The organism is Sphingomonas abietis (assembly GCF_027625475.1).
Lineage (GTDB): Bacteria > Pseudomonadota > Alphaproteobacteria > Sphingomonadales > Sphingomonadaceae > Solisphingomonas > Solisphingomonas abietis.
Genome location: NZ_CP115174.1, coordinates 423997 through 885369 on the forward strand (window position 1 = coordinate 423997; position 461373 = coordinate 885369).

The following is a 461373-nucleotide window of genomic DNA, read 5'->3' on the forward strand; positions in this document are numbered from 1 at the left end:
GCTGGGCCCACGCCTCGGGCCAGGTGATCGATCCGCACACCGCGATCGGCCTCGCCGCAGCGCGCGCGAGCGATCTGCCGGCCGACGTGCCGGTGGTGACGCTGGCGACGGCGCACCCCGCCAAGTTCGGCGACGCGGTGGAGGCGGCGATCGGCGTGCGCGCGCCGCTGCCCGAGCGCATCGCCGGCCTCATGGAGAAGGAGGAGCGCTGCGCCGTGCTCCCCGCCACCTTCGAGGCGATCACCGGCTATGTTGCCGAGCGCGCGAGGCCTCGCGCATGAACCCCCGTCTCCACCGCCTCGCCAACGGCCTGACCGTCGCGATCGATCCCATGGACGGCGTCGAGACGCTCGCGGTCGGCCTCTATGCCGATGTCGGCAGCCGCTCGGAGGCGGCGCATCTCACCGGGCTTGCCCACATGGTCGAGCATATGGTGTTCAAAGGCGCGGGGGACCGTGGCGCGCGCGCGATCGCCGAGGCGGCCGAGGATGTCGGCGGCCAGCTCAACGCCTGGACCTCGCGCGACACCACCGTGTTCCACGCCCGCCTGCTGCCGAACGACCTCGCGCTCGGTGTCGACCTGATCGCCGACCTGATCCGCGCCCCGCATTTTGCCGCCGACGAGCTGGAGCGCGAGAAGCAGGTCGTGCTGGCCGAGCTGGGCGAATCGCGGGATGCGCCGGACGACATCATCTTCGATCATCTCGCCGCCGCTTCCTATCCGGGCCAGACCTATGGCCGCCCGGTGCTGGGCGACGAGCAGACGATCGCCGCCATCGACGTCGCCGCGCTGCGCCGCTGGCTGGAGGAGCAATATCGGCCGCAGGGCCTCGTCCTTGCCGCCGCCGGCAAGGTCGACGAGGATGCACTGCTGAAGCTGGCGGAGGCCCGCTTCGGTGATCTCGCCGCCGGTGCGCCGCCCGCCTTCGATCCGGCGCGCTTCGGATCGGGCGTCGTCACCGATGCTCGGCGTTTCGATCAGGTCCATGTCGCCTTCGCCCATCCCGGTGTCGATCAGCGCCACGGTGACGCCTATGCGCTCAACCTGTTCGCCAGCGCGGCCGGCGGCGGCATGTCGTCGCGGCTGTTCCAGGAGGTGCGCGAGGAGCGTGGCCTGGCCTATTCGGTCTATGCGTGGAGCTCGGCGGCGGCCGATACCGGCCAACTCGGCGTCTATTGCGCGGCGGCCAAGGCCGATGCGCCGCGCGCCTTCGCGCTCTCCCGCGAGGTGCTCGCCCGCACCGCCGAGGAACTGACCGAGGCCGAGCTTGCCCGCGCCAAGGCCCAGGCCAAGGCCGGGCTGCTGATGGGCCTCGAATCGGTGCAGGCGCGCTGCGATCATCTCGCCCGCCAGATCCAGGTCCATGGCCGCGCCGTGCCGGTGGCGGAGACGGTCGCGCAGATCGATGGTGTGGACCTCGCCCATGCCCGCCGCGCCGGCGCCGAGGCGATCGGCGGCGGCATCGCCACCGCCAGCGTCGGCGGCAAGCTCGCGCGGGTCGCGTAAGGGGTTTTGGCGTGAAGCTCGAAACGCTCATCACCGAGCCATGGCCCGATTACGGGCTGGTCGATTCGGGGCATGGCCGCAAGCTGGAGCGCTACGGCCGCTTCCGCTTCGTCCGGCCGGAGCCGCAGGCGATGTGGGCGCCGGCCGCAGACGACTGGAAGCATGACGGCGAGTTCGTCGGCGCGTCCGACGAGGAGGGCGGTGGCCGCTGGAACCTCGATCGGCGGGTGCCGAGGGATTGGCCGCTCGGCTGGCAGGACGTGAAGTTCCACGCCGCCAACACGCCGTTCCGCCACCTCCAATTCTTCCCCGACATGGCCCCGCAATGGGCGTGGATGCGCGATCGCGTGGCAGACGGCGACGAGGTGATGAACCTGTTCGGCTATACCGGCGTCGGCAGCCTCGCGCTGGCAGCCAGGGGCGCCAAGGTCACCCATGTCGATGCGTCGAAGAAGTCGGTCGAGCAGGGCAAGGCCAATGCGGTGCTGGCTGGTATGGCCGACAGGCCGATCCGCTGGATGATCGACGATGCCGTCAAGTTCACCGCGCGCGAGGTGCGGCGCGAGCGGCGCTATGCCGGGATCATGCTCGATCCGCCCAAGTTCGGGCGTGGCCCGACCGGCGAGGTCTGGCGGCTCGAGGAGGGATTGCCCGGCCTGATTGCCGATGCTGTGAAGCTGCTCGGCCCGGAATCGAAATTCCTCGTCCTCACCGTCTATGCGGTGCGGATGTCGGCGCTCGCCATCGCCGAGCTGCTGCGGCAGGCGACCGCGCATCTCGGCGGCACGGTCGAGGCCGGCGAGATGGCGGTGCGCGAAGAGGCCCGCGGCCTGCTGCTCCCCACCGCCATCTTCGCCCGCTGGTCAGGCGATCAGTAGACCAGCACCTGCGCGGTCATGTTGGAGACGACGTCGATCGCCTTGCTCGACTTGGCATCATAGGGCGCCGGGCGCATCGGCGTCAGGATCAGCGAGTTGCTGCCGTGCGGCGGCACGTTCAGCCGGCCGTCGCGGAGCTTCCATCCTTCCTGCCTGGTGATCTGCGAGCCGTTGAGCAGGCCGGGTGCGAAGAAATCATGCGTCGTCTTGTCGCGGTTCACGAAGCGCAGCCGGTAGGTCTGGCCCGCCTTGAGCCGGATCACCTGCGGGTGGAAACCGCGATCGGCCATTTCCACGGTGACGGTGGTGATGGGGGCCGGGCGGACCACCGGGGCGGCGCCGGCCACGACGGGAACGGCCGCCAGCGTCATCGAAAGAGCAAGCGCGATTCTCTTCATACCAAGTCTCCTCTTCAATCTCTGAGCGCGGTCAACGCCGCACCCGCGGCAAAGGGTGCGCCTGCGGTCAGCAGCAGCGCGGTGGCACCGAGCAGCTTGAAGGCCTGGCCGCCGTCAGCCGCCAAGGCACCGGCGCCGAAGATGAGCAGCGGCACCGCGAGTGGCAAGAGCATGAGCCCCGCCAATGCCCCGGCACCGCGCAGGCCGGCGGTCAACGCCGCGACCGTCACGCCGAGCGCGGCGAGCGCGGGCGTGCCGATCGCGAGCCCCGCCTCCAGCCGGCCGAGCGTCGGTGCGTCGAGCCCGAGCAGCGCCGCGCCGGGCAGTGCCGCGATCATCAGCGGCGGGCCGAAGCTCAGCCAGTGCGCGACGATCTTGGCGAGAGCGATGGCCTCGTCGGAGATGCCGCGCGCCGCGTACTGATCGAGGATGCCGGCGTCCGCATCGGGGGCGACCAGCCGCTCGATCGGCAGCAGCGCGGCCAGCAGCGCCGCCAGCCACAGCATCCCGCCGCCGGCCTTGGCCAGCAGCCGGGCATCGGGGCCGACCGCGAACGGAAACAGCGTCGCCGCGATCAGGAAGAAGGCCACCGGAAGCCCGGCGGCGCGCAATCCCCGCATGGCATCGCGCGCGATGAGGTGCGCAATCATGCCGGCAGGCCATCGAGCGAGAGCTTGGCCGCACCGTCGATCGGAAGCGGCAGGTGAGTCGCGACGATCGCGGCGCCGCTCTTGGCACGATGGCCGTCAATGGCCATGGCGAGACGCGCCACGCCCTCGGTGTCGAGGCCGTTGGCGGGCTCGTCCAGCACCCAGAGCGATGCGCCCGACGCGATGGTGCGCGCGATCGCGGCGCGACGGCGCTGGCCGGTGGAGAGATAGCGAACCGGCACGGGGGCGAGATGCGCGATGCCCATCTTGTCCATCGCAGGCTCCGGCACGCCGCCGTCGAGCCGCGCCCAGAAGCGCAGCGCCTCGATCAGCGGGCGATCGCCGTCGAGCGCGGTGGCCTCGCCGAGCCAGGCCGCCTGGCCCACTCGTTCGATCCGGCCGGCGGACGGGCGCAGCAGGCCGGCGACGATGCGCAGCAGGCTCGATTTGCCGACGCCGTTGGGGCCGGTGACGACGAGTGCTTCGCCGGCATCGAGCGCCAGCGACATTCTCTCGAACAGCAGTCGTGGCCCGCGCAGGCAGGCGATGTCGGTCAGCGTCACGATCATTCGGCGGCGGCTTCCAGGGCGTGCATGTCGGCGTCCGACAGGCCGAAATGATGGCCGACCTCGTGGATCAGCACATGCGCGACCAACGTTTCCAGCGTCACCTCGCCCTCCGCCCATTCGTCGAGGATCGCGCGTCGGTAGAGGTGGATCATGTCGGGCATCGTCGCGGTGTCGTCCACGCTCTTCATGCCGAGCGGGCGACCGCTGTAGAGACCGGACAGCGCGAAGGGATCGTCTATTCCCATCTCGTCGAGCGTGGCGTCGTCGGCATATTCCTCGACGCGCAGCACGACATTGTCGAGATGGGTGCGAAAGGCCTTGGGGAGGCGGGCCAGCGCGGCACGGGCCATGGCCTCGATCGCATCGGCTTTGGGGGCGTGGCCCCAAGGGGTTTGACGAGCGTTCATGCAAGCTGACAGTAGAAGAGGCGGCGATCCGGCGCCAGCGGAGGCGAGATGGACGATTGCGGCCCCGAGGTGCGGTTCGAGACCGTCTCGAAATCCTATGGCGCGCCGGCGGTCGATGCGGTGGACTGCACGATCGCGGGCGGCAGCTTCGTGGCGCTGGTCGGCGGATCGGGCGCGGGCAAGTCGACGCTGCTGCGGATGGTCAACCGGCTGGTCGAGCCCGACGCCGGGCGCATCCGGGTGGATGGCCGCGATGTCGCGGATGGGCCGGCGCCGTGGCTGCGCCGGCGGATCGGCTATGTCTTCCAGTCGATCGGGCTGATGCCGCACATGTCGGTCGCCGAGAATATCGCGCTGGTGCCGCGCATTGCCGGCACAGCGTCGCCCGATGCTCCCGCGCTGCTGAAGATGGTCGATCTCCCCGCCGACTATGCCTCGCGCCGGCCGGACGCGCTGTCGGGCGGGCAGCGCCAGCGGGTCGGTGTCGCGCGTGCCCTGGCGACGGGGGCGAAGCTGATGCTGCTCGACGAGCCCTTCGGCGCGCTCGATCCGGTGACCCGTGATGCGATCGGGCAACGCTATCGCGCGCTCCACCAACGGCTCGGCCTTACCAGCATCATGGTGACGCATGACATGGCGGAAGCGCTGTTGCTGGCGGATCGGGTGATCGTGATGGCGAAGGGCCGGATCGTCGGCGATGCGACACCGGCCGAGATGCTGGCGGGCCAGGCCGGCGCCGAGGCGGATGCGCTGGTCGCGGTGCCCGCCCGGCAGGCCGAAGCGATCGCGGCGCTGCGGGGATGACCGAGCTACTTGGCCTCGCCGCCCATCATATCCTGCTCTCGGCAGCGGCGCTGGGGCTGGCGCTGCTGATCGCACTCCCGCTCGGTCTGGCGGCTGCGCGACGGCCGCGGCTGGCATCGGCGTCGCTCGGCGTGGCGGGGGTGATCCAGACCATCCCCGGCCTCGCGCTGCTCGCGCTCTTCTATCCGCTGCTGCTCGCGATCGGCCATGGGCTGCCGGCCCTGGGCTTCCTGCCCGCCTGGCTGGCGCTGGCGCTCTACGCGCTGCTGCCGATCCTGCGCAACGTCGTGGCCGGCTTGCGCGGGCTCGATCCCGCCGTGATCGAGGCGGCGGACGGGATCGGGATGACGCCTGGCCAGCGGCTGTGGCTGGTCGAGGCGCCACTGGCCGCGCCGGTGGTGATGGCCGGCATCCGCACCGCGACGGTGTGGACGATCGGCGCGGCGACGCTCGCCACCACGGTGGGCGCGGCGAGCCTCGGCAACCTGATCTTCGCGGGCCTCCAGACCGAGGATTGGGCACAGGTGCTGCAAGGCTGCCTCGCCTCCGCCGCGCTGGCGCTGGCGGCGGACGGCCTGCTCGCGCTGATCGAGCGCGGCCTCGCGCGGCGCGAGCGCTGGTCGCTGATCCTCGGCATCGCCGGCGTCGCGATCGGCTTGCTGGCGGCCTGTACACCGCTGGTCGGGGGTGGCCCGAAGACGGTGGTGGTCGGCGCCAAGAATTTCTCCGAACAGTTCATCCTCGCCCGGCTGATCGGCGATCGGCTGGAGAGAGCGGGCTATGCCGTCAGCTATCGCGAGGGGTTGGGTTCGGCGGTGGCGCTGCGCGCGCTCAAGACCGGCGATATCGACGTCTATGTCGATTATTCGGGCACGATCTGGGCGGATTCGATGCACCGCGACAAGCCCGCGCCGAAAGCGCAGACGCTCGCCGCCATTGCCGATTTCCTAAGGCCGGCCGCTCTGATCGGCCCGCTGGGGTTCGAGAATGCCTATGCGCTGGCGATGAAGAAGGGGCGGGGCATCGCCGATCTGCGCGGGCTGACGGCAGAGGCGCCATCCCTCCGGCTGGGCGCCGATCTGGAATTCCTGTCACGGCCCGAATGGCGCGCGGTGCAATCGGCCTATGGGCTACGCTTCGCCACCCAGCGCGCCTATTCGCCGAGCTTCATGTATCGCGCGCTCGAAAGCGGGCAGGCGGATGTGATTTCCGCTTTCTCCAGCGATGGCCGGATCGCGGCGGACGATCTGACTGTACTCGGCGATCCGGCCCATGCGTTGCCGGGCTATGACGCGATCCTGCTGGTATCGCCGGCGCACGCGCACGACGCCCGCTTCATCGGCGCGCTGAGGCCGCTGGTGAACCGGATTCCGGTGGAGGCGATGCGCCAGGCGAACTACATGGTCGATCGCGACAGCGACAAGGCGAGCCCCGATCAGGCGGCGCGCTGGCTTGCCGCGCAGCTGGAGCATCGCTGATGGCCGAGATCATCAACCTCAACCGCGCCCGCAAGGCCAAAGCCAAAGACGAGGCGGCCAAGACGGCCGAGGCCAACCGCACCAAGTTTGGCCGCACCAGGGCCGAGCGCGAGGCCGAAGCGGCCGAGCAGGCGCGTCGTGCCGCGCTGCTCGACGGGGCGAAGCGCGAGGAGCCGTAAGCCGGCGCTCAGGCCGGGACAAGCGCCTCTTCGGGGATGCTCAGCGTGAACACCGCGCCGCCATCGGGATCGGTCGAGACGCTGGCGCCGATGCCGAGCGCGTCGGCGAAGCCCTTGACGATGGCGAGGCCCAGTCCGCTGTCGCCGCTGCGATCGCTGCCCTTGCCGCGCGCGAAGGTCTCGAAGATCGCCTCCTCCGCGCCCGGCTCGATGCCGGGGCCGCGATCGCGGACTTCGAGCAGGACCGCGCCCGATGTCCGCCGTGCCTCGATCGCGATCGGCCCCTCCGGTGCGCCATGCTGGGCGGCGTTGGCGAGCAGGTTGATCAGGATGTGGTGGAGCAGGCGGGGATCGGCGTGGACCAGCGGCAGGTTGCCGGGAATGGCGAGATCGATGCGATGATGGGCGAGCGTGTCGCGCAGATCGTGGACGGCGGCGCTGGCGGCGTCGGTCAGGTCGATCGGTTCGGGGGTAAGGTGGAGCGCGCCGGCATCGATCCGCACCATGTCGACCAGATTGTCGAGGAAGCGCTTGAGCCTTTGCACCTCGGCGCGGGCGACCACCACCTCGGCCGAGCCCGGATTTTCCACACCCAGCGCCTCGATCGCACCGGCGACCGAGGTGAGCGGCGTCCGCAGGTCGTGGCCGATCGAGGAGAGCAGGGCGGCGCGCAGCCGGTCGCGCTCCTTGAGCAGGCCGAGCTCGCGCATCTCGCCCTCCAGCCGCAGCCGCTCATGGGCGAGCGCCGCCTGATTGGCGATGGTGGAGAGCAGTACCATGCGATCGGCGGAGACCGGCTCGGTGCCGTCGTCGCGGGCGAGGCCGAGCACGGCGAGCGTGCCGAGCGCGGTCTTGAGCGGCTGGAACTGCCAGTCGGCCGCGGTCAGCGTCGCGGTGCCGCGCCCGGCAGGCTCGCCCTTGGACCAGCACCATTCGGCGGCGGCCTGGTCGACCGGGCCGAGCGGCGATGCCTCGGGTTCGGCGGCGATGACGGTCAACACTCCCTCCCGCTCGGCGAGCAGCAGGGTGTCGCAGGCGAGCAGCAGGCCGATCTCGTGGCAGACGGTGTTCGCCGTCTCCTGCCGGGTCGAGGAGCGGGCCAGCGCCTGCCCGAAGGCGGCGACCTGCGCATTCTCGGCGGCGCTGCGCGCGGCGAGGCTGGCGCGGATCTTCAGGCGCCCGGCGAGATTGCTGACCAGTGCCGCGATGCCGATCAGCACCAGCATGGTCAGCAGGCTCTGCGGATCGGCGATGGTGAAGGTGTGGAGCGGCGGCAGGAAGAAGAAATTATAGGCGAGCCCGGCGACGAGGCTGGCGAACAGGCCCGGCCGCAGGCCGAAGCGCTGGGCGGTGAGGATCACCGGCAGCAGGTAGATGAGATCGAGCCCGCCCTCGCCGACCAGCGGCGCCGCGAAATGATCGATGACGGTGGTGATCGCGACCATCAGGATCGCGATCATATAGGGCACCGGGCCACCCCAGCCCCGCACGATCGGGGCGAAGCCGCCGCGCCTGTTTTCCGCCGGCCGGTTGGCAGGAATGACGTGGAGCGCGAGGCCTTCCGGCCCCTCGCGCAGGATGCGATCGACCACCGATCCGTGGCGCGCCTCGAACCACCAGCTCCGCCGCGACTTGCCGAGCACGAGCTGGGTGGCGCGCATCGCCAGAACCTGGTCGAGCAACCCCTGACTGACATTTTCCGCCGGCATCCGCGCGATGGTGGCGCCGAGGCTGGCGGCCAGCCGCAGCACCTCGGCGACGCGCTGGCGTTCGACCTCGCCGAACCCGTCGGCGCGCGCCGTCTCGATCACCACCGCCGTCCAGGGTGCGCGCAGCGCGTCGGACAGGCGCTTGGCGACCCGGATCAGCGTATCGCAGCCGGGCTGCTCGGAGACCGCGACCAGCACCCGCTCGCCGCCATAGGCGCCGGGCAGCGCGCCGGCATCGAGCATCTCCAGCATCTGCCGATCGACGTTCATCGCCGCCCGGCGCAGCGCCATCTCGCGCAAGGCCGATAGATTGGGCTTGGAGAAGAAATGCTGGAGGGCGCGGGTCGCCTCCTCCGGCACATAGACCTTGCCCTCCTTCAGCCGGTCGATGAGATCGTCCGGCGGCAGATCGACCACCTCGACCTCGGCATCTTCGAACACGCTGTCCGGCACCGTCTCGCGCACGCGGACGCGGGTGAAGCTGGCGACGACATCGTTGAGGCTCTCGACATGCTGGATGTTGAGCGTCGTGGAGACGTCGATCCCGGCGGCCAGCAGCTCCTCGATATCCTGCCAGCGCTTGGGATGGCGGCTGCCCTCGACATTGGAATGGGCGAACTCGTCGACCAATGCGAGCGCGGGGCGGCGCGCCAGCACCGCATCGAGGTCCATCTCGGGGAGCGGGTGGCCGCGATGCTCGATGATCCGGCGCGGGATGATCTCGAACGGCACCATCAGCGCCTCGGTGTCGGCGCGTCCATGCGTCTCGACCACGGCGACCACCACATCGATGCTGGCGTGGAGCCGCTCGGCCCCGTCGAGCAGCATCTCGTAGGTCTTGCCGACCCCCGGCGCAGCGCCGAGGAAGATCTTGAGCTTGCCACGCCCTTCACGCGCCGACTGGCGGAGCAGGGCCTGGGGGGACGGGCGGGGATCGTCGCTGAAACTGGCCATCGTCTGCATAGTACGCCTGCACAGGCGACGATGCCACGACACTTATCGCAGGCTTATGCGATGCTTATGCCGAGATGGGATTTCCCCATTGCGCGGTGGCTGGCGCGGCCTCATCACCGGCCGATGTCCATTCCCTCCAAGCTGCTGGTGATCGAAGACGACGCCGCCATCCGGCGGCTGCTGCGCGTGACACTGGAACGCGCCGGCCATGTGGTTGCCGAGGCGTCGTCGGCGCGCGAGGCGATGTCGCTGCTGCCGATCGAGAAGCCGGAGGTGGTGCTGCTCGATCTGGGGCTGCCCGATCGTGACGGGCTGGAGCTGGTCCAGTTGATCAAGAGCCAGGCGCAGGCGACCCTGATCGTGGTCTCGGCGCGCGATGCGACCGAGGAGAAGGTGGCGGCGCTCGATCTCGGCGCCGACGATTATCTGGTGAAGCCCTTCGACAGCGAGGAGCTGCTCGCCCGCGTCCGCGCCGGCCTGCGCCACCGGCTCGACGCGCAGGGGGCCGAGCATCACGTGGCGGCAGGCGACGTGCTGATCGATCTCGATAGGCGCCGGGTTACCAGGGCCGGCGAGGAGGTGCATCTGGCACCCAAGGAATATGGCGTGCTGGCCCTGCTCGCCGCGCGGCCCGATCGGGTGCTGAGCCACGCCCAGATCCTGCGCGACGTATGGGGGCCGGCACAGGCCGACCGGGTGGAGTATCTCCGCATCGTGGTGCGGGCGCTGCGCCAGAAGCTGGAGGCGGACCCGGCGCGACCGGCGCTGATCGTCAACGAACTCGGCGTCGGCTACCGGCTGCGGCCGGAACCCGCCGTTTCCAGCAAGCCGTAGCGGCAACCGCCAGAGGCCAGTGCGATCATTCCTGCGGTGGCGGACCACCCCAGCGATGGCGCGACCCCATGCCATGGCTGACCCGCTCGATCGCGTCGAAGCGGGCCTGCTGATCGGGATTCAGGCTTGCGCGAAAATGCTGGGCCGCTTCGATGCGCGCCTGCATCTGGGCCGCATCAGGTGGACCATGGCGATCGCCGCCATCGCCATGGTCGCCGTCCTGCCTGTCGCCGCGCGGCGGGGGCGCTACGGCCTGCAGATACGCTTCGAGTGCCGGCCGCTGCTGCGGGGCCAGCCCGAGGAGGAGCGTCATGTCGTCGGCGCGGCTACCTGCCTGTTGCGGCGAGCCCATGCCGGGCGCCGGCGGCGGCGAGTCGCCGGCGATGGCGGTGCCGGCGAGAAGAGCCGACGCGATGAGCGCGGCGAGCAGAGGTGAGCGCATCAATCGTTCCCCAGACGTGAACGGCGTAGCTTGCCGGTCATTGTGTCAGGCGAATGTCTGCGCGCGAGCACCGTTGAAATCCTCTGCACACATCGTAGCGGCATGCGCTACGACATGACCATGGCTGCCGCACTCGCCGATCGCCCCGCCAATGCGCTCGCCCACCTGCTGGTGGTGGACGATGATGCCGGTATCCGGGTTCTGCTGGCCGAGCGGCTGGGGGCCTATGGCTATCACGTCACCACTGCGGCCAGCGTGATCGAGATGGATCGGGTGCTGGCGCGCGGCGGCATCGATCTGATCCTGCTCGATGTGATGATGCCGGGGGAAGACGGCTTGTCCGCCTGTCGCCGGCTGGTCGAGGATAATGGTCCGCCGGTGATCATCCTCTCGGCGCTCGGGGATGAGCAGGATCGCATCGTCGGGCTGGAGATCGGCGCCGATCATTATCTGTCCAAGCCGTGCAGCCCGCGCGAGATCCTCGCCCATGTGCGCGCGCTGCTGCGCCGGCAGCAGATCGCCGAGGTCGAGGAGGTGCGGCGGGGGTTCAGCTTTCTGGGTTGGCGGATGGATATCGACACCCACGAACTGCTCGATCCCGATGGCGTTCTCGTCCACCTGTCGGATGGCGAGTTCGCGGTTTTGCGCGCCTTCGTCGAGCATCCGCGCCGGGTGCTGACCCGCGAGGCGCTGCTCCATGCCGCGCGCGGGCCGGATTCGGATGCGTTCGATCGCGCGATCGACGTGCAGGTGAGCCGGCTGCGGCGCAAGCTGCGGGGCAATGACAGCGATCTGATCCGCACCGTGCGGAACGAAGGCTATCTGTTCGTGCCCAAGGTCGTGCCGACGTGAGAGGACGGGGGGGGATCATCAGGCCGCCGCTGTTCCTGCGGATCTTCGGCGTGATGCTGGTATCGCTGATCTGTGCGCAGTTGCTCGATTTCGGCCTGTTGCTGACGGTGCCGCCGCCGACGCCGCGGCTCTATTCGATCGCCGAAGTCGCGCAGCTGCTCCGCGGTGCGGCACCGGATACGGAAATCTACCGGGTTTCCGAAAGCATGACGCCGCCGCCCGACGACGACGATACCCATGCCGATCGCCTGCGCAGGCTGCTGGCAGAACGGCTCGAGGTCTCGACCGCCGACGTCCATCTCGATTTCGAGCGCCCGCCCTTGTTCCTGGGGCCGCCGATGCGGCGCTTCCGGCCGCCCGACGGCGCCGGGCGGGAATTGCTGTTCGGCCGGTTCAGCGCCGCCTATCACCTCCCCGGCGGCGCCTGGCGGATCGTCAAGCCGGCGCCGCATGGCATCGAGCCCTGGCACTGGCGGATGCTGCTGTGGCTGTTCGGGCTGCTGCTGGCGGTCGCGCCGTTCGCGTGGCTGGTATCCCGGCGGGTGGCGCAGCCGATCGGGCTGTTCGCCGTCGCAGCCGAGCGCTTGGGGCGCGATCCCCGCGCCGAACCGCTGCCGCTGGACGGCCCTGTCGAGGTGGCGACCGCGGCGCTGGTGTTCAACGAGATGCAGGCCCGTATCCGTCGCTACGTCGATGACCGCGTCACCATGGCCGCGGCGATGGCGCATGACCTGCGCACGCCGCTGATGCGCCTGTCGCTGCGGGTTGAAAAAGCGGGTGCGGATGTGCGGCCGGCGATGGAGGCCGATATCGCCGAGATGAACGAGATGATCGGTGCCGCGCTGGCCTTCGTCCGCGATACCGCCCGGCCGCCGCGCCGGCAGCGGCTGAGCCTGCGCGCGCTGGTCGAAAGCGTGGCGGACGAGATGGTGGACCTGGGCGCCGACGTGACGGTGGAATTGGGCGACGATATCGTCATCGATGCCGATATCGCCGGCCTCAAGTCGCTGTTCGCCAATCTCATCGGCAATGCGATCGCCTATGCCGGGCAGGCGCGGGTACGGATGTCCCGCCCGGATGGCCATGCCTTGATCGAAGTGGCGGACGACGGGCCGGGCTTGCCGGACGATCTGCTGGAGCGGGCATTCGAGCCTTTCTTCCGCGCCGAACCGTCCCGCAATCGCGAAACCGGGGGGAGCGGCCTCGGTCTTGCCAGTGCGAGGGCGGTGGCTCGCGCGCATGGTGGCGACGTCACCTTGCGCAACCGGGCCGGGGGCGGTCTGCTCGCCCGCGTGCTGCTGCCGCTTTGACAGGAGCGGTGGGCAGGCTATCGCCGATATGAGTGCCTCGAACGGGCCATCAAAGGGAATCGACATGCGGACGGTTTGTGTATGCTTGGGCGCCGTGCTTCTGGCCGGGGTTGCGCTCGCCGATCCGCCTGTCACCGCGCCCACCGCATTGCCCGCCGGTACGCAGCCGGCCGCGGCCGCAACGCCGTCCGTCGCCACGCCCGGCGCGGACATCACCGTGAACGGTGCGGCGCCGACGATGGCGCAGCTCGGCGGCGGCCATATCTTCATCAGCCCGATGGGCGAGCCCTATCATACGCAGGGCGGCGTGTCGGCGGCTGAGCAATGGTTTCGCGACGCCGATGCCAATCATGACAATCGCATCACCCCGCAGGAGTTTCAGGAAGACGCCATGCGCTTCTTCGCGACGCTCGACGTCGATCATAATCATCTGATCGAGCCGGACGAGATCGACCGCTACGAAAGTGACGTTGCGCCGGAAATCCGCGTGATCAGCACCTATGGCGATCCGACCCTCGCCAAGACCGACGACGACGGCAACGTCACCGATCCGCCCTATCCGAGCCGCATCGGCGCCGGCCGCTTCGGTTTCCTCGATGCGCCGGAGCCGGTCGTGTCGGCCGATCTCAATTTCGATCGCGCGATCAGCGAGCAGGAGTTCGAGACGGTGGCGCTGCGCCGCTTCAAGATGCTGGACGTCAATGGCGACGGCGTGATCACGCGAGACGAGCTGCCGCGTCTCGATGTCCATCCCGAGCGGCGCAACGGGCGTGGCAATCGCTTCGGCCAGGGCGGCGGCCATCATCACGGGCATGGCGGCGCCGGCGACTGACCTCAGGCGAGGACGGCCGAGAGGAACCAGATTCGGGTCGCCTGCGTCCGCATGATCGGCGCGCGGCAATAGCGGCAGACGCCGCGATGCACGTCCCCGTCGCATTGCTTGTGGGCAGGGACGGGGGTGTGGCGGCCGATGCGGCAGCGCTCGGCGCGGGTCAGCTTCTGGGGCACGGCTCTCTCCTTCGTCAGGGAGAGGACTTGGTCGCCGCGCTTTTCCCTTGGATGTCGCTTTGTTACAGCGCCGTCCGGCCCGGTTGCCTGCCATCCAGCATCGCGATGATCGCCGAGAAGTCCCGTGCGCCGGCGCCGGCATTGACGAACGCCTGGTAGAGCGCGGCGGCGGCCGCGCCCATCGGCACCGCGGCATCGACGCCCTGGGCAGCCACCATCGCCAGCTTCAGATCCTTGAGCATCAACCCGGCCGCGAAGCCGCCTTCATAGCCGCGATCGGCGGGGCTTTGCGGGCCGACGCCGGGCAGCGGGCAATAGCTGGTCAGCGACCAGCTCTGGCCGGAGGCCTGGGACGCGATGTCGTAGAATTTCTGCGGATCGAGGCCGAGCCGCAGCGCCAGCGCCAGCGCTTCGCAGGTGGCGATCATCTGGCTGCCGAGGATCATGTTGTTGCAGATCTTGGCGGCCTGCCCGTCACCCGCCGCGCCGGCATGGATCACCGCCTTGCCCATCTGGGCGAGGATCGGCGCGGCCCGGGCGAAAGCGGCATCCGGGCCGCCGACCATGAAGGTGAGGGTGCCGGCCTGGGCGGCGGCGATCCCGCCCGAGACGGGGGCATCGACCATGGCGAAGCCGCGGTCGGAGGCCGTCGCTGCGACGGCGCGCGCGGTGGCGACGTCGATCGTCGAACAATCGACGAGCAGGGTGCCGGGCGTCGCGGCGGCGAACAGCTGATCGCCATAGACTGCCGCGACGTGCGTGCCGGCGGGCAGCATGGTGATGACGGCATCGGCGCCGAGGCAGGCCTCCCCGGCGGCCGCCACGATCGTGCAGCCGCCGTCGCGCGCGCGCGCCAGTGCCGAGTCCGCCAGATCGAACGCGATCACCTCATGGCCGGCCTTCACCAGGTTGAGCGCCATGCCGCCGCCCATATTGCCGAGGCCGATGAAACCGATGCGTGCCATATCCTCATCCTCTCGCTTGTCGTCGTCCTGATCGGGATCAGCATCCAAAGCCCGGGATATTCCCCTTGTGGCTCTGGATGGGAGCGCTGCTATCCGGTCACTGGCCCTTCCAGGCGCCCAGCCGCTTCTCGACGAAGGCGCTCATGCCCTCGGCCTTGTCCTCGGTGGCGAACAGCCCGGCGAACAGCCGGCGCTCGAACAGTATGCCTTGCGCGAGCGTGGTCTCGAAGGCGGCGTTGACCATCTCCTTGTTGGCGATGGCGGCGAGCGGCGGCATCGCCGCGATCGCCTGCGCGGTCTTGAGCGCCTCCTCGATCAGCTGGTCGGCGGGGACGACGCGCGCGACGAGATTGGCGCGCTCGGCCTCCTCGGCGGCCATCATCCGGCCGGTGAGGCACATCTCCATCGCCTTGGCCTTGCCGATCGCGCGGGTCAGGCGCTGCGATCCGCCCATGCCGGGGGCGACGCCGAGCTTGATCTCGGGCTGGCCGAACTTGGCGGTATCGGCGGCGATGATGAAATCGCACATCATCGCGACCTCGCAGCCGCCGCCGAGCGCGAAACCGGCGACCGCCGCGATGATCGGCTTGCGGGTGCGGGTGAAATCCTCCCAGCCGGCGAAGAAATTGGCGGCATAGGCCTGGGCGAAGCCCATCTGCTCCATCTGCTTGATGTCGGCGCCGGCCGCGAACGCCTTTTCGCTGCCGGTGACGATCATGCAGCGCTGTTCGGGGTCGGCGTCATAGGCGCGCGATGCCGCCACCATGTCGGCCAGCACCTGCGAGTTGAGCGCGTTCAGCGCCTGCGGGCGGTTGATCCGCACCAGCGTGACGGCGCCATGCCGCTCGATCAGCAGGGTTTCGTAGGGTTCACTCATTGCTTCATCAACTCCCGTGCGATGATCATCTTCATGACCTCGTTGGTGCCTTCGAGAATGCGGTGGACCCGTAGGTCGCGCCACAATTTCTCGATCGGATAATCCTGCAGATAGCCATAGCCGCCGAACATCTGGAGCGCGCGGTCAACCACCGATGATCCGGTGTCGGTGGCCAGCCGCTTGGCCATCGCCGCGAACCTGGTCTTGTCGTGGGCGCCGGCGGTCACCTTCGCCGCCGCCATGTAGAGCAGGGCGCGCGCCGCTTCCAGTTCGGTCGCCATGTCGGCCAGCCCGAATTGCGTGTTCTGGAAATCGACGATGCGCGTGCCGAACTGGCGTCGCTCCGCGGTGTATGTCAGCGCCTCGTCGAGCGCGCGCTGGGCGCCGCCGAGCGAGCAGGCGCCGATGTTGAGCCGGCCACCGTCGAGGCCGGACATCGCGATCCGGAAGCCCTCGCCCTCGCCGCCGACCCGATTCTCCACCGGCACGCGCACGCCATCGAAATTGACCTGCGCGGTTGGCTGCGAGCGCCAGCCGAGCTTCCTCTCATTGGCGCCGAAGCTGACGCCCGCCATGTCCTTCTCGATGACGAGGCAGGAGATGCCCTTGGGGCCGTCCGCGCCGGTGCGGACCATGACGAGATAGATCTCGTTCTCGCCGCCGCCCGAGATGAAGGCCTTGGAGCCGGTGACGACATAATGGTCGCCATCCCTCACCGCCTTCGTCTTGAGCGCGGCGGCGTCGGAGCCGGAACCGGGCTCGGTCAGGCAATAGGAGGCGATGGTGTCGCACGTCACCAGCGAGGGCAGATAGCGGGCCTTCACCGCCTCGCCGCCGAACGTGTCGATCATCCACGATGCCATGTTGTGGATCGAGATGAACGCGCTGGTGGACGGGCAGCCATAGGCCATCGCCTCCATGATCAGCGCCGATTCGAGCCGGCCCAGCCCGATGCCGCCGGATTCCTCCGACACGTAGATCGCGCCGAAGCCCAGCTCGGCCGCGGCCTTCACGGTATCGCGCGGGAAGATGTGATGCTCATCCCACTCGGCGGCGAACGGCGTGATCGCGTCGGCGGTGAAGCGGCGCGCCAGCTCCTGGATGGCGCGCTGGTCTTCGGTGAGGTCGAATTGGTCGGTCATCGGCTCTTGCCGCATCCTCTCTCTTGTCGTCATGTTGACGAAGGTCAGCATCCAGACACGCTACGCCCGATGATCGAACGCCATCCCTGCGTCTACATCCTCGCCAGCGGCCGTCATGGCACGCTGTATGTCGGTGTAACGTCGAACCTGCTCGGTCGGCTGCACCAGCATCGTAGCGGCGGCATTCCCGGCTTCACATCGCGCTACCATGTGCATCGTCTCGTCCATTATGAAGTTGCCGATACGATGGAGGCCGCCATCGCGCGTGAAAAGCAGTTGAAGAACTGGCATCGCGACTGGAAGGCGGCCTTGATAGAGCGGTCCAACCCGCTGTGGGACGATTTGTCGCCCAGCCTCGGCCTTCCGCCCTTCTTGTCATCCTGACGAAGGTCAGGATCCAGACGCGCAGCCGCCTGGCGGAGCGAGGCTGCGCGTCTGGATGCTGAACCAAGTTCAGCATGACGGAAAAGACGGACGAGACACTTCACCCCATCGTCGGGATGACGAAGCTGCTGTCGCCCTGCACCGAACCGTCGGGCCAGCGGCCGGTGACGGTCTTCACCCTGGTCCAGAATTTGACGCCTTCCATGCCGTGCTGGTTGGTGTCGCCAAACGCCGAGCGCTTCCAGCCGCCGAAGCTGTGATAGGCGACCGGCACCGGGATCGGCACGTTGATGCCGACCATGCCGACATTCACGCGGCTGGCGAACTCGCGGGCGGCGTGGCCATTGCGCGTGAAGATCGCGACGCCATTGCCATATTGGTGCTTCGAGGGCAGCGCGACCGCCTCCTCGAAATTCTTGGCGCGGACGATCTGGAGGACCGGGCCGAAGATCTCCTCCTGGTAGGTCGTCATGGCGGTGGTGACATGGTCGAACAGGGTCGGGCCGACGTAGAAGCCCTGTTCATGCCCCTGCAGCGTGAAGCCGCGGCCGTCGACGACCAGTTCGGCGCCTTCGTCGACGCCCATCTGGATGTAGCTCTCGATCTTCGCTTTGTGCGCGGCCGTGACGACCGGGCCGTAATGGGCGTCGGGATCGGTCGAGACGCCGACGCGCAGCGCCGCAATCGCGGGGATCAGCTTGGCCTTGAGGCGCTCGGCGGTGTCCTCGCCGACCGGCACGACGACAGGCAGCGCCATGCAGCGCTCGCCGGCGCTCCCGAAGGCGGCGCCCGCCAGATCGTTGACCACTTGGTCGAGGTCGGCGTCGGGCATGACGATGCCGTGGTTCTTGGCGCCGCCCATCGCCTGCACGCGCTTGCCGGCCGCGACGCCGCGCGAATAGACATAATGGGCGATGTCGGACGAGCCGACGAAGCTCACCGCGCTGATCGCCGGATGATCGAGAATCGCATCGACCATCTCCTTGTCGCCCTGGACGACCTGGAGGATGCCGTCGGGCAGGCCGGCCTCCTTGAACAGTTCGGCGAGCATCACCGGCACCGACGGGTCGCGCTCGGAGGGTTTCAGGATGAAGGCGTTGCCGGTGGCGATGGCGACGCCCGACATCCACAGCGGGATCATCGCCGGGAAGTTGAACGGGGTGATGCCGGCGCCGATGCCGAGCGGCTGGCGGAAGCTCCACACGTCGATGCCGGGGCCGGCGCCGAGCGTGAACTCGCCCTTCAGCACATGCGGGATGCCGCAGCAGAATTCGATCACCTCAAGGCCGCGCTGGATATCGCCCCGCGAGTCGGCGATCACCTTGCCATGCTCGGACGACAGGACGTGCGCGAGCTTGTCCATGTCGCGTTCGACCAGTTCCTTGAACCTGAACATGACGCGCGCGCGGCGCTGGGGGTTGGTCGCGGCCCAGCCCGGCTGCGCGGCCTGCGCGGCGGCGACTGCCTGGTCGAGATCGGCCTTCGTGCCCAGCACGACGCGCTTCTGCACCTTGCCCGAATTGGGATCGAAGACGTCGCCGTAGCGCGCGGCCTTCGTCCCGGTGGCGCCTGCGATGAGATGGCCAATATCGTCCACGGGACGCTCTCCTGATTGTTGTTTGCTCCTCCATCGGCCTATGCAAGGTCGCCGGCAAGGTCGACGTTACGCAAGGGGATGCTGCGAAATCGCAGGATGGGGGTCAATGGAATGAACTGGGACGACATGCGCATATTCCTTGCGCTCGCCCGTGCCGGAACCCTGGCGGCGGCCGCACGGCAGGTCGGGCAGGACGCGACCACGGTGGCGCGGCGCATTCAGCGCCTGGAAGCCGCGCTGGCGACCACCCTGTTCGAACATGGCGCGGCGGGCCAGCGCCTGACCGAGAGCGGCCATCGGCTGCTGGCCCATGCCGAGGCGATGGAGGCCGGCGCACGCGCCGTCCGCCAGCAATCGGAGGAGGGGGCGGGGCTGGGCGGATCGATCCGGATCAGCATGTCCGAGGGGTTCGGCATGGGCTTCATGGCCTCGCGGCTGGCGGCGTTCGCGGAGGCCCATCCCGGTGTCGCGCTCGACCTGATCGCGTCGACCGGCTTCCTCAATCCGTCCCGCCGCGAGGCGGACATCGCGATCATGCTGGCGCGGCCCCGGGGTGGCCCGCTGATCGCGGCGAAGCTCACCGACTATCGGCTCGGTGCCTATGCGGCCGCGGATTATCTCGCCGCGACCGGCCCGGTCGAGACGATCGAGGGGCTCACCCGCCGACGGCTGGTCGGCTATGTCCCCGATCTTATCTATGCGCCGGAATTGCGCTATCTCGCGGAAGTCGACGAGCGGCTGGAGCCGGCGATCCGCTCCTCCAGCATCACCGCGCAGGCCCGGCTGATCGCGAGCGGCGCAGGATGCGGCATCCTGCCCTGTTTCATCGGCGACACCATGCCGGGGCTGGTGCGAATTCTCCGGCCGGAGGTGGCGATCACGCGCAGCTTCTGGCTGGTCGTCCATCGCGACATGCGGCGGGTCGCACGGATCGAGGCCTTCATCCGCTGGCTGCGCGATCAGGTTTCCCGCGCGCAATCGGCGTTGCTGGGGGAGAATGTCACCGAGATCTGATTCCCGCTTGCTAAACGTTACTCGCCATATCATTAGGCAGCTAATGGATAGGGATCGCTACCAGGCTGAGGCGTCATTCGGGCGGCGGCTGCTGCCGCTCTCGCGCCGCTGGCATGCGGCGGCGGATCGTGCCTTGCTGGATGTCGGTCTCTCCAACTCGGCGGGGTGGGCCTTGCTTCATGTGGGGCGACTGGGCGACGATGTGCGACAGAGTGATCTGGTCGCGGAGCTGGATATGCAGGGGGCTTCGGTGGTGCGCGTGCTGGATCAGCTGGAAATGGCGGGCCTGCTCGCGCGCAAAGCCGATCCTGCCGATCGGCGTGCGAACCGCCTGCGATTGACCGATGCCGGTCGGGCCATGGTCGGCCGGATCGAGGTGGCGCTTGCCACCTTGCGTCGGGAACTGACCGAGGGCGTGCCCGATTCCGCGCTGGAGATCGCCGACGCGGTGCTCGAGCGGATCGACCAGCGCATGGCGGTGCTGCGCGAGCGCGATCGATGAAGGCCGATGCCCAGGCCGTCCTCTTCTCGGTCAAATGCTTCGTCGCGGCGATGCTGGCTTATTATATCGCGCTCCGGATCGGGTTGAACCGACCCTTCTGGGCGGTGGTGACCTCCTATATCATCGCCCAGCCGCTGGCCGGCGCAGTGCTGTCCAAGGCAGTGTTTCGGCTGATGGGCACCGCGCTCGGCGCCACCGCCTCGGTCATCCTGGTGCCGACCTTCGTCAACGAGCCGGCCGTGCTGAGCCTGGCGCTGGCCCTATGGCTGGGGTTCTGCTTCTACCTGGCGCAACTCGATCGCACGCCGCGCTCCTATATTTTCCTGCTCGCCGGCTACACCGCCAGCATCATCGGCTTTCCCAGCGTCGAAACGCCGGGCGCGATCTTCGACACGGCGATCCTGCGCGTGCAGGAGATCACCATCGGCATCCTCTGCGCCAGTCTGGTCCATGGCGCCGTCTTTCCCCGCACCGTCACCGCGCAGCTGCTGCGGCGGATCGACATCATCCTGGCGGACGCCGGCCGCTGGTCGGTGGCGTCGATGGCCGGCGCGCGCGAGGCGCGGCTCGATCTCGAACGCCGCCGCCTGGCCGTCGACGTGCTGGAATTGCACCAGCTCTCGATCCATCTGCCGTTCGATACCGCGCGAATCCTGCCGCGCGTCCGCACCGTGCGCGCGTTGCAGGATTGCCTGTCGCTGTTCCTGCCGCTCGCCAGCACGATCGAGGATCGGCTGGTGGAGGTGGCGCTGTGCCGCGGCGGCCTGCCCGAGCCGGTCGGCGCGCTGGTCGCCCGCGTCCAGCTCTGGATCGAAAATGACGTGACGAAGCCCGATCGCGAGGAGACGGCGGCGCTGCTGATCGCCGATGCGCGGGCGCTCGAGCCGACGGCGGCATGGGTAAGCGAGCCGGATCTCGTCTGGCGCGACATGTTGCTGCTCAATCTGCTGTCGCGGCTGGCGGAGATGGTGGCGACCCTGCGCGACGCGCATATCCTGCGCGATCAGGTGCGTTCGCACAGCGTCCGCGCGGTGTCGCCGCGGGTCGTCGCGCTGCTCGCCGGCACCAGCAGCCGGCCGCTGCATCTCGATCGCGGGCTGGCGATCCGCGCCGCGCTCGGCACGATCGCGACGATCGGGCTGGGCTGCGCCTTCTGGATCGGCACCGCGTGGAAGGAAGGCGCCGGCGCGGTGCTGATCGCCGGCATCGCCTGCGCGCTGTTCGGCGGCCTGGAGAATCCGCGTGCCATGATCGGCAGGATGCAACTCGGCTCGACCATCGGTCTGCTGACGTCGATCGTCTACGCCTACACGATCATGCCGCGCCTTAGCGACTTCGTGACGCTGGCGGCGACGCTGGCGCCGATGCTTCTCCTGATGGGCGTGCTGATGGGCAAGCCTGCGACATTCCCCGTCGGCGTCGGTATCCTGATCGGCTTTCCGCAGACGGTCGGCCTCTATGCCACCTATACGCCGGCGTTCGGCGCGGCGCTGAACGGCGCGATCGCGCAGTTCGTGGGCATCGGCTTCGCGATGGTGACGGTCGGCCTGTTCCTGACGATCGGCGCGGAGGATCGCGTGGCGCGGCTTGCCCGGGCCGGCTGGCGCGATGTCGCGCTCCGGGCGCGGGGGCGTGCGCCGGACAGCGCGCGCTGGCTGAGCCGGATGCTCGATCGTGTCGGGCTGATGCTGCCGGCGATGTCGGCCGGGTCCAATCCCGGCAAGCCGCTGCTCGATGCGCTGATCGACATGCGGATCGGCTTTGTGGCCGGGGAGCTCGACGCGCTGCGGGGCCGCGCCACGGACGAGGAGCGCGCAGCGATCGCCGACGCGCTGAGTGGCCTGGGTAATCATTTCGGGCGCCTTTCGCCGCGCGATCCGGCCTTGCCGGAGCCCGGCGTGCTCGCCGACATCGATCGGGCCGTGGCGGTCTTCGCCCGCGATGAGGAACTGGGCCGGCGCCGCGAGGGGCTGATCCTGCTCACCAGCCTGCGCCGCAATCTCTTCCCGGCCGCCCCCGCTTATGGAGCCGCAGCATGATCGGCGAGATTTCGATCGGCGGGGTATTCGTCCCGCCGCTGCTGCTGCTCGGGGCGCTGGCGCTGCTGCTCGCCGGCATCCTGTCGCGCCTGTTCCAGATTATCGGCGTCTATCGCTATGTCGCCTATCGCCCGCTTGTCGATTGTGCCCTGTTCGTCCTCCTGCTTGGGCTCCTCGTCGTCCTCTCCGCGCCTTTCGGACCACATTCATGAACCCTATCCTGTCGGCCTTCGCCCGTTGGGTGGTCACCGCGACCATCGTCCTCCTCGCCATCTTCGTCGCGATCTGGCTGTGGAAGCGCTACGAGACCGAACCCTGGACGCGGGACGGCCATGTCCGTGCCGATGTGGTGCGGGTCGCCTCCGATGTCGGCGGCCTGATCACCACGGTGGCGGTGCATGACAACCAGGCGGTGCGGAAGGGCGACCTGTTGTTCGTGGTCGACATGCCGCGCTACGCCGACGCGCTCGGCCAGGCGGATGCCACCATCGCCAGCGCGCAGGCCAAGCTCGATCAGGCGCGCAAGGTCGCCCGCCGCGATCTCGCGCTCGGCGACCTCGTCGCGACCGAGACCCACGAGGCGAATGTCGCCCAAGAGAAGACCGCGGAAGCCAGCGTGCAGGCCGCGATCGCCGCGAAGCAGACCGCCGAGCTCAACGTCCACCGCACCGCGGTGCGCGCCTCGGTCAACGGTATCGTCACCAATCTCGATCTCCACCCCGGCGATTTCGTCGCGCCCGGCGCGCAGGCGCTGGCCCTGGTCGACAATGATTCGATCCGCGTCGAGGGCTATTTCGAGGAGACCAAGCTCGGCCGCATCCATGTCGGCGACAAGGCGCGTATCCGGCTGATGGGCGACGCCCGCGACATGGAGGGCCATGTCGACAGCATCACCGCCGGCATCGCCGACGATCAGAGCAAGGGCACGGCCAACCAGCTCCTCGCGGTCGATCCGACCTTCTCCTGGGTGCGCCTCGCCCAGCGCATTCCGGTGCGTATCCATGTCGATCGGATGCCGGCCGGCACCCAGCTGATCGCCGGGCGGACCGCGACGGTCACGATCCTGCCCGAGCCGGGCGCACATCGGTGAGGCCGGCCTTCGCCACCACCGCGATCGCGCTGCTGCTCGCCGGCTGCACGGCGGGGCCGAACTATCATGTGCCGGACAAGGCGATGGTGAAGGCCCCCAGCGCGAACGGCGCATTCGTCGCCGGGCAGGGCAAGGCGTTCGACCAGGCGCCGCTGCCCGATCATTGGTGGAAGCTCTACGACGATCCGCGGCTCGACGGCTATGTCGCGGAGGCGCTGGCCGCCAACACCAATTTGCGCGCCGCCGACGCCAATCTGCACAGCGCCAGCGAGGTGGTGCGCGAGGTCCAGGCCGGGCGCACCGTGCAGACCCAGCTCGGGGCGGCGGCGTTCGGTGCGCGGGTCGGCGGCTACACGCTGACGGTGCCGCTCGACCTGCCCTATAGCGGGCTGCTTGACGCCACGATCAGCTATCCGCTCGATCTCGCCGGCGGCATCCGGCGCGGGATCGAGGCGGCGCAGGACAATGCCGAGGCGGTGCAGGCGGCGCGCGATCAGGTGCGGGTGACGGTGGCGGCGGCGGTGACGCGCAGCTATGCCGATGTCTGCACCGCCAATGTCACCCTGGCGGCGACGCGCCACGTCCTCGATATCGAGACGACCACGCTCAATTCGATGCAGCGCCTGTTCAAGGGCGGGCGGGGCACGTCGTTCGACGTCACCCGCGCCCGCGCCGCCGCCGACAGGAGCGCCGCGGCGATCCCCGAGATCCTCGCCGGACGGCAGGCCTCGCTGTTCGAGATCGCCGCGCTGATGGGACGCGCGCCGGCCGACTATCCGCGCGAGCTGGAAGACTGCGCGACGCCGCCCACGCTGCACCAGCCGATACCGATCGGCGACGGCACCGCGCTGCTGCGCCGGCGCCCCGATATCCGTGCCTCCGAGCGCCAGCTGGCGGCAGCGACCGCCGGCATCGGCGTGGAGATGGCCAAGCTCTACCCGCAGGTGTCGCTGACCGGCACGGCGGGGCTCGCCAATTCCTTCTCCAGTTTCTTCACCGGCGCCAGCTTCGGCGGATTGACGGGGCCGGTGATCTCCTGGGCCTTCCCCAATCGCAAGTTGCTCCACGCCCAGATCGCGGCGGCGGGCGATGCCGCCGACGCCGCCTCCGCGCAGTTCGACGGCACCGTGATCGAGGCGCTGCGCCAGACCGAAACGGCGCTTTCGGCCTATGCCCGCGAAATCGACCGCGACGCCGCGCTGGAGAAGGCGCGCGACGATGCCCAGCACGGGACCGACCAGGCCAATCGCCTGTTCCATTATGGCCGCACCGACGTGCTGAGCGTGCTCAACGTGCAGGCCCAGCTGGCCGAGGCGGAGGCGACCCTGGCATCGTCTCGGGCGACGCTGGTCGATCGCCAGATCAACCTGTTCCTGGCGCTCGGCGGCGGCTGGGAGGGGCAGGCCGCCACCGCGAAGCCGGAAGCCCTGCCCGCCCAGCATTAGCCGCGACCGGCTGCCAGCCACGCCGTTCTCCTGCGGAAGCAGGAGCCCAGCGGCCGAGCGCATGGCCGTTGCTCACCTGGGCTCCTGCCTCCGCAGGAGCACAAGCGGGGTGGTGTCTCGTGCCCATTCCAGTCGCAGGTCGTTCGGGCATAATGCCGGCGACGCTCCGTTGTACGTCATGTTAACTATCTGATTTCACATCAGAAATGGCGTTTCGGGCGAAGCTGACGAAGTTGACATCCGACCGCCCCGAAAAAAGACCTTTTCGCCGCCCCGATCGGCCGCACGGATCGACGGTGAGAAAGAGCGGCCCGGCATCCCGGTCCACCCAATCTCTCATGCGAAATCCTACAAGGGAAGCCGAGTCGGCTTTTGTTGAGCCTTTGTCGCTCGTGGACGGTGCCGGCGTTGCTGAAACCGGATATGTCGACGTCGCAAGAAGGGGCTTTCTCGACACGCCGTCGATCGGCTCGATTGGGTGGACAGCGGTCATTGGCTTGAGCCCTCTCCCGCCTTTGCGGGAGAGGGTTGGGTGAGGGTCTTCTTCTGCGAGGCAACGACGGCTATCGCCCCACGAGGCGCCCCTTCGCCCTGTCTCGTCACCCCGGCCCTGAGCCGGGGTCCAGCTGCTTTCAGGCGAGCGTGGCGAACAGATCTTGCCAGTCTGGATTCCCGCTTTAGATCAATGCAAACTTCCAGTCTCGCCGCCAGCGTTTCAGCCGTTTCTCATGTGCGATGCAGGCCGTTATGTCGTCGCCACGCTCGGCCCAGACGAGGCGAGTGAGGTCGTAGCGTCTGCAAAAATCGGATCCGCACCGCTACGATGCTGGCCGACCCGCGCACGAAGGTCGGCTGTGACGCCGACGTAGATCGTGCCGCGATAACGACCTGCCATCATGTAGACCCAGCCGCCGGTCGTCATATCCGTTCCCATCCCTCGCATGGAAAGCGAAGACAAGCTGGACCCCGGGTCAAGCCCGGGGTGATGTAGGAGGGAATGCCTGACCTGACGTGGAGATCGCCGGGAAAGTGACCGACAATCAGGTGTTTTGCGCCACCTGAGCGGGCCTGCTGGCGCTTAGCGTATATCTGGGTCCGTTCTATGTGCCGGCCCCAGTTTGTTTCCATCAGCACTGAAACCGGGCACGACCTATTCCAGCGTCAATTGCTACGCGGGATGATGAAACCGAGCAGGCTCCAACTCAGGCCGAGGACGAAAGCAAATAGAAAAACAGCTTGGTGCGCCCCCCTCCAGCCTCCACTACTCAGAAAATATGTAAGGAGCCACGCGATTCCACCAATCAGAAATGGGAAGAAAATGGCACCTACTGTTGGCTGAAAGAAGCGCTGAACAAGAAATGCCAACGGTAGCGCGGTCACCCCCGCGAACAGCAGCATTGGAAGACCAACGATCAACCCGATTCCAAGAAGGCCGTCTGACAGGCGGGTCACGCCTTGCCCCTTCCAGGCAGAGTAACCGATCACGAATGCGAAATTCGTGAACAGCCATGCCGCGATCATTCTTACAATCTGGGTTGCCACGAGCGCCTCCTGCCTGATCGGTAAGCCGAAGACATTTCGTTTCCGCTAATCTCATAGCTCTGCTCGATACGGCGGGTTCTGGCGTTGCTGCGAGCGAGGCGGAATGACCGTCTTTGGAGCGAAAGCAGTCATTCCATTGTTACGTCATCCCGGACTTGATCCGGGATCCCGCTTCTTCCGTGTCCCGCTGAAATCCAAGGAGCTGGGCCCCGGATCAAGTCCGGGGTGACGAGATAGGGCGAAGGGGCGGCTCTTGGGGCGAAAGCCGCCGGAAAGTCCCTTCCTGAAAGGAGGGGCTGGGGTGGGTCGGCCTTCGCATCACCGTCACGCCGGGCTCGGGCGAATCGCCCCCCTCAATCCTCGCCGAACATCGCGCGCTGGGCCTTTTCCAGTTCGTCGGCATAGCGCCTGCGGACATGGGTTTCGGTGAGCAGCCCGAGCAGGGCGCCGTCGCCGTCCACCACCGCGAGATCGTCCAGCCCGAGCCGGTCGAACGCCTGCATCACCTCGGCGATGTTGCGATCGGGGGTCATCGTCTCGTCCGGGCGGCGGGCGAGGGTGGCGATCGCGGCCTCCTTGTCGACGCCGTCGACATAGGCCTGCGCGGTCGGCACCATGCCGGCATAATGCCCGCCCTCGTCGAGCAGGATCACCCGGCTGGTCGAGCCGAGCGGGATGCGGCGGCGGAATTCGGCGATGCTGATCGTGGCGGGCAGCGCCACCGGCGCCTTGCGCATCATCCGACCCGCGGTGAGCTGGCGGACCCAGCCGATGTCGCGCGCCGACTTGATCACCTCGCCGCGCAAATGGAGCCGCCAGGTCGAGAAGCTGTAGCCGAACAGCTCGCGGACCAGCGCCGAGGCGACCAAGGAGGCGGTCAGCACGATCCCGGTCAGCTGGAAATCGCGGGTCGCCTCCAGCACCAGGAAGCTCATCGTCATCGGCCCGCCGACGACCGACACCGCCAGCGCCGCCATCCCGACCAGCGCCGCATCCTGCGCCCACAGATGCTGGCCGGGCAGCAGCAGCTCGGTGACGTCGCCATAGATGCGCCCCAGCATCACGCCGAGGAACAGCGAGGCGAAGAACAGCCCGCCGCGAAAGCCGAAGCCCAGCGAGATCGACGAGGCGAGCAGCTTGAGCGCGAAGATCACGCACAGGATCCTGAGCGGCGCGTCGCCGGCCAGCGCGAGATGGAGCGCGCCATGGCCGGCCGACAGCGCCTGTGGCGAGAGATGCGCGATCGGCATCAGCAACAGCCCCCCGACGAACGGACGCGCCGCCGGCGGCAGCCGGGTCCAGCGCACCGCCGTCTCGACGAGGCTCACCGCGCGCATCAGCAGGATGCCGACGATCGCGCAGGCCAGGCCGATGCCGATGAAGGCGAGATAATCCATGTTGCGCGAGATGCCGGTCGAATCGACCGTGATCAGATAGGGCACCGCGCCGAGGCTCCTGGCGGTGGCGACGCCGGCGATCGCGGCCGCCGCGACCGGGGCGATGGCGGCCGGGGTGTAGGCGCCGATCACGATCTCGAAGGCGTAGAAGGCGCCGGTCAGCGGGGCGCCGAACGCCGCCCCGATCGCGGCGCCGGTGCCGGCCCCGACGAGGATGCGCAGATCGCCGCGGCGGAGACTCAGCCAGCGGCCGATCACCGAGGCGAGGCCGCCGCCGATCTGGGCATAGGCGGCCTCCAGCCCGACCGAGGCGCCGAAGCCGTTGGAGAGGAAGGTCTGCCCGGTGACGCTCAGCGTATCGCGGAAGGGCACGGCGCCGCCGTGCAGCGCATTGGCCTCCACCACGTCGATCGGGGTGCGCCGGCGCCAGCGATCGAGCAGGAGGTGGAGCAGGCCGAGCAGGGCGCCGCCGATCGGCAGGGCCAGCAGCGTGATGGTGTCGAGATGCGGCGCGGCGCTGAGCCGCATCGTGCCGGGGAGATGATAGAGCCAGCGCTGGAGCGCATGGGCGGCGGCACCCAGCACCACCGCGAATCCGCCACCGATCGTGCCCACCGCGACCGCGAGCAGGATGAAGGTCGCCTCACTCTGGCGGAAGCGCCGGCGCACCGCGATTCCGACGCGAAAAAGCTTTTGAACCAGCACGATCCACTCCCGATCGCGGGAGCGTGTAGCATGGCCGCCGATACTGTCACCCAAATCCTCCCGTTTCCGGGAGGAATTACGCCTCGGCCGCGCGCACGCGCTCCATCGCCTCGCGTTCGATCTGGTGGAGTTCGGCGATGGTCTGCTGGATCGCCTCGAGCTGATGTTCCAGTTCGTCGGCGCGTTCGCGCGCGCGCTCGGCCAGCGCCCGCATCTGCTCGACATGCTGGGGATCGGCATCATAGAGATCGAGGAAGCGCTGGATCTCCTTGAGCGAGAAACCGAGCCGCTTGCCGCGCAGGATCAGCTGCATCCGGCCGATCTCGCGTCTGGTGTAGATGCGCGTGGTGCCCACCCGGCGCGGCTCGATCAGGCCCCTGTCCTCATAGAAACGCAGCGTCCGCGGGGTGATGCCCAGATCGCCGGCGACCCGCTGGATGCCCTGTAGTTCTTCCGCCTGTTCGGCCACGCTCACCTGTCCCTCGAATGCGATCAACCCATTGCCGCCTTTGCCTTCTCCTCGGCGACCAGTTCTTTTTTGGATAGCTTGCCTATAAGCGTCTTTGGCAGATTGTCGCGGATTTCGATCTCGCGGGGCATTTCGATCTTGCTGAGCTTGTCCTTGAGGAAGTCGTGCAGCTCGAGGGGCGCGACGCTGTGGCCGGCCTTGAGCGACACGAACGCCTTGGGCGCCTGCCCGCGATATCTGTCGTCGACCGCGATCACCACCGCCTCCGCGATCGCGGGATGCTCGTAGAGCGCTTCCTCGATCGTGCGCGGATAGACGTTGTAGCCGCCCGCGATGATCAGATCCTTCATCCGATCGACGATGAAGAGATAGCCGTCCTCGTCCAGATAGCCGACGTCGCCCGTGCGCAGCGCGCCGTCGATGAAGACCTCGGCATCGGCATCCGGCCGGTGCCAATAGCCCTTCATCACCTGCGGCCCGCGCGCGCAGATTTCGCCGCGCTCGCCCTGCGGCATCAGCTTCGACAGGTCTTCGAGGTCGCGGATCTCGATCAGGGTGCCGGGGAAGGCGGCGCCGGCGCTATTGTCCTTGGGCTCGCCCTTCAGCGGGTTGCAGGTGATGATCGGCGAAGCCTCGGACAGGCCATAGCCTTCGACCAGCGGCGATCCCATTCGCTCCTCGAAGCGGTGGCGCACGTCGAACGGCAGCGGCGCGCCGCCCGAGATCGAGCGCTTGGCCGAGCGCAGCTTGGCGAATTGGGCATCCGGCAGATTGTTCAGCGCGCCATAGATGGTCGGCACCGCGAACAAGGCGGTGCATTGCGTCCGCCCGACGGTATCGACCATCTGCTTCAGCTCGAAGCGGGGCAGCAGCACCATCATCGCGCCGGTGTCGATCGAGTAATTGAGCACGCTGGTCAGCGCGAAGACATGGAACAGCGGCAGCACGCCGAGCGCACGCTCCTGCACCGCCGGATCGAGATCGTCGCCGACGAAGGCCACCATCTGGGCGCTGTTGGCGGTCAGGTTGGCGTGGGTGAGCATCGCCGCCTTGGGCTCGCCGGTGGTGCCGCCGGTATATTGCAGCACGGCGACGTCCTCGGGCTTCACCGTCACCGGATCGGGCCTCGCGCCGGATGCGATCAGCCGGGCGAAGGTGATATGGAGCGCGTCGGGCGGGATCGAGGCGATCTCGCGGCGCTTGAACAGGCGGTAGGCGATCGACTTGAGGGCCGGCAGCGCCCCGGCGATCGGGCAGCCGATCAGCTTTTCCAGCCCGAGCTGCGTCGCCACCCTGGTGACCTTGGCATGGATCGCGGTGATGTCGCAGGTGGCGATCACCTTGCAGCCCGAATCCTGGAGCAGGTGGCAGAGCTCGCGCTCGACATAGAGCGGGTTCAGATTGACGACGATGCCGCCGATCCGGAAGGTCGCGAAGTAGAGCGCGACATAATAAGGCGTGTTGGGCAGGCACAGGCCGACCCGGTCGCCCGGCTTGACCCCGAGATCCTGCAAGCCGCGCGCGGCGCGATCGACCAGCGCGCCGAGTTCGGCATAGCGCCAGCGCCGCGCCATGAAATCGATCGCGACCCGCTCCGGCCATGTCGCGACGGCATGATCGAGCAGGTCGGTCAGCCGGCGAGGGGGGATCGACGGGGAATGGCCGAAGCCGTTCCCCGTCTTATGGCCCGTCGTCGCCGCGTCCGCAGCGCCCGGCCGTTCGGTCGATGCGAGGGCCGGATCGCTCATCAGAAGGCCACGCTGCCGCCGAGCGAGAAGACCAGCGCACTGGCATTGTGCAGATAGCCGTCATTCTGGATGATCGTCTCGAACGGGGTGCCGACATAGGCGGCCTCGGTCTTGTCGATATGGACGCTCTTGATCTTGTCGTAGCTGGCGGCGGCATCCATCGTGAAATGGCTGTTGATCGCATAGCTGCTGCCGGCCGCGAAGTTCCAGCGGCTGCCGTCCGGCACGCGCGGATCGCGATTGCCCTTGCTGATCGGCGAGAGGTCGCGCTGCACGCCGCCCCGCACCGTCCACTTGGGGGTCACCGCATAATCGAAGCCCGCGGCGTAGGAGAAGGTGTTGTGGTAATTCTGCCCGAGCGCCTGATCGGCGGTGGCGCCGAGGTTGGAAAGCTCGATCGCGTCGAACTTGCTCCAGCCGAAGCGGGTGATCTGGCCGTTGAGGGTCAGCTGGCGGGTGACGTGGTAGCGGCCGCCGAAATTGACCTGCCAGGGCGTGGTGAACTGCGCGTGGGCGCCTTCGACCTCCTGATTGGCGCCGCCGAGCGCGAGCAGGCCGCCCAGCCCGTCGACGATCAGATGGCCCTTCAGCTTGTGCTTGATCGCCGACTTGTAGGCGACGCCGAGATCGACCTGGTCGTTATGATATTGGAAGCCCGCGCTCCAGCCCACATCCCAGCCGTCGCCCTTGAGATATTGGTGGCCGTCGCCGGTGTTGAGCAGGCCCGAGAGCGTCGGCCCGACCACCGGGATGCCGGCGAGGTTGGGCAGCGGATCGGGCAGGTAATTGGCGAAGGTGGCGCGGACATATTCGATGTTGGGGCCGGCGCCGATGCTCAGGCCGCCGGTGTGATAGGCCAGCACCGGCTGGAAATCGAAGGTGCGCAGGCGGGTCTTGTCCGCCGCATAGCGCGCCCAGCTGTCCGACGCATAGTTGCTGGTGAAGCTGTAGGGCGAGGTTGCGGTGAAGCCGAAATCGAGATGGTCGCCGATCGGGAAGGCGAAGCCGCCATTGGGCAGATAGCCCTTGTTGACCATGTCGTGCTGGTTCTGCGCGCCGCCGACCGCCGAGGTGGTGCCGGGGATCGAGGGCAGGCCGGGAATGCCGGTCACGCCCGAGAGATTGACGCCGGGCCGGGTGATGGTGGAGCCGAGGTTGCTCGCGTCGGCGCGCGGGATGATGGCGGTGAAGCCCTGGTAGCTCTGGAAGCCGCTGATCCCGCCGATCGAGGCGGGGTTCCACCACATCTGCTGGGCGCCCATTTCGGACACTTCGCCCGAGAAGGCGCGGCCGACCGCCTTGGTCGACTGTTCCTGGATGTAGAAGGCGGCGGCGTGGGCCTGGGCCACCACCATGGTCGCCACGAGCGTGGCCGATGCGAGAAGCGCGCCCTTGCGGGCGATCCGGTTGACTTTCATACTCTCTCCCTAATCCCTTTGCCGGCGATGAAGGCCGGTCTTAGCGCCAACTTGGTTAGCGAATACGGGTCCATGTTTCGGTCTTGCACGCCGGCCAGATGATGCAGCCCCTGAGCTTCAGCGTGTCGGCGTCGACCGGCGTGATCTTGCCGCTGTAGGTGCCGCCGTCATTGGGGTTGTAGACCTTGCCGCCGGTCCACACGTCGCCGTCCTTCGCGAAGCCGCTCAGCATGGTCAGCCCCTTGAGGGTCCGGCCGCGCTGGGCCGCATCCTTGTTGTTGACGTCCTTGGCATCCGGATGCGCGCGGATGTCGTCGCCATTCTCCAGCGTGCCGCAGATCGAAGACCCGCAATGCTGGATGGCGATGACGCCGTTCTTGGTGGGGGAATGCCAGGTGCCGATCACCGAATCGGGTGACGGAGCACTGGATTGGGCGGCGAGCAGCGCCGCGAAAAGCGTCGAAAGCATTGAGGCCTCTCCTCCTCAGGAACATCTCGGCACGCCCTGCGCTCTTTTTGGCGCATGGGGTCACCGCCTACCGCTACGGCAAGGCGACTCGTATCTTGTGACGCAAAAATCAGTTGACGTATAGGGAAATCGTCGCACCTTTAAGGCAACTCGACGCCGCCCTATGTGAGCGGCGTTGCTCAGGAGAGGATTCGCATGACCGACGTCGTGATCGCGGGCTACGCCCGTTCGCCCTTCCACCTCGCGAACAAGGGCGCGCTGGCCCGTGTCCGCCCCGACGATCTCGCCGCCCAGACGATCCGCGGGCTGCTCGACAAGACCGGGGTGGACCCCGCCGAGATCGAGGACATCGTGCTCGGCTGTGCCTTCCCCGAAGGCGAACAGGGTCTCAACGTCGCACGGCTGATCGGGTTGCTGGCCGATCTGCCGCTCCAGGTCGGCGGGGTGACGATCAACCGCTTCTGCGGCTCGTCGATGAGCTCGATCCATTATGCGATGGGCCAGATCGCGATCGGCGCGGGCGAGGCCTTCATCTGCGCCGGCGTCGAATCGATGACCCGCATCCCGATGGGCGGCTTCAACCCGATGCCGAGCCCCGAGCTCTACGCCAAGCGCCCCGGCGCTTACATGGGCATGGGCGAGACCGCCGAGAACGTCGCCGAGAAATACCAGATCACCCGCGCCGACCAGGAGGCGCTGGCGGTAAAGAGCCAGCAGAAGGCCGCCGCCGCGCGCTCGGCCGGCAAGTTCGCCGACGAGATCATCCCGATCAAGACCAAAAGCGGCGACGTCACCGAGGACGGCACGATCCGCCCCGAGACCACCGCCGAAGCTTTGGCGGGGCTCAAGCCCGCCTTCGACAAGGATGGCAGCGTCACCGCCGGCACCTCCTCGCCGCTGACCGACGGCGCGTCCGCGGTGCTCGTCACCTCCGCCGCCTTCGCCGCCCAGCATGGCCTCAAGGTGCTCGCCAAGATCCGCTCGGTCGGCATCATGGGCTGCGCGCCCGAGACGATGGGCCTCGGCCCGATCGGCGCCAGCCGCAAGGCGCTCGAGCGCGCCGGCATCACCGCCGACCAGCTCGACGTGGTCGAGATCAACGAGGCGTTCGCCAGCCAGGCGATCGCCTGCATCAAGGATCTCGGCCTCAAGGACGAGACGATCAACATCGACGGCGGCGCGATCGCGATCGGCCACCCGCTCGGCGCGACCGGCGCGCGCATCGTCGGCAAGGCAGCGGCGCTGCTGGAACGCGAGGGCGGCCATTATGCGCTCGCCACCCAGTGCATCGGTGGCGGGCAGGGCATCGCCACGGTGCTGGAGCGCGCATAACATGGTCGGCCAAAATCCAGCCAACGGCATCCAGAAGGTCTGCGTCATCGGCTCCGGCACGATGGGTGCAGGCATCGCCGCACAGGTCGCCAATGCCGGCGTGCCGGTGCTCCTGCTCGATATCGTGCCGAAGGACGGCAACGACCGCGACGCCATCGCCAAGGGCGCGGTCGCCAAGATGCTCAAGACCGATCCGGCGCCGTTCATGTCCAAGAAGGCGGCGAAGCTGGTCGAGACCGGCAATATCGAGGATCATCTCGACAAGGCGGGCGAATGCGACTGGATCGTCGAGGCGATCGTCGAGCGGCTCGACATCAAACAGGCGCTCTATGAGAAGCTGGAAGCGGTGAAGAAGCCCGGCGCGGCGGTGTCGTCCAACACCTCGACCATCCCGCTCGGCCATCTCGTCGAGGGCCGGTCGGACCAGTTCAAGCGCGACTTCCTGATCACCCATTTCTTCAACCCGCCGCGCTACATGCGGCTGCTGGAGATCGTCGCGGGGCCGCAGACCGACGCCGATCTGGTCGCCAAGGTCGAGGCCTTTGCCGATCGCGCGATGGGCAAGCGGGTGATCCGCACCCATGACACGCCGGGCTTCATCGCCAACCGGCTCGGCACCTACTGGCTGGCGGTGGCGATCAACGCGGCGATGGACCTCGGCGTCACCGTCGAGGAGGCCGACCAGATCGGCGGCGCGCCGATGGGCGTGCCCAAGACCGGCATCTTCGGCCTGGTCGATCTCGTCGGCGTCGACCTGATGCCGCTGTTGTCGAAGAGCCTGGCCGACACGCTGCCGAAGGGCGATCCCTATTTCGACACGATCCGGCCGATGCCGCTGGTCGAGAAGATGATTGCGGACGGGTTTACCGGCCGCAAGGGCAAGGGCGGCTTCTACAAGCTCGACAAGGGCAAGGACGGGTCGCGCACCAAGATGGCGCTCGATCTCGCCACCGGCGAATACCGGCCCGAGAACAAGCCCGGCAAGCTGCCGTCCGGCGCCGATCGCGATCTCGCGAAGCTGGTGACGCTGCCCGGCAAGACCGGCGCCTATGCCTGGGCGATCCTCGGCCCGGTGCTGTCCTATGCGGCGATGCTGGTCGGCGAGGCGGCGGACGATATCGTCGCGATCGATGACGCGATGAAGCTCGGCTACAACTGGAAGTTCGGGCCGTTCGAGCTGATCGACCGGCTCGGGCCGGGTCAGCTCTCCGCACGCCTGACGGCCGAGGGCAAGCCGGTGCCGGCCTTCCTCAAGGCGGCGGGCGACCAGCCTTTCTACCGGGTCGAGAACGGCAAGCGGCAGTATCTCACCGCCGACGGTTCCTATCGCGACGTCCAGCGTGCCGCGGGCGTGGTGCTGCTGGAGGATATCAAGCGCGGCGCCGAGCCTCTGCTGAAAAATGGTTCGGCGGCGCTGTGGGATGTCGGCGACGGCGTGGTCGCGCTCGAGTTCACCAGCAAGATGAACGCTTTCGACGAGGACATCATCAAGCTGATCCAGCAGGCGATCCCGCTGGTGAAGGCGAACTACAAGGCGCTGGTGATCTACAATGAGGGATCGAACTTCTCGGCCGGCGCCAATCTCGGCCTCGCGCTGTTCGCGGTCAATATCGCGGCGTGGAGCGAGATCGAGAAGCTGATCGCCGGCGGCCAGGCGGCGTTCAAGGCGCTCAAATATGCGCCCTTCCCGGTGGTCGCTGCGCCTGCGGGACTGGCGCTCGGCGGCGGCTGCGAGATATGCCTCAACGCGGACGCCATCCAGGCCCATGCCGAAACCTATATCGGCCTCGTCGAATGCGGGGTCGGGCTGGTGCCGGGCTGGGGCGGCAATGGCGAGATGCTCGATCGCGCCGCCAGGGCCAAGATGATGCCCAAGGGGCCGATGCCGCCGCTCGCCAAGGTGTTCCAGACCGTGTCGACCGCGACCGTCGCCAAATCGGCCGCCGAGGCCAGGGAGCAGCTGTTCCTGCGCGAGAGCGACGGCATCACCATGAACCGCGATCGCCTGCTCGCCGATGCCAAGGCCAAGGCGCTGGCGCTGGTCGACGGCTATGCGCCGCCCGAGCCGCCGGTGTTCAAGCTGGCTGGCGCGAGCGGCCGCACCGGCCTCAACATGGCGGTGCGCGACTTCCAGAAGAAGGGCATGGCGACCGCCTATGACGGCGTCGTCTCCGATCGGCTGGCGCAGGTGCTCACCGGCGGCGATGCCGACGTGGTGGACGTCGTCACCGAGGACCAGCTGCTCAAGCTGGAGCGCAAGCTGTTCCTCGAAAGCATGAAGGACGCGCGCACCCAGGCGCGGGTGGAGACGATGCTCACCACCGGCAAACCGTTGCGCAACTGAGAGACAGAGAGCCCCACCCGTTCGTGTCGAGCGAAGTCGAGACACCGTGCGTCCGGATCACGTCCCTCGACTTCGCTCGGGACGAACGGACGGGTTAGGAGACCGGATCAATGCAAATCTACGACGCCCCGCTGCGCGACATGCGCTTCGTGCTCCACGAGCTGTTCGAGGATGACGGCTTCGGCGGCCTCCAGAAGTTCGAGGAGTTCACCCCCGACCTGCTCGACGCGGTGCTGGAGGAGGCCAACAAGGTCGCCAAGGACGTGCTGCTGCCGCTGAACGCCTCGGGCGATCTCGAAGGCTGCACCTACGAGAATGGCGTGGTCCGCACCCCCAAGGGCTTCAAGCAGGCCTATGACAGCTTCCGCGCGGGCGGCTGGGCGTCGCTCGCCTCCGATCCCGCATGGGGCGGGCAGGGCCTGCCGGAGACGGTGAACAAGCTGGTCGAGGAGATGATCTGCGCGGCCAACGTGTCGTTCAGCCTCTATCCCGGCCTCACCCACGGCGCGACCACCGCGATCGAGGGCCATGCCTCCGACGAGCTCAAGCAGGCCTATCTGCCCAAGATGGTCAGCGCCGAATGGTCGGGCACGATGTGCCTCACCGAATCGCATTGCGGCACCGATCTCGGCCTGCTGCGCACCAAGGCCGATCCGCAGGCCGACGGCAGCTACAAGATCACCGGCTCGAAGATCTTCATCTCGGCCGGCGACCATGACCTGACCGACAATGTGATCCACCTCGTCCTCGCCCGCTTGCCGGATGCGCCCAAGGGGGTGAAGGGGATCAGCCTGTTCCTGGTGCCCAAATTCCTGCCCAACGCCGACGGTTCGATCGGCCCGCGCAACGGCGTCTCGGTCGCTGGTATCGAGCACAAGATGGGGCTGAAGGCCTCGGCCACCTGCCAGATCAACTTCGACGATGCGACCGGCTGGATCGTCGGCCAGCCCGGCAAGGGCATGGCCGCGATGTTCACGATGATGAACACCGAGCGCGTCTCGGTCGGCGTGCAGGGCCTCGGCATCAACGAGATCGCCTACCAGTCGGCCGTCGCCTACGCCAAGGAGCGGCTGCAGGGGCGTTCGCTGTCCGGCGTCAAGAATCCGGACGGCCCGGCCGATCCGATCATCGTCCACCCGGACGTGCGGCGGATGCTGATGACGATGCGCGCCTATGCCGAAGGCTGCCGCGCGCTCGGCCAATGGTGCTCGCGCGCGCTCGACGCCGAGAAGCATAGCGACGATCCCGAGGTGAAGCGCCGCGCCACCGATTTCGTCGCGCTGATGACCCCGGTGGTGAAGGCGTTGTTCACCGATTTCGGTTCCGAGGCCGCCAACCTCGCCGTGCAGACCTATGGCGGCCACGGCTATATCCGCGAGCATGGCGTCGAGCAGTTCGTCCGCGATGCCCGCATCGCCCAGATCTACGAGGGCACCAACGGCGTGCAGGCGCTCGATCTGGTCGGGCGCAAGCTGCCGGACCGGATGGGCGCCAACCTCCGCCCCTTCTTCCACGCCGTCTCCAATCTCTGCGAGGATATGGCGGGCGAGCAGGACAAGGCGCTGAAGGCGTTCACCGGCGGCCTCCAGCAGGCGTTCGGCGCGCTCCAGCTGTCGACCGCGACGATCGCGCAGAAGGGCATGAAGGATCCCGAGGAGGCGGGCGCCGCCGCCACCGACTATCTGCGCCTGATGGGGCTGGTCGGCATCGGCTACACCTTCCTCAAGGCGGCGAAGATCGCGTCGACGAAGCTGGCGGCCGGCGCCGGCGACGACGAGGGCTTCTACAAGGCCAAGATCGCCACCGCCTCCTTCTTCTTCGATCGCATCCTGCCGCAGGCGACGGCGATGTTCCTCGCGATCAAGTCGGGCAAGCGCTCGCTGATGGCGTTGCCCGCCGAAGCCTTCTGACCACGGAGGCAGGCGGATGACGGACAGGCCGGGCCGAGCGCCCGGCCTGTCGGCGTGTCAGAGGACCGCGTTTTCAGAATGCGTACCGGACTCCGTTCGTGCCGAGCGCAGTCGAGGTACGTGCCACAAACCAAGCGCCCGCAGCATGTCCCTCGATTGCGCTCGGGACGAACGGTGGTGGATTCTCGGTTCCGGGCCGCGCGATCAACGATGGCAGTTGCGCGTGGCCCACAGCATCATGCGCATCCACAGCCGCATGTCGGCATTATAATGATCGCGCCGGCGCGGCTCCCTCAACAGAGCGCGTGCCCCTTCGTACATCGTGGCCATGATACCCCCCGGTCAGCCTGTGCGTCGTCAGATAGCGGAGAAACATGACCATTTGACGAACGGCGTCAATGGCTGGCGGCGGCCTTGCGCGGGCGCATCTCCAGCCCCTGCCAGATCAGCAGCGCGGGCACGCCCAGCACCACATCGCGCGCGCGCTTGACCAGCGACAGCGCCACCGCGACCTGCGGATCGAGGCCGACCGCCTGCGCCAGCAGCAGATAGGCCGCCTCCTGCACGCCGATCGCGCCGGGGATGAGGAAGGCGGCGCCGCGGATCGCGAAGATCAGGCTTTCGAGCGCCGCCACCCGCCACAGCGGCAGCGGCTGGCCCATCAGCCGGAGCGCCAGCGCGGCGAGCGCCGCCGCCACGATCCAGCCGGCGAGGTTGAACAGGAAGGACAAAGCGACCGCGCTGCGGCGGCGGTAGATGTCGTCGAGCTCGACGCGCAGCCGATCGAGCGAGACCGAGGCGCCGTCGGGCAGCACCTTGCCGGCCAGCGCTACCGCCAGCTTGAGCATCGGCCGCTGGAGAAAGATGAAGGCGGCGGTGGTCGCCAGCATCAGCCCGCCGCCGATCCACGCCAGCGGCGCGACATGGTGGCGGTTGCCCTCGAGCAGCAAGGATCCGAGCACGATCAGGCCGAACAGGGTGAAGGCGATCTGGCTGGCCATTTCGGTCGAGAGATCGACCACCATCGCCGCATAGGTCCGCGCCTTGGGCAGGCCCATGCCGGTCAGCGCCCGCGCGCCGACCACCAGCCCGCCGACCTGGCTGAACGGCAGCAGGTCGTTGGCGCCCTCGCGGGCCAGCCGGGCGAAGGAGAATAGCCCGATCCGGCGCAGCGGCTGCCCCGGCATCGAGACCAGCCAGGCCGCGCCCAGCACCAAAGTCAGTCCCAGGCTGGCGACGCAGAACAGCAGGAAGCCGCCCGGCCCGAGCCGCATCGCGGCATCGACCAGCCCGGACAGCCCGATGCGGCCGATCGCCCAGATCGCGGCGGCCAGCCCGACGATGGTGGCCAGCGCGATCGGCCAGCGGATGTTGGTCTTCATGTCGTGACGGGTTTCGGCTTTCTCATGAAGCGGCTGATAAGCCGGATCGCGCCCGGCACAAAGCGCGGACGGATGAGCCTTTTGTCGTAGGGCGCGAGGCGGCGGTCATTCTCGGCCAGGCAGATCGCGGCCAGTTCGCCGAAACCCAGCTCGACGCCCAGCTCCTTGGAGCCGTTGAGCGTGAAGTTGTTCTCCTGCGCCTTGGTGTTGCTGCCCATGCCCTTGGCCATGTCGATCCGTTCCCAGATCAGGAATGCCCACACCGCGATCACCTTGGCCTCGAACCAGGGCCGGCGCCACCACGGCATGGTGCGCCGCCGCCACGCCACCCAGTTGACGAAGAACAGGATGTGGCGGCCCTCCTCGCGCATCACCGGCTCGAACGTGTCGATCAGCGCGGGCGGGAAGAAGCCGGTATCCTTGGCGACCTTGAACAGGCCGAAGCCGAAGAAGCTGTCGATGCACTCCGAATAGCCGGATCGCATGAATGCCCATTCGGGATCCTTCGGGCGGGGATAATCGGGCTCGGGCTCCAATGCGATGCCATAGGCCTTCACCATGTCGGCGAGCACCACCTTGTGGCGGCTCTCCTCGAAGGCATCCATGTCCACCGCCGCCTTGAGCAGCGGGTCGGTCAGCGTCTCGCCGAAGGTCTTCACGAACAGGCCGGTGCGGCCCTCGGTCTGCACCGCCATGTCCCAGATCGGCAGCGAGACGATCTTTGCGCGCGGCTCCTCCTCCAGCACCGGCCACTCGATCAGCGCCGGGCGATAGGGATCGTGGGTATCCAGCAGCATCCGGCACATCAGCCGGAGATGGGCCTCGGAGCCGAGCTTGACCGGCTCGCGGGGGCCGGGTGCCGGCGCTTCGATCTTTTCCATCATGCTCATGCCGCGATCGCTCCTTTCCGGCCGAAAGCCTGGAAACTGCCGAGCGTGACATTCCGTTGCACGATCGCGTCCCGCACCGTCGGATCGACCAGAGCGGCCAGTTCGGCGCGATATTGGTAGCCGGGCGCGGAGCCCGGATAATGATCGTCGGTCGCGGGGTGAAGATAGAGTTCGGTCAGCCCCGGCGGCAGGCGCTCGATCAGGCCACGGACCCGCTGCGGGGTCATGTGGCCCGACCAGGCGAGGCCGAGCACCCGATCGGGGACGAGCAGCCCGGCGGCGCGGAACCGCCGCGCGACGCCGCGCGCATAGGGCGCCGCGATGCGGCCGGCGATGGTCTGCGGCACCGGCTCGATCGCGGCCAGCAATGCCACCGGCTCGACCGGCGCGCGTGCCGCGGTCAGCCCGTAGCGGGCGCCGATCTTCAGGATCAGCCCGGCGATCGTCGGGTGGAGATGGAAATGCTTGTGCGCGTTGACGTGATCGAGCCGCAGCCCGGTCGCGTGGAAGGCGGCGAACTGCGCCTCGATCTCGGCGGCGAGCTGGCGGCGGACAGCGGGACGGAAGAACATGGCTGCGCCGGCCAGCGCCATGTTGGTGCGGAAATGGCCGCTGGCATCGACCAGGTCGGGCACCTGGCTCGCCGGCAGCGCTGGCCGCCCCTCGACCAGCACGAGATGGAGGCCGACGCCGAGGGTCGGCATGTGCCGCGCGCGGATCAGCGCATCTTCGGCCGCCTCGCCCGCCACCATCAGGCTGGCGGCGGTGAGGATGCCGGTGCGGTGCGCGGCCTCGATCCCCTCGTTGACGGCGATCGACGCGCCGAAATCATCGGCGGTGATGATGAGGTTGGTCATATATCGTCCCCTGCAAGGGGAGGGGGACCATGCGCAGCATGGTGGAGGGGTGGAAGGCTGGATGCGGCCTCGACGATATGGCGGACGACCGCGTCCACGTCTGCGAGCAGTTCGGTGGCACTGATACGCACGATCACGACTCCTTGCGCGGCCAGCCATGCGTCGCGGCATGCGTCGCGCGCCGGCCGGTCGCCCCGGTTATGCGCTTCGCCATCGACCTCGACGGCCAATCGCCGGCCCGCACAGAAGAAATCTAGGACATAGGGCCCTGCCGGATGCTGCCGACGGAACTTCAACCCCGCCGGCCTCGCCCGCAGCGCCTGCCAGAGCTTGACCTCCGGTAGGCTCATGCCTGCCCGCAGCGCGCGGGCTTTCGTCTGCGTGTCCTTCGGGCCGTGGAGCATGCGGCGACTACCCCTCCACCACCGGCTGCGCCGGCGGTTCCCCTCCCCCTCCGGGGGAGGATGGGACGATCACGCAGCCTTCTTGCGGTTGTGCAGGAAGGAGAAGAACTCGACGCCTTCGCGCAGGCGGCGCTTCATCATGTCCCAGTCGCGCATCATCTCGCCGACGATCGAACCGATCTTGCGCGGGCGGAAGTAGAAGCGCTTGTAGAACTCCTCCACCTTGTCGAAGATCACCGTGGACGGCAGATGCGGATAGCTCAGCTGCGCGATCTGGGTGCCGCCGTCGGTCAGCAGATGGTCGCTGCCGTCGAACCACTTGTTCTCGACCGCCTGGTTGTACAGGAAGGTGCCCGGATAGGGCGCCGCCAGCGACACCTGGATGGTGTGCGGGTTGAGCTCGATCGCATATTTGATCGTCTCCTCGATCGTCTCCAGCGTCTCGCCGGGGAGGCCGAGGATGAAGGTGCCGTGGATCGTCAGGCCGAGCGCGTGCGCATCCTTGGTGAACTGGCGGGCGACATCGACCCGCAGGCCCTTCTTGATGTTGTGCAGGATCTTCTGGTCGCCGCTCTCATAGCCGACGAGCAGGACGCGGCAGCCGCCTTCCTTCATCGCCTTGAGCACCGGCTGCGGCACATTGGCCTTGGCGTTGCAGCCCCAGGTGACGTCGAAGCCCTTCTTGCCGAAGCCGAGCTTGGCCAGCTCGCCCGACAGCTCGACGACGAAGTCGTGCGCGTCGGCCAGCGTGTCGTCGTCGAAGAAGATCTCCTTGATCTCCGGCATCTCCTTGAGGACGTACTGGACCTCCTCGATCACCTTGGCGACGGTGCGGTGGCGGTAGCGATGCCCGCCGATCGTCTGCGGCCACAGGCAGAAGGTGCAGCGGCTCTTGCAGCCGCGCCCGGTGTAGAAGCTGACATAGGGGTGGCGCTGATAGCCGCCATAATATTTGGTCAGGTCGAGGTCGCGCCGGTAGATCGGCGAGACCATCGGCAGCGTGTCCATGTCCTCGATCTGCGCGCGGTCCTTGTTGCGGACGATCGTGCCGTCGGCGCTGCGCCAGGTGATGCCGTCGATCTCGGCGAGCGGGCGACCCGCAGCCAGCTCGACGCAGGTGAAGTCATATTCCTCGCGGCAGACGAAATCGAGCGCGGCGGTGGCCTTCAAGCTGGCCTCGTCCTCGATCATCACCTTGGCGCCGACCATGCCGACCAGCGCCTTGGGGTTGCGCTGCTTGACCAGTTCGGCGGTGCGCACATCCTGGTTGAAGCTCGGCGTCGAGGTGTGGAGGATGATGAGATCCTTGTCATCCACCTCATGCTTGATGTCGTCCCAGCTCTGTTCCTGCGCCGGCGCGTCGATCAGGCGCGAGCCCTCGATCATCGCGGCGGGCTGGGCGATCCAGGTCGGATACCAGAAGCTCTTGACCTCGCGCTTCATCTGATAGCGCGCACCGGCTCCGCCATCGTATCCGTCGAAGGAGGGGCCCTGCATGAAAAGGGTGCGCAACGTCATCAGTGAGTCTCCGTCTCGGCCGTCATCCGGCCGTCGTCCGCCATATGTAACCGTGCGCCGCGCCAATCAACACGTCGCGTGAAGAAGGCGGCGACAGCGATGCCGAATGACAACAGGTCGCGCGCCGGCAGCCACCACAAAGGCGCGGTGCGGCGGCCGACGACATAATCGATTCGCGCGGCAAGAATGAGGCGGCAGGCGATCGCCGCCGCCAGCACCCACCCACCGGCCCCGGCGATCCATGCGATCAGCGCCCAGGCGAGGGGATGGGTAACGAGGCTGCCGGCATAGCCCGCCGGATCGAGCATCCGGACAGTGGCGTTCCAGCGCAGTTCGTGGGCGACGAGCGCGCGAAGGCCGGTCTCGGTGCAGCCATGGGTGACGATCAGCGGCGGCACCGCGACGGAAAGCCCCTGTTCGCGCACCGCCGCGCCGATCGCATGATCGTCGGCGAGGAGATCGCCGAATCGGGCGAAACCGCCGATCGCATCGAGGGTTTCGCGGCGCAGCGCGATGGTCGAGCCCATGCAGGGCTTGGCCATGCCGGTCGCGAGACCCACCATCACGCCCGGCAGGAAGCCCCAGCTGATACCCGCCGCCGCCATCCGCGACCAGCCGCCGGTCTCGCCGAGCCCGGCATAGGGCAGGGTCACCGCGCCGACGCCGGGCGCCTCGAGCGCCGCGACGACCCGGCTGGCATAATCGCGCGGCACGATCATGTCGCTGTCGCTGAGGATCAGGATGTCGCCATCGGCCGCGCCGCTCATGTTGACGAGGTTGGAGACCTTGGCGTTCGATCCGTGCCGTGCGGCGGAGACCATGCGGACGGCGCGCGCCGGCACCGACGCCAGCGCCGGATCGGCCGGATCGGCGACGCCGCACAGCATCGCGATCGCGCCGGGATAATCCTGATCGAGGAAGCCGTTCAGCTTGGCCGCCAGATCGGGTTCGGGCCCGTAGAGCGGCTTGAGCATGGTGATCGATGGCCACGCCCGCGCATCGCGGCGGGGCGGCGGCGGCGCGCGCCAGCGCCCCGCCAATACGGCACCCGTCACTGTGTAGGCACAACCGATCATCGCGATCGTCGTTAGGATGTCGGGGATGAAGCCGGGCACTCCGTTTCCTTAAAGCCGCGTCATATTGTGGCAACAACGCTTTCCAAATGGCGTCCTCCGCGCCTAGAAGCCAGCCCGATGGGCGGGACGATCCTGATAACCGGCGTGTCGGGCTTCGTGGGAGCCGCCGTAGCCAAGGCGTTTGCCGCCGATGGCTGGCGGGTGCGCGGCCTCGCCCGCGCGACCAGCCCGGCGACCAACCTGACCGACTTTCCCGGCGAGATCGCGCGTGGCGACATGCTCGATGCGGCGTCGATGGCGGCCGCGCTCGCGGGCTGCGATGCGCTCGCCCATGTCGCCGCCGACTATCGGCTGTGGGCGCCCGACCCGGAGGAGATCGTCCGCCACAACCGCGAGGGCACCCGGATCGTGATGGAGGCGGCGCTCGCCGCCGGGGTGCGCCGCATCGTCTACACCAGCAGCGTCGCCACCATCGCACCGCTGCCCGGCGGCGCGGCGGGCGAGGACCGGCCGCTGACCGAGCAGACCGCGATCGGCGCCTATAAGCGCTCCAAGGTGGTCGCCGAGCGGCTGGTCGAGCAGATGGTGGCGGAACAGGGGTTGCCCGCGGTGATCGTCAATCCGTCGACGCCGATCGGCCCGCGCGACGTCCGCCCGACGCCGACCGGGCGCATCCTGGTGGAGGCGGCGACCGGCAAGATCCCCGCCTTCGTCGATACCGGGCTCAACATCGTCCATGTCGACGACGTCGCGCGCGGGCATGTGCTGGCGCTGGACAAGGGCGTGGCCGGCCGTCGCTACATTCTCGGCGGCGAGGACGTGATGCTGGAGGCGCTGCTTGCCGAGGTGGCGCGTTCGGTCGGCCGCAAGCCGCCGACGATCAGCCTGCCGCGCGCCCCGCTGATGCCGCTGGCGCTGGTCTCCGAAGGCTGGGCGCGGCTGACCGGGCGCGAGCCGATGTTGACCCGCGATGCGCTGAAGATGGCGAAATACCGGATGTTCTTCGCCTCCGATCGGGCGAAGGCGGAGCTCGGCTATGCGGCGCGGCCGTGGCAGCACGCGGTCGCCGACGCGCTCGGCTGGTTCCGCGCGCAGGGGATGATCGGATGATCGGACTCGCGCTGCTCTCGCTGCTGATCTGGATCGGCCTGCTCGGCTTCCGCGACCAGTTCTGGCTGGCCCGCGAGACCGACGAGGGCATGGGGCCGGCGCCCGCCGCCTGGCCGGCCGTCGTCGCGGTGGTGCCCGCGCGGGACGAGGCGGAGGTGATCGGCCGCGCCGTCGCCAGCCTCGTCGCGCAGGATTATCCGGGCGATTTCCATATCGTGCTGGTCGATGACGGCAGCAGCGACGGCACCGCCGCGCTCGCCCGCGAGGCGGCAGTGGCGGCGGGATCGGATCGCCTCACCGTCATCGCCGGCACGCCGCTGCCCGCCGGCTGGACCGGCAAGCTCTGGGCGATGCGCAACGGCATCGAACGGGCGGGCACCGCGCCGCATTATCTATGGTGTACCGACGCCGACATCGCCCATGCGCCCGATACGCTGCGTTCGCTGGTCGCGCGCAGCGAAGCCGAAGGGCTGGTGCTCAACTCGCTGATGGCCGAGCTGCGCTGCGACAGCCTCGCCGAAAAGGCACTGATCCCGGCCTTCGTGCTGTTCTTCCAGATGCTCTATCCGTTCCGGCTGGTGAACCGGCCCGGTGCGCGGATGGCGGCGGCGGCGGGCGGCTGCATGCTGATCGACCGGGCGGCACTGGCTAAGGCCGGCGGCATCGCCGTCATCGCCGATGCGATCATCGACGATTGCGCGATGGGTGAGACGATGAAACGACAGGGTCCGATCCGCCTCTCGCTCACCCGTCGCTCGGTCAGCCTGCGGCCTTATGGCGGCTGGAGCGAGATCATCGCGATGATCAGCCGATCGGCCTATGCCCAGCTCGGCTATTCGCCGTGGATGCTGGCGGCGACGCTCGTGGGGATGCTGATCGTCTATGTCGCGCCGCCGCTGCTGGCGCTGTTCGCGGGCGGTGGCGCGCGGCTGGCGGGGGCGCTGGCATGGGCGGCGATGGCGGTGTGTTTCCAGCCGATGCTGCGCTTCTATCGTCGTTCGCCCTTGTGGGGGCTTGCGCTGCCCGCGATCGGCATGGTTTACGCCGCCGCGACTTTCCTCTCGGCCTGGCAGCACAAGCAGGGGCGTGGGGGCATGTGGAAGGGGCGGGCGCAGGCCCGGATACAATGAATGTGAGCGCGACTGCGATTGCCGAGGAGATGGCCTCGGGCAAGGGCCACAAGGACGAGAATTTTCCGGTCGCCTCGAAGCTGGTGGCGCCGGCCTTCCGTGCGCCGATCATGGCCTTCTACCGCTTCGCGCGGCTGGCCGACGATATCGCCGACCATCTGACCGCCACCCCCGACGAGAAATTGGAACGGCTCGAGGCGATGCGGCAGGGCATCACCGGCGAGAGCATGGCCGAGCCCTCGGCGGTGGCGCTGCGGCAGGTGATGGCGGAGCGCAGGCTCGATCCGGTCCATGCGCTCGATTTGCTGGAGGCCTTCCGCCGCGACGTCACCAAATTGCGCTATGGCAATTGGGACGAGCTGATCGACTATTGCCGTTACTCGGCCTGCCCGGTCGGCCGCTTCGTGCTCGATGTGCATGGCGAGGATCGCGCGCTGTGGCCGGCCAATGATGCGCTGTGCGCCGCCTTGCAGGTGATCAACCATCTCCAGGATTGCGCCAAGGATTATCGCGAGCTGGATCGCGTCTATCTGCCGCAGGATCTGCTGGCCTCGACCGGCGCGCGCACGGCCGAGCTGGCCGATGCACAGGCCTCCCCGGCGCTGCGCCAGGTGATCGCGGCCTGTGCCGAGCGGACCCAGCATCTGCTCGCCGATGCCGCGCCGTTCGCGCGCCAGATCCGCGATCGGCGGCTGGGTGTCGAGGTCGCTGTCATCCAGCGCCTGGCGGTCAGCCTCGCCGCGCGCCTGCGTCGCCGCGATCCGCTCAGCGAGCGCGTCCATCACGGCAAGGCGGAGGCGCTGCTGCTCGCCTCCGGTGCCGCGCTCGGCCGGTTCGTCCGGGCATGAACGCGCCCGCCGCTTCCGGCTCGTCCTTCTACGCGGGGATGAAGGTGCTGCCGCGCGCCGAGCGCCACGCCATGTACGCGGTCTATGATTTCTGCCGCATCGTCGACGATATCGCCGACGATCAGCGGGGCGATCGTGCCACCCGCGCCGCCCAGCTCGATCGCTGGCGTGCCGATCTCGACAGCCTCTATGGCGGCGGCGATCCGGGCGTCGCCGCGATGCTGGCGCCCCATGTCCGCCGGTTCGGCCTGCTGCGCGAGGATTTCGAGGCGGTGATCGACGGCATGGCGATGGACGTCGCGGGCGATATCCGCTGGCCGACGGCGGCGATCCTCGATCTCTATTGCGATCGGGTGGCGAGCGCGGTCGGCCGGCTTTCGGTGCGGATCTTCGGCATGGACGAGGCGCAGGGGATCGCGCTCTCTCACCATCTCGGCCGGGCCCTGCAGCTCACCAATATCCTGCGCGATATCGACGAGGATGCCGGCATCGGCCGCGTCTATCTGCCGCTCGAGGCGATCGAGGCGCAGGGCATCGCGGTCGGCGATATCGATCAGGTGATCGGCGATCGACGGATCGACGGCGCCGCCCGGCTGCTGGCGGACCAGGCGCTGCGGCATTTCGGCCAGGCACAGGATATCCTGCGGTCGCGGCCGAGCGGGCACCTGATCGCGCCCAAGCTGATGGCGGCGGCCTATTCGAGCCTGCTCCGCCGGATGCAGCGTGTCGGCTGGACTCCGCCCCGCACGCGCGTCCGCCACAATCGGCTGGCACTGGCGTGGACGCTGGTGAGGCTCAGGCTCTCGCGGTGACGCAGGGGGCCAAGACGGCACAGGTGATCGGTGCCGGCCTCGCCGGGCTGTCCGCGGCGATCGCACTGACCGAGGCCGGCTATGCGGTCACGCTGAGCGAGGCGGCGCGGCAGGCGGGGGGACGGTGCCGCTCCTATCGCGATCCGCAGCTCGGCCTCACCATCGACAATGGCAACCATCTCGTCCTCTCGGGCAATCATGCGGTGCGCGACTATCTCGCGACCATCGGCGCGAGCGACCGGCTGGCCGGGCCGGCCGAGGCGCGCTTTCCGTTCATGGATGTCCGGGACGGGCAGCGCTGGGAATTGCGGCCCAATGCCGGGCCGCTGCCGTGGTGGCTGTTCGCCAGACATCGCCGCGTGCCGGGCACCAGGCCGCTCGATTACTGGGCGCTGGCCCGGTTGATGGGGGCGACGGCCGACCAGCGCATCGGGCAGCTGGTGCGGCCGGCAGGTGCCTTGTGGGAGCGGCTGCTCGACAATTTCCTGGTCTCGGCGCTCAACACGCCGGCGGCGCAGGGCTCGGCCATGCTCGCCGGCGCGATCGTGCGCGAGACGCTGGCCAAGGGCGGCCATGCCTGCCGCCCGCTGATCGCCGAGCCGACGCTCGCCGCCGCCTTCGTCGATCCCGCGATCGCCTGGCTGGAGGCGCGGGGCGCGACGATCCGCCTCGGCCGCCGCCTGCGCGCGCTGGAGCAGGCAGGTGACCGGATCGTCGCGCTCGACTTCGCCGACGGGCGCGTGGCGATGGCGCCGGGCGAGCCGGTGATCCTGGCGGTGCCGGCCTGGGTCGCGGCCGATCTGCTCCCCGGCCTCACCGTGCCGGATCGCCACCACGCCATCGTCAACGCCCATTTCCTCGCGACTCCGCCGGCCGGCGCCGCCCCGATCACCGGCGTCATCGGCGGCACCGCGGAGTGGGTGTTCGCCTTTCCCGATCGCCTCTCGGTGACGGTCAGCGCCGCCGACGCGCTCGCCGAACAGGATCGCGAGGCGGTCGCGCAGCTGCTGTGGAAGGATGTCGCGGCGGTCCACAATCTCCCGCCCGAACTGCCGAAATGGCAGCTAGTCACCGAAAAACGCGCGACTTTTTCGGCCACACCGGATCAGGAAAAGCGACGACCCGAGGCGCGAACGGCGTGCGACAATCTGTTCCTGGCTGGCGACTGGACGAAAACCGGGCTACCGGCCACCATCGAAGGCGCGATCCGATCGGGGAGGACGGCCGCCGCGTTGGTGAACAGGGAACCATAGGTTAGTGCTCGAAGTGGAAGACATCGCGACCGACCCCCTCGATGGCATCGATGCCGCGATCGGCCGCGCGACGGAGGCCCTCGCACGGGCCCAGCAGCCCGACGGCCATTGGGTGTTCGAGCTGGAGGCGGATGCCACCATCCCCGCCGAATACATCCTGCTGCGCCATTATCTCGGCGAACCGGACGATCTGGCGCTGGAAGCGGCGATCGGTCGCTATCTCCGCCGTATTCAGGGCACGCATGGCGGCTGGCCGCTCTATCATGACGGCGCCTTCGACGTCTCGGCGACGGTGAAGGCCTATTATGCGCTGAAGATGATCGGCGACGATATCGATGCGCCGCACATGGCGCGGGCACGGGCCGAACTCCTCAAGCGCGGCGGCGCGGGCGCGGCCAATGTCTTCACCCGCATCCAGCTGGCGCTGTTCGGCGCCGGCAAGTGGAGCGCCATCCCGGAGATGCCGGTCGAGCTGATGCTCGCGCCCAAGGGCTTCCCGATCAACCTCAGCCGCATGTCCTACTGGGCGCGGACGGTGATCGTGCCGTTGCTGGTGCTGGCGGCGCTCCGCCCGGTCGCGAAGAATCCGCGCGGCGTGCTGGTCGACGAACTCTACACGCCGGGCCGCCACGTCCTCAAGCGCGCGCTGCCGGGCAAATGGGCGTGGGAGACCGGCTTCGGCGCGCTCGACACGCTGCTCAAGCGCGGGCGGTGGATGTGGCCGAAGGCGTTGCGCGCCAAGGCGATCCAGGCCTGCGTCGATTTCGTCGGCGAGCGGATCAACGGCACCGACGGGCTCGGCGCGATCTATCCGGCGATCGCCAATTCGGTGATGATGTACGATGCGCTGGGCCATGGCCCCGCCCATCCCGAACGCGCGCTGGCCCGCGAGGCGATCGAGAAATTGCTGGTCCATCGCGAGGACGGCGACGTCTATTGCCAGCCCTGCGTCTCGCCGGTGTGGGATACGGCGCTGGCCGCCCATGCCATGCTGGAGGCCGGCGACGAGGCGGCCGCCGAACGCGGGCTCGACTGGCTGAAACCGCGCCAGATCCTCGACGTGAAGGGCGACTGGGCCGAGCAGAAGCCCGATGTCCGCCCCGGCGGCTGGGCGTTCCAATATGGCAACGACCATTATCCCGATCTCGACGACACCGCGGTGGTGGTGATGGCGATGGATCGCGCCCGCCCCAAGCTCGGCGATCGCTACGACGCGGCGATCGCGCGCGGCGTCGAGTGGAATCTCGGATTGCAGAGCGCCGATGGCGGCTATGCGGCGTTCGATGCCGACAACACCCATTTCTACCTGAACGACATCCCCTTCGCCGATCACGGCGCGCTGCTCGATCCGCCGACCGCCGACGTGACGGCGCGGGTGGTCTCGATGCTGGCGCAGGTCGGCGAGCCGCTCGACAGCCCGCGCATGGTCGCCGCGCTCGACTGGCTGAAGCGCGACCAGCATGCCGAGGGCAGCTGGTGGGGGCGCTGGGGCGTCAACTATATCTACGGCACCTGGTCGGTGCTGTGCGCGCTCAACGCGGCGGGCATCGACCCGGCCAACGGCATGATCCGCCGCGCGGTGCGCTGGCTGATCTCCATCCAGAACAGCGACGGCGGCTGGGGCGAGAGCTGCGACAGCTATGCGCTCGATCGCAAGGCCCACCAGCCGGCACCCTCGATCGCCTCGCAGACGGCATGGGCGCTGCTCGGGCTGATGGCGGCGGGCGAGGTCGATCATCCGGCGGTGGTGCGCGGCATCGCCTGGCTGGAGCGCCACCAGGCCGAAGACGGCCTCTGGGGGCAGGAGCATTATAGCGGGGGTGGTTTTCCCCGTGTGTTCTACTTGCGCTACCACGGCTATCCGAAATACTTCCCGCTATGGGCGCTCGCCCGCTATCGGAACCTCAAGCGCGGCAATGCGCGGCGCGTAGAATACGGCATGTGATGATCCTGATCGCGACCGGCATGAAGCGCGAGGCGAAGGCGCTCGCCCGCGACGGCGTCACCGTGGTGACCGCCGGCACCGACGCCGCCCGGCTCGAGGCGGAACTGGAAGCCGGCGTCGCCGCCGGTGCCACCGCGATCCTGTCGATGGGCCTCGCCGGCGCGCTGGCGCCGCTGCTCAACGTCGGCGACTGGGTGGTCGGCACGCTGTCGCCGATCGGCATGGAGCGGCGCGAATGGAGCGTCGGCGCGGGCTCGTCGCGGCCGAAGGATCGCCTCCAGGCGGCGGATCTCCAGCCGGCCGGGATCAAGCCCGTCGCGCGCAAGGATGGCTCGCGGGACTGGATCAGCCGGATCGCCAAGATCCTGCCCGGGGCGGTGGTCGGCCGCATCCATGCCGATGGCGCGATGGTCGTGACCGCCGCGCAGAAGGAGCAATATCATTTCTCGGAGCGCGCGCTCGCCTGCGACATGGAAAGCCATATCGCCGCCGCCGTCGCGCGCCGCCACGGCCTGCCCTTCGCGGTGGCGCGGGTGATCTCGGATAGCGCCCACCGCACCCTGCCGCGCGCCGCGCAGGTGGCGATGGCGCCGGACGGCGGCGTCAGGATCGGTGCGGTGTTGCTCGCGATCCTGAGCCGCCCGTGGCAATTGCCCGCCCTGATCGGCGTCGGGCTCGACGCCGGCCGGGCGATGCGGCGCCTAGTCCGCGGTTACGACATGCTTGCTGGCGCCGGGTTTGTTCTTGGCGATCAGCGCCAGCTCCCGCTCGACATGGCTTGAGAAGACGTCCTCGGCCGGCCGGGCCGTGCTGAGGTCGATGTCCTTGGCCATCGGGCCGGACGTGCGGATGCCCTTGCGGCCGACCGACATCATCTTGAGCGGGTGGCGGATCGCATCGGTGGCGGCGGTGCCCTCGAAGCCGCAATGGACCATGCAGTCCGAGCATTTTTCGTACTTGCCGACGCCGAACTGATCCCATTCGGTGCCTTCCATCAGCTCGGCGAAGCTCTTCACATAGCCTTCGCCGACGAGATAGCAGGGCTTCTGCCAGCCGAACACGGTGCGCAGCGGCATCGACCAGGGCGTGCACTGGTAGCTCTGGTTGCCGGCGAGGAAATCGAGGAACAGCGGCGAGTTGGTGAAGGTCCACGCCTTGGCGTTGTCGCCGCGCGAGAAGACGTCGCGGAAGAAATTCTTGGTCTTCTCGCGGCTGAGGAAATGCTCCTTGTCCGATGCGCGCTCATAGGCATAGCCGGGCGACAGCGTGATCTCGACGTCGAGCCGCTTCATCTCGTCGAAGAAGGCGGCGAGGCGCGCGGGATCGGCACCGTCGAACACGGTGCAGTTGACCTGGACGCGGAAGCCCTTGGCCTTGGCCAGCTCGATCGCCTCAACGGCGACGTCGTAGGTGCCCTTCTGGTCGACGGCATGATCGTGCATCGCCTTGTCGCCATCGAGATGGATCGACCAGGTGAAGAACTTATGCGGCTTATAGTCGTCGATCTTCTTCTTGAGCAGCAGCGCGTTGGTGCACAGGATCACCAGCTTCTTGCGCTCGAGATAGCCCTCGACGATCTTGGGCATCTCGCGGTGGAGCAGGGGCTCGCCGCCCGCGATCGACACCGCCGGCGCGCCGCATTCCTCGATCGCGTCCATGCACTGCTGGTAGCTCAGCCGCTGGTTGAGGATGGGATCGGGATAATCGATCTTGCCGCAGCCGGGGCAGGCGAGGTTACAGCGCAGCAGCGGTTCGAGCATCAGGACCAGCGGATATTTGCCGCCCTTGATGTGCTGCTTGACGGTGTAGGCGCCGATACGCGCGGTGACGGCAAGGGGGAGTCCCATACGATAATCCTTCAGGCGACCTTGGCGCGCGGCGTCAGGCGGTTGAGCGCGGGCGGCAGGCGGAATTGCACATTTTCTTCGAGTCCGTCGAGCGTGGCGACGGTTGCCGGCGTGATGGCCCGGATGGCCGCGATCACGCTCTGCACCAGTTCCTCGGGCGCGGATGCGCCGGCGGTGAGGCCGATCGTCTCGACGCCGTCCAGCCATGCCGCATCGAGCTGCGATCCATCGGCGATCAGATAGGCGGCCTTGCCCATCTCGGTGCCGATCTCGCGCAGCCGGTTGGAATTGGAGCTGTTCGGGCTGCCGACCACCAGCAGCAGATCGGCCTTGTCGCACAGCGCGCGCACTGCCGACTGCCGGTTCTGCGTCGCATAGCAGATTTCGGCGGTCGAGGGGCCGGTCAGGTTGGTGAACCGGGCTTCGAGCGCCGCGATGATGACGCGGGTGTCATCCACCGACAGCGTCGTCTGGGTGATGTAGGAGACGGCCGCGTCGATCGGGATCGGCAGCGTGGCCACCTCTTCGGGCGTGCCGACGAGATGGATCTCGCCATCGATCTGGCCGAGCGTGCCCTCCACCTCGGGGTGGCCGGCATGGCCGATCAGCACCAGCGTGCGCCCGGTCGAGACGTAGCGGCGGCCCTGCGCGTGGACCTTGCTGACCAGCGGACAGGTCGCGTCGATCACCGGCAGGCCGCGCGCCTCGGCGTCGAGCTGCACCGAGCGGCTGACGCCATGCGCGGAAAAGATCGTGACCTCGCCGGCGGGCACTTCATCGAGTTCCTCGACGAATACGGCACCCTTGGCCTTCAGCGTATCGACGACGTGCCGGTTATGCACGATCTCGTGACGAACATAGACGGGCGCACCCACCCGATCGAGGGCGCGATCCACAATGTCTATGGCCCGAATGACCCCGGCACAGAAACCACGGGGTTGGGCGAGCAGTATCTTGACCATCCATATCTCCCGACGACGGCACGCACCACATAGTCGCTCTGCCGCAGTTGCGAAAGGGAGCGAAACCAGATCGGCCTCGGACTTGTTCAGACGTGGTTATGACGCCACAGCGCATGAAGCTGCGCTGACCAAAGGATGACGACATTGACATGGAATTTCCGCATCGCCGCGCTGTTTCTGGCCACCATCCCCGCCGTCGCGCAGGCGCAGGCGAGCGATCCGGCGGCGCGCATCGGTGCGTATGACGATGCGGTGATCGCGGTGATGAAGGCGAAACTCGCCACCGCCGCGCGCGCCGATCGATTCGAGCCGCTGGTCAAAAGCTACTACGACATGCCGACGATCGCCGGCCTCGTGGCGGGCCCGGCCTGGGCCAAGGCCTCGGCGGCGGACAAGGCATCGGCGGTCGCGGCGCTCACCCGCCATTCGGCGGTCAGCCTCGCGCGCAACTTCAAAAGCTATGACGGCACCCCCTTCACGGTCGATCCCAAGGTGATCGAGCGCGGTCCCGATCGCGTGGTCAAGGTGACGATCGGCGGCGACACGCTGTTCTACCGGATGCGCGAGACGGGCGGCAGCTACCGGATCGTCGACGTCATCTCGGGCGGGGTGAGCAATCTCGCGCTCCAGCGCGCCGATCTCGCCACCACCATCCAGACGGGCGGGCTGCCGGCGATGGTCAAGAAGCTCGCCCAGCTCGATGCGGTGAAGTGAGGGCTGGGGGCTGCCTGATCCATACTGACCGGTCGTCTTGAGCCTGTCGAAGGACGTGCTACGCGCTCGGCGTCTGCGGCACGCACTTCGACAGGCTCAGTGCGACCGGGAAAAGGGCATGCCGGAGGCTTAGGGCGTCGTCTTCTTGTGCTGGGGGCCGAGCAGCGCCGGCTCGAAGATCAGCGCGCAGACCAGCGTCCAGGCGAGCGAGATCATCAGGATCTTGCCCATGCTGGCGGTGCCGGGATGGCGCGAGAGCCAGAGCGAGCCGAAGGCGCTGCCGGTCGCCAGCGCCGAGAAGAATATGGCGCGGGCGAGCGGCGATTGCAGCAGGTCGGTCGCGCCCGCCCGCCACGCCATCACGAAATAGATGTGGAAGGCGACGCCGACCCCGAACAGCAGCGGGAAGGCGATGATGTTGGCGAAGTTGATCGGCTGGCCGATCAGCACGCAGGTGCCCAGCGTCAGGAAGCCCGAAAGCACCACCGGGGCGAGCGTGAACGCCACCTCGCGGGCACTGCGCAGCACCGCGAACAGCAGCAGGCTGACCGCGATCAGCGCCAGCACGCCGGCCTCCACGAACGCCATCGCGACGGTGTGGGCGGCCGCCTGGGTGGATACCGCGGTGCCGGTCGCGCCCGGCGCGATCGTCTGCACGGCGGCGACGAAGCGGGCAAGCGCGGCATCGCTGCGATCGGTGCCGGCGGCGGTCAGCTGGACGCGGGCCTGCCCGTCCCTGGCGATCCAGTCCTGCTTCACCGCGGCGGGCAGCGTGTCGATCGTCACCGGCTCGGCGGCGAGGGCGCTCCGCATCTGATCGAGCATCGTCCCGAGCGGGGGCACGAGCAGCGCCGTCGCCTGCGCGCGAATGGCCGGCGACGCACCGGCCAGTCGATCGAAGGCGGCGGCGAGCCGGCGCGCATCGGCGGCCGGTCCACCCTGCCCAGCGGCGGTGGCGGCGCCCCGCAGGCCGGCGGCGGTGTGGCCCAGCGCGGCGATCGTCCCGGCATCGCCCGTCGGCGGCGCCGGCGCGAACGGGTTGAGCGTGAAATCGAGCAGCGCCTGCGCGTTGGCGATGGTGGCGAGCTTGGGCGCCTGGTCTGCGGGCACGAAACTCGCGGCGGTGATCGCCTGGCCGACTTCGGGCAGCGCCGACAGCTTGACCGCCAGCGCCTGCGCGGCGGGAAGGTTGGGCGCGAGGATGTCGATCGTGTTGGGATCGCGATCCGGATCGGTCATCAGGTCGGCGAGCGTCGCCATCGCCTCGCCATGCGGATTGCGCAGGTGGAGCGGATTGAAGTCGAAGCGGACGAACCACAGGCTGGCGATGCCGAACGCCATGGCGAGGCCGAACAGGATCAGCACCGGCCGGCGCCGACGGATCAGGAAGCCATCGACCGGGGCCAAGGCGGGATGACCGAGTTCGGCGCGGGGCTGGCCCGGCTTGAGCAGCATCAGCAGCGCCGGCAGCAGGGTGACGGACAGCACCAGCGCGACGATCATGCCCAGTCCGGCGATGACGCCCAACTCGGCGATGCCGACATAGGCGGTCGGCAGGAAGGCGAGGAAGCCGAGGCACACCGCGCCTGCCGCCAGCAGCAGCGGCGCGCCGAGCGCGGTCGCCGCCGCGGTCATCGCCGCGATCGGGGTATCGTGGGTGAGCCGCTCGGCCTGGAAACGGACGCCGAGCTGGATGCCGAAATCGACGCCGAGGCCGACGAACAGCGGGATGAAGGCGACCGAGATCAGGTTGAACTCGCCGACCGCGAGCAGCCCGATCGCGCTGGTGACGATCAGCCCGGCGATCGTGGTGCCGAGGATCGCGCCGACGATCCGCCACGAGCGCACCGCCAGCCACAAGGTCGCCAGCATGGCGAGGACCATCACCGCGCCGACCAGCCAGGCATGATCGGCCAGGCTGGCAAACTCCTCGTCGGACAGCGGCACCGATCCGGTGATCCGCAGCGTGACGCCGTGGGCGGCATCGAGGTTCAGGGCCCTGGCGGCAGCGCGGACGGCGTCGGTCGCCGGTTCGCCGGGCATCAGATTGCCGAAATCCAGCACCGGCGTCGCCAGCACCAGCCGCCGTTTCGGCGCCGCGAGGGCGCCCTTGGCGCTGCCGGCGTCGCTGCCGAACAGGGCTTGCCAGGAGAAGAAGGCGGGCTTGCCGGCGGCCTCGGCGTCCAAGGCATCGGCCAGCGCCGCCATCGGCCTGTCGATCTGGGCGAGCGTCGCGTCGCCCCGCTGGACGCCCTGCAGCATGGTATCGAGCGCGCCGGCGATCCCGTGCAGCGACGGGTCGCCCGCCAGCGGGCCGAGGAACGGCTGGGCGCCGATCATCTGCTTCGTGGCGGCATCGACATCGGCCTGGCTGCCGAACAGCAGGCCCTCGCGCGCGAAATATTCGCCGCCGTCGGGCCGGGTGACGCGGCGGAAATGCCTGGGGTCGGCCGCCATTTTCGCGGCGAGATCGGCGGCCGAACGCTCGGCGATCTCGGGGGTGGCGCCGTCGATCACGACCAACACGCTGTCGCCATTCTGCGGGAAGGCGGCGTCCATCTTCCGCTCGTTCAGGCGCCACGGCACGTCGGGCGAGATCAACGCGGTCGCGTCGGTGGTGATCGCGATGCGGTCGGCGGTGAACAGCAGGGCGGCGACCGTCAGCAGCAGGCCGAGGGCGAGCGTCGCCCAGGGGCGCCGGCAGGCGAGCGCGACGAGGCGGGCGAGCGGATGGGTCATGCGGCCGGAAGACGGTGGATCAGAAGAATTTGGTGCGCAGGCTCAGCGTGATCCGCTGGCTCTCGGTGCCATGATCGAACATCGCATCCGCCCATTTGGGCGGCGCGAAATGGATCGGCGCATCGCGCGAGAAGCCGACCGGCTCCTTGGGAATGCCGAACAGGTTGCGCTTCAGCTTGCCGCTACCGTCGATGTCGTGGAACACCTGGGCCGCATAATGGCCGGGCGGCACGTTCGGTATGGTGACGATGGTGGTGCCGATCACCGCCGGGGCATCGGCCGAATAGAGGCAGTCGCTGCCCATGAAGAGCTTTTCGGAGCAGATATCGACATGCACCTTGCCCTTGGCCTGAGTCACGTTGGTGACGGCGACCTCGATCGGGGCGGCCGCGACGGTGAGCGGCAGGACGGCGAGCAGCATCATGGGGCGGATCGACATGAGGCCGTGTCACCACAATCTGCGCCGCCTGTCGAGGGCGTGGCACCAACCTGTCCAAACTAAAAGGTGATGATCACGTTCACGGTGTCGGTATAGCTGCCGGCCGGCGGCGTGATCTGGGCCGGGTTCACCTTGGCGACATAGGATTGCATCTGGTTGGTGACCCCGCCGGTGCCCGGCGTGGCGCTCTGCTGGGGATTGGTGGTGTCCCAGATCGTCACCCCGTCCGCCAGGTAGATATTATATTGGAGGAGATGGTTGTTGCCGTCGCTCATCGTCCGCCACGGACGGGCCGAGCCGCTGGCGACGGTGCCGGCCGAGAAACTGACCTTGTAGCTGCTGTTCAGCGAGCAATCGACCAGCACCGCCTGGCTGACGGCGCCGAACTGGCTGGCGAGCGGCGCGCTGTTGAAGCTGACGTTCGGCGCGCTGATCCGGCAGTCGGCGCTCACCACCAGCGTGATCTTGATGACCGAGCTGCCGGTGCCATTCTCGGTGCTGACGCACGCGAGGGCGACGCTCACGGTGCAGATCTGATAGACCCAGTTGATGGTCACCGTATCGGTATAGGTGCCGGCCGGGATATTGGGGGGATTGGCGGCGAGACTCGCATAGAGCACCGGCGTGAAGGACGTCGCACCCAGGATGTTGACCAGGGAGAGGACGGCCGTACTCATAAAGTTGATGCTGGCGGTCTTGTTGAAGCTGTTGACGTTGTTCGGGTCCGCCGAGAGCATATAGGGGATGCTGCCGCCGTTGCTGCCCTTGAGCATCAAGCCGTTGACGCTGGTCGCGCTCCCGTTGGCATAGACGGACGCGCCCAGCACGTTGACCGTCGATCCGGTGCAGGTCATGCCGGCCGGGCCGGTGATCTGCGCGACGGCGGCCGCCTTCACGTCATAGGTCGAGCCCGACGTGAAATTCAGCGCCTGCGAGGAAAAGGTGCAGGTCGCATTGGCCGCGCCGGCGAAGCCGCAGGCCAGCAGCAGCGCCAGCACCAGCCGGATCAGCGGGGTGCAGGGGAGCCTCACAGGCATCGCACCGGGCCGATCTGGGCGAGCGGTTTGGCGCCGGCGGGCAGCGTGACGTGCGCATGGCAGGTGGAGCCGTCGCGGTTGGTGACGGCGAGATCGGTCTCGCCCTTGATGTCGTCGAGGAAGGCGATGCCGTCCCAGCCGATTTCGCTGTCCCTGGCGCCGGCGCGGGAAACCCGGCCGCCGGGATCGAGCGCCTTGCCGTTGCGGGCGACCAGCGTCACCGTCGCATTGCGGACGAAGCGTATCGGCAGGCGGATCACCGCACCCGACCCCTGGCGCAGCGCAACATTCTTTTCGACCGCGTCCGCCATATGGTCGGCGGACAGCTCGAGCGTGTCGATCGCGAAGTGGCTGACATGGTAGGAGGTGATCTGCGGCACGAACAAGTGCCCGCGCTGGTCGGTCACGCCGAGCGGCTGGTTCTCGAACGACACCGGCACGTGCGGCGTGCCCGCGGTCGAGACAAGGGCGAAGGCATCGGTCACCGCATTGGCGGCGAACAGGCTCTTGTCCATCATCACCAGCGATCCGGTCGCGCCGACCCAGCCCGATTGCTGGCCGGGGGTGAAGGCGCCGCCGGCCTGTAGCTCGACGGCCTTGCCGCGCCACGTCGCGGTGGCCTGGCCGTAGACCTCGCCATTGTCCCCCCCGGCCAGCGTCGCATTGGCGCCGAACCCGCCCTGGGTCGGCACGGAGCGCGAATAATCGAGCTGGGCGAGGTTGCCGCGGCCGGGATCGTGGGTGATGCCGCCGCTCACGGTGTTGCGGCCGAACGGCACGATCAGGCGGAGCTGAGCGCTGGTGCTGTGGGCGACGAAATCATGATCGGCGCTGAGGAACAGGCTGGCGAAATGGCCGATCGGGCGCGAATAAGACAGCGACAGGATCCGGGTATGGGCGTTCGCCATCGTCTCGCCGTCGATATAGGCGGCGCCGAAGCTGCCCTGATGGGGCACGTTGACGCTGGCGATCACCCGGTCGTTGCGCCGGGTGCCGGCATAATTGGCGAGATCGAAACTGCCGAGATCGCGATAGCCCTGGCTGCGCTGATCATGCTCGGCCGAGATGCTGAAGCGGCGGTTGGAGTAACTGTAGCCGACCGTCCACTGGGTGCCGGTACGGCCCTCGCTGTGGCTGGTCGTGACGTTGGCGGCGAGCGTGCCCAGCAGGCCCGGCGCCCACACCACGCCGCCGCCGACAAGGCCGAGATCCTTGGTCGCCTCGCCATGCGCCTCGAGGGTGATGTGTTGGGTGATGCCGCGGCGGACGGTGCCGCTGGCCGCCGCGGTGCCGTAATCGAAGCTCTTCAGGCCGTAGCCGCGCCGCAGGAAGCCGATTTCGCCGGCGACATCGAGCATCCCCGGCTTGAGCAGGGTCGAGGAGACGTAGAAGGGGATGGTGGTGGCGATCTGCCGGCCGACGGCATCGGTGGTGACGATCGTCGCCTCGCCGGCGCCGTTCACCACCGGCATGTTGTCGAGCACGAAGCGGCCCGGCGCGACGTCGGCGCTCTGCTGGCGATAGCCGTCCACGAACAGGTCGACCGCCGAGGGCACGGCGGTCTGGCCGGCGAAGCTCGGCAGCGGGGTGGTGATGAGATCGGGGCGCACGCGGTAATCCCGCGCGATCTGGATGCCGCCCATCCGCACCGATGTCGTCCACGGCAGCGACTGGGTGATGAGATCGCCGACGGTGTAGGCCAGCGCCCGCTTCTCGTCGACATAGCGATAGCGGGTGTCGTAACGCAGATAACCGCTCGGGCTGCCGCTGCCGCCATTGTGGGTGACGCGCAGCGTACCGTCGGTGGACAGGGTGCCGAACGGGCCGAACAGCCGCTGCTCGGTCCACAGCGAGGCGGTGGTGACGCCCGCGCTGGTCTGGGCATAGGCGTCATAGTTGATCATCGCCCCATAGTCGGTGACCGTCGCCGCCTGTTCGCGGGTGAAGGGCGAGATATGGTTGGTCGGCAGCATGTCCGGCGAGACGTCGAGCTTCAGCGTCTGGTCGTTGGCATCATAGGTCGATTGCACGCCGCGCAGCTGCGACACGTCGATCGGGCCGTCGCCGGCGACGTTCAGGCCGACCTTGCGCAGCGAGGCGGCGTCGATCATGCCGTGGCCGCCCTGCATCCGCATCTGCACGATGTCACCGGCCGCCTGCCCGTTGAGCACGAGCTCGACGAACAGCGGCTGATCGACCGGCGCGGCGCTGAACGCCGGCAACGCCGCCGCGTCCGCCGGTCGGGCGCCGGCCATTGCGAGGACCGACAGGAGGAGGAAGGGAAGGCTGCGCCACATTGCACGCGTCAGGCAGTCGGAGCCAGGCTCGTATCGACCCCGTTGACGTTGACGAGCAGGGCGCCGCTGACGGGTGCGCCGTCGGGCAGCGGCCAGCGCATCGTCGCGCCGGGCAGCACATAGCCGACCAGGCCGGCAGTGACGGTGAAGCTCTTGGCGCCCTGCTGGATGCGCAGGTTGAGCAGCCGCGCATGGCGCTGGCTGACATTGCGGATCTCGGCATAGCGCTTGCCTTCGACCACCACGGTATGGCCCTGGAGCGTCGGCATGGTGGCGATCTCACCGTCATAGGTGAACAGCGGGATCGAATAGCGCATCTGCACGGCGAGGTGCGCGGTCGGCCCGTCGGGCTTGGCCGGATCGAGCGGCGGCGGCAGTTCGTCGATCAGCAGGCGATAGCTGTGCTCGGCCGGCGTGGCGCCGGTGTCGCGGCGGATGACCCGGACGAGCTGGCGCTGGCCGGGGGCGACGCTGGCGATCGGCGGGCTGGTGACGACCTCGTCCTGCGCGGCATATTGATCCTCGCCGCCGGACTGGCTCCAGCCCAGCGAACGGACCTGGAGGGTGACGGGATCGGTGCCGCGATTCTCGACCCAGAGCGCGGTGGCGGTCTGGCCGGTCGCGATCGTCGGGTCGATCGGCCACAGCACGACGGCGGCGGCATGGGCGGGCGCGAAGGCCGGCAGGATGCCGATGGCGAGCAGGGCGGAAAGGAAGGTCTTGCGAAGCACGGGGGGCTACTCCGAAAGGTTGAGGGGAATGCGCGTCACCAACTGAGCGTGACGCGCACCGTGTCCGAATAGGCGCCGGCCGTGGACGGGCTCGACAATGTGGCCTTGGCGACAACCGGGACGGACATGTGCGAGGTGCCTACCGGGAAGGAGAGCGCCACCGCCTGGGTCGTCCATGCCGTGCTGCTGCCGTTGGCGTAGAGCAGATAGGGTATGCGGGCGGTCCCGTTGGCGAGCTGGCGGACGCCCGAAATGGCGTTGTTGCCGGTGTCCGCCGTCAGGTTCGCGGTCATGCCGGGGGTGCAGTCGATCTGGATGCCGGCACTGCTGCCGGACAGCAGGCTGGCCTGGACCGTTCCCGTCGTGATGCCCGAGACGGTGCCGAGGGCGATATTGCCCCAGGTGCCGGTGCCCGAACTCGTCGTGGTGACCGAGCAGCCGTTGGCGATGACGGCCGAGACCTGAAAGCTCTTCGAAGTCTCGGCCGTCGCCGACGTGGCGCACCACCCCCCGGCGGTGGCACCCGCCAGCGTCAGAACGACCATGCGAACGATGACAGGCATGGCCGCTATTCCGCCCCGCCAGCCTGTTACCAGGCCAGCGTCACCTGCACGGTATCGGTGTAGTTGCCGGCGGGAAGCGCCGCGCCGTTGCTGCTCACGCGGCCATAGATCGGCACGTTGAACGCGGTCGACGTGGCCGTCCCGAGGTTGAGCACCTGGCCGATGGTGATCTCGCTGGTACGCCCGGCATCGCTGTAGAGATGATAGGCCACCTTGCTCCCGTTCGAGGCGAGATAATGGAAGGTGCTGTCGTCATTGGCGCCGGCGCCGACCGTGAAGGTCGGGGTCAGGCCCGGCGAGCACAGCACCGAGATGCCGCTGCCGCCGCCGGTGGCGACCATCGCGGCATCGGTGTTGGAGAAGATGCCGGGCTGCGAGGCGAAGCTGATCGAGCCGAGCTGGCCGATCGTGGCGGCCACGCTGGTCGCGGCGTTCACCGCACAGGCGGCCGTGACCGTGAGCGAGACGCCGATCGTGCCGGCGGACGAACCGGCCTGCGCCGGGGCGGAAGCGAACAAGCCGGCAGCGAGCGTCGCAATCAGGACGCCAGCAGCACGGAAACGGGTGAGGACGTTGGTCATGGGTCAATCCTGTGAAACGCGTGACAGGATCGACAAACGCCAACGGACTTAACGAAACCTTCCTACGAACCCTGTGGGGCGGGGCGGTTAGACCAGGGTCGTAACGCCGGTTAGACTAGAGTCTCGTTTCGGGGTCGAAATCATCCCCGGCGTCGAGCGTCACGATCGCTCTGCGCGCGGCGGCGCGGGCCTCGTCCCAGGCCGAGTCGTGGCCTTCGGAGACGGCGAGCCAGTTCCGCGAGACGTCGGCGAAGCCCAATGTCCCGCTGATCCCGGCGATCTTGTGGGCGCGGCTCCGGCGTGCGGTGTGATCGTCGCTGGCGTCCAGCGCCTCGACCAGCTGGTCGCGGAAGCGGCTGAGCAGCGAGGCCACTTCGGTCCGGCCGAAAATCCCGGCCAGCGCCGCGGACGGATGGGGGCCGCCGCCGGGCCGCCAATATTCCACCGCCGCGACCAGGGCCGCCGGGGTGAAGGGCTTGGCGACATGGCCGTCCATGCCGGCCGCCATCGCGCGTTCATGGGCGGTCTCGCGGGGCATGGCGGTGAAGGCGAGGATCGGCACGGATGCCGAAGGGCCGCCGCCGCAACGAATCGCGCGGCTGGCCTGGAACCCGTCCACCTCCGGCATCTGGATATCCATCAGCACGACCGCATATTTTTTATCATGCAGTGCAGCAATCGCGGCGGCGCCATCCTCTGCCTGATCCACACGCCATCCGGCCGCAGTCAGAATCGCTACCGCCATGATGCGATTGCCGATTTCATCATCGACGACAAGAATGGAGGGCGGGTCGACCATCGCGTCTCGATCTACTCCGATCATACGCATGTGCAACATGTCCCATATGGAATTGCCAAAATCTCTTGTAAATCGCCAATTGAAACCAAAACTCGTTTCTGCGACGTCTGTATCTCGAGCTGTGAAAAGTCGGCGATGTCGTCTTAGGGGGCGTCTCGCGGGCATTAAGGGGATGTATTGCCTGGTTCCCGTTTATTGCTGGCCGATGATCATCCGTTGATTCGTGAAGGTCTGGCGCTTGCGGCGCGCGTTGCCATGCCCGAACTGACCATCGATAGCGTCGGTTCGATCGCCGAAGCGGAGGCCGCGATTGGCCGTCATCGTGGTTACAGATTGGCGCTGCTCGATCTCATATTGCCGGACGCGCGTGGCTTTTCGGGGTTCTTACGGCTCCAGCACGCATTGGGGGACGTGCCGATCGTGATCGTTTCGTCCCGGCAGCAGCCCGAGTTGATCGAGGCGGCGCGCGCGCTCGGGGCCGCGGGGTATCTTTCCAAGGCGCAGCCGCTCGATGAGACGCTGGGTTCGCTGCGCGCCATATTGGCGGGGAAGACGGTGTTCCCGGCCTGCAGCGGCAAGGCGCAGGCCGATGTGTCCGAAGCGCGGGCGCGCATTGCGGGCCTGTCGGGCGCGCAGCTACGGGTGCTGATGGCGCTGGCCGATGGTCGGCTCAACAAGCAGATCGCCGGCGATCTGGGAGTCACCGAAGCGACCATCAAGGCCCATCTCACCGCGATCTTCCGCAAATTGGGGGTCAACAACCGGACCCAGGCGATCCTCGCCATGCAGCCGCTGCTCGCCGAGCAGGGGGACGGCGCCGAATGATCGATGCTGCATGATTCAGGGGCTGTCTGAGCCTTCTTCCTTCGTTCCCAGGCCGCCGTCGCGTGTCCGCTTCTGGCTCGTCGGCACGATCGGGCCGCTGGTGCTGCTCGCACTGGCCTTGTGGTTCGGTTCGCAGCAGCGCCAGCTCGATACGGCACGCGCGATCAACCGGCTCTCCTTCGAAAAGCGTTTTGCGGCCGCCGATTTCCTGCGCGGCCTCGATGAAGCGGAGGGTGCGCAGCGCGGCTATCTGCTGACCGGCAACGCCATTTTCGCCGGGAGTTTTCGGCAGAATGAGGCACGTGCCGAGCAGGGGCTCGCACAGCTCGACAGCCTTTATGCCGGCGATGCCGTCCAGACCGCGCGCCTCGCCGAGTTGCGCCGGGTGGTGGAGGCGAAGTTCCGGGAGATGGGGCAGGCGAGCGCGCTGCGGAAGCATGACGGCGTCCTGGCGGCGTCTGCGTGGGCGGCGGATCTGCAGGGCGTGGCGCTGATGCGGCGGGCGGCAGCGCTGATCAACGCCGTGACCGAGACCGAGCGGGCAACGATGAACGCGCGGATCGCGCATGTCCGCGATCAATATTGGGCGATCGACCGGTTCGTCTGGACGATGATGATCATCGCCGGATTCGCCTTGTGGATCGGGCTGTTGTCGATCTGGCGCGCGCAATGCGAGCGATATCGGTTCGAGCGGCGGACCCACGCCGCGGCGGCCCATCTGCGCGCGATCTTCGCGAGCACCACCGACGTCATGATGATCCTCGATACGGCCGGGCGGATCAAGGCCGTGAACGAAGCGAGCACGCGACTGCTCGGGCTGGAGCCCGGCGACATGATCGGGCAGGACGCCTCGGTGTTTCTCGGTGTGGCGGCCGGCGACGAGCCCTTTCACGACCGTATCGGCGTGCATGACGGCAAGATCGTCCAGCCCCACCGGCTCGATCGCACGATCCAGCACCGCGACGGGCATGTCGTGCCGGTCGATATCGCGCTGGGGCTGATGCCGTCGGCGGACGAGACCTACATCGTCGCGGCGATCCGCGATATTTCCGAGCGCAAGGAGGTCGAACGGCTGAAGGACGAGTTCGTCAGCACGGTGAGCCACGAATTGCGTACACCACTCACCTCGGTGGTCGGCGCGCTCGGCTTGCTGCGGGCCGGTTCGGTCGGCGAACTGCCCGATGCCGCGCGCCGGCTCGTCGAGATCGCCGAGAATAATTCGCGCCGGCTGATCCGGCTGATCAACGACATCCTCGATATCGAGAAGATCGGCTCGGGACGGATGCATTTCGAAAGTGCGCCGCTCGATATCGTGGCGTTGCTGGAACGGGCCCTGGAAGGCAGCCGGGGCCTTGCCGAGATGAAGGACGTGATCCTCGAGCTGGAGGCGGAGGAACGCCCGCTGCTCGTGCATGGCGATGCGGATCGATTGTTGCAGGTGGCCACCAACCTGCTGTCCAACGCCATTCGCTTTTCGCCGGAGCGGGGCACCGTCGATATACGCGTCACCCGGCGCGAAACCGACATCATCGTCGCGATCGAAGACGAAGGGCCGGGGATCCCCGAAGAGTTTCGCCTCCGGATCTTCGAGCGTTTCTCGCAGGCGGCGGGGGGCGCTGCGATCAGCGGTGGCACCGGACTGGGCCTCGCCATCTCCCGAGAGATCATCTCGGCCCATGAAGGCCGCATCTGGTTCGGCCGGGCGGCCGGGGGCGGTGCCCGGCTGGTCTTCTCGCTGCCCTTGCCGCCATCCGATCCGGTGACGGAAAGCGGTACGCGCGCCCGCATCCTCGTCTGCGAAGCGCAGCCCGATGCCGCGGCCGCCCTGCGCGCGATCCTGGAGGGAGCCGGCTGCCTGGTCGATTGCGTCGATACCGGGCGCGCTGCGGAGGTGGCCGCGCGATCCGGCCGGTACGATGGCGTGATCGTCGATGTGCAACTGCCCGGCGAGAGTGGCCTCGAGATCGTGCGGGCGTTGCGTCGTCGCGCGGGGACGCGCTCGCTGCCAATCATCGTGATCTCGGGGCTGGATGCCCGCGATGCGACGGTGACGGCGTCGCTCGAAGTGGTCGACTGGATCGACAAGCCGGTCGATCAGGAGCGACTCGTCGTCGCCGTGCGCCGCGCCATCGCGCATAGCGAGGCGACGCGCCCCACCCTGCTCCATATCGATGACGACATCGACATGCTGGAGGTGACTGCCACCGCGCTGGCCGAGCATGGCCGGATGCTGCGTGCCACCACGATCGCGGCGGCGCGCGAGCAGCTCGATCGGGCGACACCGGATATCGTCATCCTCGACATCGTGCTTCCCGATGGTTCCGGCCTCGACCTGCTGCCCGATCTGCTGCGGGCGGACGGCACGGCGATCCCGACGATCATCTATTCGGCCAAGGATGTGGTGCCGGAAACGAGAGGGCAGGTCGATGCGGTGCTGGTGAAATCCCGCCGCTCGTTGCCCAACCTCGCCCAGACCATCCGCCGGCTGCTCGCCAGCGCCGCGCAGACGGACGACCGATGACGAGCCGGATCAGGATATTGTGCGTCGATGACGATCCGGACATCCGGACGATTACGGCGCTCGCGCTCGGCCTCGATGCGGCCATCGAGGTGCGGACGGCCGCCTCCGGCGTGGAGGCGTTGGAGGCGATGCGAGTGGACGGGTGGTGGCCCGACGCGGTGCTGCTCGACATGATGATGCCGGTGATGGACGGGCCGGCGGTGCTTGCCGCGATCCGCATGGGGGAGGAGGGGCGATCGTTGCCGGTGATCTTCATGACGGCGCGGGCCGGCTATCGCGATCTCGAAGGCTATCGCGATCTCGGCGCGGCCGGTGTGATCGTGAAGCCGTTCGATCCGTTGCGGCTGGCCGAGGACGTCCGCGTGCTGATCGGCCAGCCGTCCTAGGCTTCGGTCCTCAGCCTTGTCCGGCAGCCTTGCCTGGCCCCGGCCTCAACTGTCCTCGCGGACCCGCTCATGGTGGCGGATCACCTCGTCGATGATGAAACGGAGAAACTTTTCCGAGAAATCCGGGTCGAGATGGGCGGCTTCAGCCAGTCCACGCAGGCGGCTAATCTGTTCGTCCTCGCGGCCCGGATCGGCCGGCGGCAGCTTGGCTTCGGCCTTGTAGCGGCCGACGGCCTGCGTAACCTTGAATCGCTCGGCCAGCATGAACACCAGCGCGGCGTCAATATTGTCGATGCTTTCGCGAAAGCGCTGCAGCGTCTCGTCTGCCATGATGATCTTTCCACCCACTGATGACGGCGCTCTCTTCGCGACCCGGGCCGCCAGTTGCAACCCCAGCTTGCCTTTAGCCGCGCCAAGCGCCAGAGAACCCGCGCCATGACTGCGAACGTCCATCCTCTTCACCCGGCGCCGGCGTCGGGTGCCTCCGTGCCGTCGCTCGATCCGCTCGTGTCGCTGATCACGGCCGACATGAATCAGGTCAACAGCGTCATCCTCGCGCGGATGCAGAGCGAAGTGCCGCTGATTCCCGAGCTCGCCGGGCATCTGATCGCCGGCGGGGGCAAGCGGATGCGGCCGATGCTGACGCTCGCCTGCGCCAGGCTGCTCGGCTATGGCGGCACGCGCCATCACAAGCTGGCCGCGATCGTCGAATTCATCCACACCTCGACGCTGCTGCACGACGATGTCGTCGATGGCTCGGGGATGCGGCGCGGCAAGCGCACCGCCAATCTGATCTGGGGCAATCCGGCCAGCGTGCTGGTCGGCGACTTCCTGTTCAGCCGCTCGTTCGAGCTGATGGTGGAAGACGGATCGCTGGGCGTGCTCCGCATCCTGTCGAGCGCCAGCGCGATCATCGCCGAGGGCGAGGTCGCCCAGCTCACCGCCCAGCGTCGGATCGAGACCGACGAGGATCGCTACCTGCAGATCATCGACGCCAAGACCGCCGCGCTGTTCGCCGCCGCCTGCCGCATCGCCGCCGTCATCGCCGAGCGCGACGAGGCCGACGAGGAGGCGCTCGACAGCTATGGTCGCAACCTTGGCATTGCCTTCCAGCTGGTCGACGACGCGATCGACTATGCCTCGGACGGCACCACCATGGGCAAGGATACCGGCGACGATTTCCGCGACGGTAAGGTGACCCTGCCGGTCATCCTCGCTTATGCGCGCGGTGACGAGAGCCAGCGCCGCTTCTGGAAGGATGCGATCGAAGGGCGCCGCGTCTCGGACGAGGATCTCGCCCACGCCAATCGCCTGCTGGAGCAGTGCGGTGCGGTCGCCGACACCTTCGCACGGGCGCGCCATTATGGCGAATTGGCGATCGCGGCGCTCGGGCGTTTCCCGGACGGCGAGGCCAAATCGGCGCTGATCGAAGCCGCCGAATTCGCCTTCTCGCGCGCCTACTGAACCGCGCGGATAGAATCGGATCGGCAGCAAGGCGTTCTCCTCGCAGGAGAAAGTCTTATTCATGACGGAAGATCACTGGTTCAACAGGTCCGCGATGCCGCGATCCGGCACAAGATCAGCTGGGGCGAACTGGTGCCGAGCGCCTTCGTGGTCGATCCCGGCGCGGAAGCGGCCGAGGAGGCCGCCTATCAGGATATGGCGGACGCGAAGCGCGCGCTGCGCGATCATATCTGCGAAACCTACGGGATCACCTCGGCCGAGCTGTGCAGCCTGGCGAGCCTCTGACCGAAATGGCCGGCATCCCGCCAGCGTGAAGCCGTGGACAGGGCATCGCCGTCCGTCCTAAGCCGCGCGGCGTGACCGATCTGCCGATCCATGCCGTTATGCCCGATCTTCTGGCCGCGCTGCGGGCGGGATCGTCGGCGGTGCTGGTCGCGCCGCCGGGCGCCGGCAAGACCACGGCGGTCGCCCCTGCGTTGCTTCGGGAAGCATGGTGCAGCGGCGAGATCCTGCTGCTGTCGCCCCGTCGCCTGGCGGCGCGCGCGGCCGCCGAACGGATGGCGCAGCTGGGCGGGGAGCCGGTCGGCAAGACCTTCGGCTATGCCACCCGGCTCGACAGCAAGCGCTCGGCCGCCACCCGCGTGACGGTGCTGACCGAGGGCATCTTCCGCAACCGCATCCAGGCCGATCCCGAACTCGCCGGGGTGTCGGCGGTGCTGTTCGACGAGGTGCATGAGCGCAGCCTCGACAGCGATTTCGGGCTGGCGCTGGCGCTCGATGCCCAGGCCGGGTTGCGGCCCGATCTCCGGCTGGTGGCGATGTCCGCGACCCTCGACGGCGCGCGTTTCTCGCAGCTGCTGGGGGAGGGCACGCCGCTGGTGGAAAGCGCCGGTCGCAGCTTCCCGATCGCGCATCGCTATCTCGGCCGGGATAGCGCCCAGCGGATCGAGGATGCCATGGCGGCGGCCTGCCGACTCGCGCTGGCGGACGAGGCGCAGGGCGGCATCCTCGCCTTCCTGCCCGGCGTCGCCGAGATCGAGCGGACGGCCGAGCGCCTCGATCGTCTGCCGCCGGGCGTGATCCTCCATCGCCTCCACGGCAGCCTCGATCCCGCCGAGCAGCGCGCCGCGATCGCCGCCTCGCCGCCCGGCCAGCGCAAGATCGTCCTCGCCACCGCGATCGCGGAAACCAGCCTGACGCTCGACGGCGTGCGGATCGTGATCGATTCGGGGCTGGCCCGGCGCGCGCGTTACGATCGCGCCGCCGGCGTCACCCGGCTGTCGACCGAGCGGGTCAGCCAGGCGGCCGCCACCCAGCGCGCCGGCCGGGCCGGGCGCCAGGCACCGGGCGTGGTCTATCGCCTGTGGGAAGCGGCGGCGACGGCCGGGCTGCCGCCTTATGATCCACCCGAGATATGGGAGGCCGATCTCTCGGCGCTGCTGCTCGATTGCGCGATCTGGGGCGTCGCCGATCCGGCCGAACTGCGCTGGCTGGATCCGCCGCCGCCGGCCGCCGTGGCCGAAGCGCGCACCCGCCTGGCCTCGCTCGGCGCGATCGACGGGGATGGTCGCCCGACCGCGCATGGCCGGGCGATCGCCGCGCTGCCCTTGCCGCCGCGCCTCGCCCACATGCTGGTGGCGGCCGCGCCGCTCGGGCTGGGCGGGCTGGCGGCGGAGGTGGCGGCGTTGCTGTCCGAGCGCGGCCTGGGCGGCGACTCGGCCGACCTCGCCCAGCGCCTCCAGCGCTGGCGGGGCGAGCGGGGCCGCCGGGCCGAGGCCGCGCGCGGGCTTGCCCGGCGCTGGGCACAATCGGTCGGCGTCGCGGCGGGCGGCGGCGATCCGGCGGACGCCGGGCTGTGCGTGGCGCTGGCGTATCCCGATCGCATCGCGCGCCGCCGCGAGTCCTCGGGCGAGACCTGGGCGAGCGCCGGCGGGCGGGGCTACAAGCTCGATCCGCTGTCCCCGCTGGCGCGCGAGGAGTGGCTGGCGGTCGCCGAGACCCAGGGTATCGCCGCCGGCGCCCGCATCCTGTCCGCGGCCGCGATCGACCGGCCGGCGATCGAGCGCCTCTATGGCGATCGTATCGAGGAGGTCCGCACGGTTCGCTTCGATCCGGCGACCGGCGGCGTCCAGGCCACCCGCGAGGGTCGGCTGGGCGCGCTCCGGCTCGGCGGCGGGCCGGACGACCGGCCGGATGCCGCCGCGCTCGCCGCGGCCCTGCTGGACGGCGTGCGCGCCGCCGGTGTCGGCCTGCTGCCATGGCCGGAAGGCGCGGCCCGATTGCGCCAGCGTGCCGCCTTCGCGCGGCGCTTCGACCAATCGCTGCCCGATCTTTCCGATGACGCGCTCGCCGGATCGCTCGATGACTGGTTGCCCCCGCTGATCGCGGGGCGCCGCCGGCTGGACGCGATCCCGCCCGGCGATCTGGCCGGTGCGCTCCAGGCCCTGCTCGGCTGGGAGGGCGGGCGGACGGTCGATCGCCTCGCGCCCGATCGGTTGGCGACGCCGGCGGGCAGCTCGCATCCGATCGACTATGCCGCCGATGGGGGTCCGACCGCGGAACTCCGCCCGCAGGCGCTGTTCGGCCTGGCGACCCATCCGATGGTGGCGGACGGGCGGGTGCCGCTGATCCTGTCGCTGACCTCGCCGGCTGGTCGCGCGATCCAGACGACGCGGGATCTGCCCGGCTTCTGGGCGGGCAGCTGGTCGGCGGTCGCCAAGGAGATGCGCGGCCGCTATCCCCGCCACCCCTGGCCGGACGACCCCGCCGCCGCCGATCCGACGCTCCGCACCAAGAAGGCGTCCTTACGCTCTTGACGCGGCGTTGCGCGCTGCGGCATCGCGATCCGACGAATTTTCCGAAGGACTTTCCCGATGGCTGCGCGCATCTTCCAGCGGATCAAGAATTCCATGCAGTCCGGCCGCGCCAAGGTCGGCACCTGGACGCTCGAGTTCGAGCCGGCGGAAGCGAAGAAGCCCGATCCGCTGACCGGCTGGGCCGGTTCGGGCGACATGCCCCAGCAGGTGCATCTCACCTTTCCGTCGCTGGAGGCGGCCACCGCCTATGCGGCCCAATATGGCATTCCGGCGCATGTCGTGCCGGGCCATGACCGGTCGCTGAAGCTGCAGGCCTATGCCGACAATTTCGCGGTCGGCCCGATCGTGCCGGCCGGCGAGTAAACTCCCGCCGGTGCCGGTCAGCCGGCGAGGATGCCGGCGCCGAGCAGCAGCAGGATCTTCGCGTCGATCATCAGGCCGGCCGCGCGGCGCGCCGCCACGAAATCGGCGATCTCGGCCAGCGGCACGCGGCGGACGGTGATATTCTCGCCCGGCACGCCGCCGCCTGCGCCGACCTGGGTGAGATCCAGTGCGCGCACCAGCGAGAAGGTTTCCGAGACCATGCCGGGCGACGAGGCGAAATCGCCGATCAGCTCGACGCGACCGGGCCGGTAGCCCGTCTCCTCTTCCAGTTCGCGGGCCGCCGAGGCCAGCACATCCTCGCCCTCCTCGACATCGCCGACCAGGCCCGCCGGAAGCTCCAGGCAGAGTCGCAGCAGCGGCATGCGAAACTGCTCGACGAGCAGGACATGGCCGTCATCCACCGCGACGATCACGGCGGCGCCTATGCCCCGTGCGCGGCCGACATATTCCCATTTCCCGCGCTGCTTGGCGGCGATGTAATCGCCCTGCCAGTGGACTTCCTCGGGCAGCGCCGCGTCCGGATCGATCAAAGCGGGGTCGGCGAGGGCAGGGTCGGTGAGAGCAGGGTCGGTGAGGGCGGGATCGGTCGTCGCGTCATGGGTCATAGCAGGATCAGGCGGTCCGGGAGTTCGTTGGTGTCGTCGGGCGAGCGGGGGAAGTGCTCGGCGAGTATCTGCCCGATCATCGTGACGGATTCCACCATCCCGTCGCCGGGGCGGCCGTCCTTCACCGCATCGATCAGCGCGGCCATCGCGGCGCCCCACATCTCGGGCTTCACCTTAGAGGCGATCGCGGCATCGGCGACGATCTCGGCGCGATGCTCGGCGAGGCTGAGATAGAGCAGCACGCCGGTCTTGGCGCGGGTGCGGTTCTCGGTGGCGAGCCGGAACAGCAGCAGCGCACGGCGGCGGACGCGACGGCCCTTGGTGGCGGCCGGCGTCAACGCCATCCGGATCGGCGGCACGCCGAACAGCCAGCGCGCGGCGAGGAACGTCACCGCGAGGCCGCACAGCAGGATCGCGAGCAGCTCGCCCGGCGTCCACGCCACCCAGCCGCCGATCGTCCGGTCGAGGATCAGGACGAAGAAGGCCGGCGCCGCCGCGACCACGGCGATAGCGAGGAACAGCGCCAGCACCGCGCCATGGACGACGACATCGTCGTAGCGATCCGATTCGGCGGCGACGACGGTGACGATCTCGCCATCGCTGTGGGCCTCGGCGCGGGTGACGGCTTCGCCCACCCGGATGCGATCGGTGTCGTTGAACATGCTACCAGCTCCCCGAGGCGCCACCGCCTCCACCAGAGCCGCCGCCGCCGCCGGTAAAGCCGCCGCCGCCCCAGCCACCGCCACCGCCACCGCCGTCTGAATCGCTTCCTCCACCCCAACCGCTTCCGCCTGAACTGCGGCTGTTGAGAACTGCGTCGAGCGCCCAGAGCGCGATCGGCCAATGCGAGCCGTCATATTGCGTCCCTTGGCGACCGCGACGGAAGAGGCTGCTCAGGATGATGAAACCGATCACGATCGCCCAAAAAATCAGCGCGATCGGGGCGCCATCATGGCTGTTCTTATGGGCTTTGTCCCAAGCGGCGACAGCCGCATCTTCCTTGGCCCGCGCCTGATCGTCAGGGAGGGCAAGAAGCTCGATGATCGCATCGGCGCCAGAATCTATGCCGCCCGGCAGGTCGCCGGATTTGAAGGCGGGGCGAATTTTCGAATTGATGATGACGCTGGAATAGGCATCGGTCAGCACGCCTTCGACGCCGTAGCCTGTTTCGATCCCGATCTTGCGCTCGTTGGGCGCAATAAGAAGGATCGTGCCGTTGTTGGCGTCCTTGAGGCCTACGCCCCAGGCGCGCAGCAGTTTGACCCCATAATCCTGTATCTCGTCATCTTCGAGGCTGTTGACGGTCGCGACGACGAGTTGGCGATGGGTCTTCTGCTGGAAGGCTTCCAGCTTCTTCTCCAGCGCCGCCTTGCGATCGGGAGGCAGGATATTCGCCTGATCGACCACCAGCCCGGTGAGCGCCGGAAAGGTCAGCGCCTGCGCCGGCGTGCCGACGAGCGCCAGCAGGGCGAGCAGCAGCAGGGCGCCCCACCGCGTCAGGCCGGCTCGCACCGGCGTGACGCGGGAAGGCGGCGGCACGGGGAAGGAGGCGGTCACCGCCGCCTCAGAACTTCACGGTCGGGGCGTTCTCGGCATTGGGCGCGGTGGCGGTGAAGGGGGTGATCGGCTTGGCGCCGTAGACGATCTTCGCGGTGATGTTGTCCGGGAAGGTGCGGATCTGGGTGTTATACGCCTGCACCGCCGCATTGTAGTCGGACCGCGCGACCGCGATGCGGTTCTCGGTGCCCTCCAGCTGCGATTGCAGCGCGAGGAAATTCTGGTCCGCCTGCAGCTGCGGATAGGCCTCCTGCACCGACAGCAGCTTGCCGAGCGCGCCGGACAGTGAATTCTGCGCGTCCTGGAACGCCTTCACCTTGGCCGGATCGGTGAGATCGTCGGCCGAGACGGTCATCTGCGTCGCCTTGGCGCGCGCCTCGGTGACGCCGACCAGCGTCGACTGCTCGTGGGTGGCATAGCCCTTCACGGTCGCGACGAGGTTGGGGATCAGATCGGCGCGGCGCTGATACTGGTTCTGCACGTCGGCCCATTTGGCCTTGGTGTTCTCCTCGGCGGTGGGGATCGCGTTCACCCCGCATCCCGCCAATGCGAGAGCGGCGAACGGGGTGGCGAGAGCCAGGCGGCTGCGGAACTTCATGTGCGAACACTCCCAAGCGTTTGATGTGGGCAATACAGCGACGGGCGAGCCGGGGCAATGAGCGGCCTTGAACCCGGGCTTCAAATCGTTAACCTCGATTGGAAGATGAAGAGACGGGAAGAGCGAACCATGCTGAAGGAATTCAAGACTTTCGTGATGCGGGGCAATGTCCTCGATCTGGCGGTCGCGGTGATCATCGGCGGCGCGTTCGGCAAGATCGTGACCTCGCTGACCGAGGACATCATCATGCCGCTGATCGGCAAGGTGCTCGGCGGTCTCGATTTCTCGAGCTACTTCCTGCTGCTCGGGCCGATCCCGGCGAGCTACACCGGATCGCCGACCGATTATGCCGCGCTCAAGAAGGCCGGCGTCGCGCTGTGGGGCTATGGCGCCTTCGTCACCCAGGTGGTCAATTTCCTGATCGTCGCCTTCATCATCTTCCTCGTCGTGCGCGCCGTGGGCAAGGCGATGGCGCTGACCGCCAAGAAGGAGGCCGAGGCACCGGCCACCCCCGCGCCGGATTCGGCCGAGGTCGTCCTGCTCCGCGAGATCCGGGATTCGCTCAAGACGCGGTCCTGAACCGCACAACCACGGGGGGATCGGTTTTCGGAAGGTCGATATGCGCCGATCCCTCGCCCTTTGCTTGGCTGTGATAGCCACGCCGACGCTGGCGGTGCCGCGCGCCGCCGAGGCGCCGACCGGCCCGGAGGTCACCATCCCCTTCTTCGGGGAGGATGGCACCAGCGATTACCGGATCGACGGCGAGCGGGGCATCTACCTGCTCTCCGCGACCGACGGACAATGGTATTATCTGCACGTCTCGCCGGATTGCCCGCGGCTGGCATCGGCGCGCGGCTTCAGCATCGACACCGGGCCGAACGGGCAACTCGATCGATCGAGCACGATCATGGTCGAGGGCTGGCGCTGCCTGCTTTCGTCGGTGACGCGATCACCGGTTCCGCCCGGCTACAAGACGCTCCACCTGGGGCGCCACCGGGAGCATGGCCGCAAGTGAGGCTTGCCGGGCGAGGCTCCGCCCCCTAGCGCGCTCGACCATGACGCAGGACAGGCCGATCAGGCAGGACAGGAACGGGCCGGCCCTCCATGGCTGGCTGATCATCGACAAGCCGCTGGGGCCGGGTTCCACCGACATGGTCTCGGCCGCCAAGCGGGCGCTGCGCGAGGGCGGCTACGCCAAGGTGAAGGTGGGCCATGGCGGCACGCTCGATCCGCTCGCCACAGGTGTATTGCCGATCGCGCTGGGCGAGGCGACCAAGCTCTCCGGCCGGATGCTCGACGCCGACAAGGCCTATGCCTTCACCGTGCGGTTCGGTGCGCAGACCGACACACTCGATCTCGAAGGCGCGGTGATCGCGACCTCCGACGTGCGGCCGACACGGGCGATGCTGGAGGCGGTGCTGCCGCGCTTCACCGGGCCGATCGCGCAGGTGCCACCGGCCTATTCGGCGCTCAAGGTCGATGGCCAGCGCGCTTATGATCTGGCGCGCGCGGGCGAGGCGGTGGTGCTGGCGAGCCGGAACGTGACGATCCATGCACTCACCATCGAGAGCGCGGACGAGGAGCAGGCCACCCTCGTCGCCACCGTCTCCAAGGGCACCTATATCCGCAGCCTGGCGCGGGACATCGCGCTGGCGCTGGGCACGGTCGGCCATGTCACCATGCTGCGGCGGACCAAGGCCGGGCCGTTCACGCTCGCGCCCGCGATTTCACTGGACTCCTTGGCCGAACACGCTAAGGCCCGCACCCTTGAACAGATACTCTTGCCATTGAGGGCAGGGCTGGACGACATCCCGGCTCTTGTCCTCGCCCCCGATCAGGCAGGGGCGCTCCGCCAGGGGCGTCAGGTGATCGGGATCGCTGCAACACCGGGCCTCTATTTCGCGACCGAAGGATCTGTTCCGGTCGCTCTCGTCGAGAGCGACGGGGTGGGGGTGAAGGTGGTGCGCGGTTTCAACCTCTAAAGACAGGAGTAAACCGATGTCGGTGACTGCAGAGCGCAAGACGGCGCTGATCGAAGACAATGCCCGCGCGTCGGGCGATACCGGTTCGCCCGAGGTGCAGGTCGCGATCCTGACCGAGCGCATCCGCAACCTGACCGAGCATTTCAAGACCCACGCGAAGGACAATCATTCGCGCCGTGGCCTGCTGATGCTGGTCAACAAGCGCCGCAGCCTGCTGGACTATCTGAAGAAGAAGGATGTCCAGCGCTATGCCGATCTGATCGGCAAGCTCGGCCTGCGTAAGTAAGAATTTCGGACGGCCCGCCTCTGGCGGGCCGTTTCGCATGGAGGGCCCGGCAATCCGGTCGCAGCCCTCGGGAGCCGATCAACGGGTCCAAACCGCCGCGGGCCGGCTAGCCCGCGAAGCTGTCCCGGCCGACATCGGGTCGCCGGAGAAGGAAACCATATGTTCGATACCAAGAAGGTGGAAATCCAGTGGGGCGGCAAGACGCTGACCCTGGAGACCGGCCGCGTCGCCCGCCAGGCCAATGGCGCCGTGCTCGCGACGCTGGGCGAGACCGTCGTGCTCGCCGCCGTCACCGCCGCCAAGACCGTGAAGGAAGGGCAGGACTTCTTCCCGCTCACCGTCCACTATCAGGAGAAGTATTTCTCGAGCGGCCGCATCCCCGGCGGCTTCTTCAAGCGCGAGCGCGGCGCGACCGAGAAGGAAACGCTCGTCTCCCGCCTGATCGATCGCCCGATCCGCCCGCTCTTCCCGGAAGGCTTCTACAACGAGATCAACTGCATCTGCCAGGTGCTCTCCTATGACGGCGATGCCGAGCCGGACATCCTCGCGATGGTCGCCGCGTCCGCCGCGATGACGATTTCGGGCGTGCCCTTCATGGGCCCGATCGGCGCCGCGCGCGTCGGCTACAAGGATGGCGAGTATCAGCTCAACCCGACCGACGCCGAAGTCGCCGAGGGCGAGCTCGATCTGGTCGTCGCCGCCACCTACGACGCCGTGATGATGGTCGAATCCGAAGCCAAGGAGCTTTCGGAAGAGGTCATGCTCGGCGCCGTCGAGTTCGCGCACAATGCCTGCCGCGACGTGATCAAGGCGATCATCGCGCTCGCCGAGAAGGCCGCCAAGGATCCGTGGGAACTGCCGAGCAGCGCCGACAACGCCAAGGTCAAGACCGAGCTCAAGAAGCTCGTCGGCAAGGACATCGAGAAGGCCTACAAGCTGACCGACAAGTCGGCCCGCTCGAACGCGCTCAACGAGGCGCGCGCCAAGGCCAAGACCGCGATGGCCGAGCGCACCCCGCAGGAGCAGCTCGTCGCCGCCAAGCTCGTCAAGAAGCTGGAGGCGGACATCGTCCGCACCGCGATCCTCAAGGACGGCCGCCGCATCGACGGTCGCGACACCCGCACCGTCCGCCCGATCGTCGCCGAGGCGCACTTCCTGCCCCGCGCGCACGGCTCCGCCCTGTTCACGCGCGGCGAGACCCAGTCGATCTCCACCTGCACCTTGGGCACCAAGGAATCCGAGCAGATGATCGATGGCCTGACCGGCCTGCGCTATGAGAACTTCATGCTCCACTACAACTTCCCCCCCTATTCGGTGGGTGAAGTCGGTCGCTTCGGCGCGCCGGGCCGTCGTGAGATCGGCCATGGCAAGCTGGCGTGGCGCGCGCTGCACGGCGTGCTGCCGACCAAGGAGGAGTTCCCCTACACGATCCGCCTCACCTCCGACATCACCGAGAGCAACGGCTCCTCGTCGATGGCGACCGTCTGCGGCGGTTCGCTGGCGCTGATGGATGCCGGCGTGCCGATCAAGCGCCCGGTCTCGGGCATCGCGATGGGCCTGATCCTGGAAGGCAAGGACTTTGCGGTCCTGTCCGACATCCTGGGTGACGAGGATCATCTCGGCGACATGGACTTCAAGGTCGCCGGCACGTCCGAGGGCATCACCACGATGCAGATGGACATCAAGATCGCCGGCATCACGCAGGAGATCATGAAGGTCGCGCTGGAGCAGGCCAAGGAAGGCCGCGCCCACATCCTGGTCGAGATGGCCAAGGCGCTCGACAGCACCCGTACCGAGCTGAGCGCGCACGCGCCCCGCATCGAGACGATGTCGGTGCCCAAGGACAAGATCCGTGACGTGATCGGCACCGGCGGCAAGGTGATCCGCGAGATCGTCGCCACCACCGGCGCCAAGGTCGACATCGACGACGACGGCACGGTTAAGATCTCGTCGTCCGACACCGCGCAGATCGAAGCCGCGATGAACTGGATCAAGGGCATCGTGGAAGAGGCCGAGGTCGGCAAGATCTACAATGGCAAGGTCGTCAACATCGTCGATTTCGGCGCCTTCGTGAACTTCATGGGCGGCAAGGACGGTCTCGTCCACGTCTCCGAGATGAAGAATGAGCGCGTCGCCTCGCCGAAGGACGTCGTGACCGAAGGCCAGGAAGTGAAGGTCAAGGTTCTCGAGATCGATCCGCGCGGCAAGGTGCGCCTGTCGATGCGCGTCGTCGACCAGGAGACCGGCGCCGAGCTGGAAGATACCCGCCCGCCGCGCGAGCCGCGTGAGGGGGGCGATCGTCCGGATCGCGGCCCGCGTGGCGATGGTGGCCGTGGCGAGGGCCGTGGCCCGCGCCGTGACGGCGAGCGTGGCCCGCGTCGCGATGGCGGCGGCCGTGGTGAAGGTCGGGGCGGTGAAGGTCGGGGCGGCGAAGGCCGTGGCGATCGTGGCCCGCGCCGTGAGCGTTCCGAGGGTGGCAACAGCGACGGCCCCGCGCCCGAGTTCGCGCCGGCCTTCCTGACCCGCGACGACGACTGATCCTTCGATCAGCCGAACAACGAGAAGGGCTCCCGGCGACGGGAGCCCTTTTTCGTGGGTCGGGGTTCAGTGAGGGTGTCGGCGAGTCCTTCGTCTCGCCGGGCAGAGCAATGTAAAGCTTCCTCCCAGCGAAGCTCCGGAGTCCTATTGCCCGCTGGCCGGCGCGGCGCCACCCGCCGTCGGGCCGCCGTCATGGCCCCTGCTCGGCGTCCGGCCTTCCAGCCCCTTTTCGCGGTCCTTGCCCTCCTCGCGGAAGGAATCGGCCTGGTCCTTGTAGATTTCGCGGGCGGTGGGGGTGGACTGGTTGGCGGCCTGCCGGTCGATCTGGTCGGCCTTGTTGTCATAGGCCTGCCGCACGGCGTCGCCTTCGGTCTTCTGCCCGCATCCGGCGAGCAGGGGCAGGGCGAGCAAGCTCAGGGCAAAGATACGGCGCATGATGGTCCTCCCGGTAGGAAGGCATAGCGCGACGGAGGGCCACGAAGTTCCGGCATCGCGCGATTTCGCGCGGATCGGGGAAGGATTGGGGAGCTTCTGTTGCTCGGTGCCCCCCGTACCGCCGGTGTCCGATTCTGTTGCCCGGTTCGGCCCGAACCGCGTTCAAGCCTTGTAATCTAAGCCGTGAGGCCTTGATTACGCAGCAATCGCGAGTGCCTCGTTATCGTTAGCACTTGTGGTTTTGATCGGTTTTACGGCTCAATCAGGCCGGGCAAAAACATCGCACTCGTACACACGTCGATCCTAGTTCGGCCCCATCAGAAGGCCCCCGCCGCCCAAAGGCCAACGAGAGCTTGTGGTGGAGCCGCCGGGTACCGCCCCCGGGTCCGCTGCGCCTCACGCGAAATCATTTATCACCATAGCCGGCCCGAAGGACGGCACCGCCGATATAGGGACGGCGGTAGCGCGTGGCAACTGTCGCCTGGCCGGAGCCGGGCAGGCCCTCAGGCGCGAACGCGATCCATGAAATGGCGGCGGCACAGCGCGACATAGCGGTCATTGCCGCCAATCTCGGTCTGCGCGCCGTGGGTGACGGCATTGCCCTGTTGGTCGATCCGCAGGTTCATCGTCGCCTTGCGGCCGCAGGTGCAGATCGACTTGATCTCCTGCAACACGTCCGCCAGCGCGAGCAGCGCCGCCGCGCCCTCGAACAATTCGGCGCGGAAATCGGTGCGCAGGCCATAGCAGAGCACCGGCACGTCCAGCTCGTCGCAGATCCGGGCGAGCTGGAGCACCTGGGGGCGGGTCAGGAACTGCGCCTCGTCGACCAGCACGCAGCCGAGCGCGCCGTCGTTCGTCGCCAGCACCGCCGTCCCGTGGAGGTCGGTGGTGGCGTCGAAGGGTATGGCCTCGGCCTCCAGCCCGATCCGCGAGTCGATCCGGCCGTGGCCGGCGCGATCATGGACGGCGGCGGTGAACAGCAGGGTCCGCATCCCGCGCTCGGCATAGTTGAACGCCGATTGCAGCAATTGCGTCGATTTGCCCGCATTCATCGAGGCATAATAGAAATAGAGCTTGGCCATCGCGATCCGCCTCTCCCACGCGGGCGGCGGCGGTGCAAGGATCAGAGCTTGGTGAGCGTCATCCGGTCACCGGATATCGAGACCTGATCGATCCGCCCGAGGAAGCTTTCGCCGAGCAGGGCGATGTCGTTGGGCGTGTCGAGCACCGTGGCCTGCACGTTGAGCAGCTGGATGTCGCCGATCCGCAGGCGCGGCAGCGTAACGGCGGCGGCGGTAACCGTGCCGGAGGCGGTCTGCATCTGGCGATCATAGGTCAGCTGGTCGGTATCGACGCCGACGGAGCGCGCCTGCGCCTTGCTGAGCGCGACCGTGGTGGCGCCGGTATCGACCAGGAAGTTGAGCGATTTGCCGGCGACATCGCCGTCGGTGAAGAAATGCCCCTGCCAGCCGCGCGGGATGACGACCGTGCCGCTGCTGGCATGGGGGCTCTGCCAGTCGTCGGCGACCGTGGCCGGCGGTGGAGCGGGTGGGCGCCTGGAGGACAGGCCGCTGCCGACGGCGAGCCCGAACATCGCCGCAGATCCCAATATCATCACCGCGCCGCGCATGTGTGTTCCTCGCCCTGCGCAGCGCAGGATAGGGCAGGGCGCTTAACGGAGCGTTTCGCCCCAGGCGAGGCCGATGGCATGATCGCGGATCGCTATCGGCCAGCGCGCGGCATGGCCCTCGAAGCCCGCCCGATCGTCCGCAAAGAGGCTGCGGATCGCCTCCTCATAATGGGGGCGGTCGCCCGCGATCGCGGTGAGGAAGCGATAGGCGGCGTTGCGGCGGCCATGGCCATCGCCCTCCGCCTTGCGCGCGGCATCGACCAGCCGCCGCAGCGCCGCCGAGGCGCCGCCGGGCTGCTCGCCGAGCCAGTCCCAATGACGGGGCAGCAAGGTCACCTCGCGGGCGACCACGCCCAGCGAGGGGCGGCCCCGTCGCGCGGCCGGAGGCGGTGTCTCCGGCGCTGGCGGCTCGCGCAGGTCGAGATCGATCTGGCGGCCATCCTCGTCATCGAACAGCAGCAGGGCGGAGGCCGGCATATCGGGCATGGCGCGCAGCGTGGCGGCGATCTCGTCGCGCGATCCGGTGGCGAGCCAGGCGTCGCCGGCGAAGGCGGTATAGGTCTTCATCGTCATTCCCCTTCGAGGGAATGATTATATCCGGGTGAAATGCGGGTCAATATACCCGGATATTATTCTTCGCTGGGCGTCGCAGCGGGCGATTCCGGCGCCGGATCATCGACCAGATCCTGCGCCACCTTGGGGTTGCGGAGCAGCTTGTCGATGTGGCTGCCCTCATCGAAGCTCTCGTCGGCGAGGAACTTCAGCCGGGCCGCGAACTTCAGCTGCACCCGCTTGGCGACCTCGCGCTGGAGATAGGCGGTGTTGGTGCGCAGCGCCTTGATCACCGCCTCCTCGTCCTGCCCGAGCAGCGACTTGATGAAGGCGGTGGCGTGCTTGAGATCGGGCGACATGCGGACTTCGGTGACCGAGACGGTGTGTGTCGTCAGCACATCGTCATGCACGTCCCCGCGCGCGAGGATTTCGGACAGGATGTGGCGCACCTGCTCGCCCACGCGCAGCAGACGGACGGAGCGGCCCTCGGAGGATGTTTCGTTATGGCGCATCAAAAATCTTCAACAGCAGAGCGGCACCTGCCGCGACCAGGAAACACGGGACGAAGAGTTGAACCACGCAGCCGCTGAGCGATTCCAGCAAGCAACCTCGCAGGCCGCTGCTCCAGCGTGGCTTGCCCTCTTCGTCCCCCGTCCAATCAGAGAGTCCGTTCGCGCATCTCGACTTCGAAGGTTTCGAGGAAGTCACCCGGCTTGATGTCGGTGTGGCTCTCGAAGGTCACGCCGCACTCGAGGCCGGCGCGGACCTCGGGGACGTCGTCCTTGAAGCGACGCAGCGAGGCGATCGCACCGTTGTAGACGATGACGTCCTCGCGGGTGATGCGCGCCTTGAGCGCCTTGCGGATGAAGCCTTCGACCACCAGCAGACCGGCAGCCTTGCCATGCTTGCCCGCCGAGAAGACCTCGCGGATTTCGGCGCGGCCGACGACATGTTCGATCGCTTCCGGCCCGAGCTGGCCGGCCATCGCGGCGCGGATCTCGTCGAGCAGATCATAGATCACGTCGTAATATTTCAACGCGACCTGATCGCGGGTGGCGAACTCGCGGGCCTTGGCATTGGCGCGGACGTTGAAGCCGATGATCGGCGCGCGGCTGGCGGCCGCCAGCGTCACGTCGCTCTCGGTGATGCCGCCGACACCCGAGTGCAGGATGCGCACCTGGATGAGATCGGTCGAGATCTTGTTGAGCGAACCGACAATGGCTTCCACCGAACCCTGGGTGTCGGCCTTGACCACCACCGGGAACTGCTGGGCCTGCTTCTCGCGCAGCGCCGAGAACATCGTCTCGAGGTTGGCGGGGGCGGTCGTCGTGCGCTTGTTGAGGATGACGCCGGCACGATAGGCCGCGACCTCTCGGGCGCGGGCCTCGTTCTCGACCACCGACAGCGGATCGCCGGCACCGGGAACGCCGGACAGGCCGAGCACCTCGACCGGCTGCGACGGACCGGCTTCCTTGATGGTCTTGCCCTTGTCGTCGATCAGCGCACGGACCTTGCCGCTCTCGGCGCCGACGACGAAGATGTCGCCGACCCGCAGCGTGCCCTTGCGGACCAGCACGGTCGCGACCGGGCCGCGGCCCTTGTCGAGCTTGGCCTCGACCACGGTGGCCTCGGCCTCGCGATCGGGATTGGCCTTCAGCTCCAGGAATTCGGCCTGGAGCAGGATCTTCTCGATCAGCTCGTCCAGGCCGGTCTTGGCCAGCGCCGAAACCTCGACGTCCTGGACGTCGCCGCCCATCTGCTCGACCTGCACGTCATATTGCAGCAGCGCCTCGCGGACCTTCTGCGGATTGCCGCCCGGCTTGTCGACCTTGTTGATCGCCACGATCATCGGCACGCCGGCCGCCTTGGTGTGGTTGATCGCCTCGATCGTCTGCGGGCGGATGCCGTCGTCGGCGGCGACCACGATCACCACGATATCGGTGACGTTGGCGCCGCGCGCACGCATCTCGCTGAACGCTTCATGGCCCGGCGTATCGAGGAAGGTGATCTTCTCGCCGGATTTCACCTGCACCTGATAGGCGCCGATATGCTGGGTGATGCCGCCGGCTTCGCCCGCCGCCACGCCGGTGCCGCGCAGGGCATCGAGCAGCGAGGTCTTGCCGTGATCGACATGGCCCATGATGGTAACGACCGGCGGACGCGCGACCGCATTCTCGTCGACATCGGTGTCGTCGGTCGCGACGATATCGACGTCGCTGTCGCTGACGCGCTTCAGATTGTGGCCGAACTCGGTGACGAGCAGCTCGGCGGTGTCCTGGTCGATCGTCTGGGTCAGCGTGACGGGCATGCCCATCTTGAACAGCGCCTTGACCAGATCGGCGCCGCGCTCGGCCATGCGGTTGGCCAGTTCGGCGACGGTGATCGCCTCGGGCACCACGACATCGCGGACTTGCTTGGCCTGCGGGCCACCCGACTGGTGGTGACGCTTGTCCTTTTCGCGCGCACGCTTGAGCGCGGCGAGCGAGCGGGCGCGGGCGCCGCCCTCATCGTCCAGCGCCTTGGTGACGGTGAGCTTGCCGGACTGGCGGCGATCGTCGGCGCCAAGGCGGCCGGGGCGGGCCGGGCGCGCCGGCGGCTCGGGCCGCTTGGGCGCGATCACCGGCGTGAACCGGCGCGGCGGCGGCACGACGGCGCCACGGGCATCGGTTTCCGTCGTGGCCGCCGCCGTCTCGGCCGGGGCCTCGGCCTCGGGAGCAGCAGCGGCCTGCGGCGCGGCGGCGGGAGCCTGGGCCGGTGCGGGCGGACGCTTGGCGTCTTCTTCCGCCTGCTTGCGGGCTTCTTCCTCGTCGCGCTTATTCTCTTCGGCGCGGCGCTTTTCTTCTTCGCTGGCTTCGAGCTTGAGGCGCTCCTCGCGGCGACGATTCTCTTCGTTCGCCGTCATCCGGGCCTCTTCGGCCTCGCGGAGCAGGCGCTCCTGCTGCTCGCGGCGCTCCATCGGCGTCAGCGGGCGCTGCGGCACGATCGGCTGCGGGCGCGGCGCAGGGGCCGCTGCACGAACCGGCGCGGGCGCGGGCGCAGGGGTGGGAGCGGGGGCGGGCGTCGCCACCGGCGCGGGGGCCGCAGCGGCAGGGGTCGGTGCCGCGGGGGCCGGGGCGGCCGCCTTCTGCACCTCGGGCTCGGCGACGGGCGCCGCCGCCGCGGGGGCGGTCTCGACCTGGGGCTCGGGGTCGCCCGGCCGGCGCAGCACGCGGGAACGCTTGGTTTCCACGATCACGGTATTCGAGCGGCCATGGGAGAAGCTCTGCTTCACCTTGCCCGTCTCGACCGTGCGCTTCAGCCCCAGCGGCGCGCGCATACCCAGCTTCGGCTTTTCAGAATCGCTCATCGACTACCCAAATCCTCAAACATCGTCGCCAGCGGCCGGGCCGCGGACGTTTTCCAAACCAGCAGGGGCCGAAGCGCCCCGCGATATATCGCGAGGCTCGGCCTCACCTATCCGTCCGATAAATCCATGCCCCACGAACGCACGCCATCGGGTGAGCGCGTGGCCGACACGGTGGGCGGCAGCCCGGTCTGTCAGGGCGACATGTACCACATTTTCGCGCCCGAGCGCCATCGCCAATATGGTGCGGGGAAGCGGCAAGTCCAGACCCCGGAGGCCCGAACCCTCGGCATCCGACCCGACTCGCAGCGCCTGATCGAGCTTGCGCGATCCGTCGGTGCCGGCATCGGCGGCGTGCATCAGCATCTGGACGCGGCCCTTGCGCGCCGCCTCCTCGATCCGATCCGATCCGAGCACGAGCATACCGGCGCGCGACTCCAGCCCGAGCCGATCGAGGAAGCTGCGCTCCAGCGCGGTCTCGATCAGCAGGCCGAGATCGTCGGGAATCGAGAGCGGCTTGCCCTTGAAGGCACGCGCGAGCGCGCCCTTGAGCTTGCCCTTCGCCTGCGCCGCCTCCAGCGCCGGGCGATCGACGCCGATCCAGGCGCCGCGGCCGGGCGCCTTGGCGCGCACGTCGGGCAGCACCTGGCCTTCCGGCCCGATGGCGAGCCGGATCAGCGCGTCACGCGGCTCATGCGCGCCGGTGAGGATGCATTTGCGTTCGGGCACATGCGGAGGCTGGCCCCGGCCGGGGGCCTTGCCTGCGTCGGCTCCACGATCTGTCGGATCGACTAGATGCTCATCGTTTTCCATCCGCAGAAGCGACCTCCTGCGGCTGGGCGTCTGGCGACGCGGGGGGAGCGCGGTCGGCGATCAGGATGCCGCCGGCCCCGTAATTCTCGGTATCGATTTCCTCGATCACGATCTGGACGGCGGCCGGGCTCTTGCCCAGCCGCGCGACCAGCGAGCCCGTCACATCGGCGACGATGCCCGCTTTCTGCTCCTTCGTGGCGGAGCCTGCGATCCGGATCGAAACGAACGGCATCAGGCCTCGCTCTCCTCGTTCACCGCGTCCGGCGCGGCATCCGCCGGTGCGGCTTCGCTATCGGCGAACCAGCCGGCGGCATGGCGCGCGGCCATGATGATCTCGTTGCCCTGGGCTTCGGTGAGGCCATATTCGGCGAGGATGCCGGCCTTGTCCTCGGCGCGCTGCGGCTTGACCGGCGCGTTCTCGGCGCGGCGGCGCGGCTCGGCGCGCTTCTTCTGGACCAGCTCGTCGGTGGCGAGATCGCCGATATCGTCGAGCGTCTTGACCCCGGCCTTGCCGAGCGTGACCAGCATCGCCTCGGTCATGTAGGGCAGCTCGAGCAGCGCATCCTCGACGCCATAGCCGATGCGGGCCTCGCGGTTCGCCGATTCCTTGCGATCGAGCGCTTCCTGCGCGCGATTCTGGAGTTCGGCGGCGAGATCCTCGTCAAAGCCTTCGATCGCGCTGATCTCGGCGATGTCGACATAGGCGACCTCTTCGAGGCTGCTGAAGCCCTCGGCGACGAGCAGCTGGGCCAGCGTCTCGTCGACGTCCAGCTCGCCCTCGAACATGCCGGAGCGCTCGACGAATTCCTTCTGGCGCTTCTCGGAGGCGTCGGCCTCGGTCAGGATGTCGATCGCCTTGCCGGTCAGCTGGCTGGCGAGGCGGACATTCTGGCCGCGGCGGCCGATGGCGAGGCTGAGCTGATCGTCGGGGACGACCACCTCGATGCGCTCGTCATCCTCGTCGATCACGACGCGGGCGACATTGGCCGGCTGGAGCGCGTTGACCACGAAGGTGGCGACGTCCGGCGACCAGGGGATGATGTCGATCTTCTCGCCCTGCATCTCCTGCACGACGGCCTGCACGCGGCTGCCCTTCATGCCGACGCAGGCGCCGACCGGATCGATGCTCGAGTCGCGGCTGATCACGCCGATCTTGGCGCGCGAGCCCGGATCGCGGGCGGCGGCCATGATCGTGATCACGCCGTCGTAGATTTCCGGCACTTCCTGCGCGAACAGCTTCTTCATGAAGTCGGGATGCGCGCGGCTCAGGAAGATCTGGGGGCCGCGCACTTCGCGGGCGACCTTGAGGATCAGCGAACGGATGCGATCGCCGACGCGGACGACTTCGCGCGGGATCTGCGCGTCGCGGCGGATGACGCCCTCGGCGCGGCCGAGATCGACGACGACATGGCCGAACTCGACGCGCTTGACGACGCCGGTGATGATCTCGCCGACGCGATCCTTGAACTCACCATATTGGCGCTCGCGCTCGGCATCGCGGACCTTCTGGAAGATGATCTGCTTGCTGGCCTGCGCCTGGATGCGGCCGAACTCGATCGGGGGCAGCGGATCGACGATATAGTCGCCGATCGCCGCGCCCTTCTGGAGCTTCTCGGCATCCGGGACGGACATCTGGGTGAAATAGTTATCGACGGCGTCGACCACCTCGACCACGCGCCACAGGCGCAGATCGCCGGTGCGCGGATCGATCTTGGCGCGAATGTCGTTCTCGGCGCCGTAGCGGGTCTTGGCGGCGCGCTGGATCGCGTCCTCCATCGCCTCGATCACGATCTCGCGATCGATGAGCTTCTCCTTGGCCACCGAATCGGCGATGGCGAGAAGTTCGGCCCTGTTGGCGGAAATGGCGGTGGCCACGATCAGGCTTCCTTTTCGATGATACGGTCCGCACCCTCGGCAGAGAGCGGTGCGGTGGCCTTGATGAGCGCGTCGGTCAAGAGCAGCTTGGCGGACGCGATGGCGGTGAAGGGGAGATGGAACGCGCCACCCTTGGCAAGCTCCATGGTGATGGTGCCGTCGGTGATGCCGACGATGCGGCCGTCGAGCTGCTTGCGCGCGTCGATCGGCTCGACCAGCCGGATGCGGGCGTCGAAGCCCGTCCAGTCGGTGAAATCGGCCTCGCGGGTCAGCGGCCGGTCGATGCCGGGCGAGGACACTTCGAGCCGATAGGCCTCCTCGATCGGATCGGCGGCATCCAGCACTTCGGAGACGCGGCGGCTGAGCGCCTCGCAGTCGGACAGGTCGAGCTGGCGGGTATCCGGTCGCTCGGCCATGATCTGCAACGTCGGATCGGATTTGCCGCCGAACATCTTCACCCGCACGAGGTCGAGCCCCAGAGCCTTGGCTTCGGGTTCGATCAGGGCGGCGATGGTGGCGATATCGGTCATGCAAATCCCGGCTGGCCAAAAGGCTATGGAACGTTCGAGCGCCTTCCAGCCGGCCCCGGTGGGACCAGCCTCGGCAGAGTTTCCAATGTCGAGAAGGCGTGAGCTATATAATCCGGTTGACGGTGATCGGCAAGCGTGGTCGGCATAAAGCCCAGACCGGGCCATAAGGGCCGGATATTGCCAGCTTCGGAGCCGATCCTGATGCGCCATTCCGCCGCCGCTTTCGCTCTCCTCGTGGCCATGCCGATCGCCGCGACGGTCACGATGCCCGCTGCCGCAGAGCAGAATTTCGGCAATGCCACGCCCAATCCGGTGCAGCCCTTCACCGTCACGCCGGTGGCGACCTTCGATACCCCCTGGGCGATCGCCTTCCTGCCCGACGGGCACATGCTGATCACCGAGAAGCCCGGCAAACTCTACCTCGTCAGCCAGGCCGGATCGAAGCAGCAGGTCACCGGCGTGCCCAAGGTGCATTATGAAGGGCAGGAGGGGCTGCTGGATGTCGCGGTCTCGCCCCATTTCGCCACCGATCGGATGATCTATCTGAGCTATGCGGAGCCGGGGGCGGGCGGTTCGGGCCTCGCCGTCGCGCGCGGCAGGCTGATCGGCACGACATTGGCCGGCCTGACCGTGATCTGGCGCCAGCTGCCCAAGGGCAAGGGCGGCCAGGATGGCGGGGTGATGACCTTCGATCCGTCCGGCCAGCATCTGTTCCTCGCGGTGGGCGAGCGGATGCGCTTCACCCCGGCGCAGGATCCCAACCAGTCGCTCGGCAAGATTTTGCGGCTGACCCTCGACGGCAAACCGGCCCCCGGCAATCCGGGCTATGGCAAGACCGGCACGGCGACGGTGCCGCTTACCGATCCGCCCCGGGATACGGTAGCGGCGACGGATGCGCCGGCGCGCCAGGTGGCGCTGCCCGACCCCAACCTCACCCCGGCCGAAACCTGGAGCAGCGGCCACCGCAATCCCTACGGCCTCGCCTTCGATGCGAAGGGCGCGCTCTGGGAGGTCGAGATGGGGCCGAAGGGCGGCGACGAGCTCAACATCATCAAGCCGGGCCGCAATTATGGCTGGCCGGTGGTGTCCAACGGCATCAATTATGACGGCGCCCCGATCCCGAAGCACGATACCCATCCCGCCTTCGAAAAGCCGGTGGTCTACTGGACGCCGGTGATCGCGCCCGCCGGATTCGCCTTCTACGACAAGGGGCTGTTCCCCCAGTGGAAGGGTTCGGCGTTCATCGGCGGGCTGCGCAGCGAGGCGCTGATCCGCATCGCCTTCGGCGGCGCCAACGGCGCGCGCGAGGCCGATCGCTGGGACATGGGCCATCGCATCCGCGACGTCGCCGTCGGGCCGGACGGCGCGCTGTGGCTGATCGAGGATGAGGAAGGCGGCCGCCTGCTCAAGCTGACGCCGAAGACATAGCCCTGATTCCCGCGATCGCGGTCAGTGCGCGGGGGCTTCGGCGTCCTTGGGCAGGAATGCCTGCGAAAGCCCATGATAGAGCCGCTCGCGGCAGACCAGCCCGGCGACCGAATCGGCGATCAGCGCGGTGGCGAGCAGCGGCAGCAGCAGGCCGTGGCTCGCCGTCGCCTCCGAGATGATCACCACGGCGGTGAGCGGCGCGCGCACCACGCCGGTGAAATAGCCGATCATGCCGAGCAGCACGACCGGCCCTGCCGCCGATGCCGGGAACAGCCCGCGCAGCAGATCGCCGAGCCCCGCACCGGCGGCGAGCGACGGCGCGAAGATGCCGCCCGGCAGGCCGGAGAGCGCGGTCGCCAGCGTCGCGGCGAACTTGGCGGGGCCGAACCAGGCCGGCGCGTCGGCGCCGATGATGATCAGCCGCGCCGGCTCGTAGCTGGTGCCCCAGGTCAGCCCGGTCGCGCAGCCGATGCCGGCGACGATCAGCCCCATCACGGCCGCGGTCCGCACCGGCCGGGCACGGACCCACAGGATCGGCGCCCGGCGGGAGACGTTGAAATCGAGCATCAGCCGCGAGAACAGGCCGCCGGTGATGCCGCCGACGATGCCGGCCACCGGCACCACCAGCAGCGCCCGGCCGAACGCCAGCGTATCGGTCATCGCGCCGAAATAGACATAGTCGCCGGCCAGCCCGAGGCTGACCATGCCGGAGATCAGCACGGCGGTCATCACCAGCAACGTCATGCGCTGCTCATAGGCGGCGGCGAGCTCCTCGATCGCGAAGGTGACGCCGGCCAGCGGGGTGTTGAACGCCGCCGCCACGCCGGCCGCGCCGCCCGCCACCATCACCGAGGCGCGCACCGGCACCCGGAACAGCCTGTGGGCATAGGCCATGATCGTCGCCGAAATCTGCACCGTCGGCCCCTCGCGGCCGACCGACGCGCCCGCCAGCAGTGCCAGCAGCGTGACCACGAACTTCACCGTCGCCGTCTTGGCCGAGGCGAGCGTGCGCAGCGATCCTTCGGGATCGACCCGCGCCGCCATGATTTGCGGAATGCCCGATCCGCGGGCTTCCGGCGCGATCCGCCGGGTGATCCACACCAGCCCGGCGAAGGCCAGCGGCGTGAGGATCAGCGGCGCCCATTTGGCGAGATGGTAGAATTGCATGAACAGGTCGTTCGCCTCGTCCGCCAGCCTGGCGAAGAGCAAGGCGGCAAGGCCGAGCGCGACGGCGCCGGTGAGGATCGCGGCGCGCTTGCGCCAGATCGGCGCGGTCGGGCCATGGCGCCGCGCGAGGATCAGCGCGCGATCGAGCGATCCGTGGCGTCTCATGCGCCCTTCATCCGGCGGGGCGCATCGCCATCGGGAGCAGGTGGGCCATCGGGAGCAGGTGGCCCGCCGGATGATGGCGCAGGGACGTTCGTAATCACCGGATAACCACCATCAAGCGTTGGAGTTTGCGCATAGCGCTGCCCCTGACCGGATAGCTTGCCGATCAGCGTAGCGAAACCCGTAACCGGCAAACCTTTTCGGGCATCCGCCGGCAGGCCGGCGGATCGGCAGGCCGGCGATGCCGCGTGTTCAGGCGTCGTGATCCATCGGCGTGCGCGTGCCGACCGGTCGCCATGGCTGGCCGATCCGCTGCTCCAGCCGGTCGCGCAGGCGCCACAGCCAGTTCACCCGGCGTTCCGCGATGCCGGGCAGGCTGAGCAGGTCGCCGCCCAGCCAGGGCAGGAACGGGTTGCGCCGGGCATAGGACCAGATTTCCACCCGCTCGCCGGGCCGCGCGGAGGTGCCGCGGGCGTGGAAGCCCACGGTATCGGCCACCACCAGGGTATTGCCGGGCACCGCCAGCCCCTCGGGCGCCGGCAACTTCATCGCCGCGATCTCCTGGGCGGGAATGCGGGGCGATCCGCGGGCGTCCAGGCGATCGATCATGCGCGGATCGGCGAGAGAGCGACGATGTTCCCATGCGAGTCGCTCGGGCGTGAAGCGGTGCGATCCGCGCACATAGGTGAACGGCCCTTCGTCCTCCGCCACCGGGTTGAGGAACAGCCAGGCCTTGAGTGAGGAATGGAAGCTGTCCGCGTGCAGCGCCTCCTGCGGGTCGGCCTCGTTCGAACCGTCATGGCTGACGATCGTCTGGATATAATGCAGCGGCGTGGTGCGGAAGCTCGCGACATAATGGAACAGGGCGACGATGTCCTCGCGCTCCAGCAGCATCCGCACGGCCGGGATGGCGCTGAGCATGGCAGGGTCGATCGCCATCCGGCGGGTGATCGCATCGCCCTGCCGCATCTCGCGGGCCGGCCCGCGGTAGGACAGGATCGCTTCGCGCAGCGCGGGAAATTCGGCGATCGGCACGACATCGGGAATGGCGACGAACCCGTCGCGATCAAAGGCCTCGCGCCAGTCCGGGCGAACCTTGCGGGCCAGTCGCCGGCGACGCCAGGTACACAGCCCTGCGGCCAGCCTGACCCGGGCAAGATGCAGGCCACGCGCGTTCAGCCGGCGGGAGCCGATCAGCGGATTGTCGAGGAAGCTCTTGGCCGATGTCAGCAGTTGCAGGGCCCAGATCGGCGCCAGCAGCACCGTTCCGATCGTCATTCTCTTCGCGCCTTGGGCCATGCCGGGCATTTCCGCCAAGATCGCGGCCGATGCAACGGGAATGATCGCCGGCCTGGCGTGTTTCAGGCGCCCTTCACCGCCGCGTCGATCGCCTGCAACCGGGCCAGCAGCGGCTCGAAATGATCGAGCGGCAGGGCATTCGGGCCGTCCGACAGCGCCTGGTCGGGGTCGGGGTGGGTTTCCATGAACACGCCCGACACCCCGGCGGCGGTCGCGGCGCGGGCCAGCAGCGGCACATATTCGCGCTGGCCGCCCGACCGTTCGCCGAGCCCGCCCGGCTGCTGCACCGAATGGGTCGCATCGAACACCACCGGGCAGCCGGTTTCCGCCATGATCGCGAGCCCGCGCATGTCCGACACCAGCGTGTTGTAGCCGAAGGACGTGCCGCGCTCGCACAGCAGGAAGGAATCGGGATCATGCCCCGCCGCGGACGCGGCATTGCGCGCCTTGGCGACGACCTGGTTCATGTCGGCGGGCGCCATGAACTGCGCCTTCTTGATGTTGACCGGCTTGCCCGAAGCGGCGACCGCGGCGATGAAATCGGTCTGTCGGGCGAGGAAGGCGGGGGTCTGCAACACGTCGACGACCTGCGCGACCGCAGCGACCTGCGTCGCTTCGTGGACGTCGGTGATGACCGGCAGCCCCGTTTCGGCGCGGACCTTTTCGAGGATGCGGAGGCCTTCCTCCATGCCGAGGCCGCGAAAGGATCGATCCGAACTGCGGTTGGCCTTGTCGAAGGAACTCTTGAAGATGAGCAGGAGGCCGAGGCGACGGGCGACCCCTTCCAACGTTTCGGCGACCCGGAGGGTCAGTTCCTCGCTTTCGATGACGCATGGCCCGGCGATTGCGAATAAGGGGGTGCTGGAATCGACGGTGCGCCCGCAAAGGATCATGGAAAAAGCCTTCCCCGTTCAGTTACTGCAATCCGCCGGAATGATGGGCGCCGCTCTGCCGTGGCAGCGCCGATTCAGCGTGGGGCGCTCTCCTTGGCGGGGAATGAAACTGCTGGCAATCCCTATCGGGTTCAAATATCGGTCGCTTTTAGTGTGAACTGGTAAGCGTCAGTGTAAAGAAAAGGTCGGGAGAATATGAAGAACGGAATTCTTCCGACACGTTACGCGGTGTCGACGTTGAAGACACTGGATATCGAAATGCAGGCGCTTCAGGGGCTCAAGGAGGCGCTGCAAGCCCCCGAATTGAGCCAGGCGGTGGATCGCGCGATCCATGCGCTGGCCGCCACGCGCGGCCGGGTGATCGTCACCGGCATGGGCAAGAGCGGGCATATCGCGCGCAAGATCGCCGCGACGATGCGATCGACCGGCACCTCGGCGCTCTATCTGCATCCGGGCGAGGCCAGCCATGGCGATCTCGGCGTCATCACCCCGCAGGATATCGTGCTGGCCATCACCTGGTCCGGCGAGACGGCGGAATTGGGCGACATCTTCCACTATTGCCATAGCCAGGACGTGACCCTGATCGTCGCCACCTCGCATGCCGACAGCACGGCGGGGCGTGCGGCGGACATCTGCCTGGCGATGCCGGCGGTGCGCGAGGCCTGCCCGAACGAACTGGCGCCGACCTCCTCGACCACCCTGCAGATGGTGATGGGCGATGCGCTGGCGGTGGCCCTGATCGAGGCGCGCGGTTTCACCTCGTCCGATTTCCACGTGCTCCACCCCGGCGGCAAGCTCGGCGCGCAGCTGTGTACGGTGGGCGAGATCATGGGCATCGACGATGCCATTCCGCGCGTCGGGCGCGATGCCTCGCTGACCAGCGCGACGATCGAGATGAGCCGCAAGCGCTATGGCTGCACGGCGGTGGTCGATGAAGCCGGCGGCCTGCTCGGCGCCTTTACCGACGGCGATCTCCGGCGCTGCATCGCCGCCCACGATCTCAACGACAATATCAGCCTGCACATGTCGATGAGCCCCCTGACGGTGGCGCCCGACACGCTGGTTTCCGAGGCGTTGCGGGTGATCAACGAGAATGCCGTGTCGGTGCTGTTCGTCGAGGAGGGCGGTCGGCTGGTGGGGATCGTCCACATGCACGACATCGTCAGGGCCGGAGTTGCCTGATACGGAGCGGGCGTGACTGCCGTTTCCGCAACTCCCGCCACGCTGATCGTCGTGCCTGCGCGATTCGGATCGACGCGCCTGCCCGGCAAGCCGCTGCGGCCGATCGCGGGCCGCACCCTGCTGGAACGCGTGGTCGCGGTGGCGCACCGTGCCGCGATCATGGCGGGCGACTGCGACGTCGTGGTGGCGACCGACGATCTGCGCATCGCCGATCATGCGCGCGATATCGGCGCCGAGGTCGCGATGACCGCGCCGGATCTCGATTCCGGCTCGTCGCGCGCCTGTGCGGCGGCGATGGCGCGGCCGGCGACGCCGCAATGGGTCATCAACCTGCAGGGCGATGCCCCGTTCGTGCCGCCGTCGGTGGTGGCCGGCCTGATCGCGACGCTGCGAGAAGGCGGCGCCGACGTGGCGACGCCGGTCTACCCGCTCGACTGGGCGCGGCTCGATCGCCTGCGCGCCCACAAGCAGGTCGCGCCGTTCAGCGGCACCACCTGCATCCGGGGAGCGGACGGGCGGGCCCTGTGGTTCTCCAAGGCGATCATCCCCGCGATCCGCGACGAGGACCGTCTGCGGGATACGGGGCCGGTCTCGCCGGTGTGGCAGCATCTCGGGCTCTACGGCTATCGCATGGCGGCGCTGCAATGGTTCGCCGCGGCGCCGCCAAGCCCCTGCGAGACGCTGGAAGGGCTGGAGCAGCTGCGTTTCCTCGAAGGCGGCCGCACCATCGCGACGGTCGCCGTCGATGCGCCCGCCCATGCGATGTCCGGCATCGATACCCTCGCCGACCTCGCGCTGGCCGAGGCGACGATCGCGCGGCTCGGCGATCCCTTCTCGGCCGGCTAGTGCGCGCCATGCCTAAATCGCTACCCGAAACCCTGTTCGTCATCGTCCGCCACGGCAACACCTTCGCCGCCGGGGAAGCCCCCCGTCGCATCGGCGCGCGCACCGATCTGCCGTTGACGGCAGACGGCATGGCGCAGGCCCATGCGCTGGGCGCGCATTTCGCGGCGCTGGGCCTGCGCTTCTCCCGGGTGCTGGTCTCGCCGCTGGCCCGCACGCGGGCGACGGCGAGCGCGATATCGGAGCATCTGCCCGACGCGCCTGCGCCGCAATCCTGCGACTGGTTGCGCGAGATCGACCATGGCCCCGATGAGGATAGGCCGGAGGAGGCGGTGCTGGCCCGGATCGGCGCCGAGGCGCTGGCGGCATGGGACGAGCGTGCCGAGCCCCCACCGGGCTGGACCGTGGATGCCGCCGGCCGGCGGGACGCCTGGCGCGCGCTGTTCGCGACCGATGCCGGCCCGACGCTGCTCGTCACCAGCAACGGCGCGGCACGCTTCGCGCTGCTCGCCGATCCGGCCTTGACTGGCTCGGGCACCGGCGCGCCCGGCCGGATGAAACTGCCGACCGGCGCCTATGGGGTGATCCGCCGCGCGGCGGGCGGTGCGCTGGCATTGGTGGAATGGGGGCGGCGGCCATGACCTCGGCCGCTCTGTTGCGCGCGCCGCCTTTTCCGGGCGTCGATGCCGCGATCACCTTTGCGATGACGGATTCGCCGCCGCCGCCGATCGCGGCGCCGGCCGATCCCGCAGGACTGTTCGCGCTGCTGCGCGAGGCGCGGGTCGGCGGCCGCTTCTGGCTCGATCCGGCGGCACTGGCCCGCCCCGCCGGCACGATCGTGCGCCCGCGCCGTATCGCCGATATCGCGGGGCATCGCGACGCGCTGAGCCCTGCCGAGCGGGGCAAGGCCGTGTGGATCGCACCGGCCTCCGACACGCGCTGGGGTGATGCGCTGGCGCGTCTCGTCGCGGCGGATGGCGGCCAATGGTGCAGGGACGTCGATCCATGGTCGCTGTTGCCGGGGGCGCCATCGCTGGTCGCCCATGGCGACGACGAATGGGTGGCGCTGGCGCGCATCGCCGGTGTCCCGGTGCATGTGCTGTCTCCCGGGCGTTTCGGTGCGCCGGACGAGGACGGCGCCGCGCTTGATCGCAGGGCGGCCGCCGCGCTGGCCGCCGCGTGGCGCAATCCTTTCACGGGCGACGCCACCACCCTGGATGCGATCGTGGATATTCTGGCGGGCTGGCGCGCGATGCTGGAAGCGAACCGCACGATCGTCGCCGCCTGCGGCATGGCCTGGTGGAAGCGGGACGAGATCCGGCGCTTCCTGTGGCATCCGCAACGGCCGCTGCGGATCGTCGCCTCGCCGGCACGGGCACTCCGCATCGCGCGTGATGCAGGCGGCGCGGTGGCGATCTGGCCGTCCCGCGCATCACCGGCGCTGATCGCCAGCGCGCGTGCGCAGGCGGTGCCGCTGGTGCGCGTGGAGGATGGCTTCGTGCGTTCGGTGGGGCTGGGCGTCGATCTGGTGCCGCCCTCCTCGGTGGTGGTGGATCATGCCGGCATCCATTTCGATCCGTCCGGCCCGAGCGACCTCGAATTGATCCTGGCCGGCGCCGAGATCAGCCCGAAGCTGGCCGCACGGGCGCGCGCCCTGCGCGAGGCGATCGTGGCCGCGGGCATCAGCAAATACAGCACGGGCACCGGCACGCCCCTTCACCAGCGCCCATCCGCCGCCGCCGCGTCGCACCGCCTGATCCTCGTGCCGGGGCAGGTGGAGGACGACATGTCGGTGCGGATGGGCGGTGGCGGCCTCACCTCGAACCTCGAACTGCTGCGCCGCGCCCGCGCGCTCGAGCCCGATGCCGAGATATGGTTCCGCCCCCACCCGGATGTCGATGCCGGCCATCGCAAGGGCGCGGTGCCCGACGCGGATATCCTCGCCTATGCCGATCGCATCGTGCGGGGCGGGGGGATGGCCTCCCTGCTTGATACGGTCGATGCGGTGCATGTGCTGACCTCCTTGACCGGCTTCGAGGCACTGATGCGCGGGCGGGAGGTGACGTGCCACGGCACGCCCTTCTATGCCGGATGGGGGCTGACCCGCGATCTGGGCGTCATCCCGGCGCGACGGACCCGTGCGTTGACGCTCGATGCGCTGGTGGCCGGGGTGCTGATCCTCTATCCGCGCTATCTCGATCCCGTCACCGGCCTGCCTTGCCCGCCGGAGATACTGGTCGGCCGTATGGCGTCCGCCCGCACCCCCCATCGCCTCGGCTGGATCGCGCCCTTGCGCCGCTGGCAAGGGCGGCTCATGGCGATGCTACGATGACGACCGACGTGATCCTCGACATTTCGCGCCTGATCTCGCGCGTGCGCTATGCGACGCCCTCGGGCGTCGATCGGGTGGAGATGGCCTACGCCAGGGGTTTGGACGCGCATTATGGCGAGCGGCTGGCATTCGCGGCGGTCCATCCCTCAGGGCTATATGGGCGCCTGAAGCGCGGTGCCGCGCTGGCCTATCTCGACGAACTGGAGCGGCGTTGGTCGAGCGAGGCCGATGGCCCGCGCCAGCGATCAATCGGCGCGGTCCTGCCGCAGCTGCTCAGGCTGCTGCCGACGGGGCGCGACGTCGGCAGGGGCGCCTCCGGACAGAGCGTCTATGTGCAGGCCTCGCCGCATCATCTGACGGATGCCGCCAAGGTGCGCCGCATCCTCGCGCGGGAGCAGGCGAAATTCCTGTGTCTCGTCCACGATCTCATCCCGATCGAATATCCCGAATATGCCCGCCCTTCCGGCGCCGCCTTGCATCGCCGGCGCATGACGACGGTGGCGACGGCGATCGCGGAGACGGGCGGGGCGGCGATCGTCAATTCGGCGGCGACCGGCCGTTCGCTGCGGCCCTGGCTGACACCGGAAACCGCGATCCACGTCGCCCTGCTCGGCACGATGGCGCTGCCGGTGGCGGCCCCCGATCCGGGCGAAGGGCGGCCTTATTTCCTGTGCCTCGGCACCATCGAGCCGCGGAAGAACCATCTGCTGCTGCTCCATCTATGGCGCCATTTCGCCGAGACCCTGCCGCCCGAAAGCGTGCCCCGCCTGATCGTCATCGGCCGCCGGGGCTGGGAGAATGAGCAGATCATCGACATGCTGGAGCGCTGCCCCGCGCTGGAAGGCCATGTCGAGGAACTGGGCGGCTGCCCGGATGGCCGGCTCTCCGCCCTGCTACGGGGCGCGCGGGCGTTGCTGATGCCCTCTTTTGCCGAGGGCTATGGCATGCCGGTGGCGGAGGCGCTGTCGGTGGGCACGCCGGTGATCAGCAGCGACATCGCCGCGTTGCGCGAGGTGGGTGGAGCGGTGCCCGAGTATCTCGATCCGCTCGATGGCGCCGGCTGGAAGGCGGCCGTGCTCGATCACGCGGCGCGGGGGACGCGCCATGCCGCGCAGATGGCGCGCCTGCCCGGCTGGCATAATCCAAGCTGGGCAGAGCATATCGACATCGTCGTCCAGGCGATCGGGCAGCTGCAGTCGGCCTGATAACATGGCGTTCCGGAATGCCTCGACCGCCCGGTGACGGCACCGGGCCGGCGCCCGCTCACGCCGTCCGGTCCGGCCCCTTGAGCGAGGTGATCCGCGAACCGAATACGCGATCCCAGAATATCGCCGAAATCGCGTAATTGCCGGTGGTCTTGGCGTAATGGTGGCGCATGTGATGGTGCTTAAGCGCCGACCCCAGCTTCCCGCGCATCGAGAATTGGTGGCAGGAATAGTGGACCGCATCGTAAATGACGTAGCCGAGCATGAAGCCCAGCGCCGGCCATGTGCCCTGCGCACCCAGCGTTGCCACGAAGGCCAGCCAGGCCAGGCCCATCACCGCGATGCTGACCGGCAACGGCATGAGGCCGCGCAGCGGGTCGTTGGGGCTGTCATGATGATTGCCGTGGATCAGGTAGACCAGCCACTGCACGCCCGGCGAGTCACTCTCGAAATGGAACAGGTAGCGGTGCATCGCATATTCGAACACGGACCATATGAGCAGCCCGACGACGAGAAAGCCCAGGGTCTCCAGCGGGGCATCCAGCGGCCGGGTGCGGTAGCATCCCACCCATGCGACCAGCGGCAGCATGACGATCCAGCCCAGCGCGAAGGTTCGCGCCGAGATGAGGCTGAGCCGCTCCAGCCGTTCGTTCTTGAACAGCCTGACGCGTTGCGGACCTGGAGATGGAGCAGGCATGAGGCGGTCTTCTGGACAGGAGGTGTGCGGGGCTGTCAAGCTCGGAACGTCCTACGAAGCCCGAGATGAGAGCTGGCGACGCGGCGCGGCGCGCGCCGACGGGGTGGATCGATCACGGCGCTGCCCGGGCCGGCTCCATCCTGCGTCATTCGGGCGCAATCGGATGACCTTCGAGCCGCGCCACGGCGTGGCGGACCACCCTGTCGAGCGCCTCTTCGGAAAAGAAGCCGCCGGGGATCAGGCAGCGCTCCACCAGCACGCGGCGAAAGGCCTTGAAGGTCTCGGCCGAAGGCGGTTCAGGATTGCACCAGAAGGAATCGAGGCCATCCTGGCAGGTCAGCTCCGGGATGTCGTAGACCGCATGGCCCAGCGCCACGACCGGCACCCCCGCCGCGAGCGCGAAGGTTCCGCTGGTGCTGTTGATGGTCACGACGCCGCGCGAACCCTGGGTCACCGGCACGATGTCGCCCCAGGCGAGATAATCGACACGATCCGCGACGCCGCTGGCGGCGGCGAAGTCGGCGGCGATCTGTTCCCAGTCCTGCACGCCGTTATCGAGCGGATGCTCCTTGACCACCAGGCGGGTGTCCGCGGGGGCATGGGCGGCGAACGACCCGATCACCAGCTGCAAGGCATCAGCGATACCCACGAACGGCGAATGCAGGCGGATCTGCGCATCGGAATCGAGCTGCATCGGGAACAGGAAATAAGGATCGCCGCTGTTCTGCAATCGGGTGACCAGCGCCGCAGCCTTCGCCTCGCGTTCCTTGCGGCGCGATAGCTTGCGCCACCATCCCATGCCTTCGACCAGCGGATGCCACGGCCGGTGGTTGCTCCAGCCGGGATAGCGCCAGCGTGTCAGCACGTCGGCGAGATTATAGGCGACGCCCTCCATCGCGCGGCGACGGAAGGAGGAGGGAACCTGGCTATGGGCGGGAACGGGGGGAAGGGTCGCGGCGATCGCGCGATACCAGGCGGGATCACGCGGCAGCGAGGAGTGGCCGTTGACGCCGCCCAACTCCAGCGTGACCCAATCGGGCCGGATATAGCCTTCCTCGAAGACATGGACCGGAATCCCGAGGGCGCGACAGACGCGGATCGCCGGCATGTGATGATCGCGACAGTCGCCGAACAGCACCACGTCGGTCACCGCCTTCTCGTGCATCAGCCGCTCGAGCCAGTGCGGCCAGTCCGCCAGCGTGCCGCGATAGTCGATCCCGCCGGGCAGACCCCAGAACAGGCGGTCGCCGCCGTTGAAATTGATCTTGTGTACGCGGTGTCCGGCACCGGTGAGTTCCTGGCCGAGGCGGCGGAACAGCCGGCCCATCAGGCCTTGCAACAGCAGAACGGACCGTGTGCCTCCGGCCATGATTCGATGTTCACGCATACCAGAAAACGGGCTCCGTACAGGCACTCCGGGTATAGCTGGCATATCACGCGCCGGCCGACCCAGCTCGGTCTCTCGGTCAGCGTTAGGGAGGCTTGCCATCCGCGGCAAGTTCGCCGGCCCCTGCATTCCTCAAGACCCCATATTTTCATGACGAAGACACTTGATGACAGCCTTGGTCGCCGTCGTTATGAGCCGATCGCCTTTCGCGGGGCAGGGCGCCAAATGGATGGCAGGCATAGTTCGTTATCAGGTAGCGGCGTACCAATGCAGTGACGTGTGACGGACTGACATATGCGGCACTGCCGGTCGGCAGTGCATTGCTCGCGATTGTGATCGATGCGGTGGTGCGCCCCCGGCGGTCGGATTATCCCATGGCCATGCCGCGCGAAGGGCCAGGGCTGTGGCTGCTCGCCTGCATGACAATCGCGCTCTACGGCCTGTTCCTGGTGCTGTGCGGCAATATCTGGGTGTCGGCCACTCTCGCGTTGGCGGTGCAGGCGCTGCTCGTGCTGGCGTCCAACACCAAACATGCCATGCTCGGCGAATCGTTGCTTTTCTCGGATCTCGCGCTGCTCGGTGCGGTGTTCCGTCATCCCCAATTCTATCTGTCGACGGTGAGGCTTTGGCAGCGCGTGGTGGTCGGCCTTGTCGCGGCCGCGTTGCTGGCGGGGATCGGCTGGCTGTCGGTGGCCGATCCCGGCGCGCACCTCGCGGGGGTGCTGATGCTGGCGGCGGGGTTGGTCGCGCTGGCATTCTCGCTGGCGGTGTCGCCATGGCGGAATCTCGCCCGCGTGCCCGATGCCGACAATGATACCTATCGGCTGGGCCTGTTGCCGGTTCTGCTGCTCTACTGGTGGCGCTGGCGTGAGAGCCGCGATCCGGCGCCCTCGTCGCCCCAGGCTCGCCACGCCCCGCAGGATCCGCCCGAACTTGTCGTCATGATCCAATGCGAGAGCTTCGCCGATCCGGCGGATTTGTTCGGCGATCCCGCACTGGCGCTGCCGGGCCTCGCCTTCGCGCGGCAGCATGCGTGGCAGTGGGGCAATCTCGCGGTCAGCGGCTTCGGTGCCTATACGATGCGAACCGAATATGGCGTGTTGTTCGGACGCGACGAGGATGTGCTCGGCTTCCGGCGCTACGACCCGTTCCTGACCGCGCTGGGCGAGGCGTCCTGGGCGTTGCCGGCGCGGCTCGGGCAGGCGGGCTGGCGCAGCGCCTTCCTGCATCCCCACGACATGCGGTTCTACGGGCGAGACCGGATCATGCCGGCCGGCGGCTTCGCCGAACTGGTCGGCGAGGGCCGCTTCACCCCGCCGGGGCCGGGGGAAGGTCGCTATGTCACCGACGCCGCGATCGCGGATGAAATCCTCGCCCTCGCGAGCGACGCGACCGGGCCGAATTTCTTCTACGCCGTCACGATCGAGAATCACGGTCCCTGGGCGCGGGATGGCGGCGGAGATCTTGTCGACGGCTATCTTCGGCTCGTGCGCAACAGCGACGCCATGCTGACCGATCTGGTGACGCGGCTGGCGGCCTTGAAGCGCCCGGCTCTCCTCGTCTTCTTCGGCGATCATCGGCCCAGCATTCCAGGCGCCACCGCGCCGGGCGGTGCGCGCGATACGCCCTATGTGATGATCCGCATCGACGGGGACGGCAAAATCCGTCCGGGCGACAACCGCTCTCGGGATATCACGCCCGCGGGTCTTCACCACGCGGTGCTCGATACCGTTTTCGGGCCTGTCGCCACATTTCCGGAAGCCTGACCGCGATCGGTTCGGGCGGCCTGCCGGCTATGTGCGCCGATACCGGAAATACCAGACCTCATGGCCCTTGGCGCGGGCCTTGGCTTCGTAGCGGGTCTCGGGCCAGTCGTCCGGGCGGACGAGGAAATCCTGCGGCCCTTCGGCCAGCCATTCGAACTGGGGCAGGCCGGCCATCACCATCATCGCCCAGCGGACATAGACGGGGTGATCGGTGCCGAAGCGGAATTCGCCGCCGGGCTTCAGCTTGGATGCCAGCAGCCCGATCGGGCCCGGGTTCATGAAGCGCCGCTTGGCGTGGCGCGCCTTGGGCCAGGGATCGGGATGGAGCAGCCATGCCCGCTCCAGGCTGGCATCGGGCAGCCGCTCCAGCACTTCGATCGCGTCGCCCATATGGATGCGGACATTGGCCGCGACATCGCGATCGCGGACCTGCATCAGCGCGCCGACCACGCCATCGAGGAAGGGTTCGCAGCCGATGAAACCCATCTCCGGGCGCATCGCGGCCTGTTGGGCCATATGCTCGCCCTTGCCGAAACCGATCTCGATCGCCAGCGGACGGGGCTGGTCGTCCGGGCCAGGGCCGAACAGCGTTTCGGCATCGAGCGCGCCGTCGCCCGGCACGGCGAGGCCTGGCAGCATGTCTTCGAGCAGTTGGGCCTGTCCATCGCGCAAGGCATGGCCCTGGCGGCGGCCATAGAGGCGGCGGATCGTCAGCGGGTCGGTCATCGCGCGCGCCTTAGCGCGTGGTGGCGCGCCTTGCACCCCCGGAACGCACCCGATTGCAACTCGTTGAGGAGGAAGAGGAGATCGACCATGGCCGCAGAACAGGATCCGCGTCTCGACAAGGCGCTCGACAGCATATCCGTCGCCCCGCCCAAGCCGGCGGACGGCGAGACGACCGATCAGGAATTGGCCGGGGAACAGCCCGAGGTGCGCGAGGCGCATGATGCCGAGCATCATGAGGAACTGACGAAGGATCCGTCGGACGAGGAAGGAAAGCTGGACGTCGGGCTCGACGAAAGCTTCCCGAGTTCCGATCCGGCGTCGTCCACCCAGCCGGGGCACAGCGATCCCGCCCCATCCTCCGGCTATGACGAGGACGCGGAGAAGGCACGCGAAAAAGCCGGCCAATAGTCCCTCGTCGCCCTGCACGGGCAGGGCACCCGAGGCTGCCGGCGAACATTTTGCGAGTGTTCAGACCGGCGACGCACGGCTCGGCCGCGGTTCGGCCGCGGCTGGCCGGGCGTGGTCGATGCCGAGCAGCCTAGACTTTGGGCTAGTCACGCATCTGCAACACCCGTGTCGTTTTCCCGACTTTCCACAGCTTTGCGACGTACAGATGTTGCGTCGCAACACGATCCATGCTTCGATTCGGCATCGGAATCGTGGTTGGTTAAGCCTCGCGTAACCGGCGAGGTGTAATCTCCACGACACGAATGGTGGGGAATGACGGCATGGGAACGACGGCAAGACCAGCGGACGGTGCGATGACCTTGGCGGAGATGAAGGAGTTCGCTTCCTTCCCCGCCGCGACGCAGCGATACATCCGCCGGTCTCTGGACGTCGGGCTCGAACGGCAGGATGCGCTCGGGCGATGGTCGCGCGACGTGGTGGAGGCGGCGAGCATCCGCGCCCAGACGCGGGTCTATAGCCGGCTTGACGGTCTGCGCGGCATCATCCCGGACGACAGCGGCCTCGATGCGATGGAGCCGTTCATGGCCCCGCTGGTGACGATCTCGGCGTTCGATCTCGGCCAGGACCGGCTGTGCAGTTTCGGCGCCTACCGCTTCCTCTACGAGCGCCTGCTGGGCGCGCCGGTGCGGCCCTGGCTGCCGGGCGCCTTCTGCGCGGCGGCGGCATTGCCGCATCTCCATCCCGATCGGCGACGCGCGCTGCTCCAGTCGATCAGCGAGGCGGCGGCGACGGCGGCGGGCTGGTCGGCACGCGAACCCAGTTTCTACCCGGAGTGGGTGGAGAAGGTGGACAGCCGGCAGGCCAATTGAGGCCTTGTTGACCGGGTTCGCGGGCTGAATCCCGCGAAATCGTCACGGGCGCTTGAGCGGGCGGAGGAAACACGGCAGGGATTGGGGCGTTCGACGACCCTTGCTCCTGGAGATTCCGATGCCCGCCATCCGCCTCGAAACCAAGCGCGTCGAAAAGCCCTGGGGGCGGCACGATCTGTGGCCGGGCTTCGAGGATGCGCCCGCGGGCAGCCCGCCGATCGGCGAGGTGTGGTTCCAGGCACCGAAGGGCGTCGGCGAGGACGATCCCGAGCTGCTGATCAAATATCTGTTCACCGCCGAGAAGCTCTCGGTGCAGGTCCACCCCACCGACGATTATGCCCGCGCCCATGGCCATGAGCGCGGCAAGAGCGAGGCGTGGCAGATCCTGTCCGCCGATCCGCACGCCACCATCGCGATCGGCACGCTGAAGCCGATGACCAAGGACGAGCTGCGCGCCGATGCCGAGGATGGCTCGATCGACGGCAAGCTGGACTGGAAATCGGTGAAGGCGGACGAGTTCTGGTATTCGCCGGCCGGCACCATCCATGCGATCGGGCCGGGGCTGGTGCTGGTCGAGATCCAGCAGAATGTCGATCTCACCTACCGGCTCTATGATTATGGCAGCGATCGCGAGCTGCATCTGGACGATGGCGTCGCGGTGTCCGATCCGGTGCCCTATATCGCCCCCTTCACGCCTTATGATCTGGGCGAGGGCCGCAGGATCCTGTCCGGCGAGGGCGCCTTCGTGGTCGAGCGCTGGACGAGCGCGCGCGCCGGCACGCTCAAGGCGACGCATGACCGGCCGGTGTGGCTGGTGCCGCTCAAGGGCGACGGGGTGCTGGCGGGCGAGGCGATCGGCGCCGGCGGCGTGTGGCTGGCCGACAGCGACGTCGCGCTGGAGGCGAAGGACGGCATCGATCTGCTGATCGCCTATCCGGGCGGCGCGGTGAACGAGGCGGTGCTCGCCTGAGCGGGCGAGCGGCGTGATGACCGGGGCGCTGCCGCGGCCGGGGTGAACGGCCTGAGCTCCGTTCAGCCTGTCGGCAGCCAGCTGGTGTCGATCGTCGCGAAGCGGTCGATATGGTTGGCGACGCCCGCCAGTCGGGTTTCGTCGAGGATATGAACGCGGCCATGGGTGCGCGCGATCAAGCCCTCTTCCGCCAATTGCCGCATCATCCGGTTGACATGGACGGCGGTGAGCCCGGTCGCGTCGCCAATCTCTTCCTGGGTCAGCGGCAGCGGGATGCCATGGGTGACGTCCTCGCCGCCCGCCCGCAGCCGGCTCGATATGTCGCAGATCAGGGCGGCGACGCGCGCCTTGGCGGAGGTGCGACCGACCGAGGCGAGGCGATCGGCCAGCGCCACCCGCTCGGCCTGCGCCAGCGTGTAGAGCAGCAGGCCGAGGCGCGGATGCCGCTCGAACAATGCCCGCAGGGCGGCCTTGTCGATGATCCGCACCATCGCATCGGTGGCGGCGATCAGCGTGAACGGCGCCTTGTCCCACGGCATGCCGGCATCGCCGGCAAATTCGCAGGGCAGGTGGATCGAGAGGATCTGGCGATTGCCGTCGGGCAGCAGGATCGAGGAATAGAGCCAGCCGCGCTCGACCACATAGAGTTCGCGCGCGGAGGCCTGTTCGGCGCGCAGCACGGTGCCGCGCGGCACCAGCCGTTCGGCCTCTCCCAGCTCCCCGAGCGCATCGCGCTCTGACTCGACAAGACGCAGATACCGGCCGAGCCGCTCCGCCAGAAAGCCTTGATTCACCTGTTCTCCGCTCAAATCCCCGGCGACGCGAAAGCTGTAGGCGGAACGATGCCGTTGCGCGCTAACAACGATCAAGATTTGAAGGACTTGGCGGAATGAGGCGACGAAGCGCCGATGGCCGCCTTGTGCGGCCGCGCGGATGCTCTAGGAAGCGCTGTCATGGATAGGATCGTCATTCGCGGCGGCGCCAAGCTTTCGGGCCGCCTTCCCATCTCCGGTGCCAAGAATGCGGCGCTGACGCTGCTGCCGTGCGCGCTGCTCACGGACGAAGCGCTGACGCTCGGCAATTTGCCGCGCCTCGCCGATGTCGATGGGTTCGGCCATCTGCTGAACGGCATGGGCGTGTCGACCGCGATCGCCGGCGGCAGCCCCGACGAGTTCGGCCGCACCATGACGCTGGACGCGACGCGGATCACGTCCACCACCGCGCCCTATGATTTCGTGCGCAAGATGCGCGCCTCGATCCTCGTGCTCGGCCCGCTGATCGCGCGGATGGGCGAGGCGACCGTCTCGCTGCCCGGCGGCTGCGCGATCGGCAACCGCCCGATCGATCTCCACCTGAAGGCGCTGGAGCAGCTCGGCGCGAAGCTCGAGATCACCGCCGGCTATGTCAAGGCGATGGCGCCCGACGGCGGCCTCAAGGGCGGCCGGATCGTGTTCCCGATCGTCTCGGTCGGCGCGACCGAGAATGCGCTGATGGCGGCGAGCCTCGCCACCGGCGAGACGATCATCGACAATGCCGCGCGCGAGCCGGAAATCGTCGATCTGTGCCATTGCCTCGTCGCGATGGGCGCGGAGATCGAGGGGATCGGCAGCGAGCGGCTGATCGTCCACGGCAAGCCGCGGCTCCACGGTGCCAGCTATCGGGTGATGCCCGATCGCATCGAGGCGGGCAGCTATGCCTGCGCGGCGGCGATCACCGGCGGCGAGCTCGAGCTGGTCGGCGCCGATGCCGAGGCGATGGGCGCGATCCTCGACGGCCTGCGCGAGACCGGGCTGCACATCGCCCCGACGGCGGACGGCGTGAAGGTGGCGGCCGACGGCAAGCTGCGCCCGCTCACGCTCTCGACCGCGCCCTATCCGGCCTTCCCGACCGACATGCAGGCGCAGTTCATGGCGATGCTGACGCTGGCCGACGGCGCCTCGGTGCTGACCGAGACGATCTTCGAGAATCGCTACATGCATGTGCCCGAGCTGGCGCGCATGGGGGCCGATATCCAGGTCCATGGCCGCACCGCGGTGGTGCGTGGCGTCGACCGGCTGGTCGGCGCCGAGGTGATGGCCACCGATCTGCGCGCGTCGATGAGCCTGGTGCTCGCCGGCCTCGCCGCCGAGGGCGAGACGCGGGTGCATCGCGTCTATCATCTCGATCGCGGCTATGAGCGGCTCGAAGAGAAATTGAGCGCGGTCGGCGCCGATATCGAGCGCGAAGCCGATAGCTGAGCGACGCGGATCTCCGCACTTTGTTGAGGATTGATCCTTAGAAGAAACTGGTCCGCGGCCGTGAAGGAGTCGCAAGCCCAGGAGTCTCGCGGTGATCATCAGCAGCAACAGCGCGACCAGCGCCCTGACCCAGCAGCTGCAGGCCAACGGCCTGTCGGACGCGGCGGTCAAGCAGGTGAATGGCGATCTCGCCGCGGCCGTGAAGGACGTGACCGGCGCGAGCGGCGGCTCGGCCGATGCCGCTTCGGTGCGCGCGGCGCTGGATCAGCGGATTTCGGCGGATGTTGCGTCCGGCAAGCTGTCTGCCGGCGATGCCGCGAAGGTCAGCAAGACGCTCGACCAGATCGATGGCCAGGCGAGCGGATCGGGGATCACCAGCCAGTCGGCGCCTGTCGCCGCGGCACCGGCGTCCGGCGCTGCCGGCGCTGCGCAGGGTGGCGGCGGCGGTGGCGGTGGGGGCGGCGGAAGCGCCTCCAAGACCGAACTGTCCCGCGCCGTCACCATCTCGGGCGCGACCGAGACGACGATCATCACCTATACCGACGGCAGCACCGCGACGACCACGACGGTCGCCAGTGATGCCGACAAGATCAAATATGGCAAGCCGGCCGCGACCGATGCCAACGGCACTACTAGCGCCGCCACCGCCGCGCAGGATTATCTGTCGACGATCGAGCCGGGCAGCCTGATCGACCAGCAGGCCTGATCCCCGTCGTCTCGGGGAGCTACAGCCAGATATCGACGAGGTGGATGGCGAGGCCGACCAGCCCGCCGACCAGCGTGCCGTTGACCCGGATATATTGCAGGTCGCGACCCACCGCCTGCTCCAGCCGCCCGGTGACCGTCTGGGCATCCCAGCCGCGCACCGTATCCGAGACCAGCCGGACGATGCCGTCGCCATAGGTGGCGGCGATGCCGACCGTCGCCCGGCGCGCGAACAGGTTGATGGTGCGGGCGAGGCGCGGCTCGGTCTGGAGGGTGGTGCCGAGCTGGCGCAGCGTCTCGCCGAGCCGCCCGGCCATCGCCGCCTGCGGATCGCGCGCGCCCTTCAGCAGCGCGGTGCGCGCCTGCGCCCACAGCCCGTCCAGCCAGGCCGCGACCGCCGGGCTGGCGATCAGCTCGTCCTTGAAGGCGTTGACCTTGTTCTGGAGCAGCGGGTCTTCGCGCAGGCGCCGCGCGAAATCGACCAGCCCTTCCTCGGCCTTGTCGCGCAGCGGATGCTCGGGATCCTCGCCGACCTCCTCGATCAGCCGATAGAGGCCGTCGAGGATCTTGTTGGCGAGCTTCTCGTCCAGCCCGGTCCAGCGCATCACCGATCCGGCGCGCTCGCTGATCATCGCGCGGATCGTCTCCTCGTGGGCGACGAGGGTGCGGCCGACCCATTCGATCGCATTGTCGAGGATCGGCACATGGCGGTTGCGATCGATCGCGGCGTCGAGCGCCTGGCCGAGGATGGGGGCGATGTCGAGCGCGGCGAGACGCTGCGATACGGCGGCGCGGACCATGCCGCCCAGCCGCTCGGCATCCAGCGCACCGACGATATCGGCGATCAGCCGGGAGGCGCCGAGCCGCAGCCGGCTGGCGCGGGCCAGCGCAGGATCGGCGGCGGCGGGGCCGGGGGCGGCGAGGAACCGGCCGGTGGCGCCGGCCAGGTCCAGCCGGCGCATCCGCCGCGCGACCACCGAGGGGATCAGGAAATTCTGGCGCAGGAAGGAGGCCAGCGCATCGCCGATGCGATCCTTGTTGCGCGGGATGATCGCGGTGTGCGGGATCGGCAGGCCGAGCGGGTGGCGGAACAAAGCGGTCACCGCGAACCAGTCGGCGAGGCCGCCGACCATCGCCGCCTCGGCGAAGGCGCGGACATAGCCGAGCCACGGATGACGCGGCTCGAACGCGCGCGCGGCGACGTAGAGCAGTGCCATCGCCACCAGCAGCCCGGTCGCGACCCGACGCATCGTCCGTGGGCCGGCCTCGGCGGGATTCAGGCCGGGCCGGCTATGGGCCGGTGCGGACGGCAATGGTCTAACGGGTGCGACGCTCATGCCTCCTCAAAGGCACGAGGCGGCGGAAGGTTCATTCCGCCGCCTGTGCAGCCCCACGATGCCCCGATTCGCCGCCATTGGTAAAGATGCGGCCGAGGCGCGGGCCGATCCGGCGCTCGAACCCGTCGGCGAGGCTGAAGCCGGCCGGCACGATCAGCAACGTCAGCACGGTCGAGAGGATCAGGCCGCCGATCACCATCACCGCCATCGGCTGGTTGAACGATCCGTCGCCGCCGATCGAGAGCGCGGTCGGGATCATGCCGGCCACCATCGCCACGGTGGTCATCACGATCGGCTGGGCGCGCTTGTGCCCGGCATCGAGGATGGCGGCATCGCGCGGCACGCCGTGGCGCATCTGCTCGATCGCGAAATCGATCAGCAGGATCGAGTTCTTGGCGACGATGCCGAGCAGCATCAGCAGCCCGATCAGCGTCGGCAGCGAGTTGGGCATCCCGCAGATGTGCAGCGCGATCAGCCCGCCGAGCGGCGCCAGCGCCAGCGAGCAGAGGTTGACGAACGGCGGCACCACGCGGCGGTAGAGCAGCACCAGCACCGCGAAGACGAGCAGGATGCCCGAGACCAGCGCGATGATGAAGTTGGTCACCATCTCCTCCTGCCACTTGGCCTGGCCCGATGCCGCATAATGGACGCCGGTGGGCAACGCCTTCATCGCCGGCAGATCGAGGATATGCTGGCGCTCCTCGCCGGCGATCGCGCCGGGCACCAGATCGGCGCTCAGGATGACGCGGCGCTCCTGGTTGTAGCGCTTGATCTCGGACGGGCCGGCCCCGAAGCTGATGTCGGCGACGACGCGCAGCGGGATCGATCCGCCGGTGGTGGTGGGCACCGGCAGGTTGCGGATCGTCGAGATGTCCGACCGGCTATTCTGGTCGAGCGCGACGCGGATCGGGATCTGGCGATCGGACAGCGAGAATTTCGCCGCATTCTGGTCGATCTCGCCGATCGTGGCGATGCGGATCGTCTGGCTGAGCGCATCGGTGGTGACGCCCATCTGCGCGGCGAGATCGAGGTTCGGCTTGATCACGATCTCGGGGCGCGGAATCTCGCCCTCGATCCGCGGCGCGACCAGCTTGGGCAGGTGCTTCATCTGGGCGAGCACCGCCTGCGCGGCCTGTTGCAGCTTGGCGGGATCGTCGCCGGCCAGCATCATCGAGATGTCGCGCGAACTGCCGTCGCCGCCGCCATTCTGCGATTCGAAGGTCACCCGCGCGTCGGCGATCTTGTTGAGCGTCGGCGCCAGGGCGCGTTCGAATTCGGTGCTCGTGCGCGTGCGCTCCTTGCGCAGCGTCATCGCGATCTCGGCATTGCCGACATTGATGAACTCGACGGCGACCTGCACCTCCGGCTGCGCCCGCAGGATCGCGCTCACCCTGTCGGTCATCGCGGTGGTCTGCTCCAGCGTGGTGCCGGGCACCATCTGGATCTCGACATGGCTGGTGTCCGAATTCTGCTCCGGCTGGAACGTGAAGGAGAGGGTCGCGAACGAGACGACGGTGAGGACGAGCGCGATCATCGCGATCCCCATCGTCCAGGCCCGATGGTCCCACAGCCAGGCGGTGTAGCGCTGGCCGGCGGCCTTGCGGGCCTTGGCGCTGCTGGTGTCGAGCGTCCAGCGCAGCAGCGACTGGTAGCGATCGGCCAGATAGCCGCCGGAATGCTCCTGCTGGCCATGCGGCTTGAGGAAATAGGCGGCGATCATCGGCGTGATCAGGCGCGCGACGAGCAGGCTCATCAGCACCGCGACGACCACGGTCATCCCGAAATTCTTGAAATATTGCCCGGCGATGCCCGGCATCAGGCTGACCGGCAGGAACACCGCGACGATGGTGAAGGTGGTGCCGACGACGGCGAGGCCGATCTCGTCGGCGGCATCGATCGAGGCCTGATAGGCGGTCTTGCCCATCCGCATGTGGCGCACGATGTTCTCGATCTCCACGATCGCGTCATCGACCAGCACGCCGGCCACCAGGCTGAGCGCGAGCAGGGTCATGGTGTTGAGCGTGAAGCCCATCATGTCCATGATCCAGAAGGTCGGGATCGCCGACAGCGGGATTGCCAGCGCCGAGATCAGGGTCGCGCGCCGGTCGCGCAGGAAGAAGAACACCACGACCACCGCCAGCACCGCGCCTTCGACCATCGAGCCGAGCGCTTCGTGATACTGGTCGATCGTGTAGTCGACCCCGGCCACGCGCTTGACGAAATGGACCTTCGGATTCTCCTTCTCGATCTGGGCGAGAATCTGGACGGCCTGGTGGTAGATGGTGACGTCCGACGCGCCGCGTGCGCGCATGATCGAGAAGGCGATCGTCGGCTTGCCGTTCATCTTGGCGGTCTGGCGGACCTCGCCGTAGAGATCCTTCACGGTGGCGATGTCGGAGAGCTTGATCGACCGGCCGCCCCCCAGGCCGATCTGCACCTGGGCCAGATGGAAGGCATCCTGCGCGTTGCCGAGGATGCGCACCGACTGTTCCGCGCCGGCGATCTCCGCGCGGCCGCCGGCGGCGTTGGTGTTGATCGCCATCAGCTGCTGGTTGACCTGGCTGGCGGTGACGCCGATCGCCTGCATCTTCACCGGATCGAGGATCACGCGGATCTCGCGGCTCACCCCGCCATAGGTGTTGACGGTCTGCATCCCCTCTATCCCGAGCAGCCTCCGGGCGACATCATTCTGCACATACCAGGAGAGCTGCTCCATGGTCATGTCGTTGGCGCTGACCGACCAGCGGGCGATCGCATTGCCGGTGACCTGCGCGCGCGACACCTGGGGTTCCAGAATGCCGTTGGGCAGCGATCCGCGGATCTGCGAGATCGCCTCGCGCACGTCGTTGGTGGCGCGATCGACCGGGGTATCCAGCGTGAACTGGACGAACATCTGCACGTCGCCCTCGTCGATCGTCGTCTGGATCTCGTCGACGCCTTCGAGGCTGCGAACCGCCGCCTCGACCTTCTGGGCGATCTGGGTCTCCATCTCGACGGGGGCGGCGCCCGGCTGCGAAATCTCGACGATCACGCCGGGGAAGGTGATCTCCGGATCCTGGTTCACGTCCATGCGCATGAACGAGACGATGCCGGCGAAGGTGAACGCCGCGAACAGCACCAGCGCGAACACCGGATTGCGGATCGACCAGGCGGAGATGTTACGCATGTTTTCGAATCCTGTGCGTGAGGCGCGGGCCTCAGTTCCGCTTCAGCTCGGGGACCACCTGCTCGCCGACGTTCAGGAAGGCGCCGGCCGAATAGACCACCTTCTCGTCGCCCTGCAGGCCGGACAGCACGGCGATGCCGGTATCGGAGACGTCGCCGATCTTCACCGGGCGGCGCGCGATCTTGTCGTCCTTGTCGATGACATAGACATAGTTGCCCTGATCGTCGCTCAGCACCGCCGATTCCGGCAGCACGGGCGCATTGGTGTGCTGGGAGGAGAAGTTGGCGGTGGCGAAGCCGCCGGGGCGCAGCGACGGATCATAGCTCAGCTGCACGCGGACGGTGCCCTGGCGGCTGACCGAATCGATGATCGGTGCGATCTGCCAGATCGTGCCGACATAGCTGCGGCTGGCGCCGATGGGGGCGACCTGTACCTGCATGCCGACGCGCAGGCCGGACATGTCCTGCTCGGCGAGCCTGGCCTGCATCTCGAGCGTGCCGTCCATCGCGATCTGGAACAGCGCGTTGGAGCCGGAGCTGACGATCTGCCCCGCTTCGACCGCGCGGGCCAGCACGAGGCCGGAAGCAGGAGCGCGGATGTCGAGCCGGCCGAGACGCGCCGACTGCTCGCGATATTGTGCCTGCGCGAGCTGCACGGCGGCATTGGCGGCATCGCGCGCCGCGATCCGCGAATCGATGTCGGACTTGGAGATGAAGCCGCGGGCGACCAGCGCCTGGGCGCGATCGAGATTATTCTGGGCGAGCTTGGCATTGGCCACCGCAGACGCGATCTGCGCCTGCATCTGGCTGGTCTGGGCGGCCTGCACGGCCGGATCGACGGTGGCGAGCGTCTGGCCCGCATGGACCCAGTCGCCGGCATCGACCAGCACGCGGCTGACCATGCCGCCTTCGCCTGCAACGCCGACCGGCATGTTGCGCTTGGCCATCAGCGTGCCGGTGGCGGTGACGTTGGCGGCGACCGAGGTGCGACCAGGCACGATCACCGTGACGGTGGGCGCGGCGCTGACCGGGGCGACAATCGGGGCATGGCGACGACCGATCAGGATGCCGGCGACGATGACGATCGCGAAGATCGCCACGAAGATCAGGATCAGCCTGCGGCGACGCGCCCTGGTGGCGCGATCGACATCCTCCGCGCTCGCGTCGGCGTTCCATCCCTGCTCGTAGTTCATGCCCTCACCCTGCGCATACTGCACCCCTCCAAGGGCCCCCGAAGTGTGTTATCTTAATATATCACTGCCGACAAGCGGATGTTGCCGATCCCGTGCGTGCCTCTGTTATCATGAACCCAGGCTGCTGCCCATGTTCAGCTTCGGTTGATCGTCGGACGGGCACGCCTCGCGGAATGCGCCGGGCAGGGGTCGTCCGGCCAAGGGAGATGATCGCCATGAACACCCGTATCCGTTCCGCCGCCGTGCTGTCGGCATTGGCCATGGGCCTGGCCGTGCCGGCCGCCGCACTGGCCGATGACGTCGCGACCGTGCCGATCGCCGGCACCCGGCTCGACATCAGTGCCGAGGGCGAGGTGACGCGCGCGCCCGACATCGCGACGCTCAGTGCCGGCGTCGTGACCCAGGCCGCGACGGCCGCGTCCGCGATGGCGGACAATGCGAAGACGATGGCGGCGACGGTCGCGGCGCTGAAGCGGGCCGGGGTGGCCGACAAGGACATCCGCACCGCTTCGCTCAGCCTCCAGCCGCAATATCGCTACGCCGACAACCAGCCGGCGGTGGTGACCGGCTATCAGGCCAGCAACCAGCTGACCGTCACCTTCCGCGACATCAAGCAGGCCGGGCCGATCCTCGATACGCTGGTGGCGCAGGGGGTGAACCAGATCAGCGGGCCGGACTTCGCACTGGAGCATCCCGACGCGGCGATGGACGAGGCGCGGATCGCGGCGATGCGCAAGGCGCGCGCCAAGGCCGATCTCTACGCCCGGGCATCCGGCATGACGGTGAAGCGCATCGTCGCGATCAACGAGGGCGGCGGCTATTCGCCGCAGCCGCCGCGCCCGGTGTTCATGATGGCGCGCGCCGCCCCCAAGGTGGCGGAAAGCGACCTCCAGCCCGGCGAAGAGAAGATCGGCGTCACGGTCAACGTGACGTTCGAGCTGCAATAGGCAGGCGGGCACGAACAAAGGGCCGCCCTGCCGGATGGCGGGGCGGCCCTGATCGCACGCTCAAGCAACGCAACGATCGGCGTCAGCGCACCGTGCCGCGACGCACCAGATTGACGATCGCGAGCAGGATCACCGCACCGATCAGCGAATAGATGAACGTGGTCACGGTGATCGCCTGGTTGATGCCGGCGCCGAACAGGAACGACGCGATCACCGAGCCGATAATGCCGACGACGATATTCAGGATGATGCCCTGCTGGCCGTCCGTGCGCATGATGATGCTGGCAAGCCAGCCGCAAATGCCACCAATGATCAACCAAATGAGAATACCCATAACAAGCCTCCTACCTCGCCGCGCACAGGCCCTTTGCCTGCGGGGCGCTCCGGCTTCTTGATACGCGTGAGGAACGACTTCGTTCCTCTCCGGCCTTGACTGCAAGGGGTGGCCGAAACGCGAAAGGGCCGCCCGCATCTGCTGCGGACGGCCCTTTCAGGGCGATGGTCGATCGGCGATCAGAACTTCTGCTGGCGCTCGTAGACCGACTTATAATGCTGGATGCGGGTGACGCGCAGCCCCGGCATGCCCGAGCGATCGACGGCCCGCTGCCAGCCGGCAAATTCCTCCAGGGTGAGCGAATAGCGATCGCACACTTCGTCGACGGTGAGCAGGCCGCCATTCACGGCCGCCACCACTTCGGCCTTGCGCCGCACGACCCAGCGGCGGGTCTCCGGCGGCGGCAGGCTGTCCAGCGTCAGCGGCTCGCCGAGGGGGCCGATTACCTGAGCTGGACGAAATTTCTGATTCTCGATCACATCACACCTCGAACTGGGCCGTAGCCGGCGATGCTCCCCCATCGCGTTCGCCCCTTCTAACCGGGACCGGTTGAAGGAACGCTAAAATGCCAAGGTAAATCCCGCCTTCATCAATCTTGACGGCGTCTTCCCGGCCGATGCCTGGGCGATGCGCGGATGGAAGCTGCCGTGCAGCGCATGGCCCGCACCGGCATCGCAGCCCGCGAACAGTTCGACCAGCGCGCCGAGCGAATCGCCAAGCGGCTGGCGCGGCTGTTGCGCGATGCGTTCGGCGAGGACGGCCGTGGACGTCGAGGCCTGGCTCACCGCCACGCCCGCGATCAGCAACGCATGGTCGAGCAGCGGCTCGGTGGATAGGGATATTGGTGTCATCGGTTCGCTTCGCGTCGCCTCGTCACGGGGACGCAACATTGCGGTAATCATGCCTAACATTCGGTAAATGCGGCACTCGATCCGTCGCTTTTTGCGGATATGATCGGGATCGGCTAAAGGCGCGCGCATCATGGACGCGGATTTTCAGCTGGGGGGCGATCTCAAGGGTCGCCGCATCGTCGTCGCCATGTCGGGCGGGGTCGACAGTTCGGTGGTGGCGGCGCTCGCCGCGCGCACCGGCGCCGAGACGATCGGCATCACCCTGCAACTCTACGATCATGGCGCCGCCGTGAACCGCGCCGGCAGCTGCTGCGCCGGCCGCGACATCCGCGACGCGCGCGCCGTCTGCGATCGGCTCGGCATCGCCCATTATGTCTTCGATTATGAGAGCGCGTTCCGGGAAAGCGTGATCGATCGCTTCGCCGACGATTACATGGCCGGGCGCACCCCGATCCCCTGCGTGCGCTGCAACCAGGGCGTGAAGTTCACCGATCTGCTGCGCCTCGCGCGCGATCTGGGGGCGGACTGCCTCGCCACCGGCCATTATGTCCGCCGGTTGGAAGGGGAGGCTGGCGCCGAGCTGCATCGCGCCGCCGATCCGGCGCGCGACCAGAGCTATTTCCTGTTCGCCACCACGCAGGACCAGCTCGACTATCTGCGCTTCCCATTGGGTGGGATGCCCAAGCCGCGGGTGCGCGAACTGGCGGCCGAGATCGGCCTCGGCGTCGCCGCCAAGCCGGACAGCCAGGACATCTGCTTCGTCCCCGACGGCGATTATGCCGCCGTCGTCCGCAAGATCCGGCCCGAGGCGGAAACTACCGGCGAGATCGTCGATCTGGCCGGGCGGGTGCTCGGCGCGCATCGCGGGCTGATCCACTTCACCGTCGGCCAGCGCCGTGGTCTGGAGATCGGCGGATCGCCCGAGCCGCTCTACGTGGTGCGACTGGACGCGGCGGCGAACCGCGTCGTGGTCGGGCCGCGCCGCGCGCTGGCGGTGCGGGCGGCGGCGCTGTCCGACATCAACTGGCTGGGCGGGGATTTTGCCGGGCCCCTCACCGCCAAAGTGCGTTCGATGGCAAAGCCGGTGCCGGCCCGCTTCGATGGCGCGACGCTGCATTTCGATGCGCCCGAATATGGCGTCGCGCCGGGGCAGGCGGCGGTGTTCTATGCCGGCGATCGCGTCCTCGGCGGCGGCTGGATCGAGACGACCGTGCCCGCCGAGGATGCGCTGGCGGTCGCTTAAAGCAGGAACGTCCCTTCGATCACGGTCACGCAGCGGCCCGACAGGATCACCCGGTCGCCCGCGAGGGTGCAGCCGACATGGCCGCCGCGTGCCGAGGCCTGGAAGGCGGTGAAGCGATCCCGGCCGAGCTTCTCCGCCCAATAGGGCGTGATCACGGCGTGGGCCGATCCCGTCACCGGATCTTCATCGATGCCGCCGCCAGGGGCAAACATGCGGCTGACGACATCGGTCGCATCGCCGGGCGCGGTCACGATCGCCTGGCGGTCCCCGCCGGCCGCAATGGCGCGCATATCGGGATCGACGGCGCGAACGGCGGCCTCATTTTCCAGCACCACCACGCAATAGCCGCCCTCGCGATAGAGCGTCTCCACCGGCGCGACGCCCAGCGCCGCGACCAGTTCGGGCAGCGGCTTGGGGGAAGGCGCCAGCGCCGGCAGCGACAGCGTATAGGCATCGCCGTCGCGGCCGACCTCCAGGATGCCGGCCCTGCGGGTGCGGAAGGTGACGCGCTCGCGCGTCGGTTCGGCGGCGAGGATGGCGTGGCCGCTGGCCAGCGTCGCGTGGCCGCACATCACCACCTCGACCGTGGGGGTGAACCAGCGCAGCTCATAATCGGCCACGCCGCTGGCATCGGGCAGCAGGAAGGCGGTTTCGGAGAGGTTGTTCTCCGCCGCGATCTTCTGGAGGAGATCGTCGTCCAGCCAGGCGTCGAGCGGCATCACCGCGGCGGGATTGCCAGTGAAGGCGGCATCCGCGAAGGCGTCCACCTGGATGATCGGCAATCTCATATCTCGCTCCTCTCGGCGATGGCGGCGGGCAGGGTGCCCTCTTGATCGACATGGCCGATCGGATCGGGGTGGATGATCAGTTCGAGGCCGGGAAAGGCGGCCATCAGCTTCGCCTCGATATCCTCCATCACGTCGTGCGCGGTGCCGATCGTGGTCTCGCGCGGAAACGACATGTGGAACTGGGCGAAATCATGGGCGCCGCTGGTGCGGGTGCGCAGATCGTGCATCCCCGCCAGCGCCGGGATGGTGGCGGCGACGTCGAGCAGGGCGCGGCGTTTCTCCTCGGACCATTCGCGGTCCATCAGCTGGTCCATGGAATGGCGCGCCGATCGCCACGCGCCCCAGCCGAGCCAGCCGGCGATGGCGAGCCCGAACAGCGCGTCGGCGCTGGGCAGGCCGGCATAGCGATCGAGCAGCAGCGCCACTGCCACCGCGCCGTTGAGCGCGAGATCGGATTGGTAATGGAGATTGTCGGCCCCGATCGCCAGGCTGTGGGTGCGGGCGAGCACCGCGCGCTGATAGGCGAGCAGGCCCATCGTCGCGATCGCCGCGACCAGCGAGACGATGATGCCGGCCTCGGGCGAGGCGGTGGGCGCGCCGTGCGCCAGCGCCATCACCGCGCGCACCGCGATCGCGATTGCCGATGCCGCGATCAGCGCGACCTGGAACAAAGCCGCGAGCGCCTCGGCCTTGCCATGGCCGAAGCGATGATTCTCGTCGGCGCGCTGGGCGGCGACACGCACCCCGTAGAGGGTGACGAGGCTGGCGATCAGATCGAGGCCGGTATCGGCGAGCGAGGCCAGCATCGACACCGATCCGGTCTTGGCGGCGGCATAGCCCTTGAGCAGCAGCAGCAGCGACGCGAGGCTGACCGACGCCAGCGCCGCGCGCTGGTTGAGGGCGCCGCTGTCGACGTCTGCACTCACGCGCCCTCTCCGTTCGTGCCGCGCGCAGTCGAGGCCCTGCTCCGGCCGCGGCTCCGTTCGGCCAACCCCTCGACGGCGCGCGGGGCGAACGGAGAGGCGGCGGAAGTCATGGGTAGAGCAGCCCTTCGGACCATGCTTCTCCCGACGCGACGCCCGTGCGGGTGAAGACGCGGCGCTCGTGCAGGCGATGGGCGCGATCCTGCCAGAATTCGATGCGATCGGGCGTGACGCGATAGCCGCCCCAATGCGGTGGGCGCGGTACGTCGCCGCCCTCGAAGCGGGCCTGCACCTCGGCGAAGCGCGCCTCGAAGATGGCGCGATCGGCGAGCGGGCGGGATTGTTCGGAAGCCCAGGCGCCGAGCTGCGAATCGCGCCCGCGCGAAGCGAAATAGGCATCGGATTCGTCGTCGGCGACGATGCTCACCGGCCCTTCGATCCGCACCTGGCGGCGCAGGCTCTTCCAGTGGAACAGCAGGGCGGCCTTGGGATCGCCCGCCAGCTCGCCGGCCTTGCGGCTCTCGCGGTTGGTGTAGAAGACGAAACCGCGCGCGTCATGGCCCTTGAGCAGCACCATCCGCACCGACGGCATCCCGTCCGCGCCGACGGTGGCGAGCGCCATGGCGTTCGAATCATTCGGTTCGGAGGCGCGGGCCTCCTTCATCCAGCTTTGGAACAGCGCGTGCGGATCGTGGGTCATGCGCTTCACATAGCGTTTGGCGCGGGCTTGCGTTAGTCGTGGCGAGACCACATCTGATCTGTTGTATTTAGGCAACAGTTCCTGAACCACGAAGCTGCGAACCACGAAGGCATCATGGCAGATCCCTATTCGACCCTGGGCGTAGCCCGCAACGCCGACGACAAGACGATCAAATCGGCCTATCGCAAACTCGCGAAAGAGCTGCATCCCGATCGCAACCAGGACAATCCCAACGCGGCCGATCGCTTCTCGGCGGTGACGCAGGCCTATGACCTGCTCTCCGACAAGGACAAGCGCGCCCAGTTCGACCGGGGCGAGATCGACGACAAGGGCGATCCCAAGGCGCCGTTCGGCTTTGGCGGCGGCGCGGGCGGCGGCGGCAACCCGTTTGGCGGCGGCCGCGGCTTCCGGCCGGGCGCCGGCCCCGGTGGCGCCGGCGGCTTCCAGGCCGAGGGCGGCGATTTCTCCAGCATCTTCGACGAGCTGTTCGGCGGCGCGGGCGGCGGCGGCGGCCATCCGTTCGGCGGCGGCGGCCGACGCGGCGCGGCACGGCCGCAGGCCAAGGGTGCGGACGTCGCCTATCGCCTGCCGGTGAGCTTCGAGGATGCCGCGGCGCTCCGCCCGCAGCGGGTCAGCCTCTCCAACGGCAAGACGATCGAGTTGAAGATTCCGGCCGGGGTCGAGACCGGCACCCAGCGTCGCCTGCCCAACCAGGGCGAATCCGGCCCGGCCGGCCCCGGCGACGCGATCGTGACGATCGAGGTCCAGCCGCACCGCTTCTTCACGCGCGAGGGCGACGATGTGCGGCTCGATCTGCCGGTGCGGCTCGACGAGGCGGTGCTCGGTGGCAAGGTCAAGGTGCCGACCGTCGATGGCGCGGTGATGGTCACCATCCCCAAGGGATCGACCTCGGGCCGGGTGCTGCGGCTCGGCGGCAAGGGCTTCCATCGTGCCACCGGCGGCACGCGCGGCGATCAGCTGGTGACGTTGGTGATCGATCTGCCGGCGGGCGATGCCGAACTGGAGGCGTTCGCCGAGAGCTGGCAGGGCGACAAGGCGCGCAATCCCCGCGCCGGGCTTGGCGTCTGAAGGATCTGTCCCCCGAAAGCCCGGAGGCCCGCTCGCATCGCCCCGGCGCGATCGAACGGGCCACCGTGGCGCTCGGGCTGCCGCGGCGGCTGTTCCGGATCGTCAAGCGGGTCGCCGTCGGCGTCTATTCGGATGGTTTCATCCATGCCGGCAATCTTGCCTATCTGACGCTGCTGGCGCTGTTTCCCTTCTTCATCATCGTCGCGGCGCTGGCGCAGCTGTTCGGGCGATCGGAGGATGGCGGGCAGGCGGTCGCCCAGATCTTGCGGCTGATGCCGCATGGCATCGCCAACATGCTGCATCCGGCGATCGATTCGGTGCTGGCGGCGCGCACCGGGCCGCTGCTGTGGCTGGGCGCGGTGGTCGGCCTGTGGACGGTCGGCAGCTTCATCGAGACGATCCGCGATATCCTGCGGCGCGCCTATGGCACCCAGCCGAGCGGGGCGTTCTGGCATTATCGGCTTGGCTCGGTGGCGATCATCGTGGTGGCGGTGATGCTGATGATGCTCGCCTTCGCGGCGCAGGTGGCGCTGACCGGCGTCGAACAATTTCTCGATCGTGTGGTGCCGATGACGCACCAGTTCACCGGCTGGATCGGCCTTTCGCGCCTGGTGCCGACCGCCGTGGTGTTCGTGGCGCTGTACGTCCTGTTCTACACATTGACGCCAAGTGCCTATCGTTACTCGAAAAATCGCAAATGGCCGGGGGCTGCGTTCACCGCCGGCTGGTGGCTGGCGGTGACCGTGATCCTGCCGCTCGTGCTGGGCCGGCTGGGCAATTACAATCGCACCTATGGCAGCCTGGCGGGCATCGTGGTGATGCTGTTCTTCTTCTGGTTGATCGGTTTCGGGCTGGTGATCGGCGCGCATCTCAACGCGGCACTGGCGGAATCCCCCTCGAACGGCTTAAAGGACGCCGCCGAGGAGACTGAGGAAACAGCATGGCCGGTTTGATGGACGGTAAGCGGGGGCTGATCATGGGCCTCGCCAATGACAAGAGTCTCGCCTGGGGCATCGCCAAGATGCTCCGCGAGCATGGTGCGGAACTCGCTTTCTCCTACCAGGGAGATGCGATCCTCAAGCGCGTGAAGCCGCTGGCCGAGCAATTGGGCTCCGCGCTGCTGATCGATTGCGACGTGTCCGACATGGCTGCGCTGGACGTGGCGTTCGATACGCTGGCCGAGACCTGGCCGACGATCGACTTCGTCGTCCACGCCATCGGCTTTTCGGACAAGAGCCAGCTGCGCGGCAAATTCTACGACACCACGCTCGACAATTTCCTGATGACGATGAACATCTCGGCCTACTCCCTGGTCGCGGTGGCGCAGCGGGCGCGGGCGATGATGCCGAACGGCGGATCGATCATCACCCTCACCTATTACGGCGCCGAGAAGGTGATCCCGCACTATAATGTGATGGGCGTCGCCAAGGCCGCGCTGGAGACCAGCGTGAAATATCTCGCGGTCGATCTCGGGCCGGAGAATATCCGCATCAACGGCATCTCGGCCGGCCCGATCCAGACGCTGGCGGCCCGGGGCATCGGGGACTTCAATTACATCCTGAAGTGGAACGAGCTGAACTCGCCGATGCGCCGCACCGTGACGATCGAGGATGTCGGCGGCTCCGCCCTCTACCTCCTGTCCGATCTGGCTTCGGGGGTGACCGGCGAGATCCACCATGTCGATGCCGGCTACAACGTCATCGGCATGAAGGCCGAGGATGCGCCGGATATCGCACTGGCGTGAGTGAGAAGCGGTGCCGGTCGTCTTCCGTGAACAGGGCGTCCGGTTCCACTTCTATTCGAACGAAGGCGATCCGCGCGAGCCGGCCCATATTCATGCGGTCAAGGCCGATGCCGACGCGAAGCTCTGGCTTTATCCGGAGGTGTCGTTCGCCTATAATCGCGGCTTCGACGCCCGCACGCAGCGCTGGCTTCTCGCGCTCGTCGAGGAACGCCAGTCGGACATCGAGGATGCTTGGAATGCCCATTTCTCCTAAGGCGCTTGGCGTCGAATTTGACGACGACCAGATGTGGGTGCGGCTGGAGGACGGGCGGACCCTGGGGGTGCCGCTCGCATGGTTCCCGCGGCTGCTCCATGGATCTGCCGAGGCGCGCGGCGCGGTGAGCATCAGCCCGAGCGGCCTGCACTGGGAGGAACTGGACGAGGATATCTCGATCGCGGGCCTGCTGGCGGGCCATGGCGATCTGTCGCGGACGCGCAGAAGCGCCGCATGAGCTTCAATTCCTTCGGCCGGATCTTCCGGTTCACCACCTGGGGCGAGAGCCACGGGCCGGCGCTCGGCGCCGTGGTGGATGGCTGCCCGCCCGGGCTGGCGCTGACCGCGGCCGATATCCAGCCGTGGCTCGACAAAAGGCGCCCCGGCACCTCGCGCTTCACCACCCAGCGGCAGGAGCCGGACCAGGTCCGCATCCTCTCCGGCGTGTTCGAGGCGCCCGACGGCATACAGCGCACCACCGGCACCCCGATCAGCTTGATGATCGAGAATGTCGACCAGCGCTCCAAGGATTATTCGGAGGTCGCGCTCGCCTATCGGCCCGGCCATGCCGATTATGCCTATGACGCCAAATATGGCTTCCGCGATTATCGCGGTGGCGGGCGTTCGTCGGCGCGCGAGACGGCGGCGCGGGTGGCGGCCGGCGCGGTGGCCCGCGCCGTGATCCCCGAAGTGCGGATCAGGGCCTATCTGGTCGAGCTCGGCGGCGATGCGATCGACCGCGCGGCGTTCGATGATGCCGAAATCGACCGCAATCCCTTCTTCTGCCCCGATCCGCAGGCGGCCGCGCGCTGGGAGGCGATCATGGATCGCACCCGCAAGGCCGGATCGTCGGTCGGCGCGATCGTCGAATGCGTCGCGGAGGGCGTGCCGGCGGGCTGGGGGGCGCCGCTCTATGCCAAGCTCGATTCGGAGCTGGCGGCGGCTTGCATGTCGATCAATGCCGTGAAGGGCGTCGAGATCGGCGACGGCTTCGAGGCGGCGCGGCTGACCGGCGAGCAGAATGCCGATCCGATGCGGCCGGACAGCCTGGACAATGGTGGGGACGGGCATCCGCTGTTTCTCGCCAACCATGCCGGCGGCATCGCCGGCGGGATCGCGACCGGGCAGCCGGTGGTGGTCCGCGTCGCGCTCAAGCCGACCAGCTCGATCCTCACCCCGGTCGAGACGATCACCCGCGACGGCGAAGCCTCCGAGATCCGCACCAAGGGGCGCCACGACCCTTGCGTCGGCATCCGGGCGGTGCCGGTGGTCGAGGCCATGGTCGCGCTGGTGCTGGCCGACCAGAAATTGCTGCACCGGGCGCAGACCGGCCGCTGAGATCGTTGCGGCGACGGCGAACGGGCCGGAAATGGAGGCGGGGCGCGGCACCGGCCGGCATCGCCGCGCGTTGCACAGTCACCTGAAACGATAAGATAATCCAGGAGAGTATCGATGCGCACTCTGTTGATCGCCACGGCCGCGGCCGTCCTGTTGCCGGCCGCTGCCCTTGCCCAGGATGGCATGGCCCCGGCTTCGCCGCCGGCGGGCATGACCCAGCAGACCACGACGACGACTGCGCCCACCACCGACGCGATGGGCACGCCGACCGGCTCCGCCACCAGTTCGACCACGACGACGGCGCCGACGGACTCGACCATGGCGCCAGCATCCAGCGATGCCAGCACCAGCACGACGACGAGCACCACCGATCCGATGACCGGCGCGACCACCACCAAGACGAAGACCAAGCATAAGCCGCATTGATCGCGCGAGGCTGAATCGCTCGACGCCGATCGGCGGCCCGCCAAGCGGGTAGGGAAGCCCGCCACGCAGGGAGGGCCGGACATCTTCGGGTGGCCGGCCCTCTTCCTATGTGTCGCGATAGAAATCCATCAACGTCAATATGTTGGCATATTGGCCGGCACTATCGCGGCGACCGGTCGTTGATCCAGTTCCAGCTTTGAAGGGACGATGACATGCGTAATTTCATCATCGCAGCGGCCGTGGTCGCGCTGTTGCCCGCCGCCGGAATCGCGCAGAGCGCGGGCTCGGCCGGCACCGGCGGATCGGGCACCGCCGGGTCCAGCGGCAGCGCCGGATCAACGATGGGCACGGGCTCGACCGGTGGCGCGGCATCGGGATCGATGGGGTCAAGCTCGACCGGTTCAAGCTCGATGGGGAGCATGACGCCGGGCACGGATAGCGGTGCCAGCGGCAGCGCTGCGACCAACAGCGGCAGCAGCCCGTCGACCGGCTCGCAAAGCCCCTCCGGCAGCCCGTCGTCGGGCTCCTCCTCGTCCGGTGGCGCCGCCGGCAGCACCGGCGCCAGCGCGTCGTCGTCGGGCGGCCCCCACTAAGGTCGCCGCCCCTTCGCCGGCTCAGTCGGCGAAGGGATCGCGAACGAGGATGGTGTCGTCGCGCTCGGGGCTGGTCGAGACCAAGGCCACCGGGCAGCGGATCAGCTCCTCGACGCGGCGGATATATTTGATCGCGGCGGCCGGCAGATCGGCCCAGCTGCGCGCGCCGGCGGTGTTCTCGCTCCAGCCGGGGATCGATTCGTAGATCGGCACGACGGCTGCCTGATCGGCGGCGTGAGGCGGCAGATAGTCGAAGGTCTGATCGACGATCCGGTAGCCGACGCAGATCTGAAGCTCCTCGAAGCCATCGAGCACGTCGAGCTTGGTCAGCGCCACGCCGGTGATGCCGGAGACGGCCGCCGCCTGGCGCACCAGAACCGCATCGAACCAGCCGCAGCGGCGCTTGCGCCCGGTGACGGTGCCGAATTCGTGGCCGCGCGTGCCGAGCCGCTCGCCGACGTCGTTATCCTGTTCGGTCGGGAACGGGCCGGAGCCGACGCGCGTCGTATAGGCCTTGACGATCCCCAGCACGAAGCCGGCCGCATTCGGGCCGAGGCCGGAGCCGCCCGCCGCCGTGCCGGCGATGGTGTTGGACGAGGTGACGAACGGATAGGTGCCGTGATCGACGTCGAGCAGAATGCCCTGCGCGCCTTCGAACAGGATGCGCTTGCCGGCCTGCTTGGCCTCGTTGAGCGTCACCCACACCGGCTTGGCATAGGGCAGCACGGTGTCGGCAATGGCGCGCAGGTCGCCCAGCAGGCGCTCGCGGTCGATCGGCGGCTCGCCGAAGCCGGCGCGCAGCGCGTCGTGGTGGGCGCACAGCCGCTCGATCTGGGGGCCGAGATCGTCGAGATGGGCGAGATCGCACACCCGGATCGCGCGCCGGCCGACCTTGTCCTCATAGGCCGGGCCGATGCCGCGCCGCGTCGTGCCGATCTTGCCGGCGCCGCTGGCATCCTCGCGCAGCCCGTCGAGGTCGCGGTGGAAGGGCAGGATCAGCGGGCAGGTCTCGGCGATCTGGAGATTGTCCGGGGTGATCGTCACGCCCTGGCCGCGCAGTTTGGCGATCTCGTCGCGCAGGTGCCACGGATCGAGCACCACGCCGTTGCCGATCACGCTGAGCGCGCCGCGCACGATGCCGGACGGCAGCAGGCTCAGCTTGTAGACATTCTCGCCGACGACGAGCGTGTGGCCGGCATTGTGGCCACCCTGGAAGCGGACGACGACCTCGGCCCGCTCGGTGAGCCAGTCGACGATCTTGCCCTTGCCCTCATCGCCCCACTGGGCGCCGACGACGGTGACGTTGGCCATGGCTAAACTTCCTCAGGCGATGGGTTGGAGGGCGCCGCCGGCCCAGATGTGGGTGCAGCCGAGCGCGTGCGGCTCGTCGGCGGCGGCCAGGGCGGCGACGGTGGCGTAGCCCTGCGCGTGGATCATGGGGGCGATGTCGACGGCGGTGCCGAGCGGCAGGAAGACGCGCTCCCGGCCTTCCGGGGCGACGCCGGCATCGACGATCGGATCGAGATAGAGCGAGAAGCCGACCGCCGGCTCCTCGCGATCGTCGGCGTGGAGGATCGAATAGGAGCCGCCGCGGCCGACCTCGCCGCGCACCCCGTCGGCGAACAGCGAGAAGCCGATCCAGCTCTGATATTCGAAGCCGTGGCGCTCGGTGGGATCGAGGGTGACGGTGGCGCGATGGCCGATCGCGTCGGCGATGGCGCGGGCGCCGTCGAGCCGCGAGGCGAGCAGCCCGCCGGTGTCGATCGCGGACAGGCGTTCGATCGCGGCATCGACCGGGCCGGCCGCCTCGATCAGCGGCAGATAGGCGGTGGCGCCCAGGGCGGCGAGTGCGCCGGCATCCTTGCCGTCGAGCTCGTGGATCAGCGCGGCGACGTCGGCGACCGGCATCGGCCCGGCGGCGAGCAGCGGCACCAGATCGGGCAGGGTCAGATCGACCGACAACCCGGTCGCGCCGGCGGCGGCCAGCGCATCGAGCGCCACCCGGATCGCCTCGATCACGGCCGCCACGGCATCGGTGCCGACGATCTCGGCGCCGGCCTGGCACATCTCGCGCTCGGGGCGCAGCTGGGTGCCGCGCACCTTGAGCACCTGGCCGGCGTAGCAGAGCCGCAGCGGGCGCGGGCGATGGGCGAGGCGGGTCGCGGCGATCCGGCCGACCTGCGCGGTGATATCGGGCCGGAGCGCCAATGTGCGCTGCGAGATCGGATCGATCACGCGGAGCAGATCGGTGCCGCGCGAGCTTTTGAGCCGGCCGAGCAGCGTCGTCTCGAACTCGGCGAGCGGCGGCTCGACACGGGCATAGCCGTTCAGCTCGGTGGTCAGCAGCACGGCGCCGCGCACACGGCCGAGCGCCTCGGCCTCCGGGGGCAACCGATCGCGCAGGCCTTCGGGCAGAAGAGAGGGGCTGGTCATCGCGTGAAGCCCTTTAGCGGGATTTCGGGGGGATGCTAGGGGCGAGCGGCCCTTGCGGCAGGGCGCCGCCGCCGCAGGTGGCGAAGTTGACAGGCGGGGGACGGAAAGAAGGCATTCCTACAGGCGGATCGACGATGGGACGAAACCGATCGGCCGGGGCCGGCGTGCCGGGTGTCGAAAAAAGCTGGTCGGCGACGATTTCGCGACAAAGGCGGCACGAGTGGCGCCGGATTCCCGTCTCGGATTTTCAGGCTGAGAAAGGGCGGCGGCGAGAGGAGTCGCGGCGACCGGGGCAGACGAAATCCTAAATTGGGAGGGCTGTTTAATCGTCTAGATCGTTCGCAATTCCATCGGATATGATAATGTTAGCGATAGTTGGTCGACGTTCACTAAGGGCACCACATGCACGGACAATGGATAGGTCGGTACCAAGGGACTAACAAGGGCACAGTCATGGTCGATATTGACCGACGTGAAGGCTACCTGTCCGGTGCTGGAGTTGTTTTTGACGACGCGGGTTTGCCAGGAAGCATCGTAAAATTTCAAACCAAGGATTGTGCTGGAGAGCAGTCCTTTCAAGATTTACCTATTACTCCGATTGATCCTCTTACGGGAAACATCGTCGATCTTGAATATCTCAAGCAGCGTTATGCGGACCGAGGCGAGGAGTTATTTTTCCCCTCGAAAGCTGCTGTCGATTTAAAACTCGATGGAGACGAGCTTGAAGTGAATTGGACGACCGACATCGGTTCGGCCGGATTGGCAAAACTTCCTCGCAGTAGAGCGGCATCCCCGTCTGCAGTAGTGCCGCAAGCAGGTGTAACTGATTGGGGGACATTTAAGGCGGCCGTAACTGCGTTAGAGCGCGGCCGATTTATTTTTCGTGGGCAACCAAGTGTTTGGAGGCTCCAAACGGCCTTTCACCGCACAAAGCGGAAGGACGTTTTTCGGTTCATGGTCGAGGATATCCCCCGGCTGCATCAGCGGCTGTCAGGATTGACTGCACATTTTTTCAATCTAACTGATAACCAGCAAAATGGAGCGTTTTGGAATTTGGTCCAACACCACGGTTATCCTACGCCGCTGCTCGATTGGTCAAATTCTCCGTTTGTCGCTGCCTTTTTTGCATATCGGAATAAGCTGCAAGACGATGAGGATGCACCAAGGGTTCGAATCTACGCGTTTGATCGGCAGGAGTGGTGTAAAGATTTCTCACAACTCGCCAAGATAGCGCCAGCCTTCCCTCATTTCTCAATTCTCGAATGTCTCGCGTTGGAGAATCCACGGTTGGTTCCGCAGCAAGCGCTCTCTAGCATTACAAACGTTGACGACATTGAGAGTTATATCAAGCAGCGAGAGGCAGAGAAGGAGAAGGTCTATCTCACCGCCTACGATCTTCCTGCGAGCGATGTCGACGCCGTGCTTGGGGAGTTGGGAGTGATGGGTATTGCAGCCGGAGCTTTGTTTCCTGGCTTGGATGGCGCTTGTGAAGAGTGGAAGTACCGAAACTTCGGTTTCCGCTAGAGATTGTGCAAATTGAGAAGTGAGCGGGCGACCTTGTCTAAGGCCGCCCGCCCATCACATCAAAACGTCAGCGCCTTCACCGTCTTCACGCCCGGCAGGCGGCAGACCGTCCACAGCAGCGGCTCTTCCACCGCGGTGTCGACCGAGAGCAGCAGCACCGCCTCGCCGCCGGCATCGCGCCGGCCGAGGTGGAAGGTGCCGATGTTGACGCCGGCCTCGCCCAGCGTCGTGCCGAGCCGGCCGATGAAGCCCGGCGCGTCCTCGTTGACGATGTAGAGCATCGCGCCCGACAGATCGGCCTCCACCTTGATGCCGAACATCTCGGTGAGGCGCGGCGAGGCGTTGCCGAACAGCGTGCCCGCCACCGAGCGCTCGCCGGCGTCGGTCTTCACCGTGACGCGGACCAGCGTGTGATAGTCGCCCTCGCGATCGTGGCGGACCTCGCGGACGTCGAGCCCGCGCTCCTTGGCGAGCGGGGCGGCGTTGACCATGTTCACCGTGTCCGAATAGACGCGCATCAGCCCGGCCAGCACCGCGCCGGTGATCGGCTTCTGGTTGAGCTCGGCGGCGGCGCCTTCCACTTCGATCGCCACGCTCTTGATCGCGTCGCCCTCGAGCTGGCCGATCAGCGAGCCGAGCTTCTCGGCGAGCGCCATATAGGGCTTGAGCTTGGGCGCCTCCTCGGCCGACAGGCTCGGCATGTTGAGCGCGTTGGTGACGCCGCCGGCGACGAGGAAATCGGCCATCTGCTCGGCGACCTGGATCGCGACATTGACCTGAGCCTCGGTGGTGGACGCGCCGAGATGCGGGGTGGAGATGAAGTTCGGCGTGCCGAACAGCGGGCTCTCCTTGGCCGGCTCGGTGACGAACACGTCGAGCGCGGCGCCGCCGATATGGCCCGAATCGAGGCCGGTCTTGAGCGCCGCCTCGTCGATCAGCCCGCCGCGCGCGCAGTTGACGATGCGCACGCCCTTCTTGGTCTTGGCGAGATTCTCGGCCGAGAGGATGTTGCGGGTCTGGTCGGTCAGCGGGGTGTGCAGCGTGATGAAGTCGGCGCGGGCGAGCAGCTGGTCGAGCTCGACCTTCTCGACGCCCATGTCCTTGGCGCGCTCGGGCGTCAGGAAGGGATCATAGGCGACGACCTTCATCTTGAGGCCGAGCGCGCGATCGGCGACGATCGAGCCGATATTGCCGGCGCCGATCAGGCCGAGCGTCTTGGAGGTCATCTCCACGCCCATGAAGCGGTTCTTCTCCCACTTGCCGGCTTGCGTGGACTTGTCGGCCTCGGGCAGGTCGCGGGCGAGCGCGAACATCAGCGCGATGGCATGTTCGGCGGTGGTGATCGAGTTGCCGAACGGGGTGTTCATGACGACGACGCCGGCGGCCGACGCGGCGGGGATGTCGACATTGTCGACGCCGATGCCGGCGCGGCCGACGACCTTGAGGTTCTTGGCGGCGGCGAGGATCGCCCTGGTCACCTTGGTGGATGAGCGGATGGCGAGGCCGTCATAGTCGCCGATGATGGCGATCAGCTCCTCGGGGGTCTTGCCGGTGATCTCGTCCACCTCGACTCCGCGCTCGCGGAAGATCTTGGCGGCCTGCGGGTCCATCTTGTCGGAAATCAGTACCTTGGGCATGGTTCGGGTGTCCTTGCGGAAAATCGGTGCTCCTGCGCACGCAGGAGCCTAGGGCGTCGGGCGCCGCGCTTGCGGCTCTGGGCTCCTGCGTTCGCAGGAGCGCGGCAAGGGCGTTCAGCCCGCCTTGGCGGTGGCGAAGGCGTAATCGAGCCAGGGGCCGAGCGCCTCGATGTCGGCGGTCTCGACGGTGGCGCCGCACCAGATGCGCAGGCCCGGGGGGGCGTCGCGATAGGAGCCGAGATCATAGGCGGCTTCCTCGGCCTCGAGCTTGGCGACCATCTTCTTTTCGATGGCATTGGCCTGCTCATCGTCGAGCCCGGCGAACTTCAGGCACACCGAGGTGTTCGAGCGCGAGGCCGGATCGGCGGCGAGATGGTCGAGCCAGTCGCGTTCGGCGACGAGCTGGTCGAGCGCCGCGGCATTGGCGTCGGCGCGCGCGATCAGGCCGTTCAGCCCGCCGAGGTTGAGCGCCCATTCGAGGCTGTGGATATAGTCCTCGACGCACAGCATCGAGGGCGTGTTGATCGTCTCGCCCTTGAACACGCCTTCGCTGAGCTTGCCCTTGGCGGTGAGGCGGAAGACCTTGGGGATCGGCCAGCTTGGCGTGTGGCTCTCCAGCCGCTCGACCGCGCGTGGCGAGAGGATGATCACGCCATGCGCGCCCTCGCCGCCGAGCACCTTCTGCCAGGAGAAGGTGACGACATCGAGATCGGCGATCGGCACGTCCTGTGCGAACACCGCGGAGGTGGCGTCGCAGATCAGCAGGCCTTCGCGATCCGCCTTGATCCAGTCGCCGTTCGGCACGCGCACGCCGGACGTGGTGCCGTTCCAGGTGAAGACGACGTCATGGTCCTGATCGATCGCGGCGAGATCGGGCAGTTCGCCATAGGGCGCCTTGACCACGGTCGGATCGAGCTTGAGCTGCTTGGCGGCATCGGTCACCCAGCCTTCGCCGAAGCTCTCCCACGCGACGGTGGTGACGGGGCGGGCGCCGAGCAGCGTCCACATCGCCATCTCGACCGCGCCGGTATCCGAACCGGGGACGATGCCGATGCGGTGCGTATCGGGCACCTGGAGGATCTTGCGGGTCAGATCGATGGCGTAGGCGAGGCGGCTCTTGCCGATCTTGGAGCGGTGCGACCGGCCGAGCGAGGCGTGCGGCAGGGTCGCGGCGTCCCAGCCCGGAGGCTTGGCGCAGGGGCCGGAGCTGAAGAAGGGGCGCGCCGGCTTGGGCGCGGCGGGGTAGTCGGTGGACGCAATGGTGGCGTCGGCATGCAATATATCAGTCATGTCAGTCTCTCCTTACAGAGAGCACGCGCGGCGTTGGGACCGCGTGGCCCGTCGGCGGGTTTAGAGGGGTGGGAGGGCGTGTCAACCTGCCCCGGCGAGAGGGCGGTCGTGCCATGCGACGGCCGGGCGTTCATCGCGCGCTCAGGCTGGCAGGATGAGGAAAGGCGATGCACCGGCTTCGCGCGCTCCTGATCGTCACGCCGTTGATCCTGATATCCTGCGTGCCGTCCGGCCATCGCCCGCCGCCGGTTCGCAGGCCTGTCCCCGTGCGTCCGGCGCCCGCGCGCCCCGCCTATGACGCCGCGGCGCGGCGCCAGTGCCTGAGCGATCTCTCGGCGGACGGCGCCCGCTACACGCTGCTGCCGGATCGGGTCTTCGCGGGCGGCTGCTCGGCGATCGGGACGGTGCAGCTGTCCGACATCGGGATGCCGGTCAGCAATCTCGGCGCGATGACCTGCCCGCTCGCCGATGCCTTCACCCGCTGGACCCGCGACGCCACCCAGAAGGCGGCGATTGCCTGGCTCGATTCGCCGGTGGTGAAGATCGAGAGCTTCGGCACCTATAGCTGCCGCCCGGTCAACGGCGTGGAGGGCAATCGCCTGTCCGAACATGGCCTGTCCAACGCGGTCGACATATCGGGCTTCGTGCTCGCCAACGGGCGGCGGATCACGGTGCTGAACGACTGGAACGGGCCGGACCAATATGCCCGCAACTTCCTGCGCGCGGTGCATGATGCCGGCTGCCGGCGCTTCCATGTCGTGCTTGGCCCCGATGCCAATGCGTTCCACCGCAACCATCTGCATTTCGACATGGGGCGGGGGCCGTACTGCAGGTAAGATTGCGGGGGCGCCGACTTTCCTCTGTCGTCCAGCGCGGCTAAGCCGGGGCGATGAGCCATGAAAACCGCACTCCGGCCGGCGAAAAGGCCGGCGTTCCCAAGCGCATCTTCGCCCCCGCCAGCGCCGACGCCAAGACCGCGCGCGAGACGGTGGCGACCCCGCAGACGGAAGACCCGTCCTACCGTCTCGCCTTCCAGGACGACGAATTCCTGCTGCGCGAGGATCTGCGCCCGGTGCGCTTCCAGCTGGAACTGCTCAAGACCCAGCTGACGCTGGACGAGGCCGATATCGGCTCGACCTTCGTGATGTACGGATCGGCGCGCATTCCCGAGCCCGATCGGGTGCCGATCATGATGGCGGCGGCGAAGACGCCCGAGCAGCAGGCGGTGGCCGAGAAGCTCGCGAGCAACGCCAAATATTATGACGAGGCTCGCCAGCTCGCCCGCCTCGCCAGCCAGGTCGGGCGGGACGCGGAGGGCAAGAAGCAGTTCGTGGTCTGCTCGGGCGGCGGCCCCTCGATCATGGAGGCGGCCAATCGCGGCGCGCGCGATGTCGGCGCCGATACGATCGGGCTCAACATCGTGCTGCCGCACGAGCAGGCGCCGAACCCCTATGTGACCCCGCATCTGTCGCTGCGCTTCCATTATTTCGCGCTGCGCAAGATGCACTTCCTGCTCCATGCCCGCGCCGTCGCGGTATTCCCGGGCGGCTTCGGCACGTTCGACGAGTTCTTCGAGCTGCTGACCCTGGTGCAGACCGGCAAGACCCGGCCGCTGCCGATCCTGCTGTTCGGCCGCGAATTCTGGGAGACGGTGGTGAACTGGCAGGCGCTCGCCGATTATGGCGTGATCTCGGCCAAGGATCTCGACCTGTTCCGCTACGTCGATACCGCCGAAGAGGCGTGGGACGTGGTGCGCGAATGGTATGGGATGGACGCGAGCGCCTAGCGTCACGAGCGGGCGGCCTCATCGCTTCGCCGTTAGCGTGGGGACGCCTCGCCCGCGGCGACGACCGGCTGCTTCTTGGCGCCCTCGCCGACGCTGTTGTTGCCGGCCTTGGCGTCGGCATCGGTGCCGGCGGCGACGGCAGGGGCCTCGGCCGGCGTGGTCGGCAGCGGCTTCGGGCTGTCGCTCTGCGCGTTGAGATAGGCGATCACATTGGCGCGATCCTGCGGGTTGGAAAGGCCCGCGAAGGTCATCTTGGTGCCGGGCGCATAGGCCTTGGGGCTCTTCAGCCATTGGAACAGCTCGTCGAAGGTCCAGGGGCCGCCATGCGCCTTGATCGCGTCGGAATAAGCAAAGCCCGCCTCGCTTCCGACCGGCCGGCCGACGACGCCCCATAGCTGCGGGCCGATCTGGTTGGGGCCGCCCTTCTGGTCCGAATGGCAGACGCCGCATTTCTTGAAGACATCGGCGCCTTTCTGCGGATCGGCACTGGAGAGATAGAAAGCGGCGGGCTTCTCGGCGGCGGGCGCGTCGCTGTCCACCTCGGCCTCGACGCCCTCGACGACATAGCCCATCTTGGCGGGGCGTTCGGAGCGGAAATAGCCGCCGGTCGCGATCCATAGCCCCAGCGCCGCGATGGCGGCGGCCAAGACCCAGCCGGCGATCATGTTGGTCCGGTTGTCCATGCCCCGCGATCCTCCCCTGCCGGCCGATCCTGGCTTTTCGGCGCCATTTTTCGGGTGCCGCCGCAGGGGCGGCCCGCATCGGCGGAGCATAGAATTGCAGGCTGGCCCACGCAAGCGCGCTTGCGGCGCGGGCGCGTCTGCGCCATCGCTCCGGCGCCATGCAAAGCTATCCCGCCAATGCCGCCATCCTTGTCGAGGAAATGGTGGCCGCCGCCGCCGCCGAGCCGCACCGGGCCGTCGCCTTCCAGGGCGCGCCGGGCGCGAACTCGCACATCGCGGTGGGCGAGGCGTTTCCCGACGGGCTGCCGCTGCCCTGCTTCGGCTTCGAGGATGCGATCGACGCGGTGCGCTCCGGGGCGGCGGATTGCGCGCTGATCCCGATCGAGAATTCGCTGCACGGCCGGGTCGCCGACATGCATTTCCTGCTGCCCGAAAGCGGATTGGTCATCACCGGCGAGCATTTCCTGCCGATCCGCCACTGCCTGCTCGGCACCGGCTCGCTCGCCGAGGTGACCGAGGCGATGAGCCATCCCCAGGCGCTCGGCCAGTGCCGCCACTGGCTGCGGGCGCGGGGCATCCGGGCGATCCCCTACGCCGACACCGCCGCCGCCGCCGCCGAGGTGGTCGCGATGGGGGCGCCGCGCCACCTCGCCGCGCTGGCCCCCAAGCTCGCCGCCGAGATCTACGGGCTGCCGCTGATCGAAGAGGCGGTCGCCGACGAGGAGAGCAACACCACCCGCTTCGTCGCGCTCGCGCTGGAGGCGCCGAACGAGATCGCGCCCGGCCCCTATATGACGACCCTGATGTTCGCGGTGAAGAATGTGCCGGCGGCGCTGTTCAAGGCGCTCGGCGGCTTCGCCACCAACGGCGTCAACATGACCAAGCTGGAAAGCTACCAGCGCGGCGGCGCCTTCCAGGCGACCGAATTCTACGCCGACATCGAAGGCCATCCCGATGATCGCGCGGTCGCCCGCGCGCTGGAGGAGCTGGCCTTCTATTCACGCTGGGTGCGCATCCTCGGCACCTATCCGCAGGCGCGCCGGCGGGGCGATTGAGCGGATAGGACGTCCGCGACCTGGTCCGTGCTCCTGCGCAAGCCGGAGCCCAGGTGAAGAGCTGCCGCGCCTGGCGCGCGAGGCTGCTGCTTTCGCAGGAGCACGAACAGGCCGGATATCGATCGCCTGCGCCTGCGCCTACGCCTCCGTCAGCCAGCGGCTGAGCAGGGTGTGGGCGATGGCATAAGGCGGCGGCGGCAGGAAGCGGGCGCCGGGTTCATGGGCCAGCGCCGCCGCCACCTCCGTGCGCGTCACCCAGAAGGCCTCTTCCAGTTCGGTGCGGTCGATCGTCAGCGCGTCGTCGTCGGTCAGGCCGATGCAGGCGATCATCAGCTGGGAGGGGAAGGGCCAGGGCTGCGAGGCGAGGTAGCGCACCGAATGGACGGTGACGCCGGCCTCCTCCTTCAGTTCGCGGGCGACCGCCTCCTCGATCGATTCGCCGGGCTCCAGGAAGCCGGCCAGCGCCGAATAGCGGCCCGGCGGAAAGGCCGGCTGGCGGCCGACCACGATGCGGGCATCGGCGCCGCGGCCATGCTGGGCGAGCATGATCACCACCGGATCAACGCGCGGGAAATGCTGGGCGTGGCAGGCGGGGCAGGCGCGGCCCCAGCCGGCCCGGAACACGAGCGTGGCGGTGCCGCAATTCGCGCAGAAGCCGTGGCGGGCATGCCAGTCGACCAGGCTGCGCGCGGTCGCATAGGTGCCGGCGTCGCTGGCGGGCAGCGCGGTGATCGCGGCGAACAGCTCGGGCGTCCGCCGCACCGCCGAGACGCCGGGCTGGAGCGCCACGAAGCGCGGGGTGCCCTCGATCGTGCCGAGCAGCGCCAGCTCCGTCTCGATCGTCACATGGCGGAGCCGCGTCCAGCCGAGCGCGCCCTGCTCGGCGCCGATCGGGTGCAGCCCGTCCATGTCCAGCAGCAGCGCGTCGGGGTCCGCTCGCATCGCGCCGACCACCGCCTCGTCATGGCGCGCCTCGTCCGCGCGATCGAGCAGCGAGCCGGTGAAGCCGGGAAGGGTCATGCGGGCGTTACCTCGGAAAAAGCGCGGCCAAGGGCGGCGGCGTGCGCATAGAGAGTGGGGAGCCCGGCCTCCTCGATCAACGCCACCGGCCACCATTCGGCCGCCACGGCATCAGCCGCGGGGCGGCCGGGCAGACGCACGGCGTGGATATCGAGCGAGAGCGAGAAGTGGGTGAAGACATGCTCGACCGTGCCGATCATGTGCCAGGCCGCCGCCACCGGCGGTGCGGCCTCCGCGATATCGGCCCAGTCGCCGCCGGGCAGCGCGCGCATCCCGCCCAGCATCCCCTTGTCGGGGCGGCGGACGAGCAGCACGGCGCCGTCCGCTTCCAGCCAATAGGCGATGCCGCGCCGGTGCGGCCGGACCTTCTTCGCGGGCTTGACCGGATAGCGATCCGGCGCGCCCTCGGCCCGCGCGGCGCAGGGGTCGGCGAGCGGGCAGAGCAGGCAGCGGGGATTGCGCGCGGTGCAGACGGTCGCGCCGAGATCCATCATCGCCTGCGCGAAATCGCCGGCGCGGACATCCGGCGTGATCGTGTCGGCGTGCGCGCGGATGCGCGGGCGCGAGCCGGGCAGCGGATCGGGGATTGCGAACAGCCGCGAGACGACCCGTTCGACATTGGCGTCGACCACCACCGCGCGCTCCCCGAAGGCGATCGCGGCGACCGCGGCGGCGGTATAGGCGCCGACGCCGGGCAGCGCCCGCAAGCCGGCTTCGGTGGCGGGGAATATCCCGCCATGATCGCGCACCACGCTGCGCGCGCAGGCGATCAGGTTGCGGGCGCGGGCATAATAGCCGAGCCCCGCCCAGGCCGCCATCAGCTCGGCCTCGTCCGCCGCCGCCAGCGCTTTCACGGTGGGCCAGCGGCCGGTGAACTTGGCGAAATAGGGGCCGACCGCCGCCACCGTGGTCTGCTGGAGCATGATCTCGGACAGCCACACCCGATAGGGATCGGGGCGTGCGGCGGCCCCCGGCGGCGTCCGCCACGGCAGGCTGCGGGCGTGGCCGTCGTACCAATCGAGCAGGAGGCCGGCGACGGACTGTTTCACGGGCATATCGACGGGCATGGGGCGGCTATGGCATGGGGAGCAGGATGACGGAACGGACTATGACGACCGCGGGAAGCGGAAAGGCACGGAAGGCGGCGAAAAAGCCTGCCGAGCCGGCGCGCCAGAACCGCGCGCGCGCCCTTTCGGAGATCATGCCGGAGATTGGCGGCGCCGCGTTCCGCCGCTTCGGCTTCGTCCAGTCGGCGGTCGTCACCCGCTGGCCCGAGATCGTCGGCGAGCGGTACGCTGGCATATCCTCGCCCGAATCGATTCGCTTTCCCGCCGGCAAGCGGGGGGACGGGGTGCTGACCCTCTCGGTCGAGGGCGCCCATGCGCCGATGATGCAGCATGTCGCGCCGACCCTGATCGAGCGGGTGAACCGCTTCTTCGGCTATCCCGCCGTCGCCCGCGTGCAGATCCGCCAGGGCGCCGCCCAGCCCCGGCGCAAGCCCGCAACCCGGCCTGCGCCGCCGTCGCTCAAGCCCGTGGCGATCGGCGACAGCCTGCGCGCGGTCGGCGATCCCGAACTGCGCGCGGTGCTCGAATCGCTTGCCGAGGGCCTGTCCTTCACCATGGGTGCCCCACGCCTGCCGGAGCCTTCCGAATGATCCGACCCGTTCTTGCCCTGCTTGCCCTTGCCGCCCCGCTCGTCGCGCCGGCCGCCTCTGCCGCCACCACCCGGCACCTGCCGACCCATCGGGTCCAGCATGGCCCGGTCGACTGGTCGCATACCGTTACGCTGACGCCGGACGGCGGCATCCGCATGGGCAATCCGGCCGCCAAGGTGAAGGTGGTGGAATTCTCCTCCTTCACCTGCCCCCATTGTGCGGTGCTGGCGGGCGAGGCGTTCACGCCGCTGACCGACAAATATGTGCGCGGCGGCCAAGTCAGCTTCGAGCTGCGCGCGGCGCTGCGCGACGCGATCGACCTGACCGTGGCGCTCGCCGCGCGCTGCGTCGCGCCGCCGCGCTATTTCCCGGCGGTCGAGCAGATCATGGCGACCCAGCAGGAGTGGTTCCCCAAGGCGGCCGATTATGTCGACGCCCACCGCGACGAGCTGAACGGCACCGGCAAGACCCAGGCGATCCACGCGATGCTGACCAGCATCGGGATCGAGGCGACGCTCGCCCCGCAGGGCGTCACGCCCGCCGCGCTCGATGCCTGCCTGATCAGCAAGCCGGCCGAGGATGCCTTGCAGAAGACCACCAACGATGCCTGGAACGTGCGCAAGATCAACGGCACGCCGGGCATCATGATCAACGACGTGCTCAAGCCGGATATCCATAGCTGGGCACTGCTCGAGACCGCGATCCAGGCGGGACTCAAGGGATGACAGGAGTAAAGCGCATCATGACGACCACTCGCTTCCTCGTGCCGGCGATCGCCGCGCTCGCCCTCGCCGGCTGCAACAAGCAGGCCGACACCAGCACCGCGCCCGCCGCCAACACCAGCGCCGCTACCGGCCCGGTCGCGGCCGCCCCTGCCGGCGGCTGGGTGGCGCAGGTCGTGCGAACCGCTGACGGCGGCTACCAGATGGGCAACCCCGATGCGCCGGTGAAGCTGATCGAATATGGCTCGCGCAGCTGCCCGCATTGCGCCGCCTTCACCAAGGAAGGCGCGCCGCTCCTCCAGTCGCAATATGTCGCCACCGGCAAGGTGAGCTACGAGTTCCGCGATTTCCCGATCCATCCGATGGATCTGGCCGCGATCCTGGTCGGCCAGTGCAACGGCGCGGCGACCTTCTTCCCGATTCTCGATCAGATGATGGCCGATCAGCAGACGGTGTTCGACAAGCTCCAGAAGCTGCCCGCCAGCTTCACCAACAGCCTCACCGGCTCGCCCAACGACCAGGCGATGAAGTGGGCGGACGAGCTCGGCTACATCCAGTTCGTCGGCCAGCGCGGCGTGCCCGAATCGAAGGCGCGCGCCTGCCTCGCCGATCCCAAGGCGACCGACGCCATCTCCAAGCAGCTGGCCGACGCGCAGGCGAAGTACAACGTCAACGCCACGCCGACCTTCATCATCAACGGCACCCCCGTCGCCAATGCCTATGACTGGGCGACGCTGGAGCCGGCGCTGAAGTCGGCCATCGGCTGACGACACGGGCCGGCGGAAGCGACAGATGCGTATCCGCCGGCTCAAGCTTTCGGGCTTCAAGAGCTTCGTCGATCCGGCCGAACTGGTCATCGAGCCGGGGCTGACCGGCATCGTCGGCCCCAATGGCTGCGGCAAGTCCAACCTGCTCGAAGCGATCCGCTGGGTGATGGGCGAGGCGTCGTCCAAGTCGCTGCGCGGCAGTGGCATGGAAGACGTGATCTTCGCCGGCACCACCACCCGGCCGGCGCGCGATTTCGCCGAGGTCGCGATGCTGCTCGATCAGCCCGGCGGTGGCGGGGATGAAATACGCGAGGCGGAGATCGTCCGCCGGATCGAGCGCGGCGCCGGCTCGGCCTATCGCATCGACGGGCGCGACGTGCGGCAGAAGGACGTCGCCTTGCTGTTCGCCGATGCCGCGACCGGCGCGCATTCGCCGGCGCTGGTCAGCCAGGGCCGGATAGGCGCGATCATCGCCGCCAAGCCGACCGACCGCCGCGCCATGCTGGAGGAGGCGGCGGGGATCGCCGGGCTCCATGTCCGCCGCCGCGATGCCGAACTCAAGCTGCGCGCGACCGAGACCAATCTCGAACGGCTCGACACCCTGCTCGGCGACATGGAGGCGCGGGCCTCGGCGCTGCGTCGGCAGGCGCGCGCGGCGGAGCGCTACCGGCTGCTTTCCGCCGACATCCGCATTGCCGAGGGGCGGCTGATCTATGCGCGCTGGCGCGACGCGGCGGCGGCGGCGGCGGCGGCGAAGCAGGAGGCGGCGGCGTGCGACGCGCAGGTCGAGGAGAGCGCCGGCCAGCTCCGCCGCGCCCAGGCGCTGACCGGCGAGGCAGCCCAGCGGCTGGCCGCAGCGCGCGCCGCGGCGCAGGCCGCGCGCGACGTGGTGGCGGGGCTCGGCCACCGGCTCGACACCCAGCGCGCCGAGTTGGCGGCGGTGCAGCGCCGGATCAAGGACATCGCCCGGCTGCGCGACACGCTGGAGAGCGACCGCGCCCGCGAAGGGGCGCTCGCCGAGGATGCTGCCGCCGCGATCGACACGCTCAACGCCGAGGCCGACCGGCTGACGGCGCGCGCGACCGAGGCGGAGGCGGCGCGACCGGCGCTGGCCCAGCGGCTGGCCGAGCGCGAGGAGGCGCTGCGCGATGCCGAGGTCGCGCTGGCGCAGGCGCTCGCCGCCGAGGCCGCCGAGCAGGCCGATGCGCGGATCGCGCGGGCGGCGCTGACGGCGGCCAAGACCCGGCTCGATCGCGCCGACGCCGAAGTGGCGCGGATCGGGCGCGATCTCGCCGGCGTCGGCGACGCGGCGCAGCATGAGGCGCAGCTGGCCGCCGCGACGGCGGCACGCGCGTCGGCCGAGCAGGCGGCGCAGGCCGCGACCGCCGCGATCGCCGCCGCCGAGACGGCGCGCGCCGCCGCCGCCGCCGAGCGCGAGGGGGCACAGAGCGCGCTGGCGACGGCACGCGCGGATCTCGCCTCGCTCGAATCGGAGGCGGCGGCGTTGCGCCGCTCGCTGCCCCAGCGCAGCGGGGCGGCGCGCGCGATCGACCGGATCGAGGCGGCGCCCGGCTATGAGCGCGCGCTCGCGGCCGCGCTGGGCGACGACCTGGAGGCGCCGCTGGGGGCCGGCCGGGTGCGCTGGGCGGGGGCCGATGCGGCGGGCGATCCGGGGCTGCCGCCGGGCTGCGTGCCGCTCGCCGATCATGTCGGCGCGCCGGCCGAGCTGGCGCGGCGGCTGGCGCAGATCGGCGTGGTCGACGCCGATGACGGAACGCTGCGGCTGGCGGTCGGTCAGCGGCTGGTGACCCGCGACGGCCGGCTGCGGCGCTGGGACGGCTTCGTCGCCGAGGATCAGGGCGCCGCCGCCGCCGAGGGGCTGATCCGCTGCAACCGCATCGCCGAGATCGAGCGGCTGCTCGGCCCCGCCCGCGACGCGGCGAGCGGCGCCGAGCAACGCGCCGCGGCGGCCCAGGCCGCGCTCGACGCCGCGCAGCGCGACGGGCAGGCGGCCCGCACCGCGCTGGCGGCGGCCGAACGGCAGGGGCGCGACGAGGCGATGATCGAGGGCCGCGCCCGCGTCGCCATCGAACGGATCGAATCGCGCCGCGCCGAGCTCGGCCAGCGCGCCGCCGGTGCCGAGGCCGAACGCGTGGCAGCGGCGGGCGAGATGACGCAGGCGGCCACCACCGTCGCGGCGCTGCCCGATGGCGCCGCCACGGCCCGCGCGGTCGCCACGCAGCGGGCCGCGACCGAGGCGGCGCGCAGCGCGGTCGGCCAGCTGCGCCTCGATGCGGCGGCGCTCGATCGCAACCTCGCCGCCGATCGCGATCGCGCGGGCGCGGCGCGCGGCGAGGCCAAGGGCTGGCGCGCGCGCGCCGGCGACGCCGCCAAGCGGGTGAAGGAGATGACCGGGCGGATCGCGGCGGCGGCGGACGAGGCCGAGATCCTGGCGCCTGCGCCCGCCCAGTTCGCCCAGCGGATCGCCGCCGCCGAGGCCGAGCAGACCAGCGCGAGCGCCGCCGCCAGCGCCGCCGTCACCGCCGAGGAACAGGCGGAGGTCACCCAGCGCGCGGCGGATGCGGCGGCCGCGCAGGCCGGCGAACAGGCGGCGTCGGCGCGCGAGGCCCGGGCGGCGGCGGCGGCGCGTTACGAGAATCAGGAGGCGCGGCGCGTCGAGATGGGACGCGTCGCCGGCGAACGCTTCCAGTGCCCCGCGCCGGTGCTGCCCGAAAAGGCCGGCTTCGCCTCGGCCGAGGTCGGCGAGGTCGCCGCCGAGTCGGCGCGCTTCGACCGATTGACCCTCGACCGCGAGCGCATCGGCCCGGTCAATCTCGTCGCCGAGCAGGAATTGTCCGAGCTCGACGGCGAGCGCGTCACCCAGGCGGCGCAGCGCGATGAGCTGGCCGAGGCGGTGTCGCGCTTGCGCGGCTCGATCGGCAGCCTCAACCGCGAGGGCCGCGCCCGGCTGCTGGCGGCGTTCGAGGCGGTCGACGGCCATTTCCGGCGGCTCTTCACCCGGCTGTTCGCCGGCGGCGAGGCGCATCTGGCGCTGATCGACAGCGACGATCCGCTCGAAGCGGGGCTGGAGATCATGGCCCAGCCGCCGGGCAAGAAGCTCGCCTCGCTGACCCTGCTGTCGGGCGGCGAACAGGCGTTGACCGCGGTGGCGCTGATCTTCGCGCTGTTCCTCACCAACCCGGCGCCGATCTGCGTGCTCGACGAGGTCGACGCGCCGCTCGACGATGCCAATATCGAGCGCTTCTGCGACCTGCTCGACCAGATGTGCCTGGAGACCGACACCCGCTACCTCGTCGTCACCCACAATGCGGTGAGCATGGCGCGGATGCACCGGCTGTTCGGGGTGACGATGGTCGAGCGCGGGGTCAGCCGGCTGGTCTCGGTCGATCTCGGCGGCGCCGAATCGCTGCTCGCGGCGGAGTAGCGGGGCGCTTCCGCACCCCGTACATCATCCGTTCGTGCCGAGCGAAGTCGAGGCACATGCCTTACGCGCGGCGCTCGCAGCGCGTCGCTCGACTTCGCTCAGGGCGAACGGGAATGGGAAAGCGCCGCCCCTGCCGAACCTTTTTGCCGCCTGCCGAGTTGGAGGGGCATGGACATCACCCACGCCCCCATCGAACAAGCCGTCGTCCGCCTGTCGGACGGCCACATCATGCCCCAGCTCGGCTATGGCACCTGGCAGGTGACCGACGGCACCGCCGATCTCGTCGCCGATGCGATCCGCGCCGGCTATCGCTCGATCGACACCGCCGCGATCTACAAGAATGAGCGCGAGGTCGGCCAGGGCATCGCCGACAGTGGCATCGCCCGCGACCAATTGTTCGTCACCACCAAGCTGTGGAACGACGATCAGGGCTTCGACAGCGCGCTCGCCGCCTGCGAGGCGAGCCTCGATCGGCTCGGCCTCGATCATGTCGATCTCTATCTGATGCACTGGCCGGTGCCGGCGCAGGATCGCTATGTCGAAAGCTGGAAGGCGATGATCCAGCTGCGCGAGCAGGGCAAGGTCCGCTCGATCGGCGTCTCCAACTTCCTGCCCGATCATCTCGATCGCATCATCGGCGAGACCGGCGTGGTGCCGGTGCTCAACCAGATCGAACTGCATCCCCGTTTCCAGCAGCGCGACGTGCGCGACTATCATGCCGCCAAGGACATCCTGATCGAGAGCTGGAGCCCGCTCGGTCGCGGCGGCGTGCTCGATCATCCCACCATCGAGGCGATCGCGAAGAAGCATGGTCGCGCGCCTGCGCAGGTGGTGATCCGCTGGCATCTCGATCAGGGGCTGATCACCATCCCCAAGGCCTCCGATCGCCGCCACATGGTCGACAATCTCGCGGTCGGCGGCTTCGGTCTCGACGGGGAGGACATGGCGGCGATCGCGAAGATCGACGCTGCCGACGGGCGCACCGGCCCCGATCCGGCGACCTTCGGGGCGGGCTGAGCGGCCGGCGATCGGCGGGCCGGCGCGAACCGTGCAGAAGGCGGGTCCGATGGCGGGCTCCGCACCCACCGAAATCGCCTCCGAAGCGTTACAGCAACCGCCGACATGCTCTGTCGGCATATGGAAGAGGAAAAGATGAGGAAGCTCCTTCTATCCGCGCTCGCCACGGGCGCCGTGCTCATGGCCATCTCACCCGCCAATGCCCGGGAAGGCTGCGGCCCCGGTGGGCATCGTGGCCCTTACGGCCATTGCCGCGCCAATCGCGGCCCGGTGGTGGTCGCCGGCCCCGGCGCGCTGGTGGTCGGAACCTACTATCCGCGTCGCGGCTATTGGGATGGCCGCCGCTATTGGGCGCATCGCGATCGCTGGCACGGCGGCTGGCGCTACCGCTGATTCAGGCCGGATCGGCGAGCGCCGTCACGCGCTCGCCGATGCGCCGGAGATCGGCCACGAAGCGGGCATATTCCTCCACGCGCCGGTCCTCGTCGGGCAGGCGCAGCAGGAAGCTCGGATGGACGGTCACCCAGCCCTCGGATCCATCCGCCAGCGCCATCGGCTGGCCCCTGATCCGGGATATCGTCACCGCCCTGCCGAGCAGCGACTGCGCCGCGGTGGCGCCGAGCGCGACCGTCACCGTCGGGCGGATGATCGCGCGCTCCTGCTCGATCCACCAGCGGCACGCCTCGATCTCGCCGCCATTCGGCTTGGCGTGGATGCGGCGCTTACCGCGCGGCTCGAACTTGAAATGCTTCACGGCGTTGGAGACATAGGCGCGCGCGCGATCGACGCCGGCCTCGGCCAGTGCGCGATCGAACAGCTGACCGGCCGGGCCGACGAACGGCCGCCCGGCGAGATCCTCCTGGTCGCCCGGCTGCTCGCCGATGAACAGCAGCCTGGCATCCGCCGGGCCTTCCCCGAACACCGTCTGGGTCGCCGGTTGCCATAAGGGGCAGCGCTGGCAGCCCGAGGCCTCCGCGCGCAGCGCCTCGAGCGCGGCGTGGGCATCGCCGCCCGACGCGGTGCGGGCGGTGGCGACCATCTGGGTCTCGCGGGCCTGCGCGCCGGCGATCAGCGCCGGGACCAGCGCGGTCTCGGGCATGTTCTTCCAATATTTCTTCGGCATCTCCTTCAGCATCGCGCCGGTCTTCAAGCGGGAGGGGTTGAAGATCGAGGCATAATAGGTCTTCCACACCTCCTCGATCGGATCGCCCTCGGGCGCATCGGCGCGCGCTGCGCCGGGGCCTTGGGTGAGCGTGTCGCCGTCCCAGTGGATCGCGATTTCGGGCGTCAGGATCGACCAGCGCATCGTCGCGAAGCGGCGCATGAAGAAGCCGGCATTGGCGCGCACGATATGATGCTCGGGCTCGAACCAGGCGACGTAGCGCGGCGCGTCGTCGGCGTCGGTCACTTCGCGGAAACGCAGGAAGGCGCGCATCTTGTGGATGTCGCGCCGCACCGCCTTGGCCATCTCCTCCAGCCGGCGGCGCAGCGGATCGGTCTGGTCCTCGATCAGCCGGGGCTGGTCGCGCAGCCGGACGAGCATCGCATAGAGCAGGGCGAAGCGCTCGGGATCGGCATGGAGCACCACCGTCTCGGCCAGCGCCACGAAGGTCTTCGACACCGAGAAGGCGGCGCCGGCGGGCGCGGGCGGCAGCGGCGGCTCGGTGGCGCCGGCGAACAGATCGGCGACCTGATCGCCGACCTGCCAGTGCAGCCCCTCGGGCGGCACCCCGATCAGCGCGGCGGCGCGCGCGGCGGTGCGCCAGCCGTCGAAATCATCCTCAGCGGCAAGCTTTACAAGCGGCATGGCCAGAAACTCGCCCTCCCCGTTCGTCCTGAGCTTGTCGAAGGACTGTTCTTTCCTTCGGCGAGAGAACGGAAGGACGGTGCTTCGACAAGCTCAGCACGAACGGGATGGGGATTGTCGTTGTTCATCTCACCGCTTCAAGCCGCGAACAGCTCCAGCTGTTCCCGCTTCGGCTTCGCCGTGGGCAGCGGATCGGCGCGTTCGGCGAGCGCGACGGGGCGCCAGTCCTCGGTGATCAGGAAGGCGCGCAGCTTGGCGATCGAGCGGGTCAGCCGGCCGACATCCTCCAGCCGCAGCCGCCGCCAGCGCCGCGCCGCGATAATCCCGTCGACCGCCTTCACCCCCAGCCCCGGCACCCGCAGCAACGCCTCGCGCGGGGCGCGGTTGACGTCGACCGGGAAGCGCTCGCGGAAGCGCAGCGCCCAGGCGAGCTTGGGATCGATGTCGAGCGGCAGCATCCCGGTCGCCGGATCGGCGGCGGCGGCGACCTCCTCCGGCTTGTAGTCGTAGAAGCGCATCATCCAGTCGGACTGGTAGAGACGGTGCTCGCGCATCAGCGGCGGGCGCTGGAGCGGCAGCACGGCCGAGGCATCCGGGATCGGGCTGAACGCCGAATAATAGACCCGCCGCAGCCGGTAGCGATCATAGAGCGTGCTCGCCCGGCCGACGATGTCGCGATCGGTGGCGGCGTCCGCCCCGACGATCATCTGGGTCGATTGGCCGGCGGGCGCGAAGCCGGGGGCGGATTTGTAGCGCCTGGTCGCATCCCGCCCGTCGTCGATCGCATGGCGCAACCCCGCCATCGCGCCTTCGATGCGGACGGCGGATTTCTCGGGCGCGAGCCGGGTGAGGCCGGCGACGGTCGGCAGCTCGACATTGATCGACAGCCGATCGGCGTGACGGCCGGCGGCCTCGAGCAGCAGCGGATCGGCGTCGGGGATGGTTTTCAGGTGGATATAGCCGCGAAAGCCATGGTCCTCGCGCAGCGACCGCGCGACCTCGACCAGCTGCTCCATCGTATAGTCGGACGACCGGATGATCCCGGACGAGAGGAACAGCCCCTCGATATAGTTGCGCCGGTAGAAGGAAAGGGTGAGGTCGACCACCTCCTTCGCGCTGAACCGCGCGCGGCGTACGTTGGCGCTCTTGCGGTTGATGCAATAATGGCAGTCGAAGATGCAGCTGTTGGTCAGCAGGATCTTGAGCAGCGAGATGCAGCGCCCGTCCGGCGCATAGGCGTGGCAGATGCCCATGCCCTCGGTCGATCCGATGCCGTCCTTCTGGCCGGCCGAGCTGCGCTTGGCGGTGCCGGACGAGGCGCAGGACGCATCATATTTCGCGGCATCCGCCAGGATCGCGAGCTTGGACTGGACATCGAGCTGGGCCATATGTTCTTCATACGTTCCAAGACGTTGCGTCGCAAGCCCCGACGAAGACCATGGCCGGATCAGTTCTGCGGGATGCCGTCCGGGCTGTCCGACTGATCCTGCTTGCGTTGGCGCTGCGCGGCGGCGGCCTGGCCGAGAAACTGCGAATAGCATCCCGACTGGCCGCCGGTGCCGACCGCCGAGCAGGTATCGGGAATGCCGGCCGCCATACGGCCCGCATCGTCCAGCGAGCGATTCTTGTTGGCCCAGCTGTTGCCGACCGCCGGCTCGGCCTTCTTGCCGCGGAAGCGCTTGGGGATGCGATAGCGCTCGCCCTCCGGCTCGCGCGCGCACACGACGATCTCGTCGCCATTGCTCTGCGGGCAGGCATCGTCGCCATAGACCACGATCGAGATGGTCTTGGCGTCGTTGTCGACCGGCTGCTTGGCGGTGCCGGCCGGCGCCGCCGGAGCGGTCGCGGTCGCCTTGGGCGCCTCGGCCCGGGCGGCGATCGGCAACGCCAGGGCCGCCAGCATCAGGCCGAACAGGAAACCGACCACGGCGATGGCGATCGAACGGACGGCGGCGAACGCGGGCATCAGCTGGACCTCTGAAGAACGAAACACGGGGGAGCCAAGCCACCGGCCGGCTTTCGCGGTGCTGAACGAGACGAACCGCGCATGATCGCGGGCAGAGTCAGGGATTTCCGTCCTCGGCCTTCTTGTCGGCGCGCTGCTGCGCCTTCCAGGCGTCGATCCCCTTCTTGGTGCAGCCGGCGTTGACGCCGCCGCCGATCGCGTTGCAGCTGTTGACCTGCACCCCGGTGCCGCCGGTCGTGGCCTGCGCGTTCATCGCATTGGCATTGCCGCCGCCCCGCTGCGGCGACGGCTCCTCGTCGCGCAGATCCTTGGGGATGCGATATTTTTCTTCCGCATTGTGGTGGCGGCAGACGACGATCTGCTGGCCGTTGCTCGACGGGCATTTCTCGTCGCCATAGACGTCGATGATGCGATCGGTGCCGATCTGGGCGAGCGCCGGTGCAGGCGCGAGCGCCGGCAATCCGATCGTGCCGGATGCGAGCAAGGAGAGAAGGAGCAACCTGCGCATGATGGGGGTTCCCTGTGGGGGCCGTTTCGATGTGCAACGCATGACCGAGCCAGAGGGTTCTCGCAAGCGGTAAGCACCGGCCCGAAAGACGCCGGGCGGGGCGCTCAGATTCGCTTGGAGAGGCCGATGGCGGCGCGGCAGCCGAAGCGGATCGCGGCGGACAGCAGCGGATAGCCTGGCGCCCGCTCCGCCCCCTCGGCGATCGCGGTGGCGCGATGCTCGACCTCCTCGGCCTGGAATTCGGCGATCGTCTCGGACAGTTCCGGGTCGCTGGTGCCGAGCTGTTCGAGCTGCTCGGCATAATGGAGATCGATCTCGGTCTCGATCGCGGCGGTGCAGGCCATCGCCGCCTCGGGCGAGATCAGCGCGGTGGCGGCGCCGAGCAGGAAGCCGGCGCGGTCCCAGATCGGGCCGAGCAGGGTCGGGCGCACGCGGCGCTCGGCGATCAGCCGATCGAACACCTGGCGGTGCCGTTCCTCCTGCGCCGCCATCCGCGCCACCGAGCGCGCCGCCTCGACGCGATTGCCGAGCACCGCGAGCTGCCCCGCATAGATGCGCGTCGCGCCGAACTCGCCGGCCTGGTCGACGCGGATCATCGATTCGGTCTCGGCGCGGGTCATCGGGCCGCCTTCCGGCTGGCGAAGCCGATCACGGCGAGCCCGGCGACGATCGAGATGATCGCGTTGAAGCCGGCGAGCGAGATGCCGGCGAGCTTCCACTGGGGAATATCGCACATCACCACCGGCGCCTTCATCAGGTCGGCCAGCGAGGTGAAGCCGCCGCCGGTGCAGCGCGGCGGGCCTTGCCACCAATGATATTCGACGCCGGCATGATAGACGCCGATGCCGCCCGACACGAGGATCGCCAGCGCCGCGAGCAGCGTGAACAGCCGCGACGCCGCAGGCTGGCCGCGCAGCAGGATCGCGACGAGCGCCAGCACGATCGCGGCGAGATGGGGCCAGCGCTGCCACATGCACATCTCGCAGGGCACGAGATGGCCGATATATTGCGAGCCGATCGCCCCCCACAGCAGGGCGTTGGGGACGAGGATCGCGATCAGGCGCGCGCGCGACAGGCTGGTCATGGCAGGGCCGATCAGTTGGCGGTGGGGATTTCGGCGCCGGTCGGCGGCAATATGTCGGCGACCTTGGTGCCGGGCGCGGCCGGCGCGAGCCGGGCCAGCGTCTGCAACGCGTAGCTCAGCTGATAGTCGTTGACGCCCTGCTTCTTGAGCGCATCTGCGGTGGCGGCGAAGCGCGGATCGGTCTTGGCGTCGGTTTCCAGCACGCTGTCGTCCACCTTGGCCTCGTTGATCAGGTGGCGGCGCAGATCGTCCTCGCGGAACTTCGGCCGGTCCTTGTAATCGGGATCGGAGAGCTGCGGCACGGCGATATCGGGCTGGATGCCACCCTCCTGCACCGAACGGCCCGACGGCGTGAAATAGCGCGCCGTGGTCAGGCGCAGCGCGGTGTCGTCGGTCAGCGGCAGCAGCGTCTGCACCGATCCCTTGCCGAAGCTGCGCTCGCCCATCACCAGCGCGCGGCGCTGATCCTGGAGCGCGCCGGCGACGATCTCGGCGGCCGACGCCGAGCCGGCATTGACCAGCACGATGATCGGCAGGCCGTGGGCGTCGTCGCCGGGCTTGGCATAATAGCGCTCGATATCGTCCTTCTCGCGGCCGCGCTGCGAGACGATCTCGCCATGGTCGAGGAAGGCGTCGGCGGTCTCGATCGCCTGGTCGAGCAGCCCCCCGGGGTCGTCGCGCAGATCGATGATGTAGCCGGTCGGCCGGTGGCCGAGCTGCTTGTCGATGCCGGCGATCGCGGCGCGGGTATCGGCGCCGGTCTGCTTGGAGAAGCTGTTGATGTTGATGATGCCGATATTGCCCTTCACCTGCCACTTCACCGGCTTGATCACGATATTCTCGCGGGTGAGGGTGACGTCGAAGGGCTTGTCGCGGCCGGGGCGCACGATCGTCAGCGTGATCTTGCTGCCCGGTTCGCCGCGCATCTGGTCGACCGCCTCGTCCAGCGTCGTGCCGTAGATCAGCTTGCCGCCGATGCGGGTGATATAGTCGCCGGACTTGATGCCGGCGCGCCAGGCCGGGGTATCCTCGGTCGGCGTCACCACCTTCACCACGCCGTCCTCGGCCTGCACGGTGAGGCCGAGGCCGCCATAATTGCCGTCGGTGGTCAGCTTCATCTGCTGGAAGTCGTGCGCGTCCATATAGGAGCTGTGCGGATCGAGGCTGGCGAGCATCCCGTCGATCGCGCCCTTGATCAGATCCTTGTCGTTGGTCTTGTCGACATAGTCGGCGCGGACCTTCTGGAACACGTTCATGAACTGATCGAGCTGCTTGTAGGTGTCGCTGTCGCCCGGCGCGGACTCGGCGGCGCGCGCGGTCTGCACCGTCATCAGCGCGGTCGGGATGGCGGCGCCGGCGGCGAGGAGGGCGAGGGAGCGCAACAGGGACTTAGGCATCACAACACGACTTTCCGGGAAACGGCGCAGGGGATCATGGGCCTGTTACCGCGTTTCGATCGCCGGCAAAAGGGCGGCAACATGGGCGGTGACATGGGGCGGCGACATGGGGCGGCGACCCATGGGGCCGCCGCCGTCATGCTTTAGCGATCATAGGCCTTGGGCAGGCTGCCTTCGGTGGGCGTCATGTAACGGTCGCGCAATTCGGTCTGGCGCGAGGTCATCGGCTGGGGCTGGCCGTCGATGAACACCGCGACCGGGGCCGAGGCGAGCTCCAGCGGATCGCCGTCCCACACCACCACATCGGCATGGCGGCCGGGTCGGAGCGAGCCGATCTCGCCATCCAGGCCGAGCGCCTGCGCCGGGCCGGAGGTGATCGCGGCGAAGGCCTGGCCCCAGCCGAGCCCGGTCGAGCCCGGCACCCGGGTGATCGCCACCAGATTGCCGGCATATTGCTTGATGTTCCGCTCGACCGCCGGCGCGCTGGCATCGACCAGCGAGATGGCGGGGGTGACGCCGGCCTGGGCCATGCGGCCGACGTTCGATTCGGTCGCGGCGACGCGCTCGAACGCCTCGGGCAGATCGGCGAGCGCCGCGGCGATCACCGGCACATGCGCGGCAGCGATCTCGCGGGCGACCATCCAGCCCTCGCTGGCGCCGACCAGCACCAGCCGGATCTGCGGATATTGGGCTTTCAGCGCCAGCACCGAGCGGATGTCGCTCGCCCGCTCGACATGGACGAGCAGCGGCTCCTTGCCGTCGAGCACCGCCAGCAGCGCCTGCGCGTCCGGCCGCTTGAGCAGCGAATCCTTCTCGCGCCCGCCGAAGCTCGCCGGGCTGCGGCGATAATCCTGCGCTTCGGCCAGCGCCTCGTGCAGCGCGACATAGGCGGCGGGGCGGCTGCCGCCGGCGGCGTCGGCACCGCCTTCGCCCAGCTCGACATATTGGAAGGCGCGCGGGCGGGTGACCGACGGGCCGTTCCGGGCGAGCGAGATCACCGCGCCCTGGCCCTGGAAGATCGACTTGCGGTTGCCCGGCGCGACGATCGCGCGGGTGACGCCGCCGGCACGCTCGTTGCCGACCATCACGCCATCGGGGTTGATCGCGGGCGCCACGTCGATCGCGGCCGAGAAGGGCGAACCCGCGGCCGAGCCGTCATTGCTCTCCTCGATCCCGTCCGAATCGGCGAGGCCGAGATTGGACAGGCCGACGACGAGGCCGGCCGAAACCCATTTGCCCTGCGCGTCGATCACCGTCGCGCCGGCCGGCACCGCCACGCCCGCGCCGGCGGCGACGACGCGGCCGTCGGTGAAGACCACGGTGCCGCCGGGGATCGGGGCGGAGCCGTCGCCGATCGCGACGGTGCCGCCGACGATGGCGGTGGTGGCGGCCATGGCGGGGGCCGCGATCAGCGCGGCGGCCAGTGCGGCCGCAGCAGCGGCGGAGCGGAGCAGGGCCTTCATTTCACGTCTCCCGAACCCGGCTGGCCCAGCTCGAAATCGCTCACCGGCCGCAGCTTGGGATTGTTCGCATCATAGAGCATCGCACCATCGATCCAGACCTTCTCGGGCCGCGAATAAACCGAGAGCGGATTGCCGTTCCACAGCACCACGTCGGCCATCTTGCCGGGCTTGAGGCTGCCGGTCCGGTCGGCGATGCCCAGCGCCCTGGCCGGATTGTAGGAGAGCCATTCCCACGCCACCTCGTCGGGGATGACGATGCCGGCGCGGCGACCCGCCGCCTGCGCCTTGGCGACTTCCTGGTTGAGCCGCTGGATGCCGTTCTGGTCGTCCGAATGGATCATCGCGCAATTGCCGTTCTTCTGGAGCAAAGCGAGATTTTCGGGAATGCCGTCGTAGCTTTCCATCTTGAAGCCGTACCAATCGGCCCAGACGGCGGCGCAGATGTCGTTGGCCTTGAGCAGGTCGGCGATCTTGTAGGCCTCGACCGCGTGGTGGAAGGCGGTAACGTGATAGCCGAACTCCTTCGACATATCGATCACATTGGCCATCTCGTCGGCGCGGTAGCAATGGTTGTGGACGAGGATCTCGCCGCCCAGCACGCCGGCCAGCGTGTCCATCGCGATGTCGCGGGAGGGCGGATCGCCGCCGTCCTTCTCATATTTGTCCCACTTGCGCTTATACTCGACCGCCTTCGCCCAGGTCTCGCGATCGACCGCGATATTGCCCATCCGGGTCGAGGGCTCACGGCCCTTGGAGCCGTAGACGCGCTTGGGATTCTCGCCGCACGCCATCTTCAGGCCATAGGGCGCGCCGGGGAACTTCATGCCCTGCACGGTGCGGGCATAGACATTCTTGAGCACCACCGAGCGGCCGCCGAACAGATTGGCCGAGCCGGGCAGGATCTGGAGGGTGGTGACGCCGCCATTGGTCAGCGCGCGCGAGAAACCGGGATCCTGCGGCCAGACGCTGTGTTCGGCCCACACCTCGGCGGTGACCGGCGCGGTCGCCTCATTGCCGTCCGACAGCGCGCTGATGCCGGGCGAGGGATAGTCGCCGAGATGGCTGTGGACGTCGATCACGCCCGGCGTCACCCATTTGCCGGTGCCGTCGATCACCGTCGCGCCGGCCGGCGCCGCGATGCTCTGGGCGACCTGCACCACCTTGCCGTCGGCGAACAGCACCGCGCCATGATCGATCCGCCCGCCCTCGCCATCATAGACGGTAACGTTGGTCACCAGCGTCGGCACGCCCGGATAGGCATGATAGGTCGAGGGGAAGGGATCATGGTTGTAGCCCAGCGCCTTGCCCGGCGGCGGCGAGGAGGAGGCCGACTTGGCCGGCGGGGCCGCGGCCGTGCAGGCCATCAGGCTGAGACAGGTCGCGACCGAGACGGTCGCGCGGATACCGCGCGCTACGAGGGTGATACTCACAATGGCCCCTTGCCCTGTTAAGCCACCAACCTGCGGGTTTTCCGGCAGGGGTCAAGGGGCTGCGTTCTGGGGGGCTGGTTCAGGGGGGCTGATTCAGGGGGCCGCGTTCAGGCGGGGGGCGGTCGCGTCGCCGACGGGCCGAAGCGCGCCACCAGATCATAGGCGCTGCCGACGAACAGCTGGCGCACGGCGGTGATCCGTTCGTCGCCCCGCCAGGTGTGGCGCTCGACCGAGAGGCAGGCGGTGCCGGGATCGAGGCCGAGCAGGCCGGCGCTGTCCGCATCCGCGCCGATCGCGGCGATGCGCGTCTCCGCCTCGGTCCAGGGGACGTGGCGGAGCAGCCAGCTGCCCGGCGGTTCGCTGGAGAAGTCCGCCTCGGCCATGGCCGGAGCCGCGGCGAGGCTGACGAGGCGATGCTCGACCGCCAGCGGGATGCCGTCGGCGAAATGCAGCCCGTCGATCTGGAGCAGCGCGCCATCGGCGGCGAGCAGCGCCTCCGTCGCGTCGGCCGGGGCACGGCGGGTCCGGCCGAGCAGCCGATAGCGATAGGCCTGGCCGCGCCCGGCGACCTCGATCGGCAGATCGGGCACGTCGAGCACCATCGAATGGACGCGGGGCCGCGCCACGAACGATCCCGCCCGCTTGCGCCGCTCGATCAGCCCGGCCGCGGCGAGCGCCGACAGCGCCTTGCTGACCGTCATCCGCGAGCAGCCATGCAGGCGCATCAGCTCATGCTCGACCGGCAGCCGCGTGCCCGGTGGCAGCGCGCCGGAGAGGATATCGGCCTCGATCCCCGAGCGGATGCGCTCGTGCAGTGGGATCATGCGAGGATGTCGCGCAGCACGGCGCGATAGCGGCCGGCGACGGCATCGCGGGCGACGTGGCGCCCGCCGACGACGACGCTGCGCCCGCGCCGCCACACCCGGTCGATCGCGCCGCGCCCCGCCGCGAAGACCAGCCCGTCGAGCAGCGCATCGCCGCGCCGCGCGAGCAGCGAGGGGTGGCCGGCATCGAGCCCGACGATATCGGCGGGCGCCCCGACCCGCAGCGCTGCGGTGGCACCGAGCGCCTGCCCGCCACCGGCCAGCGCCGCGCGATAGAGCGCCCCGCCGGTCGATCCGCCCGGACCTTCCGCCAGCAGGTTGCGTCCTCGCCGCGCCAGTCGCTGGCCATATTCGAGCAGGCGCAGCTCCTCGGTGGCATCGATCCGCACGTTGGAATCGGAGCCGACGCCATAGCGGCCGCCGGCAGCGAGGAAGGTGTCGGCCGGGAACAGCCCATCGCCCAGATTGGCCTCGGTGATCGGGCATAATCCGGCGACCGCGCCGCTGGCCGCAAGGCGTGTGGTTTCGTCGTCGGTCATATGCGTAGCGTGGACGAGGCACCAGCGATCGTCGACGGCGGCATGATCGAGCAGCCATGCCACCGGGCGGGCGCCGCTCCAGGCCAGGCAATCCTCCACCTCGCGCAGCTGCTCGGCGATATGGATATGGACCGGGCCGCTACGGCCGAGCCCTTCCAGCGCGGCGAGTTCGCCGGGCGCCACCGCGCGCAGGCTGTGCGGGGCGATGCCGACCACCGCATCGGGCAGCGCGCGCGCCGCATCGCGGGCGGCGTCGAGCAGGCGGGCGAAGCCGTCGATATCGTGGAGGAAGCGGCGCTGGCCGGCGCCCGGCGCGGTGCCGCCGAAGCCGGCATGGGCGTAGAAGACCGGCAGATGGGTGAGCGCGATCCCGCTCGCGTCGGCCGCCGCCATGATCGCGACGCTCATCGCGGCGGGATCGGCGAAGGCGCCGCCATCGCGATCATGATGGAGATAATGGAACTCGCCGACGCGGGTGAAGCCGCTTTCCAGCATCTCGACATAGGCCATCGCGGCGATCGCGGTCAGGTCGTCGGGCGAGAGCCGGTCGACGAAGCGGTACATGATCTCGCGCCACGTCCAGAAGCTGTCGTCGCTGGCGCCGCGCACCTCGGCGAGCCCGGCCATGCCGCGCTGGAAGGCGTGGCTGTGGAGGTTGGGCAGGCCGGGGATGGCGACGGCGTGGCGTTCGTCGCCGGGGGCGACGCGCGCGCCGGTCTCGATCGTGGCGATCAGGCCGTCGATCACCGTGATCCGGACCTCGTCGGCCCAGCCGCCGGGCAGCAGGGCGGTGGCGAAATGCAGCTGCAATCCGGTGTCGCTGTCCATCGGGCCATCTCCTCGGGCGATCAATTATGTCTATACATTATCGATCGACGGTGCCAGTCTTGATCCGTCGATCGAGCGGAGACGGACATGCGCTGCGACAGAATGTGGACCGATGCGCGTCTCGCGACGATGGCGCCATCCCCGGGCGGAGCCGGCCTCGGTATCGTCGAGGGCGGCGTCGTCGCGAGCCGCGATGGGCGTATCCTCTATGCCGGTGCGGCGGCCGACGCGCCGTCCTTCGATGCGAACGAGACGATCGCGTGCGAGGGGCGTTGGATCACGCCGGGCCTGATCGATGGCCACACCCATCTCATCCACGGCGGCGACCGCGCGCACGAATTCGAGCTGCGCTTGCAGGGCGCCTCCTATGAGGAGATTGCGCGCGCCGGCGGCGGCATCGTTTCGACCATGACGGCGACACGGGCGGCAAGCGAGGAGCAGTTGGTGGCCGCCGCATTGCCGCGGCTCGATGCGCTGATCGCCGAGGGCGTCACCACCGTCGAGGTCAAGTCCGGCTACGGGCTGGAGCGCGAGGCCGAACTGCGGATGCTGCGTGCGGCGCGGGCGCTGGGGCATTGTCGCCCGGTCGGCATCGCCACCACTTTTCTCGGTGCCCATGCGCTGCCGCCCGAATATGCCGGCGATGCCGATGGCTATATCGAGGCGGTCTGTACGCAGATGCTGCCGACGGTCGCCGCCGAGGGGCTGGCCGATGCGGTGGATGCGTTCTGCGAAGGCATCGGCTTCACCATCGCCCAGACCGAGCGAGTGTTCGCGGCGGCGACCGCGCTCGGCCTGCCGGTGAAGCTGCACGCCGAACAGCTCTCCAATCGGCACGGCGCCGCGCTGGCCGCGCGCCACGGTGCGCTCTCCGCCGATCATCTCGAATTTCTCGACGCGGCCGGCATCGCCGCGATGGCGCAGGCCGGCACGGTCGCGACCCTGCTGCCCGGCGCCTATTATTTTGTGCGCGAGACCAAGCTGCCGCCGATCGATGCGCTGCGCGCCGCCGGCGTGCCGATCGCGCTGGCGACCGACTGCAATCCGGGCACCTCCCCGCTCACCTCGCTGCTGCTGGTGCTCAACATGGGGGCGACCCTGTTCCGGCTGACCGTGGAGGAATGCCTGCTCGGCGTCACCCGCCATGCGGCGCAGGCGTTGGGGCTGTCTGCCGAGATCGGCACGCTGGAGGCCGGCAAGAGCTGCGATCTCGCCATCTGGGATATCGAGCGCCCCGCCGAACTCGTCTATCGCATGGGCTACAACCCGCTCCATGCGCGCATCTGGAGAGGCCATTGACCGACATCATCCTCGTGCCCGGCAGCGTGCCGCTGGCCGATTGGCGCGCCATCTATCGCGGCGCCACGCCACGGCTCGATCCGGCCTCGGCGCCGGTGATCGCCGAAAGCGCGGCGGCGGTGGCGCGCATCCTCGCCAAGGGCCAGCCGGTCTATGGCATCAACACCGGCTTCGGGAAGCTCGCCAGCGTCCGCATCGGCGACGAGGATCTCGCCACGCTCCAGCGCAACATCGTGTTGAGCCATGCCGCAGGGACAGGCGAGCCGTCGCCGGTGCCTGTGATCCGGCTGATGATGGCGCTCAAGCTCGCCAGCCTCGCGCAAGGCGCCTCGGGCGTGAAGCCCGAGACGGTCGCGCTGCTCGAGGCGATGCTGGTCAAGGGGCTGACGCCGGTGATCCCGTCGCAGGGCTCGGTCGGCGCGTCGGGCGATCTGGCGCCGCTGTCGCATATGGCGGCCGCGATGATCGGCGTCGGCGAGATGGTGTATGGGGGGCGCCGCTGGCCCGCCGACGAGGCGCTGCGCGAGGCGTCGCTCGCGCCGCTGTCGCTCGGCCCCAAGGAGGGGCTGGCGCTGCTCAACGGCACGCAATTCTCCTGCGCCAATGCGCTGGCCGGGCTGTTCGAGGCGGAACGGCTGTTCCAGTCCGCGCTGGTGACGGGCGCGCTGTCGACCGAGGCGGCCAAGGGCTCCGACACGCCGTTCGATCCGCGCATCCACGCGCTGCGGCGCCATCGCGGCCAGATCGAGACGGCGGATGCGCTGCGCACGCTGATGGCGGGCTCGGCGATCCGCGCGAGCCATCTGGTCGACGACATCCGCGTGCAGGATCCCTACTGCCTGCGCTGCCAGCCGCAGGTGATGGGCGCCGCGCTCGACGTGCTGCGCCAGGCCGCGACCACGCTGGAGACCGAGGCCAATGGCGTCTCCGACAATCCGCTGATCTTCCCGGAAGCCGACGAGGCGCTGTCGGGCGGCAATTTCCACGCCGAGCCCGTCGCCTTTGCCGCCGACATCATCGCGCTGGCGATCTGCGAGATCGGCTCGATCGCCGAGCGGCGGATCGCGATGCTGGTCGATCCGGCGCTGTCGGGGCTGCCGGCGTTCCTGACGCCCCGGCCGGGGCTCAATTCGGGCTTCATGATCCCGCAGGTGACGGCGGCGGCGCTGGTCTCCGAGAACAAGCAGCGCGCCACTCCGGCGAGCGTCGATTCGATCCCGACCTCGGCCAACCAGGAGGATCATGTCTCGATGGCGGCGCACGGCGCACGGCGCCTGCTGGAAATGGCGGCGAACGCGCAGGCGGTGATCGGGATCGAGCTGCTCGCCGCGGTGCAGGGCTGCGACTTCCATGCGCCGCTGCAGTCGAGCGAGGCGCTGGAGGCGGCGCGCGCGCGGCTGCGCGGGCAGGTGCCGCATCTCGACGACGACCGCCATTTCCACCCCGACATGGAGGCGGCGAACGCGCTGGTGCGATCGGGCGCGCTGATCGAGGCGGCGGGGCTCGCCCTGCCGGGGGTGGCATGATGGGGGCGACGGACATTCCTCCCCGAGTTCACTCGGGGAGGAATGTATGACGTCCTTCCTCGACATCCATCGCGGCACCGCGCCGCTGATCGTCGCCTTCCCGCACACCGGCACCGATCTGCCGCCCGAGTTGGACGACGCGTTCGTCTCGCCCTGGCTGGCGCGGCGCGACGCCGACTGGTGGATCGACCGGCTCTACGCCTTCGCGCACGATCTCGGCGCGACGACGGTGCGCACGCGGCTGTCGCGCAGCGTGATCGACTGCAACCGCGATCCCTCGGGCGTCTCGCTCTATCCCGGCCAGACGACGACGGGCCTGTGCCCGACCGAGACGTTCGACGGCGAGCCGCTCTATGCGGGCGATGGCCCCGACGACGCCGAGATCGAACGCCGGCGCGCCGCCTATTTCGATCCCTATCACGCCGCGCTCGCCACCGAGATCGATCGCCTGCGCGCGACGCATGGCACGGTCGTGCTCTACGACGCGCATTCGATCCGCAGCCGCATCCCCCGCCTGTTCGAGGGCGAGCTGCCGCAGTTCAACATCGGCACCAACAATGGCGCGACCTGCGGCCCGGCGCTCGCCGAGGCGGTGACGGCGATCTGCGACGCCAGCGGCCACGATTATGTGCTCAACGGCCGCTTCAAGGGCGGCTGGACGACGCGCCATTATGGCCGCCCGGCCGACGGCGTCCACGCGATCCAGATGGAGCTGTCGATGCGCGGCTATATGGCCGATCCCGCCGAACTGCCCACCCCCGACAGCTGGCCGACACCGCTCGATCCCGAGCCCGCCGTGCTGCCGACGCTCCGCACCATCCTCGCCGCTGCGCTTGCTTTCGCGAAAGGCCCCGCATGACCCGTCTCGACAATAGCCGCACCATCAAGCCCGCCACCGGCACCGAATTGTCGGCGAAGAGCTGGCTGACCGAGGCGCCCTTGCGGATGCTGATGAATAACCTTCATCCCGACGTCGCCGAGCGGCCCGAGGAGCTGGTCGTCTATGGCGGCATCGGCCGCGCCGCGCGCGACTGGGAGAGCTACGACCGGATCGTCGAGACGCTCCGGCGTCTGGAGGCCGACGAGACCTTGCTCGTCCAGTCGGGCAAGCCGGTCGGCGTGTTCCGCACGCACGAGAACGCGCCGCGCGTGCTGATCGCCAACTCCAACCTCGTCCCCCAATGGGCGACCTGGGAGCATTTCAACGAGCTCGATCGCAAGGGTCTCGCGATGTACGGCCAGATGACCGCGGGCTCGTGGATCTACATCGGCACGCAGGGCATCGTGCAGGGCACCTACGAGACCTTCGTCGAAATGGGGCGCCAGCATTATGGCGGCGACCTCACCGGCCGCTGGCTGCTCACCGCGGGTCTCGGCGGCATGGGCGGCGCGCAGCCGCTCGCGGCGGTGATGGCGGGGGCGTCGTGCCTCGCGATCGAATGCCAGCCGAGCCGGATCGAGATGCGGCTGCGCACCGGCTATCTCGACAAGCAGGCGGCGACGATCGACGAGGCGCTGGCGATGCTCGGCGCGGCCAAGGCGGAAGGGCGGCCCGTGTCGATCGGCCTGCTCGGCAACGCCGCCGAACTGCTGCCCGAGATGTTCGCGCGCGGCATCCGCCCCGACCTGCTCACCGACCAGACCTCCGCGCACGACCCGGTCAACGGCTATCTGCCCGCGGGCTGGACCGTTGCCGAATGGATCGAGGGCCGCGAACGCGAACCCGAGAGGGTCGCCGTGGCCGCGAAGAAGTCGATGGCGGTGCATGTGCAGGCGATGCTCGATTTCCAGGCGGCGGGGGTGCCGACGGTCGATTATGGCAACAACATCCGCCAGGTCGCCAAGGACGAGGGCGTCGCCGACGCCTTCGCCTTCCCGGGCTTCGTCCCCGCTTACATCCGCCCGCTCTTCTGCCGCGGCATCGGCCCGTTCCGCTGGGCGGCGCTCTCGGGTGATCCCGAAGATATCTACAAGACCGACGCCAAGGTGAAGGAGCTGCTGCCCGACAACGCGCCGCTGCATCGCTGGCTCGACATGGCGCGCGAAAAGATCAAGTTTCAGGGGCTGCCCGCGCGGATCTGCTGGGTGGGGCTGGGCGACCGGCACCGGCTCGGGCTCGCGTTCAACGCGATGGTGGCGTCGGGCGAGCTGAAGGCGCCCGTCGTGATCGGCCGCGACCATCTCGATTCGGGCTCGGTCGCCTCGCCCAATCGCGAGACCGAGGCGATGAAGGACGGCAGCGACGCGGTCTCCGACTGGCCGCTGCTCAACGCGCTGCTCAACACCGCGAGCGGGGCCACCTGGGTGTCGCTGCACCATGGCGGCGGCGTCGGCATGGGCTATTCGCAGCATAGCGGCATGGTGATCGTCGCCGACGGCACGCCCGAAGCGGCCAAGCGGCTCGAGCGCGTGCTGTGGAACGACCCCGCCACCGGCGTGATGCGCCACGCCGACGCGGGCTACGACATCGCGATCGACTGCGCGCGCGAGAAGGGGCTCGATCTGCCCGGCATCCTCGGCGGCTGAACGCCCGCGCGCCCGCAAAGATCGCTTTGCGGGCGCGAACCCGCCGCTATGATGCGTGCCGTTCGCCGGGCGTCGCCGCTGTTGGAGTGGCGACGGCTCGGAAGGATTTCTCATCGCGCATTGTCATCCCCCCGCTGTTGATCGGCTCGCATTCGATCGACCCGCTTTCGACCGTGCCGCCATGGCGCGGGCCGCGATAGACCGGGCCGGCGTCACGCTCCGCGATGGCGCGCGCTTTCTCGGGGCCGGGCTGGGCGGACGCTGGGCCGGGCTGATCGACGGGCCGTCGCGCGGCAAGGTGCTGGGCAATGGCCTGCGCGAGCTCGATCGCTTCCTGAGCGTCCTGCTCGGCGAGATCGCGGCCTTATATTGTGACGGGGAGGAGCAGGATCGCTTCGATCGCCTCCGCAACACCGCGCGCAAATTCGAATCGCTGTGCGCCCTACTCGGCCGCCCGCCCCACGAACTGGCGCGGCTGCGGGCGATCGGGCGCTGCCGCGATTGCCTGTTCCACACCGGCGGCATCGTTCGCCGGGCCGACGATCGGGGCGGGGCGAGCATGACCATCGGCTGGCCGGGGCAGGGAGGGCACCATGTCGTGGCGCTCGGCGCGATCCTGCCCGTCACCGCCGAGGATCTGACCTCGATCTGCCGTTTCTACGAGGCGACGGCCGATGCGATGATGGGCCTGATCGACGCACGGTTCGCCGCCTGATCGCGTGCCGATCGCGGTCGGCCGGGGTCGGCAAGGTTGCTATTTCGCCGATTCGGGTCCATATCAGCATCGCTAACGTCGCCTGCGACGGATTTGGATGCCGCAGGCATCGTCTTCCCTTCCTCGCTTCCTGGCCTCGCGGGTCGCTTTGCCCGCGGGAATTCCTGTACGTGAAAGGGAACCATCATGCCGATCGGCACCGTTAAATTCTTCAATGCAGACAAGGGCTATGGCTTCATCGCGGCCGAAGATGGCTCGGGCGACAGCTTCGTTCACATCAGCGCCGTCGAGCGCGCCGGCATGGCCACGCTCGAGAAGGACCAGCGCGTCCGCTACGAGCTCGAGGAAGACCGCCGCGGCAAGCAGGCGGCCGTGAACCTCCAGCAGGCCTAACGGCTTTGCTATCGGGCGGGTGCGGTTCGCCGCATCCGCCCGACAGGTTCGGCCAGACCGGCCGGGCCGCACCACGGGCCAGCAACACGGATTCACCGTGAGCGCCCATTCCCCCTATCGCGCGACCCATCGCGCCAAGGACTTATGAACTTCATCACATCCATTTCGCGTCGTTCCGATTCTTCGATTTCTCATTTTCCGGCCCACCGCGCACCATCCGCGTCGCGCACTTCGGCCCCTCCGGGTACGCTGTCCCGCCGCGAACTGCGCCAGATCGTCGCCGATCTGCTGGGCTGAGCCCTCACCCCGTCCCGGGAGCATCACCATGTCGACGACCAGCGATTTCTATCTCGCCCGTGCCGCGGAATGCGCGCAGGACGCCGATGCCGCCCTCCTCGACAATGTCCGCGATCGCTGCCGCCGCTCCCAGGCGGCCTGGCAGGAGATGGCGGATCGGGTGATCCGGGGCGAAAAGATGCGCGATACGCTCGAAGCCGCGAAGGCGGCCCGCGAACCGGCTGCCTGACCGGCGGCATCGCCCGAGCCGTCGCGCAATCCGGGGACCGGCATCCGATTGCCGGATCGCCGGTGTGCTCCCTGCTTTGCCATGACGTCCCTGTAGGGATGGCCCTGTCCGGTTTGGCTGTCCGCGCTGGCTGAACGCCGGGCGGCGTTGGCGCCTGGTCGGCTTTTGCCCGCGCGATCCACGGACGAATCTCAAACGAAAACGCCGCCCGAGCAAGCTCGAACGGCGTATCCGGCCCGTCGATGCGGGCCGCACGGTCAGGCGGGCATCGCGCCCGCCGGCCGCTTACTTGATCTTGGCTTCCTTGAACTCGACATGCTTGCGCACGACGGGATCATATTTCTGGAAGCTCAGCTTCTCCGTCTTGGTGCGCGGGTTCTTCTTGGTGACATAGAAGAAGCCGGTGTCGGCGGTGGAAACGAGCTTGATCTTGACGGTCGTCGGCTTGGCCATGATGCCCTCTGATAATCCTGAGCGCGTTTCGCCGCCGCCGGAAGGCCGGGCACGCCGAATCGCCGAAAAACAAAAAAGCGGCGCTGACGCCGCTCCATCGGGCGCGCTCCTGCGGCAGGGAGCGTCTTCTGTCAAGAGCGGAGCCTGAACCCCGGCCTTTAACCGCACTGCAATGCTCCTGCGCTAGGCTGCGCGCCGTGACAAGTGGAGAGCGGTGATGGGCGTACAATCGAGCGAAGGAATGATGCTGGTGCGCGCCGATCTGTGTGGCCGGCTGGATGCGCTCGAACAGAGCCTGGCCCGGCGGGGATCGATCGGCGCGTCCGGTCAGGCCGCCGCGATGGCGGGGCTCGCCGCCGATTTCGGGCTCGCCCCGGTGCAGCGCCTCGCCGAAGGCTTGGCCGTCGCGCTCGATTCGGGCGGCCGCGGCGCCGCGATCGGCCCGTGGATCGAGCGCCTGCGCGACGCGATCGGCTGCGAATCGGTGGACGATGTCGCCGGCACCAGCTGGCTGGCCTCGGTCTGGGTCCGTCTCGCCGGATGATCCCGTTTCGGGCAAGGCGTGCCTGATGGACGCGCTGGTTCCCGCCTTCATGGTCGCTCTGCTCGCCGAATTCGGCGATCGTACCCAGTGGCTCGTGATGCTGCTGGGCGATCGCTTCCGCACGCCGGCGGCGGTGATCGCGGGCATCGCGCTCGCCGCGGTCCTCAACATGGCGATCGGCGGCGCGGTCGGCATGGAGATCGCCGCCTATATCCCGCACCGCCCGGTCCAGCTGATGACCGGCGTCGGCCTGATCCTCGCGGCGAGCGGCGCGCCGTTCCGCGTCAAGCCGCCGCCGACCGTCGCGACGTGGAAGCTCGGTGCCTTCTTCTCGTCGGCCGGCGCCTTCTTCATCCTCGCTTTGGGCGACAAGACCCAGTTCGTCACCGGCGCGATCGCGGCGGGCAGCGGCTCGCCGTGGCTGGCGGCGGCGGGTGCGGCGGCGGGCGTCACCGTCGCCAATGTCCCGGCCGTCCTGCTCGGCGAGCGCTGGTCGCAGATCGTGCCGCTGCGCGCGATCCGGATCGCGGCGGGCGTGCTGCTGGCGCTCGCCGGGATCGTGCTCGTGCTGAAGGCGCTCGAAATCGCCTGACCGCCGATCCGATCACGGCGATCGGATAAATTCCCCCCTTGTTGCGAACCGTTCGGCTATACATTCGTTATGGCAACGAACCGATCACACACCGATCACAAGGAGCATGAACCGATGGCTGACACGCCTCCCGCCAAGCTGGACACCCCCACCGACATCAAGACCAACCAGGCGGCGACCGTCGCGGATGCGCTGAACGCGATCCTGGCGGACAGCTTCGCGCTGTACCTCAAGACCAAGAATTTCCACTGGCACGTCTCGGGCCCGCACTTCCGCGATTACCATCTGATGATGGACGATCAGGCCGCCCAGATCCTCGGCACCACCGATGCGATCGCCGAGCGCGTGCGCAAGACCGGCAACACCACGCTGCGCTCGATCGGGGACATCAGCCGTCATCAGCGCATCAAGGACAATGACCAGGATTTCGTGTCGGCTGAGGCGATGCTGGCCGAGCTGCGCGAGGATAATCTGGCGCTGGTCGAGTCGCTGCGCGACGCCAAGGACATTGTCGACGAGGCACGGGACAACGCCACGTCGGGCATCCTCGACGAGTGGACCGATCAGGCCGAAGAGCGCGCCTGGTTCCTGTTCGAAGCCAGCCGCAAGGCCTGACCCACGGGCTGAAAAAGGCGCTTCGGCGAGCTTTTTCAGATCTCTCCCCGGATCGCGGTGGAACGCCGTCGCGATCCGGGTCGTTGTTTCCCCGTTATCAACTGGGGAATATCGACCATGATCGGCGCAGCCTTCACCTTTCTCATCATCGGCCTGATCGCCGCCCTGTTGGGCTTCACCAGCATCGCCGGCGCCTCCTTCGCGATCGCGAAATTCATCTTCGTCATCGCGCTGGTGATCTTCGTCGTGCTGCTGGTGCTGGGCCTCAAGGCCGGCAAGGCCGTGGCGGACAAGCTCTAAGTCCCGGCGAGGCGCGCAGGGCGATCTTGCAATGCGCGCCTTCGCCAAACTGCTCGACGGGCTGGTCTATACCCGCTCGCGCAACGCCAAGCTCAAGCTGATCGCGGACTATCTGCGCGCCACGCCCGATCCCGATCGCGGCTGGGCGATGGCGGCGCTGACCGGCGCGATCGACATCAAGGCGGTCAAATCCTCCGCGATCGGCGACATGGTACGCCGGCGCGTCGATCCCGAACTCTTCGCGATGAGCCGCGATTTCGTCGGCGATCTCGCCGAGACGGTCGCCTTGATCTGGCCGGTGCCGGACGGCGAGCCGGCCGATCTCGATGACGGCTCGCTTCCCATATCCACTGCGATCGCGCGGCTCGACGCGGCCCCCCGCGCCAAGGCCGGCGACGAACTGGCGGCGATGCTCGACCATCTCGATTCGTCGGGCCGCTATGCGCTGATCAAGCTGGCGACCGGCGCGCTGCGCGTCGGCGTCTCCGCCCGCCTTGCCAAGACCGCGCTGGCCCAGGCCTTCGCGCTCGACGTCGATGAGGTGGAGGAGCTGTGGCATGGGCTGGAGCCGCCTTATGCGCCGCTGTTCGACTGGGCCGAGGGCCGGGGCGCGCGGCCGGCGCCCGAGGATAGGCCGGTCTTCCGCCCGTTCATGCTCGCCCATCCGCTCGAAGACACGGTGGTCGATCTCGCCGACTATGCCGCCGAGTGGAAATGGGACGGCATCCGGGTCCAACTCGTCCATGTCGCCGGACCAGCCGGGGCGGGCGAGACCCGCCTCTACAGCCGCGCCGGCGACGATATCACCGCCAGCTTCCCCGATGTCGCGGCCGCCTTCTCGGTGGCGGGCGTGCTCGACGGCGAATTGCTGGTGCGGGGCGAGGGGCAGGGCCGTGCCGAGCATGGCGGCGAGACGGCCAGCTTCAACGCGCTCCAGCAGCGACTCGGCCGCAAGGCAGTCTCGGCCAGGATGCAGGCCGAGCTGCCCGCCTTCGTGCGGCTCTACGACATCCTGTTCGACGGAGCCGAGGATGTGCGCGCGCTGCCGTGGCATGAACGCCGGGCCCGCCTCGAAGCCTTCGTCGCGCCGCTGCCGGCCGATCGCTTCGACATCTCCGCCTTGATCGAGGCGCCGGATTTCGCGGCACTGGGCGACATCCGCACCGGCGCGCGCGATGCCGCGATCGAGGGGGTGATGCTCAAGCGGCGCGATTCGCCCTATGTGGCGGGCCGCAAGACCGGGCTGTGGTATAAATGGAAGCGCGATCCGCTCGTCGCCGATTGCGTGATGATGTACGCCCAGCGCGGCCATGGGAAGCGATCCAGCTTCTATTCGGATTATACCTTCGGCTGCTGGACGGCGCCGCCCGAGGAGGGCGGCGAGCTGCTGCCGGTGGGCAAGGCCTATTCGGGCTTCACCGACGAGGAGCTGAAGGGCCTCGATCGCTTCGTGCGCAACCATACGACACAGCGCTTCGGGCCGGTGCGTGAGGTCGAGAAGACGCTGGTGCTGGAGGTGGCGTTCGATTCGATCCACGAATCGAAACGCCACAAATCCGGCCTCGCCATGCGCTTCCCCCGGATCAGCCGCATCCGCACCGACAAGCCGGCGCAGGAGGCCGATCTGATCGACACGCTCCGTCGGATGATCGCCTGAAACCCTGTGCCCGAACCTTGCCCCGAATCATATTCACTGCTAGGGCGCGCGCTTTCCGGCCGTGGGGATGTCTCCACGACCGCAACTTTCGACGTGCTGGCGTGGTTCTGCGAGGCATAGGGCTTCGGTTTCCCACGCGGCCGGCTGGAGATAGACGGGTTTATGCAGATCATCGTTCGCGACAACAATGTCGACCAGGCGCTCCGGGCCCTCAAGAAGAAGCTCCAGCGTGAGGGCGTCTATCGCGAGATGAAGCTTCGCCGCCATTACGAGAAGCCCTCCGAGAAGCGCGCCCGCGAGCGTGCCGCCGCGATCCGTCGCGCGCGCAAGCTCGAGCGCAAGCGTGCGGAGCGTGACGGCGTCCGGTGATTCCGGCTCGGCCGCAAGGCCGATCCTGATTCTTCGCCCGAAGCGCTGGCTAAAGCGCTGGACGTGATCGAACGGGCGGTGCAGAAGCCGCCCGTTTCCGTTTATTCGCTGCGAGGCCGTTCATGTCCGAAGTCACCGCCGTTCCCCTGCGTCCCGTCGCCAAGGGCACGCTGACCAAGATCTGGCTCGGTGTAGGCGTTGCCGTGGTGATCGGCATCGGCCTCGCCTGGGCCGGTACGGCCAAGCAGGTCGCGATGGGCCAGCCGCCGAGCATGTTCCTGGCCAAGAACGCCAAGAAGCATGGCGTGGTGACGACCGCTTCGGGTCTCGAATATGAGATCCTGTCGCCGGGCGACGGCAAGACGATCCCCGGCCCGCAGGACGTGGTCAAGATCGACTATGACGGCAAGCTGCTCGACGGCAGCACCTTCGATTCGACCGCGCAGCATGGCGGCCCGGCCGCGATGCCGGTGGCCGGATCGATTCCGGGCTTCTCCGAAGGCCTGATGCTGATGAGCCGTGGCGCGCGCTACCGCTTCTGGATTCCGCCGCAGCTCGCTTATGGCGAGCAGGGCGCCGGTGACGGCATCATCCCGCCGAACAGCGTGCTCCAGTTCGACGTGACCCTGCACGACATCGCCTCGCAGCAGCCCGGTTACGGCACGGCCGGCATGGGCGGCGCACCGCAGCAGTAACGGCTTAGCGGGGCATCGCCGGGCGGCTGCCGAGGCGGCGCCCGGCGTGGGGGGCGGCGGCGTAGGGCGTCCGGCAGGAGCTGAACCGCCTCACCCCCAACCGTTCGCACTGAGCCCGTCGAAGTGCGTGCATGAAGCGTGACGTTTGCGGCACGTCCTTGGGCAAGCTCAGGACGAACGGGGGCGATCCCCACTCATCGCATCATGCTTAGGTCGTCGGCCTCACGTCGCCGCCGGCTCGATCCGGTCGATGCCGAGGCGCGGGATCTCGATCGCGGGGCAGCGGTCCATCACCACCTGTAGGCCGGCGGCCTCGGCGCGGGCGGCGGCAGCCTCGTTGACCACGCCGAGCTGCATCCACACTGCCTTGGCACCCGCCGCGATCGCCTCGTCCACCGCGTCGCCGGCCGCTGCCGAATTGCGGAAGATATCGACCAGATCGATCGGCTCGCCGATCTGCGCCAGCTCGCGCCAGACATATTCGCCATGGATATGCTCGCCGGTGATCTGCGGATTGACCGGGAACACGCGATAGCCATGCATCTGGAGCGCCTGCATCACCCCATAGCTCGGCCGGGTCGGGCGATCGGAGATGCCGATCAGCGCGATCGTGCGGGTGGTCGACAGCAGTTCGGCGATATCGGCATCGGCGGTGAGCGGCATGGGGCGTCTCCTCGGGCCAGGGGGTCTATCTAACATCTGCCCCAACATCTGGCGATGCCGATCCGCTCCCTCGGTCGCGACCGCCCGGTCCCCCGCCGGGATGTCGGACGCCGGGGTGTCGGGAGCGGCTATCGGGACCGGATCGCCGCCGCTACCTGCTCAGCGATGCGCAGGAACGGCTCCGCCCCGGCATCGTCGCGGGCGGCGGGCGGCTCGCCGGCGTCGGACGCGCGGCGGATCGCGATGTCGAGCGGCACCCGGCCGAGGAACGGGATGCCGAGCCGGGCCGCTTCGGCCTCGGCGCCGCCCGATCCGAACGGATCGGATATCTCGCCGCAATGCGGGCAGGCATAGCCCGCCATATTCTCGACGATGCCGATGATCGGGATGCCGGCGGTGTTGAACAGGTCGATCGCGCGGGCCGCGTCGATCAGCGCCAGATCCTGCGGGGTCGAGACGATCACCGCGCCCATCGGCCGATGCTTCTGGATCATCGAGAGCTGGACGTCGCCGGTGCCGGGCGGGAGATCGACGACCAGCGTGTCGGTCTCGCCCCAGCGCGCGTCGACCAGCTGGCCGAGCGCGCCCGACGCCATCGGCCCGCGCCACGCCAGCGCCTTCTCCGGTGCGACGAGCTGGCCCATCGACAGCATCGGCACGCCCCATCGGGTCGGGATCGGATTCAGCTGCTTGTCCTGCGCGGTCGGCTTCTCGCCCTCCGCCGCCATCAGGCGTGGCTGCGAGGGGCCATAGACGTCGGCGTCGACCAGCCCGACCCGGAAGCCGAGCCGGTGGAGCGCGATGGCGAGATTGGCCGACAGCGTCGACTTGCCGACCCCGCCCTTGCCCGATCCGACCGCGATCAGCCGCCGCTCGGGCTTCTCGGCGGTCTGCACCACGCGGACCTCGCGCACGCCCGCCACGGCGAGCAGCAGGCGGCGCACCTCGGCCTCCAGCGCATCGCGTTGCTGCGCGTCCATGCCGGACACGTCGAGGATCACGCTGGCGACACCGTCGCCCGAAATGCGCGGCGGGGCGACCCGTGCGGCATCGGGGAGGGTGGCGAGGGCGGCGGCGAGGAGGGCGGAGTCTGTCATGATGCCGCAGCGCATAGGCAGAGCCGGCCGCGATGGCACTATTTTTCCTCGGCCGGCCTTTCTATAATGGCGGGATGATCGAAGATATCGGGCACGCCGCCCGCGACACGCCCCCAGCGCTCCTGAACGAAGAGGGGCCGTGGGGTTCCGGTGAGGACAAGGCGCCGGGCGGCCGCAAGAGCGGCGCGTCCGGCAGCGAAGCCGATGGCCCGCGCAATCCGTGGACTCAGCCGGCGCGCCGCAAGCCACGGTCCCCCAAGGGCGACGGCCAGCCCTCCCTCGAGGAGCTGATCCGGCGTGGCCGCGAGCGTTTCTCCGGCGGATGGGGCGGCGGACTGTCCGGCGGCGGTCGCCCGATGTGGGGCTATGCGCTCGGCGCCTTCGTCGTGCTGTGGCTGATCACCACCTGCATCCACCGCATCGATCCGCAGGAGCGCGGCGTGATCACCCGCTTCGGCCGCTATGCCGGCATCCTCCAGCCCGGCGTCGGCCTCACGCTGCCCGCGCCGATCGATGTCGTCACGCCGGTGAATGTCGACAAGCGGCGCAACTTCGACGTGCCGGCCTCCGGCGGCCCGAACCTGCTGCTGACCCGCGACCAGAATCTGGTGAACCTCGTCTATACGGTGAACTGGTCGGTTCGCGATCCGGAACTCTATCTGTTCAACGTCAGCGGCGTGCCCGAGGAGATGGTCCGCAACGTCGCCGAAAGCGCGATGCGCGAGGCGGTGGCGCGGCTGCCGCTCGCCGATCTCACCGCGCCGAATCAGACCGATCTCGCCGATCGGGTGGCGGCGCGGGTGCAGGATCTGCTCGATCGCTACCATGCCGGGGTGCAGGTGCAGGGCATCACCATCCGCGAGGCCGAGCTGCCCGCGCAGCTGTCCGATGCGGCCAAGGATGCCGCCGACGCGCAGACTGCGGCCCAGGCCGCGATCGCGGCGGCACGCGGCGACGCGGCGGCGGCGATGGCCGATGCCGATGTCCAGACCAAGACCTTCGACAAGGTGTATCAGGCCTATCGCCTGTCGCCCGAGGTGACGCGGACCCGGATGTATTACGATACGATGGAGGCGGTGCTCGCCAAATCCGGCAAGGTCGTCGTCGATGCGCCGAACGCCCATGTCACCCTCCCGGCGCCGGCGGCGCCGGCCAAGCAGCCTGCTCCTGCCTCCGCAGCCCAGCAGGGAGACGGCCAGTGACCGCGATGACCCGCATCCTGCGCAATCCGATCGGCTGGGCGGCGTTGCTGATGCTGTTCGTGCTGGCCTGCGCGAGCGTCTTCACCGTGGTGCCCGAAACCAAGCAGGCGCTGATCGTGCGGATGGGGATCCCGCGGGCGGTGGTGAACCTCTATCGCGCCGATCAGGCATTCGGAGAGACCGGTGCCGGGCTGATCGCGCGGGTGCCGCTGCTCGATCAGGTCGTCTATATCGATCGGCGCGCGCAGACGGTGGAGCTGGAGAATGCGCCCCTGCTCGCCGCCGACGGCCAGCGGCTGACGGCGGATGCCTTCGCGCGCTACCGGATCGTCGATCCCACCCGTCTCTTCGAGCAGACCCATGGCGATCCGCACCGGATCGGCGATACGCTCAAGACGGCGCTGGCAGCGGCCTTGCGAACCGAGCTCGGCCGTCTGCCCGCCCGCAGCCTGCTCGCCCCCGAGGGCACGCCCCAGATGCGGGCGGTGGCGGCCGCGCTCGATCGCGTCGCCCAGGGTTATGGCGCGCGGGTGAGCGAAGTGCGGCTCGATCGGGTCGATCTGCCCGATGGCGCGCCGTTCGATGCCGTGATCGCGCGGATGCGCGGCGCCGGCGATCAGAATGTCGCCGCGATCCGCGATGCCGGCGCCCGGCAGGCGGCGGCGATCCGCGCCGACGGCGATGCCCGCGCCGCCAAGGCCTATGCCGACGCCTTCGGGCAGGATCCGCAATTCTACGATTTCTATCGGGCGATGCAGTCCTATCAGAAGACGCTGGCCGACGGATCGACCCAGTTCGTGCTGTCACCCGATAGCGAATATTTGCGCCAATTCCGGAGCGGTGGGAAACAGTGACCCCCATGGCCCGTTCAAACCGCGTTCAGGCGGCGGCCCGCAGCCTTTGCGGCGCCCATCCCGGCAAGCCGAACTTGTTTTCCTGAGCCATTTTCCCGTGGGGAGGCCAATACCCGTGCGTTACGCCTATGCCATTACCGCCGCGCTGCTTGCCGGCGGCGCCGCCGCGACCTTCACCATGCAGCAGCCCGTCGGCGCGCAGGTCGCGCAGAATGCCGGTTCGCAGGCCCATGGCCCGATCGGTGGCCCTGCCAGCTTCGCGGATCTGACCGCACGTCTCTCGCCGGCGGTGGTCAATATCTCCACCACCCAGCGGGTGAAGGTGCCGCAGCAGCAGAACCCCTTCGCCGGCACGCCGTTCGACGATCTGTTCCGGCAGTTCAACGGCGGCGGCAATGGCGGCGGGGACGATGACGACAATAGCGGCGGCAACAATGGCGGCGGCAGCGGCAATGGCGGCTCGTCCGGCAACGGCAAGCCGCAGACCCGCGAGGCGATGTCGCTCGGTTCGGGCTTCATCATCTCGGCGGACGGCTATGTCGTCACCAACAACCACGTCATCGCGGGCGATCCCAATTCGGCCGAGAGCAAGGGCGCGACGCTCGAATCGGTGACGGTGACGCTGCCCGATCATACCGAATACAAGGCGCGCGTCGTCGGTCGCGACCAGACCGCCGATCTCGCGGTGCTCAAGATCGATGCGCCCAAGCCGCTGCCGTTCGTGCAGTTCGGCGATTCGACCAAGACCCGCGTCGGTGACTGGGTGATCGCGATCGGCAATCCGTTCGCGCTCGGCGGCACGGTGACGGCGGGTATCGTCTCGGCGATCCACCGTTCGATCGGCCAGGGGCCTTACGACCGCTACATCCAGACCGATGCGGCGATCAATTCCGGCAATTCGGGCGGCCCGATGTTCGATATGGCGGGCAACGTCGTCGGCATCAATTCGGCGATCTACTCGCCGTCGGGCGGCAATGTCGGCATCGGCTTCGCCATTCCCGCCGAGGAGGCCAAGCCGGTCATCGACGTGCTGATGAAGGGCGGTCGCGTGAAGCGCGGCTATCTCGGCGTCGCGATCCAGACGGTGACCGACGACATCGCCTCGGCGCTCGGCCTGCAGAAGAACCATGGCGAGATCGTCGGCCGGGTCGAGCCGGGCTATGCCGCCTCGAAGGCCGGCATCCAGTCGGGCGACGTGATCGTCAAGGTCAACGGCACCGACGTGACGCCGGACAACACGCTCTCCTATCTGGTCGCCAACCTGCCGATCGGCTCGCGCGTGCCGATCGAGCTCTACCGCCGTGGCCAGAAGCTGACGGTGACGGCGGTGATCGCCGAACGTCCGCCGGAAGACGTGCTGGCGGGCCAGCTCGGTGCCACTGACGATGGCGACGACAATGGCGGCGTCGACAAGAAGGCCGAAGCGCAGAGCAAGGCGGCGTCCTCCGCACTCGGCCTCGGCCTCCAGGCGCTGACCCCGCGCATCGCCCAGCAGCTCGGCGTGTCGGGCAGCACCCGCGGCGTGGTGATCGCCTCGGTCGATTCGTCCAGCGATGCCGCCTCCAACGGGCTCAAGCGCGGCGACGTGATCCTGTCGATCAACCAGCAGCCGGTGCTGACCGTGGGCGCCGCCGCCCAGGTGATCGCCGATGCGCAGAAGGCCGGTCGCGATACCGTGCTGTTGCAGGTCCAGCGGGGCACGCAGCAGGCGATCTACATCGGCGTGAAGCTGCAGAAGAAGTAAGCGCGACACTCGTGCTATGAGGAACGGGGTCGGCCGCGAGGCCGGCCCCGTTTCGTATCCAGGGAAGGGCAGGGCGTGGTCGATCAGGGCGTGGTGGATCAGAACGGGGCGGATCAGGACGGTATCTTCATCGGTGCCAGCGCCGATGGCCGGCGGCAGAGCCTGGTGTTCCAGCGCGCCAACCGCCACGGCCTGATCGCGGGCGCCACCGGCACCGGCAAGACCGTCACCCTCCAGGGCATCGCCGAGGATTTCTCGCGGGCCGGCGTCCCCGTCTTCCTCGCCGACGTGAAGGGCGATCTCTCCGGCATCGCGATGGCCGGATCGCCGACCGCCAAGACCCACGACGCCTTCGCCCAGCGCGCGAAGGAGATCGGCGAGGCCGACTGGTCCTATGCCGACAATCCCGCGATCTTCTGGGATCTGCTCGGCGAGCAGGGCCATCCGATCCGCACCACCGTGTCCGAGATGGGGCCACTGCTGCTCGCCCAGCTGCTCGACCTCAACGAGGTGCAGGAGGGCGTGCTGACCGTCGCCTTCACGCTCGCCGACAAGGAGGGGCTGCTGCTGCTCGATCTCGACGATCTCGGCGCGATGCTGGGCGAGATCAGCGCCCGCGCCGACGAGCTGGCGACCACCTACGGCAATGTCTCCAAAGCTTCGGTCGGCGCGATCCAGCGGGCATTGCTCCAGCTACGCAGCCAGGGCGGCGAGCATTTCTTCGGCGAGCCGGCGCTCGACATCCATGATTTCATGCTGCTCGACGAAAAGGGCCGGGGCCAGGTCTCGATCCTCGCCGCCGACAAGCTGATGGCATCGCCGAAGCTCTACGCCACCTTCCTGCTGTGGATGCTGAGCGAGCTGTTCGAGGCGCTCCCTGAAGTGGGCGATCCCGACAAGCCCAGGCTCGTTTTCTTCTTCGACGAGGCGCATCTGCTGTTCGATGCGGCGCCGCCGTCGCTGCTCCAGAAGGTCGAGCAGGTGGTTCGCCTGATCCGCTCCAAGGGCGTCGGCGTCTATTTCATCACCCAGAATCCGATCGACGTGCCGGATACGGTGGCCGGGCAGCTCGGCAACCGCGTGCAGCACGCGATCCGCGCCTTCACGCCCAAGGACCAGAAGGCGGTGAAGGCCGCCGCCGAGACCTTCCGCGCCAACCCCGGCGTCGACGTCGCCAAGGCGATCATCGAGCTCAAGACCGGCGAGGCGCTGGTCTCGCTGCTCCAGCCCGATGGATCGCCGGCGCCGGTCGAGCGCACCCTGATCAAGCCGCCGCGCAGCCGGGTCGGCCCGATCACCCCGGCCGAGCGGGCGACGCTGCGCGCGCTGTCGCCGGTCGGCGGCAAATATGACACGCCGGTCAACCGCGAGTCCGCCTATGAGAAGCTCGCCGCCAAGGCGCAGGCCTCGGCCGCCGCCGCGCAGGCCGCCCCCGCTCCGGCCGGCCGGGCGCCCGCTACGGCCCCGCCGTCGGTGTGGGACAAGGCGCTGACCTCGGCGACGCGCGCGGCCTCCTCCTCGATCGGGCGGCAGATCGCCAACCAGGTCGGCAAGCAGATCTTCGGATCGGGGCGCGGCGCTTCGGGTGGCGGCCTCGCCGGATCGCTGGTGCGCGGTGTGCTGGGCTCGCTGATCCGCAATATTTAGCGGATTACGTCGCGAAATTTCCCTCTCGTTAACGGACGCGAGCCTAAATCCTTTAGACGAAAGTCGGGGAGCGACGTGATCCAACAGACCGCCACCTACAGTCCGCCCGTCACCAGACTGGGGCGTTGGCTGGTCGAACCCGGTGTAGATGTGCCGGCGGAGATCCGCCCGATGCTGCTCGCCGGGCTGTTCGGCACGCTGGTGATCTTTTTGGGTGGCGTGTTCAACACGGTGGCGGTGTCCGCCGTGGCGTCGTGGCGCCATCCGGAACCGCTGTTCATCGGCTGGGCCTTCTACGAGATGATCCTCGGCGGCATCCGCCTCTATGTGCTGCGCCATGCCCGGCGCAACGCCGTCAGCGGCGGCAGGACGTATACCGATGCCTATGTGATCCTGGCACTGCTCTGGGCGATCGGCGTGGGCTATGGCAGCCTCGTCGGCCTGCTCAGCCGGGATTGGCTGATCGGCGGCATCACCACCATCTCGGCGGCGGCGATGGCCGGCGGCATCGCCTTCCGCAATTTCTACGCGCCGCGGCTGTGTACGGCGATGGTGATCCTGAGCTTCGGCCCGGCGGCGATCGGCGCGGCGCTGTCCGGCCAGTGGGAGCTGTGGATCTTGGTGCCGCAGGTGCCGGTCTATCTGTTCAGCCTGTGGGCGGCGATCCGCGGCCTCAACGGGATGCTGGTGCGGACGACGGCGGCCGAGCGCGAGAATGATCGCCGCGCCAGCCACGATCTGCTGACCGGCCTCGCCAATCGCGCCGGGCTGGAACGCGCGATCGTGGCCTGGCAGCATCGCGAGGATCGGCGCGGGCCGCTCGCTTTCTTCTATCTCGATCTCGATGGCTTCAAGGCGGTCAATGATCGCCACGGCCACGCCGCGGGCGATGCGCTGCTGCGGATGGTCGCGGCGCGATTGCAGGCGCTCGCCCCGGTCGGCGGCACGGCGGCACGGATCGGCGGCGACGAGTTCGTGCTGCTGGTGCCGGAGGCCGATCGCGGCGGCACGCTGGGCCGCGCCGAGCGGGTGATCGCGGCGATCGCCAACCGGCCCTATGATCTCGACAATGGCGTATCGGTGAGTGTCGGCACCAGCATCGGCATCGCCCGGCTGCCCGATCATGGGCATGATGTCGCGACCCTGATGTCGGCGGCCGATGGCGCGCTCTACGAAGCCAAGGCGCGGGGCCGCTGCCGCGCCGCCATCGCCTCGGCGCCGGCGTTGCGGATCGCGGCGGCCGCGCCCCGCCGCGTCGCCACCGTCTGAACGCTTTCCCTCGCGCCCTTCGGGGATTATCCCGGGGGCATGGACAGCATCACCATTCCCCCTGCCACCCCCGCCACGGGCGCGCCGCCGGCGGCGGTCGCCTCCGTCTCGCTGGCCCGCTTCGCCGACGATCGCGCGGCCTTCGCGCGCGAGCTGGGTGATTCCTTCGAGCGCTACGGCTTCGCCGTCATCGCCGATCACGGCATCTCGGCCGAGCTGATCGGCCGGGCCGAGGATGCCGCGAAAGCGCTGTTCGCGCTGCCCGAGGCGGTGAAGCGGGCTTACCATATTCCCGGCACCGGCGGCGCGCGCGGCTACACGCCGTTCGGCATCGAGACCGCCAAGGACGCCACCGCCGTCGATCTCAAGGAATTCTGGCATGTCGGCCGCGAACTGGCGGACGGGCATCGCTATGGCGGGCAGATGGCGGCCAATCTCTGGCCGCCGGAGCTGGCCGGTTTCCGCGACGTGATGCTCGAGCTGTTCGCGGCGTTCGATGCGACCGGCGCCCGGCTGCTCGAGGCGATCGCGCGCTATCTCGGCCTCGCCCCCGATTTCTTCGTCGATCCGGTGGCGGATGGCAATTCGGTGCTGCGCCTGCTCCATTATCCGCCGGTGACCCACGACGGCCCTTCGATCCGGGCGGGCGCACATGAGGACATCAACACCATCACCCTGTTGCTGGGCGCCGAGGAGGCGGGGCTGGAGATCCTCGATCGCGACGGCCAGTGGCTGTCGGTGACGCCCAAGCAGGGCGAACTGGCGGTCAATGTCGGCGACATGCTCCAGCGCCTGACCAACAACCGGCTGCGCTCGACCACCCATCGCGTCGCCAACCCGGCCTCGGCGCGGCGCGGCCATGCGCGCTACTCGATGCCGTTCTTCCTGCATTTCCGGCCGGACTATCTGATCGAGACGCTGCCGGGCTGCATCGATGCCGATCATCCGAACCGCTATCCCGATCCGATCACGGCGCACGACTATCTGATGCATCGGCTGCGCGAGATCCGATTGCTGTGAAGGCGCTGGCCGCGCTTGCGCTGATCCTGGGGAGCCCGGCGATGGCGGCACCGATGCACTATGCCGATTTCCAGCGGCTCGCGCAGCCGCCGGCGCCGGGGCCGATCCTCGCCTACGGCGCCGATCCGCTCCAGCATGTCGAGCTGTGGAAGCCGGCCGGCAAGGGGCCGTTCCCGGTCGTGCTGATGCTCCATGGCGGCTGCTGGCAGACGGCGGTGGCCAGGGCGGACATCATGCACCTGCTCGCCGCCGACCTGGTGAAGCGCGGCATCGCGGTGTGGAACGTCGAATATCGCGGCGTCGACGTGCCCGGCGGCGGCTATCCCGGCACCTTCGCGGATGTCGCCGCCGCCGCCGATATGCTCGGCCGCGACGGGCCGAAGCTCGGGCTGGATACGAAGCATGTCGTCGCGATCGGCCATTCGGCCGGCGGCCATCTGGCTTTATGGCTGGCAGGGCGGCACAACATCGCCCGGACCAGCGCCCTGTGGAGCGCGCATCCGCTGCCGATCGCGGGCGTCGTGAGCGCGGGCGGCCTGCCCGATCTGGCGCAGGCCAAGGCGGACGCGACCGAGGCCTGCGGCGTCGATACCGTCGACCGGCTGGTCGGCCCGGCCACCGCGCGCCACTGGGACGTCTATGCGGACACCTCGGCGGTCGCGCTCGTCCCGCTCGGCATTCCGCAGCATATGGTGGTCGGCGCCCAAGACCCGATCGCGCCGCTGCCCTTCTCCGAATCCTACCGCAAGGCCGCGGCGGCCAGGGGCGATGCGGTCACCGTCAGCCGCATCCCCGATTCAGGCCATTTCGAGCTGATCACGCCGACGACGGCGGCCTGGCAGGCGCAGGTCGGGATGATCGAGGCGATGCTGAAGCCTTAGCCCGATCGACATTCGGCCTGCTCGTACTCCTGCGAAAGCAGGAGCCCAGGGCTTCGGGCGTAGCGGGCGTCACTTGGGCTCCTGCCTCCGCAGGAGCACGGGCGACCTTGTATATTTCGGCTGCGTTTCAGCCCCGGCCGCGATAGCCCGGCACGCCCTGATCGGGCACCCACAGGCCGGCGGGCGGTTCGCCGGACGACCAGAACACGTCGATCGGGATGCCGCCGCGCGGATACCAGTAGCCGCCGATGCGCAGCCACAGCGGCTGCATCTCGGCGAACAGCCGCTCGCCGATGCCGACCGTGCAATCCTCGTGGAAGCCGGCATGGTTGCGGAAGCTGCCGAGGAACAGCTTGAGCGACTTCGATTCCACGATCGTCGCGCCCGGCGCATAGTCGATCACCAGATGCGCGAAATCGGGCTGGCCGGTCACCGGGCAGAGCGAGGTGAATTCCGGCGCCGCGAAGCGCACCAGATAGGGGCGGCCCGTCCGGGGATTGGGCACGTAATCGAGGACGGCATCCTCGGGGCGGGCGGGGAGCGGGCTCGACTGGCCCAGATGGGTGAGGCTCATGGCGTCGCACCTAAGCACGCCGGGCGCCCTTCGCAATGGCCGGCGGCGGCGCTATGCGGGGCGATCCGAGGGTGGTGTGGCCAAGGAGTGTACGCATGGACGATCTCGTCACGGTCGAATGGCTGTCCCGCTGCATGGACGATCCCGGCATCGTCGTGCTGGATGCGACCTACCTGCCGTTCGAGCCGGAGCGCGATGCGGCCGCCGAATATGCCGAGGGCCATATCCCCGGCGCGCGCTTCCTCGATCTGCGGACCCTTGCCGACCAGGACGATCCGCGCCCGACGATGGCGCCGACGCTGGAGCAGTTCCGCGCACGCATGGCGGCGCTGGGCGTGCGGCGCGACGATCGCATCATCCTCTACGACAATTCCCCGCATCGCACGTCGGCGCGGGCGTGGTGGCTGTTCCGCCTGTTCGGCGCCGACCGGCTCGCCATCCTCGACGGCGGTGCCGCCGCCTGGCGAGCGAGCGGCCTGCCGATCGAGCGCGGCGCCGGCCACATCGAGCCGCTGCCCGAGACCCGCACCGGCTTCACCCGGCGCGACGACGGGCTGATCCGCGATCTCGAGGCGGTGCGCGCGCTGCTTACCGATCCGTCCGCGCAGCTGGTCGATGCGCGGGGCGCGCCGCGCTTCTCGGGGGTCGAGGGCGATCCGCGCCCCGGCGTCGCGCCCGGCCACATCCCCGGTTCGGTGAACCTGCCCTATGGCAGACTGTTCGATGCCGATGGCCGCTGGAAGAAGGGCGTGGCGCTCGCCGAGCTGTTCGAGCAGGCCGGCATCGATCCGGCGCGGCCGCTGGTGTTCACCTGCGGATCGGGGATCACCGCGGCGAGCCTGTTCTTCGCCGCCCACATGCTCGGCCGCGACGATATCGCGCTCTACGACGGGTCGTGGAGCGAATGGGGCGCCGATCCCTCGACACCGAAGGCGATTTCATGAACGGACAGGACGACGTGATGCGCGATGAAACCAAGGTCATCTCCGGTGGGCGCCGCCCCGAATGGACCGGGCCGATCGTCAACCCGCCCGTCTATCGCGCCTCGACCATATTGTTCGAGAATTGCGCGGCGCTGAAGGACGGCGCCGGGCGCAATGCCGATGGCGAATTCCATTACGGCCGGCGTGGCACCCCGACCCAGTGGGCGCTGGCCGATGCGCTGACCGCGCTGGAGCCGGGCGCCGAGGGCACGATGCTGTTCCCGTCCGGCGTCGCGGCGATCGCGGCGGCTTTGCTGTCGGTGCTGAAGAGCGGCGACGAACTGCTGATGGTCGACAGCGTCTACGAACCGACCCGCGCCTTCTGCCGGCAGGTGCTGGCGCCGATGGGCATCACCACGCGCTATTACGACCCGCTGGTCGGCGCCGGCATCGCCGACCTGCTGAGCGACAACACCGCCGCGATCTTCCTCGAAAGCCCCGGCAGCCTGACCTTCGAGGTGCAGGATATCCCCGCGATCGTCGCGGTCGCCAAGGCGCGGGGGATCGTCACCCTGCTCGACAACACCTGGGCGACGCCGCTGTTCTTCCCGGCGATCGCGGCCGGGGTCGATCTGTCGATCCTCGCCTGCACCAAATATGTCGTCGGCCATTCGGATGCGATGCTGGGATCGGTGACGGCGACGGCCGCTTATTATCCGAAGCTTCGCAAGACCGCGCAGCTGTTCGGCCAGCATGTCGCGCCGGACGACGCCTTTCTCGGCCTGCGCGGGCTGCGCACGCTCGCGGTGCGGCTCAAGGCGCATGAGGAGGGGGCGCTGACGGTGGCGCGCTGGCTGGACGGACGCCCGGAGGTGGCGGCGGTGCTCCACCCGGCGCTGCCGTCCTGCCCCGGGCATGAATCATGGGTGCGCGACTTCAAGGGATCGAGCGGTCTGTTCGGCTTCGTCCTCGCCGGCGGCGACGCGGCGGCCCGTGCCGCGCTGATCGACGGACTCGGGCATTTCGGCATCGGCTACAGCTGGGGCGGCTTCGAGAGCCTGGCGCTGCCGGTCGAGCCGTCATCGCTGCGCACGGTGACGAACTGGCAGGCGGCGGGGCCGCTCGTCCGCCTCCATATCGGGCTTGAACATCCCGATGATCTGATCGCCGATCTCGAACGGGGGCTGGCCAGATATGAAGCATGTATACGAAATACCGCTTGAAATAATATTCCCATATATGTTGCGGGAGAGCAACGGTCTGTCGGTTTCGCCGCCCGTATTGCAGAATTATGATTGTGCGATGCGGCGCGGCTGATACCAATAGGGCCGCGGGCTGATAGTCGGGCCACTGCCTCGGGGGGTGGTAGAGCTTGGCACCAGCACGTTTCGCGGGTGGATGACCTTAGACGAGAAGAAGAGGGATTCACCATTATGCGCGCTTTGTCCAAAGCCTGTCTTGCGTTCGCGTTCGGTGCGATGGCGGCGGTTCCGGCCCTCGCCGACGACGCGACCGCCGCGCCTGCCAGCCCGTTCACCATCACCGGCGGCGCCACGCTGATCAGCGACTATCGCTTCCGGGGCCTGTCGCAGACCAACAAGCGCTTCGCGATCCAGGGCACGATCGGGGTCAGCCATGAATCCGGCCTCTATGTCGGCACCTGGGGCAGTTCGATCGACGATTATGTCGCCAATGGCGGCGATCAGGAGATCGATCTCTACGCCGGCTACAAGAAGACCATCGCCGGCACCACGATCGACGGTGGCGTACTCTATTATTACTATCCCGGTTCGCATGGCGCGAACACGGATTTCTTCGAGCCTTACGTCAATGCCTCGCACAGCTTCGGCCCGCTCGGCGTGAAGGTCGGCACCAATTTCGCGTGGAAGCAGCATGGCCTGTCGGACGGCACCGCGGATCGCCGTTCGGCCTTCTACGGTTATGGCGAATTGTCGCTCGCGGTGCCGAGCACGCCGATCACGATCACCGGCCATCTCGGCCGCTCGTTCGTGCATAACTACATCACGTTCGGCGAGAAATACACCGACTGGAGCGTGACGGCGGCCTACACCTGGAAGGCGCTGACCTTCACCGCCGCCTATGTCGACACCAACAAGAACTTCACCGGCGACGATCGCAACATCGCCAAGGCCGGCTTCGTCGGCGGGGTCGCGGTCGCCTTCTGATCGGCTGACGCCTCGATACGGAAAGGGCCGCGACCGGGATGCCGGTCGTGGCCCTTTGCTTATGTGCCTGTCACGGGCACCGAGCCCCGCCGCCCGGGCCTGCGCCGGGGCGGCGTCCGCCGCGCTTATTGCGGTGTCGTCGCCGTGGTGTTGCCGCTGTTGCCGGCGGGCGCGGCGATGATGTCCTTGGTGACGTTGCCCTTGTCGACCACGTTGGTGGTGGGCGAACCGGCGCCCGAGCGGACCCCTGCATCGGGCGAGCCGCCGGCGGCGTCGATCAGCGCCTGCTGGCCCGGCGTCAGCTTCACGTCGCCGCCGAACATCGCGGACAGCGCCTGCTGCGAGGGGCTGACCTCCTGCGGGCGAGGCTCACCCGGACGCGGCGGACGCAGCGCATAATCCGGCGGGATCACCAGCGGCGGCGAACGGGTCACGATGAACTCGTTCGGCGCATTGCGGTTGCCGAAGCCGGTGGCCTTGGTGTGGGCGCAGCCACCGATTACGGTCGCCAGACCCGTCAACGCCACAAGCCCGATCTTCTTACGCATGCGAATCCTCCGAAGCGGCGGGTACGGGACGCACGAACAGCGCGCGCAGCACCAGCAGCAATACGCCTATGGTAATAGCGGCATCGGCGACATTGAAAACCAAGAAAGGGTGCATGTCGCCGAAATGCAGATCGAGGAAGTCGGCGACATAGCCGAGCCGCACCCGATCGGTGATGTTGCCGAGCGCGCCGCCGAGCACGAGGCCGAGCGCGGTGGCATCGAGCCGGTTGCGCTCGCGCCACAGCCAGAACACCACGGCGACCGCGATGGCGGCGGTCAGCACCACCAGCAGCCAGCGTTCGGCGGTGCTGTTGGCGGTGAGGAAGCCCATCGAGATGCCGTGATTCTCCACCCAGTAGAAACGGAAGATCGGCAGGATCTCGACCACGGTGCGGATCGGCAGGTTCACCGCATGGACGATCAGCGCCTTGATGAACTGATCGAGCGCGAACACCAGCAGCGCGACCGCGAAGCCCAGCCGGCGGGTCAATGCGAGATCGACAGGCTTAACCATGCACCACATCCTCGCAACGGTCGCACAGATCGCCGTCCTGCTTCACTTCGGGGAGATGCCGCCAGCAGCGGCCGCATTTGTGCCAGTCGGTGACATGGACGACCACGTTGGTCGCGTCGGTCGTCTCGAGCTGGACGTCTGAGACGATGAACAGCTCGGCCAGCTCGCTCGGTGTCGCGGCGGGGCGCTCGGGCGTGCCGATCGCGACCTTGGCCTGCAACGAGGAACCCAGCTCCTTGGCCTTGCGCATCGGCTCGATCGCGGCCGAGACGGTGAGGCGGAGCTGGATGATGGCTTCCCAGTTGCTCAGATCGATCTCGGCGCCCCAGCTATCGTCCACGGCGGGCCATTCGAGCAGATGCACGGAGCCACCATCGGGATAGCGGGTGCCCCACACCTCCTCGGCGGTGAAGCACAGGATCGGCGCGGCATAGCGGATCAGCGCGTGGAACAGCGTGTCCAGCACGGTGCGGTAGGCGCGGCGCGCGAGCAGCCCCTCGGGCTTGGCCGGGCCGACATCGCAATAGAGGCTGTCCTTGCGGATATCGAAGTAGAAGGCCGACAGCTCGGCATTGGCGAAGTCGGTGAGCGCGCGGGCGTAGCGGCCGAAATCGAGGCTCGCCGGCAGCGGATCGCCGCCGATCGTGGCCCCCTGGTCGACCACCGCGCGCAGCGCGAGGTCGAGCGTCGCCAGCCGGCCGAGCATGTAGCGCTCCAGCTCCGGCATCTCGGCATAGGGGACGCGCTCGTCCTCGGAGAAGCCGTCGAGCGCGCCGAGCAGGTAGCGGAAGGTGTTGCGCAGCTTGCGATAGGTATCGGAGGTGCCGGCCAGCACCTCCTTGCCGATGCGGACATCCTCGAAATAGTCGGTGGAGGCCACCCACAGCCGCAGGATGTCGGCACCGCTTTCGCCGATCACCTTGAGCGGATCGACGACGTTGCCGAGGCTCTTGGACATCTTGCGGCCCTGCCCGTCGAGCGCGAAGCCGTGGGTCAGCACCGCGTCATAGGGCGCGCGGCCGCGGGTGCCGCAGCTTTCCAGCAGCGAGGACTGGAACCAGCCGCGATGCTGGTCCGATCCTTCGAGATAGAGATTGGCGCGGACGCCCTCGCCATAGCGTGCCTCGACGGTGAAGGCGTGGGTCGAGCCGGAGTCGAACCACACGTCGAGAATGTCGGTGACAGGCTGCCACAGCGCGGGATCATGGCCGAACTCCGTGAGGAGGGCTTCATGGTCGATCGCGTACCAGACGTCGGCGCCGCCCTCCCGGAAGGCGTCCACGATGCGGGCGTTGAGCGCCTTGTCGTCGAGATAGCGGCCGGTCCTGGGATCGACATAGATCGCGATCGGCACGCCCCAGGCGCGCTGGCGCGAGATCACCCAGTCGGGCCGGCCGGCGACCATCGTGCCGATCCGGTTGCGGCCCTTCTCGGGCACGAAGCGGGTGTGGGCGATGGCGTCGAGCGCGAGTTCGCGCAGCGTCGCGCCGTTGCTTCCCGCGCCCGAACCAGAACCTCCGTTCGTGCCGAGCGCAGTCGAGGTACGTGCCCCAAGCGCACCGCCCGCCGCACGTCCCTCGACTTCGCTCGGGACGAACGGTTGGTTTTCCTGCGCATCGATCTCGGCGGCGATCGGCTTGTCCATGGCGATGAACCATTGCGGCGTGCAGCGGAAGATCACCTTGGCCTTGGAGCGCCACGAATGCGGGTAGCTGTGCTTATAGTCGGCGCTCGCCGCGAGCAGCGCGCCGACTTCGCGCAGGTCGGTGCAGATCGGGCCGTCGGGCGCGTTGAGCTTGGGCGCGATGACGCTGCCCTGGCCGGCCATCCATGGCCAGTCGGCGCGGTACTTGCCGTCGTCCTCGACCACGAAGGCCGGGTTGATGCCGTTCGCCTTGCACAGCAGGAAATCGTCCTCGCCATGATCGGGCGACATGTGGACCAGGCCGGTGCCGGCATCGGTGGTGACGAAATCGCCGGGCAGGAACGGGCGGGGCTTGGCGAAGAAGCCGCCCTTGCCGTGCATGGGGTGTCGGGCGACAGCGTCTTCCAGCATGATTCCATCGAACGTGATGTCATCTTCACCGAAAACATGTTCGTCGTAGGTCCAGCCCATCTTTGCGAAAAAGCCGGCAACCAGATCGGCAGCTACGACGTATCGTCGGCCATCCGGTGCGGAGGCGGAGACATATGGAATGGCAGGCCCATAAGCGAGCGCTTGATTGACCGGGACCGTCCACGGGGTAGTGGTCCAGATCACGGCATACGCACCCACTAGCTCCGGTACAGAGCTCTCCACGATCTCGAACGCCACGTCGATCTGGGTCGAGACGATGTCCTCATATTCGACCTCGGCCTCGGCGAGCGCGGTCTTCTCGACCGGGCTCCACATCACCGGCTTGGCGCCGCGATAGAGCTGGCCGGTCTCGGCGAACTTCAGGATCTCGCCGACGATGGTCGCCTCGGCGTCATACTTCATGGTGAGATAAGGATCGGCCCAGTCGCCCATCACGCCGAGCCGCTGGAACTGGCCGCGCTGCACGTCGACCCATTTCTGGGCATAGGCGCGGCATTCGGCGCGGAACTGGGCGACGGGTACGTCGTCCTTGTTCAGCTTCTTCGCGCGATACTGCTCCTCGACCTTCCATTCGATCGGCAGGCCGTGGCAATCCCAGCCGGGCACATAGGGCGCATCCTTGCCGAGCAGGGACTGCGAGCGGACGATGATGTCCTTCAGCACCTTGTTCATGGCGTGGCCCATATGGATGTCGCCATTGGCGTAGGGCGGGCCGTCGTGGAGGATGAAGCGCTCGCGCCCGGCGCGCGCCTTGCGCAGCGTGCCGTACAGGTCGTCCGCCTCCCACTTCGCCAGGATCGCCGGCTCCTTGGCGGCGAGGCCCGCCTTCATCGGGAAGTCGGTCTTCGGCAGGAAGACGGTGTCGCGCCAGTCGCGCTGGGTGGCGGTGTCGTGGGGAGCGTCGGACATAATGGGGCGGGCCTTAGCGCACTATCTGTCGCCCCGAAAGGGAGGGGGATGCCCGATCGGCATTCGATTTTGGCGGAAAAACCAGCAGTCTTGCTCCGTTCGCACTGAGCCTGTCGAAGTGCGTGCGGCAGCCGGTGCGTGTGGGGCACGTCCTTCGACGGGCTCAGGACGAACGGAGCGGAGAGAAAAGCTGTCCTGGCAGCCCGCTCAGCGCGTGGCGAGGATGCGTTTCGCCTCGGCGCAATCGGCGTCGATCTGGGCGACCAGTGCGTCGAGGCTGTCGAACTTCGCTTCGGGCCGCAGATGTTCGATCAGCTCCACCGCGATCGGCTGACCGTAGAGATCGCCGGCGAAATCGAAGAAGGTCGGCTCGAGCAATTCCTTGGGCGGATCGAATTGCGGGCGGATGCCGAGATTGGCGGCGCCATCGACGATGCGGCCGTCGGCGAGATGCCCGCGCACCGCATAGACGCCATAGGCCGGGCGCAGATAGTCGCCGATCGCGACATTGGCGGTCGGGTAGCCGATGGTGCGGCCGAGCTTGTCGCCATGCTGGACGGTGCCGGCGATGGTGAAGGGGCGGGTGAGCAGGCGCGCGGCGGCCGCCATGTCGCCGGTGCGCAGATAGTCGCGGATGCGGGTGGAGGAGGCGATCGCGCCCTCCGCCTCGACGGCTTCCACCGTCTCGGCGCCGACGCCGTAGCTGCGGCCGAAGCCGGCCAGCGCGGCGGTGTCGCCGGCGCGGTTCTGCCCGAAGGTGAAATCCTGCCCCGTTACCACCGCGCTCGCGCCGATCCGATCATAGAGCCAGTCGGCGACGAACCCCTCGGGGCTGACCGAGGCCATCGTGCGGTCGAACGGCAGCACGATCGCGCCGTCCATGCCAAACGCCTCGAACAGATCGAGCCGCTGGGCGATGCTGGTCAGCAGGAAGGGCGGCGCGTCGGGGCGGAACAGGCGGGCGGGGTGGGGATCGAAGGTGGCGACCAGCGCCGGCACGCCGAGCGTGCGGGCACGCTCCAGCGCTCGCCCCACCACTGCCTGGTGGCCGATGTGGAAACCATCGAAATTGCCGAGCGCCAAGACGCCGCCACGCAGATGCGCGGGGACGGGGCGGTCCCCGGAGAGCCGTTCCATGGAGCGGCGCTATAGCAGAGGGGCGGGGGGTGGAAAGCCCAAAGCCGAGCCCTTGTCCGCCGGGGCGGGAGCGGGCTCGGGATCAGTCCCGCACCAGCGTGACGAAATCGAAGTCGGGGCCGCCGAAGATGCGGTTGGAGATCCGCCAGCCTTCGCCGAGCGGCGGCATCTTGGTATCGCCCTCGGGCGAACGATGGACTTCGGTGAGTTCGATGCGGTGGGCGCGGGGCAGAAACAGCCGGTAGATCTCCGCGCCGCCGATCACCGCGATCTCGGGCACCCGGCCGGCGAGCGCGATCGCGCCGTCGATATCATGGGCGACCTCGGCGCCGTCGGCCTGCCAGCCGGCATCGCGGGTCAGCACGATGTGGCGGCGGCCGGGCAGCGGACTGGGGAAGCTCTCGAAGGTCTTGCGGCCCATCACCATCGGCTTGCCCATGGTGGAATCCTTGAAGCGCTTGAGATCCTCGGGCAGCCGCCAGGGCAGGCCGCCGTCGACGCCGATCACGCCATTGTCGGCGCGCGCCACGTAGAGCGCCACCTCCGGGCCGTCGATCGCCATCATATCGCCACCGCCGCCTTGATGTGCGGGTGGGGATCATAGCCCTCGATCGCGAAATCCTCGGGCTCGTAGCCGTCGATGCCGTCCGGCTTGCGCAGGATCTTCAGCGTCGGCAGCGGCCGGGTGTCGCGGCTGAGCTGGAGGCGCGCCTGTTCCAGATGGTTGGCATAGAGATGGCAGTCGCCGCCGGTCCACACGAAGGTGCCGGGCTCCAGATCGCATTGCTGCGCGAGGATGTGGACGAGCAGCGCGTAGCTCGCGATGTTGAACGGCACGCCCAGGAACACGTCGGCCGAGCGCTGGTAGAGCTGGAGATCGAGCTTGCCGTTGGCGACGCGCGTCTGGAACAGGCAGTGGCACGGCGCCAGCGCCATCTGCGGCAGGTCGGCCGGGTTCCAGGCGGAGACGATCTGGCGGCGCGAGGCCGGCTGTTCGCGGATCTGGCGGACCAGCTCGGCGATCTGGTCGATTTCGCCGCCGTGCGGATTGGCCCAGTGCCGCCATTGCTGGCCGTAGACCGGGCCGAGATCGCCCGCCTCGTCGGCCCATTCGTCCCAGATGCTGACCTTGCGATCGCGCAGCCACTGCACATTGGTGTCGCCGCGCAGGAACCACAGCAGCTCGACGATGATCGAGCGGAGATGGAGCTTCTTGGTGGTCACCACCGGGAAGCCCTTGGACAGATCGAATCGCATCTGGTGGCCGAACACGCTCAGCGTGCCGACGCCGGTGCGGTCCTGCTGCTCGACGCCTTCGTCGAGGATGCGCTGCATGAGGTCGAGATAGGCTTGCACCGCGCAACTATGGACGAGGCGCCGCCAGAGGCCAAGCCGGTGCCGTCACGCCGCTGTGGAGAAGTGCGGTTGCCGGTAGTGCTCCCGCGTTCGCAGGAGCACGAAAAGACCGAAGGCCGGCCGATCCTGACGCGATCGATCCTACAGCGGCCGCCCCGCCGCGTCGCAGGGGCGGATCTGTTCGGGCAGCGGGCGTTCGCCTCTCGCCTCGAAGGTGGCGAGATAGCCGCCGGCCGACGGCATATCGACCTGCTTCACCCGCTCGAAGCCGAGCGCGCGCAGTTCGCATTGCAGCAGCGCCGGCGGGGTGCCGTGGCGGTTGGTCCGGCGATCGGCATCGACCACGATCAGCCTGCCGTCCGGCTTCAGCGCGGGGCGCACGTTCCACAGAAACTCATAGGGCTGCTGCACCTCATGATACATGTGGATCATCAGCACGCGATCGAAGCTGCCCGCCGGCAGGCGGGGATTGGCGGGATCGCCGAGCCGCACGCTGACATTGTCGAGATGCTCGCGGGCGACGCGCTCGGCCAGCCGGTCGCGCACCTCGGGCAAGATGTCCTCGGCCAGCACCCGGCCCTTGTCGCCGACGCGGGCGGCGAGGCGGATCGTGTAATAGCCCTCGCCCGCGCCGATATCAGCGACCGTCATGCCGCGCTTGATGCCGGCCCGGTTCATCACCGCGCGGGCCTCGTCGAGCTTGTCGCGCGCGGCCTCGGTCGAATAGCTGTCCGACTCGATGTTGGCGACCGGCCGCGCGGGCAGCGGGAAGCCATCCTGATTACGCGGCAATTGTGCCGAATCGGGCTGATCGGCGTGGCCGCAAGCGACGAGCAGGGTCAGCAGGGCGAGCGCCGATGCCCGCCATGGCCGCGCCCATCCGTCCCCCCCCTGGCGCCGTCTCAATCGACGTCCTCCACCTCGACTGCCTCGCCGGTCACGCGCTGCGACAAAGCGGCGGCCATGAACGGATCGAGCGCGCCGTCCAGCACGTCGTCGGGCGCGGTGGAGGTGACGCCGGTGCGCAGATCCTTCACCAGCTGATAGGGCTGGAGCACATAGGAGCGGATCTGGTGGCCCCAGCCGATGTCGGTCTTGGTGGCGTTGGTGGCGTTCGCTATGGCTTCCCGCTCCTGCAGCTCGCGCTCGTAGAGGCGGGCGCGCAGCTGGTTGTAGGCCTCGGCCTTGTTCTTGTGCTGCGAACGCTGGTTCTGGCACTGCACGACGATGCCGGTGGGGATGTGGGTGATGCGCACCGCCGAATCGGTGGTGTTGATGTGCTGCCCGCCCGCGCCGGATGCGCGATAGGTGTCGATGCGCAGGTCGCTCTCATTGTAGCTGACCTCGATATTGTCATCCACCTCGGGATAGACCCAGACGGAGGCGAACGAGGTGTGGCGTCGCGCCGAGCTGTCATAGGGCGAGATGCGGACGAGGCGGTGGACGCCGCTCTCGGTCTTGGCCCAGCCATAGGCGTTCTCGCCCTTGAGCAGCATCGTCGCGGACTTGATGCCGGCCTGCTCGCCCGAATGATAATCGACCAGCTCGACCTTGAGGCCGCGGCGTTCGCCCCAGCGCTGGTACATGCGCTGGAGCATCTGCGCCCAGTCGTTGCTCTCGGTGCCGCCGGCGCCGGCATTGACCTCGATATAGGTGTTGTTGGCGTCGGCCTCGCCGGCGAGCAGCGCCTTCACCTTGTCGGCCTCGGCCCGGACGACGAGCTGGGCGAGGCCGGCATTGGCCTCCGCCTCCAGCTCGGTGTCGCCCTCGGCCTCGGCCATCTCGATCAGTTCGATCGAATCGTCGCGCTCCTTCTCGATCACCTTCACCGCGGTGATCGATTCGTCGAGGCGGCGGCGCTCCAGCATGATCGCCTGCGCCTGCTTGGGATCGTTCCACAGTGCCGGATCCTCGACGCGCGCGTTCAGCTCGTCGAGACGGCGCAGGGCGCGATCCCACTCGATGAAACGGCGGACAAGTGCCATTGCGGCATTGATCTTCTCGACATGGCCTTGCGCTTCGGCGCGCATCGTCTGTTCCTTCGTCTCAACAATCCGCCCGGATCGACAAATGGCGTGTCGAGCGAGGTCGGGACACGTAATCTGCGGGCAACAGGCCCCGGCGGGGCCGCTCATGACAGCGGGATTTAGTAAATCCCACCCTCCTTCTGCAAGAAGTCTGCGTCGGAGGCCTTGGGCGTGGTCTTCGGCGCGGCCTTGATCGCGGCATCGCGCTTGATCGTGCGCCGCGGCTCGGTCTCCGGCTTGAACGCCTCCCAGATGATCGGCGAGAGCGGATCGGGCGACGGCCAGCCGCCATAGACGCGGCGGCCCGAATGGCGATCGATCCGCACCATGCGGACGCCGGGCGCGAGCGGGAAGGGCTGCACCGGATCATTCTGCATCGTCGCCAGCGCGAACTGCTTGAACACCGGCGCCGCGATCGTGCCGCCCTGGGCATAGCCGCCGAGCGAGCGCGGCCGGTCGTAGCCCAGATACAGCCCGCCGACGAGATCGGCCGATCCGCCGACGAACCAGACGTTGGTCGGGCCGGTGGTGGTGCCGGTCTTGCCGAACATCGGGCGGCCGAGATCGCGCAGGATGGTGGCGGTGCCGCGCTGGACGACGCCTTCCATCATGTGGACGATCTGGGTCGCGGTGACGGCATCGATCGCCTGGTGGCCGCGCAGCGGCGGGCGGGGCATCGCCTTGCCGTCCCAATCCTTCATGTTGCAGCCGGTGCAGGGGCGGTTGTCGGCGCGCCAGATCACCTTGCCGTGGCGATCCTGCACATAGTCGATCAGGCTCGGCGGCATCTGGCGGCCGAGATTGTCGAGCGCCGAATAGGCGTTGACCATCTTGAGCACGGTCGTGTCGCCGGCGCCGAGCGCATAAGCGAGCTGGTTGGGATAATCGCCGACGCCGAGATTATGGGCGTTCTTGGTCACCTTATCCATGCCGATCTGGCTGGCGATCCGCACCGTCATCAGGTTGCGCGACTGTTCGAGGCCCCAGCGCATCGTCTGCGGGCCGGCATAGCCGCCGCCGAAATTCTTGAAGCATTTGGTGCCGAGCCGCGCCGTCTGGAACACGCAGAACGGGCCATCGACGACGATCGAGGCCGGGGTCATGCCATTGTCCAGCGCCGCCGAATAGACGATCGGCTTGAAGGTCGAGCCGGGCTGGCGCAGCGCCTGGGTGGCGCGGTTGAAGCTGCCGCCGCGGAAATCCCAGCCGCCCTGCATCGCCAGCACCTGGCCGGTGTGCGGATTCTCGATCACCATGCCGCCCGAGATCGCCGGGATCGAGCGCAGCGTCCAGGTCGAGACGTCCTTCTTGACCACGATCACGTCGCCGACGTGGAGGAAGTTGAACGCCGATCCGCCGATGCCGGCCTTGGGCATGTCGGCCGCGTAGGACGGCATCGATCCCCTCGATCCGTCTTCGAAGCCCAGCTCGGCGGTGCCGCCGGCCTTGGACAGCACCACGGCGGCCTTCCAGTCGGCATAGCCGGGGCCGACGCTGGCGGCGATCAGCCGCCCCTGCCAGCCCTCGCCGGTGTCGATATGGGCGGACGGGCCGGTCCAGCCATGGCCGTTGGCGTAGCGGGCGAGGCCGTCGCGCAGGGCTTTCTCGGCGGCCGCCTGCTTGGTGCCATCGAACGAGGTCCGCACCCACAGGCCGCCGGCATAGACCGAGTTGGCGCTGTCGCCGTCATTCTCGCCGAATCGCTGGATCAGCTCGCGGCGGACCTCTTCGGTGAAATAGCTCGGCGGCATGTCCTGCTTGATCGGCTGGCGCTCGATCGCGCCGAGCGGGGTGGCATCGGCTTCGTCGCGCTGCGCCGGGGTGATGTAGCCATTGGCGGCCATCTCGCGCAGCACATAGGCGCGCCGGGCCAGCGCCCGGTCCATGTCATGCTCGGGGGTGTAGTTGCTCGGCGCCTTGGGCAGGATCGCGAGATAGGCCATTTGCGGCAGCGTCAGGTCGTGGACGTCCTTGCCGAAATAGCTCTGCGCGGCGGCTTCGACGCCATAGGCGTTCCGCCCGAGGAAGATCTGGTTGAGGTAGATCTCCATGATCTGCTGCTTGGAGAGCGTCTGCTCGATCCGCACCGCCAGGATCGCTTCGCGGACCTTGCGCTTCACCGAATATTCGTTGCCGGTCAGCAGATTCTTGGCGACCTGCTGGGTGATCGTCGATCCGCCCCGCGCGCGCTCGCCCGATCCATATTTGGTGAAGAATTCGAACGCACCATTGGCGAAGGTCAGCGGGTTGATGCCATGGTGGGTGAAGAAGCTCTTGTCCTCGGCCGAGACGAACGCATCGACCAGCACCGGCGGCAGCTCGGCATAGGACAGCTCGACCCGGCGCTGGCGGGCGAAGGTGTAGATCGGCGCGCCGTCGATGCCGCGCAGGTTGGTCGGCAGCGGCGGCTCATAGGCGAGCAGCTTGTCGGTGGAGGGCAGGTCGCGGGCGAAGATCAGCCAGATCGCGATGCAGCCGACGAAGAACAGGCCGACGAGCCCGGCAAAGGCCTTGGTCCAGCGTGACCGGATCACGCGCCGCCAGCGCGAATCCTCCCGCCTGATCGTCGCCCGCCCGCCGCCATTATCCGCCTGATCGTCCATGCGGATCGCGGTCTAGAGGGGAACGAGGGGAATGGGAAGCCGGCGTGCGGTGCGGCGCGACCGGGCCGGCCGCCGCCGTCAATCGCCGTCAATCGCGCGAGGCGATGTCGGTCTGGCCCAGCCGCCGCGCGAAATGCGCCTCGACCGCGCGGCTGACGCCAACCGCCAGATCATGCTGATACCGCTTCGAGAACAGCAGCTTCAGATCGCCCGGATCGGAGATGTAGCCGCTTTCGAGCAGCACGGCGGGCACATCCGGCGCCTTCAGCACCGCCAAACCGGCAAAGCGGTGATAGGTGGTCTTGAACTGCACGCCCTGGTCGGTCAGGTCGCGCTGGAGCAGATCGGCGAAGCGCGACGAGGCGTTCATCGTCTCGCGCTGGGTGAGGTCGATCAAGATCGAGGAGACGTCGTTGGTCTGCCCGCCGAGATCGACGCCGTTGATCACGTCCGAGCGATTCTCCTTGGCGGCGAGCCGCGCGGCGACCTGATCGGACGAGACCTCCGACAGCGTATAGACCGTCGCGCCGGTGGCGCTGGTGCCCGGCGCGCTGTCGCAATGGACCGAGATGAACAGATCGGCATGGAGGCGGCGCGCAATCTCACGGCGCTCCTGGAGGATCAGGAAGCGATCGTCGGATCGCGTCAGCGCGACGCGGACGCGGCCGGATTTGAGCAGCTCCTCGCGGATCGTCTTGGCGATCTCCAGCGTCGCATCCTTCTCGCGATAGCGGCCGTCGAGCGACAGCGAGCCCGGATCATGGCCGCCATGGCCGGCATCGATCACCACCAGCGGCTTGTCGGCGCGGCCGGAGACGGGCGGGATCGGCAGATGATAGGGCGCCGGCGCATCGAGCGGCACGGTGACGCTGCCGCGCCCCGAGACATCGCCGGTCAGCGCCATCGGCGTGCCGTAGAGGGTGCGGCCGGCGCGCGCCGCGCTGCTGAATTCGCGCGGGCTGGCACTGGCGAGCTGGAGCGTCAGCGTCTTGCGATCGTCGGACAGGCTGGCGGAGCGGACCACCGAATAATCGGCGAGATCGAACACCACGCGGCCGACGCCGGGCTTCACCTGGCCGACGCGGGTCTGCATCACCGGGCCGCCGGACGCGGTGGCGCTGCCGGCGGTCAGGCCCTGGACGTCGATCGCGAGCCGGCGCGGGCCGTCCAGCACCATGCCGGACACACCTACGATCGCCGAATCGAACGCCATCGTGATCGCGTTGCCGTCGACCGACATCGCGCTGATCGCACTCGCCTGCGCGGCCGTGAACGGCAGGGCCGTCAGGCTCAAGATTGCGGCGGCGCCCAGAAGCACGCGGCGCGCCGGATAAACGAATTTCATGAGCCCGTTGATCCCCAACAGCGCTCCCCCACCTCCTGATTAGGTGAAGCGCCTGTCATTGGGGTGAACCGGTACGGTTGACTCGTCAGTAACCAAGCGATGGACCGTGTTCAGGCGGAGGTGGATGGCATGTTAACCATATTTTTCAGAGGGGTGGCGGCATTGGCGAGTCGTTCTGGGGCGATGACGAGCCGTCCGGCGACGAGCGCCTTGCCCTGCACATAATCCTTCGTGGCGTTGACGCAGTCGAGCGCCGCGACATGGCCCTGCTTCAGATAGACGACCGAGAAGGAGCGGCTGGCGATATCGCCGCGGATCACCGTCGCATCGTGGCCGGCGGAGAGGCCGATGGTTTGGAGGCGCAGATCATATTGGTTCGACCAGAACCACGGCACCGAATCATAGGGCTCGGGATCGCCGGTGATCGCGCGGGCCACGGTGATCGCCAGATCATGGGCGTTCTGCACCGATTCGAGCCGGATCGGCAGGCCGTCGGCATAGGGGTTGGCGTGCATCGCGCAGTCGCCGATCGCGAAGATGTGGGGGAGCGAGGTGCGGCCATGCTCGTCCACCGCGACGCCGTTGCCGGCGCGCGCGCCGGCCGCGACCAGCGGCTCGACCGCGGGCACGATGCCGATGCCGACGATCACCATGTCGGCGGCGACGATCGTGCCGTCGGCCAGCCGCACGCCGCTCACCCGGCCGGCCTGCCCCTCGATGCCGTCGACGGTGACGCCGAGCCGGATGTCGACGCCGCGGGCGCGATGCTCGGCCTCGTAGAAGCGTGACAGCGGTACGCCGGCGACCCGCGCCAGCACCCGGTCCTGCGCTTCCAGCACCGTCACCCGCTTGCCGAAGCTGGTCAGCACCGCGGCCGCCTCCAGCCCGATATAGCCGCCGCCGATCACCGCGACGCGGGTGGTGGCGGCGAGTTCGCCGATCATCCGATCGACATCGGCGCGGGTGCGCACCGAATGGACGCCGATCAGCTCATGGCCGGCGCAGGCGAGGCGGCGGGCATGGCCGCCGGCCGCCCAGACCAGTGTGCCATAGCCGATCGTCTCGCCGCTCGCGGTGGCCAGGGTGCGGGCCTCGGGATCGACCGCGACGACGCGCTGGCCGGTGCGCAGGACGATGCCGCGCTCCGCCCAGAAGCCGGCCGGGCGGATCAGGATGCGCTCGAAGCTCTTGTCGCCGGCGAGATACTCCTTGGACAAAGGCGGCCGCTCATAGGGGATATCCGGCTCCTCGCCGATCATCGCGATGGTGCCGGCGAATTTGCGCTGGCGCAGCGCGATCGCCGCCTGCGCGCCGCCATGGCCGGCGCCCACGATCACCACGTCATAGCTGCTCGTCACGCCGTCGGTCACGCCGTCCTCATTCCTCTTCCCGGCCTCGTCGCGAGCGGCATGCCCGCGATGGCGTTGGCTGGCAATTGTCGGGATCGGAAGTCCGGAACGGATCGACGGGTTTCGGGGGGCGCCCTCTTCCCGAACCGGATCGGGCCTGTCATCGTGTCGGCATGACGAGGTCCGCATCCCGATCGGTTTCCTTCCCTGCCGCCCGGCGACCGGCGGGCCGGCCATGAGCGGGCTGGCGGTGGAGGCGCATGGCCTCATCAAGCGGTTCGATGGGCAGCGCGCCGTCGACGGGATCGATCTCGCGGTGCCGGAGGGCAGCATCACCGGCGTGCTCGGCCCCAATGGCGCGGGCAAGACGACGACGCTGAGGATGCTGCTCGGCATCATCGAGCCCGATGTCGGCTGGCGCAAGGTGCTGGGCGAGGAGAAGCCGATGCGGGCGGCGCCGCGCGTTGGCTATCTGCCCGAGGAGCGCGGCCTCTATCCGAGCATGAAGGCGGCCGACGGCATCGCCTTCATGGGCGCGCTGCGCGGCCTGCCGCTGGCCGAAGGGCGCCGCCGCGCCGTGACGCTGATGGAGGAGGCGGGGCTCGGCGAGGCGATCACCAAGCCGATCCGCGCGCTTTCCAAGGGCATGGCGCAGACCGTCCAGCTGCTCGGCACGATCGTCCACAAGCCGAAGCTGCTGGTGCTGGACGAGCCCTTTTCCGGGCTCGATGCGATCAACCAGCAGCGCCTCGAAGGGCTGATCCGCGCGCAGGTGGCGGAAGGGGCGACGGTGCTGTTCTCCACCCACGTCATCGCCCATGCCGAGCGCCTGTGCGAGCGGATCGCGATCATCGCCCGGGGCGGGGTCCGCTTCGACGGCACCGTCGCCGAGGCGCGGGGGCGGCTGCCGGCCCGCGTCCAGCTCGGCACCCGCCATGCCGACGGGCCGTGGCGCGCGGCGCTGCCGGCCGACACGGTGGCGGACGGGCGCAACTTCAGCTTCGTGCTGCCCGCCGGCGGGATCGAACCGGTGCTGGAGGCGCTGATCGCCGGCGACGCCGGGATCGAGGCGCTGGCGATCGAGCGGCCGAGCCTGCACGAGGCGTTCGTCGAACTGGTCGGCGAGCCGGTGCCGCAGCCGCATCTGGGCATGGATTCCGGCGCCCATGCCGAGGAGGATGCCGCGTGAATCAGCTGCTCGCCTCCGCCTGGGTGATCGCGCGGCGCGATTATGGCGCCACCGTCTTCTCGCGCATCTTCATCCTGTTCCTGATCACGCCGCTCTTCTCGCTGGCGTTCGGCGGGATCTTCGCGCTGATGGGCCATGGCGACGACGGCCCGGCGCGCCCGCCGGTGGTGGCGCTGATCGGCGATGCGCCGATGCAGGATGCGGTGCTGGCGGCGCGGACCCGGCTGGCCCGCCGGCTCGGCGACGATGCCTTGCCGGAGCTGCGCGCGGACAAGCCGCAGCCGGGGAACCCCCGTGCGGCGGTGCGGGCGATGCTGGCCGTGCCCCGACAGGGCAACAACGCGCCGGCCGATGCGCCGCTGGCGGGAGCGCTGGGCGGCACGCTGGCGGCGCCGGTGGCGGCGGTGAGCGGCGACGATCGGGACACCGCCGATCGGATCGGCCTGATCCTCGATACCGCGCGGGCCGGCCCCCCCCATGCGCCGAGCGACTTCGATCTCGAGCGGGTCGCGCGGCCGGCAACGCATGGCGACAAGGATCGCCGCGCGGTGGCGCGGGGCGCGCAGACCGGCGTGTTCTTCTTGCTCGTGCTGCTCGCCGGCATGTCGCTCTCCACCTTCGTGGAGGAGAAGTCGAACAAGGTGATCGAGGTGCTGGCTGCCGCCGTCCCGGTCGACGGCATCTTCATCGGCAAGCTCGCGGCGATGCTGGCGATCTCGCTCACCGGCGTGGCGATCTGGGGCGGCACCGCGGCGGCGGCGGTGCTGATCTTCTTCCCCCATGCGCTGGCCCACACCGCCGAACCGGCGATCGGCTGGCCGCTCTTCTTCACCGCCGCGATCGTCTATTTCATCGTCTCCTACCTGCTGGTCGGCGCGGTGTTCCTCGGTCTTGGCTCGCAGGCCTCGTCGCCGCGCGAGGTGCAGTCGATGGCGATGCCGGTAACGATGCTGCAATTGCTGCTGTTCGGCTTCGCCACCGCCGGCACCGCGCATCCCGAGGGCTGGGTGGCGACGGCGGCGGCGATCTTCCCGTGGAGTTCGCCGCTGGCGATGCTCGGCCGCGCCGCGACGGTGCCGAGCCTGTGGCCGCATCTGGTGGCGCTGTGCTGGCAGATATTGTGGCTGGTGCTGGCGCTCCGCGTCGCCGCCGCGATGTTCCGCCGGGCGGTGCTCAAATCCGGCGGCAAGTGGCGCTGGTCGGTGTTGCTCGGCGCGCGCTGATCTCGGCCGGCCGCGCGCTGCGCCGGCGCGGCCGTTCGCTTTCCTGAGAAATGCCAGTGAACACAATGGGATGCCGGTGCGGGCGCGCCGGCCGGCCCGGTAAATAATAAATCATATTTAATATTCCCTCCAAGAGAATCCGGTGATAGGAGGGCGCCAAGATTCCAGCGGTATAAGCCGTCACGAGAAATCGAGGGGAGGACATGCGGCGCGGCTGCTGTCCCCATAACTGGTGTTGATAGAATGCGGCCCATTCGGCGCGCGTCTATGTGTTAGCGCTAACGGTTCTATCGCCACAGGAGCGAGGGCCGACAGGAGGGGAGATATCATGGTGGACAAGAAGCGGAACGCGGTGCTCATATTGTTGGCGGGCGCCTCGCTGGCGACGATCGCCCTTCCGGGCATGGCGGCCGCGCAGGATGCGCAGAGCGGCGCCACCGCGCCCAGCGGCAATGCCGCGCCGAGCGCCGACACGACCACCGATCCGGGCGCGATCGAGGCGATCGTGGTGACCGGCGTGCGCGCCTCGCTCCAGTCCGCCGAGAACATCAAGCGCAACTCCCCGCAGATCGTCGACTCGATCGTCGCCGAGGACATTGGCAAGCTGCCCGATCGCAACGTCGCCGAGGCGCTCCAGCGCATCCCCGGCATCCAGGTCAACCGCAGCTATGGCGAGGGCACCTCGGTCGCGATCCGCGGCCTGACCCAGACCCGCACCGAGCTCAACGGCCGCGACATCTTCACCGCCGGTGATGGCGGCGGCGACGGCACCAACACGCCGGGCACGCTCAGCCTCGGCGATATCCCGTCGGAACTGCTCGCCGGCATCGACGTCTACAAGAACCCCTCGGCCGATCTGATCGAGGATCAGCTGTCAGGCACGATCGACCTGCGCACCCGCAAGCCGTTCGATTTCGACGGCTTCAAGATCGCCGCCACCGCGAGCAACACCTATTCCGATCTGGTGCGGCACAGCCGCCCGTCGGGCTCGGTGCTGATCAGCGACCGCTGGGATACCGGCATCGGCGAGATCGGCGTGCTGGTCGACGTCGCCTACCAGACCAGCGAGTTCCGGCAGGACACGATCTCGACCGAGCCTTTCTACCCGCTCGACCAGAGCCTGAACGCCGACGGCACCTATCATAGCCCGACCGATGCGGCGATCGCCGCCGAGCTCGGCCGCACCGGCCAGGCGACGTCGTTGCCGCACGGCAGCGGCATCGGCGAGGTCTATGGCAATCGCCGCCGCTTCGGCACCGACGTCGCGCTCCAGTGGAAGCCGACCGACACGCTGGAGCTGACCGGCGAGGTGTTCCGTTCGGACTATAAGTTCCGCTTCGACGATTACAGCTACTTCGCCTACACTGGCGGCGCCTCGATCCAGCCGGCGGCCGGCGCCCCCTTCACCTTCGCCAACAGTGGCGACTTCGTCAGCGGCACCTTCCAGAACGTGCCGATCGGCGTCAACACCAGCCTCGACACCCGCCATTCGGTGACGACCGACTATTCGCTGCACGCCAAGTGGAAGCCGACGTCGCAGCTGACGGTGACCGGCGATCTGCAATATGTCGATGCCAGCACCCATGACCTGCGCTCGATCGTCGGCCTGAACGGCGCGGATTCGACGCTGTATCAGGATCTTTCCGGCAGCACGCCGGTGCTGCACATCACCACGCCGCTGGGGCTGACCAGCCCGGCCAATTATGTCAGCGCCTTCTATCTCGACGATCTCAACCGCTCGAAGGCAAGCGACAAGACCGCCCGCCTGGACGCCGAGTACAAGTTCGACGGCGGCCTGATCCAGTCGATCAAGGCCGGTTTCCGGATCGCCGATCGCAAGAACCGCACCGACGACACCGGCTATCGCTACACCGGCCTCGCCGACGTGCCGAGCAACCTGCAATATACCAATCTCGGCAATTTCTTCCGCGGCCAGGCCGATCTGTTCGGCGACGCGCTGTTCTACAACCGCAACACGATCCTGAGCTACGATGCGACGCGCGCCGATCTCGGCATCGATTCGGAGCCGACCTACGTGCCGAGCGGCACCAGCCGCGAGAGCCTGAAGACCTATGCCGGCTATGTCGCCGCCTTCTTCAAGGCGGACGCGCTGCCGGTGCCGATCGACGGCAATATCGGCCTGCGCGTGGTGCGGACCGAGCAGAGCGCGAGCGGCTACACCCAGATCGTGCCGCTGGTGCTGGGCGACAATGGCCAGGAGCAGAGCGGCGCGGCGATCGCCACGCTGACCGATGTCAGCCAAGCCTACACCAAGTTCCTGCCGAGCCTCAATCTGCGCGGCCACCTGACCGACAATCTCCAGCTCCGCTTCGCGGTGTCGAAGAACATCTCGCGGCCGAACCTCAGCCAGCTCAACCCGGCGGTGACCTACACCCAGCCGGGCACCGCGCAGGCGAATCAGGAGCATGATACCAGCGGCGGCAACCCGGATCTGAAGCCGATGTCGTCGTGGAATTTCGACGTCTCGCTCGAATGGTATTTCTCGCACACCGGGTCGCTGACCGCGGCGGGCTTCTACAAGAATATCAAGAACTACATCCAGACGGCGATCAACCAGCGGGACATCTCCTTCCCGGGGGCCAGCGAGCCTGTCACATTCTACACGACGACCTACGACAATGTCGCGACCGCCAAGGTGAAGGGCTTCGAGCTCGCCTATCAGCAGTTCTTCGACTTCCTGCCCGGCCCGCTCAGCGGCCTCGGCATGCAGGCGAACTTCACCTATGTCGACTCGAGCGCGCCCGGGCCGGCAACGCAGGGCGGCCCGATCACGACCGTGCCGCTGGAGCAGCTGTCCCGCTACAATTACAATCTCGTCGGCATCTACGAGAAGGGCAAGCTCTCGGCCCGCGTCGCCTATAACTGGCGCAGCAAATATGTCGTCACCACCCAGGGCAACGGCACCGGCGATCGCCCGATCTTCGACAAGCCGTTCGGCGAGCTCGATGCGTCGATCAGCTACGACGTGACGCCGCATTTCTCGCTGACGCTGGAAGGCGCGAACCTCAACGACGCGATCCACTCGACCTATTTCGGCACCACCACCGAGCCGCGCGACGTGATCATGAACGACCGCCGGATCACCGGCGTGGCCAAGATCACCTTCTAACGGCCCTGCCTGGAGGCGCCTTCGCGCGCTTCCACCCCTTTTCCTGCGCCTATGGCCGGAGCCTTCGGGTTCCGGCCTTTTTTTGTGGCAGGGCCGATCGCGCGGCGATCGCCCAGGATGCGCCGCCATCCCATATATCGTCACTCCCGACCTGATGCGGGATCCGGATTCTGGGATTTTAGCGGAATAGGAAAGAAGCGGGATCCCGCATCAAGTCCGGGATGACGACCGAAGAGCGGCGGGTTCGCATCCAACCCCAGCCATGCCGGCGTCTCGCCGGCCCGTCGAGACGGTCGCCGTTGCCCCGTCCGCCTCGGCCGGGCCGTGCGGACGGGGCGGGGGTCAGTAGCCCACCGTCAGGCCGAGCGCGTAATATTTGGGGCCGGCATTGCCCTTGATCGCGATCATCGGCAGCAGCGGCATCGAGACGGTGCCGTAAGGCCGGGTGTGATCGCCCGAGAAGCGCGCGCCGACGCCGACCTTGGCGAACAGCGGGATCTTGTACGCCGCCTCGATCCGGCCATAGGCGCGGGTGTGATCGTCGCCGACCAGCACGCCGGCGCCCGGCGTCAGGCTGAAGCCGGCGAAGCCGAACGAATAGCCCGCACCGAACTCGCCGCCCCACTGGCCGTCGGCGCGGGCGCCCATGCCCTCGGCGCCGATCCCGGCCGATGCCGCGGACGCCCCGCCCGCGCAGAGCGCCAACGCCAGTGCCAGCTTCGAAAAGCCCTTCATTTTTCTACCCTTTCGCAACGATACCCTGTGGCCTCCGGCTGGCAGCGCGCCACCGGCCACGCAAGCGAGGCAAGGCGAGGGGAGTCGGGCGTGCGACGGAGCGATCGCGGATATGCGGGCAAGCGGACAGGCAGGCACGCCGTCACGCCGGCACAATGACTCGCCGGGTTCAGCCGCGCGGGACGGGCGGCGCGATCGGAGCGCGATAGGAGGCGAGCGCGACGACCAGCCCGAACCCGCCGAGCATCAGGAACAGGCCTGCGCTGCCCGCCCCCAGCGCCAGGATCAGCGTGACCGCCAGCGAGATCGCCACCATGCCGGCGGCATTGACGATGTTGTTGGCGGCGACGTCGCGCGAGCGGCTGGCGGGATCGCCGAGCGTCTGGAGCAGCGCGTAGAGCGGCACGATGTAGATGCCGCCGGCGATCGCGATCACCAGCAGGTCGATCACCAGATGCCAGCTCCCCGCGGTGGCGAGGAAGGCGGGGATATCGGCGGGTGTCGCGGCCGGGAGGGAGGACGGCATCATGCCGCGCACGGTCAGGCCGAGGTCGATCACCGCCAGCGCCAGCACCAGGGCGGATGCCGGCCCGTAGCGCGCCGAGATCGCGCCGCCGAGCAGCTGGCTCACCGCCAGCGACCCGATCGCGACGCCCACCGAGAACAGCCCGAGGAACAGCGCGCCGACCGCCTGGGTGGCGCCGAGCTGGCCGACCAGCGGCACGAACTGCTGGGTCAGCACCGCACCCAGCGAGAAGAACCAGGTGATGCCGAGGACGGCCCGGAACAGTCCCTTTTCGGCGCGGGCATGGCCGACGATCCGTGCGGTCGAGGCGATCAGGTTGGGCTCGACGGCGGGCCGGTCGGCGGCGGCCGGGGCGGCGGGGATGAACAGGCTCGCCGCCAGCCCGATCACCGCGACCGCGAGCATCGCATGGGTGGCGTCCGTGGTGGCGAGCAGCCCGCCCGCCAGCTGGCCGGCGAGGATGGCGAGGAAGGTGCCCGCCTCGACCAGCCCGGTGCCGCCCATCAGCTCGTCGGCGGCGAGATGCTGCGGCAGCATCGCATATTTGACCGGGCCGAAGATCGTGGAATGCACCCCCATCGCGAACAGCACCGCCATCATCAGCATGAGCGATCCGCCGTCCAGCGCAACGACGCCCACCGCCATGATCACGATCTCGGCGATCTTGACGATCCTGGCGATCCGCGCCTTGTCGATCCGGTCGGCGAGCTGGCCCGCGATCGACGAGAACAGGAAATAGGGCAGGATGAACACCCCGCTCGAAATCACCGCGATCAGCGCCGCATCCGTGCCGTCCTGCCGGTAGAGATTGAAGGCGACGAAGAACAGCATCGCCGAGCGATAGAGATTGTCGTTGAACGCCCCCAGGAACTGGGTCGCGAACAAAGGCAGGAAGCGGCGCGTGCCGAGCAGGCGGAGTTGGGGAGCGGCCATCGCGGCGGACCCTAGACGGTGCGCGCCGGGCGCGACAGCGGGGATTGGCGGCTCAGTCGGCGTTGGCTCTCCCACCGGCGTCATGCTGAACTTGTTTCAGGATCCCAGCTAACCTTGGCTTTTCGCGCCCGGCTGAGGCGGGATGCTGAAACAAGTTCAGCATGACGCAGGAGAGGGTGCGGTCTACCCGCATCACCCGTCGTCATTGCCCCCGCCGCCATCCCGGCCCCCATGATCGCCATCGTCGCCATGATCGCCGTCCCCCTCGGACGGCGCCGCCGGGGCGTGCGGGGTGGTGCTGACATGGAGTCCGTCGGTGCCGAGATCGACGCCGAAATCCATGTTGCCGAGCGTGAAGCTGCCATGGGCAAAGGCATCGGGATCGACCGCGGCGGGCAGCTTCTGGCCGAGCGGATGCGCGCCGGTCGCCTGCACCATGAAGCTGCGCCAGATCCGGGCCGGCAGCCCGCCGCCGGCCATGCCGGGGATCGGCTTGTTGTCGTCGCGGCCGATCCACACCGCGGTGACGAGGCCGTCTGCGAAGCCGACGAACAGCGCGTCGCGATTGTCCTGCGTGGTGCCGGTCTTGCCGAACACCTGGGTGTCGAGCGCGGCCGCCTTGGCGGTGCCCTGCTTCACGGTGGCGGAGAGCAGATCGAGCAGTTCGTCATGCTGGCGGCCGGCGAAATGGCTCTGATGATCCCAGAAGCGATCGATCCAGCCCGGCGGCGGCACCGGCAGGCCGTGGGGCAGCACCGGATAGGCGTTGGCGGCGACCGCGGCATAGGCGCGGGTCAGCTCGAGCAGGGTCACGCCCGAGGTGCCGAGCGGCAGGCTGGCATCGACGGTGAGCGGGCTGGCGATGCCGAGGTCGCGCGCCGCCCTGGCGACCGCGTCCGGCCCGACCTGCTGGGTCAGCCGCACGGCAGCGACGTTGCTCGATCGCGCGAACGCCTGGCGCAGCGTGATCATCCCCGCATAATGGCGATCGGCATTGGCGGGAGACCAGCCGTTGATGGTGATCGGCGCGTCATCGATCTTGCTGTCCGGCGTCATCCCGGCGCGCAGCGCGGCGAGGTAGACGAACAGCTTGAAGGTCGATCCCGGCTGGCGGCGGGCCTGGGTGGCACGGTTGAAGCCGCCATCCTCATAATGGCTGCCGCCGACCATCGCGACGACCCGGCCATCGGGCTTCATCGCCACGATCGCGACCTGCGCGCGGTCGCCGACCTGTGCGGCGGCAGCCTCGGCGGCGCGCTGCATGCGGCTGTCCAACGTGGTCTTCACGCTCTGCTCTTCATAGCCCGATCCGGCCTGGTCACGCGCGGCGGGCAGGATCCAGTCGGCGAAATAGGAGCCGCCGATCTCGGCCGGCACGGGTCGGAGGTGCAGCCGGGCCGGACCGGTCGCGCGCGCCTGCTGCGGCGAGAGGAAGCCCGCATCGGCCATCGCGCCCACCACCAGCGCCTGCCGCGCCTGTGCGCCGGCGAGGTTGGTGCTCGGCGCGAGCTTGGACGGCGCCTTCATCAGCCCGGCGAGCAGCGCCGATTCGCCGATGCTCAGATCCTCGGGCCGCTTGCCGAAATAATGATGGGCGGCGGCGCGCAGCCCATACACATTGTCGCCGAAATAGACGTTCGAGAGGTAGCGCGAGAGGATCTGGTCCTTGCTCAGCCACGCCTCCAGCCAGAAGGCGACCATCACCTCGCGGATCTTGCGCCCCGCCGTGCGATCGGCGTTGAGGAAGACCAGCTTGGACAATTGCTGGGTGATCGTGCTGCCGCCCTCCCGCACATGGCCGGCGCGCAGATTATGCCAGGCGGCGCGCGCGATGCCGTGCGGATCGATCGCCATATGCTGGTAGAAGCGGCGGTCCTCGATCGCGACGAACGCCTGCCAGACATGCGGGGGCAGCGCCTTCACGTCGACCGGGCGATCGACGATCGCGCCGCGCCGCGCGAAGATGCGACCGTTCGAATCGAGCAGGGTGATGCTCGGTGGCGCGATCGGCTGGAGCGACTTGGACAGCGGCGCGGTCACCGCCAGCCACGCCACCGCGAGCATGAACAGCAGCAGCAATGCGGCGATCGCCCAGCGCAGCCGGCGCCAGCGGAACCAGCGCCAGCGCGACCGGCGCGGGACGGGCGCGACCGGCGGCACGGCGCCGCCACTGCCCATGCCGCCGGCCGGGAGCGGCGCGCCCCTGGGATGGTCGCCGAACGGATCGACGATCGGCCTGTCGCCGGACTCCGAATAGGGATCGTGCATCAGACTGTGTTACTACAATAATACGGATGGATGAACAGCCTATATCATAGCTTGGCCGGTTCGTGCCGAGCGCATATCGTGGGTACGGGTGCGGCTATACCCCTACCGCCGATCGACATTCGGCGTTTTCCAACCGACGAGTCGTGCTTTATCGTATGACGCCATCCCGGACTTGATCCGGGATCCAGCTTTCCTGATCGCCTGAATCTGAAAAAAGGCAGCTGGACCCCGGCTCAAGGCCGGGGTGACGGCGAGATTTTGGAAAAACAGGGAATGTCGATCGGCCCTCGATCGACGTCGCTCGGGGCGAACGGCGAGACCCGGGTCACGCCGTCTCCCATGGCGGCACAGGGCTGAAGGCGGCGGCCATGTGATCGACATAGGCGGTGATCGCGGCCGGCAGCGGCGTCGCGCGGGCGTGGACCGCATAGATGCCGACGTCGCTCGCGCCCTGCCAGTCGGCCAAGATGCGGCGGAGCGCGCCCGCGGCCAGTTCGGCGCCGACATCCCAGGTCGATCGCAGCGCGACGCCGACTCCGGCGAGCGCCAGCTCGCGCACCGCCTCGCTGCTGTTGGTGGCGACATGGCTGATGACCTCCACCAATCGCCGAGCGCGTGCGCTCTCCAGCCGCCATGGCGATTGGTGGCTTGCGGCGAGCAGCCGGTGGCCGGCGAGCGCGGCAAGCGTGTCCGGCTCGCCATGCTCGGCCAGATAGGCGGGTGCCGCGCACAGGATGCGATGGTTGGGCGCGAGCAGGCGCGCGGCGAGGCTCGGCGAGGCCGGGTCGGCGGCGATGCGGATGGCGACGTCGATCCGATCGCCGAGCAGGTCGGAATAGCCGTCGTCCAGCACCAGTTCGGCGCGCACCGCTGGATATCGGGCGAGGAAGGCCGGCAAAGTCGGCGCGACATGCAATCGCCCGAACGACGTCGGCGCCGAGATGCGCAGCAGCCCGGCTGGGCGCTCGGCCCGCCCCGCCACCCGCGCCTCGGCGGCATCGGCGGCGGCGAGGATCGCGCGCACCTCCTCGTGGAAGCCGCGCCCCGCCTCGGTGGCGGACAGGCGCCGGGTGGTGCGGTGGACCAGCCGCGCGCCGAGCCGCGCCTCCAGCGCCGCCAGCCGCTTGGATGCGGCGGCCGGCGATAGGCCGAGTTCGCGCCCCGCCGCCGACAGGCTGCCGAGCTCGATCACGCGGACGAAGAGGCGATAGTCGCGGTCCATCATTGTTTCCTGCAGCGATCGAATGCTTTTCGTACTTTCCGTCTAATGATCCAATCCTGAATCGCCTATACCGGCCGCAGGAGGACAGCATGACCGACCGCATCGACAAATCCGGCCTCGCCGTGGCGCCCGCACTGGCCCGCTTCATCGACGACCGGGTGCTGCCCGGCACCGGCATCGCGCCGGAGGCCTTCTGGGCGGGCGCGGCCGGCATCTTCGCCCGCTTCGCGCCGGAAAATGCGGCGCTGCTCGCCACGCGCGATCATCTGCAGGACATCATCGATGCCTGGCATGTCGAACAGGCCGGCCGGCCTATCGACATGGCCGAATATCAGGCCTTCCTGCGCGAGATCGGCTATCTGGTCGACGAGCCCGCGCCGTTCGCGATCGACGTCGATCGCGTCGATGCCGAGGTCGCGACGATGGCCGGGCCGCAGCTGGTCGTGCCGATCCTCAACGCCCGCTTCCTGCTCAACGCGGCGAATGCGCGCTGGGGCAGCCTCTACGATGCGCTCTACGGCACCGATGCGCTGGGTTCGCTGCCGGCTGGCGGGGGCTATGACAAGGCGCGCGGCGCCGAGGTCGTGGCGCGCGCGAAAGCCTTGCTCGACGAGGCGGTGCCGCTGGCCTCCGGCAGCTGGGCGGATTTCACCGGCGGCGATCCGGCGCTGGCCGATCCGGCGCAGCTGGTCGGCCGCACCGGCGACAATCTGCTGTTCCGCCACCACGGCCTGCACATCGAGGTCGTGATCGACCCGACCTCGCCGATCGGCCGGGACGATCCCGCCGGCATCGCCGACGTCATCCTCGAATCCGCGCTGACCACGATCTGCGACCTCGAGGATTCGGTCGCGGCGGTCGATGCCGAGGACAAGGTCGCCGCCTATGCCCATTGGCTCGGCCTGATGAAGGGCGATCTCGAGGCCAGCTTCCAGAAGGGCGGCGCGACGCTGACCCGCACGCTGGAAGCCGATCGCGCCTACACCGCGCCGGACGGCACCGCCTTCACGCTGCCCGGCCGCTCGCTGCTGTTCGTCCGCAATGTCGGCCACCTGATGACGACGCCCGCCATCCTGCTGCCTGATGGATCGGAGGCGCCCGAGGGCATCCTCGACGGCATCGTCACCTCGCTGATCGCGCTGCATGATCTCGGCGGCAAGAGTCGCTTCGCCAACAGCCGCGCCGGATCGGTCTATATCGTCAAGCCCAAGATGCACGGGCCGGAGGAGTGCGGCTTCACCGATCGGCTGTTCGATGCGATCGAGGATCTGCTCGCCCTGCCGCGCCACACCATCAAGGTCGGCGTGATGGACGAGGAGCGCCGAACCTCGGCCAATCTCGCCGCCTGCATCGCGGCGGTGAAGGGGCGTATCGTGTTCATCAACACCGGCTTCCTCGATCGCACTGGCGACGAGATGCACACCGCGATGCGGGCCGGCCCGATGATCCGCAAGAGCGAGATGAAGGGGGCGACCTGGATCACCGCCTATGAGAAGCGCAACGTCGCGATCGGGCTGGCCTGCGGGCTCGCCGGCAAGGCGCAGATCGGCAAGGGCATGTGGGCGGCGCCCGATCGCATGGCGGACATGCTGGAGCAGAAGATCGGCCATCCGAAATCCGGCGCCACCACCGCCTGGGTGCCCTCGCCGACGGCGGCGACCTTGCACGCGATGCACTATCACGCCGTCGACGTCGCGGCGCGCCAGCGGGCGATCGCCAGCGATCCGGTGCCCCCGCTCGCCGATCTGCTGACCGTGCCGCTGGCGCATGGCCATAACTGGTTGGCGGACGAGATCGCTGCCGAGCTCGACAATAATGCGCAGGGCATCCTCGGCTATGTCGTGCGCTGGGTCGATCAGGGCGTCGGCTGCTCGAAGGTGCCCGACATCCACGACATCGGGCTGATGGAGGATCGCGCGACGCTGCGCATCTCGTCGCAGCACATGGCCAACTGGATGCTGCACGGCGTCGCCGGCGCCGACGAGGTGGAGGCCGCGCTGGTCCGCATGGCGGCCAAGGTCGATGGCCAGAATGCCGGCGATCCCGCCTATCGGCCGATGGCCGGCCGCGAGGCCGAGAGCCTCGCCTTCCAGGCGGCGCGCGCGCTGGTGTTCGAGGGGGTGGAGCAGCCCAATGGCTATACCGAGCCATTGCTCCATCGCTTCCGGCAACGGGTGAAGGCGGGCTGAGCAGATTATGTGCCCATTTGTTCGTCGCTCAGGCCTAACGGAGTTCGGGAAACCGCCCGTTCGCTGAACAAGCTCGGGCTGATGCGGGGCGGGAAGGGGGCGCTCGCTCCACCGTTGCGCACGGCGCGTCCGTCTCTTCTTGTCTGACAAAAGATCCCGACCCGGTTATAGGCACGACATGACCAAACCCCAGATCCTCATGACCGCCCCGATGAACCCCGCCGTGATCGACGCGCTGGATAAGGCCTTTGCGCTTCACCGTCTGTGGGAACAGGACGACAAGCCCGCTTTCCTCGCTGCCGTCGGGCCGGAGATCCGGGGCGTCGCCACCAGCACCCTGTTCGGCCGGGTGGACGATACGCTGTTCGCGCAGTTGCCGGCGCTGGAGATCGTGGCGAGCTTCGGGGTCGGCTACGACAATGTCGATGCCGCCGCTGCCGCCGCACGGGGGGTCGTCGTCACCAACACGCCGGGCGTGCTGGACGAGGAGGTCGCCGATCTGACCCTCGGGCTGCTGCTGGCGACCTTGCGCCGGATTCCGCAGGCCGATCGGTTCGTGCGCGACGGGCGCTGGGCAAAGGGCAGCTTCCCTTTGTCGCCGACCTTACGCGGCCGGCGCGTCGGCATCGTCGGACTCGGCAATATCGGCAAGGCGGTGGCGCGCCGGCTCGAGGGGTTCGGCGTCGCGATCGCCTATCATGGCCGCTCGCGGCAGGCCGACATCGGTTATGACTTCCACGCCACCCCGGTGGCGCTAGCCGAGGCGTGCGACGTGCTGATCGTGATCGTGCCGGGCGGCGCCGGCACCAGCCATCTGATCGATGCCGACGTGCTGGCCGCGCTCGGCCCGCAGGGAGTGCTGATCAACGTCGCGCGCGGCAGCGTGGTCGACGAGGCGGCGCTGGTCCAGGCCCTGCAGGCGGGCACGATCCTCGCCGCCGGGCTCGACGTGTTCGCGCATGAGCCGCAGGTGCCCGACGCGCTGATCGCGATGCCCAATGTCGTGCTGCTGCCGCATATCGGATCGGCGTCCGAGCATACGCGCGCGGCGATGGGGCAACTGCTGGTCGACAATCTGGCGGCGTGGTTTGCGGATCGCCGGCCGCTCACGGCGGTGCCGGAAACCCGGCATCTGATCGGCCCCGCCTAGACACGGCCCGGCACGAATCTGGTAAATGGCACTATTCCGCGGTTTTTCGGGCAAAAACGGGCATTAGACGCTCGTCTCACTGCCTATAGACCTCCGTCTAACTGCTTAATTCTTCGGTTCGTCAGCAACTGGCGCAAACGCGCCGAATTTTGCGAAAATGCCGCGCCAATCGTTAACGCGCAGCGCTAAGTCCTTACGCGTCCATGAAATTCCAGTAACCCGCTGTTAGCCGTGAAGGCCGCCAATACGCCCATCTTTCAGGGGTTTCAGGCGTGTTCAACAGGGGCGGAGGGTATCGGGGGACGTGGATCGCGTCGGCAGCTCTGCCGGTCGCGATCCTTTTCGCCGTCCCGGTGACGGCCGCGCCGGCGGAACAGAGCCGGGCCGCCTCCACCATCGTCAACCGCGCCGAAGCCAGCTTCACGATGGGGGGCGCCGAGCAGACGGCCGGTTCGAACGACGCCACCGTGCAGGTCGCCGAGGAACTGGGCATCGGCCTCGTGGCCGCGAGCGGCACGATCGCGGTGCGCGCGGGCGTGCTGACGCCGGCCCCGTTCGTGCTGACCAATGCCGGCAACGGCCAGGAAGCCTTCGTGATCGACGGCAAGATCACCGGCTTCGTCGGCACCGTCACCGGCTTCGCGATCGATGTCGATGGCGATGGCCGCTACGATCCCTCGGTCGATACCCGGTTCGATGTCGGCGGCGCCACGCCGCAGCTGGCGCCCGGCGCCTCGCTGAAATTGCTGGCGCTGATCCAGAGCAGCGCGCCGCAGCCCGCCGGCACGCTCGACATCGCCGGCCGCGCCAGCACCGGATCGGGCCGGCCCGGCACGCTGTTCGCCGGGCAGGGCGATGGCGGCGTCGATGCCGTGGTCGGCCCGACCACCGCGGCCGCCAGCCTGTCGATCCCGCTGGCCCTCGGCGCCGACGCCGTCACCGTCACGCTCGCCAAGTCCCAGCAGGTCGTGGCGCAGGACGGCAGCGATCGGCCGACCCACGGCGCGACCATCACCTACACGATCGACGCGCAGATCGCCGGCGCCGGATCGGCGGGCGGCGCGATCGTCGCCGATCCGTTCCCCGACGGCACCGATTACATCCCCGGCAGCATGACGCTCGACGGCACTGCGCTGTCCGATGCGACCGACGGCGATGCCGGCACGATCACCGCCAGCGGCGTGCAGATCTCGCTCGGCGATGTCGTCGCGCCGGCGACCAGAATCATCGGCTTCAAGGTGAAGATCCGATGACCATTCCCACCACTGCCAAGACGAGGAGGAAGACCATGATGCTTCGATACGGACTATGCGCGGCGATCGCCGTGGCCACCGCTTTGCCCGCCTTCGCGGCGCCGGTGGAACTCGTGACCAAGGTGCTGGCCGAACAGCGCACCGCGGCCAAGGACGGCACCACCCAGATCGCGCTGACGCCGGCCGCCCGCGTCACGCCGGGCGATCGGATCGTCTACGAGATCAGCTATCGCAACACCGGCAGCCAGCCGATCGGCAATTTCGTCGTTTCCAATCCCCTGCCGAAGGATGTCGCCTACATGGCGCCCGCGGCGGGCTCCCCCGCGCCGGATCTCTCGGTGGATGGTTCCACCTTCGGTCCCCTCGCCACGCTTCGGGTCAAGGGCCCGAAGGGTGATCTCCGCCCTGCCATCGCCACCGACGTCAAAGCCGTCCGCTGGCGCCTGGCCGAGCCTCTCGCAGCGGGTGGCTCCGGCCAGTTCGCGTTCCGCGCCATGCTGAAGTGAAGTCCACATTCCACATCTGGAAGTAAACAGGGGTAATCGTCATGTATAACCGCAGATTCAAGAGCATATTGCTCTCGGGATTATCCGCTTCGGCGGCGATCCTGATGGGCAGCGCGGGCCACGCGCAGACGACGAGCGCAACCGGCACCGCCGCCGGTACGATCGTCAACAACACGGCCAGCGTCTCCTACTCGGTCGGCGGCACGCCGCAGACCGCGCAGTCCAACACCGCGACGTTCGTGGTCGATAAGAAGGTCAACCTGACCGTCGCCGAACTGGGTGGCACCGACACCCAGACCGCACTCGGCGCGACGGACCAGGTGACCACCTTCACCGTCACCAACCTGACCAACGCGATCCAGGATTTCCGCCTCACCGCGGATCAGCAGAGCGTGTCGATCCCGATCCTGGGCGTCGACAATTTCGATGTCACCAATGTCCGGATCTTCGTCGATTCCAACGGCAACGGCGTCTATGACGCGGGCGTCGACACCCGCTCCTATATCGACGAACTGGCCCCCGACGCGACCGCGACCGTGTTCATCGTCGCCGACGTGCCGAACGCGCCGGGCGAGAATGTCGCGATCGTGTCGCTGAACGCCATCGCGGCGGCCGGCGGGACGAGCGGCTCGCTGGGATCGGATCTCGTCGCCACCTCGACGCTGACGCCGGATTCGCCGACCACCGTCGATATCGTGTTCGCCGACGGCGGCGGCATCGGCGATCTGCCGCGCAACGGCCAGGCCCGCGCGTTCGACGCCTACCAGATCTCGACCGCGGCGGTCACCATGACCAAATCGGCCGTCGTGATCTCCGATCCCTATGATCTCGCGGTCAATCCCAAGGCGATTCCGGGCGCGACGATCCGTTACTGCATGATCGTCAGCAATGCCGGCCCGGGCGCCGCGACCGCGGTGAACGTCACCGACTCGCTGCCGGCCAACGTCACCTTCGTCTCGGGCTCGCTGAATGTCGGCGGCACCGGTGCCGGCGGCGTCTGCGGTGCGGGCGGCACCCAGGAGGATGACGACGCGGTCGGGCCGGACGAGAGCGATCCGAATGGCGGCTCGTTCGACGGCACGACGGTGCGGGCAATGCTGCCGCTGCTGGCGGCGCCGGTGCTCGGCATCCCCGTTCCGCTCGCCGTGACCTTCCTCGCGACGATCAACTAAAAGCCAGTCTTTTCAGGCTTTTCGTTCCACCAAACCGGCACGCGTCGCCAAGGCGCGTGCCGGCAAGGGACCCTGTATGTCCGATTTCCGGAAGATTTTCCGCCGTGCTTCGCTCGGCCTGGGCCTCGCCACCGCCGCCGTCCCCGTGACGACGGCGCTGTCGGCGCCTGTCAGCAATACCGCGAGCATCCATTACACGATCAACGGCCTCGACCGGACGGTGAGCTCCAACACCGTCTCGACCGAGGATGTGATCGCCAAGCGGCCGACGACGCTGAGTTTCCGTCAGCTTCCAGACGGTTACAAACTGCACGACATGAAGTGCGACACCTCGCCGACGATCATGTTCACGCCGTCACCGGTGAACGTGGCCGAACTCGCGGCGTCCGCACCGCTCGAGTCATTTGACGTCTTCAACCCGGAAATCATCGTCATCGACAGCCAGGGCGGCAATCACGATCCGCTGGTCCGCGAGACGGTGACGATCACCGCCGATTTCGACGGGCACAGCCACCCGGTTCCGCTGCTGGAGACCGGCCCCGATACCGGCGTGTTCGCCGGCGCCTTCCCCGGCATCGGTTCGCCGGTGGACGACGCGCTCAAGGCCTGCGATCCGTCCGGCGAGCTGAGCCGCAACGGCACCGTCAAGATCAGCTTCACCGAAGACGAATATAGCTATGGCTCCACCGCCACGCTGCTGATCGATCCGACCGGCTACACCTTCGATTCCCGCACCGGCACGGTGATCGACGGTGCCACCGTCTCGATCGTCAACGATGCGACCGGCCAGCCGGCGGCCGTGATCGGCGAGGACGGCAAGAGCGTCTATCCCTCCACCGTCATCTCCGGCCAGACCGCGACCGACTCCAGCGGTCACGTCTATCCGGCCAGCCCCGGCAAATATCGCTTCCCGCTCCTGGCCCCCGGCCGATATCATCTGGTGATCACGCCACCGGGCCAATATACGGTGCCGTCCACCGCCTCGCCCACCGCGATCGCCAAGCTGCCCAACACGGTCGGCGGCTATATCATCAGCGATGCGTCCTACGAGAAGCCGTTCGATCTGACGGATCCCGCGCCGCTCGAAGTCGACGTGCCGATGGATGCCGCCCGCGACGGGCAGTTGCTGCTCGAGAAGACCGCGTCGCTGGATGTCGCGTCACCGGGCGATTTCGTCCAGTATCGCCTCAATATCACCAACAAGAGCAGCGCGGACGCGAGCGGCGTCACGATCACCGATACGCTGCCGATCGGGCTGCGCTATCGCGCCGGATCGACGCGCGGCGTCTCGGGCAACAGCGTGTCGAGCGCCGTCACCCAGCCCGATGTCTCGGGGGACGGCCGCCGGCTGACCTTCACGGTGCCGACGCTGGCCGCCGGTGCCTCCACCCAGCTCAGCTATGTCGTCGCGATCGCGCCCGGTGCGCCGGTCGGCGAGGCGATCAACCACGCCGTCGCGGCGGGCGCCTCGATCACCAGCAACGATGCCAGCGCCTCGGTGCGCATCCGTCCGCTGCTGTTCACCGATGCGCTGACCATCATCGGCCGCGTCACCGAAGGCGATTGCGGCTCGCCCGAGCGCGGCCGCAAGGGCGTGCCCGGAATCCGCCTGCTGATGGAGGACGGCACCATCGTCGTCACCGATCGCGACGGCCTCTACCATTTCGAGGGCGCCAAGCCCGGCACCCATGTCGTTCAGATCGATACCAATTCCGTCTCCCGCGCATTCGCGCCGGTGGCTTGCGACCTCGATAGCCGCCAGGCCCGCAGCCCGATCTCGCGCTTCGTGGAAGGTGGCGGCGGCAGCCTCCAGCGCGTCGATTTCCAGCTCCGCCGCACCGGCGCCGAGAGCGAGGCGAACAGCGCGCTGCCGATCGACGTCGCCAGCGACGGCGATGCCGCCGGCAACCGCGAGGATTGGCTGGCGATCGCGACGCCGGGCGTCGACTGGATGTTCCCGCTGGCCGATCACAATCCGCGCGCGCCGGCGCTGCGCGTCGTCATCAAGCATCTGCCGGGGCAGCGCGTGGCGCTCACCGTCAACGGCGCCCCGGTCGATCCGCTGTCCTTCGACGGCACCGACAGCGACGACAAGCGTGGCGTCGCCGTCTCGCGCTGGACCGGCCTGCCGATGCAGGACCGCGACAATGTGCTGGAAGCCCGCGTGCTCGATGCCTCGGGCAGGCTGGTGACCACGCTGACCCGCACCGTCCATTATGCCAATGCCGCCGCGCATGTCAGCTATGTTCCTGAAAAGTCGAAGCTTGTTGCCGATGGCCTGACCCGCCCGCTGATCGCGGTGCGCGTCACCGATCGCGACGGCAAGCCGGTTCGCGCCGGCACGATCATCCCGTTCCGGGTCGATCAGCCCTACACCGCCGCGCAGGAAGTCGCCGCCCAGCAGGGCCGCCAGCTCGCCGGCCTCGATCGTGCCGCCGCGACCGCGCGCGTGGTCGGCGACGACGGTCTCGCCTTCGTCGCGCTCGAGCCGACCATGCAGGCCGGCGAAGTGCATGTCGTGGTCAGCCTGCGCGATGGCGACAAGGAAACGAACACCGATTTCAAGGCGTGGCTCGCCGCGATGCAGAAGGATTGGGTCGTCGTCGGCTTCGGCAAGGGCACCGCCGGCTATTCGATGCTCAAGAAGCACTCCGAATCCGTGCCCGGCGGTCGGCATGATGTCACCACCGATGGCCAGCTCGCTTTCTATGCCAAGGGCCGGATCAAGGGCTCCTGGCTGATCACCATCGCCTATGACTCGGCCAAGACGCGCGATCTCGATCGCGGCCTGCTCGGCCAGATCGATCCCGATCGCTACTACACCGTCTATGGCGACGGCACCCAGCAGAGCTACGACGCCTCGACCTCGCGCAAGCTCTATCTCCGCCTGGAACGCCGCGATTTCTACGCGCTGTTCGGCGATTTCGAGACCGGCATGACCGAGACCAAGCTCGCCCGCTACAGCCGCACGCTGAACGGCGTGAAGGCGCAATATCAGGGCAATCACCTGATGTTCACCGCCTTTGCCGCCAATGACGACCAGCTCTACGGGCGCGACGAGATCCGCGGCAACGGCCTGTCCGGCCCCTATCGTCTCTCGGCCAGCGGCATCGTCGTCAACAGCGACCAGGTGACGATCGAGACGCGCGATCGCTTCCGCTCCGAGAAGATCGTCGACAGCAAGCAGATGACCCGCCACATCGATTACGACATCGATCCGGATGCCGGCACGCTGCGCTTCCGCGAGCCGATCCTCAGCCGCGACACCGATCTCAACCCGATCTACATCGTGGTCGACTACGAAACCTACGGCCGCAGCCGCAAGCTTGCCGCCGGTGGCCGCGCCGCGGTCAAGCTGTTCCACGGCCGGGTCGAGGCGGGCGCCAGCGTGCTGCGCGACGAGACGCTGAGCAAGGCGACGGTCGCCGGCGTCGATCTCAAGATCCATGTCGACAGCAAGACCGAGATCCGCGCCGAGGGTGCCACCGGCGGGCGTGACGGGCTGGGCAACGGCAAGGCCTATCTCGCCGAGTTCGAGCATCATGACAGCCGGATCGACATGCTCGCTTATTCCCAGCAGCAGGATGAGGATTTCGGCCTGGGCCAGCAGAATTTCGGCGAGGCCGGCACCAGCAAGAGCGGCATCGACGGCCGGCTGCGCATCACCGAGAAGCTGAATTTCGTCGGATCGGGCTGGTATCAGCGCGATCTGGACGGATCGGCGAAGCGGTTCGCGCTCGACACCAAGCTCGAATATCGCCGGAAGACCGGCACCGTCTTCGCCGGCGCGCAGATCGCCTCCGATCGCACGATCGGCGATGCCAAGCGGGATTCGCGCCTGCTCACCTTCGGCGGCAGCCAGAATTTCTTCAACAACAAGGTGGTCGTCACCGGCCAGACCCAGATCGCGATCGGTGGCATGGACAGCAGCGTCGATTTCCCGGTGCGCCACCAGGTCGATGTCGCATGGCGCATCACCAAGGGCATCCGCCTGATCGGCACCGAGGAGATTGCCGAGGGCGATAAATATAAGGCGCACAGCACCCGCATCGGCTTCGATGTCGCACCGTGGACGGGCGCGCGCCTGCTCAGCACGCTGAACCAGCAAGCGATCGGTGAAAACGGCCCGCGCACCTTCGCGCAATATGGGCTCAGCCAATCGCTGCCGCTCGGCCATGGCTGGTCGGTCGATGGCACCGTGGATGCGAGCAGCACGGTGAAGGGCACGATCGCGCCGACCGACCTGGTCAACCCCTTCCAGCCGGTCTCCTCGGGCACCACCATCTCGGGCACCGACCAGGAGGATGGAGACTATAAGGCGATCACCGGCGGCCTGACCTATCGTTCGGAGGCATGGTCCTGGAACGGCCGCGCCGAATATCGCCTCTCGGATCTGTCGAAGCGCTGGGGCTTCACCTCCAACATGCTGCGCACGCTGGGGCAGGGCAAGACGCTGGCATCGAGCGTGCGCATCTACAAGGTGAAGGAGGATGACGGCGGCAAGGTCTCCTTCGCCAGCGCCGATCTCGCCTTCGCGATGCGGCCACTCGACAGCCGCTGGTCCCTTCTCGAGCGGCTGGAGCTGCGCCATGAGGGGGCCAATGGTTCGGCGACCAGCAACAATGCGCTGGCGGTGCCCACCTTCGCGCAGGGCGACGATACCACCACGCGCATCATCAACAACATCGCGGTCAATTATCGCACGGGGGCCGAGGGAGACGGCCACGGGCTGGAGGTAAGCCTCTATTATGGCGCCAAATATGTCCGCGGGCGCTATTCGGACGATGTCTATCAGGGCTTCATCGATGTGATCGGCTTGGAGATCCGCAAGGATGTCGGTACGCATTTCGATGTCGGCGTGGCGGGCAGCGTGCAACATGCCTGGACGGACAAGGCGGTGTCCTTCTCGGCCGGCCCCTCGATCGGCGTGTCGCCGGGCCGCAACATGTGGATCACCGCCGGCTACAACGTCACCGGCTATCGCGATCATGATTATCAGGATGCGCGCTACACGCGGCAGGGGCCTTATGTCACCATGCGGTTGAAGTTCGATCAGCTCTCGCTCGGCGATGCCGGGCGGGCGCTCCGGGGGGCGGTGCGATGAGCAACCTGCGTGTCTTCATCCTGCTGGGCGGCGCGCTGCTGGCGATGCTGGTTCCGGCGGCAGGCCGGGCGGCCAACCCGCTGACCGTGGTCAAGACGATGACGGTGGTGTCCGATCCGCTCAACGAGACGCTGCCCAAGGCGATTCCCGGCGCGCTGCTCGATTATACCGACACCATCACCAATCCCACCGGCGGCGCGAGCAACGTCACCGGCATCGCCTTTGCCGATGCGATCCCGGCCAAGACCAAGCTGATCGTCACCGATCTCAACGGATCGGGCAGCGGGCCGGTGGTGTTCAGCGACGGCGGCCTGATCCTCGGTCTGCTCGGCAGCAACCTGACGTACAGCTATTCGGGGCTCGGCAGCACCACCGACAGGCTCGATTTCTCGAACGATAACGGCGCCCACTGGGATTATGTGCCGGTGGCCGATGCGGATGGGGCCGATGGAGCGGTCACCAATATCCGGGTCCGGCCCTCCGGCACGCAGGCGGTGGGCAGCTATTTCCGGATCCGGTTCCGGGTGGAAGTGAGGTAGATCGCGAATATTCTCCACGAGATGGCTGGTTTCGGCCCGATCCCCGCCGGAACCGGCCGCCCCCCGATGGGGGGGGCCGGGGCGCGCCGCGTGACACAGCGCGCTCCGGCCTGACGGAACGGTCGTGCCAGGCTTTGCTGTGCTTTCCCGTCGGGCCGACACCCCGACTATCGACCAAAGTCTGGCGTCGTGGACGGTGGGAGGCCGTGCATGATGACCGGCGGTTAACCGCGCGCGCGCAGATCATCGGAAAGGAGCGATAGGTGCTGAAGCGTTTGGGCCTCTGGATGCGATTCTCGGATGAGCCCAACGTCGTTTTGGCTCAGTATCGGGAATTGAAGCGGCAGGTGCCGCTGCTCTACGCATTGCTGACGGTCAATGCGTGCGCGGTCGCCTATACCCATTGGTCGGTGGCGCCGGGCTGGCTGACGATCGGGCTGGACGGCTTGCTGGTCGCGGTCTGCGGCATCCGCATCCTGCGCTGGATATTCGCCGAAGGCGACGAGGCGATCTCGGTGGAAGAGGCGCGACGGCAATTGATCCGCACCACCATCCTGGCGGGCGTGCTCGGCGTCGCCTTCGTCTGCTGGTCGCTGCTGCTCGATCGCTATGGCGGGCCGATCGAGCGCGCGCATGTCGCCCTGTTCATCGCGGTGACGGTGATCGGCTGCATCTTCTGCCTCGCCAACCTGCCGCAGGCGGCGATGCTGGTGACGGCGGTCGTCACCATCCCCTATCTCGCTTATTATCTGGTCCAGGGCAGCCCGGTGTTCACCGCGATGGCGTTCAACATCGCGCTCGTCACCGCGGTGATGATCCGCGCTTTGCTCAACAGCTTCGCCGGCTTCGGCACGCTGATCCGATCGAAGGACCGGCTGGCCGCCAAGCAGGCGGAGGCCGAGCGGCTCGGCGCCGAAAATGCCCGGCTGGCGCACACCGATGCGCTCACCGGCCTGCCCAATCGCCGCCATTTCTTCGCCGAGTTCGATCGCCTGCTCGCCGATGCGCGGCGGCAGGGCCGGCAGATCGCGGTCGGCGTGCTCGATCTCGATCGCTTCAAGCCGGTCAACGACACCTATGGCCATGTGCTGGGCGACCGGCTGCTGATGGAGGTCGGCCAGCGGCTGGCGGAGGCGTCCAGCGATACGATGCTGCTGGCCCGGCTCGGCGGCGACGAGTTCGGCATCCTGCTCACCGCCGATATCGACCAGACCTGCGCGATCGGCCAGGCGGTGTGCGACCGGCTGTCGCGCGCCTTCCTGATCGACGAGCAGCGCATCCAGCTCGGCTGTTCGGCGGGCTTCGCGATCTTCCCGCAGGCCGGCGAGACCGTCCACGAGCTGTTCGATCGTTCCGATTATGCGCTCTACCACGTCAAATCGACCGATCGCGGCCGCTGTGCCTTGTTCTCGCACGAGCATGAGACGCTGATCCGATCCGAGCGCGCGGTCGAATCCGCGCTCCAGACCGCCGATCTCGAATCCGAGCTGCACGTCCGCTTCCAGCCGATCCTCTGCACCCACAGCGGCACGGTGTTCGGGGTCGAAGCGCTCGGCCGCTGGACCAGTGCCACGATCGGCCATGTCAGCCCGGAACGCTTCATCACCACCGCCGAGCGAATCGGCGTGATCCATGCGATTACGCTCATCCTGTTCCGCAAGGCGCTGCGCGATTTCGCGCGGATGCCCGAGACGATCGGCCTGTCCTTCAATCTCTCCGCGCACGACATCGTCTCGCCCAACACCATCTCGATCCTGATCCGCATGGTGGAGAGCGCCGGCATCGACCCCAAGCGGATCACCTTCGAGCTGACCGAGACCGCGCTGCTGCGCGATTTCGATGCGGCGGTGCGCGGCATCCGGGCGCTGCGGGCGCTCGGGATGCGGATCGCGCTCGACGATTTCGGCAGCGGCTATTCGAGCCTCGGCTATCTGCGCCGGCTGCCGCTCGACAAGGTCAAGGTCGATCGCAGCTTCATCGCCGACATGGACGAGGCCTCGGGCCGCAACATCATCACCGCCATCCTCGGCCTGTGCCAGACGCTGGAGCTCGATTGCATCGTCGAGGGCGTCGAGACCGAGGCGCAGCTGCGATCCTTGCGCGATCTCGGCTATCGCATGGCGCAGGGCTATCTGTTCGCGCGGCCGATGGACCTCGGCGAATTCCTCGCCTGGATGCGCCGCCAGCCGGTCAGCACGCCCGATATCGAGCCGAAGGCGCTGCCGACGCTGCGCGTTGTCGCCTGAGCGGGCAGACCTGCGGAAATCGGTTTTCCGGCCGGCCATGCCATGTTTTGCCTATGTCCGAGGCCGATCGCATCGATCCGGGCCGACCTGTCGCAGCGGACCCTCCAGCATCACCCCCGATGCCCCGCCTTACTCTCCTCGTAATCTTACGAGTTTGCGCCTCCGGTCGCTTGATAGAGAAGCCGCAGCCCGTTCCGGAGGGTTTACATGGTCGCGTCGAAACTCAGGCTGCTCGCCCAGATGCGGGCGTTGCTCCGCGCAGCGCTCGAAATATCGGAGCGCAGCGGCGAGCATTTGATCTCGGCGCATATCGGCCAGATATTCGGCCATCTCTCGCGAAAGATCAGGCTTCACGAAGCCGCGCTCGAAGCCCACGGCGCCAGTTTCCACCCGGACAACGAGATATTCTATTCCGCGATCGATCAGACCAGCATATTGAAAGACCATATAGGGGCGGCGATCAGCCTATGTGAAATATTGCGGGAGGCGGTCGCCGCCGAGCATCTCGACACCGCCCTGCAATCGATCAGCCTTCGCCCCGCGCTCGGTTGCCGCGCCAATGACTGATGGTGAGTGGATCGACGAGGATCGCCGTCGTGCAGCACTGGCAGATGGGCTGATCCTTCAGTTCGGCGAGCGCGCCGGCGATGTCGCGCGGGCCGAACAGGCCAAGGCCAGCGGCCAACCGGCGGTCGCATGGCGCCATGTCGCCAATGTCGTCGATCGCAAATTGAGCGACCGGCAATTCCATCGGGAGCGGGTGGATCAAGCGCTGAAGATGGCAGCCGCGGCGCACAGCCCCACGATCCGCAACCTGCACCTCGAGCTGGCCAGGCTTCACGCCGCGAAAGCTCTGGATGCCTGACATGGCCAATTGGCCCATGGGGCACGGGACGTCGCGGATTCCGACTCGTATGGCGTATCGGCGATAAGCGAGGCAGCCGGCAACGGCGTGGAATCATGATCGGCCGACTGCGGCGCCGGTAAAATTACTAGTTGGCAGCCCCGAGAGCAGGCATACCAATGGACGGCCGACCAGAAGCCGAAACGGAGGACGATGTCAGAAACAGAGGCGCCGCCGGTATCCCGCAACCGAGACGGCCCATGCGCGCTTGCTAGCAAACGGAGTGCGCTCCCATGAAGAAAGACACGACGGGCGATCGCCCCAGGGAAGGCCGCCTTCCGATCGATTGCTCCGCGACCAAGCCAAGATCCGCGACGAAGTCCAGCCTCGCGATGAAATCCAGGCCGGCGCCCATAAGTCGGCCCACGATACCGCCCCGGATGGCGCCTGCCAGGGCAAGGGGCCGATATGATCACCTCATCGCCCCGGAAATTCTGGATGTCAGCCCCGACTGCATCAAGATCATCGGGCTCGACGGTCGTCTCAGGCACATGAACAGGGCGGGCTGCACCGCCCTCCAGATCGATCGGCACGAGGTTTCGGGAACCGAATGGGTCAGGCTGTTGCCGCCGCAGGTGCATGAACTGGGTTTTCGTTCGCTGGGGGAGGCGGGGCGGGGCAGCAACATCCGCTTCCGGGGCCTCAGCGAAGGCGGGGATACCGGTCTCCGGCATTGGGACAATATGCTCACCCCTCTGCGGAACTTCTCGGGCATCGTGGAGAATATATTGTGTATTTCCAGGGATGTGACAGATCAGGTGGCGTTGGATCGATCATTGCCCGCAAGCGGAACGATCGCGTCGTCGATGGCCGATGAACCGAACGGGTCGCACCATAACCTGCCCGGCGACGATCCGGCCGGCGCTTCTGGCTTCAAGCGTGAACTACTCAGTTCGCGCGAAAGGGAATGCCTGTTCTGGGCGATGTCGGGCAAGACGGCGTGGGAAACGTCGGTGATACTGGGCATCAGCCGCAGGACGGTGGAGTTTCATCTGGCCAACGCCGTGAAGAAGCTGGGCGCGGTGAACAAACATCAGGCGGCGCTGATGGCCCTCAACCAAGGACTGTTCAAACTGGCGCCCTGACCGACGTACCCGTTCGGCTCGGGCGCCGACCCGCCGGCCGGCATTCGGCTGATCCTCGCCTAACGCCCGGATTGCTGCGCAACCCGCTCGTCAGGCTCGGGCCTCATGCTCAAGCATCATCCCCCATGCGCAGCGCGGCGATGAACGCCTCCTGCGGGATGCTCACCGAGCCATATTCCCGCATCCGCTTCTTGCCCTCCTTCTGCTTGTCGAGCAGCTTGCGCTTGCGGCTGGCGTCGCCGCCATAGCATTTGGCGGTCACGTCCTTGCGCATCGCCGCGATCGTCTCGCGGGCGATCACCTTGCCGCCGATCGCCGCCTGGATCGGGATCTTGAACAGATGGCGCGGGATGAGATCCTTCAGCCGCTCGCACATGCCGCGCCCGCGCGCCTCCGCCGTGCCGCGATGGACGATCATGCTCAGCGCGTCGACCGGCTCGTTGTTGACGAGGATGCCCATCTTGACGAGGTCGCCCTCGCGATAGCCGATCTGGTGATAGTCGAAGCTGGCATAGCCGCGCGAGATCGATTTCAGGCGATCGTAGAAATCGAACACCACCTCGTTGAGCGGCAGCTCATATTTCAGCTGCGCGCGGCCGCCGACATAGGTGAGGTCGAGCTGAATGCCGCGCCGGTCCTGGCAGAGCTTGAGGATCGAGCCGAGATATTCGTCGGGCACGTAGATCGTCGCCTCGATCCACGGCTCCTCGATGCTCTCGATCCGGTTGGGATCGGGCATGTCGGCCGGGTTGTGCAGCTCGATCGTCCTGGCGTCCTCGGTCTTCGAGTGGGTCAGGTGGATGGTGTAGACCACGGAAGGCGCGGTGGTGATCAGGTCGAGATCATATTCGCGGGTCAGCCGCTCCTGGATGATCTCGAGGTGGAGCAGGCCGAGGAAGCCGCAGCGGAAGCCGAAGCCGAGCGCGGCCGAGGTCTCCATCTCGAAGCTGAACGAGGCGTCGTTGAGGCGCAGCTTGCCGATGCTGTCGCGCAATTTCTCGAAGTCGTTGGCGTCGACCGGGAAGAGGCCGCAGAATACCACCGGCTGCACCTCCTTGAAGCCGGGCAGGGCTTCGGCGGCGGGGCGCTTGGCGTCGGTGATGGTGTCGCCGACGCGGGTCTCGGTGATCTCCTTGATCTGCGCGGTGATGAAGCCGATCTCGCCGGGGCCGAGATCGGGCAGCAGCTCGATCTTGGGGCGGAAACAGCCGACCCGGTCGATCAGGTGGGTGGTGCCGGCGTTCATGAACTTGATCAGCTGGCCCTTCCTGATCGAGCCGTCGATCACGCGGATCAGGATGACGACGCCCAGATAGGGATCGTACCAGCTGTCGACCAGCATCGCCTTCAGCGGCGCGTCGGCATCGCCCTTGGGCGGCGGGATGCGCGCGACGATCGCGTCGAGGATCTCGTCGATGCCGATGCCCGACTTGGCCGAGGCGAGCACGGCGTCGTCGGCGGGGAGGCCGATGATGTCCTCGATCTCCTTCTTCACCTTCTCGGGCTCGGCGGCGGGGAGGTCGATCTTGTTGATCACCGGCACGATCTCATGGTCGTGCTCGATCGACTGGTAGACGTTGGCGAGGGTCTGCGCCTCGACGCCCTGCGCCGCGTCGACCACCAGCAGCGCGCCCTCGCAGGCGGCGAGGCTGCGGCTGACCTCATAGGCGAAGTCGACATGGCCGGGGGTGTCCATCAGGTTGAGGACATGGCCCTTATAGTCGAGGCGCACGGTCTGCGCCTTGATGGTGATCCCGCGCTCCTTCTCGATGTCCATGTTATCAAGGACTTGGGCGGTCATCTCGCGGTCGGAGAGCCCCCCGGTGCGCTGGATGAGGCGGTCGGCCAGCGTCGACTTGCCATGGTCGATATGGGCGATGATGGAAAAATTTCTGATTTTGTCGAGCGGTGTTGCCATGATGAAACGCGCCCTAGCATCGCGCAGGCCCCTTGCCAAAGCGAGATCGCACGTCGCCGCCGGGCCGCTGCGATTTGCGCGGCGCGGCCGCCCGGCCCGTGCGGGGAGGGGAGCGGGCCTGCGCGGGGCAGCGACATTCCGGCGGCCGCCGATCCTGCCCGCGCGGATCATGCGAAAATCGCGAAAAGAGACGCTTGCCCCCTTCGGAAAGCCTCCCTATAGGGGCGCTCGCTCAGCAACGCCGGTCGGCTCCCGAGTGAACAAAAAACGACCGGTGCTCCGTCGGGGAGTAGCTCAGCCTGGTAGAGCACTGTCTTCGGGAGGCAGGGGCCGGAGGTTCGAATCCTCTCTCCCCGACCATTTTCGCTGAATTTCGCAGGAAGCATCCCGCCCTCCCGGAGGGGCCGCCCATGAGGGGCGAACCAGGTGCCTGCGGGCCGCCCACGACATTTTGACGCTGGCGGTTCGGCCGGCTACCGCGCTTCGGTAGAGAGGATCTTCCATGCGCGTCATTCTGCTTTCGACACTCCTGCTCGCCACCGCCGCACCGGCCGCGACGCCGTGGACGGTGCAGCCGCAATCGGTGCGCGCGCATGAGGATTTCCTGGCCGGCGACGCCCTGCGCGGGCGCGGCAGCGCCACCCCCGACGAGGCGGTGGCGGCCGCCTATGTGGCGACGCAGTTCGAGGGCTACGGCCTGCGGCCCGCGCCGGGAATGGCGGGGTATGTCCAGACGGCCGGCGTCGTCAACGACCGCATCGCATCGCCGCCGACGCTCGCGATCGCCGGCAGGCCGGCCGATGGCCTGCGGCTGATCGTCGGTGGCGCCGCCGACGTGCGCGGCCCGGCGGTGATCGCCGACAGCCTGGCCGCCTTGCCCGACAACGCCGACGTCGTGGTGTTCACCGCGGCGGACGTGCCGGCGTTCGACGTGTGGCGGGCGGTGCGCGCGAAGCATATCGGCTTGCTGATCGCCAAGGACAGCAAGAGCGCCGCCGACTGGTTCGCCCAGATCGGGGGGCGGACGAGCATGCGGCGCTATCTCGCCGAGACTCCGCCAGCCCCGCGCCCGGCCTTCGCGACATTGCCGCCCGCGACGATCGACGCGATCTGGGCCGGCGCGGCGGTGACGCTCTCCGTGCCGGTCGCGCACGACCAGGCGACCACCAGCAATGCGATCGGCTATCTGCCCGGCACCGATCCCAAGGCCGGCGTGATCCTGCTCTCCGCGCATCTCGATCATCTCGGTCAGGCAGAGGGCGGGCCGATCATGCACGGCGCCAATGACGATGCGTCGGGCACGACCGCGGTGCTCGAACTGGCGCGTGCGCTGGCGGCGGGCAGGCCGCATCGGCGTGGCATCCTGTTCGTCTGCTATGGCAGCGAGGAGATTGGCGGATATGGCTCGCGCTATTTCGGCGCGCATCCGCCGGTGCCGCTCACCGACATCGTGGCGAACATCGAGTTCGAGATGATCGGCGCGCAGGATCCCAAGCTGCCCAAGGGGGCGCTGATGATGACCGGCTTCGATCGTTCGGATCTCGGCGCCGCATTGCAGGCGCATGGCGGCCATGTCACCGGCGATCCCTATCCGCAGGAGAAGTTCTTCGAGCGATCGGACAATTACTCGCTCGCGCTCAAGGGTGTCGTGGCGCACACCCTGTCGGGCTGGGCGGTGGTGCCGACCTATCATCAGCCTACCGACACGATCGCGCATCTCGATATCGACTATATGACCAGCGCCATCCAGTCGCTGATCGCCCCGGTGCGCTGGCTGGCGGACGGCGATTTCACGCCGCGCTGGACGGGGGCGGGCAAGCCTGCGGAATAGCGTTCGCTGTTCGCTGATGGCAGTCGTCGACGGCATCGCCCGCGACCGGACGCCGCATGGCGAAGGTCCGCTTCCACCCCGCGCTCATGGATCACGACGACATCATGCCTGCCCTGTCCCTGCTCTGGATTCCCGCCACGATCGTCGCATCGATCTTCCAGGTCGGCCGCAATGCGCTTCAGCGCGGGGTGATGAGCAGCGCCGGGCCGTGGGGCGCGACGCTGGTGCGCTTCCTGTTCGGGCTGCCTTTCTCGCTGCTGTTCATGCTCGTGGCGTTTGCCGTCGTGCCGGCCGCGCATCCTGTTTTCGGCGGGGCATTCTGGATCTCGGCGATGGCGGGGGCGGCGAGCCAGGTGCTCGCGACTGCGGCCTTGCTCGAAGCCATGCACCGTGCGGGCTTCGCCGTCGGCACCGCCCTGCAGCAGAGTTCGCTGCCGCTTGCGGCGCTGGTCGGGCTGATCGTCTATCATGACCAACTGTCCGCGATCGCCTGGACCGGGGTCGCGATCACGACGATCGGGCTTGCCGTCCTGACATGGCCTTCCAGACTGGCGACGACGCCCCATGCCGTCTCGGGCGCCCTGTTCGGCTTGCTGTCCGGCCTGTGCTTCGGTTTCTCCCTCAACGCCTTCCGTCATGCGGCGCTGGCGATGGATGCGGCGCATCCGATCTTCGCGGCGATCGTGAGCGTCTGCGTGGTGCAGGCGATGCAGGCCGCGGCGCTCACGCTCATCCTGCTGGTGGTGAGCCCGGCCACGCTCCGTGCCGTCCTGCGGAGCTGGCGCGGATCGCTCGGCGCGGGCGCCTGCGGCTCCTTCGCGTCGGCCGGCTGGTTCGTGGCCCTGGCGCTGTCGCCGGCGGCCCCGGTGCGCGCGCTCGGCGTGATCGAGGCGCCGATGGCGGCGATCGCCGGGCACCGGCTCTTCCAGGAGACCGTCGATCTTCGGCAGATCATCGCTGGCCTTGCCGTCGTCACCGGAATCGTGATGACGTCGCTCTGGTAGCGATCGGGTGGCGCGCATATCGGCATGATCCGATACGAAAAAGCCCCGCGCCCTGGTGGCAGGGGCGGGGCTTCGGTCGTGCCGTTGCCATCGGCTGGGGTGATCGGGCGCCTTAGCCGCGCAGCGCCGCCGCGGCTTCGGCACGCTGGCGGATCGCCGCCTCGTCGAGCGTGCCCGAGGGCACCAGCCAGCTGCCGCCGACGCACAGCACGGCCGGCTCGGCGAGCCAGAGCGGCGCGGTCTCGGCGGTGATGCCGCCGGTCGGGCAGAAGCGCGCGTCGCGGAACACGCTGGCATAGGCCTTGAGCGCCTTCAGCCCGCCAACGGATTCGGCCGGGAAGAATTTGAAGCGGGTCAGGCCGAGATCGAGCCCCGCCATGATGTCGGCAGCGTTAGCGACGCCGGGCAGGAAATCGATGCCGGCGGATCCGGCCGCCTTGGCGAGCGGCGCGGTGAGTCCCGGCGATACGATGAAGGTGGCGCCCGCCTCCTGTGCATCGTGGAGCTGGTGTTCGTTGAGCACCGTGCCGGCCCCGACGATGGCGCCGGGCACCTGTGCCATGGCACGGATCGCGTCCAGCGCCACCGGGGTCCGCAATGTGACTTCGAGCAGCGGCAGGCCGCCGGCCACCAGCGATTCGGCGATCGGCACGGCGTCTTCCAGCCGGTCTATGACCAGCACGGGGATTACGGGCGCCTTGCGCATCAGGGCATCGACATCGGCCATCATTACGTCTCCTCGGCTTCCGCGTCGTCTAGTCGCGCCGATGCCGAAACGGAAGGCCGGAAGCAAAAGAGCAGGTGGGCTAGGCAAGCCGATAAGGCCCCCCTATGCTCGACCGGTACGGCAGATAAAACGTACCGATCGGTAAAAAAAGCTTGCCTTGTTCTCGACAGGGACTATTGCTGCGGCGCAATAGGAAAGGGGCCCGATGACCCGCAACGCTGCTGCCATTTTCACATTCGCGCTGCTCGCCGCCTGTTCCAAGGGGAACCAGGCGCCGCCAGGGCCGCCTGCTCCCCATGTCTCCGTCGCGCCGCCGCTGGCCCGCGACGTCGTCGATTGGGACGAGTATGTCGGCCGTTTCGAGGCACCGCAAAGCGTCAATCTGAGTGCGCGGATCACCGGTGTGGTGACCCAGATACTCTTCCGCAACGGGCAGGACGTGAAGGAAGGGCAGCCGCTCTTCATCATCGATCCGCGTCCCTACAAGGCCACGCTGGAGCAGGCGGAGGCGCAGGTCGCCTCGGCGCGCGCCACGCTCGTCAATGCCCGGTCGGTCGCGGCGCGCTCGGCCGAACTGGTCAAGGTGCAGGCGGTCAGCAAGGAAGAGCTGGAGAATAACCAGGCGCAGGTCCGTACCGCGCAGGCCAGCCTCCAGGCAGCGATCGCCAGTGCCGACAACGCCCGGCTGAACCTGTCCTTCACCACGGTGCGGTCGCCGGTGTCGGGGCGCGTGTCTGACAAGCGCGTGTCGCTCGGCGATCAGGTGGTGGCGAATACCACCCTGCTGACCACCGTCGTGTCGCTCGATCCGATCTGGTTCACCTTCGACGGCGCCGAAAGCTTCTACCTGAAATATCTGCGTGAAGCGCAGGATGGGCAGCGCGGCTCCTCGCGGAGCGCCTCCAACCCGGTGGATATCCAGCTTTCGGACGAGACCGGCTTTCCGCATCGCGGCCACATGGTGTTCGTGGACAATGCGCTCGATCCGCAGACCGGCACGATCCGCGCCCATGCGGTGGTGGACAATCCGAAGCATTTCCTCACTCCGGGGATGTTCGGCCGTGCCCGCCTGAAGGGTTCGGGCACCTACAAGGCGATGCTGGTGCCGGACGAGGTGATCACCGCCGATCAGTCCCGCAAGCTGATCTTCGTGGTCGGCCGCGACGGCAAGGTCGTTCAGCGCACGGTCGAGACCGGCCCTGAAGTGGATGGCCTGCGCGCGATCCGCGATGGCCTGGCGCCGACCGATCTCGTGGTGCTGGACGGCGTCGCCCAGCTCCAGCCGGGCATGGCCGTCGATGCGACACGCACGGTGATCAAGCCGCGCGCGCCCGATGCTTCCCCGAGCACCCCCATTGTCACCGTTCCGCAGGCTTCGACCGCGACGACGGCAGGCTGAGGCCGAAATTCATGCGCTTTCCGCATTTCTTCATCGAGCGGCCGATCTTCGCGGCCGTGCTGTCGATCCTGATCGTGATCGTCGGGATCATCGCATATCCGACGCTGCCAATCTCGCAATATCCCCAAATCGCCCCGCCGACGGTGGTGGTCTCCGCGACCTTCCCGGGTGCCACGGCGGAAACGCTGGCGGACACCGTGGCGGTGCCGATCGAGCAGCAGATCAACGGCGTCGAGGGCATGATCTACATGTCCTCCTCGGCGGTCGGTGACGGTACGCTGACGATCACGGTCAGCTTCAAGCAGGGCGTCGATGCCGATCAGGCCCAGGTGCTGGTGCAGAACCGCGTCTCGGAGGCCGAGCCTCGGCTGCCGCAGGAGGTCCGCAACATCGGTGTGACGGTGCGCAAGAACTCGCCCGACTTCCTGATGGCGATCGCTTTCTATTCGCCCGACAAGTCGCTCTCCGAGCAATATATCTCGAACTATGTCACCTTGCAGATCGCCGATCGCATCAAGCGTGTGCAGGGTGTCGGCGGTTCGCTGGAGATCGGTGCCCGCGATTATGCGATGCGGATCTGGATCAATCCCGATCTGGCCACCGCGCGCAACCTGACCGTGGACGAGATCACCAGCGCGATCCAGGCGCAGAACGCGCAGGTCGCCGCCGGTTCCGTGGGCGCTCCGCCGTTTGCCAAGGGCGGGCCGGCGTTCCAGCTGGGCGTGCAGGCGCTCGGCCGGCTGACCACGCCCGAGCAGTTCGGCGATATCGTCGTCAAGCGTGGTGCCGATGGCAGCCTGACCCGGTTGCGCGATGTCGCGCGGGTCGAACTCGGTGCGCAGGACTATACCACCAACGGCTATTTCTCGAACCAGCATGCGACCATGCTGGGCATCCAGCAGTTGCCCGGGTCCAATGCGCTGGCCACGGCGGATCGGATCAAGGCCGTGCTGGCCGATGCGGCCAAGTCGTTCCCGCCGGGGCTTGCCTATGGCATCCCCTATCACCCGACCGACTATATCTCGGCGTCGATCGAGGAGGTGGAGCACACCCTCTATATCGCGCTGATCCTGGTCAGCATCGTGGTGCTGCTGTTCCTCCAGAGCTGGCGCGCCGCCATCGTGCCGCTGATCGCGATCCCGATCTCGCTCATCGGTGCCTTCGGCGTGCTCGCGGCGTTCGGGTTCAGCCTCAACAACCTGTCGCTGTTCGGGTTGGTGCTGGCGATCGGTATCGTCGTCGACGACGCGATCGTGGTGATCGAGAATATCGAGCGCCTGATCGCCGAAGAGGGGCTCACCCCGCGTGAGGCCGCGCACAAGACGATGGACGAAGTGTCCGGAGCGCTCGTCGCGATCGCCCTGGTGCTGTGCGGCGTGTTCGTGCCGACCGCCTTCATTCCGGGTATTTCGGGCCAGTTCTACCAGCAGTTCGCGCTGACCATCGTGTCGGCGACCGCGATCTCGGCCTTCGTGTCGCTGACGCTGTCGCCTGCGCTTGCCGCTCTCCTGCTCAAGCCGCATGTCCATGGCAGGGCGGTGCCGAGCGGGGTGCGCGGCTATCCGACGCGCTTTGCCAATGGCTTCAACCGCGTCTTCGATCGGCTGTCGGATCGCTATGGCCGGCTCACCGGCAAGCTGGTGCGGCGCCTCGCGCTGATGGGCATCGCTTATGTCTGCCTGATCCTGTTCGCAGGCTGGCGCTTCTATTCGACCCCGACCGGCTTCATCCCGGCGCAGGATCAGGGCTATCTGATCGGCGTCATCCAGATGCCGCCGGGCACGTCGCTCGAACGGACGGACGAAGTCACGCGCCAGGTGCAGGCGCTCGCGCTCAAGAACCCGGCTCTGGAAGGCACCGTGGCCTTCACCGGCTTCGACGGTGCGACCTTCACCACCGCCCCCAATGCCGCCGTGGTGTTCACGCCGCTGAAGGCCAAGGGCACGCGCGACGACATCGACAAGGTGACCGCCGATCTGCGCAAGTCGCTGTCCAGCATCACCTCCGGCAATATCCTGCTGATCCCGCCGCCCCCGGTTTCGGGGATCGGCACCGGCGGTGGCTGGAAGATGGAGATCGAGGATCGCAACGGCGCGGGTTACGAAGCGCTGGAGAAGGCCGCGTTCGGCATGATGATGGCGGCCAACAAGGCGCCGGGTATCGCTGCCGCCTTCACCACCTTCAACACCAAGACCCCGCGTCTCTACGCCGACATCAATCGGGAGAAGGCGGAGCAGATGGGCGTTCCGGTCGCGAATATCTTCTCGACGCTCGGCACCTATCTGGGATCGACCTACATCAACGACTTCAACTATCTCGGCCGCACCTGGCGGGTCACCGCGCAGGCGGATGCCAGCCATCGTCAGCAGGGTTCGGATATCGAACAGTTGCAGACGCGTTCGGGCAATGGCGGGATGGTGCCGCTGGCGGCGGTGCTGACGATGAAGAACGATGCCGGGCCGTGGCGTGTGGTGCGCTACAATCTCTATCCCTCGGCAGAGCTTCAGGGTGACACCGCGCACGGCTATTCGTCGGGCCAGTCGCTGAAGACGATGGCGGGTCTCGCCCAGAAGGTCTTGCCCAAGGGCATGAGCATCGAATGGACCGATCTCGCCTATCAGCAGGAGCAGGCAGGCAATACCGGCATCTATGTGTTCGGTCTGGCGGTCGTGTTCGTCTTCCTGCTGCTTGCCGCGCAATATGAGAGCCTGATCCTGCCGCTCGCGGTGATCCTGATCGTGCCGATGTGTCTGCTCGCCGCCATCCTCGGCGTCGGCTTCATGGGGATGGACAATAATATCCTCACCCAGATCGGTCTCGTCGTGCTGGTCGGCCTGGCCGCCAAGAACGCGATCCTGATCGTCGAGTTCGCCCGGCAGGGCGAGGAGGACGGGCTGGGCCACCATGAGGCGGCCGAGCGTGCGGCGCACCAGCGTCTGCGGCCGATCCTGATGACCTCGATCGCGTTCATCCTCGGCGTGCTGCCGCTGGTGATCTCGAACGGGCCTGGTTCGGAAATGCGCAAGGCGCTGGGCGTCGCGGTGTTCTTCGGAATGATCGGCGTGACCTTCTTCGGCCTGATGTTCACGCCGAGCTTCTATGTGATCACCAAGAAATTCGGCGAGAGGATCTCGGAGCAGACGCGCCGCTGGCGTCGTCGTCACCCCTCCCACGATGTCTCGGCCGAGGGAGATCTCGCATGAAGCGCCTCCGTGTCACCTTCGCGGTGCTTCCCGCCCTGGCGCTGGCCGCCTGCGCGGTAGGCCCCAACTACAAGCCGCCGGTGGTGCAGGCCGATGCCAAGGCACCGTTCGTGGAAGGCCAGGCGAGCACGATGCTTTCCGGCCAACCGCTCCCGGTGAATTGGTGGGAGATGTTCCAGGATCCGGCGCTCGACCGCCTGATCAAGGACGCCTTCGCCTACAACACCGATATCCGCGTCGCGGCGGGCAATCTCCGCAAGGCGCGCGGGGCGCTTTCGGAAGCGCAGGCAGGGCGGCTGCCGACCACCACGCCGTCCGCGGGCTATAGTCGCGAGCGGGTCGGGGCCGACAGCGTGACGGCCGGCAACGGCATCGCCACCGGCGCCGATGGCGGCCCCAGCCATTATGATTTCAATTATTATCAGGCAGGTTTCGACGCCTCCTACGAGCTCGATCTGTTCGGCCGGGTGTCGCGCTCGATCGAGGCGTCGCGCGGCGATGCGATGGCGGCGCAGGCGGCGTTGGACGGCGCGCGCATCTCGATCGCGGCGCAGGTCGCGCAGAGCTATGCCGATGCGTGCGGCTATGCGGCGCAGGCCGATGTCGCCCGCGAGACGGCACGCTTGCAGGGCGATACGTTGAAGCTCACCCAGCGGCTGCTCGATGCCGGCCGTGGCACGCGGCGGGATGTCGACCAGTCCGCCGTGCTGGTCGAGCAGGCCAATGCCCAGGTGCCGCAGCTGGAGGCGGAGCGTCGCGCCCAGCTCTATGCCCTGGCAGCCCTGACCGGCCGTACCCCGTCCGAACTGGATGGCGATGCCGTGGCGTGTCGGATGGTGCCCAAGGTCCGGACGGCGATACCGGTCGGCGACGGCGCGACATTGCTCGCCCGTCGACCGGACGTGCGCGCGGCGGAGCGGACCCTGGCGGCTGATACGGCCCGGATCGGTGTCGCGACGGCGGCGCTGTTCCCGTCCGTCACGCTGGCGGGATCGGCGACGCTCGGTGCGCCGCATATCGGCGATGTCGGCAAATCGGCCTCGTTCGGCTATTCGTTCGGCCCGCTGATCAGCTGGACTTTCCCGAACATCGCGGTCGCCAAGGCGCGCATCCGCGAATCCAAGGGGCAGGCCGATGCCGATCTGGCGAGCTTCCAGGGCACGATGCTGACCGCGCTCAAGGAAACCGAGCAGGCGCTCGCGCGCTATGCGGCGGCGCTGGACCAGAATGCGGCGCTGGGCCGTGCGGCGGCGGCGGCGGACGATGCCGCCAAGCTCTCGCGCATCCGCTTCGATTCGGGCCGCGACAATTTCCTCAACCTGCTGGTTTCGGAACAGGATCGGGATACGGCACGCGCCGCGCTCGCCCAGTCCGATCAGGGTGTGGCCGATGCCCAGGTGTCCTTGTTCAAGGCGCTCGGCGGCGGCTGGGAAAATGCCCCGCCGATCGCCAACGCGGCGCCCGGCGCGATCAGCGGAAACCCGTCGATCCAGCATGGCAACTTCACCACGCCCGTTCCAAAGTCTGGCAACTAGGTTGCGCTGCAACATAATAAAATTACGCAACCCTCTTTTCCTCCTCAGGCTCCACCGTTAGGGAGCCGAACGGGGCGGCGCGACGTTGGGTGACGTGGACGCCCCGTGAGGAGGATGGAATGGCCGACGCGCCGGGTCGCAATCTGCGGCCGCTGTCGCTGCATGTGCCCGAGCCGAAATATCGGCCCGGGGATGCGGTATCGTTCGACGATATGCCGTTGGCCGATGCCGGCAGCGTCGCCCGGCCGGATGTCGCGGCCGATCCCGCGACGATGCGGGATCTCCCCTTCACGCTGATCCGCGTGCTCGATCCGGCGGGGCAGGCAGTCGGTCCATGGAATCCCCGTCTGGAGCCCGATCGGGTCCGTTCGATCCTGCGCGCGATGCTGCTCACCCGCGCCTTCGACGATCGCATGTTCCGTGCCCAGCGCCAGGGCAAGACCAGCTTCTACATGAAATGCACCGGCGAGGAGGCGGTGGCGGTGGCCGCCGCGCATGCGCTCGATCGGGGTGACATGTGCTTCCCGAGCTACCGCCAGCAGGGCCTGCTGATCGCGCGCGACTGGCCGCTGGTCGACATGATGTGCCAGATCTACTCCAACGCCGGCGATCGGTTGAAGGGCCGCCAGCTGCCGATCATGTATTCGGCGAAGGAGGCGGGCTTCTTCTCGATCTCGGGCAATCTCGGCACCCAATATCCGCAGGCGGTGGGCTGGGCGATGGCGAGCGCCGCCAAGGGCGATACCCGCATCGCCGCCAGCTGGGTGGGCGAGGGGACGACCGCCGAGGGCGATTTCCACGCCGCCTGCACCTTCGCCTCGGTGTTCCGCGCGCCGGTGATCCTCAACATCGTCAATAACCAGTGGGCGATCTCCTCCTTCGCGGGCTTCGCCGGCGGCGAATCGACCACTTTCGCCGCGCGCGGCCTGGGCTATGGCATCGCGGCGCTACGGGTGGACGGCAACGACGCGCTGGCCGTCTACGCCGCGACCGAATGGGCGGCGGAGCGGGCGCGCGGCAATCACGGGCCGACGCTGATCGAGCATTTCACCTATCGCGCCGAGGCGCATTCCACGTCGGACGATCCTTCCGCCTATCGCCCGGCCGACGAGGGGATGCACTTCCCGCTCGGCGATCCGATCGAGCGGCTGAAGGCGCACCTGATCGCGATCGGCGAATGGGACGAGGCCAGCCATGAGGCGCTGAAGACCGAGCTGGCCGAGCAGGTGCGCGCGGCCGGCAAGGAAGCGGAAAAGCTCGGCACGCTGAGCGGCACCGCCTTCAACCACGGTTTCGAGACCAGCTTCGAGGATGTCTTCGCCGAGATGCCGCAGCATCTGCGCGAACAGATGGAACAGAGCGCGGAAGAGCGCAGGGTGGCCGGCGTATGACCCGCATGAACATGATCCAGGCGATCAACTCGGCGATGGACGTCTGCATGGAGCGCGATGCCGGCGTCACCGTGCTGGGCGAGGATGTCGGCTATTTCGGGGGCGTGTTCCGCGCCACTGCGGGCTTGCAGAAGAAATATGGCAAGACCCGCGTGTTCGATGCGCCGATCAACGAATGCGGCATCATCGGCGTCGCTATCGGCATGGCCGCCTATGGCCTGCGCCCGGTCCCCGAGATCCAGTTCGCCGACTATATCTATCCTGGCATGGACCAGCTGATCTCGGAAGCGGCGCGGCTGCGCTATCGCTCGGCGGGCGAGTTCACCTGCCCGATCACGGTGCGCTCCCCCTTCGGCGGCGGCATCTTCGGCGGCCAGACCCACAGCCAGTCGCCTGAGGGCATCTTCACCCATGTCAGCGGCCTCAAGACTGTGATCCCGTCCAATCCCTATGATGCCAAGGGGCTGCTGATCGCCGCGATCGAAGACCCGGACCCGGTGCTCTTCTTCGAGCCCAAACGCATCTACAACGGCCCGTTCGACGGTCATTATGATCGCCCGGTCCAGCCCTGGTCCAAGCATGATTCGTCCGAGGTGCCGGAGGGCTATTACAACGTCCCGCTAGGCCAGGCGGCGATTGTGCGCGGCGGCGAGGCGGTGACGATCCTGTGCTATGGCACGATGGTCCATGTCGCGCTCGGCGTGGTCGCCGATACCGGCGTCGATGCCGAGGTGATCGACCTGCGCACTTTGGTGCCGCTCGACATCGACACCATCGTCGCCTCGGTCGAGAAGACCGGGCGTTGCGTCATCGTCCACGAGGCGACGCGCACCTCGGGCTTCGGCGCGGAATTGTCGGCGCAGGTGCAGGAGCGCTGCTTCCACCATCTCGAAGCACCGATCGAGCGCGTCACCGGCTGGGACACGCCTTACCCCCACTCGCTGGAGTGGGCCTATTTCCCGGGGCCGGTGCGGCTCGGCGAAGCGCTCAAGCGCGTGATGAAGGATTGATCGGCATGGCTCGCGTTCCCTTCCGTCTCCCCGACATCGGCGAAGGCATTGCCGAGGCCGAGATCGTCACCTGGCACGTCCAGGTCGGCGACAGGGTCGAGGAGGATCAGCCCGTCGCCGACATGATGACCGACAAGGCGACCGTCGAGATGGCGGCGCCGGTCTCGGGCCGGGTTATCGAACTCGCCGGCGTGGTCGGCGACCAGATCGCGATTGGCTCGACATTGGTGGTGTTCGAGACGGAGGCGGAGCCTGCGGCGGAGAGCGATCTGGGGCCTGCCGAACCCCAAGCCCCTGTTCCGTTCGTCCCGAGCGAAGTCGAGGGACATGCGACAAGCGCTGCGCCTGCTGCCCGTGTCTCGACTTCGCTCGACACGAACGGGGAGAAGGGGAACTCGGATGCCCGCAAGGTGCTCGCCTCCCCGGCGGTTCGCCAGCGCGCCAGGGAACTGGGCGTCGATCTCGCCGATGTGCTGCCCGCCGCCGGCGAGCGGATCAAGCATAGCGATCTCGATGCGTTCCTGAAATACCAAGGGGGCCTGAAATATCAGGGTGGCGCCGCGCCGTCCGCCCCGGCCCGCACGACCGTTGCCAGCCAGGACGAGATCGAGGAGATCAAGGTCACCGGCCTACGTCGCCGCATCGCCGAGAATATGGCGGAGTCGAAGCGGCGGATCCCGCATTTCGCCTATGTCGAGGAGCTGGACGTCACCGCCATCGAGGCGTTGCGCCAGGCGATGAACGCGGCGCGGGGCGAGCGGCCCAAGCTCACCATGCTGCCCTTCCTGATCCGCGCGATCGTCAAGGCGGCGGCCGACTTCCCGATGGTCAACGCGCGCTATGACGATGAGGCGGGGGTGGTCGCGCGCCATTCCGCCGTCCATCTCGGCATGGCGACGCAGACCGACGCCGGCCTGTCGGTGCCGGTGATCCGGGATGCGCAGGGCTTCGATGTCTGGGGTCTGGCGGCCGAGATCGTGCGCCTCGCCGATGCGACGCGCCGCGGCAAGGCCAAGCGCGAAGAGCTTTCCGGCTCGACCATCACGCTCACCTCGCTCGGCGCGCTCGGCGGCATCGTCTCGACGCCGGTGATCAACCGGCCCGAGGTGGCGATCGTCGGGGTCAACCGCATGGTCGAACGGCCGGTGGTGATCGAGGGGCGGATCGAGGTCCGCAAGATGATGAACCTGTCGAGCTCGTTCGATCATCGCGTGGTCGATGGCATGGACGCGGCGAAGTTCATCCAGGCGATCCGCCGGCTGATCGAGGTGCCGGCGCTGCTGTTCGCGGACTGAAGCGCTACGATCCCATCCGGGGGTGGAACAGATGTCCACCCTCGGTGATCAGCACGATCGCGAGGCCGAGCACGCCGGCGGCGGCGAAACCGGCGGTCATCGGCAGGCTGGTGCCGTCGAAGCTTTGCCCGATCAGATAGCCCAGCACCGCGCCGCCGACGGTGGTGACGAAGCCCTGCACCGAGGCGGCGGTGCCGGCGATCTCCGCCAGCGGCTCCATCGCCATCGCGCCGAAATTGGCCATCGACAGGCCGAAGCAGAACATCGCCGTCGCCTGGCACAGGGAAAAGCTGATCAACGTTTCGTGCCCGGTGATCGCGATGCCGAGATGGAGCAGCTCGATCACCACGAAACCGAGCAGCGCACTATGTGAGACCCGGCGGGTGCCGAGCCGCTCGACGATGCGCGAGTTGATCAGCGACGCCAGCGCCATCATCCCGGCGATCGCGGCGAAGACGGTGGGCATCAGCTTCGGGGCATGGAAACCATCGGCGAAGATCTGCTGGACGGAATTGATGAAGCCGTAGAGCGCGCCCGAAATCACGGTCTGCGCCAGCATATAGCCCACGGCCTGCCGCGTCGTCAGCGCCCGGCGCATGGCGATGAAGACCGACGAGAAATCGATCGGCCGGCGATATTCGGGATGGAGCGTCTCGGGCAGGCGCATCGCGATCCAGCTCAGCACGATCAGGCCGTAGCAGGTCAGCACCCAGAACAACCCCCGCCACGGCAGGAACAGCAGGAAGAACTGGCCGATCGATGGCGCCAGCACCGGCACCGCCAGGAAGACCATGAAGGCGAGGCTCATCACCCGCGCCATCTGTCGGCCGCCATAGCAATCGCGCACCACCGAGATCGTCACCACGCGGGTGGCGGCAACGGCGGCGCCCTGCAGCGCGCGGAACAGCAGCAGCATCTCGAAATTCGGGGCGACCGCCACGCCGGCGCTGAACAGCACATAGGCGGCGGTGCCCGCGATCAGGATCGGGCGACGGCCAAAACGGTCGGACAGCGGGCCATAGACGAGCTGCGCGACACCGAGGCCGAGCAGGAAGGCAGTCACGATCAGCTGGCGCTTATTCTCGTCCGTCACGCCCAGTGAATTGCCGATCGAGGGCAGCGCCGGCAGCATCGTGTCGATGGCGAGCGCGACCATCGCCATCATCGCGGCCATCATCCCGACGAACTCGCGGAACGACATCCCGTCATGGGCGCCCTTGGTCGCGACGTGGGGGGACATTTGCTCGATGTTGGTCGGGTGGCCGCTCATCGATTTCCTCTACGCCACGCGGCGATCCAAACAACCCCCTCCATGCTGCACCTGCGAACTAGGCTCAGCGCAGATGCTTTTCCGCAAAGGCGGCGGCCGCGCCGAGCAGACCGGGCTGATCGTAGGTGACGAGCTTGACCGGGATCTTGGTCATGCGCGCCTCGAACCGCCCCTTGGCCGTATAGCGACCGGCGAAGCCCGAGATCGGCAGATGGTCCGCGATGCGCGCACCGACGCCGCCGGCGATGACGGTGCCGGCCCAGGCGCCATGGGCGAGGGTCATGTCGCCGGCCACCGAGCCGAGCGCGAGGCAGAAGCGATCGAGCGCCGCCGATGCCAGCACGTCGGAGCCGGACAAAGCGAGCTGCCACAATTTCTTGTCGTCCACACCCAGCGGCACGGTGCGCCCTTCCACCGCCGCCAGCGCTTCATAGATGTTCACGAGGCCGGGGCCGGACACCAGCCGCTCGATCGAGACGCGGCGATAGCGCTCGCGCATCCGCTCGAGCATCTGGTCCTCCAGCCGGTCGAGCGGGGCGAAATCGATATGGCCGCCTTCGGTGGTGATGACGGTGACGCCGCGCTCGTCGCGGTGCAGCTGCGCCACGCCGAGGCCGGTGCCGGGGCCGACGATGCTGATCGTGCCGGTGTCGCCCAGCGGCTCGTCTGGGCCGCACAGATGGCGCATGTCATTGGGGCCGAGCCGGGTCACCGCATAGGCGACCGCGCCGAAATCATTGACCAGTTCGTAGCGATCGAGGCCGAGCACCGACGGGATCAGCTCCGGCCGCAACACCCATGGACTGTTGGTCAGCTTGAGCACGGCGCCGTCCACCGGCCCGGCGAAGGAGATGGCGCCATCCTTCGGCAGCGGGCGGCCGATGCGCGCCGCGAAGGCGGCCCAGGCGCTGCGGAGGCTCGCATAGGCATGGGTGGCCAGGGTGATGACTTCGCCCAGATCGATCGAGCCATTGTCCCGCACCGTCGCGATGGTGAACCGCGCGTTGGTCCCGCCGATATCCACGGCCACGATTTCAGTCATTCAGCCTCTCCTTGCCGACCCGTCGCATACACCCAGCCGACGTGCCGTTACCGACGTCTCCCTAGACGATCATGACAGCGCTTGTCATGTCCCCTCTTCTCGGGAATAAACATGATAAATAAGGGGCGGCCGTTCGATCGTCCCGTTTTTTGGGAGAGATCATGCGCGCCCTCGTCACCGTCAGCCTCGCGGCGCTTGCCGCTGCATCGGTCTCGGCCGCCCCGGCGCCCGCTCTTCCTGCCCCCGCTCTCCCGGCTGATGCGACGGCGCATCCCGCGCTCTGGCCAGCCGCGCATAGCGTTGGGCTGGTCGATGCCAAGACCGAAGCGTTGGTGACGGCGCTGATGGCGAAGATGAGCCTGCGCGAGAAGGTCGGCCAGATGATCCAGGGCGACATCGCGTCGGTGAAGCCGGAGGATCTGCGCGACTATCCGCTGGGATCGGTGCTGGGCGGCGGCAATTCGCCGCCGTTGAGCGGCAATGATCGCGGGCCGGTCGGCGATTGGGTGAAGACGGCCGAGGCCTTTCGTCAGGTCTCGATCGAAAAGCGGCCGGGCCATGTGCCGATCCCGACGATCTTTGGCATGGATTCGGTCCACGGCAATTCCAACGTCTTCGGCGCGACCGTCTTCCCGCACAATATCGGTCTGGGCGCGATGCGCGATCCGGCGCTGATGGAGAAGATCGGCGCGGTGACGGCGGCGGAGAGCGCGGCGGCCGGCTTCGACTGGGCGTTCGGGCCGACGGTCACGGTGCCGCAGGACGATCGCTGGGGCCGCGCTTATGAAGGCTATTCGGAACGCCCCGACATCACCAAGCTCTATGCCGCCGCCATGGTGCGCGGCTTGCAGGGCGCGCCGGGGACGACGCGCATCCAGAACGGCAAGGTCGCCGCCTCGATCAAGCATTTCCTCGCCGATGGCGGCACCCATGACGGCATCGATCAGGGCGACGCCCGGATCGACGAGCAGACGATGATCGACACCCACGCCCCCGGCTACATCACCGGCATCGATGCCGGCGCGATGACCGTGATGGTGAGCTTCTCGTCATGGAACGGCGTGAAGAATCACGGCAACAGGTCGCTGCTCACCGATGTGCTCAAGGGCCGGCTCGGCTTCCAGGGCTTCGTGGTCAGCGACTGGAATGCGCAGGGCCAGGTGCCGGGTTGCACCAACGGCGACTGCCCCGTCGCCTTCAATGCCGGGCTCGACATGGCGATGGTGCCGTCCGACTGGAAGGCGCTGTTCGACAACACGCTGAAGGAGGCGCAGGATGGCACCATCCCGATCGGTCGCATCGATGATGCCGTGCGCCGCATCCTGCGCGTGAAGGCGAAGCTCGGCCTGTTCGATCCGGCGCGGCCCTATGAGGCGATGAATGTGCTCGGATCGCCCGCGCATCGCGCGGTGGCGCGACAGGCGGTGGCGGAATCGCTGGTGCTGCTCAAGAATAATGGCGGCCTGCTGCCGATCAAGCCGGGCCAGAAGGTGCTCGTCACCGGCAGCCATGCCGACGATATCGGGCTCCAGTCCGGCGGCTGGACGCTCTCCTGGCAGGGCACCGGCAACACCAATGCCGATTTCCCCGGCGCGACGACGATCTGGGGTGGGCTGAAGAGCGCAATCGAGAAAGCCGGCGGCACGGCGACGCTCAGCACCGACGGCAAGGTGACGGGTGGCAAGCCTGATGTGGCGGTGGTGGTGTTCGGCGAGCAGCCTTATGCGGAAATGGTCGGCGATATCTCGACGCTGGAGTTCCAGCCCGGCGACAAGCAGGCGCTGGCCGAGCTGAAGGCGTTGAAGGCGCAGGGCATTCCGGTGGTGTCGGTGTTCATCTCGGGCCGGGCGCTATGGGTCAATCCCGAACTGAACCAGTCGGATGCGTTCGTCGCCGCCTTTCTTCCGGGGACGGAGGGCGAGGGCATCGCCGATGTGCTGGTGGCCAAGAAAGATGGCACGCCCAATGCCGATTTCCGCGGCAGGCTGAGCTTCAGCTGGCCGAAGACAGCGGCGCAGTTCGCCAACAATGTCGGCCAGCAAGGCTATGATCCGCTGTTCGCTTATGGCTATGGCCTGACCTATGCCAGCCACGTGACCGTGCCGAAGTTCAGCGAAGTGGCCGGCATCGACGCCTCGCTCGCCAACATCTCGACCTATTATGTGCCCGGCAAGGTGCTGGCGCCGTGGAAGCTCTCTTCGGATGGCGCCGTGACGGTCAGGAATGTCGATGGGGCCGGCCGCCAGGAGGGCGCGCGCGAATATGCCTTCACCGGCGCCGGCCATGTCCGCGTCACCGGCCCGACGGTGGACCTCAACCGTCAGACCAACGCCCAGCTCAGCCTGCGGATCGACTATCGCGTCGATGCGGCGCCGGCGGGCAAGGTGATGCTCGGCATCGGCGAGGCCGGGACGCTGGACGCGACCAAGGCGTTCACGGCCGGCGCGCCGGGCCAGTGGACGAGCATCAAGATCCCGTTGTCCTGCTTCAAGGCCGCAGGTGCCGACGTCGCCAAGGTGTCCGAGCCGTTCCTGCTCGACAGCGACGGCGCCTTTACCGTCTCGATCGTCGGCATCAAGCTGGATGCCGACCCGTCAGGATCGGCCTGCCCGGCGTCCTGAGCGATCAGTCTGAGCGATCAGGAACCGGGTGCCTGCCGCTCGCCCTCGGCGATCAGTACGAGGACATCGGCGATGATCGCGGTCATTGCCGAGCGGGCACCTTCGCTATCCCGCGCGGCGATCGCATCTGCCACCGCCTTGTGCGCGGGCAGGCTGGCGGTGCGGCCCTGGAAGCGGTTGGTGAAGCGGATCGAAGTGCGCAGCGCGGTCTCCACCACATCGCGGAATTGCGCGTAGAACGGGTTTCCGGATGCCTCCAGGATCGCGATGTGGAACACGATGTCGGCGTCGAGGGCCTCTTCCGGGCTGCCGCTATGCGCCTCCATCCGGCGATAGCTGGCGGCGATCTGGGCGAGGGCGGCCTTGTTGCCGGCCTGTGCCGCGAGAGCCGCCGCGGCGGGCTCGATGGTGACGCGCAATTCGCTGAACTGGCGCAGCAAGGTGAGCGAGAATTTGCGTTCGAGCAGCCAGCGCAGCACATCCGCATCGAACAGGTTCCAGGCCGCTTCGGGGCGCACCGATGTGCCTTGCCGGGGCCGGGCGGAGAGCAACCCCTTGGCGGTGAGCATCTTCACCGCCTCGCGCGTGACCGATCGGCTGACGCCATAGAGGGTGGCGAGATCCGCCTCGGTCGGAAAAGGGATGTCCTGATAGGCGCCCGTGATGATCGCACGGCCGAGCGAATCGAGCATTCCGTAGGTGAGGTTGCGCCCGTTCGGCCTGTTCATGCCCCTTCGTCGCCGATCCGGGGGGAGGGGGCAAGATTGGTCCTGACCTCGCCATCGGCGATTTTCTGCGGTGCATTTGCGATTGACTGGCAATAGCGATCATGCCAGCGCCATTCCCGGTGAGGACGATATGACGAGGGGCGGGAATGGCGGGCCGGCAGGCATGGCGTAAGACGTGGTGGCAGATCCATAAGTGGATCGGCCTGGCGCTGATGATATTGCTGATCCCGCTCGGGCTTTCCGGCATCGTCCTGACTTGGGACGATGCGATCGATCACGCGCTCAATTCGCAGCGTTACGCGGTCCATGGGGAAGCGACGCTGGCGCCGTCCGTTTATGCCGCAGAGGCCCGCAAGGCGCTGCAGCCCGGCGATCGTCTGTCGCAGATTCGCTATCCCAAGGAGGAAGGCCCGGTCGTTGTGATGGCGACGGGGGCGGCTGCGGGCGGGCGCCACGGCCCGCCGCTGAGGATTTGGCTGTGGCTCGATCCCCGCAGCGCCCATGTGATCGAGGTGTCGCGTGGCGATCGCGGACTGGTCCGCATCGCGCATAATTTCCATGGCATGTTGTTCATTCCGGGTGGGCCGGGGCGCGCGTTGGTCGGGGTGCTGGGCGTGGCCATGTTCCTGATGGCCTTTGGGGGTGTCTGGTTGTGGTGGCCGCCGATCGGAAGCTGGATGACGGGGTTGCGCTGGCAGCGCGGCGATCGCCGGCTCGATACCAATCTCCATCATCGTGTCGGTTTCTGGATCGCCCTGCCGCTGGCAGCCCAGGCTTTCACCGGGGTCTGGATGGCGTGGCCGCAGATGATGGCGACGATCGGCCTGGCACCTGCGCGCGGCGGGATGGCGGCTCCGGCCGGGGACAGCGCGCTTACCGTCGATCAGGCGCTGGCCGCCGCACAGACGGCCGCGCCACATCCGGCGCCACAGCCGCGATCACCGCTGTCGATCGCATGGCCGGCGGGGCCTGACGGTGCCTGGCGGATATCACTCGCCGGTAAGGGTGGCGACGTCGAGGTGAACGATGCGACCCGCGCAGTCACGCAGGGCGCCCCCCGCGGCGGCGGCGGCCTCGCCGGGGCGATGCGCCACTATCACGATGGCACCTTGCTCGGGCCGATCTGGCGGGTGCTGCTCGTGCTGCTCGGTCTCTCGCCATCGATACTCGGGATCACCGGGATATTGATGTGGCTGCGCGGTCGCCGTTGGCGGGCCAAGGCGGCGATGCGGAAGAACAAAGTGCGCGAACTGGTCGCATAACGACTTCGGCGTGCCCGCGCGCATCGGCGTGCGTGTCCGATGTGGCGCGACGCGGCAGCTTTTCTTGGATCGAGGATTGCAGAAGTTAGGCGGGCCGGGCCGATCCGGCCTTGCTTATATTTCGCTCTCCCATAAATGCTGCGCTGCAACCAAAACCGGAGCCCTGCATGACCGTTACCGCCCCCTCGAGGAGCGTCCACCCCGGATTGGTGATGTTTGCGCTCGCGATGGGCGGCTTCGCGATCGGCACCACCGAATTCGCGACGATGAGCCTGCTGCCTTATTTCTCGAAGGATCTTGGCATCGACGAGCCGACCGCCGGCCATGTCATCAGCGCCTATGCGCTGGGCGTGGTGGTGGGGGCGCCGCTGTTCGCGGTGATCGGCGCGAAGCTCTCGCGCAAGACCTTGCTGATCGGGCTGATGATATTGTTCGCGATCGGCAACGCCCTTTCGGCATTGGCGCCCAATTATGGCTGGCTGGTCGCCTTTCGTTTTCTGAGCGGATTGCCGCACGGTGCCTATTTCGGCATCGCCTCGCTGGTCGCGACCACGCTGGTGCCGCCCAATCGCCGGGCCACGGCGGTTGGCCGGGTCATGCTGGGTCTCACCGTCGCGACGGTGATCGGCGTGCCGGTGGCAAGCTGGATCGGGCAGGCGATCGGCTGGCGATCGGGCTTCATCATCGTCGCCGCGCTGGCATTGGTCACGGTGGCGCTGGTCGTCTGGTTCGCACCGCGCGACGTGCCGCATGGCGATGCCAGCCCGCTCCGGGAACTCGGCGCGCTGAAGCGCGGGCAGGTGTGGCTGACGCTGGCGATCGGTGCGGTCGGCTTTGGCGGCATATTCAGCGTCTATACCTATCTCGCGACGACGCTGACCGCGGTGACGCATGTTTCGCCGGCCTTCGTGCCGGTGGTGCTGGCGGTGTTCGGCATCGGCATGACGCTGGGCAACATCGTCGTGCCGTGGTTCGCCGATCGCGCGCTGATGCCGACGGGAGGTGCGCTGCTGCTCTTTTCGGCGGCGACCCTGATCGTCTTCCCGCTGGCGGCGCCGTCGCCACTGTGGATCATCGTCGACGTCTTCTTCATCGGCATCGGCGGCGCGCTCGGCACCGTGCTTCAGACCCGGCTGATGGATGTGGCGGACGATGCGCAGGCGCTGGCCGCCGCGCTCAATCATTCGGCGTTCAATACCGCCAATGCGCTGGGGCCATTCTTCGGTGGGCTGGCGATCGATGCCGGCCTCGGCTGGAGCGCGACCGGGCCGGTCGGCGCCGCGCTGGCGCTCGGCGGTTTCCTGGTGTGGGCGATGGCCATGTGGGACGCGAAGCGCCGCCACGGGCGGCTGGCGCTGGTCTGAAGCGACGCCCTCTTCCACCGCGGGGGAGAGGGCGTCGGCGATTTCAGATATCCTTGGTGATGCCGACGAACACGCCGCGACGCGGACCATATTCGGGCGCACCGACACCGACGCCGTTGCCGTCGCGGATCTCATATTTGTGGTCGGCGACGTTGGTGACGTCGAGGCGGACCTCCACGCCCGGCTTGTCGAACTTGTGGCTCGCCGTCAGGTTGAACTGCGCATAGCCGGGCAGGTGCGCGCCATTGGGCAGCGTGCTGCCATCGGGCTGGACGCCATCGGTGCGCAGGCCCGATCCGTAGAGCATGTCGCCACCGATCTTGGAGCCGCTGAGGAAGCCGTCGCGGAAGCTGTAGGAGATGCCGGCGGAGCCGGTGTAGGTCTGGTCGTGGTCCAGATAGATATAGCGGCTGGCGATCGTCGCGAGATCGCCCGGATCGAAGCTGAACTGGCTGGAGACGATGTCCTTGCCCTGCGCCTTGGCGTAGGCGAAGTTGCCGTAGACCAGCCACGGGCCGTGCTGGTAGCTGATATTGCCCTCGACGCCGTGGATGCGGCCGTGGCGATAGTTGAACGGGGTGAGGATGATCGGCGCGCCAAACTGGCCCTCGTCGATCAGGTTCTTGGATTGGCGGTAATAGCCGTCGAGGCTGACGCTGACCGCGCCGATCTTCTGCTCCACGCCCAGATCGAAATAATTCTGGCGCTCGGCGAAGGGCGTGGTGTTCTGCGCGCCGGCGGGCGCCGCGGCGCTGGTGCCGACGAACCTGTCGATGCTGGTGGTGGTGACATTCTCGAACGGCGGCGGCGAGAAATAGCGGGCATAGCCGGCGTGGACGGTGGTGCGCCCGGTCGGCTGCCACACTGCGTTGACGCGCGGGCTGAACTGCTGCTCGCAGCGATAGCCGCAATAATGATCGAAGCGCCCGCCGAAATTGAGCGTGACGGTGGGAACGATCTTCCACTCGTCCTGGAGGTAGACGCTCTCGGTCCATTCGGTCGCGGCGTCGTTCTCCAGAATGCCGTAGGGTTCGCCGGTCTGCGCGCCGCCGGCATCGACCGGGAAGACATAGGTGTTGGTGGTGCTGGTGCCGCGATCGCGGCTGAGGATCACGCCGCCGCGCAGCGTGTGGTGATCGGAGATCTTGTACGCGGCCTCGGACTGGAGGCCGACGGTGAAGTCCTTCTTGGTCGCCTGCTGCGCCTGGCCGTTGAACAGCAGCTCCCCGGTGACGTCGGGCCGGTAGACCAGCTCCGAATAGCGCGCGTAGAGCGAGGTCTGCCAGGTGAAGGCGCCGGCATCGTGCAGCCACGAAACCGCCCCGAAGCCGGTACGCTCGATCTGGCGCTCGTTGAGGTCGTTCGAGAGATAGTCGCTCTGCCCGCCGACGCTGTAGCTGCCGTCCGGATGCAGGCCATTCGGGTTCGGGATCTGGAAATAGTCGTTGGAATAGCCGCCGAGGAAGGAGACGCGATCGGTGTCGCTCAGCACATGATCGACATAGCCGAACAGATTGGCCTGATCGGTCTTGTCGTGGATCGGGGTGGAGGAGCCATCGACGCTCTCGATGCCGAGCTTGTTGTGGGTGAAGCTGCCGGAGACGAAATAATTGGTGTTGCCGGTCGAGCCACCATAGTCGGCGCTCGGTTCGATCGTGCCGTGGCTGCCACCGTAGAGCGAGACGTGGCCGGCATTCTCGAAGCCGTTCTTGGTGGTGATGTCGATGATCCCGGCGGTGCGCAGGCCATATTGGGCGGGCAGCGCGCCGGTCAGCAGGTTGAAGCTCTTGATCAGGCGCGGCGACAGCGTCTGGCCGAACACCGCGAGCCCTTCCGGCAGGATCGTGCCGTTGATCCGATACTCCAAGCCGTTGTGGTCGTCGCGGACATGGAGCTGACCGAAGCCATCCTGCACCACGCCGGGCACCTGAAGGATCAGCTGGTTGAGCGCCTGGTTGTCGCCGCCCGGCAGCGCCTGGATCGTCGCCTGATCGACGCCGTAGCTAGTCGCGCCGAGCGAGGGTTGGATCGAGGCGCGGGCCGCATCGAGCCGGCGGCCGGTGACGACGATCGCCTTGCCGGGGGCGGGGCTGGCGGCCGTATCCGTCGTGGTCGTGCTGGCGGCGCTGACCGCCGGCGCGGCGGCATCCTCCGCCTGGGCGAGGGCAGGCAGGGCAAGGATGGTGGCGACGCTCAGCAACGACAACGACTTGGGGGGCATGCGAATCTCCGGACGGGAAGCATGTGAGATATTGTAACATGACATTCCCATGAAGTGACTTTTCGGTAATCAGCGTGTTTTCGGTGCGGTGCGGAATTCGTGTCACGCTTGCCGTCGCGACGATAAGGTGTCGCTGTGGACGCGATCCGTTCGCTGGCGCGGCGAAGCGCTTGATCGCGATGCTTGCCAAAGCGCGCTCGCTCGCCCACTCGGGCCGCCATGAGCGGGGGCGGGCATGGATAGCGGGATCATCGACCGGGGACAGGGCGACCGGGGACAGCGCGACCGGAAGCGGGCCGACAGGCGCTGGTGGCCTGTGGAAGCGCGGGCGATGATCGCGCTCGCCTATCCGCTGGTGCTGACCAACTTCGCGCAGGCGCTGATCCCGGCGACCGATGTGGTGCTGCTCGGCTGGGTAGGGCCGCAGGCGCTGGCGGCGGCGTCGCTCGGCGTCAACCTGTTCAACGCCTGCATGATCTTCGGCGTCGGCGTGATGATCGCCGCCTCGCCGATGATGGCGAGGGCATTGGGCCAGCGTGCCCACAATGTCCGCGATGTGCGGCGCACGGTGCGGCAGACGATGTGGTCGGCGGTCCTCCTCGTCGTGCCGATCTGGCTGTTGCTGTGGCATGCCGAGGCGATCCTGCTGATGCTCCACCAGAATCCGGTTCTGGCGCGCGACGCCGCCCATCTGGTGCGGCCGATGATGTTCGGTATGCTGCCGCTCTTCTTCTATCAGGTGCTGCGTGGCTTCGTCTCGGCGCTGGAGCGGCCGGGCTGGGCGTTCCTGGTCGGCGCGTTCGCGGTGATCTCGAACGCGCTGATCAACTATGCGCTGATCTTCGGGCGTTTCGGCCTGCCGGCATGGGGGCTGTTCGGCGCCGGCCTCGGCAGTGCCATCTCCAACCTGCTGATGGCGCTCGGCATGGCGATCGTGGTGACGCGCCAGCGCCATTTCCGCCGCTACCGCCTGTTCGGCCATTTCTGGCGGGCGGACTGGCCCCGGTTCCGCGAAGTGTGGCGGCTCGGCCTGCCGATCGCGGTGACATTGGGCATGGAGGTGACGATCTTCAACGCCGCCGTCTTCCTGATGGGCCTGCTCGGTGCGGCCGAACTCGCCGCCCATGCGGTGGCGTTGCAGATCGCCACGCTCTGCTTCATGGTGCCGCTGGGGATCGGCCAGGCGACGACGGTGCGCGTTGGCCTCGCTTATGGCCGGGGCGATAGGATCGGGATCGGTCGCGCCGGCTGGATGGCGTTCGCGATCACCATGGCCTTCATGCTGGTGCCGGCGACGCTGATGCTGGCGGCGCCCCGCTTCCTTGTCGGCCTGTTCATGAACGTCGGCGATCCGGCGAACGCCCATGTCGTGGCGCTGGCCTGCTCCTTCCTGACGGTGGCGGCGCTGTTCCAGCTGGTCGACGGTGCGCAGGCGGTGGGTGCCGGGATGCTGCGCGGCATCCACGATACCGCGATGCCGATGCTGTTCGCGGGCGTCGGCTACTGGGTCGTCGGCTTCGGCACCGCGATCCTGTTCGGCTTCCATTTCGGCTGGGGCGGCGTCGGCATCTGGACCGGGCTGGCTACGGGCCTCGCGGCGGTCTCGGTGCTGGTCATCGCGCGCTGGGCGCGGCGGGAACGCCTCGGGCTGGTCTAGCCTATCGCGCTGGGCGACGCGACAGCCGGCCCAGCGCCTCGTCCAGCGCTTGCAGGAAGCGTGACCGGTCCTGCCTGGAGAAGGGCGCGGCGCCGCCGATCTGATCGCCGCCGGCGCGCAGATCGACCATGATCGCGCGCACCGCGATCGCGCTGCCGATCGAGGCGGCGGTGAACGGCTTGCCGGTCGGCGCGATCACGGTCGCGCCGGCCTTGATGCAGCGATCGGCGAGCAGGATGTCGGCGGTCACCACCACATCGTCCGGCCCCGCCAGTTCGGCGATGCGGTCGTCCGCCGCATCCAGCACGTTGGTCACCGTTTCACGGGTGATCAGCGGATGCGGCGGCACGCGCAGATGCGAGTTAGCGACGAGCACCACCGGCACGTCCAGGCGAAAGGCGACCTTGTAGATCTCCTCTTTCACCGGGCATGCGTCGGCATCGACGAGGATTCTCATCGACGGTGGAGCGTCGGCCTCTGTGGGCGCTTCGGCGGGCCGCCATGGCGACGCTGCGGGCCACCGGGCCTGCCGCCACCGCCTGCCGGTGCGGCACCGGGCGCCGGCTCGATCCGCACTTCGTCCTCACCGTCATTGCCGCCGGTGCGCTTGAGCGATGCGGCGAAGCGCTGGGCGGCCGCCGGGTGGATCTCGAACAGCGTCTCGTTCGGCGCGATGCGGATCGAGCCGACTTCCTGCTTGGTGATGTGGCCGCGACGGCACAGCAACGGCAGCAGCCAGCGCGGATCGGCATTTTGGTTGCGGCCGACATCCATGCGGAACCACACGCCTTCGATGCGATCCTGGCGGGGCGGCGGCGAATCCGATTGCTCGACCAGCGATTCGGGCACCGGCAGCTTGGCGCGATGGGCCTGCACCAGCATCGCCGCGATATCCTCGGGCGTCTTCTCCGCGACCAGCCGCTCGGCCAGCGCGCGATCCTCATCCTCGATCTCGACCGGGGCGAGCAGCGCCTGGAGCAAGCGCTCGCGATCGGCCTTCATCACCTCGTCCGGGCCGGGGGCGGGCATCCATTCGGCCTCGATCCGCGCGCCACGGAGCATCGCATCGACGCGACGGCGCTTCGGATAGGGCACGATCAGCGCGGCGATGCCCTTCTTGCCGGCGCGGCCGGTGCGGCCCGAACGATGCTGGAGCGCCTCGGCGTCACGCGGCAGCTCGACATGGATGACGAGCGTGAGCGACGGCAGATCGATGCCGCGCGCGGCGACGTCGGTGGCGACACAGACGCGGGCGCGGCGATCGCGCAGTGCCTGCAAGGCGTGGTTGCGCTCGGACTGGCTGTGCTCGCCGGACAGGGCGACGGCCGAGAAGCCGCGATCGACCAAGCTGGCATGGAGGTGGCGCACCGCGTCGCGGGTGGCGCAGAACAGGATGGCGGTGTCCGGCTCGTGCAGACGGAGCAGGTTGACGACGGCATGTTCGATATCGGCAGGCGCGACCGTGACGGCCTGGTAGCTGATGTCGCCATGGCCGCGGTCTTCGCCCACGGTCGAGATGCGCAGCGCGTCCTTCTGGTAGCGCTTGGCGAGGGCGACGATCGGCTTGGGCATCGTCGCCGAGAACAGCATGGTGCGGCGGCCCTGGGGCGTCGCGTCGAGAATCTCCTCCAGATCCTCGCGGAAGCCCATGTCGAGCATCTCGTCGGCCTCGTCGAGGACGGCGACCTTGAGGTTGGACAGGTCGAGCGCGCCGCGCTCGAGATGGTCGCGCAGGCGGCCCGGGGTGCCGACCACGATATGCGCGCCCTGGGCCAGGGCGCGACGCTCGCGATTGGCGTCCATGCCGCCGACGCAGGTGGCGATCCAGGCGCGGGCATCCTTGTAGAGCCACATCAGCTCGCGGCTGACCTGAAGGGCCAGCTCGCGGGTCGGGGCGATGACCAGCGCCTTGGGCGGGCCGGACGGGCCGGCACTGCCGGCCTCATCCAATATCTGCTCGGCGAAGGCGAGGCCGAAGGCGACGGTCTTGCCGGAGCCGGTCTGCGCGGAAACGATCAGATCCCGTCCGTTCGCCTCCGGTTCGATGACGGCGGCCTGCACGGCGGTGGGGGACGCATAACCACGCGCGGCGAGCGCCTCGGCAAGCGAAGCGGGGAGTCTGGAAAAAGGCATGGCGCCGCACATGGCCCTTTCCACGCCAAACGCAAGACTTTTCGTCTCGGCGGGCGTGTGGGAGCGCTATCATTATGCGATTGCGCCGCCGGACCTTTCTGGTAGGCAGGCAGCATCGCGGCATGAAAATCAAAAATAAGTCGCCCATGAACCAAGCTCAAGGAGAGGGTGATGCGGCAAGGCGTCAGCTATAATATGGGTTTCATCGCGCTGATCAGTGGCGTCGCCACGATCGGCGGCTTTCTGTTCGGCTTCGATAGTGGCGTGATCAACGGCACGGTCGAAGGGCTTCAGCAGGCCTTCCATACCAGCAGCGCGGGCACCGGTTTCAACGTCGCATCGGTGCTGCTCGGCTCCGCCGCCGGCGCCTTTGCGGCCGGGCGGCTGGCCGACGTGTTCGGCCGGCGCTCGATCATGATCATCGCGGCGGCGATGTTCGTGCTCTCGGCGCTCGGCGCGGGCGCGGCCACCGGATCGGCGATGTTCGTGATCGCGCGCATGATCGGCGGCTTCGCGGTCGGCGCCGCCTCGATCCTGTGCCCGGCCTATATCTCGGAGGTGACGCCCGCCGATACGCGCGGCCGCCTCGCCTCGATCCAGCAGATCATGATCATCATCGGCCTGACCGGGGCCTTCTTCTCCAACTATCTGCTGGCCAAGTTCGCCGGCGTATCGACCGCGCCGCTGTGGGGCGGGTACGAGGCATGGCGCTGGATGTTCTGGATGCAGACCATTCCCTCCGCCATCTTCCTGCTCGCGCTGTTCGGCATTCCCGAAAGCCCCCGCTTCCTGGTCGCCAAGGGCAAGCGGGCGGTGGCGCTGCGCGTGCTGACCCAGCTGATGGGCCCCGACGCCGGCAACGCCAAACTCGCCGAGATCGAGGGATCGCTCAGCCACGATCACAAGCCGCGCCTCGCCGATCTGCTCGACGAGAATGGCAAGGTGCGCCGCATCGTCTGGGTCGGCATCGGCCTCGCCGTGCTCCAACAACTCGTCGGCATCAACGTGGTCTTTTATTACGGTGCGGTGCTGTGGCAGGCGGTCGGCTTCTCGGAGGCGGATTCGCTCAAGATCAACATCCTCACCGGCACCATCTCGATCGCCGCCTGCCTGGTGGCGACCGGCCTGATCGACCGGCTGGGGCGCAAGCCGCTGCTGCTGATCGGCTCGATCGGCATGACCATCACGCTGGCGCTGGTCGCCTTCGCTTTCTCCACCGGCGGTCTGGACGCGGCGGGCAAGCTCGTCCTCTCGCACGATATGGGCATCCTCGCGCTGGTCAGCGCGCTGATCTACTCGGCGATGTTCAACTTCAGCTGGGGCCCGGTGATGTGGGTGATGCTCGGCGAGATGTTCCCCAACCAGATCCGCGGCGCCGGCCTCGCGGTGAGCGGGCTGTTCCAGTGGGTGGCGAACTTCGCGATCACCATGACCTTCCCGATCCTGCTCGCCTCGGTCGGGCTGACCGGCGCCTATGCGCTCTATGCCTTCTTCTCGCTCGTCTCGATCCTGTTCGTGATCAAGATGGTCTACGAGACCAAGGGCATGGAGCTGGAGGCCATGCAGGGCTGATTTGGGCAGGGCTGATCCGGTGGGCGGGCTTCGCGGTTAGCGGAGCCCGCCGCCCAATGTGCTGTACAAGGTGACGAGGTTGGTTTCGCGCTGGAGCCGGGTCGTCACCAGCGATTGCTGGGCGGCGTAGAGCGTGCGCTGGGCATCGAGCGTGGTCAGGAAGCTGTCGATGCCGCTTCGGTAGCGGGCGAGCGACAGCGTCGCCGCCTTGTCGGCCGAACCGGCGCCGGCGGTGCGCGCGGCGATCTGGGCGCCGATCGTGCCGCGCGTGGCGAGTGCATCGGAGACTTCGCGGAACGCGGTCTGCACCGCCTTCTCGTAGGCCGCCACCGCCGCATCGCGATTGGCTTCGGCGTAGCGCAGGTTCGCCTTGTTGCGCCCGAAATCGAACAAGGTGAGCGCGCTCGATCCGGTCGCGTTCCATGAGAAGCTGCCGCCCGAGAACAGCCCGGTCAGCGCCGAGGAAGCGGTGCCGGCGGCCGACGTCAGCGAGATGGTCGGGAAGAAGGCCGCGCGCGCCGCGCCGATATTGGCATATTGGGCGCGCAACTGATCCTCGGCCTGCACCACGTCCGGCCGCTTGAGCAAGATCGTCGAATCGAGGCCGGCGGGCAGAGCGGCCAGGGTGTGATCGTCGGCGCCGATGCCGTCGGGCAACAGCGCGGCGGAGACGGTGGTGCCGGCCAGCAGGTTCAGCGCATTCTGGTCCTGGGCGATCTGGGTAGTCAGCTGCGCCACGTCGTAGCGCGCATTCTGGAGATTGGTCTCGGCCTGGCGGACATCCAGTTCGGAGGCGATGCCCTTGTCGAACTGCGCCCGGGTGATGTCGACCGACTGCTGATAGGCCCGCAGCGTCTGCGTCGACAGGCGAAGCTGATCCTGGTCCGAACCCATCGTCAGCCAGGCGGTGGCGATTTCGGCGATCAGGCTGATCCGGGTCGCATCGGCCCCGGCCTGGGTGGCGAAATAGGCCTGCTGCGCGGCCTTGGTCTCGTTGCGGACCTTTCCGAACAGGTCCAGTTCGAACGATGATACGCCGATATCGGCCGTGTAGCTGTGGGCGGTGCCGCTGCCCTCGGTGCTGCCGGACGTGCCGGTCGATCCCGACGACACGCTGCTGCCGTTGCTGCCGTTGCTGCCGCTATGGCGCACCGAGGCATCGGCGCCGGCCGCGATGGTCGGGAACAGATCGGCGCGCTGGGCGCGATATTGCGCGCGTGCGGCAAGGATATTGGCGGCCGCCACGCGCAGATCGCGATTGTTGGCGAGGCCGAGCGCGATCGTCTGCCGCAACCGGTCGTCGGTGAAGAAGTCGCGCCAGCCGATCCCCGCAACATCCTGGGTCGCGTCCTGCCCGCCCGTGGCGGCGGGATAAGCCGGCCCTTGCGGGAAGCGCGACGGGGCGGCGAGCGCCGGCCGGTCATAATGCGGCGCGAGATCGCAGCCGGCGAGCGCCGTGGTCAGCAGCAGCAGGGAAGGCAGGCGACGGTGCAACGGACGGTATCCCGTAATTTCGATAGTCCCCTTGGGATGGCGATCAACACCAGCCGGCCGAGCTTGGCAAGCCATGCTGTCACCAAACCGCCCTACCGGGGGATTACGGTAGCTTCATTAGGAAAGGGCGGGCGGTGGTGGTAGCCGGGGCCTTCCGATGAAGCCCTTGCCCGGCCGCCCATGGATTACGGGATCGATCGTGACGGAAACGTCCTTGCCCATTGCCGGAACCTCGCACAGCCGCCGCTTGCTGGCGTCGATCCACGATGTCGGCCCACGCTTCGAGCGTGAGGTGGATCAGCTGGTCGATCGGCTGTCGCATCATCTGGCCGGGCCACGCTTCGCCATGCTGGTGGTCCCCGATCACTGGGGGCAGGCGCCGCTGGCACAGGCCAGGGCGTTCCAGGCGAAGCTGCGGGTTTGGGCGTCGAGCGGCGTCGAGATGTTCGTGCATGGCTGGACTCACCGCGACGATAGTGGCTCGGCCGGCTTCAAGGCGAAGCATATGACCGCGGGCGAGGGCGAGTTTCTCGGCCTGTCGCAGAATGAGGCGCTCCGCCGCATGACCGAGGGGCGGGCGCTGATCGAGGATATCATCGGGCGCCCCGTCGCCGGGTTCATCGCGCCGGCATGGCTCTACGGGCCGGGTGCCCGCGCCGCGCTGGGCCAGGTGGGCTTCGCGCTGGCCGAGGATCATATGCGGGTCTGGCGGCCGTCCGACGGAGCCGTGCTGGCCAAGGGGCCGGTGGTGACGTGGGCCAGCCGCAGCCCGGCGCGCGTCGCCAGTTCGCTGGCCTTCGCCGCGCTGGCCCGCACCGCGCTCAAGCCGCTGCGGACCCTGCGGATCGCGGTTCATCCCGGCGATACCGGCGTGCCGGCGCTGCTCGACAGCATCGACGCGAGCCTGGCGGTGGCGGTTCGCGATCGCACCGTCGGCCGCTACACCGATCTTCTCAAGAGGAACTGAGCTTTGGAGATGAGTCACGAAAGGCTGGTCCGGGACGGGGAGGCGGTCTCGCTGGGTGCCTGGATCGGCGAGGATGGCCAGACGCCCGCGCCGCAGCTGGAAGCGCTGGCGGCGAGCGCACCGCGCTGGCGGCAATGGCTGGGGCCGTTGCTGTCGCTGTCGATCGTCGCGGCGGTGCTCTACCAGATCGGCGGCGTCGATTTCGCCCGGATCGGGGCGATGGTGCCCGCCAATCCGCTGTTCTGGGCGATGTTCGCCGCCGCCTATATGGCGCAGCCGGCGACCGAATGGGTGATCTTCCACCGGCTGTGGAACCTGCCCGGCTCCGCGATCTGGCCGCTGATGCGCAAGCAGGTCGGCAACGAGGTGCTGCTCGGCTATATCGGCGAAGTCTATTTCTACGGCTGGGCACGCCGCAACACGCAGCTGGTGGCGGCGCCGTTCGGGGCGATCAAGGATGTCACCATCCTGTCGGCGATGCTCGGCAACCTGACGACGGTGGTCGCGCTGGTGATCGGATGGCCCTTGCTGGCGGAGCTTCCCGCCGGGCTGCACGTGCAGGCACTCAGCGGCTCGATCGGGGTGGTGATCGTCACCTCGCTGCTGGTCATGCTGTTCCGGCATCGCCTGTTCAGCCTGCCGCGCCGAGAATTGTGGTTCGTCTCGGCCATGCACCTGCTGCGGATCGCGGGTGGGACCGCGTTGTCGGCGGCGATGTGGCATCTTCTGCTGCCGGCGGTGCCGCTCTCCTCGTGGGTGATGCTCGCGACGTTGCGCCTGCTGGTCAGCCGCCTGCCGCTGATCCCCAACAAGGAACTGGTGTTCGCCGGCCTCGCGCTGTTTTTGATCGGTCGCAATGCGGCCGCCGCGGACGCGATGGCATTGATGGCCGGGCTGTTCGTGGCGACGCACATGGTCGTCGGCGTCGCGCTCGGCGCAGGCGAGCTGATCGGGGCGGCCCGCGCGAAGGCGGCCGCCTGAGGCGCAGACGGGAGGCGCGGGTGATGAGGATTGTCGATGTCTGCGCCTTCTACGCGCCGCGCGGCGGCGGGGTGAAGACCTATGTCGATCGCAAGCTGGCGGCCGGCGCCCGGCACGGCCATGAGATCGTCGTGATCGCGCCGGGCGAGCAGCGCGCCACCGAAGTCCGCGGCCCCGGCGCGCGGATCGAATGGCTGCCGGCCCCGAAGATGCCGTTCGATCGCAATTATCGCTATTTCCCCGATCAGGAATCGATCCATGCCGCGCTCGATCGCTTGCGGCCGGACATGGTCGAGGCGTCGTCGCCGTGGCGCGCGGCGGAGGCGGTGGCCAGCTGGCGCGGATCGGCGCCGCGCGCGCTGTTCATGCACGCCGATCCGCTCGCGGCCTATGCCTATCGCTGGTTCGGCCCGGTCGCGAAGCGGGAGACGATCGATCGCGGTTTCGATTGGTTCTGGCGCCATCTCCGGCGGCTCGATGCGCGTTTCGATCTGGTGGTCAGCCCGAGCCGGAGCCTTGCCGATCGGCTGACCGACGGCGGATTGCGCCAGGTCGTCACCCACCCGCTCGGCATCGCATCGGGCGAGTTCGGCCCCGAACATCGCGATCCGGCGCTCAGGGCTGCGCTGCTGCGTCGCTGCGGGCTGGGGCCGGAGGCGACCTTGCTGCTCGGCCTCGGCCGCCACGCGCCGGAGAAACGCTGGCCGATGGTGGTCGATGCCTGCATGGCCGCCGGCGTGGAGCGGCCGGTCGGCCTGGTGCTGGTCGGCGACGGGCGCGAGCGCGCCAAGATACTGCGCCATGTCGGCGAGAATCCGCATGTGCTGCTGCTGGCGCCGGTGACGGATCGGCCAGCACTGGCGCAACTGCTGGCCAGCGCCGATGCGCTGATCCACGGTTGCGAGGCGGAAACCTTCTGCCTCGTCGCGGCGGAGGCGCGTGCCGCCGGTCTGCCGCTGATCGCGCCCGATCGCGGTGGTGCGGCCGATCAGGCGCGCGAGAGCGGCGGCGAGGTGTATCGCGCGGCGGACGCCGGATCGGCGGCACAGGCGGTGCTGCGGCTGATCGAGCGCGGCGTCGATACGCTCGGCGCGGAGGCGCGGGCGCGGGCTGGCGGAGTCCGCACGCTCGATCGTCACTTCGCCGACCTGTTCGCCGCCTATCGGGGGCTCGGCGCCGGCATGGTACGCGCCGCCTAGATTTCGAGCTGGCTGCCGAGCTCCACCACGCGGTTGGTCGGCAGCTTGAAGAATTCCATCGCGCTTTCGGCGTTGCGGAGCATCCACGAGAACAGCTTCTCGCGCCACCAGGCCATGCCGGGGCGGCTGCCGTGGATCAGCGTCTGGCGGCCGAGGAAGAAGCTCGTCTCCATCGATTTGAACGGCGGCCCGCATTCGCGCGCCAATGCCAGCGCCGCCGGCACGTCGATCTGCTGCATGAAACCGTAGCGCAGGACGATCCGGAAGAAATCGGCGCCCAGCTCGGTGAAGACGACGCGCTCGGCATCGTCGACATAGGGCTTGCCCATCACCTTGACCGTCACGATCACGATCCGCTCGTGCAGCACCTTGTTGTGCTTGAGATTGTGGAGCAGCGCCGGCGGCGCGCCATCGGGCGAGGAAGACAGGAAGACGGCGGTGCCCGAGACCCGGCGAACTGACTTGGCCGCCGTCTTGATGAACAGCTCCAGCGGCATCGCGCTTTCGGACAGCCTTTCCCGCATCAGCCGGCGGCCCTTGGCCCAGGTGGTCAGCACGGTGAAGGCGGCGGCGCCGACCATGAGCGGAAACCAGCCGCCATCGGGAATCTTGGTGATGTTCGAGGCGAAATAGGCACCGTCCACGATCAGGAACACCCCGATCATCGCCCCGGCACCCCAGCGATTCCACTTCCAGACCGTGAAGATCAGGGTGCCGAGCATCGCGCTGGTGATCACCATCGTGCCGGTCACCGCGATGCCATAGGCCGAAGCGAGGTTGCCGGACGAGCGGAAGGTCAGCACCAGCAGCAGCACGAAGCCGAGCAACAGCCAGTTGACCAGCGGCACATAGATCTGGCCGGCGGCGTCGGCGCTGGTGTGGGTGATCCGCAGGCGCGGCAGGAAGCCGAGCTGGATCGCCTGCTGGGTGACGGAATAGGCGCCGGAGATCACCGCCTGCGAGGCGATGACGGTGGCGACGGTGGCGAGGCCGACCAGCGGCAGCCGCGCCCAGTCCGGCGCCATGCGGAAGAAGGGGTTGTCGATCGTCGCGGGATTGTGGAGCAGCATCGCCGACTGCCCGAGATAGTTGAGCAGCAGGCAGGGAAACGCCACATACAGCCACGCCGCGCTGATCGAACGGCGCCCGAAATGGCCCATATCGGCGTAGAGCGCCTCGGCCCCGGTCACCGCCAGCACCACCGAGCCGAGCGCCAGAAAGGCGAGCTTCGGATCGAGCAGGAAGAAATTCACCGCCCACCAGGGGTTGATCGCGCCCAGCACGCGCGGATCGCGGACGATCGCGCCGACGCCCATCGCGCCGATCACGACGAAATAGAACAGCATGATCGGGCCGAAGACGAGGCCGACCTTGGCGGTGCCGCGCGACTGGATCAGGAACAGGCCGATCAGGATCACGATCGAGATCGGCACCACCCAGGGCGCGAAGCCGGCATGGACGACCTCCAGCCCCTCGACCGCGGACAGCACCGAGATCGCCGGCGTGATGATCGCATCGCCGAAGAACAGGGCGGTTGCCGCCACGCCCAGCATCACGATGCCGCGTGTCCATTTGATCTTGTGCGATCGCACGATGAGCGCGAGCAGCGCGAGGCTGCCGCCCTCTCCGTCATTGTCGGCGCGCATGGTGACGAGGACGTACTTGATCGTCACGACCAATGTCATCGTCCAGAAGATCAGGCTGAGCACGCCGAAGATGTGGGGCTGATCGATCGGCAGCGGGTGCGGGCCGTCGAAGCTTTCCTTCAACGAGTAGAGCGGCGACGTGCCGATGTCGCCGAACACGACGCCGATCGCGCCGAGCGCCATCGGCGCCAGCGGGCCATGGCCGTGCGGATCTCTGGACGCGGTGGTGCCGGCTTCGGACGTGCTGGTTACGGACATGAAACCCCGGATGAACGGCATTGCGCGGCGACGCAAGCGATCCGGGATATGGCTGGATGCGCGCCTGGAATCCACGGCCGTGCATCAAGAGGACGGTATCGTTTCCGGCGATCGCATCAAATCGGCATAAAGAAAGACCCGCCGCACGGAGGCGACGGGTCTCGAGTTGGGAGTGGCCCGGCCGAAAGGGGGATCGGCCGGGATGGCTCCAGGGGAAAACTAGAAGCGCAGCTGACCGAACAGGCCGATCTCGTGGTAGATGCCCTCGCGGCTGCCGCCGATCGTGCCGTTCTGCGTGGAGATCGTGCCGTTCTCGGCACGGTCGCGCTTGTAGACGAGCGCGAGGTCGACGATCTTGACCGGCTCCCACTGCAGGCCGACGTTGTAATAATGGTCCTTCAGGTCGGGGTTGGTCTCCTTGTTGGGCTTCACCCAATCATAGCGACCGAACACGCTCCACTGCTTCGCGAAGTTCACGTTGCCGAAGGCCGAATAGCCATCCGACTTGTCCTGCACGACGGTCGTGGTGTTGTTCCAGTTCTTGGCATGGAAATATTCGCCGCCAAGGTTGAACATCTTGTTCTTGTAGCCAACCATGGCGTTCTCACGCGAGGCGGTACGAACATGATCCAGGCCGGTCGGCAGGGCCAGGTTCTGGGTGTCGTTGCCGCGCTTGCCCGAATAGCCGCCGGCGGCGGCGTAGAAGCCCTTGTAGGAGGTCGAGACACGGCCTTCGAAGTCGACCGACTTGCTGACCTTCACGTTACGATAACCGGCACCGTCAACCACCGAGAACTGGTAGCTCAGCAGGCCGCCGGCGAGATCGCCGAGGACGTGGACGCCCCAATCGGACGAGGTGCCGTAGTTGGTGCGATCGATCAGCGTCAGTTCGACATGGCGATAGCCATACTGGTTTTCCGCATAGGGAATCCACGGCATGTCGGCCGCACCGAGGCGGACGATCAGGGCCGGGTTCAGCTTGGCCTGCAGATAGGCCTTCTTCACGTAGAAGCCCTTGCCGACCAGCGCGGTCGAAGCGGCGGGGCTGGTGGCCGAGTTGGCCGGCGCATTGGCGTTGGCGGTCGAGCCGACGACGTTCGAGATGTCGGTCGTGAAGTTGGCCGAGAACACCGAGTTGAAGGTGTGATCGACGCCGATGTACAGCCGCTTGATGTTGAAGCCGGTGCCGTCAGCCGCGTTCTTCGCGCCGTTCGACTTCATCGAGATGTTCGAGAAGTTGAAATACATGCGGCCGGAGATCGACGTGTCGTTCGCCCAAGCATTCTTCGGCTTCGGCAGCGACGCGAGCTGCGTCTTCACCTCGGTCGGCACCGCGGTCTGCGCGGCGACGGCCTGGGTCTGCGCGGCCTGAGCCGATGCCTGTGCGGCAGCAGCCTGGGTCGACGCCTGGTTGATCGCGGCGGTCGCCTGCGCGGAATTCTGCTCCTGCGCATCGAGTCGTGCGGTCAGTGCTTCGACCTGCGCCTTGAGCGCGTCGATCTCGGCATTGCTGTTGCTCTTGGCGGCGGCGTGGCGGATGTGCTTCACCGGCTTGGCGAGCGCCGGGCCGGCCGCAATCATAGCGACACCGATGCTCGCACCCGCGAGCAGGTTGAATTTGCTGGTCATGAAAAGCCCCTTTTGAAAACCCGCCGCTCGCGGGCTTCGAGGGGTCCGTTAATCCCGCTCCGTGACTCGTCACTGACAGCTATGTTACGGTTCAGTGACGAATGTCACACAGATGCAAGCTTGCCACAGTGGCAGGCTTGATCGAAGTGATTGCTTTTGCGGCAGGTATCGATATCGCCGTCATCCGTGGCGCGTCGTTGGACCATACCCTTGTTGCGATCCGAGCGCTCGTTCAGCCGATTCGTGCTGACTAGCATCTCGATCGGCTTTCTCGCGCTGATCGGTGCGGGCGCCACCGCGGGATGGTTCGTGATCAAGGCGCAGGATCATGCCCAATGGGTAGAGCATACCTATGAGGTCGAGCGGCGGGTTTCCCAGCTGCGCGTGCTGATCGAGCGGCTCGAGGTTTCGCGGCGCGGCTATCTGCTGTCGCATCGCCCGCAGACGCGGCAGGTCTTCATCGAGACCGTCCGCAACGAACCCGTGTTGATCGCCGATCTGAAGCGGCTGACGATCGACAACCCGATCCAGCAGCGCAATCTGATCATCATCGAGACGATGGCGGCGGATCAGTTTCGCATGTTGTCGACGTCGATGGTCACGTCCGATCGCGATCCGCAACTCGCCACCGTGATCTTCGCTCACGATCAGAGCATCGGCCTCACCAAGCGCCTGCGCGAAGTGACGATGGACATGCTCGGGGAGGAGGGGCGGCTTCTCCAGATCCGCATCGCCGAACAGCGCGCGGCGACGCGCATCCTGTTCATCGTGCTCGGCGCGGCGGGTGTCCTGGCGGTGCTGGTGGCGATCTCCTCGATCCTCGTGCTGCGTCGCTACACCGGCGGGCTCGTCGAATCGCGTGCGGCGGTGGAACGCCTGAACGCGGAGCTGGAGGATCGCGTCGAGGAGCGGACCCGCGATCTCTCTCGCGCCAACGAGGAGATCCAGCGCTTCGCCTATATCGTCAGCCACGATCTGCGTTCGCCGCTGGTGAACGTGATGGGCTTCACCGGCGAGCTGGAGGCGGCGACCAAGCCGCTGCTTGCCCTGATCGAAAAGGTCGAGCGGGAAGCACCGGACCTGCTGGACAACGATGCCGCGCTCGCCGCGCGCGAGGATCTGCCGGAAGCGATCGGCTTCATCCGCACCTCGACCCAGAAGATGGACCGGCTGATCAACGCCATCCTGCGGCTGTCGCGCGAGGGCAAGCGGGTGCTGGCGCCGCAGCCGATCGATCTGGTCGAACTGACCGAGAGCATCGTCGGCGCGCTCCAGCACCGGCTCGATGAATTGGGCGCGACCGTGATCGTCGAACGCCCGATGCCGGTGCCGACGGCCGATCGCCTCGCGGTGGAGCAGATATTGTCCAACCTGATCGAGAATGCAGTCAAATATCTGAAGCCCGGCCGGCCCGGGCGGGTGGTGGTCTCGGCCCGGATCGATCGGGGGCGCATCGATATCGCCGTCGCCGACAATGGCCGCGGCATCGATCCCCGGGATCATGATCGCATCTTCGATCTGTTCCGCCGCTCGGGCCAGCAGGATCAGCCCGGCGAGGGCATCGGTCTCGCCCATGTCCGCGCGCTGGCCTACAGGCTGGGCGGCCTGGTCGATTGCACATCCACGCTGGGCGAGGGCGCCACCTTCACCCTGTCGCTTCCTATTCAACCCGTGTCTCCGCAAGGATAAGCAGAATGAACGCCCATCAGCCCGTCAGCATCGTCATGATCGAGGACGATGAGGGCCATGCCCGCCTGATCGAGAAGAATATCCGCCGCGCCGGCATCTCGAACCATATCCGTCACTTCACCGATGGCACGTCGGCGCTCGACTATCTCTACAATGCCCCGGAAGGGCCGGCGTTGAACGGCCCGGCACTGATCCTGCTCGATCTCAACCTGCCGGACATGTCGGGCACCGATATCCTCCAGCGCATCAAGAGCGATGGCAATCCGCTCAAGCGTACCCCGGTGATCGTGCTGACCACCACCGACGACAAGGTGGAGATCCAGCGCTGCTACGATCTCGGCGCCAACGTCTACATCACCAAGCCGGTGGATTATGAGAATTTCGCCACGGCGATCCGCCAGCTCGGCCTGTTCCTGGCGGTGATCCAGGTGCCGGATATCGAGCCGGACGCCTGATGGAGGGGACGCGCATCCTCTATATCGACGATGATGCCGGCCTGTGCCGGCTGATGTCGCGCGCGCTTCAACGCATGGGCTGTGTCGTCGACACCGCGCAGAGTGGCGCGGAGGGGGTTGCGAAGGCATCGCTGGGTGGGTTCGATCTGATCGCCGTCGATCACTTCATGCCGGGGCAGGACGGGTTGGAGACGCTCGCCCAGCTGCGCGCGCTGCCGGATGCGCCGCCGGTGGTGTATGTGACCGGATCGGAGGATGGCCGTATCGCCGTTGCCGCGCTCAAGGCCGGTGCGGTCGATTATGTGGTGAAGACGGTCGGCGAGGATTTCTTCGCGCTGCTCGCCGCCGCGTTCGAGCAGGCCCGGGAGAAGCAGCGGCTGGCGGCTGCCAAGGTGGCGATGGAGGAGGATCTCCGCCTCTCCAATGCCCGGCTGGAGACGTTGCTGAAAGAGGTGAACCACCGGGTCGCCAACTCGCTGCAACTGGTTTCCGCCTTCGTCCATATGCAGTCGGCCGCGCTGCCCGATGCGGCGGCGAAGAGCGCGCTGCAGGATGTCCAGCGCCGTATCCAGGCGATCGCGCAGGTCCATCGCCGGCTCTACACCGGCAACGCCGTCGATGCCGTCGCGATGGACGATTATCTGTCCGCGCTGGTCGGCGAATTGCAGGAGACCTGGTCGACGCCCGCCGCCCCGCGCGTGCTGACGCTGGCGAGCGAGCCGATCCGGATGAAGACCGATCGCGCCGTGTCGCTGGGCGTGATCGTCAACGAGCTGGTGTCGAACGCCTGCAAATATGCCTATCCGGCCAATGAATCGGGCGAAGTCCGCATCGTGCTGATGCGGGAAGGCGAGGATCATTTCGTCCTGCGCGTCGAGGATGACGGCTGCGGTATCGAAGGCGGTGTCAGCCCCAAGGGCACCGGCGTCGGCACCAAGGTGATCCGCGCGATGGCCAAGAGCCTGCATGGCGAATTGAGCTACGATCTGGGACATAGCGGCGTCAGGGCGATCCTCAGCGCGGCGTGCTGACCCCCTGCCGGTGTACGGGGCCGTGCGTCATGGCGATCGTCCCCACGCTGCCGAATAAGCCCGATCCCATCTTCTACGGTTCGGGGTGACGGTCTGCCGCTCTGGCGGGATCGTGATCAGGCCGAAGGGACAACGCCCCCTCCCGTCGCGGGAAGCGGCGTTGTCCTGGGTTCGGCTCAGTTCGGGCCGTTGCCCGTGGCCCGGCCGGCCGAGATCGTCGCCGGTGCCGATGTCTTGCCGCTCACCGCGCTGGCCACCACCTCGTCATACCAGGCCGCGAGGTCGCGGTGCATGGCGCGCAGCGCATCCGGGTTCAGATAGGCCATGTGGCCCGACGGATAATAGCGGAAGGCGACATTGCTCGCCTGCGCCGGCTCCAGCCCCATATGGTTCAGGTCATATTCGGTGCCGAAGAATGGCGTCGCCATGTCGTAATAGCCGTTCAGCGACAGCAGGTGCAGATAGGGATTGGTCCGCATCGCCGCCGAGATGTCGACCGCGACGTCGGGCGCGCTCTGGCTGCCACGGCCGTTGCCGCCGGCTGCCCGGTGGGTCCAGTCCCACTTGAAGCCGTCCAGCCCATAGGCCGAGACGCGGTAGGGCATGTCGGTCTTGTAGCCGAGATCGCGTTGCACATAGTCGTTGAAGCTGGCGATGAAGGCACCCGAGATCGCGGTGTCGGAGGCATCATATTCCGGGCGTTCGCCCGCCGCATCGGTGTCGATGCCGGTGTAGCGGCTGTCGTAGCGGCCGAGCGTCAGCCGCTGGTCGCGCAGCAGCTCCTTCTGGAAGCGCGACAGGTCGACGCGCAGATTGGCATCGAGGATGAACTGCGGCGAGAGGCCGGTCAGCGCCGACATCTGCTGGGCGATCTGGGTGCGCGTCGCCGGATCGAGCGCCGAGCCCTGCGCCAGTGCCTGCGCATAGGGGCCGGCCGCCCACTGCCGTGCCTGCGCCACCACGGTGGCGACATCGGCCGGCGGATTGGCGAGCTTGTGGTGATACCAGGCGGTCGCCGCGAAGCTCGGCAGATAGGCGATGTAGCTCTGGTCGTAGCCCGGCTGGCGGATGCCGTAGTTCAGGATCGAGGAGAGGATCACCACGCCGTTCAGCGCCATGCCGCGATCCTGCAGCAGATAGGACAGCGCGCCGGAGCGGGTGGTGCCGTAGCTTTCGCCGAAGATCACCTTCGGGCTCTGCCAGCGCGCATTCTTGGTGACGTAGCGCATGATCGCGCGGGCGAAGCCGTCCGCATCCTGATCGACGCCCCAGAAATCCTTGTCCTTCTTGTCGCCCAGCGCGCGCGAATAGCCGGTGCCGATCGCATCGATGAACACGAGGTCGGACTTGTCGAGCAGGGTCTCGGGATTGGGGCCGAACGGGTAGGGGGCGGGCTTGATCGATTCCGGCCCGGCGGTCTGCACCCGATCCGGCGCGAAGCTGCCCATGTGCAGCCACAGCGTCGAGGAACCGGGGCCGCCATTGTAGAAGAAGGTGACCGGGCGGCGCTTATAGTCCTTCACGTCGTCGGCGGTGTAGGCGACGTAGAACACCGAGGCGATCGGCTTGGCATCGTCGTCGCGGATGGTCAGCGTGCCGGCGGTGGCGGTGTATTTCATCGGCCCGGCGTGGGTGGTGGCACTGTGGTGGGTGACCGAAGCCTGCTCGTTCACGACAGGCTTGATCCAGCCTGCCTCGGCATCGTCCTGCTTGTCCTGATCATGGGCCTTGGCCATGTTCGAGGCGGCGTCCGGCTTGTCGGCAGGCTTCGCGGCCAAGGCGGGGACGCCGCCCGCGATGGCGAGCGCAAGCAGGGGCAGGCGGAAATAGCGGCGCATCGGGGAGTCCTTTTGTCGATCGAGATGCGCGCGGTCTGGCCCCCCGGCCCCGTGCCGCACGCCCGTATCACAGCGGCTCCCGCTGCGCCGCGCAAGAGCCTTTGTGACACATGTTACATGATCATCGGCGCCTGTGGCTTCGCTGCCCCGGATGTCATCCGGCGACGATCATCCCAGTGCCTCGATCATCCCAGTGCCTCGATCATGAACGCGAATCCCTCGGCACGCTCGGTGATCGCCTCGTAGCGGCCGGACTTGCCGCCATGGCCCGCGCCCATGTTGATCTTGAGCAGCAGCGGATGGGCGTCGGTCTTCTCGGCGCGCAAGCGGGCGGCCCATTTGGCGGGCTCCCAATAGGTGACGCGCGGATCGTTGAGGCCGCCGGTGATCAGCATCGGCGGATAGGCCTGCTTGGCGACCTGATCATAGGGCGAGTAACTGCGGATCAGATCGAACGCTGCGGGATCGGTGATCGGGTTGCCCCATTCGGGCCATTCGCCGGGCGTCAGCGGCAGCGTCTCGTCGAGCATGGTGTTGAGCACGTCGACGAACGGCACGTCGGCGACCACCGCGCCCCACAGATCGGGATCGGTGTTGGCGACCACCCCCATCAGCTCGCCGCCGGCCGATCCGCCCTGGATGGCGATCCGGCCGGCGCTGGCGAAACCGGCGGCGATCAGGCCCTTCGCGGCGTCCGGGAAATCGTGGAACGTGTTCCAGCGTTTCTCGGCCTTGCCATCGAGATACCAGCCATAGCCGAGATCGTCGCCGCCGCGGATATGGGCGATCGCGCAGGCCCATCCGCGATCGAGCAGCGACAGGCGGTCGGCCGAAAAGCTCGGCGGGATGGCGATGCCATAGGCGCCATAGGCGTAGAGATAGAGCGGCCCCGAGCCATCGCGCGGGAAATCCTTGCGATAGACGATCGAGACCGGGATGGCCTTGCCGTCGCGCGCGGGCACGATCAGCCGCTCGGTGGCGTAGAGGCCGGCGTCATAGCCGGACGGCACTTCGCGGACCTTCAGCGTCGTCAGGCTGCGGGTGGCGGGATCATATTCGAACACCGTGTCCGGCGTCACCATCGAGGCATAGCCGATGCGGAAGCCCGGCGAATCATAGTCCGGATTGGTGCCGAGACCGGCGGTGTAGCTGGGTTCCGGGAAGGCGATGCGATGCTCGTCGCCATCATAGGTGCGCAGCCGGATCTGATCGAGCCCATCGACCCGCTCCTCGATCACCAGGTGGCCGGCGAAGCTGGAGATGCCGCGGATATAGACCTGGTCCGATCCCGCGATCACCGTCTCCCAGTCGCCAGGTGCCTCTGGCGAGGCGACCGCGACGCGGAAGTTGATGTGGTCGTCATTGGTGTGAATCCACAATTTTCCCTGCGCCGAATCGACGCCATATTGGCGCTTGGCCTGGCGCGGCGAGACCAGCAGCGGCGGCGCGGCGGGATCGGCGGCGGGGACGAGCCTGATCTCGCTGGTTTCATGATCGTTGGTGCCGATCACGATCCACTGGCGATCCTGGGTGCGGCCGACATGGACGTTGAAGCCGATATCGTCGGTCTCCTCGTACAGCACGGCATCGCCCGCCGGATCGCTGCCGAGCCGGTGCAGACGGGCGCGGAAGGTGCGCCAATTGTCGTTCACCTCGGTATAGGCGACCGCGTCCGATCCGGCCGACCACACGATCGCGCCGTTGATGACGCTGCTGACCGTCTCGATGTCGGTGCCGGTGGCGAGATCGCGGATGCGCAAGGTGAAGCGCTCGGCCCCGCTCGAATCCGACGCCCAGGCGGCCAGCCGTCCATCGGGGCTGATCGCCAGCGCGCCGAGGCGGAAATAATCATGGCCCTTGGCCTCGGCGGCTTCGTCCAGCACGATGCGGCCGGGCTCGTCGCTGCCGGTCGGGCGGCGCAGCCAGCGGCGATATTGCGCGCCGGTCTCGAACCCCCACCAATAATCCCAGTCGCCATCTTTGCGTGGCACCGAGGAATCATCCTCCTTCATCCGCCCCTTCATCTCGGCGAACAGCGTGTCGACCAGCGGCTGCACCGGCGCCATCGCCGCCTCGAAATAGGCGTTCTCTTGCCTGAGATAGGCAAGCACGGCTTCGTCGGAGACGTTGGGATAGCCCGCATCCCTGATCCACGCATAATCGTCGGAGACGGTCTGGCCGTGGCGTTCGAAGCTGTGGGGCTGGCGCGCGGCCTGCGGCGGGACGGGGAGCGTGGCGGGGTCGATCATGGGCGGCGTTGTGGAGGGGCCGGCGGGCGGAGGCAAGCCGGTCGTGGCGGGAAGGGCGCTGCCGCTGCCGTTCGGAAGAAGCTACGCCGTGCGCCATTCGCCCGGCGGCAGTGTGCCTATCGACCAGTCGCCGATGCTCCATCGCACCAGCCGCAAGGTCGGATGGCCGACCGCCGCCGTCATCCGGCGCACCTGCCGGTTGCGGCCTTCGCGGATGACCAGCTTCACCCAGCCATCCGGCACGCTCGCCCGATAGCGGATCGGCGGATCGCGCGGCCATAGCGCGGGGTCGTCGATCCGTTCGGCCTCGGCCGGCCGGGTGACGCCGTCCTTGAGCAGGACGCCGCCCCTTAGTGCCTTCAGCGCGGCCTCGTCGGGTTCGCCTTCGATCTGGACGAGATAGGTTTTGGGCAGCTTGAATTTCGGATCGGCGATCCGGGCCTGCTGCCGGCCGTCGTCGGTGAGCAACAGCAAGCCTTCGCTGTCCCGGTCCAGCCGGCCGGCCGGATAGACGCCGGGCAGATCGATGAAGTCGGACAGGGTGGCGCGCGCCGTCTCGGTGCCGCGATCGGTGAACTGGCTCAGTACGCCATAGGGTTTGTTGAACAGGATCAGCCGCGACATGGGGGGGCTCTAGCGGGGGCGGCCGGCGTTTGCCAGCGGCGGGTAGTGACGGGCGCCCCGGCAGTCCTTCCCTTGTAGGATTTCGTCTGTCAGGGTCGGATGGGTTCATGCCCGGCTCCCATATCCGATGCCGCTGTGGCGGGTGACGGATGCGGGCAAAAAGCTCTTTTTTCGGGCGGTGCGGCTGTCAACTTTGTCAACTTCACGTTGCGGGGCGTTTGGTAAGGATTAATCATCTGTTATTCTATCATTTTATGATAAAAAGCAGGCGTCTTCACCCTGCCCGCGAACAGGTCTATTGAAGGCTTATGTCCACTTACGCAGACCGCCTCGCCGCGCTTCGCGACGAACTCGCCCGCCGCCGTCTCGATGGCTTCGTCGTCCCGCTCACCGATGAGCATATGTCCGAATATGTCGGCGCCTATGCCCAGCGTCTCGCCTGGCTGACCGGGTTCGAGGGATCGGCCGGCACCGCCGTCGTGCTGCCGGAAGAGGCCGCGATCTTCATCGATGGCCGCTACACCCTCCAGGTTCGCGAACAGGTGTCGGCGGATCACTGGAGCTACCAGTCGGTGCCGGAGACCTCGGTATCGGCGTGGCTCAAGGCCCATGCGCCGTCGGGCGGCCGCATCGGCTATGATCCGTGGCTGCACACCAAGGGTTGGGTCGATGCCGCCAAGCGCGCGCTGGCCGCGCGTGGCGCCGAACTGGTCGCGGTCGAGACCAACCCGATCGATGCGGTGTGGGCGGACCAGCCGCTCCCCTCCGATGCGCGCCTCGTCATCCAGCCCGATGCGCTGGCCGGCCGGTCGGCGGCGACCAAGCGGCAGGATGTCGCCGACTGGCTGACGACCGAGGGTGCGGATGCGGTCGTCCTCTCCGCGCTTGATTCGATTGCCTGGGCGTTCAACGTGCGCGGCCAGGATGTCAGCCGAACCCCGGTCGCGCTGGCCTATGCGCTGATCCATGCGGATGCGACCGCCGAGCTGTTCGTGGACCCCGAGAAGGTCGATGAAGCGGTGGCGGCGCATCTCGGCAATTCGGTTCGTCTCCAGCCGCGCGGCGCCTTCGCGGGCGCGCTCGACGGCCTGGCCGGCAAGACGGTGAAGGTTGATCCTGATCGCGCGGTGGCGGCGATCTTCGCGCGACTTGCGACGGCCGGCGCGACGGTGAGCGAGGCGCGCGATCCCACCATCCTGCCCAAGGCGATCAAGAACCCGGTCGAGATCGCCGGCTCGACCGCCGCGCATGTCCGCGATGGCGCGGCGGTGACGCGCTTCCTCCACTGGGTCGATACGGTGGCGGCCGAGGGCGGGCAGGACGAGCTGACCGCGGCGGCGCAGCTGGAGGCGTTCCGGGCCGAGACCGGCGCGCTCAAGGATCTGTCCTTCGATACCATTTCGGGCGCGGGGCCGAACGGCGCGGTGGTCCACTACCGCGTCTCCGAAAAGACGGTGCTGCCGATCGAACGCGGCACGCTCTATCTGGTCGATTCGGGCGGGCAATATGTCGATGGCACCACCGATATCACCCGCACCATCGCGATCGGGACGCCGACGGCGGAGATGAAGGATCGCTTCACCCGCGTGCTCAAGGGCCACATCGCGCTGTCCCGCGCGGTATTTCCGGTCGGCACGCGCGGCATCCAGCTCGATACGCTGGCCCGGCAATATCTGTGGGAGGCCGGGCTCGATTATGCCCATGGCACCGGCCATGGCGTCGGCAGCTATCTGTCGGTCCATGAGGGGCCGCAGCGCATCGCCACGCCGTCGGCCGGGCAGGCCGGGGCCGACGAGCCGTTGCGCGCCGGCATGATCCTCTCCAACGAGCCCGGTTATTACAAGACCGGCGGCTATGGCATCCGCATCGAGAATCTCGTGCTGGTCGAGCCGCGCGAGGTCGATGGCGCGGAAAAGGCGTTACTCGCGTTCCACACGCTCACGCTGGCGCCGATCGACCGACGGCTGGTGGACGTGGCGATGCTGTCCCCGGCCGAGCGCGCCTGGTTCGATTCCTACCATGCCCGCGTCTGGCGCGAGATCGGGCCGCTGGTGCCGCAGGATGTCCGGGCCTGGCTCGAACAGGCGACGGCGGCGCTTTAATCGCCGCTATTGTCCTCCGTCGCGGGAGCAGGCGCGTCCTTCTCGCGCGCCTGCGCCTTGCGGCGGCGGAGATTCTGGCGGAGCGCTTCGGCGAGGCGCTTCTCCCGTTCGGTCGGCTCGGTCATGCCGATCGCGTAATCCGATCGTCACGGGTGGTGCAAGGTGCCTTGACGGGGCGATAAGCTTTCTCCATAGGGCCGGCCTCGCCGCCCGAGACCGGGTGGCAGACGGGCCGTGCTGCCGTAGCTCAGTGGTAGAGCGCATCCTTGGTAAGGCTGAGGTCGGGAGTTCAATCCTCCCCGGCAGCACCATCCGTCCCAACGAAATCAGTGACTTAGACACACCCCTACGGGGGCCAAATGTGCTCATTTGAGCCGCGGAAGCACCACGGAAGCAACGCGCGTCGTATTTCCGGCTAAAGATGGCTACGGAATCGCAGGGTTCGGGGAGCTGCTAAACCTTCGTGACGACCGGTTCGAAGATGGTCGACGCCGGCACAGTCGAGTCGAGATCGGCACCGAGCCCGGAAGCAGAACCCTGACGGCGTCTCCGCGAGGGCATCTCCTTCCGCAGCAATAGCGCAGACACGGCCCTACGACCTCTGGATGGTCTCGCATCCGCGTCGCCTCGAAGAGCCGGGGTAGAGCGCGCTCGAAGCTGGGACGAGGTCATCTGCTTCTGGCGGTGTGGCGCCGCTTCAGGCCCTGCTTCGTGAGGTTGGGGGTGGAGGGGATGGCGGACAGGCTACCTTCGCCAGAATAAAGGATCGGACGATCAGCGTCCGTCGGCAACGAGAGCTTGTGGAGGATCATGCGAGTTCAGGCCGTCCTTCACGGTGACGGAGAACGATTCGAGTTCGAGCAGGCGAGCATTATGATGGAGCGTCGCCTGAACCCTTGCGCCAGCAACAAGCTGCGGCGACGTTCCTTATCGGCTGATTGCTAGCGATACCAACTAGGGCAGTTTTGCCGCGGGCATCCTGCTCCTCGGGATTGACATATTACCATCGACCGCCAGTCAGCGCCCGGTGTCCATCCGTGCGCGAATCCAGCGATGTGTTTCCGCGAGGACTTTCGCCGCCATGCCCGTCCGGAAACGGATAAATCCATGGGGGGCCTCTGGCAATCGATGCAGTTCGAGTTCAGCCACCTCCTGCCATAGCGCCGCCATCCTGACCGTGTCATCCAGCAGCGGGTCGCGCTCACCCACGACCATCAGCGCTGGCGGCAAGCCACGAAGGTCACCATAGAGCGGCGATAGCGGCGGCTGCCGGCGCTCCGCGTCGCTCAACCCCGGGGTCAGCCGCTGCAGGCCGGCGACCATGCCGGGTCCGTCGAGGACGAGCGTGTCCGGGCCGGCGCGTCGGACGCTGTCCGTGCCTGCTAGATCGTAGACACCGTAATAAAGCACTGCGCCGCCCACCCGGCCGAGCAGTTCGGGCCACTGCTTCAGCCGGAGCAAAGTGGCGGCCGCGAGATGCGCGCCAGCGGATTCGCCGATGACGAACACGGGAAGGTGGCGGTATTCGGCCATGCCTTCGCCCAACAGCCACTTTGCCGCCTGGAGGCAATCGTCCATCAACCCCTGGACCGGCGTACGCCCCGCCAGCCGATAATCGACCGAGACCACCGCGACCTCGCACGCCTTGATCAGGGCGACGTTCAGCGCGTCGTCCATCTGCGCGTTGCCGATTACCCAGCCGCCGCCATGGATATCCAGCACGACGCCGCTCACGGTGCCTGCCGGACGCAACACCCGCATGCGCACAGCCTCCGCGCCGTCTCCGACGACCAGATTCTCGACCGACAGGCCTGCCTTCCGGACGCGGTGATCGGCACCAAATTGCGAAAGCCGCAGGAGAGACTGGATCAGCAACGGTGAAAACCGATCGCGGATGCGGAACCGCGGCGCCCTGGCCAGCTTGCGGTTGAACCGTGCCGCTTCCGCAATTTTGCTGTCGTCGATCGGGATCACAGGCGCTGCTCGCTCGGCGCGGCCATCGGAGCGAACACCAGCCTGTCGATGACATCCGCGATCGCTACCGCTCCTTGCTCCTTACCCTGCTCCAGCCACCACCCTAGGATCGTCAGCGTCGCGGCCACGCCGTGGACGATCCCGAGCTTGTGCGGAAGCCACTCTGGCGTGCTCGTTCCGGCGGATCCGGCTGCGGCGACGGCCCGGGCGGTGATGTCACGGCGCATCGCGTCCCCGGCCCCGACAAGCAAAGCCTGGCAAAGCCGGCGGCGGTCATCCACAAAGTGGGTCAGCGCCAAGGCAGCGGCTCCCGTGTCCTGCGCCGACATAAACGGGGCGATAAGGATTAGAAGTTCGCCGATCAGCGCGTCAGCGATCTCGGCCAGCAGCGCCTCGCGCGTCGGATAGTGCCGGAAGAAGGTCGCGTAGCCGATACCGGCGCGGGCAGTGATCGCGGCCGCGGTCACCTCTTCGAACGGCATCTCGGTCACGAGGTCGACCAATGCGGCATGGAGCGCGCGGCGAGATTTGGCGATCCGCGCGTCGGGCCTCTGCGCTTTCCTTGATTTCTTGCTCGGAGGCGCCACGTTATGATCCGTCATAGATCATAAGTAGGTATTCCTTATGTTCAATCAACCGCATCCGACCGACCACTGCCCCGCTCCCGGCTACGACGATCGCAAGTCGGCGGCGATCGCGCGGACCGCTCAAGGCTCCGAACCAATGCGGGTCGTCCGCGAATTCGCCAAAGCGCGCGCCCTGCTGCGCGATCCCAATGCGCGCCAGGCCGGCTTCCTTGCCGATCTCGTCAACAAAGTCTCGGTGACACGCCCCCCGATCCTCTACCAGCACGGAGCCGAGCATCGCCGCCAGCGCGGCGCGACCGCGCGCTTCTTCGCGCCGCGCGTCGTGACATCGGGCTATCGAGCCTTGATGGTGACGACCAGCGACGAACTCGTCGATCGCTTCCAGAGATCGGGTAGCGCCGAACTGGACGTTATCGGGCTGGAGATGGCGGTGACGATCGCCGCCGAGATCGTGGGTCTGACCAACAGCGATCGAGCCGCGATGGCCCGGCGGTTGGGCGCCCTGGTAACCGGAATGCCGCAGGGCGGATCGCGCCTGGCGATGATCCTCGGCTTCCTCCGCGGTCAGATGCGGGCATTGAACTTCCTCTGGTGCGACGTGCAGCCGGCGATCCGCAGCCGGCGGCGGCAGCCCCGCGACGACGTCATCTCGCACCTGCTGGACGAGAGCTACAGCGATCGCGAGATCCTGACCGAGTGTCTCACTTATGGAGCCGCCGGCATGGTGACGACGCGCGAGTTTATCACGATGGCGGCATGGCATCTGCTTGACGATGACGCGCTGCGCGCCCGCTTCCTCCAGGGCAATGAGGCTTCGAGAATCGCGATCCTCGAAGAGATCCTTCGGCTCGAGCCGGTGGTCGGTATGCTGTTTCGCAGGATCGGCACGCCCGCCGGCAACGGTCCGGAGCCCGTGGTTGCGCTGGACGTGCGCGGCGCGAATAGCGACGAGGCGGCGGTCGGGGCATGCCCGCACCGGCTCAATCCCGACCGCAAGCCTGCCGACAAAGTGGGGGGCGCCGGGCTCGCGTTCGGCGACGGAGAACATCGTTGCCCGGGGGCGCAGGTCGCCCTGCAGGAAACGGCGATCTTCCTCGATCGGCTGCTGCGGGTGCCGGGCATCCGTCTCGCCCGCACGCCTGACGTCGGCTGGAACGGGCTGATCGCCGGCTACGAACTACGCGGCGCGACGCTTACCTGTGACAGGGTGGTAGCATGATCCGGGTGACGGGCTGGCTCGCTGCCGGCGTCGCGTTGCTAGCGCTGGCAACATCGGCATCGGCGTACGCGCCAGCGACCCCCGCCGGCCGCTGGCTGACCGAGGATGGCAAAGCGGTCGTCGAGATCATGCCGTGCGGTGCGGCATTGTGTGGGGCGATCTTGCGAATCCTCAAGCGCGATCCGGATGCGCCCCGGACTGACATCCACAATGCCGATCCGCGTCTCCGGCAACGTCCGATGGACAATCTCACGATCCTCAGCGGCTTCGTGCCTGACAGGTCGCGCTGGCGGGGTCAGGTTTATGATCCGCGCAGTGGGCGGACCTACAAGTCATTCGTCGACGTTCGCCCGGACGGCACGCTCGTGCTCACCGGCTGCATCTGGATGCTTTGCCAGACCCAGACCTGGCAAAGGGTGCGCTGAACCAGCGTGCGTGCCTCCGCTTGCCGCCTGGGGAACCGCTCATCGATATGTAAGGAACGATGATGGACAACCATAGCCGATCGTTAAGAGAGACCGAACGTGGACCGAGATTCGCATGGAGAAAGCGATCGCTTCTCGCCGGGTTGACGATCGGCATCGGCGGTTTAGCCGCGGTCGCCGGACTTCGTCGAATGAGATCTTACGTCGATCCGTACCACGCCAAGGTAGAAGCTGCCGGCTATATCCAGAAGGCCGCCCACATCAACGGGATCACGTTGAGTTATGCCGAGGGGCCTGACAACGGACCACCGCTAATCCTGCTTCACGCTCAGCTACTCGACTGGTTCAGCTATAGCAGGGTGATGCCGGCTCTCGCCAGGTCGTTCCACGTCTATGCGATCGATTACCCGGGCCACGGCAAAACCGTTACGCCCGCCGACTATCCGATGACCGCCAACCAGATCGGGTCCGATCTGGGCGATTTCATCGCCCGTGCGATCGGCGAGCCCGTCTATGTAACGGGCAATTCCTCAGGCGGTCTGCTGGCGGCCTGGCTCGCAGCCAATCGGCCGGAGTTGGTGAAGGCCGCATTGCTCGAGGACCCGCCCCTGTTCTCGGCCGAGTATCCCCGGATCAAGCAGACTGTCGCCAACCGGGCCTTCGTGACGAGCTATACGGCCGCGACCCAGGATCATCCGGATGACTTCCTGCTCTACTGGATTGATGGCAACGCGCCATTCTTCCGAAAGAACATCGGCCCCGGGACGCCGTTCCTCCTCACCCGGGCGGTAAAGGCCTATCGCAGAGCCAATCCGGGCAAGCCGGTGGAGATCGGACCAGTGCCGAACAGCACCGTGCGGATGCTGCTGCGCGGCCTCGATCAATACGACGCCCGTTTCGGGGCGTCCTTCTACGACGGAACCTGGAACGAGGGTTTCGACCATGCCGAAGCCCTGCAGAAGATCGCATGCCCGACGCTGCTGATGCAGGCCAACGCCACGACGCTTCCGGACGGTACGCTCAATGGCGCGATGAGCGAGAAGGAGGCAACGCGCGCCATGTCGCTGCTCAAGAACGGCAAATACATCAAGATCGATGCGAGCCATGTAGTCAACCTCGACAAGCCGGACGAGTTTGTCGCTACGCTCGATGGCTTCTTCTTGGCAGGTGATGGCCCGAATTCCTTGTAACCGCCGTTCAGTCGGCGTTCGCTTTGGGCGCGTTCCGTCTTCCGCCTCCAGCATCCTCATAGATGCTGGGCGCGTCGGCATAGCCACCACCTTGGCGCGAGATGGGAGCCGTCTCCGAGATGATGAGGCAGCCTGCCCCTGCGCTCTAGCCCAAGGTCGCAAGCACGTAGTCCTCGGCACCGAGCGGATCGAGTATGACGCGGATTCTTTCCTGCTGACGTCCATCGATCTCCCGAGCATGTCTCATGTCATCGAGGCCAGCCCGTTAGGTCCATTCGTCGCGATCATGCTGAACCTGCCTGGCGGGGCAGCAGGTGCTTCGGGATTTGCTCGACGGCGAAGGCGCGAACCCGGCTATTCCAGTTCATATCCTGCGGCGGAGAACTGGAGTGAACGTGGCGTGTGATGGCACGTTGCCCTGTTGGGACATTTGCCGTTTGCTCGACCGTTGCGTCACGGTCGCGTACCGTCACAAAACCTTTTGCCACGGGCGTTGCCATGTTCGATATGCGGGCTGAGGGGGGGCCTCTAATATCGAGACGTGAATGCCGCTGACAACCGTTCCGCGTTCCATTGCCGCGCCAAAATCCGGATTCGACTGGCGAACGGCTGCGGGCCTGGCGTTAGTCATCATCTTCTTCATCGCCAGTGGCTGGGTCGCGATCTCGAACATCAAGACGCTTAGGGACGACGCCGCCCAGATCCAGCATTCGCATGAGGTTATCGCGGCGCTCGACGAGCTGCTATCCACCGTGCAGGACGCCGAAACGGGACAGCGCGGCTTCCTGCTAACAAGCCGAGAGCAATACCTAGGGCCCTATAACGAGGCGGTAGAGCGCGCCGGCCCAAAACTGGATCAGATTGGGGCGCTGACTCGCGACAATGGCATCCAGCAGCAAAGGCTGGTCCTGTTGCGGCGACACGTCGAAGGCAAGCTCGCCGAACTCAAGCAGACCATCGATCTGCGCCGCAGCGCTGGGCCCGCGGCGGCCCTCGCGGTTGTTCTGACCGACCGAGGCAAGGCCGAGATGGACGCGATCCGAACCCAGCTCGATCAGATGCAGCAGGAGGAAGCGCGGCTTCGGCAAGTTCGCTTGGACGACATGGCCGGCGCGTACCGCACGGCATGGGTCAGCGGCGTCGCATCCTGCCTGCTCGGCGTCGCCCTCACCCTCCTCATCGGCTTCTTGATTCGCCGCGCGGCTTTGGCGCGCGATCGCCAGCAATGGCTGCAGTCGGGGCAGGCCGAACTCGCATCCGCCATGTTGGGAGATCCTGCCACGGATCGATTGGGTGACAGCATCCTCATCTTTTTGACCCGTTTCCTGGGCGCGCACGGCGGGGTGATGTTTGCAGGTGAGGGCAACCATTATCGTCGGGTGGCAACCCACGGCGTGCCTGCGGAGGCGCGGATCGTCGAACGTTTCGTTCTTGGCGATGGTCTGCTTGGCAGGGTCGCCGCCGATCGAAACGCCATCACCGTGTCCGATATTCCGGAGGACTACCTGACCATCGGATCCGCCCTCGGCCAGGCGAAGCCCCGGCATCTCACCATCTCGCCCGCTTGCGCCGACGATATCGTGCAGGGCGTAGTCGAACTCGGCTTCCTGCAGCCTATCGGTGACCATGTCCTCGCCTTCCTCGACCAGGCGTCGGTCGCGATCGGCACTGCGCTTCGGTCGGCGCGCTTTCGCACCGAGTTGCAGAACCTGCTCGAGGAGACCCAGCGACAGTCCGAGGAACTGCAGGTTCAGAGCGAAGAGCTTCGCGTCTCGAACGAAGAGCTGGAGGAGCAGGGCCGGGCGCTCAAGGAATCGCAGGCGCGCCTCGAACAGCAGCAGGTCGAACTCGAACAGACCAATGCCCAGCTGGAAGAGCAGGCGCAGCAGCTCGAGACCCAGCGCGACGATCTTGCGCGCTCGAATTCGGTAGTGGAACTCAAAGCGCGGGAGCTTGAGCAGGCTAGCCGATACAAGTCAGACTTCCTCGCCAACATGTCGCACGAGCTGCGAACCCCGCTCAACTCGCTGCTCATCCTCTCCAAACTGCTCGGCGACAATCGCGACGGCAACCTGTCGGACGAGCAGGTCAAATTTGCCCAGACGATCCAGTCGTCGGGCAACGACCTGCTAACACTGATCAACGACATCCTCGATCTATCGAAGATCGAGGCCGGCCACGTCGAGGTTCGCCCAGAGGCGGTGCCGCTGGAGCGTTTCGGCGCTGATATGCGTCGGCTGTTCCAGCCGATCGCCGATGAGCGCGGCCTTCGGCTCGATATTGAAATCGGCGACGCGTGTCCCGAGGCAATTGACACCGATCGGCAGCGCCTGGATCAGATCCTTAAAAACCTGCTGTCCAATGCCTTCAAATTTACCGAGACGGGCGGCGTCGCGCTGGAGATCGCCTGCCATGGTGATCGGGTCACTCTCACCGTCGCCGATACCGGCATCGGTATTGCAGAGGATCAGCAGCGCGCGATCTTTGAGGCGTTTCACCAGGCGGATGGAACGATCAGTCGGAAATATGGCGGCACTGGCCTTGGCCTGTCGATCTCGCGCGAATTGGCACGCCTGCTCGGCGGCAGCATATCTCTTACCAGCAAAGCGGGCGAAGGCAGTCGCTTCACCCTTGATATCCCGATCGCCTACGATCCTTCTTTGGTTGCAGCGCGCGAAGAGCCGGCGGTGCGCCCGCCTGTCGCATCCGAGACCGCTGCTCGACCGAGCGCATCCGCGAGACCGGCCATGCTACCACGCCGGGTCGACGACGACCGCGACACCCTCGGATCGGGCCAACGAATCCTGCTCGTCATCGAAGATGATCCGAGCTTTGCCGGCATTGTTCGTGACCTCGCTCACGAAATGGGCTTCCAGTGCCTCGTCGCGGGGACGGCGGAAGAGGCGCTTCAGCTGGCTCGGCAATATAAGCCAAGCGCCGTCGTCCTTGATGTCGGCCTGCCGGATCAGTCTGGCCTGGCCGTACTCGACCGTTTGAAGACGGATGTGACGACCCGGCATATCCCGGTGCATGTCGTGTCCGGTGCCGACCACAGTCAAACCGCCCTTGCGCTTGGCGCGATTGGCTACCTCGTGAAGCCGGTCAAACGGGAAGAGCTGGCGGACGTGCTGGAGGCGCTTGCGGCCAAGCTCTCGCGCAGCGTCAGACGCGTGCTGATCGTCGAGGACGATCCTGTCCAGCAGGATGCTGTCTCCAAACTGCTTTCCTCAGGCGATGTCGAGACGGTCGGCGCTTCGACCGCCGCTGAGTGCCTGGAGCGGCTGCGCGATGAGACGTTCGACTGCATGGTGCTGGACCTGAGCCTGCCCGATGCGTCCGGCTATGCACTGCTGGAAAAATTGCATGAGGACGGCAGCCATGGCTTCCCACCGGTCATCGTCTACACAGGGCGCGATCTAACGGCGCAAGACGAGCAGAAGCTGCGTCGCTATTCGGATTCGATCATCATCAAGGGCGCGCGTTCCCCCGAGCGGCTGCTCGATGAGGTGTCGCTCTTCCTTCACCAGGTGGTGACCGATCTGCCGCCCGAGCAACAGAAGATGATCCAGAAAGCCCGCAGCCGCGACGCCGTGCTGGAAGGGCGTCGCATCCTCGTGGTCGAGGATGATGTCCGTAACATCTACTCGCTAACCAACATCCTCGAGCCTCGTGGCGCCGTGATCGAGATCGCCCGGAACGGCCGCGAGGCGATCGAAGCGCTCAACAAGGCAGGCGAAGCAGGCGGCGATGCGATCGACCTCGTCCTCATGGACGTGATGATGCCGGTGATGGATGGCCTCACCGCAACACGCGAAATCCGCAAGGATCCGCGTTGGAAGAAGCTGCCGATCATCACGCTCACGGCAAAGGCCATGCCGGACGATCAGAAGCAGTGTGTCGAGGCTGGAGCGAGCGACTACATGGCCAAGCCGCTGGATGTGGACAAGCTGCTCTCGCTCGTCCGCGTCTGGATGCCCCGCTGACCATGTCCGACATCATCGAAGACATCGAAATCCGGTTGTTGCTGGAGGCGCTTTATCAGCGTTTCCACTACGACTTTCGTGATTATGCTCAGGCTTCGATCCGACGACGGCTTCGCCAGGCCCGCGACCAGATGGGCTTCGCCAATTTCTCGGCGCTGCAAGAGCATCTTCTGCACGACGACGACATGCTGCCTCGGCTGCTAGGCTATTTGACCGTTCAGGTCAGCGAGATGTTCCGCGACCCGAGCTTCTTCCGGACAATCCGCGAGAAGGTGGTGCCGCATTTGCGGACCTATCCCTCCCTCAAACTGTGGGTTGCGGGTTGTAGCGCTGGCGAAGAGCTATACTCCTACGTCATCCTCTTCCGGGAAGAGGGCCTGGAGGATCGAACCCTTTTCTACGCGACGGACATCAGCGAGGAAGCGCTGGCGGCCGCTTCGCGCGGGATCTATTCGCTCGATCGCATCCGCACTTTCACTGAGAATCACCGGGCATCCGGCGGCAAATCGTCGCTGTCGGACTATTACACGAGCGCTTATGGCAATGCGGTTTTCGACAAGAGCTTGCGCGATCGCGTCGTGTTCTCCGATCACAGTCTCGTTACCGATGCCGTCTTTGGTGAGATGCAGCTTGTCTCCTGCCGCAACGTGATGATCTATTTCAATCGTGACCTGCAAGATCGCGCCATCGGTTTGTTCAGTGACTCACTCATGCGCAACGGGTTCCTCGCCCTTGGGTCCAAGGAAAACCTGCGCTTTTCCCGCCACGCCGACGCCTTCGCCGATTTTGTCCGCGAGGAGAAGATTTATCAGAGGCGGGAACAATGAACGGCGTTTCGCCGCGTGCCGTGGTCATTGGAGCCTCGGCTGGCGCGCTGCAGGCGCTCTCGCAAATTCTTCCCGAGCTCCCGTCGGACTTTCCCGTTCCGGTTCTTATCGTCGTCCATATTCCGGCCGATCGCAGAAACATGCTGGCTCCCCTGTTTCAGGCGAAGTGTCGGATGCTTGTCCGCGAGGCCGAGGACAAGGAGCCTGCAATGGCGGGCACCATCTACTTTGCGCCGCCGGGCTACCATCTCCTCGCCGAAGCGGACGGAACGCTGTCGCTATCGAGCGATGAGGAGGTGTTGTACTCGCGTCCCTCGGTCGACGTCCTGTTCGAAAGCGCCGCCGACGCCTATGGTTCGAACGTCATCGGCATCATCCTTACGGGCGCCAATCCTGACGGCGCACAGGGATTGCGGGCGATCGGCGAAGCGGGCGGCAGCGCGATCGTCGAGGATCCTGCCGGGGCCTACGCAGATACCATGCCCGAGGAAGCCCTGAAGGCATGTCCGACCGCGCAAGTCATGACACTCGGCGAGATCGCAGCCCATCTGTTGAAAGTGTGCCCAGCATGACGGCTGACCTCCATAAGGTATCGTTCCTTCTCGTCGATGATCTCGAAGAGAACCTGCTCTCGCTGGAGGCGCTCCTTAAGCGCGAGGACCTGGAGATCCTGAAGGCGCGCTCGGGGGAGGAAGCGCTCGAACTGTTGCTCCGACACGACGTGGCACTCGCATTGCTCGACGTGCAGATGCCGGGGATGGACGGCTTCGAATTAGCGGAATTCCTGCGCGGCAGTGAGCGCACGAGGCATATCCCGATCATCTTCGTGACGGCCGGCAGCGCCGATCAGCAGCGCCGTTTTCGCGGCTACGAGGCGGGTGCTGTCGATTTCATCCAGAAGCCGATCGAGGCGGACATTCTTCGTAGCAAGGCGAGCATCTTCTTCGATCTCTACCAGCAGCGTCAACAGATTGCTTCGCAGCGTGACAAGCTAGCCGAAGTGACCCAGGCGTTGCGCGATGCCGACCGGCGTAAAGACGAATTCCTGGCTGTGTTGGGGCACGAGCTTCGCAATCCGGTGGCGGCGCTAGGGGCTGGCATTCATCTCCTCCAGAAGGCTCAGACACCAGATAGGACAGCGGCGATCTGCACGCAGATGGACCGCCAGCTCTTCCACCTGTCACGTCTGGTCGAGGACCTCCTCGACATTGCGCGGATCAGCGAGGGCAAGATCTCTCTTCAGAAACAACCGATCGAACTCGCGACCATCCTCCAGTCCGCGATCGAAGCTGCCGAGCCAAATCTGAAGACAGCGGGGCATACATTCAGCGTCGCGCTCCCGGATAAGCCGGTTTGGCTGGAGGCCGATCATACGAGGATGGCGCAGGTGATGGCCAATCTTCTTAACAACGCCGCCAAATATACCCCGCCGGGTGGTTCCGTGTCACTCACCGCGCGTCAGACAGACGGACACGTCCAGATTGATGTGGCGGATAATGGAGTAGGCATCCCCCTAGAAATGCAGTCGCAGATCTTTCAGATCTTCGCTCAGGTGGATGAGCACCGCGAACAGTCTGCTGGTGGCTTAGGCATCGGCCTTGCACTTGTTCACCAGCTGGTCGCGCTGCACAACGGATCAATTGACGTGCAAAGCGAAGGTCAGGGCAAGGGAAGCACCTTCACGGTAAGGCTGCCCGTCGGAGAGGGTGTGCCGTCATCGGATTTATGAAGCGGCCAAACAATGATTATGCTGCGGTTTGGCAACGGGGCATTGAGCGCAAAAGGGCCTGAGGAGCAAATCCCGTTGCCGTAAGGAGGACTGGATCGGAAGTAGAAATCCGGCTAAACTTTTAAATCTTCTGATAGTTTGCAGCAATTACTCAATTTTCGGGGTGAAAATCGGTGTCTGCTAGCACCTAGTGGTGGGAATCTAACACTTGGTGCCCGCGCCGGACGGCGGCGATAATCTCATCGGGATCGGCGGTCCAGACGAATGGCTTTGAGCTTTCGTTGTGCTCGGCAAGGAAGCGATTGATGGCGGCCTGAAGGTCGACGAGCGAGTGAAAGACGCCGCGTTTCAGGCGGCGGTTGGTCAGTCTGGCGAAGAAGCCTTCAACGGCATTGAGCCATGAGCACGAGGTTGGCGTAAAGTGGAAGCTGAAGCGCGGGTGCCGACCGAGCCATTCGCGAACCTTGGGATGCTTGTGGGCGGCGTAGTTGTCGAGAATGACGTGGATGGCCTTTCCAGCGGGCACCTGTGCTTCGATCAGGTTGAGAAAGCGGATGAATTCCTGGTGACGGTGCCGCTGCATGTTGCGGCCGATCACGGTGCCGTCGAGCACGTTAAGTGCCGCAAAGAGCGTGGTCGTGCCGTTGCGCTTGTAGTCATGAGTCATGGTTCCGGCCCGTCCTTTCTTGAGCGGAAGGCCGGGCTGCGAGCGATCCAGCGCCTGGATCTGGCTCTTTTCGTCGAACGACAGCACGATCGCGTGAGCGGGCGGCGAGACGTATAGCCCGACGACATCGCGCAGCTTCTCGACAAACTTCGGGTCGTTCGAAAGCTTGAACTGGCGAACGCGGTGGGGTTGCAGGCCGTGGCCTCGCCAGATCCGCTGCACCGAACTGACGCTGATCCCAGCCTCGGTCGCCATCATCAGCGCCGTCCAGTGGGTCGTCTCGCCGGGCGGATCTTCAAGCGTCCGAGCAACAACCCGCTCGATCACCGTGGCAGCCAGAGGCCGGATCCGCGACGGCCGCGTCTTGTCGCGGAGCAGCCCCTCCATTCCTTCCTGCATGAAGCGTTCCTGCCATCGCCATACGCAGGTCTTCGAAGTCCCGGTCCGCCGCATAATTTCGTTGGTGCCGACACCATCGCCCGTTAGCAGCACGATCTCGGCGCGCCACGCGTGCTTCTGCGCTGCATTGCGGTCCTTCATGATCTGATCGAGCCGATCTCTATCGGACGGGGAAAGGCTGATCGAGATACCGCTGCGCATCCAGCCTGACTCGCACAATCGGCAAGCTCCGGGAATCCTCAAAGGACTCTTGCGTCAGGCCGTTGACCTTTGTCACCGCGTCGGCGGGGCGCACCGCGACCTCAGTAAATGGAGCGTCTGTCAGCCCTACCGGATAAATTCCAGTCCATTCCAGCCCGGCTCCCGCCAGCGCGATCTCAGCGCGTTCCTTATCCAGGAAGATCGAACGGAACATGGTCTTGTAAAGTATCTTCGCGACTGCCGAGGCCGTTCGCGCAGTCTCGCCGACGCCATAGGCCGACAGAAGGATCAGACGTGTAAGCCCTACGCCTTTCATCGCTCGGACGATCAGCGGAAGGTTCGTCTGCAGCAGATCGACTGGCTTATGCTTGTAAGTTCCCAGGCAGCAAATGACGGCGTCCACGCTGCGCAGAGCGGCTTGCAAGCGCGTGATATCGGAAAGTTCGCCTATGACGATATCCAGCGCAGCGCTCGGATGTAGAGTTCCGGACTGGCGAACATATGCAACAACCTCGTGTCCGCGATCCAGCGCCTGCTCGACCACCAGCCTGCCTGTCCGACCGGTAGCTCCGATAACAGCGATTTTCAGGGAGGCCTCCGTCATTATGGATGATGACCGTGACCATTTTTTAGCACGTCTTCGACGCCGAAGGCTCCGGCTCGCGTTTGAGCAGGCCTCGCGCCGAACTCCCGACAGTGCAGATCGATCACGGTAGGCTGCCGGCGGCTCGTATAATTGATCATCGTGGTCCGCCCTGCGTTTGACGCTATCACCCATTTTTTTTGGCTCATCTAACTTGTTTCAACCGGTTAAACGGCCTTGCGCAACGTGATGCGCGTGAGCTCAGATGGCTTGCCCAGTCTCAAGGCGAAGCCCGGCCAAATGCCAGTGCCGTTATTGACATAAAGGGTCATGCCGCCGACCGCATATTCTCCTGAAACGAAACCGCCATTCCCACGCGCGACCAGGCGATCGAGCCCCATGATCATACCTCCGTGCGTATGGCCCGAAAGCTGCAGAGTCACGCCGCGCTCGGCAGCCTCGCGCGCTTGTCCCGGCTCATGATCGAGCAGTACAACGGGCGCGCCCAGCGGGCGGCCTTTCAAAGCCTCGTCGAGATCCGGAGGCGGCTTACCAGCGCCGCGCGCGGACCGATCGGTAACGCCGGCCAAGACCAGAGCGTCACTGCCGCGTGTAATCACCGAATGGGCATTAACCAGCACGTGCATGCCGAGCGTGGCGAGATGCTCCATCCATACGTCGTAGCCGGAGAGATATTCATGGTTGCCGGGGATCAGGAAGACGCCATCGGGCGCGCGCAAATCACGCAGGGGCTCGACCCCCGATCGCCGGGCGGTAACCCCGCCATCGATCACGTCCCCCGTCACGACGATCAGATCCACGCCGAGGCGATTGGTGGCCTCTACGACGGCCCGGGTCCAGCTTGCGGGAAAGAGCCGGCTTATGTGCAGATCGGTCAGCTGGACGAGCCTGTAGCCGTCGAATGCGTTGGGAAGGCCTGGGATCGCGACGGTAACGTCCCGCAAGCGGGGAACGCCGATCGCTTGCCGAACGCCAGCCGCAGCCATCGCAAAGGCTAAGATGGCGATGGCGTATCGTGGTTCGGTCCACGCCGCCGATCCGCCGATCCCTAGGACCATTGCGGCCAATCTCGCGAGATCAAGCATGATCTGGAATACGGACAGCAACGCAATCGCGCCGAAAACCCAGTTGAACAGGATGACGAGCGGACGCGGGAATTCCGGATTGAACACCGAGCCCGACGAAAGTCGGCTCCAGAGATGAAATTGGGAGCCGACGAGCAAGGCGGCGGCTAGCCCGATCTTTACCTCGATCGCCCACGGCAGCGGCGCAAGGGTGCGCGCCACGACGTATAGCCAGGGCAATGCGAACATCGCATGGAACATTTCGCTGATACCTCAGCCGAAGCTCACCCCGGTAAGCCTTTCGGACGCGGCCCAAAGCTGTGCGGCGATGGCCGTATCGAGCGCCTGTCGTTCGATCTTACCGTGCCCCGGCGGTCCCTTGAATTCCTTCCAGCCTTGCGGCCCGAAATATTCTCCACCCCGCACACCTGGCATGGTGGCCGCCATCAGTTGCGGCAATGCGCCCTCGGCCGCCGAATGTCCGATCAGCTTAACGGCGATTTGCCCCGCCAACGCCATGATGCCGCCGCCGGCGGCTGGCCCATTTGCCATCAGGTCGGTGCTCGCGGCACCCGGGTGCGCGGCAACGCTGGTCAAGTCCCAATTGTTGGCACGGCTCCGCCGATCGAGCTCGAGCGCAAACATCAGCATCGCGAGCTTGGTCTGCGAATAGACCGGCCAAGGCTTGTACCCCTGCGCATAATTGAGATCGTCGAGCCGTATCTTGCCGCTGCGATGCGCGATGCTGGAAAGCTGTACCACGCGCGCCTTCGCGGCAACCAGCAGCGGCAGAAGGCGTCCGGTCAAAGCGAAGTGTGACAGATAGTTGGTGCCGAACTGCATCTCGTTGCCGTCGACCGTCGTTTCGCGCTTCGGCAGCGCCATGACGCCGGCATTGTTCACGAGAATGTCGATTGATCGCCCGGAGCGGAGCATTCGTTCGGCAAATGCCGAGACCGACGCTAGGCTCGCCAGATCGATAACTTCAAACAGGACTTTGGCATTGGCATGGCGCGTGCGGATCAGCTCCTCGGCGGCGCGTCCCTTCGCAAGGTTGCGACCGGCGATGATGACGTCGGCGCCCGCAGAGGCCAGTGCCAATGCCGTTTCCAGGCCGAGGCCGCCCGTGGCGCCGGTGACGACCGCCAGCTTGCCCGATTGATTCGGAATATCCTTGGTGGTCCAGGTCGCCAATTTCGCTATCCTTCGGTTCGTTTAGCCATCAAAGAGCGGACTGCATATCATGCACTCGGTGCAAACATACAAGAAGTGCAAGAAATAAGGCGCTCCTCCTCCGGCGGTCGGCGTGGGCGTAAGCGGGCGGAGACTCATGCCCGGATCCAGGCAGAAGCGATGCGCTTGTTTCTTGAGCGCGGCTTCGACGCGACGACGCTGGATGACATCGCCGATGCCGCGGACGTCTCTCGCCGCAGCCTGTTCCACTATTTTGCGTCCAAAGAGGAGATAGTCTTCTCCGCGAAGGCCGATTTTCCAGACCTCATTGCCGATGCGGTTGGACGGCGGCCTGTTGAAGAGCGGCTGTTGGATATGGTCGAGAACGCATTGCTCGATCTGGCGGGACGTCATCTGTCGGAACAGGCCCGGGACCTCGCCAGGCTCATCCGCGACACGCCCGCGCTCCGTGCCGGTGACCAGGCGAAATACGAGAAGGTCGAGAAGGTGCTCGCCAAGGCGCTGGCTGATCGCAAGCACCTACCTGAATCCGACATAGCGTGCCGCGTGACCGCCGCGGCCGCGATCGGCATACTCAAGCTGTCGACGGAAGCGTGGTTAGCTAGAGATGATGTTCACCCAGCAACTTTCGGCAAAGCCGCGTTCGCCGCGTTGCGAGGTGTCGTCTGCTAGAGCGATCCGAACGATGGCAACCGGGTTCTTGCAAAATGCGGGTCGACGAAATCGACATTGCTAAATGGCGCAAGGAGAGAGCCTTACCCATCCTGGTGGAACATCTCGATCATCTGTCGGGCAGGGTTGTCCCCCGAAAGCGTCTCGTAAAACCCGGCGCCGTCCTCCGCCGCTTTCCTGCTGCGAGCAAACATCGCCAATTCATATTGCGAGAGGGCAGTCTCGACATTGTCGGGGTTCGCGGCAAGCGCTTCTCCAAGTTGAGCGCCGTCGTACATCGCCAGATTGGCGCCTTCGCCGTTTGGCGCGGTCACGTGCGCAGCATCCCCTAGCAATGTTATACCGGGTACACGCTCCCACCGATGATCTGCCGGCAGGGCGTGGAATAGGCGCAGCATGGGCAGGGTGTCGCTGTCGGTGATCAGCGCGGTGAGCGCTGGCGCCCAGCCAGCGAACTCCTGCGCGATTCGCCTGGCGGCTGCCTTGGGATCGCCGAAGTCGATTTCGGCGAACCAGTCTGCCGTTCTGGTGAGCATCACATACCCGCATGTAACCGTCGAGTTGTTGCTGACGGATCGGCATATCGACCTCGTCGGCGATGAGATTGACATCGGCTTGCATGTCGATGTGCCTGCCGACCCCAACACCATTGTCAGGAAACTGATCGGTAGCCGCCGGATACTCTGCGCGTCACCAGGCTATGTCGCCCGGCGGGGTGATCCCTCACGCCCCGAGGATCTGCTCCAGCATCAATGCCTGTGCCTCGTCAGAGGGCGTCATGTCTACAATCGATGGCTGTTGGTTGACGGGGAGACCCGCAAGGAGGTGCATGTCCGTGGCGCACTGGCCTGCAGCAGCGCCGAAGTGATCCACGCATGGGCGCTCGCCGGTCATGGCATCGCTCGCAAGGCCGGTTGGGATGTGCATCAGGACATCGCGGAAGGTCGACTTGTCAGGGTGCTACCCGATTACGAGGCTGAGGATATCAACCTCTATCTGACCTATGCATCGAAGGCCTTGATGCCGCAGCGGATACGAGTTTTCATAGATCATGTCGGGGCCGAACTCTAAGGTAGTGCCCCGGGACGTGGTGTAGGAATCTGCCTCGGATGAGGTGGCCATCGCCGATCTTCAGTTAGGGTTCGGATGCGAATTCGAACCTGGAGAAGACGACGATGACCGATGCCAAGATGGCCCTGCTCGAGCTGGTCGAGCAAGAGGCGGATACTGACCTGGTGCGCGAGATGCTGGCGTTTGCCGCGGAGCGCATGATGGACCTGGAGATCGAGGCGAAGACGGGAGCGCCGGCAGGTACCCGCTCGCCCGACCGACTGAACGAACGGCGCGTCCATCATGTCCGTCACGCCGCTCGACGGAGGGGTCCCTTTTGGACGCCGATAGGGGGTCCTTTTTGGACGCCGATTGACGGCGCAGGATAGTGAGATTCCTTCCAGACCGCTTTCGACAATGCATCGGGCTATTGCAGACTGTCCGGCGACACTCCGGCGTAACACTAGGAAATTTGACACAGTTTTCGCTCGGGAGGCGGCAAGGCTAGCTTGCTCGGTGAAACCCCAAACCAGCGCCGCACCGCACGGCTCAACGCGGCTTGCTCGCTATATCCAAGCATATAGGTGATCTCGCCGAGTGATCGTGTGCGGCTCTGGATGAGCTGCGCCGCGCGTCTGCCGCGGACATCATCCAAAATCACGGCAAACGTCGTTCCGACTTCGCTCAGACGACGCTGAAGCGTCCGTGTCGATAAGCCGAGTGATCGGGCCACCGCATCGATCGTGGGCGCTCCGCCGACGAGACGGCCGCGCAACTCAGCTGCGACGACCGCTCTGATATCATCTGCAGGGGGTAGCTCTTCGAGTTCGCGCTCCGCGAGAGCGCTCAGAAATTCTAAAACGCGCGGTTCGGGCTGTCGTTGGACTCTTTCCAGCTCGCGTCGGTCGTATACCAAGGTAGACCGGTCGGAGTTGAAGGACACCATCGGGCCAAAAATCTCAGTGACCGCGCCCATGCTCGCGGGCGCAGCACAAGAAAGCTCAGCGGAGAGAGGCCTGAGGGCCGCATCGAACCAGCGTCTCGGAATGAGTGCCAGATTAGCCATCGCCCACAGCTCACCGGCCGCCAAGGCGCTGCCTGGATATCGGGAACAGTCTCTGGCCTGCTGGTAGCGCAAGATCGCGCTGTTGCCGGACACTTCGATCGTGATCGAGAGCCCTTGATGCACCAGGCGCGAATATCGGGCCATCTGGGTATAAGCCTGGATCAGGGTGGATGTTCGGCGGAGCACTTCTCCGACGACTCCCCACGCCGTGTCGCCGGCGCGCGAAGCGAGCAGCGCTCCGACGCCGTGGTCGCCAGGGGTCATCCCGACAATCGCCTCCCACAAAGAAATAAGCGCGCGATCGGAATGGCGACCGGCGCCGCCTGTAGATGCGAACCTCATCCTGAGGGCCGCGACGCCTTTCTGGTCCAAGAGCTTCGCGGAGGCCAATGCGTCTAGCACCGCTTCCATCACCACATGGGAAACGCTGACAGGCGGAAACGCGCTGAAACGAGAAAGTCTCATTGGCGGGAATTGTTAAATGGATGGCGCGCAAAGTCAATTATCGGACTCGTGGAGTCACTACGTTAGGCATCAATGCCCGCCAGGAGCCGCCCCATGACGACCAGCATCGAACTCGACAATGAAGCCCCCGGACATACGGGTAATTGCCGCTTCTTCGCGGATCAAACATACCATTTCCAGACGCTGCGCGTGTTTTCGGATATCCCCTTTGGCGGCGCGGACACGTCTGAGGTGCTCGCCACGATCAGCAAGATTCACGAGGGCGATGCGGTGAGCTGGTACGCCGCGTGGTCCGCGATGGCGCAACGCAACGCAGCGCGTGCGGAAGCCTGCCTGGACCGGATAAGCTGCGGGATGGCGTGGCTTCGCGCTCATAGCTACTGGCGTACCGCTGAATTCTTGCTGGAACCCGGCGATCCGAGGCGCCTGCTCGCCTGGAAGGAGCAGGTCGATGCGTTCGACAATGGCCTGGCGGCGCTGGACGTCGCTCATCACCGGTTCGACGTCCCGTATGGGACCGGCAATTTGCGAGCAATATTTTATCCCGGTCCCGCCGGATGGGAGACGAAGCCGCTGATCGTCCTCGTCGGCGGTTACGACTCCACGCTGGAGGAGCTGTACTTCGTCCTCGTCAAAGCCGCCTACCTTCGTGGATTTGGTGTCCTGACCTATGAAGGCCCCGGCCAGGGGGCCGCCCTCCGCCAATTCGGCATGACATTTACCCATGAATGGGAACATCCCAACGGGGCGGTGCTCGACGCCTACCTCGCCTCGCATCCCGCACCGCCAAAGCTCATTCTGATCGGCATGAGCATGGGCGGCTATCTAGCCCCCCGCGCCGCCGCCTTCGATGACCGCATCGATGGGGTCGTTGCTTACGACGCCGTCTACGACATCGGCGAGTCAGCCAGAATTATCGCAAATGCACGAGCCGACCCGGCAACCGCGCTAGCGCCTGAGATCGTCTGGGCAATCGACAACGCGAAATGGGCGATGGGGCTTACCGCACCGGAGGCGCTGGTAGAAACATTCGAGCCCTACACGATGGCGCCGATCGCGAGCCGGATTTCATGCGACGTCCTCGCTCTTGCTGGCATCGATGATCATTTCTTTCCTGCCACGCAAGCCGAGCAGCTCGTGACCGCCTGCCGGAGACGATCGGCCCGACTACCGTCGATGCGGAAGACGACGAGGAAGAAGGCCTCGCCTCGCTGCTACCGGCATTCCGCGATCACCGTCTGGCAATGTTGCTCTTGTGGTTCCTGCTGCTGGAAGTCTCGGGAAGCTGGGTTGAAGCCGTGCTTCCCTTATATGCGCACGACACAGGGACGCTCACGCCGTCCGGCGTCGGCCTGCTCTTCACCTATGCGGCAGGCCTTGTCGTGACCGCGCAGATGCTGGTCAGTCGTATCACAGCGAACCGCTCGGCACTGTCGCTTGCGCTGTCCGCAGGCGCCGCCTTCGTGCTGGCGTTCGGCGTGCTGATCTTCGCCGCCGGTCTCGCCGGACTGGTCGTGGCGCTCACTCTCTTCGCTTTCGCTGATATGCTGGTCGGGCCGCTCGTTCCGACCGCCGTCAGCCAGCTAGCGCCGCCCCGGCGTCGCGCTAGCTACATGGCCGCCACGTCGGTGGCGAATGATCTCAAAGATTCGCTGGGGCCGGCGACGGGGACGGCACTCTACGCCCTGTCGGCACGGCTTCCTTGGATCGTCGGCATTCCCCTCGCCGCCATCGCCGCGATCGGCCTGGGCGGCGCATTGGTCCGGCGGTCACCCGACGGCGTCCCGTCTCCTCGAACGTCGACGCTCCCGCCCGCCGATCGCTGAGACGCCAAACCCAGGCATTTGCGGCCCAAGCTCGACTGACCTCCTTTTGGGTCATTCGAGGCAACGCGGACGATGAGGCGCTTGCGCTGCAAAGCGTACTCGATGGTATCGAGTTGCCGGCCGGTGAAGGCTTTGTCTGGATCGCGGCCGTCGGTGGAACTGCTCTCCTGTTCGCTGTCCTTACATCGCCGCTGCCCGTCTATGCAGCGCAGCAGAATACGTCGGTGAGTCCAAACATCGTCCAGAGCTATGACAGTTGCAAATCCTGGTTTGTCGCCTGCGACAACGGACTGCATTGCATCGCCAAAGGCATTTCCGAGACCTATCAGGGCGCGGAGATCGACGTCGATCGCAATGCCGGTCCGACCGGGAGACTGTCCCTGTCGATCCGCGCAGACAGGAAGTTCTCGCTACGCAACATCAGGATCGATGGAAAATCAGTCGGACTTTCGGCTGCAGCATGGAAGGTCGACACCTCCGAGGACTCGACGACGGTGTCGAGCGACGACCTGGTGGCGATCCGCCAAATCGTTGCCAGGCTGCGTAACGCGTCGAAGGTGACGCTCGGCGGCGATGCCGAGGTGTCGCTCGATGGCTTTGCCGCCGCTATGCTGCGGCTCGACGACCGGCAGGGGCGCGTCGGCGGCGTGACAGCGATCGCGCGATACGGTCCGCTGCCCGCATCGAGCGTGCCGGATACGCCGGCGCTGCCGCGCATTCCGAACCGACCGATCTCGGCCACTCTGTCCCAGGGTGAAGCCGAACGGCTGATCGCGGCAGTCCGCGCGGATCAGAAGGCCGTCTTCGCAAAGGAAGATTGCGAGGCGGATACGATGTCCATGGAGCCCGAAGCTTATGCGCTCGACGAGAGGCAGGCACTCATCCTCATTCCCTGCATCATGGGTGCCTATCAGGGATCGTCGCTCGGCTTCATCGCATCGCGCGCCGGCGGCCAGGCCATGAGCTGGCGGGGCGTCTCGAACCGGCCGAGGTCACCAATCGTCGCCATGAAGATCACCGCCGAGATCATGTCGAGGCCGCGCATGACCCGCAGCGCTTCCACCAGTGGCGCCATCGACCACTCCGGCAGCATCGCCGTGATCCTGCCCTCGAGCTGGTCGCGGCGGTCCTGCGCCGTCCAGACCGCCTCGACATAATCCTGGAAGACAACCTGATGCGGCTTCTGCTCGAAGGTCTGGAGACCCAGCCATTGCCGGTGTGGGCCAGCCGCCGGCGCGTCTTCAGGACAGAGCAAGAGTGCAACGCGGGAAAACGAGAACGCGCGCACCCTGACCGGCTTCGCCAGAAGCTGGCAGTGTGCGCTCCCTTGATCACGCGTACCGCTTGGGGTGTTGCGGGGGTGGGCCCCCCGCAGAAGGGGTACGGCCAGACCTTGGCTGACCGTCTGGAGAAGGCTTTCCCCATATGATAGTGGCTATGAAGCTTCGATCCGGCCCCTCCCGCGATCGTGACCGCGATACAAAAGCTTGGTCATTGCATGTAAATACCGAGGAATTATATCATTCCGCGTGGAAACGACGACTCATCGAGAACGGGCCCTGGCAGTCGTCCGGCACTGCGGCATCGCGCGCGGCCGCGATTTCGACGCGGCCGGGGTCACGCGCGCCACCCTACAGCGGCTGCGCGACGAAGGCGTCCTCCAGCAGGTCGGCCGCGGACTCTACAAGCTGGCCGATGCTGACGTCGACAGTGCGACGAGCCTAGCCGAGGCCGTGCGCATCCAGCCGCGCGGAATCATCTGCCTGCTCTCGGCGCTGCAGTTCCACGAGCTGACCACCCAGACCCCCCATGCGGTATGGATGATGCTCGGCCAAAAGGACTGGGCACCGGTCAATCCATCCGTGGCGCTGAAGATCGTTCGCGCGAGCGGCGAAGCGCTGACAGCGGGCGTGGAGACACAGGTCATCGACGGCGTTCCCGTGCCCATCACCGTACCGGCCAAGACCGTCGCCGATTGCTTCAAGCACCGCAACAAGATCGGTATCGACGTGGCGGTCGAGGCCCTGCGCGATTTCATGAAGTCCCGGCCCCGGCCGGACCTCAATGCGATCTACCGTTATGCGCAGCTCGATCGGGTCCAATCGGTGATCCGGCCCTATCTCGAAGCGATGACATGAGCCGGCCGCCGAAGAACATGGCGATGTCGGTGCGCGACCGGCTGACGGCGCGGGCGCGCGAACGTCGGGAAAACGCACAGCTGCTCATGACCCGATACGTCATCGAACGTCTGCTCTTTCGCCTGAGCCTGTCGCCGCACCGCGAGCGGTTCGTCCTCAAGGGCGCGATGCTGTTCAGCCTGTGGACGGCAGCCCCCTATCGCGCCACCGGCGACCTCGATCTGCTCGGCATGGGCGAGAACGCACCCGAGCAGCTCGCGGCGATCTTTCAGGAAATCCTCGCGGTGACGGTCGATGACGACGGAATCGTGTTCCGGCCCGAAACCCTCCGCGCAGCCGCAGCCCGCGCCGAGGATGAATATTCCGGCGTACGTATCGACTTCGTCGCCGAACTCGCAGGCGCGCGCCTGCCGATGCACGTCGATATCGGCTTTGGCGACGCGATCACTCCGGGCGCGATGGCGCTCGGCCAAGGCGGAAGCTTCGACGGCGAGTGGCCCAGCGGAGGTCCGTGGAAGGCAAAGTGATTGATGCAAAAGCCGTGCGGTTGCGATACCGATGACCTACTATGCCCATGCGCCGCAGTCGGTGAAAACATTGATGGCAGAGAGGACTAAATCCCGACATTTGCGCGCTCTATTAAGCATCCAAATTTCGGTTCCCCGATTCATGTTGTAGGCATGCCAATTGAAATGACTTTGGCTTGAAGTGAGCCTGACATCCAAAATTGCCTCGCATAACCGCGAGTTTAACTCTGAGCGATCATTTCTGAAAAAGCCAAGTCGCGCCAATGCCGCAGATGTTATCGTATGCTGATTGCGGGATTGACCAGTCCGCCTTTTCGACGTCTTCTAGCGAAATGACTCCCTCAGATGGCCTAACCGATAGCTCGCTAGGGCCGGATGGGGAGGAAGTCTGCGCCTGTGGCGACCCAGCCTGCCCCGGGCCGATACGCTATCATTGGCCGTTCAAGATCAACGCCGAGGCCTTCGAGGACGGTATTGTCGGCTGGATGTCGGTTCGCACGACTTCGTGGGAATGGGACGGCGAACGGACAGATCTGCACGACGTCTTCAGCCTTCTTTGGGGCATGAATCTTCGCGTGCGCGACGTCACTTCCGTCGGGCTTCTGACCGAACTCAATCCCGCTATCGACATCGACAGCGAAGTCTATGCGCGTCTTCTGGTGCCGTTGCAGGCCGGCACACTATCAGCACTCGAGTCCAAGGAGTACTTTAAGGCGCTCGGGCGCGAGAGCTTCGCCGTCCACGATCTCGCCCAGGCCGTGCTCGGATTGATGCCGCTTGAGGACCCGTCGCGTGCGGCTGGCGCGACCTACAAGCCTGAGCCGCGTTGGATGTCGGCGGTGAAGCGCAACCTTCGGCTGCCGGACTGGCGCGAATACGAGTTCAGGCGGCGGACGGCTCCGGACTGGAGAGCGTTCACCTCGACCCGGCGTGGAGTGAGCGTCGTCGAGTTGGGCCGCCGCAAAATGGACGTGCTACGCGACGCGTTCTCGTCATATCGGCCTCGAACAGCCGATGCAGCGGATCACTTGGCGTTTCGCACCGATGCGCTCGTCAACGCGGTGCCGAACGCGACGATGCGCCGCGCCTTCCGACTCCTGGCGGCGGTCGAGGGTGAAACACGCGGCCCGGTGACGATACCGTTTGAGTCGCACGTAGTGGTGCTTGGGCGGAAGACATTCGTTGCCCTGAGGCAGCCCTGCGGCGCCGGCGTTTTCGAGCAGAGCCGGACGGTGGCGGAAACAGAGCGCGTCGCGCGCGACGACGTGTTCCTACGCACCGAGACCTACACGTGGCGCACCCCGCTGGACCCGAGCCGTTTCGAGGAGCTCGTGGGTGAGATCCTCGAGCGGGAGCCCGGAATGCACTTCATCCGCCAGATTGGCGCCACTAACGAACCGGATGACGGTCGCGACTTCATGGCGGAGTGGACCGTGCCGCCGAGCGGCGCCGTAGTCGAGGGTGTCACTGACGGGATGCCGCTCATGCAACGCCGGCATGTCCTGGTGCAGGTCAAGATCAGGGGGCGTGGGGTGTCCAAGCAGGACATGCCCGACATCCGTGACACGCTGGAGCATCATCGCTGCTCCGGGCTGATGCTGGTTGCCTTCCCCAACATCACGGCACAGTTCGCGAACCGCCTGTTAGCGTTGAGGCGTAGTGGCAGATTCTGGATCGACTGGTGGCAGCGGGGTCAGATCGAGCAGCGACTGCGTCAACATCCCGACATAGTTCGCAGGTTTGCGGATCTCGTGACCGTGAACCGTCCCTGACCGCGGTAGGTTGGATTAGCTAACCGTCAGCTTCCCGGGTGACGAATGAAGCAATCGGAGCTTCGTTCACTTTGCTCGCGGGGGAGTGGCACGACTAGAATTAATTGCTCGTGACTGGCCCGACGCTTGAGACGCCGACAACCGTCTGCGGGATTTCAGCTCGCTGGCCGGTGCGTTTCCAAGTAGAACTCAATAATGCGCAAACCCTTTGACCTGATGGACCAGATGGGCAGATTCGCCGCCGACAGGAAACTGTCCCTGACGGCGCCGGAGGCCAAGGACGTCTTCGCCGAGCACGTACGGCAGTCGACGGGCATGGGACTTGCCGACCAGGCGCTGCTGCACGGCCAGAGGACAGAGGCCATGTTCGAAGCTCTGCTGGTCAGCCTCGGGCGCTTCAAGCTCCTCACCCCTGAGGACGGCGGCCGCGTGTTTCCAGAGGGCGAGTTCCTCGCCCCTGATTTCCGTGTCGTACTGGCCGACGGGCGCCAATGGCTGATCGAGGTAAAAAACGTCTACGAAGCGGACGCCTTCGGCCAGAGGCGCTCGCTGATGAACCGAGCATATCACGATAAGCTGGCAGCATATGCCTCCGCCACCAGAGGCGAACTGAAGCTGGCCGTGTTCTGGGCCAGGTGGTCCGTCTGGACGCTCGTCTCCCCCGAACGACTGATGAACGCTGACGGCGACCTTGAACTCGACATGGCCAAGGCCATGACAGTTGACGAGCTCGGGGCGCTTGGAGACATGACCATCGGTACCCGTGCGCCATTCAGGTTTAGGCTCGCGGCGGACCCCGCGCGGACGAAACCAATCGGTCCGGATGGCGAGACAACGGTCGTGTTCTCCGCGTCCCAGCTATTTTCGGAAGATCGAGAGATAACAGACCCCGTAGAACTGGAGATCGCCTGGACCCTCATCCAGCACGGCGAATGGGTCGAACAAGAGCCAACGCCGATTGTCGACGGCGACAACCTTCTGGCGATGGAATTCAGCTGGGCACCGCGCGAGGACGACGAGGGCAAGGGTTTCGGGTTCATCGGTAGGCTCAGCCGCATCTTCGCACGATACTACGCCGCCCATACGCTCGAAGAGGGCAGCGTCATTCAGCTGCGAGCGCCGCTCAGGCCGAACTGGTTCACCCCGCTCCATGAACACGATCACCAGAGCAAGGCGCTACCTCTATGGCGGTTCACGTTGCAACCCAACTACGGTGGCGCGACCGACGCGCCACCCCCACCGGGCGAGATTGACTGAGGCGCCGCGTGCCCCGCCGCCGGTGTGCAACCATACGGGCCAGGGGCCGCGTGGCCGCGGAATTTGCATCCATCGCATTTTTCTGCGATGCACCGGTAATGGCGTATCCAGGGGGCAAGGGTCGGGCGTATCAGAGGTTGATCAACCTCATGCCCCCGCATGACGTCTTTATAGAGACCCACCTAGGCGGTGGGGCCGTCATGTTGCATAAGCGCAGGGCGTCCAGGAACGTCGGGGTCGACGCCGACGACGCCGTTATCGCTCGGTGGAGGGCCCGGGCCGATCCGACGGTCGAGCTATTCCATGGTGACGCCGCCGACTACCTCACGCGCTACCCGCCTGTCCCGACGGCCCTGGTGTTCTCAGACCCACCATACTGGCCGGGAAGCCGCCGCCGGGCGCGCTGCTATTCCTGCGACTACACTGAGGACCAGCACCATCGGCTGCTGGATGTCCTGAAGGGACTGTCGTGTCCGGTCATGGTCACCGGCTACGCCAGTGAAGAATACGACGTGGCGCTCGATGGCTGGCATGCCACCGAATACCCCAACTGCACGCAGACCGGACTGGTGACCGAGAAGGCCTGGACGAACTTCGAGCCCCCGGTCGTCCTTCACGACTATGATCACCTCGGCATGGACTTCCGCGAGCGGGAAGCGCTAAGGCGCAGACGCAAGTCACATGTCAAAAAGCTCCAACGCGCGACGGCGATGGAGCGGAACGCAATTTTCGCCGATCTGGCCGATGCATTTCCCGACGAACTGAAGCTGGCGGCCAGGAGGTTCGATCGATGACCGCAATCTACCTGGACCACCAGGCGACCACCCCGACCGATTCGCGCGTCCTGGAGGCGATGCTCCCTTGGATGTCGCGCCCGGCCAATCCCCACGCGATCCACAGCTTCGGCCAGGACGCCGCGGAAGCCGTCGAGACGGCGCGTCAGCAGATCGCCGGACTGGTGGGGGCCGATGCTCGACAGGTCTTTTTCACTGGTGGTGCAACGGAGGCCGCGAACATTGCGATCCGTTCGCTCCCCGCGGGCTCGCGTGTCCTCGCCAGCCCGATTGAGCATGCCTGCGTGACCGAGACGCTGGCAAGCATGGGCAACAGCCTGGACATCGCCTACGCGGAGATCGACGGAGAGGGACTCCTCGACGCCGACGCCATTGCGGACCAGGCGGTCGGCTTCGACGCCGTGGTGGCGATGGCGGTGAACAACGAGATCGGCACCGTGCAGCCAATGCCGGAGATCGGGAGTGCCTGCAGGCTCGTCGGCGCCGCCCTGCTCACCGACATAACGCAGGCGGCGGGGCGGATCCCTGTCGACCTGCGGGCCTGGGACGCGCAGGCGGCCTGGCTATCGTCGCACAAGATCTACGGACCACAGGGGATCGGTGCGCTGGTATGGCGCGACACGCGCCCCCCGCAACCGCTGTCCACCGGCGGCGGGCAGGAGCACGGCGTGCGACCGGGGACGGTGGCGACCGCCCTCGCGGTGGGGTTCGGCAAGGCCTGCGAACTTGCCGCGGCCGAGATGGAGCGGGACAGCCGGCACGCGGCGGCACTGGCGGAAAGATTCCTGGATGCCATCCGGCGCGAGCATCCCGACGTAGTCGTGAACGGCTCAGCGGAACGGCGCATCCCGCACAACCTCAACCTAGCGTTCGAGGGCGCCGACGCCGACCACCTCATGGCTCTGCTGCCCGGGCTGGCGATATCGACAGGCTCCGCTTGCAGCGCCGGCGCGATCGGCACCTCGCGCGTTCTGATGGCGATCACTTCCGAGGCCATAGCGGCCAGCTCGATCCGCGTCGGCTTCGGCAGGTCGTCCACCATCCAAGAGGTGGACCAAGCGGCAGAGATGATCAGCGAGGTCGTCAGGGGATTGACGGCCGGCGCGCTTAAGAAGGTTGGATGACATGGCGACGGTAATCGAAACCGTGATGGCGCGGAACGACGACCGGGGACGCGCCCGCGTCTTCTCCGGGCACGAGTCCTTCGCGGTGCGATACGGCTGGCTGCCAAAGCTTTACGAGGCAGTCATACGGGATCCGGAGCTGTTCAGGGACGACGAGCACGCGATCCTTTCGCTGGGACTGGGAAAGAACATGGTCCGTTCGGTCAGGTTCTGGGGGGAGGCGTTCGGCGTCACGGCGACCGAAGGCCGCATCGTTCGGCCGACCGAGTTCGGCCGGCGGCTGCTGGATCCCGACCTTGGCGCCGATCCCTACCTGGAGGACGCGGACTCGCTGTGGCGGCTTCACTGGCAGATCACAGCGCACGGGGGTCTGGGGGCCTGGACAGCCGCGTTCCTGAGCGTGACCGACGTGGAGGTCTCGCGCCAGCGGCTGCTCGAGCTGATCGTCGCCTCCGCCAGCGCGGGCCGAAGCGGCATCAATCCCGGCACTGCGGCGGCGCATCTGGACATCCTGCTAAAGACCTACGACGCCGCGACAGACAGGGGCGCGCCCGTGCTCGAGGACACCCTCGGTTCGCCCTTCCAGGAACTTGACCTGCTGCGCACCGTCAACCCGGGTGGTATCCCGACCATGCGGCTTAACCGGGGCCGCAAGCGCGGGATCGGGGGACCGACGCTGGCATTCGCGCTCGCCGACCACTGGCGGTTCGCGGCGCCGGGCTCGAAGGCGTTGACGATGCGCTCGATCATGCTCGACAAAGTATCGCCCGGTTCCGTGTTCCGGCTCGACGAGGTCACTATGCACGAACTGCTCGAGGACGTGTGCATCCGTTCAAGGACGCTCACGCTCAGGAACGACGGCGTGGGTGGCCTGGAGCTGGTGTGCTCGAGGGGTTCGGGCCCGGACGAATTGGAGAAGGTCGCATGGTGAGCCGCGTGGAAAAGCCGATCGCCGACCGGGTATCCCTGTCGCGCCGCTATGTCCGCTCGACCGATGTCACGCGCGACCTTGCGGACCCGCATGCCCTCGACGGCTACATTATAACGTCCTCGGCACGCTCGGCGCTTCAGCGGCTGGCGACCGGCCTATCGGGCACGTCCACCCAACGAGCTTTCCGGGTCACCGGCCCCTATGGCAGCGGCAAGTCATCCTTCGCGCTCCTGCTGTGCAGGCTCGCCATGGGCGGAAAGGTTGCAAGGGACATTGCCGTCTCCGCCGGCGTGCCAGAGGCCGCAGAGCTGGCGGACCACGAGATCGTTCTCATGGGGGGCAGGAGGACCAGCTTCGCCCGCGATCTGCTCACCACCGTGCGCGCGCATGCCGAAGTGCTCGAGCTGAACGGCGTCGCCTCAGCGGCGGCCGAAGCCTTGGGGGGAGCTGACCCGGGGGTCGCCGCACGTTCGGCCGTCGATGCGCTGGAGGCACTCTCGCGTGCGACGATGTCCGCCAGCGGCCGACGGACGCTGCTCTTGGTAGACGAGATGGGTCGCTACGTCGAGCACGCGGCGGCGAACCCGCGCACCGAGGATCCGTCGCTCTTCCAACAGCTGGCAGAGCGCGCCGGCGGCAACGGTGGCGCGCCCCTCGCGGTGATCGGCATCCTCCACCACCGGTTCGCGGAATACGTCGCCGCGCTCGGTGGCTTGGCCGAGGCGGAATGGACGCGCTCCGCGGACAGGTATGAGGAGATACCGTTCGGCGACAGCCTGGAGCAGACGATCCACCTCGTCGCCGGCGCCCTGCAGACGAGCAAGGCCCATAGCCAGGCAGTCGAGGCGCGAGCGCGCGACCTCTATGTTCGCGCATTCGAGCTCGGTGCGCTGAGCGGGGACGCGACGGACGCGCTGCGGGTGGCGCAGGGCCTCTATCCCCTGCATCCCGCCGCGCTCGCCGCCCTCGCGGTCGCGGCACGGCGCGTCGGCCAGAACGAGCGGTCGATTTTCGGCTTCCTGCAAACGCTCGAGCCAAGCGGCTTCCAGCGCTTCGTTCAGGCGACGCCATACGGTCCGGACAACTGGTATCGGCTGCCGCAGTTGTTTGACTACTTCGCCGCGCAGGGCAGCATCCGGTTCGGCTCCGCCGACCGAGAGCGCCGCTGGCACCTGGCACTGGACGCCATCGCCCAGGTCGAGCCGGAAAGCGTGGAAGCAGACGTCGTCCGCTCGGTCGCGCTACTGGCCGTTCTCGAACCAATCCAGTCCCTGAGGGCGACTACTACGTCACTGGCTTGGGCACTGGGCCAGGAAGAGGCGACCGTGAGCGATGCGCTGGAGGGCCTCGCCGCGAAAGGGCTCGTCTACCGGCGTCCCCAGGCTGGCGACTACAGCCTCTGGTCGCGCTCCAGCGTTGACCTCGACCAATGGCTGGAGGAAGCGCGCATCCGCGTCCCGAGCACGGACAGATTGGACCAGGCGATGGCAACACTGCCGGCGCCACGCCCGCTTGTAGCGCATGCCCACTACCAAAGAAGCGGAACGCTCCGGGCGTTCTCGGTCAGCCTGCGCGCCGCGCTGGACGACACACCGATCTCGATACCGGGCACGCATGACGGAGTCGTCGCGGTGCTCGCGGCGCATCCGCAGGACGACATGGCGGAGATCCACGAGCGCGCGCTCAGCCTGTCGGCCGATGCGGGCGTACTGGCGCTGGTGCACATCCACCGCGTCGTGCCGGGCGACCTCGAATGGGCGGACCGGTTGCGCCAATGGCGCTGGGTCGCCGAGAACTGCGCGGAGCTGCGCGTAGACGACCTGGCGCGCGCTGAGGTTACCGCCCGTATCGCGCAGGCGGAAGCGGCCCTAGCCGACACGTTCGCAGCGCTGGCGGCCCCGGGCGGGTCGGACTGGATTCAGGACGGCGCGGTCGTCGAGATCGCTGGTCGCGGGGCGCTCAGCCGCCGCATCAGCGACACATGCGACGACGAGTTCCGTTTCGCCCCGATCCTGAGGAACGAGCTGATTAACCGCTCGAAGCTGTCTACGGCGGTCGCGAGCGCGCGCATGCGGCTCCTAGAGACGATGCTCGAGAACGAGGGCAAGCCGATGCTCGGCCTCACGGGCGCACCGCCGGAGCGCACGATCCACCTCGCCATGTTCGCGGCCAGCGGAATGCATCGCGAGGTTTCGCCGGGTGAATGGAGGTTCGTCGCTCCCGAGCCCGGCCACGATCTTCGCTGGCGGCCGATATGGGACCGGCTGGGCGAGATCCTGAAGGGCGGCGCTCCAGTCACGTTCGACAGGATCGCCACGCTCTTGGCGGAGGCACCCTGGGGTCTCCGTGCGGGGCCGTCGCTTCTCCTAGTGACCGCCTACATGCTGCACCACCGCAGCGAGATCGCGCTGATGGAGCGCAACAGCTTCGTCCCCGAGCTAACCAGCGCGCACTTTATGCGCCTGGCGAAGAACCTCGGCCACTTCGCGTTGCGGGCGATCGGTGGCAACAACGAACGCACCGAGGTGCTCGAGCGCCTGTCCGCCGGTCTGGCACTGCCGACGGACATCCCGCGGCCCGCAGCCGAGGTAAAGTCAGTCGTCGAGGCGCTGTATCGCTGGTTTAGCAGGCTTCCCGACAACGCGCGGATCAGCGGCAAGGCCTCGCCACTCGCGCAACGAGTCCGCACCGCGCTCTCGAAGGCGCGAGACCCCCTCGACACGGTGTTCGATCAGTTGCCCCGTGCCTGCAAGTGCATCGGCGAGGACGGTCGGATCGACGCGGCGCTCTATGTCGAGCAGCTGTCCTCGGCTCTGGAGGAACTCGCCGACATCGATCCGACGCAGCGCCGGCTGGCGGCTGCCTCGCTCGCCTCAGCCTTCGGCCAGCGTGACGCCGCGGCGGTGCGGACGCGCATCGAGGTCGAGTTCGGCCCCCTGCGCGGCGAACTCACCGACTACCCGCTACGCCAGTTCGTCGATCGCGCGCTCGGTGGCGAGCAGGCGGACGACCGGTGGCTCGACGGCATTGCCGGCATGATCGCCGGACGTCGGATCGAGAACTGGGACGACGGTTCGCTCGACACGTTCTCGTTCAAGGCCCGCGAGATGGCCGGACGCCTGTCGCGCTGGCTATTCCTCAAGGAACGGGCGGCCAAGAAACGCACGCAAATGGTCAGCCTTCACATGATGACCACCTCGGGCGAGGAGCGGGCCGTCGTGGTCGAAGGCGGACGGGTGGACCCCGACCAGGTCGATCAGGTACGTAGGTCGCTTGCTGGCGTCGATAACCCGGCTGGGGTGCTCGCCGAATTGCTGGCCGAAATGATCGATGCCCAGGAGGCGAAGGTAAGCACATGACCCAGGTCAGACACGTCCTCAGCCTTTCCGGCGGCAAGGATTCCGCCGCGCTCGCGATCTACATGCGCGACCGCGTCCCCGACATGGAATACATCTTCTCCGACACTCGCAAGGAGCTGAAGGAAACCTACGAGTATCTCGAGCGCATCGAGGACTACCTGGGGGTTCGCGTCAATCGGCTGAACGCCGAACTGGGTTTCGACCACTGGTTGGACGTCTACGGTGGGATGATACCTTCGAACCACCGCCGCTGGTGCACGAAGATGCTCAAGCTCAAGCCCTTCGAGAACTTCATCGGCGACGATCCGGTAATCAACTACGTCGGGCTGCGGGCGGACGAAAACCGCTCAGGCTACATCAGCCACAAGGAGAACATCACCCCCGCCTATCCCTTCCAGGAAGATGGGCTGAAGCTGCCCGACATTGAGGAGATCCTGCGGGTATCCGGCGTTGGCATGCCGCCCTACACCAAGTGGGGCCGGAGCCGTTCAGGGTGCTTCTTCTGCTTCTACCAGCAGAAGATCGAGTGGGTCCGCCTCAAAGAAACCTACCCGGACCTCTATGAGCAGGCTAAGGGCTACGAGCAGGTCTACGAAGGCAGCGGCAACACCTTCACCTGGAGCGAGCGTGAGAGCCTTGCGGAGCTGGAGCGGCCGGAACGGATGCAGGCGATCAAGGATGAGCACCGCCGCCGTCAGCTCGCGAAGGAGGCACGCGGCGACAACCTCACGCTCGAGCAGGTCTTCGCGAGGGCTGAGCGCACCGACGAGGAGGACGGCGAAGCCTGCCTCATCTGCACACTTTGACTTCAGAGTAGCGCAGATTCCGTTCGGGTTCTGCTCGCCAGCTAAGTGTTTACGAATTAGGCTTAGTAGCTGCGGGAAGCAGCTAAGGGGGATGATTGCCGTTTAAGGTATCAGCGCGGATGATCCTCGAACTCGGCGCCGAGCTTATAAGCTCGGATGCCGTGGCGCTGTATGAACTCGTCAAGAACGGCATCGACGCCGGTTCCGACGAGGTCGAGATCGAGATGCAGGTCGTCCTGCGACGATCCGCCTTCAACGAAGCGCTGGAGGACATCGAGGCCGGCGAAGAGGTGGGCGAGGTCCGCCGCGGAGTGATACGGCAGCTCGAAACCGGCGCCCCGGCGATTGCCCGCCGCGCCTTTCAGCGCGCGCTGGAAGGCGCGGGCGACGACCCTGACGACTTCGAGACCGTGCTCCGGGAAGCCTTCCACGAGCACAACTGGCTGGAAGTCCGCGACACCGGACATGGGATGACGGCCGCCGATCTGGAGGAGAAGTTCCTCACAATCGGGACACGCTCGCGGCGATCGCAGAAGGTCGACGACGATGGAAGGTTCATCCAGCCTTCGCGAACCATCCTGGGTGACAAGGGCGTCGGCCGTCTGTCCGCAATGCGTCTCGGCGACCACATGATCGTTACAACGAGCACCTCGGGCGAGCGGTATGAGAACCTGCTCGACATCGACTGGGACCGCTTCTCCCACGAATCTCGCCTTCTGATCGGCGAAATCGAACTCGCGCCACACCGCGGCGAACGCAAGACGGATCCGCGCATCTGCGGAACGACGATTACGATCCGCAATCTGCGCGGTGACTGGGACGCTGCAACCTTCCGCGAGATGGTCGAAGGCCAGTTCCGCCGCACCGTCGATCCGTTTCCCACTTCGCGCCGGGAACCAGGCTGGCGCGATCCTGACGAGATCTTCGACTTTAGGTTCAACGGCCGTCGCCAGGACATCCCGGCGCTCCCGCAGTGGCTGCTCGACCAGGCCCACGCCGTCGTCACTGCCGAATATTACATCCGTCGCGATGGGTCACCTCGCCTCCGCGGTGACATCGAGTATCGGTTGCGGGGCCGCCAGAAACAGTTCGAACTGATCGAGGCCGAGCTGATCAGCCTCACCGACCCGATAGCGGATCGCCAGATCCGCACCGGGCCGAGGACGCTGCGCGAACTCGGTCCCTTTAAGATCCGCTTCTACTGGTACAACCGCCGCATCCTGAAGGAAGTGCCGGAGCTGAACAAGAAGCGCGGCGACGTGCTCGACGAGGTCAACGCCTGGGCCGGCGGCCTCATGGTGTTCCGCGACTTCTTCCGCATCCCACCCTACGGCGGGCAGGACGACGACTGGCTTGAGCTCGACAAGAAGGCGCTGTCCGCCCGAGGGTATAAGGTCAACCGCTCTCAGATCATCGGATCGGTGAATCTCACCGCCCGCAATCACCATCTGGTCGAGCAGACCAACCGTGAGGGCTTCGCCGACAATCCTTTCAAGCAGGTGCTGGTCGGAATGCTCAGGCACGTGCTGATCTCTGAATTCCGCCAATTCATCGAGAACGTCGACAAAGAGAAGAAGCTGATCGACGACACCACGACCGACGACCTGGACGAGCGGATCGCAGCGACGAAGGAGGGCATCGCGCGGAAGCTGCTCGAGCTGCGGAAGGCCGCGCCGCAGGCGACCCCGACGATCAACCAGCTTGAGCAGATGACCACCGAACTCGCCCGCCACATCGACCACGCGAAAGCGATGGCGCGGGAATATGAGGACGACCGCTCCAAGTTCGTCCACCTGGCCGGCATTGGGCTGATGGTCGAGTTCATCCTCCACGAGATCGGACGAAGCTCGGCGCGCGCGCTCGACGCGATCGGCGACATCGACGAGGATCTCCTCGGCCGGACAGACATAGCTGCGCTCGGGACGCTGCAGGACCAGCTGTCGACGCTCGCCAAGCGCGTCGACACGCTCGACCCGCTGAGCACGTCACGCCGCCAGACCAAGTCGACCTTCGACATCATGGAAGTGGTGAACCAAGTCGTCGACGGCCGCAGCCAGCAGTTCGCGCGACATGGGATCGCGGTCGAGATCACGGGACCGCGGCGACCCATGAAGATCAAGGCCGTGCGCGGCATGCTGATCCAGATCATCGAGAACCTGGTCGAGAACTCAGTCTACTGGCTCAAGGTCGAGGGTCGCCGCCAACGCGGCTTCCAGCCACGCATCCAGATTGAAGTCGATGCAGGTGCGCGTGAACTGCGGTTCAGCGACAATGGGCCGGGGATCGCCCAATCGAGCGCGGAGGAGGTCTTCGAGCCATTCAAGACGTCGAAGCCGCCTGGCCAGGGCCGAGGTCTCGGCCTCTACATCTCGCGCGAGCTCGCGCGATACCACGACTGGGCCCTATCGCTCGACACGGACGAGCTCAATGAGGACGACCGCCTTTCCACATTCGTGCTTGAGCTGGGTGATTCGAAATGACCACCGCGCTCCTCAAGGATGCCTGCGACGAGCACGGAATGAACCGCGTCGCGATGATCGACGACGTGTTCGACGCCCCGGATCCTAAGCGACTTGACCGCGAGCGTTATCGCGCTTTCCGTCGCATCTATAACGATGACGAAGTCATGCGCCGCGCGGTGAGTCGCGTCGCCGGCGTGGCGGCGCCCGAACTGCCGCCGTTCGAGGAACTGCAAGAAACCGACCTTGACCCGGTGTGGCGCGCCATATGGAAGCCCCGCGTTGGCGGGCGCCGCCTTGCCGTGAGGACGACCGGGCTGATCCAAGAACTCTTCACCGGGCATGGTCATGATGCCCTCGGCATGCTCGACCTTGTGATCCAGATGCTCGATCTATTCAGGGTCGACCTCGCGAGGACCGTCACTGTCCACGGCACCTCCTTCGATGCCGAGGAGCTCGCTCGCACCGACGTGGTGCTGGTCGACTTCTACCTGGGTCAGAACCTCACCTTGGCGCAGGCGCTTGAGAAGTCGACGGACGCGGTGGCCGAGATCGTCGGTGCCGCACGCGCAGCGGGACGCGCGACGCCATCGTTCCTGCTCGTCTCCAGCAAGGCCGAGGAGATCGACCAGAAGGTCTTCCGCACGAAGGCGCAGCTCATGAAGAGCCGGTTCCGCCTGTTCCCAAAGCAGAAGCTGACCGCTGACAACATCGCAGAACTTGTCAACCTCCACGACCTGATCGAGGCATCGCCGCAGGCGGCCGTCGTCGAAAGCCTTGTGGAAGACTGGAAGTCGGGAGCGGCGAAGGCGGTCGACGCCGTTTTCGGGCAGATGATGGAGCTCGACATCTCCGACCTCATCTACTTGGACTTCTTCCGGCTAACGCGGGAGGGCGTAACGGTCGGGAACTACTTGCGGTGGTTCATGACGTCTTCCCTGGCCGCCGGCGTGACACGTGAACTGAACAAGGGCGTGTGGGCCAGCGGGGAGAAGACCAGGCTCTTCGCCATCGACGAAGCAGGTCTGCCTCCGCAGGCGGGGCCCCTCGCCAAGACCTACGACGGCCCGACGAGCGCGATCGCCGACGCATATGGCGACCTTCTGTTCGACGAGAGCCGCGGTTCCGGTCCGAATGCCTTCCCGGCACCACTTCCCGCCAACGACCTCGTCGAGGGCGATCTATTCGTCAAGCCCAAGGCCGATGGAGGGACATCCCTCGACGGTGCCCAAGTGCTGTTGGTCATGACGCCAAGCTGCGACCTGCTGCAGCGACTGCCGAACCAACCGCCGAAGGCTGGAAGCGTCCTGATGCTTCCTGGCGAGATGCGCCGGATCAAGCGAGACGTCGACGGCAAGGTTGTAGAGCAAGATACCGACTTTATCAGGGTAAAGGAGGGCAATTCGTGGCAGACGTTCCACTTGGCGTGGAGGATGGCCGACCCCGTCGCATTGAGCTGGCAGGAGATGAGCACCGACGGCCCGGGAGAGGGCTATAGGCGTCTGGGTCGGATACGTGAGCTATACTTCCACAAGGTCCGAGAGAAGTTCGCGGGCAAGCTGACCCGCATAGGCACCGAGGTCCCTCCGCTCTTCCCGCGACCAAAGGCGGGAAAGGTGTTCGTCCGCCGGACGACGGCGAAGAATTCCGAATACGACGAGGTCCTAGCCGTGGGGGTGGACGCTGGCGAGCTCTGGGAGTTTGGGCAGGTCAAGCTCGCCGAGCTCAAGGACGGCAAGATCCAAGATGGGAAGGCCATGCTCCTGTATCAGGCCAGTCGCGGCATGCTCGAGCGATTAAAGGCTGCGCTCGAGGCTGTGGGCGAAGGCGACGATGCGAAGCACGCCGCGGCCCAGGACGCTCTTGGCCTGATCAACCAGATGCCGATCTACATCAGCCTCGTACGGCCGCTAAAGCCAGGACCGCGCGGGTCTGACGGCCAGATCGAGGTGCTCGCGGCGGCGGAAACGGCTGACGATCCGAAGAAACAGGCTAACACCCGCGCGCGGATTTTGGTCATACCGCTGGCGGACTGACGCGAGCGCGCAGCGAGAATAATCCGGGTCCAGGCCGGCCGCCGCCCGAGCATTGCGACGCAGCGCGAATGGCGAAATCTCGGTTCAGCCAGTCAATGATCCGCGCCATCGGGAGTCGCGTGCGCCACCCAAGAATGCGTCAGCCGACCGCGTCGATCAGGTCCGCGGTGTCGAAGTTGAGTAGGAACTGCGCGTAGGAAGAGTTGAAGACGTCCGACACGTAGTCGGCGACATCGACGTCTTCGCCCTCCGCGCCTTCGCCGCGGCGGAGGTCGTATTTCCGCGACTTAGTCGTCGCGAACAGAAAGAGCGTGTGGAAATAGACGGCACTAATGTAGCGCCGCTCCGCCAACTCGATCGCTTCGGAGGACCGAGCGCCCGAGTTGAAGTCCTTCAGCACCCTGCTGTCGACGTTGACGTAGATGCGCGCGAGCTTGTCGTCGTCGACGAACGGATAAACCACGACGTCGTGGTTCATCTCGATGCCCGCCTCGTTGATCTCATCCCACGACTTGAGGCCCGCCCCGCCGTCCCGGGAGCACAGCACGAGCTCAGGGATCCCCAACGGCGGCTCGACGTCCGGCTCCTTGCGCGGCGGAAGGCGCTCCGGATCGGTGATACGGACGAGGACCGTCTCCGTCAGGTCGCCCTGCGGGCTCGTCAACGTCGCCACCAACTCGACGGTATCGCCTACCTTCATCTCCACAGTCGCGCGGATGCCGACCTTGATAGTGCCCTCCAACGGACTCGTCCGGACGACGTCCAGCAAGTCACCCTCGGCGCTTGGATCGGGCTTGCCACCGCCACCACGGCCGCTCGCAGAGGGCCGCATGATGGCAAGCGACAAGTCACCAGGATCGTCGGTGCGGTCGAAGAAGTCGTTCTCGACGTCAGTCGCGAAGGCGATGGTGCGGCTACCACCAGCAGGCAGCCGATAGAGCTTCAGCCCACCCTCCTGCGCGTCACCGCCCTTGGCCTTGAAAGCGGAAGGATAGCGCTGGGGATGGAAGGGCGGCACCTCGCGAGGCTCGCGCTTCTGTCGCTGCGGTTCCTCGCGCGGCTTCTTGTCCGCCGTGCCGGGCTTCTCCACCGAGATGTTGAATGTCTGGCGCAGGATCTTGGTCAGCGCGTCGTTCATCGGCATGTTGCGCGTGAGGTCACGGAGCATCTGCCCCGCATCGCCACTGTCCACGCCTAGGCTCGACTTGCGGCGCTTCGATATCTCCCTGAGCTCGCTCGCGAGCAGCATGTCGCGCAGGTGCTTGCGGATCGTGTCAGCCTTGTCGCCGGACTTGAGGCGGTCGCGCGACGCCATGAACAGCTCGTTGCGGACCGCGAGGTGCAGGTTTGAGCAATCGACGTGGACGAGCAGGTAATCCTTGAGCAGCGGCATCTTGAGCGTCCGTGTGACGAACTCGGAAGTGTATGATCCGTGAACCTGGCCGTTCAGCGAGAAGAGCACTGTCATGCCGTTCTTGAAGTATTCGCGCTGGACGTATTGCTTGGTCTCCTTAACGCCCTGTCCACGGGAACGCGCCTTGAACACATAGACGGTGACGCCGAGCTCCCCGAGTTTCGCCGTCCGCGATACTTCGGAGAAGTGCGCCTCGACGGTCTCAGTGTCCGCCTCCAGGCGGCGCTTCAGGCCGTAGACCGGCGTCACGGGCGCCCGGTTGTCCGGATAGCGTTCGTTGTTATCGACAGTAAGGAACGGCAGCGCCGGCTCAAACAGGAACTCGTTGAGGCTGAGGTTGAGGTCGCGCGAGATGATCGAGCGCGCCCCCTCCGGCAGCCGGTAGGAATACATCTTCAGGATCGATCCGGTCCGGAAGGTGCGACCCTCCAGGCCGATGTCGAGCTCGTCGATATCGACCGCGGGCACCTCCCCGTCGAACACGAGATACTCATACCAGGTGTTCTTGCGGTTGGCGGCCTCGGCCAGTTCGGGCGGATGCCGGCGAAGAAGGGTGAAACCTAGCGGATGCTTGTCGTCGTAGCGCTTGCTTGCGACCAGCTGGAAGCGACGGTCGCCGCAGAACGCGATCGCGCCGGCACCACCCATGTTGTACTTTCCCTGCACGAAGTGGACGTCGTTCTTATTGCCACGCAGGAGCGAAAGAAACGTGCGGGAAAAGTCCTCCGGGGCCTGTCCGACCCCGTCATCGTAGACAAGCAGCGACGTGTCCCGACGCGGTCCGCTGGCGACTATCTGCAGATCGCGCGCCTGTCGACGGCGGGCATCGCCTAGATCCCAGTTGCGGTGGTCGGGGAAGTAGCGGTCAAGCGCCTCACGGACGCTGCGGGGCGCCTCGATCGAACGGATGTCCAGCCCGGCCTGCAACACCTTCTTCTCAAGGATGGCGTCGATGCCGTTCGTGATCTTTTCGACGAGCGCGGGGACTGGGTGCGCTTGCTGGTTCTCAACCACGCCGTAGAAGGACTCGTTGTCGCCATAAGGGGTCCACTTCGTTGGGTCGATCGTTAGCCCCTCCGCGTCCAAAATCCCTTGGACCTCGTCCTCGGTGCCGGCCGCTAGCAGCCGCATAAATAGCTCGCGCGTCGGCATTCGCCCCCCTTGCCATTGAGTTATGATCAGAGCGCCATACTTCGTCAAATAACCTTAAATTGCCCATGCGGCTTCGTAACGGTAACGAAGGCTATATGCCTGCCGAGTTCGAATCCGTGCGGCGCCATTTTCCCTGGCGGTCAACCTTGAGCGCCTGCGAATCAATGTCCATCATACTCCACTCGCGGATATTAGCGGAACGCCATGCGCAGGAGCTACACAACTAGCGCTTTTGATTTCGTTTACTCACTGTTCGACTGCACTCTGCGTTCGCCATCAAGGCAAACGTGGGGCGGCTTTTGAGATCAGTGGGATCATTCCTGAATGGCCGAGATTGGAGCGCCTAGCTGTCGCTGATTGGCCAGCGGGACGCGCTGGATCAGCGCGCAGAGCGGACCAGCTGGTTCCCAACAAACCTTGCCGTGTCCCGAATCCTGTTCCATAATACGGTGATTACTCCGTGATTGCCTGGGCCGATACAGGAAATCTGATTACCATGATTACTGGAAGATTATCAGTGGTCTGCGAAAAATTGCCTTCTGAGGTCTGGTACTTTCGTTGTTTCCACTGAACCAGCATCGCGCCACAAGATCAGTGAATCCCGCGAATACACCACGCGCCTTCCGATCTTGGTGAATTCGGGCCCGGTTCCCATCCAGCGATAGGTTTGCAGCGTGCCGACGGTGTTGCCTAGGAAGGCAGCCGCCGCGCGCGCGTCCAGCCATTTGGTGCGGATTGCCTTGCCGAGAACGGGATCGGGTCCAGATTCGAGTTCGTCGGCGGTCGGAGCGATGCTGAGGATGCCAACCTCTGCCGGCTCGGCCGCGTCCGCATCGATATCCGGCAAGATATCGAGATAGTCCGCGATCCGCGTCGCGATACGATCGGCAGCGGAGCGAACAGGGTAATCGGCGAGGTGCGCGTAGCGTTGGGTGGTCTTGGTAGAGCGGTGCCCGAGCAAAGCCCCAATCACCGGAAGGCTGTCGCCGTTGTTGGCGCCCATCGACGCGAAGCTGTGGCGCAGATCATGAATGCGAACATTCTCCAGCTCCGCGCTTTTGCTGAGTCGGCGCCAGACTTTGTCGAGATTGGTGACGTGCGTTCCCTCGCCACGTCCCGGCAACAGGTGAGGGTTTCCCTCGACCTGAGCGAGAGAAGCGACGAGTCGGAGGGCGGGTTCGCCGAGATGCACGACCTTAGCTCCCGTCTTGCTGTCTGGGAGTCGCAGGCACCTATGATAGGTGTCGATCCACTCGCGCTTGAGCTTAAGGATCTCGTTCTTGCGGCATCCTGTCAGGATCAGCAGCCGCACTGCGGCAATCGCATAGGGGTTCTCAACGCCGATCGCCTCGGCAGCCGTCAGCACCCCGCCGAGCCTGACCAACTCCTCGGGGGACAGGAAGCGCTCCAGCTTCTTGCCAGGATATTTTTTCACCTTCATCGCCGGATTCTCCGGACGCAGCCCATCATCGACCGCAAGCGTCAGCGCGGCGGACAAAGTGTTGACGGCGCGGTTGGCGGTGCCCTTGCCGCCGCGCACACGCGATACCGAGCGCGGACCCAGCTTCTCGACCTTCGCCGTCTTGCCTGCGGCGATGTCGCGCATCATGGCCTGGACCTCCGATCGGGTTAGGCGCGTGACTAACGTTTTCCCGAGCAGAGGCTTAATGTGATTCTCGATGTTAGCTTTGGCCTGCTTGATCGAGCCTTCCTTTGCCGTCGCAAGCCCTTCGGTCAGATACCGATCGCAGATGTCCGCTACCGTCAGCGACGCGCGTAGCTCGTCGTCGACCGGGTCTTCGCCATGGGCGACCTTGCCAAGCAGGATTTTGGCTTCCGTCCTTGCGGTTTCGGCGGTCCAAACGCCATGCGATCCGATCGTCTTGCGACGGGTCCGCTCACCAACTCGGTATTGGATGAGGTAGCTGCGCTTTCCCGACGTGAAAACGCGAACGCCGAAGCCCGAAATTTCGTCGTCCCACAGGAAAGCGTCTTTTCCGGAAGCAGATGCGGCCTCGACGACGCGCTTGGTGAGCCTTGCCATATTGCTACTCCACGCTTTTACGCTGCTTTCGCGGAAGCGCCACGGAAGCACGCGGACCGAAAAAGTGGCTAAAAGGAGAGTAGTAGGCTTGCGCAAAAAACGCAAATAAAACTCGCTATTTCTGATAGTTGTAGCGCAATCTACAACTATAGCGAACTATCGGAAAGTATAGTCGATTTTTTGGTAAGGCTGAGGTCGGGAGTTCAATCCTCCCCGGCAGCACCACCGGCCCCGCAATCAGATCGACCCCTCGGTTCGCGATGGGCGCCGTTCGGGACGGCGCCCTTGCGACGGCGAACGGGCCGGCCTCGGCGTCGCGCGACAGGCTCCGTTATTGACGAAGCGCGCGCTGCATCGCACAAAGACGTCATGTTGCGTAGTTCAGCCCTGCTCGTCGCCTTGCTCGCCGGAACCATGGCCAGCGCGCAGGTCGATGCCCCCACCATCGTCGGGAACGGCACCGATGCCGATCATCGCAATGCCGTGGCGCAACTGGCGAACGCCAAGCCTGCCATGGCGCCTCGCGCCATGGTCGTGTCCGAACAGCATCTCGCCAGTCAGGTCGGCGCCGACATTCTGAAGGCGGGCGGCAATGCCGTCGACGCCGCGGTGGCGGTCGGTTATGCCCTGGCGGTGGTGAACCCCTGCTGCGGCAATATCGGTGGCGGCGGATTCATGACGATCCACCTCGCGGATGGGCGCAATCTTTTCCTCGATTTCCGCGAGAAGGCGCCGCTCAAGGCCACGGCGACGATCTTCCAGGATGCGAACGGCAATGTCGTTCCTGGCCTGAGCACCGCCTCCTGGAAGGCGATCGGCACCCCCGGCACCGTCATGGGGCTGAACGAGGCACTGGCCAAATATGGCACGATGCCGCTCAAGACCGTGCTCGCGCCCGCCATCGCGCTGGCCCGAAATGGCTTCGTGCTGGGGCCGGGCGACGTGAAGACGCTCCAGGGCCGCAGCGCGGACTTCGCCAAGGAGCCCAATGTCGCCAAGACCTTCCTGAAGGACGGGCACCCCTACCAGGCCGGCGAGCGGCTGATCCAGCCCGATCTCGCGCGGACGCTGCAGGCGATCGCGAAGGGGGGCAGCGCGGCTTTCTATCATGGCGCACCGGCAAAGGCGGTCGCCGCGGCCAGTGCCGCCAATGGCGGCCTGCTGTCGCGGGCCGATTTCGCGGCCTACACGGCGCAGTGGGACAAGCCGGTCATCTGCGATTATCGCGGCTACGAGGTCGTCGCACCGCCGCCGCCGAGTTCGGGGGGCGCCACGGTCTGCGAGATATTGGAGACGATCGAGGCCTATCCGCTCGCCCAATGGGGCTATGGCTCGCCCGATGCGACCCATGTCATCGTCGAGGCCGAGCGCCATGCCTTTGCCGATCGCAATGCGGCGCTGGGCGATCCGGCGTTCGTCCACAACCCCGTCGACACGCTGATCTCGCCGTCGCACGTCGCCGCGATCCGGGCCGCGATCCAGCCTGATCGCGCCACCCCCTCGACCGAGGTCAAGGGGAGTGCGGCCGATCCGGAGGGGATGCACACCACGCATTTCTCGGTGGTCGACGCCCAGGGCAATGCGGTGGCCGTCACCTACACGCTCAACTTCTTCTTCGGCGTCGGCCATATCGCCGGCGACACCGGCTTCTTCCTCAACGACGAGATGGACGATTTCACCTCCAAGCCCGGCGTGCCGAACGATTTCGGGCTGGTGCAGGGCAGCGCCAACGCGGTCGCCGGCGGCAAGCGGCCGCTCAGCTCGATGTCGCCGACCATCCTGCTGAAGGACGGCAAGCCGTTCCTCGTCACGGGCAGCCCCGGTGGCTCCACGATCATCACCACCGTTGTCCAGAGCATCGTCAATGTCGTCGATTTCGGGATGAACGTGCAGCAGGCCGTCGATGCGCCGCGCTTCCATCACCAATGGCTGCCGGACCTGATCACGGTCGAGCCCGGCTATCTTTCCCCGGAAAGCCAGGCGCGGCTCGAGCAGATGGGCTATCATTTCCGTACCGGTGCGACCTGGGGTGCCGACGAGGCGATCCTCGTTACGGACCCTCACCGCCCGTTGCAGGGCGCGTCTGATCGTCGCCGTTCGGAGGGCGCGGCCAAGGGCCTGTAGCGGGTTCGGGCGGGCGACCGCGCCACCGGAGGGCGCTGTCTCGTGATATATTATCTCACGTCGGCGCATTCCACTTGATCGCAGCGCCCCAAAGTTCCAACCCGTGCCCATCCACAATCCGCTCGCACGAGCATAAGGGGATTTCTTGATGGGAAGTCGGTTTCTTCGCGCCGCCATGTTGCTGGTCGGCACCGGTTCGCTTGCCGCACAGGCGATGGCACAGGTTCCGGCGTCCGCGCGCGCCAATCCGTTTGCCACGCCGAGCACGCTGCCGTTCCAGGCGCCACGCTTCGATCTGATCAAGGACAGCGATTATCAGCCGGCCTTCGAGACGGCGATGGCCCAGCATCTCGTCGAAGTGCAGAAGATCGCCAACAACCCTGCCGCGCCGACCTTCGACAACACCATCGGGGCGCTGGAGAAATCGGGCCGGATGCTCGATCGCGTCAGCCTCGCCTTCTTCGGCGTGGCGCAGGCCAATACCAACGACACGCTCGACAAGGTGCAGGAAGCCGAAGCGCCGAAGCTCTCGCAGCATGGCGATGCGGTCAACCTGAACCCCAAGCTGTTCGCGCGCGTCAAGACGCTGTGGGACAAGCGGGCGGCACTCAAGCTGACCGCCGAACAGACCCAGGTGCTCAAAATCTATTATGACGGCTTCGTCCATGCCGGCGCCCAGCTGTCGGCGGCCGACCAGACCAAGCTGAAGGCACTCAACACCCAGCTCGCCAGCCTGGAGACGAGCTACCAGCAGAAGCTGCTCGCCGCCGCCAAGGCCGGTGGGTTGGTGGTCGACGACAAGGCCAAGCTGGCCGGTCTCGACGACGGCAAGATCGCGGCGGCGGCCAATGACGCCAAGGGCCGTGGACTGGACGGCAAATGGCTGATCCCGCTCCAGAACACGACGCAGCAGCCGAGCCTCGAGGACATGACCGACCGCGCGACCCGCGAGGCGCTCTTCCACAGCAGCATCACGCGCGCCGAGAAGGGCGATGCCAACGATACCCGCCCGGTGATCCAGCAGCTTGCGATGCTGCGCGCGCAGAAGGCGCAGCTGCTCGGCTATCCGAGCTGGGCGGCCTACACGCTCTATGACCAGATGGCGAAGACGCCGCAGGCCGCCGAGGCGTTCATGGAGCAGCTCGGCACCGCGACGGCGCCCGAGCAGAAGCGGGAAGCCGCCGAGCTGCAGGCGCAGATCGACAAGGACGGCGACAAGATCCAGCTCAAGCCCTGGGACTGGGATCATTATGCCGCGCAGGTCCGCCAGGCCAAATATGATCTCGACCAGAACCAGGTGAAGCCCTATTTCGAGCTGCACACCGTGCTGGAGCAGGGCGTGTTCTACGCCGCCAACCAGCTCTATGGCGTGACCTTCAAGCGCCGCACCGACATTCCGGTCTACCAGCCCGACGTGATGGTCTACACCGTCTACGACAAGGACGGCTCCGAGCTCGGCCTGATGTATTTCGATTACTTCAAGCGCGACAACAAGTCGGGCGGTGCCTGGATGTCGAACTTCGTCGGCCAGTCCAAGCTGCTCGGCACCAAGCCGGTGATCTACAACGTCGCCAATTTCCAGAAGCCGGCCGAGGGCCAGCCCGCGCTGATCAGCTCGGACGACGTGACGACGATGTTCCATGAATTCGGCCATGCCCTGCACGGCCTGTTCGCGAACCAGATCTACCCGACCGTCTCGGGCACCAACACCGCGCGCGACTGGGTGGAATTCCCGTCGCAGTTCAACGAGCATTGGGCGCTCGATCCCAAGGTGCTCGCCCACTACGCCAAGAACTACAAGACCGGCGCGCCGATCCCGCAGGCGCTGGTCGACAAGATCAAGAAGGCGGCCAACTTCAACCAGGGCTATGCGCTGGGCGAAGTGATCGCGGCGGCGATGCTCGACATGGACTGGCATTCGCTGCCGGCCTCGGCGCCCAAGCAGGATGTCGACCAGTTCGAGACGGCGGCGCTCGCCAAGACCGGGCTCGACGTTACCGACGTGCCGCCGCGCTACCGGTCGAGCTACTTCCTCCACATCTGGTCGAACGGCTATTCGGCGGGCTATTACGCCTATCTGTGGACCCAGATGCTGGAGCATGACTCCTATCACTGGTTCATGGATCATGGCGGCCTGACCCGCGAAAACGGACAGCGCTTCCGCGACATGATCCTGAGCAAGGGGCACACCGAGGATTACGGCCCGATGTTCAAGGCCTTCTACGGCAAGGATCCGGATGTCGGGCCGATGCTGGAAGAGCACGGCCTCGCGCCGGTCGCCCAGTAAGGGGCAAAGGGGCGGCCCGCTGCGTCTGGAGCGGGCCGTTCGATCACCCGATTGCTGCGCAGCATCGGCTTGTTGTGCATGACACGCGTTTGCGGTCTGCCCAAGCTTGTCTGCCTTTCGGGCATGGCCACGGGCCATGATGTGCCCCGCCACACCGGAAGGCATGGCGGGGACACATGGCAGCAAAATTATGGCATCGACTGACATCGGAGGGAGAGGCGGCATCGCCATCGATCCCTCATGATGCATAATCCCCATTCCGCTTTCACCAGCCCCGCGACCCCGCCGGCTTCCGATCAATCCGTGCTGTTGGTCGGGCGGGTCGGCGGGATCGCCGACGGGTTGCTGCCCAGCCTTCGGGCCTATGGCTATCATGTCGAGCGACGGGATCTGGTCGGCAACATGTCGCAAGGTCTGGCTGGAAGCATGGTCGGCACGCTGATCATCGAGTCCCGCACCGGCGCGGCCGGCCTGCTGCCCTTCATCCGCGATGTCGCGGCTCTCCCGGCCCGGCCGGCGATCATCATCATCGATACCGTGCGGGATGTTGCCGATTGCGTCCTCGCGCTGGAAATGGGCGCGGATGATTATCTCGAATGGCCCTGTCCCCTCCGTGAGCTGATCGCGCGTATCCGTGCGATCGCCCGGAGGCGGGATGGGAGCCAGGCTCGTCCGTCCGCGATCGAGGCGGGGGCGGCCAGCTTCTCTTTCTCGGGTTGGCACCTCGATCGTTCGCAGCGATGGCTGACCGGAGCGGACGGGCGCAGCGCAAGCCTGTCCGCGGCGGAGTTTGCGGTGCTCGATGCCTTGGCAAGCCGGCCCGGCCGGGTGGTCAGCCGTGAAACCCTCCTGCAAAGAACGGCGCATGAGGGCGAACCCGATTCCCGCAATCTTCGCGCGATCGACATCCAGGTCAGCCGGCTGAGGAAGCGGCTGGAGGTCGGCAGCGAGGAAATCATCCGTACCGTCCGGGGCCGGGGCTATATATTGATCCCCGCCGTCACATTCGGTTGAGAAGGAACGGGAGGCGGCGATCGCCTCCCGTCCGCAACCGTCAGAGCTTCACGCCGACATTGACGAAGAAGGTCCGGCCATAGGGGTCGTAGGTGGACGGATAGGTGTTCGCCTGCTCCTGGTTGTCGCCGAGCAGCGGCGGCTGCTTGTTGGCGACGTTGTTGACGCCGAACGTCCAGGTGAAGTGGTCGCCCGCGGCGATCTGCGCGGTCAGGTCGAAATAATTATACGCCTTGATCCGCTCCACCGAATAGGTGGTCGAATCATCGTCGTCATGCACCGGCGACAGATAGCGCCACTGCACCGACAGATCGACCGGCCCGGTCGACCAGGTGGCGCGACCATTGAGTCGCCACTTGGCATAGGGGTTGCCGCAGATCGTGCCGAACCGGCCAGAGCAATGCTCGACCAGATCGGGGATCGAGGTGAGCGGGTTGACGTCGAACTTGAGCAGCCGGGTGCCGCTCAGGCGCAGCGCGAGGTTGCTCTCCTTGGTGCCGAACAGGCCGAAGGCGAAGGGGATCGAGTAATTACCCTCGAAATCGACGCCGCGGGTGTGGAGGCCGCCCGAGTTGACGAGGTTGTTCTGCACCACCGCGGTGTAGCTGTTCTTGTCGCGGCTGATCAGCGAGCAATAGCTGCTGGCATAGGGCGTCCAGCCATTGGCGGCGGTGCCGTAGCACGCCGCCATGATGTTCGAGACGCCGACCGTGGTGATGTAGTTCGAGATGTTGACGCGGTAATAGTCGACGGTCAGCGACAGCCGCCGGATTTCGCGCGGCTGGATCACGAAGCCGGCGGTCAGGGTCCGCGCCTTCTCGGCCTTCAGCGAGCTGTTGCCGCCCGAATAGCCCTCGATCTGGGCATCGCCGCCGTCATAGGCGGTGCCGAGCGCCGAGGTCGGCACGCCGGTGGCGACGCAGGACGCCGCCAGGCTGGCATTGCTGGTCGCCGCTGCGGTGGTGCAGGGATCGCTGGCATCATAATAGCCCTGGGCGCTGCCGGCATAGAGATCGGCGACGGTCGGCGCGCGCACCGCGGTCGAATATTGGCCGCGGAAGCTGATGTCGTGGATCGGCGCATAGACGACGCCGGCCGAGAAGGTGTTCACCGAACCCGCCGACACCGAATAATCGGAGTGGCGATAGGCACCGTTGACCGCGAGCTTGTCGATGAACGGCTTGTCGCCGATCAGCGGCACGTCGAGTTCGAGGAATTCCTCCTTGACGTTGTAGCCGCCCGAAATGCCCTCGCTGGCGTTGAAGCCGACGACGTCGCCGGACGACAGCTCGGCATCGGGATCGTAGCCGCCATGCTCCCGGCGATATTCGACGCCGAAGGCGAGGCCGGCATAGCCGCCGCCGAGGCCGAGATCGAACAGATGGTCGTTGGTGATCGCGCCGCTGGCGACCTCCTCGGTGATGTCCGACACGTTGCGGGTGGTCACCGAGATATACTTCGCCGCCGCCGCGCTGATGTTGCCGGCGCCGAAGATGTCGAGCGGCACGCAGCCGCCGCTCTGATCCGAGCAGACCAGGTTGCCGCTGGAGTCATAGCTGGTGTGCAGCGCCTGGAGGACGCGGCTGTTCGAGACGTTGCCATATTGCGTCTCGACGAAATGGGTGCGCGAATAGCTCACATAGGCGTCGTAGTTCCAGTTGCCGACGATCTGGCCCTTGACCCCGAACAGGCCGCGATAGGAATGCACGTCGTCCGACGAGATGCGGTCGCCGACCTCGTTCAGGCGGCGGTAGATCGCGGCGGAGGTGTAGCCGCTGCCGGTGGTGTCGTAGCTTTGCAGCAGCTGCTGCGTCGCCGACGACAGGAAGGACGAGTCGTTGTCGATCTCGACGGTGCCGGTGTAGGGCGTCGGCGCAAGCTGGTTCTTCACCTGGGTGCGGACATACTGGCCCTCACCGTAGAATTTCAGATGATCGCTGACGTCGAAATGAACCTGCGTGCCGAACATCAGGCGCTTGAGCGGCACCTGGAGATAGTTGGCGGGCGCGTAGTTATAGGCATCGGTCGCGCTGTTGTACGGCGTGTAGCCGCCATCGGCGGTGAACTTGTTGCTCACGCCGTTGATGGTGAAGCGGCCGGCCGGGATCGAGCTCGATCCGCCCGCGGTCAGGCCGCCATTGCCGTCGTCGGTGAGGGTGGTGTCCGAATATTTGCGATCGGACTGGGCGATCGACTTGCGCTTGCTGTAATCGGCGAAGACGGTGACGTTGGCGCGATTGTCCGCGAAATTATGGCCTGCGACGACGCTGCTGTCGAACGTGCCGCCGTCACCGGCGCCGGTCAGGCGATAGCCGGCATCGGCCTGCAGGCCCTCGAAATTCTGCTTCATCACGAAGTTGATGACGCCGCCGATCGCGTCCGATCCATAGACCGCCGACTTGCCGCCGGTGACGACGTCGACCCGCTGGACAAGCGCCGCCGGGATCGTGTTGAGATCGACGATCTGGTTGGTGTCGTAGGAGATGTAGCGATGGCCGTTGACCAGGACGAGCGAACGCTGGGCACCGAGCCCGCGCAGGTCCGCAGTCGACACGCCGCCACCCGGATTGTTCGATGCGGCGGTGCTGCTGGGGATGAATTGCGGCATCTCGTTCAGCACATTCTCGATGCTGGACTGGCCGGACAGGGAGATGTCCTTGGCGGTGATCACCTCGATCGGCGCGGCCTGGGCCAGCGCCGGGTTGGACAGCCGCGAACCGGTGACGACGATCTCGCCGCTGCTGGCGGGGGCTGGCGTCCCAGAGTTGGCCGACGCGGGATTGGCGGGGGCAGCACCGGCGTCCTGGGCCATTGCCGCGCCGGTCGCGCCGATCAACATCGTGGACGTCAGGCATAGACTGCGGAAGGAAAAACGCATCGAAAACTCCCTGAGGATGATCACGGCGGCCGTTGCCTGGCCTGCCACTCAGGGGATGATGGGAAAGATTCGCTGTAATGTTCAACCGATCAATGCGGTGTGGTATTCATTGATTTGTCATAGTGATCGAGAAGATACGTTTATTTTCAAAATCATTTCGTCGGAAATATTTCGTAAAAAGTCTCATGGAAACATGGCGACGTAAAATGTCATTTCCTTTCTATATTAATCGACGAGATTGCAGCGGGAACGTGTGCGAGTTTTTCGGGATTGCGCATGATATAGACGCCGGCGATGCGGCCATCCCGGATTTCGAGGGCGGTGGTCTGCAGGATCTGCCCACGATCGATGCTCGCATAGCCGGGCAGGCCGTCGATCGACATCCGGCTGAGCAGGACAGGCCTGTCCCGATGCTTGCGCGCCAGCCCCGCGAAAAGTCGCAAGGCCTTGGCGATGCCGATGATCGGGTTGAGGAAGGCGAGCACCCGCCCACCGCCGTCCGAATGGATCACGACATCCTCGGCGAGCATCGCGCCCAGCGCGACGATGTCGCCATCGCGCGATGCGGCGAAAAAGGCCTGGGTGATCCGCTCCGCCTCGGCCGCCTCGACCGCAAAACGGGGGCGTGCGGCCTGGACGTGCCGGCGCGCGCGCACCGCCAGCTGGCGAACCGCGGCGTCGTCGCGGTCGAGCGTGGTGGCGACATCGCTCAACGGGACGCCGAATACATCGTGGAGCAGGAAGGCGGTGCGTTCCAGCGGAGACAGGCGTTCGAGCGCCAGCATCAACGGAAGCGTGATGTCGTCCGTCTGTTCGTCCTCGGTGCTGCCGACCAGCGGATCGGGCAACCACGCCCCGACATAGCGCTCGCGGCGCACCCGCGCGGATCGCATGTGATCGAGGCATAGCCGGGTGACGATCCGCACCAGATAGGCGGACGGGGCATCGATCGGCCCCGCCACGCGAGACCAGCGCAACCACGCATCCTGCACGATATCCTCGGCTTCGGCGATCGAGCCGAGCATCCGATAGGCGAGGCGCAGCAACCGGGGCCGCTGCGCCTCGAAATCGGAATCGGCCCGATCAGGCGGCGGCACGGGCGCGACCGACCGGATGCGCGGCGCGGAAGCCGATCGCCAGCCGGTTCCAGGCGTTGATCGCGCCGATCATCAGGGTGAGCTGCACCTGCTCTTCCTCGCTGAACATGGCGCCGAGCGTGGCATAGTCGGCATCCGGCGCGTGGGTTTCGGCGATCCGGGTCAGTGCCTCCGTCCAGCCGAGGGCGGCGCGCTCGCGATCGCTGTAGAGCGAGGATTCGCGCCAGGCATCGAGCATATAGAGGCGCATCTCGCTTTCGCCCGCCTTGCGCAGGTCAGTCGCATGCATGTGGATGCAATAGGCGCAGCCGTTGATCTGCGAGGCCCTGAGCTTCACCAGTTCCTTGATGTGGGGCTCGATGGCGCTGGAGGCGAAGCTCGCCTCCAGCGCGTACATCGCTTGGATGCTCTCGGGTGCCAGGGTGGCGTAATTCTTCAGGCGCTGGGTCATGGCGGGTCTCCTACGGCGTGCATCATGCACGCTCCCAGACAAGACGCGACGGACAGGGGCGAATGTGACATCGCCCGCAATCTATTTTCCGGCGACGGTCAGCACCGACAGCGCGAGCGTCATGACGCCGGTGCGGATCGTCGGTTCGGGCACGGGGGCGAAGAAGGGCGAATGGTTGACCGGCACCGGCTTGCCCTGCGCCTTGTCGTCCGCAAGCATCCTGGGGTCGTCGCCGCCGACCGCATAGAATACCGACGGTATGCCGGCATCGATGAAGGCGGAATAATCCTCGCTGGCGGTCCAGCCCGGCATGGTGGCGGGAATGACCTGCGCGGCGTCGCCCATCGCGGCGGCTAAGACCGGCGCGACGCGGGCGACCAGCTGGCTGTCGTTGCGGACGGACGCGGTGCCCGCCTTCCAGACGATCGTCGGGGGCGGGGCATCGGACATCATTGCCGAGGCCTTGGCCGTCTCGCTCACCCCGTCGAGCAGCAGCTTGCGGATGTCGGGCGCATAGGAGCGCAGCGTCAGCTGGAGCACGGCCTGGTCCGGGATGATGTTGTCAACCGTGCCGGCGTTGAAGGCGCCGACGGTGACGACGCCGAACTGCTGCGGATCCTTGCGGCGGCTGATCACGGCCTGCACGTCGGTCACGAAGCGCGCGCCCATCACGATCGGATCGATGCTCTTGTCGGGCATCGAGCCATGCGCGCCGCGGCCGTTGAAGGTGATGTCGACGGTGTCGGACGCGGATGTCACCGCGCCGTCCTTGATCGCCACCGTGCCGTAGGCGGTCGGCCCGACATGGGCGGCGAAGCCGTAATCGGGCTTGGGGAAGCGGGTGAAGAGCCCATCCGCGATCATCGCCTTGGCGCCGCCGATCGTCTCCTCCGCCGGCTGGCCGATGAACATCAGCGTGCCGTGCCAGAGATCCTTCGTCGCCAGCAGCGCCTCGGCGGTGCCGACCCACCAGGCCATGTGGCTGTCATGGCCGCAGGCATGATCGACATAGCTGAGCTTGCCGTCGACGGTCTGCTGCGCATGGCTGGCATAGGGCAGGCCGGTCTTCTCCTCCAGCGGCAGGGCGTCCAGTTCGGTGCGGATCATCACGGTCGGGCCGGGGCCGTTGCGGTAGATCGCGACGATGCCGGTCTTGCCGACATGCTCGGTCACCTGAAAGCCGATCTTGCGCATTTCGCCGGCGAGAAGGGCGGCGGTGCGGACTTCCTGGAAGCCGACTTCGGGATGCTGGTGGATATCCTTGTAGAGCGCGTCGAGGTGGGGATAGTCCTTGTCCAGCTCGGCGTTGATCCGCTGCTTCGCGGCGGCGACGTCGAAAGACGCGTTCGGTGCGGCGTTCGTCTGGGCGGCAACCGTCTGGGCGGCGGCCGGCGCCGCGATCGCGGCGGCAAGGAGCAGACAATTTTTCAAGGCGGACCTCCCCTGGCAGGAGGCTTCACTCTATGCCAATCGCCCGTGGGTGCCAGCGTTTAAGCGCATGGCCGCGTCCTTCCGGATCGGGATCCGGCAGGGCGGTCGCCCGGCGGCGCATGAGCGGTGACGCCTTGCCCGGCTGGCATGGCGCTGCTAGGGCAATTGTCTGAGTATTCTAGGCGAGGCATATATGATCAACGGCAGCATCTTCGTCGGCGGGCAGGAACATGGCGGCGGGGCGATCTTCCAGGCGGTCGATCCGGCGACCGGCGCCCAGATCGAACCCGGTTTCGCATCGGCCAGCCCGGCGGACGTCGAGAGCGCCTGCGCCTTGGCAGAGGCGGCGTTCGAGAGCTTCTCGGCGACCACGCTGGAAGAGCGCGCGGCGTTTCTGGAAGCGGTCGCCGATCGCATCCTGGCCGCCAAGGACGCGATCGTGCCGCGTGCCGTGACCGAGACGGGCCTGCCCAAGCCTCGCCTCGAGGGTGAGGTGGGCCGTACCGTCGGCCAGCTCCGCCTGTTCGCCTCGGTGGTGCGCCAGGGCGACTGGCTGGACGCGACGATCGATCCTGCACTGCCCGATCGTCAGCCGCTGCCCCGCGTCGATCTGCGCCGCGCCAATGTCGCGGTCGGCCCGGTGGCGGTGTTCGGCGCCTCCAACTTCCCGCTCGCTTTCTCGGTCGCCGGTGGCGACACCGCCTCGGCATTCGCGGCCGGCTGCCCGGTGGTGGTGAAGGGCCATCCGGCGCATCCGGGGACGGGCGAACTCGTCGCCCGTGCGGTGCGCGAAGCCGTCGCCGCCTGCGGGCTGCATGAGGGCGTCTTCTCCTACCTGCCCGGCCCGTCGATCGAGCTGGGCGGTGCGCTGGTCGCCGATCCGCGGATCAAGGCGGTGGGTTTCACCGGATCGCGCGGTGGTGGCCTCGCGCTCATGAAGATCGCGTCCGAGCGGGCCGAGCCGATCCCCGTCTATGCGGAGATGAGCTCGATCAATCCGGTGATCCTGTTCCCGGCCGCGCTGGAAGCGCGCGGGCAGGCGATCGCCGAGGGCTTCGTCCAGTCGCTGACGATGGGCGCGGGGCAGTTCTGCACCAATCCCGGCCTGCTGATCGGCATCGCGGGCGAGGCGCTCGATCGTTTCGCCGAAGTCGCCGGCAAGGCGCTGGAGTCGAGCCAGCCGGTCACGATGCTCACCCCGGGCATCCACAGCAGCTTCGAGAAGGGCGTCGCGGCGCTCGAATCGCATGAGGCGGTCACGGTCGTGGCGCGCGGTTGCGTCGGTGAAGGCGTGAACCAGGCGCGGGGCGCGCTGTTCACCACCGACGCCGCCAGCTTCCTCGCCGATCCGGTGCTCGGGCATGAGGTGTTCGGCTCCTCCTCGGTGCTGATCCGCTGCAAGGATGTGGCCGAGGTGAAGCAGGTCATCGCCGGCCTCGAAGGCCAGCTGACCGCCACGCTGATGATGGACGAGGCCGATCACGGTCTCGCCGCCGAACTGGTCCAGCCGCTTGCCCGCAAAGCCGGCCGCGTGCTCGCCAATGGCTGGCCGACGGGCGTCGAGGTGAGCCATGCCATGGTCCATGGCGGTCCTTACCCGGCGACTTCCGATGGCCGCACCACCTCGGTGGGTAGCCTTGCCATCGCCCGCTTCCTGCGCCCGGTGTGCTTCCAGAACCTGCCGGACGCGCTGCTGCCGGCGGCGCTGCGCTCGGACAATCCTTGGCAGATTGCCCGCCGGGTCGACGGAACCGTCGTCAAGGCCTGAGATAAGACCGGCCGGCGGGGCAGCGACTCCGCCGGCCGTAATGATGTGGTTGGAGAGAGGAGAGTTTGGTGGCCCTGTCGCTCATTCAGTTTCGGGATTCCGATGGCACGCGTGGCGTCGCCGCGCTTGATGATACCGGTGCGCATCGCGTCGCCGGTGCGACCAGCGTCCTCGAACTCGCCAAGGCGGCGATCGCGGCCGGACAGAGCCTCGCCGAGGCGATCGCGGCGGCCGGCGACGGCGGCACGGTCGATCTCGATACGGTGGAGCTGCTCGCGCCGATCGACCATCCCGATACCGCGCATCTGCTGATGACCGGCACCGGCCTTACCCATCTCGGCTCGGCCGAGGGGCGCGACAAGATGCACCGCGCGGCCAAGGAAAACCCCGAACCGACCGATTCGATGAAGATGTTCCTGATGGGCGTCGAGGGCGGCAAGCCCGCCGACGGCGTCGAAGGCGCGCAGCCGGAATGGTTCTACAAGGGCGATGGCTCCCAGCTCGTCGCGCCCGGTGCGCCGCTGCAGTCGCCCGCCTTCGCCAAGGATGCCGGCGAGGAGCCGGAGATCGCCGGAATCTACATCATCGATGCGGACGGCACGCCGGTGCGGATCGGCTTCGCGCTGGGCAACGAGTTTTCCGACCATGTGACCGAGCGCGGCAATTATCTCTGGCTTGCCCACAGCAAGCTGCGCCAGGCCGCGCTGGGACCGGAAATCCTGATCGGCGATCTGCCGGCCGACGTGCGTGGCGCGAGCCGCATCGTCCGTGACGGCAAGACGATCTGGGAGAAGCCCTTCCTGTCCGGCGAAGCGAACATGTCCCACAGTCTCGACAATCTGGAGCATCACCACTTCAAATATGGCCTGTTTCGTCGGCCGGGCGACGTTCATGTCCACTTCTTCGGCACCGCGACATTGTCGTTCAGCGATGGCGTGCAGACGCAGGCGGGCGACGTGTTCGAGATCGAGGCGGCGCCGTTCCGCCTGCCCGTCAGCAATCCGATCGCGATCGCCGAGGCGACAACGGTTCAGGTGAAGGCACTCTGATGGCGATCCGCCTCGCCGTCGTCGGCCTCGGCAAGATCGCGCAGGACCAGCATCTGCCGGCCATCGCCGCATCGGCCGATTTCGAGCTGGTCTGCGCCGCCAGCCTCCAGGGCGAGAGCCCGCGAGGCCATACCTATCGCGCGGTGGATGCCATGTTCGCGGCGGAGCCGTCGATCGAGGCAGTGTCCTTGTGCCAGCCGCCGCAGGTGCGCTTCGAGGCGGCCCGCGCCGCCCTGCTCGCCGGCAAGCATGTGCTGCTCGAAAAGCCGCCGGGCGCGACGCTGAGCGAGGTCGTGGCGCTGACCGAACTCGCCCAGGAGAAGGGGCTGACCCTGTTTGCGGCATGGCACAGCCGCCACGCGCCTGCGGTCACTCCGGCATGCCACTGGCTCGAGGGCAAGACGATCCGCTCGGCGACGATCACCTGGCGCGAGGATGTGCGGATCTGGCATCCGGGCCAGAAGTGGATCTGGCAGCCGGGCGGGCTCGGCGTGTTCGATCCGGGCATCAACGCGCTGTCGATCGCGACGAAGATCCTGCCGCCCTTCCATCTGACCGAGGGCATCCTGTCCTATCCCTCCAACCAGGCGGCGCCGATCGCGGCGGACCTGCGCTTCGCCACCTTCGACGGCGTGCCGGTGATTGCGGATTTCGATTTCCGGCAGACTGGCCCGCAGACCTGGGATATCCGGGTCGAAACCGAAGAGGGCGTGCTGCTCCTCTCCAAGGGCGGCTCCGAGATGCGGATCGACGGCGTGGCCCAATCGCTGCCGCACGAAGCGGAATATCCCAGCCTCTACGCGCGCTTCGCCGAGTTGATCGCGGCGGGCGAGAGCGAGGTCGATGTCCGGCCGCTGCGCCATGTCGCCGATGCCTTCCTGCGCGCCGGCCATGTCGAGGTCGAGGCGTTCGTCGAGGAAGAGCCGGGCCGGCAGACCGTCCCGGCCTGACGGCGATAGGTGTGCCGGCGGGCGACCTTCTCGCGCAGGCCGGCGGAGGCGGGCGCATGGCGTTTTCGATCCGTCGCCGCTGGTCGTCATAAACCCGCTGTCTCGACAAGGGGGCAGCCGCCAACCATAGTCACGGCAGATACAGAGAAGGGGAGAGCGGCTTGGCAGTTCCGGGGAAGCCGAAGATCGGTGGTCGGGCAAAGACTGCAGGCGCGAAGCGGATCCACGGTTCGATCGCCCATGATCTGGGCGTGGCCATCGTCACCGGCCACTATCAGCCCGGCGATACCCTCTCGGGCGAGATCGAGTTCGCCGAACAGCTGCAGGTCTCGCGCAGCGCCTATCGCGAGGCGGTACGGATTTTGGCCGCCAAGGGCCTGGTGGAGAGCCGGCCCAAGACGGGTACGCGAGTCACCGCGCGCAGTCGCTGGCAATTGCTCGATCCCGATGTGCTGGCCTGGGCGTTCGAGGGGGAGCCCAGCGCGCACTTCATCGCCGATCTGTTCGAACTGCGCATGATCGTGGAGCCGGCCGCCGCCGAACTGGCCGCCCGCCGCCGTGACGGGACGGATCTGGCGCGGATGGGGCATGCGCTGGAGGAGATGGCGCAATATGGGCTGAGCAATCCGCTGGGGCGGGCGGCGGACCAGCTGTTCCACCACAGCGTCCTCCAGGCGACGCGCAACGAGCCGCTGATTTCGCTGTCGAGCTCGATCGAGGCGGCGGTGGGCTGGACGACCATCTTCAAGCAGCGCAACCGCAAGCTGCCGCGCGATCCGCTGCCGGATCATCGTATGCTGTTCACCGCCATCGCCGATGGCGATCCTGCGGCCGCCCGTGCGGCGATGACCGAGCTGGTGCGGCTCGCGCTCCAGGATACGGAAACCGCCCTGCGCGATTGATCGCCGGACGGAAAGGCAATGGCGATAGCGATCCCGATCCGGCCTCCTGACGGGGAGGCCGGATCGGGCCGCATGTCATCGGCTTAGTGGTTGTCGCGCGGCAGGCCGCGGGTCTGGGCGATGCGCTGATATTTCTCGGCGCCTTCCAGGATCGCGCCGGTGTTCATCTGGCCGACCACCGCGCGCTGGATTTCCTGCCACGGTGTCTGCGAGGCGGGGTAGGCGAAGCCGCCGGCCTCCATCAGCACGCGACGGCGCTCGGCCAGCTCGGCATCGGGGATCAGCACGTTGGCGGTGCCGAGGTTGAGGTCGATCCGCACCCGGTCGCCGGTCTTGAGCAGCGCGAGGCCGCCATTGGCCGCCGCCTCCGGCGAGGCGTTGAGGATTGAGGGCGAGCCGCTGGTGCCCGACTGGCGGCCGTCACCGATGCAGGGCAGGGCATGGACGCCCTCGCGGATCAGATAGGCCGGCGGGCGCATGTTCACGACCTCGGCCGCGCCCGGATAGCCGATCGGGCCGGCGCCGCGCATGAACAGCAGGGTGTCGGTGGTGATGCCGGTCGCCGGATCGTCGATCCGGTGATGATAATCCTCCGGGCCATCGAACACGACCGCCGGGCCCTCGAAGGCGTCCAGATCATCAGGGTTGGACAGGTAGCGATCGCGGAATTCCGGCGAGATCACGCTGGTCTTCATGATCGCCGCGTCGAACAGATTGCCCTTGAGGACGATGAAGCCGGCCTCTTCCACCAGCGGTGTAGCGAACGGACGGATCACCTTCTCGTCCTCGATCGCGACGCCGCGATTATTGTCGCCGAAGGTCTTGCCATTGGCGGTCATCACGCCCTCGTGGATCAGGCCCTGCTCCATGAGCTGGTTGACCACCGCGGGCACGCCGCCGGCGCGATAGAAATCCTCGCCGAGATATTCGCCGGCGGGCTGGAGGTTCACCAGCAGCGGCACCTTGTGGCCATGCTCCTGCCAGTCGTCGAGCGCGAGATCGACGCCCATGTGGCGGGCGATCGCGGCGAGATGGATGGGCGCGTTGGTCGATCCGCCGATCGCCGAATTGACGACGATCGCGTTCAGGAAGGATTCGCGGGTCATGATGTCGGAGGGCTTCAGATCCTCCGCGACCATCTCGACGATGCGCTTGCCGGTGTAATAGGAGATTTCCTGGCGGTCGCGATACGGGGCCGGGATCGCGGCGGCGCCCGGCAGCTGCATACCCAGCGCCTCGGCCAGCGAGTTCATCGTCGTCGCGGTGCCCATCGTGTTGCAATAGCCGGTGGACGGGGCCGACGAGGCGACGAGCTTGATGAAGCCGGCATCGTCGATCTCGCCGGCGGCCAGCATCTGCCGGCCCTTCCACACGATCGTGCCCGAGCCGGTGCGCTCGCCCTTGTGCCAGCCGTTGAGCATCGGGCCGACCGACAGCGCGATCGCCGGGATGTTCACGGTCGCGGCGGCCATCAGGCAGGCCGGAGTCGTCTTGTCGCAGCCGATCGTCAGCACCACGCCGTCGAGCGGATAGCCGTACAGCACCTCGACCAGCGCCATGTAGGAAAGGTTGCGATCGAGGCCCGCGGTCGGCCGCTTGCCGGTTTCCTGGATCGGATGGACCGGGAATTCCAGCGCGATGCCGCCGGCTTCGCGAATGCCCTCGCGCAGCCGCTCGGCCAGCACGAGATGGTGGCGGTTGCAGGGGCTGAGATCGCTGCCGGTCTGCGCGATGCCGATGATCGGCTTGCCGGACTGGAGCTCCTCCAGGCTCAGGCCGAAATTCAGATACCGCTCCAGATACAAGGACGTCATGTCGATGTTCTCGGGGTTATCGAACCACGCGCGCGAGCGGAGCTTCGGCGAAGGGCTGGTCGAATCGGACATGGCAGGGAGGTTTCCGAGCAAGAGTTCAGAAGGAATGCGAGCGGAAGCCATGTGGCACCCAGCCGCCAGCGAGCGCCTTGCAGCGGCCCACTGGGCGATCGTCCGGGTATTGCATGAAGACAGTCCTCGCCGTTCATGCGCCATTCGCCGAGGCATTGACGCATCATTTTAGGCCATATACTCAGACAAAAAGTCGAGGGCAAGCCCCGCTCCGGCGGAGACATGGGAAGAGGATCTGCGATGGCCGGACCGGTCACAACCAGCACACACGCCGCCACATCACCGGGCACCGGCCCCGTCGCTTACCGATCGGCGCTCACGCTGCTCGCCAGCCTGTTCTTCATGTGGGGCTTCATCACCGTCATCAACGGCACGCTGCTGCCGCATCTGCGCAGCGTGTTCCAGCTCTCCTATTTCCAGGCGGCGCTGATCGAAAGCGTGTGGTTCATCGCCTATTTCTTCGCCTCGATCCCGTCGGCCAAGCTGATCGAGCGGATCGGCTACCAGAAGTCGATGGTGACGGGCCTGCTGATCATGGCCGCAGGCGCGTTGGGCATGACGCTGGCCGCCAGCCTGCCCTCCTATGGCGTCACCCTGTTCATGCTGTTCGTGATCGCCAGCGGCATCACCTTGTTGCAGGTCGCGGCCAACCCCTATGTCGCGGTGATCGGCGCGCCGGAAACCGCCTCGTCGCGGCTCAACCTCGTCCAGGCGATGAACTCGGCGGGCACGATGCTCGCCCCGCTGTTCGGCGCCTATCTGATCCTCGGCCGCTCCAAGGGGGGCACTGCCAAGGCCGGCACCGTCCTCACCCAGGCCGAGCGGCTGGCCGACGCCCATTCGGTGATCCTGCCTTATGTGCTGGTCGCCGTGGTGCTGTGCGTCCTCGCGATCGTCATCGCCCGCTTCCCGCTGCCGGCGATGGGGACTGCCACGGCCCGCATGGCGCGCACCGAGCGCGCGAAATATTCGCTGTGGAAGCACCGCAACCTCGTGTTCGGCATGGGCGCGATCTTCATCTACCTGATTGCCGAGATCGGCGTCGGCAATCTCTTCGTCAGCTTCGTCAGCCGGCCCGAGATCGGCAACATGACCACCGAAGCGGCGGGGCGCTATCTGACCCTGCTGTGGGGCGGTATGATGGTCGGGCGGTTCGTGGGCTCTGCGATCATGCAGCGCGTCGCCGCCGAGAATGTGCTCGCCGTCTTCTCGATCGGCGCGCTGGTGGTGGTGCTCATCACCATCTTCACGACCGGGCCGGTGGCGATGTGGGCGCTGATCCTCGTCGGCCTGTTTCACTCGATCATGTTCCCGACGATCTTCACGCTCGGCATCCGCGGCCTCGGCCCGTTGACCGAAGAGGGCTCGGGCCTGCTGATCATGGCGATCGCCGGTGGCGCGCTGGTGGCGGTGCAGGGCTGGCTGGCGGACGCCTATGGCCTCCAGTGGAGCTTCCTGCTCACCGCGGCCTGCGAACTCTATGTGCTGTTCTATGCATTGTGGGGCTGCAAGGATCCCAACAACCGGGCCTGATCCGGCGGGCGCGGCGCGGGCCGCGCCCCACGGAGGATGGTCGTGAAAAAGGGCGCGCTCCCGGCCGGGAGCGCGCCCTTTTTCATGGGATCATCTCGGCGAATTGGAAAAACGGAAGACGATATGGTTGGTGTAGGTCTGGCCGGGATCGAGGCGGATCGAGCCGAACGCCGGATGGTTGGGCGTGTCGGGGAACATCTGCGGCTCCAGCACGATGGCATCGCCGCCGCGATAGACGTGGTTCGATTTGCCGATGATCGTGCCGTCGAGGAAATTGCCCGAGTAGAATTGGATGCCGGGCTGGGCGGAGATCACCTCCAGCGTGCGGCCCGAGACCGGATCCTCGACCCGCGCCATCACCCGCGGCGCGGCGGCTGCCTTGCGGCTCACCACCCAATTATGGTCGTAACCCCGGCCGTAGCGGATCTGGATGTCCGATCCGTCGCGCACGCGATCGCCGACCGGGGTGGGCTTGCGGAAATCGAACACCGTGCCGGCGACCTTGCGGAATTCGCCGGTTGGGATCGCGGTGGCGTCGGTCGGGCTATATTCGTCCGCCGGGATGGTGAGCCGCTGCGCCATCGCGTTGCGCGGCGAGCCTTCGCCCGCCAGATTCCAGAAGGTGTGGTTGGAGATGTTGACGATCGTCGGCTTGTCGGTGGTGGCGCTGTAGTCGACCGCCAGATCGCCCTTCTCGTCGAGCGAATAGGTGGCGGTGGTGGTCAGCGTGCCGGGATAGCCCTGGTCGCCATCGGGGCTGACATAGCGCAGCACGACCTTGGCGACCGGCCCCGGCGTCGCCGAAACGAGCTGCCACAACACCTTGTCGAAGCCCTTGGTGCCGCCGTGCAGCGAATTGGGGCCGTCGCTCAGCGGTAGCTGATAGGATTGGCCGTCGAGGGTGAACTGCCCCTTGGCGATGCGGTTGGCGACGCGGCCGACGGTGGCGCCGAAGAAATTGGGCTTGTCGGCATAGCCCTTGAGGTCGTCATAGCCGAGCACGACGTCCGCCTTGTTGCCCTGGGCATCGGGCACGATCACCGATTGCACGCTGGCGCCCAGCGTGATGATCGTGGCGCTCATACCGTGGCTGTTGGCGAGCGTGATCGCCTCCACCGTCCTGCCATCCGCCATGGTTCCGAAGGCATGGCGGGCCACGGTCGTCGCGGTGGCGCTGCCTGCGGCGAAGCCCGCCGTCAGACAGGTGGCCAGCAAAGCTGCGCCCTTGGTTGTCGTGCGTACCATCAGCATCCTCCTCATTATCCTTCATGCCGGGATATCCCGACGCCAGATTTTGTCCATATATTTTGTCTGACAAGAAGGCCGGCACGGCATGGGCATGACCGTCGGTCGCAGCCGCGTCGTGCGCACCTTTCGACCCTGCATCCCGCCTCGGGCCAGCGTCGCGGCTTTTCGAGATAGGGGCGGGGCGATCCATTCGGCGGTGCGGCTGCGGCGGCCGGCGGCCGGCAGCCTTGCAAAATTCCGCCAAAGCGCGCAAAGAGAGTGCGCCGGATATCGCCGCTGCGATACCGGCCCGCACTTGGCAGCCCCCGCTACCGCTTGTGAATGCGACGACGCCGTCGCAGCCCAGCGATTGGAAAGCGACTGCGCGCCCTTCTTTTGCTTTTCGTCTTCGTTCCGCAGGATGGCGAAGCGTTTCGGCCGTCCGGCCCCGATCCTGATGTGAGGAAATCCGAATGCCCAGAACCGCCGTCCGCCCCTATCTGATCGTCAAGGACGAGGAGGGGCTCTTCCGCATCACCGTGCGGACGACGCGTTTCAACTCGCAGGGCTATCCTCTCGTCACCGCGAACCTGCTCGAAGGCGGCTTCCCCACGCTGACGACCGCGCGCGCCTATGTCCGCCAGCAATTCCGGGCCGAAGCGACCGATATCGCGACCAAATAAGTGGCAAATGGCCGGCCCGTCGGGGCCGGCCATGGCCTTGCAGATATCCCGTTCCGGCGCAGCGCCGGGCCGGGTGCCCGGCTATGCCGTCTTCGTGGCGAGCCAGAGGGTGTGCATTCCGTTATCCTCGCCCGGATAGGCGTCGATGGTGATCTCATCGACCGCGAAGCCGGCCTTTTCCAGCCGTCCAACGAATGCGGCATCGGCATAGGCCGACCAGACCGCGAGAATGCCGGCGGGTTTGAGCGCGGCATAGGCGGCGCGCAGCCCCCAATTGCAGTAAAGCCGCTCGTTGGCGAGATGGATCAGCCCGTCCGGCCCATTGTCGACATCGAGCAGGATGGCGTCGAACCCGGCGGTTTCGCGGACGATCACGTTATGGACGTCGGCCATTTCGATCGTCACGCGCGGATCGGCGAGGTTGTCGCCGAACAGATGGGCCAGCGGCCCGTTCGCCCACTCCACGATCTTGGGCACCAGTTCGGCGACGACGATGCTCGATCCGGGCGAGATCGCCTTGAGCGCCGCGCCGAGCGTGAAGCCCATGCCGAGGCCGCCGATCAGCATCCGGGCCGGCCGCGCGCCCAGCCGCTCGCACGTCAAGGTCGCGAGCGCCTGTTCGGAATGGCGGACCTGGTTGCCCATCAGCTCTTCGGGGCCGAAGCGGATCGAGAAATCCTCGCCTCGCCGCAACAGCCGCAGCTGGCCGCCATCCGGCAGGTCTGCCGTGTCGATCAGCTCGACCGGGTCGGTGGCCGGAACGTCTTGCGTTTCCAGCACGATCGGGGCGGTGCTCAGGCGTCGGCTTTCTGGGCCGGGGCGGCGGCCTTGGCGTCGTTCGCCGGTGCCTTGGAGGCGGTCAGGCGTGCGGCGACGGCGCGTTTGTGCCGCTTGTTGGCGGTGCGGAGCTGGCCCATGGAATATCCTGTCAGGTAGAAATCGGTCGCGGTGTTGGCCAGGTCGGCGTCCGTCACGCGGTGATCACGCCATCCTTGGTCATGTTTGGGTGCTGCTGGCAAGCCAGGCCCGTTTTTGTGCGGCGCCGGCGGGACGACCATTTGTCCGTCCATTGCGGAAGCGGTTGACGCGCGATCGGGCCGGGCGGCAAGACTGGGCGAATGATGTGGCAATTCTGGATCGATCGCGGCGGCACCTTCACGGACATCGTCGCGCGATCGCCCGACGGGGATATCCGTGCCGCGAAGCTGCTATCCGAGGATCCCGACCGTTACGCGGACGCAGCGGTGGAGGGTATCCGCCGGCTGACCGGGGCCGGTATCGACGCGCTGCCGCCGCTGTCGGTGCGGATCGGCACCACGGTCGCCACCAACGCGCTGCTCGAACGCAAGGGCGAGCCGGTGCTGCTGGCGATCACGCGCGGCTTCGGCGATGCGCTGGCGATCGGCTATCAGGAGCGGCCCGATATCTTCGCGCGCCGCATCGATCGGCCGGCCCCGCTCTATGCCGAGGCGATCGAGATCGACGAGCGCGTCACCGCCGAGGGCGAAGTGCTGGTCCCGCTCGACGAGGCGGCGGCGCGGGCGACGCTGGGAGAGGCTTTCGGCCGAGGCCTGCGGTCGATCGCGATCGTGCTGATGCACGGCTATCGTCATACCGCGCATGAGGCGACGCTGGCCGGCATCGCGCGCGCGATCGGCTTCACCCAGGTGTCGGTGAGCCATGAGGTCGGGCCGCTGATCAAGCTGATCGGGCGCGGCGATACCAGCGTGGCCGACGCCTATCTGTCGCCGGTGCTCGGCCGTTACGTGCAGGGCTTCTCCGCCGCGCTGGGCGAGGGGCAGGCGCCGCTGTTCATGCAATCGAGCGGCGGGCTGATCGAGGGCGCGCGGCTGGCCGGCAAGGACGCGATCCTCTCCGGCCCGGCGGGCGGCATCGTCGGCATGGCGAAGACGGCGGCGGCGGCCGGCTTCGATCACATCATCGGCTTCGACATGGGCGGCACCTCGACCGATGTGTCGCATTATGCCGGCGATTATGAGCGCGACACCGAGACGGCCATCGCGGGCGTGCGGCTGCGGGTGCCGATGCTGCGGATCCATACCGTTGCAGCCGGGGGCGGATCGATCTGCCGGTTCGAGGGCGGCCGTTACCGGGTCGGCCCGGAATCGGCCGGCGCGGTGCCGGGGCCGGCGAGCTACCGGCGGGGCGGGCCGCTGACCGTCACCGATTGCAATGTGCTGCTCGGCAAGCTCCAGCCCGGCTTCTTCCCGGCGCTGTTCGGGCCATCGGGCGACGAACCGCTCGATGCCGGTGTGGTGGCGCAGCGCTTCGCCGAAGTCGCCGAAGAGGTGGCGACGGCGACCGGCGCGCGGCCCGATGTGAAGGCGATGGCGGAGGGGATGATCGCCATCGCCGTCGCCAATATGGCCCATGCGATCAAGCGCATCTCGGTGGCGCGCGGGCATGATGTCAGCCGCTACACGCTGGCCTGCTTCGGCGGGGCGGGCGGGCAACATGCCTGCCTCGTCGCCGATGCGCTCGGCATGCGGCGGGTGATGATCCATCCCCATGCCGGCGTGCTCTCCGCCTACGGCATGGGACTGGCCGACCGCACGGTGCTGCGCGAACGAACCGTCGCGCTGCCGATCGAGGACGTCGCGGGGATCGGCGCGGCCGCCGGATCGCTGGAGGAGGCCGCCCGGCAGGCGCTCGCGGAGCAGGATATCGGCGACGCCGCGATCGAGATTTTGTGCCGCGCACATCTTCGCCTCGCCGGCGCTGACAGCCTGATCGAGGTGATGCTGGATAGGCCGGCGGCGATGCGCGCCGCCTTCGATGTGGCGCATCGCGCGCGCTTCGGCTTCGTGGCGGCCGGCGACCTGCTCTGCGACATGCTCCAGGTCGAGGCGATCGCACGATCCGGCGAAGGCGCCGACCTGTCGCGGGCACCGGATGTCGCAGGTCCGCCCGCTGCCAAAGCGAAAGTGGAGGCGTTCCTGGCCGGCGCGTTGCGGACCATGCCGCTCTACGATCGCGCCGCGCTGCCGTCCGGCTGGTCGGTCGACGGGCCGGCGCTGGTGATCGATGCCGTCTCCACCACGGTGGTCGAGCCCGGCTGGCGCATCATGGTCGATCCGCTCGGCAATCTGATCCTCACCCGCACCGCGGCGCTGGGCGTGGCGGCGGCCGGCACCGATGTCGATCCGGTGCGGCTGGAGATCTTCTCCGCTTTGTTCATGGCGATCGCCGAGGAGATGGGCGCCGCGCTCCAGCATTCGGCGGCGTCGGTGAACATCCGCGAGCGGCTCGATTTTTCCTGCGCGCTGTTCGATGCGGGCGGCAACCTGATCGCCAACGCGCCGCACATGCCGGTGCATCTGGGGTCGATGGGCGAGAGCATCCGCACCGTGATCGAGGCGCGGGCCGGGCGGATGCAGCCCGGCGACGCCTATGCGCTCAACGATCCCTTCGGCGGCGGCACCCATCTGCCCGACATCACCGTCGTCATGCCGGTGTTCGTGGGTGAGCGGGATGTGGATGGGCAGGACGATGCGCCGGCTTATTATGTCGCGGCGCGCGGCCACCATGCCGATATCGGCGGGATCAGCCCCGGATCGATGCCGCCGGGCAGTACCCGCATCGATCAGGAAGGCATCATCCTGCGCGACGTGCCGGTGGTGGAGCAGGGCCGCTTCCGCGAGGCCGAACTGCGCGCATTGCTGGCCGAAGGGCCATGGCCGGCGCGCAATGTCGACCAGAATATCGCGGATCTCCAGGCGCAGGTCGCGGCGTGCGCGCGCGGCGCCGCCGAACTGCGCCGGATCACCGCCGATTACGGCGCCGATGTCGTCGCCGCCTATATGGAGCATGTCCAGGCCCATGCCGAAGCGGCGGTGCGCGCGATCATCGGGCGGCTGTCCGACGGTGCCTTCGCCTATGAGATGGACGATGGCGCGGTGGTACAGGTGGCGGTGTCGATCGATCGCGCGCACGGCAGCGCGACGGTGGATTTCACCGGCAGCAGCGCGCAACTCGGCAGCAATTTCAACGCGCCGCGTTCGATCACGCGGGCGGCGGTGCTCTATGCCTTCCGCACGTTGTTGGATGAGCCGATCCCGATGAACGATGGCTGCCTGCGGCCGATCCGCATCATCGTGCCCGAAGGGTCGATGCTCGATCCGCGTCCGCCGGCCGCGGTCGTCGCCGGCAATGTCGAGACCAGCCAGGTGGTGACCGACGCGATCTTCGGCGCGCTCGGCGTGATGGCGGCGGCGCAGGGGACGATGAACAACTTCACCTTCGGCAACGCCCGCGTCCAATATTATGAGACGATCGCGGGCGGATCGGGCGCCGGCCCCGATTTCGACGGCACCGCCGCCATCCAGACCCACATGACCAACAGCCGCCTGACCGATCCCGAAATCCTCGAGACGCGCTTCCCGGTGTTGCTGGAGCGGTTCGCGATCCGCCACGGCTCGGGCGGGCGTGGCGGCCATGACGGCGGCGACGGCGCCGTCCGGGTGATCCGGGCGCGCGAGCCGATGTCCGCCGGCATTCTCGCCAACCGGCGCCGGGTGCCGCCGTTCGGGCTGGCCGGCGGCGCGCCGGGCGCGGTCGGCACCAACCATGTCGAGCGCGCCGATGGACGCATCGAACCCTTGCCCGCCACCGCCGCCGTCGAACTGGAGGCGGGCGACCGCTTCGTGATCGAGACGCCGGGCGGCGGCGGCTATGGCGTGCCGCGCTGATGCTGGTGCTCGCCGGGATCGCGGTGATCGTGCTGGGCTTCCTGCTCCGCTTCAATCCGCTGCTCGTCATTGCCGTATCGGCGGCCGTGACGGGGTGGGCAGCGGGATTGAGCCCGCTCGCGATCCTCGCGGCGATCGGCAAGGCGTTCAACGGGGTGCGCTATGTCTCGATCATCTGGATCATCTTGCCGGTGATCGGCCTGCTCGAGCGCTACGGCTTGCAGGAGCGTGCGCGCATCTTCGTCGCCGGCCTGGCACGGGCGACGGCGGGGCGGCTGCTGATCGTCTATCTGCTGTTCCGCCAGATCACCGCCGCGATCGGGCTGAATTCGATCGCCGGGCCGGCGCATACGGTGCGGCCGCTGGTCGCGCCGATGGCGGAGGCACTGGCCGAGACGCAGGCCGGGCCGTTGGACGACGGGCAGCGCGAGCATATCCGGGCGATGGCCGCCGCCACCGACAATGTCGGGGTGTTCTTCGGGGAGGACATCTTCCTCGCCATCGGCTCGGTGCTGCTGATTAAGGGGCTGCTCGAACAGTTCGGCATCGTCCTCCAGCCGTTCAGCCTGTCGCTGTGGGCGATCCCGAGCGCGATCGCCGCCTTCCTGATCCACGGTGCGCGCCTGCTGTGGCTGGACCGGCGGCTCGGCCGGCAGATGGCTCGAAGGGCGGCGCGATGATCGGGCTGCCCTTCATCTATACGGTCGCGGGCGTGATGTTCGCGCTCTATGCGACGCTGAGTCTCGCTGATCGGCGTTTGGCCAATGCCGCCTTCTGGGGTCTGCTGGCGCTGAGCTTTCTGTTCGGCGATCGGCTGGGCGATATCGCCAATGGCTGCCTCGTGCTGGGGCTGGTCGCGGTCGCGGCGACCGGGCGGATGCGGCGTTCGGGCAGCGAGGACGGCGCTGATCGCAGCGCGGAAGCCGCGCGCCGGGGCAATCGCCTGTTCCTGCCCGTGCTGATCGTGCCGGTGGTGGCGCTGGTCGGCACGCTGGCCTTCTGGCGGTGGCCGGGGCTGGCCGATCCCAAGCAGGCGACGCTGGTGGCGCTGGCGCTGGGCGTGCTGATCGCGCTGGCGGTCGCCTGCGCCTGGCTGCGCCCGCATCCGGCGACGCCGCTGCGCGAAGGCCTGCGGCTGATGGACTCGGTCGGCTGGGCGGCGGTGCTGCCGCAGATGCTGGCGAGCCTCGGCGCGGTGTTCGCGCTGTCGGGCGTCGGCACGGTCGTGGGCGGCCTGATCGGGCATATGGTGCCGCAGGGCAGCCTGATCGGTGCGACGATCGCCTATGGACTCGGCATGGCGCTGTTCACCATCGTGATGGGCAATGCCTTCGCCGCCTTTCCGGTGATGATGGCGGCGGTCGGCCTGCCGTTGCTGATCCACGGCCAGCATGGCGATCCGGCGGTGATCGCGGCGATCGGGATGCTGTGCGGCTTCTGCGGCACCCTGCTGACGCCGATGGCGGCCAATTTCAACATCGTGCCGGCGGTCCTGCTCGACCTGAAGGATCGCCATGGCGTGATCCGCGCGCAGGCGCCGACCGCGCTGCCGCTGCTGGCGGTCAACATCCTGCTCATCCTCTGGCTCGCTTTTCCAGGACATTCATGACCCCCGAGACCGCTGCCCGCTTCGCCCGCCTCACCCTCGCCCATGTCGGCCGCGAATATCCCAACAAGCTCGATCATGTGATGGCCGGGCCGGAGGATGCGCGCACCCCGTCCGAGCTTCACCCGATCTTCTACGGCAGCTTCGACTGGCATAGCTGCGTGCATGGCTGGTGGCAGTTGCTGCGGCTGGCGCGGCTGCATCCCGATCTCCCCGAAAGCGCCCTCATCCGGGACCGGGCGGACGCGATGCTGACGGTGGAGAAGATGGCGGGCGAACTCGCCTATCTCGATCGCCCGGCGTCGGCCGGCTTCGAGCGGCCTTATGGCTGGGCGTGGGCGATGGCGCTCCATCACGAGGCGGCCGGCACGCGATGGGAAGGCGTGCTGGCGCCGCTGGCCCATGCCTTCGCCGATCGCTGGCAGGCCCATCTGCCCAAGCTCACCTATCCCATTCGGGCCGGTGCCCATTCCAACACGGCATTCGCGCTGATCCATGCCTTTGACTGGGCCGTCGATTTCCGGCCGGAACTGGCAGCGACGATCCGTGAGCGGGCGACGCACTGGTATGCAGCGGACAAGGGCTGCCAGGCCTGGGAGCCGAGCGGCGACGATTTCCTGTCGCCGGCTTTGTGCGAGGCTCAGTTGATGAGCCGCGTGCTCGGCCCGGAGCAATTCGCGCCATGGTTCGATGGCTTCCTGCCGGATGCGGCGGTGGCGCGCCCGGCGACGCTGTTCATGCCCGCGTATGTCTCCGATCGCAGCGATGGCAAGATCGCGCATCTCGACGGGTTGAACCTCAGCCGTGCCTGGTGCTGGCGGGCGATCACCGCCGCGCTGGGCGCTTCGCATCCGGTTGTGCCGCTGGCGAAGGCGGCGGCCGAGCGCCATCTGGATGCCAGTCTGCCCCATATCGCGGGGGACTATATGGGCGAGCATTGGCTGGCGACTTTCGCGCTTTTGGCGATCGATCAGGGCTGACGACGACCATGTCCGTCCACCACTTTCATTTCACCGCCGCGCACAATTTGTCTGTTGCCTTGATAAAGGATACCGTATACGAAATAGGGAACCGCTTGGAGGAAAGATTTTTATGACCGCTTCGCCGACCCTTTGGAAAGGCGTCTACCCGGCTGCGACCACCCAGTTCGCCGAAGACCTGTCGATCGATCTGGATTACACGCAGCGCGTCCAGACCGCGCTCGTCGATGATGGCGTGGACGGGCTGATCCTGCTCGGCACCTGCGGCGAGAACAACTCGCTTGAGCATGACGAGAAGCGCACTGTCCTGAAGGGCGGCGTCGAAGCCGTCGGTGGCCGCGTGCCGCTCGTCGCCGGCGTGTCCGAATTCACCACCGCGCGCGCGATCGAATATGTGAAGGATGCCGAGAAGATCGGTGTCGACGCGCTGATGCTGCTGCCGGCGATGGTCTATGTGCCGACCACCGAGGAACTGGTCGCCCATTTCCGCGCCGTCGCCGAGGCAACCTCGCTGCCGATCATGCTCTACAACAATCCGCCGGCCTATCGCGTCAACGTCTCGTTCGAGGCGCTCGAGGGTCTGCGCGACGTCAAGAACATCGTCGCGGTCAAGGAAAGCGCGCCCGACGCGCGCCGCTTCACCGACGTGCTCAACCGCTTCGGTGATCGCTACACCGTGATGGCCGGTCTCGACGACGTGGCGCTCGAGGGCATGGCGCTCGGTGCGTCCGGCTGGGTCTCCGGCCTGACCAGCGCCTTCCCGGAAGAGTCGGTGCGCCTGATCGCCGCCTTCTACGAGGGCAAGTGGGAAGAGGCGCGTGCCATCTACCGCTGGTTCATGCCGCTCCTCCACCTCGATGCCGAGCATGATCTCGTCCAGTCGATCAAGCTCGCCGAGCAGATCATGGGCCGTGGTTCGGAGCGCGTCCGTATGCCGCGCATGCCGCTGACCGGTCAGCGGCGCGCCGACGTGATCAAGTGGGTCGAGGAGGCTGCGGCCACCCGGCCGAGCCAGCAGGCCAAGGCCGCCTAACGGGGCCGCGTAACGGAGCGACAGCAGCGATGCGCCACACCTTCTTCTGCATCGACGGCCATACGGCGGGCAATCCTGTCCGCCTGGTGACCGGTGGCGCACCGCTGCTCCGCGGCACCAACATGATCGAGCGGCGCCAGGATTTCCTGGCCCGCTTCGACTGGATCCGCACCGGCCTGTGCTTCGAGCCGCGCGGCCACGACATGATGTCGGGCGGCTTCCTCTATCCGCCGACCCGCGAGGATGCCGATTGCGGCATCCTGTTCATCGAGACCTCCGGCTGTCTGCCGATGTGCGGGCACGGCACGATCGGCATGGTGACGTTCGGGCTGGAAAACGGCCTGATCACGCCGCGCGAGCCGGGCAAGCTGCGCATCGAGGTGCCGGCCGGCCTCATCGACATCGAATATGGCGCCGAGGGCAATCGCGTCCGCTGGGTCCGCATCCGCAACGTGCCGGCCTATGTCGCCGCCACCGGCGTGCAGATCGACGTGCCGGGCTTCGGCCCGCTCAGCATCGATGTCTCCTATGGCGGCAATTATTACGCGATCGTCGAGCCGCAGGGTGCATATACCGGGCTGGACGATCTCGGCGCGTCGCGCATCGTGGAACTCAGCCGCACCGTCCGCACGCTGATGCAGGCGGCCTATGAGCCGATCCATCCGCTGGACGATCGCATCCGCGGCGTCACCCATGTGCTGTGGGCCGACAAGCCGCGCGGCGAGGGTGCCGATGGCCGCAATGCCGTGTTCTACGGCGAGCGCGCGATCGATCGCAGCCCGTGCGGCACCGGTACGTCGGCGCGGCTGGCGCATCTCGTCCACAAGGGCGTGCTGAAGGTCGGCGATCGTTTCGTCCACGAAAGCTATATCGGCAGCCGTTTCATCGGCCGGGTCGAGGAAGCGGTAGACGTGGGCGGCGTGCCGGGTATCATCCCCTCTATCGAGGGATCGGCGATCGCGACCGGTTTCAACACGATCTGGATCGATCGCGAAGACCCCTTCTGGGCGGGCTTCTCGGTCGTCTGACGACATAATAAAAGGGTGGCTGAATGGGTATTCTGGGTCCGATCAAACCGATATCGCGCAGTACCGACCCCGATGCCGCCCATCGCCTGAAACCGACGCTTTCCTGGCCCCATCTGATCGCGCTCGGCGTCGGCGCGATCGTCGGCACCGGCATCTACACGCTGATCGGCGTCGGTGCCGAGCGCGCCGGCCCGGCGGTGATCCTCGCCTTCCTCGTCGCCGGTGCGGTCTGCGCCTGCGCCGCGCTCGCTTACGCCGAACTGGCGACGATGATTCCGGCCGCCGGCAGCGCCTATACCTATACCTATTCGGTGGTCGGCGAGACCGTCGCCTGGGTGGTCGGCTGGAGCCTGATCCTCGAATATTCGCTGGCCTGCTCGACCGTCGCGGTCGGCTGGTCGGGCTATCTGGTCGGCTGGCTGCAATCGGCCGGGCTGCACCTGCCCGCGATCATCCTCAACGGCCCGCACGCCGGCGGCCTCGTCAACCTGCCCGCCGTGATCGTCTCGCTCGCCATCGCCGCGATGCTGATGCTCGGCACCCGCGAGAGCGCGACGCTCAACATCGTGCTGGTGGCGATCAAGCTGATCGCGCTGACCGCGTTCGTCGTGCTGTCGCTGCCGGCGTTCGACGCCAGCCATCTCCACCCGTTCATGCCCTATGGCTTCGCCAGCCATGCCGACGGCAGCAGCACCAAGGGCGTGATGGCGGCCGCCGCGATCGTCTTTTTCGCCTTCTACGGCTTCGACGCGGTCGCGACCTCGGCCGAGGAGGCGCGCAATCCGGGGCGCGACCTGACCATCGGTATCATCGGATCGATGGCGCTATGCACCACCATCTACATCCTCGTCGCCGTCGCCGCGATCGGTGCGCTGCCGTTCACGACGCTCGGCAACTCGGCCGAACCGCTGGCGCTGGTGCTGCGCGTGCTCGGCCATCCTTTTGCCTCTTGGGCGATCGCGGGTGCGGCGCTGGTCGCGCTGCCCTCGGTAATCCTGGTGATGATGTACGGCCAGAGCCGCATCTTCTTCGTGATGGCGCGCGACGGCCTGCTGCCGCCATTGCTGTCCAAGGTGTCGAAGCGGACCGGCACGCCGGTGATCGTCACCGGCATCACCGGCCTGTTCGTGGCAGGCGTCGCCGGCTTCTTCCGCCTCGATGAGATCGCCGAGCTCGCCAATGCGGGCACGCTGATCGCGTTCATCGCGGTCGGCGCCTGCATGATGATCCTGCGCCGCCGGTCGCCCGATGTGCCGCGCATCTTCCGCTGCCCGCAGCCTTATTTGGTCGGCACGCTGGCCGTGCTCGGCTGCCTCTATCTGCTCTTCTCGCTGCCTTCGGCGACGCTGGAGCGCTTCGTGATCTGGAACCTGATCGGTCTGGTCGCTTATTTCGCCTATGGCCGCTCGCGCAGCCTGCTGACGCGCGAAGCGAAGGCAGCCTAAATCCCCGACGTCGCCATGCCGGTGAAAGCCGGCATGGCGACGCGCGCGATCAGTTCGTCCGCTGGAGCAGATCGGCCAGATCGGCCTTCCAGTTCACCGCCCAGGTGTGCGTGCCATGGCCGTGGGTGTCGTCGGTCTCGGGGATCAGGCGGAAGCGCGTGTTCGGCATCCGCTTCAGCGCCTCCTGCGGATAGGCGAAGTTGCGCGGGTTGATGAAGTCGTCGGCCGAGTTGAGCCACGTCATCGGCGCCTTGATCGTCTCCAGCTTCGGCCAGGGATCGTAGGTGCGTGAAGCATCGACCTGGTAGATGAGGTCGTTGGCATCCAGCCCCGCCATGCCCTTGCTGATGCGATCGCGGACGAAGGCGGTCGCCTTGTCGCGGGTCGGATAGAGCTTCTGCCAGTTGAGCGGCGCCGAGCCTGCGATCAGCAGGATCGATTCCGCCAGCCGCAGGCCCTCTTGCGGTTCGGCCTTGTAGTCGCCGCCCGTCCAGGCCGGATCGGCTTCGATGCCGTCGATGATCATCTGCCGCCACATCCGGTTCAATCCGGCCAGCTCGATCGGCTCGCAGGCCAGCGGCATCAGCGCGCGGGCATAGTCCGGATAGGCCTCGCCCCACACGAAGGCGTGCATGCAGCCCATCGAGGTGCCCATGATCAGCCGCGCGTGCGCGATGCCGAGGCCCTCGACTAGCAGGTGATGCTGCAACTCCACCATGTCGGTATAGTCGTAGCGCGGGAACTTCATGTGCAGGCCGTCGGACGGCTTGGACGATCGCCCATGACCGATATTGTCGGGCAGGATGATCCAATATCGGCGGATGTCGAGCGGCTGGCCCGGCCCGTAGAGCTCGTCGGCGAACTGCGGCACGAGGAACTGGTGGCCGCTGCCGCCGGTGCCGTGGAGCACCATCACCGCATTGTCGATCTCGCCCTTCGCATTGCGGTGGGGCTGGCCGAGCGTGGTGTAGTGCAGCCGGACTTCGGCCATCGTCTCGCCGGATCGGAAGTGGAAATCGCGAACGACGTAATCCGCCTCCTTCGCCGGCCACTTGATGGCGGCCGCGGCGGTCGGCTTCGGCGCCAGCACGGCAGGCGCAGCTACGGAGGCCTGGAGGGAGAGGGCGAGCGCGAGGATCATGGCTGGGCTCCCGGAGTGGCGGATCGGCGCGCGATCCATTGGCTGACCTGATCGTGCAGGACTGACAGAGGCATGGGCCCGTCGTCCAGCACCGCATCGTGGAAGGCGCGGATATCGAAGCGCGGCCCGAGCACCTGTTCGGCACGCTGACGCTCGGTGAGGAACTGCAACTCGCCGATCTTGTAGGCGAGCGCCTGCGCCGGCCAGGCGATGTAGCGCTGGGTCTCGCCCTTTACCACGCGATCGGGCAGTGCGGTATTGTCCTCAAGGCAGCGCATCGCCTGCTCGGCGCTCCAGCCTTTCATGTGGATGCCGACGTCCATGATCAGGCGGCAGGCGCGCCACATGTCGAAGGAGAGCCGGCCGAACTGTTCGTAGGGCGTGCGATAGACGCCCATGTCCTGGCCGAGCTGCTCCGCATACAGCGCCCAGCCCTCGACGAAGGCGGTCGGCTCGTCGCGGCGACGGAAGGCGGGCAGGTCGGTGCGTTCCTGCCCCAGCGCGATCTGGATATGATGACCCGGCACGCCCTCGTGGAGGATCCAGGCCGGCAGACCGAACAGCGGATCGCCGAACGAGGCACGGCCGACCACCACCGAACCCGCCACGCCCTTCGCCGGATCGCCGAGATTATAGCCGCCGGACGAGCCTTCCAGTTCGGGCGGCTTGATCCGGATCGTCCAGGGCAGTCGGGGCAGCGTGCCGAACCACAGGGGCAGCAGCCCGTCGATCCGCTTGCCGATCTCGCTGGCCTTCTCGATATAGGTTTCGAGATCGGGTGCGTAGAACTGCTTGTCGGTGCGCAGCTTCACCAGGAATTCGGGCAGCGTGCCGGTGAAGCCGGTGGCGCGCATCTGCGCCTCCATCTCGTCGTGGATCCGCGCGATCTCCTTTTCGCCGAGCGCGAAGATCTGGTCCGGGGTGAGATCGGTGGTGGTCGAGCGGCGGACGGTGAAGGCGTAATAGGCCTTGCCGTCGGGCAGGCTCGATGCGCCCAGCGTGGTGCGGGCGTGGGGCACGTAGTCGTCGGCGAAGAAGGCGACCATCTGCCGCTGCGCCGGCTTCACCGCCTGCTCGACCGCGGCGAGCGCGTCAGTGCGGAGGGCCGCCTGCCGATCGGTCGGGATGGTCGAGGGCAGGGTCTTGAACGGGGCGAGCAGCGGGCTGGCGGACGCCGGTTGATCGGATGCGATCCTGAGGATCGCGAGCACCGAGGCGGCGGTCGGCCTCGGCTGGATGAAGCCGGTGGCGAGGCCGCGCCGCATGTTGGCCGTTTCCTGCGCATAATAAGCGGGGAAGGCGCGGATGCGCGCGATCCACGCCGTCGCGTCCGCCTCGCTACGGATCACCGTGTTGGCCGCGGCATAGTTGGCGGTGTTGAAGAAGCCGTCGCCATTGTCGAACGGGATACGGTCCTCGTCCCAGCGCGCGCCCTCGATGTCGATGCCGAGCCGCCAGTCGAGCAGGCGCCGGGTCAGCGCCGCCTCGCTGCCGGCGGGCGAGGGCGGCAGCGCATCGAGCTTCGCCTTCAAGGCGATCGACGTCGCGGTGCGCCGATCCGCCGCCGCCTTGCTCATGTCCGGCCATTGCGGCCCGGCGTCGGCGTCGGTTTGCTGGCCGAGCGCATCATAGGCGGCCACGACATCGTCGATGGGCGTGGCGCAGGCGGGCGCCGCGGCGAGCAGTGCGGCGACGAGGGCGATGCGGATCACGGCGCCTTCGGGGCCTGTGCGGGAATGATGTTCCAGTTCGGGGTCGACTCGCCCAGCAGATTGCGGACGAAGAAGCCGAACTGGCGGCGTGCGACATAGTCGATCGGCCCGGTCGAGCGGCCGACGGTATGTTCGCCGCCGGGGATGGTCAGCATCTCGAAATCCTTGTTGGCGTTGATCAGCGCGTTGACCACCTGGCCCGTCGACGAAGGATCGACATTGCTGTCCTGCTCGCCGTCGATCAGCAGCAGTTTGCCGGTCAGCCGCCAGGCATTGTCGACACCGGAAGCTGCGGCATAGCTCTGGTCGACCGGCCAGCCGAGCCACTGTTCGTTCCAGCTGATCTTGTCCATGCGGTTGTCGTAGCAGCCGGCATAGGCGACCCCGACCTTGTAGAAGTCGCCATGGAAGAGCAGCGCGTTGAGCGTGCTCTGGCCGCCGGCGGACGCGCCATAGATGCCGACCCGGCCGATGTCGTAGGACGGATCGCGGGCCGCCATCGCCTTGTGCCAGAGAATGCGATCGGGGAAGCCCGAGTCCGCGAGGTTCTTCCACGCGACATCCTGGAAGGCCTTGGAGCGGTTGGCGGTGCCCATGCCGTCGATCTGGACGACGATGAAGCCGAGATCGGCCTGCTCCTGCATCCCGATCACCTTGTCGCCGCCCGAATGATAGCCGAACGGCCAGAAATCCTTCGGCACGAAGCTGTCGTGCGGGCCGGCGTAGATATTCTCGATGACCGGATATTTCTTGGCGGGATCATAGTCGCGCGGGCGCACCACCACGCCCCAGATATCGGTCTTGCCGTCGCGGCCCTTGGCGGTGAAGACCTCGGGCGGCTTGAAGCCGGCGGCGGTGAGGCGGCTGATGTCGCCCTTGGTGATGGTCGCGACCAGCGATCCGTCGGCGCGGTGGAGTTCGCTGACATTGGGCAGATCGACGCGCGAATAATTGTCCACGAACATCGTCATGTCGGGCGAGAAGGCGGCATTATGGTCGGCCTTGACCGGTGTGAGGGCGGTCAGGTGCCGCCCGTCGAAATCGATCCGGTAATAATGCTTGAAATAGGGGTCTTCGCCCGCGTTCACGCCTGAGGCGGCGAACCAGATCTGGCGCCTGGCATCGTCCACCTTCACCACGTCGCGCACCACCCAGTCGCCGGTGGTGATGCGGTTCTTCACCCGGCCAGTCTTGCCGTCGATCAGGTAGAGATGGTTCCAGCCGTCGCGCTCGGACGCCCAGACGATCTCGTTGCCGAGCCCGTTCACGTCATGGACGAAGCGGCGGTCGGCGTAGAAGAAGGTCTTGGCGTCTTCGGTGACGGCGGCGTGGGCCGTGCCGGTGGCCGCATCGACGGCGATCACGCGGGCCTGCTGGAAACCCCGCCTGTCATAGTCGAACTCGACGCTCTGCCCGTCCTTCCGCCAGCGTGGCTCGGAAAGCTGATAGGGGTTCGGGAACAGCGCGGCGTCGATCACCGTCTCGCGGCGCTGGGCGACGTCGAACAGCACCGGCTGCTCCTGATCGACCGCGTCGCCGGGCTTGGGATAGAGCTGGCTGCGCAGGATCGGCTGCTTCTGGTCGGCGGGCGAGGATTCGACCCGCAGCACATGGCGCTGATAGCCGGGGCGGACCCGGTAGAGCATGAGGTGGCGGCTGTCCGGCGACCATTCGATCGTCTCGGGATCATAGAAATCGCCGGCCGATCCGTCGGTGGAGAGTCGCACCGGCTCGGTGGTGCCGGCCTTGCGGATGACGAGATTGTCATCCTCGACCAGCGCCTCCCACTGGCCGTCCGGCGACAGGCGGGGATGATTGTCGGCCGGGACCGAAAGATCGCGGACGACGCCGAAGCCCCGTGGGCGCTGATGGCTGGCTTCCGGTGCGCAGCGGCTGCCGTCGAGTTGGCATTGCCAGCTCTGCTCGTCCATCTCGAAGCGGATCGCCTTGCCGTCGCCCGCATAATCGAACGCATCGAAGGGCAGGCGCAGTGCATCGACCGGATGACCGAGCGCGGCCGTGAGACCCTGTGCGACCTTCGCCTGATCGAAGGCGGGTGCCCTTGCGAGCGTGCGTGCATCCACCGTCTCGAACGCAAAACCGCCCTCCACCGTCTTGCGGTAGAAGAAATGGCTGCCGTCCTCACTCCAATGCGCCGGCCATGCGACATCGCGGGTCAGATATTCCCAGCTCTGGCGCAGACCGATCGAGCGGGTGAAGGCCGCCTCGTCGGGGGCGGCGGCATGAAGGAGGGTGGGCGCGCACGAAAGCGCGAGCGCGAGCAGGGATGCCCGCGCGCCGGTCTTGATCATCGAAAGTCCTCGGATGGAAAATGTCGGGGGCGGCAGGCCGCGATCAGTCGGGCGGCGGCTCCGGGCGCGACAGGGGCATCACCGGCCGAGCTGTCGCCGAAGATCGGCGAGCGTCCGGCCGATGTGGGTGGCGGCCAGCGTCTTCAACTGATCGGTGTCGCGCGCGGCCCATGCGTCGAGCAGTTCCGCATGTTCGAGATGGGCACGATCCTCCCGGCCGGCGGGCTCGAGATGCTTGTGGACATAGCGTTCCGCGAGCACCTGGAGCCGCTCGACCAACTGGGTGGTCAGCAGGCGGGGACCAGGGCGGACCAACGCCATGTGGAAATCACGGTTGCGGGCGGCGACCTCTTCCAGATGCCCATTGGCCGCATCGTTCAGCGCGGCCAGCGCATCGCGGGCAGCCTGCCGATCCTCGTCGGTGGCGGCGAGGGCCGCGGCGACGACGGCATCGGGCTCGATCGACAAGCGCAGCGCGTAGATTTCCTCGGCTTCGCCCGCCGACATCGCGCGCACGAAGAAGCCGCGATTGGCCTGGCTGATCAGCAGGCCCTCCTGCTCCAGCCGGGCCAGCGCCTCGCGCAGCGGAATCTTGCTCACCCCGAGCTCGTTGGCCAGCGCATCCTGCCGGATCGCCTGGTCGACGGGCAATTTGCCGGAGACGATCTGTTCGCGAACGATACTGAAGATCTGTTCGGAAAGGGTGCGAACGACGATGCTCATCGGAAATGTGTCTCCAGCGTTAAGGCCGGACTGTGCCGCGATGCAGCAGGACATCGCAATGAAGAAACTTCCGGTTCCGACGATATCGGGCAGAAAGATGCGTGATCGGTGATCATGGACGCGTGCGATCCTCTTGTCCCCTTATAACGTATACGATAAAGGCGCCTGATCATCAAGGCAGAACATGAACGAAAAGACGATCATCATCGGCGGCGGCGTGGTGGGGCTCGCCAGTGGCGTGGCTCTGGCGCGGCGCGGCTATCCCGTCACATTGATCGAGGCGACACCCGGCCGGCAGGCGGCGTCCTGGGGCAATGCGGGGCATATCGCGATCGAGCAGATCGAGCCGCTGGCCTCCTATGCCGCGATCCGCTCGGCACCGGGGCGGCTATTTTCGCGGGGCGGTGCGCTGGCTTTGCCGCCCGCCCAGTGGCGCGCGTGGCTGCCCTTCGCGGCCCGCATGATGGCGGCGGCGCGGCCCCGTCGCTTCGAGGCGGGCAAGGCGGCGCTGTCCGCGCTGGTCGGCGAAGCGATGCCGGCGTGGCGGAGGCTGGCGGCCCACCTGCCCGATAGCGATCTGCTCCGCGAGCAGGGGCATTTCGTGCTGTGGGGCAGCGATGCCGCCGCCAGCAAGGGGCGCTCGTCATGGTCCGCCGCCGACACCGGCACCGCGCGTTTCCGCGATATCGGTGAGGATGAAAGGCGCACGCTGGCGGCGTTGCTGAAGACGGCGCCGGCTGGCGCGATCCGTTTCGAGAATAGCGGCCAGATCGCCGATCTCGGCCGGCTGGCCAACGCGCTGGAACGCGCCTTCCTGCAGGCCGGCGGGCGGATCGTCCACGGACATGTGCGGTTGAAGCCGGTGAGCGGGTGTGCGGGCGTGTCGATCGACGGTGGCGCGACATTCCTGCCCGATCAGGTCGTGCTGGCCGCCGGCATCCGCTCCGGCGCGCTGATCGCGCCGGTCGGCCATCGTGCGCCGATCGTCGCCGAGCGCGGTTATCATATTCGCGCCCGTCATCATGACTGGCCGGCGAACCTGCCGCCCGTGGTGTTCGAGGATCGATCGATGATCGTCACCCGCTATGGCGATTGCGTGCAGGCGGCGAGCATCGTCGAACTCGGCGATCCTGATGCGCCCGCCGATCCCGCGAAATGGCAGCGGCTGGAGCGGCATGTCGCCGAACTCGGCCTGCCGATGCGCGGCCCGTTCGAACGCTGGATGGGATCGCGCCCGACATTGCCCGATTACCTGCCGGCGATCGGCCGCAGCGCGCGCTGCGACAATCTGGTCTACGCATTCGGGCACCAGCATCTCGGCCTGACGCTGGCGCCCGTCACCGGCGAGATCGTCGGTGCGCTGGTCGCAGGCGAGGCACCCCTATTGGATATCGGCGCGTTCGACATCGATCGCTTTGCCTGACGAGGAAGACGGACATGACCATCGGAGGTTCCACCACCGCGGCTGAACTGGCCGCGATCAGCCGCTGGACGGCGTGCGCGCCCGCGATCACCCGTGAGGAGCGGCTGCAGCGGATCGAGCGGGCGCGCGCCTTCACCAGCGCGATGGGCGCGGACGCATTGCTGATCAACGCCGGCGCATCGCTGCGCTATTTCGCCGGTGTGCCGTGGGGTGCGACCGAGCGGCTGGTGGCGATGCTGCTGCCGGTGCGGGGCGAACCGATCATGGTCTGCCCGAATTTCGAGCTGGGCTCGCTGCAGGCGGACCTGCTGATCGACGTCGACATCCGGCTGTGGGAAGAGGACGAAGACCCGCACGCGCTGGTCGCCGATGCGCTGGCGGGGATCGGCGGGCGGACGGTGGCGATCGATCCGGCCTTGCCCTTCCAGATGGCCGAGCGCCTGCGCCGTGCCGCGCCCGGCATCGTGCTGGTGGATGGCGCGCCGGCGATCGACGGCTGCCGGATGCGGAAATCCCCGGCCGAGATCGCGCTGATGCAGCAAGCCAAGGACATGACGCTGGAGGTGCATCGCCGCGCCGCGCGGATCATGGCGCCGGGCATCACCACCACCGAGGTGAAGCGCTTCATCGACGAGGCGCACCGGGCGATGGGAGCAAGCGGCTACAGCTTCTGCATCGTCCAATATGGTCGCGCCACCGCCTTCCCGCACGGCCTTCCCGGCGAACAGCGGCTGGAGGAAGGCGATCTCGTGCTGATCGACACCGGCTGCACGATCGAGGGCTATCATTCGGACATCACGCGAACTTACGCCTTTGGCAATCCGTCCGACGACCAGCGGGCGATCTGGAATCTGGAAAAGGAGGCGCAGGCGGCTGCCTTCGTCGCCGCGATGCCGGGTGCCCCGTGCGAGACGGTCGACGCGGCGGCGCGTTCGGTGCTGGAGAAGGGTGGGCTCGGCCCCGATTATCGCCTGCCGGGCCTGCCGCATCGCACCGGCCACGGCATCGGCCTGTCGATCCACGAACCCGCCTATCTGGTGCGGGGCGACCGGACATTGCTGGATACGGGCATGTGCTTTTCCAACGAGCCGATGATCGTCGTGCCCGATCGCTTCGGCGTGCGGCTGGAGGATCATTTCTACATGACCGACGCCGGCCCCCGCTGGTTCACCGAGCCGCAGCCGGCGATCGACCGGCCCTTCGTCTGAACTGATCGACGGCGCCCTGCCTGGCCGGGGCGCCGCCAAATCCGCGCGCGGACGGAACGATCGGCGCGGTGCGGCCTTATCACGCCGAATTATTCGGGATGAGGGCATCATGCATATGAGCATCAGCAGCGACAATCTTCTTCTGGCGTTTGTGCTCTGGATCGTGGTCGGCGCGATCATCGGCTGGCTGGCCGGCCTGCTCGTGCAGGGCGGCGGCTTCGGCTTCATCGCCGACGCGCTGATCGGCATCTTCGGCTCGGTGGTGGCCGGCTGGCTGTTCCCGCATCTGGGTATCACGCTGGGTGGCGGACTGATCGGGTCCGTCCTGGCATCGATTGCGGGCGCGGTGATCGTGATCGTGGTGATCAGGCTGCTGCGACGAATCTAGATGGGCTTTCGGGCGGACGGGATCGTCTGCCCGGCCGTTATCGGCGGTGTGCGGACATCATTGGCCTGCCTGCCGATATTGCGCGACGCGTCGAAGGGGCGCCCGGCGCAATGGCGGTACGCTGGCACCCAAAACAAAGCGACCGCGCCCGCCGCACCGCCGGGTTCCAGCGGATCGCGGTCAGCGCGGTCGAAGATATTCTGGAAATGATGGGGCCGCCGCCGAAGCGGCGGCCCCGAAAGTCTATCAGAAGTTGATGCTGGCGCCGACGAACATCTCGCGGCCCATCACGTCGTAGACGCCGGCAAAGGTGTTGCCGTTGCCGAACGAGGTCAGGATGTTGGTGGCGATCGCCGGCGGATCCTTGTCGGCGATGTTGTTGACGCCGGCCCGCAGCTCGAGCTGCTTGTTGATGGCGATCGTCCCGGCCAGATCGAAGTAGTTGTAGGTCGGGATGTGGCTGTTGATCACGCTGCTTTCGCCCGTGTCGGACAGCTTGACCTTGTTGAGGTAGCGCCAGGACACCGACAGCGACGCATCGCCGGGGATCATCCAGGTCAGGCGCGCGGCGTGGTGCCAGGTCGGGTTGGGCTCGCCGCACGAATAACCGAACGTGCCCTTGCATTCGAAGGAGGCGAAGCCGGGCTGCGGCTGTTCCTTCTGATGCAGAAGCCAGGTGCCCACCAGATTGGCGTTGATCTTGCCGAACTTGCCGATGCCGAAGGTGTAATCGACATTGAAGTCGACACCCGAGGTCATCAGATAGCCGGTGTTGAGCGTGGTCGCCTCGACATAGCCATCGTTCACCGTGCTGCCGAACAGCGCGCCGGTGGTCGGGTTGCGGTGGAACAGGTTACAATAATAGGTGTTCCCGGTCATGCACTGGCTGATGATCAGGGACGGATCGAGCGAGCCGATATAGTCCTTGACCTTGATGTGGTAGTAATCCGCCGAGAAGGAGAAGTTGCGGATCTGGCGCGGCGTGAGCACGAGGCCGAACGTGTAGGTGTTCGCCTTTTCCGGCTTCAGCTTGGCATTGCCGCCGTACAGTTCGCTGCAGGTGTCGGCCGGGCACTGAATGATATGGCCATATTGCGCGGAGGAAACGCCGGACAGCGCGCAGACTTGCGCGGAGTATTGCGGATTGGAACCGGCGCAAGGATCGTCAGTGGTGACATTGCCGACGCCGCCCGGGCCGAACAGCTCGCTGATGTTGGGCGCGCGGATCGCCCGGTTGAAGCTGGCGCGCAGGCGGGCATCGGCGACCGGCGCCCAGTTCACTTCGGCCTTGAACGTCTTGGCGTTGTAGTTCGAGCTCGTGTCGGTGGAGCTTTGCTCATTGTGATAATGGGAATAGCGCGCACCGCCGTTGAGCGTGAGGGCATGGGCGAAGGGCAGATCCTGAAGGACCGGAATTTCGATCTCGCCATAGCCTTCCGTGACGGTGACTCGTCCATCGGTCGGAACTGAGCCGCCCTCCTGCGCGATCGCATCGGCAGTATATTGCAGTGATTCATGGCGACGCTCCGCACCCAGCGCGATGCTGACGCCGCGATTCGCCCACGGGCTCTTGATGCCGAAGGTTCCCAGGTCGCCGTTGATGTTGGCCGAAATGACCGTCATCGTGTCGCGCTCGGCGGTATTGCTGTCGGCGAACAGATATTGCGCCTGATCGGAGGTGATGCCGTTGGCCTTGAAGATGTCGATCGGCACGCAGCTCGGGTCGGTACCATCGACGACCGACTGGCAGGTCGCGGTGCCGTTGACATTGACGGCATCGATCGCACGCTGGGCTTTGACCGTATCGACGTTGTTCTGATAGGTCTCGTTATACTTCACCAGCGAGTGGAGATAGTTGACGTCGTAGCTGAAGCCGTGGCCGATATCGCCGCGGACACCCGCCGTGTAGCGGAAGTCGTTGTGACGAAGATCGTCGCGACGCGAAAAATCATTGTTGAGGCGGTAGCCGATCAGCGTGTCGATCTTGGCGCTGGTTCCCGCCGCCGAGCCGCACAGCGCCGTCGCCTGCTGGCTGCTCATCAGCGGATTGTCGCAGTTCAGGGTGAAGTTGCTGCCGAGGAACAGGGCGGATGGCGCCACCTGCGAGAAGGTGTGATCGCGCATGTACATGAAGCTGCCATAGACTTCGGCGGCCGGGCTGATCTTGAACTTGCCGAACGAGCCGGCGGTGTAGCGCTGATCCGAGCGCTGGATATAATTGCTGGGCGAGTAATTATAGGCGTAGCTGGTGTCGTAGGGCACCCAGGTCTTGGACCCGTCCTTGGCGTTGGTCAGATAGCCCATGCCAGCGCTCGGGCCGCTCTCCGGCGCGAAGGTGCCATATTGCGAGCTGCTCGATCCGCCGCAGTAGAGACCGGCGCCGTTGACGGTATCGGTGTCGAGCTGGTTGAGCGCGCAGTTGGAGACATCGCGGGTCGATTCCAGCACCGGATCGGTGTGGCGATAGCCGCCATAGACGGTGATGTTGCCGCGGCCTTCGGCGAAATTCTTGCCATAGGCCGCATTGATGTCCTGTTTGGCGCCATCCAGCACATTGCTGGGGGCGTTGTTGAAGCCCTCGGCGGTGTTGAGCCCGCGCACATAGTTATCGCCATTGCTGTGCTGCGAGATGCCGGTCTGCATATCCATGCGGAAACCATCGAGATGGTCCTTCAGCACGAAATTGACCACGCCGGCGACGGCGTCCGAGCCGTAGACGGCGGAGGCGCCGCCGCTGACCACGTCGATCCGGTCGATCAGCGCGGACGGCACGAAGTTGATGTCGACATTCTGCGACGACATCATGCGCTGGCCGTTGATCAAGGTCAGCACGCGGCTGGCGCCGAGGTTGCGCAGATTGATCTTGGCGGTGCCGTCCGAGCCGTTCGACATGTTCTCGTTGGCGTCGGCGGTGAACTGCGGCATCCGGTTCAGGATGTCCTCCGCGTTGACCGCGCCTTCATATTTGATCTCTTTGCTGCTGATCGTGGTCAGCGGGCTGTTGCTTTCCAGATCCGGGCGCTTGATGCGCGTGCCGGTCACGACGATCGCGTCGGCGTCCGAACTGGCGCTCGGCTGGCTCGACGACGTGGGTGCAGGCGTCACCTGCGTATAGGCACTGCTCGCCAGCAGGCCCGTCATCAATGCACCGATCGCGGCAGTGCGATGCGTTTTACGAAGTGTCCTTGCCATTTATTTCCCCAGCGCCTTTTGTGGCTTGTGGAAACGAATGCAACATGATCGTCACGCGATGTCAAATATTTTATACGATATTCCTTATGACAAAATTGTAACAGCTCGCGAGCGGCGGATATCAGCCAATTTCAATCCTGACCTTCCGGACCCGGTGATCGGCTGCGGCGATGGGAATGTCCCCGAAGGCGGTGGCGATGGCCGTCTTCCCATCCACGAAGGCCCGGCGAATCTGTCGATCGGCGGGCAGGCGGACACGTAACAATGTTTCGCGGGGGGCCTTGGCGGGAAGCGAGATTTCGCCTTCGATGATGCCCGGCCCGCTCCGGCGAAGCGAGAATCCAACCTTTCCCCAGCGGGTCGGCGCGTCCCGGATCGCGATCGGTTGACCCGACATGATCCATCGCGTCGGCACCGCGCGGGCGAGATGGAGGCGATCGGCGTCCTGGTCCTCGTAGACGAGCATCCAGCGGACCAGTTTCGGAATGGTCAGCTGTGCCGGGATGCAGAACAGCGCCAGACCGCCATCGATGCCGGAGACCTCGCCCCCCATCCAGCTGCCGCGCGTATGGGCGTGGAAGCGGTGAGAATAGAGGAACAGCAGATACTCCTCGATCCGGTCGAGCCGCAGCAGCGCCTCGGCATAGCCATAGGAGATGAAGCCCAATATGTCGCGGCTTGCGGGATCGGGCCGGCCGATATTGGCGACCACGCCCAGCGTCGTGCCGCCATGGCCACGCAGGCAATCCACCACCAGCGCTTCCAGATCGGGTGGCAGCACGCCGGGCTGGAGCAGCTCGGCATAGGCGCGGTGCGGCCAGCCCTGTTCCGATTCATTCTCGGCGGTGAGCGCCTCGCGGAAGGTGTTGGTGACGCCCGGCAGCGGGCCGACATAGGGCGGCGTCAGGTCATGGCGGATATTGGCGCGCAGCCGCTGCTCGAGATGCTGCTGGAGGCGCGTCGCGCGCGCCGACCAGTCCGCCGCATCCTGGGTGCTGCCGCCGATCGCCGGCCAGATCGCGGCGATCTCGCGCCAGCCCCGAACGGCGAAGGCCGAGTTGGCCCAATAGGGCTTCCACCAGATCGTCGGATCGGGATGGAGGCAGGAATCGGATTCGTTCCAGCCGTGGATCAGCCCGAAGCCGCGATCGGCCGCGGGCAGGGCGAGGCTCTGGTCGTGCAGGTCGGTGAGCAGCGTCACGGTCGCGCGGATCTTGTCGCGATGCTTCACCAGCGTCGCGAGGTCGCCGGTCAGCCGCAGATAGCGGGCGAGTAGCGCCAGGGTGAGTCCATATTGCGCGGTCTCCGGTCCGCGCATGTCGACCAGGCCGTCGGGCAGGACGAAGGCGGTGAAATACTGGTCGAGCACCGCGCGTGCCTGCGCGAACCGGCCCCATAGCAGATTGGCGTAGAGCGAGCTCGTGAACGTGTCCTGGAAGCCGTCATATTCCGAGCCATAATAGTCGCGATCGACCGCGCCATATTTGGGCCAGACCCCGTTGGGGCGGATCACCAGCTCCTTGGCGAAGGCGTGATCGACCATGTCGGTCCATTCGGGATCGGGCAGGGTGGCCTTGGCACCCTCGGCCAGCTCGGCCTGCCAGCTGCGCGCGAAGCGGAACATCGCGGTGTAGAAGGCTTCCGGTGTCGGATGCTGGCGGCGGGGCGGATAGGGGGCGTAGCTGTGGCCGTAATCGGCCTCGACGATGCGGCCCTGCTCGATGCGGAGCGTGCGATGCCAGGTCTCGACGATGAAGCGGTTGTCGGCATCGACATCGGCGAAGACGAGCAGATCCCAATGCCCGCCCGCCTCATGTCCGCCCGTCTTGCGCGGGATGACCTTGTGGACGGCTGGCAGCCAGCCGCCGAGCAGCCCTTCGCGGCGCTGGAGCGCGCTGTCGTCGCCGGACAGTTCGGGAAAGCGATGCTCGGGGCGGTAGGTGCGGGTCCGGCCATTGCGGAACACCGGCATGGTGTCCTCGGCCTGTTTGGTGCCGACCAGTGCCGTCCAGGGCAGGCGCGTGCCGATCTCGTCGGGCTTGAAGTTCGAGGCGCTCGGCGGGGCCGCGTCGCGCACCCGATCCGGATCGGGATCACCGCCGCCGGCGAGCAGCGCGTCGGCGAGCAGATCGGCATCGGCGAGCGCGATATCCCGCATCGCGAGGCCGAGATGGGGCGGATCGGCGGTGGCGAACATCGCCTCGGTGCGCTTGGCGAGCACGAGCGTGCCGGCGGCCGAGACGAAGCTGATCGCGCCGTCGGGATCGCGCAGATCCTCCCATACCGTCCAGCGTTCGCCGTCGATCTCGATGTCGAGCAGGCGGCTATGGCCGGCGACGGCGCTGGCGGGAAGCCGGGGCAGCGCCGGTGCGGCGCGCAGCGCTGTTGCCGTGCTGGCGGCGGCCGCGCCCGCCACCGAGGATTGCAGGAAATCGCGGCGGTTCATGCTGCTTCTCCGGCAGGGTTGAGCGGCGCCGAAAGCACGCCGCGCAGCGCCATTGCGATCAGCACGCCGGCGGCGGCGATGGCGCCATGCAGCGCCCAGAACCGCACCGGCCCGAGCGGCCCGTAGAAACGCGCGAGCCAGCCGCCGGTGAGGTTGGCGACGAACAGCCCGGCATAAGCGACGCCCATCAGCGTCGCCGTCAGCCGCACCGGTGCTGCGCGTGAGACGGCGGCGAGCAGCACCGGCATCACGAACAGATAGGCGGAGGAGGAGAGCAGGAAATAGCCGAAGCCCCACAGGACGCCGAGCGAATGGGCACCGGGCGAGATCTGGGCGAAGATCGCCAGCAGCGCATCGGCCGCCGCCATCATCGCGCAGCCGATCGCGAACTTGACCGGCACGCGCGGTTCGCGCCCCGCCGCCGCCTGTCGCTTCCACAGCAGGATGATGATCGGCGTCGATAGCACCGTGATCAGGCCGTCGCTGGCCAGATACCAGGCGATCGGCATCTCGAAGCCGCCGATGTGGCGGTTGGCGGCAGCGTCGATCCACAGCGGGAAGACGTTGTAGCCCTGAGAGAAGGGCACATTGTAGCAGGCCGACAGCGCCACCAGCCCGAGCAGGGCGGCGATGCGCTTGCCGTCGCCGACGGCGCCCTGCTCGCGCACCACCGAGCGTCCGCGTGGGCGATCGGCGGGGAGATAACGCCAGCCCGACGCATAGATGACGATGCCGATCAGCATCCCGAAGCCGGCGCTGGCAAAGCCGAGATGCCAGCCATGGCTCTCGCCGATCGTGCCGCAAATCAGTGGCCCTGCGAAGGCGCCGATGTTAATGCCGAAGTTGAACAGCAGAAAGGCGCGGTCCCGCCGCGCATCGCCGGCATCGTAGAGCCGGCCGACCTGGGTGGCGATATTGCCCTTGAGGCACCCCGATCCGAGGATCAGCGCGGCGAGCGCGATCAGGAAGCTCGCATCGAAGGCGAGCAGGAAATGCCCCGCCGCCATCAGCGCCGCGCCGAGCAGCACGGTGCGCCGGCCGCCAAGCAGTCGATCGCCGACCAGTCCGCCCAGCAAGGGCGTCAGATAGACGAGACCGGCATAGAGGCCGAAAATCTGTGAGGCGAGCGCCTGATCGGACAGCGGCCCGGTCACCGCCTCCACGGCATCACGGAAGCCGGCGAAGCCCCACACTTTCCGCTCGGGTGCGGACGGCAGCAGGGTCGTCGCCATGTACAGCACGAGCAGCGCCTGCATGCCGTAGAAGGAGAAGCGCTCCCAGGCCTCGGTCAGCGAAAGGATCGGCAGGCCGCGCGGATGGCGGGCAGGCGCGGTGTCGGTCATGTACGGGCCCATCTGATCGCGGCGAAGTCGCGCGGCTGTTGGGCCGCTACGATATGTTCAAAATAGAATATAATATCCTATCTGCGGAATCCGGCTTGTCCACCCTGCTATTATTGCGCGGCGGGCCGCTTAGTGGAAATCGCGTGACTTGGGGATCACCCGGGCGTCGCGAGGATGGCCGCCGCGCGGCATCTGCGGATGGACGAAGGCGTCGGCGCGCGAGACGTCGATCGGCACCGCGCCCTCATTGCTCAGCCGGTCGAGCAGGTCGCTGCGGTCGATGATGCGATCCGCCATCAGGTGGATGACGCCCTCCTCGCTCTTCTGGACGACGCCGTGCGCCTCCATCAATCGGCTCGCCATCAGCGGGCGGCGATAGCGCTCGAACAGTCTTGCCCACAGCAGGATGTTCATGATCCCGGTCTCGTCCTCCAGCGTCGCGAAGATGGCGTTGCCCTTGCCAGGCCGCTGGCGGACCAGCACCACGCCCGCCACTTTCGCGCGCGTGCCGTTGCGGGCTTCCACCATTTCCGCGCTGGTCAGGATGCGTTCGCGGCGCATCGTCATACGCAGAAAATGCATCGGATGCTGCTTCAGCGACAGCCGCGTGGTCTGGTAGTCGGCGCTGACTTCCTCGGCGAGCGGCATGGCGGGCAGCATCGCATCGGGCTCTGCGGCAAGCTCGCGGGCATGGGCGGCGGCGAACAGCGGCAGCTCCGTGCCGCCCGGCATCCGCCGCACCTCCCATGCTGCCGCGCGCCGGCCGAGGTCGATCGAGCGGCAGGCATCGGCATCCGCCAGCAGACGCAGTGCGCGCGAGGGGAGCCTTGCGCGCCGGGCCAGTTCCTCGATGCTGGCGAAGCGGCCCCCGGCTTCGCGCTCGCTGGCGATGGCATGGCCCCATTCCTCGCGAAAACCGTCGATCTGGCGGAAACCGATACGCAGCGCGAGGGTGTCGTCCTGGCGCTGGCCGTCGGGTACATCGCCCCAGCGACCATGGCGGGGCAGGGCGACGGCCTCCGCTTCGAGGCTGTTGTCCCAGTGGCTGTGATTGACGTCGGCGGCCCGCACCTCGACGCCATGCTCGCGCGCATCGCGGACCAGCTGGGCGGGCGCGTAGAAGCCCATCGGTTGCGAATTGAGGATCGCGCAGGCGAACACCGCCGGCTGGAAGCATTTGATCCACGACGAGACATAGACGAGCCGCGCGAAGGACAGCGCGTGGCTTTCCGGAAAGCCGTAGCTGCCGAAGCCCTTGATCTGGTTGTAGCAGCGCTGGGCGAACGCCCGCTCATAACCGCGGGCCGCCATGCCCTCCACCATGTCGCGCTCGAAATCGCCGATCGTGCCGACATTGCGGAAGGTCGCCATCGCCTTTCTGAGATCATTGGCCTTGTCGGGCGAGAAGCCGGCGGCGACGATTGCCAGCCGCATCGCCTGTTCCTGAAAGAGCGGCACGCCATGGGTCTTGCCGAGCACGCCGACCAGTTCGTCGCGCGGATGGGGCGGTGCGGGTTCCGGAAATTCGACCGCTTCCTTGCCCGCGCGCCGGCGCAGATAGGGGTGGACCATGTCGCCTTCGATCGGGCCGGGGCGCACGATCGCGACCTGCACGACGAGATCGTAGAATTGCTTGGGCTTCAACCGCGGCAGCATGTTGATCTGGGCGCGGCTCTCGACCTGGAACACGCCGATGCTGTCGCCCTTCTGGAGCATGGCATAGACGGCCGGATTCTCGTCCTGGATGGTGTCGAGATCATAGTCGCCGAGGCCGTGGGCCCGCATCAGGGTGAACGCCTTGCGGATGCAGGTGAGCATCCCGAGCGCCAGGATATCGACCTTCATCAGCTTGAGCGCGTCGATATCGTCCTTGTCCCATTCGATGAAGGTGCGCTCGTCCATCGCGGCATTGTGGATCGGCACCATTTCGTCGAGCCGCCCCTCGGTGAGCACGAAGCCGCCGACATGCTGGGAGAGATGGCGCGGGGCGTGGAGCAGCTGGTTGACGATCCACTGCAGCCGCTCGAGATCGCCGCTGGCAAGATCATAGCCGGCATCGGCGAAGCGGCGCGTCTCCATGCGATCGGCAAAGCTGCCCCAGACGGTGCTGGTGAGGCGGGCGGTCACATCCTCCGACAGCCCAAGCACCTTGCCGACCTCGCGCACGGCGCTGCGCGGACGGTAATGGATCACGGTGGCGGCGATCGCGGCGCGATGCTGTCCATAGCGCTCGTAGATGTGCTGGATCACCTCCTCGCGCCGCTCATGCTCGAAATCGACGTCAATGTCGGGCGGCTCCTTGCGTTCGGACGAGACGAAGCGGGAGAAGAGCAGGTTATGCTTGACCGGATCGACCGAGGTGATGCCAAGCATGTAGCAGACCGCCGAGTTGGCGGCCGATCCACGCCCCTGGCAAAGGATCGGCGGTTCGAGCGAACGGGCGAACTTCACCGCTTCGTAGACGGTGAGGAAATAATAGGCATATTGCTGCTGGCGGATGATGCCGAACTCCTCGTCGAGGAGAGTTCTCATCGCCTGCGGTATGCCTTCCGGATATTTCTCTCCCGCCAGCCGCAGCGTCTCCTGCTCCAGCCAGTCCTGCGGCTCCCATCCCTCGGGCACCGGCTCGTGCGGATATTCGTAGGAGAGCTGGTCGAGCGTGAAGGTGATGCGCCCCACGATGTCGGCCCATGCCGCCACCGCCTGCGGGGCGTCGCGGAACAGGCGCGCCATCTCGCCGCCGGGCTTGAGATGGCGCTCGGCATTGGCGAGCAGGCGCTGGCCGGCCTCGGCGATCGTCGTGCCCTCACGGATGCAGGTGACGACATCGTGGAGCGGGCGCTGGGCGGCACTGGCGTAGAGTGCGTCGCACGTCGCGAGCAATGGGATGCCGGTGGCGCGCGACAGGCGTTGCAGCCGCGCCAGCCGACGCTGGTCGTCGCCCAGGCGCGGCATCGTCGCCGCGATCCACAGCGGTGCCGCGCGGGACAAGCGGCGGAGCAGGAATTCATGGGTCTCGTCGGCGACCGCGATCAGCAGCAGGCCTTGCGCATGGTCGATCAGATCGGCGAGATGGAGTTCGCATTCGCCCTTGGCCGCGCGCCGGTTGCCGAGCGTCAGCAGGCGGGTGAGGCGGCCCCAGCCGGCGCGATCGACGGGGTAGGCGACGATGTCCGGCGTGTCGTCCGCGAACACCAGCCGCGCACCGACGACGAGGCGGAAATCGATATCGGGCAGACCGGCGGCGGCGGCGTCGGTGCGGGCATCCTTGAGCGCCGTGTAAGCCCGCACCACGCCTGCCACGGTGTTGCGGTCGGCGATGCCGATGGCCTTGTGGCCGAGCGTCAGCGCCTCGCCCACCATGTCGCTCGGGTGCGAGGCGCCGCGCAGGAAGCTGTAGTTGGTCGCCGCCAGTAGCTCGGCGAAGTCGGTCGTGTCGGTCATGCGAACAGGCCGTGGAGATACCAGTCCGGGCTGGCCGTCTCGTTTTCATAGAGACCATGGCGGAACAGCCAGAAGCGGCGGCCACGGACATCCTCGACGCGGAAATAGTCCCGGGTCAGCAGCGGCTTCGCCGGCCTTGGTGGCAGCACGGGGTCTGCCCGTTCCGCCGCGTCGCAGTCCATCGCGTCGCGGCCGGGCGCGGGCTGCGCGGTCGACGGGCCGGGATCGGGCAGGCGGTCGACGCGCACCCGCCACCATTCGCCGGCGATCCGCTCTGGCCCCTCGAACCGCGCGACCTCGTGGCTGGTGCGGCGCCAGCGGAAGCGGCGGGGCGGGCCGTCGGGCACCTCGGCGATCACTTCGATCTTCTGGGGCGGATCGAACAGATGGAGCGGGCGCAGCGGCGGTTCGCCCGGCGGCGGCATCTGCCATGCGGCCGGATCGGGCAACGCGACCGCCGGCAGCACCAGCGCCTGCTGCTCGGGAATATGGGTGGCGCGCGGGGCGAAGCGGCGGACACGGTCGCGGCCGAGGCGCGTGCTCAGCCGATCGACCAGCGCCGCCATCGCCTCCTCGGCGATCCGCCCGCCTTCGAGCCGGAGCTGGGTCGCCGCGAGCGGCTCGATCGCCGGCACCGCGAGGCGGATCATGTCGAAGCCGAAGCCGGGATCGATCGGATCGGCGAGCGTGTCGATCCGCTCGCGGAACAGACGCGCGGGCACCTTCGGATCGCGCGTCGGCAGGCCGGTCTCGATCGCGATCTCGCGCACCACGCCGTCGCTGCGATAGAGCCGCCCGACGAAGCGCCGGCCGCCGCCATGACGCTCCTCCAGTGCGATCACCGCCTCGCGGACCAGTTCGTCGAGCACGCCCAGCGCATCGTCGGTGCGCGCGATCGGCTCGGCGAACCGGCGCTCGCAGACGATGGCGGGGAGCGCGCGGCGCGGGCTGATGCGGCTGTCGGCACGGCCCAGCATCCGATCGAGCGCGGCGACCAGCTCGGCCCCGAAGCGCGCGGCGAGCGGCGCTGGCGGACGATCGGCAAGGTCGCCGATGGTCTTGAGGCCGGCGCGGCGCAGCGCGGTCTCCGCCTCCTCCTCGATGCGCAGCGCGACGATCGGCAGGCGGCGGATGGCGCCGGCCTCGGCGGCGGCGGGCAGCGACTGGTAGCGGACGAGCGCCTGCGCCGCCTCCGGACTGTTGGCGAAGGCCAGGCGGAGCGTCATGCCGGCTTCGGTGAGGCGCCGGGTCACGTCGGCCGCCAGGCTGTCCTCGGCATGGATGGACGGGGAGGACGCATAGCCCTGCAGGCAGCCGGTGATGTCGAGCGTCACCCCGTCCTGGGAATCGAGCGCCACCATCGGCGTCCAGCGATCGCAGCCATCGGCGATGCGTTCCAGCCAGAGCCGGTCGCCATAGGGATCATGATCGATGCCCAGCAGCTCGGGAACGCGGGCGCGGGCATCCGCCAGCGTCAGGCCGGGGGCGAGGCCGAGCTTGAGCGCGCGCGCATCGAGCGCGACGATCCGCATCGCGCCGCGCTGCTTCTCGATGAAGGCGACCGGCGCATCGTCAGGCCCGCAGAGGCGACGTCGCCGATCCGCCGGCAGCAGCGGGAACCATAGCGCCAGATAGCGCCGGTTCGTGGAATCGGCCTCGCTCACGATCCCACTCCACCCGCCACTGCCCGCCGTCCGGCCGACCGCGCTGGCGCAGCAGGGTGAGGTCGAAGGCCGGATGCCCCGGCGCGTCCGCCTCCAGCGCCAGCGAGGGGGCGGACGCGATCCGCCAGCGGGTCTGGGCGGCGCTGGGGCCGGGGTCCGCCCCGCCGCGCAGCATCAGCGTGGTGACGCCGGAGTCCTCGGCCGCCACCGCCAGGCGCCGGCTCGCGGTCAGGTCGAGCGCACGGGGATGGCCCCACAATTCGATCACCGCCGCGCCGACCTGCGGACATCGCACCACGTCGGCGGCGGCGCGCAGCAATGTCACCGGATCGGCGACCACGACCAGCACCAGCCGGGCGGGATCGAGCCCGATCTCCATCAATCCCGGCGCATGGAGACGCCCGCCGCGCTGCTCCGCTTCGCCCTGCCGGAGCCACAGCAAGGGGGCGGAGGCGGGCATGGCCAGTCGCGCGAGAAGTGCGGCAAAGCCCGTGGCGGCACCGCCGTCCGCCGGCTCGGCCGCGAACAGATCGTGCAGCCTGCCCCGCGCGAGGCCGCCGCCCAGCGCACGATCGATCGAATCGACTCCCAGCGGGGCTGCTGCCAGCATGGCGGCAGGGCGATGGCCCTCGATCTGGGCGATGCTGTTCCGCAAGGCGCATAAGGCGTCCACCGACTCACTTGTCCATTATGTTCCTGATATGTTCTAATCGCGCTTTCCGGCCGTCGGAGTCAAGACGGCCGGGAGCGCGGATTTCCGCGATGCCTGCCCGGGCAGAATTGTGCTGGGGGAATCAATATAGTTTCAAGATAAAACGCGTATTTGCGATCATGCCGCTTCATTTTACTTTGAAAGATATCATGTTATTCTTGCCTGGCGTCGCCGCGAGATCGACGCGAGGAGTTGGTCGATGGAACATATCGATTCCCGGGTCTGCGCAATCGAATTTCGGCTGCTCTGTTTCATGAGCGCGATCTCGCTGGCGATATCCGGGACGGTGATCCTCTTTCTGATCTGACGATATTCCGCGTCATTATCGTTCGTCCGGACCCGTTTTTCCGCATCCTCCTTCCGTGATCCGGCCCCTTCGGGGGGCTGGCATGTCCCCGCCTTGGCCGATAAGGGAGCGCAGTCCCGTCCCCCAAGGAGCAGCGTGATGAACGCGGAAGCCGACCATATCTTTGCGATCGAACCCAATCCCGCCATGCGGGCAGCGGCGGAGCGCGCGGTATTGCTGGAGGATCCTGCGTTCGGCCGTGTGTTCACCGATCATATGGTGACGGTGAAGTGGACCGAGGGCCAGGGCTGGCACAGTGCCACCGTGGGCGCGCGCAAGCCGTTCCTGCTCGATCCCGCCTGTGCGGTGTTGCATTATGCGCAGGAAATCTTCGAGGGCATGAAGGCCTATCGCCTCGATGATGGCGGCATCGGCCTGTTCCGGCCCGAGCAGAATGCCCGGCGCTTCAACCTGTCCGCGCAGCGCATGGCGATGCCGGAGGTGCCCGAGGGGCTGTTCCTCGGCGCGATCGACGCGCTGGTGACGATCGACGAGGCGTGGATTCCGGGCGGCGAGGGCAGCCTCTATCTGCGCCCCTTCATGTTCGCGTCGGAAACCTTCCTCGGCGTGAAGCCGGCCGCCGAATATATCTTCTGCGTGATCGCCTGCCCGGTCGGCGCCTATTTCAAGGGCGGCAAGAAGGCGGTGTCCTTGTGGGTGTCCGATCACCTCAACCGCGCCGGCCCGGGCGGCACCGGCGCCGCCAAGTGCGGCGGCAATTATGCCGCCAGCCTGATGGCGCAGGCCGAGGCGACGACGCATGGCTGCGACCAGGTCGTGTTCCTCGACGCGGTCGAGCATCGCTGGGTGGACGAGCTTGGCGGCATGAACATCTTCTTCCTGTTCGATGACGGCAAGCTCCGCACGCCGCCGCTCAGCGGCACGATCCTGCCCGGCATCACCCGCGCCTCGATCCTCGCGCTGGCGAAAGCCAGGGGCATGGACGTCGCGGAAGAACCCTATGCGATCGACCAGTGGCGGGCCGACGCGCAGAGCGGCAAGCTCCGTGAGGTGTTCGCCTGCGGCACGGCGGCGGTGGTCACCCCGATCGGCCATGTGAAGAGCACCGGCGGCGACTTCACGATCGGCAATGGCGAGGGCGGTTCCGTGACCGAGGCGCTCAAGGATGCGCTGGTCGGCATCCAGCGCGGGCGCATCGAAGGGCCGGACGGCTGGGTGCGTCGCGTCGCCTGAGGGGTGACGCGGGCCGGCGATCCTGCGATCACGCAGGGTTGCCGGCTCGACCCTCCGCCATATCGCCGCAGGCGACCGGTATCGGCACCAGGGCGATCTCCGCGATGTCATGGAGCATATCGCGGGAGACGCCGGCCTTGGCTTGCAGGGCGAGGCCGCAACTGACCGAAACGAGATACATGGCCAGCTTGGACGTGTCGGTGCCTGCCGGCAGATCGCCTTCCTGAACGGAACGGGCGAAACGGACGTCCAGCGCCTGCTCGTAGGCCGAGCGTCTCTCCAGGACTTTCATGCGGACAGGTTCACTGTCCGGCGAGCAGGCGACGGCGGCATGGGTATTGAGACAGCCCGGCGGTAATGTTTTCTCGGTGATGGCGTCGATGAATCCGCACAGAAAGGAGTGGGCGACACCATAAGCCGTGGCGGCGGAGAGCGCCGTCCATATGACCGTCAGATATTTCTGCTCGTAGCGTGCCAGCACCCGCTCGAACAATTTCTCCTTGCTGCCGAACGCGAGGTAGAGGCTGGGCCTCTCTATTCCCATGGCAGAAACGAGATCGGCCAGGCTCGTCCCCTCATAACCCTTCAGGCAGAATTCGCGCATGGCGGCATCCAGCGCCACATCGATATCGAACCGCCGCCGCCGTCCCACGTCAGGCCTCCCGGCCCGCCTGCATCGCTCTCGTCATTTGAGGCCGCCGCCCAGTGCGCGATAGAGTTCGACGGCATTGCTCTGCCGGGCGAGTCTGGTGGCAACGAGCGTCTGCTGGGCGGAATAATAGGACCGCTGGGCATCGAGCGTGTTGAGGAAGCTATCCACGCCCTCCTGATAGCGCGCGTCGGCCAGCCGATAGCTTCCCTGGGCGGCATCGCGCAGCGAGACCTGTGCGCTCAACTGCTCGTCGATCGTGCCGCGCCGGGCCAATGCATCGGCAACCTCGCGAAAGGCCGTCTGCACCGATTTCTCATAGGTGGCGACCATCGCGTCGCGCGTTGCCTCGGCATAATGGAGGTTGCCCCTGTTCTTGCCGAAATCGAAGATCGGCAGGGTGACCGAGGGCGCCACGGACCAGAAGCTGCTGCCGTTGCCGAACAGGTTCGAGAGGCCGAGGCTGGTCGTGCCGAACGCGGCGGTCAGCGAGATCTGCGGGAAGAAGGCAGCCCGTGCCGCGCCGATATCGGCGTTGGCGGCCCGCAGCTTATCCTCGGCACCGGCGACGTCGGGCCGGCGCAGCAGCAGTTGCGAGGGGAGGCCGGCTGGCAGATCGGTGATGGTGACGTCGCTGCCGCCCAGTTCGGCCGGCAGCAGGTCCGCACTGACCGGGGTGCCGGCCAGCAGATCCAGCGCGTTCCGATCCTGCGCCACCGCGGTGGTGGTCGAGGCGATATCGGAACGGGCCTGCTCATAGCTGGTCTGGGCCTGCTTCACGTCCAGATCGGACGCGCTGCCCTCATGGGCACGACCCTGGATGATGATCAGGGTTTCGCCATAGGCCCTGGCGGTATCCTGGGCGATCCGCAGCCGGTCCCGATCGGCGGCAAGGTTCAGCCAGGCGGTGGCGACTTCGGCGATCAGCGAGGTGCGGGCCGCGTCCCTGTTTTCGGCGGCAGCGAAGAACTGCTCCTGCGCGGCCTGCGAGAGATTGCGGACGCGGCCGAACAGATCGACCTCCCAGGCGGATACGCCGACGCTTGCCGAATAGATGTTCGAACGGATGGAGTTGTTGTTGCTGGCACCGACCAATGTGCCGAGGCCGTTATTCGCGCTGGCGCCGCCGCCGCCGCTGGCGGTGCCGTCGCTTTCCGAAATGATCTGGCCGGGAATGCGCTGGAAGGTGCCGCCGCCATTCACGCCGATGGTCGGGAAGATATCGGCGTTCTGCACGCGATATTGGGCGCGTGCCTGGGCGACGTTGGCGACCGCGATCCGGAGATCCCGGTTGTTGTCGAGCGCCACCGCGATCAGCTTGCGGAGCCGATCGTCGGTGAAGAAGGCCTGCCAGGAAAGATCGGCGATGGCGGCCGAGCCGTCCTGGGCCGGCGCATAGGATGGCCCCTGCGGCGTCGCGGCCGGCACCGGCATGGCGGGCCGCACATAATGCGGCGCCATGTTGCAGGCCGCGAGCGCGAGCAGGCTGCTGAGGGCGAGGGGCTTGCGGGCGATCATGTCAGGCCTCCTGCGGATGTGGGCCATCCGTCGTGTCGTGGGTATCGCCCTCTGCCCGGTTGGGCTGGTCCTGCTTGAACAGCTGCTTCACCACCCGGAAGAAGGTGGGCACGAAGAAGATGGCGAGGATCGTCGCCGAGAGCATGCCGCCCACCACCGACCAGCCGATCGCATTCTGTCCGCCGGCGCCGGCGCCGGTCGATATCGCCAGCGGCAGCACACCGAAGATGAAGGCGAAGCTGGTCATCAGGATCGGCCGGAGGCGGAGCTTGGCCGCTTCCAGCGCGGCGGCGCTCGCGCTCATCCCCTCGCGCATCTTCTCCTCCGCGAACTCGACGATCAGGATCGCGTTCTTGGCGGAGACGCCGACCGTCGTGATCAGGCCGACCTGAAGGTAGATGTCGTTGTTGAGGCCGGCGAGCTTGGCCGCGATCACCGCGCCGAGCACGCCGAGCGGCACCACCAGCAACACGGCGATCGGGATCGACCAGCTTTCGTACAGCGCGGCAAGGCAGAGGAACACGATCAGCAGCGACAGCGCATAGAGCATCGGCGCCTGCCCGGCCGACAGTTCCTGCTCGTAGGAAAGGCCGGTCCACTCATAGCCGATGCCCTCGGGCAGCTTCGATGCGAGCGCCTGCATCGCCTGCATCGCCTGGCCTGTGGAATAACCGGGAGCCGGCGAACCCATCAGTTCGATGGACGACACCCCGTTATACCGTTCGAGCTTGGCCGGCCCGAAGATCCAGTGGGTCGAGGAGAAAGCCGAGAAGGGCGCCATCTTGCCGTTGCTGGAGCGGACATAGAGATCGCCGATCGACGCAGGGGTCGTGCGGAACTGCCCGTCGGCCTGCACATAGACCTTCTTCACGCGGCCACGATCCATGAAATCGTTGACATAGGTGCCGCCGAAAGCCGCCGCGATCGTGGTGTTGACGTCCGCCAACGACAGGCCGAGCGCCCCGGCGCGAGGCTGATCGACATTCAGCTTCACCTGTGGCGTGTCTTCCAGGCCGTTGGAGCGGACCTGCATGAGGCGCGGATCCTTGGCCGCCATGCCGAGCAGCTGGTTGCGCGCGGCAATCAGCTTGGCGTGGCCGAGATTATTATTGTCCTTCAGTTCGAAATCGAAGCCGTCGGCATTGCCGAGATCCAGCACGGCCGGCGGATTGAAGGCGATGACCATGCCGGCGCGGATCTTCTGGAACGCCGCATTGGCACGTTGGACGATGGCGGGAACATGGTTGGTGGCGCCGCTGCGGACATCCCAGTCCTTGGTGCGAATGAAGGCGATGCCGACATTCTGGCCCTGCCCCACGAAGCCGAAGCCGGCGACCGTGAAGACCAAAGCGACATTCTTGCTCTCATCCTTCAGATAATGATCGCGGACCCGATCCAGGGTGGCCTGGGTCTCCTCGATCGAGCTGCCGACCGGCAGCGTGACCTGGGTGAACAGCAGCCCCTGATCCTCCGCCGGCAGGAAGCCGCCGGGCAGGCGCCAGAAGATCAGGCCCATGCCGACGACGAGCAGGGCGTAGACGAGCAGGGTGCGGCCCCAGCGACGCTCGACGCGCTCGACGCCATTGCCATAGCGTTCGCGGGTCCGGTCGAAGGTGCGGTTGAACCAGCCGAAGAAACCCGTGCTGTGGGCATGTTCGTCCTTGGCGGGCTTCAGGATCGTGGCGCACAGCGCCGGGGTCAGGATCAGGGCGGTCAGCACCGAGAGCGCCATCGCCGAGACGATCGTGATCGAGAACTGGCGGTAGATCACGCCGGTCGATCCGCCGAAGAAGGCCATGGGCAGGAACACCGCCGAAAGCACCAGGCCGATGCCGATCAGTGCGCCCGAAATTTCTTCCATCGACTTGAGCGCAGCCTCCTTGGGGCTGAGCTTCTCCTCCTGGATCAGGCGTTCGACATTCTCGACCACGACGATCGCGTCGTCCACGAGCAGCCCGATCGCCAGCACCATGCCGAACAGGGTCAGCGTGTTGATCGTGAATCCCGCAGCGTAGAGAATGCCGAACGATCCCATCAGCACCACCGGCACCGCGATCGTCGGGATCAGCGTGGCGCGCCAGTTCTGGAGGAAGACGAACATCACCACGAAGACCAGGATGATCGCTTCGATCAGCGTCTTCACGACCTCATGCACCGACAGGCTCACGAAGGTCGAGTTGTCGACCGGGTAAGCGACCTTGATGTCCGGCGGGAACTGCTTGGAAATCTGGGCGATTTCGGCCTTCACAGCCTTCACCGTATCGAGCGCGTTGGCGTTGGGGGCCAGCTTGATGCCGAAACCGGCGGACTCCTTGCCGTTGAAGCGGGCGAGGAAGCTGTAATTCTCCGACCCCATTTCGACCCGCGCGACATCCGACATCCGCACGAGCGAACCGTCGCTGTTGGTCTTCAGAATGATGTTGCGGAACTGATCCGGCGTTTCGAGCCGGCTCTGGGCCGTCACGATGGCGTTGAGGGCCTGCCCCTTGGGCGAGGGCAGGCTGCCGACCTGGCCGGCGGATACCTGCGCGTTCTGCGCGGTGATCGCCGAGGTGACGTCGTTCATCGTCAGCGCATAGTTGGTCAGCTTGTAGGGATCGACCCAGATGCGCATCGCATATTGGGCGCCGAGCACCTGGGTATCGCCCACGCCGTTGACGCGGCTGAGCGGATCCTGGAGCTTCGAGGCGACGAAATCGCCCAGATCGATCTGGTTGTGGGCGCCATTGTCCGAATAGAGGGCGAGCACCAGCAGGAAGTTCTTGGTCGCCTTGGTGACGCGCAGCCCCTGTTGCTGAACCTCCTGAGGGAGCAGGGGAGTCGCCTGTTGCAGCTTGTTCTGCACCTGCACCTGCGCGATGTCCGGGTCGGTGCCCTGCGCGAAGGTCAGGGTGATCGTCAGGTTGCCGGCGCTATCGCTGCTCGATGCGAAATATTCGAGGTGATCGATGCCCTTCATCTGCTGCTCGATCACCTGCGTGGTGGTGTTTTCGAGGGTCTGGGCATCGGCGCCGGGATAGAGGGTCGTGATCGCGACGGCGGGCGGGGCGATCTCCGGATATTGCGCAACGGCGAGGCTGCGGATCGCCAATATGCCGGCGAGCAGCATCATGGTCGCAAGCACCCATGCGAAGATGGGGCGATGGATGAAATAGCGCGACATCAGATCAATTCCCGCTTTGCCCGCTGGCGCTGTCGGCACTGCTGGCGACAACCTGTTGCGGTGCGCGCGGCTGCACCTGTTCGCCGGGCTTCAGCATCAGGAGCCCTTCCACGATGAGGCGATCGCCCGGCTTCAGGCCGCTGGAAACGACCCATTTGTCGCCGACGGCCTGTTCGGTCGTGACTTTGCGCTGTTCGACCTTGTTCTGGGCATCCACCACCATTGCGACGGCATTGCCCTGCTCGTCCCGGGTGATGCCCTGCTGCGGAGCGAGGATAGCCTGGCGGCGCGTGCCTTCCACCAGCTTGGCGCGGACATACATGCCGGGCAGCAGCAGCCCGTCCGGATTGGGGAAGCTCGCCCGGATCGTGACCGAGCCGGACGAGGGATCGACCGTCACGTCCGAGAATTCGAACCTGCCCTCGATCGGATAAGTGGTGCCATTGGGCAGCAGCAACTGCACGCGGGCGGCGCCGGGGCCGTCCCGCGTGATGCTGCCGGCCTGCATCGCCTGGCGCAGGTCGAGCATGTCGGCCGCCGATTCGGTCACATCGACATAGACCATGTTCATCCGCTGGATGGTCGCGAGAGGATCGCTCTGTCCGGTCTGGGCGAGCGCGCCGACGGTGATCAGCGATCGGCCGATACGGCCCGTAATGGGCGCGCGGATCTGGGTGAAGCCGAGGTTGACCCGTGCCGCATCCACGGCGGCGCGCTGCGCCTGCACGCCGGCGCGGGCCTGCTGTGCGGCAGCCTGCGCATTGTCGGCATCCTGCTGGCTGACGCCCTTGATCGCGAGCAGACGGCCATAGCGATCGGCCTGGAGCTGGGTGGAACGGATCGTAGCCTGCGCGTTGGCGAGATTGCCCTGCGCCGTGCCCAGGGCGGCACGGTAGGGCGCATCCTCGATCTGGTACAGAAGCTGCCCGGTATGAACGATCGAGCCTTCCTCGAACAGGCGCCGACGGATGATGCCGCTGACCTGAGGCCGCACTTCCGATGTTTCGGCGGCGGCGACTCGCCCGGGCAGATTGGTCGACAATGTGACCGACTGGCTCTGCAGGGTGACAATGCCGACTTCCGGCGGGGGCGGCGCTTTCTGGGGTTGTTGCGAGCCACAGGCGGCCAGCGAACCGAAGAGAATAGCAGCTATCGCTACGCGGGCATGGGGCGCATGGGGCATAGAGGATTCCGTGAACAGAATGCGGAATGAACGTTCATTCTTGTTGCGGAGCATTAAGCTCTGTTGCAGCAGGTTCAAGAGAAAAGAGGGAAGCACATATGGCATCCAAGCGAACCGCCGACGGGGGGCGCGCCCAGATCATCGAGGCGGCGCGCTGCCTCTTCGCCGGGAACGGCTTCCATCAGACCAATATGGCGGAACTGGCGGCGCGGGCGTCAGTCAGCGTCGGGCAGATTTACCGCCTTTATGCGCACAAGACCGATATCATCGCGGCGATCATTCAGATCGATGCCGATCAGCGGCTCGCGGAATTGCAGGTCATCTCCGATGCCGCCCTGTCCAAGGCGATGCCGATTCGCGATGCGTTCGAGGAGCTCGCGCGCACCGTGCTGAATCAGGGCGGCGAGGCGCTGACCTTCCAGATTCTGGCGGAAGGGCACCGGGATGCGAATGTCGCAGCCGTGATCGCCCGCCTTTGCGAGCGCTATCGCGAACTGCTGCGCGGCATGGCGTTGCTTGCCAACGACAGCCTGGAGGGAGATCGGCTGGCCTGCGCGGGGGAGATACTCCTTTCCTGCCTCTTCGGCCTCGGCAATCGCGAATTGTCACGGCCCGATCTGTCCGTCGACGATACCGCGAGGCTGGCGGCCGATTTTTTCCTGGCTGCGTTGCGCTGATCGCAGATGTCGCCGGGTCGCCGGGTCGCCGGTCGGGCGGCCCAGAATCCGTCTGTATGACCATCCTCAATCGTAGAGGCGCACGAGCCTTTGCAGATTTTCCGGCATGGCGCCCGCCCGGCGGCGCAGTAGGAAGGGGGCGGTGATCATCTCCTTGATCGGGGCGAAGCCGATATCCGAGCGGGCGAGGCGCTGGACCGATTCGGGGATGATGCACGCGCCGGCGCCGGAGGCGACCATCACCAGCGCCGTCTGCAATTCCCTGACCTCCACGATGTTGGGCGGCATCAGGTCGCGCTCCTGAAAGAAGGAGAGGGTCAGGTCGGCATAGCTGGGACGGGGCGCGCCGGGATAGACGATCAGCGGCAGGCTCGCGATGTCCGCCAGCGCCACCTCGGCGCCTCCGGCCAGCAGGGCATGGCCGCTGGGCAGCGCCACGATCAGCGGCTCCTCGCGCAGCAGCATGTGGACGACGAGCGGATCGTCCACGATGATACGGTCGAAGCCGACATCGATGCGCCCGTCCTTCAGCGCCGCGACCTGCTCGATGCTGTCCATTTCGGCGAGGGCGATATCGAGATCGCCGGCCTCGGCCCGATAGCGCGCGATGATCTCCGGCAGGCGCGCATAGAGGGTGGAGGGAACCAGGCCGATCACGAAGCGCGGGCGCTCTGCGGCGATGAACCGCCGCATCGTGGCCTGGAGCTGATCGAGCCCGCGCACCACCCGTATCGCCTCCTCCCTTAGCAGATGGCCGGCAGGGGTGAGCGTGATCGGGCGTTTCTCGCGATCGAAAAGCTGGACCGAAAGCTCTTCTTCCAGTTCCTGGATACGCTTGCTGAGCGGCGCCTGCGCCATGTTCAGCCGGCGTGCGCCCTGCGTGAAACTGCGCTCCGCCGCGACGGCGAGGAAATAGCGTAATTGCCGGATGTCGATCGTCATATGCGGCATCGGTATAAGCCGCGATCGCACCGATGGCGACAATTTGCGATCTGCTGCCACGACCGGCCATTCTCGAGGGGGAGAGAATGGCCGGTCTCCTGTCGTGGAAGGGCGACGAAATCGGGGAGAGGCGTTTCGCGCGGCCACGGCGGGATCAGGGGGTAGGATGGAGCGCGGCGCTCAGTCGTGAGCCGGATCGCGTTCCACGGTGAAGGAATCGACCGTGCCGGCCGTGGTCTGGAAATCGACCGTCCAGCTGACATCCTGCAGGATCTCGTCCTGCACGCGCAGATCATTGTAGCGGCAGCGCATCCGGCCGTCGGTGGCGGGTTGGCGGCAATGCGCGCCGGCATCGTGCATAAGCGTGCGGGCATCGGCGACGCGGCTACCCTGGGGGATGCGGGCGGCGAGATCGGCGCGGACATCGGGGAGGCGCGAGGCGGGATCGGCCTCGAACTCGATCGACCGGAAGCTCTCGATCGCGGGCGTTTCGGCGAAGGCCTGCTGCACGAGCATGAGGCCTGCGGCGGCGATCGGGAGGGCGGCAATTTTGAAGATGAACATGGCGTGCGTCCTGTGGAGCCGGATCATCGCCGGCTCCGGGGATGTGCGCTTCCGGCATCGGCATCGCCAATATTGTCTTCATTCGGAAACATACCGGAATGGTATGCGGATATCTTGGAAGGTCCGTTGGGGCTGTGGCGCAGACCGCAGCAGGCCGCCCGCCCGCCCGTCCGCCGGCAGGGCCGCGGGCGGTGCGGCAGAACCATTGGAGAGGGGTGGTCTCGCCACGCCCTCTCCGTCGCTTCAGGAGCGCATGGTTCCGGTGTCGAGGTAACGCTGATGCCAGGCGAGTGCTTCGCCCGGCAGCATCGGGCTTTGCAGGCCGTAGGAGCCTTCCTTGGCACGCCGGTAATAGTCCCGCAGCGCCGGGCGATAATCCGGGTGCGCGCAGCGCTCGATGATCAGATCGGCCCGCTTCTTCGGGCTGAGCCCGCGCAGATCGGCGAGGCCCTGCTCGGTGACGATCACCTGCACGTCCTGGGTGATGTGGTCGACATGGCTGGCATGGGGGACGATCGCGGAGATCGCGCCGCCCTTGGCGGTGGAAGGAGTCATGAAGATCGAGATATAGGCGTTGCGCGCAAAATCACCCGATCCGCCGATGCCGTTCTGGATGCGCGATCCCATCACATGGGTGGAATTGATGTTGCCATAGATATCGGCCTCGATCAGGCCGTTCATCGCGATGCAGCCGAGGCGCCGGATCAACTCGGGATGGTTGCTGATCTCCTGCGGGCGCAGGATCATCTTGTCGCGATAACGGGTCATGCCGGCATTGGCCCGCTCCGCGGCCTCCGGGCTGAGCGAAAAGGCGGTGGCGGACGCCATGCGCAGCTTGCCCGCATCGAGCAGGTCGAGCATCCCGTCCTGGATCACCTCGGTATAGGCCGTCATATTCTCGAACGGGCTGTCGAGCAGGCCGCTCAGCACCGCATTGGCAATATTGCCGACGCCGGACTGGAGCGGGAGGAGCGAGGCGGGCAGGCGTCCGCGACCGACTTCGTGGGTCAGGAATTCCAGCAGGTGGCCGGCGATCGCCGCAGCCGAGGCATCGGGCGGCGAGAAGGGGGCGTTGCGATCCGGCGCTTCGGTCTCGACGATGGCGATGATCCTGTCCGGGTCGCAGCGGAAGGAGGATTGGCCGATCCGGTCATCGGGGCGGATCAGGGGGATGGGCACGCGGTGGGGCGGCAGCGCCGTCCCGTAATAGATATCGTGCATCCCTTCGAGCGCGGGATTCTGCCAGCTGTTCACCTCCAGGATCACGCGATCGGCGCGATCCAGCCAGGTCTTGTTGTTGCCGACCGAGGAGGAGGGGATCAGGCTGCCATCCTCGCGGATGCCCGAAACCTCGATGACCGCGATGTCGAGCGGGCCGAGGAAACCCTGCCACGCGACCGGCGCGACCTGGCTCAGATGCATGTCGAGATAATCCATCTCGCCACGGTTGATCCGTTCGCGGGCGATGGGATCGGAATTATAGGGCAGGCGCATCTCGATGCCATTGGCCTTGGCGAGCGCGCCATCCAGTTCGGGCCCGGTCGAGGCGCCGGTCCAGATCTTCACGCGCATGTCGCGGCCGGCGGCATGTTCCGCCTCGATGTGCGCGGCCAGGGCCAGCGGCACCGCCTTGGGGTAGCCCGAACCCGTGAAGCCGCTCATGCCGACGCTCATCCTGTCGGAGATGAACGCCGCCGCCTGCTCGGCGGGCATGATCCGCTGGGCCAATCCAGGATGCTTGATGCGCTGCGATACCATGGCCGATTATCCCTCCCGATCTGGCGCCTCATCGGCGCTGGGCGATTTTGCTCCGAAAATTCACTGCGGAACGCGGCTATGCGCTTCCAATACCGTTTCGATCTGTTTCCATACCGGGTTGATATGGGGTCGTCCGATCGCGAAACGCGGAACGTGCCGGCCGACACCACGGGGGTGGCGGCAGCCGGCACGACGCCCGGCATGGTCCGGGCGCCTCATCATCGAAACGGACTCTCGAAAAACGTCCCGATGATTCCATGGCGCACGCGATTTCCGCCTCAGGGCAGAAAAGCGGGCGTGTCGAAGGGGCGCTGGTGAAAGATATCGGCGATCAGCCCATCGCGGCGTGCGGCGGTGAGGGCGCCCAGAATATCGTCCAGCGGTGGTGGCGCGGCGGCGGCATCCGCGTCGGCGCCGCGCAACCAGCGCGCATGGGGAAAACGCGGATCGGGGCGACCATGGTTGATCGTCGCCACGACGAACTGATGCGTATAGCCGATCGCCTCTTCGGCTTCGAAGCGGGCGGCGCCTCGTCCATCGGCAAAGCGGCGGGGCGTCAGCGGCACGAAGGCCAGCATGTCCCGATAATGTTGCGGAAAGGCGGCAAGCTGCCGCCCGCCGCCACCAAAACCGGACAGGATGTGCGGTGTCAGGCCGGAGGCCGTGGTGCCATCATCGGCATGATCCGGAACGGCGGCCGCGGCTAGCGCGATCTCGATCCCGGCACCAGGCTCGATATGGAAGGCATAGTCCCCGGCCAGGACTCCGAGCAGATTCTGCCGCGCGGCCTCGACATGGCCAAGACGGGCCATGCCATCGCGATGGAGGAGGCAGGTCGAATCGACGAGCATCCACCGCGAATAGCGCTTCCAGGCGATCAGCAACGGCAGCCCCCGGGCGGCCGCCAGCGCCTCCAGCGCCGCCAATGTTTCACAATGGAGGCCCAGGCGATTGTCGGCCTTCACCTTGACATGGACCATGCAGCGCAAGCCCGGATCGAACGCGATCTCCATCGTGGAATCGGATGATTCGATGTCGATCTTGTGGGGTATCGGCGAGATGGCGCGGCAATGTCCGAGCCAGGCGCATAGAAAGGCGAATTCGGCGGCGGAGGTCAGGCTGTGGGTCGGCGATGGCTCGCTCCGCGTTGCCACGCCCAGGTCGTCGCAACGCAGCACCGGTCAGTTCGCCTTATGGCCTTTGGCCGGATCGGCGAGCGGCCCGGCCATGTCGATGACCAGATATTTGATCTCGGCGTCGTCGATCGAACGCTGGGATGCGCTGCGCCAGGCTGCCTCGTCGGCGGCTCGACCGCCAAACAGGCCGACGATGTCGAGTGAGGCAGGATCGCGAAATTCGCGACCCCGCGCGTCCATGACCCGGCCGCCGAGAACGAGGAACAAGTCTGTCATCCAACGCGCCTCACAGGAGCCGGTGTCGATCGCCATGGCCGTTGCACATGGAAAGCGGCGGGGTGGGCGCCTTTTCTCCAAAATGACGGAAATGAGAAGAACCGATTTCGTATCGATCCATACCGAAACAATATCTTCCTCGTCCGTGAGGGGCTGACAGGCCGTCGTTGCGCCTGTTTGGGCGGCCCGGACGATGGTTTGCGCCGCCGGCCTGCACGGGATGCGGATCGATCCGCGCAAGGTCCGATTGCATAATGCCGTTTTTTGGCTGATCGGGCGGCGATGCTGGAATCGTTCCGCACCCGAGGCGCCGTGCCGCAGCTGCTCGCGCTGGCGATCATCGCCTGCGCATTGCTGTTGCGCGTCATCGTGCCGCAGGGCTGGATGCCGGTGCAGACGGCCCATGGGTGGCGGATCACGATCTGCACCGGGATGGGGCCGATGCAGACGGGCATGGCACCCGATATGGCGGCCGACATGGCGGCGGCCATGAAGGACGCGCATCACGGCTCGGACGAGCAGAATCACGGGTCGAGCGATCATGCCTGTGCCTTCTCCAGCCTCGCCATGGCGTTCGACGGGCCGCCGCTGCCGGCGCTCGATCTGCCCCGGCCGAGCGCCGAAGACTGGCTTGTCGGCGCGGCTGCGCTGGTCAGTATCGGGCGTGGGCTGGCCGCCCCGCCGCCGCCGTCCACCGGACCACCCAAGACACTCTGACCGATCGCCGTTCGCCGCGCTTTCCAGCGCCGGGCGGCTTTGTCTTATCCGGTTCAGGGGACCATCATGTCACGCATTTCCCGCGCGCTGTTCTGCGCGCCCTTTCTGCCGTGGGCGCCGTGCGCCACGGCCCATGCCCAGACTGTCAGCCCGATCATCACCGCCGGTGCGGATACGGCGCGGCCCGACGACATCCTCGTGATCGGGCAGAACAAGCATCCGATCGCGATCGAGCCGCGCGGTCTGTCGGTGAGCCTCGGCGACGCGCAATTCGCCGGGGTCAACGCCACCAATGTCGAGGATCTGATCAAATATGCGCCCGATTTCTTCGTGCGCAGCCGCTATATCGGCGACAATAACGGCGTGCCCGGCTTTCGCGGCACGCACAGCACCCAGTCCGCCCGCACATTGGTGATGGTGGATGGCTTCGTGATCTCCGATTTCCTCGGCAATTCGTTCAGCTATCCGCCGGCCTGGGGGGTGGTGAGCCCCCATGAGGTGCAGCAGTTCGACATCGTCTACGGGCCTTATTCGGCCCGCTATGTCGGCAATTCGATGGGCGGCATCGTCAACATTACGACGCGCGCGCCGGAGAAGACCGAGGCGTTCTTCAACCTCCAGAATTTCTACCAGCCCTATGACCAGTTCAAATCCCACGATGATCTGTGGGGGCATTCGGCCGAGGGCGGCTTCGCCTGGAAGCCCAGGGACAGTTCATGGGGTGCCCGCCTGTCTGCGCGGCGACTGATCAATCAGGCGCAGCCGATGCAATATTACCAGCTCGGTTATTCGGCAGCGGTCTACGACAACCCAACGGCGGGCACGCCGATCCTCGGCGCGGTGGTCGATCCGAAGCTGATGCCGGCGACGGGCACCAAGGTGGTGACGCCGGTGGTCGGCGATTATTCCATGATCCTCAGCCGGCAGGACCAGACCCGCGCCGAACTGCGCTACGATCAGGGCGACGTGCATAGCGAATTGCTGTTCGCCTATTGGTGGAACGAGGAAAAGACGCTCGATCCCGCCAGCTACATCACCGATGCCGCCGGCAATCCTTTCTATGGCAACAGCAGCGGTCTCGTCAGCTTCGGCGGGCATAGTTATACGCTGAACGCCGCGAGCAGCTTCCGCCAGGGCCTGTTCTTCAAGAATGAATATCTCGTCGGCGGCAAGATCGAGGCGCCGTTGGCGGGTTTCGATGTGCGGCTCAACCTTTCGACGCTGCGCTTCGCGCGGCAGGACAGCTATCAGTCCAACGGCTACGCAGCCGGCCTCGCCGATGGCGCCGGGCAATGGACCCGGCAGGGGCCGACCGGCTGGTATACGGGCGATCTGCTGGCGACCCGCACCATCGGCCGCCACGCGCTGGCCTTCGGCGTCGATGCCAGCCTCTACGAAACCGATCAGAGCGTCTTCAACACATCACATTGGCGGGAGGGTTCCGATCCCGCGCTCACCACGCGGACCTTCGGTCGCAATACGACGGTCGGTGTGTTTGCCGAGGATGCGATCGCGTTCGGCGATGCGACCAAGCTGACCGTCGGCGCGCGCTATGATCGCTGGCACGCTTATGACGGCGGCATCATCGCGGTGGCGAGCAGCGGCGCGCAGGCGGGGTTGCCGGTGACCCAGCATTATGCCGGCCGCACCGACCATGCATGGAGCCCCAAGGTGGCGCTCCGCCATATCTTCGCGGGAGACTGGGTGGCGGAACTCAGCCTCGCCATGGCGACGCGCTTCCCGACCGTCGGCGAGCTGTTCCAGGGATCGCTGAACGGCGACGGCAGCTTCAACGCCAACAGCTTCGATCCGACCCTGAAGCCGGAGCGGAGCAAGGACGCCAATCTGCTGCTGCGCCATCGCTTCGGGCCGGTGACGCTGACCGGCAGCGCCTTCTACCAGCGTGTCCACAACAGCATCTTCAACTTCCTCGGCTTCAACCAGAACGGGGTTTCGACCTCCAGCTTCAAGAATATCGACATCACCCGCCAATATGGCGTCGAACTGATCGCCGAGACGCATAATTGGCCGATCGATCGCCTCGACATGGACGGCAACGCCGCCTGGATCGATGCGATCACGGTGAAGAACCCGTCCGATCCGGCATCCGAAGGCGTGGCGTTTCCGCGTATCCCGCGCTGGCGGCTCAACGGCAATCTGCGCTACCGGGTGACGCCCACGCTTCAGGCGGTGATCGGGGTGCGCTATGCCAGCCGGCCCAACAGCGATATCGACGGCCTCTATCGCGGCGACGATTATGGCTACACGTCCGAACTGTTCGCGCTCGATCTGCGTGCCAATTACGATGTGAGCAAGCGGCTGCGCTTCTCGGCCGGGGTCAACAACCTCACCAACGACAAGGCGTGGGTCTATCATCCCTATCCCCAGCGGACCTTCCTGATGGAAGCGGGGGTGAAGCTGTGAGCGTCCGGGCTCCGGGAACCCGCTGGTACAATGCGGTATGGCGCTGGCATTTCTATGCCGGGCTGTTCTGCATCCCGTTCGTGATCTGGCTCGCCTGCACCGGCGCGATCTATCTCTGGCGCCCGCAGATCGAGGCGTGGCTGGACCGGCCTTATGATCATCTCGCCACCGACGGCCCGGTGGCATCCGCCGACGCGCAGGTCGCCGCCGCGCTCAAGGCGGTGCCGGGATCGGCCCTGCACAAATATGTGCTGCCGGAGGCGCGCGATCAGGCGGTTCGCATCCTCGTCACGGTGCGGGGGGAGGACAAGCGCGTCTATGTCGATCCCCGCAGCCTGGCGATCCTGAAGGTCGTGACCGAAGAAAAGCGGCCGATGCGGCTGATCTTCCACCTGCACGGCGAATTGCTGGCCGGGGCGGTCGGCAGCTATCTGGTGGAGACGGCCGCCTGCTGGGCGATCGTGATGATCCTGACCGGCCTCTATCTGTGGTGGCCGCGCGGCCGCCGGGGGCTGGCAGGCGTGCTCTATCCGCGCCTCCGGGGAGGACGGCGGCTGTTCTGGCGGGATATCCACGCGACGGCGGGCATCTGGGTTTCCGCGTTTGCGCTCGGGCTGATCCTGACCGGCCTGCCCTGGGCGCAGGGCTGGGGCAATTATCTGTCCGAAATCCGCACGCTGACCGGGACGTCGCGGGGGGCGGTCGATTGGACGATCGGCGGCAAGGCGCCGAAGCCGGATGCCATGGCGGGAGACCATGCCGGCCACGCCGGCCATGGTGGCATGGCAATGCCGTCCGCGCCGATCCGCCCGGGCGAACTGGATCGGGTGATCGCCACCGCGCGACCGCTCGGTGTGGCGCCGCCGGTGCTGATCTCGCCACCCCGCATGGCCGGGATGCCATGGTCGATCGCCTCGGATGCCGCCGATCGACCGCTGCGCAGCGATGCCACGGTCGATGGCGCGACCGGCCGGCTGATCAGCCGCACACCTTTCTCGCAGCGGCACTGGCTCGATCGGACGATCGGTTACGGCGTCGCCGCGCATGAAGGCGCGCTGTTCGGGATCGCCAACCAGATCATCGGGACGCTGACCGCGCTGCTGCTCGTCCTCCTCGCCGTCTCCGGCGCGGTGATGTGGTGGCGACGGCGCCCGGTCGGCCTGCTCGGCGCGCCGATCCCGCTCGGCCGTCCGCGCTTCGGCGCCGGGCTGGTCGCGGCGATCGTCGCGCTGGCCGTCTATCTGCCAATGTTCGGGATCACGCTGATCGTGGTGCTGCTGGCCGAGAAGATGCTGCTCGCCCGCATCCCCGCGACGCGACGCTGGCTGAATCTCCGCCCGGTTTGAGGGTGTCAGCGGGCTTCGCCCAAAGCCCGCCGCGCGTTGCGTTCAGGCCGGCGCCTGGATTTGCGATGCGTGGCGGTCCACCAGGATCGCGCTCGCCGCGTTGAGGCCGACCACCTCCACGATCATGTCGTGCCGGCGCATTTTCGCGACCACGTCGTCCAGCGCGGCGACGGCGGTGATGTCCCACAGATGCGCCTGGGTGAGATCGATCCTGACCCGCCGCGCGCTGTCCCGCAGATCGAAGCGATCGGCAAAGATGTCGGCGCTGGCGAAGAAGATCTGGCCCGATACGTCGTAGAGCCGGGTGTCGGTCGCGGCGTCATAGCCGATGCGGACGTCCATCAGGCGGGTGACCTTGAAGGCGAAGAACACCCCGCTCAGCAGCACGCCGACGGCGACGCCGGCCGCGAGATCATGGGTGGCGACGGTGACCGCGACGGTCGCCAGCATGACCACGCCCGAGACCTTCGGATGCCGCCCCAGATCGCGCAGCGAGCCCCAGGAGAAGGTGCTGATCGCGACCATGATCATGATCGCGACGAGCGCCGCCACCGGCACCTGCGCCACCCACGGCCGCAGCGGCACCAGCACGACGAGCAGGAACACGCCGGCGACCAGCGTGGACAGCCGGCCTCGGCCGCCATAGCGGACATTGCCGACGGTCTGCCCGATCATGCCGCACCCGGCGATGCCGCCGAACAGCCCGGCCGCGACATTGGCGAGGCCGATGCCGGTGCATTCCCGCGCCTTGGAACTGGTGGTCTCGGTCAGATCGTCGACGACGCTGGCGGTCATCATCGATTCCAGCAGGCCGACCGCCGCCATCGCCAGCGCATAGGGCAGCACGATCTCCAGCGTGTCCCATGTCAGCGGCACATGCGGGATCGTGAAGGCGGGCAGGGAAGCCGGCAGGCGGCCGAGATCGGCCACGGTGTGCAGCGGCATGGGGACGGCGATGCTGATCGCGGTCAGCACGACGATGCAGATCAGCGGCGAGGGGATCGCCGTGCTCAGCCTCGGCAGCAGATAGATGATCGTCAGCCCCAGCCCGATCATCGCATAGGTCTGCCAGCTGACGTCGAGCATCTGCGGCACCTGTGCGGAGAAGATCAGGATGGCGAGCGCGTTGACGAAGCCGGTGCGGACCGAGCGCGAGACGAAGCGCATCAGCACGTCGAGCTTGGCCAGCCCGAACAGGATCTGGAAGAGGCCCGCCAGCAGCGTGGCGGCGAGCAGATAGGGCAGGCCATGGCCATGGACGAGCGCGGCCGCCACCAGCGCCACCGATCCGGCTGCACCTGATATCATGGCGGGGCGTCCGCCCGCGAACGCGATGACGATGCCGATCACGAAGGAGGCGAACAGCCCGACCTCCGGATCGACGCCGGCCACGAACGAGAAGGCGATCACCTCGGGGATGAGCGCGAAGGTGCCGACCATGCCGGCAAGGACGTCGCGGCGGGCGCCGGCCGCGCCGCTGAACCATTCGGTGCGGTAGCGAGAGGAGGACAGGCTGTTCATCGGTGTGTTCCGCATCGATCGCGCAGACGGACACCGCAGCGGCGGTGCGATGGTCGTCATGGGCACTTTGCGTTGTCCGGCGGATCGGCGGCCGGAATAGCCACCCGGAATTGCACCGGGTCCAGGCGAATGGCGATCAGCTACCGCACAATCTGTTGCAGCGCAACATGGGGAGGCGGCGCGGAGCGGGGTAGCCTTTGGCGGCAGTCGGCAGGGCCTCGCGATATCGCTGCTGCTACGCCTACCGCGCGGTATCCAGCGACGCCCCGGCCGGCCGGATTGGCGGAAAGCATCCTTGCCCGAAGAAAAAGGCCGGGCTGCGGTTTCCCGCGGCCCGGCCCTCTCGAACATGCGGTTGACAGGCTGCCCCGCCCGCTGGCGGGGCGCCCCGTCTGTCGGTGATCAGAACGGATAGTAGCGGAAGCTCACGAAGCCCATGCTCTGGCCGACCTGCGGCATACCGCCGACGCCCTCGAACAGCTGACGCTGGGTGTAGCTGTAGACCAGGCCGACCTGCGCCTTGCCGTAGGAACCCGAATAGATCTTGTCCCAGAAGCCGCCGGTGATCTGGCGGATGCGGCGGGTGTTGCCGGCGCAGGTGCCGCCTTCGATATCGCAGCCGCTGTTGACCGCGGTCGGCAGGCCGATGCCATAACCATTGCCCAGGATCTTGCGCTTTTCCTGCTCTTCGCCGGCATAAGCGTAGAAATCGAGCATCTTGGTGGCGTGCAGGGTGGCGCCTGCGAGCAGCATGAACTCGCTCACGCCATGGGCCTTGCCATCCTGCGAGTAGGTGATGTCGGCCAGGCTGGCGGTGCCGTAACGGCCGATGCCCTTGCCATCCATGCCCGAGAACTGGACGTCGAGCAGCTTGGGCACGACCTGGAAGGCGACGCTGCCGCCGAAGCCGTGGCCGTGCGCGGCGCCGTTGGAGTCGGTGCCGTTCAGGTGGGTCGAGAAGGTGCGGTACAGGCCGAAGCCTTCGAGGTGCAGCGAATGCCCGCCAATATCGGCTTCATAGGCGACCTTGCCGATGAAATCGGGGATATGGTTGAGCGACAGGTTGTTGCTGCTCGCGAAACCCGAACCGGCGGCCTGGTTATAGGTAACGGTGGTCGGGATGGTGCCGATCGGGGCGATCGTCGCCGGATTTTCAGCCGAGGCCGCGATCCACAGCTTGTGATCGAGGAAGTCGCCGGTCACGCGGACCTGCGGCTGGCGCGCCCACACGAAACCGGGGACGTACTGGGCATCGACTTCCGGCGGCGGGGTTTCGTTGCGCGGGGTGATCCCCTTGCTGTTCATCGTCGCCAGCGACCAGTTCTGACCGGCCAGCAGGTGGATGCCGTAGGAGCCCTTGTTCCAGTCGGCCGTGCCGTACAGCACGCGGATACGCGGGTTGTAGCTGTTCGACTGGTTCGAGTTGGCGGTCTGCGCGCCACCCTGGAAATCGAACTCGCCATACATGGACAGCAGGGTCGATTTGTTCACGTCGCCCTGCGCGAGGAAGGACACGCGGCTCTGGCGCGCCGTGAAGCGGCCTTCCGAGGTGTGCGCGGCGCGGTTGTTGGCGAAGGGCACCGAGAAGCTCGACGAGATGTCGTTGCCCTGGAAGTGATTGCGATAGATGCCGGCCAGTTCGAGATAGCCGCCCGGCGTGATGGTGATGCCCTTGAAGTAGAACTTGTCGTTGTGATGTTCCTTGTCGATCGCCGAGGCGATCTGGGTGTTCACCTGGGTCGGCGTGACCGGCGGCGTCGCGGCGACCTGCTGCTGCACGGCCTGGACCTGCGTCTGGGTCGACTGGAGCGCGCTTTCGGCCGTGTCGATGCGGGCCACGGTCGCGGTCTGTGCCGTTTTCTGACCTTCGACCTCGCCACGCAGCGACTGCACTTCGGCCTGAAGTGCCTTCACCTGTGCCAGCAACTGCCCGTTGGCGTTGGCTGCGGCGCGGTGATGAACCTTGTGGGTGGCGGCGTCTGCGACGCCAGCGCCCACGGCATTAATGGCTACGGCTGCGAGCAGCGCGTTGCGGATTTTCATGTCTTAGCCCCTTGGTGCGGTGAACAAGCGAGCCGCAGCTAGGTTGATGCCATGACTCTTATGTTACAAGGCAATCAAGATTCGTGTTTCAGCGGAAAATAGCGGCCAATATCGTGGTTTTTTGGGTAGGTGAAATTAATTTCACTTTGGCATGATGCGATATGAATCCATGATTTTATGGAAACATCTAGAAAGAGATGTAAGAAATTCCCCGAAATGATATTCTGTATCTCGATGATTTTGGTCGAGGTGGGTTTGCCACGCCGATGACGCGCTGCGCGTTTCATGACTGCGCGTTTCATGCTGTCTGAGCGGCTGCGGATTCAGGATATCCGGAACACCAGCACGTTCCGCCTGACGATCATGTTCGGGCTGGTGTTCACGATCGGCGTCGCCGTCCTGCTGGGTGTGATCTACGGCCTGTCTGCGCGCGAGCTCACTCTCCGCAGCGACCGGATCTTGCGGCTGGAGGCGCTGATGCTCGAAGCCGCTCCGCCGGGCAGCCTCCCCGATCTCATTCGCAACGAAATCGCGCGGAGTGCCAGCGGGCAGAATTATTTCGAGCTGCGCTCCGATACCGGCGATCGGGTCGTCGGCAATATCGAGGTGTCGGAGGATCTGCCGCTCGATCGGCCCGTCGAGATCGCGCCCGGCCATGGTCTCGACGTGCCGATCCGCCTGCTCGCGGTGCGCACCCGTTCGGAAGAGACGCTGTTCGTTGGGCGGGACATCAGCGTGGTGCTGGATCTCCGCAACCGGGTTCTCACCATCCTGGTCGGCAGCGGCCTCGCCACCGCGATCGCCGTGCTGATCAGCGGCATCCTGCTCAGCCTGGCGCCGTTGCGGCGGGTGCGGGACATGCAGCAGGCAAGCCGCAGCATTGCCGCCGGCAATCTCGATATGCGGATGCCGCTGATGGGGCGGGGCGACGAACTCGATCTCTTCGCGGGCACGGTCAACACCATGGTCGAGGAGGTCGGCCGGGTGATCGCGCAGGTCAAAGGCGTGACCGATGCGATCGCCCATGATCTGCGCACGCCGCTCACCCGGGTCCGCAGCCAGCTCTATCGTGCCCATCAGGTGCCTGGGATCGTCTCTCCCGCCACGGCGATGATCGAGGCGGCCACCGTCGATCTCGATATCGTGCTCGATCGCTTCGCCGCGCTGCTGCGCATATCGGAACTGGAGGCCGGCAGCGGACGGGCGGGATTCGGGCCGGTCGATCTCGCGCATATCGTGGCGAGCATTCATGATCTCTACGAGCCGCTGGCGGACGAACGGAGCATCGTCTTCGAGGCGGATCATGCGCGGCTGGATCAGGTGCTGGGCGACGACAAGCTGCTGTTCGAGGCGGTGAGCAATCTGGTCGATAATGCGATCAAGTTCACGCCGATCGGGGGGCGGGTGGGCATTGCGCTGCGCGACGATGGCCATGGCCCGGTGATCGAGGTCCGCGACGATGGGCCGGGCCTGGCGGAGGACGAGAAGCATGCGGTGCTGCGGCGCTTCCATCGCGGCGCCGCGGCGGTGGATGTTCCGGGTAGCGGGCTGGGCCTGAGCATCGTCTCGGCGATCATGCACCTGCACGGCTTTGCGCTCGATTTCGCCGATGGCGAGCCGGGGTTGATCGCGCGTTTATGCTGCCATGAGAACAGGGGGGCGACGGCCGAGCAGTGAAATTCATTTCACTAGCTACTGCCGCCGAAAAGTTCGATCCGGCAACAGTCGAAGCATATCTCTGCGGTTTAAGCCCCGCCGTCCCATGCGTCGACATCCAGTCTAGACTGTGCTGCCGACCCGCTCGTCGGCGGCCTCCGACCACCGGCGATCTTTCAGCTTGCCGGTGGTCGGTTAGATGCAGGAATGGCCGATGAAGAAAATCATTCCGCTTGCCGCCCTCTCGCTGACGGCGCTCCTCACCTCGCACGCACTGGCCGCCAGCCCGACCGGCATCAGCTTCCGGGAACTGGAATATCAGCAACCGCGTGATCCGCTGCTGCCTGCCGCCCAGTCTTCCGACATCGTCGAGCATACCGCGCCGGCCCGCCTGGCGAACGCCGCTGCCGCGCTGGATGCCGCCATCCCGGTCGGCACGTCGCGTGCCGATGCCGAGGCCATTCTGCGGAAGGCGGGCGCGACCTGCCGCCCGGCCACCGGCACGTCGGAGCGTTGCCGCTATTTCGACGTCAGCACCCGCGATCCTTATGTCGACGCCGTCCGTTGGAACGTCCGCGTCGATTTCGCCGATGATCAGGTCCGCCGCCTGTCGATCGATCGCAGCTGGGTGCGCAGCTGATACGCAGGCGCGGCGCGATGATCGTGCCGCTCTCTTTGCGTGTCGCCATGATTGCTCTATCCGGCAGCTATGGCCCGCATATTGGTGATAGAAGACGATGCTGCCACGGCGCAGGAGATCGTTACCGAACTGACTAGCCACGGCCATCAGGTCGTGCATGTCGACGACGGCCTGGCCGCGCTCGAAAAAGCGACGCGCGAGGCGTTCGATGCCGTCACCCTCGACCGGATGTTGCCCGGCATGGACGGGTTGGCGCTGGTCGAGCGGTTGCGGGAACGGCGCATCCGCGTGCCCGTGCTGATGATCAGCGCGCTCAGCGACGTCGATGATCGCATCGCCGGCCTGCGCGCAGGCGGCGACGATTACATGACCAAGCCCTTCGCCTCGAACGAGATGGCGATGCGGGTCGAGGTGCTGCTCCGCCGCCATCAGCAGCAGGAGCCTTCGGAAAGTGCGATGCTGAAGGTCGGCGGCGTCGAGATCGACCTGATCCGCCGCAAGGTCCAGGTCGATGGCGAGCCCGTCCGGCTGCTCCACATGGAATTCCGCCTGCTCGAATTCCTCGCCCGCAACGCCGGGGATATCGTCAGTCGGCGGATCATCTTCGAGCAGGTCTGGGGCTATTATTTCGATCCCGGCGCCAACCTGATCAATGTCCATATCGCGCGGCTGCGCAAGAAACTGGACCGGCCGGGCAAGCCCTCCGCCATCGCCACCGTGAAAGGCGAGGGCTATCGCCTCGATGCGATCTGAGCGGCTCCACTTTCCGGATATCCGCAATACGAGCACGTTCCGGCTGACCTTGCTGCTCGGGTTGGTGACGATGGTGGGCCTGGTCGCGCTGGTCGGGCTGATCTACGGGCTCTCGGTGCGGGAACTGAACGCGCGAACCGACGGAATCCTGCGTATCCAGAGCAAGCGGCTGATGGCGGCCACGCCGGCCGATCTGCCCGGCAACATCCAGACGATGATCACGGACGGCACGCCCGGCCTCAACTATTTCGGCCTGCTCGCGCCCGATGGGGCCCGGATCATCGGGCCGCTGGGCGATGTGCCCGGGCTCCGCGATGGTCGCTTCCAGGAAGTGGCGGCGGTGCCCGGCGTGCATGGGCCCATCCGTATGCTCGCGACGCGAACGCCCTGGGGCGAGACGATCCTGGTCGGTCGCGACATCACGCCGATCGTCGATCTGCGCGAACGGGTGACGGAGGAGCTTCTGCTCAGCGGCGTCGTCGTCGCGGCGCTCACCCTCATATCGGGCATCGCGCTGAGCCTGGCGCCGCTGCGCCGCGTCGATGCGCTCCAGCGTTCGGCGCAGGAGATCGCGGCCGGCGATCTGGACAAGCGGATGCCGATCATGGGCCGGGGTGACGAGCTCGATCTCTTCGCCGGCACCGTCAACACGATGGTCGAAGAGGTCAGCCGGGTCGTCTCGCAGGTCAAGGCGGTGACGGATGCGGTCGCCCATGATCTGCGCACGCCGCTGACCCGGGTTCGCACCCAGCTCTATCGCGCCAGCCGGGAAGCCGGTGCCGATGCGTCGCTGGTGGGGCGGATCGAACTGGCGATCGCCGATCTCGACACCGTGCTGGAACGATTCGCGGCGCTGCTCCGCATTTCCGAGCTGGAGGCGCGCAGCCGGCGCGCCGGCTTCGGCGACGTCGCGCTCCCTCGGCTGATCGGCGCGATCATGAGCCTGTACGAGCCGCTGGCCGAGGAGCGCGGCATCGCGCTCTCGGTCGACAGCCTGCATGGCGGCAGCGTGTATGGCGACGAAAAGCTGCTGTTCGAGGCGATCGGCAATCTCGTCGACAATGCCATCAAGTTCGCGCCCGTCGGCGGCCATGTCTCCCTGTCGCTGAGGCAGGAGAATGCCCATGTCATCATCGAAGTAAGGGACGATGGCCCCGGCATTCCGCTGGAGCATCACAAGTCCGTGCTCCGCCGCTTCGACCGGGGTGATGCGGCGGCGGAAGTGGAGGGGACAGGACTGGGCCTGAGCGTCGTGGCGGCGATATTGCACCTGCACAAATTTGAGCTGGAATTTGCCGATGCTATGCCCGGCTTGATTGCCAGGATCATGGCGCCGCACCCATAATCTGCCGCAATCCCGGTGAAATTCATTTCACTAGCCGCTGCCGTCGTACAAGGCGATGGGAGACGGAGCCGATGATGCGTTGCGGCAAGCCGTTCGGGCACCGCAATGATCATACGCTCCGTAAAGCCGGGATGGCCATGCTTCAGCTCGTTAAACTCGCCCTCAGCAAGCCTTATACCTTCGTCGTTCTCGCAATTCTCATCCTGCTGTCGGGATCGATAGCGTGGGAAGAGACGCCGACGGATATTTTCCCCGATATCAAGATTCCCGTGATCGCGGCGATCTGGACGTATAACGGCCTGCCGCCGACGGACATGGCCGGCCGGATTGTGGGCTATTACGAGCGATCATTGCCGTCCACGGTCAACAATATCGAGCATATCGAAAGCCAGTCGCTGAACGGCGTCGGCGTGGTGAAGATCTTCTTCCAGCCGGGCACCGATATCCGCACTGCCTCCGCGCAGGTGACGGCGATGTCGCAGACCGTGCTGAAGCAGATGCCGCCCGGCATCACCCCTCCGCAGATTCTCAACTACAGCGCCTCGACGGTGCCGATCCTCCAGCTCGCTCTGTCGTCCAAGACGCTGACGGAAGCGCAGATCTTCGATTACGGCAACCAGACGATCAAGCCGGCCCTCTCCACCGTCGCCGGCGCCGCCCTGCCGACGCCTTATGGCGGTCGCCAGCGCCAGATCCAGATCGATCTCAATCCGGCGGCGTTGCAGGCGCTCCATCTCTCGGCCGTGGATGTCGGCAACGCGCTCGCCGCGCAGAATCAGATCGTGCCGGCCGGCACGACGAAGATCGGCGAGTATGAGTATGATTTCACGCTCAACAACGCCCCGAAGGTGGTCGAGCAGCTCAACAACCTGCCGATCAGGACCGTCAACGGCGCCACCGTCTACATGCGCGACGTCGCCCAGGTGCGCGACGGATCGCCGCCGCAGACCAATGTGGTGCGCGTCGATGGCCGCCGTGCGGTGCTGATGTCGCTGCTGAAGAGCGGCAGCACGTCGACGATCGATATCGTCAACGGCGCCCGCGCGATGCTGCCCAAGCTGCAGCAGACCTTGCCGGCCTCGCTGCATATCCAGCCGCTGTCCGATCAGTCCCTGTTCGTGAAGGCCTCGGTCGCCGGCGTGATCCGGGAAGGCGTCATCGCCGCCGCGCTGACGTCGCTGATGATCCTGCTGTTCCTCGGCTCATGGCGGTCGACGGTGATCATCGCGGCGTCGATCCCGCTGGCCATCCTGGCCGCGGTCGCCGCGCTCTCGGCGAGCGGACAGACCCTGAACGTGATGACCCTGGGCGGCCTCGCTCTGGCGGTCGGCATCCTCGTCGACGACGCGACCGTGACGATCGAGAACATCAACTACCATCTCGAAAACGGCAAGAGCGTCCGCGATGCGATCCTGGACGGCGCGCAGCAGATCGTCGGCCCGGCGTTCGTGTCGCTGCTGTGCATCTGTATCGCGTTCGTGCCGATGTTCTTCCTGCCGGGCGTCGCGGGCTTCCTGTTCGCGCCGATGGCGATGGCGGTGGTGTTCGCGATGATCGCCAGCTTCATCCTGTCGCGCACCCTGGTGCCGACGATGGGCAACTATCTGCTGCGCGATCATGCCACCGAGCACAGCGCCGAGATCATGCGGATGCATGACGCCGGTGCGGGCCGTCCGAACACGCGCAATCCGTTCCGCCTGTTCCAGCATGGCTTCGAGAAGCGCTTCGAGCAGGTGCGCGCTTATTATGTCCAGATCCTCGCCTTCGCCCTGGCACGTCGACGCGTGTTCGTGCCGGCTTTCCTGGGCGTGGTGCTGATCTCCTTCGCGCTGGTGCCGCTGCTGGGCCGCAACTTTTTCCCGGAGATCGATTCCGGCCAGATCGACATGCACGTCCGCGCGCCGGTCGGCACCCGGATCGAAGAGACCACCGCGTTGTTCGATCATGTCGAGGATCGGGTGCGCGGGATCATACCGCCGGACGAGATCAGCACGATCGTCGACAATATCGGCCTGCCGGTCTCGGGCATCAACATCGCCTATTCGAACAATGGCACGATCGGGCCGCAGGATGGCGACATCCTGATCACGCTGAAGGAAGGCCACAAGCCGACCGCCGCATATGTGCAGGCGCTGCGCAAGGCGTTGCCGGACGATTTCCCCGGCAGCAGCTTCGCGTTCCTGCCGGCCGATATCGTCAGCCAGATCCTGAACTTCGGCGCGCCCGCCCCGATCGACGTGCAGGTCTCCGGCCCGGATGCCGAGGGCGGCAAGCGCTATGCGCAGGAACTCGCCGCCAAGATGGCCCGTGTCGCCGGCCTCGCCGACGTCCGCGTCCAGCAGGCGACCAACTATCCGGACCTCTCGTTCGATGTGGATCGCGCGCGCGCCGATCGGATCGGCATCACCGAGAACGACGTCACCCGTGGCGTCTCGACCAGCCTTGCCGGCAGCTTCCAGATCGCGCCGACCTTCTGGCTCAACCCGAAGAACAGCGTGTCCTATCCGGTCGTGATCCAGGCGCCGCAATATCGGACCGACTCGATCACGGCGATGGACAATCTGCCGATCACCGGTGCGTCCGATGGCGCCTCGCAGGTTCTCGGCGGCCTCGGTACGCTGCATCGCGGGCTCATCCCGGCGGTGGTCTCCCACTATGCGATCAAGCCGGTGTTCGATGTGTTCGCCACCCCGCAGGGTCGTGATCTCGGTGCCGTCGCGGGAGATATCCAGACGATCATCAAGCAGACCGCGCATGATCTGCCGAAGGGATCGACGATCATCGTGCGCGGCCAGGTGGAGACGATGAACACCGCCTTCACCGGCCTGATCCTCGGCCTGCTCGGCGCGATCGCGCTGATCTACCTGCTGATCGTGGTGAACTTCCAGAGCTGGACCGATCCGGCGGTGATCGTCTCGGCGCTGCCGGCCGCGCTCGCCGGCATCGTCTGGATGCTGTTCGCCACCCATACGCCCCTGTCCGTGCCCGCCCTCACCGGCGCGATCATGTGCATGGGCGTGGCGACCGCCAACTCGGTGCTGGTCGTCAGCTTCTGCCGCGAACGGCTGGCGGAGACCGGGGATGCCCTCCTCGCCGCCGCCGAAGCGGGGTCCACCCGTTTCCGCCCCGTCCTCATGACCGCGCTCGCGATGATCATCGGCATGGCACCGATGGCGCTCGGGCTCGGTGAGGGCGGCGAGCAGAATGCGCCGCTCGGCCGCGCCGTCATCGGCGGCCTGATCTGCGCGACGATCGCCACCCTCGTTTTCGTGCCGGTCGTCTTCTCGATCGCCCACCGCAAGGATCGGCGTGCAGCCGCTCCATCCCCCGACATGCCCGAAGGAGGGCTGGTCTATGCAGAGTAACACCATGGGCAACGAACCCGCCACCGATCCCGCAGCGCCCAAAGGGCTGAAGGTCGCCGGCATCGTCGCCGTCCTCGTTGCCGCCGGTGTCGTCACCGCCGGCGTGATCAGCCGCTCCGGGGACGCGCATGCGGCGCAGAACTGGGCCGATGCACGGGCGGTGCCGTCGATCCATCTGATCGGCGTGATGCCATCCGCCATGACCGACGGGCTGACCCTGCCGGGCACGATGCAGGCGTGGAACGGCGCCAAGCTCTATGCCCGCGTCGGCGGCTATGTGCAGGCCTGGTACAAGGATATCGGCGCCGACGTGCCGGCCGGCGCCGCGCTCGGCCTGATCGAGACGCCCGAGCTCGATCAGCAGATCGCCCAGGCCCGGGCCGATCTGGACAGTGCCCGCGCCAATGCCAGTCTCGCCAAGAGCACGGCGGCCCGCTGGAACGACCTGCTGCAGAGCGCGTCCGTCTCCAAGCAGGAAGCCGACGAGAAGAATGGCGATCTGGCCGCGAAGAACGCTGCCGTCGAAGGGGCATCGGCCAATCTCAACCGCCTGCTCGCGCAAAAGGCCTATGCCACCGTCCGTGCGCCGTTCGCGGGCGTGGTGACGGCGCGCAACGCCGATATCGGCGATCTCGTCGGGCCGGGTGCCAGCAGCACCCAGCTGCCGATGTTCGCCGTCGCCGATGTCCACCGCATCCGCCTCTATGTGAATGTGCCGCAAAGCTATTCGGCGGCGATGAAGCCGGGCCTCGATGCGTCGCTGACGGTGCCGGATTATCCGGGCCGCACCTTCGATGCGAAGGTGGCCGGCACCTCGGGCTCGATCGACTCGCAGAGCGGCACCCTCCAGGTCCAGCTCGTCGCCAACAATCCTGGCGAGGTGTTGAAGCCCGGCGGCTATGCGCAGGTCCGCTTCGACGTGCCCGGCCAGCCCGGCACCGTGACCATCCCGTCCAGCGCGCTGATCTTCCGCGCCGCGGGCACGCAGGTGGCGATGCTGGGGGCAGGGGATCACATCATCATGCAGTCGGTCACGGTCGGTCGTGATCTGGGCAGCAAGGTGCAGGTGACATCCGGCCTGCGGGCCAACGACAAGATCGTCGACAGTCCGCCGGATTCGATCGAGCAGGGCGAACTGGTCCGGGTCGGGCAGACCCATGGCTGATCGCCGCTCCCTTGCGGGATGGCCCCTCGCGGGTTTGATCCCGCTGGCATCGCTGGCGGGGTGTTCCTTCGCGCCGCATTACCAGCCGCCGGTAACGGTGGCTCCGGTGGCCTATCAGGAAGCCGGGCCATGGGCCCCCGCCGCCCCGGCCGATCTTTCGCAGGCCGGGGACTGGTGGACCGCGTTCGGCGACCGGACGCTCGATGGCCTCGAGCAGAAGATCGGACGCGACAACCCGACGCTCGCCGGCGCGCTGGCGCGCTACGACCAGGCGACCGGCTATCTCAAGGAAGCACGCTCCGGCCTGTTCCCGCATATCGGCGTCGGCGCCGATATCGAGCGCAACCGCCAATCCGACAATCGGCCGCTGCGCGGTTCGAGCCAGCCGGACTATTATTCCGCCGATACCGCCGACGGCGAGGCCGGCTACGAGCTGGATCTGTGGGGCAGGGTGCGCAATTCGGTCGCGGCCGGCAAGGCCGAGACCCAGGCGAGCGCCGACGATCTCGCCGATATCCGGCTGAGCCTCGAAGCGCAGCTGGCCACCAGCTATATCGCGCTGCGCGGCCTCGATCGGCAGAGCGACCTGCTGTCCGCCACCGTCGATGCCTTCGCCAAGGCCGATGCGATGACCCGCCGCAGGTTCGCCGGCGGTATCGCGACCGGGATCGAGACCGGCCAGTCCGGCGCCGAACTCGCCGAGGCGCAGGCACAGCTCGCCGACGTGCAGAATGCCCGTGCGCTCACCCAACATGCGATCGCCAGCCTGGTCGGCACGCCGGCCTCGAGCTTCTCGATCGCGTCCGCTCCCGTCGATCTGACGATCCCGGTCGTGCCCATCGGCCTGCCGTCGACGCTGCTTCAGAGGCGCCCGGATGTGGCCGCCGCCGAACGGCGCATGTATGCCGCCAACCGAGAGATCGGCGTCGCCAAGGCGGCCTTCTTCCCGTCGATTTCGCTGAGCGGGCAGGGTGGTTTCCAGAGTGCCGGGCTGCCGGGGCTGTTCACCGCTCCCAATATCTTCTGGTCGGTCGGCCCGAGCGCCGTGCTCAACCTGTTCGATGGCGGGCGGCGTCGCGGGCAACTCGCGGTGACGCGGGCCGCCTGGGCGCAGGCGACCTCCAACTATCGCGGCGATGTGCTGAAGGCGTTCCAGGATGTCGAGGACGGCCTGTCCCAGCTCCACCATCTCGGCGACGAGGCGGCGGCGGAAGATCGCGCCGTGCAGCAGGCATCGCAGGTCGAGCATCTCTCGCTCAACCGCTATGTGAAGGGCGCGGTCGACTATCTCGACGTCGTCACCGCGCAGACGACGGCCCTGCGCGTGCGGCGCCAGGCGATCGCGCTGGACACGCAGCGCCTGCAGGCGAGCGTCTCCCTGATCCGCGCCGTCGGCGGTGGCTGGCAGGAGCCGGCGTCTTCCGCCACGGCGATGGCGACCCCTTCGGCGGCGCCACACTCGTGATCGCGTCGATCATCGAGAGGCGATGACGGCGAAAGCGGCAGGCGCCGTCGCTGCCATGCTCTGCATGGTGGTCACGCCGCTGAAGGCGGCGCCGATCCGGCCCGTGCCCCCATGGCAGGAACTGGAGGCCGATTATGCCCGCGATCACGGCGTAGGCGGCGCGCAAGCGGAGATGCTGCGTGCGATTCCGATCGGCACGCCGCTATCGCAAGCCCATGCGATGCTGGCCGAGGCCGGTGCCGATTGCCGCCCGGATCGCCCTGCGCGGGGCATGGAGCGGTGCCTCGTCCATCGATATTCGTTGGCGGACGGTGCGGCCGACGATGTCCGCTGGACGATCCGTCTCGGCATGGCGTCGGGCGCCGTGTCGTCGATCTCGCTCGATCGTTACGTCGATCGGCACGGGCCCGGCTGAGCATTCCAGACGCAGGCAGGTGTTCGTCCGCGCTCCAGGGTGCGAAGCCTATCGTCTCCCGTGGCCGCTTCCTCTATCCCCGATCTCCTGCGATCGTTCGAGGGACCAGCCGTCGTGGCGAAGAAACATTATCTGACCGCCACCCTGCCGGACGGCTATGTGAAGACGATCGGCCCGACGGCGAGCCCCTTCACCCATTATTGGCGGATCGTCGCGACGCTCGGCAACGGCAAGACCGAGGTGTTCTGGGGCCATGTCAAATCGCTGGCGGAAGCGAAGAAGAAACGAAGCGCCGCGGCCGATGCCGCCCGCAATCGCGGCTGGAGCGACTATGCCTTCGAGATTGCCGAACTGGTGAAGTCCGACGGCTAGGCTGGATCGACGTTCATCGGATCAGGCTAGGTCCGTGCCTAGAGCGATCGTCATCCTGAACTTGTTTCAGGATCCCAGCGAAGCTTGGCGCTGAGCGCCCGGAGGAGGCGGGATGCTGAAACAAGTTCAGCATGACGGTTTGAAACGAAACGCTCACCCATACGATCGGCCCGGTCAGTGGGGCGGAAGAGGCTCTTCGCGGATCGCATCGACCCGGTCGGGATAGAAAGCGAGATGGTCGCGAATCTCCGCGACGGCATCGTGGGGATGCTCGTAGCTCCAGATCGCGTTGGTCGATCGGATGCCGCCTGCGGGCACGCTGAAATAAGCGGCGTCACCCTTATAAGGGCAGTGGCTCGCATGGTCGGTGCGTTCGAGCGCCGCCATCTCGACATCGGCGCGCGGGAGATAGTGGACCGGCGGATAGTGCGCTTCGCGCAGCGTCAGGGCATGGCGGGAGTCGGCGATGACCTGGCCGCCGATGGTCACGACGATCCGATGCGTCGCCGGCGCGATCGATATGGGATGATCGGGGCCGGGAATGAGGATCAGCTTGTCGGCCATGGCGGGTTCCTTCGCGAAGACCCGCCATATCGTGTCGGCGATCAGCAAATGCCAGGGCCGCCGGAAACGCGATCAGGCGGTCGGCATGAACGTCATCGCCACGCCGTTCATGCAATAGCGCAGGCCGGTCGGCTTGGGGCCGTCGTCGAAGACATGGCCGAGATGGCCGGCGCAGCGCGCGCAATGCACCTCGATCCGCTCCTCGCCGAGCGACGTGTCGGAGCGTTCGGCGATCGCCTTGGGAAGATGATCGTAGAAGCTCGGCCAGCCGGTGCCGCTGTCGAACTTGGTCGCCGATGCGAACAAAGGCAGCGCGCAGCCGGCGCAGGCGAACACGCCCTTGCGATGCTCGGCGTTGAGCGGGCTGGTATAGGGAAATTCGGTCGAGGCCTCGCGCAGCACCTTGTATGCCTGCGGCGACAGTCGCTTGCGCCACTCGGCATCGCTGAGCTTGAAGGCGGCCGGCGTTGCGGCGATGGCGGCGGCATCGCCCTGGCCCAGCCATCGCCATGCGACGGCGGCCACGGCGGCGGAGGCACCCAGGCCGAGCAGGGTGCGGCGATCGGGGGAGGCGAAGTGGGTCATGTCCCAGATACGGTGGCCATGCGATCGGGGTTACGCATGACCGAATTTTCATGGGATTTTCGTGAAGCCCTTCTCCCGAAATCGCGTCCGGCCCTGTTTTCGGGCACAAATCGACGCTCGCGCGTTGGTGCCGCAACTGGAATAGGGAGGGAGGCCGGATGTTCCGCATTCTCATCGGCAGTATCGTGGGCGGCTTGGCCCAATTCATCTTCGGATTCATCTTCTGGGGCACGCCGCTGGCGAGCCTCGCCTACACCGTCGCGCCCGACGCGCAGAGTGCTGCCGTGCAGACCGCGCTGGCGCAGAACCTCACCGCGACGGGGACGGGCAGCTATTACATTCCCTGGCCCGACAGCGCGCAGGGCACGATCCTGCACGGCCGCGGCCCGGTGGCGCTGATCTTCTTCAACACCCACGGCTTCCCGCAGATACTGACCTCCTCGCTGGTCAGCGGGCTGGTCATCTCGATATTGTCGATGCTGCTGATCGGGCTGGCGCTCCATGCGATCGCCGATCGGGTGACGGATTTCGCCAGCCGCGCCAAGATCGTGGTGCTCGCCGGTCTCGCGACGACCATCTACTTCGTCCTCGGCCAGCCGACCTATAATTTCTACATGCCGTGGGGCTATTGGATCTATCTGGCGATCTCGCTGATCATCGGCTTCGTTGCCGGCGGTCTGGTGCTGGCGCGCTGGTTCGTGCCCTACGCCGCACCGCGCGTGGTGGTGACGGACAGCACCATCCACTGATACCGATCCGTTCGTGCCGCCTGGCACGAACGGATCACTTCTGCGTCAGAGCAGCGCCAAGAACCGCGCGGCCGCGCGGAAATCGCGGCGCTTGTCGGCGCGGGCGGCGATCGCGAAATCATCCTCGCCCCATTGTTCGGCCTGCCAGATCTCGTCGAGCTCGGCCGCCTGCCAGGTCGCCTCCTCGGTCATTGCGCCCTCGGCCAGCGCCAGCGCGAGGACCAGCGAGCCGGACAATGTGACCAGCGGCGACAGCCCGGCGAGCTGGAAGGCATCGCGGGCAGCGACGGCGGCCGCCAGCCGCTTCACCGTTTCGGCGGGCTGGTCGACATGCGCGATTCCGGCGGTGACCGCGAAATCCACATCGTAGCGAGCCCGCGCCCAATCGAGAGGCGGATCCCACGATTCGCCCTGCACGGCGATGAGTTCGGTCGGATGGCCGGCGCGATAGCAGAGCAGGTCGGCCTCGGCATAGCGCGCCAGGCCTTTGGCGAAGGCGGCCGTATCGGGTGCGATCCGGTCGATCGCGGCATTGGCGAGGCCGGTCAGCGGCATGGTGTGCGGATCGATCACGCCGTCCACCGCACGCCATTCCTCGGCGATGGCGGTGGCGAGCGACGGATTGGGCAGCAGCAGATCGGCCCGCGCGGGCGTCTTGAGCGCGCGGCCGTCGAGCCGGATGCCCAGGCCTTCGCCGAGCGGCGCGACGGTCACGTCTTTCCAGAAGCGCTTGGCGGCGATCATCGCGGCGTGCGCCACCGGCGTGCGAGGATCTTGGGCACGGCCATCATCTCGACCAGACCGACGACGAACAGCACTCCGCCGAAACCATAAGCGCCGCCCAGGCTGCCGCCGAGGATCATCCACAGCCCGAGCAGCATCAGCACCGCGCCGCCCGCCCGCAACCCGATCAGGATGGCGAAGCGATCGCGCGCTTGCTTGTCGGGATCGGGGGTCATGCGCTCTGGTTCATGCAGACTGGCGGCGCGCAGAGCGCGGGCAGGTCGGACGGATGCAGCGCCACCGCATCGGCCTGTTCGGCGACGAGTTCGGCGGGATCATGATAGCCCCACGCCACGCCGATCGCGCGGACGCCGGCATTGTGCGCCATGATGATATCGTAGCTGGTGTCGCCGATCATCACCGTGGTGGCGGGCTCCGCGCCCACATCTGCCATCGCTGCCTCGATCATCGAGGGATGCGGCTTGGACGGGTGGCGATCGGCGGTCTGGAGGGTGACGAAGCGCTGGAATAGCCCGTGATGCTCCAGCACCAGCCGCAGCCCGCGATCGGACTTGCCGGTGGCGACACCGAGCAGCCAGCCATCGGCCTCCATCGCGTCGAGCACCTCCGGTATGCCGTCATAGAGTTGCTCTTCGACCAGCCCGTCGGCCCGCATCCGCTGGAAGCAGGCCTTATAGGCGTCGGCCAGCGCATCATGATCGGCCTCTGGCGCCAGCACCTGCATCGCCTGCGGCAGGCTCAGGCCGACGATCCGCCGGATATCCGCGCGCGTCGGCGCGATCAGGCCGGCCTCGCCGAAGCAGGCCTCCATCGCGGTGCAGATATTGGCCTGGCTATCGACCAGCGTGCCGTCGCAGTCGAAGATCGCGAGCTTCATGCGCGATCGCGCCGTCCCCGCCGCTCTCCCTTGCGTTCCTTGCGGCGATCCTTCGCGGCGTGGGCGGCCGCGCGGCGCTTGCCCTCCGGCGTCTCGCTGAACTTCACGTCGTCGAGCGGCAGCGCATCCGCCTCGGCGGTGTCGAAGCCGAGATGGGCGAGGCTCTCGGCGAAGTGGGTCGGCAGTTCGGCGCGCTGGTCGATCTGGCCGCCATCGGGATGATCGATGCGGATGCGGCGCGCATGGAGGTGCATCTTGCGCGAGATGCCGCCGGTCAGGAACGCTTCCGGGCCGCCATATTTGCCGTCGCCGACGATCGGGTGGCCGATCGCCGCCATATGGACGCGCAGCTGGTGGGTGCGGCCGGTGAGCGGGTGCAGTTCCACGAAGGCGGCGCGGTTGCCGGCGCGCTCGATCACGCGATAGCGGGTGCGCGAGGGCGAGCCCTCCTTCTCGTCGACATACATCTTCTCGCCGCCGGTGCCGGGCTGCTTGGCGATCGCGAGATCGATCAGCCCCTCCTCGATCGAGGGCACGCCGGCGATGATCGCCCAATAGACCTTCCGCGCCGTCCGGCTCGAGAAGCTCTTGGCGAAGAAGGCGGCCGCCCGCGCATTGCGCGCGACCAGCAGCGCGCCCGACGTATCCTTGTCGAGCCGGTGGACCAGCTTGGGCCGCCCCTCGCTCTCAAATTCCAGCGCATCGAGCAGACCGTCGACATGGCGATCGGTCTTGGTGCCGCCCTGGGTGGCGAGGCCGGGCGGCTTGTTGAGCACCAGCGCCGCCGCATCCTTGTAGATGACCAGGCTCTGCGCGAACTCGGTCTCGTCGTCGCTGAGCTGCGGGCGCTCCCTCTTCGCGGGCTTGGCCTTGTCGGCGGTCGGCGCCTCCAGCGGAGGGACGCGGATGATCTGGCCCATCTCGATGCGGTCGCCGGGCTGGGCGCGCTTGCCGTCGACGCGCAGCTGGCCGGTGCGCGCCCAGCGCGACACGACGTTGAAGCTGGCGTCCGGGAGATGGCGCTTGAACCAGCGATCGAGGCGGATGCCGTCGTCGTCGGCCGCGACCTTGAACTGGCGGACGTCTTCGGTGATCGGTGTCTTGCTCATGCGGTGGCTCCCACCCGTGCGAGTGCGAGGCCGGCGAACAGCAGCAGGATTGCGCCGATCGCCGATGTGGTGACGTAGAGGAGGGCGGTGGCCCAGTCGCCGCGCTGGATCATCGTCGCGGCCTCCAGGCTGAAGGTGGAGAAAGTGGTATAGCCGCCGAGCACGCCGACGCCGAGCAGCAGCCGCCAGCTTTCGCCGGACGCCGGCATGAAGCGCGCCAGCGTGCCGGCGAGCAGCCCCATCAGCAGGCCGCCGCTCAGATTGATGAACCAGGTGCCCCACGGGAAGCCTGGCCCCATCAGGGCGAGCGACATGCGGCCGATCTGATAACGGAGGCCGGAACCCAGGGCACCGCCGATCATGACGAAAAGAAGTGGCATGGAAGGCGCCTTACCGGCGGGCGTCATCGCATGCCAGCGAAAGCTTGGGGGAGGAGGCTGGCGGGAATGGGGGAGGAGCGATCGGGCCCGAGCTCTCTCCCGCCTTGGCGGGAGAGGGCTTCACGCGACGGCAGCGTTTGGGGCGGGAGCAGTCATTCCATTTTTACGTCATCCCGGACTTGATCCGGGATCCCGCTTCTTCTGCGTTCGGCCGAAATTCAAGGAGCTGGACCCCGGATCAGGTCCGGGGTGACGAGATATGGCGAAGGGGCGGCTCTTGGGGCGATAGCTGCCACCCGGTCGTCGCGATCAGGCCACGCCGCGGTGGCCGCGCGACACTCAGCCGCCGTGGGTCCAGATATAGTCGACCGGGGTCTCGCCGCCCACGGGCGGCCCGATGATGATGTAATAGGCGCTGTCGCCCTTGTCGCCGGCGAGGTTCCAGTCGCCGCCCTTGTCGTCGCGGCCGACGGAATAGCCTGCCGCCTTGGCCTTGGCGGCATACCAGCCGAGCACCTGCCCGCGATCGCCGGCCACGGTGAAGCTCACCACGCGCGCCGCGCAGCCGCCGTCATGGCCCGCCGCTTCCTGCAAGCGGGCGGACGGGTGCATCGGCAGATCGGCCGGCAATTGCGCGGCCCAGTCGTTGGAATAGGCCAGCCCGCCGAGACAGCCGGTGCCGCCCGTGCTGGCCAGTTCGGCACCGTCGGGGCCGCCGGCCTCGGTGACGGCCGGCATCGCGGGCTGGCCGTGGCGCTGGCGATCGGCGATCTGCGCGAGGCTGACGGGGGCGGCGCGGTCGCCCGGCTGATGCCGGCCGGCCTTGGCGGGATCGACCTGGATCGCAGCCGCCAGCGCCTTGTTGGCGGGCGTCTCGGCGACGACCGCGCCGTTGACGAGCTGCGCGTCCATCGCATCGAGACTGTTGGCGGCCGGTTTCGCCTTCTGGCAGCCGGCGAGCAGCGACAGCGCGCCCAGAGCGGCGAGCGTGGTGGTGGAGCATCCCCTGATCATGGGTTCTTTCTAGCCTATCGCCGCCCGACCTGCCGCAACCGCGTGATCGCGCCTGTCCCGAAATGGCGCTGGGCCTCAGCCCAAGAACAGCCCCGCGATCACCATCAGCAGACCGGCCGTCGCCGCCATCCAGATGACGGTGCGCAGCACCGGCACGCCCATCGCATAGAGCGGCAGGTAGATCAGTCGGCCGATGAAATAGAGGTGCGCGCCGATCGTCGTCCAGATGTCGAGCCGTCCGGTGGCGACGGCGGCCAGCACTGCGCCGCCCAGAACAGGTTCACGATCGCGAGCAGCAGGGTGAAGCCGAGCAGGGCGATCTCGATCGGCAGGCCGGCCAACGTCGGATGATGGTGCATGGCGGCTCCTCAGCGGCCGGTGACAATGAAGCGACCGCTGCTGCCGCCCGAGGCGGGCGCGATCTGGAGCGCGAAATGGGTGGGGCCGTGGCCGCCTTCGCGCTTGATCGCCTCGAACTGCGCCTCGCCGGTGGTGGGCACCGCGTCCCAGCCATTCCGGCGCGCCTGCGTCTTGTACCAGCTGACCACCTTGTCGGGCGTATCGGGGGCGGTGAAGGCCATCGTCACGTCGCCCGCGCTGTCATTATCGGCCCCGTCGCGATTCTGCGCCGAGATATTCACGCCGCTGATCTCGGTGCCGGGGAACATCGGCATGTCCTCGATCCTGGTATCGTCGCCGATGTGGAAATCGGGCAGCTTCACCTTGGCGGCCAGGCCCGGCACGTTGATCGACAGGCCCTGCTGGCCGTTGCCGATCGCCGGATCGCCTTCGTTGCTGCCGATGGTGATGCTGGCATTCTCGCCATGATCGCCATGGGCTTTCACGTTGCAGCCGGACAAGGCGAACACCGATCCGACTAGCAGGGCGAGCGGAACGGAGCGTGCGATGTTGACGGGCATGAAACGGCTTCTCCGTTGGTGTATTATCACAATACTACACCAGGTCATGGGTTGAGAAAAGAGCCACCCGATACAGACGGAATCACGACCGCTCAGCCTTCAACGCGGATTAGTTGTCGGATGTTTCAGATCGGCGGTGAAAATATTTCACCGCCGAAACGCTGGCGCAAGGCGCGGGGGGGACAAGTCTGCTCAAGCCGGCGGCGCTTTCAACTTTCCCCCCGGGAGTGCCGCCGGTCACCAAAAGGGCGCGCCATGCGAATGGCGCGCCCTTTTTCGATCCGGGGACCGGCTTCGGCAATAGGGGAACGACGCGACCGGCGGTTCGGGCCGCGGTCGCCGACGACAGCATCGCTATCGCCGGCGTTCGGTCATTCCGCCGCGACGCCGGCGCGCGAGAACATGTCGCCCTCGTCGCTCTCGCGGGGATCTTCATTGGCGGCTGGCGTGTTCGCGGCCTTGCGGCGATCGAACGAATCCCACACCTCGCCCCAGTTGCCGCGCGTCGCCGCCTTCGAATATTCGGTGGCCCGCGTCTCGAAGAAATTGGCGTGCTCGACGCCGTTGAGCATCGGCGGCAGCCACGGCAGCGGATGCTCCTCGATCATGTAGATCGGCTTCATGCCGAGTTGTCCCAGCCGCCAGTCGGCGGTGTAGCGGACATATTTCTTGATGTCCTTGGGGGTCATGCCGTTGACCGGCCCCATCTCGAAGACGAGATCGATGAACGCATCCTCGATCCGTACCGTCTTCTGGCACATGTCCATGATGTCGTCGCGCACCGCCGGCGTCAGGCACTGGCGTTCCTCGCAGAAGGCGTGGAACAGCTTGATGATGCCCTCGCAATGCAGCGTCTCGTCGCGGATCGACCAGGTGACGATCTGCCCCATGCCCTTCATCTTGTTGAAGCGCGGGAAGTTCATCAGCATCGCGAAGCTGGCGAACAGCTGGAGGCCCTCGGTGAAGCCGCCGAACATGGCGAGCGTGCGCGCGATGTCCTCGTCGGTATCGACGCCGAAGGTGGCGAGATAGTCGTGCTTGTCCTTCATCTCCTTATATTGGAGGAAGGCCGAATATTCGCTCTCGGGCATGCCGATCGTGTCGAGCAGATGGCTGTAGGCGGCGATATGCACCGTCTCCATGTTGCTGAACGCGGTCAGCATCATCTTGATCTCGGTGGGCTTGAACACCCGGCCATATTTCTCGTGGTAGCAATCCTGCACCTCGACGTCCGCCTGGGTGAAGAAGCGGAAGATCTGGGTCAGCAGGTTGCGCTCGTGATCGCTGAGCTTCTGCGCCCAATCGCGGCAATCCTCGCCGAGCGGCACCTCCTCGGGCAGCCAGTGCAGCTGCTGCTGACGCTTCCAATATTCGAACGCCCAGGGATATTCGAACGGCTTATAGGTTTTGGAGGCATCGAGGAGAGGCATGGGCTGGGCTCCGGTACTTAATAGGAGAAGGGGATCGAGGGGGCGCCGATGGTCACCATCCGCCCGCCCTGTCGAAATGCGATGATGAATGCCGCGGCCCGGCGACGGATCCGGCCGAACCGCCATCTGGCCGGTCGCGGCTGGCACAGGATAGCGGGCGGGTGGCTCCGGTCATGGCCGTGCGTCCTTCGTGGCGACGGAAGCCTGCGCGCATAATGCGGGTATCCGCGCAGTGCCGACGCGAGGCCTGGTGAAGATCATGCCGCTGTTCACTCCCTGACCGGGCTGCGCCCGGCTGCCTGCCACATGCTGCACCTGCCACATTCCACATGGCCCGCCTGGTCTGAGCGAAATCGAAGGGGCGACGCATCGGATGGTCGTGGCACTTCGATTTCGCTCAACGCGGGCGGAGGATCCGCGTTCGGATCACTGGCAGGCGAGGCACTCGTCGTAATCGGTCTCTTCCACGTCGACCTGCTTCAGCACGATCGTGTTGTCCGCCTCGACGCCGCCTGCGAAGCCGGCGCGCTGCACCGACTTGGAGCGCAGATAGTAGAGCGACTTGATGCCCAGCTCCCATGCGCGGAAGTGCAGCATCAGCAGATCCCACTTCTCGACGTCGGCGGGGATGAACAGGTTCAGCGACTGCGCCTGGTCGATATAGGGCGTGCGATCGGCGGCGAGCTCGATCAGCCAGCGCTGGTCGATCTCGAAGCTGGTCTTGTAGCAGTCCTTCTCGTCCAGGGTGAGGAAGTCGAGATGCTGCACCGATCCACCCTTTTCGAGGATGCTGTTCCAGACCGCTTCGCTGTCCTTGCTCTTGCCGGCGAGCAGCTTCTGCAAATAGGGATTCTTCACCGAGAAGGAGCCCGACAGCGTCTTGTGGGTGTAGATGTTGGCCGGGATCGGCTCGATGCAGGCCGAGGTGCCGCCGCAGATGATCGAGATCGATGCGGTCGGCGCGATCGCCATCTTGCAGCTGAACCGCTCCATCACGCCCTGATCGGCGGCATCCGGGCACGGCCCGCGCTCATGCGCCAGCAGCATCGAGGCCTCGTCCGCCTTGCCGCGGATGTGGCGGAACATCTTGATGTTCCAGCTCTTCGCCATCGCACCTTCGAAGGCGAGGCCGCGCGCCTGGAGGAAGCTGTGGAAGCCCATCACGCCGAGACCGACCGAACGCTCGCGCGCCGCCGAATATTTGGCGCGCGCCATGCTGTCCTCGGCACGCTCGATGAAATCGGTCAGCACATTGTCGAGGAAGCGCATCACGTCCTCGATGAAGCGCGGATGATCGTGCCACTGGTCCCAGGTCTCGGCGTTGAGCGAGGACAGGCAGCAGACCGCGGTGCGCTCGACGCCATGCTGATCCTTGCCGGTCGGCAGGGTGATTTCCGAGCAGAGGTTCGAGGTCGAGACCTTGAGGCCCACGTCGCGCTGGAACTTGGGCATGGTGCGGTTCACCGTATCGGCGAACACGATATAGGGCTCGCCGGTGCGCAGCCGCGTTTCGACCAGCTTCTGGAACAGGCCGCGTGCGTTGAGCATCGAACGAACCGATCCGTCCTTCGGTGAGCGCAGCGCGAAATCCCCGTCGTCGCGCACCGCTTCCATGAACTCGTCGGTGAGCAGCACGCCATGGTGCAGGTTGAGCGCCTTGCGGTTGAAATCGCCGGTGGTCGTGCGAATTTCGAGGAACTCCTCGATCTCGGGATGCGAGACGTCGAGATAGCAGGCGGCCGAACCACGGCGCAGCGAGCCCTGCGAGATGGCCAGCGTCAGCGAATCCATCACGCGGACGAACGGGATGATGCCGGAGGTCTTGCCGTTGAGGCCGACCGGCTCGCCGATGCCGCGGACATTGCCCCAATAGGTGCCGATGCCGCCGCCGCGCGAGGCGAGCCAGACATTCTCGTTCCAGGTGTCGACGATGCCTTCCAGGCTGTCCGGCACCGAATTGAGGAAGCAGGAGATGGGCAGGCCGCGCCCGGTGCCGCCGTTGGACAGCACCGGCGTCGCCGGCATGAACCAGAGCTGCGAGATATAGTCATAGAGCCGCTGGGCGTGATCGGCGTCGTCGGCATAAGCGGACGCCACGCGCACGAACAAATCCTGATAGGTCTCGCCGGGCAGCAGATAGCGATCGTTCAGCGTCTCCTTGCCGAAATCGGTGAGGAGCGCGTCGCGGCTGTGATCGACTTCCACCGGATAGGGCGCCTTCAGCGGGCCGTGCTTGGTGGCGGTCGCCCCGGCAGCCGTATCGGCGCGGGGGGTGTCGAGGGTGGTGGCGTCGCTCATGCTCGTCTCGCTGCCCGAAAGGTCCATTGCTCGTCCGTCCCGTTCTCAATTCGTTCGACTCGGGGCAACGGCCCCGAATATAGCACCATGGGGCATCAAGACGAGTCTGTTCTCCGTTCGTCCCATCTGTGAAATGGGCCGCCCGTTCCGGGATTCAAGCTTTTGAACCCGGTGTTTTCGCTCGATCTTGTGTCAGCCCCCTAGGCTCGACACTAGGGATAGTGCCGAAGCGGGACTCGGGCCGCAAGAGCCATAATTTGGTGTGAGGGGAAGTTTGGAGTCTTGACGTGGATTCGGAAGCCCGATTTCCGGCGCGTCGCGGCCCGCAAGGAATCTGTGGATGAATCCGGGTTAACCACGATCGGCGCCAAGCCGTTTACCATGCGCGCTGAATCGAATCCGATGTGCAGGCGAGAGTCACGGAAAGTCTAAACGGCGTTCCTGCCAAAGGCGGGGACGATCGCCCGCTGTCCGCCGGCAAAGGGGCGAGGGAGCAGGGGCAAGAGGGCAGGAGGAACCGCAACGGGGAAGCGCGGTCTCGCGCTCCCCCGGCAGGATGGTCAGGCTTCGTCTTCCGGAAAGTCGGCGGCGAGCGAGACGGCGCGCAGGCCCTCAATCTCCGCCAGACGTTCGGTCATGCGCTTGGTCACCGCCTCATAGCCGAACTTGCCGAGCACGAGATGGCGGGGCGCATCGGGCTTCAGCGCAATGTCGATCATCGTCTGCGCGGCGCGCACCGGATCGCCGGGCTGGGCGCCGCTATAGCCGCTGGTATCGGCCATGCGCTTCGCCGCCGTCTCCGCATAATCGGGGATATGGCTCTGGGTCTGTTCGAGCGACCGGCCGGCCCAATCGGTGCGGAACGGCCCCGGCTCGACGCAGGTGACCTGGATGCCGAGCGGCGACACTTCGAGCTTGAGCGCATCCGACCAGCCTTCGATCGCGTGCTTGGTCGCCGAATAATAGCCCGAGCTGGCGAAGCCGATCAGGCCGCCGACCGAAGTGATGTTGATGACATGGCCGCTCTTCTGGCGGCGCATGATCGGCAGCACCGCGCGGGTGAGCGCGAACAGGCCGAAGACATTGGCGTCGAACTGGGCACGGATGCGCGGCTCCTCGCCTTCCTCGACGCTGCTCTGATAGCCGTAGCCGGCATTGTTCACGAGGATGTCGATGCGGCCGAAATGGGTTTCGGCGGCTTCCACGGCGGCATTGATCTGGCCCTGATCGGTGACGTCGAGGTCGAGCGCCAGCGCGCGATCGGGGGCGATCGCGGCGAGATCGGCGATGCGATCGCGGCCGCGCGCGGTGATCACGGCGCGCTGGCCCTGCTCGAGCACGAGCCGCGCGAGTTCGCGGCCGAAGCCGGTCGAGCAACCGGAGATGAACCAGACGGGGGTGTCGTCGGACATGGAAACCTCATCGGAAAAGGGGTGGCGTTCAATCGCGCGAAGGGCGGCGTCGTTCCCTGGAACGGGTCGACATTCGATGGGGATGCAGGGCTCCTGCGAAAGCAGGAGCCCAGATGAAGCAGCCGCCGCGCCCGAAGCCCTGGGCTCCTGCTTTCGCAGGAGCACAAAACCTAGCCTTTGATTTCGCCCGCGATCGTGGGGATCAGTTCGGCGACGGTCGGGTGGATGTGGACGGTGCGGCGGAGCGTCGCGGCGGTCGCGCCGAGCTGCATCATGTCGAGGATCGAATGGATCGCCTCGTCGCCGCCCGGCCCCAGGATCGCGCCGCCGAGGATGCGATCGCTGTCGGCATCGACCACGATCTTCATCAGGCCCAGCGCCTCGCCCTTCTCGACCGCGCGGCCGACGCGGCTCATCGCCCGCTGCCCGACCTTGATGCGATGGCCCTTCGCGCGGGCCTCGGCCTCGCTCATGCCGCAGCGGCCGAGCGGCGGATCGACGAACAGCCCGTAGCAGGGCACCCGATCTGTCACCTTGCGATCGGCGCCGTCGAGCATGTTCTCGGCGACGATCTCGAAATCATTATAGGCGGTGTGGGTGAAGGCGCCGCGGCCGTTGCAATCGCCCATCGCCCAGATGCCGGGGACGTTGGTGGCCAGCTTGTCGTCGACCTGGATGTATCCCCGCTCGTCTGTCTCGATGCCGGCCGCGTCGAGCCCGAGATCGTCGGTGTTGGGGCGCCGGCCGACGGCGATCAGCACATGGCTGCCGATCACCTGGGGTTCGCCGTTCGCGCAGCTGACCCCGCAGGCGACGCCATCGGGATGCGGGGCGAAGGCGATGCATTCGGCATCGAGGCGGAAGGCGATGCCCTCCTTCTCCAAGATGTCGTGGATCGCCGCCGAGACGTCCTCGTCCTCGCGCGCGATGATGCGCGGGCCTTTCTCGATCACCGTCACCTGCGCACCGAGCCGGCGGAAGCTCTGGGCGAATTCCAGGCCGATATAGGAACCGCCGACCACGATCAGATGGCGCGGCACCGCCTGCAACTGCAGGATCGAGCTGTTGGTGAGCGGGTCGATCGCGTCCACGCCGGGAAAATCGGGGATGCTCGCCCGGCCGCCGACATTGAGGAAGATCAGCGGCGCGGTGATGTCCTCGCCATCCCTCTCGTCGCCGACACGGATGCGATCCGGCCCGGTGAAGCGCGCATGGCCGCGGATCAGGGTGACATGCTCCATGCCCTCCAGCCACGCCTCGTTGCCATGACGGGAATCGCGCACGACCTTCTGCACGCGCGCGAACACCGCCGGCATGTCGATGCCGATCCCGCCCGCGATGGTGACGCCATAGTCGGCGGCGCGGCGGGCGAGGTGGGCGGCGTAGGCGGAGGCGACCAGCGTCTTGGTCGGCTTGCAGCCGGTGTTGACGCAGGTGCCGCCGACGAGATGGCGTTCGACGAGCGCGACGGTCTTGCCGGCATCGTTCAGCCGACCTGCGAGCGCCGGGCCGGCCTGGCCGGCGCCGACGATGATGGCGTCGAAGCGGCGCATCAGAGCCGGCCGACGACCGTCAGGGCGAGCAGGAGCGCGACGGCATCCTCGACCAGCGCCGCCGGCAGATCCTTGACGAAGGCACGGGCGAGATTCGCGCGCGCCGCCGATCCGCCCAGCGTGCCGACCACGGCGCCGACGATGCCGAGCAGCAGGCCCAGCCACCAGATCCCCGCCTGCACACCCACCGCGCCGCCGCACAGCCCGCCGCTGACGATACGCGCGCCGAATTGCGGAGGGGGCTTGCGGCTCGGCGTCTTGGGCAGTTTGTCGCTGACGATCTCGCCGAGCGCGAGCAGTGTGAGGATCGGCGCCGTCCAGCGATAGCCCAGGAAGGCGAGCCAGCTTCCGTCCAGGGTCAGCCAGTGGAGTCGCGCCGCCCAGGCGATGGCGGCGGGCGCCATCATCGTCCTCAATCCGGCGACGATGCCGATGGCGAACGCAAGGCCGTAAAGCATCGGTATCTCCCGGAGGATTCTGTCATGGCCGTTCCGAACGCGCCGATATCCGTGGTCCGCAACGGATCGCCACGATAGCCGATCGATACGGACCTGTCACATCCCCGCATGGCGATCCGGAGAAATGATGCATGGCACAACAATGTCGTTTGACAATATCTGCAACGATACTATCTGCGCGGGCAGATATTTCTGGGGCAGCGCTCAATGGCGGTTCTCACTCTCGACGATTGCTCGGCAAATCGGTCGCCCGGCAGGCTCTTCCGGCGGATCGACAAGCTGATGTCCGGCTATATCGAGTCGCGTTTCGATGCGCTCGCTATCAGCTTCATGCAATGGATCGCGCTCAAGATCGTGCGCGAGGGCAAGGCGACGACGGCCGGCGAGCTGGCACGGGAGCTGGCCATCACGACGGGCGCCACCACGCGGATGATCGATGTGCTGGAGGGGCATGGGCTGCTCGTCCGCGATCGCGGCGGCGCGGATCGGCGGGTGGTGCATCTCGCGCTCACGCCGGCCGGCGCAGAGGCGGTCGGCGCGCTCCAGCATCACGTCGTTGACGCATGGAATGAGGTATTGGCGGATTTCGATCAGTCCGAGATCGATTTCGTCATCGCAAGTCTCGTTCGTGTTCTGGCCGCCGCAGAGCGCGTGGTCGGTGCGGACGCTTACAAGGAGGCAACGGAATGAAGCGCGGGGGAATGAAGCGCGTGATCGCCTATCCGGCCCTGGCGGCGATGCTGCTGGCCGGTTGCGCGGCGGTCCCCAAGGAGGGGCCGCAGGTGGCGCAGGTGCAGGATGGCACCATCGGGTTGAGCAGCCAGACTGCCACGATCGGGGCCGATTGGTGGAGCGCGTTCGGCGATCCCCAGCTCGATCGGCTGATCGAAACCGGGCTGGCGGGCAATCCGTCGCTCGCCGGGGCTCTGGCCCGCGTCCGTGCGGCGCAGGCGCAGATCGAGGCCGAACATGCCGGGCTGCTGCCCCAGATCAAGGGTGGCGCGCAGCTCAATCGCGGGCGGATCGGGGACCAGTTCCTGCCGGCGCCGATCGGCGGCAGCGACGTGAACATCGCGATCGCGGACGCCACGCTCGGCTGGGATCTCGATCTGTTCGGGCGCCAGCATTCGGCAGTGCGGCAGGCGGCGGCCTCGGCCGAGGCGGTGCGGCTCGATGCGGCGGCGGCACGGCTCGCCATCGCGGTGTCGATCGCGCAGACCTATGTCGGCATGGCGCGGGCCGAGCGGCTGATTCAGGTCGCCGACGGCTTCGTCCAGACCCGTCAGCGCGCGCTCGGCTTCGCCCGTTCGCGGGTCAAGAACCAGCTCGGCAGCCAGTTCGACACCCAGCAGGCCGAGACCCTGCTCGCCCAGGCGCAGCAGGCGCGCACCCAGGCGGTGCAGCAGCGCGACGTGCTGATCCACGCCATCGCCGCGCTGGTCGGGCGCGGGGCGGATTTCTATCCGCAGGTCGCGACGCCGACGCTCGTGCTCGATCATGCGCCGGCGGTGCCGCAGCTGCTGCCCGCCGATCTGCTCGGCCGCCGGCCGGATCTGCTCGCCGGGCAGGCGCGGATCGATGCCGCCGTGCAGGGCCGCAAGGTCGCGCGGGCGTCGTTCCTGCCCGATGTCAGCATTTCGGCGCTGGCCGGGCTGACCTCGATCGGGTTGGGCGGCTTCTTCACCGGCGGCGCCTTCTCCTACAGCGCCGGCCCCGCGCTTAGCCTGCCGATCTTCGAGGGCGGCAAGCTGCGTGCGCAATATCGCACCGCCACCGCCGATCTCGACGGTGCGGTCGCCGACTACGACAATGATGTGCTGGGCGCGGTGCGCGAGGCATCGGATGCGATCACCAACGTGCGCGCGTCCGACGAAGCGCTCGCCGAACAGGGCCGCGTCGTGCAGGGCCTGCGCGATACCGTGCGGCTCGATCAGGTGCGCGTCCGCACCGGGCTTGGCTCGCAGCTCGACTCGATCGATTCGGGCTTCCGCCTGCTCCAGGCCGAGCAGGATCTCGTCGGTCTGCAGGCCGACGCGCTGACCCGCCGCGTCCAGCTGATCGCCGCTTTGGGCGGCGGCTTCGATCCCACCAGGCCGCTCGCCGCGGCTCCCGTTCCGGACACCAAGTCATGACCGATAACAACTCGCCCCTCGACAGGGAGGACAGCATGGCCACAAACGACGCCACCCCGACCGCAGCGCAGACCGCCGCGATGGCCCGGCCCGACGTGCCGCCGCCGCCGCCGGCGCCGCCGAAAAACCGGGCGCGCCGCACCGGCTTCCTGATCCTCGGGCTCGTTCTGCTGGTCGCAGCGATCGTCTATGGCGTCATGCTGCTGCTCGCGCCGCCGAGCGAGGAAACCGACGACTCCTATGTCGGCGGCAACGTCGTCGCGATCACCGCGCGCGAAGGCGGCACCGTGCTCGCGCTCCATGCCGACAACACCCAGGCGGTGAAGGCAGGCGATCCGCTGATCGACCTCGATCCGGCGACGGAGCAGGTCCAGCTCGCCTCGGCCGAGGCCGATCTCGGCCGGGCGGTGCGGATGTTCCGCTCCAACAACTCGTCGGTCGACGAGGCGCAGGCGGAAATCGCGACCGCGCAGGCCGACGTCCAGCGCGCGCAGAATGATTTCACCCGCCGCCAGGCCGCCGCCAAGGACGGCGCGGTCTCGGGCGAGGAAGTGAGCCATGCCGCCGACGCGCTGACCACCGCGCGGGCGTCGCTGAACCTCGCGCAGGCCAAGCGCGCGCAGGCATCGAGCGTGGTGCAGGGCACCAGCGTGTCCGACAACCCGGCGGTGCTCGCCGCGATCGCCAATGTGCGGCGCGCCGCGATCAGCCTCGCCTACATGCACATCAGCGCGCCGGTGAGCGGCGTCGTCGCCCAGCGCACCGTCCAGCTCGGCCAGCGCGTCGCCCCCGGTACGCCGCTGATGGCGGTGGTGCCGCTCGACAGCCTGTGGGTCGAGGCCAACTTCCGCGAGACCCAGCTCCAGCATCTGCGGGTCGGCCAGCCGGCCACGATCCGCGCCGACGTCTATGGCAAGGCGGTGACCTTCCACGGCAAGCTGCTCGGCCTCGGCGCCGGCTCGGGTAACGCCTTCTCGCTGCTGCCGCCGCAGAACGCATCGGGCAACTGGATCAAGATCGTCCAGCGCGTCCCGGTGCGCATCGCGCTCGATCCCAACGAGCTGCGCCGCAATCCGCTGCGCGTCGGCCTCTCGGTGGACGCGACGGTCGATACCTCGGTGCGGAGCGGCCCGATGGTGGCGAGCGCCACGGCGCCTGCCGGCGGCGTCCAGCAGAGCATCGACGGCGGCCCGCAGGTCGAGGCCCGGATCCGCCAGATCATCGCCGAGAACATGGGACGCGGCCGGTGAGCGGGCCTCGGGCGGGCGGGGGGGCGGCCGCACCGGCGGTGCCTGCCCCGCTCGCCGGGATCGCGCTCGCCATCACCGCGCTGGCGCTGGCGCTCGGCACCTTCATGCAGGTGCTGGACGGCACCATCGCCAACGTCTCGCTGCCCACGATCGCCGGCAATCTCGGCGTATCGACCGACAACGGCACTTGGGTGATCACCAGCTTCGCCTGCGCCAACGGCGTGACGGTGCCGCTGACCGGCTGGCTGATGGCCCGCTTCGGCGTGGTCCGCACCTTCTGCGTCTCGGTGCTGGCGTTCACCCTCACCTCGCTGCTGTGCGGGATCGCCTGGAGCCTGCCGTCGCTGATCATCTTCCGCCTGCTGCAGGGCGCCTGTTCGGGGCCGATGATTCCCGGCAGCCAGGCGCTGCTGATCTCGATCTTTCCGGCACACAAGCGCGGCACCGCGCTGTCGATCTGGTCGATGACCACGCTCACCGCGCCGGTGCTCGGCCCGGTGCTGGGCGGCTATATCTCGGACAATTACCACTGGGGCTGGATCTTCCTGATCAACGTGCCGGTGGGCCTGATCGCCGCGGCGATCAGCTGGCGCTCGCTCAAGACCCGCGAGACGCCGACCCGCAAGATGCCGATCGATACCGTCGGCCTGATCCTGCTCGCCTTCTGGGTGTTCAGCCTGCAGACCATGCTGGACCTCGGCAAGGATCGCGATTGGTTCAACAATCCGATGATCGTGGTGCTGACGATCTTCGCGGTCGTGGGCTTCGTGGCATGGATGATCTGGGAGCTGACCGACAAGCAGCCGGCCGTCGATCTGACGCTGTTCAAGGAGCGCAACTTCAGCTTCGGCGTGCTCGCCTTGTGCCTAGGCTATGCGTTGCTGTTCGCCAACAACCTGCTGCTGCCTTTGTGGCTCCAGGAATATATGGGCTATACGGCGACATGGGCCGGGCTCGTCGCGGCGCCGTCCGGCATGGTGGCGGTGGCGATGACGCCGTTCATCGGCAGGATGGCGGGCGTCGATGCGCGCTGGCTGGCGACGGCGGCGTTCATCTCCTACGCCGGCTCCTTCTTCATGCGGTCGCATTACACGCCCGATGCGAGTTTCTGGACGCTGACCTTCCCGCTGCTGTTGCAGGGCGTGGCGATGAGCACCTTCTTCGTGCCCTTGCTCAACATCACGTTCGACGGCATCGCGCCGCAGCGCCTGCCGTCGGCCAGCGGCATCTCGAACTTCGCGCGCATCACCGCGGGCAGTTTCGCGGCGTCGATCATCACGACTTACTGGGATCGCCGCGAGGCGCTGCACCAGACCCGGCTGGTGGAGGGCGCGAACGACTTCTCGCCAATCTACCAGCAGGCGACCCAGCAGTTGCAGGCGGCGGGCATGAGCCCGTTGCAGGCGGCAGGATCGGTGATGCGGCAGGTGATCGATCAGGCCTATCTGCTGAGCTCGATCGAACTGTTCTGGATCTGCGGCTGGATGGCGGTGGTGATGATCCCCGTGGTCTGGATGTGCCGTCGCCCGGCGCCGAGCAAGGTGGTCCACGCGGCGGATTAAGAGGGTATCGAGCATTTCACGAGAACCGTTCGTCCCGAGCGACATCGAGGGACAGGATGCAGGCGCAGCCTGTGAAGCGCCTACCTCGACTTCGCTCGGCACGAACGGTTCTGATCCAGCGCTTGATGCGCCCCGAGATCATCCGGCGGAGCGGCCATGCCGCCGCCGGGTGCGGCACCGGCCCGCTCATCCCCCTCCCCGGAGCGGGCCGGTGCATGATTTCACGCGACGAGGGGGATTACGCGAAGCGCCGCGCGGCCTCCGCAATGGCATCGTAGATCCGATCGAGATCGGCCTCGTCGATGCAGTAAGGCGGCATGACGTAGACATTATTGCCCATCGGGCGGACCAGCAGGTCGCGATCGCGGAAATGCGCCGCCAGCGCCGGGCCGATGCCGGCGAGATAGCCTTCGCCGCCGCCGATCTCGCACGCCGCGATGGTGCCCAGCAGGCGGGGGTTGCGGACGCCCTCCAGCGCGAAGATCCGCTCCGCCTGCCGGGCGGCGAGGGTGGCGATGCGGTGTCGCACCGGCTCCTCGCGCCACACCGCCAGATTGGCGAGGGCTGCCGCGCAGGCGATCGGATTGGCGGTGTAGCTGGACGAGTGGAAGAACATCTTCGCCTTGTCGGTCGAGAGATGCGCGTCGAAGATCTCGGCGGTCGCCATCGTCACCGCCAGCGGGATCGCGCCGCCGGTCAGCCCCTTGGAGAGGCAGAGGATATCCGGCACCACATCGGCCTGCTCGCACGCCAGCAGCGTGCCGGTGCGGCCCCAGCCGGTCATCACCTCGTCGGCGATGAACAGCACGCCATGGCGGCCGCAGATCGCGCGCATCTCCGCCAGCACGGCGGCGGAGTAGAACAGCATCCCGCCGGCGCCCAGCACCAGCGGCTCGACGATCAGCGCGGCCGGCCTGTCGCGGCACGCCGCCTCCAGCGCGTCGAGCGTCGCCCGGCCATCGCCGGTCGGAAAGGGCAGGGTGCCGACGTCGAACAGCAGCGGCGTATAGGCCTGGTTGTAGACCCCGCGCGCACCGACTGACATGCCGCCGATCGTGTCACCATGATAGCCATGCTCCAGCGTCAGGATGCGGTGGCGCGGCTCGCCCCGGTTGAGCCAGTAACCCAACGCCATCTTGAGCGCGACCTCGACCGAGGTGGAACCCGAATCCGAATAGAAGACATGCTGCAGCGGCGCGGGCATGATTTCGGTCAGGCCGCGCGCGAGCGCCTCGGCGGGCTCATGGGTCCAGCCCGCGAAGATGATCTGATCGAGCCTCTCGGCCTGATCGCGGATCGCGGCGACGATGCGCGGATGGCGGTGGCCATGCGTCGTCACCCACCAGGACGAGATCGCATCGATGATCCGCCGCCCGTCGCTGGTGTAGAGCGCGGCGCCCTCGGCGCGCTCGACCAGCGGGATCGGCTCGTTCAGCCCATGCTGGGTGAAGGGATGCCAGACCGGCGAGGTCATCGGAAATCCTCCAACCGGAAATGCGCGGCAAAGGCAGCGGCGAGGCGGTCGGCATCGAGCGGATCGAGTATCGGCAGCCGCCCGAGCCGCTTCACCCCGGCGATCGCGCAGATCGTCGCTTCGTTGTCCTCGTTCGCCTCGCCGACGAAGGCGACGCCGAGGATCGGCACGGCGCGGGCGCGCAGCGCCTCGATCGAGAGCAGGCTGTGGTTGATCGTGCCGAGCCCGGTGCGCGCCACCAGCACCACCGGCAGCGCCCAGCGCGCGAACAGATCGGCATAGAGCAGGGTGCGCGTCACCGGCACCAGCACGCCGCCGGCGCCCTCGATGATCAGTGGATCGTCGGCAGGCGGCACGAGCCGCGCCGGATCGATCGCCACGCCGTCCAGCTCGGCGGCGCGGTGGGGGGAGAGCGGCTCGGTCAGCCGATAGGCTTCGGGCAGGATGCGGGTGACGCCCAATGTCGCGACCGTCTCGCCATCGGCGCCGTCGAGCAGGCCGGACTGGATCGGCTTCCAGTAGGTCGCGCCGAGCGCGCGGGTGAGGGCGGCGGCGAACACGGTCTTGCCGATGCCGGTGTCGGTGCCGGTGACGACGATACGGCTCATGCGGGGCGGCTCATGCGGAAATGCTCCGGGTAGAAAGGGGGCCGGCGAGGCCGGTGGCGACGACGTAGCTCGCCACGCTCCCCATGGCCTCGAAACGGCGCATGACCGCGCGCAGGTCGCGCGGGCCGAGCGGGCGGTGGCCGGGGCGGGGCACGCCGGCGCCGATCCCTTTCACCGCGCGGAGAAAGTCGCGGGCATCGCGATGGGCCATCGGGATCGTCTCCATCGCGATCGTGAGCCCCGGCGCGGCCAGCGCCTCGGCAGAAGGGTAGTCGCGCGTTCCCGCCGGCCGATCGCCATGGGCATCGCGCCATTCGCGGAAGCTGCCCTCGGCCAGCGTGGTGAAGGCGAGGACGCCGTGCGGGGCGAGCAGCCCGCGCAGCCGGTCGATCGCTGCCGGCAGATCGGCGAACCACTGGAAGGCGAGGCTGGAGCAGATCAGGTCGAACGGCCCTGAGACGTCGGGGCGTTCGCCGTCCATCACTGCGAAGTCGATCGTCTCGCGCCCGGCGAAGCGCTGCCGGGCGCGGTCGAGCATGGCGGGGGAGAGGTCGGTCATCAGCCAGCGGGCATCGGGCAACCGATCGGCCAGCGCCACGCCGAGCAGGCCGGTGCCGCACCCGATTTCGAGGATGCGGGGCTGCGGCGGTAGCGGCAGGGCGGCGATGCGATCGGCGAGGCGATCGACCACCAGCCGCTGCACGGCGGCGTGCGCGTCATAGTCGGCCGCCCGGCCGAAGGAGGCGGCGACGCTCACGCCACGAACGCCCGGATGCGATCGGCGCACCAGGTGGGATGGGTCAGCGGCAGCAGATGGCCGCCGTCCGCCACTGTGTCGCGCGGCGCGCCGGCGAACACCGTCTCGCGCATCGCGGCGGGCAGCAGCGGATCCATCCCGCCATGCAGGACCAGCGTGCGGGGCCTCGATGCTGCGCGGCGATCGGCCTCGGCGAGGATCTGGAGATCGGTGGCGAGCCTTGCAGCATCGATGCTTTGCGGCGCAGCATCGGCGCCGATGCGGAGGCGGAAATCGGCCAGCACCGCGGCAGGATGCTCGGCGAAGCGGCGGCGCATCCGTTCCACCACGCGGGGCGGCACCGCGTCGTCTCCGGCGAAGCGATCAAAGCCGTTGATCGCGATATGACCGATCGCAGCGGGCAGGTCCGCCATCATCAGCGCGCCGAGCGAATGGCCGACGGCGACGAACGGACCATCCGGCGGCCGATCCGCCGGCGCACCGAAATAGCCGCGATCCACCGCCCATGTCTCATAGTCCGGCAGCGCCGCGCGCACGCCGTCCCACAGTGCAGCATCGAGGCCCCAGCCGTGCAGCATGACCAGCCTCGGCGTCATCGCATCATCCGCGCGATGATCGCATCGGCGAGGCGGTCTATATCCGCGCGCGCATGGGTCGCGCGCAGTGCGAGGCGCAGGCGGCTGGTGCCGGGCGGCACCGTCGGCGGGCGGATCGCGGCGGCGAGCAGTCCGTCGCCGGCCAGCGCCGCAGCCAGCGCCAGCGCATCCTCCGCCGCGCCGACGATGGCGGGTACGATCTGGGTCGAGCTGTCCGCGGTGTCGATCCCGGCATCCGCCAGCCGGCCGCGCAGATGCGCGCCATGATCGGCGAGCCGTGCGCGCTCCGCATCCATGCCGGGCACCAGATCGAGCGCGGCGTCGATCGCGCCGAGCATCGCCGGCGGCGGCGCGGTCGAGAAGATGAAGCCCCCGCAGGCATTGACCAGATAGTCGATCAGCCGCCGCGATCCGGCGACATAGGCGCCGAAGCCGCCCATCGCCTTGCTGAAGGTGCCCATCACCAGGTTGGCGCCCGGATGCGCCGCCGACAGGCCGCGCCCCTGCGGCCCGAGCACGCCGGTGGCATGGGCCTCGTCCACATAGAGGAAGGCATCGTGCGCGCGGGCGAGCGCGACCAGCGCCGCGATGTCCGCCCGATCGCCGTCCATGCTGAACACGCTTTCGGTGGCGATCAACTTCGGGGCGTCCCCCGTGGCGCCGTCGAGCAGTTCGGCCAGATGGTCGAGGTCGTTGTGGCGGAAGCGGAGCTGGCGATGGCCGGCGGCACCGGCGTGGAGGCTGGCATGGATCAGCCGATCGGTGAACAGATGGATGCCCGGTGCGGCCTTGAGCAGGGCGGCGAGCACCGCGGCGTTGCAATGCCAGCCCGAGGGGAACAGCAAGGCCGCCTCGGTGCCCTTGAAGGCCGCGATCTTCGCCTCGACGGCGAGGTGGGCGGCGTGCGTGCCCGTCACCAGCCGCGATGCGCCCGCACCGGCGCCATGCTGTGCCGCCCATGCGCCGGCCCGCTCGATCAGCAGCGGGTGCTGGGCGAGGCCGAGATAGTCGTTGCTGGAGAAATCGATCAACGTCGCGCCGTCGCGTTGCAGGCGGCCACGCGGTGCCAGCGCCGCCGCGGCGAGGTGTCGGCGCTCATGCCGTGCGTCGATCCGCTCCAGCGCGGCGGCGAGGAAGATGTCGAGGGCTGCCATCGTCGCGGGCGCCTCTAGCGCGAAGCGGGGTGGCGCGTCACCCTCCGTGCATCCATGGATGTCGCGCATGGCCATCGGGGATAGGCCCGGCTTGGTGCTTGCGCCGTCGATTTATATGATTATTCCACGCGCAAACCCAACTCTCAAGCCCGCCTTCCCCAGCCCGATCGAGGAGAGATCGACATGCAGTGCATCTGGCCGCTCGCCGCAACGCTGGGCGAAGGCCCCATGTGGGATGCACGCCGGGGCGTGCTGTGGTTCGTGGATATCAAGCAGGGCCGCGTCCATCGCCTAGATCCGGCGACCGGCGATCGTGGCACGATCGAGGTGGGCGGCATGCCCTGCTTTGTGTTGCCGGCGGACGATGGCGGCTATGTGCTGGGCAACGGCCATGACCTGTTCCGTTTCGACGGCGAGAAAGTGACCGGCCGGATCGGTGGTGTCGCCATGCCCGCTGCCAACCGCTTCAACGATGCCACCGTCGATCCCAAGGGGCGCATCTGGTTCGGATCGATGGACAATGACGAGAATGCGGAAAGCGGCGCGCTCCATGTCCATGATGCCGGCGCGATCCATGTCGCCGGCGGCGAATGCTGCATTACCAACGGGCCGGCGGTGAGCGGCGACGGGCGCTGGCTCTATCATGTCGATACGATCGGCGGAGTGATCTGGCGCTTCGACATTGCCGAGGCGCCGCTGCTTCGCGACGGCACCGTCTTCGCCCGGATCGACCCCAAGGACGGCAATCCGGACGGCATCATCATCGATGCCGAGGATCATGTCTGGGCGGGCCTGTGGGGCGGCTGGTCGGTGCGTCGCTATGCGCCGGACGGGGCGTTGGTACAGACCGTCGAGTTTCCGGTCGCCAACGTCACCAAGCTGGCATTCGGCGGGCCGGATCTGAAGACTGTCTATGCCACCACCGCGCGCCAGGGGCTCGATGACGCGCAGCTGGCGGCGCAGCCGCTGGCCGGCGGCCTGTTCAGCTTCCGCGTCGATGTGCCCGGCGTGGTGCTGCCCGAGGCGCGGCTGTGACGATCCTCGGCGACTGGGGGACGACTCGGCTGCGGCTGTTCCGGCTGGAAGGCGGCGCGGTGGTCGATCGTCTCGTCGGCCCCGGCATCGGCCAGATCACCAGCTCGCCGGCCGCCACCTTCGCCGCGACGATCGCGCCGTGGCAGGCGGCGGCGCGGGGCGGGGGCGTGCTGCTCTGCGGCATGGCGGGGTCGCGCAACGGCGTGGTCGAGGCGCCTTATGCCTCATGCCCGGCCGATCCGGCGGCATGGGCCGGCGCAACCCAAAGCGTGGAGATCGACGGCATCCGCGTCACCATCGCGCCGGGCCTCAGCGGCGCCAACTTCGCCGGCCGCGCCGATGTGATGCGCGGCGAGGAGACCCAGATCTTCGGCGCCGTCGCGCTCGATCCGGCGCTGGCGCAAGGGCGGCACCTGCTGGTGCTGCCGGGCACCCACAGCAAATGGGTCGAGCTGATCGACGGCCGCGTCGCCCGCTTCCACACCTTCATGACCGGCGAGATGTTCGCCCTGCTGCGCGATCATTCGACGCTCGGCCGTGCCGGCGCCGATGTCGCCGGGCGCGACGAGGGCTTTGTCGACGGTCTCGCGAGGGCCGGCACCGGCCTGCTGGCCAGCCTGTTCGAGGCGCGCGCCGCCCAGCTGATCGAGGGGCGCAGCCATGGCTGGGCGATGGGGCTGATGTCCGGCCTGCTGATCGGCGGCGAATTCGCCGAGGCGCTGGCGCTGGCCGGCGATGCGCCGGACAAGATCACGCTGATCGGCGACCCGGCGCTGTCGGATATCTATGCGCAGGCGGCCGCCGCCCATGGCCTCGCCACGGTGCGGCTGGATGGCGATGCCTGCGTGATCGCGGGGTTGCGGCGGCTGGCCGCCCACCTCACATCGACAGAAGCAGGATCGGGAGAAGCATGATGCGCGTGGACGATATCCTGGCCGAAGGCGCCCCGCCGATCGTCGCGATCCTGCGCGGCGTGAAGCCCGATGAGGTGGTCGCGATCGGCGAGGCGCTGATCGAGGCGGGCATCCGGCTGATCGAGGTGCCGCTGAACTCGCCCGATCCGATCGAGGGCATCCGCCGGCTGGTGGAAGCCTGTGGCGATCGCGCCTTGTGCGGCGCCGGCACCGTGCTCGACGTCGACGCGATCGAGGCCGTCGCCGGCGTCGGCGGGCGGCTGATCGTCACGCCCAACACCGATATCGCGGTGATCGCGCGCGCCGTGGCGCTCGGGCTGGAGCCGATGCCCGGCTTCGCGACGCCGAGCGAGGCGTTCGCGGCGGTGAAGGCGGGGGCGACGCGGCTCAAGCTGTTCCCGGCGACGGGGTTTGGCACCGGCTATCTCAAGGCGATCCGCGAAGTGCTGCCGGCCGGCACGAAGACATGGGCGGTCGGCGGCACCGGTGCCGCCAATTTCGCCGAATGGGTGGCGGCGGGCGCCGAGGGCATCGGCGTCGGCGGCGCGGTCTACAAGCCGGGCGACAGCGCCGCGACGGTGGCTGAGAAGGCGCGGGCGCTGGTCGAGGCGTGGCGGGTTGCCGAAACACGTTCAGCATGACGGCTCAAGGCGACACGATCCTCTTACATTCCTCCCATGCTCGTGCGTAGGCAGGAGCCCAGGTGAAGAGCTGCAACATTTGCGGCTCTGGGCTCCTGCTTTCGCAGGAGCACGGGACGGCCGAATGGTGGTCCATCGACTTTCGGATAAGTGCGGCGTCGAATTCGACGCACTCCCGTGCTCCTGCCATGTGATCTGGACGACCGGCCGAGCCCGGTGCGCCGCCGTCGGCGGCTTGCGGCCTTCTCTCCGGAGCCGCCGCCATCCCCTTGATGTCTCAGGAAGGCGTGCCGGAGGCGTGCGGGGGGCGGCTTGCCGCGCCTTCGCACAGGTGCTAGCACGGTCGATGGGTGCCGTCGAGCGGCCTATCCTGGACAGGATGATCGCGCGTGCCGCCCCGAGGCCGGCGCCGCTTTGGGCGGCCGGTGACTTAGGTTGACGTCGCTCATGTCGCATTTCCTTTCCCGCTCCGATCGCTCGACAGGCGATGCGGCTGCGTGGAACGAGCGCCCGGCCCCGAGAGCCCGGCATGCGATGGCGACGGCTGCACCATATTCTGTTTTTTTTCATGCGGTCCCCAGGCGCCAGGCGCTGGCAGGATCGCTTTTCCACATGGCAATATCGGCGCATCCGCACCCGCCCAAGGACGGCGGCCGGCGCGCCCGGAGAATGATTGATGACAACGCGCATGCTGATCGACGCGCGCCACCCGGAAGAGACGCGGGTCGCAGTCGCACAAGGTAATCGGATCGAAGAGTTCGATTTCGAATCCGCCGAACGCAAGCAGCTCAAGGGCAATATCTACCTCGCGAAGGTGACGCGCGTGGAGCCTTCGCTCCAGGCCGCCTTCATCGAGTTCGGCGGCAATCGCCACGGCTTCCTGGCCTTCTCGGAAATCCACCCGGATTACTACCAGATTCCCAAGGAGGATCGCGACGCGCTGCTGCGCGAGGAGCAGGAAGACGCCGAGGCGCTCGCCGCCGAGGACGATGATCATTTCGACGACGACGATCATGAGGATGGCGATTACGAAGCCTCCGCGCATGACATCGACGAAGCCTCGATCGAGCGCCTCGACACCGATGGCGGCCCCGAGCATTTCGATGCGGCGGAAGATCATGCGCATGACGACGGCGAAGAGGGCGATGCGCCCAAGGCCGCCAAGTCGGCCGGCCGCGGCGGCGATGGCGATCATGTCGAGGCGCTGCGCAAGCGTCGCCAGAATCTGCGCCGCCGCTACAAGATCCAGGACGTCATCCGCCGCCGCCAGGTGCTGCTGGTGCAGGTCGTCAAGGAGGAGCGCGGCAACAAGGGGGCGGCGCTGACCACCTATTTGTCGCTCGCCGGTCGCTATTGCGTGCTGATGCCCAACACCTCGCATGGCGGCGGCATCTCGCGCAAGATCAGCAACGTCGCCGATCGCAAGCGGCTGAAGTCGATCATGGCGGAGATGAAGCTGCCGCGCACGATGGGCTGCATCGTGCGGACCGCCGGCCTCAGCCGCACCAAGGTCGAGATCAAGCGCGACTTCGATTATCTCGCCCGGCTGTGGGACGGGATTCGCGACAACACGCTGCAATCCGATGCGCCGGCGCTGATCTACGAGGATTCGAACCTCATCAAGCGCGCCATCCGCGACATCTATTCGCGCGAGATCGACGAGGTGATCGTCGAGGGCGAGGCGGGCTACCGCACCAGCCGCGAATATATGAAGCTGCTGATGCCGAGCCACGCCAAGAAGGTGCGGCCCTATGTCGATCCGGTGCCGCTGTTCCAGCGCTTCGGGGTCGAGGATCAGCTCACCGCGATGTACCAGCCGGTCGTCCAGCTGAAGTCGGGCGGCTATCTGGTGATCAACCCGACCGAGGCCTTGGTCTCGATCGACATCAACTCGGGCCGTTCCACCCGCGAGCATAATATCGAGCAGACCGCGACCGCGACCAATCTGGAAGCGGCGCACGAGATCGCCCGCCAGCTGCGCCTGCGCGACATGGCCGGCCTCGTCGTCATCGACTTCATCGACATGGAGAACAACTCCAACGTCCGTAAGGTCGAGAAGGCGATGAAGGAGGCGCTGAAGAATGATCGCGCCCGCATCCAGGTCGGCCGAATCTCGTCCTTCGGCCTGATGGAGATGAGCCGCCAGCGCCTGCGCACCGGCGTGCTCGAAGCCTCCACCCGCGTCTGCCCGCATTGCGAAGGCACCGGCTTCGTCCGCACCGCCTCGTCGGCCGGCCTGTCGGCGCTGCGCCTGCTCGAGGAAGCCGCCGCGCGCGGCAAGGGCACCTATCTCACGCTGCGTGCCAGCCGCGAGGCGACCATCTACGTGCTCAACCGCAAGCGCGCCGAGATCAGCGAGATCGAGGATCGCTACGGCGTCCAGATCGAGGTGATGCCCGATCATCATGACGAGGGCGCGCGGATGACCGTGGACATCTCCGGCCCGCCGCCGACGCAGATGCCCAAGCTCGCGCCGATGCCCGAGCCCGATCCCGACGACGACCTCATCGACGAGATCGAGGACGAGGAGGACGAGGAGATCGCCGCCGAGGAGGAGCAGGAGGATCGCGAAGAGCGTTCCGAGCGCGCCCCCCGCGAAGAGCGTGGCGAGGGTGAAGGCCGCGGCCGTCGTCGTCGTCGCCGCCGCCGTGGCGGTCGCCGCGAGGATGGCCAGCCCGAGGGCGAGGCCGGTGAAGCGACCGAGGGCGAAGCCGCCGAGGAAGAGGGCGCCGAGCCGGTCGGGGCCGCCGACACGTCCGAGCCGGGCGAACAGGACGAGCATGACGAGGGCGGCCGTGAGAACGGCGCCGAGAGCGAGGGCACCCGTCGCCGTCGCCGTCGCGGTCGTCGCGGTGGTCGTCGTCGTGAGAGTGGCGAGGCGCTGGTCGTCGATGCCGGCGATGTCGGCCCGAGCACGACCGATGTCGCGGATGTCGCCGAAGCCGTGTCCGAGCAGCCGGCCGTGGCCGAGCCGGTCGAAGCCGCGCCCGAAGCGATCGAACCGGTCGCCAAGCCCAAGACCCGCCGTCGCCCGCGCGCCCGCGCGTCCGATGCGGCGGTCGAGGCGGCACCGGTGACGGAAGCCGTGGTGGCGGAAGCGCCCGTGGCAGAGCCTGCCGCCGAGGAGCCGGTGGCGCCGAAGCCGAAGGCGCGCCGCTCGCGCAAGAAGGTCGAGGCGGCGCCCGTCGCCGAGGCCGCGGAGCCCGTGGTCGCCGTCGAGGAGGCCGCACCGGCCGCCGAGGATGCGCCGAAGCCGAAGGCGCGCCGCACCCGCAAGAAGGCGACCCCGGCTGTCGAGGCCGAGGCCGAGGCGCCGGTGACGGCCCCGATCGACGCCGCAGCCGAGCCGGCCGCGGAGCCGGCCGGCGAGGAAGAGACCGGCGAAGAGTCGGACGGTTCGCCCCGTCGCGGCTGGTGGCAGCGCACCTTCGGCGCCTGAGCCTCCGGATGTGACGGTTCGTGCCGCTTCCTCGGTATCTGCCCGCCGGGCTCGCCTTCATGGCGGGTTCAGCGGGCAGCGCCGAGGGAGCGGCATGGCCCTCTGTTACCGGACCTGACCCTTGCCCGATCGCATCCCCATGGGAACCGCCCGTCATAGCCGGGGCGGCCAGCGCGGCATGAGGCGGCACTTCGCCGCCATCGGCCGCTTCCTCACATTGCTGCTGCTGAGCCTGCTCGTCGCCGGCCGGCCGGTGCTGGCGCAGGACAGCGACCCCCAGATCCTGCGCGATACCGAGACCGAGGCGTTTCTCGCCGATATCGCCGCGCCGATGGCGAAGTCCGCCGGGCTGGCGCCGGGCGCCCTCCAGGTCGTGGTGATCGCCGATCCCGAGATCAACGCCTTCGTGGCGGGCGGGCAGACGATCTACATCAATTCCGGCCTGATCCTCGCCGCCGACAACGCCAATGAGGTGGAAGGCGTGATCGCCCACGAGCTCGGCCATATCGAGGGCGGCCACGTTCCGCTCCAGAATCAGGGCACGCGCCCGGCCGGGCGCATCCTGCTGCTGTCGCTCCTCGCCGGGATCGCGGCGGCGGCGGCGGGTGCGCCCGGCGCCGGCCTCGCCGCATTCGGGGCCGGCTCGACGATCGCGCAGAGCCATGTGCTCGCCTTCAGCCGCGCCGACGAGGGCAGCGCCGATGCCTCCGCCGTCCGCCATCTCAACGACGCGCATCTCTCCGGCAAGGGGATGATCAGTTTCTTCGGCAAGCTCAAGCAGGAGGAATATCGCCTCACGCCGGCCGACTATACGATCGATCCTTATGCCCAGACTCACCCGATGACCGCGGATCGCGAGGCGGCGCTGGATGCCGATCTCGAAAAATCGCCTTGGTGGAACGCGCCGCAGGATCCCGCCAAGCAGGCCCGTTTCCTGCGCGTGAAGGCCAAGCTCGCCGGTTATGTGCAGGATCCGATCACGACCCTGCGCAAGATGCCGGAGAGCGACCAGTCGGTGCCCGCGCATTATGCCCGCGCCTATGCGTGGCATCGCGCCGCCTATCCGGACAAGGCCGATGCCGAAGCCGATGCCCTGCTCCGCACTGCGCCGCTCGACCCTTATTTCAACGAGTTGAAGGGCCAGATCCTGCTCGAGAACGGCCATCCCAAGGAGGCGCTGGCGCCGTTGCGGATCGCGGTCGCGCAATCGCATCAGGCGCCGTTGATCTCGGCCCTGTTCGGGCAGGCGCTGATCGCCACCGACGATCCCGCCAACTTCGCCGAAGCCGAGACGGTGCTGAAGGTCTCGGTCGACAAGGATCGCGAAGACCCGCTCGCCTGGTATGCGCTCGGCGCGGTCTATGCCCAGCGCGGCGACGAGCCCCATGCCGCGCTCGCCGCCGCCGAACGCTATGCGATGAACGGCGAGGACGCACTCGCCCGCACCAACGCCGAACGCGCGCTGCTCGGTCTCAAGACCGGCACCCGCGACTATCTGCGCGCGGAGGACATCGCAGTCACCTCGCGCAACAACATGGACAGCAGGTACGGCAAGAAGAAATGAGCATCGGTTGGAAACGAGCGGCGGGCGGCCTCGGCGCGGCAGCCCTGGGAGCGATCGCCACGGTCGCGGTGATGAGCGGCAGCGGCCATGGCGGTCACGGTGGCGCGCCCGATCCGGCGGCGACCGGCGCGATCGTGCGCAGCTATATCCTCGATCATCCCGAGATCATCCCCGAGGCGATGGGCCGCTTGCAGGACCAGCAGACCGCCCAGGCGATCGCCGCCAACCGCGCGCAGATCGAGGCGCCGTTCGCGGGCGCCTTCGCCGGCAATCCCAAGGGCGACGTCACTCTGGTCGAATATTTCGATTATGCCTGCGGCTATTGCCGGCAGAGCGTGGCGGATGTCGATCGGCTGGTGGCCAGCGATCCCAAGCTCCGCGTCGTCTACAAGGAATTGCCGGTGCTGGACGGCGCGATCAGCGACAGGGCGGCGCAGATCAGCCTGGTCGCGGCCAAGGCCGGCAAGTTCGGCGCCTATCACCACGCGGTCTATAACGGCACCGGCCCGCTCTCCGACGCACGCATGGACGCGGCGGCGAAGGCGGTGGGCGTCGACACCGCCGGCCTGGACAGCGCCGATATCGTCAACGAGATCAACGCCAACCTCACCACCGGCAAGAGCCTCCACATGTCCGGCACGCCGACCTTCGTGGTGGGCGACCAGCTGCTCTCCGGCGCGGTGGGCTATGATGCGCTGAAGGAGGCGGTGGACAAGGCGCGGGCCGCGAAGACGGCGTGAGAGGGCATTTAGGCGGGGACTAACGGCGTCCCTGTCGGCCGGCGTCGGGCATGCCGGGTCCATTGTGGACGGCTCGATCCTGCCGTCCCAAGCCTGCTTACGCCGCGCCGGCCGGGACGTCGCGCAGAAGCAGCCGAGACCCGACCTCGACGATCGCGCGGATCGCCGGGAGCAGTTCGCGTCCCAGCGGGGTCAGCTCATATTCGACCGTCGGGGGCGACGTCGGCATCACAGTCCGCGTCAATACGCCACGCTGCTCGAGGTCGCGTAACCTGCTCGTGATGACCTTGGCCGAAATGAACGGACAGTCCCGGCGAAGCTCGGAGAAGCGGCGCGCGCCTTCGCTGAGAGCCCAGAGCAATTCGGGCGTCCACAGCCCGCCAAGCAAGCCCATGCATTTCGACATCGGGCAACCCGGCAGCGCCTGAACCTTGCTTCTGAGCTTCAGTACCATCGGCCCGTCTCCTTCGGCTGGTTTCCGGTTGGTAACCGGAAACGACACGTAACCCCAGGTTAGGAAGTTTCCAAGAGTAACCTCTCGGGATATGACGCGAGGGACCGATCGGCACATCTTTCCGGCGGCCTTTTCTCTAAGCCGGGGCGGATCGTCCCCCCTAAGTTGGAAGCAGACACACCATGCAGGTTCTCGTTCTCCAAACCAGTCTTCGTGGCGCCGATTCGGCGAGCCGCGCGCTCGTCGATACCTATCTGAACACGCTTCAGGCCCATCATCGCGATGTGACGATCACGGTTCGCGATCTCGCGAGCCAGCCGATTCCGCATCTCCCCGCGGCACTGATACCGGTGCAGCTCGGTTTGAGCGAAGGTGCCGATGAATCCGCCGCGCTGGCGGAAGAATTGATCGTCGAACTGGAACGGGCCGACATCGTCGTGATCGGCGTAGCATTCTACAATTTCATGATCTCGTCGTCGTTGAAGGCGTGGTCCGATTATGTCGTGCGGGTGCGCCGCACGTTCGTCTATGGCGCCGAAGGGCCGATCGGGCTTCTCCCCGCAGGCAAGAAGGTCATCGCGTTCATGGCCAGTGGCGGCGTCTACAGCGCCGGGCCGGCCGCCGCGATGGACCTTGCCATCCCCTATCTGCGCACGATCTTCGGCTTCATCGGAATCACCGACGTCGAGGTGGTGCGCGCCGAAGCGCAGGCCGATCCCACCGCCGGCCCGGTGGCTCTGGACAGGGCTCTGGAGGCGGCCAGGCTGTTTGCCTGACCCGGCACCCGAAGCGATGCATCGAACTGCGGCGACCGGAGGGGGATGAATCGATAGTCGGGGTTTGTCCGCATCTTGGCCGTTCGCCCGGAGCGTGTCGAAGCCTGCCCTGAGTGCCGGCCCTGGCGGGCCGTCGAAGGGGACCGTCCTTCCAGCATGGCAGAAGATGCCAGGACGGTGCTTCGATACGTTCAGCCCGAACGGATCGTGACGACCGGCCCGGAATGTCGATGCGCCCGCGCCTCGGGACGGCGGTGCAAAAGGCGGGGCAGAAGCCCTGGCGATGTCCGCCTTACGACATGATGGGCGCGTGAACGGCATGGGCCGGGCCGGACGATGCTTCGTCTCGCGGGCGCCCGCGGACGGGTTTTCATCTCGAACAGGCCGAGCAAGTCGACGCCTGCCGTCCGCTTCGGGTCATGCTGTTCACGTCGATGAAGGCGGTGCGTCATGGTCGCGGCGTCTTGGCGCGGCCCCATTCGCGGACCACCGTATAGCCGAGATAGCCGGTGCCGAAGAGCGCATAGAGCGGCTCGGGTATGGCGTTCAGATAGGCGGCGAAGGCACGGGTGCAGACCGCTGCGGTGTCCGGACTGGCCGCGGCGATCGCCGCCATCGGGAAGGCGCCGAGCAGCAGCCCGTACATCACATAGAGGAAGGCCGGGCGGGCGCGGCTGGTGAAGGGATCGGCGGAGAGATCCTCGATGTCCAGCGGCGTGCCCACGGGCGGAGGAGAGGGGGCATCGGCCATCAGCCGATCCGGTTCGCGAGCCAGCCGTAGAGAAACGCTTCGTCGGCCGGCCGGGCCTCCGCCAGCGCGACATAGCGCTCACCCTGCAGCGCATCGAGCGCCTTCACCAATATGGTTTCTCCGGCAACCCCGCGCACACGCAGGAAGGCCTTGAGCGCGGTGAGGGCGGCGGCATCGATCACGCCGGCGGCGGCGATGTCGGGATAGTCGGCGCCGTTGCGGTTGAGCGCATTGAGCGCACGCCGCAGGAAGCCGGCAGCGGTGCCGGTGCCCATGTTCGCGCCGGTATCGAACAATTCGGCCGCCACCTTCGGCGCCAGCGCAGCGATGCCGTCGAGTCCCGGCTTGGTCCAGTAATCCGCACGATAGATGGCGTTGGCGGTGGCGAGCGGCAGCCGGGCCATGTCGCCTGCATAGCCGTGCGCACGGGCGACGGCCTGGGTGATGCCGTAGCGGGTCGGCCCGCCTCTGTCGGCCGGGTGCGTCACATAGCCGCCCTCGCGGGCGATCAGTTCGTCGATCAGCGGTGTCGGGTCCATCGGCTCTGCTCCAGTGGGGCGAGCCGAATCATATAACCATAAAGGTTCATGTAGGAAAATGTTTTTTGCGCGGCGAGCCCAAAAAACGCTCGCGAAAAGGGCCGCCGCGATGATCTCACGGTGGCCCCCTTCGGGCTGTCACGCGACGAAACGGTTCGGGCGGGCCGCCAGGCGCCCCTCAGGCGACCTGCGCGGCGCCGATTTCTTGCGGATCGCGTAGCACATAGCCGCGGCCCCACACGGTCTCGATATAATTCTCGCCTTCGCAGGCGAGCGACAATTTCTTCCGCAGCTTGCAGATGAACACGTCGATGATCTTGAGCTCGGGTTCGTCCATGCCGCCATAGAGATGGTTCAGGAACATCTCCTTAGTCAGCGTGGTGCCCTTGCGAAGCGAGAGCAGCTCCAGCATCGCATATTCCTTGCCGGTGAGATGCACGCGGCTGCTGTCGACCTCGACCGTCTTGGCGTCGAGATTGACCTGGAGCTTGCCGGTCTTGATGACCGACTGCGAATGGCCCTTGGAGCGGCGGACGATCGCATGGATGCGGGCGACCAGCTCTTCGCGGTGGAAGGGTTTCACGACATAGTCGTCGGCGCCGAAGCCGAGCGCGCGGACCTTGCTGTCCATCTCGGACACGCCGGAGAGGATCAGCACCGGCGTCTGCACCTTGGCGACGCGGAGCTTCTTGAGCACGTCATAGCCGTGCATGTCGGGCAGGTTGAGATCGAGGCAGATGATGTCGTAGTCATACAGCTTGCCGAGATCCAAGCCCTCCTCACCGAGATCGGTGGTGTAGGTGTTGAAGCCCTCGGCGCCGAGCATCAGCTCGATCGCCTTCGCCGTGGTAGGATCATCTTCGATCAGGAGCACGCGCATCGTCTGTCCATCCCCGTCAGCCCGGCCACGCGGTCACCGCGCCAGCCTTCCGTTACGTTTACGGGTATGAAAGAAAAAGGTTAACGGGGCGTAAAGATCAAACGAATCCTTTACGCGACGAGCCGGGCAGCCGTTGCGCTATGGCACGCAAGCGTGGCACGGAAGCCACATGCTGACAGACCATATTCTCTTCATCGACGCCGAGGCGATCGTGATCGACAAGCCGGCGGGCCTGCCGGTGGACACGCCGCGCGATGGCTCGCCGAGTGTGGAGACTGCGCGCGAATCCTTGCTTTTCGGTTTCCAGCGGCCGCCGCTGGCGGTGCATCGTCTCGATCGCGACACCTCGGGCTGCCTGCTGCTCGCGCGCAACCCGCGCGCCCACAAGCGCTTCGCCGCCGCGTTCGAGGCGGGGCTGGCGGACAAGACCTATCTGGCCGTGCTGGACGGGGTGCCGGCGGACGAGGGCGGCCGAATCGCGCTGGCGCTGTCCAAATATTCGACGCGGGCCGATGGCTGGCGGATGGTGCCCGACGCCAGGGGCAAGGCGGCGACCACCGATTGGCGGGTGCTGGGCGTGGCGGACGGCCGTGCGCTGGTCGAGTTCCGGCCGCAGACCGGGCGCACCCACCAGCTGCGCGTCCATGCCGCCGAAGGGATCGGCATCCCGATCCTCGGCGATCCGGTCTATGGGCAGGGCGGCAAGGAAGGGGCGTCGATGATGATGCTTCATGCCGTGCGGCTGGGCCTGCCGCGCGATCCCCATCCGGCGATCGCCGCCGAGGCGCCGCTGCCGCCGAGCTTCGCGCCGTGGGCGAGCCTGCTCGATGCCGACGCCTGACCTCTATGTGATCCCCGAGGACGCGATCGAGGAGCGCTTCCTCGCCGCGACCGGGCCGGGCGGCCAGAATGTCAACAAGGTCGCCACCGCGGTGCAGATGCGGGTCGACATCTACGCACTCGGCCTGCCGCCGGCGGTGTTCCAGCGGCTCAAGGGGCTGGCCGGATCGAAATGGGTGGAGGGCGGCTCGATCCTCGTCACCGCGCGCAGCCACCGGACCCGCGAGGCCAATCGCGAGGATGCGCGGGAGCGGGTGGGGGCGCTGATCGCCAAGGCGTTCGTGCGGCCCGAGCGGCGGATCAAGACCAAGCCGACCAAGGCGTCGAAGGAACGTCGCCTCACCGCCAAGTCGAGCCGCTCCGGCGTCAAGGCCGGGCGGGGCCGGGTATCGATGGATTGAGAGGGATCGGATGACCCAGATGAGGATGAGTGCCGGGTGGATGCTCGCGGCGGGCGCGCTGGCGCTGGCCGGATGCCACCATGATGCGGACAAAGCCGGAGCGGGGGCCGCCAATACGGCGGTGACGAACGCCGCCGCGCAGCTGGCGCCGGCCGTCCCCGTCGGGTCCGCCACATCAACGCCAACGCCAAACCCGACGCCGCCGACGCTGGCGGATGCGGCGACCTTCGCCCCGCTCGGCTCCAACGCGGTCAAGGACGCCATTCACCGTGCGCTCCGCACCGGCCAGACCCAGCGCTGGCAGGATGGCGAACTCAGCGGCTATGCGGTGCCCAGCACGACGGCCGACGCCCATGGTTGCCGCACGGTGCGCTACACGGTCGACCAGTTGCGCGATGCCGCGCCCCGATCGATCAACGCCTGCGAAGGATAAGGGCCGGGAATAAGCGCAGGGGATAGCCGAACGTCTTTGCCGGCCCTATCTGTCCGGCTCGATCCTGCGGAGCCTGCCATGTTCGATTTCAAGCCCGACGCCGATGCCAATGCCGCCATGGCCTGGGCCGATCTCCACTCGGCGGTGGACGGCGTCACGTCGGGCGAGCGCGATGCGATCGCCAACATGGCCAATGTCGCCTCGCTGCTGTGGGAACTGATCCCGGACCTCAACTGGGCGGGCTTCTACCGGATGATCGACGGCGAGCTGGTGCTCGGGCCGTTCCACGGCCGCGCCGCCTGCATCCGCATCGCGCTGGGCGCGGGCGTCTGCGGTACGGCGGCGGCGACCGGGGCGACCCAGCTGGTGGCGGACGTCCACGCCTTTCCCGGCCACATCGCCTGCGATGCCGCCTCGGCGTCGGAACTGGTGGTGCCGATCGTGATCGCCGGCCAGGTCGTGGCGGTGCTCGATCTCGACAGCCCGACCGTCGCGCGCTTCACCGCCGAGGATGCGGCCGGCGCCGAGCGGCTGTGCGCGCTGCTCGGCGAACGCCTCGCCGGCTGATCCAGATCGGGACTCGGCGTGAGTCTCCGTGCTTCCCGTGCCACCGGCGACGATGTTAAGACTTTCCCCGATCATGGTCTGCGCGCCCGTCCGGCGCCGGCAACGAGGGGATGGGACATGCGAGCATTGGGCATTCTGGCGGGAGCGGCGCTGCTGGCGCTGACGTCGGCGGCTGCGTCCGCAGCGGACGTGACCGGTACGACCGCCGGTGCCACCGCCGGCGTGCCGATGCAGGCCGGCAGCGCCTGGGGGCATGGTGGCGGCTGGCAGGGCGGCGCGCCGACCTCCGGTGACGGCTATGTGGCCGGCGGGGCGAATGCGGGTGGCGACATGGGGCCGCCCCCCGGTGCGTGGCACCATGCGCCGCCGCGCTGGAATGGCGGCGGCGATTATCAGCGGCCGGTGCGCGGCTGGAAGGTGCCCCGCCATTATCGCGACCGCGATTATGTCGTGAGCGACTGGAATGGCTGGGGTTTTGGCGAGCCGGGGCCGGGCATGAGCTGGATCCGTTATTATGACGATGCGCTGCTGGTCGATTCGGCCGGCCGCGTGGTCGATTGCCGCTATGGCGTGAACTGGGACGGCGGCTATCGCAGCGGCGGCGGCTATGCCGGCCGGCCGGGCTATGGCTATCCGCAGGGGCCGGGCGGCTATGGTCAGCCGGGCGGCTATCCGGGGCGGGGTGGCCCGCCGCCGGGCTATGGCTATCCGCAGCCGGGCACGACCACCTATCGCGCCGGGCCGAACACGACGGTCAGCACCACCGTCACCCCGCTCGGCGTGCCGGCGGTCTATGCGGCCGGCGGCTGTGGCGCCTGCGGCGGCACCGTCGTCTCGGTGACGCCGGGCATGGCGGTGACCACCACGACCACCACCGTGGATTACCAGACCGTCTACAAGTCGGTCGCGGTCAGGCGGAAGGCATGGAAGCGGCCCATCCGCCATTATCACCCGCGCTGCGTGCAAACGACCTGCGCGATCCAGGGCAGCTGAACGCCGCCCCTTCGGATATCCACTCCTCGACCTGCACCGTGCCGGGCGGCGCCCTCGGGGGTTCCAGGCGAATCAGGTTGAAGCTGTTCGGGGTCCGCCGCCGCCGCCAGGAGGTGGCGGTGCCGGCCTGGATGACCATCACGGCGGGATCGATCGACAGGGTCGGCCCGGCAATGCCCACCGCATGGGCATGATGATGGCCGGCGAGCACCAGATGCACGCCGGCCGCCTTCACCGCCTTCAGCGCGCGCCCGGCGCCGCGTAGGGCAGGCTCGATCTCGCCGTCTTCCGCTCCGGGCAACGGCACCAGCGGATGGTGCGTCACCAGCACGCGCTCCGCGCTGTTCGGCGCGGCGGCGAACTGTTCGCCGATCGAGCGGGCCTGGAGCGACGTCAATCGCCCGTCCTTCACGGTCAGGCCGTGGGCGGAGGTGAGGCCCAGCACCGCCAGCTCCGGATCGGCATACCAGGTGGAGCGCTCCTTCGCGATCAGGCGCTTGTAACGGCGGAGCGGCCAGAACAGTCGCTGCAACGGCTTGTGCATCGGCACGTCATGATTGCCCGGCACGACGAGCAGCCGCAGCCCCTCCGTCTCCAGCCGTTCGAGGAACAGCGCCGCTTCGGCGAACTGCTCCTTGCGGGCGCGCTGGGTGAGATCGCCCGACACCACCACCAGATCGGGCCGTATCGCGGCCAGCGCGGCGTGAAGATGGGCGACCACCATCGGCTTGTGCGCGCCGAAATGGAGATCCGAAATCTGGGCGATGGTTCGCATGGTGAAAGACATACGGGCGATGCCGGCAAGTGGTTCCGCGCGCGATATAATGGGCTCAGCCATGCGCCCCGCCGATCAGCTCAGCCGGTCGAGCGCCTCGTCGTCGAGCGAGCCGGGCACGATCATCACCGGGCAGGGCATCTGCCCTGCCTCGGCGCCGGCGAAATGGGCGACCAGCGGGCCGGGGCCGCCACTCGCCTGCGCGCCCAGCACCAGGGCGGCGGTGTTCGGCCGTTCCTCCAGCAGCGTGCGCACCGCCTTCACCGGATCGCCCTGCCGGATCGTGATTTCGGGTTTGACCCCCAGTTCCTCGACGATTTCGCCGGCGGCCTGGTGCAGCAGGGCCTCGGCGCCGAGCCGGGCCTCCTCGTCCAGCGCATCCTGCACGCCGGCCCATTGGACGAAGGGCACCGGCTCCACCACGGCGAGCATCTCGACACGCCCCTGCGTCTTGGCGGCGCGGCGTGCGGCGAAGCGGAGTGCGACGCGCGCTTCGGCGCTGCCGTCCAGCACGACGAGGTAGGTGCGGGGCTGGATATCGTCATTCATCAATCACGAGCCTGCGCTATGCATGCGCTTCACGCAAGCGACGCCTTGACCAGCGCTGTCCCAAGGCCGAAATGGGCACAGAACAGTGTCGTTTGCCAGAAGGGCCCCCGCCGCGATGCCGATTGAACTGAAGATGCCCGCGCTTTCTCCGACGATGGAAGAGGGCACCCTTGCCAAGTGGCTGGTGAAGGAGGGGGATGAGGTCAAGTCCGGTGACATCCTCGCCGAGATCGAGACCGACAAGGCGACGATGGAATTCGAAGCCGTGGACGAAGGCACGATCGGCCAGATCATCGTCGCCGAAGGCACGGACGGGGTGAAGGTCGGCGCGCCGATCGCGATCCTGCTCGGCGAGGGCGAGGATGCTGCGGCTGCCGCGAAGCCCACGCCCGCCGTGAAGCCCGCACCCGCAGCGAAGAAGGAAGAGGCGCCGGCCGCCGCCGCGCCGGTAGCGCCTGCCGCTAAGGCCGAGTCGGCAGTGGCTCCCGCTGCCAAGGCGGCGGCCGCATCGTCGGATGGCCGCGTGAAGGCCAGCCCGCTGGCGCGCCGGATCGCCGACCAGCAGGGTATCGATCTCGCGGCGCTGTCCGGCTCCGGCCCGAACGGCCGGATCGTGAAGGCCGATCTGGAAGGCGCCCAGCCGGGTGCCGCCGCGCCGGCCGCGAAGGCCGAGACGCCTGCCGCATCGCCGGCTGCGGCGCCGGTCGCGGTGTCTGCACCGGCGCCGGCGCAGATCCCCGATATCCCGCACGACGCGGTCAAGCTCAGCAGCATGCGCAAGGTGATCGCGCGCCGGCTGACCGAATCGAAGCAGACCGTGCCGCATATCTACCTGACCGTGGATATCCAGCTCGATGCGCTGCTCAAGCTGCGTGGCGAGCTGAACAAGGGCCTCGAACCGCGCGGCGTGAAGCTGTCGGTCAACGACATGCTGATCAAGGCGCTGGCCGTGGCGCTGATCGAGGTGCCGAGCTGCAACGTGATGCTGGCGGGCGATCAGCTCGTCACCTTCAAGCGCGCCGACGTCTCGGTGGCGGTGTCGATCCCGTCCGGCCTGATCACGCCGATCATCGCCGGCGCCGACAGCAAAAGTCTGTCCGCGATCGCGAACGAGATGAAGGATCTCGCCGCGCGCGCCAAGGACGGCAAGCTCAAGCCGGAAGAGTATCAGGGCGGCACCGCCTCGCTCTCCAACATGGGCATGTTCGGGATCAAGCAGTTCGAGGCGGTGATCAATCCGCCGCAGGGCATGATCATGGCGATCGGTGCCGGCGAGCGCCGCCCCTATGTCGTCAACGACGAACTGACCGTGGCGACCGTGATGTCCGCCACCGGCAGCTTCGATCACCGTGCGATCGACGGCGCCGATGGCGCCAAGCTGATGAAGGCGTTCAAGCGTCTCGTCGAAAATCCGCTGGGCATGATCGCCTGATGAAGGCGGTCGACGCCCTGCCGCCGGAAGGCGCGCCCACCATCCGCGTGGTCGCGATGCCGGCGGATACCAATCCCTATGGCGATATCTTCGGCGGCTGGCTGATGAGCCAGATGGATTCGGCCGCAGGTTCGGTGGCCTCCCGCCACAGCCATGGGCGTGCGGTGACGATCGCGATGGACGGCATGACCTTCCATCGTCCGGTCTTCGTGGGCGACGAAGTCTCCGTGTTCGCCACGCTGGTGGCGACCGGCCGCACCTCGATGAAGATCGAGGTCGAGGCATGGCGTCGCGCCCGGCATGACGAGAACAGCTACAAGGTGACGGAGGCGGTGTTCACCTTCGTCGCGGTGGGCGAGGATCGCCAGCCGCGCCGGGTTCCGTCGCTGTCGGTGGATGGCGGTGCCGATAGCGGCGAGGCCGCCTGATCATGGCGCTCGCCACCGCAATCGGCCTCGGGATGATTGCGGCGGTGGGGTTCCCTTTCATCGCGGAACGGGCGGGTGTCGATTTCGACGGGCTGTTGACCGGTGAACTGGTCCGCATCCCGATCGGCGGGATCGAGCTCCACTGGAGCTGGCTGATCTTCTGCGTGGTGACTCTGGTCGCTTGGGGTTCCCTCAAGGCGGCCGAAAGCAAGTAGCAACGCGCCGCCGCATCCCGGCCGCGCGTCTCAGGAAGGACTGGAATGGCTGATACCTACGATCTCGTCGTGCTGGGGTCCGGTCCCGGCGGCTATGTCGCGGCGATCCGCGCCGCGCAGCTGGGCCTCAAGGTGGCCATCGTCGAGCGCGAGCTGCTCGGCGGCATCTGCCTCAACTGGGGCTGCATCCCCACCAAGGCGCTGCTGCGCTCCTCGGAAATCTATCACTACATGACCCATGCCGATGCCTATGGGCTGACGGTGGAGAAGACCGGCTTCGATCTCGCCAAGGTGGTCAAGCGCTCGCGCGGCGTCGCCGGGCAGCTCAACGCCGGCGTGAAGGGGTTGATGAAGAAGAACAAGATCACCGTCGTCGAGGGCGTCGGCACGATCACGGGCGCGGGGAAGGGGGGCGGCAAGCTGACCGTCGTCAAGGACGGCAAGACCACCGAGCTGGCCGCCAAGGACATCATCATCGCCACCGGCGCCCGCGCCCGCGACCTGCCCTTCGCCAAGACCGACGGCGAGCGGATCTGGACCTATCGCCACGCGATGACCCCCAAGGAGATGCCGACCAAGCTGCTGGTCATCGGATCGGGCGCGATCGGCGTCGAGTTCGCCAGCTTCTATTCGGACATGGGCGCCGAGGTGACGATCGTCGAGATGCTCGATCGCATCGTGCCGGTCGAGGACGCCGAGGTCTCCGAATTCATGACCAAGCAGCTGACCAAGCAGGGCATGAAGATCATCACCAAGGCCGGTGTCGAGAGCCTCCAGAACAACGGCAACGGCGTCACGGCGACGATCAAGCTGGCCGACGGCAAGACCGAGACCAACGAGTATAGCCACGCCATCGTCGCGGTCGGCATCGTGCCCAACACCGAGAATATCGGCCTGGAAGCGCTGGGCGTCAAAACCACGCGCGGCCATATCGAGACCGATGCCGCCTGCCGCACCAGCGTGCCCGGCATCTGGGCGATCGGCGACGTCACCGCACCGCCTTTCCTCGCGCACAAAGCGAGCCATGAGGGCATCATCGCCGCCGAGGCGATCGCGGGCGGTCATCCGCATGCCCTGGAAGTCCGCAACATCCCGGGCTGCACCTATGCCCGGCCGCAGATCGCGTCGGTCGGCCTGACCGAGGCGAAGGCGAAGGAGGCCGGTTACGAGGTGAAGGTCGGTAAATTCCCCTTCATCGGCAACGGCAAGGCGATCGCGCTCGGCGAAGCGGAAGGTTTCGTGAAGACCGTGTTCGACGCCAAGACCGGCGAACTGCTCGGCGCGCACATGATCGGTGCCGAAGTGACCGAGCTGATCGAGGGCTACACGGTCGCCAAGCAGCTGGAAACCACCGAGGTCGAGCTGATGGAAACCACCTTCCCGCATCCCACGCTCAGCGAGATGATGCATGAGAGCGTGCTGTCGGCTTATGGCCGCGCGGTGCATTTCTGATAAAGAAAGCTTGACGAACGCCCGTATAATCGCGTTTTTCGAAACGGCTGCGGCCGTGTTGCATTGCGGAACGTCCGCTGGTGATCGAATTAGGAGAATATCGAATGAAGAAGGGTATCACGCTCGCTGCGGTTGCGGCCCTCGCGCTTGGCGCGGCCGCTTGCCACAAGTCCGCTGACACGAACACGGCGAACGTTTCGGCCGAAGACAATATGCTGGTTCCCGCCGACGAGAATTCGATGGGCGACATGAACAGCATGGGTGCCACCGACAACATGGCGATGGACAACAGCGCGTCGACCAACGCGATGTAATCCGTTGGACGGCCGGCGATGGGATCGTCGCCGGCCGTCCACGCCTTTTGATAGCGCCAGCGGAGACCGAATGACCGACGAGTCTCCCCACGGCGAAAACAAATTCGTTCTGCTGGCGGCGCTCGCCGCCAATCTCGGCATCGCTGTCGCCAAGTTCGTCGCCGCCGGGATCACCGGATCCGCCGCGATGCTGACCGAGGGCTTCCACTCGGTCGTCGACAGCCTCAACCAGATTCTCCTTCTCTACGGCCAGAAGCGCGCCGCGCGGCCCGCCGATGCCGAGCATCCCGCCGGCTATGGCCGCGAGCTCTATTTCTGGAGCTTCGTGGTCGCGATCCTGATCTTCGCGACCGGCGCCGGTCTCTCCGTCTACGAAGGCATCGCCCATCTGCGCGCGCCCGAGCCGCCGCAGGATGCCACCGTCGCCTATATCGTCCTGATCCTGTCGCTGCTGCTGGAAGGCGGCAGCTGGTGGGCGGCGATGCGCGCCTTCGCCAAGGGCAAGGGCGATCAGGGCTGGTGGCAGGCGATCCGGCGCTCGAAGGATCCGCCGGCCTTCATCGTGCTGTTCGAGGATTCGGCGGCGATGGCGGGCCTGGTGATCGCCGGTGTCGGGATCTGGCTGAGTGATGTCACCGACGATGGCCGATGGGATGGCGCCGCTTCGATCGCGATCGGAATCGTGCTGGGCGTCGTCGCCATCCTGCTCGCCCGCGAATCCAAGGGGCTGCTGATCGGCGAGCGCGCGTCGCCCGAACTGATCGAGGCGATTCGATCGGGGATCGCCGCGCGGCCGGAGGTGAGTGGCGTCGGGCAGGTGGTGACGCTGCACCTCGGCCCACGCTCGGTGTTCGTCGGTGCGGACGTCGATTTCGTCGATGCGGTGCCGGCCGGCGCGGTGGAGGTGATGATCGCGGAAGTGGAGGCGGCGCTCCGTAGGGACTGGCCGGAGATCGGATCGCTGTATATCAAACCCAAATCTATGGTTAACGCCGCAATCTGATCGGACCTGCTCTTGCGCCGCGCCCTGTTCGCCGTCCTCCTCGCTTTCCCCATCATCGCCGCCTCGCCGGCGCCCAAGGTTGCTCCGGCGACGGCGACGATCGCCGCACCCGCATCGAAGGAGCGGGGGCTCCCGCTTCGGCCGAGGTCCGATGCCACGCTCGCGGCGCCTGTCGCCCCGCACAGCTATGGTCCGCGGCTCGAGGGCTTCGACTACCCGTTCCCGGTGCATGAATATCGGACGATGGCGCAGGGCCAGTCGGTCGAGATGGCCTATATGGAATTGGCGCCGGCCAAGCCCAACGGACGCACCGTCGTGCTGCTCCACGGCAAGAATTTCTGCGGCGCGACCTGGGGCGATACGGCGCGGGTGCTGGCGGCGGCGGGTTATCGGGTGATCGTGCCGGACCAGATCGGCTTCTGCAAATCCTCCAAGCCCGCCGGTTTCCAATATAGCCTCTATGGCATGGCGACGATGACCGCCGATCTGCTGCGCTCGCGCGGGGTGACCAGGGCGACGCTGGTCGGCCACTCGATGGGCGGGCTGATCGCGATGCGGCTGTCGATGGCGCAGCCGCAGCTGATCGATCAGATGGTGCTGGTCGATCCGCTCGGCCTGGCCGACCAGATGGCGCAGGGCGTGCCCTATATCGATATCGACAAGGCGGCCGATCTGGAGCGCAAGCGGACGCTCGCCTCGATGAAAGCGCATCAGCAGACCTATTATTATCACGGGGTCTGGCGCCGCGATTATGATCGCTGGGTCGATATGCAGGCGGGTCTTTATGAGGGCCCGGGCCGGGACGCGGTGATCGACGCGCAGGCGCGCACCACCGAGATGATCGAGACCCAGCCGCTGGCCTATGAATTCAACCGGATCACCGTGCCGACGATCCTGATGATCGGCACGCTCGACCATAATGTCTTCGGCAAGAGCTGGGCGCCGCCGGAGATCGCCGGCCAGCTGCCGGAAGCGTCGACGCTGGGGGACAAGGCGGCGTCGCGGATGCGGCAGGCGCGGTTCGTGCCGCTGCCGGGGCTGGGCCATGTGCCGCAGGTCGAGGATCCGGCGCGCTTCCAGGTGGCGCTGATTCAGGCGCTGTCGGGGGCGCTGGACTAGCATCCGCCGCTGCCCGCTCCCCCGGTTGACCGGTTCTGAGTCGGGCGCTATAGGCCGCGCTCGCTCGCACGGACTCGTTCCGTCGGGTGTGCTTGAACATTGCCGATGCTGGCTGAGGCTCGGGTGGGTCGGAAATGACCGCCGGAGCCTTCGTGCATTTACGCACGATTGCATTTTGCAGCGTCCGGGTATGGCAAAGTAACCATGTGAAAGGTGAAGGCTTCAATGCCGACGATCAACCAGCTGGTCCGCAAGGGCCGCGATCCGCAGAAGGCCAAGTCCAAGGTCCCTGCGATGGAGCAGAATCCGCAGAAGCGCGGCGTTTGCACCCGCGTCTACACGACGACCCCGAAGAAGCCGAACTCGGCTCTGCGCAAGGTGGCCAAGGTTCGCCTGACCAACCAGCGCGAAGTCATCAGCTACATCCCGGGCGAAGGCCACAACCTTCAGGAGCACTCGGTCGTGCTGATCCGTGGCGGTCGTGTGCGCGATCTTCCCGGCGTTCGTTATCACGTCCTGCGCGGCGTGCTCGATACGCAGGGTGTCAAGGACCGCAAGCAGTCCCGCTCCAAGTACGGCGCCAAGCGTCCGAAGTAAGCCGGTCACCCATTCGCGTGTGACCAATCAGGCTGAAGTTGAAGGAAATAAGATATGTCCCGTCGTCGTCGCCCCGAGAAGCGCGAGATCCTGCCGGATCCGAAGTTCGGTGATATCGTGCTCTCGAAGTTCATGAATTCCGTGATGCTGGATGGCAAGAAGGCCGTCGCAGAAGGCATCATCTACTCCGCTCTCGACGTGATCGAGGCGCGCGCCAAGCGTGATCCGATCGGCGTGTTCCACGACGCGCTGACCAACGTGAAGCCGGGCATCGAGGTCCGTTCGCGCCGCGTCGGCGGTGCGACCTACCAGGTTCCCGTCGAAGTGCGCCCCGAGCGTGCCCAGGCGCTGGCGATCCGCTGGCTGATCACGGCCGCCCGCGGCCGCAGCGAGCACACCATGGACGCACGGCTTTCGGCCGAGCTGATGGACGCCGCCAACAACCGCGGCAATGCGGTGAAGAAGCGCGAAGACACGCACCGCATGGCGGAAGCGAACCGCGCCTTCAGCCACTACCGCTGGTAACGGCGGGATTGGCCGGCTTTCGCTGGTAAATCCGGAAGGACTCGAAAGAGTCACACTTCCTTCCCATATCGTCGGGGCAGGGCTTTTGGCCCTCCCCGACATCGGAGTTTAAGATCATGGCCCGCAGCCATCCGCTCGACCGCTATCGCAACATCGGCATCATGGCGCACATCGACGCCGGCAAGACGACGACGACCGAGCGCATCCTCTATTACACCGGCAAGTCCTACAAGATCGGCGAGGTCCATGAGGGCACCGCCACGATGGACTGGATGGAGCAGGAGCAGGAGCGCGGGATCACGATCACGTCCGCCGCCACGACGTGCAAGTGGCGCGCCGAGGAAGGCAAGGGCGAAGAGCATCTGATCAACATCATCGACACCCCCGGCCACGTCGACTTCACGATCGAAGTCGAGCGTTCGCTGCGCGTGCTCGATGGCGCGGTCGCCTGCTTTGACGGCGTCGCCGGCGTGGAGCCGCAGTCCGAGACGGTGTGGCGTCAAGCCGACAAGTATGGCGTGCCGCGCATGTGCTTCGTCAACAAGCTCGATCGTACCGGCGCCGATTTCTATTATTGCGTCGACTCGATCATCGAGCGCCTCGGCGCGAAGCCGGCGGTGCTGTATCTCCCGATCGGCATGGAAGGCGGCTTCAAGGGCCTGGTCGATCTGGTCGAGAACCGCGCGATCATCTGGCTCGAGGAGAGCCTGGGCGCGAAGTTCGAATATCAGCCGATCCCCGACGATCTGGCCGAGAAGGCCGCCAAGTATCGCAGCGACCTGATCGAGCTGGCCGTCGAGCAGGACGACGAGGCGATGGAAGCCTATCTCGAGGGCAATGAGCCCGACGTCGCGACGCTCAAGAAGCTGCTCCGCAAGGGCACGCTCTCCATGGCGTTCGTGCCGATCGTCTGCGGTTCGGCGTTCAAGAACAAGGGCGTCCAGCCGCTGCTCGACGCCGTGGTCGACTATCTGCCTTCGCCGCTCGACGTGCCGGCCATCAAGGGCGTGCTGCTCGACGGCGAGACCGAGGATTCGCGTCCGTCCGACGACGCGGCACCCTTCTCGGCGCTGGCGTTCAAGATCATGAACGATCCGTTCGTCGGTACGCTGACCTTCGCCCGCATCTATTCGGGCAAGCTCGAGGCGGCATCGCAGGTGCTCAACTCGGTCAAGGACAAGAAGGAAAAGGTTGGCCGCATGCTGCTCATGCACGCCAACAGCCGTGAGGACATCCAGGAGGCCTATGCCGGCGACATCGTCGCGCTCGCGGGCCTCAAGGACACCACCACGGGTGATACGCTGTGCGCGCAGAGCTCGCCGATCATCCTCGAGCGGATGGAGTTCCCCGAGCCCGTGATCGAGCTTTCGGTGGAGCCCAAGACCAAGGCCGATCAGGAGAAGATGGGCGTCGCGCTCAACCGCCTCGCCCGCGAAGATCCGTCGTTCCGCGTCACCACCGACCATGAGTCGGGCCAGACGATCATCAAGGGGATGGGCGAGCTTCACCTCGAGATCATCGTCGATCGCATGCGTCGCGAGTTCAAGGTCGAGGCCAATGTCGGCGCGCCGCAGGTGGCCTATCGCGAGTATCTCGCGAAGAAGGTCGACATCGACTACACCCACAAGAAGCAGTCGGGCGGCTCGGGCCAGTTCGGCCGCATCAAGTTCACGGTGGAGCCGGGCGAGCGCGGCCAGGGCGTCATCTTCAAGGATGAGGTCAAGGGCGGCAACATTCCGAAGGAGTATATCCCCTCCGTCGAGAAGGGCATCCGCGAGATCGCCGCGACCGGATCGCTGATCGGCTTCCCGATCATCGATTTCACCGCGACGCTGTACGACGGTGCCTACCATGACGTCGACTCGTCGGCGCTGGCGTTCGAGATCACCGGCCGCGCCGGTATGCGTGAAGCCGCCCAGAAGGCCGGTATCAAGCTGCTCGAGCCGATCATGAAGGTCGAGGTCGTCACGCCCGAGGATTATCTCGGTGACGTCATCGGCGACATGAACAGCCGCCGTGGCCAGATCCAGGGCACCGACAGCCGGGGCAACGCCCAGGTCGTCGAGGCGATGGTGCCGCTGGCGAACATGTTCGGCTACGTGAACACCCTCCGGTCGTTCACCCAGGGCCGGGCGCAGTACTCGATGCAGTTCTCGCATTATGACGAAGTTCCGCAGAACGTGGCGGATGAGGTCAAGGCGAAGCTGGCGTAACGCAAAAACATTCGTTATGGGCCGCCGCTTCCGGGCGGCGAGTCCCTTGGACAGATTCGAGAGAAGGTAGGATATAATGGCGAAAGCTAAGTTCGAGCGGAACAAGCCGCACTGCAACATCGGCACCATCGGTCACGTCGATCATGGCAAGACCTCGCTGACGGCTGCGATCACCAAGGTGCTGGCCGAGACCGGCGGCGCCACGTTCACCAGCTATGCCAACATCGACAAGGCTCCCGAGGAGCGCGAGCGCGGCATCACCATCTCGACCGCACACGTCGAGTATGAGACCGAAGCCCGCCACTACGCGCACGTCGATTGCCCGGGCCACGCCGATTATGTGAAGAACATGATCACCGGTGCCGCCCAGATGGACGGCGCGATCCTCGTCGTGTCCGCGACCGACGGCCCGATGCCGCAGACCCGCGAGCACATCCTGCTCGCCCGCCAGGTCGGCGTGCCGCAGCTCGTCGTGTTCATGAACAAGGTCGATCTGGTCGACGATCCCGAGATCCTCGAGCTCGTCGAGCTGGAAATCCGCGAGCTGCTCTCGAAGTATGACTTCGACGGCGACAACATCCCCGTCATCCCGGGTTCGGCCGTTGCCGCCCTCGAGGACAAGACCCCCGAGATCGGCCATGACGCCGTGCTCAAGCTGATGCAGGCCGTGGACGAGTTCATCCCGCAGCCGGAGCGTCCGCTCGACAAGGCCTTCCTGATGCCGATCGAAGACGTGTTCTCGATCTCGGGTCGTGGTACGGTCGTGACCGGCCGCGTCGAGACCGGCATCGTCAAGGTGGGCGAGGAAGTCGAGATCGTCGGCATCAACGACACCCGCAAGACCGTCGTGACCGGCGTCGAAATGTTCCGCAAGCTGCTCGATCAGGGCCAGGCCGGCGACAACATCGGCGCGCTGATCCGCGGCGTCGGCCGTGAAGAGGTCGAGCGTGGCCAGGTTCTCTGCAAGCCGGGCTCGATCAAGCCGCACACCGAGTTCAAGGCCGAAGTGTACGTGCTGTCGAAGGACGAGGGTGGCCGTCACACGCCGTTCTTCGCCAACTATCGTCCGCAGTTCTACTTCCGCACCACGGACGTGACCGGCACCGTCGAGCTGCCCGAGGGCACCGAGATGGTCATGCCCGGCGACAACGTCTCGATCGGCGTCAAGCTGATCGCGCCGATCGCGATGGATCAGGGCCTGCGCTTCGCGATCCGCGAAGGCGGCCGTACCGTCGGCGCCGGCGTCGTCGGCACGATCTCGAAGTAATCGCACTACCGGCCGCCCGGCCCCCGCAAGGGGCCGGGCGGCTTATTCTTGCCCCGCGTAACGCCCGCCGGAACCGTCCGGCGTGTAGGGGTTGGCTCTTTCACATCGGCAGGACATCATGGACACGCAGAACATCCGCATTCGCCTGAAGGGCTTCGATCACCGAGTGCTCGACCAGGCCACCGGCGAGATCGCCGACACCGCCCGTCGCACCGGCGCGCTCATTCGCGGTCCGATTCCGCTGCCGACCCACATTGACAAGTTCACCGTCAACCGTGGTCCCCACATCGACAAGAAGTCGCGCGAGCAGTTCGAGGTGCGCACCTACAAGCGCCTTCTCGACATCGTGCAGCCCACCCCGCAGACGGTCGACGCGCTGATGAAGCTCGATCTCGCGGCAGGTGTTGCGGTCGAGATCAAACTGGCCTAATGGGCCTGCACCGCGCGGGACGAATCGTCCGGCGCGGTGATTCGTTTCCCGGCGAGATCCGGTCGAGACGAGGAAAAGCTAAGGGATACCGAACGGCGTATCTCCCCGGACTTGTCCGGGATGCCGTTGTCCTGGTCCCCGCCTTTCATGCGCGATCGCAAGATCGAATATGAAAACCGAGCCCGGGGCGGGGGCATTGCTGGTTGGGCTGGGGGTCTTCCGGAGACGGGAGGCCTTTTTCGTTGGCACGCTCCCCGGCGGCAATCGGGGAGCCTCTGTTTGAGGAGTTGGTCATGCGCACTGGCGTGATCGCGAAGAAGATGGGGATGACCCGGCTGTTTCAGGAGGATGGGCGCCATGTGCCCGTCACCGTGCTGCAGCTTGATGGTCTCCAGGTTATTTCCCGTCGTGAGACGGGTCGTGACGGCTATACGGCCGTCCAGCTTGGTGCAGGCAGCGCCAAGGCGAAGAATCTGACGAAGCCCGAGCGTGGCCACTTCGGCAAGGCCGAGGTCGAGCCCAAGGCGGTCGTCGCCGAGTTCCGCGTGACCGAGGAAAACCTCCTCGACGTCGGCGTGGAAATCTCGGCCGATCACTTTATCGCCGGGCAGCTGGTCGATATCCAGGGTCGTACCCAGGGTAAGGGCTTTGCCGGTGCCATGAAGCGCTGGAACTTCGGCGGCCTGCGCGCCACCCACGGCGTGTCCGTCTCGCACCGTTCGCACGGTTCGACCGGTCAGCGCCAGGATCCGGGCAAGGTCTTCAAGAACAAGAAGATGGCCGGCCACATGGGCGACCGCAACCGCACCCAGCAGAACCTCGAGATCGTCCGCACGGACGCCGAGCGTGGCCTGCTGTTCGTGAAGGGCTCGGTGCCCGGCTCGAAGGGTGGTTGGTTGTTCGTCAAGGACGCCGTGAAGGTCGATCTGCCGGAGGGCGTGCCCTTCCCGGCGGCGCTGCTGGATCGCAAGGCGCCGGTCGTCGAGCATGCTGCGGCTGGTCTGGTCGATGAGGCTGCCGTCCACGAAATCCCGGCGCTGCCGAGCGATGCGGAGGTCGCCGCCGGCGTCGCCGCCGCCGACGAGCATGGCGCTGGTGTTGCCGATCCCGATGCAGTGGCACCCGATGCCGCTGATCAGATCGGCACGGACAAGGAAGGCTGAGCACCATGAAGATCAAGGTTCTCAATCTCGACGCCAGCTCTGCCGGCGACATCGAGCTCAACGATGCAGTGTTCGGCCTCGAGCCGCGCGCCGACATCCTTCATCGTGTGGTGACCTGGCAGCTCGAGAAGCGCCGTGGCACCGCACGCCCGACCCGCGAGCGTTCCGACGTGGCGCGTACCGGCAAGCGTCTGGGCAACCAGAAGGGCGGCGGTACGGCTCGTCACGGTGACCGCGCCGCACCGATCTTCATCGGTGGTGGTAAGGCTCACGGTGCCCGCCTGCGTGACTTCAACCCGTCGCTGAACAAGAAGATTCGCGCGATGGGCCTGAAGATGGCGCTGTCGGCCAAGGCCAAGGACGGCTCGCTCGTCGTGGTCGATGCGCTCGACGTCGCCGAGGGCAAGACCCAGACGCTGGTCGGTCAGCTGGCCGCACTGGGCTTCGGCAAGAAGGCGCTGGTGATCGACGGCGAGGCGCTGAACGTCTCGTTCGCGCACGCTTCGTCGAACATCCGCGGCATCAACCTGATGCCGGCGGTGGGCGCCAACGTCTACGACATCCTGAACCATGACACGCTCGTGCTGACGCGCGCCGCTGTCGAGAAGCTGGAGGCGCGGTTCCATGGCTAAGGCCAAGCAGGAGCAGGGCGCGATCGACATCCGTCACTATGACGTGATCGTCGGCCCGCACATCACCGAGAAGTCCACCCTGGTCTCCGAGCACAACGCGGTTGTGTTCAAGGTTGCGGGCGACGCCACGAAGCCGGCCATCAAGGCCGCCGTCGAGGCGCTGTTCAACGTGACCGTGACCGCCGTCAACACGATGGTCGTCAAGGGCAAGACGAAGCGCTGGAAGGGGGCTCCCTACAAGCGCACCGACATGAAGAAGGCGATCGTGACGCTGGCCGAAGGCCAGTCCATCGACGTCACGACGGGGATCTGAGAGCCATGGCACTCAAGCATTACAACCCCACATCGCCGGCGCGTCGCGGACTCATCCTCGTCGATCGCTCGTCGCTGTGGAAGGGCAAGCCGGTCAAGTCGCTGGTCGAGGGTCTCCGCAAGTCGGGCGGCCGCAACAACCAGGGTCATGCGACCGCACGCGGCATCGCGGGCGGCCACAAGCAGAAGTATCGCTTCGTCGACTTCAAGCGTCGTCGCTGGGATGCGCCGGCGACCGTCGAGCGTCTGGAATACGATCCCAACCGTTCGGCCTTCATCGCACTGGTGAAGTACGAGGACGGTGAGCTGGCCTACATCCTGGCACCGCAGCGCCTGGCTCCCGGCGACTCCGTCGTCGCGGGCAAGAAGACCGACGTGAAGCCGGGCAATGCCATGGAAATCGGCCAGACCCCGGTCGGCACGATCGTCCACAATGTCGAGCTGAAGCCCGGCAAGGGCGGCCAGATCGCCCGCGCCGCCGGCACCTATGTGCAGGTCGTGGGTCGCGATCGCGGCATGGTGATCGTTCGCCTGAACTCGGGCGAGCAGCGCTTCATCCGTTCGGAGTGCATGTGCACCGTCGGTGCCGTGTCCAACCCGGACAACGGCAACACCAACCTCGCCAAGGCCGGTCGCAACCGCTGGCTCGGCCATCGTCCGCTCACCCGCGGCGTCGCCAAGAACCCGGTCGACCATCCGCACGGCGGTGGTGAAGGCCGGACCTCGGGCGGCCGTCACCCGGTCACGCCTTGGGGCAAGCCGACGAAGGGTGCCAAGACCCGGCACAACAAGTCGACCGACAAGATGATCATCCGTTCGCGTCACGCGAAGAAGAAGAGGTAATCGAGATGGCTCGTTCCGTCTGGAAGGGTCCGTTCGTGGACCTCAGCCTGCTCCGCAAGGCGCAGACCGCGCAGGAGACTTCTGCGCGCGCACCGATCAAGACCTGGTCGCGCCGCTCGACGATCCTCCCGGATTTCGTCGGCCTGACCTTCAGCCTCTACAATGGCCGCAAGTTCGTGCCGATCACCGTCAACGAAGACATGGTCGGTCACAAGCTGGGTGAATTCGCGCCGACGCGCTATTTCCCCGGCCATGCCGCCGACAAGAAGGGCAAGCGCTGATGTCGAAGCCAGCATCCCCCCGCAAGGTCGGTGAGAAGGAGGCCCTTGCGGTCGCCACCTCCGTCCGCGGCTCGCCGCAGAAGCTCAACCTGGTTGCGGCGCTGATCCGCAACCGGTCGGCCGGCGACGCGCTCAACATCCTCTCCTTCTCCACGAAGGCGATGGCTGTCGACGTTCGCAAGTGCCTCGCTTCCGCCATCGCCAACGCCGAGAACAACCATAATCTCGACGTCGACGCGCTGGTCGTGAAGGAAGCTTCGGTCGGCAAGGGCCTCGTGATGAAGCGCTTCGCCACCCGCGCCCGCGGCCGTTCGGCCCGGATCGTCAAGCCGTTCTCGCGGCTGCGGATCGTCGTCCGTGAGCAGGAGGCCGAATAATGGGTCATAAGTCCAATCCGATCGGCATGCGCCTGCAGATCAACCGCACGTGGGACAGCCGTTGGTACGCCGACGGTGCCGACTACGGCCAGATGCTGCTCGAGGATCTCCGCATCCGCCAGTACATCTTCAAGACGCTGCCGCAGGCCGCGATCTCGAAGGTCGTGATCGAGCGCCCCGCCAAGCTCGCCCGCATCTCCGTCTATGCTGCACGCCCCGGCGTCATCATCGGCAAGAAGGGCGCGGACATCGAGAAGCTCCGCCGCGCACTCGGCAAGATGACCAGCGCCGACGTGTCGCTGAACATCGTCGAGATCCGCAAGCCGGAAATCGATTCGAAGCTCGTGGCGCAGTCGGTTGCCGACCAGCTCGAGCGTCGCGTGGCGTTCCGTCGTGCGATGAAGCGCGCGGTGCAGTCCGCTCTGCGTCTCGGCGCCGAGGGCATCCGCATCACCTGCGCCGGCCGTCTGGGCGGCGCGGAGATCGCGCGCACCGAATGGTATCGTGAGGGTCGGGTGCCGCTGCACACGCTCCGCGCGAATATCGATTACGCCGAAGCCGAGGCGCACACCGCCTACGGCGTGTGCGGTATCAAGGTCTGGATCTTCAAGGGTGAGATCCTCGGCCATGACCCGCTCGCGCAGGATCGGCTGATGATGGAAGCTCAGACGTCCGGAGTTCGTCCGGCGCGCTGATCGGGGAAACCCGATCACGCTGCCTGATCGACCGTCGTCACGGTGTCAGAAGGTAAGTAAGACATGCTGCAACCGAAGCGCACCAAGTTCCGCAAGGCCTTCAAGGGCCGCATCCATGGCGATGCCAAGAGCGGAACCACGCTGAACCAGGGCGCCTATGGCCTGAAGGCCATGGAGCCCGAGCGGATCACCGCTCGTCAGATCGAGGCGGCTCGCCGCGCGATCACCCGTCACATCAAGCGCCAGGGCCGCCTGCACATCCGGATCTTCCCGGACGTGCCGGTGTCGTCGAAGCCGGCCGAAGTCCGCATGGGCTCGGGCAAGGGTTCGCCGGAATTCTGGGTCGCCCGCGTGAAGCCGGGCCGTATCCTGTTCGAACTCGAAGGCGTGGCCGGCCCGCTGGCTGCCGAGGCGTTCAGCCGCGCAGCCGAAAAGCTGCCGATCAAAGTGAAGGTCGTCGCCCGCCTTGGCGACACCAGCCACCTCGTTGGGGAGGCGTAAGCCATGGCCAAGAATGACGACATCAAGGTGGCGACTGACGATCAGCTGTCCACCCAGCTTTCCGAGCTGAAGCGCGAGCAGTTCAACCTGCGCTTCCAGGCCGCGACCGGCCAGCTCGAGAAGCCGAGCCGCGTTCGTGAGGTTCGCCGCACGATCGCCCGCATCAAGACTGCACAGGCGGCCCGTTCCGCCTCGTCGGCTAAGTAAGGAGCAACCAGCCATGCCGAAGCGCGTGCTGACCGGAACGGTGGTCTCCGACAAGACCGACAAGACCGTGGTGGTGTCCGTGGAGCGTCGTGTGCAGCACGCCCTCTACGGCAAGATCATCAAGCGGTCGAAGAAGTATCACGCTCACGACGAGAACAACGAGTATCACACCGGTGAGACCGTTCGTATCGAGGAGTGCGCACCGATCTCGAAGCTCAAGACCTGGACCACGATCGGCCGCATCGGCGCCGAAATCGCGATCCCGGTTCCCACCGACAACGCATAAGGAAGGACTGACACCATGATTCAGATGCAGTCCAACCTGGATGTCGCCGACAACTCTGGCGCCAAGCGCGTCCAGTGCATCAAGGTGCTCGGCGGCTCCAAGCGTCGTTTCGCGACCGTGGGCGACATCATCGTCGTCTCGATCAAGGAAGCGGCGCCGCGCGGCAAGGTGAAGAAGGGCGACGTCCATCGCGCCGTCATCGTCCGCACCGCGAAGGATATCCATCGCGCGGACGGCTCGACCATCCGCTTCGACGGCAATGCCGCCGTCCTCGTCAACAAGAACGAGGAGCCGATCGGCACCCGTATCTTCGGCCCGGTGGTGCGCGAGCTCCGTGCCAAGAATCACATGAAGATCATCTCGCTCGCGCCAGAGGTGCTGTGAGATGTCTGCATTGAAGATCAAGAAGGGCGACAAGGTCGTCATCCTGTCCGGCAAGGACAAGGGCAAGACCGGCGAGGTCACCAAGGCTTTCCCCAAGGATAGCAAGGTGATCGTGTCGGGCGTCAACGTGGCGACCCGCCATCGCAAGGCGACGCAGGCCAACCCGCAGGGTGGCCTGGATCGCTTCGAGGCGCCGCTGCACGTCAGCAACGTCGCGATCGCGACCGCTGACGGCAAGCCGACCCGCGTGCGTTTCGAGACGCAGGACGGGAAGAAGGTCCGCGTGGCCGTGAAGACCGGGGAGAAGATCGATGGCTGATGCTTACAAGGCTCGCCTGCAGTCGCTCTACGAGGACAAGATCGTGGCGGCGATGACCGAGAAGTTCGGTTACGCCAACGCAATGATGGTCCCGAAGATCGAGAAGATCGTGATCAACATGGGTGTCGGCGACGCCACCCAGGACAAGAAGCGTGTCGACCAGGCCGCTGCCGAGATGGAACTCATCGCGGGCCAGAAGCCGGTCATCACGAAGGCGAAGAAGTCGATCGCGCAGTTCAAGCTGCGTGAGGGCATGCCGATCGGTTGCAAGGTCACCCTTCGCCGCGAGCGCATGTACGAGTTTCTTGATCGCTTCGTGACCATCGCGCTGCCGCGCGTCCGCGATTTCCGGGGCCTGAACCCGAAGTCGTTCGACGGCAACGGCAACTACGCGACCGGCCTCAAGGAGCAGCTGATTTTCCCGGAAATCAGCTACGACAAGGTCGACCGCATCCGTGGCATGGACGTGATCGTCACGACCAGCGCCAAAACCGATGACGAGGCTCGCGAGCTTCTGCGTCTCTTCGGCTTCCCCTTCCCGCAGGAAGAGAAGACCGAAGAGAAGCAGGCCGCGTAAGCTAGAGAGAGAACTTAAGTCATGGCGAAACTGAGTTCCGTCCTCAAGAATGAGCGCCGTCGCGCGCTCGTCAAGAAGACCGCACCGAAATATGCGAAGCTGAAGGCTATCGCGAACGATGAGAGCCTG

414 protein-coding genes, 2 tRNA genes, 1 other RNA gene, 5 pseudogenes and 1 other annotated feature (2 of these 423 cut by a window edge) are annotated in these 461373 nt (G+C 67.1%); of the genes and pseudogenes, 236 read left to right on the forward strand and 186 right to left on the reverse strand.

Annotated elements, in window-relative coordinates; translation table 11 throughout:
• The 3 genes in view from thrC to PBT88_RS02110 are tightly spaced (at most 11 nt apart) and all read left to right on the forward strand, a layout consistent with a single transcriptional unit that may run on beyond the window.
• Nucleotides 1-281, forward strand: the end of a protein-coding gene (gene thrC / locus PBT88_RS02100) for a threonine synthase (protein ID WP_270077594.1). It extends 1117 nt beyond the left edge of the window; 281 of the gene's 1398 nt are visible here — the last part of the coding sequence; the start codon falls outside the window, past its left edge; it ends in the stop codon at nt 279-281.
• Nucleotides 278-1507: a M16 family metallopeptidase gene (locus PBT88_RS02105; protein ID WP_270077595.1), complete on the forward strand. Its 1230-nt coding sequence runs from the start codon at nt 278-280 to the stop codon at nt 1505-1507. Before thrC ends, PBT88_RS02105 begins: the two co-directional genes overlap by 4 nt.
• Before the next feature lie 11 nt (nt 1508-1518).
• Entirely contained in the window at nt 1519-2385 is an 867-nt protein-coding gene (locus PBT88_RS02110; protein ID WP_270077596.1) for a class I SAM-dependent methyltransferase, read from the forward strand.
• Here PBT88_RS02110 and PBT88_RS02115 read toward each other — a convergent pair.
• From PBT88_RS02115 to PBT88_RS02130, 4 genes are read right to left on the reverse strand one after another with little or no spacing between them, the layout of a single operon-like run.
• Nucleotides 2379-2783 (reverse strand): cupredoxin domain-containing protein, encoded by a 405-nt coding sequence (locus PBT88_RS02115; RefSeq protein WP_270077597.1) that lies wholly within the window; start codon nt 2781-2783, stop codon nt 2379-2381. The two genes, PBT88_RS02110 and PBT88_RS02115, sit on opposite strands and share 7 nt — an antisense overlap.
• Before the next feature lie 14 nt (nt 2784-2797).
• Nucleotides 2798-3433 carry a heme exporter protein CcmB gene (locus PBT88_RS02120; RefSeq protein ID WP_270077598.1) on the reverse strand — a complete coding sequence of 212 codons (636 nt, stop codon included), beginning with the start codon at nt 3431-3433 and terminating at the stop codon, nt 2798-2800.
• Nucleotides 3430-4002 carry a heme ABC exporter ATP-binding protein CcmA gene (ccmA, locus tag PBT88_RS02125; protein ID WP_270077599.1) on the reverse strand — a complete coding sequence of 191 codons (573 nt, stop codon included), beginning with the start codon at nt 4000-4002 and terminating at the stop codon, nt 3430-3432. The genes PBT88_RS02120 and ccmA overlap by 4 nt, the downstream gene beginning before the upstream one ends.
• Entirely contained in the window at nt 3999-4409 is a 411-nt protein-coding gene (locus PBT88_RS02130) for a metallopeptidase family protein (RefSeq protein ID WP_270077600.1), read from the reverse strand. Before PBT88_RS02130 ends, ccmA begins: the two co-directional genes overlap by 4 nt.
• A 48-nt stretch (nt 4410-4457) precedes the next feature.
• Between PBT88_RS02130 and PBT88_RS02135 the strand changes: the two genes are divergently transcribed.
• From PBT88_RS02135 to PBT88_RS02145, 3 genes are read left to right on the forward strand one after another with little or no spacing between them, the layout of a single operon-like run.
• Nucleotides 4458-5213: an ATP-binding cassette domain-containing protein gene (locus PBT88_RS02135; RefSeq protein ID WP_270077601.1), complete on the forward strand. Its 756-nt coding sequence runs from the start codon at nt 4458-4460 to the stop codon at nt 5211-5213.
• Nucleotides 5210-6691, forward strand: coding sequence for an ABC transporter permease/substrate-binding protein (locus tag PBT88_RS02140; RefSeq protein WP_270077602.1), 1482 nt, complete (start codon nt 5210-5212; stop codon nt 6689-6691). Before PBT88_RS02135 ends, PBT88_RS02140 begins: the two co-directional genes overlap by 4 nt.
• Complete coding sequence (locus PBT88_RS02145) at nt 6691-6870, forward strand: DUF4169 family protein (protein WP_270077603.1); 180 nt, start codon at nt 6691-6693, stop codon at nt 6868-6870. Before PBT88_RS02140 ends, PBT88_RS02145 begins: the two co-directional genes overlap by 1 nt.
• 8 nt (nt 6871-6878) lie before the next feature.
• Here PBT88_RS02145 and PBT88_RS02150 read toward each other — a convergent pair whose 3' ends face one another.
• Nucleotides 6879-9533, reverse strand: coding sequence for a sensor histidine kinase (locus PBT88_RS02150; RefSeq protein WP_270077604.1), 2655 nt, complete (start codon nt 9531-9533; stop codon nt 6879-6881).
• Between the two features lie 123 nt (nt 9534-9656).
• Here PBT88_RS02150 and PBT88_RS02155 point away from each other — a divergent pair, with 123 nt between their 5' ends.
• Nucleotides 9657-10367, forward strand: a complete 711-nt coding sequence (locus PBT88_RS02155; RefSeq protein ID WP_270077605.1) for a response regulator — start codon at nt 9657-9659, stop codon at nt 10365-10367.
• Nucleotides 10368-10392: 25 nt separating this feature from the next.
• Here the strand turns inward: PBT88_RS02155 and PBT88_RS02160 are convergent, their stop codons facing one another.
• Nucleotides 10393-10809: a hypothetical protein gene (locus PBT88_RS02160; protein ID WP_270077606.1), complete on the reverse strand. Its 417-nt coding sequence runs from the start codon at nt 10807-10809 to the stop codon at nt 10393-10395.
• Between the two features lie 102 nt (nt 10810-10911).
• Here PBT88_RS02160 and PBT88_RS02165 point away from each other — a divergent pair, with 102 nt between their 5' ends.
• The 3 genes from PBT88_RS02165 (at nt 10912) to PBT88_RS02175 (ending at nt 13803) form a co-directional block, all read left to right on the forward strand.
• Complete coding sequence (locus PBT88_RS02165) at nt 10912-11661, forward strand: response regulator (protein WP_407696501.1); 750 nt, start codon at nt 10912-10914, stop codon at nt 11659-11661.
• A complete protein-coding gene (locus PBT88_RS02170) occupies nt 11658-12971 on the forward strand; it encodes a sensor histidine kinase (protein WP_270077607.1) in 1314 nt (437 codons plus the stop codon). Before PBT88_RS02165 ends, PBT88_RS02170 begins: the two co-directional genes overlap by 4 nt.
• 94 nt (nt 12972-13065) lie before the next feature.
• Nucleotides 13066-13803, forward strand: coding sequence for an EF-hand domain-containing protein (locus tag PBT88_RS02175; RefSeq protein ID WP_270079146.1), 738 nt, complete (start codon nt 13066-13068; stop codon nt 13801-13803).
• 2 nt (nt 13804-13805) lie between these two features.
• On the opposite strand, the gene PBT88_RS02180 is transcribed toward PBT88_RS02175, so the two are convergent.
• The 4 genes from PBT88_RS02180 to PBT88_RS02195 form a co-directional block, all read right to left on the reverse strand.
• Complete coding sequence (locus PBT88_RS02180; RefSeq protein ID WP_270077608.1) at nt 13806-13979, reverse strand: hypothetical protein; 174 nt, start codon at nt 13977-13979, stop codon at nt 13806-13808.
• Nucleotides 13980-14041: 62 nt separating this feature from the next.
• Nucleotides 14042-14944, reverse strand: a complete 903-nt coding sequence (gene mmsB, locus PBT88_RS02185) for a 3-hydroxyisobutyrate dehydrogenase (RefSeq protein WP_270077609.1) — start codon at nt 14942-14944, stop codon at nt 14042-14044.
• A gap of 97 nt (nt 14945-15041) precedes the next feature.
• Entirely contained in the window at nt 15042-15821 is a 780-nt protein-coding gene (locus PBT88_RS02190; RefSeq protein WP_270077610.1) for an enoyl-CoA hydratase, read from the reverse strand.
• The gene (locus tag PBT88_RS02195) at nt 15818-16963 is read right to left on the reverse strand and encodes an acyl-CoA dehydrogenase family protein (protein WP_270077611.1); all 1146 of its coding nucleotides are present in this window, start codon (nt 16961-16963) and stop codon (nt 15818-15820) included. Before PBT88_RS02195 ends, PBT88_RS02190 begins: the two co-directional genes overlap by 4 nt.
• Before the next feature lie 69 nt (nt 16964-17032).
• Between PBT88_RS02195 and PBT88_RS02200 the strand changes: the two genes are divergently transcribed.
• The gene (locus PBT88_RS02200; protein WP_270077612.1) at nt 17033-17347 is read left to right on the forward strand and encodes a GIY-YIG nuclease family protein; all 315 of its coding nucleotides are present in this window, start codon (nt 17033-17035) and stop codon (nt 17345-17347) included.
• Between the two features lie 100 nt (nt 17348-17447).
• Here PBT88_RS02200 and PBT88_RS02205 read toward each other — a convergent pair whose 3' ends face one another.
• A complete protein-coding gene (locus PBT88_RS02205; RefSeq protein ID WP_270077613.1) occupies nt 17448-18944 on the reverse strand; it encodes a CoA-acylating methylmalonate-semialdehyde dehydrogenase in 1497 nt (498 codons plus the stop codon).
• A 111-nt stretch (nt 18945-19055) separates the two neighbouring features.
• Between PBT88_RS02205 and PBT88_RS02210 the strand changes: the two genes are divergently transcribed.
• From PBT88_RS02210 to PBT88_RS02235, 6 genes are read left to right on the forward strand one after another with little or no spacing between them, the layout of a single operon-like run.
• Nucleotides 19056-19958: a LysR family transcriptional regulator gene (locus PBT88_RS02210; protein ID WP_270077614.1), complete on the forward strand. Its 903-nt coding sequence runs from the start codon at nt 19056-19058 to the stop codon at nt 19956-19958.
• Nucleotides 19959-20001: 43 nt separating this feature from the next.
• Nucleotides 20002-20460: a MarR family winged helix-turn-helix transcriptional regulator gene (locus PBT88_RS02215; RefSeq protein WP_270077615.1), complete on the forward strand. Its 459-nt coding sequence runs from the start codon at nt 20002-20004 to the stop codon at nt 20458-20460.
• Nucleotides 20457-22499, forward strand: a complete 2043-nt coding sequence (locus PBT88_RS02220) for an FUSC family protein (protein WP_270077616.1) — start codon at nt 20457-20459, stop codon at nt 22497-22499. The genes PBT88_RS02215 and PBT88_RS02220 overlap by 4 nt, the downstream gene beginning before the upstream one ends.
• Nucleotides 22496-22711 carry a DUF1656 domain-containing protein gene (locus PBT88_RS02225; RefSeq protein WP_270077617.1) on the forward strand — a complete coding sequence of 72 codons (216 nt, stop codon included), beginning with the start codon at nt 22496-22498 and terminating at the stop codon, nt 22709-22711. The genes PBT88_RS02220 and PBT88_RS02225 overlap by 4 nt, the downstream gene beginning before the upstream one ends.
• Complete coding sequence (locus PBT88_RS02230) at nt 22708-23589, forward strand: efflux RND transporter periplasmic adaptor subunit (protein WP_270077618.1); 882 nt, start codon at nt 22708-22710, stop codon at nt 23587-23589. The genes PBT88_RS02225 and PBT88_RS02230 overlap by 4 nt, the downstream gene beginning before the upstream one ends.
• Complete coding sequence (locus PBT88_RS02235) at nt 23586-25034, forward strand: efflux transporter outer membrane subunit (protein ID WP_270077619.1); 1449 nt, start codon at nt 23586-23588, stop codon at nt 25032-25034. Before PBT88_RS02230 ends, PBT88_RS02235 begins: the two co-directional genes overlap by 4 nt.
• 677 nt (nt 25035-25711) lie before the next feature.
• Here the strand turns inward: PBT88_RS02235 and PBT88_RS02240 are convergent.
• From PBT88_RS02240 to PBT88_RS02270, 7 genes and pseudogenes are all read right to left on the reverse strand, one after another.
• Nucleotides 25712-25956 (reverse strand): annotated as a pseudogene (locus PBT88_RS02240) (GIY-YIG nuclease family protein).
• 239 nt (nt 25957-26195) lie between these two features.
• Nucleotides 26196-26576, reverse strand: a complete 381-nt coding sequence (locus PBT88_RS02245) for a hypothetical protein (RefSeq protein ID WP_270077620.1) — start codon at nt 26574-26576, stop codon at nt 26196-26198.
• A gap of 353 nt (nt 26577-26929) precedes the next feature.
• Entirely contained in the window at nt 26930-28678 is a 1749-nt protein-coding gene (locus PBT88_RS02250; RefSeq protein ID WP_270079147.1) for a chloride channel protein, read from the reverse strand.
• Between the two features lie 76 nt (nt 28679-28754).
• On the reverse strand, nt 28755-29147 hold the full coding sequence (locus PBT88_RS02255) for a MerR family transcriptional regulator (RefSeq protein ID WP_270079148.1): 393 nt from the start codon (nt 29145-29147) through the stop codon (nt 28755-28757).
• A 23-nt stretch (nt 29148-29170) separates the two neighbouring features.
• Nucleotides 29171-30895: a long-chain-fatty-acid--CoA ligase gene (locus PBT88_RS02260; protein ID WP_270077621.1), complete on the reverse strand. Its 1725-nt coding sequence runs from the start codon at nt 30893-30895 to the stop codon at nt 29171-29173.
• A complete protein-coding gene (locus PBT88_RS02265) occupies nt 30895-32313 on the reverse strand; it encodes an OmpP1/FadL family transporter (RefSeq protein WP_270077622.1) in 1419 nt (472 codons plus the stop codon). Before PBT88_RS02265 ends, PBT88_RS02260 begins: the two co-directional genes overlap by 1 nt.
• Before the next feature lie 55 nt (nt 32314-32368).
• Nucleotides 32369-32782, reverse strand: a complete 414-nt coding sequence (locus PBT88_RS02270; protein ID WP_270077623.1) for a DUF2147 domain-containing protein — start codon at nt 32780-32782, stop codon at nt 32369-32371.
• Nucleotides 32783-32977: 195 nt separating this feature from the next.
• On the opposite strand from PBT88_RS02270, the gene PBT88_RS02275 reads away from it, so the two are divergent.
• The 3 genes from PBT88_RS02275 (at nt 32978) to PBT88_RS02285 (ending at nt 38368) form a co-directional block, all read left to right on the forward strand.
• Nucleotides 32978-34114, forward strand: a complete 1137-nt coding sequence (locus PBT88_RS02275; RefSeq protein ID WP_270077624.1) for a thiolase family protein — start codon at nt 32978-32980, stop codon at nt 34112-34114.
• 1 nt (nt 34115) lies between these two features.
• Complete coding sequence (locus PBT88_RS02280; protein ID WP_270077625.1) at nt 34116-36458, forward strand: 3-hydroxyacyl-CoA dehydrogenase/enoyl-CoA hydratase family protein; 2343 nt, start codon at nt 34116-34118, stop codon at nt 36456-36458.
• Between the two features lie 110 nt (nt 36459-36568).
• Entirely contained in the window at nt 36569-38368 is a 1800-nt protein-coding gene (locus tag PBT88_RS02285) for an acyl-CoA dehydrogenase C-terminal domain-containing protein (protein WP_270077626.1), read from the forward strand.
• A gap of 395 nt (nt 38369-38763) precedes the next feature.
• Here the strand turns inward: PBT88_RS02285 and PBT88_RS02290 are convergent, their stop codons facing one another.
• The 6 genes from PBT88_RS02290 to hpnI all read right to left on the reverse strand — a co-directional run bounded on the left by PBT88_RS02290 (nt 38764) and on the right by hpnI (nt 44534).
• Nucleotides 38764-39750 carry a lysylphosphatidylglycerol synthase domain-containing protein gene (locus PBT88_RS02290; protein WP_270077627.1) on the reverse strand — a complete coding sequence of 329 codons (987 nt, stop codon included), beginning with the start codon at nt 39748-39750 and terminating at the stop codon, nt 38764-38766.
• Complete coding sequence (locus PBT88_RS02295) at nt 39747-40640, reverse strand: ferritin-like domain-containing protein (protein WP_270077628.1); 894 nt, start codon at nt 40638-40640, stop codon at nt 39747-39749. The genes PBT88_RS02290 and PBT88_RS02295 overlap by 4 nt, the downstream gene beginning before the upstream one ends.
• Nucleotides 40637-41497, reverse strand: coding sequence for a hopanoid biosynthesis-associated protein HpnK (gene hpnK, locus PBT88_RS02300; protein ID WP_270077629.1), 861 nt, complete (start codon nt 41495-41497; stop codon nt 40637-40639). Before hpnK ends, PBT88_RS02295 begins: the two co-directional genes overlap by 4 nt.
• Complete coding sequence (locus PBT88_RS02305; RefSeq protein WP_270077630.1) at nt 41494-41901, reverse strand: endonuclease domain-containing protein; 408 nt, start codon at nt 41899-41901, stop codon at nt 41494-41496. The genes hpnK and PBT88_RS02305 overlap by 4 nt, the downstream gene beginning before the upstream one ends.
• Before the next feature lie 69 nt (nt 41902-41970).
• Nucleotides 41971-43419 carry a hopanoid biosynthesis associated radical SAM protein HpnJ gene (hpnJ, locus tag PBT88_RS02310; protein ID WP_270077631.1) on the reverse strand — a complete coding sequence of 483 codons (1449 nt, stop codon included), beginning with the start codon at nt 43417-43419 and terminating at the stop codon, nt 41971-41973.
• Nucleotides 43419-44534, reverse strand: a complete 1116-nt coding sequence (gene hpnI, locus PBT88_RS02315; protein WP_270077632.1) for a bacteriohopanetetrol glucosamine biosynthesis glycosyltransferase HpnI — start codon at nt 44532-44534, stop codon at nt 43419-43421. The genes hpnJ and hpnI overlap by 1 nt, the downstream gene beginning before the upstream one ends.
• A 78-nt stretch (nt 44535-44612) precedes the next feature.
• Between hpnI and hpnA the strand changes: the two genes are divergently transcribed.
• From hpnA to PBT88_RS02350, 7 genes are read left to right on the forward strand one after another with little or no spacing between them, the layout of a single operon-like run.
• On the forward strand, nt 44613-45605 hold the full coding sequence (gene hpnA / locus PBT88_RS02320; protein ID WP_270077633.1) for a hopanoid-associated sugar epimerase: 993 nt from the start codon (nt 44613-44615) through the stop codon (nt 45603-45605).
• Nucleotides 45602-46735 carry a glycosyltransferase gene (locus PBT88_RS02325; protein WP_270077634.1) on the forward strand — a complete coding sequence of 378 codons (1134 nt, stop codon included), beginning with the start codon at nt 45602-45604 and terminating at the stop codon, nt 46733-46735. The genes hpnA and PBT88_RS02325 overlap by 4 nt, the downstream gene beginning before the upstream one ends.
• A gap of 29 nt (nt 46736-46764) precedes the next feature.
• Nucleotides 46765-47583: a squalene synthase HpnC gene (hpnC, locus tag PBT88_RS02330; protein ID WP_407696548.1), complete on the forward strand. Its 819-nt coding sequence runs from the start codon at nt 46765-46767 to the stop codon at nt 47581-47583.
• Nucleotides 47580-48395, forward strand: a complete 816-nt coding sequence (gene hpnD / locus PBT88_RS02335; protein ID WP_270077636.1) for a presqualene diphosphate synthase HpnD — start codon at nt 47580-47582, stop codon at nt 48393-48395. Before hpnC ends, hpnD begins: the two co-directional genes overlap by 4 nt.
• The gene (gene hpnE, locus PBT88_RS02340; RefSeq protein WP_270077637.1) at nt 48392-49648 is read left to right on the forward strand and encodes a hydroxysqualene dehydroxylase HpnE; all 1257 of its coding nucleotides are present in this window, start codon (nt 48392-48394) and stop codon (nt 49646-49648) included. Before hpnD ends, hpnE begins: the two co-directional genes overlap by 4 nt.
• Before the next feature lie 4 nt (nt 49649-49652).
• Nucleotides 49653-51593, forward strand: coding sequence for a squalene--hopene cyclase (gene shc, locus PBT88_RS02345; protein ID WP_270077638.1), 1941 nt, complete (start codon nt 49653-49655; stop codon nt 51591-51593).
• Entirely contained in the window at nt 51593-52375 is a 783-nt protein-coding gene (locus PBT88_RS02350) for a phosphorylase family protein (protein WP_270079149.1), read from the forward strand. The genes shc and PBT88_RS02350 overlap by 1 nt, the downstream gene beginning before the upstream one ends.
• On the opposite strand, the gene hpnH is transcribed toward PBT88_RS02350, so the two are convergent.
• Both hpnH and ispH read right to left on the reverse strand, forming a co-directional pair.
• Complete coding sequence (gene hpnH, locus PBT88_RS02355) at nt 52295-53440, reverse strand: adenosyl-hopene transferase HpnH (RefSeq protein ID WP_270077639.1); 1146 nt, start codon at nt 53438-53440, stop codon at nt 52295-52297. The genes PBT88_RS02350 and hpnH overlap by 81 nt on opposite strands.
• 11 nt (nt 53441-53451) lie before the next feature.
• Nucleotides 53452-54402: a 4-hydroxy-3-methylbut-2-enyl diphosphate reductase gene (ispH, locus tag PBT88_RS02360; RefSeq protein WP_270077640.1), complete on the reverse strand. Its 951-nt coding sequence runs from the start codon at nt 54400-54402 to the stop codon at nt 53452-53454.
• Between the two features lie 135 nt (nt 54403-54537).
• Here ispH and PBT88_RS02365 point away from each other — a divergent pair, with 135 nt between their 5' ends.
• Nucleotides 54538-55116 carry an ABC transporter substrate-binding protein gene (locus tag PBT88_RS02365; protein ID WP_270077641.1) on the forward strand — a complete coding sequence of 193 codons (579 nt, stop codon included), beginning with the start codon at nt 54538-54540 and terminating at the stop codon, nt 55114-55116.
• 129 nt (nt 55117-55245) lie between these two features.
• Here PBT88_RS02365 and PBT88_RS02370 read toward each other — a convergent pair whose 3' ends face one another.
• The 8 genes from PBT88_RS02370 to PBT88_RS02405 form a co-directional block, all read right to left on the reverse strand.
• Entirely contained in the window at nt 55246-57855 is a 2610-nt protein-coding gene (locus PBT88_RS02370; protein WP_270077642.1) for an MMPL family transporter, read from the reverse strand.
• Nucleotides 57856-57874: 19 nt separating this feature from the next.
• The gene (locus tag PBT88_RS02375; protein ID WP_270077643.1) at nt 57875-58294 is read right to left on the reverse strand and encodes a DUF2141 domain-containing protein; all 420 of its coding nucleotides are present in this window, start codon (nt 58292-58294) and stop codon (nt 57875-57877) included.
• A gap of 59 nt (nt 58295-58353) precedes the next feature.
• The gene (locus PBT88_RS02380) at nt 58354-59331 is read right to left on the reverse strand and encodes a Csu type fimbrial protein (protein ID WP_270077644.1); all 978 of its coding nucleotides are present in this window, start codon (nt 59329-59331) and stop codon (nt 58354-58356) included.
• Nucleotides 59322-61586 carry a fimbria/pilus outer membrane usher protein gene (locus PBT88_RS02385; RefSeq protein WP_270077645.1) on the reverse strand — a complete coding sequence of 755 codons (2265 nt, stop codon included), beginning with the start codon at nt 61584-61586 and terminating at the stop codon, nt 59322-59324. Before PBT88_RS02385 ends, PBT88_RS02380 begins: the two co-directional genes overlap by 10 nt.
• Nucleotides 61587-61636: 50 nt before the next feature.
• Nucleotides 61637-62359 carry a fimbrial biogenesis chaperone gene (locus PBT88_RS02390; protein WP_270077646.1) on the reverse strand — a complete coding sequence of 241 codons (723 nt, stop codon included), beginning with the start codon at nt 62357-62359 and terminating at the stop codon, nt 61637-61639.
• A gap of 35 nt (nt 62360-62394) precedes the next feature.
• Nucleotides 62395-62922, reverse strand: a complete 528-nt coding sequence (locus tag PBT88_RS02395; protein ID WP_270077647.1) for a spore coat protein U domain-containing protein — start codon at nt 62920-62922, stop codon at nt 62395-62397.
• Between the two features lie 26 nt (nt 62923-62948).
• Nucleotides 62949-63503: a Csu type fimbrial protein gene (locus tag PBT88_RS02400; RefSeq protein WP_270077648.1), complete on the reverse strand. Its 555-nt coding sequence runs from the start codon at nt 63501-63503 to the stop codon at nt 62949-62951.
• A gap of 115 nt (nt 63504-63618) precedes the next feature.
• Nucleotides 63619-64467, reverse strand: a complete 849-nt coding sequence (locus PBT88_RS02405) for a response regulator (RefSeq protein WP_326521563.1) — start codon at nt 64465-64467, stop codon at nt 63619-63621.
• Nucleotides 64468-64518: 51 nt separating this feature from the next.
• Between PBT88_RS02405 and PBT88_RS02410 the strand changes: the two genes are divergently transcribed.
• The 3 genes from PBT88_RS02410 to PBT88_RS02420 are packed head-to-tail and all read left to right on the forward strand — an operon-like array spanning nt 64519 to nt 68034.
• Nucleotides 64519-65127: a LuxR C-terminal-related transcriptional regulator gene (locus PBT88_RS02410; RefSeq protein ID WP_270077649.1), complete on the forward strand. Its 609-nt coding sequence runs from the start codon at nt 64519-64521 to the stop codon at nt 65125-65127.
• A gap of 10 nt (nt 65128-65137) precedes the next feature.
• Nucleotides 65138-67648 (forward strand): response regulator, encoded by a 2511-nt coding sequence (locus PBT88_RS02415; protein WP_270077650.1) that lies wholly within the window; start codon nt 65138-65140, stop codon nt 67646-67648.
• Nucleotides 67645-68034, forward strand: coding sequence for a response regulator (locus PBT88_RS02420; RefSeq protein ID WP_270077651.1), 390 nt, complete (start codon nt 67645-67647; stop codon nt 68032-68034). Before PBT88_RS02415 ends, PBT88_RS02420 begins: the two co-directional genes overlap by 4 nt.
• Before the next feature lie 45 nt (nt 68035-68079).
• Here PBT88_RS02420 and PBT88_RS02425 read toward each other — a convergent pair whose 3' ends face one another.
• Complete coding sequence (locus PBT88_RS02425) at nt 68080-68364, reverse strand: chorismate mutase (RefSeq protein WP_270079151.1); 285 nt, start codon at nt 68362-68364, stop codon at nt 68080-68082.
• A 105-nt stretch (nt 68365-68469) separates the two neighbouring features.
• On the opposite strand from PBT88_RS02425, the gene PBT88_RS02430 reads away from it, so the two are divergent.
• The 4 genes from PBT88_RS02430 to PBT88_RS02445 all read left to right on the forward strand — a co-directional run bounded on the left by PBT88_RS02430 (nt 68470) and on the right by PBT88_RS02445 (nt 72677).
• Nucleotides 68470-69498, forward strand: a complete 1029-nt coding sequence (locus PBT88_RS02430; protein ID WP_270077652.1) for a polyprenyl synthetase family protein — start codon at nt 68470-68472, stop codon at nt 69496-69498.
• Between the two features lie 132 nt (nt 69499-69630).
• Nucleotides 69631-69783 carry a hypothetical protein gene (locus PBT88_RS02435; protein WP_270077653.1) on the forward strand — a complete coding sequence of 51 codons (153 nt, stop codon included), beginning with the start codon at nt 69631-69633 and terminating at the stop codon, nt 69781-69783.
• A 98-nt stretch (nt 69784-69881) separates the two neighbouring features.
• Nucleotides 69882-72314 carry an ATP-dependent helicase HrpB gene (hrpB, locus tag PBT88_RS02440; protein ID WP_270077654.1) on the forward strand — a complete coding sequence of 811 codons (2433 nt, stop codon included), beginning with the start codon at nt 69882-69884 and terminating at the stop codon, nt 72312-72314.
• A gap of 57 nt (nt 72315-72371) precedes the next feature.
• Nucleotides 72372-72677 (forward strand): ETC complex I subunit, encoded by a 306-nt coding sequence (locus PBT88_RS02445; protein WP_270077655.1) that lies wholly within the window; start codon nt 72372-72374, stop codon nt 72675-72677.
• Between the two features lie 17 nt (nt 72678-72694).
• On the opposite strand, the gene PBT88_RS02450 is transcribed toward PBT88_RS02445, so the two are convergent.
• From PBT88_RS02450 to PBT88_RS02465, 4 genes are all read right to left on the reverse strand, one after another.
• Complete coding sequence (locus tag PBT88_RS02450; protein WP_270079152.1) at nt 72695-73228, reverse strand: NUDIX hydrolase; 534 nt, start codon at nt 73226-73228, stop codon at nt 72695-72697.
• Nucleotides 73229-73299: 71 nt separating this feature from the next.
• Nucleotides 73300-73965 carry a TPM domain-containing protein gene (locus PBT88_RS02455; RefSeq protein ID WP_270077656.1) on the reverse strand — a complete coding sequence of 222 codons (666 nt, stop codon included), beginning with the start codon at nt 73963-73965 and terminating at the stop codon, nt 73300-73302.
• Between the two features lies 1 nt (nt 73966).
• Nucleotides 73967-74860 carry a TPM domain-containing protein gene (locus PBT88_RS02460; RefSeq protein WP_270077657.1) on the reverse strand — a complete coding sequence of 298 codons (894 nt, stop codon included), beginning with the start codon at nt 74858-74860 and terminating at the stop codon, nt 73967-73969.
• 7 nt (nt 74861-74867) lie between these two features.
• Nucleotides 74868-75458, reverse strand: coding sequence for a LemA family protein (locus PBT88_RS02465; protein ID WP_270077658.1), 591 nt, complete (start codon nt 75456-75458; stop codon nt 74868-74870).
• A 129-nt stretch (nt 75459-75587) separates the two neighbouring features.
• On the opposite strand from PBT88_RS02465, the gene mscL reads away from it, so the two are divergent.
• From mscL to pnp, 5 genes are all read left to right on the forward strand, one after another.
• On the forward strand, nt 75588-76037 hold the full coding sequence (mscL, locus tag PBT88_RS02470; protein ID WP_270077659.1) for a large conductance mechanosensitive channel protein MscL: 450 nt from the start codon (nt 75588-75590) through the stop codon (nt 76035-76037).
• Between the two features lie 64 nt (nt 76038-76101).
• Nucleotides 76102-76473, forward strand: coding sequence for a hypothetical protein (locus PBT88_RS02475; protein ID WP_270077660.1), 372 nt, complete (start codon nt 76102-76104; stop codon nt 76471-76473).
• Nucleotides 76474-76513: 40 nt separating this feature from the next.
• On the forward strand, nt 76514-77440 hold the full coding sequence (gene truB, locus PBT88_RS02480) for a tRNA pseudouridine(55) synthase TruB (RefSeq protein WP_270077661.1): 927 nt from the start codon (nt 76514-76516) through the stop codon (nt 77438-77440).
• Nucleotides 77441-77456: 16 nt separating this feature from the next.
• Complete coding sequence (gene rpsO, locus PBT88_RS02485) at nt 77457-77726, forward strand: 30S ribosomal protein S15 (RefSeq protein WP_270077662.1); 270 nt, start codon at nt 77457-77459, stop codon at nt 77724-77726.
• Between the two features lie 159 nt (nt 77727-77885).
• On the forward strand, nt 77886-80264 hold the full coding sequence (pnp, locus tag PBT88_RS02490; protein WP_270077663.1) for a polyribonucleotide nucleotidyltransferase: 2379 nt from the start codon (nt 77886-77888) through the stop codon (nt 80262-80264).
• 144 nt (nt 80265-80408) lie between these two features.
• Here the strand turns inward: pnp and PBT88_RS02495 are convergent, their stop codons facing one another.
• The 11 genes from PBT88_RS02495 to rimP form a co-directional block, all read right to left on the reverse strand.
• Nucleotides 80409-80699: a hypothetical protein gene (locus PBT88_RS02495; protein WP_270077664.1), complete on the reverse strand. Its 291-nt coding sequence runs from the start codon at nt 80697-80699 to the stop codon at nt 80409-80411.
• Nucleotides 80700-80822: 123 nt separating this feature from the next.
• Nucleotides 80823-81177: a transfer-messenger RNA gene (gene ssrA, locus PBT88_RS02500) on the reverse strand.
• Nucleotides 81178-81202: 25 nt separating this feature from the next.
• On the reverse strand, nt 81203-81781 hold the full coding sequence (locus PBT88_RS02505) for a thymidine kinase (protein WP_270077665.1): 579 nt from the start codon (nt 81779-81781) through the stop codon (nt 81203-81205).
• A 41-nt stretch (nt 81782-81822) separates the two neighbouring features.
• Entirely contained in the window at nt 81823-82329 is a 507-nt protein-coding gene (locus PBT88_RS02510) for a retropepsin-like aspartic protease family protein (protein ID WP_270077666.1), read from the reverse strand.
• A 42-nt stretch (nt 82330-82371) separates the two neighbouring features.
• Nucleotides 82372-82896, reverse strand: coding sequence for a DUF2239 family protein (locus PBT88_RS02515; protein WP_270077667.1), 525 nt, complete (start codon nt 82894-82896; stop codon nt 82372-82374).
• A gap of 62 nt (nt 82897-82958) precedes the next feature.
• A complete protein-coding gene (rbfA, locus tag PBT88_RS02520; RefSeq protein WP_270077668.1) occupies nt 82959-83393 on the reverse strand; it encodes a 30S ribosome-binding factor RbfA in 435 nt (144 codons plus the stop codon).
• 146 nt (nt 83394-83539) lie between these two features.
• A complete protein-coding gene (gene infB / locus PBT88_RS02525; RefSeq protein WP_270077669.1) occupies nt 83540-86227 on the reverse strand; it encodes a translation initiation factor IF-2 in 2688 nt (895 codons plus the stop codon).
• A gap of 15 nt (nt 86228-86242) precedes the next feature.
• A complete protein-coding gene (locus tag PBT88_RS02530; RefSeq protein WP_407696506.1) occupies nt 86243-87037 on the reverse strand; it encodes a DUF448 domain-containing protein in 795 nt (264 codons plus the stop codon).
• On the reverse strand, nt 87024-87269 hold the full coding sequence (locus PBT88_RS02535; protein ID WP_270077671.1) for a tautomerase family protein: 246 nt from the start codon (nt 87267-87269) through the stop codon (nt 87024-87026). The genes PBT88_RS02530 and PBT88_RS02535 overlap by 14 nt, the downstream gene beginning before the upstream one ends.
• Nucleotides 87269-88912, reverse strand: coding sequence for a transcription termination factor NusA (gene nusA / locus PBT88_RS02540; RefSeq protein ID WP_270077672.1), 1644 nt, complete (start codon nt 88910-88912; stop codon nt 87269-87271). The genes PBT88_RS02535 and nusA overlap by 1 nt, the downstream gene beginning before the upstream one ends.
• 2 nt (nt 88913-88914) lie before the next feature.
• Nucleotides 88915-89442: a ribosome maturation protein RimP gene (gene rimP, locus PBT88_RS02545; protein WP_270077673.1), complete on the reverse strand. Its 528-nt coding sequence runs from the start codon at nt 89440-89442 to the stop codon at nt 88915-88917.
• A 264-nt stretch (nt 89443-89706) separates the two neighbouring features.
• Between rimP and PBT88_RS02550 the strand changes: the two genes are divergently transcribed.
• Nucleotides 89707-90870, forward strand: a complete 1164-nt coding sequence (locus PBT88_RS02550; RefSeq protein WP_270077674.1) for a PQQ-dependent sugar dehydrogenase — start codon at nt 89707-89709, stop codon at nt 90868-90870.
• A gap of 21 nt (nt 90871-90891) precedes the next feature.
• On the opposite strand, the gene PBT88_RS02555 is transcribed toward PBT88_RS02550, so the two are convergent.
• The 3 genes from PBT88_RS02555 to kdsA all read right to left on the reverse strand — a co-directional run bounded on the left by PBT88_RS02555 (nt 90892) and on the right by kdsA (nt 94391).
• Nucleotides 90892-92202 carry a chloride channel protein gene (locus PBT88_RS02555; protein WP_270077675.1) on the reverse strand — a complete coding sequence of 437 codons (1311 nt, stop codon included), beginning with the start codon at nt 92200-92202 and terminating at the stop codon, nt 90892-90894.
• A 249-nt stretch (nt 92203-92451) separates the two neighbouring features.
• Nucleotides 92452-93477, reverse strand: a complete 1026-nt coding sequence (locus PBT88_RS02560) for a phytanoyl-CoA dioxygenase family protein (RefSeq protein WP_270077676.1) — start codon at nt 93475-93477, stop codon at nt 92452-92454.
• A gap of 83 nt (nt 93478-93560) precedes the next feature.
• Nucleotides 93561-94391 carry a 3-deoxy-8-phosphooctulonate synthase gene (gene kdsA, locus PBT88_RS02565; RefSeq protein WP_270077677.1) on the reverse strand — a complete coding sequence of 277 codons (831 nt, stop codon included), beginning with the start codon at nt 94389-94391 and terminating at the stop codon, nt 93561-93563.
• Between the two features lie 195 nt (nt 94392-94586).
• Here kdsA and PBT88_RS02570 point away from each other — a divergent pair, with 195 nt between their 5' ends.
• The 5 genes from PBT88_RS02570 to PBT88_RS02590 are packed head-to-tail and all read left to right on the forward strand — an operon-like array spanning nt 94587 to nt 99953.
• The gene (locus PBT88_RS02570; protein ID WP_270077678.1) at nt 94587-95573 is read left to right on the forward strand and encodes a KpsF/GutQ family sugar-phosphate isomerase; all 987 of its coding nucleotides are present in this window, start codon (nt 94587-94589) and stop codon (nt 95571-95573) included.
• Nucleotides 95574-95585: 12 nt separating this feature from the next.
• The gene (locus PBT88_RS02575) at nt 95586-96419 is read left to right on the forward strand and encodes a 3-deoxy-manno-octulosonate cytidylyltransferase (protein WP_270077679.1); all 834 of its coding nucleotides are present in this window, start codon (nt 95586-95588) and stop codon (nt 96417-96419) included.
• Nucleotides 96420-96427: 8 nt separating this feature from the next.
• Complete coding sequence (locus tag PBT88_RS02580; protein ID WP_270077680.1) at nt 96428-97057, forward strand: histidine phosphatase family protein; 630 nt, start codon at nt 96428-96430, stop codon at nt 97055-97057.
• Nucleotides 97054-98748 carry a capsular polysaccharide export protein, LipB/KpsS family gene (locus PBT88_RS02585; protein ID WP_270077681.1) on the forward strand — a complete coding sequence of 565 codons (1695 nt, stop codon included), beginning with the start codon at nt 97054-97056 and terminating at the stop codon, nt 98746-98748. Before PBT88_RS02580 ends, PBT88_RS02585 begins: the two co-directional genes overlap by 4 nt.
• Entirely contained in the window at nt 98745-99953 is a 1209-nt protein-coding gene (locus PBT88_RS02590) for a glycosyltransferase family 4 protein (RefSeq protein WP_270077682.1), read from the forward strand. Before PBT88_RS02585 ends, PBT88_RS02590 begins: the two co-directional genes overlap by 4 nt.
• Nucleotides 99954-100011: 58 nt before the next feature.
• Here the strand turns inward: PBT88_RS02590 and PBT88_RS02595 are convergent, their stop codons facing one another.
• The gene (locus PBT88_RS02595; RefSeq protein ID WP_270077683.1) at nt 100012-100650 is read right to left on the reverse strand and encodes a sterol desaturase family protein; all 639 of its coding nucleotides are present in this window, start codon (nt 100648-100650) and stop codon (nt 100012-100014) included.
• 145 nt (nt 100651-100795) lie between these two features.
• On the reverse strand, nt 100796-102019 hold the full coding sequence (locus PBT88_RS02600) for a capsule biosynthesis protein (protein ID WP_270077684.1): 1224 nt from the start codon (nt 102017-102019) through the stop codon (nt 100796-100798).
• A 392-nt stretch (nt 102020-102411) separates the two neighbouring features.
• Between PBT88_RS02600 and PBT88_RS02605 the strand changes: the two genes are divergently transcribed.
• Nucleotides 102412-103803, forward strand: a complete 1392-nt coding sequence (locus PBT88_RS02605; RefSeq protein ID WP_270077685.1) for an LTA synthase family protein — start codon at nt 102412-102414, stop codon at nt 103801-103803.
• A gap of 27 nt (nt 103804-103830) precedes the next feature.
• On the opposite strand, the gene trmB is transcribed toward PBT88_RS02605, so the two are convergent.
• Nucleotides 103831-104529, reverse strand: a complete 699-nt coding sequence (gene trmB, locus PBT88_RS02610; RefSeq protein ID WP_270077686.1) for a tRNA (guanine(46)-N(7))-methyltransferase TrmB — start codon at nt 104527-104529, stop codon at nt 103831-103833.
• Nucleotides 104530-104616: 87 nt separating this feature from the next.
• Here trmB and PBT88_RS02615 point away from each other — a divergent pair, with 87 nt between their 5' ends.
• From PBT88_RS02615 to PBT88_RS02625, 3 genes are all read left to right on the forward strand, one after another.
• Nucleotides 104617-104937, forward strand: a complete 321-nt coding sequence (locus tag PBT88_RS02615) for a hypothetical protein (protein ID WP_270077687.1) — start codon at nt 104617-104619, stop codon at nt 104935-104937.
• A 320-nt stretch (nt 104938-105257) separates the two neighbouring features.
• On the forward strand, nt 105258-105806 hold the full coding sequence (locus PBT88_RS02620; RefSeq protein WP_270077688.1) for a hypothetical protein: 549 nt from the start codon (nt 105258-105260) through the stop codon (nt 105804-105806).
• A gap of 118 nt (nt 105807-105924) precedes the next feature.
• Nucleotides 105925-106776 carry a class I mannose-6-phosphate isomerase gene (locus PBT88_RS02625; protein WP_270077689.1) on the forward strand — a complete coding sequence of 284 codons (852 nt, stop codon included), beginning with the start codon at nt 105925-105927 and terminating at the stop codon, nt 106774-106776.
• Between the two features lie 62 nt (nt 106777-106838).
• Here the strand turns inward: PBT88_RS02625 and PBT88_RS02630 are convergent, their stop codons facing one another.
• Nucleotides 106839-107570, reverse strand: a complete 732-nt coding sequence (locus PBT88_RS02630; RefSeq protein ID WP_270077690.1) for a Crp/Fnr family transcriptional regulator — start codon at nt 107568-107570, stop codon at nt 106839-106841.
• Nucleotides 107571-107729: 159 nt separating this feature from the next.
• Between PBT88_RS02630 and murA the strand changes: the two genes are divergently transcribed.
• On the forward strand, nt 107730-109013 hold the full coding sequence (gene murA / locus PBT88_RS02635) for a UDP-N-acetylglucosamine 1-carboxyvinyltransferase (protein ID WP_270077691.1): 1284 nt from the start codon (nt 107730-107732) through the stop codon (nt 109011-109013).
• A gap of 91 nt (nt 109014-109104) precedes the next feature.
• On the forward strand, nt 109105-109719 hold the full coding sequence (locus PBT88_RS02640; RefSeq protein WP_270077692.1) for a hypothetical protein: 615 nt from the start codon (nt 109105-109107) through the stop codon (nt 109717-109719).
• 19 nt (nt 109720-109738) lie between these two features.
• Here PBT88_RS02640 and PBT88_RS02645 read toward each other — a convergent pair whose 3' ends face one another.
• The 3 genes from PBT88_RS02645 to PBT88_RS02655 form a co-directional block, all read right to left on the reverse strand.
• Nucleotides 109739-110968 (reverse strand): DUF445 domain-containing protein, encoded by a 1230-nt coding sequence (locus tag PBT88_RS02645; RefSeq protein ID WP_270079153.1) that lies wholly within the window; start codon nt 110966-110968, stop codon nt 109739-109741.
• A gap of 118 nt (nt 110969-111086) precedes the next feature.
• Nucleotides 111087-114221 carry an efflux RND transporter permease subunit gene (locus PBT88_RS02650; RefSeq protein WP_270077693.1) on the reverse strand — a complete coding sequence of 1045 codons (3135 nt, stop codon included), beginning with the start codon at nt 114219-114221 and terminating at the stop codon, nt 111087-111089.
• A gap of 31 nt (nt 114222-114252) precedes the next feature.
• Nucleotides 114253-115413 carry an efflux RND transporter periplasmic adaptor subunit gene (locus PBT88_RS02655; RefSeq protein ID WP_270077694.1) on the reverse strand — a complete coding sequence of 387 codons (1161 nt, stop codon included), beginning with the start codon at nt 115411-115413 and terminating at the stop codon, nt 114253-114255.
• Between the two features lie 215 nt (nt 115414-115628).
• Here PBT88_RS02655 and PBT88_RS02660 point away from each other — a divergent pair, with 215 nt between their 5' ends.
• Nucleotides 115629-116360 (forward strand): SIMPL domain-containing protein, encoded by a 732-nt coding sequence (locus PBT88_RS02660; RefSeq protein ID WP_270077695.1) that lies wholly within the window; start codon nt 115629-115631, stop codon nt 116358-116360.
• Nucleotides 116361-116442: 82 nt separating this feature from the next.
• On the opposite strand, the gene PBT88_RS02665 is transcribed toward PBT88_RS02660, so the two are convergent.
• The 3 genes from PBT88_RS02665 to PBT88_RS02675 form a co-directional block, all read right to left on the reverse strand.
• Nucleotides 116443-116694, reverse strand: a complete 252-nt coding sequence (locus PBT88_RS02665; protein WP_270077696.1) for a GlsB/YeaQ/YmgE family stress response membrane protein — start codon at nt 116692-116694, stop codon at nt 116443-116445.
• 179 nt (nt 116695-116873) lie between these two features.
• Nucleotides 116874-117173 carry a CtrA inhibitor SciP gene (sciP, locus tag PBT88_RS02670; protein WP_270077697.1) on the reverse strand — a complete coding sequence of 100 codons (300 nt, stop codon included), beginning with the start codon at nt 117171-117173 and terminating at the stop codon, nt 116874-116876.
• Between the two features lie 81 nt (nt 117174-117254).
• Nucleotides 117255-117677, reverse strand: coding sequence for a hypothetical protein (locus tag PBT88_RS02675; RefSeq protein ID WP_270077698.1), 423 nt, complete (start codon nt 117675-117677; stop codon nt 117255-117257).
• On the opposite strand from PBT88_RS02675, the gene mnmA reads away from it, so the two are divergent.
• Nucleotides 117676-118788 carry a tRNA 2-thiouridine(34) synthase MnmA gene (gene mnmA, locus PBT88_RS02680; protein ID WP_270077699.1) on the forward strand — a complete coding sequence of 371 codons (1113 nt, stop codon included), beginning with the start codon at nt 117676-117678 and terminating at the stop codon, nt 118786-118788. The two genes, PBT88_RS02675 and mnmA, sit on opposite strands and share 2 nt — an antisense overlap.
• Here the strand turns inward: mnmA and PBT88_RS02685 are convergent.
• The 3 genes from PBT88_RS02685 to pdxH all read right to left on the reverse strand — a co-directional run bounded on the left by PBT88_RS02685 (nt 118785) and on the right by pdxH (nt 121199).
• Nucleotides 118785-119576 carry a PhzF family phenazine biosynthesis protein gene (locus PBT88_RS02685; protein ID WP_270077700.1) on the reverse strand — a complete coding sequence of 264 codons (792 nt, stop codon included), beginning with the start codon at nt 119574-119576 and terminating at the stop codon, nt 118785-118787. The genes mnmA and PBT88_RS02685 overlap by 4 nt on opposite strands.
• Complete coding sequence (locus PBT88_RS02690; protein WP_270077701.1) at nt 119573-120502, reverse strand: cation diffusion facilitator family transporter; 930 nt, start codon at nt 120500-120502, stop codon at nt 119573-119575. Before PBT88_RS02690 ends, PBT88_RS02685 begins: the two co-directional genes overlap by 4 nt.
• A gap of 106 nt (nt 120503-120608) precedes the next feature.
• Nucleotides 120609-121199, reverse strand: a complete 591-nt coding sequence (gene pdxH / locus PBT88_RS02695; protein ID WP_270077702.1) for a pyridoxamine 5'-phosphate oxidase — start codon at nt 121197-121199, stop codon at nt 120609-120611.
• Between the two features lie 114 nt (nt 121200-121313).
• Here pdxH and PBT88_RS02700 point away from each other — a divergent pair, with 114 nt between their 5' ends.
• The 7 genes from PBT88_RS02700 to PBT88_RS02730 all read left to right on the forward strand — a co-directional run bounded on the left by PBT88_RS02700 (nt 121314) and on the right by PBT88_RS02730 (nt 126049).
• The gene (locus tag PBT88_RS02700) at nt 121314-122288 is read left to right on the forward strand and encodes a DnaJ C-terminal domain-containing protein (RefSeq protein WP_270077703.1); all 975 of its coding nucleotides are present in this window, start codon (nt 121314-121316) and stop codon (nt 122286-122288) included.
• Between the two features lie 65 nt (nt 122289-122353).
• Nucleotides 122354-123241 carry a YihY/virulence factor BrkB family protein gene (locus tag PBT88_RS02705; protein WP_270077704.1) on the forward strand — a complete coding sequence of 296 codons (888 nt, stop codon included), beginning with the start codon at nt 122354-122356 and terminating at the stop codon, nt 123239-123241.
• On the forward strand, nt 123229-124032 hold the full coding sequence (gene fabI, locus PBT88_RS02710) for an enoyl-ACP reductase FabI (protein ID WP_270077705.1): 804 nt from the start codon (nt 123229-123231) through the stop codon (nt 124030-124032). Before PBT88_RS02705 ends, fabI begins: the two co-directional genes overlap by 13 nt.
• A 10-nt stretch (nt 124033-124042) precedes the next feature.
• Nucleotides 124043-124285: a DUF4160 domain-containing protein gene (locus tag PBT88_RS02715; RefSeq protein ID WP_270077706.1), complete on the forward strand. Its 243-nt coding sequence runs from the start codon at nt 124043-124045 to the stop codon at nt 124283-124285.
• Nucleotides 124269-124523 carry a DUF2442 domain-containing protein gene (locus tag PBT88_RS02720; protein ID WP_270077707.1) on the forward strand — a complete coding sequence of 85 codons (255 nt, stop codon included), beginning with the start codon at nt 124269-124271 and terminating at the stop codon, nt 124521-124523. The genes PBT88_RS02715 and PBT88_RS02720 overlap by 17 nt, the downstream gene beginning before the upstream one ends.
• Entirely contained in the window at nt 124520-125623 is a 1104-nt protein-coding gene (aroC, locus tag PBT88_RS02725) for a chorismate synthase (protein WP_270077708.1), read from the forward strand. Before PBT88_RS02720 ends, aroC begins: the two co-directional genes overlap by 4 nt.
• A gap of 114 nt (nt 125624-125737) precedes the next feature.
• Nucleotides 125738-126049 carry a hypothetical protein gene (locus tag PBT88_RS02730; protein WP_270077709.1) on the forward strand — a complete coding sequence of 104 codons (312 nt, stop codon included), beginning with the start codon at nt 125738-125740 and terminating at the stop codon, nt 126047-126049.
• A gap of 160 nt (nt 126050-126209) precedes the next feature.
• Here PBT88_RS02730 and PBT88_RS02735 read toward each other — a convergent pair whose 3' ends face one another.
• Nucleotides 126210-126470: a hypothetical protein gene (locus PBT88_RS02735; protein ID WP_270077710.1), complete on the reverse strand. Its 261-nt coding sequence runs from the start codon at nt 126468-126470 to the stop codon at nt 126210-126212.
• Here PBT88_RS02735 and PBT88_RS02740 point away from each other — a divergent pair.
• Complete coding sequence (locus PBT88_RS02740; RefSeq protein ID WP_270077711.1) at nt 126469-126642, forward strand: hypothetical protein; 174 nt, start codon at nt 126469-126471, stop codon at nt 126640-126642. The two genes, PBT88_RS02735 and PBT88_RS02740, sit on opposite strands and share 2 nt — an antisense overlap.
• Before the next feature lie 21 nt (nt 126643-126663).
• Here the strand turns inward: PBT88_RS02740 and PBT88_RS02745 are convergent, their stop codons facing one another.
• Entirely contained in the window at nt 126664-127953 is a 1290-nt protein-coding gene (locus PBT88_RS02745; RefSeq protein WP_270077712.1) for an adenylosuccinate synthase, read from the reverse strand.
• Nucleotides 127954-127965: 12 nt separating this feature from the next.
• The gene (locus PBT88_RS02750) at nt 127966-129075 is read right to left on the reverse strand and encodes an ATP phosphoribosyltransferase regulatory subunit (RefSeq protein WP_270077713.1); all 1110 of its coding nucleotides are present in this window, start codon (nt 129073-129075) and stop codon (nt 127966-127968) included.
• 453 nt (nt 129076-129528) lie between these two features.
• Here PBT88_RS02750 and PBT88_RS02755 point away from each other — a divergent pair, with 453 nt between their 5' ends.
• Nucleotides 129529-130599, forward strand: a complete 1071-nt coding sequence (locus tag PBT88_RS02755) for an FRG domain-containing protein (RefSeq protein ID WP_270077714.1) — start codon at nt 129529-129531, stop codon at nt 130597-130599.
• A gap of 59 nt (nt 130600-130658) precedes the next feature.
• Here the strand turns inward: PBT88_RS02755 and serA are convergent, their stop codons facing one another.
• Together serA and PBT88_RS02765 are read right to left on the reverse strand one after the other, a co-directional pair.
• Nucleotides 130659-132236: a phosphoglycerate dehydrogenase gene (gene serA, locus PBT88_RS02760; protein ID WP_270077715.1), complete on the reverse strand. Its 1578-nt coding sequence runs from the start codon at nt 132234-132236 to the stop codon at nt 130659-130661.
• 114 nt (nt 132237-132350) lie between these two features.
• Nucleotides 132351-133526: a phosphoserine transaminase gene (locus PBT88_RS02765; RefSeq protein ID WP_270077716.1), complete on the reverse strand. Its 1176-nt coding sequence runs from the start codon at nt 133524-133526 to the stop codon at nt 132351-132353.
• A 167-nt stretch (nt 133527-133693) separates the two neighbouring features.
• On the opposite strand from PBT88_RS02765, the gene PBT88_RS02770 reads away from it, so the two are divergent.
• Both PBT88_RS02770 and PBT88_RS02775 read left to right on the forward strand, forming a co-directional pair.
• Complete coding sequence (locus PBT88_RS02770) at nt 133694-134362, forward strand: extensin family protein (RefSeq protein ID WP_270077717.1); 669 nt, start codon at nt 133694-133696, stop codon at nt 134360-134362.
• Nucleotides 134363-134415: 53 nt separating this feature from the next.
• Entirely contained in the window at nt 134416-135312 is an 897-nt protein-coding gene (locus tag PBT88_RS02775; RefSeq protein ID WP_270077718.1) for an LOG family protein, read from the forward strand.
• A gap of 32 nt (nt 135313-135344) precedes the next feature.
• Here the strand turns inward: PBT88_RS02775 and PBT88_RS02780 are convergent, their stop codons facing one another.
• Nucleotides 135345-135995 carry a c-type cytochrome gene (locus PBT88_RS02780; protein ID WP_270077719.1) on the reverse strand — a complete coding sequence of 217 codons (651 nt, stop codon included), beginning with the start codon at nt 135993-135995 and terminating at the stop codon, nt 135345-135347.
• A 158-nt stretch (nt 135996-136153) separates the two neighbouring features.
• Between PBT88_RS02780 and PBT88_RS02785 the strand changes: the two genes are divergently transcribed.
• Nucleotides 136154-137050 carry a prephenate dehydratase gene (locus tag PBT88_RS02785; RefSeq protein ID WP_270077720.1) on the forward strand — a complete coding sequence of 299 codons (897 nt, stop codon included), beginning with the start codon at nt 136154-136156 and terminating at the stop codon, nt 137048-137050.
• Nucleotides 137051-137188: 138 nt separating this feature from the next.
• Here PBT88_RS02785 and nudC read toward each other — a convergent pair whose 3' ends face one another.
• On the reverse strand, nt 137189-138070 hold the full coding sequence (gene nudC / locus PBT88_RS02790) for an NAD(+) diphosphatase (RefSeq protein ID WP_270077721.1): 882 nt from the start codon (nt 138068-138070) through the stop codon (nt 137189-137191).
• Complete coding sequence (locus PBT88_RS02795; RefSeq protein WP_270077722.1) at nt 138067-139137, reverse strand: A/G-specific adenine glycosylase; 1071 nt, start codon at nt 139135-139137, stop codon at nt 138067-138069. Before PBT88_RS02795 ends, nudC begins: the two co-directional genes overlap by 4 nt.
• Nucleotides 139138-139163: 26 nt before the next feature.
• Here PBT88_RS02795 and PBT88_RS02800 point away from each other — a divergent pair, with 26 nt between their 5' ends.
• The 6 genes from PBT88_RS02800 (at nt 139164) to PBT88_RS02825 (ending at nt 146071) form a co-directional block, all read left to right on the forward strand.
• Nucleotides 139164-139727, forward strand: a complete 564-nt coding sequence (locus PBT88_RS02800; RefSeq protein ID WP_407696507.1) for a DUF721 domain-containing protein — start codon at nt 139164-139166, stop codon at nt 139725-139727.
• Nucleotides 139724-140452: a thioredoxin domain-containing protein gene (locus PBT88_RS02805; RefSeq protein WP_270077724.1), complete on the forward strand. Its 729-nt coding sequence runs from the start codon at nt 139724-139726 to the stop codon at nt 140450-140452. The genes PBT88_RS02800 and PBT88_RS02805 overlap by 4 nt, the downstream gene beginning before the upstream one ends.
• Before the next feature lie 17 nt (nt 140453-140469).
• Nucleotides 140470-141216 carry a thioredoxin domain-containing protein gene (locus PBT88_RS02810; protein WP_270077725.1) on the forward strand — a complete coding sequence of 249 codons (747 nt, stop codon included), beginning with the start codon at nt 140470-140472 and terminating at the stop codon, nt 141214-141216.
• Between the two features lie 25 nt (nt 141217-141241).
• Nucleotides 141242-144661 carry a chromosome segregation SMC family protein gene (locus tag PBT88_RS02815; RefSeq protein ID WP_270077726.1) on the forward strand — a complete coding sequence of 1140 codons (3420 nt, stop codon included), beginning with the start codon at nt 141242-141244 and terminating at the stop codon, nt 144659-144661.
• Nucleotides 144662-144829: 168 nt separating this feature from the next.
• Complete coding sequence (locus tag PBT88_RS02820; protein ID WP_270077727.1) at nt 144830-145678, forward strand: aldo/keto reductase; 849 nt, start codon at nt 144830-144832, stop codon at nt 145676-145678.
• A gap of 135 nt (nt 145679-145813) precedes the next feature.
• Nucleotides 145814-146071 (forward strand): GCG_CRPN prefix-to-repeats domain-containing protein, encoded by a 258-nt coding sequence (locus PBT88_RS02825; RefSeq protein ID WP_270077728.1) that lies wholly within the window; start codon nt 145814-145816, stop codon nt 146069-146071.
• 1 nt (nt 146072) lies between these two features.
• Here the strand turns inward: PBT88_RS02825 and PBT88_RS02830 are convergent, their stop codons facing one another.
• The 11 genes from PBT88_RS02830 to PBT88_RS02880 form a co-directional block, all read right to left on the reverse strand.
• Complete coding sequence (locus tag PBT88_RS02830) at nt 146073-147485, reverse strand: UdgX family uracil-DNA binding protein (RefSeq protein WP_270077729.1); 1413 nt, start codon at nt 147483-147485, stop codon at nt 146073-146075.
• 137 nt (nt 147486-147622) lie between these two features.
• Nucleotides 147623-148873, reverse strand: coding sequence for a putative DNA modification/repair radical SAM protein (locus PBT88_RS02835; RefSeq protein WP_270077730.1), 1251 nt, complete (start codon nt 148871-148873; stop codon nt 147623-147625).
• A gap of 59 nt (nt 148874-148932) precedes the next feature.
• Nucleotides 148933-149451: a hypothetical protein gene (locus tag PBT88_RS02840; protein ID WP_270077731.1), complete on the reverse strand. Its 519-nt coding sequence runs from the start codon at nt 149449-149451 to the stop codon at nt 148933-148935.
• A gap of 97 nt (nt 149452-149548) precedes the next feature.
• Complete coding sequence (locus PBT88_RS02845) at nt 149549-149959, reverse strand: hypothetical protein (protein WP_270077732.1); 411 nt, start codon at nt 149957-149959, stop codon at nt 149549-149551.
• A 104-nt stretch (nt 149960-150063) separates the two neighbouring features.
• Nucleotides 150064-150579 (reverse strand): demethoxyubiquinone hydroxylase family protein, encoded by a 516-nt coding sequence (locus PBT88_RS02850; protein WP_270077733.1) that lies wholly within the window; start codon nt 150577-150579, stop codon nt 150064-150066.
• Nucleotides 150576-151043, reverse strand: a complete 468-nt coding sequence (locus PBT88_RS02855) for a disulfide bond formation protein B (protein WP_270077734.1) — start codon at nt 151041-151043, stop codon at nt 150576-150578. Before PBT88_RS02855 ends, PBT88_RS02850 begins: the two co-directional genes overlap by 4 nt.
• A gap of 11 nt (nt 151044-151054) precedes the next feature.
• On the reverse strand, nt 151055-152440 hold the full coding sequence (locus PBT88_RS02860) for a S41 family peptidase (RefSeq protein ID WP_270077735.1): 1386 nt from the start codon (nt 152438-152440) through the stop codon (nt 151055-151057).
• A 143-nt stretch (nt 152441-152583) separates the two neighbouring features.
• Nucleotides 152584-153903, reverse strand: a complete 1320-nt coding sequence (locus PBT88_RS02865) for an amidohydrolase family protein (protein WP_270077736.1) — start codon at nt 153901-153903, stop codon at nt 152584-152586.
• Nucleotides 153900-155267, reverse strand: a complete 1368-nt coding sequence (locus tag PBT88_RS02870) for an amidohydrolase (protein WP_270079154.1) — start codon at nt 155265-155267, stop codon at nt 153900-153902. Before PBT88_RS02870 ends, PBT88_RS02865 begins: the two co-directional genes overlap by 4 nt.
• Nucleotides 155268-155440: 173 nt before the next feature.
• Nucleotides 155441-156157, reverse strand: coding sequence for a histidine utilization repressor (gene hutC / locus PBT88_RS02875; RefSeq protein ID WP_270077737.1), 717 nt, complete (start codon nt 156155-156157; stop codon nt 155441-155443).
• Entirely contained in the window at nt 156154-157524 is a 1371-nt protein-coding gene (locus PBT88_RS02880; protein ID WP_270077738.1) for a formimidoylglutamate deiminase, read from the reverse strand. The genes hutC and PBT88_RS02880 overlap by 4 nt, the downstream gene beginning before the upstream one ends.
• Nucleotides 157525-157611: 87 nt before the next feature.
• On the opposite strand from PBT88_RS02880, the gene hutI reads away from it, so the two are divergent.
• The 8 genes from hutI (at nt 157612) to PBT88_RS02920 (ending at nt 164509) form a co-directional block, all read left to right on the forward strand.
• Nucleotides 157612-158823: an imidazolonepropionase gene (gene hutI, locus PBT88_RS02885; protein WP_270077739.1), complete on the forward strand. Its 1212-nt coding sequence runs from the start codon at nt 157612-157614 to the stop codon at nt 158821-158823.
• On the forward strand, nt 158820-160349 hold the full coding sequence (hutH, locus tag PBT88_RS02890) for a histidine ammonia-lyase (RefSeq protein WP_270077740.1): 1530 nt from the start codon (nt 158820-158822) through the stop codon (nt 160347-160349). Before hutI ends, hutH begins: the two co-directional genes overlap by 4 nt.
• A gap of 46 nt (nt 160350-160395) precedes the next feature.
• Nucleotides 160396-161208 (forward strand): N-formylglutamate deformylase, encoded by an 813-nt coding sequence (gene hutG / locus PBT88_RS02895; protein WP_270077741.1) that lies wholly within the window; start codon nt 160396-160398, stop codon nt 161206-161208.
• Nucleotides 161205-162875, forward strand: a complete 1671-nt coding sequence (hutU, locus tag PBT88_RS02900) for a urocanate hydratase (RefSeq protein WP_270077742.1) — start codon at nt 161205-161207, stop codon at nt 162873-162875. Before hutG ends, hutU begins: the two co-directional genes overlap by 4 nt.
• Before the next feature lie 181 nt (nt 162876-163056).
• Nucleotides 163057-163590 carry a hypothetical protein gene (locus PBT88_RS02905; RefSeq protein WP_270077743.1) on the forward strand — a complete coding sequence of 178 codons (534 nt, stop codon included), beginning with the start codon at nt 163057-163059 and terminating at the stop codon, nt 163588-163590.
• 186 nt (nt 163591-163776) lie between these two features.
• Nucleotides 163777-163983 carry a cold-shock protein gene (locus PBT88_RS02910; protein ID WP_270077744.1) on the forward strand — a complete coding sequence of 69 codons (207 nt, stop codon included), beginning with the start codon at nt 163777-163779 and terminating at the stop codon, nt 163981-163983.
• 144 nt (nt 163984-164127) lie between these two features.
• Entirely contained in the window at nt 164128-164280 is a 153-nt protein-coding gene (locus PBT88_RS02915; protein ID WP_270077745.1) for a hypothetical protein, read from the forward strand.
• Nucleotides 164281-164308: 28 nt separating this feature from the next.
• The gene (locus tag PBT88_RS02920; RefSeq protein WP_270077746.1) at nt 164309-164509 is read left to right on the forward strand and encodes a hypothetical protein; all 201 of its coding nucleotides are present in this window, start codon (nt 164309-164311) and stop codon (nt 164507-164509) included.
• A 285-nt stretch (nt 164510-164794) separates the two neighbouring features.
• Here PBT88_RS02920 and rpmG read toward each other — a convergent pair whose 3' ends face one another.
• Entirely contained in the window at nt 164795-164962 is a 168-nt protein-coding gene (gene rpmG, locus PBT88_RS02925) for a 50S ribosomal protein L33 (protein ID WP_151953703.1), read from the reverse strand.
• A 217-nt stretch (nt 164963-165179) separates the two neighbouring features.
• Between rpmG and PBT88_RS02930 the strand changes: the two genes are divergently transcribed.
• The 7 genes from PBT88_RS02930 (at nt 165180) to PBT88_RS02960 (ending at nt 169734) form a co-directional block, all read left to right on the forward strand.
• A complete protein-coding gene (locus PBT88_RS02930) occupies nt 165180-165506 on the forward strand; it encodes a hypothetical protein (protein WP_270077747.1) in 327 nt (108 codons plus the stop codon).
• Nucleotides 165507-165531: 25 nt separating this feature from the next.
• Nucleotides 165532-166098, forward strand: a complete 567-nt coding sequence (locus tag PBT88_RS02935; protein WP_270077748.1) for a TMEM165/GDT1 family protein — start codon at nt 165532-165534, stop codon at nt 166096-166098.
• A 114-nt stretch (nt 166099-166212) separates the two neighbouring features.
• The gene (locus tag PBT88_RS02940) at nt 166213-166713 is read left to right on the forward strand and encodes a Dps family protein (protein WP_270077749.1); all 501 of its coding nucleotides are present in this window, start codon (nt 166213-166215) and stop codon (nt 166711-166713) included.
• 117 nt (nt 166714-166830) lie between these two features.
• Complete coding sequence (locus tag PBT88_RS02945) at nt 166831-167013, forward strand: DUF1328 domain-containing protein (protein ID WP_270077750.1); 183 nt, start codon at nt 166831-166833, stop codon at nt 167011-167013.
• A gap of 31 nt (nt 167014-167044) precedes the next feature.
• Nucleotides 167045-168670, forward strand: coding sequence for a cisplatin damage response ATP-dependent DNA ligase (locus PBT88_RS02950; RefSeq protein ID WP_270077751.1), 1626 nt, complete (start codon nt 167045-167047; stop codon nt 168668-168670).
• Between the two features lie 162 nt (nt 168671-168832).
• A complete protein-coding gene (gene rpsU / locus PBT88_RS02955; RefSeq protein WP_010126124.1) occupies nt 168833-169039 on the forward strand; it encodes a 30S ribosomal protein S21 in 207 nt (68 codons plus the stop codon).
• Nucleotides 169040-169161: 122 nt separating this feature from the next.
• Entirely contained in the window at nt 169162-169734 is a 573-nt protein-coding gene (locus PBT88_RS02960) for an FKBP-type peptidyl-prolyl cis-trans isomerase (protein WP_270077752.1), read from the forward strand.
• Between the two features lie 222 nt (nt 169735-169956).
• Here the strand turns inward: PBT88_RS02960 and PBT88_RS02965 are convergent, their stop codons facing one another.
• Both PBT88_RS02965 and PBT88_RS02970 read right to left on the reverse strand, forming a co-directional pair.
• A complete protein-coding gene (locus PBT88_RS02965) occupies nt 169957-170397 on the reverse strand; it encodes a CoA-binding protein (protein ID WP_270077753.1) in 441 nt (146 codons plus the stop codon).
• 128 nt (nt 170398-170525) lie between these two features.
• The gene (locus PBT88_RS02970) at nt 170526-171494 is read right to left on the reverse strand and encodes an Mrp/NBP35 family ATP-binding protein (RefSeq protein WP_270077754.1); all 969 of its coding nucleotides are present in this window, start codon (nt 171492-171494) and stop codon (nt 170526-170528) included.
• Between the two features lie 32 nt (nt 171495-171526).
• Between PBT88_RS02970 and hflK the strand changes: the two genes are divergently transcribed.
• From hflK to PBT88_RS03005, 7 genes are all read left to right on the forward strand, one after another.
• Complete coding sequence (gene hflK, locus PBT88_RS02975; RefSeq protein ID WP_270077755.1) at nt 171527-172696, forward strand: protease modulator HflK; 1170 nt, start codon at nt 171527-171529, stop codon at nt 172694-172696.
• Nucleotides 172697-172701: 5 nt separating this feature from the next.
• The gene (locus PBT88_RS02980) at nt 172702-173550 is read left to right on the forward strand and encodes an SPFH domain-containing protein (protein ID WP_270079155.1); all 849 of its coding nucleotides are present in this window, start codon (nt 172702-172704) and stop codon (nt 173548-173550) included.
• 115 nt (nt 173551-173665) lie between these two features.
• The gene (locus PBT88_RS02985) at nt 173666-175294 is read left to right on the forward strand and encodes a Do family serine endopeptidase (RefSeq protein WP_270077756.1); all 1629 of its coding nucleotides are present in this window, start codon (nt 173666-173668) and stop codon (nt 175292-175294) included.
• 90 nt (nt 175295-175384) lie between these two features.
• The gene (locus tag PBT88_RS02990) at nt 175385-176941 is read left to right on the forward strand and encodes a helicase HerA-like domain-containing protein (protein WP_270077757.1); all 1557 of its coding nucleotides are present in this window, start codon (nt 175385-175387) and stop codon (nt 176939-176941) included.
• Nucleotides 176942-177016: 75 nt separating this feature from the next.
• Nucleotides 177017-178210, forward strand: coding sequence for a GGDEF domain-containing protein (locus tag PBT88_RS02995; RefSeq protein ID WP_270077758.1), 1194 nt, complete (start codon nt 177017-177019; stop codon nt 178208-178210).
• 39 nt (nt 178211-178249) lie between these two features.
• Nucleotides 178250-179230 (forward strand): isopenicillin N synthase family dioxygenase, encoded by a 981-nt coding sequence (locus tag PBT88_RS03000; RefSeq protein WP_270077759.1) that lies wholly within the window; start codon nt 178250-178252, stop codon nt 179228-179230.
• Nucleotides 179227-180111: an alpha/beta hydrolase family protein gene (locus PBT88_RS03005; protein WP_270077760.1), complete on the forward strand. Its 885-nt coding sequence runs from the start codon at nt 179227-179229 to the stop codon at nt 180109-180111. The genes PBT88_RS03000 and PBT88_RS03005 overlap by 4 nt, the downstream gene beginning before the upstream one ends.
• Before the next feature lie 127 nt (nt 180112-180238).
• Here PBT88_RS03005 and queF read toward each other — a convergent pair whose 3' ends face one another.
• Entirely contained in the window at nt 180239-180685 is a 447-nt protein-coding gene (queF, locus tag PBT88_RS03010) for a preQ(1) synthase (protein ID WP_270077761.1), read from the reverse strand.
• 95 nt (nt 180686-180780) lie between these two features.
• Between queF and PBT88_RS03015 the strand changes: the two genes are divergently transcribed.
• The 3 genes from PBT88_RS03015 (at nt 180781) to PBT88_RS03025 (ending at nt 183794) form a co-directional block, all read left to right on the forward strand.
• The gene (locus PBT88_RS03015) at nt 180781-181629 is read left to right on the forward strand and encodes a sulfurtransferase (RefSeq protein WP_270077762.1); all 849 of its coding nucleotides are present in this window, start codon (nt 180781-180783) and stop codon (nt 181627-181629) included.
• Nucleotides 181626-182831, forward strand: a complete 1206-nt coding sequence (metC, locus tag PBT88_RS03020) for a cystathionine beta-lyase (protein WP_407696549.1) — start codon at nt 181626-181628, stop codon at nt 182829-182831. The genes PBT88_RS03015 and metC overlap by 4 nt, the downstream gene beginning before the upstream one ends.
• A 210-nt stretch (nt 182832-183041) precedes the next feature.
• On the forward strand, nt 183042-183794 hold the full coding sequence (locus tag PBT88_RS03025; RefSeq protein WP_270077763.1) for a TorF family putative porin: 753 nt from the start codon (nt 183042-183044) through the stop codon (nt 183792-183794).
• A 125-nt stretch (nt 183795-183919) separates the two neighbouring features.
• Here the strand turns inward: PBT88_RS03025 and PBT88_RS03030 are convergent, their stop codons facing one another.
• From PBT88_RS03030 to PBT88_RS03080, 11 genes are all read right to left on the reverse strand, one after another.
• Nucleotides 183920-184342, reverse strand: coding sequence for a DUF3035 domain-containing protein (locus tag PBT88_RS03030; protein WP_270077764.1), 423 nt, complete (start codon nt 184340-184342; stop codon nt 183920-183922).
• Nucleotides 184335-184856, reverse strand: a complete 522-nt coding sequence (gene lspA / locus PBT88_RS03035) for a signal peptidase II (protein ID WP_270077765.1) — start codon at nt 184854-184856, stop codon at nt 184335-184337. The genes PBT88_RS03030 and lspA overlap by 8 nt, the downstream gene beginning before the upstream one ends.
• Complete coding sequence (locus PBT88_RS03040) at nt 184849-187842, reverse strand: isoleucine--tRNA ligase (protein WP_270077766.1); 2994 nt, start codon at nt 187840-187842, stop codon at nt 184849-184851. Before PBT88_RS03040 ends, lspA begins: the two co-directional genes overlap by 8 nt.
• 207 nt (nt 187843-188049) lie before the next feature.
• Nucleotides 188050-188979 (reverse strand): bifunctional riboflavin kinase/FAD synthetase, encoded by a 930-nt coding sequence (locus PBT88_RS03045; protein WP_270077767.1) that lies wholly within the window; start codon nt 188977-188979, stop codon nt 188050-188052.
• Nucleotides 188980-189061: 82 nt separating this feature from the next.
• Entirely contained in the window at nt 189062-189541 is a 480-nt protein-coding gene (locus tag PBT88_RS03050) for a dihydrofolate reductase (RefSeq protein ID WP_270077768.1), read from the reverse strand.
• A complete protein-coding gene (locus PBT88_RS03055; protein WP_270077769.1) occupies nt 189541-190335 on the reverse strand; it encodes a thymidylate synthase in 795 nt (264 codons plus the stop codon). The genes PBT88_RS03050 and PBT88_RS03055 overlap by 1 nt, the downstream gene beginning before the upstream one ends.
• Before the next feature lie 141 nt (nt 190336-190476).
• The gene (locus tag PBT88_RS03060) at nt 190477-191241 is read right to left on the reverse strand and encodes a class I SAM-dependent methyltransferase (protein WP_270077770.1); all 765 of its coding nucleotides are present in this window, start codon (nt 191239-191241) and stop codon (nt 190477-190479) included.
• Nucleotides 191238-192365, reverse strand: coding sequence for a peptide chain release factor 2 (gene prfB / locus PBT88_RS03065; protein WP_270077771.1), 1128 nt, complete (start codon nt 192363-192365; stop codon nt 191238-191240). Before prfB ends, PBT88_RS03060 begins: the two co-directional genes overlap by 4 nt.
• 116 nt (nt 192366-192481) lie before the next feature.
• Nucleotides 192482-194965, reverse strand: a complete 2484-nt coding sequence (locus PBT88_RS03070) for a penicillin-binding protein 1A (RefSeq protein ID WP_270077772.1) — start codon at nt 194963-194965, stop codon at nt 192482-192484.
• Nucleotides 194966-195053: 88 nt separating this feature from the next.
• Nucleotides 195054-196310 carry an N-acetylmuramoyl-L-alanine amidase gene (locus PBT88_RS03075; protein ID WP_270077773.1) on the reverse strand — a complete coding sequence of 419 codons (1257 nt, stop codon included), beginning with the start codon at nt 196308-196310 and terminating at the stop codon, nt 195054-195056.
• A 110-nt stretch (nt 196311-196420) separates the two neighbouring features.
• Nucleotides 196421-197680 carry an NAD(P)/FAD-dependent oxidoreductase gene (locus PBT88_RS03080; protein WP_270077774.1) on the reverse strand — a complete coding sequence of 420 codons (1260 nt, stop codon included), beginning with the start codon at nt 197678-197680 and terminating at the stop codon, nt 196421-196423.
• A gap of 214 nt (nt 197681-197894) precedes the next feature.
• Here PBT88_RS03080 and PBT88_RS03085 point away from each other — a divergent pair, with 214 nt between their 5' ends.
• The 3 genes from PBT88_RS03085 (at nt 197895) to PBT88_RS03095 (ending at nt 203201) form a co-directional block, all read left to right on the forward strand.
• Nucleotides 197895-198848: an ABC transporter ATP-binding protein gene (locus tag PBT88_RS03085; protein WP_270077775.1), complete on the forward strand. Its 954-nt coding sequence runs from the start codon at nt 197895-197897 to the stop codon at nt 198846-198848.
• Entirely contained in the window at nt 198845-200071 is a 1227-nt protein-coding gene (locus tag PBT88_RS03090; protein ID WP_270077776.1) for an ABC transporter permease, read from the forward strand. The genes PBT88_RS03085 and PBT88_RS03090 overlap by 4 nt, the downstream gene beginning before the upstream one ends.
• A 328-nt stretch (nt 200072-200399) precedes the next feature.
• A complete protein-coding gene (locus PBT88_RS03095) occupies nt 200400-203201 on the forward strand; it encodes a TonB-dependent receptor (protein ID WP_270077777.1) in 2802 nt (933 codons plus the stop codon).
• 342 nt (nt 203202-203543) lie between these two features.
• Here PBT88_RS03095 and PBT88_RS03100 read toward each other — a convergent pair whose 3' ends face one another.
• The 4 genes from PBT88_RS03100 to PBT88_RS03115 form a co-directional block, all read right to left on the reverse strand.
• Complete coding sequence (locus PBT88_RS03100; RefSeq protein WP_270077778.1) at nt 203544-203936, reverse strand: hypothetical protein; 393 nt, start codon at nt 203934-203936, stop codon at nt 203544-203546.
• A gap of 169 nt (nt 203937-204105) precedes the next feature.
• Nucleotides 204106-205395 carry an MFS transporter gene (locus PBT88_RS03105; RefSeq protein WP_270077779.1) on the reverse strand — a complete coding sequence of 430 codons (1290 nt, stop codon included), beginning with the start codon at nt 205393-205395 and terminating at the stop codon, nt 204106-204108.
• 192 nt (nt 205396-205587) lie between these two features.
• Nucleotides 205588-207663: a transglycosylase domain-containing protein gene (locus PBT88_RS03110; RefSeq protein WP_407696508.1), complete on the reverse strand. Its 2076-nt coding sequence runs from the start codon at nt 207661-207663 to the stop codon at nt 205588-205590.
• Between the two features lie 325 nt (nt 207664-207988).
• Complete coding sequence (locus PBT88_RS03115) at nt 207989-208885, reverse strand: LysR family transcriptional regulator (RefSeq protein ID WP_270077780.1); 897 nt, start codon at nt 208883-208885, stop codon at nt 207989-207991.
• An 89-nt stretch (nt 208886-208974) separates the two neighbouring features.
• Between PBT88_RS03115 and PBT88_RS03120 the strand changes: the two genes are divergently transcribed.
• From PBT88_RS03120 to PBT88_RS03170, 11 genes are all read left to right on the forward strand, one after another.
• Nucleotides 208975-211074 carry a malate synthase G gene (locus PBT88_RS03120; protein WP_270077781.1) on the forward strand — a complete coding sequence of 700 codons (2100 nt, stop codon included), beginning with the start codon at nt 208975-208977 and terminating at the stop codon, nt 211072-211074.
• Between the two features lie 178 nt (nt 211075-211252).
• Nucleotides 211253-212224 (forward strand): 2-hydroxyacid dehydrogenase, encoded by a 972-nt coding sequence (locus PBT88_RS03125; protein ID WP_270077782.1) that lies wholly within the window; start codon nt 211253-211255, stop codon nt 212222-212224.
• A 353-nt stretch (nt 212225-212577) separates the two neighbouring features.
• Nucleotides 212578-213477 carry a hypothetical protein gene (locus PBT88_RS03130; protein WP_270077783.1) on the forward strand — a complete coding sequence of 300 codons (900 nt, stop codon included), beginning with the start codon at nt 212578-212580 and terminating at the stop codon, nt 213475-213477.
• Between the two features lie 35 nt (nt 213478-213512).
• A complete protein-coding gene (locus PBT88_RS03135; protein WP_270077784.1) occupies nt 213513-213983 on the forward strand; it encodes a hypothetical protein in 471 nt (156 codons plus the stop codon).
• Between the two features lie 41 nt (nt 213984-214024).
• Complete coding sequence (locus tag PBT88_RS03140) at nt 214025-215155, forward strand: DUF11 domain-containing protein (protein WP_270077785.1); 1131 nt, start codon at nt 214025-214027, stop codon at nt 215153-215155.
• A gap of 76 nt (nt 215156-215231) precedes the next feature.
• Nucleotides 215232-220259 carry a hypothetical protein gene (locus tag PBT88_RS03145; protein WP_270077786.1) on the forward strand — a complete coding sequence of 1676 codons (5028 nt, stop codon included), beginning with the start codon at nt 215232-215234 and terminating at the stop codon, nt 220257-220259.
• Nucleotides 220256-220798 carry a hypothetical protein gene (locus PBT88_RS03150; RefSeq protein ID WP_270077787.1) on the forward strand — a complete coding sequence of 181 codons (543 nt, stop codon included), beginning with the start codon at nt 220256-220258 and terminating at the stop codon, nt 220796-220798. The genes PBT88_RS03145 and PBT88_RS03150 overlap by 4 nt, the downstream gene beginning before the upstream one ends.
• Nucleotides 220799-221061: 263 nt before the next feature.
• Nucleotides 221062-223044, forward strand: coding sequence for a putative bifunctional diguanylate cyclase/phosphodiesterase (locus PBT88_RS03155; RefSeq protein WP_270077788.1), 1983 nt, complete (start codon nt 221062-221064; stop codon nt 223042-223044).
• A gap of 207 nt (nt 223045-223251) precedes the next feature.
• Nucleotides 223252-223611 (forward strand): hypothetical protein, encoded by a 360-nt coding sequence (locus PBT88_RS03160; protein ID WP_270077789.1) that lies wholly within the window; start codon nt 223252-223254, stop codon nt 223609-223611.
• Complete coding sequence (locus PBT88_RS03165; protein ID WP_270077790.1) at nt 223604-223909, forward strand: hypothetical protein; 306 nt, start codon at nt 223604-223606, stop codon at nt 223907-223909. Before PBT88_RS03160 ends, PBT88_RS03165 begins: the two co-directional genes overlap by 8 nt.
• Before the next feature lie 419 nt (nt 223910-224328).
• A complete protein-coding gene (locus PBT88_RS03170) occupies nt 224329-225033 on the forward strand; it encodes a helix-turn-helix transcriptional regulator (RefSeq protein WP_270077791.1) in 705 nt (234 codons plus the stop codon).
• 109 nt (nt 225034-225142) lie between these two features.
• Here the strand turns inward: PBT88_RS03170 and lepA are convergent, their stop codons facing one another.
• Entirely contained in the window at nt 225143-226951 is a 1809-nt protein-coding gene (gene lepA, locus PBT88_RS03175) for a translation elongation factor 4 (RefSeq protein WP_270077792.1), read from the reverse strand.
• Between the two features lie 283 nt (nt 226952-227234).
• Here lepA and PBT88_RS03180 point away from each other — a divergent pair.
• The 3 genes from PBT88_RS03180 to PBT88_RS03190 all read left to right on the forward strand — a co-directional run bounded on the left by PBT88_RS03180 (nt 227235) and on the right by PBT88_RS03190 (nt 229786).
• Nucleotides 227235-227311, forward strand: a tRNA-Pro gene (locus PBT88_RS03180).
• Nucleotides 227312-227453: 142 nt separating this feature from the next.
• On the forward strand, nt 227454-228782 hold the full coding sequence (locus tag PBT88_RS03185) for a M28 family metallopeptidase (RefSeq protein WP_270077793.1): 1329 nt from the start codon (nt 227454-227456) through the stop codon (nt 228780-228782).
• A gap of 56 nt (nt 228783-228838) precedes the next feature.
• Nucleotides 228839-229786 (forward strand): DMT family transporter, encoded by a 948-nt coding sequence (locus PBT88_RS03190; RefSeq protein ID WP_270077794.1) that lies wholly within the window; start codon nt 228839-228841, stop codon nt 229784-229786.
• A gap of 112 nt (nt 229787-229898) precedes the next feature.
• Here PBT88_RS03190 and eda read toward each other — a convergent pair whose 3' ends face one another.
• Nucleotides 229899-230516, reverse strand: coding sequence for a bifunctional 4-hydroxy-2-oxoglutarate aldolase/2-dehydro-3-deoxy-phosphogluconate aldolase (eda, locus tag PBT88_RS03195; protein ID WP_270077795.1), 618 nt, complete (start codon nt 230514-230516; stop codon nt 229899-229901).
• A gap of 202 nt (nt 230517-230718) precedes the next feature.
• Between eda and PBT88_RS03200 the strand changes: the two genes are divergently transcribed.
• The 6 genes from PBT88_RS03200 (at nt 230719) to PBT88_RS03225 (ending at nt 240346) form a co-directional block, all read left to right on the forward strand.
• Complete coding sequence (locus PBT88_RS03200; RefSeq protein ID WP_270077796.1) at nt 230719-231912, forward strand: efflux RND transporter periplasmic adaptor subunit; 1194 nt, start codon at nt 230719-230721, stop codon at nt 231910-231912.
• A gap of 11 nt (nt 231913-231923) precedes the next feature.
• Nucleotides 231924-235115 (forward strand): efflux RND transporter permease subunit, encoded by a 3192-nt coding sequence (locus tag PBT88_RS03205; RefSeq protein WP_270077797.1) that lies wholly within the window; start codon nt 231924-231926, stop codon nt 235113-235115.
• Nucleotides 235112-236650: an efflux transporter outer membrane subunit gene (locus tag PBT88_RS03210; protein ID WP_270077798.1), complete on the forward strand. Its 1539-nt coding sequence runs from the start codon at nt 235112-235114 to the stop codon at nt 236648-236650. Before PBT88_RS03205 ends, PBT88_RS03210 begins: the two co-directional genes overlap by 4 nt.
• 119 nt (nt 236651-236769) lie before the next feature.
• Nucleotides 236770-238041 carry a thiamine pyrophosphate-dependent enzyme gene (locus PBT88_RS03215; protein WP_270077799.1) on the forward strand — a complete coding sequence of 424 codons (1272 nt, stop codon included), beginning with the start codon at nt 236770-236772 and terminating at the stop codon, nt 238039-238041.
• 5 nt (nt 238042-238046) lie between these two features.
• Complete coding sequence (locus tag PBT88_RS03220; RefSeq protein ID WP_270079158.1) at nt 238047-239051, forward strand: alpha-ketoacid dehydrogenase subunit beta; 1005 nt, start codon at nt 238047-238049, stop codon at nt 239049-239051.
• Between the two features lie 5 nt (nt 239052-239056).
• Nucleotides 239057-240346 (forward strand): dihydrolipoamide acetyltransferase family protein, encoded by a 1290-nt coding sequence (locus tag PBT88_RS03225; RefSeq protein ID WP_270077800.1) that lies wholly within the window; start codon nt 239057-239059, stop codon nt 240344-240346.
• A gap of 4 nt (nt 240347-240350) precedes the next feature.
• On the opposite strand, the gene PBT88_RS03230 is transcribed toward PBT88_RS03225, so the two are convergent.
• Both PBT88_RS03230 and glk read right to left on the reverse strand, forming a co-directional pair.
• Entirely contained in the window at nt 240351-241616 is a 1266-nt protein-coding gene (locus PBT88_RS03230) for a multidrug effflux MFS transporter (RefSeq protein WP_270077801.1), read from the reverse strand.
• A gap of 64 nt (nt 241617-241680) precedes the next feature.
• Nucleotides 241681-242658: a glucokinase gene (glk, locus tag PBT88_RS03235; RefSeq protein WP_270077802.1), complete on the reverse strand. Its 978-nt coding sequence runs from the start codon at nt 242656-242658 to the stop codon at nt 241681-241683.
• 161 nt (nt 242659-242819) lie between these two features.
• On the opposite strand from glk, the gene PBT88_RS03240 reads away from it, so the two are divergent.
• Nucleotides 242820-245279, forward strand: a complete 2460-nt coding sequence (locus PBT88_RS03240; RefSeq protein WP_270077803.1) for a glycoside hydrolase family 3 protein — start codon at nt 242820-242822, stop codon at nt 245277-245279.
• 17 nt (nt 245280-245296) lie between these two features.
• On the opposite strand, the gene PBT88_RS03245 is transcribed toward PBT88_RS03240, so the two are convergent.
• Entirely contained in the window at nt 245297-246007 is a 711-nt protein-coding gene (locus tag PBT88_RS03245) for a FadR/GntR family transcriptional regulator (RefSeq protein ID WP_270077804.1), read from the reverse strand.
• Nucleotides 246008-246153: 146 nt separating this feature from the next.
• On the opposite strand from PBT88_RS03245, the gene PBT88_RS03250 reads away from it, so the two are divergent.
• Together PBT88_RS03250 and PBT88_RS03255 are read left to right on the forward strand one after the other, a co-directional pair.
• Nucleotides 246154-247269, forward strand: coding sequence for a PepSY-associated TM helix domain-containing protein (locus tag PBT88_RS03250; RefSeq protein ID WP_270077805.1), 1116 nt, complete (start codon nt 246154-246156; stop codon nt 247267-247269).
• 167 nt (nt 247270-247436) lie between these two features.
• Nucleotides 247437-248633, forward strand: coding sequence for an MFS transporter (locus tag PBT88_RS03255; protein ID WP_270077806.1), 1197 nt, complete (start codon nt 247437-247439; stop codon nt 248631-248633).
• Nucleotides 248634-248676: 43 nt separating this feature from the next.
• On the opposite strand, the gene PBT88_RS03260 is transcribed toward PBT88_RS03255, so the two are convergent.
• Nucleotides 248677-250854, reverse strand: a complete 2178-nt coding sequence (locus PBT88_RS03260; protein ID WP_270077807.1) for a TonB-dependent receptor — start codon at nt 250852-250854, stop codon at nt 248677-248679.
• A gap of 331 nt (nt 250855-251185) precedes the next feature.
• Between PBT88_RS03260 and PBT88_RS03265 the strand changes: the two genes are divergently transcribed.
• A complete protein-coding gene (locus PBT88_RS03265) occupies nt 251186-252511 on the forward strand; it encodes an MATE family efflux transporter (RefSeq protein WP_270079159.1) in 1326 nt (441 codons plus the stop codon).
• 1 nt (nt 252512) lies between these two features.
• Here the strand turns inward: PBT88_RS03265 and PBT88_RS03270 are convergent, their stop codons facing one another.
• Together PBT88_RS03270 and PBT88_RS03275 are read right to left on the reverse strand one after the other, a co-directional pair.
• Nucleotides 252513-252968, reverse strand: a complete 456-nt coding sequence (locus PBT88_RS03270; RefSeq protein ID WP_270077808.1) for a YaiI/YqxD family protein — start codon at nt 252966-252968, stop codon at nt 252513-252515.
• Nucleotides 252965-254644, reverse strand: a complete 1680-nt coding sequence (locus PBT88_RS03275) for a DEAD/DEAH box helicase (RefSeq protein WP_270077809.1) — start codon at nt 254642-254644, stop codon at nt 252965-252967. Before PBT88_RS03275 ends, PBT88_RS03270 begins: the two co-directional genes overlap by 4 nt.
• Nucleotides 254645-254815: 171 nt before the next feature.
• Here PBT88_RS03275 and PBT88_RS03280 point away from each other — a divergent pair, with 171 nt between their 5' ends.
• Nucleotides 254816-256216, forward strand: a complete 1401-nt coding sequence (locus tag PBT88_RS03280; protein WP_270077810.1) for a sugar porter family MFS transporter — start codon at nt 254816-254818, stop codon at nt 256214-256216.
• Between the two features lie 36 nt (nt 256217-256252).
• Here the strand turns inward: PBT88_RS03280 and PBT88_RS03285 are convergent, their stop codons facing one another.
• Nucleotides 256253-257710 (reverse strand): efflux transporter outer membrane subunit, encoded by a 1458-nt coding sequence (locus PBT88_RS03285; protein ID WP_270077811.1) that lies wholly within the window; start codon nt 257708-257710, stop codon nt 256253-256255.
• A 214-nt stretch (nt 257711-257924) separates the two neighbouring features.
• On the opposite strand from PBT88_RS03285, the gene PBT88_RS03290 reads away from it, so the two are divergent.
• From PBT88_RS03290 to PBT88_RS03300, 3 genes are read left to right on the forward strand one after another with little or no spacing between them, the layout of a single operon-like run.
• Nucleotides 257925-258677: a polysaccharide deacetylase family protein gene (locus PBT88_RS03290; RefSeq protein WP_270077812.1), complete on the forward strand. Its 753-nt coding sequence runs from the start codon at nt 257925-257927 to the stop codon at nt 258675-258677.
• A 9-nt stretch (nt 258678-258686) separates the two neighbouring features.
• Complete coding sequence (locus PBT88_RS03295; protein ID WP_270077813.1) at nt 258687-259658, forward strand: hypothetical protein; 972 nt, start codon at nt 258687-258689, stop codon at nt 259656-259658.
• 23 nt (nt 259659-259681) lie between these two features.
• A complete protein-coding gene (locus tag PBT88_RS03300; RefSeq protein ID WP_270077814.1) occupies nt 259682-260857 on the forward strand; it encodes a glycosyltransferase in 1176 nt (391 codons plus the stop codon).
• Here PBT88_RS03300 and PBT88_RS03305 read toward each other — a convergent pair.
• Both PBT88_RS03305 and PBT88_RS03310 read right to left on the reverse strand, forming a co-directional pair.
• Nucleotides 260854-262761, reverse strand: coding sequence for a potassium transporter Kup (locus tag PBT88_RS03305; protein WP_407696509.1), 1908 nt, complete (start codon nt 262759-262761; stop codon nt 260854-260856). The two genes, PBT88_RS03300 and PBT88_RS03305, sit on opposite strands and share 4 nt — an antisense overlap.
• 219 nt (nt 262762-262980) lie before the next feature.
• Nucleotides 262981-264390: a hypothetical protein gene (locus PBT88_RS03310; RefSeq protein WP_270077815.1), complete on the reverse strand. Its 1410-nt coding sequence runs from the start codon at nt 264388-264390 to the stop codon at nt 262981-262983.
• Between the two features lie 243 nt (nt 264391-264633).
• On the opposite strand from PBT88_RS03310, the gene PBT88_RS03315 reads away from it, so the two are divergent.
• Genes PBT88_RS03315 through PBT88_RS03325 form a run of 3 tightly spaced genes read left to right on the forward strand, consistent with a single transcriptional unit; the run spans nt 264634 to nt 267565 of the window.
• Complete coding sequence (locus PBT88_RS03315) at nt 264634-266079, forward strand: sensor histidine kinase (protein WP_270077816.1); 1446 nt, start codon at nt 264634-264636, stop codon at nt 266077-266079.
• A 5-nt stretch (nt 266080-266084) separates the two neighbouring features.
• Entirely contained in the window at nt 266085-266534 is a 450-nt protein-coding gene (locus PBT88_RS03320; protein WP_270077817.1) for a response regulator, read from the forward strand.
• Nucleotides 266534-267565: a response regulator gene (locus PBT88_RS03325; protein WP_270077818.1), complete on the forward strand. Its 1032-nt coding sequence runs from the start codon at nt 266534-266536 to the stop codon at nt 267563-267565. The genes PBT88_RS03320 and PBT88_RS03325 overlap by 1 nt, the downstream gene beginning before the upstream one ends.
• 176 nt (nt 267566-267741) lie before the next feature.
• Here PBT88_RS03325 and PBT88_RS03330 read toward each other — a convergent pair whose 3' ends face one another.
• The 3 genes from PBT88_RS03330 to PBT88_RS03340 all read right to left on the reverse strand — a co-directional run bounded on the left by PBT88_RS03330 (nt 267742) and on the right by PBT88_RS03340 (nt 272276).
• Nucleotides 267742-269403 carry a S10 family peptidase gene (locus PBT88_RS03330; protein ID WP_270077819.1) on the reverse strand — a complete coding sequence of 554 codons (1662 nt, stop codon included), beginning with the start codon at nt 269401-269403 and terminating at the stop codon, nt 267742-267744.
• A gap of 185 nt (nt 269404-269588) precedes the next feature.
• A complete protein-coding gene (locus tag PBT88_RS03335; RefSeq protein ID WP_270077820.1) occupies nt 269589-271652 on the reverse strand; it encodes a S9 family peptidase in 2064 nt (687 codons plus the stop codon).
• Between the two features lie 81 nt (nt 271653-271733).
• On the reverse strand, nt 271734-272276 hold the full coding sequence (locus tag PBT88_RS03340) for a pseudouridine synthase (protein WP_270077821.1): 543 nt from the start codon (nt 272274-272276) through the stop codon (nt 271734-271736).
• Nucleotides 272277-272584: 308 nt separating this feature from the next.
• On the opposite strand from PBT88_RS03340, the gene PBT88_RS03345 reads away from it, so the two are divergent.
• Nucleotides 272585-274378 (forward strand): aminopeptidase P family protein, encoded by a 1794-nt coding sequence (locus tag PBT88_RS03345; protein WP_270077822.1) that lies wholly within the window; start codon nt 272585-272587, stop codon nt 274376-274378.
• Here PBT88_RS03345 and PBT88_RS03350 read toward each other — a convergent pair.
• On the reverse strand, nt 274375-274503 hold the full coding sequence (locus tag PBT88_RS03350) for a hypothetical protein (protein ID WP_270077823.1): 129 nt from the start codon (nt 274501-274503) through the stop codon (nt 274375-274377). The genes PBT88_RS03345 and PBT88_RS03350 overlap by 4 nt on opposite strands.
• Nucleotides 274504-274614: 111 nt before the next feature.
• Between PBT88_RS03350 and PBT88_RS03355 the strand changes: the two genes are divergently transcribed.
• A tRNA-Thr gene (locus tag PBT88_RS03355) sits at nt 274615-274689 on the forward strand.
• 706 nt (nt 274690-275395) lie between these two features.
• Here the strand turns inward: PBT88_RS03355 and PBT88_RS03360 are convergent.
• Complete coding sequence (locus PBT88_RS03360) at nt 275396-276352, reverse strand: alpha/beta hydrolase (RefSeq protein ID WP_270077824.1); 957 nt, start codon at nt 276350-276352, stop codon at nt 275396-275398.
• Nucleotides 276349-276954, reverse strand: a complete 606-nt coding sequence (locus tag PBT88_RS03365; protein WP_270077825.1) for a TetR/AcrR family transcriptional regulator — start codon at nt 276952-276954, stop codon at nt 276349-276351. The genes PBT88_RS03360 and PBT88_RS03365 overlap by 4 nt, the downstream gene beginning before the upstream one ends.
• 22 nt (nt 276955-276976) lie before the next feature.
• On the opposite strand from PBT88_RS03365, the gene PBT88_RS03370 reads away from it, so the two are divergent.
• From PBT88_RS03370 to PBT88_RS21110, 4 genes and pseudogenes are all read left to right on the forward strand, one after another.
• A complete protein-coding gene (locus PBT88_RS03370) occupies nt 276977-278158 on the forward strand; it encodes a cytochrome P450 (RefSeq protein WP_270077826.1) in 1182 nt (393 codons plus the stop codon).
• Nucleotides 278155-278583 carry a DUF2147 domain-containing protein gene (locus PBT88_RS03375; protein ID WP_270077827.1) on the forward strand — a complete coding sequence of 143 codons (429 nt, stop codon included), beginning with the start codon at nt 278155-278157 and terminating at the stop codon, nt 278581-278583. The genes PBT88_RS03370 and PBT88_RS03375 overlap by 4 nt, the downstream gene beginning before the upstream one ends.
• A 143-nt stretch (nt 278584-278726) precedes the next feature.
• The gene (locus PBT88_RS03380) at nt 278727-279773 is read left to right on the forward strand and encodes an alpha/beta fold hydrolase (RefSeq protein ID WP_270077828.1); all 1047 of its coding nucleotides are present in this window, start codon (nt 278727-278729) and stop codon (nt 279771-279773) included.
• A pseudogene (locus PBT88_RS21110) lies at nt 279754-280011 on the forward strand (AraC family transcriptional regulator N-terminal domain-containing protein); the annotation flags it as partial. The gene PBT88_RS03380 and the pseudogene PBT88_RS21110, both read left to right, overlap by 20 nt.
• Nucleotides 280012-280057: 46 nt before the next feature.
• Here the strand turns inward: PBT88_RS21110 and PBT88_RS03385 are convergent.
• Nucleotides 280058-280273 (reverse strand): hypothetical protein, encoded by a 216-nt coding sequence (locus PBT88_RS03385; RefSeq protein ID WP_270077829.1) that lies wholly within the window; start codon nt 280271-280273, stop codon nt 280058-280060.
• Between the two features lie 45 nt (nt 280274-280318).
• Here PBT88_RS03385 and PBT88_RS03390 point away from each other — a divergent pair, with 45 nt between their 5' ends.
• The 4 genes from PBT88_RS03390 to PBT88_RS03405 are packed head-to-tail and all read left to right on the forward strand — an operon-like array spanning nt 280319 to nt 286312.
• The gene (locus PBT88_RS03390; RefSeq protein WP_270077830.1) at nt 280319-283756 is read left to right on the forward strand and encodes a response regulator; all 3438 of its coding nucleotides are present in this window, start codon (nt 280319-280321) and stop codon (nt 283754-283756) included.
• A 2-nt stretch (nt 283757-283758) separates the two neighbouring features.
• On the forward strand, nt 283759-284583 hold the full coding sequence (locus PBT88_RS03395; protein WP_270077831.1) for a CheR family methyltransferase: 825 nt from the start codon (nt 283759-283761) through the stop codon (nt 284581-284583).
• Complete coding sequence (locus PBT88_RS03400) at nt 284580-285155, forward strand: chemotaxis protein CheB (RefSeq protein ID WP_270077832.1); 576 nt, start codon at nt 284580-284582, stop codon at nt 285153-285155. The genes PBT88_RS03395 and PBT88_RS03400 overlap by 4 nt, the downstream gene beginning before the upstream one ends.
• Nucleotides 285152-286312 (forward strand): hybrid sensor histidine kinase/response regulator, encoded by a 1161-nt coding sequence (locus PBT88_RS03405; protein WP_270077833.1) that lies wholly within the window; start codon nt 285152-285154, stop codon nt 286310-286312. The genes PBT88_RS03400 and PBT88_RS03405 overlap by 4 nt, the downstream gene beginning before the upstream one ends.
• 187 nt (nt 286313-286499) lie before the next feature.
• On the opposite strand, the gene PBT88_RS03410 is transcribed toward PBT88_RS03405, so the two are convergent.
• The 4 genes from PBT88_RS03410 to PBT88_RS03425 all read right to left on the reverse strand — a co-directional run bounded on the left by PBT88_RS03410 (nt 286500) and on the right by PBT88_RS03425 (nt 290441).
• Nucleotides 286500-287579 (reverse strand): IS630 family transposase, encoded by a 1080-nt coding sequence (locus PBT88_RS03410; protein ID WP_270077834.1) that lies wholly within the window; start codon nt 287577-287579, stop codon nt 286500-286502.
• Nucleotides 287539-288183 carry an NAD(P)-dependent oxidoreductase gene (locus tag PBT88_RS03415; RefSeq protein WP_270077835.1) on the reverse strand — a complete coding sequence of 215 codons (645 nt, stop codon included), beginning with the start codon at nt 288181-288183 and terminating at the stop codon, nt 287539-287541. The genes PBT88_RS03410 and PBT88_RS03415 overlap by 41 nt, the downstream gene beginning before the upstream one ends.
• 206 nt (nt 288184-288389) lie before the next feature.
• Entirely contained in the window at nt 288390-289508 is a 1119-nt protein-coding gene (locus PBT88_RS03420; protein WP_270077836.1) for a metallophosphoesterase, read from the reverse strand.
• 12 nt (nt 289509-289520) lie between these two features.
• Nucleotides 289521-290441 carry an SDR family oxidoreductase gene (locus PBT88_RS03425; RefSeq protein WP_270077837.1) on the reverse strand — a complete coding sequence of 307 codons (921 nt, stop codon included), beginning with the start codon at nt 290439-290441 and terminating at the stop codon, nt 289521-289523.
• Between the two features lie 159 nt (nt 290442-290600).
• Here PBT88_RS03425 and PBT88_RS03430 point away from each other — a divergent pair, with 159 nt between their 5' ends.
• Nucleotides 290601-291113, forward strand: a complete 513-nt coding sequence (locus tag PBT88_RS03430) for a TetR/AcrR family transcriptional regulator (protein WP_270077838.1) — start codon at nt 290601-290603, stop codon at nt 291111-291113.
• Nucleotides 291114-291196: 83 nt separating this feature from the next.
• On the opposite strand, the gene PBT88_RS03435 is transcribed toward PBT88_RS03430, so the two are convergent.
• Nucleotides 291197-291649 carry an FAD-dependent oxidoreductase gene (locus tag PBT88_RS03435; RefSeq protein WP_270077839.1) on the reverse strand — a complete coding sequence of 151 codons (453 nt, stop codon included), beginning with the start codon at nt 291647-291649 and terminating at the stop codon, nt 291197-291199.
• Here PBT88_RS03435 and PBT88_RS03440 point away from each other — a divergent pair.
• Together PBT88_RS03440 and PBT88_RS03445 are read left to right on the forward strand one after the other, a co-directional pair.
• Nucleotides 291642-292184: a substrate binding domain-containing protein gene (locus PBT88_RS03440; RefSeq protein WP_270077840.1), complete on the forward strand. Its 543-nt coding sequence runs from the start codon at nt 291642-291644 to the stop codon at nt 292182-292184. The genes PBT88_RS03435 and PBT88_RS03440 overlap by 8 nt on opposite strands.
• Before the next feature lie 104 nt (nt 292185-292288).
• Nucleotides 292289-292495 (forward strand): annotated as a pseudogene (locus PBT88_RS03445) (IS256 family transposase); the annotation flags it as partial.
• 131 nt (nt 292496-292626) lie between these two features.
• On the opposite strand, the gene PBT88_RS03450 reads toward PBT88_RS03445, so the two are convergent.
• Nucleotides 292627-293694, reverse strand: coding sequence for an AraC family transcriptional regulator (locus tag PBT88_RS03450; RefSeq protein WP_270077841.1), 1068 nt, complete (start codon nt 293692-293694; stop codon nt 292627-292629).
• A gap of 354 nt (nt 293695-294048) precedes the next feature.
• Between PBT88_RS03450 and PBT88_RS03455 the strand changes: the two are divergent.
• From PBT88_RS03455 to PBT88_RS21115, 3 genes and pseudogenes are all read left to right on the forward strand, one after another.
• Nucleotides 294049-294750, forward strand: a pseudogene (locus tag PBT88_RS03455) (alpha/beta hydrolase family protein); the annotation flags it as partial.
• Nucleotides 294751-294938: 188 nt separating this feature from the next.
• Nucleotides 294939-295520 carry an MFS transporter gene (locus PBT88_RS03460; RefSeq protein WP_270077842.1) on the forward strand — a complete coding sequence of 194 codons (582 nt, stop codon included), beginning with the start codon at nt 294939-294941 and terminating at the stop codon, nt 295518-295520.
• A 224-nt stretch (nt 295521-295744) separates the two neighbouring features.
• Nucleotides 295745-296419, forward strand: a pseudogene (locus PBT88_RS21115) (DUF1176 domain-containing protein); the annotation flags it as partial.
• Nucleotides 296420-296430: 11 nt separating this feature from the next.
• Here the strand turns inward: PBT88_RS21115 and PBT88_RS21120 are convergent.
• Nucleotides 296431-296613 (reverse strand): transposase, encoded by a 183-nt coding sequence (locus PBT88_RS21120; protein ID WP_407696550.1) that lies wholly within the window; start codon nt 296611-296613, stop codon nt 296431-296433.
• A 436-nt stretch (nt 296614-297049) separates the two neighbouring features.
• Here PBT88_RS21120 and PBT88_RS03470 point away from each other — a divergent pair, with 436 nt between their 5' ends.
• The 11 genes from PBT88_RS03470 to PBT88_RS03520 all read left to right on the forward strand — a co-directional run bounded on the left by PBT88_RS03470 (nt 297050) and on the right by PBT88_RS03520 (nt 312723).
• Nucleotides 297050-297658 carry a type IV toxin-antitoxin system AbiEi family antitoxin domain-containing protein gene (locus tag PBT88_RS03470; protein ID WP_270077844.1) on the forward strand — a complete coding sequence of 203 codons (609 nt, stop codon included), beginning with the start codon at nt 297050-297052 and terminating at the stop codon, nt 297656-297658.
• Nucleotides 297655-298185: a nucleotidyl transferase AbiEii/AbiGii toxin family protein gene (locus PBT88_RS03475; RefSeq protein WP_270077845.1), complete on the forward strand. Its 531-nt coding sequence runs from the start codon at nt 297655-297657 to the stop codon at nt 298183-298185. Before PBT88_RS03470 ends, PBT88_RS03475 begins: the two co-directional genes overlap by 4 nt.
• A gap of 485 nt (nt 298186-298670) precedes the next feature.
• The gene (locus PBT88_RS03480) at nt 298671-299957 is read left to right on the forward strand and encodes a hypothetical protein (protein WP_270077846.1); all 1287 of its coding nucleotides are present in this window, start codon (nt 298671-298673) and stop codon (nt 299955-299957) included.
• Between the two features lie 195 nt (nt 299958-300152).
• Nucleotides 300153-301214 (forward strand): hypothetical protein, encoded by a 1062-nt coding sequence (locus PBT88_RS03485; RefSeq protein WP_270077847.1) that lies wholly within the window; start codon nt 300153-300155, stop codon nt 301212-301214.
• 98 nt (nt 301215-301312) lie between these two features.
• Nucleotides 301313-302008: a DNA adenine methylase gene (locus PBT88_RS03490; protein WP_270077848.1), complete on the forward strand. Its 696-nt coding sequence runs from the start codon at nt 301313-301315 to the stop codon at nt 302006-302008.
• Entirely contained in the window at nt 302005-303132 is a 1128-nt protein-coding gene (locus PBT88_RS03495; RefSeq protein WP_270077849.1) for a cysteine desulfurase family protein, read from the forward strand. The genes PBT88_RS03490 and PBT88_RS03495 overlap by 4 nt, the downstream gene beginning before the upstream one ends.
• A gap of 1 nt (nt 303133) precedes the next feature.
• On the forward strand, nt 303134-304063 hold the full coding sequence (locus PBT88_RS03500; protein ID WP_270077850.1) for a DUF4007 family protein: 930 nt from the start codon (nt 303134-303136) through the stop codon (nt 304061-304063).
• Nucleotides 304057-307422 carry a hypothetical protein gene (locus tag PBT88_RS03505; protein ID WP_270077851.1) on the forward strand — a complete coding sequence of 1122 codons (3366 nt, stop codon included), beginning with the start codon at nt 304057-304059 and terminating at the stop codon, nt 307420-307422. Before PBT88_RS03500 ends, PBT88_RS03505 begins: the two co-directional genes overlap by 7 nt.
• Nucleotides 307419-308228, forward strand: a complete 810-nt coding sequence (locus PBT88_RS03510) for a phosphoadenosine phosphosulfate reductase family protein (RefSeq protein WP_270077852.1) — start codon at nt 307419-307421, stop codon at nt 308226-308228. The genes PBT88_RS03505 and PBT88_RS03510 overlap by 4 nt, the downstream gene beginning before the upstream one ends.
• Before the next feature lie 119 nt (nt 308229-308347).
• Nucleotides 308348-310708 (forward strand): sensor histidine kinase, encoded by a 2361-nt coding sequence (locus PBT88_RS03515; protein ID WP_270077853.1) that lies wholly within the window; start codon nt 308348-308350, stop codon nt 310706-310708.
• Nucleotides 310705-312723, forward strand: a complete 2019-nt coding sequence (locus PBT88_RS03520) for a hypothetical protein (RefSeq protein WP_270077854.1) — start codon at nt 310705-310707, stop codon at nt 312721-312723. The genes PBT88_RS03515 and PBT88_RS03520 overlap by 4 nt, the downstream gene beginning before the upstream one ends.
• A 139-nt stretch (nt 312724-312862) precedes the next feature.
• Here the strand turns inward: PBT88_RS03520 and PBT88_RS03525 are convergent, their stop codons facing one another.
• Together PBT88_RS03525 and PBT88_RS03530 are read right to left on the reverse strand one after the other, a co-directional pair.
• The gene (locus PBT88_RS03525) at nt 312863-315289 is read right to left on the reverse strand and encodes a hypothetical protein (protein ID WP_270077855.1); all 2427 of its coding nucleotides are present in this window, start codon (nt 315287-315289) and stop codon (nt 312863-312865) included.
• 514 nt (nt 315290-315803) lie between these two features.
• Nucleotides 315804-317333, reverse strand: a complete 1530-nt coding sequence (locus PBT88_RS03530) for a site-specific integrase (protein ID WP_270077856.1) — start codon at nt 317331-317333, stop codon at nt 315804-315806.
• 369 nt (nt 317334-317702) lie between these two features.
• Between PBT88_RS03530 and ggt the strand changes: the two genes are divergently transcribed.
• The 3 genes from ggt to PBT88_RS03545 all read left to right on the forward strand — a co-directional run bounded on the left by ggt (nt 317703) and on the right by PBT88_RS03545 (nt 322758).
• Nucleotides 317703-319457 (forward strand): gamma-glutamyltransferase, encoded by a 1755-nt coding sequence (ggt, locus tag PBT88_RS03535; RefSeq protein ID WP_270077857.1) that lies wholly within the window; start codon nt 317703-317705, stop codon nt 319455-319457.
• A 148-nt stretch (nt 319458-319605) separates the two neighbouring features.
• Complete coding sequence (locus PBT88_RS03540) at nt 319606-321744, forward strand: M3 family metallopeptidase (protein WP_270077858.1); 2139 nt, start codon at nt 319606-319608, stop codon at nt 321742-321744.
• Between the two features lie 240 nt (nt 321745-321984).
• Nucleotides 321985-322758 carry a winged helix-turn-helix transcriptional regulator gene (locus PBT88_RS03545; protein WP_270077859.1) on the forward strand — a complete coding sequence of 258 codons (774 nt, stop codon included), beginning with the start codon at nt 321985-321987 and terminating at the stop codon, nt 322756-322758.
• Between the two features lie 40 nt (nt 322759-322798).
• Here the strand turns inward: PBT88_RS03545 and PBT88_RS03550 are convergent, their stop codons facing one another.
• Nucleotides 322799-325429 (reverse strand): TonB-dependent receptor domain-containing protein, encoded by a 2631-nt coding sequence (locus PBT88_RS03550; RefSeq protein WP_270077860.1) that lies wholly within the window; start codon nt 325427-325429, stop codon nt 322799-322801.
• On the opposite strand from PBT88_RS03550, the gene PBT88_RS03555 reads away from it, so the two are divergent.
• Complete coding sequence (locus PBT88_RS03555; RefSeq protein ID WP_270077861.1) at nt 325416-325841, forward strand: hypothetical protein; 426 nt, start codon at nt 325416-325418, stop codon at nt 325839-325841. The two genes, PBT88_RS03550 and PBT88_RS03555, sit on opposite strands and share 14 nt — an antisense overlap.
• Before the next feature lie 4 nt (nt 325842-325845).
• On the opposite strand, the gene PBT88_RS03560 is transcribed toward PBT88_RS03555, so the two are convergent.
• From PBT88_RS03560 to PBT88_RS03570, 3 genes are all read right to left on the reverse strand, one after another.
• Nucleotides 325846-326733, reverse strand: a complete 888-nt coding sequence (locus PBT88_RS03560) for a sigma-70 family RNA polymerase sigma factor (protein WP_270077862.1) — start codon at nt 326731-326733, stop codon at nt 325846-325848.
• Nucleotides 326720-327184 carry a carboxymuconolactone decarboxylase family protein gene (locus tag PBT88_RS03565; RefSeq protein WP_270077863.1) on the reverse strand — a complete coding sequence of 155 codons (465 nt, stop codon included), beginning with the start codon at nt 327182-327184 and terminating at the stop codon, nt 326720-326722. Before PBT88_RS03565 ends, PBT88_RS03560 begins: the two co-directional genes overlap by 14 nt.
• Nucleotides 327185-327265: 81 nt before the next feature.
• Nucleotides 327266-328615 (reverse strand): amidohydrolase, encoded by a 1350-nt coding sequence (locus tag PBT88_RS03570; RefSeq protein WP_270077864.1) that lies wholly within the window; start codon nt 328613-328615, stop codon nt 327266-327268.
• Between the two features lie 193 nt (nt 328616-328808).
• On the opposite strand from PBT88_RS03570, the gene PBT88_RS03575 reads away from it, so the two are divergent.
• From PBT88_RS03575 to PBT88_RS03590, 4 genes are all read left to right on the forward strand, one after another.
• A complete protein-coding gene (locus tag PBT88_RS03575; RefSeq protein WP_270077865.1) occupies nt 328809-330383 on the forward strand; it encodes an aldehyde dehydrogenase (NADP(+)) in 1575 nt (524 codons plus the stop codon).
• 65 nt (nt 330384-330448) lie between these two features.
• Entirely contained in the window at nt 330449-331432 is a 984-nt protein-coding gene (araD1, locus tag PBT88_RS03580) for an AraD1 family protein (protein ID WP_407696510.1), read from the forward strand.
• Nucleotides 331432-332382, forward strand: coding sequence for a Gfo/Idh/MocA family protein (locus PBT88_RS03585; protein WP_270077867.1), 951 nt, complete (start codon nt 331432-331434; stop codon nt 332380-332382). Before araD1 ends, PBT88_RS03585 begins: the two co-directional genes overlap by 1 nt.
• 161 nt (nt 332383-332543) lie before the next feature.
• On the forward strand, nt 332544-333284 hold the full coding sequence (locus PBT88_RS03590; RefSeq protein WP_270077868.1) for a FadR/GntR family transcriptional regulator: 741 nt from the start codon (nt 332544-332546) through the stop codon (nt 333282-333284).
• Nucleotides 333285-333367: 83 nt separating this feature from the next.
• On the opposite strand, the gene PBT88_RS03595 is transcribed toward PBT88_RS03590, so the two are convergent.
• A complete protein-coding gene (locus tag PBT88_RS03595; protein ID WP_270077869.1) occupies nt 333368-335170 on the reverse strand; it encodes an IlvD/Edd family dehydratase in 1803 nt (600 codons plus the stop codon).
• Between the two features lie 240 nt (nt 335171-335410).
• Between PBT88_RS03595 and PBT88_RS03600 the strand changes: the two genes are divergently transcribed.
• On the forward strand, nt 335411-336703 hold the full coding sequence (locus tag PBT88_RS03600; protein ID WP_270077870.1) for a sugar MFS transporter: 1293 nt from the start codon (nt 335411-335413) through the stop codon (nt 336701-336703).
• Between the two features lie 90 nt (nt 336704-336793).
• On the opposite strand, the gene PBT88_RS03605 is transcribed toward PBT88_RS03600, so the two are convergent.
• Complete coding sequence (locus PBT88_RS03605) at nt 336794-337948, reverse strand: aldose epimerase family protein (protein ID WP_270077871.1); 1155 nt, start codon at nt 337946-337948, stop codon at nt 336794-336796.
• A 455-nt stretch (nt 337949-338403) separates the two neighbouring features.
• On the opposite strand from PBT88_RS03605, the gene PBT88_RS03610 reads away from it, so the two are divergent.
• Nucleotides 338404-338613 carry a hypothetical protein gene (locus PBT88_RS03610; RefSeq protein WP_270077872.1) on the forward strand — a complete coding sequence of 70 codons (210 nt, stop codon included), beginning with the start codon at nt 338404-338406 and terminating at the stop codon, nt 338611-338613.
• Nucleotides 338614-338694: 81 nt separating this feature from the next.
• On the opposite strand, the gene PBT88_RS03615 is transcribed toward PBT88_RS03610, so the two are convergent.
• Together PBT88_RS03615 and PBT88_RS03620 are read right to left on the reverse strand one after the other, a co-directional pair.
• Nucleotides 338695-339393, reverse strand: coding sequence for a spermidine synthase family protein (locus tag PBT88_RS03615; RefSeq protein ID WP_270077873.1), 699 nt, complete (start codon nt 339391-339393; stop codon nt 338695-338697).
• 14 nt (nt 339394-339407) lie between these two features.
• Nucleotides 339408-339587 (reverse strand): hypothetical protein, encoded by a 180-nt coding sequence (locus tag PBT88_RS03620; protein ID WP_270077874.1) that lies wholly within the window; start codon nt 339585-339587, stop codon nt 339408-339410.
• A 144-nt stretch (nt 339588-339731) separates the two neighbouring features.
• On the opposite strand from PBT88_RS03620, the gene PBT88_RS03625 reads away from it, so the two are divergent.
• From PBT88_RS03625 to PBT88_RS03655, 7 genes are all read left to right on the forward strand, one after another.
• The gene (locus PBT88_RS03625) at nt 339732-343322 is read left to right on the forward strand and encodes a hydantoinase B/oxoprolinase family protein (RefSeq protein WP_270077875.1); all 3591 of its coding nucleotides are present in this window, start codon (nt 339732-339734) and stop codon (nt 343320-343322) included.
• Nucleotides 343322-344002: a DUF969 domain-containing protein gene (locus PBT88_RS03630; protein WP_270077876.1), complete on the forward strand. Its 681-nt coding sequence runs from the start codon at nt 343322-343324 to the stop codon at nt 344000-344002. The genes PBT88_RS03625 and PBT88_RS03630 overlap by 1 nt, the downstream gene beginning before the upstream one ends.
• A complete protein-coding gene (locus tag PBT88_RS03635; protein ID WP_270077877.1) occupies nt 343999-344931 on the forward strand; it encodes a DUF979 domain-containing protein in 933 nt (310 codons plus the stop codon). Before PBT88_RS03630 ends, PBT88_RS03635 begins: the two co-directional genes overlap by 4 nt.
• On the forward strand, nt 344928-345908 hold the full coding sequence (locus PBT88_RS03640) for a DUF2891 domain-containing protein (RefSeq protein WP_270077878.1): 981 nt from the start codon (nt 344928-344930) through the stop codon (nt 345906-345908). Before PBT88_RS03635 ends, PBT88_RS03640 begins: the two co-directional genes overlap by 4 nt.
• Before the next feature lie 112 nt (nt 345909-346020).
• Nucleotides 346021-346941 carry a dihydrodipicolinate synthase family protein gene (locus PBT88_RS03645; protein ID WP_270077879.1) on the forward strand — a complete coding sequence of 307 codons (921 nt, stop codon included), beginning with the start codon at nt 346021-346023 and terminating at the stop codon, nt 346939-346941.
• Between the two features lie 29 nt (nt 346942-346970).
• A complete protein-coding gene (locus PBT88_RS03650; protein WP_270077880.1) occupies nt 346971-347969 on the forward strand; it encodes a 4-hydroxyproline epimerase in 999 nt (332 codons plus the stop codon).
• Between the two features lie 23 nt (nt 347970-347992).
• Nucleotides 347993-349414 carry an amino acid permease gene (locus tag PBT88_RS03655; RefSeq protein ID WP_270077881.1) on the forward strand — a complete coding sequence of 474 codons (1422 nt, stop codon included), beginning with the start codon at nt 347993-347995 and terminating at the stop codon, nt 349412-349414.
• Between the two features lie 49 nt (nt 349415-349463).
• Here the strand turns inward: PBT88_RS03655 and PBT88_RS03660 are convergent, their stop codons facing one another.
• From PBT88_RS03660 to PBT88_RS03675, 4 genes are all read right to left on the reverse strand, one after another.
• Nucleotides 349464-350555, reverse strand: coding sequence for an alpha/beta fold hydrolase (locus tag PBT88_RS03660; protein ID WP_270077882.1), 1092 nt, complete (start codon nt 350553-350555; stop codon nt 349464-349466).
• On the reverse strand, nt 350552-352267 hold the full coding sequence (locus PBT88_RS03665; protein WP_270077883.1) for a DUF885 domain-containing protein: 1716 nt from the start codon (nt 352265-352267) through the stop codon (nt 350552-350554). Before PBT88_RS03665 ends, PBT88_RS03660 begins: the two co-directional genes overlap by 4 nt.
• A complete protein-coding gene (locus PBT88_RS03670) occupies nt 352264-354579 on the reverse strand; it encodes a DPP IV N-terminal domain-containing protein (RefSeq protein ID WP_270077884.1) in 2316 nt (771 codons plus the stop codon). Before PBT88_RS03670 ends, PBT88_RS03665 begins: the two co-directional genes overlap by 4 nt.
• Nucleotides 354580-354657: 78 nt before the next feature.
• On the reverse strand, nt 354658-355302 hold the full coding sequence (locus PBT88_RS03675; protein WP_270077885.1) for a GntR family transcriptional regulator: 645 nt from the start codon (nt 355300-355302) through the stop codon (nt 354658-354660).
• Between the two features lie 184 nt (nt 355303-355486).
• Between PBT88_RS03675 and PBT88_RS03680 the strand changes: the two genes are divergently transcribed.
• The 3 genes from PBT88_RS03680 to PBT88_RS03690 all read left to right on the forward strand — a co-directional run bounded on the left by PBT88_RS03680 (nt 355487) and on the right by PBT88_RS03690 (nt 358321).
• Entirely contained in the window at nt 355487-356725 is a 1239-nt protein-coding gene (locus PBT88_RS03680; RefSeq protein WP_270077886.1) for an NAD(P)/FAD-dependent oxidoreductase, read from the forward strand.
• A gap of 14 nt (nt 356726-356739) precedes the next feature.
• Entirely contained in the window at nt 356740-357933 is a 1194-nt protein-coding gene (locus PBT88_RS03685; RefSeq protein ID WP_270077887.1) for a M24 family metallopeptidase, read from the forward strand.
• 109 nt (nt 357934-358042) lie between these two features.
• Nucleotides 358043-358321, forward strand: coding sequence for a GlsB/YeaQ/YmgE family stress response membrane protein (locus tag PBT88_RS03690; RefSeq protein ID WP_270077888.1), 279 nt, complete (start codon nt 358043-358045; stop codon nt 358319-358321).
• Between the two features lie 246 nt (nt 358322-358567).
• Here the strand turns inward: PBT88_RS03690 and PBT88_RS03695 are convergent, their stop codons facing one another.
• The 6 genes from PBT88_RS03695 to PBT88_RS03720 all read right to left on the reverse strand — a co-directional run bounded on the left by PBT88_RS03695 (nt 358568) and on the right by PBT88_RS03720 (nt 371020).
• Nucleotides 358568-361462, reverse strand: a complete 2895-nt coding sequence (locus PBT88_RS03695) for a TonB-dependent receptor domain-containing protein (RefSeq protein ID WP_270077889.1) — start codon at nt 361460-361462, stop codon at nt 358568-358570.
• A gap of 172 nt (nt 361463-361634) precedes the next feature.
• Nucleotides 361635-363959: a hypothetical protein gene (locus PBT88_RS03700; RefSeq protein ID WP_270077890.1), complete on the reverse strand. Its 2325-nt coding sequence runs from the start codon at nt 363957-363959 to the stop codon at nt 361635-361637.
• On the reverse strand, nt 363956-365302 hold the full coding sequence (locus tag PBT88_RS03705; protein ID WP_270077891.1) for a peptide MFS transporter: 1347 nt from the start codon (nt 365300-365302) through the stop codon (nt 363956-363958). The genes PBT88_RS03700 and PBT88_RS03705 overlap by 4 nt, the downstream gene beginning before the upstream one ends.
• Before the next feature lie 129 nt (nt 365303-365431).
• On the reverse strand, nt 365432-368746 hold the full coding sequence (locus PBT88_RS03710; protein WP_270077892.1) for an error-prone DNA polymerase: 3315 nt from the start codon (nt 368744-368746) through the stop codon (nt 365432-365434).
• Nucleotides 368743-370410, reverse strand: coding sequence for a Y-family DNA polymerase (locus PBT88_RS03715; protein ID WP_270077893.1), 1668 nt, complete (start codon nt 370408-370410; stop codon nt 368743-368745). The genes PBT88_RS03710 and PBT88_RS03715 overlap by 4 nt, the downstream gene beginning before the upstream one ends.
• Entirely contained in the window at nt 370319-371020 is a 702-nt protein-coding gene (locus tag PBT88_RS03720; RefSeq protein WP_270077894.1) for an ImuA family protein, read from the reverse strand. Before PBT88_RS03720 ends, PBT88_RS03715 begins: the two co-directional genes overlap by 92 nt.
• Before the next feature lie 294 nt (nt 371021-371314).
• Between PBT88_RS03720 and PBT88_RS03725 the strand changes: the two genes are divergently transcribed.
• Entirely contained in the window at nt 371315-371488 is a 174-nt protein-coding gene (locus PBT88_RS03725; RefSeq protein WP_270077895.1) for a hypothetical protein, read from the forward strand.
• A 79-nt stretch (nt 371489-371567) separates the two neighbouring features.
• Nucleotides 371568-372662, forward strand: a complete 1095-nt coding sequence (locus PBT88_RS03730; RefSeq protein ID WP_270077896.1) for a branched-chain amino acid aminotransferase — start codon at nt 371568-371570, stop codon at nt 372660-372662.
• 28 nt (nt 372663-372690) lie between these two features.
• Here the strand turns inward: PBT88_RS03730 and PBT88_RS03735 are convergent, their stop codons facing one another.
• The 4 genes from PBT88_RS03735 to PBT88_RS03750 all read right to left on the reverse strand — a co-directional run bounded on the left by PBT88_RS03735 (nt 372691) and on the right by PBT88_RS03750 (nt 379175).
• Nucleotides 372691-373266, reverse strand: a complete 576-nt coding sequence (locus tag PBT88_RS03735) for a TetR/AcrR family transcriptional regulator (RefSeq protein ID WP_270077897.1) — start codon at nt 373264-373266, stop codon at nt 372691-372693.
• Between the two features lie 81 nt (nt 373267-373347).
• Complete coding sequence (locus tag PBT88_RS03740; protein WP_270077898.1) at nt 373348-374829, reverse strand: efflux transporter outer membrane subunit; 1482 nt, start codon at nt 374827-374829, stop codon at nt 373348-373350.
• A gap of 1 nt (nt 374830) precedes the next feature.
• Nucleotides 374831-377992 carry an efflux RND transporter permease subunit gene (locus PBT88_RS03745; protein WP_270077899.1) on the reverse strand — a complete coding sequence of 1054 codons (3162 nt, stop codon included), beginning with the start codon at nt 377990-377992 and terminating at the stop codon, nt 374831-374833.
• A 4-nt stretch (nt 377993-377996) separates the two neighbouring features.
• A complete protein-coding gene (locus PBT88_RS03750; RefSeq protein ID WP_270079161.1) occupies nt 377997-379175 on the reverse strand; it encodes an efflux RND transporter periplasmic adaptor subunit in 1179 nt (392 codons plus the stop codon).
• Between the two features lie 98 nt (nt 379176-379273).
• Here PBT88_RS03750 and PBT88_RS03755 point away from each other — a divergent pair, with 98 nt between their 5' ends.
• A complete protein-coding gene (locus tag PBT88_RS03755) occupies nt 379274-379852 on the forward strand; it encodes a TetR/AcrR family transcriptional regulator (protein WP_270077900.1) in 579 nt (192 codons plus the stop codon).
• Nucleotides 379853-379918: 66 nt separating this feature from the next.
• On the opposite strand, the gene PBT88_RS03760 is transcribed toward PBT88_RS03755, so the two are convergent.
• The 5 genes from PBT88_RS03760 to PBT88_RS21010 all read right to left on the reverse strand — a co-directional run bounded on the left by PBT88_RS03760 (nt 379919) and on the right by PBT88_RS21010 (nt 384768).
• On the reverse strand, nt 379919-380794 hold the full coding sequence (locus PBT88_RS03760) for a LysR family transcriptional regulator (protein ID WP_270077901.1): 876 nt from the start codon (nt 380792-380794) through the stop codon (nt 379919-379921).
• Between the two features lie 180 nt (nt 380795-380974).
• Nucleotides 380975-381358, reverse strand: coding sequence for a hypothetical protein (locus PBT88_RS03765; RefSeq protein ID WP_270077902.1), 384 nt, complete (start codon nt 381356-381358; stop codon nt 380975-380977).
• Nucleotides 381359-381601: 243 nt separating this feature from the next.
• The gene (locus tag PBT88_RS03770; protein WP_270077903.1) at nt 381602-383116 is read right to left on the reverse strand and encodes an acetyl-CoA hydrolase/transferase family protein; all 1515 of its coding nucleotides are present in this window, start codon (nt 383114-383116) and stop codon (nt 381602-381604) included.
• Nucleotides 383117-383394: 278 nt separating this feature from the next.
• Complete coding sequence (locus PBT88_RS03775) at nt 383395-384129, reverse strand: hypothetical protein (RefSeq protein WP_270077904.1); 735 nt, start codon at nt 384127-384129, stop codon at nt 383395-383397.
• Nucleotides 384130-384297: 168 nt separating this feature from the next.
• Nucleotides 384298-384768 (reverse strand): DUF4170 domain-containing protein, encoded by a 471-nt coding sequence (locus PBT88_RS21010; protein ID WP_326521564.1) that lies wholly within the window; start codon nt 384766-384768, stop codon nt 384298-384300.
• A 42-nt stretch (nt 384769-384810) separates the two neighbouring features.
• Between PBT88_RS21010 and PBT88_RS03785 the strand changes: the two genes are divergently transcribed.
• From PBT88_RS03785 to PBT88_RS03795, 3 genes are all read left to right on the forward strand, one after another.
• Entirely contained in the window at nt 384811-385245 is a 435-nt protein-coding gene (locus PBT88_RS03785; protein ID WP_270077905.1) for a hypothetical protein, read from the forward strand.
• Nucleotides 385246-385311: 66 nt separating this feature from the next.
• The gene (locus PBT88_RS03790) at nt 385312-387669 is read left to right on the forward strand and encodes a TonB-dependent receptor (RefSeq protein WP_270077906.1); all 2358 of its coding nucleotides are present in this window, start codon (nt 385312-385314) and stop codon (nt 387667-387669) included.
• Nucleotides 387666-389015, forward strand: coding sequence for a PepSY-associated TM helix domain-containing protein (locus tag PBT88_RS03795; protein ID WP_270077907.1), 1350 nt, complete (start codon nt 387666-387668; stop codon nt 389013-389015). The genes PBT88_RS03790 and PBT88_RS03795 overlap by 4 nt, the downstream gene beginning before the upstream one ends.
• A 42-nt stretch (nt 389016-389057) precedes the next feature.
• Here PBT88_RS03795 and PBT88_RS03800 read toward each other — a convergent pair whose 3' ends face one another.
• The gene (locus PBT88_RS03800; protein ID WP_270079163.1) at nt 389058-390536 is read right to left on the reverse strand and encodes a SulP family inorganic anion transporter; all 1479 of its coding nucleotides are present in this window, start codon (nt 390534-390536) and stop codon (nt 389058-389060) included.
• Between the two features lie 70 nt (nt 390537-390606).
• Nucleotides 390607-390662 (reverse strand) — a sequence feature (sul1 is cis-regulatory element that is thought to sense ions involved in sulfur or methionine metabolism; They are found in Alphaproteobacteria).
• Nucleotides 390663-390938: 276 nt separating this feature from the next.
• On the reverse strand, nt 390939-392579 hold the full coding sequence (locus PBT88_RS03805) for a hypothetical protein (RefSeq protein ID WP_270077908.1): 1641 nt from the start codon (nt 392577-392579) through the stop codon (nt 390939-390941).
• Nucleotides 392580-392864: 285 nt separating this feature from the next.
• Between PBT88_RS03805 and PBT88_RS03810 the strand changes: the two genes are divergently transcribed.
• From PBT88_RS03810 to PBT88_RS03850, 9 genes are all read left to right on the forward strand, one after another.
• Nucleotides 392865-394256 (forward strand): sensor histidine kinase, encoded by a 1392-nt coding sequence (locus PBT88_RS03810; protein ID WP_270077909.1) that lies wholly within the window; start codon nt 392865-392867, stop codon nt 394254-394256.
• A gap of 193 nt (nt 394257-394449) precedes the next feature.
• Nucleotides 394450-394875, forward strand: coding sequence for a hypothetical protein (locus PBT88_RS03815; protein WP_270077910.1), 426 nt, complete (start codon nt 394450-394452; stop codon nt 394873-394875).
• A 69-nt stretch (nt 394876-394944) separates the two neighbouring features.
• Entirely contained in the window at nt 394945-395628 is a 684-nt protein-coding gene (locus PBT88_RS03820; protein ID WP_270077911.1) for a response regulator transcription factor, read from the forward strand.
• A complete protein-coding gene (locus tag PBT88_RS03825) occupies nt 395618-396973 on the forward strand; it encodes a sensor histidine kinase (protein WP_270077912.1) in 1356 nt (451 codons plus the stop codon). Before PBT88_RS03820 ends, PBT88_RS03825 begins: the two co-directional genes overlap by 11 nt.
• 137 nt (nt 396974-397110) lie before the next feature.
• Entirely contained in the window at nt 397111-400338 is a 3228-nt protein-coding gene (locus PBT88_RS03830; RefSeq protein ID WP_270077913.1) for an efflux RND transporter permease subunit, read from the forward strand.
• On the forward strand, nt 400328-401503 hold the full coding sequence (locus PBT88_RS03835; RefSeq protein WP_270077914.1) for an efflux RND transporter periplasmic adaptor subunit: 1176 nt from the start codon (nt 400328-400330) through the stop codon (nt 401501-401503). Before PBT88_RS03830 ends, PBT88_RS03835 begins: the two co-directional genes overlap by 11 nt.
• Nucleotides 401504-401537: 34 nt before the next feature.
• Nucleotides 401538-402968 carry an efflux transporter outer membrane subunit gene (locus PBT88_RS03840; RefSeq protein ID WP_270077915.1) on the forward strand — a complete coding sequence of 477 codons (1431 nt, stop codon included), beginning with the start codon at nt 401538-401540 and terminating at the stop codon, nt 402966-402968.
• Between the two features lie 22 nt (nt 402969-402990).
• Nucleotides 402991-403383: a hypothetical protein gene (locus PBT88_RS03845; RefSeq protein WP_270077916.1), complete on the forward strand. Its 393-nt coding sequence runs from the start codon at nt 402991-402993 to the stop codon at nt 403381-403383.
• 114 nt (nt 403384-403497) lie between these two features.
• Nucleotides 403498-403755, forward strand: a complete 258-nt coding sequence (locus PBT88_RS03850; RefSeq protein ID WP_270079164.1) for a hypothetical protein — start codon at nt 403498-403500, stop codon at nt 403753-403755.
• Nucleotides 403756-403929: 174 nt separating this feature from the next.
• On the opposite strand, the gene PBT88_RS03855 is transcribed toward PBT88_RS03850, so the two are convergent.
• Nucleotides 403930-404319 carry a DUF427 domain-containing protein gene (locus PBT88_RS03855; protein ID WP_270077917.1) on the reverse strand — a complete coding sequence of 130 codons (390 nt, stop codon included), beginning with the start codon at nt 404317-404319 and terminating at the stop codon, nt 403930-403932.
• A gap of 72 nt (nt 404320-404391) precedes the next feature.
• Complete coding sequence (msrB, locus tag PBT88_RS03860; RefSeq protein ID WP_270077918.1) at nt 404392-404904, reverse strand: peptide-methionine (R)-S-oxide reductase MsrB; 513 nt, start codon at nt 404902-404904, stop codon at nt 404392-404394.
• A 158-nt stretch (nt 404905-405062) separates the two neighbouring features.
• Between msrB and PBT88_RS03865 the strand changes: the two genes are divergently transcribed.
• The gene (locus tag PBT88_RS03865; protein ID WP_270077919.1) at nt 405063-405653 is read left to right on the forward strand and encodes a hypothetical protein; all 591 of its coding nucleotides are present in this window, start codon (nt 405063-405065) and stop codon (nt 405651-405653) included.
• Nucleotides 405654-405698: 45 nt separating this feature from the next.
• On the opposite strand, the gene PBT88_RS03870 is transcribed toward PBT88_RS03865, so the two are convergent.
• From PBT88_RS03870 to PBT88_RS03935, 13 genes are all read right to left on the reverse strand, one after another.
• A complete protein-coding gene (locus tag PBT88_RS03870; RefSeq protein WP_270079165.1) occupies nt 405699-406397 on the reverse strand; it encodes an ATP12 family chaperone protein in 699 nt (232 codons plus the stop codon).
• Nucleotides 406394-406612: a hypothetical protein gene (locus PBT88_RS03875; protein WP_270077920.1), complete on the reverse strand. Its 219-nt coding sequence runs from the start codon at nt 406610-406612 to the stop codon at nt 406394-406396. The genes PBT88_RS03870 and PBT88_RS03875 overlap by 4 nt, the downstream gene beginning before the upstream one ends.
• The gene (locus PBT88_RS03880; protein WP_270077921.1) at nt 406609-407274 is read right to left on the reverse strand and encodes an HAD-IA family hydrolase; all 666 of its coding nucleotides are present in this window, start codon (nt 407272-407274) and stop codon (nt 406609-406611) included. The genes PBT88_RS03875 and PBT88_RS03880 overlap by 4 nt, the downstream gene beginning before the upstream one ends.
• On the reverse strand, nt 407271-408383 hold the full coding sequence (locus tag PBT88_RS03885; protein WP_270077922.1) for an RluA family pseudouridine synthase: 1113 nt from the start codon (nt 408381-408383) through the stop codon (nt 407271-407273). The genes PBT88_RS03880 and PBT88_RS03885 overlap by 4 nt, the downstream gene beginning before the upstream one ends.
• Nucleotides 408380-408763, reverse strand: a complete 384-nt coding sequence (gene crcB / locus PBT88_RS03890) for a fluoride efflux transporter CrcB (protein ID WP_270077923.1) — start codon at nt 408761-408763, stop codon at nt 408380-408382. Before crcB ends, PBT88_RS03885 begins: the two co-directional genes overlap by 4 nt.
• 339 nt (nt 408764-409102) lie before the next feature.
• Nucleotides 409103-409777 (reverse strand): hypothetical protein, encoded by a 675-nt coding sequence (locus PBT88_RS03895; RefSeq protein ID WP_270077924.1) that lies wholly within the window; start codon nt 409775-409777, stop codon nt 409103-409105.
• 75 nt (nt 409778-409852) lie between these two features.
• On the reverse strand, nt 409853-410149 hold the full coding sequence (locus tag PBT88_RS21015; RefSeq protein WP_326521581.1) for an MAPEG family protein: 297 nt from the start codon (nt 410147-410149) through the stop codon (nt 409853-409855).
• Entirely contained in the window at nt 410146-410697 is a 552-nt protein-coding gene (locus PBT88_RS03910; protein ID WP_270077927.1) for a hypothetical protein, read from the reverse strand. Before PBT88_RS03910 ends, PBT88_RS21015 begins: the two co-directional genes overlap by 4 nt.
• A gap of 371 nt (nt 410698-411068) precedes the next feature.
• Nucleotides 411069-412127 carry a ribonucleotide-diphosphate reductase subunit beta gene (locus PBT88_RS03915; protein ID WP_270077928.1) on the reverse strand — a complete coding sequence of 353 codons (1059 nt, stop codon included), beginning with the start codon at nt 412125-412127 and terminating at the stop codon, nt 411069-411071.
• Nucleotides 412128-412553: 426 nt separating this feature from the next.
• The gene (locus PBT88_RS03920; RefSeq protein ID WP_270077929.1) at nt 412554-414452 is read right to left on the reverse strand and encodes a ribonucleoside-diphosphate reductase subunit alpha; all 1899 of its coding nucleotides are present in this window, start codon (nt 414450-414452) and stop codon (nt 412554-412556) included.
• A gap of 533 nt (nt 414453-414985) precedes the next feature.
• A complete protein-coding gene (locus PBT88_RS03925) occupies nt 414986-415837 on the reverse strand; it encodes an oxidoreductase (protein WP_270077930.1) in 852 nt (283 codons plus the stop codon).
• Between the two features lie 170 nt (nt 415838-416007).
• Nucleotides 416008-417390: an FAD-containing oxidoreductase gene (locus PBT88_RS03930; RefSeq protein WP_326521565.1), complete on the reverse strand. Its 1383-nt coding sequence runs from the start codon at nt 417388-417390 to the stop codon at nt 416008-416010.
• On the reverse strand, nt 417390-417848 hold the full coding sequence (locus PBT88_RS03935; RefSeq protein ID WP_270077931.1) for a DUF4126 family protein: 459 nt from the start codon (nt 417846-417848) through the stop codon (nt 417390-417392). The genes PBT88_RS03930 and PBT88_RS03935 overlap by 1 nt, the downstream gene beginning before the upstream one ends.
• Before the next feature lie 207 nt (nt 417849-418055).
• On the opposite strand from PBT88_RS03935, the gene PBT88_RS03940 reads away from it, so the two are divergent.
• The 4 genes from PBT88_RS03940 to PBT88_RS03955 are packed head-to-tail and all read left to right on the forward strand — an operon-like array spanning nt 418056 to nt 422792.
• On the forward strand, nt 418056-418538 hold the full coding sequence (locus PBT88_RS03940) for a MarR family winged helix-turn-helix transcriptional regulator (RefSeq protein WP_270077932.1): 483 nt from the start codon (nt 418056-418058) through the stop codon (nt 418536-418538).
• On the forward strand, nt 418535-419980 hold the full coding sequence (locus tag PBT88_RS03945; protein ID WP_270077933.1) for an efflux transporter outer membrane subunit: 1446 nt from the start codon (nt 418535-418537) through the stop codon (nt 419978-419980). The genes PBT88_RS03940 and PBT88_RS03945 overlap by 4 nt, the downstream gene beginning before the upstream one ends.
• 35 nt (nt 419981-420015) lie before the next feature.
• Entirely contained in the window at nt 420016-421230 is a 1215-nt protein-coding gene (locus PBT88_RS03950; RefSeq protein WP_407696511.1) for an efflux RND transporter periplasmic adaptor subunit, read from the forward strand.
• A complete protein-coding gene (locus PBT88_RS03955) occupies nt 421227-422792 on the forward strand; it encodes a DHA2 family efflux MFS transporter permease subunit (protein WP_270077934.1) in 1566 nt (521 codons plus the stop codon). Before PBT88_RS03950 ends, PBT88_RS03955 begins: the two co-directional genes overlap by 4 nt.
• Before the next feature lie 238 nt (nt 422793-423030).
• On the opposite strand, the gene PBT88_RS03960 is transcribed toward PBT88_RS03955, so the two are convergent.
• From PBT88_RS03960 to PBT88_RS03980, 5 genes are read right to left on the reverse strand one after another with little or no spacing between them, the layout of a single operon-like run.
• Nucleotides 423031-424266: an adenosylmethionine--8-amino-7-oxononanoate transaminase gene (locus PBT88_RS03960; RefSeq protein WP_270077935.1), complete on the reverse strand. Its 1236-nt coding sequence runs from the start codon at nt 424264-424266 to the stop codon at nt 423031-423033.
• On the reverse strand, nt 424263-424874 hold the full coding sequence (gene bioD / locus PBT88_RS03965; RefSeq protein WP_270077936.1) for a dethiobiotin synthase: 612 nt from the start codon (nt 424872-424874) through the stop codon (nt 424263-424265). Before bioD ends, PBT88_RS03960 begins: the two co-directional genes overlap by 4 nt.
• A 10-nt stretch (nt 424875-424884) precedes the next feature.
• Nucleotides 424885-425631: a methyltransferase gene (locus tag PBT88_RS03970; protein ID WP_270077937.1), complete on the reverse strand. Its 747-nt coding sequence runs from the start codon at nt 425629-425631 to the stop codon at nt 424885-424887.
• Complete coding sequence (locus PBT88_RS03975) at nt 425628-426227, reverse strand: alpha/beta fold hydrolase (protein WP_270077938.1); 600 nt, start codon at nt 426225-426227, stop codon at nt 425628-425630. The genes PBT88_RS03970 and PBT88_RS03975 overlap by 4 nt, the downstream gene beginning before the upstream one ends.
• Complete coding sequence (locus PBT88_RS03980) at nt 426224-427381, reverse strand: aminotransferase class I/II-fold pyridoxal phosphate-dependent enzyme (RefSeq protein WP_270079168.1); 1158 nt, start codon at nt 427379-427381, stop codon at nt 426224-426226. Before PBT88_RS03980 ends, PBT88_RS03975 begins: the two co-directional genes overlap by 4 nt.
• Nucleotides 427382-427564: 183 nt before the next feature.
• Between PBT88_RS03980 and PBT88_RS03985 the strand changes: the two genes are divergently transcribed.
• The 6 genes from PBT88_RS03985 (at nt 427565) to PBT88_RS04010 (ending at nt 435714) form a co-directional block, all read left to right on the forward strand.
• Nucleotides 427565-428416, forward strand: coding sequence for an SMP-30/gluconolactonase/LRE family protein (locus PBT88_RS03985; RefSeq protein WP_270077939.1), 852 nt, complete (start codon nt 427565-427567; stop codon nt 428414-428416).
• Complete coding sequence (locus tag PBT88_RS03990; protein ID WP_270077940.1) at nt 428413-429330, forward strand: 2-dehydro-3-deoxygalactonokinase; 918 nt, start codon at nt 428413-428415, stop codon at nt 429328-429330. The genes PBT88_RS03985 and PBT88_RS03990 overlap by 4 nt, the downstream gene beginning before the upstream one ends.
• Nucleotides 429330-429971 carry a 2-dehydro-3-deoxy-6-phosphogalactonate aldolase gene (locus PBT88_RS03995; RefSeq protein ID WP_270077941.1) on the forward strand — a complete coding sequence of 214 codons (642 nt, stop codon included), beginning with the start codon at nt 429330-429332 and terminating at the stop codon, nt 429969-429971. The genes PBT88_RS03990 and PBT88_RS03995 overlap by 1 nt, the downstream gene beginning before the upstream one ends.
• Nucleotides 429972-430647: 676 nt before the next feature.
• Nucleotides 430648-433410: an Rne/Rng family ribonuclease gene (locus tag PBT88_RS04000; RefSeq protein WP_270077942.1), complete on the forward strand. Its 2763-nt coding sequence runs from the start codon at nt 430648-430650 to the stop codon at nt 433408-433410.
• A gap of 178 nt (nt 433411-433588) precedes the next feature.
• Nucleotides 433589-434974, forward strand: a complete 1386-nt coding sequence (locus PBT88_RS04005; protein ID WP_407696551.1) for a M48 family metalloprotease — start codon at nt 433589-433591, stop codon at nt 434972-434974.
• Nucleotides 434971-435714 carry a DsbA family protein gene (locus PBT88_RS04010; protein WP_270077944.1) on the forward strand — a complete coding sequence of 248 codons (744 nt, stop codon included), beginning with the start codon at nt 434971-434973 and terminating at the stop codon, nt 435712-435714. Before PBT88_RS04005 ends, PBT88_RS04010 begins: the two co-directional genes overlap by 4 nt.
• A gap of 97 nt (nt 435715-435811) precedes the next feature.
• On the opposite strand, the gene PBT88_RS04015 is transcribed toward PBT88_RS04010, so the two are convergent.
• The gene (locus PBT88_RS04015) at nt 435812-436168 is read right to left on the reverse strand and encodes a winged helix-turn-helix transcriptional regulator (protein ID WP_270077945.1); all 357 of its coding nucleotides are present in this window, start codon (nt 436166-436168) and stop codon (nt 435812-435814) included.
• A 182-nt stretch (nt 436169-436350) separates the two neighbouring features.
• Here PBT88_RS04015 and PBT88_RS04020 point away from each other — a divergent pair, with 182 nt between their 5' ends.
• Nucleotides 436351-436944 carry an FMN-dependent NADH-azoreductase gene (locus tag PBT88_RS04020; RefSeq protein ID WP_270077946.1) on the forward strand — a complete coding sequence of 198 codons (594 nt, stop codon included), beginning with the start codon at nt 436351-436353 and terminating at the stop codon, nt 436942-436944.
• 448 nt (nt 436945-437392) lie between these two features.
• On the opposite strand, the gene PBT88_RS04025 is transcribed toward PBT88_RS04020, so the two are convergent.
• From PBT88_RS04025 to ctrA, 3 genes are all read right to left on the reverse strand, one after another.
• Nucleotides 437393-437695, reverse strand: coding sequence for a 3TM-type holin (locus PBT88_RS04025; protein ID WP_270077947.1), 303 nt, complete (start codon nt 437693-437695; stop codon nt 437393-437395).
• Nucleotides 437695-438234 (reverse strand): glycoside hydrolase family 108 protein, encoded by a 540-nt coding sequence (locus PBT88_RS04030; protein WP_270077948.1) that lies wholly within the window; start codon nt 438232-438234, stop codon nt 437695-437697. Before PBT88_RS04030 ends, PBT88_RS04025 begins: the two co-directional genes overlap by 1 nt.
• Nucleotides 438235-438412: 178 nt before the next feature.
• Entirely contained in the window at nt 438413-439114 is a 702-nt protein-coding gene (gene ctrA, locus PBT88_RS04035; protein WP_270077949.1) for a response regulator transcription factor CtrA, read from the reverse strand.
• Nucleotides 439115-439283: 169 nt separating this feature from the next.
• Between ctrA and PBT88_RS04040 the strand changes: the two genes are divergently transcribed.
• From PBT88_RS04040 to PBT88_RS04060, 5 genes are all read left to right on the forward strand, one after another.
• A complete protein-coding gene (locus tag PBT88_RS04040; protein ID WP_270077950.1) occupies nt 439284-439955 on the forward strand; it encodes an RluA family pseudouridine synthase in 672 nt (223 codons plus the stop codon).
• Entirely contained in the window at nt 439942-440355 is a 414-nt protein-coding gene (gene arfB / locus PBT88_RS04045; RefSeq protein ID WP_270077951.1) for an alternative ribosome rescue aminoacyl-tRNA hydrolase ArfB, read from the forward strand. Before PBT88_RS04040 ends, arfB begins: the two co-directional genes overlap by 14 nt.
• Before the next feature lie 19 nt (nt 440356-440374).
• On the forward strand, nt 440375-440788 hold the full coding sequence (locus tag PBT88_RS04050) for a hypothetical protein (protein ID WP_270077952.1): 414 nt from the start codon (nt 440375-440377) through the stop codon (nt 440786-440788).
• A 78-nt stretch (nt 440789-440866) separates the two neighbouring features.
• Entirely contained in the window at nt 440867-441355 is a 489-nt protein-coding gene (locus PBT88_RS04055; RefSeq protein ID WP_270077953.1) for a GAF domain-containing protein, read from the forward strand.
• 117 nt (nt 441356-441472) lie between these two features.
• Nucleotides 441473-442348, forward strand: a complete 876-nt coding sequence (locus PBT88_RS04060) for an RcnB family protein (protein WP_270077954.1) — start codon at nt 441473-441475, stop codon at nt 442346-442348.
• On the opposite strand, the gene PBT88_RS04065 is transcribed toward PBT88_RS04060, so the two are convergent.
• Together PBT88_RS04065 and PBT88_RS04070 are read right to left on the reverse strand one after the other, a co-directional pair.
• Nucleotides 442266-443123 (reverse strand): metallophosphoesterase family protein, encoded by an 858-nt coding sequence (locus PBT88_RS04065; protein WP_270077955.1) that lies wholly within the window; start codon nt 443121-443123, stop codon nt 442266-442268. The two genes, PBT88_RS04060 and PBT88_RS04065, sit on opposite strands and share 83 nt — an antisense overlap.
• 75 nt (nt 443124-443198) lie before the next feature.
• Nucleotides 443199-443672: a universal stress protein gene (locus tag PBT88_RS04070; RefSeq protein ID WP_270077956.1), complete on the reverse strand. Its 474-nt coding sequence runs from the start codon at nt 443670-443672 to the stop codon at nt 443199-443201.
• A gap of 115 nt (nt 443673-443787) precedes the next feature.
• Between PBT88_RS04070 and PBT88_RS04075 the strand changes: the two genes are divergently transcribed.
• From PBT88_RS04075 to rpsN, 26 genes are all read left to right on the forward strand, one after another.
• On the forward strand, nt 443788-445104 hold the full coding sequence (locus PBT88_RS04075; RefSeq protein WP_270077957.1) for a pyruvate dehydrogenase complex dihydrolipoamide acetyltransferase: 1317 nt from the start codon (nt 443788-443790) through the stop codon (nt 445102-445104).
• The gene (locus PBT88_RS04080; RefSeq protein WP_270077958.1) at nt 445104-445532 is read left to right on the forward strand and encodes an acyl-CoA thioesterase; all 429 of its coding nucleotides are present in this window, start codon (nt 445104-445106) and stop codon (nt 445530-445532) included. Before PBT88_RS04075 ends, PBT88_RS04080 begins: the two co-directional genes overlap by 1 nt.
• Nucleotides 445533-445534: 2 nt before the next feature.
• Nucleotides 445535-445747, forward strand: coding sequence for a hypothetical protein (locus tag PBT88_RS04085; protein ID WP_270077959.1), 213 nt, complete (start codon nt 445535-445537; stop codon nt 445745-445747).
• Nucleotides 445748-445792: 45 nt separating this feature from the next.
• The gene (lpdA, locus tag PBT88_RS04090) at nt 445793-447199 is read left to right on the forward strand and encodes a dihydrolipoyl dehydrogenase (protein WP_270077960.1); all 1407 of its coding nucleotides are present in this window, start codon (nt 445793-445795) and stop codon (nt 447197-447199) included.
• 104 nt (nt 447200-447303) lie between these two features.
• The gene (locus PBT88_RS04095) at nt 447304-447513 is read left to right on the forward strand and encodes a hypothetical protein (protein WP_270077961.1); all 210 of its coding nucleotides are present in this window, start codon (nt 447304-447306) and stop codon (nt 447511-447513) included.
• Between the two features lie 70 nt (nt 447514-447583).
• Nucleotides 447584-448516, forward strand: coding sequence for a cation diffusion facilitator family transporter (locus tag PBT88_RS04100; RefSeq protein ID WP_270077962.1), 933 nt, complete (start codon nt 447584-447586; stop codon nt 448514-448516).
• 12 nt (nt 448517-448528) lie between these two features.
• On the forward strand, nt 448529-449635 hold the full coding sequence (locus PBT88_RS04105) for an alpha/beta fold hydrolase (RefSeq protein WP_270077963.1): 1107 nt from the start codon (nt 448529-448531) through the stop codon (nt 449633-449635).
• Between the two features lie 225 nt (nt 449636-449860).
• Nucleotides 449861-450232 carry a 30S ribosomal protein S12 gene (gene rpsL / locus PBT88_RS04110; protein WP_022691828.1) on the forward strand — a complete coding sequence of 124 codons (372 nt, stop codon included), beginning with the start codon at nt 449861-449863 and terminating at the stop codon, nt 450230-450232.
• Nucleotides 450233-450286: 54 nt separating this feature from the next.
• Nucleotides 450287-450757, forward strand: coding sequence for a 30S ribosomal protein S7 (rpsG, locus tag PBT88_RS04115; RefSeq protein WP_270077964.1), 471 nt, complete (start codon nt 450287-450289; stop codon nt 450755-450757).
• Between the two features lie 116 nt (nt 450758-450873).
• Nucleotides 450874-452970: an elongation factor G gene (gene fusA, locus PBT88_RS04120; protein ID WP_270077965.1), complete on the forward strand. Its 2097-nt coding sequence runs from the start codon at nt 450874-450876 to the stop codon at nt 452968-452970.
• 76 nt (nt 452971-453046) lie between these two features.
• Entirely contained in the window at nt 453047-454237 is a 1191-nt protein-coding gene (gene tuf / locus PBT88_RS04125) for an elongation factor Tu (protein WP_270077966.1), read from the forward strand.
• Between the two features lie 118 nt (nt 454238-454355).
• Complete coding sequence (gene rpsJ / locus PBT88_RS04130; protein ID WP_252165656.1) at nt 454356-454667, forward strand: 30S ribosomal protein S10; 312 nt, start codon at nt 454356-454358, stop codon at nt 454665-454667.
• A gap of 293 nt (nt 454668-454960) precedes the next feature.
• Entirely contained in the window at nt 454961-455830 is an 870-nt protein-coding gene (gene rplC, locus PBT88_RS04135) for a 50S ribosomal protein L3 (RefSeq protein WP_270079169.1), read from the forward strand.
• A gap of 5 nt (nt 455831-455835) precedes the next feature.
• A complete protein-coding gene (rplD, locus tag PBT88_RS04140) occupies nt 455836-456462 on the forward strand; it encodes a 50S ribosomal protein L4 (RefSeq protein WP_270077967.1) in 627 nt (208 codons plus the stop codon).
• Nucleotides 456455-456775: a 50S ribosomal protein L23 gene (locus PBT88_RS04145; protein WP_270077968.1), complete on the forward strand. Its 321-nt coding sequence runs from the start codon at nt 456455-456457 to the stop codon at nt 456773-456775. The genes rplD and PBT88_RS04145 overlap by 8 nt, the downstream gene beginning before the upstream one ends.
• A gap of 5 nt (nt 456776-456780) precedes the next feature.
• On the forward strand, nt 456781-457617 hold the full coding sequence (rplB, locus tag PBT88_RS04150) for a 50S ribosomal protein L2 (RefSeq protein ID WP_270077969.1): 837 nt from the start codon (nt 456781-456783) through the stop codon (nt 457615-457617).
• Between the two features lie 5 nt (nt 457618-457622).
• On the forward strand, nt 457623-457898 hold the full coding sequence (gene rpsS, locus PBT88_RS04155) for a 30S ribosomal protein S19 (protein WP_022688619.1): 276 nt from the start codon (nt 457623-457625) through the stop codon (nt 457896-457898).
• Nucleotides 457898-458275, forward strand: coding sequence for a 50S ribosomal protein L22 (gene rplV / locus PBT88_RS04160; RefSeq protein WP_270077970.1), 378 nt, complete (start codon nt 457898-457900; stop codon nt 458273-458275). The genes rpsS and rplV overlap by 1 nt, the downstream gene beginning before the upstream one ends.
• Nucleotides 458275-458970 (forward strand): 30S ribosomal protein S3, encoded by a 696-nt coding sequence (gene rpsC / locus PBT88_RS04165; RefSeq protein ID WP_270077971.1) that lies wholly within the window; start codon nt 458275-458277, stop codon nt 458968-458970. Before rplV ends, rpsC begins: the two co-directional genes overlap by 1 nt.
• Before the next feature lie 63 nt (nt 458971-459033).
• Nucleotides 459034-459471 (forward strand): 50S ribosomal protein L16, encoded by a 438-nt coding sequence (rplP, locus tag PBT88_RS04170; RefSeq protein WP_270077972.1) that lies wholly within the window; start codon nt 459034-459036, stop codon nt 459469-459471.
• A 3-nt stretch (nt 459472-459474) separates the two neighbouring features.
• Nucleotides 459475-459678 carry a 50S ribosomal protein L29 gene (gene rpmC, locus PBT88_RS04175; RefSeq protein ID WP_270077973.1) on the forward strand — a complete coding sequence of 68 codons (204 nt, stop codon included), beginning with the start codon at nt 459475-459477 and terminating at the stop codon, nt 459676-459678.
• A 13-nt stretch (nt 459679-459691) separates the two neighbouring features.
• Nucleotides 459692-459964 (forward strand): 30S ribosomal protein S17, encoded by a 273-nt coding sequence (gene rpsQ, locus PBT88_RS04180; RefSeq protein ID WP_270077974.1) that lies wholly within the window; start codon nt 459692-459694, stop codon nt 459962-459964.
• Between the two features lie 15 nt (nt 459965-459979).
• Nucleotides 459980-460348: a 50S ribosomal protein L14 gene (gene rplN, locus PBT88_RS04185; protein ID WP_270077975.1), complete on the forward strand. Its 369-nt coding sequence runs from the start codon at nt 459980-459982 to the stop codon at nt 460346-460348.
• Nucleotide 460349: 1 nt separating this feature from the next.
• Nucleotides 460350-460667, forward strand: a complete 318-nt coding sequence (gene rplX / locus PBT88_RS04190) for a 50S ribosomal protein L24 (RefSeq protein ID WP_270077976.1) — start codon at nt 460350-460352, stop codon at nt 460665-460667.
• On the forward strand, nt 460660-461244 hold the full coding sequence (gene rplE / locus PBT88_RS04195) for a 50S ribosomal protein L5 (RefSeq protein ID WP_270077977.1): 585 nt from the start codon (nt 460660-460662) through the stop codon (nt 461242-461244). The genes rplX and rplE overlap by 8 nt, the downstream gene beginning before the upstream one ends.
• 21 nt (nt 461245-461265) lie before the next feature.
• Nucleotides 461266-461373: the 5' end (the start) of a 30S ribosomal protein S14 gene (gene rpsN / locus PBT88_RS04200; RefSeq protein WP_270077978.1), read on the forward strand. 198 nt of this gene lie beyond the right edge of the window; 108 of the gene's 306 nt are visible here — the first part of the coding sequence; it begins with the start codon at nt 461266-461268; the stop codon falls past the right edge of the window.

Coding starts and splice junctions, on each gene's coding strand:
- PBT88_RS02105 (WP_270077595.1), top strand. CDS start 278: ATGAACCCCCGTCTCCACCGCCTCGCCAACGGCCTGACCGTCGCGATC.
- PBT88_RS02115 (WP_270077597.1), bottom strand. CDS start 2,783: ATGAAGAGAATCGCGCTTGCTCTTTCGATGACGCTGGCGGCCGTTCCC.
- PBT88_RS02120 (WP_270077598.1), bottom strand. CDS start 3,433: ATGATTGCGCACCTCATCGCGCGCGATGCCATGCGGGGATTGCGCGCC.
- ccmA (WP_270077599.1), bottom strand. CDS start 4,002: ATGATCGTGACGCTGACCGACATCGCCTGCCTGCGCGGGCCACGACTG.
- PBT88_RS02130 (WP_270077600.1), bottom strand. CDS start 4,409: ATGAACGCTCGTCAAACCCCTTGGGGCCACGCCCCCAAAGCCGATGCG.
- PBT88_RS02135 (WP_270077601.1), top strand. CDS start 4,458: ATGGACGATTGCGGCCCCGAGGTGCGGTTCGAGACCGTCTCGAAATCC.
- PBT88_RS02140 (WP_270077602.1), top strand. CDS start 5,210: ATGACCGAGCTACTTGGCCTCGCCGCCCATCATATCCTGCTCTCGGCA.
- PBT88_RS02145 (WP_270077603.1), top strand. CDS start 6,691: ATGGCCGAGATCATCAACCTCAACCGCGCCCGCAAGGCCAAAGCCAAA.
- PBT88_RS02150 (WP_270077604.1), bottom strand. CDS start 9,533: ATGGCCAGTTTCAGCGACGATCCCCGCCCGTCCCCCCAGGCCCTGCTC.
- PBT88_RS02155 (WP_270077605.1), top strand. CDS start 9,657: ATGTCCATTCCCTCCAAGCTGCTGGTGATCGAAGACGACGCCGCCATC.
- PBT88_RS02160 (WP_270077606.1), bottom strand. CDS start 10,809: ATGCGCTCACCTCTGCTCGCCGCGCTCATCGCGTCGGCTCTTCTCGCC.
- PBT88_RS02165 (WP_407696501.1), top strand. CDS start 10,912: ATGCGCTACGACATGACCATGGCTGCCGCACTCGCCGATCGCCCCGCC.
- mmsB (WP_270077609.1), bottom strand. CDS start 14,944: ATGGCACGCATCGGTTTCATCGGCCTCGGCAATATGGGCGGCGGCATG.
- PBT88_RS02190 (WP_270077610.1), bottom strand. CDS start 15,821: ATGAGTGAACCCTACGAAACCCTGCTGATCGAGCGGCATGGCGCCGTC.
- PBT88_RS02195 (WP_270077611.1), bottom strand. CDS start 16,963: ATGACCGACCAATTCGACCTCACCGAAGACCAGCGCGCCATCCAGGAG.
- PBT88_RS02200 (WP_270077612.1), top strand. CDS start 17,033: ATGATCGAACGCCATCCCTGCGTCTACATCCTCGCCAGCGGCCGTCAT.
- PBT88_RS02210 (WP_270077614.1), top strand. CDS start 19,056: ATGAACTGGGACGACATGCGCATATTCCTTGCGCTCGCCCGTGCCGGA.
- PBT88_RS02215 (WP_270077615.1), top strand. CDS start 20,002: ATGGATAGGGATCGCTACCAGGCTGAGGCGTCATTCGGGCGGCGGCTG.
- PBT88_RS02220 (WP_270077616.1), top strand. CDS start 20,457: ATGAAGGCCGATGCCCAGGCCGTCCTCTTCTCGGTCAAATGCTTCGTC.
- PBT88_RS02225 (WP_270077617.1), top strand. CDS start 22,496: ATGATCGGCGAGATTTCGATCGGCGGGGTATTCGTCCCGCCGCTGCTG.
- PBT88_RS02230 (WP_270077618.1), top strand. CDS start 22,708: ATGAACCCTATCCTGTCGGCCTTCGCCCGTTGGGTGGTCACCGCGACC.
- PBT88_RS02260 (WP_270077621.1), bottom strand. CDS start 30,895: ATGAGCGATCCGGCCCTCGCATCGACCGAACGGCCGGGCGCTGCGGAC.
- PBT88_RS02265 (WP_270077622.1), bottom strand. CDS start 32,313: ATGAAAGTCAACCGGATCGCCCGCAAGGGCGCGCTTCTCGCATCGGCC.
- PBT88_RS02270 (WP_270077623.1), bottom strand. CDS start 32,782: ATGCTTTCGACGCTTTTCGCGGCGCTGCTCGCCGCCCAATCCAGTGCT.
- PBT88_RS02275 (WP_270077624.1), top strand. CDS start 32,978: ATGACCGACGTCGTGATCGCGGGCTACGCCCGTTCGCCCTTCCACCTC.
- PBT88_RS02280 (WP_270077625.1), top strand. CDS start 34,116: ATGGTCGGCCAAAATCCAGCCAACGGCATCCAGAAGGTCTGCGTCATC.
- PBT88_RS02285 (WP_270077626.1), top strand. CDS start 36,569: ATGCAAATCTACGACGCCCCGCTGCGCGACATGCGCTTCGTGCTCCAC.
- PBT88_RS02290 (WP_270077627.1), bottom strand. CDS start 39,750: ATGAAGACCAACATCCGCTGGCCGATCGCGCTGGCCACCATCGTCGGG.
- PBT88_RS02295 (WP_270077628.1), bottom strand. CDS start 40,640: ATGAGCATGATGGAAAAGATCGAAGCGCCGGCACCCGGCCCCCGCGAG.
- hpnK (WP_270077629.1), bottom strand. CDS start 41,497: ATGACCAACCTCATCATCACCGCCGATGATTTCGGCGCGTCGATCGCC.
- PBT88_RS02305 (WP_270077630.1), bottom strand. CDS start 41,901: ATGCTCCACGGCCCGAAGGACACGCAGACGAAAGCCCGCGCGCTGCGG.
- hpnJ (WP_270077631.1), bottom strand. CDS start 43,419: ATGACGTTGCGCACCCTTTTCATGCAGGGCCCCTCCTTCGACGGATAC.
- hpnA (WP_270077633.1), top strand. CDS start 44,613: ATGGGCGGGACGATCCTGATAACCGGCGTGTCGGGCTTCGTGGGAGCC.
- PBT88_RS02325 (WP_270077634.1), top strand. CDS start 45,602: ATGATCGGACTCGCGCTGCTCTCGCTGCTGATCTGGATCGGCCTGCTC.
- hpnC (WP_407696548.1), top strand. CDS start 46,765: ATGGCCTCGGGCAAGGGCCACAAGGACGAGAATTTTCCGGTCGCCTCG.
- hpnD (WP_270077636.1), top strand. CDS start 47,580: ATGAACGCGCCCGCCGCTTCCGGCTCGTCCTTCTACGCGGGGATGAAG.
- PBT88_RS02350 (WP_270079149.1), top strand. CDS start 51,593: ATGATCCTGATCGCGACCGGCATGAAGCGCGAGGCGAAGGCGCTCGCC.
- hpnH (WP_270077639.1), bottom strand. CDS start 53,440: ATGGGACTCCCCCTTGCCGTCACCGCGCGTATCGGCGCCTACACCGTC.
- ispH (WP_270077640.1), bottom strand. CDS start 54,402: ATGGTCAAGATACTGCTCGCCCAACCCCGTGGTTTCTGTGCCGGGGTC.
- PBT88_RS02365 (WP_270077641.1), top strand. CDS start 54,538: ATGACGACATTGACATGGAATTTCCGCATCGCCGCGCTGTTTCTGGCC.
- PBT88_RS02370 (WP_270077642.1), bottom strand. CDS start 57,855: ATGACCCATCCGCTCGCCCGCCTCGTCGCGCTCGCCTGCCGGCGCCCC.
- PBT88_RS02375 (WP_270077643.1), bottom strand. CDS start 58,294: ATGTCGATCCGCCCCATGATGCTGCTCGCCGTCCTGCCGCTCACCGTC.
- PBT88_RS02380 (WP_270077644.1), bottom strand. CDS start 59,331: ATGCCTGTGAGGCTCCCCTGCACCCCGCTGATCCGGCTGGTGCTGGCG.
- PBT88_RS02385 (WP_270077645.1), bottom strand. CDS start 61,586: ATGGCCGGCGCCCGACCGGCGGACGCGGCGGCGTTGCCGGCGTTCAGC.
- PBT88_RS02395 (WP_270077647.1), bottom strand. CDS start 62,922: ATGCCTGTCATCGTTCGCATGGTCGTTCTGACGCTGGCGGGTGCCACC.
- PBT88_RS02400 (WP_270077648.1), bottom strand. CDS start 63,503: ATGACCAACGTCCTCACCCGTTTCCGTGCTGCTGGCGTCCTGATTGCG.
- PBT88_RS02405 (WP_326521563.1), bottom strand. CDS start 64,467: ATGCCCGCGAGACGCCCCCTAAGACGACATCGCCGACTTTTCACAGCT.
- PBT88_RS02415 (WP_270077650.1), top strand. CDS start 65,138: ATGATTCAGGGGCTGTCTGAGCCTTCTTCCTTCGTTCCCAGGCCGCCG.
- PBT88_RS02420 (WP_270077651.1), top strand. CDS start 67,645: ATGACGAGCCGGATCAGGATATTGTGCGTCGATGACGATCCGGACATC.
- PBT88_RS02425 (WP_270079151.1), bottom strand. CDS start 68,364: ATGGCAGACGAGACGCTGCAGCGCTTTCGCGAAAGCATCGACAATATT.
- PBT88_RS02430 (WP_270077652.1), top strand. CDS start 68,470: ATGACTGCGAACGTCCATCCTCTTCACCCGGCGCCGGCGTCGGGTGCC.
- hrpB (WP_270077654.1), top strand. CDS start 69,882: ATGCCCGATCTTCTGGCCGCGCTGCGGGCGGGATCGTCGGCGGTGCTG.
- PBT88_RS02445 (WP_270077655.1), top strand. CDS start 72,372: ATGGCTGCGCGCATCTTCCAGCGGATCAAGAATTCCATGCAGTCCGGC.
- PBT88_RS02455 (WP_270077656.1), bottom strand. CDS start 73,965: ATGTTCAACGACACCGATCGCATCCGGGTGGGCGAAGCCGTCACCCGC.
- PBT88_RS02465 (WP_270077658.1), bottom strand. CDS start 75,458: ATGAAGTTCCGCAGCCGCCTGGCTCTCGCCACCCCGTTCGCCGCTCTC.
- mscL (WP_270077659.1), top strand. CDS start 75,588: ATGCTGAAGGAATTCAAGACTTTCGTGATGCGGGGCAATGTCCTCGAT.
- truB (WP_270077661.1), top strand. CDS start 76,514: ATGACGCAGGACAGGCCGATCAGGCAGGACAGGAACGGGCCGGCCCTC.
- rpsO (WP_270077662.1), top strand. CDS start 77,457: ATGTCGGTGACTGCAGAGCGCAAGACGGCGCTGATCGAAGACAATGCC.
- pnp (WP_270077663.1), top strand. CDS start 77,886: ATGTTCGATACCAAGAAGGTGGAAATCCAGTGGGGCGGCAAGACGCTG.
- PBT88_RS02495 (WP_270077664.1), bottom strand. CDS start 80,699: ATGCGCCGTATCTTTGCCCTGAGCTTGCTCGCCCTGCCCCTGCTCGCC.
- PBT88_RS02505 (WP_270077665.1), bottom strand. CDS start 81,781: ATGGCCAAGCTCTATTTCTATTATGCCTCGATGAATGCGGGCAAATCG.
- PBT88_RS02510 (WP_270077666.1), bottom strand. CDS start 82,329: ATGCGCGGCGCGGTGATGATATTGGGATCTGCGGCGATGTTCGGGCTC.
- PBT88_RS02515 (WP_270077667.1), bottom strand. CDS start 82,896: ATGAAGACCTATACCGCCTTCGCCGGCGACGCCTGGCTCGCCACCGGA.
- rbfA (WP_270077668.1), bottom strand. CDS start 83,393: ATGCGCCATAACGAAACATCCTCCGAGGGCCGCTCCGTCCGTCTGCTG.
- infB (WP_270077669.1), bottom strand. CDS start 86,227: ATGAGCGATTCTGAAAAGCCGAAGCTGGGTATGCGCGCGCCGCTGGGG.
- PBT88_RS02530 (WP_407696506.1), bottom strand. CDS start 87,037: ATGGAAAACGATGAGCATCTAGTCGATCCGACAGATCGTGGAGCCGAC.
- PBT88_RS02535 (WP_270077671.1), bottom strand. CDS start 87,269: ATGCCGTTCGTTTCGATCCGGATCGCAGGCTCCGCCACGAAGGAGCAG.
- rimP (WP_270077673.1), bottom strand. CDS start 89,442: ATGACCGATATCGCCACCATCGCCGCCCTGATCGAACCCGAAGCCAAG.
- PBT88_RS02550 (WP_270077674.1), top strand. CDS start 89,707: ATGCCCGCTGCCGCAGAGCAGAATTTCGGCAATGCCACGCCCAATCCG.
- PBT88_RS02555 (WP_270077675.1), bottom strand. CDS start 92,202: ATGAGACGCCACGGATCGCTCGATCGCGCGCTGATCCTCGCGCGGCGC.
- PBT88_RS02560 (WP_270077676.1), bottom strand. CDS start 93,477: ATGACGATCGGAACGGTGCTGCTGGCGCCGATCTGGGCCCTGCAACTG.
- kdsA (WP_270077677.1), bottom strand. CDS start 94,391: ATGATCCTTTGCGGGCGCACCGTCGATTCCAGCACCCCCTTATTCGCA.
- PBT88_RS02570 (WP_270077678.1), top strand. CDS start 94,587: ATGAAGAACGGAATTCTTCCGACACGTTACGCGGTGTCGACGTTGAAG.
- PBT88_RS02580 (WP_270077680.1), top strand. CDS start 96,428: ATGCCTAAATCGCTACCCGAAACCCTGTTCGTCATCGTCCGCCACGGC.
- PBT88_RS02585 (WP_270077681.1), top strand. CDS start 97,054: ATGACCTCGGCCGCTCTGTTGCGCGCGCCGCCTTTTCCGGGCGTCGAT.
- PBT88_RS02590 (WP_270077682.1), top strand. CDS start 98,745: ATGACGACCGACGTGATCCTCGACATTTCGCGCCTGATCTCGCGCGTG.
- PBT88_RS02595 (WP_270077683.1), bottom strand. CDS start 100,650: ATGCCTGCTCCATCTCCAGGTCCGCAACGCGTCAGGCTGTTCAAGAAC.
- PBT88_RS02600 (WP_270077684.1), bottom strand. CDS start 102,019: ATGGCCGGAGGCACACGGTCCGTTCTGCTGTTGCAAGGCCTGATGGGC.
- PBT88_RS02605 (WP_270077685.1), top strand. CDS start 102,412: ATGGCCATGCCGCGCGAAGGGCCAGGGCTGTGGCTGCTCGCCTGCATG.
- trmB (WP_270077686.1), bottom strand. CDS start 104,529: ATGACCGACCCGCTGACGATCCGCCGCCTCTATGGCCGCCGCCAGGGC.
- PBT88_RS02615 (WP_270077687.1), top strand. CDS start 104,617: ATGGCCGCAGAACAGGATCCGCGTCTCGACAAGGCGCTCGACAGCATA.
- PBT88_RS02620 (WP_270077688.1), top strand. CDS start 105,258: ATGGGAACGACGGCAAGACCAGCGGACGGTGCGATGACCTTGGCGGAG.
- PBT88_RS02625 (WP_270077689.1), top strand. CDS start 105,925: ATGCCCGCCATCCGCCTCGAAACCAAGCGCGTCGAAAAGCCCTGGGGG.
- murA (WP_270077691.1), top strand. CDS start 107,730: ATGGATAGGATCGTCATTCGCGGCGGCGCCAAGCTTTCGGGCCGCCTT.
- PBT88_RS02645 (WP_270079153.1), bottom strand. CDS start 110,968: ATGCGTCGGGTCGCGACCGGGCTGCTGGTGGCGATGGCACTGCTCTAC.
- PBT88_RS02650 (WP_270077693.1), bottom strand. CDS start 114,221: ATGCGTAACATCTCCGCCTGGTCGATCCGCAATCCGGTGTTCGCGCTG.
- PBT88_RS02655 (WP_270077694.1), bottom strand. CDS start 115,413: ATGAACTACGAGCAGGGATGGAACGCCGACGCGAGCGCGGAGGATGTC.
- PBT88_RS02660 (WP_270077695.1), top strand. CDS start 115,629: ATGAACACCCGTATCCGTTCCGCCGCCGTGCTGTCGGCATTGGCCATG.
- PBT88_RS02665 (WP_270077696.1), bottom strand. CDS start 116,694: ATGGGTATTCTCATTTGGTTGATCATTGGTGGCATTTGCGGCTGGCTT.
- mnmA (WP_270077699.1), top strand. CDS start 117,676: ATGGACGCGGATTTTCAGCTGGGGGGCGATCTCAAGGGTCGCCGCATC.
- PBT88_RS02675 (WP_270077698.1), bottom strand. CDS start 117,677: ATGATGCGCGCGCCTTTAGCCGATCCCGATCATATCCGCAAAAAGCGA.
- PBT88_RS02685 (WP_270077700.1), bottom strand. CDS start 119,576: ATGAGATTGCCGATCATCCAGGTGGACGCCTTCGCGGATGCCGCCTTC.
- pdxH (WP_270077702.1), bottom strand. CDS start 121,199: ATGACCCACGATCCGCACGCGCTGTTCCAAAGCTGGATGAAGGAGGCC.
- PBT88_RS02700 (WP_270077703.1), top strand. CDS start 121,314: ATGGCAGATCCCTATTCGACCCTGGGCGTAGCCCGCAACGCCGACGAC.
- fabI (WP_270077705.1), top strand. CDS start 123,229: ATGGCCGGTTTGATGGACGGTAAGCGGGGGCTGATCATGGGCCTCGCC.
- PBT88_RS02720 (WP_270077707.1), top strand. CDS start 124,269: ATGCCCATTTCTCCTAAGGCGCTTGGCGTCGAATTTGACGACGACCAG.
- aroC (WP_270077708.1), top strand. CDS start 124,520: ATGAGCTTCAATTCCTTCGGCCGGATCTTCCGGTTCACCACCTGGGGC.
- PBT88_RS02730 (WP_270077709.1), top strand. CDS start 125,738: ATGCGCACTCTGTTGATCGCCACGGCCGCGGCCGTCCTGTTGCCGGCC.
- PBT88_RS02740 (WP_270077711.1), top strand. CDS start 126,469: ATGACGCCGGGCACGGATAGCGGTGCCAGCGGCAGCGCTGCGACCAAC.
- PBT88_RS02735 (WP_270077710.1), bottom strand. CDS start 126,470: ATGCTCCCCATCGAGCTTGAACCGGTCGAGCTTGACCCCATCGATCCC.
- PBT88_RS02745 (WP_270077712.1), bottom strand. CDS start 127,953: ATGGCCAACGTCACCGTCGTCGGCGCCCAGTGGGGCGATGAGGGCAAG.
- PBT88_RS02750 (WP_270077713.1), bottom strand. CDS start 129,075: ATGACCAGCCCCTCTCTTCTGCCCGAAGGCCTGCGCGATCGGTTGCCC.
- PBT88_RS02755 (WP_270077714.1), top strand. CDS start 129,529: ATGGTCGATATTGACCGACGTGAAGGCTACCTGTCCGGTGCTGGAGTT.
- serA (WP_270077715.1), bottom strand. CDS start 132,236: ATGCCCAAGGTACTGATTTCCGACAAGATGGACCCGCAGGCCGCCAAG.
- PBT88_RS02765 (WP_270077716.1), bottom strand. CDS start 133,526: ATGACTGATATATTGCATGCCGACGCCACCATTGCGTCCACCGACTAC.
- PBT88_RS02770 (WP_270077717.1), top strand. CDS start 133,694: ATGCACCGGCTTCGCGCGCTCCTGATCGTCACGCCGTTGATCCTGATA.
- PBT88_RS02775 (WP_270077718.1), top strand. CDS start 134,416: ATGAGCCATGAAAACCGCACTCCGGCCGGCGAAAAGGCCGGCGTTCCC.
- PBT88_RS02780 (WP_270077719.1), bottom strand. CDS start 135,995: ATGGACAACCGGACCAACATGATCGCCGGCTGGGTCTTGGCCGCCGCC.
- PBT88_RS02785 (WP_270077720.1), top strand. CDS start 136,154: ATGCAAAGCTATCCCGCCAATGCCGCCATCCTTGTCGAGGAAATGGTG.
- nudC (WP_270077721.1), bottom strand. CDS start 138,070: ATGACCCTTCCCGGCTTCACCGGCTCGCTGCTCGATCGCGCGGACGAG.
- PBT88_RS02795 (WP_270077722.1), bottom strand. CDS start 139,137: ATGCCCGTCGATATGCCCGTGAAACAGTCCGTCGCCGGCCTCCTGCTC.
- PBT88_RS02800 (WP_407696507.1), top strand. CDS start 139,164: ATGACGGAACGGACTATGACGACCGCGGGAAGCGGAAAGGCACGGAAG.
- PBT88_RS02805 (WP_270077724.1), top strand. CDS start 139,724: ATGATCCGACCCGTTCTTGCCCTGCTTGCCCTTGCCGCCCCGCTCGTC.
- PBT88_RS02810 (WP_270077725.1), top strand. CDS start 140,470: ATGACGACCACTCGCTTCCTCGTGCCGGCGATCGCCGCGCTCGCCCTC.
- PBT88_RS02815 (WP_270077726.1), top strand. CDS start 141,242: ATGCGTATCCGCCGGCTCAAGCTTTCGGGCTTCAAGAGCTTCGTCGAT.
- PBT88_RS02820 (WP_270077727.1), top strand. CDS start 144,830: ATGGACATCACCCACGCCCCCATCGAACAAGCCGTCGTCCGCCTGTCG.
- PBT88_RS02825 (WP_270077728.1), top strand. CDS start 145,814: ATGAGGAAGCTCCTTCTATCCGCGCTCGCCACGGGCGCCGTGCTCATG.
- PBT88_RS02830 (WP_270077729.1), bottom strand. CDS start 147,485: ATGCCGCTTGTAAAGCTTGCCGCTGAGGATGATTTCGACGGCTGGCGC.
- PBT88_RS02835 (WP_270077730.1), bottom strand. CDS start 148,873: ATGGCCCAGCTCGATGTCCAGTCCAAGCTCGCGATCCTGGCGGATGCC.
- PBT88_RS02840 (WP_270077731.1), bottom strand. CDS start 149,451: ATGCCCGCGTTCGCCGCCGTCCGTTCGATCGCCATCGCCGTGGTCGGT.
- PBT88_RS02845 (WP_270077732.1), bottom strand. CDS start 149,959: ATGCGCAGGTTGCTCCTTCTCTCCTTGCTCGCATCCGGCACGATCGGA.
- PBT88_RS02850 (WP_270077733.1), bottom strand. CDS start 150,579: ATGACCCGCGCCGAGACCGAATCGATGATCCGCGTCGACCAGGCCGGC.
- PBT88_RS02855 (WP_270077734.1), bottom strand. CDS start 151,043: ATGACCAGCCTGTCGCGCGCGCGCCTGATCGCGATCCTCGTCCCCAAC.
- PBT88_RS02860 (WP_270077735.1), bottom strand. CDS start 152,440: ATGCCTAAGTCCCTGTTGCGCTCCCTCGCCCTCCTCGCCGCCGGCGCC.
- PBT88_RS02865 (WP_270077736.1), bottom strand. CDS start 153,903: ATGAAGGCCCTGCTCCGCTCCGCCGCTGCTGCGGCCGCACTGGCCGCC.
- PBT88_RS02870 (WP_270079154.1), bottom strand. CDS start 155,267: ATGGCCTGCACGGCCGCGGCCCCGCCGGCCAAGTCGGCCTCCTCCTCG.
- hutC (WP_270077737.1), bottom strand. CDS start 156,157: ATGATCCCACTGCACGAGCGCATCCGCTCGGGGATCGAGGCCGATATC.
- PBT88_RS02880 (WP_270077738.1), bottom strand. CDS start 157,524: ATGGACAGCGACACCGGATTGCAGCTGCATTTCGCCACCGCCCTGCTG.
- hutI (WP_270077739.1), top strand. CDS start 157,612: ATGCGCTGCGACAGAATGTGGACCGATGCGCGTCTCGCGACGATGGCG.
- hutG (WP_270077741.1), top strand. CDS start 160,396: ATGACGTCCTTCCTCGACATCCATCGCGGCACCGCGCCGCTGATCGTC.
- hutU (WP_270077742.1), top strand. CDS start 161,205: ATGACCCGTCTCGACAATAGCCGCACCATCAAGCCCGCCACCGGCACC.
- PBT88_RS02905 (WP_270077743.1), top strand. CDS start 163,057: ATGGCGCGGGCCGCGATAGACCGGGCCGGCGTCACGCTCCGCGATGGC.
- PBT88_RS02910 (WP_270077744.1), top strand. CDS start 163,777: ATGCCGATCGGCACCGTTAAATTCTTCAATGCAGACAAGGGCTATGGC.
- PBT88_RS02915 (WP_270077745.1), top strand. CDS start 164,128: ATGAACTTCATCACATCCATTTCGCGTCGTTCCGATTCTTCGATTTCT.
- PBT88_RS02920 (WP_270077746.1), top strand. CDS start 164,309: ATGTCGACGACCAGCGATTTCTATCTCGCCCGTGCCGCGGAATGCGCG.
- rpmG (WP_151953703.1), bottom strand. CDS start 164,962: ATGGCCAAGCCGACGACCGTCAAGATCAAGCTCGTTTCCACCGCCGAC.
- PBT88_RS02930 (WP_270077747.1), top strand. CDS start 165,180: ATGGGCGTACAATCGAGCGAAGGAATGATGCTGGTGCGCGCCGATCTG.
- PBT88_RS02935 (WP_270077748.1), top strand. CDS start 165,532: ATGGACGCGCTGGTTCCCGCCTTCATGGTCGCTCTGCTCGCCGAATTC.
- PBT88_RS02940 (WP_270077749.1), top strand. CDS start 166,213: ATGGCTGACACGCCTCCCGCCAAGCTGGACACCCCCACCGACATCAAG.
- PBT88_RS02945 (WP_270077750.1), top strand. CDS start 166,831: ATGATCGGCGCAGCCTTCACCTTTCTCATCATCGGCCTGATCGCCGCC.
- PBT88_RS02950 (WP_270077751.1), top strand. CDS start 167,045: ATGCGCGCCTTCGCCAAACTGCTCGACGGGCTGGTCTATACCCGCTCG.
- rpsU (WP_010126124.1), top strand. CDS start 168,833: ATGCAGATCATCGTTCGCGACAACAATGTCGACCAGGCGCTCCGGGCC.
- PBT88_RS02960 (WP_270077752.1), top strand. CDS start 169,162: ATGTCCGAAGTCACCGCCGTTCCCCTGCGTCCCGTCGCCAAGGGCACG.
- PBT88_RS02965 (WP_270077753.1), bottom strand. CDS start 170,397: ATGCCGCTCACCGCCGATGCCGATATCGCCGAACTGCTGTCGACCACC.
- PBT88_RS02970 (WP_270077754.1), bottom strand. CDS start 171,494: ATGACAGACTCCGCCCTCCTCGCCGCCGCCCTCGCCACCCTCCCCGAT.
- hflK (WP_270077755.1), top strand. CDS start 171,527: ATGGCACTATTTTTCCTCGGCCGGCCTTTCTATAATGGCGGGATGATC.
- PBT88_RS02980 (WP_270079155.1), top strand. CDS start 172,702: ATGACCCGCATCCTGCGCAATCCGATCGGCTGGGCGGCGTTGCTGATG.
- PBT88_RS03000 (WP_270077759.1), top strand. CDS start 178,250: ATGGACAGCATCACCATTCCCCCTGCCACCCCCGCCACGGGCGCGCCG.
- queF (WP_270077761.1), bottom strand. CDS start 180,685: ATGAGCCTCACCCATCTGGGCCAGTCGAGCCCGCTCCCCGCCCGCCCC.
- PBT88_RS03015 (WP_270077762.1), top strand. CDS start 180,781: ATGGACGATCTCGTCACGGTCGAATGGCTGTCCCGCTGCATGGACGAT.
- metC (WP_407696549.1), top strand. CDS start 181,626: ATGAACGGACAGGACGACGTGATGCGCGATGAAACCAAGGTCATCTCC.
- PBT88_RS03025 (WP_270077763.1), top strand. CDS start 183,042: ATGCGCGCTTTGTCCAAAGCCTGTCTTGCGTTCGCGTTCGGTGCGATG.
- PBT88_RS03030 (WP_270077764.1), bottom strand. CDS start 184,342: ATGCGTAAGAAGATCGGGCTTGTGGCGTTGACGGGTCTGGCGACCGTA.
- lspA (WP_270077765.1), bottom strand. CDS start 184,856: ATGGTTAAGCCTGTCGATCTCGCATTGACCCGCCGGCTGGGCTTCGCG.
- PBT88_RS03040 (WP_270077766.1), bottom strand. CDS start 187,842: ATGTCCGACGCTCCCCACGACACCGCCACCCAGCGCGACTGGCGCGAC.
- PBT88_RS03045 (WP_270077767.1), bottom strand. CDS start 188,979: ATGGAACGGCTCTCCGGGGACCGCCCCGTCCCCGCGCATCTGCGTGGC.
- PBT88_RS03050 (WP_270077768.1), bottom strand. CDS start 189,541: ATGGCGATCGACGGCCCGGAGGTGGCGCTCTACGTGGCGCGCGCCGAC.
- prfB (WP_270077771.1), bottom strand. CDS start 192,365: ATGCGCGCCGAAGCGCAAGGCCATGTCGAGAAGATCAATGCCGCAATG.
- PBT88_RS03070 (WP_270077772.1), bottom strand. CDS start 194,965: ATGGACGATCAGGCGGATAATGGCGGCGGGCGGGCGACGATCAGGCGG.
- PBT88_RS03075 (WP_270077773.1), bottom strand. CDS start 196,310: ATGAAATTCGTTTATCCGGCGCGCCGCGTGCTTCTGGGCGCCGCCGCA.
- PBT88_RS03085 (WP_270077775.1), top strand. CDS start 197,895: ATGAGCGGGCTGGCGGTGGAGGCGCATGGCCTCATCAAGCGGTTCGAT.
- PBT88_RS03095 (WP_270077777.1), top strand. CDS start 200,400: ATGGTGGACAAGAAGCGGAACGCGGTGCTCATATTGTTGGCGGGCGCC.
- PBT88_RS03100 (WP_270077778.1), bottom strand. CDS start 203,936: ATGAAGGGCTTTTCGAAGCTGGCACTGGCGTTGGCGCTCTGCGCGGGC.
- PBT88_RS03105 (WP_270077779.1), bottom strand. CDS start 205,395: ATGGCCGCTCCCCAACTCCGCCTGCTCGGCACGCGCCGCTTCCTGCCT.
- PBT88_RS03110 (WP_407696508.1), bottom strand. CDS start 207,663: ATGCACGATCCCTATTCGGAGTCCGGCGACAGGCCGATCGTCGATCCG.
- PBT88_RS03115 (WP_270077780.1), bottom strand. CDS start 208,885: ATGGACCGCGACTATCGCCTCTTCGTCCGCGTGATCGAGCTCGGCAGC.
- PBT88_RS03120 (WP_270077781.1), top strand. CDS start 208,975: ATGACCGACCGCATCGACAAATCCGGCCTCGCCGTGGCGCCCGCACTG.
- PBT88_RS03125 (WP_270077782.1), top strand. CDS start 211,253: ATGACCAAACCCCAGATCCTCATGACCGCCCCGATGAACCCCGCCGTG.
- PBT88_RS03135 (WP_270077784.1), top strand. CDS start 213,513: ATGATGCTTCGATACGGACTATGCGCGGCGATCGCCGTGGCCACCGCT.
- PBT88_RS03140 (WP_270077785.1), top strand. CDS start 214,025: ATGTATAACCGCAGATTCAAGAGCATATTGCTCTCGGGATTATCCGCT.
- PBT88_RS03145 (WP_270077786.1), top strand. CDS start 215,232: ATGTCCGATTTCCGGAAGATTTTCCGCCGTGCTTCGCTCGGCCTGGGC.
- PBT88_RS03150 (WP_270077787.1), top strand. CDS start 220,256: ATGAGCAACCTGCGTGTCTTCATCCTGCTGGGCGGCGCGCTGCTGGCG.
- PBT88_RS03160 (WP_270077789.1), top strand. CDS start 223,252: ATGGTCGCGTCGAAACTCAGGCTGCTCGCCCAGATGCGGGCGTTGCTC.
- PBT88_RS03165 (WP_270077790.1), top strand. CDS start 223,604: ATGACTGATGGTGAGTGGATCGACGAGGATCGCCGTCGTGCAGCACTG.
- PBT88_RS03170 (WP_270077791.1), top strand. CDS start 224,329: ATGGCGCCTGCCAGGGCAAGGGGCCGATATGATCACCTCATCGCCCCG.
- lepA (WP_270077792.1), bottom strand. CDS start 226,951: ATGGCAACACCGCTCGACAAAATCAGAAATTTTTCCATCATCGCCCAT.
- PBT88_RS03185 (WP_270077793.1), top strand. CDS start 227,454: ATGCGCGTCATTCTGCTTTCGACACTCCTGCTCGCCACCGCCGCACCG.
- PBT88_RS03190 (WP_270077794.1), top strand. CDS start 228,839: ATGGCGAAGGTCCGCTTCCACCCCGCGCTCATGGATCACGACGACATC.
- eda (WP_270077795.1), bottom strand. CDS start 230,516: ATGATGGCCGATGTCGATGCCCTGATGCGCAAGGCGCCCGTAATCCCC.
- PBT88_RS03200 (WP_270077796.1), top strand. CDS start 230,719: ATGACCCGCAACGCTGCTGCCATTTTCACATTCGCGCTGCTCGCCGCC.
- PBT88_RS03205 (WP_270077797.1), top strand. CDS start 231,924: ATGCGCTTTCCGCATTTCTTCATCGAGCGGCCGATCTTCGCGGCCGTG.
- PBT88_RS03210 (WP_270077798.1), top strand. CDS start 235,112: ATGAAGCGCCTCCGTGTCACCTTCGCGGTGCTTCCCGCCCTGGCGCTG.
- PBT88_RS03215 (WP_270077799.1), top strand. CDS start 236,770: ATGGCCGACGCGCCGGGTCGCAATCTGCGGCCGCTGTCGCTGCATGTG.
- PBT88_RS03220 (WP_270079158.1), top strand. CDS start 238,047: ATGAACATGATCCAGGCGATCAACTCGGCGATGGACGTCTGCATGGAG.
- PBT88_RS03225 (WP_270077800.1), top strand. CDS start 239,057: ATGGCTCGCGTTCCCTTCCGTCTCCCCGACATCGGCGAAGGCATTGCC.
- PBT88_RS03230 (WP_270077801.1), bottom strand. CDS start 241,616: ATGAGCGGCCACCCGACCAACATCGAGCAAATGTCCCCCCACGTCGCG.
- glk (WP_270077802.1), bottom strand. CDS start 242,658: ATGACTGAAATCGTGGCCGTGGATATCGGCGGGACCAACGCGCGGTTC.
- PBT88_RS03240 (WP_270077803.1), top strand. CDS start 242,820: ATGCGCGCCCTCGTCACCGTCAGCCTCGCGGCGCTTGCCGCTGCATCG.
- PBT88_RS03245 (WP_270077804.1), bottom strand. CDS start 246,007: ATGAACAGGCCGAACGGGCGCAACCTCACCTACGGAATGCTCGATTCG.
- PBT88_RS03250 (WP_270077805.1), top strand. CDS start 246,154: ATGGCGGGCCGGCAGGCATGGCGTAAGACGTGGTGGCAGATCCATAAG.
- PBT88_RS03255 (WP_270077806.1), top strand. CDS start 247,437: ATGACCGTTACCGCCCCCTCGAGGAGCGTCCACCCCGGATTGGTGATG.
- PBT88_RS03260 (WP_270077807.1), bottom strand. CDS start 250,854: ATGCCCCCCAAGTCGTTGTCGTTGCTGAGCGTCGCCACCATCCTTGCC.
- PBT88_RS03265 (WP_270079159.1), top strand. CDS start 251,186: ATGATCGCGCTCGCCTATCCGCTGGTGCTGACCAACTTCGCGCAGGCG.
- PBT88_RS03270 (WP_270077808.1), bottom strand. CDS start 252,968: ATGAGAATCCTCGTCGATGCCGACGCATGCCCGGTGAAAGAGGAGATC.
- PBT88_RS03275 (WP_270077809.1), bottom strand. CDS start 254,644: ATGCCTTTTTCCAGACTCCCCGCTTCGCTTGCCGAGGCGCTCGCCGCG.
- PBT88_RS03280 (WP_270077810.1), top strand. CDS start 254,816: ATGCGGCAAGGCGTCAGCTATAATATGGGTTTCATCGCGCTGATCAGT.
- PBT88_RS03295 (WP_270077813.1), top strand. CDS start 258,687: ATGAGTCACGAAAGGCTGGTCCGGGACGGGGAGGCGGTCTCGCTGGGT.
- PBT88_RS03300 (WP_270077814.1), top strand. CDS start 259,682: ATGAGGATTGTCGATGTCTGCGCCTTCTACGCGCCGCGCGGCGGCGGG.
- PBT88_RS03305 (WP_407696509.1), bottom strand. CDS start 262,761: ATGTCCGTAACCAGCACGTCCGAAGCCGGCACCACCGCGTCCAGAGAT.
- PBT88_RS03310 (WP_270077815.1), bottom strand. CDS start 264,390: ATGACCAGCAAATTCAACCTGCTCGCGGGTGCGAGCATCGGTGTCGCT.
- PBT88_RS03320 (WP_270077817.1), top strand. CDS start 266,085: ATGAACGCCCATCAGCCCGTCAGCATCGTCATGATCGAGGACGATGAG.
- PBT88_RS03325 (WP_270077818.1), top strand. CDS start 266,534: ATGGAGGGGACGCGCATCCTCTATATCGACGATGATGCCGGCCTGTGC.
- PBT88_RS03330 (WP_270077819.1), bottom strand. CDS start 269,403: ATGCGCCGCTATTTCCGCCTGCCCCTGCTTGCGCTCGCCATCGCGGGC.
- PBT88_RS03335 (WP_270077820.1), bottom strand. CDS start 271,652: ATGATCGACCCCGCCACGCTCCCCGTCCCGCCGCAGGCCGCGCGCCAG.
- PBT88_RS03340 (WP_270077821.1), bottom strand. CDS start 272,276: ATGTCGCGGCTGATCCTGTTCAACAAACCCTATGGCGTACTGAGCCAG.
- PBT88_RS03345 (WP_270077822.1), top strand. CDS start 272,585: ATGTCCACTTACGCAGACCGCCTCGCCGCGCTTCGCGACGAACTCGCC.
- PBT88_RS03350 (WP_270077823.1), bottom strand. CDS start 274,503: ATGACCGAGCCGACCGAACGGGAGAAGCGCCTCGCCGAAGCGCTCCGC.
- PBT88_RS03365 (WP_270077825.1), bottom strand. CDS start 276,954: ATGACGGATCATAACGTGGCGCCTCCGAGCAAGAAATCAAGGAAAGCG.
- PBT88_RS03370 (WP_270077826.1), top strand. CDS start 276,977: ATGTTCAATCAACCGCATCCGACCGACCACTGCCCCGCTCCCGGCTAC.
- PBT88_RS03375 (WP_270077827.1), top strand. CDS start 278,155: ATGATCCGGGTGACGGGCTGGCTCGCTGCCGGCGTCGCGTTGCTAGCG.
- PBT88_RS03385 (WP_270077829.1), bottom strand. CDS start 280,273: ATGGCAACGCCCGTGGCAAAAGGTTTTGTGACGGTACGCGACCGTGAC.
- PBT88_RS03390 (WP_270077830.1), top strand. CDS start 280,319: ATGCCGCTGACAACCGTTCCGCGTTCCATTGCCGCGCCAAAATCCGGA.
- PBT88_RS03395 (WP_270077831.1), top strand. CDS start 283,759: ATGTCCGACATCATCGAAGACATCGAAATCCGGTTGTTGCTGGAGGCG.
- PBT88_RS03400 (WP_270077832.1), top strand. CDS start 284,580: ATGAACGGCGTTTCGCCGCGTGCCGTGGTCATTGGAGCCTCGGCTGGC.
- PBT88_RS03405 (WP_270077833.1), top strand. CDS start 285,152: ATGACGGCTGACCTCCATAAGGTATCGTTCCTTCTCGTCGATGATCTC.
- PBT88_RS03410 (WP_270077834.1), bottom strand. CDS start 287,579: ATGCGCAGCGGTATCTCGATCAGCCTTTCCCCGTCCGATAGAGATCGG.
- PBT88_RS03415 (WP_270077835.1), bottom strand. CDS start 288,183: ATGACGGAGGCCTCCCTGAAAATCGCTGTTATCGGAGCTACCGGTCGG.
- PBT88_RS03420 (WP_270077836.1), bottom strand. CDS start 289,508: ATGTTCCATGCGATGTTCGCATTGCCCTGGCTATACGTCGTGGCGCGC.
- PBT88_RS03430 (WP_270077838.1), top strand. CDS start 290,601: ATGCGCTTGTTTCTTGAGCGCGGCTTCGACGCGACGACGCTGGATGAC.
- PBT88_RS03435 (WP_270077839.1), bottom strand. CDS start 291,649: ATGCTCACCAGAACGGCAGACTGGTTCGCCGAAATCGACTTCGGCGAT.
- PBT88_RS03450 (WP_270077841.1), bottom strand. CDS start 293,694: ATGAGACTTTCTCGTTTCAGCGCGTTTCCGCCTGTCAGCGTTTCCCAT.
- PBT88_RS03460 (WP_270077842.1), top strand. CDS start 294,939: ATGTTGCTCTTGTGGTTCCTGCTGCTGGAAGTCTCGGGAAGCTGGGTT.
- PBT88_RS21120 (WP_407696550.1), bottom strand. CDS start 296,613: ATGCTGCCGGAGTGGTCGATGGCGCCACTGGTGGAAGCGCTGCGGGTC.
- PBT88_RS03475 (WP_270077845.1), top strand. CDS start 297,655: ATGAGCCGGCCGCCGAAGAACATGGCGATGTCGGTGCGCGACCGGCTG.
- PBT88_RS03480 (WP_270077846.1), top strand. CDS start 298,671: ATGTCGGTTCGCACGACTTCGTGGGAATGGGACGGCGAACGGACAGAT.
- PBT88_RS03485 (WP_270077847.1), top strand. CDS start 300,153: ATGCGCAAACCCTTTGACCTGATGGACCAGATGGGCAGATTCGCCGCC.
- PBT88_RS03490 (WP_270077848.1), top strand. CDS start 301,313: ATGGCGTATCCAGGGGGCAAGGGTCGGGCGTATCAGAGGTTGATCAAC.
- PBT88_RS03495 (WP_270077849.1), top strand. CDS start 302,005: ATGACCGCAATCTACCTGGACCACCAGGCGACCACCCCGACCGATTCG.
- PBT88_RS03500 (WP_270077850.1), top strand. CDS start 303,134: ATGGCGACGGTAATCGAAACCGTGATGGCGCGGAACGACGACCGGGGA.
- PBT88_RS03505 (WP_270077851.1), top strand. CDS start 304,057: ATGGTGAGCCGCGTGGAAAAGCCGATCGCCGACCGGGTATCCCTGTCG.
- PBT88_RS03510 (WP_270077852.1), top strand. CDS start 307,419: ATGACCCAGGTCAGACACGTCCTCAGCCTTTCCGGCGGCAAGGATTCC.
- PBT88_RS03515 (WP_270077853.1), top strand. CDS start 308,348: ATGATCCTCGAACTCGGCGCCGAGCTTATAAGCTCGGATGCCGTGGCG.
- PBT88_RS03520 (WP_270077854.1), top strand. CDS start 310,705: ATGACCACCGCGCTCCTCAAGGATGCCTGCGACGAGCACGGAATGAAC.
- PBT88_RS03525 (WP_270077855.1), bottom strand. CDS start 315,289: ATGCCGACGCGCGAGCTATTTATGCGGCTGCTAGCGGCCGGCACCGAG.
- PBT88_RS03530 (WP_270077856.1), bottom strand. CDS start 317,333: ATGGCAAGGCTCACCAAGCGCGTCGTCGAGGCCGCATCTGCTTCCGGA.
- ggt (WP_270077857.1), top strand. CDS start 317,703: ATGTTGCGTAGTTCAGCCCTGCTCGTCGCCTTGCTCGCCGGAACCATG.
- PBT88_RS03540 (WP_270077858.1), top strand. CDS start 319,606: ATGGGAAGTCGGTTTCTTCGCGCCGCCATGTTGCTGGTCGGCACCGGT.
- PBT88_RS03545 (WP_270077859.1), top strand. CDS start 321,985: ATGATGCATAATCCCCATTCCGCTTTCACCAGCCCCGCGACCCCGCCG.
- PBT88_RS03565 (WP_270077863.1), bottom strand. CDS start 327,184: ATGACCCAGCGCCTGAAGAATTACGCCACCCTGGCACCCGAGAGCATC.
- PBT88_RS03575 (WP_270077865.1), top strand. CDS start 328,809: ATGATCAACGGCAGCATCTTCGTCGGCGGGCAGGAACATGGCGGCGGG.
- PBT88_RS03585 (WP_270077867.1), top strand. CDS start 331,432: ATGGCGATCCGCCTCGCCGTCGTCGGCCTCGGCAAGATCGCGCAGGAC.
- PBT88_RS03595 (WP_270077869.1), bottom strand. CDS start 335,170: ATGTCCGATTCGACCAGCCCTTCGCCGAAGCTCCGCTCGCGCGCGTGG.
- PBT88_RS03600 (WP_270077870.1), top strand. CDS start 335,411: ATGGCCGGACCGGTCACAACCAGCACACACGCCGCCACATCACCGGGC.
- PBT88_RS03605 (WP_270077871.1), bottom strand. CDS start 337,948: ATGGTACGCACGACAACCAAGGGCGCAGCTTTGCTGGCCACCTGTCTG.
- PBT88_RS03610 (WP_270077872.1), top strand. CDS start 338,404: ATGCCCAGAACCGCCGTCCGCCCCTATCTGATCGTCAAGGACGAGGAG.
- PBT88_RS03625 (WP_270077875.1), top strand. CDS start 339,732: ATGATGTGGCAATTCTGGATCGATCGCGGCGGCACCTTCACGGACATC.
- PBT88_RS03630 (WP_270077876.1), top strand. CDS start 343,322: ATGCTGGTGCTCGCCGGGATCGCGGTGATCGTGCTGGGCTTCCTGCTC.
- PBT88_RS03635 (WP_270077877.1), top strand. CDS start 343,999: ATGATCGGGCTGCCCTTCATCTATACGGTCGCGGGCGTGATGTTCGCG.
- PBT88_RS03640 (WP_270077878.1), top strand. CDS start 344,928: ATGACCCCCGAGACCGCTGCCCGCTTCGCCCGCCTCACCCTCGCCCAT.
- PBT88_RS03645 (WP_270077879.1), top strand. CDS start 346,021: ATGACCGCTTCGCCGACCCTTTGGAAAGGCGTCTACCCGGCTGCGACC.
- PBT88_RS03650 (WP_270077880.1), top strand. CDS start 346,971: ATGCGCCACACCTTCTTCTGCATCGACGGCCATACGGCGGGCAATCCT.
- PBT88_RS03655 (WP_270077881.1), top strand. CDS start 347,993: ATGGGTATTCTGGGTCCGATCAAACCGATATCGCGCAGTACCGACCCC.
- PBT88_RS03660 (WP_270077882.1), bottom strand. CDS start 350,555: ATGATCCTCGCGCTCGCCCTCTCCCTCCAGGCCTCCGTAGCTGCGCCT.
- PBT88_RS03670 (WP_270077884.1), bottom strand. CDS start 354,579: ATGATCAAGACCGGCGCGCGGGCATCCCTGCTCGCGCTCGCGCTTTCG.
- PBT88_RS03675 (WP_270077885.1), bottom strand. CDS start 355,302: ATGAGCATCGTCGTTCGCACCCTTTCCGAACAGATCTTCAGTATCGTT.
- PBT88_RS03680 (WP_270077886.1), top strand. CDS start 355,487: ATGAACGAAAAGACGATCATCATCGGCGGCGGCGTGGTGGGGCTCGCC.
- PBT88_RS03685 (WP_270077887.1), top strand. CDS start 356,740: ATGACCATCGGAGGTTCCACCACCGCGGCTGAACTGGCCGCGATCAGC.
- PBT88_RS03690 (WP_270077888.1), top strand. CDS start 358,043: ATGCATATGAGCATCAGCAGCGACAATCTTCTTCTGGCGTTTGTGCTC.
- PBT88_RS03695 (WP_270077889.1), bottom strand. CDS start 361,462: ATGACGGGCCTGCTGGCGAGCAGTGCCTATACGCAGGTGACGCCTGCA.
- PBT88_RS03700 (WP_270077890.1), bottom strand. CDS start 363,959: ATGAACCGCCGCGATTTCCTGCAATCCTCGGTGGCGGGCGCGGCCGCC.
- PBT88_RS03705 (WP_270077891.1), bottom strand. CDS start 365,302: ATGACCGACACCGCGCCTGCCCGCCATCCGCGCGGCCTGCCGATCCTT.
- PBT88_RS03710 (WP_270077892.1), bottom strand. CDS start 368,746: ATGACCGACACGACCGACTTCGCCGAGCTACTGGCGGCGACCAACTAC.
- PBT88_RS03720 (WP_270077894.1), bottom strand. CDS start 371,020: ATGCTGGCAGCAGCCCCGCTGGGAGTCGATTCGATCGATCGTGCGCTG.
- PBT88_RS03730 (WP_270077896.1), top strand. CDS start 371,568: ATGAACGCGGAAGCCGACCATATCTTTGCGATCGAACCCAATCCCGCC.
- PBT88_RS03735 (WP_270077897.1), bottom strand. CDS start 373,266: ATGCGCGAATTCTGCCTGAAGGGTTATGAGGGGACGAGCCTGGCCGAT.
- PBT88_RS03740 (WP_270077898.1), bottom strand. CDS start 374,829: ATGATCGCCCGCAAGCCCCTCGCCCTCAGCAGCCTGCTCGCGCTCGCG.
- PBT88_RS03745 (WP_270077899.1), bottom strand. CDS start 377,992: ATGTCGCGCTATTTCATCCATCGCCCCATCTTCGCATGGGTGCTTGCG.
- PBT88_RS03750 (WP_270079161.1), bottom strand. CDS start 379,175: ATGCCCCATGCGCCCCATGCCCGCGTAGCGATAGCTGCTATTCTCTTC.
- PBT88_RS03755 (WP_270077900.1), top strand. CDS start 379,274: ATGGCATCCAAGCGAACCGCCGACGGGGGGCGCGCCCAGATCATCGAG.
- PBT88_RS03760 (WP_270077901.1), bottom strand. CDS start 380,794: ATGACGATCGACATCCGGCAATTACGCTATTTCCTCGCCGTCGCGGCG.
- PBT88_RS03765 (WP_270077902.1), bottom strand. CDS start 381,358: ATGTTCATCTTCAAAATTGCCGCCCTCCCGATCGCCGCCGCAGGCCTC.
- PBT88_RS03770 (WP_270077903.1), bottom strand. CDS start 383,116: ATGGTATCGCAGCGCATCAAGCATCCTGGATTGGCCCAGCGGATCATG.
- PBT88_RS03775 (WP_270077904.1), bottom strand. CDS start 384,129: ATGGAGATCGCGTTCGATCCGGGCTTGCGCTGCATGGTCCATGTCAAG.
- PBT88_RS03785 (WP_270077905.1), top strand. CDS start 384,811: ATGCTGGAATCGTTCCGCACCCGAGGCGCCGTGCCGCAGCTGCTCGCG.
- PBT88_RS03790 (WP_270077906.1), top strand. CDS start 385,312: ATGTCACGCATTTCCCGCGCGCTGTTCTGCGCGCCCTTTCTGCCGTGG.
- PBT88_RS03800 (WP_270079163.1), bottom strand. CDS start 390,536: ATGAACAGCCTGTCCTCCTCTCGCTACCGCACCGAATGGTTCAGCGGC.
- PBT88_RS03805 (WP_270077908.1), bottom strand. CDS start 392,579: ATGAAAATCCGCAACGCGCTGCTCGCAGCCGTAGCCATTAATGCCGTG.
- PBT88_RS03810 (WP_270077909.1), top strand. CDS start 392,865: ATGACTGCGCGTTTCATGCTGTCTGAGCGGCTGCGGATTCAGGATATC.
- PBT88_RS03815 (WP_270077910.1), top strand. CDS start 394,450: ATGAAGAAAATCATTCCGCTTGCCGCCCTCTCGCTGACGGCGCTCCTC.
- PBT88_RS03820 (WP_270077911.1), top strand. CDS start 394,945: ATGGCCCGCATATTGGTGATAGAAGACGATGCTGCCACGGCGCAGGAG.
- PBT88_RS03825 (WP_270077912.1), top strand. CDS start 395,618: ATGCGATCTGAGCGGCTCCACTTTCCGGATATCCGCAATACGAGCACG.
- PBT88_RS03830 (WP_270077913.1), top strand. CDS start 397,111: ATGCTTCAGCTCGTTAAACTCGCCCTCAGCAAGCCTTATACCTTCGTC.
- PBT88_RS03835 (WP_270077914.1), top strand. CDS start 400,328: ATGCAGAGTAACACCATGGGCAACGAACCCGCCACCGATCCCGCAGCG.
- PBT88_RS03845 (WP_270077916.1), top strand. CDS start 402,991: ATGACGGCGAAAGCGGCAGGCGCCGTCGCTGCCATGCTCTGCATGGTG.
- PBT88_RS03855 (WP_270077917.1), bottom strand. CDS start 404,319: ATGGCCGACAAGCTGATCCTCATTCCCGGCCCCGATCATCCCATATCG.
- msrB (WP_270077918.1), bottom strand. CDS start 404,904: ATGACCCACTTCGCCTCCCCCGATCGCCGCACCCTGCTCGGCCTGGGT.
- PBT88_RS03865 (WP_270077919.1), top strand. CDS start 405,063: ATGTTCCGCATTCTCATCGGCAGTATCGTGGGCGGCTTGGCCCAATTC.
- PBT88_RS03870 (WP_270079165.1), bottom strand. CDS start 406,397: ATGATCGCCGCCAAGCGCTTCTGGAAAGACGTGACCGTCGCGCCGCTC.
- PBT88_RS03875 (WP_270077920.1), bottom strand. CDS start 406,612: ATGACCCCCGATCCCGACAAGCAAGCGCGCGATCGCTTCGCCATCCTG.
- PBT88_RS03880 (WP_270077921.1), bottom strand. CDS start 407,274: ATGAAGCTCGCGATCTTCGACTGCGACGGCACGCTGGTCGATAGCCAG.
- PBT88_RS03885 (WP_270077922.1), bottom strand. CDS start 408,383: ATGAGCAAGACACCGATCACCGAAGACGTCCGCCAGTTCAAGGTCGCG.
- crcB (WP_270077923.1), bottom strand. CDS start 408,763: ATGCCACTTCTTTTCGTCATGATCGGCGGTGCCCTGGGTTCCGGCCTC.
- PBT88_RS03895 (WP_270077924.1), bottom strand. CDS start 409,777: ATGATCAGGGGATGCTCCACCACCACGCTCGCCGCTCTGGGCGCGCTG.
- PBT88_RS03910 (WP_270077927.1), bottom strand. CDS start 410,697: ATGCCCGTCAACATCGCACGCTCCGTTCCGCTCGCCCTGCTAGTCGGA.
- PBT88_RS03915 (WP_270077928.1), bottom strand. CDS start 412,127: ATGCCTCTCCTCGATGCCTCCAAAACCTATAAGCCGTTCGAATATCCC.
- PBT88_RS03920 (WP_270077929.1), bottom strand. CDS start 414,452: ATGGACCTTTCGGGCAGCGAGACGAGCATGAGCGACGCCACCACCCTC.
- PBT88_RS03925 (WP_270077930.1), bottom strand. CDS start 415,837: ATGTCCGACGACACCCCCGTCTGGTTCATCTCCGGTTGCTCGACCGGC.
- PBT88_RS03930 (WP_326521565.1), bottom strand. CDS start 417,390: ATGCGCCGCTTCGACGCCATCATCGTCGGCGCCGGCCAGGCCGGCCCG.
- PBT88_RS03935 (WP_270077931.1), bottom strand. CDS start 417,848: ATGCTTTACGGCCTTGCGTTCGCCATCGGCATCGTCGCCGGATTGAGG.
- PBT88_RS03940 (WP_270077932.1), top strand. CDS start 418,056: ATGGCGGTTCTCACTCTCGACGATTGCTCGGCAAATCGGTCGCCCGGC.
- PBT88_RS03945 (WP_270077933.1), top strand. CDS start 418,535: ATGAAGCGCGGGGGAATGAAGCGCGTGATCGCCTATCCGGCCCTGGCG.
- PBT88_RS03950 (WP_407696511.1), top strand. CDS start 420,016: ATGGCCACAAACGACGCCACCCCGACCGCAGCGCAGACCGCCGCGATG.
- PBT88_RS03960 (WP_270077935.1), bottom strand. CDS start 424,266: ATGACCTCGCCGGTCTGGCATCCCTTCACCCAGCATGGGCTGAACGAG.
- bioD (WP_270077936.1), bottom strand. CDS start 424,874: ATGAGCCGTATCGTCGTCACCGGCACCGACACCGGCATCGGCAAGACC.
- PBT88_RS03975 (WP_270077938.1), bottom strand. CDS start 426,227: ATGACGCCGAGGCTGGTCATGCTGCACGGCTGGGGCCTCGATGCTGCA.
- PBT88_RS03980 (WP_270079168.1), bottom strand. CDS start 427,381: ATGGCAGCCCTCGACATCTTCCTCGCCGCCGCGCTGGAGCGGATCGAC.
- PBT88_RS03985 (WP_270077939.1), top strand. CDS start 427,565: ATGCAGTGCATCTGGCCGCTCGCCGCAACGCTGGGCGAAGGCCCCATG.
- PBT88_RS03995 (WP_270077941.1), top strand. CDS start 429,330: ATGCGCGTGGACGATATCCTGGCCGAAGGCGCCCCGCCGATCGTCGCG.
- PBT88_RS04000 (WP_270077942.1), top strand. CDS start 430,648: ATGACAACGCGCATGCTGATCGACGCGCGCCACCCGGAAGAGACGCGG.
- PBT88_RS04005 (WP_407696551.1), top strand. CDS start 433,589: ATGAGGCGGCACTTCGCCGCCATCGGCCGCTTCCTCACATTGCTGCTG.
- PBT88_RS04010 (WP_270077944.1), top strand. CDS start 434,971: ATGAGCATCGGTTGGAAACGAGCGGCGGGCGGCCTCGGCGCGGCAGCC.
- PBT88_RS04015 (WP_270077945.1), bottom strand. CDS start 436,168: ATGGTACTGAAGCTCAGAAGCAAGGTTCAGGCGCTGCCGGGTTGCCCG.
- PBT88_RS04020 (WP_270077946.1), top strand. CDS start 436,351: ATGCAGGTTCTCGTTCTCCAAACCAGTCTTCGTGGCGCCGATTCGGCG.
- PBT88_RS04025 (WP_270077947.1), bottom strand. CDS start 437,695: ATGGCCGATGCCCCCTCTCCTCCGCCCGTGGGCACGCCGCTGGACATC.
- PBT88_RS04030 (WP_270077948.1), bottom strand. CDS start 438,234: ATGGACCCGACACCGCTGATCGACGAACTGATCGCCCGCGAGGGCGGC.
- ctrA (WP_270077949.1), bottom strand. CDS start 439,114: ATGCGCGTGCTCCTGATCGAAGATGATCCTACCACGGCGAAGGCGATC.
- PBT88_RS04040 (WP_270077950.1), top strand. CDS start 439,284: ATGCTGACAGACCATATTCTCTTCATCGACGCCGAGGCGATCGTGATC.
- arfB (WP_270077951.1), top strand. CDS start 439,942: ATGCCGACGCCTGACCTCTATGTGATCCCCGAGGACGCGATCGAGGAG.
- PBT88_RS04050 (WP_270077952.1), top strand. CDS start 440,375: ATGAGGATGAGTGCCGGGTGGATGCTCGCGGCGGGCGCGCTGGCGCTG.
- PBT88_RS04055 (WP_270077953.1), top strand. CDS start 440,867: ATGTTCGATTTCAAGCCCGACGCCGATGCCAATGCCGCCATGGCCTGG.
- PBT88_RS04060 (WP_270077954.1), top strand. CDS start 441,473: ATGCGAGCATTGGGCATTCTGGCGGGAGCGGCGCTGCTGGCGCTGACG.
- PBT88_RS04065 (WP_270077955.1), bottom strand. CDS start 443,123: ATGCGAACCATCGCCCAGATTTCGGATCTCCATTTCGGCGCGCACAAG.
- PBT88_RS04070 (WP_270077956.1), bottom strand. CDS start 443,672: ATGAATGACGATATCCAGCCCCGCACCTACCTCGTCGTGCTGGACGGC.
- PBT88_RS04075 (WP_270077957.1), top strand. CDS start 443,788: ATGCCGATTGAACTGAAGATGCCCGCGCTTTCTCCGACGATGGAAGAG.
- PBT88_RS04080 (WP_270077958.1), top strand. CDS start 445,104: ATGAAGGCGGTCGACGCCCTGCCGCCGGAAGGCGCGCCCACCATCCGC.
- PBT88_RS04085 (WP_270077959.1), top strand. CDS start 445,535: ATGGCGCTCGCCACCGCAATCGGCCTCGGGATGATTGCGGCGGTGGGG.
- lpdA (WP_270077960.1), top strand. CDS start 445,793: ATGGCTGATACCTACGATCTCGTCGTGCTGGGGTCCGGTCCCGGCGGC.
- PBT88_RS04095 (WP_270077961.1), top strand. CDS start 447,304: ATGAAGAAGGGTATCACGCTCGCTGCGGTTGCGGCCCTCGCGCTTGGC.
- PBT88_RS04100 (WP_270077962.1), top strand. CDS start 447,584: ATGACCGACGAGTCTCCCCACGGCGAAAACAAATTCGTTCTGCTGGCG.
- rpsL (WP_022691828.1), top strand. CDS start 449,861: ATGCCGACGATCAACCAGCTGGTCCGCAAGGGCCGCGATCCGCAGAAG.
- rpsG (WP_270077964.1), top strand. CDS start 450,287: ATGTCCCGTCGTCGTCGCCCCGAGAAGCGCGAGATCCTGCCGGATCCG.
- fusA (WP_270077965.1), top strand. CDS start 450,874: ATGGCCCGCAGCCATCCGCTCGACCGCTATCGCAACATCGGCATCATG.
- tuf (WP_270077966.1), top strand. CDS start 453,047: ATGGCGAAAGCTAAGTTCGAGCGGAACAAGCCGCACTGCAACATCGGC.
- rpsJ (WP_252165656.1), top strand. CDS start 454,356: ATGGACACGCAGAACATCCGCATTCGCCTGAAGGGCTTCGATCACCGA.
- rplC (WP_270079169.1), top strand. CDS start 454,961: ATGCGCACTGGCGTGATCGCGAAGAAGATGGGGATGACCCGGCTGTTT.
- rplD (WP_270077967.1), top strand. CDS start 455,836: ATGAAGATCAAGGTTCTCAATCTCGACGCCAGCTCTGCCGGCGACATC.
- PBT88_RS04145 (WP_270077968.1), top strand. CDS start 456,455: ATGGCTAAGGCCAAGCAGGAGCAGGGCGCGATCGACATCCGTCACTAT.
- rplB (WP_270077969.1), top strand. CDS start 456,781: ATGGCACTCAAGCATTACAACCCCACATCGCCGGCGCGTCGCGGACTC.
- rpsS (WP_022688619.1), top strand. CDS start 457,623: ATGGCTCGTTCCGTCTGGAAGGGTCCGTTCGTGGACCTCAGCCTGCTC.
- rplV (WP_270077970.1), top strand. CDS start 457,898: ATGTCGAAGCCAGCATCCCCCCGCAAGGTCGGTGAGAAGGAGGCCCTT.
- rpsC (WP_270077971.1), top strand. CDS start 458,275: ATGGGTCATAAGTCCAATCCGATCGGCATGCGCCTGCAGATCAACCGC.
- rplP (WP_270077972.1), top strand. CDS start 459,034: ATGCTGCAACCGAAGCGCACCAAGTTCCGCAAGGCCTTCAAGGGCCGC.
- rpmC (WP_270077973.1), top strand. CDS start 459,475: ATGGCCAAGAATGACGACATCAAGGTGGCGACTGACGATCAGCTGTCC.
- rpsQ (WP_270077974.1), top strand. CDS start 459,692: ATGCCGAAGCGCGTGCTGACCGGAACGGTGGTCTCCGACAAGACCGAC.
- rplN (WP_270077975.1), top strand. CDS start 459,980: ATGATTCAGATGCAGTCCAACCTGGATGTCGCCGACAACTCTGGCGCC.
- rplX (WP_270077976.1), top strand. CDS start 460,350: ATGTCTGCATTGAAGATCAAGAAGGGCGACAAGGTCGTCATCCTGTCC.
- rplE (WP_270077977.1), top strand. CDS start 460,660: ATGGCTGATGCTTACAAGGCTCGCCTGCAGTCGCTCTACGAGGACAAG.